The sequence below is a fragment of the Salipiger sp. ABN3_019 genome (genome assembly GCF_056158605.1).
This window is the reverse complement of record NZ_JBSWTP010000009.1, coordinates 2,288,200-2,732,929: the sequence shown is the minus strand read 5'-3', so window position 1 is coordinate 2,732,929 and position 444,730 is coordinate 2,288,200. Positions and strand designations below refer to the sequence as shown.

The 444,730-nt window shown below is 65.7% G+C and carries 410 protein-coding genes, 5 tRNA genes, 4 pseudogenes and 2 riboswitches (2 of these 421 running past the window's edge); of the genes and pseudogenes, 262 read left to right on the top strand and 157 right to left on the bottom strand.

Going from position 1 to position 444,730, the window contains the following annotated elements; all coding sequences use genetic code 11:
* Positions 1–526, bottom strand: partial view of a substrate-binding protein gene (locus tag ACXAD2_RS21370; protein WP_066101411.1) — the beginning only. The gene continues 821 nt to the left of window position 1, outside the view; 526 of the gene's 1,347 nt are visible here — the first part of the coding sequence; the start codon lies at positions 524–526; its stop codon lies off the left edge, out of view.
* Positions 527–748: 222 nt separating this feature from the next.
* Here ACXAD2_RS21370 and ACXAD2_RS21365 point away from each other — a divergent pair, with 222 nt between their 5' ends.
* The 12 genes from ACXAD2_RS21365 to ACXAD2_RS21310 all read left to right on the top strand — a co-directional run bounded on the left by ACXAD2_RS21365 (position 749) and on the right by ACXAD2_RS21310 (position 15,849).
* Entirely contained in the window at positions 749–2,062 is a 1,314-nt protein-coding gene (locus ACXAD2_RS21365) for a helix-turn-helix domain-containing protein (RefSeq protein ID WP_475174419.1), read from the top strand.
* A 111-nt stretch (positions 2,063–2,173) separates the two neighbouring features.
* The gene (locus ACXAD2_RS21360; RefSeq protein WP_066101405.1) at positions 2,174–2,557 is read left to right on the top strand and encodes a response regulator transcription factor; all 384 of its coding nucleotides are present in this window, start codon (positions 2,174–2,176) and stop codon (positions 2,555–2,557) included.
* Positions 2,554–2,829, top strand: a complete 276-nt coding sequence (locus ACXAD2_RS21355; protein WP_066101402.1) for a hypothetical protein — start codon at positions 2,554–2,556, stop codon at positions 2,827–2,829. Before ACXAD2_RS21360 ends, ACXAD2_RS21355 begins: the two co-directional genes overlap by 4 nt.
* 3 nt (positions 2,830–2,832) lie before the next feature.
* Entirely contained in the window at positions 2,833–5,508 is a 2,676-nt protein-coding gene (locus ACXAD2_RS21350) for an ATP-binding protein (protein ID WP_066101399.1), read from the top strand.
* Positions 5,509–5,673: 165 nt separating this feature from the next.
* Positions 5,674–6,816: a FliM/FliN family flagellar motor switch protein gene (locus ACXAD2_RS21345; RefSeq protein ID WP_475174397.1), complete on the top strand. Its 1,143-nt coding sequence runs from the start codon at positions 5,674–5,676 to the stop codon at positions 6,814–6,816.
* Between the two features lie 141 nt (positions 6,817–6,957).
* A complete protein-coding gene (locus ACXAD2_RS21340; RefSeq protein ID WP_475174394.1) occupies positions 6,958–9,219 on the top strand; it encodes a molybdopterin-dependent oxidoreductase in 2,262 nt (753 codons plus the stop codon).
* A gap of 111 nt (positions 9,220–9,330) precedes the next feature.
* The gene (gene ggt, locus ACXAD2_RS21335; RefSeq protein ID WP_475174390.1) at positions 9,331–11,145 is read left to right on the top strand and encodes a gamma-glutamyltransferase; all 1,815 of its coding nucleotides are present in this window, start codon (positions 9,331–9,333) and stop codon (positions 11,143–11,145) included.
* A 142-nt stretch (positions 11,146–11,287) separates the two neighbouring features.
* Positions 11,288–11,641 carry an ElaB/YgaM/YqjD family protein gene (locus ACXAD2_RS21330; RefSeq protein ID WP_224902341.1) on the top strand — a complete coding sequence of 118 codons (354 nt, stop codon included), beginning with the start codon at positions 11,288–11,290 and terminating at the stop codon, positions 11,639–11,641.
* A gap of 81 nt (positions 11,642–11,722) precedes the next feature.
* A complete protein-coding gene (locus tag ACXAD2_RS21325) occupies positions 11,723–11,965 on the top strand; it encodes a hypothetical protein (RefSeq protein WP_224902344.1) in 243 nt (80 codons plus the stop codon).
* A gap of 269 nt (positions 11,966–12,234) precedes the next feature.
* Positions 12,235–12,885: a protein-L-isoaspartate O-methyltransferase family protein gene (locus tag ACXAD2_RS21320; protein ID WP_066101387.1), complete on the top strand. Its 651-nt coding sequence runs from the start codon at positions 12,235–12,237 to the stop codon at positions 12,883–12,885.
* A 45-nt stretch (positions 12,886–12,930) separates the two neighbouring features.
* On the top strand, positions 12,931–14,334 hold the full coding sequence (locus tag ACXAD2_RS21315) for a TolC family outer membrane protein (RefSeq protein WP_475174384.1): 1,404 nt from the start codon (positions 12,931–12,933) through the stop codon (positions 14,332–14,334).
* Between the two features lie 96 nt (positions 14,335–14,430).
* Positions 14,431–15,849: a hypothetical protein gene (locus tag ACXAD2_RS21310; RefSeq protein WP_475174382.1), complete on the top strand. Its 1,419-nt coding sequence runs from the start codon at positions 14,431–14,433 to the stop codon at positions 15,847–15,849.
* A gap of 196 nt (positions 15,850–16,045) precedes the next feature.
* Here ACXAD2_RS21310 and ACXAD2_RS21305 read toward each other — a convergent pair whose 3' ends face one another.
* Positions 16,046–16,375 carry a DUF6280 family protein gene (locus ACXAD2_RS21305; protein WP_066101377.1) on the bottom strand — a complete coding sequence of 110 codons (330 nt, stop codon included), beginning with the start codon at positions 16,373–16,375 and terminating at the stop codon, positions 16,046–16,048.
* 219 nt (positions 16,376–16,594) lie between these two features.
* Here ACXAD2_RS21305 and efp point away from each other — a divergent pair, with 219 nt between their 5' ends.
* The gene (efp, locus tag ACXAD2_RS21300) at positions 16,595–17,158 is read left to right on the top strand and encodes an elongation factor P (RefSeq protein ID WP_475174378.1); all 564 of its coding nucleotides are present in this window, start codon (positions 16,595–16,597) and stop codon (positions 17,156–17,158) included.
* A 94-nt stretch (positions 17,159–17,252) separates the two neighbouring features.
* Positions 17,253–17,738, top strand: a complete 486-nt coding sequence (locus ACXAD2_RS21295; RefSeq protein WP_475174375.1) for a GNAT family N-acetyltransferase — start codon at positions 17,253–17,255, stop codon at positions 17,736–17,738.
* On the opposite strand, the gene ACXAD2_RS21290 is transcribed toward ACXAD2_RS21295, so the two are convergent.
* The 4 genes from ACXAD2_RS21290 to ACXAD2_RS21275 all read right to left on the bottom strand — a co-directional run bounded on the left by ACXAD2_RS21290 (position 17,723) and on the right by ACXAD2_RS21275 (position 21,863).
* Positions 17,723–18,520: a fructosamine kinase family protein gene (locus ACXAD2_RS21290; RefSeq protein ID WP_475174372.1), complete on the bottom strand. Its 798-nt coding sequence runs from the start codon at positions 18,518–18,520 to the stop codon at positions 17,723–17,725. The genes ACXAD2_RS21295 and ACXAD2_RS21290 overlap by 16 nt on opposite strands.
* Positions 18,517–19,266, bottom strand: coding sequence for a CAF17-like 4Fe-4S cluster assembly/insertion protein YgfZ (gene ygfZ, locus ACXAD2_RS21285; protein ID WP_475174369.1), 750 nt, complete (start codon positions 19,264–19,266; stop codon positions 18,517–18,519). The genes ACXAD2_RS21290 and ygfZ overlap by 4 nt, the downstream gene beginning before the upstream one ends.
* 114 nt (positions 19,267–19,380) lie before the next feature.
* Positions 19,381–21,171 carry an ABC transporter ATP-binding protein gene (locus ACXAD2_RS21280; RefSeq protein ID WP_475174366.1) on the bottom strand — a complete coding sequence of 597 codons (1,791 nt, stop codon included), beginning with the start codon at positions 21,169–21,171 and terminating at the stop codon, positions 19,381–19,383.
* Positions 21,168–21,863 (bottom strand): fused DSP-PTPase phosphatase/NAD kinase-like protein, encoded by a 696-nt coding sequence (locus tag ACXAD2_RS21275; protein ID WP_475174363.1) that lies wholly within the window; start codon positions 21,861–21,863, stop codon positions 21,168–21,170. Before ACXAD2_RS21275 ends, ACXAD2_RS21280 begins: the two co-directional genes overlap by 4 nt.
* A gap of 158 nt (positions 21,864–22,021) precedes the next feature.
* Between ACXAD2_RS21275 and ACXAD2_RS21270 the strand changes: the two genes are divergently transcribed.
* On the top strand, positions 22,022–23,221 hold the full coding sequence (locus ACXAD2_RS21270; RefSeq protein WP_475174357.1) for a pyridoxal-phosphate-dependent aminotransferase family protein: 1,200 nt from the start codon (positions 22,022–22,024) through the stop codon (positions 23,219–23,221).
* A 92-nt stretch (positions 23,222–23,313) separates the two neighbouring features.
* Here the strand turns inward: ACXAD2_RS21270 and ACXAD2_RS21265 are convergent, their stop codons facing one another.
* The 3 genes from ACXAD2_RS21265 to ACXAD2_RS21255 form a co-directional block, all read right to left on the bottom strand.
* Complete coding sequence (locus ACXAD2_RS21265) at positions 23,314–23,517, bottom strand: histidinol phosphate aminotransferase (protein WP_164178910.1); 204 nt, start codon at positions 23,515–23,517, stop codon at positions 23,314–23,316.
* A 177-nt stretch (positions 23,518–23,694) separates the two neighbouring features.
* On the bottom strand, positions 23,695–24,813 hold the full coding sequence (locus ACXAD2_RS21260) for a pyridoxal phosphate-dependent aminotransferase (RefSeq protein ID WP_475174354.1): 1,119 nt from the start codon (positions 24,811–24,813) through the stop codon (positions 23,695–23,697).
* A gap of 173 nt (positions 24,814–24,986) precedes the next feature.
* Positions 24,987–25,559, bottom strand: coding sequence for a YceI family protein (locus tag ACXAD2_RS21255; RefSeq protein WP_475174351.1), 573 nt, complete (start codon positions 25,557–25,559; stop codon positions 24,987–24,989).
* Positions 25,560–25,797: 238 nt separating this feature from the next.
* On the opposite strand from ACXAD2_RS21255, the gene ACXAD2_RS21250 reads away from it, so the two are divergent.
* The 3 genes from ACXAD2_RS21250 (at position 25,798) to ACXAD2_RS21240 (ending at position 28,979) form a co-directional block, all read left to right on the top strand.
* Positions 25,798–27,084, top strand: coding sequence for a lipoprotein-releasing ABC transporter permease subunit (locus tag ACXAD2_RS21250; RefSeq protein WP_224902375.1), 1,287 nt, complete (start codon positions 25,798–25,800; stop codon positions 27,082–27,084).
* Complete coding sequence (locus tag ACXAD2_RS21245) at positions 27,077–27,760, top strand: ABC transporter ATP-binding protein (protein ID WP_066101339.1); 684 nt, start codon at positions 27,077–27,079, stop codon at positions 27,758–27,760. Before ACXAD2_RS21250 ends, ACXAD2_RS21245 begins: the two co-directional genes overlap by 8 nt.
* A gap of 97 nt (positions 27,761–27,857) precedes the next feature.
* Positions 27,858–28,979 carry a calcium-binding protein gene (locus tag ACXAD2_RS21240; protein ID WP_475174345.1) on the top strand — a complete coding sequence of 374 codons (1,122 nt, stop codon included), beginning with the start codon at positions 27,858–27,860 and terminating at the stop codon, positions 28,977–28,979.
* Between the two features lie 9 nt (positions 28,980–28,988).
* Here ACXAD2_RS21240 and ACXAD2_RS21235 read toward each other — a convergent pair whose 3' ends face one another.
* Complete coding sequence (locus ACXAD2_RS21235; protein WP_066101334.1) at positions 28,989–29,420, bottom strand: DMT family transporter; 432 nt, start codon at positions 29,418–29,420, stop codon at positions 28,989–28,991.
* Positions 29,421–29,607: 187 nt separating this feature from the next.
* Between ACXAD2_RS21235 and ACXAD2_RS21230 the strand changes: the two genes are divergently transcribed.
* The gene (locus ACXAD2_RS21230) at positions 29,608–30,096 is read left to right on the top strand and encodes a c-type cytochrome (protein WP_475174342.1); all 489 of its coding nucleotides are present in this window, start codon (positions 29,608–29,610) and stop codon (positions 30,094–30,096) included.
* Positions 30,097–30,219: 123 nt separating this feature from the next.
* Here ACXAD2_RS21230 and ACXAD2_RS21225 read toward each other — a convergent pair whose 3' ends face one another.
* Complete coding sequence (locus tag ACXAD2_RS21225) at positions 30,220–30,807, bottom strand: TetR/AcrR family transcriptional regulator (protein ID WP_475174339.1); 588 nt, start codon at positions 30,805–30,807, stop codon at positions 30,220–30,222.
* Positions 30,808–30,923: 116 nt separating this feature from the next.
* Between ACXAD2_RS21225 and ACXAD2_RS21220 the strand changes: the two genes are divergently transcribed.
* From ACXAD2_RS21220 to ACXAD2_RS21195, 6 genes are all read left to right on the top strand, one after another.
* A complete protein-coding gene (locus ACXAD2_RS21220; protein WP_475174332.1) occupies positions 30,924–31,337 on the top strand; it encodes a hypothetical protein in 414 nt (137 codons plus the stop codon).
* Between the two features lie 185 nt (positions 31,338–31,522).
* Positions 31,523–32,815 (top strand): homoserine dehydrogenase, encoded by a 1,293-nt coding sequence (locus tag ACXAD2_RS21215; RefSeq protein WP_475174326.1) that lies wholly within the window; start codon positions 31,523–31,525, stop codon positions 32,813–32,815.
* A 190-nt stretch (positions 32,816–33,005) separates the two neighbouring features.
* On the top strand, positions 33,006–33,974 hold the full coding sequence (glpX, locus tag ACXAD2_RS21210) for a class II fructose-bisphosphatase (RefSeq protein ID WP_066101316.1): 969 nt from the start codon (positions 33,006–33,008) through the stop codon (positions 33,972–33,974).
* A 226-nt stretch (positions 33,975–34,200) separates the two neighbouring features.
* Positions 34,201–35,946, top strand: a complete 1,746-nt coding sequence (gene recJ / locus ACXAD2_RS21205; RefSeq protein ID WP_475175001.1) for a single-stranded-DNA-specific exonuclease RecJ — start codon at positions 34,201–34,203, stop codon at positions 35,944–35,946.
* Positions 35,947–36,076: 130 nt separating this feature from the next.
* Positions 36,077–36,151 (top strand) — tRNA-Glu (locus ACXAD2_RS21200).
* A gap of 124 nt (positions 36,152–36,275) precedes the next feature.
* Positions 36,276–36,350: transfer RNA gene (locus ACXAD2_RS21195), tRNA-Glu, on the top strand.
* 108 nt (positions 36,351–36,458) lie between these two features.
* On the opposite strand, the gene ACXAD2_RS21190 is transcribed toward ACXAD2_RS21195, so the two are convergent.
* On the bottom strand, positions 36,459–37,679 hold the full coding sequence (locus ACXAD2_RS21190) for an MFS transporter (RefSeq protein WP_475174321.1): 1,221 nt from the start codon (positions 37,677–37,679) through the stop codon (positions 36,459–36,461).
* An 85-nt stretch (positions 37,680–37,764) separates the two neighbouring features.
* On the opposite strand from ACXAD2_RS21190, the gene ACXAD2_RS21185 reads away from it, so the two are divergent.
* The gene (locus tag ACXAD2_RS21185) at positions 37,765–38,196 is read left to right on the top strand and encodes a helix-turn-helix domain-containing protein (RefSeq protein WP_475174319.1); all 432 of its coding nucleotides are present in this window, start codon (positions 37,765–37,767) and stop codon (positions 38,194–38,196) included.
* A gap of 10 nt (positions 38,197–38,206) precedes the next feature.
* Here the strand turns inward: ACXAD2_RS21185 and ACXAD2_RS21180 are convergent, their stop codons facing one another.
* The 5 genes from ACXAD2_RS21180 to ACXAD2_RS21160 all read right to left on the bottom strand — a co-directional run bounded on the left by ACXAD2_RS21180 (position 38,207) and on the right by ACXAD2_RS21160 (position 44,164).
* Positions 38,207–39,493: an amidohydrolase family protein gene (locus tag ACXAD2_RS21180; RefSeq protein WP_475174314.1), complete on the bottom strand. Its 1,287-nt coding sequence runs from the start codon at positions 39,491–39,493 to the stop codon at positions 38,207–38,209.
* Positions 39,494–40,441, bottom strand: coding sequence for an ABC transporter permease (locus ACXAD2_RS21175; protein WP_475174308.1), 948 nt, complete (start codon positions 40,439–40,441; stop codon positions 39,494–39,496). It abuts the gene before it with no gap.
* Positions 40,438–41,484, bottom strand: coding sequence for an ABC transporter permease (locus ACXAD2_RS21170; protein ID WP_475174304.1), 1,047 nt, complete (start codon positions 41,482–41,484; stop codon positions 40,438–40,440). Before ACXAD2_RS21170 ends, ACXAD2_RS21175 begins: the two co-directional genes overlap by 4 nt.
* Positions 41,485–41,600: 116 nt before the next feature.
* Entirely contained in the window at positions 41,601–43,139 is a 1,539-nt protein-coding gene (locus ACXAD2_RS21165; RefSeq protein ID WP_475174301.1) for an ABC transporter ATP-binding protein, read from the bottom strand.
* Complete coding sequence (locus tag ACXAD2_RS21160; protein ID WP_475174298.1) at positions 43,139–44,164, bottom strand: BMP family protein; 1,026 nt, start codon at positions 44,162–44,164, stop codon at positions 43,139–43,141. The genes ACXAD2_RS21165 and ACXAD2_RS21160 overlap by 1 nt, the downstream gene beginning before the upstream one ends.
* 304 nt (positions 44,165–44,468) lie before the next feature.
* On the opposite strand from ACXAD2_RS21160, the gene ACXAD2_RS21155 reads away from it, so the two are divergent.
* From ACXAD2_RS21155 to ACXAD2_RS21045, 23 genes and pseudogenes are all read left to right on the top strand, one after another.
* Complete coding sequence (locus ACXAD2_RS21155) at positions 44,469–45,713, top strand: malonyl-CoA decarboxylase (protein ID WP_475174295.1); 1,245 nt, start codon at positions 44,469–44,471, stop codon at positions 45,711–45,713.
* A 141-nt stretch (positions 45,714–45,854) separates the two neighbouring features.
* Positions 45,855–47,211 (top strand): annotated as a pseudogene (locus tag ACXAD2_RS21150) (sensor histidine kinase).
* Entirely contained in the window at positions 47,208–48,200 is a 993-nt protein-coding gene (locus ACXAD2_RS21145) for an NADH-quinone oxidoreductase subunit B family protein (RefSeq protein ID WP_475174292.1), read from the top strand. Before ACXAD2_RS21150 ends, ACXAD2_RS21145 begins: the two are co-directional and overlap by 4 nt.
* Positions 48,201–48,220: 20 nt before the next feature.
* On the top strand, positions 48,221–49,651 hold the full coding sequence (locus tag ACXAD2_RS21140) for a nickel-dependent hydrogenase large subunit (protein WP_475174290.1): 1,431 nt from the start codon (positions 48,221–48,223) through the stop codon (positions 49,649–49,651).
* A gap of 88 nt (positions 49,652–49,739) precedes the next feature.
* Positions 49,740–51,968 carry a carbamoyltransferase HypF gene (hypF, locus tag ACXAD2_RS21135; protein ID WP_475174284.1) on the top strand — a complete coding sequence of 743 codons (2,229 nt, stop codon included), beginning with the start codon at positions 49,740–49,742 and terminating at the stop codon, positions 51,966–51,968.
* 251 nt (positions 51,969–52,219) lie between these two features.
* Positions 52,220–53,314 carry a hydrogenase small subunit gene (locus ACXAD2_RS21130; RefSeq protein ID WP_475174280.1) on the top strand — a complete coding sequence of 365 codons (1,095 nt, stop codon included), beginning with the start codon at positions 52,220–52,222 and terminating at the stop codon, positions 53,312–53,314.
* Between the two features lie 3 nt (positions 53,315–53,317).
* Positions 53,318–55,111: a nickel-dependent hydrogenase large subunit gene (locus ACXAD2_RS21125; protein WP_475174275.1), complete on the top strand. Its 1,794-nt coding sequence runs from the start codon at positions 53,318–53,320 to the stop codon at positions 55,109–55,111.
* 14 nt (positions 55,112–55,125) lie between these two features.
* The gene (locus ACXAD2_RS21120) at positions 55,126–55,308 is read left to right on the top strand and encodes a hypothetical protein (RefSeq protein WP_475174273.1); all 183 of its coding nucleotides are present in this window, start codon (positions 55,126–55,128) and stop codon (positions 55,306–55,308) included.
* Positions 55,309–55,312: 4 nt separating this feature from the next.
* A complete protein-coding gene (gene cybH, locus ACXAD2_RS21115; RefSeq protein WP_066101269.1) occupies positions 55,313–56,089 on the top strand; it encodes a Ni/Fe-hydrogenase, b-type cytochrome subunit in 777 nt (258 codons plus the stop codon).
* Between the two features lie 280 nt (positions 56,090–56,369).
* Positions 56,370–56,984, top strand: coding sequence for a HyaD/HybD family hydrogenase maturation endopeptidase (locus ACXAD2_RS21110; protein ID WP_475174267.1), 615 nt, complete (start codon positions 56,370–56,372; stop codon positions 56,982–56,984).
* Positions 56,984–57,304 (top strand): HypC/HybG/HupF family hydrogenase formation chaperone, encoded by a 321-nt coding sequence (locus ACXAD2_RS21105; protein ID WP_475174259.1) that lies wholly within the window; start codon positions 56,984–56,986, stop codon positions 57,302–57,304. Before ACXAD2_RS21110 ends, ACXAD2_RS21105 begins: the two co-directional genes overlap by 1 nt.
* A gap of 25 nt (positions 57,305–57,329) precedes the next feature.
* On the top strand, positions 57,330–57,740 hold the full coding sequence (locus ACXAD2_RS21100; RefSeq protein WP_475174253.1) for a thioredoxin domain-containing protein: 411 nt from the start codon (positions 57,330–57,332) through the stop codon (positions 57,738–57,740).
* A 17-nt stretch (positions 57,741–57,757) separates the two neighbouring features.
* Positions 57,758–58,594: a hydrogenase expression/formation protein gene (locus ACXAD2_RS21095; RefSeq protein ID WP_475174251.1), complete on the top strand. Its 837-nt coding sequence runs from the start codon at positions 57,758–57,760 to the stop codon at positions 58,592–58,594.
* Positions 58,591–59,421, top strand: coding sequence for a [NiFe]-hydrogenase assembly chaperone HybE (gene hybE / locus ACXAD2_RS21090; protein WP_475174248.1), 831 nt, complete (start codon positions 58,591–58,593; stop codon positions 59,419–59,421). The genes ACXAD2_RS21095 and hybE overlap by 4 nt, the downstream gene beginning before the upstream one ends.
* Complete coding sequence (locus ACXAD2_RS21085; RefSeq protein ID WP_475174245.1) at positions 59,421–60,305, top strand: hydrogenase expression/formation protein HupK; 885 nt, start codon at positions 59,421–59,423, stop codon at positions 60,303–60,305. The genes hybE and ACXAD2_RS21085 overlap by 1 nt, the downstream gene beginning before the upstream one ends.
* Positions 60,298–60,639 (top strand): hydrogenase maturation nickel metallochaperone HypA, encoded by a 342-nt coding sequence (gene hypA / locus ACXAD2_RS21080; protein ID WP_066101250.1) that lies wholly within the window; start codon positions 60,298–60,300, stop codon positions 60,637–60,639. The genes ACXAD2_RS21085 and hypA overlap by 8 nt, the downstream gene beginning before the upstream one ends.
* Positions 60,639–61,526, top strand: coding sequence for a hydrogenase nickel incorporation protein HypB (hypB, locus tag ACXAD2_RS21075; protein WP_475174241.1), 888 nt, complete (start codon positions 60,639–60,641; stop codon positions 61,524–61,526). The genes hypA and hypB overlap by 1 nt, the downstream gene beginning before the upstream one ends.
* Complete coding sequence (locus ACXAD2_RS21070; RefSeq protein ID WP_475174238.1) at positions 61,526–63,001, top strand: sigma-54-dependent transcriptional regulator; 1,476 nt, start codon at positions 61,526–61,528, stop codon at positions 62,999–63,001. The genes hypB and ACXAD2_RS21070 overlap by 1 nt, the downstream gene beginning before the upstream one ends.
* 3 nt (positions 63,002–63,004) lie before the next feature.
* Positions 63,005–63,301: a HypC/HybG/HupF family hydrogenase formation chaperone gene (locus tag ACXAD2_RS21065; RefSeq protein ID WP_164178940.1), complete on the top strand. Its 297-nt coding sequence runs from the start codon at positions 63,005–63,007 to the stop codon at positions 63,299–63,301.
* A complete protein-coding gene (hypD, locus tag ACXAD2_RS21060) occupies positions 63,298–64,437 on the top strand; it encodes a hydrogenase formation protein HypD (RefSeq protein ID WP_475174235.1) in 1,140 nt (379 codons plus the stop codon). Before ACXAD2_RS21065 ends, hypD begins: the two co-directional genes overlap by 4 nt.
* 35 nt (positions 64,438–64,472) lie before the next feature.
* Positions 64,473–65,531, top strand: a complete 1,059-nt coding sequence (hypE, locus tag ACXAD2_RS21055) for a hydrogenase expression/formation protein HypE (protein ID WP_475174233.1) — start codon at positions 64,473–64,475, stop codon at positions 65,529–65,531.
* Between the two features lie 87 nt (positions 65,532–65,618).
* Positions 65,619–66,215, top strand: coding sequence for a helix-turn-helix domain-containing protein (locus tag ACXAD2_RS21050; RefSeq protein WP_475174232.1), 597 nt, complete (start codon positions 65,619–65,621; stop codon positions 66,213–66,215).
* Positions 66,212–66,751: an N-acetyltransferase family protein gene (locus ACXAD2_RS21045; protein WP_475174230.1), complete on the top strand. Its 540-nt coding sequence runs from the start codon at positions 66,212–66,214 to the stop codon at positions 66,749–66,751. Before ACXAD2_RS21050 ends, ACXAD2_RS21045 begins: the two co-directional genes overlap by 4 nt.
* Before the next feature lie 3 nt (positions 66,752–66,754).
* Here the strand turns inward: ACXAD2_RS21045 and ACXAD2_RS21040 are convergent, their stop codons facing one another.
* Complete coding sequence (locus tag ACXAD2_RS21040) at positions 66,755–67,609, bottom strand: sulfotransferase family protein (protein ID WP_475174224.1); 855 nt, start codon at positions 67,607–67,609, stop codon at positions 66,755–66,757.
* A 123-nt stretch (positions 67,610–67,732) separates the two neighbouring features.
* Positions 67,733–69,106 carry an L-serine ammonia-lyase gene (locus tag ACXAD2_RS21035; RefSeq protein ID WP_475174221.1) on the bottom strand — a complete coding sequence of 458 codons (1,374 nt, stop codon included), beginning with the start codon at positions 69,104–69,106 and terminating at the stop codon, positions 67,733–67,735.
* 203 nt (positions 69,107–69,309) lie between these two features.
* Here ACXAD2_RS21035 and rpiA point away from each other — a divergent pair, with 203 nt between their 5' ends.
* The 6 genes from rpiA to ACXAD2_RS21005 all read left to right on the top strand — a co-directional run bounded on the left by rpiA (position 69,310) and on the right by ACXAD2_RS21005 (position 75,894).
* Positions 69,310–70,074, top strand: a complete 765-nt coding sequence (gene rpiA / locus ACXAD2_RS21030; RefSeq protein WP_164178947.1) for a ribose-5-phosphate isomerase RpiA — start codon at positions 69,310–69,312, stop codon at positions 70,072–70,074.
* Between the two features lie 259 nt (positions 70,075–70,333).
* Entirely contained in the window at positions 70,334–71,791 is a 1,458-nt protein-coding gene (locus ACXAD2_RS21025) for an FAD-dependent oxidoreductase (protein ID WP_066101214.1), read from the top strand.
* Between the two features lie 62 nt (positions 71,792–71,853).
* Positions 71,854–73,008 (top strand): FtsH protease activity modulator HflK, encoded by a 1,155-nt coding sequence (hflK, locus tag ACXAD2_RS21020; protein WP_066101211.1) that lies wholly within the window; start codon positions 71,854–71,856, stop codon positions 73,006–73,008.
* Position 73,009: 1 nt separating this feature from the next.
* Positions 73,010–74,026, top strand: a complete 1,017-nt coding sequence (gene hflC, locus ACXAD2_RS21015; RefSeq protein WP_475174216.1) for a protease modulator HflC — start codon at positions 73,010–73,012, stop codon at positions 74,024–74,026.
* Positions 74,023–74,214 carry a DUF2065 domain-containing protein gene (locus tag ACXAD2_RS21010; RefSeq protein ID WP_475174213.1) on the top strand — a complete coding sequence of 64 codons (192 nt, stop codon included), beginning with the start codon at positions 74,023–74,025 and terminating at the stop codon, positions 74,212–74,214. Before hflC ends, ACXAD2_RS21010 begins: the two co-directional genes overlap by 4 nt.
* A 276-nt stretch (positions 74,215–74,490) precedes the next feature.
* Positions 74,491–75,894, top strand: coding sequence for a DegQ family serine endoprotease (locus ACXAD2_RS21005; protein WP_475174996.1), 1,404 nt, complete (start codon positions 74,491–74,493; stop codon positions 75,892–75,894).
* A gap of 171 nt (positions 75,895–76,065) precedes the next feature.
* Here the strand turns inward: ACXAD2_RS21005 and ACXAD2_RS21000 are convergent, their stop codons facing one another.
* Positions 76,066–76,827: an IclR family transcriptional regulator gene (locus tag ACXAD2_RS21000; RefSeq protein WP_475174210.1), complete on the bottom strand. Its 762-nt coding sequence runs from the start codon at positions 76,825–76,827 to the stop codon at positions 76,066–76,068.
* 120 nt (positions 76,828–76,947) lie between these two features.
* Here ACXAD2_RS21000 and ACXAD2_RS20995 point away from each other — a divergent pair, with 120 nt between their 5' ends.
* From ACXAD2_RS20995 to ACXAD2_RS20980, 4 genes are all read left to right on the top strand, one after another.
* On the top strand, positions 76,948–77,655 hold the full coding sequence (locus ACXAD2_RS20995; RefSeq protein WP_066101203.1) for a 3-oxoacid CoA-transferase subunit A: 708 nt from the start codon (positions 76,948–76,950) through the stop codon (positions 77,653–77,655).
* Between the two features lie 8 nt (positions 77,656–77,663).
* The gene (locus ACXAD2_RS20990; RefSeq protein WP_475174207.1) at positions 77,664–78,347 is read left to right on the top strand and encodes a 3-oxoacid CoA-transferase subunit B; all 684 of its coding nucleotides are present in this window, start codon (positions 77,664–77,666) and stop codon (positions 78,345–78,347) included.
* A 1-nt stretch (position 78,348) separates the two neighbouring features.
* Positions 78,349–79,542, top strand: a complete 1,194-nt coding sequence (gene pcaF / locus ACXAD2_RS20985) for a 3-oxoadipyl-CoA thiolase (protein WP_224902473.1) — start codon at positions 78,349–78,351, stop codon at positions 79,540–79,542.
* Between the two features lie 242 nt (positions 79,543–79,784).
* Positions 79,785–80,366: a hypothetical protein gene (locus ACXAD2_RS20980; protein ID WP_475174204.1), complete on the top strand. Its 582-nt coding sequence runs from the start codon at positions 79,785–79,787 to the stop codon at positions 80,364–80,366.
* A 29-nt stretch (positions 80,367–80,395) separates the two neighbouring features.
* Here the strand turns inward: ACXAD2_RS20980 and ACXAD2_RS20975 are convergent, their stop codons facing one another.
* The 3 genes from ACXAD2_RS20975 to ACXAD2_RS20965 form a co-directional block, all read right to left on the bottom strand.
* Positions 80,396–82,387 carry a glycosyltransferase family 2 protein gene (locus ACXAD2_RS20975; protein WP_475174202.1) on the bottom strand — a complete coding sequence of 664 codons (1,992 nt, stop codon included), beginning with the start codon at positions 82,385–82,387 and terminating at the stop codon, positions 80,396–80,398.
* 1 nt (position 82,388) lies between these two features.
* On the bottom strand, positions 82,389–83,567 hold the full coding sequence (locus tag ACXAD2_RS20970) for an HlyD family secretion protein (RefSeq protein WP_475174197.1): 1,179 nt from the start codon (positions 83,565–83,567) through the stop codon (positions 82,389–82,391).
* Positions 83,568–83,706: 139 nt separating this feature from the next.
* Positions 83,707–84,732: a family 8 glycosyl hydrolase gene (locus ACXAD2_RS20965; RefSeq protein WP_475174195.1), complete on the bottom strand. Its 1,026-nt coding sequence runs from the start codon at positions 84,730–84,732 to the stop codon at positions 83,707–83,709.
* 377 nt (positions 84,733–85,109) lie between these two features.
* Between ACXAD2_RS20965 and ACXAD2_RS20960 the strand changes: the two genes are divergently transcribed.
* The 14 genes from ACXAD2_RS20960 (at position 85,110) to ACXAD2_RS20895 (ending at position 102,653) form a co-directional block, all read left to right on the top strand.
* Positions 85,110–86,708 carry an ABC transporter substrate-binding protein gene (locus ACXAD2_RS20960; protein WP_475174189.1) on the top strand — a complete coding sequence of 533 codons (1,599 nt, stop codon included), beginning with the start codon at positions 85,110–85,112 and terminating at the stop codon, positions 86,706–86,708.
* A gap of 69 nt (positions 86,709–86,777) precedes the next feature.
* Entirely contained in the window at positions 86,778–87,731 is a 954-nt protein-coding gene (locus ACXAD2_RS20955) for an ABC transporter permease (RefSeq protein ID WP_066101183.1), read from the top strand.
* A 3-nt stretch (positions 87,732–87,734) separates the two neighbouring features.
* The gene (locus tag ACXAD2_RS20950; RefSeq protein ID WP_066101180.1) at positions 87,735–88,622 is read left to right on the top strand and encodes an ABC transporter permease; all 888 of its coding nucleotides are present in this window, start codon (positions 87,735–87,737) and stop codon (positions 88,620–88,622) included.
* Positions 88,609–89,697, top strand: coding sequence for an ABC transporter ATP-binding protein (locus ACXAD2_RS20945; RefSeq protein ID WP_164178960.1), 1,089 nt, complete (start codon positions 88,609–88,611; stop codon positions 89,695–89,697). Before ACXAD2_RS20950 ends, ACXAD2_RS20945 begins: the two co-directional genes overlap by 14 nt.
* Positions 89,698–89,779: 82 nt before the next feature.
* On the top strand, positions 89,780–90,757 hold the full coding sequence (locus tag ACXAD2_RS20940) for an ABC transporter ATP-binding protein (protein ID WP_475174185.1): 978 nt from the start codon (positions 89,780–89,782) through the stop codon (positions 90,755–90,757).
* Between the two features lie 10 nt (positions 90,758–90,767).
* Positions 90,768–91,973: an amidase gene (locus tag ACXAD2_RS20935; RefSeq protein WP_475174182.1), complete on the top strand. Its 1,206-nt coding sequence runs from the start codon at positions 90,768–90,770 to the stop codon at positions 91,971–91,973.
* A 16-nt stretch (positions 91,974–91,989) separates the two neighbouring features.
* Entirely contained in the window at positions 91,990–92,451 is a 462-nt protein-coding gene (locus ACXAD2_RS20930) for a RidA family protein (protein ID WP_066101172.1), read from the top strand.
* A gap of 40 nt (positions 92,452–92,491) precedes the next feature.
* A complete protein-coding gene (locus ACXAD2_RS20925) occupies positions 92,492–93,115 on the top strand; it encodes an aspartate/glutamate racemase family protein (protein WP_475174179.1) in 624 nt (207 codons plus the stop codon).
* A 282-nt stretch (positions 93,116–93,397) separates the two neighbouring features.
* A complete protein-coding gene (locus ACXAD2_RS20920) occupies positions 93,398–94,951 on the top strand; it encodes an OpgD/OpgG family glucan biosynthesis protein (protein ID WP_475174176.1) in 1,554 nt (517 codons plus the stop codon).
* A gap of 11 nt (positions 94,952–94,962) precedes the next feature.
* Positions 94,963–95,130, top strand: coding sequence for a hypothetical protein (locus ACXAD2_RS20915; protein WP_475174172.1), 168 nt, complete (start codon positions 94,963–94,965; stop codon positions 95,128–95,130).
* Positions 95,131–95,140: 10 nt separating this feature from the next.
* Complete coding sequence (gene mdoH, locus ACXAD2_RS20910) at positions 95,141–96,934, top strand: glucans biosynthesis glucosyltransferase MdoH (RefSeq protein ID WP_475174170.1); 1,794 nt, start codon at positions 95,141–95,143, stop codon at positions 96,932–96,934.
* Entirely contained in the window at positions 96,921–98,162 is a 1,242-nt protein-coding gene (locus ACXAD2_RS20905; protein WP_475174169.1) for an OpgC family protein, read from the top strand. The genes mdoH and ACXAD2_RS20905 overlap by 14 nt, the downstream gene beginning before the upstream one ends.
* A gap of 183 nt (positions 98,163–98,345) precedes the next feature.
* The gene (locus tag ACXAD2_RS20900) at positions 98,346–99,542 is read left to right on the top strand and encodes an efflux RND transporter periplasmic adaptor subunit (protein WP_475174166.1); all 1,197 of its coding nucleotides are present in this window, start codon (positions 98,346–98,348) and stop codon (positions 99,540–99,542) included.
* A gap of 3 nt (positions 99,543–99,545) precedes the next feature.
* A complete protein-coding gene (locus ACXAD2_RS20895; protein ID WP_475174164.1) occupies positions 99,546–102,653 on the top strand; it encodes a multidrug efflux RND transporter permease subunit in 3,108 nt (1,035 codons plus the stop codon).
* Positions 102,654–102,668: 15 nt separating this feature from the next.
* Here the strand turns inward: ACXAD2_RS20895 and ACXAD2_RS20890 are convergent, their stop codons facing one another.
* The 5 genes from ACXAD2_RS20890 to ACXAD2_RS20870 all read right to left on the bottom strand — a co-directional run bounded on the left by ACXAD2_RS20890 (position 102,669) and on the right by ACXAD2_RS20870 (position 107,867).
* Positions 102,669–103,115 (bottom strand): MarR family winged helix-turn-helix transcriptional regulator, encoded by a 447-nt coding sequence (locus ACXAD2_RS20890; RefSeq protein ID WP_475174162.1) that lies wholly within the window; start codon positions 103,113–103,115, stop codon positions 102,669–102,671.
* 82 nt (positions 103,116–103,197) lie between these two features.
* Positions 103,198–103,899 (bottom strand): ABC transporter ATP-binding protein, encoded by a 702-nt coding sequence (locus tag ACXAD2_RS20885; protein ID WP_475174159.1) that lies wholly within the window; start codon positions 103,897–103,899, stop codon positions 103,198–103,200.
* Positions 103,892–104,662 (bottom strand): ABC transporter ATP-binding protein, encoded by a 771-nt coding sequence (locus tag ACXAD2_RS20880; RefSeq protein ID WP_475174156.1) that lies wholly within the window; start codon positions 104,660–104,662, stop codon positions 103,892–103,894. Before ACXAD2_RS20880 ends, ACXAD2_RS20885 begins: the two co-directional genes overlap by 8 nt.
* A complete protein-coding gene (locus tag ACXAD2_RS20875; RefSeq protein ID WP_475174151.1) occupies positions 104,659–106,518 on the bottom strand; it encodes an ABC transporter permease in 1,860 nt (619 codons plus the stop codon). The genes ACXAD2_RS20880 and ACXAD2_RS20875 overlap by 4 nt, the downstream gene beginning before the upstream one ends.
* 125 nt (positions 106,519–106,643) lie before the next feature.
* The gene (locus ACXAD2_RS20870; protein WP_475174146.1) at positions 106,644–107,867 is read right to left on the bottom strand and encodes an ABC transporter substrate-binding protein; all 1,224 of its coding nucleotides are present in this window, start codon (positions 107,865–107,867) and stop codon (positions 106,644–106,646) included.
* A 297-nt stretch (positions 107,868–108,164) separates the two neighbouring features.
* Between ACXAD2_RS20870 and fabD the strand changes: the two genes are divergently transcribed.
* The 4 genes from fabD (at position 108,165) to thiE (ending at position 112,773) form a co-directional block, all read left to right on the top strand.
* Complete coding sequence (fabD, locus tag ACXAD2_RS20865) at positions 108,165–109,100, top strand: ACP S-malonyltransferase (RefSeq protein WP_475174144.1); 936 nt, start codon at positions 108,165–108,167, stop codon at positions 109,098–109,100.
* Positions 109,101–109,296: 196 nt separating this feature from the next.
* Positions 109,297–109,415, top strand: a riboswitch (TPP riboswitch).
* 129 nt (positions 109,416–109,544) lie between these two features.
* On the top strand, positions 109,545–111,350 hold the full coding sequence (thiC, locus tag ACXAD2_RS20860) for a phosphomethylpyrimidine synthase ThiC (protein WP_475174141.1): 1,806 nt from the start codon (positions 109,545–109,547) through the stop codon (positions 111,348–111,350).
* Complete coding sequence (thiM, locus tag ACXAD2_RS20855; protein ID WP_475174138.1) at positions 111,347–112,147, top strand: hydroxyethylthiazole kinase; 801 nt, start codon at positions 111,347–111,349, stop codon at positions 112,145–112,147. Before thiC ends, thiM begins: the two co-directional genes overlap by 4 nt.
* Positions 112,144–112,773 (top strand): thiamine phosphate synthase, encoded by a 630-nt coding sequence (gene thiE / locus ACXAD2_RS20850; RefSeq protein WP_475174133.1) that lies wholly within the window; start codon positions 112,144–112,146, stop codon positions 112,771–112,773. The genes thiM and thiE overlap by 4 nt, the downstream gene beginning before the upstream one ends.
* Here the strand turns inward: thiE and thiD are convergent.
* From thiD to ACXAD2_RS20835, 3 genes are all read right to left on the bottom strand, one after another.
* The gene (thiD, locus tag ACXAD2_RS20845; RefSeq protein WP_475174994.1) at positions 112,770–113,579 is read right to left on the bottom strand and encodes a bifunctional hydroxymethylpyrimidine kinase/phosphomethylpyrimidine kinase; all 810 of its coding nucleotides are present in this window, start codon (positions 113,577–113,579) and stop codon (positions 112,770–112,772) included. The two genes, thiE and thiD, sit on opposite strands and share 4 nt — an antisense overlap.
* Before the next feature lie 62 nt (positions 113,580–113,641).
* Positions 113,642–113,760: riboswitch (TPP riboswitch) on the bottom strand.
* Between the two features lie 118 nt (positions 113,761–113,878).
* Complete coding sequence (locus ACXAD2_RS20840; RefSeq protein WP_475174130.1) at positions 113,879–114,937, bottom strand: dipeptidase; 1,059 nt, start codon at positions 114,935–114,937, stop codon at positions 113,879–113,881.
* Positions 114,938–114,961: 24 nt separating this feature from the next.
* Positions 114,962–116,386 carry a hypothetical protein gene (locus ACXAD2_RS20835; RefSeq protein ID WP_224902553.1) on the bottom strand — a complete coding sequence of 475 codons (1,425 nt, stop codon included), beginning with the start codon at positions 116,384–116,386 and terminating at the stop codon, positions 114,962–114,964.
* A 289-nt stretch (positions 116,387–116,675) separates the two neighbouring features.
* Between ACXAD2_RS20835 and phnC the strand changes: the two genes are divergently transcribed.
* The 5 genes from phnC to ACXAD2_RS20810 all read left to right on the top strand — a co-directional run bounded on the left by phnC (position 116,676) and on the right by ACXAD2_RS20810 (position 121,375).
* Positions 116,676–117,494, top strand: a complete 819-nt coding sequence (phnC, locus tag ACXAD2_RS20830) for a phosphonate ABC transporter ATP-binding protein (protein ID WP_475174126.1) — start codon at positions 116,676–116,678, stop codon at positions 117,492–117,494.
* 51 nt (positions 117,495–117,545) lie between these two features.
* Positions 117,546–118,445: a phosphonate ABC transporter substrate-binding protein gene (phnD, locus tag ACXAD2_RS20825; RefSeq protein WP_066101124.1), complete on the top strand. Its 900-nt coding sequence runs from the start codon at positions 117,546–117,548 to the stop codon at positions 118,443–118,445.
* Positions 118,446–118,575: 130 nt separating this feature from the next.
* Positions 118,576–119,442, top strand: coding sequence for a phosphonate ABC transporter, permease protein PhnE (phnE, locus tag ACXAD2_RS20820; protein WP_475174122.1), 867 nt, complete (start codon positions 118,576–118,578; stop codon positions 119,440–119,442).
* A 1-nt stretch (position 119,443) separates the two neighbouring features.
* Positions 119,444–120,754, top strand: a complete 1,311-nt coding sequence (gene phnE, locus ACXAD2_RS20815; RefSeq protein WP_475174118.1) for a phosphonate ABC transporter, permease protein PhnE — start codon at positions 119,444–119,446, stop codon at positions 120,752–120,754.
* Positions 120,755–121,375, top strand: a complete 621-nt coding sequence (locus tag ACXAD2_RS20810; protein WP_475174113.1) for an LbetaH domain-containing protein — start codon at positions 120,755–120,757, stop codon at positions 121,373–121,375.
* 149 nt (positions 121,376–121,524) lie between these two features.
* Here the strand turns inward: ACXAD2_RS20810 and ACXAD2_RS20805 are convergent, their stop codons facing one another.
* The 4 genes from ACXAD2_RS20805 to phnF all read right to left on the bottom strand — a co-directional run bounded on the left by ACXAD2_RS20805 (position 121,525) and on the right by phnF (position 127,093).
* A complete protein-coding gene (locus ACXAD2_RS20805) occupies positions 121,525–123,813 on the bottom strand; it encodes a methyl-accepting chemotaxis protein (RefSeq protein WP_475174106.1) in 2,289 nt (762 codons plus the stop codon).
* 129 nt (positions 123,814–123,942) lie between these two features.
* Entirely contained in the window at positions 123,943–124,941 is a 999-nt protein-coding gene (locus ACXAD2_RS20800; protein WP_475174099.1) for a substrate-binding domain-containing protein, read from the bottom strand.
* A 152-nt stretch (positions 124,942–125,093) separates the two neighbouring features.
* Positions 125,094–126,275, bottom strand: a complete 1,182-nt coding sequence (locus ACXAD2_RS20795; protein ID WP_475174094.1) for an alpha-D-ribose 1-methylphosphonate 5-triphosphate diphosphatase — start codon at positions 126,273–126,275, stop codon at positions 125,094–125,096.
* Positions 126,276–126,316: 41 nt separating this feature from the next.
* Positions 126,317–127,093, bottom strand: a complete 777-nt coding sequence (phnF, locus tag ACXAD2_RS20790) for a phosphonate metabolism transcriptional regulator PhnF (protein ID WP_475174088.1) — start codon at positions 127,091–127,093, stop codon at positions 126,317–126,319.
* A gap of 114 nt (positions 127,094–127,207) precedes the next feature.
* Here phnF and phnG point away from each other — a divergent pair, with 114 nt between their 5' ends.
* The 8 genes from phnG (at position 127,208) to phnN (ending at position 132,650) form a co-directional block, all read left to right on the top strand.
* A complete protein-coding gene (gene phnG, locus ACXAD2_RS20785; protein WP_475174084.1) occupies positions 127,208–127,657 on the top strand; it encodes a phosphonate C-P lyase system protein PhnG in 450 nt (149 codons plus the stop codon).
* Complete coding sequence (gene phnH / locus ACXAD2_RS20780; RefSeq protein WP_475174990.1) at positions 127,657–128,223, top strand: phosphonate C-P lyase system protein PhnH; 567 nt, start codon at positions 127,657–127,659, stop codon at positions 128,221–128,223. The genes phnG and phnH overlap by 1 nt, the downstream gene beginning before the upstream one ends.
* Positions 128,223–129,314, top strand: coding sequence for a carbon-phosphorus lyase complex subunit (locus ACXAD2_RS20775; protein ID WP_475174078.1), 1,092 nt, complete (start codon positions 128,223–128,225; stop codon positions 129,312–129,314). Before phnH ends, ACXAD2_RS20775 begins: the two co-directional genes overlap by 1 nt.
* Complete coding sequence (locus tag ACXAD2_RS20770; RefSeq protein WP_164178988.1) at positions 129,311–129,703, top strand: hypothetical protein; 393 nt, start codon at positions 129,311–129,313, stop codon at positions 129,701–129,703. Before ACXAD2_RS20775 ends, ACXAD2_RS20770 begins: the two co-directional genes overlap by 4 nt.
* Entirely contained in the window at positions 129,700–130,569 is an 870-nt protein-coding gene (locus ACXAD2_RS20765; protein ID WP_475174069.1) for an alpha-D-ribose 1-methylphosphonate 5-phosphate C-P-lyase PhnJ, read from the top strand. The genes ACXAD2_RS20770 and ACXAD2_RS20765 overlap by 4 nt, the downstream gene beginning before the upstream one ends.
* Entirely contained in the window at positions 130,566–131,336 is a 771-nt protein-coding gene (phnK, locus tag ACXAD2_RS20760; protein WP_475174063.1) for a phosphonate C-P lyase system protein PhnK, read from the top strand. The genes ACXAD2_RS20765 and phnK overlap by 4 nt, the downstream gene beginning before the upstream one ends.
* Before the next feature lie 64 nt (positions 131,337–131,400).
* Complete coding sequence (gene phnL / locus ACXAD2_RS20755) at positions 131,401–132,084, top strand: phosphonate C-P lyase system protein PhnL (protein WP_475174058.1); 684 nt, start codon at positions 131,401–131,403, stop codon at positions 132,082–132,084.
* Complete coding sequence (phnN, locus tag ACXAD2_RS20750; protein ID WP_475174052.1) at positions 132,081–132,650, top strand: phosphonate metabolism protein/1,5-bisphosphokinase (PRPP-forming) PhnN; 570 nt, start codon at positions 132,081–132,083, stop codon at positions 132,648–132,650. The genes phnL and phnN overlap by 4 nt, the downstream gene beginning before the upstream one ends.
* Here the strand turns inward: phnN and ACXAD2_RS20745 are convergent.
* Positions 132,632–133,315: a DUF1045 domain-containing protein gene (locus tag ACXAD2_RS20745; protein ID WP_475174049.1), complete on the bottom strand. Its 684-nt coding sequence runs from the start codon at positions 133,313–133,315 to the stop codon at positions 132,632–132,634. The genes phnN and ACXAD2_RS20745 overlap by 19 nt on opposite strands.
* 73 nt (positions 133,316–133,388) lie before the next feature.
* Here ACXAD2_RS20745 and ACXAD2_RS20740 point away from each other — a divergent pair, with 73 nt between their 5' ends.
* Positions 133,389–134,531, top strand: coding sequence for an alpha-D-ribose 1-methylphosphonate 5-triphosphate diphosphatase (locus tag ACXAD2_RS20740; protein WP_475174046.1), 1,143 nt, complete (start codon positions 133,389–133,391; stop codon positions 134,529–134,531).
* Between the two features lie 198 nt (positions 134,532–134,729).
* On the opposite strand, the gene ACXAD2_RS20735 is transcribed toward ACXAD2_RS20740, so the two are convergent.
* Together ACXAD2_RS20735 and mazG are read right to left on the bottom strand one after the other, a co-directional pair.
* Complete coding sequence (locus tag ACXAD2_RS20735) at positions 134,730–135,731, bottom strand: Fe(3+) ABC transporter substrate-binding protein (RefSeq protein WP_475174043.1); 1,002 nt, start codon at positions 135,729–135,731, stop codon at positions 134,730–134,732.
* Between the two features lie 89 nt (positions 135,732–135,820).
* Positions 135,821–136,651, bottom strand: coding sequence for a nucleoside triphosphate pyrophosphohydrolase (gene mazG, locus ACXAD2_RS20730; RefSeq protein ID WP_475174040.1), 831 nt, complete (start codon positions 136,649–136,651; stop codon positions 135,821–135,823).
* Positions 136,652–136,714: 63 nt separating this feature from the next.
* Between mazG and ACXAD2_RS20725 the strand changes: the two genes are divergently transcribed.
* From ACXAD2_RS20725 to ACXAD2_RS20675, 11 genes are all read left to right on the top strand, one after another.
* Positions 136,715–137,875 carry a M20 aminoacylase family protein gene (locus ACXAD2_RS20725; RefSeq protein WP_066101071.1) on the top strand — a complete coding sequence of 387 codons (1,161 nt, stop codon included), beginning with the start codon at positions 136,715–136,717 and terminating at the stop codon, positions 137,873–137,875.
* 88 nt (positions 137,876–137,963) lie between these two features.
* Positions 137,964–139,130 (top strand): M20 aminoacylase family protein, encoded by a 1,167-nt coding sequence (locus tag ACXAD2_RS20720; protein WP_475174036.1) that lies wholly within the window; start codon positions 137,964–137,966, stop codon positions 139,128–139,130.
* Positions 139,131–139,135: 5 nt separating this feature from the next.
* The gene (gene speB / locus ACXAD2_RS20715) at positions 139,136–140,095 is read left to right on the top strand and encodes an agmatinase (protein ID WP_475174033.1); all 960 of its coding nucleotides are present in this window, start codon (positions 139,136–139,138) and stop codon (positions 140,093–140,095) included.
* 151 nt (positions 140,096–140,246) lie between these two features.
* The gene (locus ACXAD2_RS20710) at positions 140,247–140,654 is read left to right on the top strand and encodes a DUF1499 domain-containing protein (RefSeq protein WP_224903028.1); all 408 of its coding nucleotides are present in this window, start codon (positions 140,247–140,249) and stop codon (positions 140,652–140,654) included.
* A gap of 99 nt (positions 140,655–140,753) precedes the next feature.
* Positions 140,754–141,800, top strand: a complete 1,047-nt coding sequence (gene prfA, locus ACXAD2_RS20705) for a peptide chain release factor 1 (RefSeq protein WP_475174030.1) — start codon at positions 140,754–140,756, stop codon at positions 141,798–141,800.
* Positions 141,797–142,654 (top strand): peptide chain release factor N(5)-glutamine methyltransferase, encoded by an 858-nt coding sequence (prmC, locus tag ACXAD2_RS20700; protein WP_475174027.1) that lies wholly within the window; start codon positions 141,797–141,799, stop codon positions 142,652–142,654. The genes prfA and prmC overlap by 4 nt, the downstream gene beginning before the upstream one ends.
* 228 nt (positions 142,655–142,882) lie before the next feature.
* Positions 142,883–143,677: a DUF4167 domain-containing protein gene (locus ACXAD2_RS20695; RefSeq protein ID WP_475174023.1), complete on the top strand. Its 795-nt coding sequence runs from the start codon at positions 142,883–142,885 to the stop codon at positions 143,675–143,677.
* 124 nt (positions 143,678–143,801) lie between these two features.
* Positions 143,802–144,353: a DUF1697 domain-containing protein gene (locus ACXAD2_RS20690; protein ID WP_475174021.1), complete on the top strand. Its 552-nt coding sequence runs from the start codon at positions 143,802–143,804 to the stop codon at positions 144,351–144,353.
* A gap of 135 nt (positions 144,354–144,488) precedes the next feature.
* The gene (gene cysS, locus ACXAD2_RS20685; RefSeq protein ID WP_475174018.1) at positions 144,489–145,907 is read left to right on the top strand and encodes a cysteine--tRNA ligase; all 1,419 of its coding nucleotides are present in this window, start codon (positions 144,489–144,491) and stop codon (positions 145,905–145,907) included.
* Positions 145,908–146,115: 208 nt separating this feature from the next.
* The gene (gene cimA / locus ACXAD2_RS20680) at positions 146,116–147,747 is read left to right on the top strand and encodes a citramalate synthase (RefSeq protein WP_475174014.1); all 1,632 of its coding nucleotides are present in this window, start codon (positions 146,116–146,118) and stop codon (positions 147,745–147,747) included.
* Positions 147,734–148,519, top strand: a complete 786-nt coding sequence (locus ACXAD2_RS20675) for a squalene/phytoene synthase family protein (protein WP_475174008.1) — start codon at positions 147,734–147,736, stop codon at positions 148,517–148,519. The genes cimA and ACXAD2_RS20675 overlap by 14 nt, the downstream gene beginning before the upstream one ends.
* Before the next feature lie 48 nt (positions 148,520–148,567).
* On the opposite strand, the gene ACXAD2_RS20670 is transcribed toward ACXAD2_RS20675, so the two are convergent.
* Positions 148,568–149,782, bottom strand: coding sequence for an MFS transporter (locus tag ACXAD2_RS20670; protein WP_475174002.1), 1,215 nt, complete (start codon positions 149,780–149,782; stop codon positions 148,568–148,570).
* Positions 149,783–149,896: 114 nt separating this feature from the next.
* On the opposite strand from ACXAD2_RS20670, the gene ACXAD2_RS20665 reads away from it, so the two are divergent.
* Positions 149,897–150,544: a DNA-3-methyladenine glycosylase family protein gene (locus ACXAD2_RS20665; RefSeq protein WP_475173998.1), complete on the top strand. Its 648-nt coding sequence runs from the start codon at positions 149,897–149,899 to the stop codon at positions 150,542–150,544.
* Positions 150,541–151,206, top strand: coding sequence for an alpha/beta hydrolase (locus ACXAD2_RS20660; protein ID WP_475173992.1), 666 nt, complete (start codon positions 150,541–150,543; stop codon positions 151,204–151,206). The genes ACXAD2_RS20665 and ACXAD2_RS20660 overlap by 4 nt, the downstream gene beginning before the upstream one ends.
* A gap of 103 nt (positions 151,207–151,309) precedes the next feature.
* Here ACXAD2_RS20660 and ACXAD2_RS20655 read toward each other — a convergent pair whose 3' ends face one another.
* Positions 151,310–151,741, bottom strand: a complete 432-nt coding sequence (locus ACXAD2_RS20655) for a VOC family protein (RefSeq protein ID WP_475173986.1) — start codon at positions 151,739–151,741, stop codon at positions 151,310–151,312.
* Between the two features lie 190 nt (positions 151,742–151,931).
* Between ACXAD2_RS20655 and ACXAD2_RS20650 the strand changes: the two genes are divergently transcribed.
* Positions 151,932–152,516 (top strand): HNH endonuclease, encoded by a 585-nt coding sequence (locus tag ACXAD2_RS20650; RefSeq protein ID WP_066101028.1) that lies wholly within the window; start codon positions 151,932–151,934, stop codon positions 152,514–152,516.
* 72 nt (positions 152,517–152,588) lie between these two features.
* Positions 152,589–153,653: a Hint domain-containing protein gene (locus ACXAD2_RS20645; RefSeq protein ID WP_475173978.1), complete on the top strand. Its 1,065-nt coding sequence runs from the start codon at positions 152,589–152,591 to the stop codon at positions 153,651–153,653.
* 21 nt (positions 153,654–153,674) lie between these two features.
* On the opposite strand, the gene ACXAD2_RS20640 is transcribed toward ACXAD2_RS20645, so the two are convergent.
* The 3 genes from ACXAD2_RS20640 to ACXAD2_RS20630 form a co-directional block, all read right to left on the bottom strand.
* Complete coding sequence (locus tag ACXAD2_RS20640) at positions 153,675–154,172, bottom strand: bactofilin family protein (protein ID WP_475173973.1); 498 nt, start codon at positions 154,170–154,172, stop codon at positions 153,675–153,677.
* The gene (locus ACXAD2_RS20635) at positions 154,162–155,469 is read right to left on the bottom strand and encodes a DUF5930 domain-containing protein (RefSeq protein WP_475173969.1); all 1,308 of its coding nucleotides are present in this window, start codon (positions 155,467–155,469) and stop codon (positions 154,162–154,164) included. Before ACXAD2_RS20635 ends, ACXAD2_RS20640 begins: the two co-directional genes overlap by 11 nt.
* A gap of 321 nt (positions 155,470–155,790) precedes the next feature.
* Positions 155,791–156,243, bottom strand: coding sequence for a peroxiredoxin (locus tag ACXAD2_RS20630; protein ID WP_066101019.1), 453 nt, complete (start codon positions 156,241–156,243; stop codon positions 155,791–155,793).
* Between the two features lie 88 nt (positions 156,244–156,331).
* Between ACXAD2_RS20630 and ACXAD2_RS20625 the strand changes: the two genes are divergently transcribed.
* A complete protein-coding gene (locus ACXAD2_RS20625; protein WP_475173966.1) occupies positions 156,332–159,613 on the top strand; it encodes a YhdP family protein in 3,282 nt (1,093 codons plus the stop codon).
* A 32-nt stretch (positions 159,614–159,645) separates the two neighbouring features.
* A complete protein-coding gene (gene queA, locus ACXAD2_RS20620; protein WP_475173961.1) occupies positions 159,646–160,695 on the top strand; it encodes a tRNA preQ1(34) S-adenosylmethionine ribosyltransferase-isomerase QueA in 1,050 nt (349 codons plus the stop codon).
* Positions 160,696–160,705: 10 nt separating this feature from the next.
* Here queA and ACXAD2_RS20615 read toward each other — a convergent pair whose 3' ends face one another.
* Both ACXAD2_RS20615 and ACXAD2_RS20610 read right to left on the bottom strand, forming a co-directional pair.
* A complete protein-coding gene (locus ACXAD2_RS20615) occupies positions 160,706–162,001 on the bottom strand; it encodes a TadG family pilus assembly protein (protein WP_475173958.1) in 1,296 nt (431 codons plus the stop codon).
* Entirely contained in the window at positions 162,001–162,384 is a 384-nt protein-coding gene (locus ACXAD2_RS20610) for a TadE/TadG family type IV pilus assembly protein (RefSeq protein WP_475173952.1), read from the bottom strand. Before ACXAD2_RS20610 ends, ACXAD2_RS20615 begins: the two co-directional genes overlap by 1 nt.
* Positions 162,385–162,823: 439 nt before the next feature.
* Between ACXAD2_RS20610 and ACXAD2_RS20605 the strand changes: the two genes are divergently transcribed.
* The 3 genes from ACXAD2_RS20605 (at position 162,824) to lpdA (ending at position 166,492) form a co-directional block, all read left to right on the top strand.
* Positions 162,824–164,125, top strand: coding sequence for an MFS transporter (locus ACXAD2_RS20605; RefSeq protein WP_066101004.1), 1,302 nt, complete (start codon positions 162,824–162,826; stop codon positions 164,123–164,125).
* Between the two features lie 131 nt (positions 164,126–164,256).
* Positions 164,257–164,841, top strand: coding sequence for a DUF924 family protein (locus ACXAD2_RS20600; RefSeq protein ID WP_475173945.1), 585 nt, complete (start codon positions 164,257–164,259; stop codon positions 164,839–164,841).
* Positions 164,842–165,097: 256 nt separating this feature from the next.
* Positions 165,098–166,492 (top strand): dihydrolipoyl dehydrogenase, encoded by a 1,395-nt coding sequence (gene lpdA / locus ACXAD2_RS20595; RefSeq protein ID WP_475173940.1) that lies wholly within the window; start codon positions 165,098–165,100, stop codon positions 166,490–166,492.
* Between the two features lie 213 nt (positions 166,493–166,705).
* Here lpdA and ACXAD2_RS20590 read toward each other — a convergent pair whose 3' ends face one another.
* From ACXAD2_RS20590 to ACXAD2_RS20580, 3 genes are read right to left on the bottom strand one after another with little or no spacing between them, the layout of a single operon-like run.
* A complete protein-coding gene (locus ACXAD2_RS20590) occupies positions 166,706–167,293 on the bottom strand; it encodes an HD domain-containing protein (protein ID WP_475173935.1) in 588 nt (195 codons plus the stop codon).
* On the bottom strand, positions 167,290–167,556 hold the full coding sequence (locus tag ACXAD2_RS20585) for a hypothetical protein (RefSeq protein WP_475173933.1): 267 nt from the start codon (positions 167,554–167,556) through the stop codon (positions 167,290–167,292). The genes ACXAD2_RS20590 and ACXAD2_RS20585 overlap by 4 nt, the downstream gene beginning before the upstream one ends.
* 59 nt (positions 167,557–167,615) lie before the next feature.
* A complete protein-coding gene (locus tag ACXAD2_RS20580) occupies positions 167,616–168,269 on the bottom strand; it encodes an alpha/beta hydrolase (protein WP_066100987.1) in 654 nt (217 codons plus the stop codon).
* A 168-nt stretch (positions 168,270–168,437) separates the two neighbouring features.
* On the opposite strand from ACXAD2_RS20580, the gene iscR reads away from it, so the two are divergent.
* The 11 genes from iscR (at position 168,438) to ACXAD2_RS20525 (ending at position 177,129) form a co-directional block, all read left to right on the top strand.
* Positions 168,438–168,923: a Fe-S cluster assembly transcriptional regulator IscR gene (gene iscR, locus ACXAD2_RS20575; protein ID WP_066106582.1), complete on the top strand. Its 486-nt coding sequence runs from the start codon at positions 168,438–168,440 to the stop codon at positions 168,921–168,923.
* A 71-nt stretch (positions 168,924–168,994) separates the two neighbouring features.
* A complete protein-coding gene (locus tag ACXAD2_RS20570) occupies positions 168,995–170,038 on the top strand; it encodes a cysteine desulfurase family protein (RefSeq protein ID WP_475173921.1) in 1,044 nt (347 codons plus the stop codon).
* 70 nt (positions 170,039–170,108) lie between these two features.
* The gene (sufB, locus tag ACXAD2_RS20565; RefSeq protein WP_475173918.1) at positions 170,109–171,629 is read left to right on the top strand and encodes a Fe-S cluster assembly protein SufB; all 1,521 of its coding nucleotides are present in this window, start codon (positions 170,109–170,111) and stop codon (positions 171,627–171,629) included.
* A 23-nt stretch (positions 171,630–171,652) separates the two neighbouring features.
* A complete protein-coding gene (locus ACXAD2_RS20560) occupies positions 171,653–171,847 on the top strand; it encodes a hypothetical protein (protein ID WP_066100979.1) in 195 nt (64 codons plus the stop codon).
* 10 nt (positions 171,848–171,857) lie between these two features.
* A complete protein-coding gene (locus ACXAD2_RS20555; RefSeq protein WP_475173913.1) occupies positions 171,858–172,175 on the top strand; it encodes a heavy metal-binding domain-containing protein in 318 nt (105 codons plus the stop codon).
* Positions 172,172–172,768: a hypothetical protein gene (locus ACXAD2_RS20550; protein ID WP_475173908.1), complete on the top strand. Its 597-nt coding sequence runs from the start codon at positions 172,172–172,174 to the stop codon at positions 172,766–172,768. Before ACXAD2_RS20555 ends, ACXAD2_RS20550 begins: the two co-directional genes overlap by 4 nt.
* Positions 172,769–172,792: 24 nt before the next feature.
* Complete coding sequence (gene sufC, locus ACXAD2_RS20545) at positions 172,793–173,548, top strand: Fe-S cluster assembly ATPase SufC (protein WP_475173903.1); 756 nt, start codon at positions 172,793–172,795, stop codon at positions 173,546–173,548.
* Entirely contained in the window at positions 173,549–174,829 is a 1,281-nt protein-coding gene (gene sufD / locus ACXAD2_RS20540; protein WP_475173899.1) for a Fe-S cluster assembly protein SufD, read from the top strand.
* Positions 174,829–175,338 (top strand): YIP1 family protein, encoded by a 510-nt coding sequence (locus ACXAD2_RS20535; RefSeq protein ID WP_475173894.1) that lies wholly within the window; start codon positions 174,829–174,831, stop codon positions 175,336–175,338. The genes sufD and ACXAD2_RS20535 overlap by 1 nt, the downstream gene beginning before the upstream one ends.
* Positions 175,335–175,916 carry a YIP1 family protein gene (locus ACXAD2_RS20530; RefSeq protein WP_475173889.1) on the top strand — a complete coding sequence of 194 codons (582 nt, stop codon included), beginning with the start codon at positions 175,335–175,337 and terminating at the stop codon, positions 175,914–175,916. Before ACXAD2_RS20535 ends, ACXAD2_RS20530 begins: the two co-directional genes overlap by 4 nt.
* On the top strand, positions 175,909–177,129 hold the full coding sequence (locus ACXAD2_RS20525; RefSeq protein ID WP_475173884.1) for a cysteine desulfurase: 1,221 nt from the start codon (positions 175,909–175,911) through the stop codon (positions 177,127–177,129). The genes ACXAD2_RS20530 and ACXAD2_RS20525 overlap by 8 nt, the downstream gene beginning before the upstream one ends.
* 234 nt (positions 177,130–177,363) lie before the next feature.
* On the opposite strand, the gene glmS is transcribed toward ACXAD2_RS20525, so the two are convergent.
* Together glmS and glmU are read right to left on the bottom strand one after the other, a co-directional pair.
* The gene (gene glmS / locus ACXAD2_RS20520) at positions 177,364–179,181 is read right to left on the bottom strand and encodes a glutamine--fructose-6-phosphate transaminase (isomerizing) (RefSeq protein WP_475173879.1); all 1,818 of its coding nucleotides are present in this window, start codon (positions 179,179–179,181) and stop codon (positions 177,364–177,366) included.
* A gap of 4 nt (positions 179,182–179,185) precedes the next feature.
* On the bottom strand, positions 179,186–180,556 hold the full coding sequence (glmU, locus tag ACXAD2_RS20515; protein ID WP_475173874.1) for a bifunctional UDP-N-acetylglucosamine diphosphorylase/glucosamine-1-phosphate N-acetyltransferase GlmU: 1,371 nt from the start codon (positions 180,554–180,556) through the stop codon (positions 179,186–179,188).
* Between the two features lie 120 nt (positions 180,557–180,676).
* Between glmU and ACXAD2_RS20510 the strand changes: the two genes are divergently transcribed.
* Positions 180,677–181,339, top strand: a complete 663-nt coding sequence (locus tag ACXAD2_RS20510) for an HAD-IA family hydrolase (RefSeq protein WP_475173868.1) — start codon at positions 180,677–180,679, stop codon at positions 181,337–181,339.
* On the opposite strand, the gene ACXAD2_RS20505 is transcribed toward ACXAD2_RS20510, so the two are convergent.
* On the bottom strand, positions 181,329–181,547 hold the full coding sequence (locus ACXAD2_RS20505) for a hypothetical protein (protein ID WP_475173866.1): 219 nt from the start codon (positions 181,545–181,547) through the stop codon (positions 181,329–181,331). The genes ACXAD2_RS20510 and ACXAD2_RS20505 overlap by 11 nt on opposite strands.
* Positions 181,548–181,651: 104 nt before the next feature.
* Between ACXAD2_RS20505 and ACXAD2_RS20500 the strand changes: the two genes are divergently transcribed.
* From ACXAD2_RS20500 to ACXAD2_RS20485, 4 genes are read left to right on the top strand one after another with little or no spacing between them, the layout of a single operon-like run.
* Positions 181,652–182,497: a LysR family transcriptional regulator gene (locus ACXAD2_RS20500; RefSeq protein WP_475173861.1), complete on the top strand. Its 846-nt coding sequence runs from the start codon at positions 181,652–181,654 to the stop codon at positions 182,495–182,497.
* Between the two features lie 46 nt (positions 182,498–182,543).
* Positions 182,544–183,752, top strand: coding sequence for a DegT/DnrJ/EryC1/StrS family aminotransferase (locus ACXAD2_RS20495; protein ID WP_475173858.1), 1,209 nt, complete (start codon positions 182,544–182,546; stop codon positions 183,750–183,752).
* A gap of 32 nt (positions 183,753–183,784) precedes the next feature.
* Positions 183,785–184,780, top strand: coding sequence for an XdhC family protein (locus tag ACXAD2_RS20490; RefSeq protein WP_475173856.1), 996 nt, complete (start codon positions 183,785–183,787; stop codon positions 184,778–184,780).
* The gene (locus tag ACXAD2_RS20485; RefSeq protein WP_475173853.1) at positions 184,777–185,769 is read left to right on the top strand and encodes a molybdopterin-binding protein; all 993 of its coding nucleotides are present in this window, start codon (positions 184,777–184,779) and stop codon (positions 185,767–185,769) included. The genes ACXAD2_RS20490 and ACXAD2_RS20485 overlap by 4 nt, the downstream gene beginning before the upstream one ends.
* 234 nt (positions 185,770–186,003) lie before the next feature.
* Here the strand turns inward: ACXAD2_RS20485 and infC are convergent, their stop codons facing one another.
* Positions 186,004–186,588, bottom strand: a complete 585-nt coding sequence (infC, locus tag ACXAD2_RS20480) for a translation initiation factor IF-3 (protein ID WP_442974730.1) — start codon at positions 186,586–186,588, stop codon at positions 186,004–186,006.
* A gap of 169 nt (positions 186,589–186,757) precedes the next feature.
* Between infC and ACXAD2_RS20475 the strand changes: the two genes are divergently transcribed.
* Together ACXAD2_RS20475 and ACXAD2_RS20470 are read left to right on the top strand one after the other, a co-directional pair.
* The gene (locus tag ACXAD2_RS20475) at positions 186,758–187,462 is read left to right on the top strand and encodes a hypothetical protein (protein WP_475173850.1); all 705 of its coding nucleotides are present in this window, start codon (positions 186,758–186,760) and stop codon (positions 187,460–187,462) included.
* 170 nt (positions 187,463–187,632) lie between these two features.
* Positions 187,633–188,271, top strand: coding sequence for a hypothetical protein (locus ACXAD2_RS20470; RefSeq protein ID WP_475173847.1), 639 nt, complete (start codon positions 187,633–187,635; stop codon positions 188,269–188,271).
* 23 nt (positions 188,272–188,294) lie between these two features.
* On the opposite strand, the gene ACXAD2_RS20465 is transcribed toward ACXAD2_RS20470, so the two are convergent.
* Positions 188,295–189,206 (bottom strand): LysR family transcriptional regulator, encoded by a 912-nt coding sequence (locus tag ACXAD2_RS20465; protein ID WP_475173844.1) that lies wholly within the window; start codon positions 189,204–189,206, stop codon positions 188,295–188,297.
* Between the two features lie 124 nt (positions 189,207–189,330).
* Here ACXAD2_RS20465 and ACXAD2_RS20460 point away from each other — a divergent pair, with 124 nt between their 5' ends.
* From ACXAD2_RS20460 to argE, 4 genes are all read left to right on the top strand, one after another.
* Positions 189,331–190,302, top strand: a complete 972-nt coding sequence (locus ACXAD2_RS20460; protein ID WP_066100922.1) for a Bug family tripartite tricarboxylate transporter substrate binding protein — start codon at positions 189,331–189,333, stop codon at positions 190,300–190,302.
* A gap of 107 nt (positions 190,303–190,409) precedes the next feature.
* On the top strand, positions 190,410–190,904 hold the full coding sequence (locus ACXAD2_RS20455; RefSeq protein WP_475173838.1) for a tripartite tricarboxylate transporter TctB family protein: 495 nt from the start codon (positions 190,410–190,412) through the stop codon (positions 190,902–190,904).
* A 12-nt stretch (positions 190,905–190,916) separates the two neighbouring features.
* Positions 190,917–192,407 (top strand): tripartite tricarboxylate transporter permease, encoded by a 1,491-nt coding sequence (locus ACXAD2_RS20450; RefSeq protein ID WP_224902767.1) that lies wholly within the window; start codon positions 190,917–190,919, stop codon positions 192,405–192,407.
* The gene (gene argE, locus ACXAD2_RS20445; RefSeq protein ID WP_475173830.1) at positions 192,404–193,609 is read left to right on the top strand and encodes an acetylornithine deacetylase; all 1,206 of its coding nucleotides are present in this window, start codon (positions 192,404–192,406) and stop codon (positions 193,607–193,609) included. The genes ACXAD2_RS20450 and argE overlap by 4 nt, the downstream gene beginning before the upstream one ends.
* A gap of 191 nt (positions 193,610–193,800) precedes the next feature.
* Here the strand turns inward: argE and ACXAD2_RS20440 are convergent, their stop codons facing one another.
* The 5 genes from ACXAD2_RS20440 to ACXAD2_RS20420 form a co-directional block, all read right to left on the bottom strand.
* Positions 193,801–194,664: a ferredoxin--NADP reductase gene (locus ACXAD2_RS20440; RefSeq protein ID WP_066100910.1), complete on the bottom strand. Its 864-nt coding sequence runs from the start codon at positions 194,662–194,664 to the stop codon at positions 193,801–193,803.
* 71 nt (positions 194,665–194,735) lie between these two features.
* A complete protein-coding gene (locus ACXAD2_RS20435; protein ID WP_475173822.1) occupies positions 194,736–195,113 on the bottom strand; it encodes a DUF934 domain-containing protein in 378 nt (125 codons plus the stop codon).
* Positions 195,110–195,901: a phosphoadenylyl-sulfate reductase gene (locus tag ACXAD2_RS20430; protein ID WP_475173818.1), complete on the bottom strand. Its 792-nt coding sequence runs from the start codon at positions 195,899–195,901 to the stop codon at positions 195,110–195,112. The genes ACXAD2_RS20435 and ACXAD2_RS20430 overlap by 4 nt, the downstream gene beginning before the upstream one ends.
* Before the next feature lie 16 nt (positions 195,902–195,917).
* A complete protein-coding gene (locus ACXAD2_RS20425; protein ID WP_475173813.1) occupies positions 195,918–197,588 on the bottom strand; it encodes a nitrite/sulfite reductase in 1,671 nt (556 codons plus the stop codon).
* Positions 197,589–197,639: 51 nt separating this feature from the next.
* Positions 197,640–197,945 carry a DUF2849 domain-containing protein gene (locus ACXAD2_RS20420; RefSeq protein ID WP_164179041.1) on the bottom strand — a complete coding sequence of 102 codons (306 nt, stop codon included), beginning with the start codon at positions 197,943–197,945 and terminating at the stop codon, positions 197,640–197,642.
* Between the two features lie 152 nt (positions 197,946–198,097).
* Here ACXAD2_RS20420 and ACXAD2_RS20415 point away from each other — a divergent pair, with 152 nt between their 5' ends.
* The 3 genes from ACXAD2_RS20415 to ACXAD2_RS20405 all read left to right on the top strand — a co-directional run bounded on the left by ACXAD2_RS20415 (position 198,098) and on the right by ACXAD2_RS20405 (position 199,382).
* Positions 198,098–198,553 carry an Lrp/AsnC family transcriptional regulator gene (locus tag ACXAD2_RS20415; RefSeq protein ID WP_066100897.1) on the top strand — a complete coding sequence of 152 codons (456 nt, stop codon included), beginning with the start codon at positions 198,098–198,100 and terminating at the stop codon, positions 198,551–198,553.
* A 12-nt stretch (positions 198,554–198,565) separates the two neighbouring features.
* On the top strand, positions 198,566–198,868 hold the full coding sequence (locus tag ACXAD2_RS20410) for an Rdx family protein (protein WP_475173808.1): 303 nt from the start codon (positions 198,566–198,568) through the stop codon (positions 198,866–198,868).
* A gap of 88 nt (positions 198,869–198,956) precedes the next feature.
* The gene (locus ACXAD2_RS20405; protein WP_475173805.1) at positions 198,957–199,382 is read left to right on the top strand and encodes an OsmC family protein; all 426 of its coding nucleotides are present in this window, start codon (positions 198,957–198,959) and stop codon (positions 199,380–199,382) included.
* Positions 199,383–199,670: 288 nt separating this feature from the next.
* On the opposite strand, the gene ACXAD2_RS20400 is transcribed toward ACXAD2_RS20405, so the two are convergent.
* Complete coding sequence (locus ACXAD2_RS20400) at positions 199,671–201,179, bottom strand: DEAD/DEAH box helicase (RefSeq protein WP_475173801.1); 1,509 nt, start codon at positions 201,177–201,179, stop codon at positions 199,671–199,673.
* 274 nt (positions 201,180–201,453) lie between these two features.
* On the bottom strand, positions 201,454–202,293 hold the full coding sequence (locus tag ACXAD2_RS20395) for an AAA family ATPase (RefSeq protein WP_475174984.1): 840 nt from the start codon (positions 202,291–202,293) through the stop codon (positions 201,454–201,456).
* A gap of 259 nt (positions 202,294–202,552) precedes the next feature.
* On the opposite strand from ACXAD2_RS20395, the gene dksA reads away from it, so the two are divergent.
* Positions 202,553–202,975, top strand: coding sequence for an RNA polymerase-binding protein DksA (gene dksA / locus ACXAD2_RS20390; protein ID WP_066100890.1), 423 nt, complete (start codon positions 202,553–202,555; stop codon positions 202,973–202,975).
* Positions 202,976–203,082: 107 nt separating this feature from the next.
* Positions 203,083–204,252, top strand: coding sequence for an FAD-dependent monooxygenase (locus ACXAD2_RS20385; RefSeq protein ID WP_475173795.1), 1,170 nt, complete (start codon positions 203,083–203,085; stop codon positions 204,250–204,252).
* A gap of 7 nt (positions 204,253–204,259) precedes the next feature.
* On the opposite strand, the gene ACXAD2_RS20380 is transcribed toward ACXAD2_RS20385, so the two are convergent.
* Complete coding sequence (locus ACXAD2_RS20380) at positions 204,260–204,727, bottom strand: CreA family protein (RefSeq protein WP_066100886.1); 468 nt, start codon at positions 204,725–204,727, stop codon at positions 204,260–204,262.
* Between the two features lie 21 nt (positions 204,728–204,748).
* On the bottom strand, positions 204,749–205,234 hold the full coding sequence (locus ACXAD2_RS20375) for a pyridoxamine 5'-phosphate oxidase family protein (RefSeq protein WP_066100882.1): 486 nt from the start codon (positions 205,232–205,234) through the stop codon (positions 204,749–204,751).
* Between the two features lie 161 nt (positions 205,235–205,395).
* Between ACXAD2_RS20375 and ACXAD2_RS20370 the strand changes: the two genes are divergently transcribed.
* The 34 genes from ACXAD2_RS20370 to ACXAD2_RS20205 all read left to right on the top strand — a co-directional run bounded on the left by ACXAD2_RS20370 (position 205,396) and on the right by ACXAD2_RS20205 (position 237,155).
* Positions 205,396–206,559, top strand: coding sequence for an isovaleryl-CoA dehydrogenase (locus ACXAD2_RS20370; protein ID WP_475173789.1), 1,164 nt, complete (start codon positions 205,396–205,398; stop codon positions 206,557–206,559).
* Between the two features lie 2 nt (positions 206,560–206,561).
* On the top strand, positions 206,562–206,867 hold the full coding sequence (locus tag ACXAD2_RS20365; RefSeq protein WP_083191129.1) for a hypothetical protein: 306 nt from the start codon (positions 206,562–206,564) through the stop codon (positions 206,865–206,867).
* 5 nt (positions 206,868–206,872) lie between these two features.
* The gene (locus tag ACXAD2_RS20360) at positions 206,873–208,432 is read left to right on the top strand and encodes an AMP-binding protein (RefSeq protein WP_475174981.1); all 1,560 of its coding nucleotides are present in this window, start codon (positions 206,873–206,875) and stop codon (positions 208,430–208,432) included.
* Positions 208,429–210,033 carry a carboxyl transferase domain-containing protein gene (locus ACXAD2_RS20355; RefSeq protein ID WP_475173781.1) on the top strand — a complete coding sequence of 535 codons (1,605 nt, stop codon included), beginning with the start codon at positions 208,429–208,431 and terminating at the stop codon, positions 210,031–210,033. Before ACXAD2_RS20360 ends, ACXAD2_RS20355 begins: the two co-directional genes overlap by 4 nt.
* Positions 210,034–210,225: 192 nt before the next feature.
* Positions 210,226–212,166: an acetyl/propionyl/methylcrotonyl-CoA carboxylase subunit alpha gene (locus tag ACXAD2_RS20350; protein ID WP_475173776.1), complete on the top strand. Its 1,941-nt coding sequence runs from the start codon at positions 210,226–210,228 to the stop codon at positions 212,164–212,166.
* On the top strand, positions 212,163–212,825 hold the full coding sequence (locus ACXAD2_RS20345) for a glutathione S-transferase family protein (RefSeq protein WP_475173772.1): 663 nt from the start codon (positions 212,163–212,165) through the stop codon (positions 212,823–212,825). Before ACXAD2_RS20350 ends, ACXAD2_RS20345 begins: the two co-directional genes overlap by 4 nt.
* A 66-nt stretch (positions 212,826–212,891) precedes the next feature.
* On the top strand, positions 212,892–213,746 hold the full coding sequence (locus tag ACXAD2_RS20340; RefSeq protein ID WP_475173766.1) for a hydroxymethylglutaryl-CoA lyase: 855 nt from the start codon (positions 212,892–212,894) through the stop codon (positions 213,744–213,746).
* A gap of 12 nt (positions 213,747–213,758) precedes the next feature.
* Complete coding sequence (locus ACXAD2_RS20335; RefSeq protein WP_475173763.1) at positions 213,759–213,890, top strand: hypothetical protein; 132 nt, start codon at positions 213,759–213,761, stop codon at positions 213,888–213,890.
* Between the two features lies 1 nt (position 213,891).
* Positions 213,892–214,683, top strand: a complete 792-nt coding sequence (locus ACXAD2_RS20330; protein ID WP_475173760.1) for a crotonase/enoyl-CoA hydratase family protein — start codon at positions 213,892–213,894, stop codon at positions 214,681–214,683.
* A gap of 390 nt (positions 214,684–215,073) precedes the next feature.
* A complete protein-coding gene (locus ACXAD2_RS20325) occupies positions 215,074–215,439 on the top strand; it encodes an NADH-quinone oxidoreductase subunit A (protein ID WP_066100865.1) in 366 nt (121 codons plus the stop codon).
* The gene (locus tag ACXAD2_RS20320) at positions 215,430–215,963 is read left to right on the top strand and encodes a NuoB/complex I 20 kDa subunit family protein (RefSeq protein ID WP_066100862.1); all 534 of its coding nucleotides are present in this window, start codon (positions 215,430–215,432) and stop codon (positions 215,961–215,963) included. Before ACXAD2_RS20325 ends, ACXAD2_RS20320 begins: the two co-directional genes overlap by 10 nt.
* Before the next feature lie 19 nt (positions 215,964–215,982).
* Complete coding sequence (locus ACXAD2_RS20315) at positions 215,983–216,594, top strand: NADH-quinone oxidoreductase subunit C (RefSeq protein WP_066100858.1); 612 nt, start codon at positions 215,983–215,985, stop codon at positions 216,592–216,594.
* A complete protein-coding gene (locus ACXAD2_RS20310; RefSeq protein ID WP_066100855.1) occupies positions 216,594–217,814 on the top strand; it encodes an NADH-quinone oxidoreductase subunit D in 1,221 nt (406 codons plus the stop codon). The genes ACXAD2_RS20315 and ACXAD2_RS20310 overlap by 1 nt, the downstream gene beginning before the upstream one ends.
* Complete coding sequence (locus tag ACXAD2_RS20305; protein ID WP_224902812.1) at positions 217,811–218,143, top strand: hypothetical protein; 333 nt, start codon at positions 217,811–217,813, stop codon at positions 218,141–218,143. Before ACXAD2_RS20310 ends, ACXAD2_RS20305 begins: the two co-directional genes overlap by 4 nt.
* Before the next feature lie 90 nt (positions 218,144–218,233).
* Positions 218,234–219,394 (top strand): NADH-quinone oxidoreductase subunit E, encoded by a 1,161-nt coding sequence (locus tag ACXAD2_RS20300; RefSeq protein ID WP_475173753.1) that lies wholly within the window; start codon positions 218,234–218,236, stop codon positions 219,392–219,394.
* 28 nt (positions 219,395–219,422) lie between these two features.
* Positions 219,423–220,142: an endonuclease gene (locus ACXAD2_RS20295; RefSeq protein WP_475173750.1), complete on the top strand. Its 720-nt coding sequence runs from the start codon at positions 219,423–219,425 to the stop codon at positions 220,140–220,142.
* 67 nt (positions 220,143–220,209) lie between these two features.
* Complete coding sequence (locus tag ACXAD2_RS20290; RefSeq protein ID WP_164179059.1) at positions 220,210–220,440, top strand: DUF5337 domain-containing protein; 231 nt, start codon at positions 220,210–220,212, stop codon at positions 220,438–220,440.
* A 3-nt stretch (positions 220,441–220,443) separates the two neighbouring features.
* Positions 220,444–221,739: an NADH-quinone oxidoreductase subunit NuoF gene (gene nuoF, locus ACXAD2_RS20285; RefSeq protein WP_164179060.1), complete on the top strand. Its 1,296-nt coding sequence runs from the start codon at positions 220,444–220,446 to the stop codon at positions 221,737–221,739.
* Between the two features lie 4 nt (positions 221,740–221,743).
* Positions 221,744–222,175, top strand: a complete 432-nt coding sequence (locus ACXAD2_RS20280; RefSeq protein WP_475173746.1) for a DUF5333 family protein — start codon at positions 221,744–221,746, stop codon at positions 222,173–222,175.
* A gap of 7 nt (positions 222,176–222,182) precedes the next feature.
* A complete protein-coding gene (locus ACXAD2_RS20275) occupies positions 222,183–222,539 on the top strand; it encodes a hypothetical protein (RefSeq protein WP_475173742.1) in 357 nt (118 codons plus the stop codon).
* Positions 222,540–222,667: 128 nt separating this feature from the next.
* Positions 222,668–223,081, top strand: coding sequence for a DUF5333 domain-containing protein (locus ACXAD2_RS20270; protein ID WP_475173739.1), 414 nt, complete (start codon positions 222,668–222,670; stop codon positions 223,079–223,081).
* An 85-nt stretch (positions 223,082–223,166) separates the two neighbouring features.
* Entirely contained in the window at positions 223,167–225,155 is a 1,989-nt protein-coding gene (gene nuoG / locus ACXAD2_RS20265) for an NADH-quinone oxidoreductase subunit NuoG (protein WP_475173734.1), read from the top strand.
* A gap of 3 nt (positions 225,156–225,158) precedes the next feature.
* Positions 225,159–225,551: a hypothetical protein gene (locus tag ACXAD2_RS20260; protein ID WP_164179064.1), complete on the top strand. Its 393-nt coding sequence runs from the start codon at positions 225,159–225,161 to the stop codon at positions 225,549–225,551.
* Between the two features lie 10 nt (positions 225,552–225,561).
* Positions 225,562–226,599, top strand: a complete 1,038-nt coding sequence (gene nuoH / locus ACXAD2_RS20255) for an NADH-quinone oxidoreductase subunit NuoH (protein WP_164179065.1) — start codon at positions 225,562–225,564, stop codon at positions 226,597–226,599.
* Positions 226,600–226,605: 6 nt separating this feature from the next.
* A complete protein-coding gene (gene nuoI / locus ACXAD2_RS20250) occupies positions 226,606–227,100 on the top strand; it encodes an NADH-quinone oxidoreductase subunit NuoI (protein ID WP_066100823.1) in 495 nt (164 codons plus the stop codon).
* 110 nt (positions 227,101–227,210) lie between these two features.
* The gene (locus tag ACXAD2_RS20245; RefSeq protein ID WP_066100820.1) at positions 227,211–227,618 is read left to right on the top strand and encodes a carboxymuconolactone decarboxylase family protein; all 408 of its coding nucleotides are present in this window, start codon (positions 227,211–227,213) and stop codon (positions 227,616–227,618) included.
* Entirely contained in the window at positions 227,615–228,223 is a 609-nt protein-coding gene (locus ACXAD2_RS20240; RefSeq protein ID WP_475173724.1) for an NADH-quinone oxidoreductase subunit J, read from the top strand. Before ACXAD2_RS20245 ends, ACXAD2_RS20240 begins: the two co-directional genes overlap by 4 nt.
* Positions 228,224–228,345: 122 nt before the next feature.
* Positions 228,346–228,651, top strand: coding sequence for an NADH-quinone oxidoreductase subunit NuoK (nuoK, locus tag ACXAD2_RS20235; protein WP_066100814.1), 306 nt, complete (start codon positions 228,346–228,348; stop codon positions 228,649–228,651).
* Between the two features lie 6 nt (positions 228,652–228,657).
* Positions 228,658–230,835, top strand: a complete 2,178-nt coding sequence (nuoL, locus tag ACXAD2_RS20230) for an NADH-quinone oxidoreductase subunit L (protein WP_475173719.1) — start codon at positions 228,658–228,660, stop codon at positions 230,833–230,835.
* Positions 230,835–232,385 (top strand): NADH-quinone oxidoreductase subunit M, encoded by a 1,551-nt coding sequence (locus ACXAD2_RS20225; protein ID WP_475173716.1) that lies wholly within the window; start codon positions 230,835–230,837, stop codon positions 232,383–232,385. The genes nuoL and ACXAD2_RS20225 overlap by 1 nt, the downstream gene beginning before the upstream one ends.
* 11 nt (positions 232,386–232,396) lie before the next feature.
* A complete protein-coding gene (nuoN, locus tag ACXAD2_RS20220) occupies positions 232,397–233,839 on the top strand; it encodes an NADH-quinone oxidoreductase subunit NuoN (RefSeq protein WP_475173714.1) in 1,443 nt (480 codons plus the stop codon).
* A gap of 114 nt (positions 233,840–233,953) precedes the next feature.
* Positions 233,954–234,697, top strand: coding sequence for a biotin--[acetyl-CoA-carboxylase] ligase (locus ACXAD2_RS20215; protein WP_475173709.1), 744 nt, complete (start codon positions 233,954–233,956; stop codon positions 234,695–234,697).
* An 11-nt stretch (positions 234,698–234,708) separates the two neighbouring features.
* Positions 234,709–235,491, top strand: coding sequence for a type III pantothenate kinase (locus tag ACXAD2_RS20210; RefSeq protein ID WP_066100798.1), 783 nt, complete (start codon positions 234,709–234,711; stop codon positions 235,489–235,491).
* Positions 235,488–237,155: a ribonuclease J gene (locus tag ACXAD2_RS20205; RefSeq protein WP_475173706.1), complete on the top strand. Its 1,668-nt coding sequence runs from the start codon at positions 235,488–235,490 to the stop codon at positions 237,153–237,155. Before ACXAD2_RS20210 ends, ACXAD2_RS20205 begins: the two co-directional genes overlap by 4 nt.
* Positions 237,156–237,358: 203 nt before the next feature.
* On the opposite strand, the gene ACXAD2_RS20200 is transcribed toward ACXAD2_RS20205, so the two are convergent.
* Entirely contained in the window at positions 237,359–238,531 is a 1,173-nt protein-coding gene (locus tag ACXAD2_RS20200) for a cytochrome P450 (RefSeq protein ID WP_475173703.1), read from the bottom strand.
* A 61-nt stretch (positions 238,532–238,592) separates the two neighbouring features.
* Here ACXAD2_RS20200 and ACXAD2_RS20195 point away from each other — a divergent pair, with 61 nt between their 5' ends.
* The 5 genes from ACXAD2_RS20195 to ACXAD2_RS20175 all read left to right on the top strand — a co-directional run bounded on the left by ACXAD2_RS20195 (position 238,593) and on the right by ACXAD2_RS20175 (position 245,051).
* The gene (locus ACXAD2_RS20195; protein WP_475173700.1) at positions 238,593–240,347 is read left to right on the top strand and encodes a sensor histidine kinase; all 1,755 of its coding nucleotides are present in this window, start codon (positions 238,593–238,595) and stop codon (positions 240,345–240,347) included.
* The gene (locus tag ACXAD2_RS20190) at positions 240,344–241,567 is read left to right on the top strand and encodes a sigma-54-dependent transcriptional regulator (RefSeq protein ID WP_475173696.1); all 1,224 of its coding nucleotides are present in this window, start codon (positions 240,344–240,346) and stop codon (positions 241,565–241,567) included. Before ACXAD2_RS20195 ends, ACXAD2_RS20190 begins: the two co-directional genes overlap by 4 nt.
* Before the next feature lie 302 nt (positions 241,568–241,869).
* On the top strand, positions 241,870–242,874 hold the full coding sequence (locus ACXAD2_RS20185) for a TRAP transporter substrate-binding protein (protein WP_475173690.1): 1,005 nt from the start codon (positions 241,870–241,872) through the stop codon (positions 242,872–242,874).
* Between the two features lie 105 nt (positions 242,875–242,979).
* A complete protein-coding gene (locus ACXAD2_RS20180; RefSeq protein WP_475173687.1) occupies positions 242,980–243,669 on the top strand; it encodes a TRAP transporter small permease in 690 nt (229 codons plus the stop codon).
* Positions 243,670–243,674: 5 nt separating this feature from the next.
* Positions 243,675–245,051: a TRAP transporter large permease gene (locus ACXAD2_RS20175; protein WP_475173685.1), complete on the top strand. Its 1,377-nt coding sequence runs from the start codon at positions 243,675–243,677 to the stop codon at positions 245,049–245,051.
* A gap of 170 nt (positions 245,052–245,221) precedes the next feature.
* Here the strand turns inward: ACXAD2_RS20175 and tpiA are convergent, their stop codons facing one another.
* The 5 genes from tpiA to ACXAD2_RS20150 all read right to left on the bottom strand — a co-directional run bounded on the left by tpiA (position 245,222) and on the right by ACXAD2_RS20150 (position 249,811).
* On the bottom strand, positions 245,222–245,962 hold the full coding sequence (tpiA, locus tag ACXAD2_RS20170) for a triose-phosphate isomerase (protein WP_475173681.1): 741 nt from the start codon (positions 245,960–245,962) through the stop codon (positions 245,222–245,224).
* Positions 245,963–246,107: 145 nt separating this feature from the next.
* Positions 246,108–246,491: a HesB/IscA family protein gene (locus ACXAD2_RS20165; protein WP_475173678.1), complete on the bottom strand. Its 384-nt coding sequence runs from the start codon at positions 246,489–246,491 to the stop codon at positions 246,108–246,110.
* A 144-nt stretch (positions 246,492–246,635) separates the two neighbouring features.
* A complete protein-coding gene (locus ACXAD2_RS20160; protein WP_475173675.1) occupies positions 246,636–248,297 on the bottom strand; it encodes a mechanosensitive ion channel family protein in 1,662 nt (553 codons plus the stop codon).
* A 131-nt stretch (positions 248,298–248,428) separates the two neighbouring features.
* On the bottom strand, positions 248,429–248,785 hold the full coding sequence (locus tag ACXAD2_RS20155; protein ID WP_066100759.1) for an SUF system Fe-S cluster assembly protein: 357 nt from the start codon (positions 248,783–248,785) through the stop codon (positions 248,429–248,431).
* Between the two features lie 81 nt (positions 248,786–248,866).
* Positions 248,867–249,811: a LytTR family DNA-binding domain-containing protein gene (locus ACXAD2_RS20150; RefSeq protein ID WP_475173671.1), complete on the bottom strand. Its 945-nt coding sequence runs from the start codon at positions 249,809–249,811 to the stop codon at positions 248,867–248,869.
* Between the two features lie 583 nt (positions 249,812–250,394).
* On the opposite strand from ACXAD2_RS20150, the gene ACXAD2_RS20145 reads away from it, so the two are divergent.
* The 6 genes from ACXAD2_RS20145 to ACXAD2_RS20120 all read left to right on the top strand — a co-directional run bounded on the left by ACXAD2_RS20145 (position 250,395) and on the right by ACXAD2_RS20120 (position 254,983).
* On the top strand, positions 250,395–250,709 hold the full coding sequence (locus ACXAD2_RS20145) for a hypothetical protein (RefSeq protein WP_475173668.1): 315 nt from the start codon (positions 250,395–250,397) through the stop codon (positions 250,707–250,709).
* A gap of 217 nt (positions 250,710–250,926) precedes the next feature.
* Positions 250,927–251,003, top strand: a tRNA-Asp gene (locus ACXAD2_RS20140).
* A gap of 33 nt (positions 251,004–251,036) precedes the next feature.
* Positions 251,037–251,113 (top strand) — tRNA-Asp (locus ACXAD2_RS20135).
* A gap of 256 nt (positions 251,114–251,369) precedes the next feature.
* Complete coding sequence (obgE, locus tag ACXAD2_RS20130; RefSeq protein ID WP_066100749.1) at positions 251,370–252,401, top strand: GTPase ObgE; 1,032 nt, start codon at positions 251,370–251,372, stop codon at positions 252,399–252,401.
* Positions 252,389–253,495, top strand: a complete 1,107-nt coding sequence (proB, locus tag ACXAD2_RS20125) for a glutamate 5-kinase (RefSeq protein WP_475173662.1) — start codon at positions 252,389–252,391, stop codon at positions 253,493–253,495. Before obgE ends, proB begins: the two co-directional genes overlap by 13 nt.
* A gap of 222 nt (positions 253,496–253,717) precedes the next feature.
* Positions 253,718–254,983 (top strand): glutamate-5-semialdehyde dehydrogenase, encoded by a 1,266-nt coding sequence (locus ACXAD2_RS20120; protein ID WP_066100743.1) that lies wholly within the window; start codon positions 253,718–253,720, stop codon positions 254,981–254,983.
* Between the two features lie 26 nt (positions 254,984–255,009).
* On the opposite strand, the gene ACXAD2_RS20115 is transcribed toward ACXAD2_RS20120, so the two are convergent.
* On the bottom strand, positions 255,010–255,615 hold the full coding sequence (locus ACXAD2_RS20115; protein ID WP_475173653.1) for a histidine phosphotransferase family protein: 606 nt from the start codon (positions 255,613–255,615) through the stop codon (positions 255,010–255,012).
* Positions 255,616–255,641: 26 nt separating this feature from the next.
* On the opposite strand from ACXAD2_RS20115, the gene ACXAD2_RS20110 reads away from it, so the two are divergent.
* Positions 255,642–255,824 carry a DUF3553 domain-containing protein gene (locus tag ACXAD2_RS20110; protein WP_066100736.1) on the top strand — a complete coding sequence of 61 codons (183 nt, stop codon included), beginning with the start codon at positions 255,642–255,644 and terminating at the stop codon, positions 255,822–255,824.
* Between the two features lie 553 nt (positions 255,825–256,377).
* Here ACXAD2_RS20110 and ACXAD2_RS20105 read toward each other — a convergent pair.
* Both ACXAD2_RS20105 and ACXAD2_RS20100 read right to left on the bottom strand, forming a co-directional pair.
* Positions 256,378–256,965, bottom strand: a complete 588-nt coding sequence (locus ACXAD2_RS20105; RefSeq protein ID WP_475173651.1) for a hypothetical protein — start codon at positions 256,963–256,965, stop codon at positions 256,378–256,380.
* Positions 256,966–256,978: 13 nt separating this feature from the next.
* Positions 256,979–257,437, bottom strand: a complete 459-nt coding sequence (locus ACXAD2_RS20100; RefSeq protein ID WP_475173648.1) for a hypothetical protein — start codon at positions 257,435–257,437, stop codon at positions 256,979–256,981.
* A 742-nt stretch (positions 257,438–258,179) separates the two neighbouring features.
* On the opposite strand from ACXAD2_RS20100, the gene ACXAD2_RS20095 reads away from it, so the two are divergent.
* Complete coding sequence (locus tag ACXAD2_RS20095) at positions 258,180–259,910, top strand: AAA family ATPase (RefSeq protein WP_475173646.1); 1,731 nt, start codon at positions 258,180–258,182, stop codon at positions 259,908–259,910.
* Between the two features lie 163 nt (positions 259,911–260,073).
* Positions 260,074–260,733: a hypothetical protein gene (locus tag ACXAD2_RS20090; protein WP_475173642.1), complete on the top strand. Its 660-nt coding sequence runs from the start codon at positions 260,074–260,076 to the stop codon at positions 260,731–260,733.
* 261 nt (positions 260,734–260,994) lie between these two features.
* Here ACXAD2_RS20090 and ACXAD2_RS20085 read toward each other — a convergent pair whose 3' ends face one another.
* Positions 260,995–262,329: a DUF6161 domain-containing protein gene (locus ACXAD2_RS20085; protein WP_475173638.1), complete on the bottom strand. Its 1,335-nt coding sequence runs from the start codon at positions 262,327–262,329 to the stop codon at positions 260,995–260,997.
* Between the two features lie 278 nt (positions 262,330–262,607).
* Here ACXAD2_RS20085 and ACXAD2_RS20080 point away from each other — a divergent pair, with 278 nt between their 5' ends.
* Both ACXAD2_RS20080 and ACXAD2_RS20075 read left to right on the top strand, forming a co-directional pair.
* Positions 262,608–262,808 (top strand): hypothetical protein, encoded by a 201-nt coding sequence (locus ACXAD2_RS20080; RefSeq protein WP_475173635.1) that lies wholly within the window; start codon positions 262,608–262,610, stop codon positions 262,806–262,808.
* 288 nt (positions 262,809–263,096) lie between these two features.
* Positions 263,097–264,173 carry an SH3 domain-containing protein gene (locus tag ACXAD2_RS20075; protein ID WP_475173631.1) on the top strand — a complete coding sequence of 359 codons (1,077 nt, stop codon included), beginning with the start codon at positions 263,097–263,099 and terminating at the stop codon, positions 264,171–264,173.
* A gap of 42 nt (positions 264,174–264,215) precedes the next feature.
* Here ACXAD2_RS20075 and ACXAD2_RS20070 read toward each other — a convergent pair whose 3' ends face one another.
* From ACXAD2_RS20070 to ACXAD2_RS20060, 3 genes are all read right to left on the bottom strand, one after another.
* Positions 264,216–265,046, bottom strand: a complete 831-nt coding sequence (locus tag ACXAD2_RS20070) for a DUF3102 domain-containing protein (protein WP_475173627.1) — start codon at positions 265,044–265,046, stop codon at positions 264,216–264,218.
* Complete coding sequence (locus ACXAD2_RS20065; RefSeq protein WP_475173625.1) at positions 265,043–265,495, bottom strand: hypothetical protein; 453 nt, start codon at positions 265,493–265,495, stop codon at positions 265,043–265,045. The genes ACXAD2_RS20070 and ACXAD2_RS20065 overlap by 4 nt, the downstream gene beginning before the upstream one ends.
* Before the next feature lie 349 nt (positions 265,496–265,844).
* Positions 265,845–266,108 carry a hypothetical protein gene (locus ACXAD2_RS20060; RefSeq protein WP_475173622.1) on the bottom strand — a complete coding sequence of 88 codons (264 nt, stop codon included), beginning with the start codon at positions 266,106–266,108 and terminating at the stop codon, positions 265,845–265,847.
* A gap of 363 nt (positions 266,109–266,471) precedes the next feature.
* Here ACXAD2_RS20060 and ACXAD2_RS20055 point away from each other — a divergent pair, with 363 nt between their 5' ends.
* A complete protein-coding gene (locus tag ACXAD2_RS20055) occupies positions 266,472–268,055 on the top strand; it encodes a hypothetical protein (RefSeq protein WP_475173619.1) in 1,584 nt (527 codons plus the stop codon).
* A gap of 795 nt (positions 268,056–268,850) precedes the next feature.
* On the opposite strand, the gene ACXAD2_RS20050 is transcribed toward ACXAD2_RS20055, so the two are convergent.
* Positions 268,851–270,269 (bottom strand): tyrosine-type recombinase/integrase, encoded by a 1,419-nt coding sequence (locus ACXAD2_RS20050; RefSeq protein ID WP_475173616.1) that lies wholly within the window; start codon positions 270,267–270,269, stop codon positions 268,851–268,853.
* A gap of 257 nt (positions 270,270–270,526) precedes the next feature.
* On the opposite strand from ACXAD2_RS20050, the gene olsB reads away from it, so the two are divergent.
* Positions 270,527–271,285, top strand: coding sequence for an L-ornithine N(alpha)-acyltransferase (olsB, locus tag ACXAD2_RS20045; protein WP_066100733.1), 759 nt, complete (start codon positions 270,527–270,529; stop codon positions 271,283–271,285).
* A complete protein-coding gene (gene olsA, locus ACXAD2_RS20040) occupies positions 271,282–272,106 on the top strand; it encodes a lyso-ornithine lipid O-acyltransferase (RefSeq protein ID WP_475173604.1) in 825 nt (274 codons plus the stop codon). Before olsB ends, olsA begins: the two co-directional genes overlap by 4 nt.
* A gap of 30 nt (positions 272,107–272,136) precedes the next feature.
* On the opposite strand, the gene ACXAD2_RS20035 is transcribed toward olsA, so the two are convergent.
* Positions 272,137–272,757, bottom strand: a complete 621-nt coding sequence (locus tag ACXAD2_RS20035; protein ID WP_475173600.1) for a thiamine phosphate synthase — start codon at positions 272,755–272,757, stop codon at positions 272,137–272,139.
* A 222-nt stretch (positions 272,758–272,979) separates the two neighbouring features.
* Positions 272,980–273,504 (bottom strand): N-acetyltransferase family protein, encoded by a 525-nt coding sequence (locus ACXAD2_RS20030; protein WP_475173598.1) that lies wholly within the window; start codon positions 273,502–273,504, stop codon positions 272,980–272,982.
* Positions 273,505–273,659: 155 nt separating this feature from the next.
* Between ACXAD2_RS20030 and ACXAD2_RS20025 the strand changes: the two genes are divergently transcribed.
* The 3 genes from ACXAD2_RS20025 to ACXAD2_RS20015 are packed head-to-tail and all read left to right on the top strand — an operon-like array spanning position 273,660 to position 277,076.
* Positions 273,660–274,403, top strand: a complete 744-nt coding sequence (locus ACXAD2_RS20025; protein WP_475173591.1) for an RNA methyltransferase — start codon at positions 273,660–273,662, stop codon at positions 274,401–274,403.
* A 56-nt stretch (positions 274,404–274,459) separates the two neighbouring features.
* Positions 274,460–275,602: a heme A synthase gene (gene ctaA, locus ACXAD2_RS20020; protein WP_224902889.1), complete on the top strand. Its 1,143-nt coding sequence runs from the start codon at positions 274,460–274,462 to the stop codon at positions 275,600–275,602.
* 1 nt (position 275,603) lies between these two features.
* A complete protein-coding gene (locus tag ACXAD2_RS20015) occupies positions 275,604–277,076 on the top strand; it encodes a carboxypeptidase M32 (protein ID WP_475173581.1) in 1,473 nt (490 codons plus the stop codon).
* A gap of 112 nt (positions 277,077–277,188) precedes the next feature.
* Here the strand turns inward: ACXAD2_RS20015 and ACXAD2_RS20010 are convergent, their stop codons facing one another.
* The 5 genes from ACXAD2_RS20010 to ACXAD2_RS19990 all read right to left on the bottom strand — a co-directional run bounded on the left by ACXAD2_RS20010 (position 277,189) and on the right by ACXAD2_RS19990 (position 283,151).
* On the bottom strand, positions 277,189–277,578 hold the full coding sequence (locus ACXAD2_RS20010; protein ID WP_475173578.1) for a hypothetical protein: 390 nt from the start codon (positions 277,576–277,578) through the stop codon (positions 277,189–277,191).
* Between the two features lie 159 nt (positions 277,579–277,737).
* Positions 277,738–278,595 (bottom strand): LysR family transcriptional regulator, encoded by an 858-nt coding sequence (locus ACXAD2_RS20005; RefSeq protein WP_475173572.1) that lies wholly within the window; start codon positions 278,593–278,595, stop codon positions 277,738–277,740.
* A 291-nt stretch (positions 278,596–278,886) separates the two neighbouring features.
* Positions 278,887–281,046, bottom strand: coding sequence for a phosphoribosylformylglycinamidine synthase subunit PurL (gene purL, locus ACXAD2_RS20000; protein ID WP_475173566.1), 2,160 nt, complete (start codon positions 281,044–281,046; stop codon positions 278,887–278,889).
* A 64-nt stretch (positions 281,047–281,110) separates the two neighbouring features.
* Positions 281,111–281,986 (bottom strand): class I SAM-dependent methyltransferase, encoded by an 876-nt coding sequence (locus tag ACXAD2_RS19995; RefSeq protein ID WP_475173560.1) that lies wholly within the window; start codon positions 281,984–281,986, stop codon positions 281,111–281,113.
* A 259-nt stretch (positions 281,987–282,245) separates the two neighbouring features.
* On the bottom strand, positions 282,246–283,151 hold the full coding sequence (locus ACXAD2_RS19990; protein ID WP_066100705.1) for a LysR family transcriptional regulator: 906 nt from the start codon (positions 283,149–283,151) through the stop codon (positions 282,246–282,248).
* Between the two features lie 166 nt (positions 283,152–283,317).
* Here ACXAD2_RS19990 and ACXAD2_RS19985 point away from each other — a divergent pair, with 166 nt between their 5' ends.
* From ACXAD2_RS19985 to ccmE, 3 genes are all read left to right on the top strand, one after another.
* Positions 283,318–286,743, top strand: a complete 3,426-nt coding sequence (locus ACXAD2_RS19985; protein WP_475173556.1) for an indolepyruvate ferredoxin oxidoreductase family protein — start codon at positions 283,318–283,320, stop codon at positions 286,741–286,743.
* A 300-nt stretch (positions 286,744–287,043) separates the two neighbouring features.
* Positions 287,044–287,856 (top strand): glutamate racemase, encoded by an 813-nt coding sequence (gene murI, locus ACXAD2_RS19980; protein ID WP_224902907.1) that lies wholly within the window; start codon positions 287,044–287,046, stop codon positions 287,854–287,856.
* A gap of 190 nt (positions 287,857–288,046) precedes the next feature.
* The gene (ccmE, locus tag ACXAD2_RS19975; protein WP_164179095.1) at positions 288,047–288,502 is read left to right on the top strand and encodes a cytochrome c maturation protein CcmE; all 456 of its coding nucleotides are present in this window, start codon (positions 288,047–288,049) and stop codon (positions 288,500–288,502) included.
* A gap of 77 nt (positions 288,503–288,579) precedes the next feature.
* On the opposite strand, the gene ACXAD2_RS19970 is transcribed toward ccmE, so the two are convergent.
* The 5 genes from ACXAD2_RS19970 to xth all read right to left on the bottom strand — a co-directional run bounded on the left by ACXAD2_RS19970 (position 288,580) and on the right by xth (position 291,565).
* Positions 288,580–289,332 (bottom strand): SDR family oxidoreductase, encoded by a 753-nt coding sequence (locus ACXAD2_RS19970; protein ID WP_475173552.1) that lies wholly within the window; start codon positions 289,330–289,332, stop codon positions 288,580–288,582.
* A 115-nt stretch (positions 289,333–289,447) separates the two neighbouring features.
* Entirely contained in the window at positions 289,448–289,948 is a 501-nt protein-coding gene (locus ACXAD2_RS19965; protein ID WP_475173549.1) for a GNAT family N-acetyltransferase, read from the bottom strand.
* 14 nt (positions 289,949–289,962) lie between these two features.
* Entirely contained in the window at positions 289,963–290,328 is a 366-nt protein-coding gene (gene grxD / locus ACXAD2_RS19960; RefSeq protein ID WP_164179098.1) for a Grx4 family monothiol glutaredoxin, read from the bottom strand.
* Positions 290,329–290,388: 60 nt separating this feature from the next.
* Positions 290,389–290,631 carry a BolA/IbaG family iron-sulfur metabolism protein gene (locus tag ACXAD2_RS19955; protein WP_066100688.1) on the bottom strand — a complete coding sequence of 81 codons (243 nt, stop codon included), beginning with the start codon at positions 290,629–290,631 and terminating at the stop codon, positions 290,389–290,391.
* A gap of 124 nt (positions 290,632–290,755) precedes the next feature.
* Complete coding sequence (xth, locus tag ACXAD2_RS19950) at positions 290,756–291,565, bottom strand: exodeoxyribonuclease III (protein WP_475173540.1); 810 nt, start codon at positions 291,563–291,565, stop codon at positions 290,756–290,758.
* Between the two features lie 318 nt (positions 291,566–291,883).
* On the opposite strand from xth, the gene ACXAD2_RS19945 reads away from it, so the two are divergent.
* The 7 genes from ACXAD2_RS19945 to ACXAD2_RS19915 all read left to right on the top strand — a co-directional run bounded on the left by ACXAD2_RS19945 (position 291,884) and on the right by ACXAD2_RS19915 (position 298,447).
* Positions 291,884–292,291 carry a DUF6749 family protein gene (locus ACXAD2_RS19945; RefSeq protein WP_066100682.1) on the top strand — a complete coding sequence of 136 codons (408 nt, stop codon included), beginning with the start codon at positions 291,884–291,886 and terminating at the stop codon, positions 292,289–292,291.
* 75 nt (positions 292,292–292,366) lie between these two features.
* A complete protein-coding gene (locus tag ACXAD2_RS19940; RefSeq protein WP_475173530.1) occupies positions 292,367–293,458 on the top strand; it encodes a DUF6902 family protein in 1,092 nt (363 codons plus the stop codon).
* Positions 293,455–294,342, top strand: coding sequence for a DMT family transporter (locus tag ACXAD2_RS19935; protein WP_224902922.1), 888 nt, complete (start codon positions 293,455–293,457; stop codon positions 294,340–294,342). Before ACXAD2_RS19940 ends, ACXAD2_RS19935 begins: the two co-directional genes overlap by 4 nt.
* Positions 294,343–294,698: 356 nt before the next feature.
* Entirely contained in the window at positions 294,699–297,377 is a 2,679-nt protein-coding gene (alaS, locus tag ACXAD2_RS19930) for an alanine--tRNA ligase (RefSeq protein WP_475173526.1), read from the top strand.
* A 26-nt stretch (positions 297,378–297,403) separates the two neighbouring features.
* Complete coding sequence (locus ACXAD2_RS19925; protein ID WP_475173517.1) at positions 297,404–297,691, top strand: DUF1330 domain-containing protein; 288 nt, start codon at positions 297,404–297,406, stop codon at positions 297,689–297,691.
* The gene (locus ACXAD2_RS19920; protein ID WP_066100665.1) at positions 297,691–297,978 is read left to right on the top strand and encodes a DUF1330 domain-containing protein; all 288 of its coding nucleotides are present in this window, start codon (positions 297,691–297,693) and stop codon (positions 297,976–297,978) included. The genes ACXAD2_RS19925 and ACXAD2_RS19920 overlap by 1 nt, the downstream gene beginning before the upstream one ends.
* 4 nt (positions 297,979–297,982) lie before the next feature.
* A complete protein-coding gene (locus tag ACXAD2_RS19915) occupies positions 297,983–298,447 on the top strand; it encodes an MOSC domain-containing protein (RefSeq protein ID WP_475173507.1) in 465 nt (154 codons plus the stop codon).
* 25 nt (positions 298,448–298,472) lie between these two features.
* Here the strand turns inward: ACXAD2_RS19915 and ACXAD2_RS19910 are convergent, their stop codons facing one another.
* The 3 genes from ACXAD2_RS19910 to ACXAD2_RS19900 form a co-directional block, all read right to left on the bottom strand.
* On the bottom strand, positions 298,473–299,834 hold the full coding sequence (locus tag ACXAD2_RS19910; protein ID WP_475173501.1) for an amidohydrolase family protein: 1,362 nt from the start codon (positions 299,832–299,834) through the stop codon (positions 298,473–298,475).
* 273 nt (positions 299,835–300,107) lie between these two features.
* The gene (gene typA / locus ACXAD2_RS19905) at positions 300,108–301,925 is read right to left on the bottom strand and encodes a translational GTPase TypA (RefSeq protein WP_475173498.1); all 1,818 of its coding nucleotides are present in this window, start codon (positions 301,923–301,925) and stop codon (positions 300,108–300,110) included.
* A 62-nt stretch (positions 301,926–301,987) separates the two neighbouring features.
* The gene (locus ACXAD2_RS19900) at positions 301,988–302,317 is read right to left on the bottom strand and encodes an SMR family transporter (RefSeq protein WP_164179104.1); all 330 of its coding nucleotides are present in this window, start codon (positions 302,315–302,317) and stop codon (positions 301,988–301,990) included.
* Positions 302,318–302,493: 176 nt separating this feature from the next.
* On the opposite strand from ACXAD2_RS19900, the gene ACXAD2_RS19895 reads away from it, so the two are divergent.
* On the top strand, positions 302,494–303,171 hold the full coding sequence (locus ACXAD2_RS19895) for a hypothetical protein (RefSeq protein WP_475173495.1): 678 nt from the start codon (positions 302,494–302,496) through the stop codon (positions 303,169–303,171).
* On the top strand, positions 303,168–304,919 hold the full coding sequence (locus ACXAD2_RS19890; RefSeq protein ID WP_475173492.1) for a methyl-accepting chemotaxis protein: 1,752 nt from the start codon (positions 303,168–303,170) through the stop codon (positions 304,917–304,919). Before ACXAD2_RS19895 ends, ACXAD2_RS19890 begins: the two co-directional genes overlap by 4 nt.
* Before the next feature lie 100 nt (positions 304,920–305,019).
* On the opposite strand, the gene ACXAD2_RS19885 is transcribed toward ACXAD2_RS19890, so the two are convergent.
* The 4 genes from ACXAD2_RS19885 to tyrS form a co-directional block, all read right to left on the bottom strand.
* Positions 305,020–305,883, bottom strand: coding sequence for an ATPase (locus ACXAD2_RS19885; protein WP_475173489.1), 864 nt, complete (start codon positions 305,881–305,883; stop codon positions 305,020–305,022).
* A gap of 66 nt (positions 305,884–305,949) precedes the next feature.
* The gene (locus ACXAD2_RS19880; protein ID WP_475174978.1) at positions 305,950–306,804 is read right to left on the bottom strand and encodes a DMT family transporter; all 855 of its coding nucleotides are present in this window, start codon (positions 306,802–306,804) and stop codon (positions 305,950–305,952) included.
* A 56-nt stretch (positions 306,805–306,860) separates the two neighbouring features.
* Positions 306,861–307,133, bottom strand: coding sequence for a putative quinol monooxygenase (locus ACXAD2_RS19875; protein WP_475173484.1), 273 nt, complete (start codon positions 307,131–307,133; stop codon positions 306,861–306,863).
* A gap of 271 nt (positions 307,134–307,404) precedes the next feature.
* Positions 307,405–308,655, bottom strand: coding sequence for a tyrosine--tRNA ligase (tyrS, locus tag ACXAD2_RS19870; protein ID WP_475173481.1), 1,251 nt, complete (start codon positions 308,653–308,655; stop codon positions 307,405–307,407).
* Between the two features lie 97 nt (positions 308,656–308,752).
* Between tyrS and ACXAD2_RS19865 the strand changes: the two genes are divergently transcribed.
* Positions 308,753–309,838 carry an anhydro-N-acetylmuramic acid kinase gene (locus ACXAD2_RS19865; RefSeq protein WP_475173478.1) on the top strand — a complete coding sequence of 362 codons (1,086 nt, stop codon included), beginning with the start codon at positions 308,753–308,755 and terminating at the stop codon, positions 309,836–309,838.
* 114 nt (positions 309,839–309,952) lie between these two features.
* Here the strand turns inward: ACXAD2_RS19865 and guaA are convergent, their stop codons facing one another.
* The 3 genes from guaA to ACXAD2_RS19850 form a co-directional block, all read right to left on the bottom strand.
* The gene (gene guaA, locus ACXAD2_RS19860) at positions 309,953–311,518 is read right to left on the bottom strand and encodes a glutamine-hydrolyzing GMP synthase (protein ID WP_066100638.1); all 1,566 of its coding nucleotides are present in this window, start codon (positions 311,516–311,518) and stop codon (positions 309,953–309,955) included.
* Positions 311,519–311,687: 169 nt separating this feature from the next.
* Complete coding sequence (locus ACXAD2_RS19855; protein WP_475173473.1) at positions 311,688–312,632, bottom strand: delta-class carbonic anhydrase; 945 nt, start codon at positions 312,630–312,632, stop codon at positions 311,688–311,690.
* 234 nt (positions 312,633–312,866) lie between these two features.
* Positions 312,867–313,622 carry a DUF2270 domain-containing protein gene (locus ACXAD2_RS19850; protein ID WP_475173471.1) on the bottom strand — a complete coding sequence of 252 codons (756 nt, stop codon included), beginning with the start codon at positions 313,620–313,622 and terminating at the stop codon, positions 312,867–312,869.
* A 197-nt stretch (positions 313,623–313,819) separates the two neighbouring features.
* Between ACXAD2_RS19850 and ACXAD2_RS19845 the strand changes: the two genes are divergently transcribed.
* Positions 313,820–315,364 (top strand): trimethylamine methyltransferase family protein, encoded by a 1,545-nt coding sequence (locus tag ACXAD2_RS19845; protein ID WP_475173468.1) that lies wholly within the window; start codon positions 313,820–313,822, stop codon positions 315,362–315,364.
* A 9-nt stretch (positions 315,365–315,373) separates the two neighbouring features.
* On the opposite strand, the gene ACXAD2_RS19840 is transcribed toward ACXAD2_RS19845, so the two are convergent.
* Positions 315,374–315,670 (bottom strand): DUF6477 family protein, encoded by a 297-nt coding sequence (locus ACXAD2_RS19840; protein ID WP_475173465.1) that lies wholly within the window; start codon positions 315,668–315,670, stop codon positions 315,374–315,376.
* Positions 315,671–315,898: 228 nt separating this feature from the next.
* Between ACXAD2_RS19840 and ACXAD2_RS19835 the strand changes: the two genes are divergently transcribed.
* Positions 315,899–317,008, top strand: a complete 1,110-nt coding sequence (locus ACXAD2_RS19835) for a DUF6456 domain-containing protein (protein ID WP_475173462.1) — start codon at positions 315,899–315,901, stop codon at positions 317,006–317,008.
* A 91-nt stretch (positions 317,009–317,099) separates the two neighbouring features.
* On the opposite strand, the gene ACXAD2_RS19830 is transcribed toward ACXAD2_RS19835, so the two are convergent.
* Positions 317,100–318,614 carry a catalase gene (locus ACXAD2_RS19830; RefSeq protein ID WP_475173459.1) on the bottom strand — a complete coding sequence of 505 codons (1,515 nt, stop codon included), beginning with the start codon at positions 318,612–318,614 and terminating at the stop codon, positions 317,100–317,102.
* Between the two features lie 94 nt (positions 318,615–318,708).
* Here ACXAD2_RS19830 and ACXAD2_RS19825 point away from each other — a divergent pair, with 94 nt between their 5' ends.
* The 10 genes from ACXAD2_RS19825 to ACXAD2_RS19780 all read left to right on the top strand — a co-directional run bounded on the left by ACXAD2_RS19825 (position 318,709) and on the right by ACXAD2_RS19780 (position 329,992).
* The gene (locus ACXAD2_RS19825) at positions 318,709–319,647 is read left to right on the top strand and encodes a LysR substrate-binding domain-containing protein (RefSeq protein WP_475173456.1); all 939 of its coding nucleotides are present in this window, start codon (positions 318,709–318,711) and stop codon (positions 319,645–319,647) included.
* Between the two features lie 617 nt (positions 319,648–320,264).
* The gene (locus tag ACXAD2_RS19820; RefSeq protein ID WP_475173453.1) at positions 320,265–320,678 is read left to right on the top strand and encodes a hypothetical protein; all 414 of its coding nucleotides are present in this window, start codon (positions 320,265–320,267) and stop codon (positions 320,676–320,678) included.
* A gap of 308 nt (positions 320,679–320,986) precedes the next feature.
* Entirely contained in the window at positions 320,987–322,555 is a 1,569-nt protein-coding gene (locus ACXAD2_RS19815) for an arylsulfatase (protein ID WP_224902980.1), read from the top strand.
* A 102-nt stretch (positions 322,556–322,657) separates the two neighbouring features.
* Positions 322,658–323,629 (top strand): HAD family hydrolase, encoded by a 972-nt coding sequence (locus tag ACXAD2_RS19810; RefSeq protein ID WP_475173450.1) that lies wholly within the window; start codon positions 322,658–322,660, stop codon positions 323,627–323,629.
* A gap of 61 nt (positions 323,630–323,690) precedes the next feature.
* Entirely contained in the window at positions 323,691–324,695 is a 1,005-nt protein-coding gene (locus tag ACXAD2_RS19805; protein WP_475173446.1) for an AAA family ATPase, read from the top strand.
* Positions 324,696–324,716: 21 nt separating this feature from the next.
* Entirely contained in the window at positions 324,717–325,694 is a 978-nt protein-coding gene (locus ACXAD2_RS19800; protein WP_164179119.1) for a DUF58 domain-containing protein, read from the top strand.
* Complete coding sequence (locus tag ACXAD2_RS19795) at positions 325,691–326,176, top strand: DUF4381 domain-containing protein (protein WP_475173442.1); 486 nt, start codon at positions 325,691–325,693, stop codon at positions 326,174–326,176. The genes ACXAD2_RS19800 and ACXAD2_RS19795 overlap by 4 nt, the downstream gene beginning before the upstream one ends.
* A complete protein-coding gene (locus tag ACXAD2_RS19790; RefSeq protein ID WP_475173440.1) occupies positions 326,173–327,171 on the top strand; it encodes a VWA domain-containing protein in 999 nt (332 codons plus the stop codon). The genes ACXAD2_RS19795 and ACXAD2_RS19790 overlap by 4 nt, the downstream gene beginning before the upstream one ends.
* Positions 327,171–328,724, top strand: coding sequence for a VWA domain-containing protein (locus ACXAD2_RS19785; protein WP_475173438.1), 1,554 nt, complete (start codon positions 327,171–327,173; stop codon positions 328,722–328,724). Before ACXAD2_RS19790 ends, ACXAD2_RS19785 begins: the two co-directional genes overlap by 1 nt.
* Complete coding sequence (locus tag ACXAD2_RS19780; RefSeq protein WP_475173435.1) at positions 328,721–329,992, top strand: hypothetical protein; 1,272 nt, start codon at positions 328,721–328,723, stop codon at positions 329,990–329,992. Before ACXAD2_RS19785 ends, ACXAD2_RS19780 begins: the two co-directional genes overlap by 4 nt.
* Before the next feature lie 19 nt (positions 329,993–330,011).
* Here ACXAD2_RS19780 and speB (ACXAD2_RS19775) read toward each other — a convergent pair whose 3' ends face one another.
* The gene (gene speB, locus ACXAD2_RS19775) at positions 330,012–330,968 is read right to left on the bottom strand and encodes an agmatinase (protein WP_475173433.1); all 957 of its coding nucleotides are present in this window, start codon (positions 330,966–330,968) and stop codon (positions 330,012–330,014) included.
* 206 nt (positions 330,969–331,174) lie between these two features.
* Here speB (ACXAD2_RS19775) and ACXAD2_RS19770 point away from each other — a divergent pair, with 206 nt between their 5' ends.
* Positions 331,175–332,782 (top strand): bifunctional aminoglycoside phosphotransferase/ATP-binding protein, encoded by a 1,608-nt coding sequence (locus ACXAD2_RS19770; RefSeq protein WP_475173431.1) that lies wholly within the window; start codon positions 331,175–331,177, stop codon positions 332,780–332,782.
* A gap of 27 nt (positions 332,783–332,809) precedes the next feature.
* On the opposite strand, the gene ACXAD2_RS19765 is transcribed toward ACXAD2_RS19770, so the two are convergent.
* Positions 332,810–333,580: a Crp/Fnr family transcriptional regulator gene (locus tag ACXAD2_RS19765; RefSeq protein ID WP_475173428.1), complete on the bottom strand. Its 771-nt coding sequence runs from the start codon at positions 333,578–333,580 to the stop codon at positions 332,810–332,812.
* A 385-nt stretch (positions 333,581–333,965) separates the two neighbouring features.
* Positions 333,966–334,709, bottom strand: coding sequence for a response regulator transcription factor (locus ACXAD2_RS19760; RefSeq protein ID WP_475173427.1), 744 nt, complete (start codon positions 334,707–334,709; stop codon positions 333,966–333,968).
* A 1,397-nt stretch (positions 334,710–336,106) separates the two neighbouring features.
* On the opposite strand from ACXAD2_RS19760, the pseudogene ACXAD2_RS19755 reads away from it, so the two are divergent.
* Positions 336,107–336,364, top strand: a pseudogene (locus ACXAD2_RS19755) (transposase); the annotation flags it as partial.
* A gap of 134 nt (positions 336,365–336,498) precedes the next feature.
* Here ACXAD2_RS19755 and ACXAD2_RS19750 read toward each other — a convergent pair.
* Both ACXAD2_RS19750 and ACXAD2_RS19745 read right to left on the bottom strand, forming a co-directional pair.
* On the bottom strand, positions 336,499–342,537 hold the full coding sequence (locus ACXAD2_RS19750; RefSeq protein WP_475174976.1) for a DEAD/DEAH box helicase: 6,039 nt from the start codon (positions 342,535–342,537) through the stop codon (positions 336,499–336,501).
* Between the two features lie 5 nt (positions 342,538–342,542).
* On the bottom strand, positions 342,543–345,836 hold the full coding sequence (locus tag ACXAD2_RS19745; protein WP_475173426.1) for an STY4851/ECs_5259 family protein: 3,294 nt from the start codon (positions 345,834–345,836) through the stop codon (positions 342,543–342,545).
* A gap of 760 nt (positions 345,837–346,596) precedes the next feature.
* On the opposite strand from ACXAD2_RS19745, the gene ACXAD2_RS19740 reads away from it, so the two are divergent.
* Positions 346,597–347,625 carry an IS110 family RNA-guided transposase gene (locus ACXAD2_RS19740; protein ID WP_475173424.1) on the top strand — a complete coding sequence of 343 codons (1,029 nt, stop codon included), beginning with the start codon at positions 346,597–346,599 and terminating at the stop codon, positions 347,623–347,625.
* Positions 347,626–347,931: 306 nt separating this feature from the next.
* On the opposite strand, the pseudogene ACXAD2_RS19735 reads toward ACXAD2_RS19740, so the two are convergent.
* The 7 genes and pseudogenes from ACXAD2_RS19735 to ACXAD2_RS19705 form a co-directional block, all read right to left on the bottom strand.
* Positions 347,932–348,198 (bottom strand): annotated as a pseudogene (locus tag ACXAD2_RS19735) (IS5/IS1182 family transposase); the annotation flags it as partial.
* Positions 348,199–348,300: 102 nt separating this feature from the next.
* Positions 348,301–350,364 (bottom strand): BREX system Lon protease-like protein BrxL, encoded by a 2,064-nt coding sequence (gene brxL / locus ACXAD2_RS19730; RefSeq protein WP_475173420.1) that lies wholly within the window; start codon positions 350,362–350,364, stop codon positions 348,301–348,303.
* Between the two features lie 9 nt (positions 350,365–350,373).
* Positions 350,374–351,351, bottom strand: a complete 978-nt coding sequence (locus tag ACXAD2_RS19725; RefSeq protein ID WP_475173418.1) for a DUF262 domain-containing protein — start codon at positions 351,349–351,351, stop codon at positions 350,374–350,376.
* An 88-nt stretch (positions 351,352–351,439) separates the two neighbouring features.
* The gene (pglX, locus tag ACXAD2_RS19720; RefSeq protein WP_475173415.1) at positions 351,440–354,898 is read right to left on the bottom strand and encodes a BREX-1 system adenine-specific DNA-methyltransferase PglX; all 3,459 of its coding nucleotides are present in this window, start codon (positions 354,896–354,898) and stop codon (positions 351,440–351,442) included.
* Complete coding sequence (locus ACXAD2_RS19715; protein ID WP_475173413.1) at positions 354,898–355,980, bottom strand: hypothetical protein; 1,083 nt, start codon at positions 355,978–355,980, stop codon at positions 354,898–354,900. The genes pglX and ACXAD2_RS19715 overlap by 1 nt, the downstream gene beginning before the upstream one ends.
* Positions 355,981–356,351: 371 nt before the next feature.
* Positions 356,352–356,426, bottom strand: a tRNA-Asn gene (locus tag ACXAD2_RS19710).
* Positions 356,427–356,506: 80 nt separating this feature from the next.
* Positions 356,507–357,421, bottom strand: coding sequence for an MBL fold metallo-hydrolase (locus ACXAD2_RS19705; RefSeq protein ID WP_475173411.1), 915 nt, complete (start codon positions 357,419–357,421; stop codon positions 356,507–356,509).
* Positions 357,422–357,473: 52 nt separating this feature from the next.
* On the opposite strand from ACXAD2_RS19705, the gene ACXAD2_RS19700 reads away from it, so the two are divergent.
* Entirely contained in the window at positions 357,474–358,757 is a 1,284-nt protein-coding gene (locus ACXAD2_RS19700) for an ATP-binding protein (protein WP_475173409.1), read from the top strand.
* A 55-nt stretch (positions 358,758–358,812) separates the two neighbouring features.
* On the opposite strand, the gene ACXAD2_RS19695 is transcribed toward ACXAD2_RS19700, so the two are convergent.
* Positions 358,813–359,127 (bottom strand): DUF1476 domain-containing protein, encoded by a 315-nt coding sequence (locus ACXAD2_RS19695; protein ID WP_066100569.1) that lies wholly within the window; start codon positions 359,125–359,127, stop codon positions 358,813–358,815.
* Between the two features lie 164 nt (positions 359,128–359,291).
* Here ACXAD2_RS19695 and purC point away from each other — a divergent pair.
* The 3 genes and pseudogenes from purC (at position 359,292) to ACXAD2_RS19680 (ending at position 363,306) form a co-directional block, all read left to right on the top strand.
* Positions 359,292–360,054 (top strand): annotated as a pseudogene (gene purC / locus ACXAD2_RS19690) (phosphoribosylaminoimidazolesuccinocarboxamide synthase).
* Positions 360,055–360,142: 88 nt separating this feature from the next.
* A complete protein-coding gene (purS, locus tag ACXAD2_RS19685) occupies positions 360,143–360,373 on the top strand; it encodes a phosphoribosylformylglycinamidine synthase subunit PurS (RefSeq protein WP_066100563.1) in 231 nt (76 codons plus the stop codon).
* Between the two features lie 821 nt (positions 360,374–361,194).
* Positions 361,195–363,306, top strand: a complete 2,112-nt coding sequence (locus ACXAD2_RS19680) for an Ig-like domain-containing protein (RefSeq protein ID WP_475173404.1) — start codon at positions 361,195–361,197, stop codon at positions 363,304–363,306.
* A gap of 182 nt (positions 363,307–363,488) precedes the next feature.
* Here the strand turns inward: ACXAD2_RS19680 and ACXAD2_RS19675 are convergent, their stop codons facing one another.
* Complete coding sequence (locus ACXAD2_RS19675) at positions 363,489–364,103, bottom strand: nucleotidyltransferase family protein (protein WP_475173402.1); 615 nt, start codon at positions 364,101–364,103, stop codon at positions 363,489–363,491.
* Positions 364,104–364,624: 521 nt separating this feature from the next.
* Between ACXAD2_RS19675 and ACXAD2_RS19670 the strand changes: the two genes are divergently transcribed.
* Positions 364,625–365,791, top strand: coding sequence for a histidine kinase dimerization/phosphoacceptor domain -containing protein (locus ACXAD2_RS19670; RefSeq protein WP_475173399.1), 1,167 nt, complete (start codon positions 364,625–364,627; stop codon positions 365,789–365,791).
* On the opposite strand, the gene ACXAD2_RS19665 is transcribed toward ACXAD2_RS19670, so the two are convergent.
* From ACXAD2_RS19665 to ssb, 3 genes are all read right to left on the bottom strand, one after another.
* Positions 365,748–367,076, bottom strand: coding sequence for an HlyC/CorC family transporter (locus ACXAD2_RS19665; protein WP_475173397.1), 1,329 nt, complete (start codon positions 367,074–367,076; stop codon positions 365,748–365,750). The two genes, ACXAD2_RS19670 and ACXAD2_RS19665, sit on opposite strands and share 44 nt — an antisense overlap.
* Before the next feature lie 141 nt (positions 367,077–367,217).
* Positions 367,218–368,999 carry a purine-cytosine permease family protein gene (locus ACXAD2_RS19660; protein WP_475173395.1) on the bottom strand — a complete coding sequence of 594 codons (1,782 nt, stop codon included), beginning with the start codon at positions 368,997–368,999 and terminating at the stop codon, positions 367,218–367,220.
* Between the two features lie 345 nt (positions 369,000–369,344).
* Positions 369,345–369,887: a single-stranded DNA-binding protein gene (gene ssb / locus ACXAD2_RS19655; RefSeq protein ID WP_066100550.1), complete on the bottom strand. Its 543-nt coding sequence runs from the start codon at positions 369,885–369,887 to the stop codon at positions 369,345–369,347.
* A gap of 271 nt (positions 369,888–370,158) precedes the next feature.
* Between ssb and ACXAD2_RS19650 the strand changes: the two genes are divergently transcribed.
* Complete coding sequence (locus ACXAD2_RS19650; RefSeq protein ID WP_475174972.1) at positions 370,159–370,725, top strand: lytic transglycosylase domain-containing protein; 567 nt, start codon at positions 370,159–370,161, stop codon at positions 370,723–370,725.
* Between the two features lie 250 nt (positions 370,726–370,975).
* A complete protein-coding gene (locus ACXAD2_RS19645; protein WP_475173391.1) occupies positions 370,976–372,124 on the top strand; it encodes a cytochrome-c peroxidase in 1,149 nt (382 codons plus the stop codon).
* 24 nt (positions 372,125–372,148) lie between these two features.
* Here ACXAD2_RS19645 and ACXAD2_RS19640 read toward each other — a convergent pair whose 3' ends face one another.
* The 3 genes from ACXAD2_RS19640 to miaA all read right to left on the bottom strand — a co-directional run bounded on the left by ACXAD2_RS19640 (position 372,149) and on the right by miaA (position 375,687).
* Positions 372,149–373,819: an ABC transporter substrate-binding protein gene (locus ACXAD2_RS19640; RefSeq protein WP_475173388.1), complete on the bottom strand. Its 1,671-nt coding sequence runs from the start codon at positions 373,817–373,819 to the stop codon at positions 372,149–372,151.
* Positions 373,820–373,930: 111 nt separating this feature from the next.
* Positions 373,931–374,797: a helix-turn-helix transcriptional regulator gene (locus ACXAD2_RS19635; protein ID WP_066100541.1), complete on the bottom strand. Its 867-nt coding sequence runs from the start codon at positions 374,795–374,797 to the stop codon at positions 373,931–373,933.
* Complete coding sequence (gene miaA / locus ACXAD2_RS19630) at positions 374,794–375,687, bottom strand: tRNA (adenosine(37)-N6)-dimethylallyltransferase MiaA (RefSeq protein ID WP_475173386.1); 894 nt, start codon at positions 375,685–375,687, stop codon at positions 374,794–374,796. The genes ACXAD2_RS19635 and miaA overlap by 4 nt, the downstream gene beginning before the upstream one ends.
* 99 nt (positions 375,688–375,786) lie before the next feature.
* Between miaA and pyrH the strand changes: the two genes are divergently transcribed.
* Positions 375,787–376,512, top strand: coding sequence for a UMP kinase (gene pyrH / locus ACXAD2_RS19625; protein ID WP_066100535.1), 726 nt, complete (start codon positions 375,787–375,789; stop codon positions 376,510–376,512).
* Positions 376,513–376,649: 137 nt separating this feature from the next.
* On the opposite strand, the gene ACXAD2_RS19620 is transcribed toward pyrH, so the two are convergent.
* The 3 genes from ACXAD2_RS19620 to ACXAD2_RS19610 are packed head-to-tail and all read right to left on the bottom strand — an operon-like array spanning position 376,650 to position 379,379.
* On the bottom strand, positions 376,650–377,576 hold the full coding sequence (locus ACXAD2_RS19620; RefSeq protein WP_475173382.1) for a site-specific tyrosine recombinase XerD: 927 nt from the start codon (positions 377,574–377,576) through the stop codon (positions 376,650–376,652).
* Positions 377,573–379,240, bottom strand: coding sequence for a hypothetical protein (locus tag ACXAD2_RS19615; protein ID WP_475173379.1), 1,668 nt, complete (start codon positions 379,238–379,240; stop codon positions 377,573–377,575). Before ACXAD2_RS19615 ends, ACXAD2_RS19620 begins: the two co-directional genes overlap by 4 nt.
* The gene (locus ACXAD2_RS19610; RefSeq protein WP_475173376.1) at positions 379,230–379,379 is read right to left on the bottom strand and encodes a hypothetical protein; all 150 of its coding nucleotides are present in this window, start codon (positions 379,377–379,379) and stop codon (positions 379,230–379,232) included. The genes ACXAD2_RS19615 and ACXAD2_RS19610 overlap by 11 nt, the downstream gene beginning before the upstream one ends.
* Positions 379,380–379,473: 94 nt before the next feature.
* Between ACXAD2_RS19610 and ACXAD2_RS19605 the strand changes: the two genes are divergently transcribed.
* Together ACXAD2_RS19605 and aroB are read left to right on the top strand one after the other, a co-directional pair.
* Positions 379,474–380,049: a shikimate kinase gene (locus tag ACXAD2_RS19605; protein ID WP_066106534.1), complete on the top strand. Its 576-nt coding sequence runs from the start codon at positions 379,474–379,476 to the stop codon at positions 380,047–380,049.
* Positions 380,046–381,176 (top strand): 3-dehydroquinate synthase, encoded by a 1,131-nt coding sequence (gene aroB, locus ACXAD2_RS19600; protein ID WP_475173370.1) that lies wholly within the window; start codon positions 380,046–380,048, stop codon positions 381,174–381,176. The genes ACXAD2_RS19605 and aroB overlap by 4 nt, the downstream gene beginning before the upstream one ends.
* A gap of 210 nt (positions 381,177–381,386) precedes the next feature.
* On the opposite strand, the gene ACXAD2_RS19595 is transcribed toward aroB, so the two are convergent.
* Positions 381,387–381,614, bottom strand: coding sequence for a DUF1127 domain-containing protein (locus ACXAD2_RS19595; protein ID WP_066100525.1), 228 nt, complete (start codon positions 381,612–381,614; stop codon positions 381,387–381,389).
* 70 nt (positions 381,615–381,684) lie between these two features.
* On the opposite strand from ACXAD2_RS19595, the gene ACXAD2_RS19590 reads away from it, so the two are divergent.
* From ACXAD2_RS19590 to ACXAD2_RS19575, 4 genes are all read left to right on the top strand, one after another.
* Complete coding sequence (locus tag ACXAD2_RS19590; RefSeq protein WP_475173367.1) at positions 381,685–383,112, top strand: aminotransferase-like domain-containing protein; 1,428 nt, start codon at positions 381,685–381,687, stop codon at positions 383,110–383,112.
* Between the two features lie 180 nt (positions 383,113–383,292).
* Positions 383,293–383,751: a 50S ribosomal protein L13 gene (gene rplM / locus ACXAD2_RS19585; RefSeq protein ID WP_066100519.1), complete on the top strand. Its 459-nt coding sequence runs from the start codon at positions 383,293–383,295 to the stop codon at positions 383,749–383,751.
* Between the two features lie 2 nt (positions 383,752–383,753).
* A complete protein-coding gene (gene rpsI / locus ACXAD2_RS19580; protein WP_066100516.1) occupies positions 383,754–384,242 on the top strand; it encodes a 30S ribosomal protein S9 in 489 nt (162 codons plus the stop codon).
* Between the two features lie 67 nt (positions 384,243–384,309).
* Entirely contained in the window at positions 384,310–385,368 is a 1,059-nt protein-coding gene (locus ACXAD2_RS19575; protein WP_475173363.1) for a glycosyltransferase family 2 protein, read from the top strand.
* On the opposite strand, the gene ACXAD2_RS19570 is transcribed toward ACXAD2_RS19575, so the two are convergent.
* From ACXAD2_RS19570 to ACXAD2_RS19545, 6 genes are all read right to left on the bottom strand, one after another.
* Complete coding sequence (locus ACXAD2_RS19570; protein ID WP_475173361.1) at positions 385,356–386,141, bottom strand: sulfotransferase family 2 domain-containing protein; 786 nt, start codon at positions 386,139–386,141, stop codon at positions 385,356–385,358. The two genes, ACXAD2_RS19575 and ACXAD2_RS19570, sit on opposite strands and share 13 nt — an antisense overlap.
* A 12-nt stretch (positions 386,142–386,153) precedes the next feature.
* Complete coding sequence (locus ACXAD2_RS19565) at positions 386,154–387,005, bottom strand: sulfotransferase family protein (RefSeq protein ID WP_475173357.1); 852 nt, start codon at positions 387,003–387,005, stop codon at positions 386,154–386,156.
* 96 nt (positions 387,006–387,101) lie between these two features.
* Complete coding sequence (locus tag ACXAD2_RS19560; RefSeq protein ID WP_224904415.1) at positions 387,102–387,719, bottom strand: TetR/AcrR family transcriptional regulator; 618 nt, start codon at positions 387,717–387,719, stop codon at positions 387,102–387,104.
* Complete coding sequence (ppk2, locus tag ACXAD2_RS19555; RefSeq protein WP_475173354.1) at positions 387,712–388,581, bottom strand: polyphosphate kinase 2; 870 nt, start codon at positions 388,579–388,581, stop codon at positions 387,712–387,714. Before ppk2 ends, ACXAD2_RS19560 begins: the two co-directional genes overlap by 8 nt.
* Positions 388,582–388,635: 54 nt before the next feature.
* The gene (locus tag ACXAD2_RS19550; RefSeq protein WP_475173351.1) at positions 388,636–389,580 is read right to left on the bottom strand and encodes an alpha/beta fold hydrolase; all 945 of its coding nucleotides are present in this window, start codon (positions 389,578–389,580) and stop codon (positions 388,636–388,638) included.
* A gap of 3 nt (positions 389,581–389,583) precedes the next feature.
* A complete protein-coding gene (locus tag ACXAD2_RS19545; protein ID WP_066100497.1) occupies positions 389,584–390,543 on the bottom strand; it encodes a homoserine O-succinyltransferase in 960 nt (319 codons plus the stop codon).
* A 283-nt stretch (positions 390,544–390,826) separates the two neighbouring features.
* Here ACXAD2_RS19545 and ACXAD2_RS19540 point away from each other — a divergent pair, with 283 nt between their 5' ends.
* The 5 genes from ACXAD2_RS19540 (at position 390,827) to ACXAD2_RS19520 (ending at position 397,879) form a co-directional block, all read left to right on the top strand.
* Positions 390,827–391,864: a zinc-binding dehydrogenase gene (locus ACXAD2_RS19540; RefSeq protein ID WP_164181571.1), complete on the top strand. Its 1,038-nt coding sequence runs from the start codon at positions 390,827–390,829 to the stop codon at positions 391,862–391,864.
* Between the two features lie 49 nt (positions 391,865–391,913).
* Positions 391,914–392,582: a phosphoribosylformylglycinamidine synthase subunit PurQ gene (gene purQ / locus ACXAD2_RS19535; RefSeq protein ID WP_066100492.1), complete on the top strand. Its 669-nt coding sequence runs from the start codon at positions 391,914–391,916 to the stop codon at positions 392,580–392,582.
* Positions 392,583–392,628: 46 nt separating this feature from the next.
* Positions 392,629–394,392, top strand: coding sequence for a sensor histidine kinase (locus tag ACXAD2_RS19530; protein ID WP_164181575.1), 1,764 nt, complete (start codon positions 392,629–392,631; stop codon positions 394,390–394,392).
* 70 nt (positions 394,393–394,462) lie between these two features.
* Entirely contained in the window at positions 394,463–395,797 is a 1,335-nt protein-coding gene (locus ACXAD2_RS19525) for a sigma-54-dependent transcriptional regulator (RefSeq protein WP_066100488.1), read from the top strand.
* Between the two features lie 225 nt (positions 395,798–396,022).
* Complete coding sequence (locus ACXAD2_RS19520) at positions 396,023–397,879, top strand: putative bifunctional diguanylate cyclase/phosphodiesterase (RefSeq protein ID WP_475173345.1); 1,857 nt, start codon at positions 396,023–396,025, stop codon at positions 397,877–397,879.
* A gap of 19 nt (positions 397,880–397,898) precedes the next feature.
* Here the strand turns inward: ACXAD2_RS19520 and ACXAD2_RS19515 are convergent, their stop codons facing one another.
* Together ACXAD2_RS19515 and mnmA are read right to left on the bottom strand one after the other, a co-directional pair.
* Positions 397,899–398,231, bottom strand: a complete 333-nt coding sequence (locus ACXAD2_RS19515; protein WP_164181579.1) for a DnaJ family domain-containing protein — start codon at positions 398,229–398,231, stop codon at positions 397,899–397,901.
* Positions 398,232–398,303: 72 nt separating this feature from the next.
* Complete coding sequence (gene mnmA / locus ACXAD2_RS19510; RefSeq protein WP_475173342.1) at positions 398,304–399,446, bottom strand: tRNA 2-thiouridine(34) synthase MnmA; 1,143 nt, start codon at positions 399,444–399,446, stop codon at positions 398,304–398,306.
* A 259-nt stretch (positions 399,447–399,705) separates the two neighbouring features.
* On the opposite strand from mnmA, the gene sciP reads away from it, so the two are divergent.
* From sciP to ACXAD2_RS19485, 5 genes are all read left to right on the top strand, one after another.
* Positions 399,706–399,981, top strand: coding sequence for a CtrA inhibitor SciP (gene sciP / locus ACXAD2_RS19505; protein ID WP_066100477.1), 276 nt, complete (start codon positions 399,706–399,708; stop codon positions 399,979–399,981).
* 223 nt (positions 399,982–400,204) lie between these two features.
* Positions 400,205–400,912, top strand: coding sequence for a response regulator transcription factor CtrA (ctrA, locus tag ACXAD2_RS19500; RefSeq protein WP_475173337.1), 708 nt, complete (start codon positions 400,205–400,207; stop codon positions 400,910–400,912).
* A 63-nt stretch (positions 400,913–400,975) separates the two neighbouring features.
* Positions 400,976–403,261: an NAD-dependent DNA ligase LigA gene (gene ligA / locus ACXAD2_RS19495; protein WP_475173335.1), complete on the top strand. Its 2,286-nt coding sequence runs from the start codon at positions 400,976–400,978 to the stop codon at positions 403,259–403,261.
* 22 nt (positions 403,262–403,283) lie between these two features.
* Entirely contained in the window at positions 403,284–405,374 is a 2,091-nt protein-coding gene (gene recG, locus ACXAD2_RS19490) for an ATP-dependent DNA helicase RecG (protein ID WP_475173333.1), read from the top strand.
* Between the two features lie 207 nt (positions 405,375–405,581).
* Positions 405,582–405,722, top strand: a complete 141-nt coding sequence (locus tag ACXAD2_RS19485; protein ID WP_157373905.1) for a hypothetical protein — start codon at positions 405,582–405,584, stop codon at positions 405,720–405,722.
* Between the two features lie 236 nt (positions 405,723–405,958).
* Here ACXAD2_RS19485 and ACXAD2_RS19480 read toward each other — a convergent pair whose 3' ends face one another.
* The gene (locus ACXAD2_RS19480) at positions 405,959–406,423 is read right to left on the bottom strand and encodes an iron-sulfur cluster assembly scaffold protein (RefSeq protein WP_475173328.1); all 465 of its coding nucleotides are present in this window, start codon (positions 406,421–406,423) and stop codon (positions 405,959–405,961) included.
* 69 nt (positions 406,424–406,492) lie between these two features.
* Here ACXAD2_RS19480 and hisI point away from each other — a divergent pair, with 69 nt between their 5' ends.
* Positions 406,493–406,858, top strand: a complete 366-nt coding sequence (gene hisI, locus ACXAD2_RS19475) for a phosphoribosyl-AMP cyclohydrolase (RefSeq protein WP_475173325.1) — start codon at positions 406,493–406,495, stop codon at positions 406,856–406,858.
* 186 nt (positions 406,859–407,044) lie between these two features.
* Here hisI and gluQRS read toward each other — a convergent pair whose 3' ends face one another.
* From gluQRS to ACXAD2_RS19405, 14 genes are all read right to left on the bottom strand, one after another.
* Entirely contained in the window at positions 407,045–407,920 is an 876-nt protein-coding gene (gene gluQRS, locus ACXAD2_RS19470) for a tRNA glutamyl-Q(34) synthetase GluQRS (RefSeq protein ID WP_475173320.1), read from the bottom strand.
* A gap of 1 nt (position 407,921) precedes the next feature.
* On the bottom strand, positions 407,922–408,143 hold the full coding sequence (locus ACXAD2_RS19465) for a hypothetical protein (RefSeq protein ID WP_066100458.1): 222 nt from the start codon (positions 408,141–408,143) through the stop codon (positions 407,922–407,924).
* Positions 408,140–409,492 (bottom strand): methylenetetrahydrofolate--tRNA-(uracil(54)-C(5))-methyltransferase (FADH(2)-oxidizing) TrmFO, encoded by a 1,353-nt coding sequence (gene trmFO, locus ACXAD2_RS19460; RefSeq protein ID WP_066100456.1) that lies wholly within the window; start codon positions 409,490–409,492, stop codon positions 408,140–408,142. The genes ACXAD2_RS19465 and trmFO overlap by 4 nt, the downstream gene beginning before the upstream one ends.
* Positions 409,493–409,565: 73 nt before the next feature.
* Positions 409,566–410,780, bottom strand: coding sequence for a 5-aminolevulinate synthase (gene hemA / locus ACXAD2_RS19455; protein WP_475173311.1), 1,215 nt, complete (start codon positions 410,778–410,780; stop codon positions 409,566–409,568).
* Positions 410,781–410,782: 2 nt separating this feature from the next.
* Entirely contained in the window at positions 410,783–411,214 is a 432-nt protein-coding gene (locus ACXAD2_RS19450; RefSeq protein WP_475173304.1) for a DUF302 domain-containing protein, read from the bottom strand.
* A 172-nt stretch (positions 411,215–411,386) separates the two neighbouring features.
* Positions 411,387–412,610 carry a c-type cytochrome gene (locus ACXAD2_RS19445; protein WP_475173298.1) on the bottom strand — a complete coding sequence of 408 codons (1,224 nt, stop codon included), beginning with the start codon at positions 412,608–412,610 and terminating at the stop codon, positions 411,387–411,389.
* The gene (soxC, locus tag ACXAD2_RS19440) at positions 412,594–413,850 is read right to left on the bottom strand and encodes a sulfite dehydrogenase (RefSeq protein WP_475173295.1); all 1,257 of its coding nucleotides are present in this window, start codon (positions 413,848–413,850) and stop codon (positions 412,594–412,596) included. Before soxC ends, ACXAD2_RS19445 begins: the two co-directional genes overlap by 17 nt.
* Positions 413,851–413,882: 32 nt before the next feature.
* Positions 413,883–415,580 carry a thiosulfohydrolase SoxB gene (gene soxB / locus ACXAD2_RS19435; RefSeq protein ID WP_475173291.1) on the bottom strand — a complete coding sequence of 566 codons (1,698 nt, stop codon included), beginning with the start codon at positions 415,578–415,580 and terminating at the stop codon, positions 413,883–413,885.
* Between the two features lie 82 nt (positions 415,581–415,662).
* On the bottom strand, positions 415,663–416,517 hold the full coding sequence (gene soxA, locus ACXAD2_RS19430; RefSeq protein ID WP_475173286.1) for a sulfur oxidation c-type cytochrome SoxA: 855 nt from the start codon (positions 416,515–416,517) through the stop codon (positions 415,663–415,665).
* 164 nt (positions 416,518–416,681) lie between these two features.
* Positions 416,682–417,011, bottom strand: coding sequence for a thiosulfate oxidation carrier complex protein SoxZ (soxZ, locus tag ACXAD2_RS19425; RefSeq protein WP_475173278.1), 330 nt, complete (start codon positions 417,009–417,011; stop codon positions 416,682–416,684).
* 15 nt (positions 417,012–417,026) lie between these two features.
* The gene (gene soxY, locus ACXAD2_RS19420; protein WP_475173271.1) at positions 417,027–417,443 is read right to left on the bottom strand and encodes a thiosulfate oxidation carrier protein SoxY; all 417 of its coding nucleotides are present in this window, start codon (positions 417,441–417,443) and stop codon (positions 417,027–417,029) included.
* A 13-nt stretch (positions 417,444–417,456) separates the two neighbouring features.
* On the bottom strand, positions 417,457–417,936 hold the full coding sequence (gene soxX, locus ACXAD2_RS19415; protein WP_475173263.1) for a sulfur oxidation c-type cytochrome SoxX: 480 nt from the start codon (positions 417,934–417,936) through the stop codon (positions 417,457–417,459).
* A 168-nt stretch (positions 417,937–418,104) separates the two neighbouring features.
* Entirely contained in the window at positions 418,105–418,695 is a 591-nt protein-coding gene (locus ACXAD2_RS19410; RefSeq protein WP_475173259.1) for a thioredoxin family protein, read from the bottom strand.
* A gap of 50 nt (positions 418,696–418,745) precedes the next feature.
* On the bottom strand, positions 418,746–419,480 hold the full coding sequence (locus ACXAD2_RS19405) for a cytochrome c biogenesis CcdA family protein (RefSeq protein ID WP_475173254.1): 735 nt from the start codon (positions 419,478–419,480) through the stop codon (positions 418,746–418,748).
* Positions 419,481–419,533: 53 nt separating this feature from the next.
* Between ACXAD2_RS19405 and ACXAD2_RS19400 the strand changes: the two genes are divergently transcribed.
* The 4 genes from ACXAD2_RS19400 (at position 419,534) to ACXAD2_RS19385 (ending at position 422,485) form a co-directional block, all read left to right on the top strand.
* Positions 419,534–419,926: a thioredoxin domain-containing protein gene (locus tag ACXAD2_RS19400; protein WP_475173249.1), complete on the top strand. Its 393-nt coding sequence runs from the start codon at positions 419,534–419,536 to the stop codon at positions 419,924–419,926.
* A 44-nt stretch (positions 419,927–419,970) separates the two neighbouring features.
* Complete coding sequence (locus ACXAD2_RS19395; RefSeq protein ID WP_475173242.1) at positions 419,971–420,279, top strand: ArsR/SmtB family transcription factor; 309 nt, start codon at positions 419,971–419,973, stop codon at positions 420,277–420,279.
* A 42-nt stretch (positions 420,280–420,321) separates the two neighbouring features.
* On the top strand, positions 420,322–421,359 hold the full coding sequence (locus tag ACXAD2_RS19390) for a YeeE/YedE family protein (RefSeq protein WP_475173237.1): 1,038 nt from the start codon (positions 420,322–420,324) through the stop codon (positions 421,357–421,359).
* Positions 421,360–421,528: 169 nt separating this feature from the next.
* Positions 421,529–422,485: an MBL fold metallo-hydrolase gene (locus tag ACXAD2_RS19385; RefSeq protein WP_475173235.1), complete on the top strand. Its 957-nt coding sequence runs from the start codon at positions 421,529–421,531 to the stop codon at positions 422,483–422,485.
* 103 nt (positions 422,486–422,588) lie between these two features.
* Here ACXAD2_RS19385 and ACXAD2_RS19380 read toward each other — a convergent pair whose 3' ends face one another.
* From ACXAD2_RS19380 to hpt, 4 genes are all read right to left on the bottom strand, one after another.
* On the bottom strand, positions 422,589–423,485 hold the full coding sequence (locus tag ACXAD2_RS19380) for a c-type cytochrome (RefSeq protein WP_475173232.1): 897 nt from the start codon (positions 423,483–423,485) through the stop codon (positions 422,589–422,591).
* 3 nt (positions 423,486–423,488) lie between these two features.
* On the bottom strand, positions 423,489–423,947 hold the full coding sequence (locus ACXAD2_RS19375) for a c-type cytochrome (protein WP_475173228.1): 459 nt from the start codon (positions 423,945–423,947) through the stop codon (positions 423,489–423,491).
* 241 nt (positions 423,948–424,188) lie between these two features.
* Complete coding sequence (locus ACXAD2_RS19370) at positions 424,189–424,374, bottom strand: hypothetical protein (RefSeq protein WP_475173223.1); 186 nt, start codon at positions 424,372–424,374, stop codon at positions 424,189–424,191.
* Positions 424,371–424,937 carry a hypoxanthine phosphoribosyltransferase gene (gene hpt, locus ACXAD2_RS19365; protein WP_475173220.1) on the bottom strand — a complete coding sequence of 189 codons (567 nt, stop codon included), beginning with the start codon at positions 424,935–424,937 and terminating at the stop codon, positions 424,371–424,373. Before hpt ends, ACXAD2_RS19370 begins: the two co-directional genes overlap by 4 nt.
* 70 nt (positions 424,938–425,007) lie before the next feature.
* Between hpt and ACXAD2_RS19360 the strand changes: the two genes are divergently transcribed.
* A complete protein-coding gene (locus tag ACXAD2_RS19360; protein ID WP_475173215.1) occupies positions 425,008–425,454 on the top strand; it encodes a type II toxin-antitoxin system RatA family toxin in 447 nt (148 codons plus the stop codon).
* Positions 425,455–425,482: 28 nt separating this feature from the next.
* Here ACXAD2_RS19360 and ACXAD2_RS19355 read toward each other — a convergent pair whose 3' ends face one another.
* Genes ACXAD2_RS19355 through ACXAD2_RS19345 form a run of 3 tightly spaced genes read right to left on the bottom strand, consistent with a single transcriptional unit; the run spans position 425,483 to position 427,628 of the window.
* A complete protein-coding gene (locus tag ACXAD2_RS19355) occupies positions 425,483–425,956 on the bottom strand; it encodes a CinA family protein (protein WP_475173210.1) in 474 nt (157 codons plus the stop codon).
* Positions 425,957–425,964: 8 nt separating this feature from the next.
* Complete coding sequence (locus tag ACXAD2_RS19350) at positions 425,965–426,450, bottom strand: phosphatidylglycerophosphatase A family protein (protein ID WP_475173206.1); 486 nt, start codon at positions 426,448–426,450, stop codon at positions 425,965–425,967.
* Positions 426,447–427,628: a bifunctional 2-C-methyl-D-erythritol 4-phosphate cytidylyltransferase/2-C-methyl-D-erythritol 2,4-cyclodiphosphate synthase gene (locus ACXAD2_RS19345; RefSeq protein WP_475173199.1), complete on the bottom strand. Its 1,182-nt coding sequence runs from the start codon at positions 427,626–427,628 to the stop codon at positions 426,447–426,449. The genes ACXAD2_RS19350 and ACXAD2_RS19345 overlap by 4 nt, the downstream gene beginning before the upstream one ends.
* Positions 427,629–427,803: 175 nt before the next feature.
* On the opposite strand from ACXAD2_RS19345, the gene dusB reads away from it, so the two are divergent.
* The 9 genes from dusB (at position 427,804) to hflX (ending at position 439,761) form a co-directional block, all read left to right on the top strand.
* A complete protein-coding gene (gene dusB, locus ACXAD2_RS19340; protein WP_475173194.1) occupies positions 427,804–428,787 on the top strand; it encodes a tRNA dihydrouridine synthase DusB in 984 nt (327 codons plus the stop codon).
* Positions 428,784–429,875 (top strand): two-component system sensor histidine kinase NtrB, encoded by a 1,092-nt coding sequence (locus ACXAD2_RS19335; RefSeq protein WP_475173188.1) that lies wholly within the window; start codon positions 428,784–428,786, stop codon positions 429,873–429,875. Before dusB ends, ACXAD2_RS19335 begins: the two co-directional genes overlap by 4 nt.
* The gene (locus ACXAD2_RS19330) at positions 429,876–431,249 is read left to right on the top strand and encodes a response regulator (protein ID WP_066100390.1); all 1,374 of its coding nucleotides are present in this window, start codon (positions 429,876–429,878) and stop codon (positions 431,247–431,249) included. It begins immediately after the preceding gene.
* Positions 431,250–431,361: 112 nt separating this feature from the next.
* The gene (locus tag ACXAD2_RS19325; protein ID WP_475173183.1) at positions 431,362–433,647 is read left to right on the top strand and encodes a sensor histidine kinase NtrY-like; all 2,286 of its coding nucleotides are present in this window, start codon (positions 431,362–431,364) and stop codon (positions 433,645–433,647) included.
* Complete coding sequence (gene ntrX, locus ACXAD2_RS19320) at positions 433,644–435,062, top strand: nitrogen assimilation response regulator NtrX (RefSeq protein WP_475173181.1); 1,419 nt, start codon at positions 433,644–433,646, stop codon at positions 435,060–435,062. The genes ACXAD2_RS19325 and ntrX overlap by 4 nt, the downstream gene beginning before the upstream one ends.
* Positions 435,063–435,205: 143 nt before the next feature.
* Positions 435,206–436,582: a Trk system potassium transporter TrkA gene (gene trkA, locus ACXAD2_RS19315; protein ID WP_066100382.1), complete on the top strand. Its 1,377-nt coding sequence runs from the start codon at positions 435,206–435,208 to the stop codon at positions 436,580–436,582.
* Positions 436,583–436,585: 3 nt separating this feature from the next.
* Complete coding sequence (locus tag ACXAD2_RS19310; protein ID WP_475173177.1) at positions 436,586–438,100, top strand: TrkH family potassium uptake protein; 1,515 nt, start codon at positions 436,586–436,588, stop codon at positions 438,098–438,100.
* Positions 438,101–438,250: 150 nt separating this feature from the next.
* On the top strand, positions 438,251–438,490 hold the full coding sequence (gene hfq, locus ACXAD2_RS19305; protein WP_066100377.1) for an RNA chaperone Hfq: 240 nt from the start codon (positions 438,251–438,253) through the stop codon (positions 438,488–438,490).
* A gap of 17 nt (positions 438,491–438,507) precedes the next feature.
* Positions 438,508–439,761, top strand: a complete 1,254-nt coding sequence (gene hflX / locus ACXAD2_RS19300; RefSeq protein WP_475174970.1) for a GTPase HflX — start codon at positions 438,508–438,510, stop codon at positions 439,759–439,761.
* Positions 439,762–439,812: 51 nt separating this feature from the next.
* On the opposite strand, the gene ACXAD2_RS19295 is transcribed toward hflX, so the two are convergent.
* Together ACXAD2_RS19295 and ACXAD2_RS19290 are read right to left on the bottom strand one after the other, a co-directional pair.
* Positions 439,813–440,751 (bottom strand): phosphotransferase family protein, encoded by a 939-nt coding sequence (locus ACXAD2_RS19295; RefSeq protein WP_475173175.1) that lies wholly within the window; start codon positions 440,749–440,751, stop codon positions 439,813–439,815.
* A complete protein-coding gene (locus ACXAD2_RS19290; protein ID WP_475173173.1) occupies positions 440,748–443,213 on the bottom strand; it encodes a penicillin acylase family protein in 2,466 nt (821 codons plus the stop codon). Before ACXAD2_RS19290 ends, ACXAD2_RS19295 begins: the two co-directional genes overlap by 4 nt.
* 115 nt (positions 443,214–443,328) lie before the next feature.
* Here ACXAD2_RS19290 and ACXAD2_RS19285 point away from each other — a divergent pair, with 115 nt between their 5' ends.
* Positions 443,329–444,201, top strand: a complete 873-nt coding sequence (locus tag ACXAD2_RS19285; RefSeq protein WP_475173169.1) for an NAD(P)-dependent oxidoreductase — start codon at positions 443,329–443,331, stop codon at positions 444,199–444,201.
* Here ACXAD2_RS19285 and ACXAD2_RS19280 read toward each other — a convergent pair whose 3' ends face one another.
* A protein-coding gene (locus tag ACXAD2_RS19280; protein ID WP_475173167.1) for an HpcH/HpaI aldolase family protein crosses the window boundary here: on the bottom strand, positions 444,202–444,730 show its 3' portion. Its footprint extends 290 nt past the window's final position; 529 of the gene's 819 nt are visible here — the last part of the coding sequence; its start codon lies beyond the right edge, outside the window; its stop codon occupies positions 444,202–444,204.

Below are 444,730 nucleotides of genomic sequence, written 5' to 3'. Positions count from 1 at the left end.
GGAAACCGTTGGCCTTCTTGTCCTTGCCGGTGGTGTCATTGGAGTGGGTGAGGCCCGCCATGAAGATCACACCGGCCTCTTGGCACAGGCCCTGCACGGCCACGGCGACGCCCGAGGACGAGCCGCCCGAGATCATCACCGCGCCGTCCTTTTCGATCATCGATTTGGCGCTGGCGCGGGCGGCGTCGGATTTGGTCTGCGTGTCGCCGGTGACAAATTCGACCTTTTTGCCGAGGATGCCGGTGCCATCCAGCGTCTTCGAGCTGAAGGTGTTCAGCATGCCGCCGTCACCGCCGCCGTTCAGATGCTCGACCGCCAGCTCGAAAGCGCGCAGCTCGTCGGCGCCTTCGTCGGCATAGGGACCGGTCTGCGGCACGTTGAAGCCGAGGGTGACCGAACCGCCGGTGGGCTCATTGGTGAAGGCGGACGCGGACGAGCTGGTGAAGATCGTCGGCAGGGCCACACCGGCTCCCGCTACGGCACCAGTTCTCAGCACGCCGCGGCGTGTCAGAGTCGACTTGGACATGAATTTCCTCCCGTTTGGATGTTTGCGCCGTCAGGCTCCTCTTCCCGACACCGCAACACACGTTCCCGTGCAAAATCAGTATCGGGCCACGAAAGAAAATCACGCAACAACTGCTTTTGAGTTAACGATTTTTTTGTCAACAAATGCACAAAGCATTAGGGTATAGTGTAAATAAATTTATTTGGCGCCGCAGAAAGGCCTTGAAAGGGTTCAGGAACCACTATGCCCCGCGATACGCTGACCGGCAGTCGAATCCGCGAAAGACGCACGATTCTGGGCTTGAAACAGGCCGATCTTGCACGTCAAGCGGGCATTTCTGCATCTTATCTCAACCTGATCGAACACAATCGCCGCAGAATTGGCGGAAAATTGCTGCTCGATCTGGCGGAAATACTCAAGGTCGAACCGTCGATCCTGACCGAGGGCGCAGAGGCCGCGCTGATTGCCGCGCTGCGCGAGGCGGCGGGCACCCTGCGCGGCAACGCGGCGGAATTGGACCGGGTTGATGAATTCGCCGGGCGATTTCCCGGCTGGGCGCGGCTGCTGGCCGAGGCGCATGCCCGGGTGGAAACGCTGGAGCGCAGCGTCGAGACCCTCAGCGACCGGCTCGCCCATGACCCGCAGCTTGCCGGGGCGTTGCACGAGATGCTCTCGACCGTCACCGCGATCCGCTCGGCGGCCACCATTCTTAACGAGCCCGAGGCGATCGACCCGGACTGGCAGCGCCGCTTTCACCGCAACATCCACGAAGACAGCGCCCGGCTGGCAGAGAGCAGCCGCAGCCTCGTCAGCTATCTCGAGGCCGAGGGCAAAGCGGCGCGCGAAAGCGGCACGCCACAGGAAGAGGTGACCGCCGTTTTCGAGGCGGCGGGCTATCACTTCGCGGCGCTGGAAAAGGGGCAGGACCCCGAAACGCTGGCAGAGGAACTTGGGGCGGAGCTGTCGGGCAATGCGCGGATCCTTCTGCGGCAGGCGCTGTCCACCTATGCCGAGGACGCGCTCGCGCTGCCGCTAAAGCCCTTGCTCGCTGCCGTCTCGCAGGATGGGGCGGACCCTCTGGCGTTGCTGCAACGGTTCGGCTGCGATCCGGCGCGGGCCATGCGGCGGCTTGCGGCGCTGCCCGCAGAGGCGGCCTGCGGCCCGGTGGGGCTGGCGATCTGCGACGCTTCGGGCGCGCTCACCTTCCGCAAGCCGCTGCCGGATTTCCCGATCCCGCGCTTTGGGGCCGACTGCCCGCTCTGGCCGCTGTTCCCGGCGCTCAGCCGCCCCATGGCGGTGCTCTCGCGCCGGGTGCGGCTTGCTGGGCGGCAGGGCGGCGCGGTACGGGCCTGGGCGGTGGCGCAGCCCGCGGGTCTGCCGCAGGCCAACCGCGACCCGATCTTCGAGGCGCATATGATGATCACCCCGGCCGGGCCCGAGCGCGGCGGCGAAGAGACCGAACTGGTGGGCGCCACCTGCCGCATCTGTCCGCGTTCCCAATGCCCGGCGCGGCGCGAGCCGTCGCTTCTGGGTGACGCAGCGGAGCAGGTGCCTTAAGCGGCGTCTCTTTTTGACAGGGGGTGAAACATTGGCGATAACAAAAGCTCATGGGGGAGAAAACCATGGCGCCGGGCAGGGGAGTGGCTGGAGCCATGGAGAGAGGGGTGCATGTCCAAACACGTGCTGCTGATCGAGGATGAGCCGAATATCATCGAGGCGATCAGCTTCATCCTGTCGCGCGAAGGGCTCGACGTAGAGACCCATTCCGACGGCACCACGGCCAATGACCGGCTGCGCGATGTGAATCCCGATCTGCTGATCCTTGATGTCATGCTGCCCGGAAAGAGCGGCTACGACATCCTGCGCGATCTGCGCGCCGATCCGGCCACCGCCGAATTGCCGGTGCTGATGCTGACCGCGCGCGGCCAGACCCGCGACCGCGAGATGGCCGAGCGCGAGGGGGTCAGCGCTTTCATGTCAAAGCCATTCGCCAACAGCGAAATGCTCGAGACGGTGCGTGCCCTGCTGAGCGGCGCACCGAAAGAGGCATGAGCGAAGAGGCGCCCCGCCGCGGCACGCCGCCGGTCTTTCTTGAGCGGCAATCCTATCGCCGCCGCCGGGTGATGGACGGGGCGCGAGTGCTCCCCTTCCTCGGGGCGCTGTTGTGGCTGGTGCCACTGCTCTGGCAGGAAGACCCGACCGAGGGCGTGCGCAGTTCGGCGGTGATCGTCTATCTCTTTGGTGTCTGGCTGGCGCTGGTGCTGTTTGCCGCGGGCATCGCCTGGGCGCTGGGGCGTCCGGGGCCGGGAGACGGGGGAGACTAGGCGATGCTCAACACGCTGGTCGCCGTCTGTCTCGGCTATGCGCTGTTCCTTTTTGTCATCGCCTTTGCCGCCGAGCGCATCGCCCTGCGCGGGCAGGCCCGCTGGCTGCGCTCGCCGCTGGTCTACACGTTGTCGCTGTCGATCTATTGCACCGCCTGGACCTTCTACGGCGCGGTCGGCTCGGCGGTCCGCACCGGGTTCGAATATCTCGCCATCTACCTCGGGCCGTCGTTGGTGCTGGTCGGCTGGTGGTGGATCCTGCGCAAGCTGGTGCGCATTGGCCGCTCGCAGCGCATCACCTCGGTGGCCGACCTCATCTCGTCACGCTATGGCAAGTCCAACTCGCTCGCCGTGGGCGTGACCATCCTCGCGGTCATCGGCACCACGCCCTATATCGCGCTGCAATTGCAGTCGGTGACGCTCAGCTTCGAGGTCTTCTCGGCGGGCGATCCGGCGTCCGGCGATGGGCAGGGGCACACCGCGCTCTGGCTGGCCGCCGGGCTGGCGCTCTTCACGGTGATCTTCGGCACCCGCAACCTCGACGCCAACGAGCGCCACAACGGTGTGGTCATGGCCATTGCCGTCGAGGCGGTGGTGAAGCTCTTCGCGTTGCTGGCGGTCGGGGTCTTTGTGGTCTGGGGACTGGGCGGCGGGCTGACCGAGACATTGGCGCGGATTGACGCCTCGGAACTTGGCCAATGGCGCATCGACGGTGGCCGCTGGGCCGGGGTGATCATGCTCTCGGCGGCGGCTTTCCTCTGCCTGCCACGCATCTTTCAGGTGCTGGTGGTGGAAAACGACAATGAGACCCACCTGCGCACCGCAAGCTGGGCCTTTCCGCTCTATCTGGGGTTGATCAGCCTCTTCGTGGTGCCGATCGCGGTGATCGGTCTCGATCTGCTGCCCGAGGGGTCGAACCCCGATCTCTTCGTGCTGACGCTGCCGCTGTCGCAGGGGCAGGGCGGGCTGGCGGTGCTGTCGTTCCTCGGCGGCTTCAGCTCGGCCACCTCAATGGTCATCGTCGCCGCCATCGCGCTGTCGACCATGGTGTCGAACCATGTGGTGATGCCGCTCTGGCTGCGCTTTGCGCAGACCGGCGCGACGGTCTCGGGCGACGTGCGGCACGTGGTGCTGCTGGCGCGGCGGCTGTCGATCATCGGCGTGGTGATGCTGGGCTATCTCTACTACCGCCTGTCGGGCGGCGGCGAGGCGCTGGCCACCATCGGTTTCGTCTCCTTCGTGGGGCTCGCGCAGGTTCTGCCGTCGATGCTGGGCGGCATCTTCTGGCGCGGCGGATCCCGGCTCGGTGCGGTCACCGGCCTGCTGCTCGGCTTCTGCTGCTGGGGCTATTCGCTGTTCCTGCCGTCCTTCGGTCCGGGGGTCTTCCTGCCCGAGGCGTGGCTGCTCGACGGGCCGTTCGGCATCGGCTGGCTGCGCCCGCAGGGCATGTTCGGCCTGTCGGGCATGGACCCGCTGCTGCACGCGTTTTTCTGGTCGATGACGCTGAACACCGGTGGCTTCGTCCTGGCGTCGCTGCTCAGCTTCCCGCAGCCCATCGAACGGCTGCAGGGGGCGCAATTCGTCAATGTCTTCGAGCATTCGACCTCGCCGCGCAGCTGGACCGGCAACGTCGCGCAGAGCGAGGATCTGATGATCATGGCGCAGCGCATCCTGGGCGCGCGCGACGCGCAGCGGCTGTTCGAGCGCGAGGCCGAGCGGCAGGGCGCCCGCGGCCCGCTGCCCGATGTGACGCCGCGGTTTCTGGAAACGCTCGAGCGCGAACTGGCCGGGTCGGTGGGCGCGGCAACGGCCCACGCCATGGTCGGGCAGATCGTCGGCGGCATGTCGGTCTCGGTCGAGGATCTGATGGCCGTGGCCGATGAGACGGCGCAGATGATGGAATATTCGGCGCGGCTCGAGGCGCAGTCTCAGGAACTGGCGCGCACCGCCGCGCAGCTGCGCGAGGCCAACGCCAAGCTCACCCGGCTGTCGGTGCAGAAGGATGCCTTCCTCAGCCAGATCAGCCATGAGCTGCGCACCCCGATGACTTCGATCCGCGCCTTCTCAGAGATCCTTCGCGACACCGGCGGCATGAAGCCCGAGGAAAAGACCAAATACGCCTCGATCATCCACGACGAGGCGATCCGGCTCACGCGTCTGCTCGATGATCTGCTGGATCTCTCGGTGCTGGAGAACGGGCAGGTCAGCCTCAACCTGCGCAGCGGCCTGCTGTCGGACCTGCTCGACCGGGCGGTGGCGGCTGCTGCGGCGGATGAGGCGGGCGCGCGGCTGGAGATACGCCGCGACCCTGCGGCGGAACAGATCATGTTGCACACCGATCTCGACCGGCTCAGCCAGGTGTTCATCAATCTGGTCGCCAACGCCCGCAAATATTGCGACGCGGCAAAGCCGGTGCTCGAGATCTCGGTGCGGCCCGGCGCGCGGCTGGCCATTGATTTCACCGACAACGGCTCGGGCGTGTCGGCAGAGGCGCAGGATTTCATCTTCGAAAAGTTCAGCCGGGTCAGCGATCAGAAGGCGGGCGGCGCGGGGCTGGGGCTGGCGATCTGCCGGCAAATCGTCACGCGGCTGGGCGGCGAGATCAGCTATGTGCCGGGGCGGGGCGGCGCCTCTTTCCGGGTCAGCCTGCCCGCCGATCTGGCGATCGCGGCGCAATAGTGGCTGCGGCTGAAGCCGGGCTAAAGCCGATGGTAACCAATTTGGCTCATAAGCGGAGCCGGGAGTGCGCCGCAGATCGGGCCGAAAGGGAAGATGCCAGACGCCGACAGACCTCAGGATGCTGCTAGATCGCCGAGTGGGTCCGCGCCGCAGGGGGCCGGAAACGTGCTCAGCCGCAAGGCGGATGCCGCGCGCCGCGCGTTCGAGGCGCGCGCCATGTCGCCCGCCAAGGCGCTGCGGCGGGCGCTCTCGCGCACCGCCGATGTGCTGTGGGATCTCGCGCTGGTCACACGGGCGGTCGATCTCGATCACTTCGATCAGGACGGCGTTGTGGCGCAACTGCGTCCCGATGCGCTGCTGGTTCTGCTTGATGGCCCGGATGGCGTGGTCGGTCTGGTGTCGCTGGAGCGTGATCTGGTGGTCGGTCTCACCGAGGTGCAGACCATGCTGCAGGTCACGCAGATGCCCGCCGACCCGCGCCCCTATACCGCCACCGACGCCGCCATGAGCGCGCCATTGCTTGAGGGGATGCTTGAGCGGTTTCCAAGGTTTCTGGAAGATCACCCTTTGCGCGCGCAACTCGAAGGGTTTCGCTTTGGGGCGATGCTCGAAGATGCCCGCGCCGCTGGGATGTTGCTGGACGCGCCGGGCTATCTTGGCTTCCGGGCCGAGATCGATCTTGCGCTTGGCCGCCGCAAGGGGGGGCTGCGCCTCTTCCTGCCCGAAAGGCCGGGCGCGCAGCGCGCGGGGGCCGAGGCTGAAACCGGCGGCAACGCCCGCAAAATGGAGCTGCTGCCGGCGCAGCTGCGGGCGGTGCTTGGCGCTTTGCGGATGCCGCTGGGCAAGGCGCAGGCGCTGAAGCCCGGGGAAATCCTGCCGCTTCCGCCCGATGTGCTCGACCGGGTGACGCTCTACGCCGGGGCGTCGCCGGTGACGGCAAAGCCGGTGGCAGGCGGGCGACTGGGCCAGATGAACGGCATGCGGGCGATCCGGCTCAGTTGGCCAAAAGGACAGGGCGCGGCAACGAGCGCGGCACCGGCCGCACAGGCCGCACCGTCCCCGGCGGCCTCCGCACCGGCGGCATCGCCAATGATGGATGCCGCACCGCCCCCCTCAGAGGCGGCGGAGTTCGGGCTCGACGAGATCGCCTCGGGGCTGCCCGATCTGCCGGCGCTCGGCGGGGCGGATGACTTCGGGGCGGATTTCGCAGGCGGCTTTGACGCCGCCGCCGCCATGCCCGAGGAGGGAGAGGAGGCCGGGGATTTCGATTTCGACTTTTCCGCCGCCCCGATGTCCGACGATCCGTGACCACTCGGCAGCGAGAAGGGAGCGACTTGCCCGCAGGGAAGCCGAGCTGAGCGCCCGCGCGCCGCCCGGCCTCCCTTGTCATTTGCCGCGCCATATCGTGTTACTCTGCCTCCAAGACACTTCGCTTCGGAGCCCGCCGCCATGACCGCCAACGACATCCCCCGCGCCGCGCGCCAGACCCGCGTGACCACCAGCCATTGGGGCGCTTTCGAGGTGACGACCGAAGGCGACCGCATCACCGGCACCGCGCCTTTTGCGGGCGACCCCGAGCCCAGCGACATCCCGCAGGCCGTGCCCGCCGCCGTGCATCACAGCAGCCGCGTCGCCCGTCCTTCGATCCGCCGCGGCTGGCTCGAGCGCCGCGACCGCAGCAGCCGCGGCCACGATGAGTTTGTCGAACTGCCGTGGGACGAGGCGCTGGATATCGCCGCCGCCGAGATCGACCGCATCCGCAAGACCCACGGCAATGAAGCGATTTTCGGCGGCTCCTACGGCTGGTCCTCCGCCGGGCGCTTTCACCACGCGCAAAGTCAGGTGCACCGCTTCCTGAACAGCATCGGCGGCTATGTCGCCTCTTTTGGCAGCTATTCGACCGGCTGCGCGCAGGCGATCATGCCGCATGTCTTCGGCGTGCCCTTCCTGCGCTACCTCTACGGCTCGCAGGACAGCTGGCAGACCATCGCCGAAAACACCGAAACGCTGGTGATGTTCGGCGGCATCAACCGCAAGAACGCGCAGGTGAGCATGGGCGGCATCACCCGCCACGACACGCAAAGCTGGTTCGAGCGGTTCCACGACAAAGGCATGCGCTGCGTCAACATCGGCCCGCAGCGCCGCGACGCGCCGGAGGGCTGCGAGTGGCTGCCGGTGCGGCCGGGGTCCGACACCGCGCTGATGCTGGCGCTGGCCTTCGTGCTGGAACAGGAGGGCCTTACGGATCACGCGTTCCTCGCCCGCTACTCGGTCGGTTTCGAGCGGTTCCGCCCCTATCTGATGGGCGAGAGCGACGGGCTGCCGAAGACGCCGGAATGGGCCAGCCCGATCTGCGGCACCGACCCCGAGACGATCCGCGCGCTGGCCCGCCGCATGGCCTCGACCCGCACGCTGATCACCGTCGCTTGGTCGCTGCAGCGCGCCGAGCATGGCGAGCAGCCCTATTGGATGTCGGCGGTGCTGGCGGCGATGCTGGGGCAGATCGGTCTGCCGGGTGGCGGCGTCGGCTATGGCTATGGCGCCATCGGCGGCATCGGCAAATCGATGAAATCGCTGCGCGGCGTGACGCTCGATCAGGGGCAGAACCCGGTCGGCACCTTCATCCCCGTAGCGCGGATCGCGGACATGCTGGAAAACCCCGGCGTGCCCTATGATTTCAACGGCCGGCGCGCGCCGTATCCCGACATCCGCCTCGTCTACTGGGCTGGCGGCAACCCGTTCCACCACCATCAGGATCTCAACCACCTGCATGAGGCGTGGAAATGCCCCGAGACGGTGATCGTCAACGAGCCGTGGTGGACCGCCACCGCCAAGCGCGCCGACATCGTCTTTCCGGCCACCACCAGCTATGAGCGTGAGGACATCGGCCGCACCGATCTCGACGAGTATCTCTTCAACATGCCCGCGCTGATCCCGCCGGTCGGCGAGGCGCGCGACGATTACGACATTTTCGCCGGGCTGGCCGAGCGGATGGGCGCGGGCGCGCGCTTCACCGAGGGGCGCAGCAGCGAGGAGTGGCTGCGGCATCTCTACGAGGGCTACCGCGCCAGCGGCGCCGAGGCGGGCATCGAGGTGCCCGAATTCGACGAGCTGCGCGCGCGCAACTGGGTCAAGCTGCCGATCGTGCAGGAGCCGCCACTGCCGTCCTTCCTTGCCCGCTTCCGCGCTGATCCCGAGGGGCACGCGCTGAACACGCCATCGGGCAAGATCGAGATCTTCTCCGAGACGGTGGATAGCTTCGGTTACGCCGATTGTCCCGGTCATCCGGTCTGGCTGCCGCCCACCGAATGGCTCGGCACGGCCAGCGCGCAGACGCCGCTGCATCTCGTCTCACCGCAGCCGGGTGACAAACTGCACAGCCAGCTTGAGGCAGCGCTGGCCGATCAGCCGGACGCGCGGCCCGAGCGGGTGCTGATCCACCCCGAGGATGCGCACCCGCGCGGCATTGCTTCGGGCGATCTGGTGATGCTGCGTAATGCCCGCGGCGCGGTACGGGCGCGGGCGGTGGTCAGCGATGACATCCGGCTCGGCGTCGTCGCCCTTCCGACCGGCGCGTGGTACGGCGATGCGTCGGAAAACATCGACCCGCATGGCAACCCCAACGTGCTGACCCGCGACAAGGGGACCTCGTCGCTGGGGCAGGGCTGCTCGGCGCATACAGCGCTGGTCGAGGTCGCGCCGCTGGGCTGAGCCTGCTGCGGAGAACCTGCGCGCGGTTGCGAAACGCGCCGCGCGCGATACCATCCTTCATCGAGCGCTGATGCAAAATGACGTGTCAGGCGCCCAGCTTGGAGGAACCCGATGCGCGCCGCCCTATATCCCACCGGTCTCGCTGCCGCCCTGCTTCTGACGCTTGCGCCCCCCTTCGCCGGGCCCCTCGCGGCGCAGCAGGCGGCGGATGCCGTTGCGCCGGAAGCGGCCACCACCGGCGCGGCGTTCGAGACGCTCTCTCCGGCGGCGCAGGCGGCGCTTGATGCCAAGGCGCAGGGCGTGCCCACCGAGGCCGAGAACTGGATGGTCGCCGCGGCGAACCCGCTCGCGGTGGAGGCCGGGGCGCGGGTGCTGCGCGAGGGCGGCAGCGCCGCCGATGCCATGGTGGCGGTGCAGGCGGTGCTGGGGCTGGTCGAGCCGCAAAGCTCGGGCCTCGGTGGCGGGGCCTTCCTTGTCTGGTATGACGCCAAGACCCAGAGCCTGACCACGCTCGACGGGCGCGAGACCGCGCCGCTGGATGCGCGCCCGACGCATTTTCAGGATGAGGCTGGCGCGCCACTGGGGTTTTTCGACGCGGTGGTCGGCGGGCTCTCGGTGGGCACCCCCGGCACGCCGCGCCTGATGGAAGAGGCACACCGGCGCTGGGGCACGGCGAATTGGGCGGGCCTCTTCGACGAGGCGATCGCGCTGGCCGAAGACGGCTTTGCCGTCTCGCCGCGTCTGGCCGAACTGGTCGCGGGTGACGATGGGCGCCTGCGCCGCTTTCCCGACACCGAGGCGTATTTCTTCCCCGGCGGCACGGCGCTGCAGGCGGGGCAGAAGATCACCAACCAGCCCTACGCGGACACGCTGAAGGCCATCGCCGCAGAGGGCAGCCGCGCCTTCTATACCGGCGAGATCGCCGAGGATATCGTGCGGACCGTGCGCGAGGCCGAGGGCAACCCCGGCAAGCTCAGCAGCGCCGATCTGGCGCTTTATGACGTGATCGAGCGCGCGCCCGTCTGCGTGCCGTACCGCGCCCATGAGGTCTGCGGCATGGGGCCGCCATCGTCGGGGGCGCTGACCGTCGGGCAGATCCTCGGGATGCTCGAGCCCTATGATCTGGCCGCGCTTGGGCCGGACAGCGCCGAGGCATGGCGGCTGATCGGCGATGCCTCGCGGCTCGCCTTCGCCGACCGGGGCCGCTACATGGCCGACAGCGATTTTGTCCCGATGCCGACCGAGGGGCTGGCGGATCCGGTCTATCTGCAACACCGTGCCGAGCTTTTGTCGGGCGAGACCGCGCTGACCGAGGTGGCTCCCGGCGAGCCGCAATGGGACCACGCGCAGATCTGGGCCGATGACCGCTCCATCGAGTTTCCCTCGACCAGCCACATCTCGATCGTCGACGGGCAGGGCAACGCGCTGTCGATGACCACCACCATCGAGAACGGCTTTGGCTCGCGGCTCTTCGTGCGGGGCTTTCTGCTCAACAACGAGCTGACCGATTTCAGCTTTGCCACCCACGACGAGGGGCGGCCCATCGCCAACCGGCTGGAGCCGGGCAAGCGCCCGCGCTCGTCGATGGCGCCGACCATCGTGATGCAAGAGGGCGCGCCGGTGATGGTGGTGGGCTCGCCGGGCGGCAGCCGGATCATCGGCTATGTGGCGCAGGCGGTGATCAACCAGATCGACTGGGGCATGGACCCTCAGGCCGCGGTGGCCGCGCCGCATGTGCTCAACCGTTTCGGCACGATGGATATAGAGGCGGGCACCGAGGCCGAGGCGCTGGCGGGCCCGCTGGGCGAGATCGGATTTGAGACGAACCTGCGCGGGCTCAACTCGGGGCTTCATGTCATCGCAGTGGGCGAAACGCTCCGTGGGGGCGCCGATCCGCGCCGCGAGGGGATCGCATTGGGGGAGTAAGCATAGGGGCGAGAGGCGAAATTGATATGGCGCAAGGCTAGATCGCTTGCCGCGTGGTAAGGAAACTTGCGCGGAGAGCGGAACTTCGCGCAGACTTCCAGTGTTGCTTTATCAAAGGCAATCGCAGACGGAGGACGTCCCCATGGCCCAGACTGCAACCAAGACGAACGGCACCACCAAAACCCCCGAGCCCAGCACCCCCAGCGACAGCGAGGCGCTGAGCGAACAGATCAAGACCCTGCGCGGCGATGTGTCGGCACTGGCGGAACTGGTCGGCGACATCGGCAAGCGCCGCGGCGCCGAATACAAGGCAGCCGGTGAGGCCAAGGCGCAGGAAATGCGCGGCAAGGGCGAGGATGCCTTGCACGAGGCGGGCATGCGCGTGGCGCAGCTTGAAAACGACGCCCGCGGCCAGATTCAGGCCAACCCGTTCCAAGCCATCGGACTTGCTGCCGCCGTCGGCTTCCTGATCGGTTACATCGGCAGCCGGAGGTAATCGCGTTTGTTCGCCCTGTTCGAGGCAAGACTGAGAGCCGGCCTGACACGGGCCGGTCGTAACATTGCCGGGGCGGTCTGTTTGGCCGTCGCGGCAGTTTTCTTTTCCATCGCAGGCTGGCTCACGCTGGTCGAGATGTACGGCACCATCCATGCCGCGCTGGCGTTTGGCGGCATCTATCTGGTGCTGGCCCTGCTGCTTTTCTATGTGCCGGTGCGCCCGCGCGTGCCGGTGACCCCGGTGCCCGCTTCGGCCCCCGTTGGCTCGATGATCGAGGCGTTTCTCGCCGGTCGCGCCGCGGGAGAGGCAATGCGCAAAGAGTAGGGGCGTAGCCTCTGGGCGATGACGGATGGGCCTGCCGGGCCCGTCCGATCAGTGTGCGTTTCAATGTGCATTCGGGCACACGCAGGCGTGATCGCTTGGCCCGACGATTTTTCCCGATACATTTCAAAGCGCCGGAATTTTCCGGTTTTCGAAGCGCCCGCGCCACAGTCGGGCGCCGCTGCATTCATTTGTCGGCAGCCGGTCATTGCCCCGCAGAGGCAACTGTGGCAAAAACTTAGACAGGATATCTGAACGGAAGAGTTTAGCGGATGACCGATTTCGTCGCCCTTCGCCGTATGATGGTTGATACACAGGTTCGTCCGTCGGACGTTACCAAGTTTCCCATTATCGACGCGATGCTGCGTGTCCCGCGTGAGCTTTTCGTGCCCGACGAAGTGAAAGATGCGGCCTATGTGGGGCGCAATATCGAGCTTGGTGGCGGGCGCGTGGTGCTGGATGCCCGGACCTTTGCCAAGATGCTGGATGCGCTGAACGTCGATGGCGACGATCTGGTGCTCGATATCGGCTCGGCGCAAGGCTACAGCGCGGCGGTCATCGCCCGCATCGCCGAGGCCGTGGTGGCCGTCGAAGACGATGAAGAGCTTGCCGGAGAAGCGCTGCCGCTGCTGATGGAACATGCGGACAACGTGATTCAGCACACCGGCCCGCTCGCGGAGGGCGCGCCGCAGCACGGCCCCTACGATGCGATCGTCATCGAAGGCGGGATCGAGCAACTGCCCGAGACGATTGCCGGGCAACTCAAGGACGGCGGGCGCATTGCCTGTATTTTTATGGATGGGGCGCTGGGGACGGTAAAAGTCGGCTGGAAGATCGACGGAGCCATCACCTGGCGGTTTTCTTTTAACGCCACCGCACCGGTGCTGACCGGGTTCGAAAAAGAGGTGGCCTTCGCACTCTGACCCGCAGGGCAGGGGGGCAGGACAAAGGATTGAGAGGGCAGGAAGATGGCGCGTAAAACGCTCAAGACATGGATGACCGGTGTCTGCCTCGCGGCAGGGCTTGCAATGCCCGCCTCGGCGGAATCTCTGGCAGAGGCGCTTGCCGGCGCCTACAACACCAGCGGTCTGCTCGAGCAGAACCGCGCCGTGCTGCGCGCGGCAGACGAAGATGTGGCGCAGGCCATCGCGGCGCTGCGTCCGGTGGTGGCATGGACCGGCGACATCAGCCGCAGCTACGGCACCACCAAAAGCCTCTCAACCGGCTTTGAACGCACCGGCTCGGCCACCGACACCGCCTCGATCGGCCTCAGCGCGACGCTGACGCTGTTTGACGGCGGCAGCAACCGCCTGTCGGTCGATGCCGCGAAAGAGGCCGTGCTGGCGACCCGCTCGGGCCTCGTCTCGGTCGAGCAGGACGTGCTTCTGCGGGGCGTGCAGGCCTTCATGGAAGTGCGCCGCGCCATCGAGACCCTGACCCTGCGCCAGAACAACGTGCGGGTGATCGGCGAGGAACTCCGCGCCGCCAACGACCGTTTCGAAGTGGGCGAAGTGACCCGCACCGATGTGGCCTCTGCCGAAGCGCGCCTCGCCGCGGCACGCTCGCTGCTCGCCGCCGCCGAAGGCGCGCTGGCGCAGGCCCGCGAAGAATACCGCGCGTCGGTCGGTCGCCTGCCGGGCAACCTCGTGTCGCCCGGCTCGCTGCCGCGCATCCCGGCCACCGCCGACGAGGCCAAGGCCATCGCGCTGCGCAACCACCCCGACATTATTCAGGTGCAGCATCAGGTGACCGCCTCCGAGATCGGCATCGCCATCGCGCAGGCGCAGATGAGCCCGACGGTCTCGCTGCAGGGCACCTATGGCTATGACGAAAGCTTCGACAGCGAGGCAAGCTCGCGCGGCGGCACCGTCGGCCTGAACTTCAGCGGCCCGATCTACAGCGGCGGCGCGCTCAGCTCGGCCAAGCGCCAGTCGATGGCGACCCGCGACCAGAACCGTGCGTCGCTGCTGCAGCTGACCAAATCGGTGCCCCAGACCGTGGCCAACGCCTATGCCAACCTGCGTGTTGCGCAGGCCGCGCGCGCAGCCTCGGACGAGCAGGTCCGCGCCGCCACCGTCGCCTTCCGTGGCACCCGCGAAGAGGCAACGCTCGGCGCCCGGACCACGCTTGACGTGCTCGACGCCGAACAGGAACTGCTGGACGCGCGCAACACGCAGATCTCGGCTGTGGTCGACGAAACCATCGCCGCCTATACGGTGCTTTACGCGATGGGCCAGCTGACCACCGAGGACCTCGCGCTGAACGTGCCGCGTTACGATCCGGCCGAGTACTACAACCTCGTCAAGACCGCTCCGGTCCAGTCCCGTCAGGGCGCAGACCTGAACCGCATCCTGAAGGCGATGGGCAAGTAAGCTTGCCCGCCACACAGGCGCGTTGATCGTGGCTCCACCGTTGTCGGAGCCGCGATCAGCGTCTACACTTCAGGGACAGGCAAGAGTGGTAAACATATGTCCGATCCCGTGACCAATGTGGAAATCGAGGACGTTCTTTCCTCCATCCGGAGGCTGGTTTCCGAGGATTCCCGTGCGCCCCAACCGCAGGCCGAAACCCGGCCCACGGCGCCCGAACGGCTGGTGCTGACGCCCGCGCTGCGGGTTCCCGATGCGGCTGCCGAGCCCAAGCAGCCCGCCGCGACCCCCTCGACCCCCGCGCATCCCGCCTTCGGCGAGGAGCCGGGACCGGACGAGATGCGCCTCACCCGCCGGCTGAGACCTTCCGAAGAAGAGATGTCGACCCCGGCGTGGCGTCGCGCTTCTTTCGAAACCGTGCGGCCCGAAGAGCGCCAAGCGCCTGAGGAGGCGCGCCTCGAAGACGCGCCCGAAACCGCTGAGCTGCCCTCCAGCCTTCCCGCGCCCGAAGCCCTCTCTGAACCGCCGCTCGCGGCGGAGCCCGCGCCCGAGGAGATGGGAGAGCCCGAAGAGGCTCCCTTCATCGAGGTCGCAGAAGAGGACGAGCCCGAGGATCAGGGCGCGTCGATCGCCGATTTCTTTGCGGCAAAGCTGCGTGATACGCCGCGCGCCACCCCGCCCGAGCCGGTCGCCGAGATCACCCCGAAAGAGGGCAGTCTGGCGCGCAAGATCGCCGAGCTTGAAGAGATGATCGCGCGCAGCACCACCGAGTTTGAGCCGGAAACCGGCGAGGCGGCCCCCGAGGCGATCTTCCGCCATCAGCCCGTGACCTCGCCTGAGCCCGCGCCCGCCGCAGAGGCCCCGCAAGCGCCGAAAGCTCCGCAAGCCGAGCTTGATGAGGACGATGCCGAACTGGCCAGCCGTCCCATGCCCGAGCCCGAGCTTGTGGACCGCCCGTTCGAGACCGATGTGACCGGCGAGCCGGACCTCGACGACGAGGAGGAGGATGCGCCCTTTGCCTTCCGCCGTTCGTCGTCCGAGCCTGCCCCTCAGTCCGAGATCGCAGAGCCCGACGCCGAAAGCGCCGCAGAGCCGGAGCGTGCAAGCGACGTGCCAGAGGTACCGAAGCCGTCGGCGCGCCGCCCGGTAAAGATTTTGCGCAACCCGGTCTGGCAACGCAGCCAAAGCAACCTGCGCCGCGAGGCCGAAGAGCTTGCCGCTGCGCCGAGCGCAGAAGCGCCAACGCCCGAACCGGAAGAGGCTGCCGCGCCTGCGCAAGTGGAAGCTGAGGCGGCGCCTGCACCCGAGCCCCTTCAGGAGCCCGTGACAGAGCCCCAGACGGCTGACGAGGGGGCTGATCTGCTCGCGGCTCTGGATCAGGAGACCCTGCGCAAGCTGGTCGCCGAAGTGGTGCGCGAAGAACTGCAGGGTGCGATTGGCGAGCGGGTCTCGCGCAATCTGCGCAAGCTGGTGCGGAACGAGATTCAGCGTATCGCCATGAGTGCCGATCTCGACTGATCCGCAGCAAAAAACCACATCAAGAAGCCCCGCCAGCCCAGCTGTGCGGGGCTTTTCATCTCTGGGTTGTGCGGATTTTGGCCTGCGTGCACCACCCAAACCGGCGGGCTTTTGCCAATGCGGCGCTTGGAAACGACGAAGGCGCGCCCTGGCAGGGGCGCGCCTTCGACTGTTCGGGGGAACCCCCGGACCGGGATCAGGCGGCTTCGGCCTGTTCCGCGGCTGCGGCTGCGTGACGACGCTCGCTCTCTTCGCGCGACAGCGCAACAGAGGTACGAACACCTTTCGACACAAATTCCATCAGGCCCGAGACAACCCGCTCGTTGGGGTCGATACCGGCGCAGCTGAGAACTTCACGACCATCGCGCGAGCGTGCCCAGCGGGCGATCTGCTCGGGGCCGTTGCCATATTTCTTGTCATCGGCGATTGCATCGTCGAGCGCAGCCAGAACCACAGCGGCGAAAAGTTTCCGCGCGCGGTTGCCTTGTTCGGCATGGTAGGCTGTGCTGTCCACGAAATCCTTCATCTTTCGACCTTTATGATTATTGCTCTTGTCTTTTCTGGCGTACGCGGCGTTATGGACCATTCCATTCGATTCGGATACATCACAAACGCATAGCGTCGTTGCATCTCGCGCATATCTCGGCTTGTTGGGAACACGAGATACGTTGTCTTGCACGGGGCGAACCGGCCATATATAGGAGGCCGCAAAACCCCTTCAACCTTACTGTAAAGTTTTCTGACCATGCCCAAGATCAACGGTAACGAGATCCGCCCCGGGAACGTGCTCGAGCATGAAGGTGGCCTGTGGGCCGCGGTGAAGGTCGATCACGTGAAGCCCGGCAAGGGCGGCGCCTTCGCTCAGGTCGAGATGAAGAACCTGCGCAACGGCTCCAAGCTGAACGAGCGTTTCCGCTCGGCGGACAAGGTCGAGCGCGTGCGCCTCGAGCAGAAGGACATGCAGTTCCTCTATGAGGACGCCGGCCAGCTGATCTTCATGGACACCGAGACCTACGAGCAGGTGCAACTCGACGCCGAGATTCTCGGCGAGCGTCGCCCGTTCCTGCAGGACGGCATGACCATCGTGGTCGAATTCCACGAAGAAGAGGCGCTGAACGCGACGCTGCCGCAGAAGGTGACCTGCAAGGTCGTCGAGACCGAGCCAGTCGTCAAAGGTCAGACCGCTGCCAACAGCTTCAAACCCGCCGTGCTCGACAACGGCGTGCGCGTCTCGGTGCCGCCCTTCGTCGGGCAAGACGAAGACATCGTCGTGAACACCGAAACCATGGAGTATTCGGAACGCGCATAACCCGCGCGCCGACCACGTCCGTCCCCGTGCGATCCGGGGGCGAGCTATAGATGATCCAAAGGGCCTCCGGCGCAAAAGCCAGGAGGCCCTTTTCATGTTCCATCCCCCGATCACCGCCTGCACCGAGGCCGACATCCCCGCGCTCGCGGGTCTTATGCGCGGCGTGCAGGCACCGCGCTTGCCCTGCGGCGCTAGAGGCGTCCCCGAGGTGGTCTTCGCCTCTGCCCTGTCCGAAGGCGCGCGCCTGCTGGCCTATCGCGCCGAGGCGGTGCCGCGCGGGGTTCTGATGTGGCGCTGGCGCAAGGAAGGCTTTGAGGAAGGCCCCAAGGAGCGCTCCAGGGAAGGCTCTGGGGCGCTGCGCGCGCAGCTTGATCACATCTGGGTCGAGCCCTCGTGGCGGCGGCGCGGGGTCGCTCGGCGGCTGATCGCGGCCTTCGAGGCAGAGATCGCCGCGCAGGGCGCCTCTGGCTGGCTGGCACAAGGGGAGGGGATGAGCGCCGCGTCAGGGGCGCTGATGCGCCGCGCTGGCGCTTGTGCGTGTTCTGAGGAGCTGGAGAAGCGCTTTCAGCAGCCCGCCTGATCCAGCAGCCCGCGCACCATCCCGGCATAGCCGCCGCCAAACAGCCGCAGATGCACCAGCGCCGGAAACAGTTGGTATATCGGACGACGGGCGTTGCGGCCGGGCTCGGTGTCGCCGTAGCCCTGCCAGAAGGCGGCGGGCGGCGTGCCGAAAAGCTCCAGCAGGGCCAGATCGACCTCGGCGTGCCCATAATAGCAAGCCGGGTCGATCAGCGCTGCATCGCCTTCCATAAAGAGCGCGTTGCCGGTCCAGAGATCACCGTGCAGCAGGGCCTTGGGCGGGGACTTGGGCAGCAGATCGGGCAGGCGCGCTGCAAGCGCCTCGACCCGCACGGCAAGCGCAGCGGGCAGATGCGGCACGAAGGGCAGCAGCCGCGCCTCGGCCCAGAAACTGGGCCAGTCCGGGCGCGGCGCGTTGTCGAGGGGCAGGGCGCCAAAGCCGTAGGGCTCCGCCCAGCCATAGGTCTCGCCCGGCGCGCCATGCAGCTTGCGCAATTCGCGCCCCAGCGCTTGCCATCCGGCTGGGCTGGCACCGGTCTCGGGCAGCGCCTCCATGGCGAGAAGATCGCCTGACTGTGCCAGCACCCGCGGCGCGCGCGCACCGGCGATAGTGATCGCGCGCAGCATCCGGGCCTCGGCGGCGACCAGCGCGCCGCGTTTCAGCACGATCTGGCGGCCATCGGAAAGACTGGCCAGCGCCACCTCCGACAGATCGCCGCCATGCAGGGCACGGCTGCCGGTGATCGAAGCGCCAAGCGCCGCCTCAACCGCCTCGCGGCTCAAGAGGCGCGGCGCAGGGTTGCCTCGCCAGCGGTCATCTCGCCATCCGCACGATCAAAGCGCAGATAGGCGATGCCCATCCCGCCCGACTGGGTGTAGAGCGTGCCCGCGGGCTTGCCACTGGACTCGATGGCCGTGCCGACGGGTGCGCCGCCCGACACTTCCACCGTCGCCAGCCCTTTGCGCAGCTCGGTCTTGTGCTTCATCCGGGCGGTGACTTCCTGCCCGACATAGCAGCCCTTCTTGAAGTCGACGCCGTTGAGACGTTCGAACCCGGCCTCGAGGATGAAGGTGTCCGGGGTCAGCTCGACACCGCTTTCCGGCACGCAGGCGGCGACGCGCAGCGCGTCCCAGTCGGCCTCGGTCGAGGGCTGCCCGTCATAGCCGCGCCAGCCCAGCGAGGCATCGCGCGGATCGGCGAAGGCTCCCTCGGGCGCGGCGCCGGTGCCGCGGCTGACGGTGATGTCGGTGGGCTCCAGATCGACCTTGGCGCGCAGCTTGTAGAGCGTCAGCGCCTTGGTCAGATCGGCGGCCAGCGGTTCGGCCACGTCGATGAGGATCGAGCCATCCTCGCGCGGGACAAGGAAGAAATCCGCCCGGTACTTGCCCTGCGGCGTCAGCAGCGCGGTATAGACCAGCCCGCCGCTGAGTTTGCCAAGGTCATTGGTGACGAGGTTTTGCAGAAAGTCGCGCGCCTCGGGGCCGCTGACGCGCAGGACGCTGCGCTCTGTTCCATTGGTGGCGGTCATGGGAACTCCGTCGTGACTGCCTCGCGACCGCAGGCTGCGGCCACGAGGCTTTGGGGTCTGAATCTTTCGGCCAGAGTATAGGCGTAGCGCGCGGTGGGTGACAGGGGGCGAGGCTCAGCCCGGCTGTTCATCCTCGAACTGCATGGCGTGCAGCCGCGCATAGGCACCTTCGCGGGCGATTAGCTCATCATGTGTGCCTTGTTCGACCACGCAGCCTGCATCCATCACCACGATCTTGTCGGCGTTGCGGATGGTCGACAGCCGGTGCGCGATGACCAGCGTGGTGCGCCCGGTCGAGAGCCGGTCGAGCGCCGCCTGCACCACCTGCTCGGACGCCGCATCAAGCGCCGAGGTGGCCTCGTCGAGCAGCAGGATGGGCGTGTCGCGCAGCAGCGCGCGGGCGATGGCGACGCGCTGACGCTGACCGCCCGAGAGGTTGCTGCCCCGCGTCCCGGCGGGGCTGTCGAGCCCCTGCGGCAGACGCGGCAGGAAGTCCGACACATGCGCCGCCTCCAGCACCTCCTGAAGCTGCTCTTCCGAGACGTCCTCGCGGCCCAGCAGGATGTTCTCGCGCAGGCTGTCCTCGAACAGCAGCGCGTCCTGACTGACCACCGAGAACATGCCGCGCAGATCCGCCAGCCGCATCGCGTCGGTGCGCACGCCGCCGATGGTAACCGCGCCGGTCTCGGGATCGACTAGCCTTGTCAGTACGTTGAACACGGTGGACTTCCCGGCGCCCGAGGCGCCCACCAGCGCGGTGGTCTTGCCTGCCTCGGCGGTAAAGCTGGTGCCGCGCAGAACCGCGGAGCCGGAGTAAGACAGCGCCACATCGTCGAGCACGATCTCGGGCACGCCCTGCGGCGCGGGCAGGGGTTGCGGCGGGTCGCGCAGCTCGGGCTGCATGTCGAGCAATTCCTTGATCCGCTCGATCGAGGCCGCAGCGATCTGCCACGTGCCGCTGATCGCGCCCAGACGGCGCAGCGGCTCGAAGGCAAGGCCGATGGCGGTGAAGAAGGCCATGAAATCGCCGACGGTCTTCTCACCCGAAATGATCTCGCCCCCGCCATAGATCAGCACGCCAAGGATGCCGATGCCCGACATAAGGTCGATCAGCCCGGGGATTGCCGACTGGCCGAGGCTGGAGGCGACGGTGGTGCGGATGCGCTCGCGGGTCAGCGCCTTGTAGCGCGCGGCCTGATAGCCTTCGAGACGGTTGAGCTTGATCGGCACGATGCCGTGGAACACCTCGTTGAGGCGCGTCGACAGGCCCGCCGAAATGTCACGCGCGCGGCGGGCGTATTTGCGCACGTAGCGTTGCAGCAGCACCGAGGGGGCGACCATCAGCGGCACGCCGATCATCGCCACAAGCGTCCAGCGCCAGTCCATCCCCAGCGCCACGCCGAACAGCGAGACCAGCGCGATCACGTCACGCCCGGCGCCGGTGATCAGGATGCGCCAGACCTTGTTGATCAACTCCACGTCGCCCTCGACGCGCTGCATCAGATAGCCGGGGCCGTATTTTTGGTGAAAGCTGCCGTCGAGCGTCATCAGATGCGCCAGCAGGTCGTTGCGGATGTCGGCGACGGTCAGCTGCGACACACGTGTCAGCATCACCTTCTGGATGACGCTGGCCAATGCCCGGATCGCGAAGATGCCAAAGATGGCCACGCCGACCCAGACCAGCGCCGAGCGGCTTCCGCCCACCAGCACCTCGTCGAACATCGGCTTCATCATGTAGCTCAGAAAGCCGAACATCGAGCCTTCGAGCATCATGAACAGCAGCGCGACCGAGATCTGCCAGCGGTAGCGCCACAGATAGTTTCGACCAAGCCAGAACAGCAGGCCGCGCGAGTTGCCGGTTGGAGTTTGGGCGGCTTTGTCGTCGTTCGGCGTGTCAGCGCTCATGCCATCTCTTCCGGCGGGCGCTTCGCGTCAAAGCCCGCCTGCAGTTTCTTGGCATTGTATTCGGTGTGGATCCAGTCCTCGAAGGAAATCGGATCGCGGCGGTTGCGGGCGGCGTAAGTGTCCAGAATGTAGCCCTGAATGCCGGTCTTGGTGAACTCAAGGTGGACATATTTCAGGCCCATCTGCTTGCGCGCCTCTTCCACCGGCACGCCCTCGAACACCATCAGGTAGACGGCGGAGGCGAAACCGGCGCGGTCGGCACCCGATTTGCAGTGGAACATCATCGGCTTCTCGGCGGCGCGCAGCGTGTCGATCAGATGGATCACGCGGTCCCGCTTGGGCGCGGACCGGGCCCAGAGCTTTGCGTGCAGCAGCGTCAGGCCAAGCTTCTCGCAGCTCTCCTTTTCGAAAAGATAGTGCGAGTATTTCTCTTCGCCGCGCAGGGTGATCACGGTCTTGATGCCCATCGCGGCATATTTCTCAAAGCGCCCGTGCGTCGGCTGGTTCGAGCGCCAGACACCGGGGGCGAGCTGCCAGAAGTTGGTCCAGAACATGCGCAGGAAAGCGTGGTCGAACACATGGTAGTGCAGTTTCGACAGCGCCCGGGCGCGGGGCGTCGAGATATCCTTTCCGAAGGACCGGCGGAAACGCCGCTCGGCGCTCTCGATCTTATCCCAGAGCTTGGTCAGCATTGCTCACTTCCTGTACCTGTCGGGCGGCGGTTTACGGGCTAAGGCCCCTGCTGGCAAGCGCCGCGCATCTTGCGGTCCGGGGGTGATTGACCTCGGCGCAACCGCCGTTAGGTTGGCTCTCGCCCCGGAATTTCAAGGGGTGCTTTCGGAGTTTCCCCATGTCTCTAGCCCACGGCCGCCCCTATCTGGCCATTCCCGGTCCGTCCGTCATGCCCGACGCGGTGCTGCGTGCGATGCACCGCGCCTCGCCCAACATCTATGAGGGCGCGATTGTCGAGATGGTCGCCGGGCTGATCCCCGACCTGCGCTATGTGGCGCAGACCGAGGCGGCCAAAGTGGCGATCTATATTGCCAACGGCCACGGCGCGTGGGAGGCGGCGCTGGCCAATGTGGTGGGCGAGGGCGATAAGGTGCTGGTGCCCGCGACGGGCCGGTTCGCGCATGGCTGGGCCGAGATGGCCCGCGGTCTTGGGGTCGAGCCCGAGATCATCGAGTTCGGCACGAAATCCACCTATGACCCCGAACTGGTCGCCGCGGCGCTGCGCGCGGATACGGCGCGCGAGATCAAGGCGGCGCTGGTCAGCCACGTGGATACCGCAAGCTCGGTGCGCAACGACATCGCCAGCCTGCGCGCGGCGATGGACAGCACCGGCCATCCGGCGCTGCTGATGGCCGATTGCGTCGCTTCGCTGGGCGTCGAAGAGTTCCGTATGGACGCTTGGGGCGTCGACGTGATGGTCACCGGCTCGCAAAAGGGCCTGATGGTGCCGCCGGGTCTGGGCTTTGTCTTTTTCAACGAGAAAGCCGAGGCGCGGCGCGCCGAGATGAAGCGCGTCAGCCTCTATTGGGATTGGACCGCGCGCGGCGCGCCCGACTTCTTCTATCAATACTTTGGCGGCACCGCGCCGACGCACCATCTGTTCGGCCTGCGCACCGCGCTCGACATGATCCGCGAAGAGAGCATCGAACAGGTCTGGCACCGCCACGCGGTTCTGGCGCGCGCGATCTGGGCCGCCGCAGAGGCTTGGGGCGAGGGCGGTCCGCTGACGCTCAATATCGAGGATCGGGCGCTGCGCAGCCATGCGGTCACCGCGCTGCGCCTCGGCAAGCCCTATGGCGCGCAACTGCGCAAGTGGTGCGAGACCGAGGCGGGGGTGACGCTGGGCATCGGTCTTGGCATGGCAGAGCCCGATGATCCCGCGGGCACCGGATTTTTCCGGCTGGGTCACATGGGCCACGTCAACGCGCATATGATCCTTGGCCTGCTCGGTGTGCTGGAGGCAGGGTTCACCTCGCTGGGCATCCCGCACGGGCAGGGCGCCATGTCCGCCGCCGCGGCCGAGATCGCCAAGGGCTGAGCCTTACACGCGGCCAGCGCTGCGATTCTAAGTTGCAGAGCGCCGGCCCGTTCCTACGGGCTGGCGTTTTCTGTTCGAAATGGCCTGCGCGGTCAGGTCTGCGGCGGTGTCTCGCTGCCATTGCGGCGATGGTCGATCACCGAGATCACGTGGTTCATCGCAACGCCAGCAATCAGTGCGATTCCAAGGCCATAGCTGATCCACAAAAGCAGCAGCAGGGAAAAGATCACCACAAAGAGCAGGACGAGATTGGCGCTGAAGAAGTCGGGGCGCGGCGGTTCGGAATAGGGGGCCATGATGCGTTCCTCGGACGGGCCATGTCGGAGACGGGCACAAAGACAAAGGTCAATAAAGGAAGGGTAGCGCAACCTTCCCTTGGGTCACGCATCAGGCTGCTCAAAACTTGTTTCCAAATCGTTGCGCGGCGAAGTGCTGCCACACTCCGGCGCAAAATTTGTGCAGATGATCGGGGGTCAGGCGGCGCTGCTGCCGCGCGCCTCTGCCAGCGCGCCGGGCAGCGCCTCGGCCAGCGCGTCGAGGTCTGCGGGCGTGCCCGCGCCAATACGGATGCAGCGGTTCTGCGGGGTCACGAAGGGCATGCGCACAAAGACGCCGCGCTTGCCGAGACCCTCCAGCACCGCCTTGGCAAAGGCGCCATCGCCGCCGCAATCCACCGCGACGAAATTGGTGGCCGAGGGCAGGGCGGTCAGCCCGTTGTCCTTGGCGATCTCGGCGATGCGCAGGCGGGCCTGTGCGACCTTGTCGATGGTCTGCGCCAGCCATGCGCCGTCTTCCAGCGCCGCCAGCGCCCCGGCCTGCGCCGTGCGGTTCATGCCGAAGTGGTTGCGGATCTTGTCGAAGGCGCGAATGAGCGGCGCCGCCGCCAGTGCGTAGCCGACACGCGCGCCCGCCATGGCATAGGCCTTCGAGAAGGTGCGGAAGCGGATCACCCGCGGGTCCTCGATGTCGATCTCAGGAGACGTGCCTTCTGGGGCAAACTCCACATAGGCCTCGTCGAGCACCAGCAGCGTCCCCTCGGGCACGGCATCAAGCTGCGCCGCGATCTCGGCGCCGGTCTTCCACGAGCCCATGGGATTGTCGGGGTTGGCGAAATAGACCAGCTTGGCGTCTACCTCGGCGGCCTTGGCCAGCAGCGCGGGCAGATCCTCGGCGTCGTCCTGATAGGGCACCTTGTGCAGCACGCCGCCAAAGCCCGCCACGTGGTAGTTGAAGGTGGGATAGGCGCCGTCGGAGGTGACCACCGCATCGCCCTGCGCCACCACAAGCCGCGTCAGATAACCCAAGAGCCCGTCGATGCCTTCGCCGACCATGACGTTCTCGGGCGCCACGCCGTGATGCGCGGCAATGGCATTGCGCAGATCAAAGCTGGTCGAGTTGCCGTATTTCCAGATCTCCGCCGCCTCGCGCTGCATCGCCTCGATCGCGCGGGGCGAGGGGCCAAAGACGTTCTCATTGGCGCCGATGCGGGCGCGGAAGGGCGCGCCGCGCTCACGCTCCTGCGTTTCCGGGCCGACGAAGGGCACGGTCTCGGGAAGGGAGGCAACGAGCGGGGTGTAGCGAGGTCCAGTCATGGGCCGGAGATATGCCGTAGCGTCCGGGTTCTGGCAAGAGCCTGCGCGTGCGGCGCACCGGCCAAGGAAAACCCCCGGAGCCGTGGGCTCCGGGGGCGTACAGGTAAAACGATCTTGACGCGTCACTCGTTACCGTTCTGGCCCGCGCATGGCGCGAAGGCCGGAATGAGGGATCACTCGGCTTTCATCGCCTCGATCGAGATCTCAACTTCAACCTCGTCGCTGACGTAGGGGGCGAACATGCCGAGGTTGTAGTCCGAGCGGATCAGCGTGGTGGTGGCGTGGAAGCCGAGCCACGGCTTGCCTTCCATCGGGTGCTCACCGGCTTGGGTCAGAACCGCGTCGAGCACGATTTCCTTGGTCACGCCGTTCAGCGTCAGATCGCCGGTGATCAGGCCGGTGTCGTCGCCGGTCACTTCGATCGACTTCGAGGTGAAGGAGACGGTCTTGTCGTCCGACGCGCCGAAGAAATCTTCGCTCATGAAGTGGTCGTAACGGCCCTGCCAGCCGGTGATCATCGAGGTGACGTCGAACGAGGTGGTCACGGTCGACGCGGCGGGGTCTTCGGCGTCATATTCGATCTCACCGTCAAAGCCGCCGAACATGCCGTAGCCGGTCGAGAAGCCGAGGTGGTTGTAAGAGAACACGATCTGCGTGTGGCTGGCGTCGAAGACATAGCTTTCGGGCGCTGCAACTGCGGCGATCGGGGCGAGCGCGACGGCGCCGGCAAGCAGAAGGGATTTCATATCGGATAACTCCGCTGGGGTTTTGCGTTTTCGATGCCCCGAACATGGGGGCAAGCGCTGCGTCGCGGCAATTCGGCCTGCGCCCACAGGGTCTGTGGAAAATCGAACACTGGACTTCTGCGGATGTGCACCGGTGCTGGATATGCCGCGGCGCAGCCCTAGCATGGAGCGAGGGATTGACCCCGCCATGGGTTGAGGTCAGGTTCCGCCGCGAAGAGATCACCCGGAAAGATTGCCGATGGCCCGTACCCCGCCACCCTTTGCCCCGTTCGAATGGATGATCGCCTGGCGCTACTTGCGTGCCCGGCGCGCCGAGGGCGGGGTCAGCGTGATGACCTGGATCAGCCTGATCGGCATCACTCTGGCCGTCTTTGCGCTGATCGCCACGCTGGCCGTGCGGTCGGGCTTTCGGGCCGAGTTCGTCGATACGATCCTTGGCTCGAACGCCCATGTCACCGTCTATGCCGCCGCGCGCGAGGATGAGTTTGGCCGCACCGTGCGCACCTTCCCCGATTACGCCGAGCGCGCCGATGCGGTGGCCGAAGTGCCGGGCGTCACCCGCGCCGCGCCGCTGGTGAAGGGGCAGGTCATGGGCAACGCCAATGGCCGCAACGCGGGGATCGAGGTCTTTGGCATCTCGGCGGACGATCTGCAGGGCATCCGCCGCATCGTCGACCCTGAGACCGGTCGCGGCGATCTGGCGCGCTTTGGCGAGGGCATTGCGCTCGGCTCGGGCGTGGCGCGCGAACTGGGCGTAGACGTGGGCGACGAGATCAAGCTGATCTCGCCCGACGGGGTGAAGACCGCCTTCGGCGTCTCGCCGCGGGTCAAAGCCTATGAGGTGACATGGATCTTCACCGCCGGACGCTACGACATCGACCGCACCCGCGCCTATATGCCGTTCGAGGAGGCGCAGCTTTATTTCAACCGCGAAGGCGTGGCGGACGAGCTTGAAGTGATGGTCGAAGACCCCGAGCAGGTCGACGGCATGGCCACGGCGATCCAGCAGGCCGCCGGGCAGGGGGCGCTGGTCTGGACGTGGCAGGACGCCTCGGGCGGCTTCCTGCGCGCGCTGGAGGTCGAGGACAATGTGATGTTCGTGATCCTGTCGGTGCTGGTGCTGATCGCCACGATGAACATCGTCTCGGGGCTGATCATGCTGGTGAAGAACAAAGGCCGCGACATCGGCATCCTGCGCACCATGGGCCTCACCGAGGGATCGGTGCTGCGCGTCTTCTTCATCTGCGGCGCCTTCACCGGGGTGATCGGCACCATCATGGGCGTGGTGCTGGGCTGCCTTTTCGCCATCTACATCGACCCGATCTTCTCGTTCGTGAACTACGTCGCGGGCGGCGGCGTCTGGGACCCGGCGGTGCGCGGCATCTATGCGCTGCCCGCCAAGTTGCAATGGGGCGATGTGTTCAGTGCCATGGCGCTCTCGCTCGGCCTCAGCTTCATCGTGACGATTTTTCCCGCGCGCCGCGCCGCGCGCATGAACCCCGTGGAGGCGCTGCGTTATGAGTGATCCCGTTCTGCGCCTGTCGGGCATCGAGAAATTCTACAACCGCGGCGCGCCCAATGAGGTGCAGGTGCTGCGCGGCGCCTCGCTCGAGGTGGCGCGCGGCGAGGTGGTGGCTCTGGTCGCGCCCTCGGGGGCCGGTAAGTCGACGCTGCTGCATATCGCCGGGCTGCTCGACACCGCCGACGCGGGCGAGGTGGCGATCGCCGGCGAGGTGCTGGGCGGCAAGTCCGACCGCCGCCGCACCATCGTGCGCCGTCAGGAGGTGGGCTTTGTCTATCAGTTCCACCATCTGCTGCCCGAGTTCACCGCGCTCGAGAACATCACCCTGCCGCAGCTGGCCAATGGGGTGCCCGCCGCCGAGGCCGAGGCGCGGGCCAAGGATCTGCTCGCCAGCGTCGAGCTTCAGGACCGGGTGGCGCATCGCCCCGCCGCGATGTCGGGCGGCGAGCAACAGCGCGTCGCCTTCTGCCGCGCCATGGCCAATGCGCCCAAGCTGTTGCTGGCCGACGAGCCCACCGGCAACCTCGACCCGACCACCTCGGACCGGGTGTTCGGCGCGCTCATGACGCTGGTGCGCGAGACCGGGCTTTCGGCGCTGATCGCCACGCACAACCTTGAACTTGCGGGCCGCATGGACCGGCAGGTCGAGATGCGCGACGGCCAGCTCGTGCCGCTCTGAACGCCGCGAGAAGACCCCGGCGGGGCCGCGGCCCCGCCTGATTTTTGTCAAACTTGAGCGTCAGGGTTCCGGGGACTAACCCTCTGGAGCCGCTTTCATGCCGCTGGAACTTCTTGTCGCGCTCGCGGCGCTTTTCCCCTTCGCCGCCGTCGCCTTTCCCATGGGCGATGATGATGACGAAGAGGAGTCCTCGGACGACAGCGACGAGCTTGACCTCGGTGATGGGATGATCCTGCCGGTGGAGGAGGAGACCGGCACCGAAGACGGTCTGACCGACGACAGCACCGAAGAAACCACCGAAGAAACCACCGAAGAAATCACCGAAGAAACCACTGACGACAGCACCGGCGACGTTGCCGAAGACGCGGGCGATACGGATGCGTCCGATGCCGATGCCGATGCCGATGCCGATGCCGATGCCGATGAAGACAGCACCGAAGACACCGCAGATGAAGAGTCTGCGGATGAAGAGACTGCGGACGAAGAGACCGGCACACCCGCGGATTTGATCGGGGACGATGCGGCGGACGATACAGGGGATGACACGGGGGACGAGACGGCGGGCGAGGACAGCGGCACCTCGGGTGCCACCGAAGACACCACAGACGACACGGCTGACGAAAGCACCGACGACACGGGCACTGATACCACCGACGACACCACTTCTGGCGCCACCTCCGGCGACGACACGCTCACTGGCACCGATATCGGCGACATTCTCGCGGCGGGCGACGGCGCGGATGTGCTCAGCGGCGGCGGCGGCTCCGACAGCCTGTCGGGCGAGGCGGGCGACGATTACGCCGAAGGCGGCAGTGGCGGCGACACGCTCGAAGGCGGCACCGGCGCGGACACGCTGCTCGGCGGTTCGGGCGATGACCTGCTCTGGGGTTCGGACGAGGATGGGGACGATGGCGAGAGCGATCTGCTGATCGGCGGCACCGGGGATGACACGCTGATGCTCGGCGAAGGGGACATCGGGCTCGGCGGTGCCGGGGCCGATACCTTCACGCTCGAAGATGGCGCGATCGTCGAGGATTTCGACGAGGAGGAAGACCTCATCGTCTTCAGCTACAGCGGCAGCACCGCGCCCGCCATTGCCTCGCAGGTGGCAAGCTCCAGCGGTCTGGTGGTGACGCTCGACAATGGCGCCTCGGTGACGCTGATCGGGCGCAGCGCGCCGATCACCTCGGCCAGCCTTGCCTTCGTCGCCGAAAGCTGAGCCGCGCGCTCAGCGCTGCGCGAGGAAGACGCCCGCCGCCATCATCGCGATCCCAAGCCCGCGCTGTGCCGAGATCGGTGCGGGTTTCACGCCGAGCAGACCGAAATGGTCGATCAGCGCGGCGCTGATCAATTGCCCCAGCAGCACGAAAAACACCGCCCGCCCGACGCCGAAGGTGGGCGCGACATAGGTGATGCTCAGCACGTAGAAAGCGACGAAAAGCCCGGCAAGGAACAGGTGCTTGGGCGCATCCGCCGCGCGTGCGATGGGCCGCGGGTCAAGCGAGAAGAGCACGATCAGGCTGGCGCTCAGCGCCACGCAGAACAGGATCACCGCCGCTGCCGCGGGCGAGCCCAGCCAGCCCCCGAGCCGCGCATTGAGCGCCGCGAGCACCGGAATGCCGATCCCGGCTGCGAGCATGATGAGGGCTTGGGATGGCATGGGGGTCTCCGGGAACGTCAGATTCCGCGCGACACTGGCCCGGCGCGGCGCGAATGTCACCCCGCCGCGGATCGCCATGTTGCAGGTCGCGCCGCCGTACGTCCGCCCGCAAAGCGGCGCTGCGGCCTTGATCCGCCGGGCACGGCGGGCGAGACATGAGGCGACAGGCAAGACGAGGGATACGCCGATGAGCACCGAACGGACAGAAATCACAGGTCAAACCACAGATCAAACCGCAGGCCAAACCACGGGCGCGCCGCTGAAACCGCGGGTCTGGGCACTGGGCGCGGCGGCGCTGCTGGCGCTCGGCGCCTGCATGGAAGCCGCCATGCCGGAACCGGCGGACGGGCAGGCGCTCTTCGTGGAATATTGCGCGGCCTGCCATGGCAACTCGGCCAAGGGCGACGGCCCACTGGCGGCCGATCTTGGGGTGGTGCCGGCGGATCTGACGCTGATCGCCGCGCATCGCGGGGGCAGCTTCCCGCGCGCCGAGGTGCTGTCGAAGATCGACGGCTACACGAGCGCCGATCTCGATGGTCCCGGCATGCCCGAGTTCGGCGAATTGCTGAAAGGGGACGAACTGCCGCTCGACACCGGCGACGGGGTGCTGACGCCGACGCCGCGCAAGATGGTGGCGCTGCTCGAATACCTCGAATCGATTCAGGTGGCTGAATAAGGCCAACGTCCGTCGAAGGACGTTGCAAAAGCCTTCGAAGGCTTTTGTCCCCGCCGCGCTGAACATGCGCGGCGGTTTCCAGTCTCCGGTCTCCTGCCTCCGGTCCGCGGGGTAGGGGCCGACCTAGGCGCCCACCGCCTTGCGCGCCATGTCCCAGTAAAGCGTCGCCACTTCCTCTTCCGACAGGCGCCCGCCCTCGCGGTACCACGTGTTGACCCCTGTCAGCATGGCGATCAGTGCAAAGGCGGCGATCCGCGTATCCGGCACCGAAAGCTGCCCGGCGGCGCGCCCGTCGTGCAGGATCTCCTCCAGCACCGCCTCATAGCGCCCGCGCAGCGCCTCGATCACCGCGAAGTTCTCGGGCTCGAGATTGCGCAGCTCCATATAGGAGATGAAGATCAACTCCGGGTGCCGCAGGGTGAAGCCGATGTGGAACCGCACGAAGGCCTCAAGCCGCGCCAGCGGGTCCTCGGGCCGCGGCTCGGCCTGCCACGCTTCGAGCAGCTCATCCATATGGCCCTTCAGCAGCGAGACCAGCAGCGCCTGCTTGTCGGGGATGTAATTGTAAAGCGCCCCGACCTGCACGCCGACATCCGACGCGATCTTGCGCATCGAAACGGCGGCATAGCCGTGTTTGGCAAAGAGCCGCAGCGCCGCCTCGCGGATCCGCGGCCCGGTGATGTCGGAATGCGATCCAGCGGTACGGGCCATGTCATCACTATTATCTGAACGTTTGTTCAGATCAAGCGCGATGCGTCCCGGCCTTGCCCTGCGCCACCGCTTGCGGCAAGACGGGCACAGTGTCCAGCGAAAGACGTCTTACCGCCATGCGCCCCGTGCTCTCGTACAGCCTCGTGCCTATCTGCCTTAGCGCCCTGCTGGCGGCCTGCACCAACTTTCCCGAATTCGACGGCGCACAAAGCCCCGGCGTCGCCACCGCGCCGTTCCCCGATCTGGTGCCTTTGTCCGGGCTTCTAACCGCCCCGGCGCCGATCCGCGCAGAGCCCGAAGCGACCGAGACCGTTTCGGCGCGGGCCGAAGCGCTGCGCCGCCGCGCAAGCGGCCTGCAGGGCGATGTGGTCCAGTCCAGCGCCCGCGCGCGCATGGATCAAGGCGTGCGGACGGATCTGCTGATCACGCCCGAAAGCGCAGCCCCAAGCGCCACCGAAGGCACCTCCGAAAGCAGCTCCGAGACGGAAGAGCCGACGGGAGAGCAGGTGGGCGACCAGACCGGCCAATAGGCCTGCCCCGCGCGCCCCTCCGCTCCGCCAAGCGCGCAGCCGCCGCCCAAACCGCCCCGCTCTCCGGTCCATTCCCCAGCCATTCCCGGGCCAGACGCCGTTGCACAGCCACGACGTTACGGCTAAGGCAGCGCACACCAAATCAAAGCCACAAACCTCGTTTCGAAGATAGAAGGATCCCGCATATGTCTGAACCTCTGCGCCTGGGGATTGCGGGCCTTGGCACTGTCGGCGCCGGCGTCGTGAAGATCGTCCAGCAGAAGGCCGATCTTCTGCAAACCCGTTCGGGCCGCAAGATCGTGATCAGCGCGGTTTCGGCGCGCAACCGTGACAAGGACCGCGGCGTATCGCTCGCCGATTACGCATGGGAAGACGATCCGGTGGCGCTGGCCAAGCGCGACGACGTCGATCTGCTGGTCGAACTGATGGGCGGCTCGGACGGTCCGGCCAAGGCCGCCACCGAGGCCGCGCTGAAGGCGGGCAAGGATGTGGTCACCGCCAATAAGGCGCTGCTGGCCCACCACGGTCAGGCGCTGGCCGAACTGGCCGAAAGCACCGGCGCGGTGCTGCGCTTCGAGGCCGCCGTCGCGGGCGGCATCCCGGTGATCAAGGCGCTGACCGAAGGGCTCGCTGCCAACCGCATCACCCGCGTCATGGGCGTGATGAACGGCACCTGCAACTACATCCTGACCCGGATGGAAGGCGCGGGCCTGTCGTATCAGGAAGCCTTCGCCGAGGCCGATGGTCTGGGCTATCTCGAAGCCGATCCCGAGCTTGACGTGGGCGGCATCGACGCGGGCCACAAGCTCTCGCTGCTGTCGTCCATCGCCTTCGGCACGCAGGTGGCGTTTGACACGGTGGAGCTTGAAGGCATCGGCCGCGTGTCCATCGACGACATCCGTCAGGCCGCCGACATGGGCTACCGCATCAAGCTGCTGGGCGTCTGCCGCCTCACCGAGCGCGGCCTCGAGCAGTCGATGGCACCGAGCCTCGTGCCCGCGACCTCGCCGCTGGGCCAACTTGAAGGCGGCACCAATATGGTGGTGATCGAGGGCGATGACGTCGGCCAGATCGTGCTGCGCGGGGCTGGTGCGGGCGAGGGGCCGACCGCCTCTGCGGTGATGGGCGACGTGATGGACATCGCCCGCGGCACGCGGCTGTCGACCTTCGGCGCCCCGGCCTCTGCGCTGGTGGCGGCGCCCTCGGCGCAGGCCACCACGCCCGCACCCTATTATCTGCGCATGGCGCTGGCCGATCGCCCGGGCGCGCTGGCCAAGGTCGCCGCGGCGCTCGGCGAGGCGGGCGTGTCGATCAACCGCCTGCGTCAATACGGGCAGAGCACCACCGCGGACACCGCGCCGGTGCTGATCGTGACCCATAAGACGACGCGCGCATCGCTCAATTCGGCCCTCGCGGCGATGGCAGAGACCGGCGTGGTGCATGGCACCCCCGTGGCGCTGCGAATCGAGGCAGTCTGACCGCCCTCTGCGCCCCAAAAGAGCGTTTTGTCATCCCGCTGATACCGGGTTGATACTGGGCTAAGACCGCGCTGACATCGAGCCGCCGCCGTGCTGTCCTGCGCGGCGGCGGTTAGCGCGAGCGGGCTTGCCCTTCGGCAACCGCGCGCGCTACACCCTTCCCAACGGTAAATTTTTCAAGGAAGACTCCATGTCGGCTCCCACAGATTTTAATGACCGTATGCTTTCGCTGGGCCTCGCCCGGGTCGCCGAGCAGGCCGCCATCGCCTCCGCCAGCCTCATTGGCCGCGGCGATGAGAAGGCCGCGGACCAAGCTGCGGTCAACGCCATGCGCGACCAGCTGAACATGCTGGACATCGCCGGCGTGGTGGTGATCGGCGAGGGCGAGCGCGACGAGGCGCCGATGCTCTACATCGGCGAAGAAGTGGGCACCGGCAACGGCCCGGGCGTGGACATCGCGCTTGACCCGCTCGAAGGCACCACGCTCACCGCCAAGGACATGCCGAACGCGCTCACCGTGATCGCCATGGGCCCGCGCGGCTCGATGCTGCACGCGCCCGACGTCTACATGGAAAAACTGGCGATCGGGCCGGGCTATGCGGAAGACACCGTCACCCTCGAGATGAGCCCCTCCGAACGGGTCGCGGCGCTGGCCAAGGCGAAGGGCTGCGCGATGACCGACATCACCGTCTGCATTCTCGAGCGTCCGCGCCACGAAGATCTGATCGCCGAAGTGCGCGCCACCGGCGCCGGCATCCGGCTGATCACCGATGGCGACGTGGCGGGGGTCATGCATTGCGCCGAGTCCGAGATCACCGGCATCGACATGTACATGGGCTCGGGCGGCGCGCCGGAAGGCGTTCTGGCAGCCGCTGCGCTGAAGTGCATGGGCGGCCAGATGTATGGCAAGCTGCTGTTCCGCAACGACGACGAGCGCGGCCGCGCCGCCAAGGCCGGGATCACCGATCTCGACAAGGTCTACAAGCGCGACGAACTGGTCACCGCCGATGTGATCTTCGCCGCCACCGGCGTGACCAACGGCTCGATCCTTTCGGGCATCAAGCGCCAGCCGGGCTGGATCGAGACCGAGACCATCCTGATGCGTTCGAAGACCGGCTCGGTGCGCCGCGTGCAGTACCGTAACCCCTTCGAGGGCTGAGCGCGGGCCGGCCAGCGCCGATTTGCGTATTTTCAAAGAGAAGAAGAGGGCTCGCGGCGCGGGCCCTTTTTCGTTTTCGAGAGGTCCCGGCTTCTTCTCTTTCCAAATACGCCGGCGCGCCCGTGCCGCCCCTGCGGCGCCGGGCAGGCGCGCCCCGTTCCGTTTCCCGCCATTTCGCGCTACGAGGGGGCCGATTGCGGGCAGAATGAAAAGACGCGAGGGGCGCATGAGCTATCTGGGTGTGGAGCAGTCGCTGACCGGGCGGCGCTGGGTTGGTCCGGCGGTGGAGGTCGAGCGGCAGGCCGAGGCGCTGGCGCAGGCAACCCATCTGCCGCGCCCGCTCTGCGCGGTGCTGGCGCGGCTTGGTGTGGCGGGCGAAGAGGTGCCGGGGTTTCTCGAGCCGAAACTGCGCGACCTCATGCCCGACCCGCGCAGCATGCGCGACATGGAAAAGGCCTCGGGGCGGATCCTGCAGGCGGTAGAGCGGCGCGAGCGCATCGCGATCTTTGCCGATTACGACGTGGATGGCGGCAGCTCTGCGGCGCTGCTCATCGACTGGCTGCGCCAGCTGGGGCTGGAGGCGACGCTTTATGTGCCCGACCGGATCGACGAGGGCTACGGCCCCAATGTGCCCGCCATGCAGCAGCTTGCCAGCGCGCATGATCTGATCATCTGCGTCGACTGCGGCACGCTCTCGCATGAGCCGATCGCGGCGGCCGAGGGCGCGGATGTAGTGGTGCTCGACCACCACCTTGGCGGCGAGACGCTGCCAGATTGCGTCGCGGTGGTGAACCCCAACCGGCAGGACGAGGACGGCGCGCTGGCGCATCTTTGTGCCGCCGCCGTGGTTTTCATGGTGCTGGTCGACTGCGGGCGGCTGATGCGCGAGGCGGGCACGCCCGGGCCCAACCTCATGTCGCTGCTCGATCTGGTGGCGCTGGCCACCGTTGCCGATGTGGCGCCGCTGCGCGGGGTCAACCGCGCCTTCGTGCGCTCGGGCCTGCAGGTCATGGCGCGGCGCGAGCGCCCCGGCCTCGTGGCGCTGTCGGATGTGGCGCGGCTCGACACGGCGCCCTCGTCCTACCACCTTGGCTATGTGCTGGGGCCGCGGATCAATGCCGGCGGGCGGATCGGGCAGGCCGACCTTGGCGCGCGGCTGCTCGCCACCCGCGACCGGCATGAGGCCGAGGCGCTGGCCGAGCGTCTCGACAAGCTCAACTCCGAGCGCCGCGAGGTCGAGGAGGCGGTGCGCGCCTCGGCGCTGGCGCAGGCCGAAGAGCGCGGGCTCGACGCGCCGCTGGTCTGGGCGGCGGGCGAGGGCTGGCATCCGGGCGTGGTGGGCATCGTCGCCTCGCGCCTCAAGGAGATGACCAACCGCCCATCGATCGTCATCGGCTTCGACGCCGGCGAGGGCAAGGGCTCGGGCCGCTCTGTCTCGGGCGTCGATCTGGGCGCGAGCATCCAGAAGCTCGCCGCCGAGGGGCTGCTGATCAAGGGCGGCGGGCACAAGATGGCGGCGGGTCTCACCGTGGCCGAGGACAAGCTGGACGCGGCCATGGAGCGGCTGGCGGAGCTGCTGGCCAAACAGGGCGCGGGGCAGGGCGGTGCGGCGGATCTGCGGCTCGACGGGCTGATGATGCCCGGGGTGGCCAGCACCGAGCTGTGCGACCGGATGGAGCAGGCCGGACCCTTTGGGGCGGGCGCGCCGGGGCCGCGCTTTGCCATGCCCGATGCGCAGATCCTCTTTGCCAAGGAGGTTGGCACAGGGCACCTCAAGATCACTGCCGGGGACGGCATGGGGGCCAAGGTCGACGCGATCTGCTTTGGCGCTTTCGACACGCCCATGGGGCAGGCGCTGAGCCAGCACAAGGGCGCACGATTCCACCTCGCCGGGCGTTTCGAGATCAACGAGTGGAACGGGCGGCGCACCGTGCAGATGCGGCTGGAGGATGCCGCGCCTGCCGCAGGGTAAATGATTTTCGAGCGGAATTTCCGTTTTTTGTCAGGGGTTTGAGAAAAAATCACCTGAGGCTCAAAAAACCGTAAAATTCCGCTTGCAAGGGGGGGGCGCTTTGACTAGAACGCCCCTCACCAGCCGGCACGGCCCGTTCGTCTATCGGTTAGGACGCCAGGTTTTCAACCTGGAAAGAGGGGTTCGATTCCCCTACGGGCTGCCACTGGTTTTGTTTCTGTCCCCGCGGGGACAGGCAAAATCAGGGGTCAGAGACCGGGTCAGCTGGGGTTCATGAGGTTCGCAACAGCCTCTCCGTCGGATAAAGTTTTCGGCGGTCGCGTTGCAATGGCCCGTTCGTCTATCGGTTAGGACGCCAGGTTTTCAACCTGGAAAGAGGGGTTCGATTCCCCTACGGGCTGCCATTCCACCACTCACGCACCATGAACCAGACGCCGGATAAGACACCGGACGAGACGCCGAAGGCGCGCGATTTTCGCGTGCCTTTTTGCGTTTGTGGGGGTGCCACTGGTCTAGACCCCGGCGCGCGGTCGCGGGCGCTTTGTCAGGACAATCAGCACCGCCAGCAACGACAGCCCGCCAAGCGCGAAGGTGAGCTGCAGCCCTTGCTCGATCGCGTCGGCACCGGCTGTCTCGATGGCGTGGAAGCCGACGCCAAACGAGAAGACGGCGCCCATGACAGAGGCCCCGGACAGCAGTCCGAGATTGCGTGATAGCCCCAGCAGCCCCGAAGCCGCGCCGCGTTGGCCCGCCCGCACGCTCTGCATCAGCAGGGTGTTGTTGGCGGATTGGAACAGTTGGTAGCCGGGGGTCAGGATCGCGATGCCGATCAGGTATCCGGGCACTCCGAAGCGCGGTGGCAGGATCGCCAGCGCCAGCGCCCCGGCGGCGAGCGCGCCCAGCCCGAACGTCAGGACCTTCAGCGCGCCGCGGTTGTCGACCAGCCGGCCCGAGGGGACGCCGGTGCAGATCGAGATCACCGGCCCGACCGACATCACGAGGCCGACGGTCGTCGCCTGCAATCCAAGCGCGAAGGCAAGGTAGAACGGTCCGACCAGCAGGGTGGCCATCATCAAATTCGCCACGAGCAGGTTCGCCAAAAGGGTGAAGCCGATGCCGCGCTGGCGCAGCAGCGACAGGTCGGGCCGGTGCGATCTGCTGTGTGGCGCGACCTCGGGCAGGGCAACCAGCGCGAGCCCGGCAGCCAAAAGCCCGAGCGGCACCAACACGAGGAAGACCGCCGGCCATCCGGCCCAGCCAATCAGCATGCCGCCAAGCGACGGGCCAAGCGCGGTTCCGACCGCCGACATGGTGCCGAGCAACCCCATGGCGCGCCCGAGGCGTTCCGGCGCGACGGCATCCCGCACCAGCGCGATGGTCAGCGCCATCAGAACAGCCGCGCCGACGCCCTGAAGCGCACGTGCCGCGACCAGCATCCAGAGCCCGGCCGAAAGACCGCAGAGCGCAGAGGCCAGGGTGAACAGGACAAGCCCGGAAAGCAGCATCCGTTTGCGTCCGAACAGGTCCCCGAGCGCTCCCGCTATGACGACGCAAAGCGCAAGTGCCGTCAGATAGGCGATCACCACCCATTGCACCTGCGGGAAGCTCGCGTCGAAGGCCAGGGCGAGCGACGGCAGGGCGATATTGGCGATGCTTGTCCCCAGCGAGGCAAGCAGCGCCGAGAGCGACAGGCAAAGCGATGCCCCGATCCTCCCGGCCCTGGGTTTCATCATGATATGGCTCATCATCCATCTGCTCCGCTTGCCAAACTCATCGCGAGCGGCCACTCTACGAGTTCAAGCCAACTTGAGGTCAAGCATGGAGCTTCTGGATATTGCCGAGGTCTCGCGGCGGGCTGGCGTGCCGGCGTCGACCTTGCGGTATTACGACGAGATCGGGATGATCTCTTCTGTCGGCCGCCACGGGCTGAGGCGACAGTTCGAGCCGGGAGTGCTGCTGCAGTTGGCGCTGATCTCGATGGGCAAGGCGGCGGGTTTCTCGCTCGAGGATATCGCGGCCATGTTCGGCAAGACGGGCACGCCCGAGCTGCCGCGACAGGAGCTGCGCCGCCGCGCCGATGAACTGGATCGCCAGATCAGGGAGCTTGCCGCGCTCCGCGACACCCTGCGCCATGTTGCCGATTGTCCCGCGCCGTCGCACATGGAGTGCAAGACCTTCAGGCGCCTTGTCGGCATTGCCGGGAGAAGACGGCGGACGGCGGCCAGGCCGCCCGCGCGGGGCTCCGCCTAGCCGGGGCGGTTCAGCTGGGAACCTTGTGCCGCCGCCGCACGCTGCCGGGGCGGCCGGGCAGGGCGAGGCGCGCGTCATTGCGGGCCTGTTTCGAGACCACCTTGCCCTTGGAGATCACGCAGAGCCGGTCGGGCCGCAGCCGCAGTGCCTCGATCGGATCGCCCGCGTCGAGCACCACCAGCGAGGCCATATTGCCGACCGCCAGCCCGTAGCCATCCAGATGCAGGATCTTGGCGTTCTCCTCGGTCACCATGGTGAAGCAGCGCGCCATCTCCTGCGGCGAGGTCATCTGCGCCACGTGCAGCCCCATGAAGGCCACGTCGAGCATGTCTCCGGTGCCGAGCGAATACCACGGGTCGCGCACGCAGTCCTGCCCCCAGCCGACGCGGATGCCCATGGCCTGCATCTCTTTCACCCGGGTGAGGCCGCGGCGCTTGGGGTAGGTGTCGTGCCGTCCCTGCAAAGTGATGTTGATCAGCGGATTGGGGATGGCGGAGATTTCCGCCTCTGCGATCAGCGGCAGCAGCTTGGACACGTAATAGTTGTCCATGGAGTGCATCGAAGTCAGATGGCTGCCGGTGACGCGCCCCTGCAGGCCAAGCCGCTGCGTCTCATAGGCCAGCGCCTCGATGTGGCGCGACAGGGGATCGTCGGTTTCGTCGCAGTGGATGTCCACCAGCAGGCCGCGGGCCGCGGCGATCTCGCAAAGCTCTTTCAGCGACGCGGCACCATCCGTCATGGTGCGCTCGAAATGCGGGATGCCGCCGACCACCTCGACGCCCATGTCCAGCGCGCGGATCAGGTTCTCGCGCCCCGTAGGGCTGCGCAGGAAACCGTCCTGCGGGAAGGCGACGAGCTGTAGGTCGAGATAGGGTTTCACCTTCTCCTGCACCTCGAGCATCGCGGTAACGGTGTTGAGGTGATCGGGCGTGGTGTCGACGTGGCTGCGGATCGCCAGCAGGCCCAGAGAGACCGCCCAGTCGCAATACTCCAGCGCCCGCGCGACCATCTCATCGACGCTCGCCTCTTCGCGCAGCTCGCCCCAGAGGTCGATGCCCTCGAGTAGGGTGCCAGAGGCGTTGATCCGGGGCGTGCCATAGCTGAGCGTCGCATCCATGTGGAAATGCGGATCGACGAAGGGCGGGGCGACGAGATCGCCGCTGGCGTCGATGGTCTCGCCCGCCTCGGAGCCGGTCAGGTCGCCAATGGCGGCGATGCGATCGCCGGTGATGCCGATGTCGGCAATGGTCCCGTCCGGCAGGGTGCCGCCGGTGACGAGGATGTCGAAAGTGGCCATTCAGCGCTCTCCGCGGTTGAAGGGGGTCATCAGCGCTGCGGGCACCTCGGCCCGGCGCGACATGAGGATAAGCGCGAGGATCGACAGCACATAGGGGATCATCAGGAAAACCTGATAGGGCACAAGCTGCCCCATGGGCGTCTGCTGCAGGCAAATCTGCAGCGCATCAAACCCGGCAAAGAGCAGTGCGCCGAGCAGCGCCTTGCCCGGCTTCCACGCGCCGAAGACCACCAGCGCGATGCAGATCCAGCCGCGCCCGTTGACCATCTCGAAGAAGAAGGACGAGAAGGCCGACATGGTCAGGAAAGCGCCGCCCACGGCCATCAGCCCCGAACCGACGATGACCGCCCCCATGCGGATCGCCGCCACCGAAAGCCCCTGCGCCTCGACCGCCTGCGGGTTCTCTCCGGCGGCGCGCACCGCAAGGCCCAGCGGCGTGCGGTAGAGCACCAGCGCCACCAGCGCCGCGCAGCCGAAGGCGGCCCATGTGAGCGCGGTCTGCGAGAACAGCGCCTGCCCGAGCCACGGGATGTCCGACAGCACCGGGATGTGCAGCGGCTGGAAGGGGTCGATGCGCGGCGGGCTGGTGACCTCGGGCAGCGCGAGGCGGTAGGCGTAATAGGCCGAGGAGGTGGCGAGCATGGTGATGCCAAGCCCCACCACATGCTGCGAGAGGCCAAAGGGCACGGTGAGCAGCGCATGCAGCGCACCGAAGGCCATGCCCGCCAGCAGCGCCACCAGCACCCCGGGCCAGAGGCCGAGCCCGGCGTAGACCGCCATCCAGCCCGCGAAGGCGCCAAAGACCATGATGCCCTCGATGCCGAGGTTCAGAACGCCCGCGCGCTCGCAGATCAACTCTCCGAGGGTGGCGAAGATCAGCGGCGAGGCGATGCGCAGTACGGCGGCCCAGAAGCTGGCGGAGATGAGAATGTCGATGATCTCGGTCATCCGCGCACCACCCGGACTTTTGTGAGCAGGATCGCCAGCACCATGAACAGCAGCGCCGTGGCCAAGAGGATGTCGGCTATGTACGTCGGCACGCCCGCGGCGCGCGACATGCTGTCGGCGCCGACGAAGACCCCGGCCACGAAGAGCGCCGAGACGACGACCCCCAAGGGGTGCAGCAGCGCCAGCATGGCGACGACGATGCCGGTATAGCCGAAACCGGGTGAGAGATCGGCGGTGAGATTGCCCTTCAGCCCGGCCACTTCCGAGAACCCTGCGAGCGCGGCGAGCCCGCCGGAGATCAGCGCGGTCTTCACCAGCACCCGGCCCACCGGAATACCCGCGAAACGCGCCGCCTCGGGGCTGAGGCCGGTGGCGCGGATCTCATAGCCGAGCGTGCTGCGGGTCTGCATGACCCAGACGGCCAGCGCCGAGAGGAGCGCCAGCCCAAAGCCCCAGTGCAGCCGCAGCCCCTCGACGATGCGCGGCAGGCGCGCGTCGCGCGGCAGGGCCGGGGACTTGGGCCAGCCCATGCCCATCGGGTCCTTGAGCGGGCCCTCGAGCAGGTAGGAGATGAACAGCGCCATGATGAAATTGATTAGCAGCGTGGTGACCACCTCATCGACGCCGAGCCGGGTCTTCAGCAGCACCGGGCCGAGCAGCACCAGCACCCCGGCAAGAACGGCCCCAAGCGCCATGAGCGGCAGCGCCAGAGGCCCCGGCAGGCCAAGCTGCGTGCCGATCACCACGGTGACCAGCGCGCCCGCGTAGAGCTGTGCCTCGGCGCCGATGTTCCAGAGCTTGGCGCGGAAAGCGACCGAAATGGCGAGGCCGGTGAAAATGAGCGGCGTGGCGCGGTTGAGCGTTTCCAGCAGGGCGAACTTCGAGCCCGCGGCGCCTTTGATGATCAGCCCCAGCGTGGCGAGGGGATCGGCCCCGGCGATGAGCGCCAGCCCCATGGCGACCAGCACCGTGGCACCGAGCGCCAGCGCGGGCAGCCCCAAAGTGCGGGCGGGCGAGGGGGCGGTGATGGGATCAAGGCGCATTGTCGGCTCTTGTGGGCTGTGCCTCTGCCTCGGCTTTGGTGCGGGCGGAGGGGGCGGGATATGCGTATTTGGAAAGAGAAGAAGCGGGGAGGTGGCGCGTATTCTCAGGTGGTATTTTAGGCGGCATCGTCGAACCCCTGTCCGGCCATCCATTGGCCCAGCTCGGCGGGGGTCTTGCTGCCGCGCGGGAATTCGGGCGAGAGGCGGCCCTCGCAGATCACCCGTACCACATCCGAAAGGCTCAGCACCTCGTCGAGATCCTCGGAGATCAGCAGCACCGCGGCACCGGCGTCGCGGGCGGCGATGAGCCGCTCTTGCACATAGGTGACCGCGCCGATGTCGAGGCCGCGCACCGGCTGGTTGGCGAGGATGATCCGCGGCTGCGCTTCGAGCACCCGTCCGAGGATGAGCTTTTGCATATTGCCGCCCGAGAGCAGGCGGATGCGGGTGTCGGGGCCGGGGCAGCGCACGTCGTAGGCCTCGATGACCTGCTCGGCGGCGCGGCGCGCGGCGGACCAGTCCATCCAGCCGCGTCGGGCCACCGGGGGCTCGGCGTAGCTTTCCAGCACGGCGTTCTCGGTGAGGGTGAAATCGGCGATCGTGCCGGTCTTGTGGCGGTCCTCGGGGATGCGCCCGATGCGGGCCCTGAGCGCGCTCTGCGGCGACCAGTTGGTGACGGTCTCATCGGCCAGTTCCATGACGCCCGCGCTGGGCGTCTCGAGGCCCGACAGCAAGTCCGCCAGCGCGCCCTGACCATTGCCCGAGACGCCTGCGAGGCCGAGAATCTGACCTGCCCTGAGCTCCAGATCGACGCCGCGCAGCCCGGTGCGGTTGCCGCGCGCCGGGGTGGAGACCGCTTGCAGTTTCAGCAGCGTGGCGCCGGGGCGGGCCTCGGCGGGGGCGGGGGGCGTGATCTCGGCCCCGACCATCAGTTCGGCAAGCTGATGGCGGTCGGTCTTGGCGGTGGCGACCTCGCCCACGAGCCTGCCGTGGCGCAGCACCAGCACCCGTGACGAGACCGCCATGACCTCATGCAGCTTGTGCGAGATGAAGATCACTGAAAGCCCCTGCGCCACCGCCTTGCGCAGCGTCTCGAAGAGCGCCTCGCTTTCCTGCGGGGTGAGCACGGCGGTGGGCTCGTCGAGGATGAGAATGCGGGCGTCGCGGTAGAGCGCTTTCAGGATCTCGACCCGCTGCCGCTCGCCCACCGAGAGCGACGCCACGCGCGCATCGGGATGCACCGCAAGACCGAAATCGCGCGACAGCTGTTGCACGCGCTGCCGCGCTGCGCTGCGCCGGAGGGAGGGGCGCCACAGTGGCTCGGTGCCGAGCAGGATGTTTTCCAGCACCGTCATATTGCCCGCGAGGGTGAAATGCTGGTGCACCATGCCCACGCCCGCCGCCAGCGCCGCGCCGGGAAGGCCGGGGGGCAGGGTCTGGCCGAACACCTCCACCGTGCCCGCGTCGGCGGTGTAATGGCCGAAGAGGATGTTCATCAGCGTGGTCTTGCCCGCGCCGTTCTCGCCCAGAAGCGCCACGACCTCGCCGCGCGCCAGCGCGACGTTGATGCCGTCATTGGCGGTGAGCGCGCCGAACCGCTTGGTGATGCCGGAAAGGCGCAGGACGATCTCCTGCGCCTCTTGTGTCTGTGTCATCAGGAGGAGGTCGGCTCTTCGTCGTTGATCTCGACAGTGAAGGACCCGTCCTTGATCGCCGCTTCCTTCTCGGCCACCAGATCGAGCGCCTCTTGCGGGACCTTGCCCTCGAAGGTGCCGAGCGGCGCCAGCGAGCAGCCGCCTTCCTTCATGAAGCTGTAGGTGCCGTAGTTTTCTGCCGAGAAGCTGCCGTCGCCGACCTTGGCCAGCGCCGCCGCCAGCGTCGGGCCGAAGTCCCAGAGCGCCGAGGCGACCACGGTCTCGGGGTAGTCGGCCTGCGTGTCGATGACGTTGCCGATCGCCAGAACGCCTTTCTCCTGCGCCGCGTCCGAGACCCCGAAGCGCTCGGCATAGAGCATGTCGGCGCCGCTTTCGATCATCGCAAACGCCGTCTCCTTGGCCTTGGGCGGATCGAACCACGAGCCGATGAAGCTGACCTGGAAGGTGGCCTCGGGCTTGCTTTCCTTCACGCCCGCCATGAAGGCATGCATCAGGCGGTTCACCTCGGGGATCGGGAAGCCGCCGACCATGCCGATATTGCCGCTCTCGCTCATCGCGCCGGCGATGATGCCCGACAGATACGAGGCGTCCTGAATGTAATTGTCGAAAACCCCGAGGTTCGGATAGGCCTCGTCGGGCATGAAGCTCGAGCCCATGAGGAAGGCGGTCTCGGGGTATTCGAGCACCACCTCGCGGGCCTCCTGCTCGACGCCGAAGATCTCGCCGATGATCAGCTGCGCGCCGCTCTCGGCATATTCGCGCATGACGCGCGGATAATCGGTGTTGGCGGTGTTCTCCGAGAAGCTGTAGCTGATCAGCCCGGCCTCCTTGGCGGCCTCGGCGGCGACATGGATGCGGCTCACCCATTGCTGCTCGACAGGCACCGTATAGATGCCCGCGACGCTGATCGGCTCCTGCGCTATCAGCTTGCCAGCAAAGCCGGTGCTGGCGAGGGCGGTGATCCCGCCGGTGCTGAGCAGCATCTGTCTGCGGGTCATCTGCCCGTGGGTGTTGGTGAATTTCATCGTCGGTCCTTATCCATCCCTGTGCATTGTCTGGTTTTTTTACCAACCGGTAAGGAATGCGCCAATTCGGGCAATCGGTGGGCGGGCGGCAGCTTGCACTATTCGCCCGCCGGATGGCCCGGAGGCGGCGCGCTGCCTAGGAATTGGGCAAAGCGGCGCGGGGCAGCAACCGCGCGTATGGCGCGGCGGAGTGCCGCGTGTGCGGGGCGTTGGCGCGAACAGGCTTGCCTTGCGGCGCGGCGCTGCGCACCCTTGGCAGGGCCGGGGGGCACGCACCGCTGATAGAGAACCGCAGGAGCCTGCCATGAGTCTCTTTGCCGATCTGCTGACCACGATCTTCGAGCGCCGGATCGGCGCCGCGCCGCGTCTGCGCCGCGATCCGCGCCCGCTGCCGGCGCTTGTCTCGGATCTGCTGGAGGCGCGCAGCGAGGGCGTGGTGACCGCGCTCGCCCGGCAGGTGTTGCAGCGCTATGACGGCATGTCGGGGCCGGAAAAGCTCGAAGCCTTCCGCGGGCTGGCGGCGCTCAACATCGACGCCGCCGCCCTGCGCAGCGCGCTCGACGCCTATGAGGCCGCGCCCTCGGGCCGCAGCTACCGCGCCTTCATGGGGGCCGCCGAGCCGCCGCGGGCCGAGCTTCTGCGCCGCCTCAACATGGTGCCCGGGGCGACCGAGCGGCTGGTGCGGATGCGCTCGGACCTGCTGCGGCGCAGCCGCGACGAGCCCGAATTGCAGGCGCTCGACGAGGATTTCCGCCATCTGTTCAAAAGCTGGTTCAATCGCGGCTTTCTGGTGCTGCGGCCGATCAGCTGGGAAAGCCCGGCGCATGTGCTGGAAAAGATCATCGCCTATGAGGCGGTGCATGCGATCCACAGCTGGGACGATCTGCGCCGCCGCCTCGCACCGCCGGACCGGCGCTGCTTTGCCTTCTTCCACCCGGCGATGCCCGACGAGCCGCTGATCTTCGTCGAGGTGGCGCTGACCCGCGGCGTGCCAGGCTCGGTGCAGGCGCTGCTCAGCGAGGACCGCGAACCGATGGAAGCGGCCAGCGCCGATACCGCCGTGTTCTACTCGATCTCCAACTGCCAGCCGGGTCTGGCGGGCATCTCCTTTGGCAATTCGCTGATCAAGCAGGTGGCCTCGGATCTCTCCAGCGCGCTGCCGGGGCTGAAGACCTTCGTCACGCTCTCGCCGATCCCGGGGCTGGTGGTCTGGCTCGAAGAGCAGGGCACCGCCTTCGATCCACAAGACGCCAAGCGGATGAGCCAGCTGGCCGCGCATTACCTGCTGACCGCCAAGCGCGGCGACGGGCGGCCGCGCGATCCGGTGGCGCGCTTCCACCTCGGCAATGGCGCCATGGTGCATGCGGTGCACGCCGGGGCGGACACGTCCGAAAACGGCCAGCGCCAGTCCGGCGGGGCAATGGTCAACTATCTCTACGATCTGCCGAAGGTCGAGACCTACCACGACCGCTTTGCCGCCAGCGGCGAGGTGATCGCCTCCTCGGCGGTGAAATCGCTCTCGGCGGGACGTGAAAAGGCGCAGGCCTGAGGCGCGCCGCCGCCACCTTCTTCTCTTTGAAAATACGCCCGCCGGAGGCGGTCCCGCGCTCGCCACCCGCCGCGCGCCCCGGGATCGGCGCGCCCCTTGCCGCGGCCAACACCCGGCCCTATCGTCGGGGCAGGAGGCGCCATGGGCCAGAGCCATACCACGAGCGGCGGATTTACCGAGGACAGCTGGGGCGATGTGCTCTCGGCGGTCGACCGGACCTATGCCGAACTGGTGGAATATCAGGAACGGCTCGAGCGCCAGAACGAAGCGCTGCACGAGGCGCGGCGCTTCATCGGCTCGGTGCTGGGCTCGGTCAGCGACATCATGGCGGTGGTGGGCCGCGACGGGGTAATCGAAGAGGTCAGCGCCTCGCTCATGCGCGCCGCCGAGGCAGAGCCCGGCGCGCTGGCGGGGCGGCGCGTGGCCGAGCTTTTCACCGCCGAGGGCGCGGCGCGGATCGAGGGCGCGCTGGCCGATCTGCGGCTCTCGCGTGAGACCGCGTCTTTCGAGGCCGATCTGGTCTCGCCCTCGGGCGCGCAGCCCTTCGATATCGCGCTGTCGGCGCGGCTGTCGGACCGGGGGCGCTATGTGGGTGCGGTGCTCACCGGGCGGCCATTGGGCGAGCTGCGCCGCGCTTATGCCGAGCTCGAACGCTCGCACCGGCAACTCAAGGAAGCGCAGGGCCAGTTGGTGCGCAACGAAAAGCTGGCGACGCTGGGCCGTCTGCTGGCGGGGGTGGCGCATGAGCTCAACAACCCGATCAGCTTTGTCTACGCCTCGACCCATGCGCTGCAGAAATACGTTAGCCGCTTTGAGACCTATTTCGAGCGGGTGCAGGCCGGGGCCACGCGCGAAGAGCTTGTGGCGCTGCGCGAAGATCTGAAGCTGGAGCGCGACCTGCGCAACCTGCGCGAGGCGATCCATGGCGCCCGCGAAGGGGCTGAGCGGGTGCGCGACATCGTCGCCGATCTGCGGCGGCTGTCGGCGGATGGCTCGGGCGAGCGGGTGCGCTTCGATCTGGTGGAGACCGCCAAGGTCGCCGCGCGCTGGGTCGAGCGCGGCTCGAAAAGCGGCATCGCCGTGCGCTACGAGGGGCCCGAGCATCTGGAGATTCTGGGGCGCCCCCGGTCATGTGCAGCAAATCGTCATGAACCTCGTGCAGAACGCCATGGACGCGCTGAAAGGCCATGCGGCGCCCGAGCTGGTGATGCGCGTTGCGACCGAGGGCGGCAGGGCGCTGCTCATCCTGTCCGACAATGGCCCCGGCGTGCCGCAGGAGGTGCGGGCGGCGATCTTTGATCCGTTCTTCACCACCAAGCCCGTGGGGCAGGGCACCGGCCTCGGCCTCGCCATCAGCGCCAAGATCGCGCAGGAGCATGGCGGGCGGCTGGTGCTGGAGGACGGGCCGGGCAGCTCGTTCCGGCTGGAGCTGCCACTGGACGCGCCTGAGGAGAGGCCAGCAGAGACGCCAGCAGAGAAGAGGGAGCCCCCGCCATGAACGTGCTCTGGCTGCAATCGGCGGGCTGCGGCGGCTGCACCATGTCGCTGCTCTGCGCCGAGAACCCCAATGTCTTTGACACGCTGGGCGACGCGGGCATCCGCTTTCTGTGGCACCCGTCCTTCTCGCTGGAGACCGGCGCCGAGGCGCGGCGCATCCTTGAAAGCGTCGAGGCCGGAGAGACAACGCTCGACGTGCTCTGCGTCGAGGGCTCGATCGTCACCGGCCCGCGCGGCACCGGCAAATACCACATGCTTGCGGGCACCGGGCGCTCGATGCTGGACTGGGTGCAGTCGCTGGCGCCCAAGGCGCGGCATGTGGTGGCGGTGGGCAGCTGCGCCGCCTTCGGCGGGATCACCGCGGCGGGCGGCAACCCCGCGGGCGCGCTTGGCCTGCAATGGGACGGCACGCTCGAAGGCGGGGCACTGCCCGGCGCGTTCCGCTCGGCCTCGGGCCTGCCGGTGATCAATGTGGCGGGCTGCCCGACGCATCCGGCATGGGTCACCGAGACGCTGCTGCTGCTCGCCGGGGAGGCGATGAGTGAGGGCGATCTCGACCCGTTCCGCCGCCCGCGCTTCTACGCCGATCATCTGGTGCACCACGGCTGCACCAAGAACGAGTTCTACGAGTATAAGGCCAGCGCCCGCAGCCTGTCGGAGATGGGCTGCATGATGGAGCATCTGGGCTGCGTCGGCACGCAGGCGGTGGGCGATTGCAACATCCGCCCGTGGAATGGCGAGGGGTCCTGCACCCGTGGCGGCTATCCCTGTATCGCCTGCACCAGCCCCGAGTTCGAAGAGCCGAACCATCCGTTCACCGAGACGCCGACCATCGCCGGGATCCCGGTGGGGCTGCCCTCGGACATGCCCAAGGCGTGGTTCATGGCGCTGGCCTCGCTGAGCAAGGCGGCCACCCCCAAGCGGATCGACGTGAACGCCCATTCCGACCGCATTCGCGTGGCGCCGACGCTGCGGGTGAAACGCAAGTAAGTGCTGCGGGTGAGTGAGAGATGAGTGAACGACAGCTTCTGGTCGGCCCGTTCAACCGGGTCGAGGGCGATCTGGAGATACGGCTCGACATCGCGGGCGGGGCAGTGCGCGCGGCCTATGCCAACTCGCCGCTGTTTCGCGGCTTCGAGATGATGCTGCCCGGCAAGGACCCGCGCGATGCGCTGACCCTGACGCCGCGCATCTGCGGCATCTGCTCGATCAGCCAGTCGGCGGCGGCGGCCTTTGCGCTGGCGGATGCGGGGGGCGCCGAGATGCCCGAGCAGGGGGCGCTGGCCGCCTCGATCCTGCATGGGGTCGAGAATATGGCCGACCATGTGACGCATTTTCATCTCTTCTTCATGCCCGACTTCTGCCGCCCGTCCTATGCGGGCCGCGCGTGGCATGGGCGCGCGCTGCAGCGTTTCACCGCTATGGAGGGCTCGGCGGCCAAGACCATGGTGGAGGCGCGGGCGCGGCTTTTGCACATCGTCGGGATGCTGGGCGGCAAGTGGCCGCACACGCTGGCGATCCAGCCCGGCGGTGTCACCCGCGCGCCGGACGCGCGCGACAAGGTGCGCATCCAGACGCTGCTGCGGGCGTTCCGCCGGTTTCTCGAGACCAGCCTTTTCGGCGCGCCGCTGGAGACCTTCGTTGGCCTGTCCTCGCTGCGCGATCTCGACGATTGGCGCACGGGCGACGCGGGGCTGTTCCTAGAGATCGCAGGCGATCTCGATCTGGCCAGCCTTGGGCGCGGGCCGGGGCGCTACCTGTCGGCGGGGGCCTATCCGATGCCTTCGGGGCGGGTGAGCCGCGCCGGGGTCTGGCAGGGCGGCGCGGTCACGGCGTTCGATCTGGCGCAGATCGTCGAGGATGTCAGCCACGCGTGGATGCTGGGCGGTGCGGCGCATCCGGCGCAGGGCGTCACCGCCCCCGACGAAGAGATGCGCGAGGAGGCCTACAGTTGGTGCAAGGCGCCGCGCCTCGGTGGACAGCCGGTGGAAGTGGGCGCGCTGGCGCGGCAGGCGGTGGACGGCCATCCGCTGGCGCAGGCGCTGGCCGCCGAGGGCGGCGTGCGGGCGCGCATCACCGGGCGGTTGCTGGAGATCGCGCGGTTGCAGATCTGGCTTGAGGATTGGGCGGCACGGCTCGACCCGGCGGCGCGTTTCATGGGCGCATGGACGCTGCCCGAGGCGGGCTCAGGGATGGGGCTCGTCGAGGCGGCGCGCGGCACGCTGGGCCATTGGCTGCGGATCGAGGGCGGCAAGATCGCCAGCTACCAGATCGTTGCGCCGACCACATGGAACTTTTCGCCGCGCGACGCGGGCGGCGCGGCGGGGCCGGTGGAGGCGGCGCTGGTCGGCTGCCCGGTGGGCGAGGCGGAGGACACGCCGGTGTCGGTGCAGCATGTGGTGCGGAGTTTCGATCCATGCATGGTCTGCACGGTGCATTGAGGTCCGGCGGGGTGAGGGTTTTGGGGGCGCTGCCCCCCGCGGCGCCTGCGCGCCGCGCCCCCCGGGATATTTTTGCCAAGAGGAAGACATGAACGGGCGGCGCATTCGGGTCCGCGGGCAGGTGCAGGGGGTGGGGTTTCGTCCCTTCGTCTGGGCGCTGGCGCGGCGCTTTGGCGTTTCGGGCGAGGTGTTTAACGATGCCAAGGGCGTGCTGGTGCTGGCCTGCGGCGGCGAGCTTGAGCGCTTCGTGGCCGCGCTGCGCGATGAGGCGCCGCCTCTGGCGCGGGTGGATACGGTCGAGGTCTCTGACTGGTCCGGGCGCGCCGAGGGCTTTGTCATCGCCGTTTCGGGGGCGGCTGGGGCCGAGACGCGGGTGGCGCCGGATGCGGCGACCTGCCCGGACTGCGTGGCGGAGATCTTTGGCACGGGGCGGCGGCGGGGCTATGGCTTCACCAATTGCACCAACTGCGGGCCGCGCTACACGATCCTGCAGGGGCTGCCTTACGATCGGGCGCAGACCACCATGGCGGGCTTTGCGCTCTGCGACGCCTGCCGCGCGGAGTATGAGGTTCCCGGCGATCGCCGTTTTCACGCCCAGCCCGTCGCCTGTCCGGCCTGCGGGCCGCGGCTCTGGCTTGAGCGCGGCGGCGGGGAGGTTTTGGGCGATGGGGTTGCGCTGGCGGCGCGGGCGCTGCTGGCGGGAGAGATCCTCGCGGTGAAGGGGCTGGGCGGCTTTCATCTGTGCTGCGATGCGACGCAGGCGGAGGCGGTGGCGCGCTTGCGGAGGCGCAAGCGGCGTCCGGGCAAACCGCTAGCGCTGATGGCACCTCTGGAAGTGCTCGAACGGTTCGCCCGCCCGAGCGCCGAGGAGGCGGCGCTGCTGCAAGACCCCGCCGCGCCGATTGTGCTGCTGCCCAAGCTGGGGGAGACCTTGCCCGAGGCGCTGGCGCCGGGGCAGGCGCAGCTTGGCTGGATGCTGCCCTACACGCCGCTGCACCATCTGCTCTGCGCCGCGGTGGGCCGCCCGCTGGTGATGACCTCGGGCAATCTTTCGGGGGAGCCGCAGGTCATCGGCAATGCCGAGGCGCGCGAGAAACTCGCAGGCTTTGCCGATGCCTTCGTGATGCATGACCGGCAGATCGCCCGGCGGCTCGACGACAGCGTCGAGCGGATCACGCCGCAGGGGCCCATGGTGCTGCGCCGGGCGCGCGGGCGGGTGCCGGGCACTTTGCCGCTGCCCGAGGGCTTCGCGGACCGGCAGGTGGTGGCCTATGGCGGTCAGATGAAGGCGGCGATCTGCCTTGTGAAGAACCGCCAAGCGCTTTTGGGGCATCACCTTGGGGAGCTTGACGAGGCGCTGACATGGGAGGCGTTTCTGCAGGCGGACCGGGATTATGCGGCGCTGTTCGATCACCGCCCCGAGGCGGCGGCCTGCGACCTGCATCCCGAGTTCCGCGCCTCCCTCCACGCCCGCGCCACCGGCCTGCCGCTGATCGAAGTGCAGCATCATCACGCGCATCTCGCCGCCTGTCTGGGCGAAAACCTCTGGCCGCTGGCGGGCGGGCGCGTGGCGGGGATCGTGCTCGACGGGCTGGGGCTGGGCAGCGATGGCACGGTCTGGGGCGGCGAGCTGCTGCTGGGCGATTACCACGGAGCCGAGCGGCGGGGATGGCTGCGGCCGGCGCCGCTGCCGGGGGGCGATGCGGCGAGCCGCGAGCCGTGGCGCAACCTTGTGATGCGGCTCGATCAGGCGGGGCTCGGGGCGGAGGCGGAGCGCCTGTTGCCGGGGCGGCCCCTGGCGCTGCTGCGGCAGATGGCCGAGCGCGGCATGAACGCGCCGCTGTCGTCGAGCGCCGGGCGGCTGTTTGACGCTTTCGCGGCGGCCTTGGGGATTTGCGCCGAGGGGCAGAGTTTCGAAGGCGAGGCGGCGATGCGGCTCGAGGCGCTGGCGGCAGCGGCAGCGGAGAGCGGGGCCTATCCCTTTGCCTCGGACGGGGGCGTGATCGACCCGGTGCCGCTTTTTGCCGCGTGGGCAGAGGATGCGGCAGCGGGTGCGGACCCCGGCATCATGGCGCGGCGGTTCCACGCTGGGCTGGCCGAGGCCTTTGCAGCCCCAGCGCGGGCGCTGGTCGACCGCGGCGAGGCGGCGGCTGTGGCGCTTTCGGGCGGATGCTTTCAGAACGCGCTGCTGCTCGATCTGACGGTGCGCGCGCTGGGGGATGTGCCGGTGCTGATCCACCGCAAGACACCGGCCAATGACGGCGGGCTGGCATTGGGTCAGGCGCTGGTGGCGCTCGCACGGCTGGAAAGCGCCTGACCGTCTGCGCTCTCGGGCTGGCAGGGCGCTATCCGTGCTGCGGCTGCAGAAACCCTGCAGGAATGCCGCTTAAATATCTGAAAATAATGACTATTTAAAACCTTCCTCTGCGTCCGCGCATTCCCTTCGCACACACCGGCATACCGTGGTTTCTGGAGGGACCACGCGCCTTTGCACTTGGCGCGCCAGAGTCTCACCGGGTGGGCTGCCCGGAGCATGAGGCCAGACCTGAAGGCGAGGGAGGGACCAGCTTGAGCCAGATAGAAACCTTCTACGACGTGATGCGGCGGCAGGGGATCACCCGGCGCAGCTTCATGAAATATTGCTCGCTGACGGCGGCGGCGCTGGGGCTGGGACCGGCCTTCGTGCCGAAGATCGCCCACGCCATGGAGACCAAGCCGCGCACGCCGGTGATCTGGGTGCACGGGCTGGAATGCACCTGCTGCTCGGAAAGCTTCATCCGCAGCGCGCATCCGCTCGCCAAGGACGTGGTGCTGTCGATGATCAGCCTCGATTACGACGACACGCTGATGGCGGCGGCGGGGCATCAGGCCGAGGCGGCACTGGCCGACACCATCGAGAAATACAAGGGCAACTACATCCTCGCGGTCGAAGGCAACCCGCCGCTGAACGAGGACGGCATGTACTGCATCGTTGGGGGGCGTCCCTTCGTCGAGCAGCTGCGCGAGGCCGCCGAGCACGCCAAGGCGATCATCAGCTGGGGGGCCTGCGCCTCTTACGGCTGCGTGCAGGCGGCGAAACCCAACCCGACCCGCGCGACGCCGGTGCACAAGGTGATCACTGACAAGCCAATCATCAAAGTGCCGGGCTGCCCGCCCATCGCCGAGGTGATGACCGGGGTGATCACCTATATGCTGACCTTCGACCGGCTGCCCGAGCTTGACCGTCAGGGGCGGCCCGCAATGTTCTACAGCCAGCGCATCCACGACAAATGCTACCGCCGCCCGCATTTCGACGCCGGGCAGTTCGTCGAGCATTGGGACGATGAGAACGCGCGCAAGGGCTATTGCCTCTACAAGATGGGCTGCAAAGGGCCGACCACCTACAACGCCTGTTCGACCGTGCGCTGGAACGAGGGTGTCTCGTTCCCGATCCAGTCGGGCCATGGCTGCATCGGCTGCTCGGAAGACGGCTTCTGGGATCAGGGCAGTTTCTACAACCGCGTCACCGATCTTACGCAGTTCGGGATCGAGGCCAATGCCGACAAGGTGGGCCTCACGGCGGCGGGCGTGGTGGGCGGCGGCATCGCGCTGCACGCCGCCGTCTCGGCGCTGAAATCTGCACAGAAGAAGACGCAGTCCAAAGCGTCCCACGAGGAGGTCTGATCCATGGCCCAGCAAACCCCCAACGGCTTTACGCTCGACACTTCCGGCCAGCGCATCGTGGTCGATCCGGTCACTCGGATCGAGGGCCACATGCGCTGCGAGGTGAACGTCGACGAGAACAACATGATCACCAACGCGGTCTCTACCGGCACCATGTGGCGCGGGCTGGAAGTGATCCTCAAGGGCCGCGACCCGCGCGACGCCTGGGCCTTCACCGAGCGCATCTGCGGCGTCTGCACCGGCACCCACGCGCTGACCTCGGTGCGGGCGGTCGAGGATGCGCTGGGGATCACCATCCCCGACAACGCCAACTCGATCCGCAACATGATGCAGCTGGCGCTCGAAATTCATGATCACGTCGTGCATTTCTATCACCTGCATGCGCTCGACTGGGTCAACCCGATCAACGCGCTGAAGGCTGATCCCAAGGCGACCTCGGAGTTGCAGCAGACCGTCGGGCCGAACCACCCGCTGTCGAGCCCGGGCTATTTCCGGGATGTGCAGAACCGGCTGAAGAAATTCGTCGAGAGCGGTCAGCTGGGCCTCTTCAAGAACGGCTATTGGGACAATCCCGCCTATCTTCTGCCGCCCGAGGCGGATCTGATGGCGACGACCCACTACCTCGAGGCGCTCGATCTCCAGAAGGAGATCGTCAAGGTGCACACGATCTTTGGCGGCAAGAACCCGCACCCGAACTGGCTGGTGGGCGGCGTGCCGTGCCCGATCAACATGGATGGCGTGGGCTCGGTCGGGGCGATCAACATGGAGCGGCTGAATATGGTCAGCTCCATCATCGACCAGACGCAGGAGTTTAACCGCAACGTCTATATCCCCGATGTGAAGGCGATCGGCGGCATCTACCGCAACTGGCTGTACGGTGGCGGGCTGTCCTCGAAGGCGTGCCTCGCCTATGGCGACATCCCCGAGCATCCCAACGATTTCTCGCCCGAGCAGCTGCATCTGCCGCGCGGCGCGATCATCAATGGCAATATGGACGAGGTGCTGGACGTCGATCCGCGCGATCCCGAGCAGGTGCAGGAGTTCGTCGATCACTCGTGGTACACCTATGGCGAGGCGGGCAAGGGGCTGCACCCGTGGGATGGCGTCACCGAGCCGAAATACGAGTTGGGGCCGAACGCCAAGGGCACCAAGACCCGCATCGAAGAGCTTGACGAGGCGGCGAAATACTCGTGGATCAAAGCCCCGCGCTGGCGCGGTCATGCCATGGAGGTGGGGCCGCTGGCGCGTTACATCGTCGGCTACGCCAAGGGCCATGAGGACATCCGCGATCAGGTCGACCGGCTGCTGTCGGATATGGACCTGCCCAAGGAGGCGCTGTTCTCGACGCTGGGCCGCACCGCGGCGCGGGCGCTGGAATCCGAATATTGCGGCCGTCTGCAACGGCACTTCTTTGACAAGATGATCGCCAATATCCGCAACGGCGACGAGAGCACGGCGAACATCGAGAAATGGGATCCGTCGACCTGGCCGAAAGAGGCCAAGGGTGTCGGCATGACCGAAGCGCCGCGCGGCGCGTTGGGGCATTGGATCAAAATCAAGGATGGGCGGATCGAGAACTATCAATGCGTCGTGCCGACCACGTGGAACGGCTCGCCGCGCGACACTGCGGGCAATATTGGCGCTTTCGAGGCGTCGCTGATGAACACCAAGGTCGAGCGTCCCGAGGAGCCGGTGGAGATCCTGCGCACGCTGCACAGCTTCGATCCCTGCCTTGCCTGTTCCACCCATGTCATGTCCCCCGACGGCGCCGAACTGGCGCAGGTCAAGGTTCGCTGAGAGGAGAAGCGATCATGAAAAAGGCAATCCTGATCTGGGCCGCCTCCGCCTCTGTGGCGGCGGCCCATCCCGGTCACGACGCGGCGCTGCCGGCGGATGGCGCGGCGCATTGGCTGCTGTCGCCGCTGCATGGGCTGGGAATTCTGGCGCTGGCGGGCGTGCTGGTCTGGCGGCTTTACGCCGCGCGCCGGGAGTGAGCCCATGCCGGAGGACACGCTTCATACGCAAGGAGGGCAGGGCCAGACCCTGTCCACCCGCCCGCTGACCGGCGATGCGCGGGCCTCGGACATCGAAACCGTCCGCCGCCGCACCTCGGTCTTTGTCTACGAATGGCCGGTGCGGCTCTGGCATTGGATCAACGCAGCGCTGATCATGGTGCTGATCGGCACCGGCTGGTTCATCGCCTCGCCGCTGCCGACGATGAACTTCGCCGAGGCCACGCATCAGTTCGTCATGGGCTACATCCGCTTTGGCCATTTCGCCGCCGGGCAGATGCTGACCGTGGCCTTCCTCGGACGGGTCTATTGGGCCTTTGTTGGCAACCATCATGCCAAGCAGCTGTTCTATGTGCCGGTCTGGAAGAAAAGCTGGTGGAAAGAAGTTGTCCACGAGCTGCGCTGGTACGCCTTCCTTGAGGACGTGCCGAAGAAATACGTGGGCCACAACCCGCTGGCGCAGGTGGCGATGTTCTTTTTCATGACGGTGGGCATCACCTTCATGCTGCTGACCGGCTGGGCGCTTTATGCCGAGGGCGCGGGGCAGGGATCGCTGCCCGATCTGGTCATGGGCTGGCTCATCGCGCTGGTGGGGAATACGCAAATTCTGCATTCCCTTCATCACCTTGGCATGTGGTTCATCGTGATCTTCATGATGATCCACATCTACGCCGCGATCCGCGAGGACATCATGTCGCGGCAGTCGATGGTCTCGACGATGATCTCGGGCCACCGCACCTTCAAGGACGATCTTCCGGACTGACTCCCCTCCCAAGACGGAAGACGTGGAAGCGGGCCCTTCGGGGTCCGTTTCTTTGTGTGGAAGGTTGTGTTCCAATTTTGAGTATTTGTGGAAAGATGAATTCCGGTTAGCGTAGGTCAGTTCGGGGGCGATTTTTAGGTTTTTGTTAAACATATCATGCAGATGCGGATTTTATTCGGGTGGGTGGAAATTCGCTGCCGTGGCGGAACGAAGCCCTTAATTTCGAACGGGCCAGCAGCTGAAAACACGGTTTTCGGCGCGCAAGCGGAGGGAGGGACATATGGCGCAAAAGGCGCTCATTCTCGGCATCGGTAACGTGCTCTGGGCGGACGAGGGCTTTGGCGTGCGCTGCGTCGAACATGTGGCCGCGACGCTGGCCTTTGGGCCGGAGGTGACGGTGCTCGATGGCGGCACGCAGGGGCTCTATCTGCTGCCTTTCCTCGAAGAGACGGACGTCATGGTCGTCTTTGACGCGGTGGATTACGGGCTGGAGCCCGGCACCATGAAGATCGTCGAGGGCGAGGACGTGCCCGCCTTCATGGGCGCCAAGAAGATGAGCCTGCACCAGACCGGCTTTCAGGACGTGATCGCCACCGCGCAGCTCATGGGCTACTGCCCCGGCGAGCTTGTGCTGATCGGTTGCCAGCCGGTCGAGCTTGAGGATTACGGCGGATCGCTGCGGCCCGAGGTGACGGCGCGTATCCCCGAGGCGGTGGCCATCGCCCGCGACTGGCTGGCGGCGCGCGGCTTCGTGGCCGCCGAAGGCAGTACCGAGACGCTTGACCTCGCCGATGCCTCGCTGCGCATGGACGCCTATGAGGCGGGCCGCCCGACCGAGGATGAGGCCTGCCGCAGCGGCGACGCGCGCTTCTTCCCGCAAAGCGGACGCGGCTGATGTGCGTCGGCATCCCCATGCAGATCCTTGCGGTCGAGGGCATCGCCGCCCGCGCCACGGGCGCCGAGGGCGAGGCGCTGATCGACCTGTCGCTCACCGGCCCGCTGGCCCCCGGCACATGGGTGCTGACCCATCTCGGCTGCGCCCGCGAGGTGATTTCTCCCGAAGAAGCGGCGCTGATCGCCGAGGCGCTGGCGGGGCTGCGCAGCCTCATGGCGGGGGGCAGCGCCGAGGGGGCCTTTGCCGATCTGGAAAACCGCAGCCCGGCGCTGCCACCGCATCTGGAAGCGGCCCGCGCGGCCGGTTTGAGCAAGGCTTGAGGCCGCAATACGAGGAGTGACTGACATGGGCCATCCGCTGATCGACCGGCTGAGCACCGAGATGAATATGCCACTGCTGGAGAGCATGGAGGCGCTGCGCGCCTTCACCGCGCGCGACGGGGCGCATGTGCTCTTTGTGCCCGGCGATCCCAAGCGCAACCTTGAAAGCGCCGATGTGGCGGTGATCCTGCCAGAGCTGCGCATGACCTTCCAAGGCGCCTTCGACTGCGCCGTGGTGGGCGATGCGATCGAGGCCGAGCTGCGCGAGAGCGCCGGGGTGCTGAAGACGCCCTCGCTGATTTTCTACCGCGGCGGCACCTGTGTCGGCGGCATCCCCAAGGTGCGCGACTGGGACGATTACATGGCCCGCATTCCGCATCTTCTGGCGATCACGCCCGAGCTTCCTCCGGCTTCTAGAGCCACCTCCGCGGCCTGAGCCGAAAGGACATCCCCATGGTCAGCAATTTTCACCTTCCGCCCGTCGGCTACGGCCCCGGCTCGCAGCCCGAGGATGAGGCCGAGCTGCAGTATATGTCGCTGCCGCAGGACATGCGCACCTTCACCGCCCATGTGCCGGATGTGGAGGCCAGCGCCGCGCTGGCCCCTGCGATGGGGCTGCTGGCGGCGCTGGCGGAGGCCGCCGAGCGTGTGGCTGCGGGCGGCGCGCCCGAGCGCTTTGACCTCAGCCCGCTGGATGCGGCGAACCGCAGGCTCGTCGCCGACACCATGCTGGAAGGCGAGGTGGCGATGAAGATCCGCGGCATCCCGGCGATCCGCGTGCAGGAGAGCGTCTTTGCGGGCGTCTGGATGCTGAGCGGGGCGGGGCTCGACGCGATCGAGATCGGCGCGGTGCCGGGCGCGGCGCGCAGCCGGGCGTTCGAGCCGTCACGGCGGGGCAGCTCCGAAAAGGCCAGTGTAGAAAAGGCCAGTGCGGGGGTGGTCAACGCCCCGGCGCTGCTGGCGGAACTGCTGGACAAGAGCGCCGCCTACGCGGGCGCGCCCCATGTGGTGAATATGACGCTGCTGCCGCACACCGAGGGCGATCTGGCATGGCTCGATGCGCGGCTTGGCGAGGGCTCTGTGGACATCTTGTCGCGCGGCTACGGCAACTGCCGGGTCACCGCCACCGCCACGCCCCACGTCTGGCGCGTGCGGTTCTACAATTCGATGGATCAGCTGATCCTCGACACTTTCGAGGTGACCGCCATGCCCGAAGTGGCGCTGGCGGCACCCGAGGATCTGACGGACAGCGCAGAGCGTCTGCGCGAAGTGCTGGAGGCGATCCGATGAGCTTTGAAGGGTCCTATCTGGGTGCCAACGACCGGATCAGCGCGCAGGCGGTGATGGAGTGCAAGATCTGCTGGACGCCTTATGATCCGGCCGAGGGCGACGATTTCCGGCAGGTCGAGCCGGGCACCGCCTTTGCCGATCTGCCCGAGGATTGGTCCTGCCCGAATTGCTCGGCCCCCAAGGAGCAGTTCATGGTGCTGGAAGATCCGGGCGCGGCGGACCTGCTCGAAGCGGCGCGCATCAAGGCGGTGACGGACCGGCTCGAGGCCGATTTCGCCGAGGTGTATCATGCCAAGATGCGCGACGTGCCGATCGTCAACAAGGCGCTGCGGGTCGAGGCGGTGGGCTTTCAGCGCCATGGCGACTGCCTGCTCGGGGTGCTGGTCTCGCCGTGGTTCATGAACCTGGTGCTGCTGCCCGATGAGGGCGCGGCGTGGCCTGAACTTCGCGCCGGCGACAAGGAGGTGATCGGCTTTCCCTCGGGCGAGTATGAATTCCTGCACAACAGCCGCGAGATGACCGGCCCCTACAAGGCCTGCTCGCTGTTCTCGCCGATGGGGGAGTTTACCCGCCAGAAGGACGCCACCGATGTGGCGCGTGCGGTGATGGCGGCGCTTTTCGACGAGGCCAACCGTGCCGAGACCGACCGCGCCGCCGAGATCCGGGCGCAGCGCGAGGCGGATCTGGCCGAGATGGCCGCCGAAGAGGCGGCGATGGATGCGGGCGAGGTGCCGGATCTGCGCGGTGCCCCCTCGCGGCGCGCGGTGCTGACCGCGGGGCTCTCGGACAGCGGGGCCGCTGAGCAGCCGTCGGTGGAGCAGGGCTGATGCTTGACGACGCCGCCTCTCCGCGCCTTGTGGCGCAGGCTGCGCCGGGGCTGCCGGTCGCCCGGCTGGTCGCCGGTCGGTCGGTGGAGGAGGTGCTGGCGCTGATGCCGCGGCTCTTCAACCTGTGCCGCGCGGCGCAGGCGGCAGCTCTGGCGGCGGCGCTGGGGCGGGAGGTGGACAGCGGCGGCATCGCGGCGGAGGTGCTGCGCGATCACCTGCTCAAGCTGCACGTCAGCTGGCCGGGGCAGTTCGGGCTTGCGCCGCTGCCGCTGCCCGAGGGTTGGCAGCAGGGCGGGCGGGCACTGCTTGCGGCGCTCTTCGGCCCTGCCGGGCGCGCCCCCGAGAGGCTGGCCGAGCTTGATGCCTTCATCGTCTCGGACCGCCCTGCGGCGCGGGCGCTCTACCGCATCGGGACATGCTTTGCGCCCGGAGAGGCGGTGGCCGAAGGTCTGGCGGTGGTGGACGCGGCCAGCGTCTGGCGCGACGCGCCGATCGAAAACTCGGTCGCGGCGCGGCATATGCATCACCCGGCGCTGGCGGCGCTGGCGGCGCGCGAGGGGCGGGGGCCGCTCTGGCGTGCCTGTGCCCGGCTCTATGATCTCGAAGCGGCGGCGCTGGGAAAGCTGCCCGCCGTGCTGCAAGGCGCGGGCTGGGCGATGGTCCCGGCGGCGCGCGGCGCTTATGCGGTGCGCGTGACGGTCGTGGCGGGTCAGGTGACCGCACTGGAGCGCCGCACGCCCACCGACGCGCTGTTGGCGCAGGGCGGCGTTCTGGCGCGCAGCCTCGCCACGCTGCCGCCGGAAAGATCGGGTCTGGGGCCGCTCTTGCTGGACATTCTCGATCCCTGTTGTCCTCTTCGGCTGAAAGAGGTGCAGCATGCATGAGATGTCGCTGTGCGAGGGGATCCGGCAGGTGGTCGATCAGGCCGCCGCCGATCCCGCCATCGCCAAGGTGACCCGCGTGCGGCTGGAGATCGGCCGCTTCGCCGGGGTGGAAAAACATGCGCTGACCTTCGCTTGGGAGGTCGTCATGCGCGGCTCCAAGGCCGAAGGCGCGGCGCTGGAGATGATCGACCTGCCGGGCCGCGCGCTCTGCTACGACTGTATGGCGCAGGTCGAGATCGACAACCGGCTTGATCCCTGTCCGAACTGCGGCGGGGGCAAGCTGATGCCCGACGGGGGCGATGAAATGCGGATCAAGGACATGGAGGTGATCTGATGTGCACGGTATGCGGCTGCGGCGATGCAAGGCTCGAGGGGCATTCCCACGGGGAGCATGGGCACCACCATCATCACCATGACCACAGCCATGATCATGGCCACCACCACACGCATTCCCATGCGCATTCCCATGGCGACATTCACTTCGGGCAGGGTTCGGCGGGTGTCGAGGTGCCGGGCATGTCGCAGGAGCGGCTGGTGGAGATCGAGACCGGCATCCTTGCGCAGAACGACCGCTACGCCATGGCCAACCGGGCGCGGCTGGCCGAGCTGGATGCCTTCGCGGTGAACCTTGTCTCCTCGCCCGGCTCGGGCAAGACCACGCTGCTGTGTGCCGCGATCCGCGCGCTTGGGCAGGCGCCCGTGGCGGTGATCGAGGGCGACCAGCAGACCTCGAATGACGCCGACCGCATCCGCGCCACAGGCGCGCCCGCGGTGCAGGTCAACACCGGCAAAGGCTGCCATCTCGACGGCCATATGGTCGGCCACGCCATGGAGCATCTGGACCTGAAGCCGGGAACCACGCTCTTTATCGAGAACGTCGGCAACCTCGTCTGCCCGGCGGCTTTCGATCTGGGGGAGGATGCCAAGATCGCCATCCTCTCGGTCACCGAGGGCGAGGACAAGCCGCTGAAATACCCCGATATGTTCACCGCCGCGCGGCTGGCGCTGCTCAACAAGGTGGATCTCGCGCCGCATTGCGATGTGGACCTCGATCTTTACGAGGCCAACCTGAAGCGGGTGAACCCGACCATCGAGGTGATCCGTGTTTCGGCGCGCACCGGCGAGGGGCTGGAGCAGGTCCTCGGCTGGCTGCGCAGCGAGGCGCAGGCCAAGCGTCAAGCAAAGCTTCGGTCAAAGGCACAGGTCAAGGCGGCGGAGTGATGGCAGGCCCGGCGCTTCCCACCGTTCTGGTCGTCGACGACGAGCCGCATTCGGTCGCCGCCATGCGCATGGCGCTGGAGGATGACTTCTCGGTGCTCGAGGCGGGCAGCGCCGAAGAGGCGTGGCGGCTGATGGAAGAGCATTGGGTGCAGGTGGTGATCTCGGACCAGCGCATGCCCGGCAAGACCGGCATCGAGCTGCTGACCGAGATCCGCGACCGCTGGCCCGAGACCGTGCGCATCATCGTCACCGGCTATACCGAGACCGGCGACATGATCGACGCGATCAACGAGGCGGGGATCTATCAGTTCATCACCAAGCCGTGGCACCCCGATCAACTGCTCATGTCGGTGCGCAACGCGGCGCGGCTGTTTGAACTGGCGCGCGACCACGAGCGGATCTCGCTCGAGATGCGCTATCTGGGCAATACCGCCACTGCCAAGCTCGAGGAACGGCGGCGGCAGGCGCAGGCGGGGCTTGGCTTCGACAAGGTGCTGCGCGGCGCGAACTCGCCGCTCAATGCCACCATCGCCCATGCGCGGCAGGTGGCCAGCTTCGACGTGCCGGTGCTGATCACCGGCGAGCCGGGCACCGGCAAGACCGACCTTGCCCGCGCCATGCACTACGGCTCGCTGCGCGCCGACCGGCCGTTCTTTGAACTCAACTGCACCGGCCTTTCGGATGAGGCGCTGGCGGCAGAGCTCTTCGGGGTGAAGCGCGGCGCGATGGCGGGGCAAGTGCAGGCGCGCGCGGGGCTTTTGCAAAAGGCCGACCGGGGCACGATCTTTCTCAATGGCGTCGACGGGCTGTCGGACGTCATGCAGATGGCGCTGCTGCGGATCGTGCGCGAGGGCGCCTTTCAGCCGGTGGGCGGCCATGAGACGCTGACCACGCGGGTGCGGCTGATCGCGGGCAGCCATGCCGACCTGCGCCCGAGGGTCGAGGCCGGTCGGTTCCGCGGCGATCTCTTCTACGAACTGGCGGTGACCGAACTGGCGATGCCGCCGCTGCGGGCCCGCGGCGAGGATGTGGAGCTTTTGGCCGAGCGTTTCTTGCATGACGCCGCCAGCGCCCACGGCAAGCCGGTGCGCGGGCTCAGCCGCGCGGCGCTGGAATTCCTCATGGCCTACGACTGGCCGGGCAACCTGCCGGAGCTGCGCAACGAGATGCTGCGCATGCTGATCCTCGCGCAGGATATGACGCTGGGGCCGGAACTGATCTCGCGCGCCATCCTGCAGGCGGGCTCGCAGCGCGACGGCGAGCGTATCTCGGGGCAGGATTTGTGCCAGCTCGAGGGCACGCTGAAGGACCGGGTGGAACTGATGGAGATGCGCATCCTTGGCGAGACGCTGACCCGTCTCAAGTGGAACAAGTCGCGGGCGGCGGCGGAGCTTGGGCTCAGCCGCGTCGGCCTGCGCGCCAAGCTCGACCGCTACGGCATCGAGCCGCATGCCGCCGTGGCAGAGGAGGACTGAACCATGTGTCTGGGCATTCCGGGACAGATCGTCTCGATCACCGATGCGGGCCGCCAGATGGGCATGGCCGAGGTTTCGGGCGTGCGCCGCGAGGTCTCGCTCGCGCCCGTCGCTGACCGTCCGCTCGAGGCGCTGGTGGGCGAATGGGTGCTGATCCACGTCGGTTTCGCCATGGCGGTGATCGACGAACATGAGGCGCAGGAGACGCTGATCGCCTTGCGCGAACTGGGTGAGGCGCAGGAGGCGCTGGAGCAGATGGCCGAGGGCGACAGGGCTCTCGCGGGGGAGGGCACGGCATGAGATACGTTCAGGAGTTTCGCGACCCCAAGGCCGCGCAGGGCGTGCTGCGGGCCATCGCGGCGGTCTGCACCGAGATCGGCTGCACCGCCGACGACCCGCTGCGCATCATGGAGATCTGCGGCGGCCACACCCATGCGATCTTTCGCTACGGGCTCGACAAGCTGGTGCCTGCGGGCATCGAGTTCATCCACGGCCCCGGCTGCCCGGTCTGCGTGCTGCCTATGGCGCGCGTCGACGATTGCGTCGAGATCGCCGAACAGCCCGGCGTGATCTTCTGCACCTTCGGCGACGCGATGCGGGTGCCCGGCACGCGCAAGTCGCTGCTGCAGGCCAAGGCCGACGGTGCCGACATCCGCATGGTCTACTCGCCGCTCGACGCGCTGGAACTGGCGCGGCGCAACCCGGACCGCGAGGTGGTCTTTTTCGGCCTCGGCTTCGAGACCACCACCCCGTCGACCGCGCTCACCCTGCAACAGGCGAAGCGCGAGGAGATCGGCAATTTCTCGGTCTTCTGCAACCACATCACCGTGCCGCCGCCGATCCGTGCGCTGCTGGAAGACCCGCATATGATCCTCGACGGGTTTGTCGGGCCGGGGCATGTGAGCATGGTCACCGGCATCCACTGCTATGATTTCGTGGCCGAAGAGTTCAACAAGCCCATCGTCGTCGCGGGGTTCGAGCCGCTCGATCTGCTGCAGTCGGTGCTGATGGTGCTGCGGCAGATCGCCGAGGGCCGGGCCGAGGTCGAGAACCAATACGCCCGCGTCGTGCCCGAGCATGGCAACCCGGTGAGCCTTGCGGCCATCGCCGATGTCTACGAGCCGCGCCCCAGCTTCGAATGGCGCGGCCTTGGCGAGATCGACGCCTCGGGGCTGCGCATCCGCGACGGCTATCGTGCGTGGGACACCGAGGCCAAATTCGGCATCGGCTACGGCGCACGCCCCAAGAGCGAAGAACCCGAAGGCTGCGCCTGCGGTGCGGTGATGACCGGGCGGATGAAGCCCGTCGCCTGTCCGCAGTTCGGCAGAGGCTGCACCCCCGATACGCCGCTTGGGGCGCTGATGGTCTCGTCCGAGGGCGCCTGCGCGGCCTATTGGACCTATGGCGGCGCGCGTGCCGTCGCGGCGGCGGAATAAGGGCGGCACCGCCCGATCATGAAGGAGGCTCAGCCATGAACGCCCTCACTCCCGAACCCTCGCGCCAACCCTCACGCCTGCGCGGCGACCGGGTCACGCTGGCCCATGGCGGCGGCGGAAAGGCCATGCGCGATCTCATCGACGAGGTCTTCACCTCGGTCTTCGAGCCCGCCGGGACCGAGGATCAGGCGCGGCTGATGCATGGCCCGCTGCAGGCCCCCGGCGCGCAACTGGCCTTCACCACCGACAGTTTCGTGGTGACCCCGGTGGAATTTCCCGGCGGCGACATCGGCAAGCTGGCGGTTTGCGGCACGGTCAATGATCTGGCGGTGGGCGGCGCCCAGCCGCTCTGGCTCTCGGCGGCCTTCATCATCGAAGAGGGCTGCGAAATCGCGCTCTTGCGCCGGGTGGTGGCCTCGATGGCGCGTGAGGCGGCGAGCGCGGGCGTGCGCATCGTCACCGGCGACACCAAGGTTGTCGAGAAGGGATCCTGCGACACGCTCTTCATCACCACCTCGGGCGTCGGGGTGATCCCGGCAGGGCGCGACATGGCGGCGGCCAATATCCGGCCCGGCGACGCGGTGCTGGTCAACGGCGTGCTCGGCGATCACGGCGCGACCATCCTTGCCGCGCGGGGCGATCTGGCGTTGTCGTCGCCCATCGAAAGCGACTGCCAGTCGCTGAATGGGCTGATCGAGGCGGTGCTCGCCGCTGCCCCCGATGCCCGCGCCTGCCGCGACGCCACGCGCGGCGGGCTGGCCTCGGCGCTCAATGAGATGGCGGCGGAGGCGGGGGTGACCGTCACGCTCGAAGACGCCGATCTGCCGATCCGCGACGAGGTGCGCGGGATGTGCGAGCTTCTGGGGCTTGATCCGCTCTATCTGGCCAATGAGGGCACGCTGGTGATGTTCGTACCGGCAAAGCAAGCCGAGGCGGCGCTTGCGGCGATGCGCGCGCGGCCCAAGGGGCAGGGCGCGGCGATCATCGGATATGCCGCCGCGGCAGGGCCGATCCCGGTGGTCTGCCGCACCGCCTTTGGCGGCACGCGGATCGTCGACATGCTGGTCGGAGAGCAACTGCCGCGCATCTGCTGAGATGCGTGCCACCGCTGCGGGGCTTGCCATAACGCGCAAATTCGGGAATCTTTCTCTTATCAGAGATGGATTCCCGGAGCCGATCCCATGCCCGATGCAGCAACCCTGTCCCCGCCCGATGACCTGTCAGGCTTTGCCGCGCGGCTTGCCCGCCGTCTTGCCGCGCTGCGCGGCGAGCGCGGGCTGACGCTGGACCAACTGGCCGAGCAGAGCGGCGTGTCGCGCGCCGCGCTCTCGCGGTTCGAGAAGGGCGAGACCAGCCCCACCGCCGAGGTTCTGGGCAAGCTCTGCCTCGCCTATGGGCTCAGCATGTCGCGGCTGATGGCGATGGTCGAAGAGGGGTTCACCGCGCATGTGTCCGCCGCCGAACAGCCGGTCTGGGAGGATGCCGAGACCGGCTTCACCCGCCGCGTGGTCTCGCCCGGCGCAACCGGGCTCGCCGCCGAGATGCTGCATTGCACGCTGACGCCGGGGGCAGAGATCGCCTATGACGCCTCGCCGGTGCCGGGGCTGGAGCATCACCTGCATCTGCTGTCGGGCAAGCTGCGGGTCGAGGTCGAAGGCGCGGCGCATGAGATGGCGGCGGGGGACACGCTGCGCTACCGGCTCGAGGGCGCCAGCCGCTTCATCGCGCTGAGCAAGAAAAAGCCCGCGGACTATGTGCTTGTGCTGGTGACGCCATGAGCGATGTGACCACCGGGGTGGAGATCCGGGCGCTGGGGCTGGCAGAGGCGCAGCGCCATCTGGCCGATCTCGCCGAGGTCTTGCAGGCCTGCGTCGCCGATGGTGCCAGCGTCGGCTTCGTGATGCCCTTTTCGCTGGCCGAGGCAGAGGGGTTCTGGCGCGGCCTGCTGCCCGAGGTCGGCACTGGCGGGCGTCTGCTCTTTGGCGCGTTCCTTGAGGGGCGTCTGGTCGGGACCGGATCGCTTGTGCCCGCGGGGATGCCGAACCAGACCCACCGCGCCGAAGTGTCGAAGTTGCTGGTGCACCCGGCGTTCCGCCGACGGGGCATCGCACGGGCGCTGATGCAGGCGCTGCTGGAGCGGTCCAAGCAGATGGGCCGCGATCTGGTGACGCTGGACACCCGCAGTGGCGACGCCGCGCAGCATCTCTATTCCAGTTGCGGCTTTCTGCCCGCGGGAGAAATTCCCGAATATGCGCTTGCGCCCGAGGGCGGCGCGCGGCGCGATGCGACGCTGTTCATGTACCGGCTGGGCTGAGCCTCAGCCGGTCGGCGTCGACCAGCTTTCCAGCGCCAGCCCGGTCATCCTGCGCAGCGGCGCATGTTCCGACAGATAGCGCCCCGCCAAGGCCCGGCGGGTGCGCTCGCTGAGCGCTGGCGCGGGAGTTGTGCGCCCGGGCAGGGCGCGGTCGAGCAGGCGCTGCACGGTTCCGGGCTGGGATGGCTCTGGCGCGGCGGCGGGGGCGAGGTCAATCGCGGCGGGCGCGAGCCCGAGGTGGGCGCACAGCTGCTCCCAAACCTTGGCGGGCGTCTCGCGCAGCGCCTCATAGCTCAGGAACAGGATCTGCTCGCGCGGGAAGGCGTCGAGATAGCGCTGAAGCTGCGTCACGTAGTGGCTTTGTTGCGCGTAGCCGTGCCACGCGCTCCAGCCGCTGGCGAGGCGCTGCGGCTCGGCGGCCAGCGCCTCTTCGAAGCTGGGGCTGGGGTCGAGCCCTTGAACGCGGTAATCCGCATAATGCGCGAAGGCGCGGGCCACCGGGTCGCGCAGGGTGATGACGATCCGCGCGTCGGGACGGGCCTCGGCGATGCGGCTGGCGGCCTCGCAATGGGCAAGGTAGCAGGGCGAGGCATCGCCGCGCATCGCCGCGCCGCGCCCGGCGTACAGTGCGAGGTACTCCGCCGCATCGGTCACCGCGGTTGCCATCTGGTCGCGGTCGTAGGGACCGGCGGTCGGACGCGGATCATTGCTCGTATGGGCAAAGTATCTCGGCGCGCGGTTCTCGGGCAGAAAGACCTCCGGGTGCTGGGCCAGCCAAGTGCCCAGCGTCTCGGTCCCGGCTTTCGCCGCGCCGACGAGGTAGAATTCCGGGTAGTCTCTCGACGAAGAGCGTGCCATGGAAACCGTCGCTAAAAACATGCGTATCACAGCATGTTATGGTGCGGCGGGCGCTCTCGTCCGCTCCGGCGGCGGACAGGCGGAGGGGGCAAGCGGATGCCCCACTAATCCGTTCGGAGAGGGTCAGCAGTTGGGCACGTTCACCGCCAGCCCGCCAAGCGAGGTTTCCTTGTACTCATGGCCCATGTCGCGCCCGGTCTGGCGCATCGTCTCGATACAGGCGTCGAGCGAGACAAGATGCGTGCCGTCGCCGCGCATCGACAGCGAGGCGGCAGAGACCGCCTTGATCGCGCCCAGCCCGTTGCGCTCGATGCAGGGCACCTGCACGAGGCCCTTCACCGGATCGCAGGTCATCCCGAGGTGATGCTCCAGCGCGATCTCGGCGGCGTTTTCGATCTGTGCAGGCGTGCCGCCCATGACGGCGCAGAGCCCGGCGGCGGCCATGGCCGAGGCGCTGCCCACCTCGGCCTGACAGCCCGCCTCGGCGCCAGAGATCGAGGCGTTGTATTTCACCAGCCCACCGATCGCCGCCGCGGTCAGCAGGAACTCTGGGATGCGCGAGGAGGTGGCGCCGGGCACGAAGTCGAGCCAGTAGCGCAACACCGCAGGCACCACGCCCGCCGCGCCATTGGTGGGCGCGGTGACCACCTGTCCGCCAGCGGCGTTCTCTTCGTTGACCGCCATGGCGTAGCAGCTCATCCAGTCGTTGATCACATGCGGCGCGGTGAGATTGCGGCCACGCTCGGCCTGCAGCTGCTCGTGGATATTGCCCGCGCGGCGTTTCACATTCAGCCCGCCGGGCAGGATGCCGCCGCCCTCGAGCCCGCGTTCGAGACAGCCCATCATCACCTCTGAGATGCGCAGCAGCCCGGCATCAAGCTCGGCGGCGGGGCGGCGCGACAGTTCGTTGCGGCGCTTCATCTCCGCGATGCCGAGGCCCGAGGTCGCGGCCATCTGAAGCATTTCGGCGGCACTCTTGAAAGGGTAGGGAACGGCGGGGCCGTGGTCCTTGTCCTCGCCCGAGCTCAGCTCGTCTTCGGTCAGCACGAAGCCACCGCCGACGGAATAATAGGTCTCCTGCGCGATCACGTCGCCCTGCGCGTCGGTGGCCATCAGGATCATGCCGTTGGCATGGCCGGGCAGATTGCGGTCGTAGTCGAAGCGCAGGTCCTTGGCGGGGTCGAACTTCAGCGGTGCCAGCCCCTCGGGATGCACCATGCCGGTTTCATTGATCTCCGCCAGCGCGGCCTCGGCGGCCTCGGCATCGAAGGTTTCGGGCAGGAAGCCCGCCAGCCCGAGGATGGTCGCGCGGTCGGTGGCATGGCCGACGCCGGTAAACGCCAGCGAGCCATGCAGCGAGCCGCGCAGCCCATGGGCGGCGAAAGGCGCGGCGCGCAGCCGGTCGAGAAAGCGCCCGGCCGCGACCATCGGCCCCATCGTGTGCGAAGACGACGGGCCGATCCCGACCTTGAACATCTCGAAGACGGACAGAAACATGCAAAAACCTCGGTTGGCGTTGGGCTATTTGCGGCGACCCTATCCTCTGGCGCGGCGATGTCACCCGCGGAAAGCGGCATTCCGCCGGGGAAAAACGCTGCGGCGCCAAGCGCGGGCCTGCCTTGGCGGGGATTTTGGCTATCGCCCGCGGGTGCGATCTTTCCTATAAGCGCCCCCGATATCACAAGAGGGGAGTCGCGGCGATGTCCGACCAGCTTTCGGCCAGCGATCTGGCCAAATTCGTATGCGCCCGCCGTGCGGCGGATTTCGTCGAGGACGGCATGCGCGTCGGTCTCGGCACCGGCTCCACCGCCGCTTGGCTGGTGCGCAGCCTTGGCAAGCGGGTGCGCGAGGACGGGCTGAAAATCCGTGCCGTGCCGACCTCCAGCCGCACCGCGGAACTGGCCCGTCAGGTGGGCATCGAGGTGATCAGCCTCGACGAGGCCGGCTGGCTCGATCTGACCATCGACGGTGCCGATGAGTTCGATCCCGCGCTGAACCTGATCAAGGGCGGCGGCGGCGCGCATCTGCAAGAGAAGATCGTCGCCTGCGCCTCCGACCGCATGGTGGTGATCGCCGATGCGGCCAAGGATGTGGCGACGCTGGGCGCCTTCCCGCTGCCGCTCGAGGTGATCCCCTTCGGCGGCGCCTCGACCCGCAAACTGGTCGAGCGCGCGCTTGCGGACATGGATGTAGACGGCCGCGAAACCACCCTGCGCATGGCGGGCGAGCAGCCCTTCATCACCGATGAGGGCAACCATGTGCTCGACCTGCACCTGAAGCGCATCGGCGATCCGCGCGCGCTGTCGCTGGCGATCAACCAGATCCCCGGCGTGGTGGAGAACGGCCTCTTCCTCGGCATCTGCGACACGGTGGTGATCGGCCATGCCGATGGCCGCGCCGAGCTGCGTGGCGGCGAAGCGGGCGAGAGCACGGTTGATCTCAGCGAGGCTCAGACCCTGCTCTGAGCCCCGCGCCCGGAGCGACACCAACCGGGCCGACAGCAAAAAGGCAGGCCGCCCATGGAACATCCGTGGGCGGCCTTTCATCTTTCCACAAATACTCCGGGGGCGCGGGGGCTGGCCCCCGCCTCGGCGCCTGACCTCTGCCCGCAGAGCGCGCACCGCGCACGGCACCGCGGCCATCCGGCCCGGTCGCTCTGGTCATCCGCCCGGCTCTGTGGTCTACCTCCCGCCGACAGAAAACAAGGCGACCCAGAGGCGACCCATGAGCGATTTTGACTTTGATCTCTTTGTGATCGGCGGCGGTTCGGGCGGCGTGCGTGCGGCCCGCGTTGCGGCGGGCGAGACCGGCGCCAAAGTGGCCCTCGCCGAAGAGGACCGCTATGGCGGCACCTGCGTCATCCGGGGCTGCGTTCCCAAGAAACTGATGGTCTTCGCGTCCGAATACGGCACGGTTGCCGAGGACGCCAAGGGCTATGGCTGGGACATCGCGGAGGGCAGCTTCAATTGGGGCAGCTTCCGCGAGCGGCTCAACAACGAGTTGGACCGGCTCGAAGGCATCTACCGCAACCTGCTGAAGAACTCGGGTGTCACCTCCTATGATGCGCGGGCCAAGGTGAAGGACGCGCATACGGTCGAGCTGTCGACCGGCGAGACGATCACCGCCAAGCACATCCTCGTCGCCACCGGCGGCCGCCCGATGCGCCCCGAGATCCCCAATGCCGAGCTGGGTCTGGTGTCGGACGACATCTTCCACCTCGAGGACCTGCCGAGCTCGATCCTGATCGTCGGCGGCGGCTATATCGCCTGCGAGTTCGCCTGCATCCTCAACGGGCTCGGCGTCGAGGTGACGCAATATTACCGCGGCGCGCAGGTTCTGCGCGGCTTTGACGAGCAGGCCCGCGGCCTGATCGCCGAGAGCATGGTGGAAAACGGCGTGCAGCTGCATTGCGGCACCGACATCGTCGAGATGCGCCTCGCCACCGCCGAGGATCTCGAAGAGCATGAGATCGCTGGCGTTCCGATGGGCGCGCGGATGCAGGAGATGCTGGCCGATCACAGCGGCGGCAAGCCCGGCGACGGCCCGGTCTGGGTCAAGGCCTCGAACGGCGACGTGAAGGTCTTCGACAAGGTGTTCTTTGCCACCGGACGTCTGCCCAACACCGACGACATGGGTCTTGAAGAGGCTGGCGTGAAGCTGGGCCGCAAGGGCGAGATTCTGGTGGATGACTACAGCGCCACGGATGTGCCCTCGATCTACGCCATCGGCGATGTCACCGACCGGGTGAACCTCACCCCGGTGGCGATCCGCGAGGGCATGGCCTTCGTCGAGACGGTGTTCAAGGACAACCCCACCAAGGTCGATCACGAGCTGATCCCCTCGGCGGTCTTCACCCAGCCGGAGTTCGGCACGGTGGGCCTGTCCGAGGAAGAGGCGGCCGAGCAGGAGCCGATCGAGGTCTATGCCACCTCGTTCCGCCCGATGCAGACCGCCTTTGCCGGTCGGCCCGACCGGGTGATGATGAAGCTGGTCGTCTCGAAGGAGACCCGCAAGGTGCTGGGCTGCCATATCGTCGCACCCAACGCCGGGGAAATGATCCAGCTGGCGGGGATTGCCGTAAAGATGGGGGCGACGAAAGAGGATTTCGATCGTACCGTGGCAGTGCACCCGACCATGTCGGAAGAGATCGTGACGCTGAAGTCCCCGGTGCGCACCGCTTGAATTCGCGGTGAAAATGCACAGGTAGGGGAACACACAGACGTGAGTGAGAGGGAAGGAACCTAATGGCAGGACACGGCGGCGGCCCCTGGGGCGGCGGTGGCAATCAGGGTGGCGGCAGGCCGCCCAGCGGTGGCGGAGGCAACAACAACGGTGGCCGACGTCCCGAGGATCCGCAGATCCCCGAGATCGACGAGCTGATGAAGAAGGGCCAGGAGCGGCTGCGCGTGCTGATGGGCGGGCGCGGCGGCAACAACGGCGGGCGCACCGGTGGCACCGGCGGCGGCTCGGGCGGGCCCAAGTTCAACCGCAGCACCGTGGCCCTGATCGCGCTGGTCGCGGTTGGTGTCTGGGGTTGGATGAGCTTCTACACCGTCCGGCCCGAAGAACAGTCGGTGGAGCTTTTCCTCGGCAAATATTCCTCGACCGGCAATCCCGGCCTGAACTTCGCGCCTTGGCCCTTCGTCACCCATGAGGTGGTGAATGTGACCTCGGAGCGGACCGAGACGATCGGCAACGGGCGTGATTCGGCGGACAGCCTGATGCTGACCACCGATGCCAACATCGTCGACATCGAGTTTCAGGTGGTCTGGAACATCAACGATCCGGCGAAACTGCTGTTCAACATCCGCGACCCGCAGCTGACCGTGCAGGCGGTCTCTGAGGCGACGATGCGCGAGATCATCGCGGCCAGCAACCTCGCCCCCATCCTCAACCGCGATCGCGGCATCATTGCCGACACCGCGCGCGAAGAGATTCAGGCGACGCTGGACGAGTACGAAAGCGGCATCAACATCGTGCGGATCAACCTCGACACCGCCGATCCGCCCCGCGAGGTGATCGACGCTTTCCGCGAGGTGCAGGCCGCCGAGCAGGAGCGTGACCGTCTCGAACGTCAGGCCGATGCCTACGCCAACCGCGTGGTCGCCGAGGCCCGGGGTGAAGCGGCGCAGATCCGCGAAGAGGCCGAGGGCTATCGTGCGCAAGTGGTCAACGAGGCGCTGGGTGAAGCCAGCCGCTTCTCTGCCGTGCGCGAGGAATATGCCAAGGCCCCCGAGGTCACCCGCCGCCGTCTCTACCTCGAGACGATGGAGAACGTGCTGGGCGGGGTCGACAAGACCATCCTCGACGAGGGCGTGACCGGCGAGGGCGGCGTTGTGCCTTACCTGCCGCTCAACGAGCTGAACCGCAGCCGAACCACCACAGAGGGAGGTAACTGACATGCGCAAGTCGACTTATGTGCTGCCGGTGATCGTCGTTCTGGCGGTGATCGCCCTCTCGTCGATCTTCGTGGTGGACGAGCGCGAGAAGGCTCTCGTGCTGCAGTTCGGCCAGATCAAATCGGTGAAGGAAGAGCCCGGGCTCGCCTTCAAAGTGCCGCTGATCCAGGAAGTGGTGAAATACGACGACCGCATCCTGTCGCTCGACACCGACACCATCGAGGTGACGCCGTCGGATGACCGCCGCCTCGTTGTGGACGCCTTCGCGCGCTACCGCATCGCCGATGTGGTGCGCTTCCGTCAGGCCGTGGGCGTGGGCGGTCTGCGCACCGCCGAGGACCGCCTGTCGGGCATCCTCAATGCGCAGATCCGCGAAGTTCTGGGTGCCGATCAGGTGACCTCGGACGTGATCCTGTCCGAAGACCGTCGCGGGCTGACCAACCGCATCCGCGACCAGGCACGCCAACAAGCGCTGTCGCTGGGCCTTGATGTGGTGGACGTGCGTCTCAAGCAGACCAACCTGCCGTCGCAGAACCTCGAGGCGACCTTCGCCCGGATGCGCGCCGAGCGGGAACGGGAAGCCGCCGACGAGATCGCCCGTGGTAACGAGGCCGCGCAGCGCGTGCGCGCGCTGGCCGACCGGACCGTGGTCGAGACGCAATCGGAAGCCAACCGCGATGCCGACATCATCCGCGGTGAGGCCGACGCCGAAAGCAACGGCATCTATGCCGAGGCCTATGGCGCCGATCCCGAGTTCTTTGGCTTCTACCGGTCGCTGCAGGCTTACCGCAAAGCGCTGCCGGGCGAGAATTCCTCGATCGTCATGACCCCGACCGGCGAGTTCTTCGACTATTTCCGCAATCAGGGTGAGGCCGCTCCGGCACCGCTCGCGGAAAGCTCGGAAGAGGGCGAGGATTCCGCTGCGGCGGCGCCCGCGGCCCCCGCTGCTTCGGGCGGCACGGCCAGCGGTTCTTCCACCAGTGGAAGCGCCAACACCGGCGCCACCGCCACCGAGTGAGCGGCACCGACATACTGACGGGGATCGCTCTGGTTCTCGTGATCGAGGGGCTGGTGTACGCACTGGCCCCTTCGCTTGTGGAGCGCATGCTCGAGGCGCTGCGCGACATGCCGCTGGAGATGCGCAGGTTTCTGGGGCTTGCGACGCTGGTGACCGGGGTACTGCTGCTGTGGATCGCGCGCCGCTGAGCGGGCATGCGCCGAGCGCGCCGGCGGCGCGCCGCCGAAATTTTCACTGCCCTGTCACATGGGCTTGAAACCTTGAAACCTTTTCTTTGGTGGCCGCCCAAAGCACCTATGTTACGCTTGTTCATGAGGAGGCAGCGCGCCGCGTGGGGCACCGCGCTCAAGACCGCGATCAAGGCTGCCGAACAGAAGGAGTTCCCTGTGAAACCACAAAATCTTGCAGTGACGGAGGGTGCGAGCCCGGTGCGGCTGTTCTGGCTCGCCACGATCTCCGCATTCATGATCGTCTCGCAGTCGCTGATGGCGCAGGCGCAGAGCGCGCCTGACAGCTTCTCGGGACTGGCCGAGCGCGTCAGCCCCTCGGTCGTCAATATCACCACCTCGACGATGGTCGCGGGGCGCACCGGCCCGCAGGGTATCGTTCCCGAAGGCTCGCCCTTCGAGGATTTCTTCCGCGAGTTTCAGGACCGCAACGGCAATGGCCCCGAAGGCGACCGCCCGCGCCGCTCTTCGGCGCTCGGCTCGGGCTTTGTGGTGTCGGAAGACGGCTATATCGTCACCAACAACCACGTCATCGAAGGCGCGGATGAGATCACCATCGAGTTCTTCTCCGGCAAGGAACTGGACGCAAAGCTGGTCGGCACCGACCCCAACACCGATATCGCGCTGCTGAAGGTGGACGCGGACGAGCCGCTGCCGTTCGTCAAGTTCGGCAACTCCGACGACAGCAAGGTCGGCGACTGGGTTATGGCCATGGGCAACCCGCTGGGGCAGGGCTTCTCGGTTTCGGCCGGGATCGTTTCGGCCCGCAACCGCGCGCTCTCGGGCTCCTATGACGATTACATCCAGACCGACGCGGCGATCAACCGCGGCAACTCGGGCGGCCCGCTGTTCAACATGAACGGCGATGTGATCGGGGTGAACACCGCGATCCTCTCGCCCAACGGTGGCTCGATCGGCATCGGCTTCTCGATGGCCTCGAATGTGGTGACCAAAGTGGTCGACCAGCTCAAGCAATACGGTGAGACCCGCCGCGGCTGGCTCGGCGTGCGCATTCAGGACGTCACCCCGGACATGGCCGAGGCGCTTGGCCTCGACAGCGCCGAGGGTGCGATGGTCTCGGATGTGCCCGATGGTCCGGCCAAGGATGCAGGCATGAAGGCGGGCGACGTGATCGTCTCCTTCGACGGCAAATCGGTCTCCGACACGCGCCAACTGGTGCGGATCGTCGGCAACACCGAGGTCGGCAAATCGGTCCGCGTGGTGGTCAACCGCAACGGCAACACAGAAACGCTGCTGGTGACCCTCGGCCGCCGTGAGGAAACCGAGACCGCCGTGCCTGCCTCGCAACAGCAGGACGGCGCCGAAGAGCCCGCAACCAAGGACCTGATGGGCCTCACCCTGTCGCCGCTCACCGCCGAGCTGCGCAGCGAACTGGGCCTGCAGGACAGCGCCAAGGGTCTTGCGGTCACCGATGTCGATCCCGCTGCCGAAGCCTATGAGAAGGGCCTGCGCGCCGGGGACGTGATCACCGAAGCCGGTCAGACCGAGGTGCTGAGCCTCAATGACCTCGAGGATCGCATCACCGAAGCCAAGGACGCCGGACGCAAGTCGATCCTGCTGCTGGTGCGCCGCGGTGGGGATCCGCGCTTCGTGGCCCTGAGCCTCGACACGGACGAGTGAGCCACTAGGTTCCACAGGCCAAGCTCATGAAAACGGGGCGGGGGGAAACCCTCGCCCCTTTTCTTGTAGAGCACCTGTCTGTTGAGACCTTTGGCCTTCATTGTTCTGCAAATACGCAGTCGGGACCTGCCGCCCGCGCCTAAGCCGCGTATTTTAGGAACAATGAAAGGCTCAGGGCAGCACCCGGCGCAGGCCCGCCTGCACCTTGAGGAGGGCGGGCAGATAGTCTTGCGCCAGATCCTCCGGCTCTGCCTGCATGGCGGGCAGGCCGGTGTTCAGCGCGGCCACCACCTTGCCATGCGCGTTGTAGAGCGGCACCGCGATCGAGCGCAGGCCCATCTCCACCTCTTGATCAATAATGGCGAACCCCTGCGCGCGGGACTGGGTGATGCGGGCGATGATCTCTTCGGGGTCGGTCAGCGATCGCGGCGTGCGCGGGGTGAGGTCGGAGCGGTCGAGCAGGGCGCGCATCTCCGTCTCGGGCAGGGCGGCGAGCAGCACCCGGCCCATGGAGGTGCAATGGGCTGGCAGGCGCGAGCCGGGCATCAGACCGATGCTCATCACTTTGCGTTGCGCGGCGCGGGCGAGGTAGACGATCTCCGTCTCGTCGAGGATCGACACCGAGCTTGACTGATGGATCTGTTCCGACAGCTGATCGAGCCAGGGCTGCACCAGCTGCGGCAGGGGCAGGGCGGCGAGCGCCCCCATGCCGAGGCGCAGCACCCGCGGGGTGAGCTGGAAGAATTTCCCGTCGTAATCGGCGTAGCCCAGCCGGTGCAGCGTGAGCAGGCAGCGCCGCGCGGTGGCGCGGTCGAGGCCGGTCATCTCGGCCACCTGCGCGATCGACAGGCGCGGGGTTTCGGCGCGGAAGCACTCGATCACCTGCAGGCCCTTCGCCAGCGAGGCGATGTAATCGGTCGGTTTGTTCAACATGCGCACGATCTGCGGCGTTATCTGAACAAATGTCAACATGCGCACGAAACCCATAGCCCCTGTTACCCGCAGGTCATATTTCCCTTTCCGAGGGCGATCCGCGCCCACAGGAGGATTTTCATGGATAAGAGCATCGCCAGCGCCGCGGAGGCCGTTTCGGTCATTCCCGATGGCGCCACCGTGATGATCGGCGGCTTCGGTGGCTCCGGCGCGCCGATCGAGCTGATCCACGCGCTGATCGACCACGGCGCCAAAGACCTGACCGTCGTCAACAACAACGCCGGCAATGGCCACGTCGGCCTTGCCGCGCTGATCGAACAGAAGCGGGTGAAGAAGCTGATCTGCTCCTTCCCGCGCTCGGCGGACCCGCGGGTCTTCACCGAGGCGTATCTGGCCGGAGAGATCGAGCTTGAGATCGTGCCGCAGGGCACGCTCGCCGAGCGTATCCGGGCGGGCGGCGCGGGCATTCCGGCCTTCTACACCGCCACCAGCTACGGCACCGAACTGGCCGAGGGAAAGCCGGTCGAGGAATTCGAGGGCAAGCACTACGTCCGCGAGCGCTGGCTGAAGGCGGATTACGCGCTGATCAAGGCCGAGCTGGCCGATCCGCATGGCAACCTGACCTACCGGATGGCGGCGCGCAACTTCAACCCGGTGATGGCCATGGCCGCGACCCACACCATCGCGCAGGCCTCGCAGATCGTCCCGCTGGGCGGCATCGACCCCGAACATGTCATCACACCCGGCATCTTTGTCGGCTCGGTGGTCGAGGTGGCAAAGCCCGCACAGGAAGAAGAGCTGAACCGGGCGGAGGCCGTTTACCCATGAGTGATACCATGACCGACATTTCCGCCATCAAACTGAGCAACGCCCAAATCGCATGGCGCGCCGCGCAGGACATCGAGGATGGCGCTTACGTCAACCTCGGCATCGGCTTCCCGGAGATGGTTGCCAAGTTCCAGCCCGAGGGCAAACAGGCGATCTTCCACACCGAGAATGGCGTGCTGGACTTCGGCAAGGCACCCGAGCCCGGAGAGGAAGACTGGGATTGCATCAACGCCGGCAAGAAGGCGATCACCATCAAGCCCGGCACCGCCTTTTTCCACCATGCCGACAGCTTCGCCATGGTGCGCGGCGGCCATCTCGACGTGGCCATCCTTGGGGCCTATGAGATCGCGCAGAACGGCGACCTCGCCAACTGGTCCACCGGCAAAGGCGGCGTGCCTGCCGTCGGCGGCGCGATGGATCTGGTGCAGAGCGCCAAGCGCGTGGCGGTGCTGACCGACCATGTCACCAAGAAGGGCGATCCCAAGCTGGTGGCCAGCTGCTCGCTGCCGCTGACCGGAGTGGGCTGCGTGACGCGCATTTACACCTCGCTGGCGGTGGTCGACGTGGAGGGCGGTAAATTCGTCCTGCGCGAGAAGATCCCCGCCATCTCCTTCGACGAGCTGCAGGCCCTGACCGGCGCGCCGCTGCATGTCGAGGGCGAGGTTGCCGACCTGATCTGCCCGGAGCTCTGAGATGACCGACGCCTATATCTGTTCCTACATCCGCACGCCGATCGGTCGCTTCGGCGGCGCGCTCTCGTCGGTGCGCGCGGATGATCTCGGGGCCATTCCGCTGAAGGCGCTGATGGCCAAGCACGACATCGACTGGGCGGCGGTGGACGAGGTTTACTTCGGCTGCGCCAACCAGGCGGGCGAAGACAACCGCAACGTGGCGCGCATGTCGTCGCTGCTGGCAGGACTGCCGGTGACGGTGCCGGGCACCACGCTCAACCGCCTCTGCGGCTCGGGCATGGATGCGATCATCGCCGCGGCGCGCGCCATCAAGGCGGGCGAAATCGAGCTTGCGATCGCGGGCGGCGTCGAGAGCATGAGCCGCGCGCCCTTCGTGATGCCGAAGGCGTCCTCGGCCTTCTCGCGCAATGCCGAGATCTACGACACCACCATCGGCTGGCGCTTCGTCAACAAGCTGATGAAGGCGCAATACGGCGTCGATAGCATGCCCGAGACCGGCGAGAACGTGGCCGAGCAGTTCGGCATCTCGCGCGAGGATCAGGACGCCTTTGCCATGCGCTCGCAGGAAAAGGCGGCGGCGGCGCAGGCCAATGGCCGTCTCGCGCAGGAGATCACCCCGGTGACCATCCCGCAGCGCAAGGGCGATCCGCTGGTGGTGGAGGCCGACGAGCACCCGCGCCAGACCTCGCTCGAAAAACTCGCCAAGCTGCCGACGCCGTTCCGCGAGGGCGGCTCGGTCACCGCGGGCAACGCCTCGGGCGTGAACGACGGGGCCGCGGCGCTGATCGTCGCCTCGGAAGCGGCGGTGAAGGCGCATGGGCTGACCCCGATCGCGCGTATCGTTGGCGGGGCCACCGCAGGCGTCGAGCCGCGCATCATGGGCTTTGGCCCGGCACCGGCGTCGAAGAAGCTGATGGCGCGGCTTGGTCTGACGCAGGACGCCTTCGATGTGATCGAACTGAACGAGGCGTTTGCCTCGCAGGGCATCGCCACGTTGCGCGATCTGGGCATTGCCGATGACGACCCGCGGGTGAACCCCAACGGCGGCGCCATCGCGCTTGGCCACCCGCTTGGCATGTCGGGCGCGCGCATCACCGGCACCGCCGCGCTGGAGCTGAAGCCCGGCCAGAAGGCGCTGGCCACCATGTGCATCGGTGTGGGGCAGGGCATTGCCATCGCGCTTGAAGGCGCGTGAGCGGCAGCTGAGCGATCTGCTCTGCAAGGGCATGTCAGGGGCGGGGGGCAACCTCCGCCCTTTTTGCGTCAAAAGCTGGGTGGCGGAAACATGCCGCTATGTCAGGGATTAATGTCTCGATAATGACACGGCGTGACCTGCGCTTGGCCGGGCCACTTGCATCAGCCTGCCTGCGTTGCGAACCCTAGGTCAACCCGGGTGACCCTCCGGCGGGCAGACAATCAACAAAAATGGAACCGAACATGACGACCTCTGGCTTTCTCGCTACGGCCGGTCTTGCGGCATCTCTGGCCTTGGCGGCGCTTCCGGCCGCGGCGGACGGCACTTTCGTGCAGATAGAACAGGCGCAAAGCACCTCTGGCGCGGTGCTGGCGGTGAACCGCGACAAGCTGAACTACGGCGCGGTGGTGAGCCATTGGGACGGCGGCTATTCGGTTGTCGGCAGCCTCACCTACGGGTTCGACACGCCGATCGACGCCAGCTTCAAGATCGGCCCGGCGGTGGGCGGCGTCTACAAGGACGGCGAAGAAGACCTGTATGAGCTGGGGGTGCGCGCCTCGCTGGACCGCTGGATGCCCACGTCTTTCGGCTCGTTCTACTATCTGGGTGAGCTCAACAGCATCGAAAACAGTTGGTTCGGGCTGGTCTCATTCGGCTGGGGCGACAGCGGTTTCAACACCGAGTTCTCGCGCGGCGGCAGTGACAGCTATCTCGACACGACCTTCGCGGTGAACAAGCACTACGACGGGCCGGTGAGCCTGCGTGCAGGCTATCGCTTCAACTCTGAAGAGTTCTTCATCGGCTTTTCGGTCAACACGTTCTAAGCGCTAAGCATCTAAAACCGCGTGGCGCGTCAGCCGGGCAGACCGAAGCTGATGCGCCGCGCGATATCTGCAATCACCGCCGAGGTGCGGGTGCTGACGATGCCCGGCGCGTCGCCCTCCGCGTAGAAGCGTACAAACAGCGCCTCGCGCTGCTCTGGCGTCGGTTCCAGCTTCAGGCGCGCGCCGTCGGTGGTGGTGGCGATCACATAGGCCTCGAGATCGCCAACGTCGGGCAGATGCAGGATGCCGCGTGTCTGCAGTGGATAAAGGTTTCCGCGCAGCCGCGCCGTATCGAGCGTGAGCGACGACAGCCACAGCGCGTCGCTGCGGCCATTGGCGGTGAAGCTCACCCGTTCGGGCTTGTCGGCGATATGGGATTCGGCGCGGGGCAGTTCGATGCAGGTGAAGCAGGTCACGGTCAGCACGGCCATATTGTAGACCGTCCAGAAGACGATCACCCATTTGCCGTCGCCCGCATCATTGTAGGCGAAATTATCGTCGAAGATGCCGAGGCAAAGGCCAACCACGCTCAGCACAAGGCAGATCGCGAAGGGCGCCATCAGCCGCCATTGCACCACCACCTTCGAGCGGTCGCCGCCTTTGGCGGTGACCGAGAACTTGTGCCCCTTGGGGCGGAATAGCCCGGTATAGGCGGCGCGGGTGATCGGGATCGAGCCGATGAGCTGGCTGACGTCATGCATGACCGGGATCATCAACCCGCGCGACAGCAGGTTCATCACCATGGTGACCCAGACGTAATAGGGGCCGAAATAGATCAGTACATCGGCCAGCTGCGCATCGACAACGGTGATGTTGAAGAACCAGTAGAGCAGCGGAAAGACGATGGCGGCGAGGCGGAAGGGGAAGCTGGTGGCCCAGAAGAACACCGAGTCGATGACGCTCCAGCGGTCGCGGATGCGCAGCTTGGCCTTGCTGAACGGCCCTACGGACGAGCGGGCGATCTGCATCAGGCCAAGGCACCAGCGGGCGCGCTGGGTGATGTATTCGGCGATGCCTTCGGGGGCGAGCCCCTCGGTCAGCGGCTCGTTGAGATAGACGGTCTTCCAGCCGATGGTCTGCAGCGCGACGGTGAGCATGAAATCCTCGGTCACGCTTTCCGTCGGGAAACCGCCCAACTCACGCAGCGCGTCCCAGCGGCTGATCGAAGAGGTGCCGCAGCAGATCGCCGTGCCCCATGCATCGCGCGAGCATTGCATGTGGTCGAAGAAGAACCGCTGCTCGTCAGGATAAGAGGCGCTGAGCCCGAGGTTGTGCTGGATCGGGTCGGCGTTGAAGAAGTGCTGCGGCGTCTGCACCAGCCCCACGGTAGGGTCATGAAACAGCGCCAGAGAGCGCGAGAGGAAGCCCCGGTGCGGCACGAAATCCGCATCGAGCACCGCGCAGAAGTCCGGCGGCACCGGGTCTTCGGCCAGTCGGTCCAGCGCGTGGTTGATGTTGCCCGCCTTCGAGCCCTTGTTGTCGGGCCGCCGCATATAGCGCACGTTCTGCGCTGCGCAGTAGTCGCGCAGCCAGTCGCGGCGGTTGTCGTCGAGGACGATGATCTCTTTGTTGGCGTGCCGCAGCGATTTGGCGCCGATGATGGTGCGCTCGAGGATCTCGCGGTCCTCGTTGTAGGTGGCGATCATCACCGCAACCTTGGGCTCTTTGTCGCCCCACCACGCGGCGTGTTCGTCGGCCTCATCGCTGCGCTGCTTGTGGCGGGCGAGGATGACGAAGGCGCTGAGCGAGCCGACCAGCGTGGCCAGTTCCAGCCCGTAGAGCGCGTAGCTGAAGAAGGCGCTGGCGCTGAACTCCAGCGGCGCCAAGGTCTCGGTGCCGCGCCACCATGCGTAGCGCGCGGCAAGGATGAAGGCGATGGTGAAGAGGATACTGCGGTCGCGGGTGCGGTAGGGGTCGACGATGAACGGCAGAATCAGCCCGATGCCCGCCACCAAGAGCAGATAGGCGCTGCTCGACCCCAACTCGCCGAGATGGGGGAACGGAGCGAGATCAGGGTTCATCTCAGTCGAACCAGCCGCGGAAGATGTCCAGCGGACGCCCGTCAAAGAAGGCCCGGCCGGTGCGGCCCACGGCGCAGCCGATCTCGGGGTCGGCGTTGAGCGAGGGCACCAGCAGCGTCACGTCATAGCGTTCGAGGTGCTTGGCGCTCGGCGCGACGGCGAGGTTGGCGTAGATCGTGCGCGCGCCGCTGCCTGCAAGGCGGCCGACCGTGGCGGGATAGAGATGCGACTGTCCGGTGAAGCGGAAGCTGGCGTCCTGCCCGACGCGCAAGGTGTTGAACGTGCGCTCGGTCACCGAAAGGGTGATCATGCTGCGGCTGCAATCGACGAGGCGCAGAATTGGATCGCCGCGCTGCACGGTCACGGCATCGGCCTGCAGCGTCTCCCAGAACAGCATGCCCTCGGCGGGGGTGCGCAGTTCGGCGCGCGACTGTCGGCCAAGGCGCTGGCGGGCGCGGGTCATGCGGCGCTCGATCGCGGTGCGGTGCGCCTCGGCTTCGGTAAGCGCGGTGCTCAGGCTTGCAAGTTCGTCGTCGATCTGCGCCATGCGCTGTCCGGCATAGGGCGCGTCGTTGTAGCCGTCGCCCAGATAGACCCCCTCGCGCGCGGTGGCGAGTTCGATCTCCAGCGTCTCGACGCGCTCGCGGGCATGCGAAAGCGCCAGCGCGCGGGTCACCGGCTCGCCGGGGCGGCGGCTGTCTTCGACGGTCACGCCATCGGCCAGCGAGGCGGCGGCGCTGCCGGTGCTTTCGTCCGATGTCTCGAGCAATGCAACGCGCTCGCGCGCCTCTTTCAACCGTGCTTCGATCTCTTCGATGCGGGCGGTGTGAAAGCGTTCGGCGCGGGCTTTGAGGTCGGCGCGCGCCTTCTTCTTCTGCTCGATGTCGTCCTCGAGGCGGGCAAAGGTGGCGCCGGCGCTGTCGGCCTCCAGTTGCAGATCATACAGCCGGACGGAATCGGCGAGCGGATCGTTGACCGTGGCCAAAAGCTCGTTCTGCGCAAGCCGCGCGCCAAGCGCATGGCCCTGCATTTCCAGCGTGCCTGCGACGGGCGCACGCAGCGTTACCACTGGCGCGTTGACAGTGGCGTTGGCGCTGGCGGCGGTCATCTGTTCGCCGACGATCACCCACAGCGTGGCAAGGATCGCGGCGATGCCGATGATGAGGCGGGTATATTTCATGTGCTGCTCGCGGTGGTTTGCCCGTTTTCGGGGAGTTTCTGCGCGACGCAGCGGGAGTTCAAGCCATTGGCCGACAAAAGTTTACGTGGGGAGGCCCCTCGGTAAACTTTTCGTAACGATTAAGGCCGGAACTGGGCCCTCAGCAGCTTCCGCGCTCTCGGATGGCCACATTTGCCAAAAGCTGCAGGGTGGCTGGGTAGTAGGTCTGCGCGGAATCCTGACGCGTCGCCGGGGGCAGGGGCGCGCAGCGGGCCAGCGCGGCGATGGCGCGATAGCCCGCGCTGTCGGAGACCGCGCGCACCTTACCTGCGGGTCCAAGCGCGACCGCGACCTTGCCGCCGGGGCCTGCGGCGTCGAAACCTGCGAGCGCCGAGGCGACGGCGGGATGCGCGGTGCGGCCCGACCAGGTGAGGTAAAGCGGGATGCGAATGGCGTCATAGCTCGAGCGCAGCTCATGTTCCTGCGGCGCGTCAAAGCCGGTCTCGGTAATATCGATCCAATCCGGCAGCACCGGCTCGCGCGCCAGTTCGGCGAGCAGTGTCTCGCCATGGTCGGCGGCGCGGATCAGCTTGGGCTCTCCGGCAGCCTCGCCAAGCTCGCGCAGCGCGCGGGGCATGATGTAGGACGGGTTAAAGAGCACCCGGTCAGGGGCCATGCGTGCCTCGGCGCCGGGCTTTAGGATAAGCTCTTGCGGCGCGCGCGGGTCGGGCGCGAGGCACAGTCGGGCGATGTCGCGGGTGATGGCCATGGCAGTGTCGTAATATTCATGCCAGCCGCTGTCGCGCGCCGCTCGCAGCAGCGCCCAAGCGCGGAAGAGATCGCCGTCGGTGGCATTGTGCCAATCTTTGATATTGTCGCGGCGGCGGGGAATCCATTGCCACGCCATGAGCCGGTCTTCGCGGATCGCGAGATTATGCGCCGTCCACTCTTCAATATGCCGGAAACTGCGTGCGTCGCCATTGGCCTGCGCCAAAAGCAAGGCATAGCCCTGACCTTCGGAATGGCTCGTGCCGCCCTGCAGATCGTCGATCACCCGCCCGTCGGGCTGCATGAAGCGCGCGCGCCACAGCCGCCAGCATTGCTCGGAACTGGATTTGGCGGTCGCTGCCGGGGCGGCGCTGCAGGTCATAGCGGTGAGCCCTGCGAGAAAATTGCGTCTATCCATAACTGCTCGATCAAATTGCGGCATGTTTCAGCTTCTGCGCTCGTCAAAGCCGATAGTGCGCGGGAAATCACGCATTTCTATAGCTTACGCGAGCGCAACTTGCTTTTTTCTACTTCAGCGTGAGGCCAATCGGCAACGCTCCTGATACGTGTGTATTCCCCGGTTTTGTTTGTACAAAAATGACTTTTCTCTGCCGGTTTTGTGAGCGCACGTGAATTTTTCGTCTGATTTTTGAGCGATCCAGATGGAATGCCAAAAAGATACTTTCTCAGTGCCCTCGCCTGTCTGCCCTTCGCTCTGCGCCCACGTCAAGCTGATCACGCATCCGGCACACGCATGAGGCCGGGCCATTCAACAGGGATATTTCGGAGGTTCTTATGCTTCGTCTGAAAGCAGGCATTGCGGCGCTCGCCGTCGCGGCCACCATGGCCAGCGCCGCAATGGCGCAAGGCACTTTGCGGATCGGCATGACCGCAGCCGACATTCCTCTCACCACCGGTCAGACCGACCAGGGCGGCGAGGGGATGCGTTTCATGGGCTACACCGTCTATGACTCGCTGATCGAATGGGATCTCACCAGCGCCGACAAACCCTCGGTCCTGATCCCCGGTCTCGCCACCGAGTGGTCGGTGGACGAGGAAGACAAGACCAAATGGACCTTCAAGCTGCGCGAAGGCGTCACCTTCCACGACGGCGCGCCGTTCACCGCCGCCGATGTGGTGTGGAACCTCGACAAGATCCTCGACGAAAGCTCCGAGCAATACGACCCGCGCCAGTCGGCGCAGGGCAAGTCGCGCATCCCCGCCGTAGCTTCCTACGAGGCGATCGACGACTACACGCTCGAGATCACCACGAAAGAGCCCGACGCCACGCTGCCCTACCAGATGACCTGGATCCTCATGTCGTCGAAGGCGAACTGGGAAGCCATGGACAAGGACTGGGAGAAGGTCGCAGGCAGCCCGTCGGGCACCGGCCCGTGGAAGCTCGAAACCTTCGTACCGCGTGAGCGCGCCGAACTGGTGCCCTTCGCCGACTACTGGGACGACAGCCGCGTTCCCCAGCTCGACAAGATGGTGCTGATCCCGCTGCCCGAGCCCAACGCCCGTTCCGCCGCGCTGCTGTCCGGTCAGGTCGACTGGATCGAAGCTCCGGCGCCCGACACCATCCCGGCGATGGAAGGCAATGGCTTTGTCATCTCCTCGAACGCCTATCCGCACAACTGGACGTGGCACCTGTCGCGTCTGGAAGGCTCGCCGTGGAATGACATCCGCGTGCGCAAGGCGGCCAACCTCGCAATCGACCGCGAGGGCATGGCACCGCTTCTGGGTGGCCTGATGGTCCCCGCGAAGGGCTTCCTGCCGCCCAGCTCGCAGTGGTTCGGTGAGCCGTCGTTCGACATCTCCTACGACCTCGACGCGGCCAAGGCGCTGATGGAAGAGGCCGGCTACGGCCCCGACAACCACCTCGCCGTCAAGGCGCTGATCTCGCCGTCGGGTTCGGGCCAGATGCTGCCGCTGCCGATGAACGAATATGTTCAGCAGAGCCTCGCCGAGATCTGGATCGACGTCGAATTCTCGGTGGTCGAGTGGAACCAGATGATCAACCTGTGGCGCGCCGGCGCGGCCGATCCGTCGGTTGATGGCGCGATGTCGGTGAACTTCACCTACTTCCTGCAGGATCCGTTCACCGGCCTCATCCGTCACCTCGACGAGAACCTGATCGCGCCCAACGGCACCAACTGGGGCCACTACAGCGATCCGGAGATGCAGGCGCTGTTCTCGGAGATCAAGAACACCTTCGATCCCGAAGCGCAGGACGCTGTGATGCGCAAGACACATGAGAAATACGTCGATGACGCGCTGTTCCTCATGGTCACCCACGACGTCGCACCGCGCGCCATGGCGCCCAAGGTGAAGGGCTTCGTGCAGGCGCAGAACTGGTACCAGAACTTCTCGTCGATCACCATCGAAGAGTAAGGCCCGAAAGGGTTTCGCCCCCGCCGCAGGCGCTGCGGCGGGGGTCCACTTCAAGCCAGGGATCCACCCGTGCTCAGCTATTTTCTCCGCCGCCTCATCCTCGTGCTGCCCGTGGCATTCGGGGTGTCGGTCATCTGCTTCTTGCTGGTCCAGATCGCTCCGGGCGATCCGTTGACCGCAATCATGCCCATCGATGCCACCGCCGAAGAGCAGGCCGCCATGCGCGCCGCCTACGGCCTCGATAAGCCGCTTCCCATCCAATACGCGATCTGGGTCGGCAACCTGATGCAAGGCGACATGGGCAAATCCATCGCCACCGGCCGTCCGGTCGCCGACGAGGTGTTCGGCGCGGTGCAGAACTCGCTGCTGCTGGCCGTCAGCGCCGCCGTCATCGCCTTTCCGATCGGCATCTTCCTCGGCTTCCTTGCCGGCTATTTCCGCGACACGCTGCTGGATCGCGCGGTCACCGCGGTGTCGATCACCGGCGTGTCGGTGCCCAACTACTGGCTCGGCATCGTGCTGGTCATCATCTTTTCGGTGAACCTCGGTTGGCTGCCCTCGATGGGCGCGGGGCCGGGCGGCTCGCAGAGCTGGAGCTGGGACTGGCTGCACATCCGCCACCTGATCCTGCCTGCCGTGACGCTGGCCGTGGTGCCCATCGGCATCGTTGCGCGCACCGTGCGCGCGCTGGCCGGAGACATCCTCACCCAAGACTTCGTGCAGGCGCTCTACGCTAAGGGCATGAGCCGCGGTGACGTGCTGCGCCATGTGGCGCGCAACGCCGCCGCCACGGCGCTGTCGGTCATGGGCCTGCAGCTGGGCTACCTGCTCGGCGGCTCGATCCTGATCGAGACCGTGTTCAACTGGCCGGGCTCGGGCTTTCTGCTGTCCAACGCCATCTTCCAGCGCGACCTGCCGCTGCTGCAGGGCACGATCCTCATCCTCGCCCTGTTCTTCGTGGCGATGAACCTCATCGTCGACGTGGCGCAGGCCGCCATCGACCCCCGCATCAAGAGGACCTGACCCATGGCGCTTGCGGAAACCGAAAACATGCAGGGCGCCAAGACCGAGAAACCGCAGGGCTACTGGTCCGGCGTGGGCGCGCGCGTGGTGCGCGATCCGGTCTCGATGATCTGTTTCGCGGTCGTGCTGCTGCTGATCCTCTCGGCGATCTTCGCGCCCTATCTGGGGCTCGCCGATCCCTACAAAGGCTCGATGATCGCGCGCCTCAAGCCGCTGGGCACCGAGGGGCATCTCCTCGGCACCGACGAGCAGGGGCGGGACATGCTGGCGCGGCTGATCTACGGCGGGCGGCTGACGCTGTTCATCGGGCTGATGCCGGTGGTCTTCGCCTTCTTCATCGGCTCGGCGCTCGGCATCGTCGCGGGCTACGTCGGCGGCATGACCAACACCATCATCATGCGCATCGTCGACGTCTTCTTTGCCTTCCCTTCGGTTCTGCTGGCGATCGCCATCTCGGGCGCGCTGGGGGCGGGGATCGTCAACTCGCTCGTGTCGCTGACCATCGTCTTCATCCCGCCGATCACCCGCGTCGCCGAGGCGGTGACCTCGGGCGTGCGCGCGCTCGACTATATCGACGCCGCGCGGGCCACCGGGGCGAATGCGTGGACGGTGATCCGCGTGCACGTCATCGGCAATGTGCTCTCGCCGATCTTCGTCTACGCCACTTCGCTCACCTCGGTGTGCATGATCCTTGCCGCGGGCCTGTCGTTCCTCGGCATCGGCGTGCGCCCGCCCGAGCCCGAGTGGGGCCTGATGCTGAACACGCTGCGCTCGGCCATCTACATCAACCCGTGGCTCTCGGCGCTGCCGGGGGTGATGATCTTTATCACTTCGCTCTGCCTCAACCTGCTGAGCGACGGACTGAGGAGCGCGATGAATGTCCGCGACTGACCTGTCACCGAGCCAAGATCAGGCGATCAAACCGAAAACCGCCGCCCCGGCAAGCCGCGACAAGGGCGGCCCGGCGCAGCCGCTGGTCATCGTGAAGGACCTGCAAAAGCACTTCCCCGTCCGCGGCGGCATCCTTGGCCGCACGCAGGCGGTGGTGCAGGCGGTCGACGGCGTCTCCTTCGAGGTGAAGAAGGGCGAGACGCTGGGCATCGTCGGCGAATCCGGCTGCGGCAAATCCACTACGGCGCGGCTGCTCATCGGCCTCATCGAGAAGGACAAGGGCGAGATCATCTTCGACGGGCAGGGGCTCGGCGAGCGGCTGTCGCTGAAGGACCTGCGCAAAGACGTGCAGATGGTCTTTCAGGACAGCTATGCCTCGCTCAACCCGCGCCTGACCATCGAGGACTCGGTGGCTTTCGGCGCCAAGGTGCAGGGGCTCGACGATCCCAATGGCCGGGCGCGCAGCCTGATGGCGCGCGTCGGGCTCGATCCCGACCGCTTTGCCCACCGCTACCCGCACGAGCTTTCGGGCGGCCAGCGCCAGCGGGTGAACATCGCCCGCGCGCTCGCCATGTCGCCGCGGCTGGTGGTGCTGGATGAGGCCGTGTCGGCGCTCGACAAATCGGTCGAGGCACAGGTGCTCAACCTGCTGACCGACCTGCGCCGCGAGTTCGGCCTGACCTACATCTTCATCAGCCACGACCTGAACGTGGTGCGCTACATCTCGGACCGTATTCTGGTGATGTATCTCGGCGAGGTGGTCGAGGTCGCGCCGGTCGACAGCATCTGGCGCGAGCAGGCGCATCCCTACACGCGCTCGCTGTTCTCGGCGATGCCGGCGATGGACCCGGACGACCGCACGCAGGAACCGCCGCTGGCGGGCGACCCGCCGAACCCGATCGACCCGCCCAAGGGCTGCCGCTTCCACACCCGCTGCCGCTTTGCCAGCGCGGTCTGCAAGACCAAGGTGCCGAAGCTGCAGGCGATCGCCGCCAATGCCGAGCATCTGACCGCCTGCCACCTGCATGATGCCACCTCGGGCCATCCCAAGGCCGGGCAGGGGGTGCCGGAATGATCCTGTCGGGAAAATGCGCCAAGCCAAAGCGCGAGGTCTTCTGGACCGCGCCAAGCACCACCCCGAAACCGGAGGAGGGCAAATGACCAAGCTTCTCGACATCCAGAACCTCACCGTCCGCTTCAAGGGCAAGCGCACGGTCAATGCGATCAACAACGTCTCGCTGAGCATGGAGCAGGGCGAGACGCTGGCGCTGCTGGGCAAGTCGGGCTCGGGCAAATCGGTGACGCTGAAGGCGCTGCTGGGCCTTCTGCCGCCAAAGCGCACGGACATCGAAGGCTCGATGCATGTCAACGGCACCGATGTGCTGAGCCTGTCGGGCAAGAAGCTGCAGAAGTACCGGGGCGGCGAGGTCTCGATGGTGTTTCAGGAACCGGCGCTGGCGCTGGATCCGGTCTATACCGTCGGCCACCAGATCGCCGAGTCGGTGATGCGCCACAAGGGCGTCAGCAAGGCCGACGCCATGTCCACCGCGCTCGACATGCTTGACCGGGTGCGCATTCCCTCGGCCAACCGGCGGCTGCACAACTACCCGCACGAGCTTTCGGGCGGGATGCGCCAGCGGGTGATGATCGCCCTCGCGCTGGCCTGCCGTCCGCGTCTGCTGCTGGCCGACGAGCCGACCACGGCGCTTGATGCCACGGTGCAAATCCAGATCCTGCTGCTGCTGCGCGAGCTGCAGAAAGAGTTCGGCATGGGGGTGATCTTTGTCACCCATGACATTGGCGTGGCTGTGGAAATCTCGGAGCGTGTCGCGGTGATGTACGCCGGGCAGATCGTCGAAGAGGGCACCACGCGCGAGATCATCAAGGACGCGCGCCACCCCTATACGCAGGGGCTCTTGGCGGCGAACCTGCATGACGTCGAGCGCGGCGCGCGGCTCAGCGCGATCCCCGGCGCACCGCCCTCGCTGGAAACCAAGCCCGACAGCTGCTCTTTCGCGCCGCGCTGCCCGCATGCCATGCCCGAGTGCCGCGCCGGGCTGCCGCCGGTCTATACGCCCAGCCCGCGCCGCCGGGTGGCCTGCGTGAAGGCAGAGCCCGCCATCGCGGCGGAGTGAAGGCCCTCTCATGCCGATCAAGGACGATCCTTTCCGCTGCTTCATGCCCTATGAGCCGGTGCCGGTGGCGAGCGCCGAAAGCGGCCCGCTGGCGGATCTGACGCTGGCGGTGAAGGACATTTTTGACGTCGCGGGCTATCGCACCGGCTCGGGCTGTCCGACCCGGCTGGCGCAGAGCCCGGTCCATACCCACACCGCCCCCGCCGCGCAGAAGCTGCTGGACGCGGGCGCGCGCTTTGTCGGCAAGACCCATACCGACGAGCTGGCGTGGTCGATGTACGGGATGAACGCGCATTTCGGCACGCCGGTGAACCCCGCCGCGCCGGACCGCATCCCCGGTGGCTCGTCTTCGGGCTCGGCGGTGGCGGTGGCGGCAGGGCTAGCAGATATCGCCATCGGCTCGGACACCGGCGGCTCGGTGCGCGCGCCCGCCAGCTTTTGCGGCATCTGGGGCATCCGCCCGACCCATGGCCGCATCTCGCTGCAGCACGTGCAGCCGCTGGCCGAGAGCTATGACACCTGCGGGGTCTTCGCGCGCGACGGTGAGACGCTGCTGCGGGCCATGTCGGTGCTGTTGGAGGGCGAAACCGCTGCGCTGCCCGAGAGTCCCGACTTCCTGCGCCCGGTCGACATGCTGGACCAGCTGCAGCCCGAGGCTCTTGGGGTCTGGGAGGTGGGCGTTGGCGGGCTGCCTGCGCGCGATGTCAGCGTCTATCCCGAAGGGGTCGAGGCGGCTTATACCGCCTTCCTGCGCACCATGGGGGCCGACGCGCGCAAATGGGTGGTGCCCTTCATCCGGCAAAGCGGCATGCCGCTGGTGCGCGGGATCGACGGGCGCGCCGAGGCTGCCGAGGCGCTGACCGAGGCCGAGATCGCAGGCGCCGAGGCCACCCGCCGCGCCTTTACCGCGCATCTCGAGGCGCTGCTGGGGCCGGGCGGGGTGATCCTTGCGCCCGTGGTGCCAGAGCCGCCCTTCCGGCTCAACGCACCGACCGAGGTGTTTGACGCCTATCGCCACGGGGCGATGCGGCTGCTCTGCGTCGCGGGCCTGTCGGGCCTGCCGCAGGTTGTGATGCCCGCAGGCGCGGTGGACGGTGCGCCCTACGGGCTGTCGCTGATCGGGCCGCGCGGGTCGGATCTCTCGCTGCTGGCGCTGGCCTGCCGGTTGATGGCCGAAAGCCCCGGCCCTAGAAATCCCGCCCCGGTGACCGCGTGAGAAAAAGGAAAGCCCTATGAGCGTGATCGAAGACCGGCTGGCTGAGATGGGGCTGGCGCTGCCGCCCTCGGCGCCGTCGCGGGCGCTGTTCCTGCCCGGCAAGATCAGCGGCAACCTGTTGTTCCTTTCGGGGCAGATCTGCGAGTGGGAAGGCGTACCCAAATACTTCGGCCCGGTGCCGGAGGGGTTCGACGTGAAGACCGGTCAGGACGCGGCGCGCATGTGCGCGCTCAACCTGCTTTATTCGATCAAAGCCGTGGCCGGATCGCTCGACCGGGTGACCTCGGTGGTGCGGCTTGGCGGTTTCGTCGCGGCCCCGGCGGGCTATGGCGACGGGCCGCTGATCGTCAACGGCGCCTCGCAGCTGTTCATCGACCTGTGGGGCGAGGCCGGGCGCCACGCGCGCACCGCCGTCAATGTGGCCTCGCTGCCTGCCAATGCGCTGGTCGAGATCGAGGCGACGGTGGAACTTGACTGAGCAGCCTGCGCCAGACGGTTTGGCATGGCGGGTTCTGCTGATGAACCCCAACAGCAACGCCGCCACCACCCGCAGCATGTGCGCCATCGCGGGGCGGGTGCTGCCGGGGGTCACCGGCTGGACCGCGCCCGCCGGGCCGCCGCTGATCACCAATCCCGCCTCCCTGGCCGAGGCAGGGCGTCTTGTGGCCGCTGCCGAGCTGCCCGAGGGGCTTGCGGGGGTGATCGTCTCGGCCTTTGGCGATCCGGGCCGGGACGAACTTGCCGCGCGGCTCGACATTCCGGTGATCGGCATCGGCGCGGCGGCGGCGCGCGCGGCGGCGCAAGGGGGACGCGCCTTTGCGGTGGTGACCCACACACCTGCTTTGGAAACAAGCATCGACGCTTTGATGCACAATGCCGCGCCCGATGCGCGATACCTCGGGACATATCTTGCGGATGGCGATCCCACTGAGCTTTCGGCAGATCCGAAAAAGCTCGACGCCGCATTACTTTACGCGGTGCAGTGCGCCTGCGACGATGGAGCCGAGGCGGTGATTATCGGGGGTGGACCACTGGGCGAGGCGGCGGATCGACTCGCCGATCACGCGCCCTGTGTCCTTGTTTCGCCTATTTTACATGCAGCGCTACAATTGCAGGCAAAACTCCGCTTGCCAAAGGCTTAACTTTGCGGCAATCCGCCGGTGGGTTGCCTGTGAAAGCGCAGCATGAGCGGAGATTCGGCGAAGTTTCGCTGCCGCGCAGCAAAAGCCCGCTTTTGCAGGGAACCCCTTGGAATACGGGGTGTTGTCTTTCCCGTAGTCCATATCATTTTCCCGGCCAGTACTATCCCTTGGAGCAGACATTTGCGGAAGTTTCCGAACCAGAGTCCCGTTGTGTCCGGACGCGCAGCCGTGGCGCGTCAAAATAGACGCCAATTCCTAACCCGCCTGGCGGGATCTGTCGCCATGCCTGCGCTCGTCGCTGCTGGCCCACTTGCCGCGCAGGAAGCTGCGGAAGGCGAGGGCGATCAAAAGACCAATGCACCCGAAGCGCAGGGCGTTCCATTCTCCTTCGACATTCTGTCCGAGCAGATGGCCCGCGCCGCGCAGGAAGAGCAGAAAGAGCCCGAGCAGGTCGAAGGCTTCCTCGCAGAGCTTGATTACGACGGCTATCAGCGCATCCGCTTTGACAAGGATCAGGCGCGTTGGGCCGATCTGCCCGACGATACCTTCCGGCTGCAGGCCTTCCATCTGGGCTGGCTGTTCAAACAGCCGGTGCGCCTGCATGAGGTGGTCGATGGTCATGCCAAAGAGATGCATTTCTCGACCTCGGATTTCGACTATTCCGATGTGAAGACCGAGATTCCCGCAGACGCGGAAATGCCCGGCGTTGCCGGGTTCCGCCTGCACAACCCGCTCAACCGCGCCGACACGTTCGACGAGCTCGTCGCCTTTCTCGGGGCGAGCTATTTCCGGGCGCTTGGCCGGGACAATCTCTACGGGCTCAGCGCGCGGGGTCTGGCGGTCAACACCGGCCTGTCGGGCGTCGAAGAGTTCCCGCGCTTCGACAACTTCTGGCTTGAGCGTCCCGGTCCCGGTGCCGAGCATATCACCATCTATGCCGCGCTGAGCAGCGCCTCGGTGACCGGCGCCTATCGTTTCGTGGTGCGTCCGGGCGAAGACACCCGCATCGACGTGACCGCGCGCCTCTACCTGCGCAACGACATCCAGCAGCTGGGCATCGCGCCGCTGACCTCGATGTTCCTGTTCGGCGGTCCCGACATGGGCGATTTCGACGACTTCCGCCCGGCAGTGCACGACAGCGAAGCGCTGGTGCTGACCACGCAGGGCGGCGAGACCTTCTTCCGCCCGCTCAACAATCCGCCGCGCCTTGCCAGTTCTTACTTCGGGGCGCTCAGCCCGGTGAAATTCGGTCTGGTGCAACGCAACCGCGAGTTTGAGCATTACCTCGACGCGCAGGCGCACTACGAGAAGCGCCCGACGCTGCTGGTCGAGCCGATCGGAGACTGGGGCGAAGGCTCGGTGCGGCTGGTCGAGATCCCCTCGGACCTCGAAGGCAACGACAATATCGTCGCCTTCTGGATCCCCAAGGCGGAAACCAAGGCCGGCGATGCGCTGGAGTTCGCCTATCGCCTGCACTGGGGGATGTCCCCCGAGGGTGACGGTGCGGTAGATCGGGCTCGCGTGGTGCGCACACGGGTCGGCAAGGGCGGCATTTCCGGAACCGACGAGGACAACGGTCGGCGGAAATTCGTCATCGATTTCGAAGGTGGCACTTTGGGGGAACTTCCTGCCGGTGCCGAGGTTGAACCTTCAGTGAGTGCCGCGAACGGCGAGATTGCCGAAGCGGTTGTGAGCCGGATCTCGGGAACCGAGACATGGCGCCTTGTGCTTGAAGTCGAAGCTCCGGACGGGGCGGTGGCGGAGCTTAAGGCGGGGCTCAAAGGTTATGGACGTACTCTTACCGAAACCTGGACTTATCAATGGGTGAAGGAATGAATGCTGAACCGATGAAAGAACTGGACGTGACCGAAGCACGGGCCGTCGAAATGCCGCATTGGGCTCCGCCCGAGGCGCCTATGGAAATGCCGCGTCAGGACGTCGAGGCGCCGCGCGCCGAACGTGCGTCGCTGCATGAATTGATCCTGCGCGTCATCATGCCGGGCCAGAGAGCGTAAGGACACGCCAATGCCCGTTCTGCCCTCGCCCGACCGCAAGACGGTCGCCACCCGCTTTCTGGCGGCTCTTTTCGCGCTGGCTGCCGCTGGCACCGCCACGGCGCTGCTTCTCGAAGTGGCGCTGCAGGATGGCGTTGCTGTGTGGGACTTTGTGCGCGCCGGACTGATCCTCGTAACCACCGCATGGCTCGCATGGGGGGCCGCGTTGGCGTTGTCGGGACTGGCCCCCATGCGTCGCCGCGCACCCGTGGAGTTGCAACTGCCGCAGCCGCGCACAGCCGTGCTGGTGCCGATCTGTAACGAGGACCCGGTGGCCACCTTCGCGCGCATCGCAGCCATGGATCGCTCGATCCGGGATGCGGGCGTCGAGGCCGATGTGGCGATCCTGTCGGACACGCGCGACGACGCGGCGGCCGCGGCAGAGCGCAAGGCTTTCGTGAAGCTGCTCGACACCACGGGCGGGCAGGGGCGTATCTTCTACCGCCGCCGCGAGGACAATCGCGGGCGCAAGGCGGGCAATATCGAGGATTTCTTCCGCCGCTCCGGCGGGGCCTATGAGTTTGCCGTGATCCTCGACGCCGACAGCCTGATGGAAGGCAGCGCCATCCGTCAGATGATCGCGCGGATGCAGGCCGACCCGCAGATGGGTCTGCTGCAGACGCTGCCGCGCGTCGTGGGCGGGCGCAGCTTCTTTGGCCGCGCCATGCAATTCGCCGCCGCTTTCCATGGCCCGGTGTTCACCCGCGGTCTTGCGCGGATGCAGGGCGCCACTGGCCCGTTCTGGGGTCACAATGCCATCGTGCGCGTGCGCGCTTTTGCGGAAAGCTGCGGCCTGCCGGAACTGCAGGGCAAGGCCCCCTTTGGTGGCCATATCCTCAGCCATGACTACGTCGAGGCGGCGCTGCTCGCCCGTGGTGGCTGGAAGGTCGAAGTGGATGCCAGCATCGACGGGTCTTTCGAAGAGGGCCCCGAGAACCTGCTCTCCTTTGCCAAGCGTGACCGCCGCTGGTGTCAGGGCAACCTCCAGCACATCCGGCTGGTGATGGCACCCGGCCTTGCGCCGTGGAGCCGTTTTGTCTTCATTCTCGGCATCTTCTCCTATCTGGTGTCGCTGCTCTGGTTCGGCTTCCTCGTGGCCTCGGTGATCGCCGCCGTGACCGCGCCGCCGCCGGATTATTTCCCCGAGCCGCATCTGCTGTTCCCGGTCTTCCCGAGCGATCGCACCAAGGAGATGATCGCGCTGATGATCGGCATCTTCGGGCTGCTGATCATGCCCAAGTTCGCCATCCTCACCGAAAGCGCGCTGACCCACCGGGTCGCCGGATTTGGTGGTGTGATGCGGGCCTTCTGGTCGGTGATCGTCGAGGTGCTGCTGACATCGCTGATCGCGCCGCTGATGCTGATGTATCAGACCAAAGCGGTGCTGCAGGTGCTGTCGGGCCGCGATGGTGGCTGGCCGTCGAGCCAGCGCGGTGAGGGCCAGCTGACCATCATGCAGGGCCTGCGTGCGGGGGCGTGGATCACTGTGACCGGCGCCGTGGCGCTGGGGGTGACCTTCTGGCTGTCGCGCGATCTGGTGCCTTGGCTGCTGCCGGTCTGTCTGCCGATGCTTTTTGCGCCGCTGCTGATCGCCTGGACCTCTCGTCCGCTGACCCACAAGCTGTTCGTCACCCCGGACGAAGGCAACCCGTCGCCGGTGGTGGTCTCTTACCGCGAGATCCTCGCTCAGTGGACCAATGCGCCGCAAGCGCCGCAGCCGGAACCCGGACCCGGTGCCAAGGAACCTCGTCATGTCGCAGCCTGATGGTACAAAGCTGGTGTCCTTCCCGGCAGGGAAGGCCACTGGCGCCCGGCGTCCGCGCGATCCGCGCATCGACGCCTTTCGCGGGCTGGCGCTGGTGATGATCTTCATCGACCATGTGCCGGGCAACCCTTACGAATATCTGACCATTCGCAATTTCACCCATTCCGATGCCGCCGAGGCCTTTTTCCTGATGTCGGGCCTTGCCGCCGCGCTGGCCTATTCGGGGCGGCTGACGTCCGAGGCACGCGCCGAGCATGGGCTATGGAATGGTATCGCTCCCATGTGGAAGCGCAGCTGGACGCTTTACCTCGCGCATATCTTCATGACGGTCTGGGCGATTGCGATTTTCTCTGCGGCGGCAGGGATCTATGCGATGCCCGATCTGCTGGAGCAGATCAACCTGCGGCAGGTCTTTGGTAACACCGGCGAAGCGCTCTTCGGCATCGCCGCGCTGACGCACCAGTTGGGCTATGTGAACATCCTGCCAGCCTATTCGGTGCTGCTGCTCTTCGCGCCGCTGATGCTGATGATCGGGCTGTGGCGGCCTTGGGCGCTGCTGACCCTCTCGCTGGTTGTCTGGATGGCGGCGGGGCTGTGGCGGCTCAATCTGCCGAACTTCCCCAATCCCGGCGGCTGGTTCTTCAACCCGATCTCGTGGCAACTGCTGTTCGTGCTGGGCGCGCTCACCGGGCTTGGCATGCGTCGCGGCGAGCGCTTCGTGCCAAAGTCACGCGCGCTCTTCTGGGCCTGTCTTGGCTTTTGCGTGCTGGCGCTGGTGTGGAAGTTCGTGCCGGCAGTGGGCGACGTGATCAACCACCAGATGGCGCGGCTATATCAGGCGGGCATTCCGTTCCACCTGACCACCCATGACAAGACCTTCGTGGCGCTGCCGCGGCTGCTGAACATTCTGGCGCTGGCCTATGTGCTGTCGTGCCTGCCTTGGGTGACCCGCGCCTGCGCACACAAGGCCGCCGCGCCGCTGCGCCTGCTGGGGCAACAGGGCCTGCTGGTCTTCTGCACCGGCACCGTGGTGTCGCTGATGTTCCAAGTCTACATGGCAGGCAACCCGCTCTCCACATGGATGGGCTGGGGGCTGCCGCCGCTGGGCATCGTGATCATGCTGATCACCGCTTGGCTGGGCTCGGCGCGCAAAGCCGCACCGCGTGGCAGCGCGCCAAGCGCGCAGGGCGGGCTGGTGGCCCGCTCTGGCGAACGCCGCATCGGCTGAGCCAGATCCGTCGCTTTGGATCGAACGGCGTCTTCTGCAAGTCTGCGGGAGGCGCCGTTTTCATGTTATCATTGCTTCGGGTGGGAAAAACTTTGAAATGCCGCGACGGGAAGTCATCTTGCCGGCGTAACAAGGCTTCGTGCGGGAACGTCCTACCCGCGCGACCGACCGAAGGAGACGAAGATGGCGCATCGCCGCACCGCCGCCCGCACCGCGCGGGCCCTTGCAATTGCCTTTGCGCTGATCCTGCCCAATGCCGCGCTACACGCCCAGGAAGGCGCAGCCCGCGAGGTCGGGGTGGTCACCCTTGAGACGGCCGAGGTTCCCTATTCGGTGACGCTGCCGGGGCGGTCTACCGCTTTCGAAGAAGTGGCGATCCGTCCGCGCGTCGATGGGGTGATCTCGGAAATCCTCTACGAGCCGGGCAGCGACGTGAAAAAGGGCGACGTGCTCTTTCGCATCGATGGCGACACCTATCAGGCCGATGTGGCGGCGGCAGAGGCGGATGTGGCGGGCGCCGAGGCGGCGCAGCGCAGCGCCGAAGCGACGCTCACGCGCTACCAAAAGCTGGTCGGCACCGGGGTGACGGCGGCGGATGTGGACACGGCCGAGGTTGACGTGATGCAGGCCAAGGCGACGCTCAGCGCGGCGCAGGCGGCTTTGGAACTGGCCCAGCTCGATCTCGACCGCACCGAGATCGCCAGCCCGATTGACGGCATCGCGGTGCTGCCGGAGGTGTCTGTCGGCGATCTGGTGACCGCCAACCAGTCGGACGAGCTGACCACCGTGACGCGGATCGACCCGATCTATGTCGACGTGCAGGAGTCGATCACTCGCATCCAGCAGACCCGCGCGCGGCTCGATCAGGGCTCGCTCAATCGCGGCGAGCGGATCGAGGCAGAGCTGGAACTGGAAAACGGCGCGATGTTCGAAGGGCAGGGCACCTTCGTCTCGCCGCCGGTCAGCGTGTCGACCACCACCGGCACCTCGGTGGTGCGCCTGCGCTTCGACAACCCGCGCCGGGGCATCCTGCCGGGGCAGTTCCTGCGCGTGAAGCTGACCTTTGGCACCACGCCCGCCGTTCTGGTGCCGCAGAACGCCACCTCGCGCGCCTCTGACGGCACGCTGACCGCCTTTGTCTATCAGGATGGCACGGCGGTGAAACGCACGCTCACCTACGATGGCAGCTACAACAACGCGTGGATGGTGAGCGAGGGTGTCGAAGCCGGAGAGCAGCTGATCGTCGACGGTCTGCGCAACCTGCAGGACGGCGCGTCGGTCACCCCGGTCGAGGTGGCGATCTCGGAGGCTGGCGTGGTTACCCGCAGCGATGGCGAGGCCGAAAGCTTCGGCGGCGCCCCCTCGGAGAACGAGGGCTGATCCATGGGTAATTTCTTTATTGCGCGCCCAGTCTTTGCCTGGGTGCTGGCGATCCTCACCATGCTGGGCGGCGCGCTCGCCGTGGTCACCCTGCCGGTCAGCCAATATCCCGACATCGCGCCCACCTCGGTGCGCATCTCTGCCACCTACACCGGCGCGACCGCCGAGGCGGTGCAGAACTCGGTCACCCGCGAGATCGAAGACGCGATGACCGGCCTCGACGGCATGCTCTACATGACTTCCAGCTCGTCGCAGGGGCGTGCGTCGATCGAAATCATCTTCGACGAGAGCATCGATCCGGTGGACGCGCAGAACGACGTGCAGTCCAAGGTCAGTCAGGTCGAGGGACGTCTGCCGACCGCCGTACAGAGCCAAGGCGTGACCGTCTCGCGCTCGTCCTCGTCGATCCTGATGGTTGGCGCGCTGGTCGACACCACCGGCACCTACAGCACGCTGGAGCTGGGCGACATCATGTCGACCAATGTCGAAGGTCCGATCGAGCGGCTCGAAGGGGTGGGCGGCGTGCAAAGCTTCGGCTCGGGCTATGCCATGCGCATCTGGCTCGACCCGCTGTCGCTGGCGCGCTACCAGCTCACCGCCTCGGATGTGACCAGCGCGGTCTCGGCGCAGAACTCTACGGTCTCGGTGGGCTCGCTGGGCGATCAGCCCACCACCCGCGGCCAGCAGTTCACCGCCACGATCACCGCCCAAAGCCAGCTGACCACGGTGGAAGAGTTCAACTCCATCCTGCTGCGTTCGTCCGAAGAGGGCGGCGTGGTGCGGCTGGGCGATGTGGCCCGTGTCGAGATCGGGCAGGAGGACTACGGCGGCGACTCGCGGTTCAACGGGCTGAACTCTTCGGGCTTCGGGGTGAATCTCGAGACCGGGGCCAATGCTGTGGACACCGCCGCACGGGTGCGCGCACAGCTCGACACGCTGAGCAGCGCGCTGCCAGAGGGCGTCGAATTCCGCACCGCCTATGACACCTCGCCGTTTGTCGAGCTGTCGATCGAGCAGGTCTACCACACGCTTTTCGAGGCGATCGTGCTGGTGCTCGCGGTGCTGATGATCTTCTTGCAAAGCTGGCGCGCCACGCTGGTGCCGCTGATCGCCGTTCCGGTGGTGCTGCTGGGCACGTTCGGCGTGCTGATGGCGACGGGCTATACGATCAACACGCTGACTATGTTCGCCATGGTGCTCGCCATCGGCCTGCTGGTGGATGACGCCATCGTGGTCGTCGAGAACGTCGAGCGTCTGATGGAGGAAGAAAAGCTCTCGGCCCATGAGGCGACGAAACGCTCGATGAGCCAGATCACCAGCGCCCTTGTGGGGATCAACGTGGTGCTTGCTGCGGTGTTCCTGCCCATGGCCTTCTTCGGCGGTTCGACCGGGGTGATCTACCGGCAGTTCTCGATCACCATGGTGGCGGCGATGGCGCTGTCGCTGGTGATGGCGATCATCCTCTCGCCGCCGATGTCGGCGCGGCTGCTGAAGCCCGCGCATGGCCCGGCGAAATTTCCCCCGGCGCGCTGGTTCAACACCGGCCTTGCCAAGGTGACCGAGGGTTATGGCCGCGCCGTCGGTTGGTCGCTGAAGATGCCCGCGTTGGTGCTGCTGGTGCTGGCGGGATCGCTGGGCGGCGCGTGGCTGGTCAATGAGCGGCTCACCTCCTCGTTCATCCCGACCGAGGATCAGGGTGTGCTGATGACGATGATCAATCTCACCGAAGGCGCCACCACCCAGCAGACGCTGGCGACGCTGGAACAGGTCGAGGACTATCTGCTCAATCAGGAAAGCGAGGCGGTGGAAAGCACCTTTGCCTCGCTCGGCTTTGGCTTCAGCGGCACCGGGCAAAATCAGGCGATGGTCTTCGTCAAACTGCGCGACTTCGAAGAGCGCGAGGACAATCCCGAGCTTTCGGCCAGCGCCGTGGCGGCACGTGCCACTGTCGCTTTCGCCTCGAGCCGCGCCGGGCAGATCATGGTGATGCAGCCGCCGGCAATTCGCGGGCTCGGCAACACCGGGGGCTTTTCCTTCTACCTCGTCGATCAGGCCGGCAACGGGATCGAATCCCTTCAAGATGCCGCAGACGCGCTGGAGGCAGAGGCCGCCGCGCGGCCAGAGATTGCCAACGTGCGCGTCTCGGGCACCGAGGACGAAAGCGCGCTGCGCATCCAGATCGACCGCGAGAAGGCCGAGAGCTTTGGCCTTACGCTGTCCGAGATCAACTCGATGCTCTCGGTGATCTTCTCGGGCGATGAGGTGAATGATTTCATCATGGGCTCGGAACTGCGGCCGGTGATCGTGCAGGCGGATGCCGAGCACCGCATGCAGCCGGACAACATCATGGATTGGTACGCCAAGAACTCGGATGGTGAGATGGTGCCGTTCTCGGCCTTCATGACCACCAAGTGGGAGCCGGTGGCGCCGCGTCTGCAGCGCTATTCGGCGACCTCGGCCATCGAAGTGTCCGGCTCGCCCGCGGCGGGCGTCAGTTCCGGCACCGCGATGGAGGTGATGCAGGACCTGGTGAGCGACATGGACGGCGGCTACGCGCTGGCATGGACCGGCCTGTCGTATCAGGAGCAGCAGTCGGGCGCGCAGGCGCCGCTGCTCTACGCGATCTCGGGGCTGGTGGTCTTCCTTGCGCTGGCGGCGCTCTACGAGAGTTGGGCGATCCCCTTCTCGGTGATGCTGTCGGTGCCGGTGGGGCTGTTGGGCGCGCTGCTGGCGGCCTATCTCTTTGGCCAGTCGAACGACGTCTACTTCAAGGTCGGCATCCTGACGACGATCGGCCTCGCGGCGCGCAACGCCATCCTCATCGTCGAGTTCGCCGAAGACCTGCGCGCGCAGGGCCGCAGCATCGCGCAGGCGGCGCAAGAGGCGGCGCAGCTGCGCCTGCGGCCGATCCTGATGACCGCGCTGACCTTCATCCTCGGGGTGGTGCCACTGGCCACCGCCAGCGGGGCCGGGGCGGCGGCGCAGAACGCCATCGGCACCGGGGTGATCGGCGGCATGCTTGCCTCAACGGTGATCGGCATCTTCCTCGTGCCGGGGTTCTACGTGCTGGTGATGCGTCTGGTGCGAAGGGTCAGCGGCGGCACGGCCTGACGCGCCGCGCGGGCGTCAGACGATTTTCTGCAGCAGGCGGATCAACGTCTCACGCTCGCGCGCCCGCAGCGGCGACAGGGTTTCGGCGGTGACGGCAAGCACGCCCGCGACGGTGTTGTTCACCATGGCCTGTCCGGCATCGGTCAGCGACACCAACTGCCGACGCTTGTCCTTGGGATCGCGCTCGGTGTGCAAGAGGCCGCGCGTGCTCAGCCGGTCAACCACGCCTTTTGTTGTCGCGCCGTCCATGGCGACGGACCGGCCCAGAAAGTTCTGCGACATCGGCCCCATTTCGGCCAGCCGGTGCATCACCGAAAACTGCATCGGGGTCAGCGCGCCGTCGATCTTGTCCGAGAAGATCGTGCAGTTGCGCTGGTAGGCACGCCGCAGCAGATAGCCCACCTGCTCGTCGAGGTGATATTCCTGCGCCGTGCTGCAGGCGGTTTTGGAGATATCGGCCAAGCGCAAAGTCCTCCGGTTCTTCCAGACCTAACGCGCGGAGGCGGCAGCGGCAATCGCGATTGGCGCTATTTGGCGTCAATGCCTAGACCGAAAGATAGGCGTCGCGGATTTCTGGCTGTTTTTCGAGCGTTTCGAAGCTGCCGTCGAACTTCTTCTGCCCGGATTCGAGGATGATCGCCCGGTCAGCCACGGCGCGGGCGAAATGCAGGTTCTGCTCGGAGATGAGAACCGTCAGCCCCTGCGATTTCAACGCCGCGATGCTGCGTGCCATCTGCTCGACAATCACCGGGGCGATGCCCTCGGAGGGCTCGTCGAGCAGCAGCAGCGCCGGGTTTCCCATCAGGGTGCGGGCGATGCTCAGCATCTGCTGCTCGCCGCCCGACATCTGCTTGCCGCGGTTGTTGCGGCGCTCGGCGAGGTTGGGGAAAAGCTCGAACAGCTGCTCGACGGTCCAATGCGGCGCGCCCTCGCGCCGGGGCTGGCGACCGACCTCTAGGTTCTCCAGCACTGTCAGATCGGTGAACACACGCCTGTCCTCGGGCACATAGCCAAGCCCGGCCTTGGCCACCCGATAGGCGGGCAGGCCCACCAGCTCGCGCCCCTCGAAGCGCACCGAGCCTTGTCGCGGGCGCAGCAGTTGCATCACCGATTTCATCGTGGTGGATTTGCCCGCCCCGTTGCGCCCCAGAAGCGCCACCACCTCGCCGCGCTGCACCTCAAAGCTCAGATCGCTGAGGATATGCGCCTTGCCGTAGAAGCTGTGGATGCCTTTGATCTCAAGCATCCTGCGCCTCCTTGAAAAGCGTGCCGCCGCCCAGATAGACCTCTTGCACCTTGGGATCGCGGCGCACCTCTTCGGCGCTGCCGTCGGCGATCAGCTGGCCCCGGTTCAGCACCATGATGTGATGGGCATGGGCAAAGACCACATCCATGTCGTGCTCGGTGAACAGCACCGACAGCCCTTCGTTGCGCACAATGTCGGCGACCAACTGCATCAGCTCGATCCGCGCCGAGGGGGCCATGCCCGCCGTCGGCTCGTCCATAAGCAGAAGGCGCGGGCGGTGGCAGAGCGCAATGGCCAGTTCCAGCCGCTTGAGATCGCCATAGGCCAGCACCGAGCAGGGGCGGTCGGCCTGATCTTCCAGCGAGACCGTGCGCAGAAATTCCAGCGCCTCGTCGCGATAGAGCTTCCACGCCCGCGCGCCGAAAGAGAAGATGCGCCGATGGTGGCTGATCAGCGCCATCTGCACGTTCTCGATGACGCTCATAGACCGGTAGGTGCCGGTGATCTGGAACGTCCGCCCCACGCCTTTCCGCCAGATATCGCGCGGGCGCTGCCCGGTGATCCGCGCGCCGCCGAGATAGACCTCGCCCGCGGTGGGCCTTAGCTGCCCGGAGAGCATGTTGAAGCAGGTGGATTTGCCCGCGCCATTGGGGCCGATCAGCGCTTTCAGCTCGCCCTGCCGCACGGAAAAGGAGACGTCTTCGACCGCGAGGAAGCCGTCGTAGCTTTTGCGCAGGTGCTCGGCGCGGAGGATCTCGGTCATCGGCTCTGCTCCTCGTCGCTGTGGCGCAGACGGCCTGCCAGCCTGCGCAGGGTGCCGACGATGCCTTCGGGCATCAGGATGACCACGGCGATGATCACCAGCCCCAGCAGCAGCCGCCAGTATTCAAGCCGGGTGAGCCAGTGCTCGACCGTGGTCATGAAGCTGGCCCCCACCACGCCGCCCGCGAGCGTCTTCACCCCGCCGAGGAAGACCACGATCAGCGCATCGAAGCTCTTGGCGATCTCAAGCTCGGTGGGAAAGACCGACCCTTTGGAGAAGACAAAGATCCCGCCCGCAAGCCCCGCCATCATACCGGCCAGCGCGAAGGCCACCAGCTGTACCCGCTTGACGTTGATCCCCATGGCCTCGGCCTGACGCGCGCTGTCGCGTCCGGCGCGCAGCGCGTAGCCAAAGGGCGCATGGACGATATGGCGCAGGGTGAGGATGCCGCCCACGCCGAAGGCCAGCGTAAAGTAGTAATAGGGCAGCGTGCCGTTCAGCCAGTCTGCGGGCCAGATGTTGATCAGCCCGTCGTCGCCGCGCGTGACACTGCGCCACTGGAAGGCCAGCGACCAGACGAGCTGGCTGAAGGCGAGTGTCAGCATGGCGAAATAGACCCCCGAAAGGCGGATGCAGAACCAGCCGATCCCCAGAGCCAGCAGCCCGGCGGCCAGCGGCGCGAAGAGAAAAGCGAACTCCATCGGGGTCTCTGTGTGGAACACGAGCAGCGCCGCGGCATAGGCCCCGCCGCCGAAGAAGGCCGCATGCCCGAAGCTCACCAGCCCGCCAGAGCCGAGGATGAAATGCAGGCTGGCGGCGAAGAGCGCGAAAACCACGATGTCGATCACCAGCACCATCAGGAACTGGTCGGCAAACAGCGGCAGCGCGGCGAGGGCTGCGAGCAGTAGGGCGGTGAGCGCGATGCCGACAGGGCCATAGGGGCGGATGGGCGTCTCGGGCGCGCCGACCTGCCCGTGCTCGCCCGCCACCTCCTCGCGGCCCAGCAGACCATAGGGGCGGATGATCAGCACCACCGCCATGACCACGAACATCAGCACCAGCGTCGATTGCGGCAGGTAGGTCACTCCAAAGACCCCCAGCACCGAGATCAGCACCGAGGCGATGAAGGCCCCCGGAAGGCTGCCCATGCCGCCGATCACCACCACCACGAAGACCGCGCCGATGATGTTGAAATCCATCAGCAGATCGGCCCCGCCCTTGGGCAGTTGCAGCGCGCCGCCCCAGCCCGCCAGCGCCGAGCCGAGCGCAAAGACCCCGGTGAAGAGCCACGCCTGATTGACCCCAAGAGCGCCGACCATCTCGCGGTCCTGCGTTGCGGCGCGCACGAGGATGCCCAGCCGGGTGCGGGTGATCAGATACCACAGCGCCAGCAGGATGACCGGCGTGAGCGCGATCAGAACGATGTCATACTTGGGCACCGGCTCGCCGAAGATGCGCCAGACCCCGCGCAGACCCGGCGCGCGCGGGCCGAGCCGGTCTTCGGCCCCCCAGATCATCAGCGCCAGATCCTGAATGACGAGGATCACCCCAAATGTGGCCACGAGCTGAAAGAGCTCGGGCGCGCGGTAGATGCGGCGCAGCACGATCACCTCGACCAGCGCGCCGATCAGCCCCACCGCGAGCCCGGTCAGCACGATCGCACCCCAGAAGCCGACCGCGCCCGGCAGCACCTCCATCAGGGTCACGCCGATGAAGGCGCCGAGCATGTAGAACGACCCATGCGCGAAATTCACGATCCGCGTGACGCCAAAGATCAGCGACAGCCCCGAGGCGACGAGAAACAGCGCCGCGGCATTGGCGAGGCCGGTCAGGAACTGGGCGAGGAAGAAGGCCATGGTGGGGAAGGCTCGGATCGGGGAAGGGGGCGGGGCGCTGCCCCTCTTGGCCTTGCGGCCAATTCACCCCGGAGTGTTTGCGGAAAGATGAAAGGGGGAGGCAGCGCAGCCTCCCCCGAAGCGCCTCAGTCGGCGGGGCGCATTTTGCGAATGTCTTCGTCCGAAGGCATGTAGGGTGTTGGGTCCTTGTAGGACCAGTCCACCATCACGCCTTCGCCTGCATCGTTCAGCGCCGTGGTGCCGGTGAAGGCGCCCAAGGTCGATTGGTTGTCGAGCGCGCGGTAGTGCAGCGGCCCGACCGGCGTGTCGGGAATGTCGAGCCCCTCGAAGGCGTCGCGGATCGCCTCGGTCTCGGTGCTGCCGGCGCGTTCGATGGCGGCGGCGACCGAGAGCGCGGTCAGATAGCCGACGTTGCTGCCGTTTTTCGGAGTTTCGCCGAACATCTCTTCATAAGCCTCGACGAACGCACCGCCGGGCGTGTCGGCGGCAAAATCGTACCAAGGGTAGCCGGTGACGAACCAGCCCTCGGGAGCCTCCTCGCCGAGCGGCTCGAAATACTCCGGCTCACCGGTCAGCAGCCCGTAGACGTCGCGCCCGTCGAAGAGGCCGCGGTCGGTGCCCTGACGGACGAATTTGGCCAGATCGGTGCCGAAGGTGACGTTGTAGATCGCGTCGGGCTTGGCGCGCTCCAGCGCCTGTACCTCGGCGCCGGCGTCGATCTTGAACAGCGCGGGCCATTGCTCGGCGACGAACTCCACCTCGGGCTTGAGCCGCTTGAGGTTTGCCTTGAAGGCCTCGACCGCCTCGGTGCCATAGGCGTAATTCGGCGCGATGGTGGCATAGCGGATGGCGTCGGTGGTTGCCGCCTGCTCGGCCAGCATCGCCGCCTGCACCCATGTCGAGGTGCGCAACCGGAAGGTGTAGGGATTGCCCGAGCCCCAGACCAGCGTATCGGCCAGCGGCTCGGAGGCGAGATAGACATGCTGTTTCTCGGCGGCGTAGGAGCTGAGCGCCAGCCCGACATTGCTGAGGATCGTACCGGTGAGCATCACCGTGCCATCGCGGGTCATCAGTTCTTCGGCGATGCGCACCGCCTCGGCGGGATCGCCCTGATCGTCGCGGAAGACGAACTCCAGATGGCGGCCCAGCACGCCGCCGTCCGCATTGATTTCGCTGACCGCCAGTTCGATGCCCTTGCGGTAGGGCTCGGCGAAGGCTGCAAGGCGCTTGTAGTGGTTGATGTCGCCGATCTTGATCGGGGCATCCGTGCTGTCCTGGGCGAGCGCGGCGGCCGGGACCAGCGCCAATGCGGCGGCGGTGGCGAGAACGGTGCGTCGAAGCAGGGTCATTGCGGCGTCTTTCTCCTGTTGCGCGGCGCGGGGGCAGGCCGCTGCGACCCTCTTACGCCGGAACGCCGCCTCTTACCAAGGTGCTGTGCGGGAGTTTTCGGGTGGCGCCACTTCCGGGGGCGCTGCCCCCGCCGCGCAAGCGCGCGGCTCCCCCGGCGTATTTTTGAAGAGAAGAAGCCTGTGGGGACGCTTGGCGGGGGCGCTCAGCGGGGGCGTTGCGCGACGCGGCGCTTGGCGCTAGGACTGCGCGCCAAAGCGCGCCAAAACCCGACCGCGCGAGCCTTAGGAGAGACGATCATGACGCGAGCCTTCATCTTCCCCGGTCAGGGGGCGCAGACCATCGGCATGGGCAAGGCGCTGGCCGAGGCCTATCCGGCGGCGAAAGCCGTGTTCGACGAGGTGGACGCAGCGCTGGGCGAGAGCCTCTCGTCGCTGATCTGGGACGGCGACATCGAAACGCTCACCCTCACCGAAAACGCTCAGCCCGCGCTGATGGCGACCTCGCTGGCAGCGATGCGCGCGCTCGAGGCCGAGGGCATCGAGATCGGAGCGGCCAGCTTCGTCGCAGGTCACTCGCTGGGCGAATATTCGGCGCTGACCGCCGCGGGCGCGCTGAGCGTTGGCGATGCGGCGAAACTGCTGCGCACCCGTGGCAAGGCCATGCAGCAGGCAGTGCCGGTGGGTCAGGGCGCCATGGCGGCGCTGCTGGGCCTCGATCTGGCGACCGCCCGCGCCGTCGCCGAAGAGGCGGCGCAGGGCGAGGTCTGCGCCGCGGCCAATGACAACGACCCGTCGCAGGTGGTGATCTCGGGCGACAAGGCAGCGGTCGAACGCGCCGTGGAGATCGCCAAGGAGAAGGGCGCCAAGCGCGCGCTGCTGCTGCCGGTGAGCGCCCCCTTCCACTGCGCACTGATGGCCCCCGCCGCCGAGGTGATGGCCGAGGCGCTGGAGCAGGTCGACATTACCGCGCCCAAGGTGCCGCTTGTGGCCAATGTGATCGCCGAGGCGGTGACCGATCCCGCCCGCATCCGCGCGCTGCTGGTCGAGCAGGTCACCGGCTCGGTGCGCTGGCGCAAGTCGGTCGAGTATATGGTCGCGCAGGGCGCGGATGAGTTCTGGGAGATTGGCGCGGGCAAGGCGCTCTCGGGCATGGTGAAGCGCATTCACCGCCCGGCCACGCTGCGCAACATCGGCGCGCCCGACGACGTGAAGGCCGCGCTCGAAGCGGTCTGAGGCGCGCCTCACCTCTGCCAACAGCAAACAAGGGCGGTGCCATGCGGCGCCGCCCTTCGTGCATTCCGGGCGTGCGCATGCTGGGCGCGGCCTGCGCCTTTCATTGTTCCACAAATACGCCTCCGACCGCCTTCGCCCGCCCCCCGCCGGGCCGAGGCCGCACCTTGACGCCCGACCCGACTCGCCGCAGGGTGGCGCCACTCACCCGGGGGGTCCCGACAAGGGGCTGAGATTCTGCTGGCGTTCGCGCAGCGCAGTGACCCGACGAACCTGATCCAGTTCATACTGGCGTAGGGATGGTGCACTGGCGTTGCCGGGGGCTCTGCGCCCCGGATCTTGCGGATAGGACAAGCGGGGCAGACCCGCGCCTTGGCCGCAGCGATGTCACCCCATTCACGCACCGGAACTGGGTCTCCACCGCTTCGAGCTTGGAGGCTCCGACCGATGAAAGACCTGACCCCAACAGTCACCTGCGGGCCGCTGCCCGCCTCGCGGCGCGTCTGGCATGAGGGCACGCTGCACCCGCAGATCCGCGTGCCGATGCGCGAGATCGACCTGCACCCGTCCGCCGGTGAGCCGCCGGTCACCGTCTATGACAGCTCCGGCCCCTATACCGACCCCGGCGCCGAGATCGCCATCGACCGCGGTCTGCCGCGCCTGCGCGAGGGCTGGGTTCGCGCCCGCGCCGACACCGAAAGCTACGATGGCCGCCATGTGAAGCCCGAGGACAATGGCTTTGCCGAAGGCGCGCGGCTGGTGCCCGAGTTTCCCGTCCGCCATGCGCCGCGCCGGGGCAAGGACGGCAAAGCGGTCACCCAGATGGCCTATGCCCGCGCCGGGATCGTCACGCCGGAGATGGAGTTCGTCGCCATCCGCGAGAACCTCGGGCGCAAGGCCGCCAAGGCGCAGCTCGAACGCGACGGGCAGGACTGGGGCGCGTCGATCCCTGACCATGTGACGCCGGAGTTCGTGCGCGATGAGATCGCCCGGGGCCGCGCGATCATCCCCGCCAACATCAACCACCCCGAGCTTGAGCCGATGATCATCGGGCGCAACTTTCTGGTGAAGATCAACGCCAATATCGGCAACTCGGCGGTGACCTCCTCGATGGCCGAGGAGGTGGAGAAAATGGTCTGGGCGACGCGCTGGGGGGCCGACACGGTCATGGACCTGTCGACCGGGCGCAACATCCACAACATCCGCGACTGGATCCTGCGCAACGCGCCGGTGCCCATCGGCACGGTGCCGCTCTATCAGGCGCTGGAGAAGGTCGGCGGCATCGCCGAGGACCTGAGCTGGGAGGTGTTTCGCGACACGCTGATCGAGCAGGCCGAGCAGGGGGTGGATTACTTCACCATCCACGCGGGCGTGCGCCTGCACATGATCCCGATGACGGTGAACCGGGTGACCGGGATCGTCAGTCGCGGCGGTTCGATCATGGCCAAATGGTGCCTGCACCACCACCGCGAGAGCTTCCTCTACGAGCATTTCGACGAGATCTGCGAGATCGCGCGGGCCTATGACGTGTCGTTCTCGCTGGGTGACGGGCTGCGCCCCGGATTTATCGCCGACGCCAACGACGAGGCGCAGTTCGCCGAGTTGGAAACGCTGGGCGAGTTGACGCAGGTGGCATGGAAGCACGAGTGTCAGGTGATGATCGAGGGGCCGGGCCATGTGGCCATGCACAAGATCAAGGCCAATATGGACAAGCAGCTTGAGACCTGCGGCGAGGCGCCGTTCTACACGCTCGGGCCGCTCACCACGGATATCGCGCCGGGCTATGATCACATCACCAGCGGCATCGGGGCGGCGATGATCGGTTGGTTCGGCACGGCGATGCTGTGCTACGTGACGCCCAAGGAGCACCTTGGCCTGCCGGACCGCGACGATGTGAAGACCGGGGTGATCACCTATAAGATCGCCGCCCATGCCGCCGATCTCGCCAAGGGCCACCCGGCGGCGCAGATCCGCGACGATGCGCTTTCGCGCGCCCGCTTCGAGTTCCGCTGGGAGGATCAGTTCAATCTCGCGCTCGATCCCGACACGGCGCGGTCCATGCATGACGAGACCCTTCCCAAGGAGGCGCATAAGGTGGCGCATTTCTGCTCCATGTGCGGGCCGAAGTTCTGCTCGATGCGGATCAGCCACGACATCCGCGCCGAGGCCCAGAAAGAGGGCATGGCGAAGATGGCCGAAAAATTTCGCGAAGGCGGCGCGCTTTATCTGCCGCTGAAGGAGGACAAGGCATGACATCCGGACTGCTGTTGAAGGAGATGCGCGACACCAATCCGCTGGTGCAATGCATCACCAACTACGTGGCGATGAACATCGCCGCGAACGTGCTGCTGGCGGCGGGGGCCTCGCCGGCCATGGTCTCGGACGCCGAGGAGGCTGGCGAGTTCGCGGGTATCGCCCATGCGCTGACGGTCAACATCGGCACTTTGTCCGAGCCTTTCGTCGAAGGGATGCGCGCGGCCATCGCCGGGGCGCAGGCGGCGGGCAAGCCATGGGTGCTTGATCCGGTGGCCTGTCAGGCGACCGGGCTGCGGCGGCGGGTCTCGGCCGAACTGCTGGCGCTGAAGCCGACGGTGGTGCGCGGCAATGCCTCCGAAATCCTCTCGCTCGCCGGAGAGGTCAGTCGCGGGCAGGGCGTCGACGGGCGCGACGGGGTGGAGGCCGCCGAGGCCGCCGCCCGCGCGCTGGCGCGGCAGACCGGCGGTGTGGTGGCGGTGACCGGGGCGGTGGATTTCGTCACCGACGGCAGCCGCGGCGTGCGGATCGGCGGCGGCTCGCCTTGGATGCCGCTGAACACCGCGCTTGGCTGTTCGCTCACCGGCCTTTGCGGGGCTTATGTGGGGCTCGGCGGCGACCCGTTCGAGGCCACCGTCGCGGCGCTCTCTCACTACGCCGTGGCCGGGAGCCACGCGCATGAGGATGCGACGGGGCCGGGTAGTTTCGCGCCCCGCTTCCTCGACGCGCTGCATGCGCTGACGCCCGAGGCGCTGGACGCCGGGGCCGATCTGCGGGTGCTGGAGGATGCCGAATGAGGCGCTTTGACCTGTCGGTCTATCTGGTACTTGATCCCGGCCTCTGCGCCGGGATCGGCATGGTCGAAACGGCGCGGCTGGCGGTGCAGGGCGGCGCCACGATGGTGCAACTGCGCGACAAGGACGGCGGCACCGTGCGAATGATCGAGACCGGGCGGGCGCTGAAGGCGGCGCTGGCGGGCTCTGGCGCGCTGCTCATCGTCAATGACGACGTCGAGGCTGCGCGGGTGATCGGCGCGGATGGGCTGCACGTGGGGCAGGGCGATATGACCCCCGCCGAGGCGCGGGCGCGGGTCGGCCCGGAGATGCTGCTGGGGCTCTCGGTGGAAAGCCCGGAACTGGCGCGGGCGGCTCCGCCCGCGCTGGTGGATTATGTGGGAGCCGGGCCGGTCTTTGCCACGCCCACCAAGCCCGACCACAAGCAGCCCGTGGGCTGGGATGGGCTGGCGGCGCAGGTGGCGGCGTGCCCGGTGCCCGCGGTGGCCATCGGCGGGCTGAAGGCGCATCATGCCGCGCCCGCGAAAGAGGCGGGAGCGCAGGGCCTTGCCGTGGTCTCTGCGATCTGCGGCCAGCCGGACCCTGCGGCAGCGGCGCGGGAGATTGCCCGCGCCTGGGCCGCGGCCTAGCCCCACATCTCGTGAAAATGGTGCAGCGGCCCGTGGCCGCCGCCCACCTGCAGCCGGTCCGACGCGGCCAGCGCGCCTTGCAGGTAGCGCTTCGCCTCGTCCACTGCCTCGGGCAGCGTCTTGCGTGGCAGCAGCGCGGCGATGGCGGCGGAGAGCGTGCAGCCGGTGCCGTGGTCGTTCTTGGTGGCGATGCGCGGCGCGCTGTAACTGCGGGTCTGGCCCTGCCACCACAGAAGGTCGGTGCTCTCGGGGCTGCCGGTCAGATGGCCGCCCTTGAGCAGCACCGCCTCTGGTCCCATGGCGGCCAGCGCGGGCAGTTCCTTGACCATCTCCTCAGCGCTCCAGTCCTCGCCGCGCGAGAGCAGCACGGCCGCCTCGGGCAGGTTGGGGGTGATCAGCGTCGCCAGCGGCACCAGATCCGCGCGCAGCGCCGCGACCGCCTCGGGGTCGAGCAGCGCGTCGCCGCTTTTGGCCACCATCACCGGATCGAACACGATGTTGCGCGCGCCATGGGGCCGCAACCGCTCGGCCACGGCGCGGATGATCCCGGCGTTGGCGACCATGCCGATCTTCACCGCGTCGACCCGCACATCGTCGAAGACCGCGTCGATCTGCGCCGCGACGAACTCTGGCGGCAGCGCCTCGACCGCGCGCACCCCGCGCGTGTTCTGCGCGACCACGGCGGTGATCACGCTCATGCCGTAGGCACGGTTGGCGCTGAAGGCCTTGAGATCGGCCTGAATCCCCGCACCGCCCGAGGGGTCGGTGCCCGCGATGGTCAGCACGTTGGGGATGCGGGGTGGCATAGGGGAAGTTGTGTCGGGGGTGTTCAAGGGCGCGGCCTCCATAAATGAGGCCGGCGAGGGCATGCGGTCAGCTCCACCTGTCCCTTCGCCGGCATGATCCGGATCAGGTTCAAAGGGTCACTGCGCCGCACGCATGCCAGCAGTATCTCAGCCCCTTGCCGGGACCCCCCTAGGTGCGGAGGACCCTAGCAGATGCGGCCGGGTGCGAAAGCCCAAAGGCTGCAGAGAGCCGGGGGCGCTGCCCCCGGACCCCCGGGATATTTGCGTCTAGACGAAGCGGCAAGCGCTTCGGCAGGGCGTTATGCGCCCCAGGTTTTGCGCAGCACGCGCAGCCAGTTGCCGGAGCAGAGCTTTTCCATCAGCGCGGCGTCGAAGCCATGGGCGGTCATGGCGGCGCGCAGATTGGGCAGACCGGCGATGTCGGTGATGCCCTCGGGCACCGTCGCACCGTCGAAATCCGAGCCGAAGCCGACGCGGTCCTCGCCCAGTTTCTCGATCAAATGGTCGAAGTGGCGCAGCACCACGTCGAGGCTGCAGGAGGGATCGATCCGCCCGTCGGGGCGCAGGAAGGCCGAGGCGAAGTTGACGCCGACCATACCGTCGCTCTCGGCGATCATCGCAAGCTGGCGGTCGGTGAGGTTGCGCGCATGCGGGGTGACCGCATAGGCGTTGGAATGGGTGGCGACCAGCGGCGCATCGGTCAGCGCGGCCACATCGTCGACGCCCTTTTCGTTGAGATGCGACAGGTCGATCATGATCTTGAGATCATTGCATTCCTTGACCAGCCGCTTGCCCGCTTCGGAGAGCCCGTCGCCGATATCCGGCGTCGAGGGGAAGCGGAAGGGCACGCCATTGCCGAAGATCGTCGGGCGCGACCAGACCGGGCCGAGCGAGCGCAGCCCACGGGCGTGCAGCTCGTGCAGTTCGCTCAGGTCCGGGCCGATCGCTTCGGCGCCCTCGAGGTGCAGCACAGCGGCCATCTTGGGGCCGGTCAGCGCGACCTCGATCTCGGCGGCGGTGGTGCAGGGGGTGATGGCGCCCGCCTCGGCCAGCGCCTCGAAGGCCTCGACCCCCTTCCACGTGGTCTCCAGCGCCTCGGCATGGGGGATCATGTCGGGCAGCGGCAGGTCGTATTGCGGCTGCGCCATCGCGTCCATGTCGTCGCCCGACTTCGAGGGGCTGGGCACGAAGACCGCGAAAAAGCCACCGCCGAACCCGCCCGAGCGCGCGCGCGGCAGGTCAATGTGGCCGCTGCTCAGCCCGCCGACCACGTCGCTGGCACTGACGGCGCCGCGCAGCAGGCGCAGCAGCAGATCATTATGGCCGTCAAAGATGGGCGGGGTCTGGGCAAGGCTCATAGGGGAACTTTCGCGAGTTGGAGGTCAGAGAATGAGATAGCCGAGGGCAAGCACCCATGCCGACAGCAGAAGCAGCATGCAGATCATGTAGCTGCCGTTCCAGCGCAGACCGACGTGGCGGGCGCTGACGTTGCCGAAACTTCCCACCAGCAGCGTGGTGGCGGTGAAGGGCGAACTGATGCCGCCCAAGGCCCAGCCCGCGGTGATCGACACCACGATGGCCTCGGGCGCGACGCCAAGCTCGGAGGCGGCGGGCACCAGCGGCGCGATCAGCGTCACGGCAAGGATCGGGTTCATGCCAAGCTGGCCAAGCAGCGGGATGATCCAGACGAAGCTGACCAGCACCAGCGCGGGCGGCAGGTCTTCGGGATGGAAGCCCGAGGCCTTGACCAGCGGTGCGAGCAGCGGCGCGCCGACGGTGCCAATGAAACCGGCCATCATCAGCAGCGTCACCTCGCCACGATAGGCGGGCAGTTCGGTGAAGGCGAAGGTGCGGGCGCGCTCGCGCAGCGGCGGATTGCCCTCGCGCTTTTGCAGCAGCGCCCAGGCTGCGGCCATACAGGGCACCACCAGCAGCACCAGCGCGATGATGCGCAGGCCGGTGAGGCTTTGCAGGATCAGCACCGAGACCACCAGCAGACCCAGCAGGATCAGCAGCGGTGCCATCAGCGCCCAACTGCCCTCGGGCGCAGCGCGGGGGGCGGGCGGATGCGACAGCTTGGGCTTGAAGATCGTGTCGAGCGCCCAGCCGGTCAGGGTGATCAGCGCCGAGGTGCCGATCGCCGGCAGCACCACAGAGCCCCAGCTGGTGCCCGGGATCAGCGCGGTGGTGATGGCGATGGAAAAGGACATGGGCGACCACGGCAGCGAGGCGACGAACCCGCGCTGGATCGCGAGCAGCATGCGGCGGGTGCGATGGGTGCGGATTTCTTCGTCGGGCTCATCCGCCGCCGCGGCGGTGGCGAGGCTGCCGAGCAGCGCGATGGCCCCGTAGTTGAGCAGCAAGGCGAAGGCCTGCCCGCCAAGCGTGAGCGCCAGATAACGCCGCCCCGGCGGCTGCAGCGCGAGGAAATTGCCCGCGGCACGGATTGAGCTGGCCTGCTGCGCGGCGCTGCGCAGCGTGGCGAGCGCGGCGAAGAAAGCGGCGATGAACCCGGCGGAGTGGAAGGCGTTCAGCAGCACCGGCTGCCAGCCTTCGACGCGCCAGACCAAGGCGAGGCTGAGCGCGATGGCGAGGCCCACGAAGAACCGCCGCCCCGGCGCGACCTGCGTCGCCAGCAGCGCCACCACCAGCGTCACGGCGGGGACCAATGCGTAATCGAGCCCGGAGGAGACCAGATGCCATTCCTTGAGGATGAGCAGACAGGTGATCAGGATCAGCAGGGCGCCGATCAGACGGTCGGTCAGGCTGGGAGGGGAGGCAGGGGTCTTCGACAGGCTTATGGGCACGTGTGGGGTCCAGTCTCGTGCGGGCTTTAGTCCGGACATAGACCACTGTTGACCGGCAAGGGCAATGCCCCTGCGTCATCGTCGCGGCGGGTGTTTTCCGGGGCGCCGCGCGCACTGAAGAGGGGTTTTGCCTTTGGCGCAGGCAGCGCGAGCGCGAAAAGGTCCGGATATGCCGCCGCGATGGCGCCGTCAAAAAAGCTTCATGGAACCGACATGGAACTAAGTCCGAAGCGTCACAGCCTCGATACCGTTCGGGGCGACATAGCGCCCCGGACAGTCTGGGGGAACCATGCTCACCGTCGAGAAACTGACGAAGCGCTTCGGCGCGAACACCGCCGTGGACAACGCGAGCTTTACCGTCGACCGGCCGATGATGATCGGCATCATCGGCCGGTCGGGCGCGGGCAAGTCGACCTTCCTGCGGATGATGAACCGGCTGACCGATGCGACCGAGGGGCGTTTGCTGTTCGAGGGCCGCGACGTGCTGCAGCTGAAGGGCGGGGACAAGCGCCTGTGGCAGTCCGACTGCGCGATGATCTTCCAGCAGTTCAACCTTGTGCCGCGCATGGATGTGGTGTCGAACGTGCTGCATGGCACGCTGGCGCGGCGCAGCACGCTGTCGACCATGTTCAACCTCTACCCGCGCGAGGACGTGCACCGCGCCATCGACATTCTCGAGCGGCTCGGCATCGCCGCCCATGCCGCCAAACGCGCCGAGGCGCTTTCGGGTGGTCAGCAGCAGCGCGTCGCCATTGCGCGCGCCCTGATGCAGGACCCCAAGGTGATCCTCGCCGACGAGCCCATTGCCTCGCTCGATCCGATGAACGCCCAGCTGGTGATGGACAGCCTGCGCCGCATTCACGAGGAAGACGGCCGCATGGTGATCGCCAACCTGCACACGCTGGATACGGCGCGGCGCTATTGCGACCGGGTCATCGGCATGCGCGACGGGCGCATCGTCTTTGACGGCACCCCGGCGCAGCTGACCACCGGCGTCGCGCGCGACATCTACGGCGCTGGCGCCGATTTTTCGGAAAACGCCACCTCCACCGAAATCCGCGACCCGGTGGTCGCGACGGAAATCCGGGCTGCGGAAGTCGCGGTCTGATCACCAGGGGCCCATCGGGACGGGTCCAATTCCTTATATGAGGGACAGAAGATGAAGAAACTGATCGCAGCCGCTCTGGCCAGCACCATGCTCGTGGGCGCCGCCCAAGCGCAGGAAATCTCCGAGTTCCGTCTCGGCATCCTCGGCGGCGAGAACGCGCAGGACCGTCTGGCCTCGAACCAGTGCTACGCCGAGAAGATCGCCGCGGCGCTTGGCGTCGAGGTGAAGATCTTCACCCCCGCCGACTACAATGGCGTGATGCAGGGCCTGCTGGGCGGCACCATCGACGCGGCATGGATGGGCGCCTCCTCCTACGCCGGCACCTATATCGCCGACCCCGAAGCGGTCGAGCCGGTTCTGGTCAAGCAGAACGCCGACGGCTCCATCGGCTACTATTCGATCGGCTTTGCCCGCGCCGACAGCGGCGTGACCTCGCTCGACGACCTGAAGGGCAAGGAGTTTGGCTTTGGTGATCCGAACTCGACCTCGGGCTACCTGATCCCCTCGATCGAGATCGCCGAAGCGGGCTACTCGATGGAGCCGGGCGATTACTTCTCCGACGTCGTCTTCACCGGCGGCCACGAGCAGACCATCGTCGCGGTCAACAACGGTGACGTCGACGCGGGCGTGACCTGGGCCGACGGTCAGGGCAACTGGGAAGACGGCTACAACTCGGGCGCGCTGCGCAAGGCGGTGGACGCGGGCCTCGTCGACATGAACGATCTGGTGCAGATCTGGCAGTCGAACGTGATCCCCGAAGGCCCCTTCGTGATGCGCAAGGCGCTGCCGCAGTCGGTCAAGGACAGTGTCACCGAGCTGACCGCCAACCTCTGGGAAGAAGACCCCGATTGCGCCTACGGCGTGGCGGCGGGCGATGCCAAGGATTTCATCCCGGTGACCCACAAAGAGTATGAGTCGATCGTCGCGGCCCGCCGCTCGAAGATCAACTGATCGCAGACCACCTGAGGGGCCCCGCCGATGCGCGGGGTCCCTTTACGTTTCCCGGACCGCTGCCGCCCGAATGCGCCGCCCCAGACGGGGCGCGGCCGGGCCGGGCGCGGGCCAGCCGCAGGACCGCCGCATGACCCAGTATCCCGATGCCCCCCATGATCCGCGCGCCAATTACCTCGCGCTGATGGCCCGCAAGCGCCTCTACGGCGGGCTGACGCTTGCGATTTTCGCGCTGCTGATGATTTCGGGCTTCACGCTGGCCGACAGCCGCAACGCGGGCGGCTTCTGGGGCGGGCTGCCGCAAATCTTCGATTTTCCCGCCGACGTCCTGCGCGACACGCTGCCCAAGCTCGACCGGCTGCCGGGGCACCTTGTCGAATATTTCCCGGCGCTGGTGGAGACGATCAATATCGCCGCCTGCTCGACTCTGATCGGTGCGGCGGCGGCGATGATCCTCTCGCTGCTCTCGACCCGCGGGCTGGCGCGCTGGCCACGACTGATCCCGGTCTTCCGCCGCGTCATGGACATCCTGCGCGCGGTGCCCGAAATCGTGATCGCGCTGGTGCTGATCTTCGTGCTGGGCGGCGGGCCGGTGCCCGCGATGATCGCCATCGCGCTGCACACCGCCGGGGCGCTCGGCAAGCTCTTCTCCGAGGTCAATGAGAACGCTGACCTCAAGCCTGTCGAGGGGCTCTCGTCGGTGGGCGCAAGCTGGCTGCAGCGCATGTGGCTGGGCGTGGTGCCGCAGGTGGCGCCGAATTACTTCAGCTACGCGCTGCTGCGCTTCGAGATCAACATCCGCGCCTCCGCCATCCTCGGCTTCGTCGGCGCAGGCGGCATCGGCTACGAGCTGCGCAACGCCATGGCCTGGGGGCAGGGGCGTTTCGACGAGGCCGCCGCCATTTTCATCCTGCTGTTCGCGACCATCGTCGTCTTTGACCAACTGTCGAGCCATGTGCGCAACGCCATGATCTCGTCCAAGAAAGGAGGCCACTGAGATGGCCGACGCCGCGCTCTACGCCTCCGCCGACCGGCAGTTCGCCCGCAAGCGGCTGGTTTCCTTCGGCCTGCCCTTGGTGGTGCTGGCCTATCTCACCTACATCTTCTTCGCCTTTGACATCGCCGGCTTGTCGGAGCGCGCGCGCTGGGACAACGCCCGCACGCTGCTGTCGGACATCTGGAGCTACAAGACCCATGTCACGCGCGACAACCGCAGCGGCGGCGTCGCGGTGGCGATCGAGGGTGAGCGCAAGGGCGAATACCCCGAAGGCATGGGGCCCGACTGGGTGATCCCGCAGCCCGATGGCAGCACGCGCGTGATGCTGAAGGACGGGCAGGAGGTGATCCTGCTGCCGGAAAATGGCTTCCGCTGGGAGGTGCCGGGCTATGGTCTGATCGAGGCGCGTCTCGAAGGGCGCACATTGGTGAGCAACCTTCCCGAGGAGAGGCTGCCCGACTGGATTTCCGCCTCGTCCTCGCGCCTGCAAGTCACCGCCGATGGCGCGCGGGTGGCGCTGACCCGTTCGAAAACCGAGCTTTTCCGCTATTTCCCGGGCTGGGAGCTGTTCTTCTTCACCCTCGACAGCCCCTATCACGGGCATGGTCTGGCAGAGATCCTCTTTGGTGCGCAGATCGACCCGGCGCGCGGCAATCTCGTCGGTGCGTGGCAGGATTTCTGGGGCAATGAGATGTGGCGCCATGCCGATGTGGCCTGGGCGCTGTTCGAGACGATCCTGATGGCCTTCCTCGGCACCATGGGGGCAGCGATCGTGGCGCTGCCGCTGGCTTTCCTGTCGGCCAAGAACTTTGCGCCGCTGGCAGCGGTGCGCTTTGCCATGCGCCGGGTGTTCGATTTTCTGCGCGGGGTGGATGGGCTGATCTGGACCATCGTGCTCAGCCGCGCCTTTGGGCCCGGGCCGCTGACCGGGGCGCTGGCGATCCTGCTGACCGACACCGGCAGTTTCGGCAAGCTCTTCTCGGAGGCGCTGGAAAATGTCGACGGCAAGCAGATCGAGGGCGTCGCCTCGACCGGCGCCAAGCCGCTGCAACGCTACCGTTTCGGGGTGATCCCGCAGATCGTTCCGGTGCTGATCAGCCAGATCCTCTACTATCTGGAGTCGAACACCCGCTCGGCCACCATCATCGGCGCGATCACCGGCGGCGGCATCGGGCTTTTGCTGACGCAGGCGATGATCACCCAGAAGGATTGGGAAGAGGTGAGCTATTACATCATCCTCGTGGTGCTGATGGTCATGGCGATGGACAGCGCTTCGGGCTGGCTGCGCCGCAAGCTGATCAAGGGGCTCTGAATGGCACGTCTCGGGCTTGCGCCCTTCCTCCACCCCGATTGCGAGATCACCGCGAGTGAGTTTGGCGCCTATGTGGAGATCGGGCGCGGCTCGCGGCTGACGCATGTGCAGATGGGCGATTATTCCTACTGCGACCGCTATGCGGATATCGCCAATTGCACGGTGGGCAAGTTCGCCAATATCGCCAGCTTCAGCCGCATCGGGCCGACGGACCACCCGATGCAGAATGCCTCGCTGCACCACTTCCTCTACCGCTCTGGCGACTATTGGGATGACGCGGGGCGGGACGATGCCTTCTTCGAGGCCCGCCACGCCCGCCGCGCCCATATCGGCCATGACACATGGATCGGTCATGGCGCGGTGGTTCGGCCCGAGGTGACGGTGGGCCATGGCGCGGTCGTCGCCTCTTCGGCGGTGGTGACCAAGGATGTGGCGCCCTACACGATCGTCGCGGGCGTGCCCGCGCAGCCGCTGCGCGCGCGCTATGCGCCGCAGGTTGCCGAACGGATGATGGCGCTGGCATGGTGGGATTGGCCGCATGAGGTGCTGCGCGCCCGGCTTGAGGATTTCCGGCACCTGCCCGCCGAGGATTTTCTGGAGAAATACGAAGCCGCGGATTGAGCGGGCGGGCCGCGCGCGCCGCCGGGTTCTTTGGCCAGCGCGGCGCGGTGCCTCGCCAAGCGGATCGGAAACGTCGATCCTTGGCAGTTTCGATGCCTGCGCCACAGCGTATTGGCCTTGTGCGCGGCGGCTCTGGGGGGCGGGCTGTCTCATCCTGTCCGCAGTTCCGGTGCATCTGTTAGCTCCGGCGAGTGCGGTTCCGCCTCGCCGGTCCAATCGCCCTCGTCAGGCGCCCACCCGCTGGCCTCGCCGCGCAATTTGAAGCGTTCGATGTTTTGCCGCAGCCCTTGCGCCGTGCGCCGCAGTTCGCTGCTGGCGGCGGAGGTCTGTTCGAACATTGCCGCGTTCTTCTGCGTGGTCATGTCGAGCTCGCCCACGGCGCTGTTAAGCTCCGACAGGCCGGTCGACTGCTCGCGGGCGGAGTCTGCGATGGCCGTCACCCGTTCGGCGATGATGCGGATCGAGGCGATGATCTCCTTGAGCGCGCCGCCCGTGCGTCCGACCAGCCGGACCCCGGTCTGGACGTGCTCGGAGGAACTGGTGATCAGCGTGTTGATCTCGCGCGCGGCTTCCGAGGACCGCTGCGCCAGCAGCCGCACTTCGGAGGCGACCACAGCAAAGCCCAGCCCCGCATCTCCGGCGCGCGCAGCTTCGACGCCGGCGTTCAGAGCAAGCAGGTTTGTTTGGAAGGCGATGTCGTCGATCACTTTGATGTTGTTGGAAATCTGCTGAAATGAGGCTTCGATCACGCCAATTGCCTCGATGGTTTGGCGCACGACTTCGCCGCTGACCTGCGCATCTTCGCGGGCCTTGCCGACGATGCCGTCGACCTCGGCGGCGTTTTTCGCGGCCTCCGTGACAGAGGCGGTCAGTTGATCGAGCGCGGCGGCGGTTTCCTCGACCGTGGCGGCCTGCCGTTCTGTGCGCTGCCCGAGGTCCTCGGAGGCTTGCGCGATGTGATCGACATCATCGTTGATCGCCCCGGCGCTTTGCGTGACATCCAGCATGGCCTGCTGCAGCCGGTCGGTAGCGCGGTTGAAATCGGTTCGGAGCCGCTCGTAATCTTCGGGGAACTCTTGGGCGATCGAGGCGCCGAGGTCGCCCTCGGCCAGTCTGGCCAGCGCGTTCTGCAGGGTCTCGACCACATCGCTTTGAGCGCTTTGCATCGCGGCGCGCGTGGTTGCGCCGTCCTTCAGGTCATCGCGGGATTGGCGCAGATCGCGGCGCAAGGCCTCGAGCGCACGGGCAATGCGCCCGATCTCGTCACCGCGGCGTTGCGCGGGGATCTCGCTTTCGTAATCACCCGCCGCAACTTGGCCCATGGCGTTGGCGATCCGCGCCAGCGGACGCGCGAGATTGCGCGCGGCGAGCCAGGCAAGCGCGAGTGCCGCGATCAGCGCGATGGCCGTGCCACGCAGCAGCCGCTCGAGCAGGGCGCGCGGGCCGGCGGCGATGACCTCTGCGGGTTCGGCGGCGATCAGGGCCCAGTTGCGGCCCGCGATGCCCACGGGCTGATAGGCCGCGGTGTAGCTGCGCCCGTCGCTCAGGGTGATGTCTACGACGCCGCGCTGGCCCTCAAGGGCGGCATCGAAGGCGGGATTGGGCGTGCCTTGGGTGCCGATGGCGCTTTGCGCGCCGCCAAGCCCGAGGTGGCTGCGACGGGTGTGATCGCCGGCCAGAAGTTCGATTTCAGTGGTGGGCGTGCGGCCCGTTTCCATGGTCGTCAGATGAGTCAGAGCCTGATCGTCCACCTCAAAGACGAGGGCGGCGATCGTATCGCCCCATTCGTTGTGCAGCGGAGCCGCGAGATAGGCGCGCGCGCCCGCTTCGGTTGGAGCGAAGTCGCCGAAACCGAATGTGGCGTCGGGTGACAGCGCGGTACGCAGCGCGGTGCCGAGCCCGCCCTCATCCTCCGCGACATTGCTGGCGAACTCCTCTTGTTTCTGGACCGAGTAGATCACATCCCCAGCAGCCGAGACGATCATCAAATCCCGCAGACCCAGAGCCTCGAGCTGCGCGCGCAAGTCGGCGTGGAACTTTTTGTGAAACAGAGAATAGGCGGTGTGGTCTGCAGCTTCTTCGAGGTCGGCGCGGGCATCGGCGGGGTTAGGGTTATCGTCGATATAGGCGCGCCTCAGGTGTGCATTGGCGTCATCGCCGAGCGTTTTATAGGTGCTCAGAAACGCGGTGGCGGCGTCGATCACCAGCGGCTCGGCGGCCTTTTCTTCCAGTTCCTTGCGAGTTTCGTGAAACCAATCCTCGATCATCGTCGCGCGTGTTTCGGCGAGCATGCCGAGGCGGAACGACACCTCTTGGATCAGCTGCGCATGCGACACCTTATAGGCGATGGCCCTCGCCATGCCGAGACAGCCGATGGCGATGGCGATCATCAGGGCCGGGAGTTTTAGGGCGACCGAGAGGTTGCGCAGAAGGGCCATGGGCAAGCTCCTGTGGCTGCTGGCGGTAGTGGCGGTGCAAGGCGGCCGCTGTGGTGAGTTCAATCATGAAAGCCTGAAGAAGCGCCTAAGATTGTCCATCTCGTCGGGTTCTCATGCAAAAGACCATGGTCACTGCCCCATGACGAAGGGGGCCGACATCTTGGCCGCATTGGCGCGATCGATGAGCAGGCAGTCGAAAAGCTGCACTTCCTGCGGCTCGCGCGGGCTGCCGGTGCGGATGTAGTGATCGGCCTGATGCACCGCGTCTTCGGCAAAGACGGCGACCGGCTGCAGCACCGTGTAGGCCAACTCTCCTGATTGCACAGCGGCAACCGCGTCGGGCGAGCCGTCGAAGCCGCCGACAGTGACCCGGTCCAGAAGACCGGCCTCTTTCAGCGCGGCAATCGCGCCAAGCGCCATTTCGTCATTGCCCGCGATGATGCCGGTGATGTCGGGATGGTCGGCGATCAGACTGCGCGTTCGTTCGTAGCCCTGCGTGCGGTTCCAATTCGCGGTGGCCATGCCGGCGCGGGTGAGACCCTCGTACTGGCCGAGCACCGCGGCATAGCCATCGGAGCGAATGCCGGCATTGGGGTCGGACGCGGCACCGAGCAATTCGAGATAGCTGCCCTTTTCGCCCATGGATCGGAGCCAGCGCTGCGCGCCCATTTCGGCCCCCTGCGCGTTGTTCGACAGAAGCTGCGCCACCGCCAGCCCCTCGCGCGCGAGGCCGGAGTTCACCACGAAAACCGGCACCCCGGCGGCAACGGCGCGTTCCACCGCGGCGATGGTGCCGGAGGCATCCGCCGGGTCGAGGATGATGGCATCCACATTGGCGGCGATGGCGCTGTCCACATGCGCGGTCTCTACCGTGGTGTCACCGCCATGCGCAGCGACAATGGCGCGGTAGCCAAGTTCGGTCGCGGTGGCTTTTGCAACCTCTCCCTCGGCCGCCCAATAGGGGTTCTCGGGGTCGTTGACGATGATGCTGATCCGCCCCTCTGCCAAAGCGGCGCTGGCGCTGAGGCCGAACGCCAGCAGCGGTGCTGCGCAGAGCAGGGCGCGGCGGAAAAGTGAGGCAAGGGCGGGAGGGCGGCGGTGCTGTGAAAGACGCAGTTTGAGACGCATTGGGAGGGGCTCCTGTGCTAGGCGCGCGGTGCCCCTTCTGGGGCCGATGGGTCCCAGTGGTCTTACGGCAGGAGAGTTGAAGAATGGCTTAATGGCTGAACGGCTCAATGCTGGCGCAGGCCGCCCAAGGAGCGCTTACATGGGGCCTTCGGTCACTCGGCGGCGAGCCTCCGCCCCGGCAGCGCAGAGACCAGCCGTGCCCCGGCCTCGCCCGCGAGATAGGTGAGCCGCCCGCCGCTGACCGTCGCCTCGATGGCGCGGCTGCGGGCGTCCACCACGACAAAATCCGCGCGTTTGCCATGGTCGAGCGTGCCGCGATCGGGCAGCCCCATGATCTCGGCGGGCACGGTGGAGATCATCGCCCAAGCCTCGGGCAGGGTTTTGAGGCCCTTGTCCACCAGCGTCCAAGCGGCCTCGGCGAGACAGGGGTAGTGGTAGTCCGACACCAGCGCGTCGCAGAGCCCCTCGGCGATCAGATGGCGGGCCGAGACATTGCCCGACTGGCTGCCGCCGCGCACCACATTGGGCGCGCCCATCAGCACCGGATCGTTGCAGGCGCGGGCCAGTTTGGCGGCGCTGACGGTGGTCGGGAACTCGGCGATGCGCGCGCCGATCAGCCGGTAATATTCGCGCGTCTCGCCGTCGGGGTCGTCATGGCTGCCGTAGCGGATGTCATGGGCGTCGAAAAGCTCGGCCAGCGCGCAGAGATGGCGCGGCACCTCGCGCGAGGCGGCGCGGGCGGCGCGCAGCTTGGCGTGGAACTCCTCGGGGCTGCTACCGGCGCGGGCCGCCCAATGGGCCAGCTTCATCGGCTCGCGCTCGGCCACCTCCAGCGCCTCGGGCAGGTGATCGTTGAACACCACGTAATCCACCCCATGACGCAGCACGGCGGCGATCAGACGCGCCCGGGTATCGGGCATATGCGTCTCGCAGCGGATCTGCAGGCGCAGGTCGGTATGGGCGCGGGGGCGATAGGCGGCGATAGCGGCCATCATCTCTTCGGCGAAGTCCGGCCCCCGCATGCCGCCTTCCCAGCTCCAGCATTGCGCCAGCCACGCGGTGGTGATGCCATGGCTCGCCGCCTCGCGGTCGGTCGAGCGCAGCGCGGCGTCGATCGGAAAGGTGGCGCTGGGGCGCGGCGCGATATGGCGCTCGAACGTGTCGCCATGCAGGTCGATGATGCCGGGAAGGATCAGATATCCGCTCAGATCGACCTCTGGCAGCGGGCCCTTGGTGATCAGACCGTCCTCGACGACCAAAGATCGGCGCTGCATCCGGCCGTCTCGGAGAAGAGTTGCGCCGGTGAGGCGCAAGGGGGGAAGAAAGGTCGTCATGCAAATCACCCGCCGTGCCTGCTCTGGGGTTTTGGCAAGACCTACCTAATGTCTGTGTCACCGGCGTGACGTGGTGCCGCATCGCTGCTGTGCGGGGCGGCGGCGGTTTCTTCGTGGCTGACGGTGAGCGCCACGCGATCGCCGGCGAACCATGTGTGCCCCTGTTCCACCGGCAGCCCATCCGGGCCGAGGTTCAGCGCCACCGAGCGCAGCAGCGGCTCGCCCTCGCGCAGGTTGAGATGGCGCGCCTGCGTGGCCGAGGCGGCCTCGGCGGTGAGGCGGGTGCTGGCGCGGGTGTAATCGGCGATGCCGTGGCGGCGCAGCGCCTCGGTGACCGAGCGTGTCTCGCGCAGCGTCGCGTCGAGGCCGGGCAGGCGGGTGATCGGGAAATAAGAGGTGAAATGCGCCACCGGCGCGCCGCCCGCCAGCGAGATGCCCTCATGCACCAGCACTGGCGCGCCCGCGGGCAGCTGCAGAGCCTCGGCCTCGGCGGCATCCGCGGGACGGATTTCCATGCGCAGCGTGCGGCGGTCGGGCAAGCGGCCCGAGGCGCGGACGTTCTGGCTGAACCGCGTATGCCCGCCGATTGGATAGTCGAGCGGGGCCGCCCGCACGAAGACCCCGGCACCGCGCCGCGAATGGGTGAGCCCGCGCTCGGCCAGCGCCGAAAGCGCATGGCGCACGGTGTGGCGGTTCACCGCAAAGCGCGTGGCAAGTTCCGCCTCGGTCGGCAGCTTGTCTCCGGCGCGGTAATGGCCGCGGGCGATCTCGTCTTCAAGCGTGGTGGCGATGGTTTGCCAGACGGGGGAGCGGGGCATGAACGGACCTCTGTCACCGAAACTTCACGGGATGGCCTCTTGCCCAACTCGGGGCGTTGGGGCTATCACTTGTCTAGTTGTATAGTTATCTAGACAAATCGGAAAGATGTCCAGATGGAAACTCCCGAACAGGAAACCGAGGCGCGGCGGGGCTGGATGGGCCTGCTGGCGCGGGCCCCGGCGGAGCGGCTGGCGGCCCTGATGGACGGGGCGGCGCTGCCCCGCTTCGACTGGCTGCGCGTGCCCGAGACCGGCGGCGTGATGGTGCGCGGCCGCATGGGCGGCACCGGCGCACCGTTCAACATGGGCGAGATGACGGTGACGCGCTGCGCGCTGCGGCTGGGCAGCGGCGAGGTGGGCCATGCCCATGTGCAGGGCCGTGACCGGAGCCATGCCGAGCGCGCCGCGCTGGTGGATGCGCTGATGCAGGGGCCGCGCGCGGACGAAATGCAGGCGCAGGTCCTGACGCCGCTGGCGACCGAGGAAACGGCGCGGCGGGACGCGCGCGCGGCAAAGGCTGCGGCGACGAAGGTGGATTTCTTTACCATGGTGCGGGGCGAATGATGCAGGCTGATGTTCTGACAGGCGGATTTGCCGACGCCCCGGTCGAGGCGGCGCGCGCCTTCCGCGCGGCGCTTGACGCCATGGCGCGGCCGGGCCGGATCACGCAAGTGTCGGGTGCCGAGGCGCCGGGCCTCTCCACCGCCGCGGCGGTGCTGCTGCTGACCCTCTGCGACCGCGAAACGCCGCTTTATCTTGCGCCGGGCTGCGACAGCGAGGCGCTGAAGGGCTGGATCGCTTTCCACACTGGTGCGCCGCTGGTGCCCGCCGAAGAGGCGATGTTCGCGCTCGGGGCATGGGAGGCGCTGCAGCCGCTTGGCCGCTACCGGATCGGCAGTGCCGAATACCCCGACCGCTCGGTGACCCTGATCGTCGAATGCGCGGATCTGCGCGCCGACGGCATGCGGCTGACCGGGCCGGGCATCGAGACATCGGTAGGGCTTTCGCTGCCGGAAGTGGCGGCGTTTGAGCGGAATAATCTCCTTTTCCCATTGGGTTGGGATTGCTTCTTCACCTCATCTGACAAGCTGGCGGCGCTGCCGCGGACCACCAAAGTGGAGGCGCTCTGATGTATGTGGCTGTGAAAGGCGGCGAGCGCGCGATCGACGCCGCGCATGAGTGGCTGGCCGAGGAACGGCGCGGTGATACGGCGGTGCCCGAGCTGAGCATCCCGCAGATCCGCGAGCAGATGGCGCTGGCGGTGAACCGGGTGATGGCCGAGGGCTCGCTCTACGATCCCGACCTTGCGGCACTGGCGATCAAACAGGCGCGGGGCGATCTGATCGAGGCGATCTTTCTTGTCCGCGCCTACCGCACCACGCTGCCGCGGCTGGGGCATTCCGCGCCGGTGAACACCACCGAGATGCGCTGCGACCGCCGCATCAGCGCGACCTTCAAGGACGTGCCGGGCGGACAGGTGCTGGGGCCGACCTTCGACTACACCCATCGGCTGCTCGATTTCGCGCTGGAGGCCGAGGGCGCGCCGCCGCGGGCCCGCGTGGCGGAGCCGCGCCGCGAGGTGACGCCGCGGGTGACGGAGTTTCTGAACAAAGACGGGCTGATACAGGATGAGGTTCGCTCAGAAGATACGCCGCCCGACATGACCCGCGCGCCGATGGAATACCCCGCGGACCGGCCGCTGCGGCTGCAGGCGCTGACCCGCGGCGACGAAGGCTTCGTGCTCGGCATGGCCTATTCCACCCAGCGCGGCTATGGCCGCAACCATCCGTTCGTCGGCGAGCTGCGCATCGGCGCGGTGGAGGTCGAGATGGAGGTGCCCGAGCTTGGCTTTTCGGTCTGCATCGGCGAGCTGACCCTCACCGAATGCGAGACGGTCAACCAGTTCGCCGGGTCGAAGACCGAGCCGGCGCAATTCACCCGCGGCTATGGGCTGGTCTTCGGCCAGACAGAGCGCAAGGCGATCTCGATGGCGCTGGTCGACCGGGCGCTGCGCTGGGAGGAACTGGGCGAGGAAAACCTCGGCGCTCCGGCGCAGGACGAGGAGTTTGTTCTGGCCCATTCCGACAATATTCAGGCGACAGGCTTTCTCGAACATATCAAGCTGCCGCACTACGTCGACTTCCAGTCCGAGCTGGAACTGGTGCGCAAGATGCGCGCCGAGGCGATGGGCGCTGCAACGGTCAAGGAGGCTGCGGAATGAGCAAGGGTTATCACGGGGCGAAACTGCCCGCACTGCCGAAGGGGCAGGATTGGTACTGCGCGCTGGTCGAGGTGATCCGCATGCCCGACAGCGTGTCGCCCTTCTTTGAGGACGGCGATGACGAAAGCTCGCTGGCGGTGCTGTTCATCTGCCTCTCGGCGGGATCCCCGGCCGAGGTCGAGGTGCAGATCGCCGAACATATCGCCGAATGCGGCGGCGTGGCGGGGGTGATCGAGGACGTAAAGCTGATCTCCGGCCCGCTCGATCTGCCGCTCGACGAGGATGGCGCGCCCGACGCGGCGCTGCTGGAAGCCTTCACCGATCCCGAACTGGGCGACGAGATCGTCTGGGGCGAGGTCTATCTCTTTGGCGAGGAAGAAGAGGCATGACCGATCAGGCCTATAATTTTGCCTATCTCGACGAGCAGACCAAGCGGATGATCCGCCGCGCGCTGCTGAAAGCGCTGGCGGTGCCGGGCTACCAGGTGCCCTTCGCCAGCCGCGAGATGCCGATGCCCTATGGCTGGGGCACGGGGGGCGTGCAGGTGACGGCGGCCTGCCTCACCCCCGAGGACCGGCTGAAGGTCATCGACCAGGGCGCCGATGACACCACCAATGCCGTCTCGATCCGCAAATTCTTTGAGCGCACCGCCGAGGTGGAGACCACCGAACACACCGCCGAGGCGAGCGTGATCCAGACCCGCCACCGCATCCCCGAGCAGCCGCTCGAGGAGGGGCAGATCCTCGTCTATCAGGTGCCGATCCCCGAGCCGCTGCGCTTTCTGGAGCCGCGCGAGACCGAGACCCGCAAGATGCATGCGCTCGAGGAATACGGGCTGATGCACGTCAAACTCTACGAGGACATCGCCCATAACGGCGCGATCTCGACGGCCTATGCCTATCCGGTGAAGGTCGAAGGACGCTACGTGATGGACCCCTCGCCGATCCCCAAGTTCGACAACCCCAAGCTCGAAAGCGCGGCGATCCAGCTCTTTGGCGCGGGCCGCGAGCAGCGCATCTACGCGCTGCCACCCTATACGAAGGTTGTGAGCCTCGATTTCGAGGACCACCCCTTCGAGGCCAGCAAGGCCGACCACGCCTGCGACCTCTGCGGCTGCGGCACCAGCTACCTCGACGAGGTGATCACCGATGACGCGGGCGGGCGCATGTTCGTCTGCTCCGACACCGATTTCTGCGCCTCGCGGCAGGCTCATGGCCATCGTGGCGCGCTGTCCCCGCAGGAGGAACCCGCATGACCCCGCTGCTGTCTGTTCAGGGCGTTACCAAGCACTACGGCGCGCGGCTCGGCTGCGGCGACGTGAGTTTCGACCTCTGGCCCGGCGAGGTCATGGGCATCGTCGGCGAGAGCGGCTCGGGCAAGTCGACGCTGCTGTCGTGCCTGTCGGGGCAACTGGCGCCGGATGCGGGCAAGGTGGTCTTCGACACCCGCGCGAACGGCCCGCGCGACGTGCTCACCATGTCCGAGCCAGAGCGGCGGATGCTGGCGCGCACCGATTGGGCCTTCGTGCATCAGAACGCCCGCGACGGGCTGCGCATGGGCGTCTCGGCGGGCGGCAACGTCGGCGAGCGGCTGATGGCCGTGGGCGCGCGCAACTACGAAGATATCCGGGCGCAGGCGATCGACTGGCTGGGCCGGGTGGAGATCACCGAGGACCGTGTCGACGACCGGCCGCGCGCCTTCTCGGGCGGCATGCAGCAGCGCCTGCAGATCGCCCGCAACCTCGTCACCGGCCCGCGGCTGGTGTTCATGGACGAGCCCACCGGGGGCCTCGACGTTTCGGTACAGGCGCGGCTCTTGGACCTCCTGCGCGGGCTGGTGCGCGAGATGGGGCTTTCGGCGGTGATCGTCACCCATGATCTGGCGGTGGTGCGTCTGCTCGCCGACCGGCTGATGGTGATGAAGGGCGGGCAGGTGGTCGAGACCGGGCTCACCGATCAGGTTCTGGACGATCCCCAGCACGGCTACACGCAGCTGCTGGTGTCGAGCGTGCTGCAGGTATGAGACGCGCGGTGTCCGTGGCGCGGGCGGGATCTGCGTATTTGGAAAGAGAAGAAGGACAGAAGCGATGATCCGGATCTCGGACGTGTCGAAGAGTTTCGTGCTGCACAATCAGGGCAGCGCGGTGATCCCGGTGATGGAGGGCGCGTCGCTTTCCGTAGCAAAGGGGGAATGCGTGGCGCTGGTGGGCAATTCGGGCGCGGGCAAATCCACGCTGATGCGGATGATCTACGGCAACTATCTTGCCGGATCGGGGCGCATCATGGTGGGCGATGTGGATGTGGCGCGGGCCGAGCCACGCGAGATCCTGACGCTGCGCCGCGAGGTGCTGGGGTACGTCAGCCAGTTCCTGCGCGTGGTGCCGCGGGTGCCGACGCTGGAGGTGGTGGCCGAGCCGGTGCTGGCCGCAGGCGGCAGCGCGGCGGCGGGCGAGGCGCGGGCGCGGGAGCTTCTGGCGCGGCTGAACATTCCCGAGCGGCTCTGGAGCCTATCGCCGACCACATTTTCGGGCGGCGAGCAGCAGCGGGTCAATATCGCGCGCGGCTTTGCCCATGGCTTTCCGGCGCTGCTGCTCGATGAGCCCACGGCGTCTTTGGATGCCACCAATCGCGCGGTGGTGCTCGATCTGATCGAGGAAGCCAAGGCGCGCGGCGCGGCGATCATCGGAATCTTCCACGATGCCGAGGCGCGCGAGCGGGTCTGCGATCGCGAGATCGATGTCAGCGGCTTCACCCCGGCGCGGGCGGCATGACCGGCCCGGAGCATATGGCACCGGTCTTTGCCCTCGTCGGTCCATCGGGGGTGGGCAAGGACAGCCTGCTTGCCGAGGTGGCGCCGCGCGTGCCGGGCCTGCATGTGGTGCAGCGGGTGATCACCCGCGCGCCGGAGGCCGGCGGCGAGCCCTGCCTTGCGGTGACGCAGGAGGAGTTTGCGCGGATGCTGGAGGCGGGCGATTTCGCCCTGCATTGGGGGGCGCATGATCTGCGCTATGGCATCCGCTGGTCCGAGCTGGCGCCGCGCGCGGCGGGCCGCCCGGTGGTGTTCAACGGCTCGCGCGGGGCGCTGGAGCAGGCGGCGGACCTACTGCCCGAGCTTGAGGTGCTGCATGTGACCGCGCGCCCGGGTGTGCTGGCCGAACGGCTGGCGGCCCGTGGGCGCGAGAGCGCAGCGCAGATCGAGGCGCGGCTGGCGCGGGCGGCGCTGCCGCTGCCGCCGCAGCTGCAGCAGGCGCTCAAAGTGCATGAGATCGACAATTCCGGGCCGCTGGAGATCGCCGCAGCCCGGCTTGCGGCGCTGCTTCAGCCGGTGAGGGCGTAGCGGTGCAGCAGGTGGAACCGCCCGTCCTCGGCCTCGCCGAAGAGACACAGATCGCAAACCTCGAAAGGCTGCGGCAGCAGCGGTGTCAGCACCGGCGTCAGCACCTCGGCGACCGGCTCGGCCTCGCCGAAGGCCAGCTTGCCGGTGAGCGTGAGGTGAAATTTGAACTCCGCCATCACGTAGGGATAGCCCCAGCGCACGAGGTTGGCTTCTTGCGCCGGGCTCAGGCGGGCGCGGCGGCGGCGCTCCAGTTCCGCCTCGCTGGGCGGGGCGCGGTGCGAATCCAGCGCCGCGACAACCTCTGCGGCCAGATGCGCCAGCGGCGTGGCCTCGCCAAGGATGGTCAGCGCGAGGAAGCTGCCGATGCGGGTGAGCGCAAGGCCGGGCAGGGTGACGGGGCCAAGACGCGCCGCCAGCGCCGAGAGGTCCTCCTGCAGCGCATCGACCGGGCCGGTGAGGCGCATGGGCGGCTTCAGCGTGCCGTGGAACCCGTATTTGCGCGGGGTCTCGGTGATCTCGGCGACCGGGCGGGGCAGGCCCTGCAGCTGCGGATGCGGCACGGCAGAGCCGCTGGCCGGGTCCCACCCCAGCCAAGCGGCGGCAAACTCGGCCAGCGGCCCCGGGCGCGGGGCGTAATAGACGGCGTATCGGGAATAATTTTGCATGGCGCGCTTCATGACAGCGTCATGTCACAGATGCATGACGGCGCAAAGAGCGCCAACGAGAAGAGGTAGAGACATGGCACGAACCATCCTGAGCAACGCGCGGATCGTGCTCGAAGACGAGGTGATCACCGGCACGCTGGTGATGCAGGGCGGGCGCATCGAGGCTGTCGATGCGGGCAGCACCACCGTGGCGGGCGCGACGGATTGTGACGGCGATCTGCTGATCCCGGGTCTGATCGAGCTGCACACCGACAATCTTGAACGCCACATGCAGCCGCGGCCCAAGGTGAACTGGCCGCATGCGGCGGCAATTCTTGCGCATGACGCCGAGCTGGCCTCGGTCGGCATCACCACGGTGTTCGACGCCATGCGCGTGGGCTCGGTGGTGACCGACGGCAAGTCGAAATACGGCAAATACGCGCGCGCGCTGGCCGGAGAGCTGCTCGAGGCGCGCAGCCGCGATATGCTCAAGATCAGCCATTTCCTGCATCTGCGGGCAGAGACCTGCTCGGAGACGCTGCTCGAGGAACTGGCCGAGTTCGGCGGCGCCGACCGGGTGGGTATCCTGTCGCTGATGGATCACACGCCCGGCCAGCGGCAGTTCCGCGACATCGAGAAATACCGCGACTACATGTGCGGCAAGCATGGGCTCAGCACCGATGACTTCGACGCGCATGTGGACAATCTCACCCGTCTGCGCAGCGAGCTTGGCGCGGCGCATGAGGCGGGCGCGGTAGAGGCGGCGCGGCGCCTCGGTGCGGTGCTGGCGAGCCATGACGACACCACGCCCGAGCATGTGCAGGTGAGCCGCGGCTACGGCGTGCGGCTGGCCGAATTCCCGACCACGGTCGAGGCGGCGCGGGCCTGCAAGGCGGCGGGCATCGCGGTGATGATGGGGGCGCCGAACCTCATCCGCGGCGGCTCGCATTCGGGCAATGTGGCGGCGGAGGAACTGGCGCGGCGCGACCTTCTGGACATCGTCTCGTCCGATTACGTGCCGGCGGCGCTGATGGGCGCGGCCTTTCTTCTGGCTGATCTCTGGGATGACCTGCCGCGCGGGATTGCCACGGTCAGCCGGGCGCCCGCCGCCGCCTCGGGGCTCGACGACCGGGGCAGCCTTGCGCCGGGGCTGCTGGCCGATGTGGTGCGGGTGCGGCGGATCGAGGGTCAGCCTTGCCTGCGCGGCGTCTGGAGCCACGGCCGCCGCGTGGCGTGACGCGCGGGATATGCGTATTTGGAAAGAGAAGAAGCACCGGGCGCGCGGAATGTCCTTCTTCTCTTCGGAAAATACGCCGGGGGTGAGGCGCGCAGCGACGAGGGGGCAGCGCCCCCTCAGCAGGCCCGCCGATGGCGCAGCGCATGAAAAAGGGGCCCCGCGGGGCCCCTTCTTGTCCGGTGACGGTGCCCGCCGCGATCAGCCGTCGTAATCGACCTCTTCGATCAGCCGCAGCGCCGCGCCGCGCTGCTCTGCGAGGGTCATCAGGTTGGTGTCGTCGGCGGTGAAGCTGCCCCAGCCCGTGACCAGACCATCGGCCTCGGTGCCGGGCGCGATCGGGTACTCATAGTTGGCATGGGCATAGATTTCCTGCGCCTCGGGCGAGGTCAGATATTCCATCATCTTCAGCGCGTTCTCTCGGTTCGGCGCGGATTTGGTCATCGCCACGCCGGAGATGTTGACATGGGTGCCGCCGTTTTCGAACTCCGGGAAGAGCACGTTGACCGAATTGGCCCAGTCCACTTGCTCGGCATCGCTCAGCATCTGGCCCATGTAGTAGGTGTTGCCGAGGCTGATGTCGCATTCGCCAGCCCAGATCGCCTTGACCTGCGCGCGGTCATTGCCCTGCGGGCGGCGCGCGAGGTTGGACTTCAGGCCGGTCAGCCACTCTTTGGCGTATTCCTCACCGTGGTGGTGGATCATCGCCGCCACCAGCGCCACGTTGTAGTCATGGGTGCCCGAGCGGGTGCAGATACGGCCTTCCCACTTGGGATCGGCGAGACCCTCATAGGTGGTGATCTCCGACGGATCGACCCGGTCCTTGGAGGCGTAGACGATGCGCGCGCGCGTGGTCAGGCCGAACCATTGGCCCTCGGGGTCGCGGTATTGCTCCGGCACGTTCTCTTGCAGAACCTCGCTCTCGACCGGCTGGGTCACGCCCGCCTGCACGGCCGCGGCAAGGCGCGAGATGTCGACGGTGAAAATGAGATCAGCGGGCGAGCGGTCGCCCTCGGCCACGAGGCGCTCTTCGAGGCCCTTGTCGATATAGGCCACATTCACGTCGATGCCGGTGGCTTCGGTGAAAGCGTCGGTCAGCGGCTTCAGAAGCTCGGGCTGACGGTAGGAATAGAGATTGACCTCTTCGGCCAGCGCAGGGGCGGCAGTGGCGATAAGGGCAAGGGCGGTTCCGAAGCGCAGCATGAGTCTCCTCCAACATGCAGATCAATTGACCGGGGGTTAAATCTGACCGAAACGCTCGGGTCAAGTTGCCGGTTTGCGTCAGTGCTATTTTACTCGGCGGCCTTACGCGCTTTCTCTTCGGCCTTGGCCGCATCCCAGAGCGCGTCCATCTCGGCCAGATCGCTGTCCTCGGGGCGCTTGCCTTGCGCCTCCAGCGCGGCCTCGATGGCGCCGAAGCGGCGGGTGAACTTGGCGTTGGCGCGGCGCAGCGCCTGCTCGGGATCGATGTCCATGTGGCGGGCGAGATTGGCCATGACGAAGAGCAGATCGCCGAACTCTTCTTCGGCGTGATCGGGATCGGTGGCCTCGCGCAGCTCCTGCGCTTCCTCGACGATCTTGTCGATCACCTCGTCGGTCGAAGGCCAATCAAAGCCCACGCGCGCCGCACGTTTCTGCAGCTTCACCGCGCGCAGCAAGGCGGGCAGCCCCAGCGCCACGCCGTCGAGCACGCCCTTTTCCGCCTTGGCGGCCCGCTCGGCGGCCTTGATCTTCTCCCAATCGGCGGTCTGCTGCTCGGGGGATTTGTCGTTGCTCTCGGTGCCGAAGACATGCGGATGGCGGAACACCATCTTGTCGGACATGGTGTTGGCCACATCGTCGAAGCTGAACAGCCCGCGCTCTTCGGCCATCTGCGCGTGGAACACCGACTGGAACAGCAGGTCCCCGAGCTCGCCCTTCAGCTCGTCCCAGGCCTCGCGCTCGATGGCGTCGGCAACCTCATAGGCCTCTTCGATCGTGTAGGGCGCGATGGTGGCGAAATCCTGCTCCAGATCCCACGGGCAGCCGGTCTCGGGGTGCCGCAGGCGGCGCATGATCTCCAGAAGGCGGGGCATGCCGCCACGTTCATCATGGATCAGATCGGCGCTCGGATCGCTGGTCATGGACATCTCCGCTATATGGGTATTTTACCTTGTCCTGCTTCAAAGACCTTCAGGAGTCCACCCATGCCCATCGTGAACCGGATCGCGGATTACGCCGACGAGATGCGCACATGGCGCCGCCATTTGCACCAGAACCCCGAGCTGAGCCTCGATTGTCACGAGACGGCGGGGTTTGTCGTGGCGCGGCTGCGCGAGTTCGGGATCACCGAGATTCATGAGGGCATTGCTCAATCCGGCGTCGTTGCGATCATCGAGGGGCAGGGCGAAGGGCCGGTGACCGGGCTGCGCGCCGACATGGACGCGCTGCCGATGGACGAGGAGACCGGCGCCGAGCACGCCAGCCAAGTGCCGGGCAAGATGCATGCCTGCGGCCATGACGGGCATACGACGATGCTGCTGGGCGCGGCGAAATACCTGTCGGAGACGCGCAACTTCGCGGGCAAAGTGGCGCTGATCTTCCAGCCCGCCGAAGAGACCATCGGCGGCGGCCGCATCATGGTCGAGGAAGGCATCATGGAGCGCTTCGGCATCTCCGAGGTTTACGCCATCCACACCGACCCGTCGCTGCCCTTGGGCACCATGGCGACCACCAAGGGCCCGATCATGGCGGCGGTCGATGACTTCGAACTGGTGCTCACCGGCAAGGGCGGCCATGCGGCGCATCCCGATCTCTGCATTGATCCGGTGCCCTGCGCGCTGGCGATCGGTCAGGCGCTGCTGTCGGTGCCGTCGCGCAATGCCGATCCGCTGAAATCGCTGGTGGTCTCGCTCACTACGGTGCAGGGCGGTTCGGCCACCAATGTCATCCCCGAGACGGTGCGCATGGCAGGCACGATCCGCAGCTTCGATCCCGAAATCCGCGCCATGGCCGAACGCCGCCTGCACGAGATCGTCGAGGGTCAGGCGCGCGCCTATGGCGTCAGCGCGGCGCTGGACTTCCAGCCGAACTATCCGCCGACCGTGAACCACGCGCGGCAGACCGAGTTCGCCGTGGGTGTGGCGCAGGGCGTGGCGCCCGAGGTGCTGGACGAGATCGCGCCCTCGATGGGGGCCGAGGATTTTTCCTACATGCTCGAAGCGCGGCCGGGGGCTTTCCTCTATCTCGGGCAGGGCGTGGGGCCGTCGGTGCACCACCCCAAGTTCGACTTCAACGATGAGGCAGCCCCGATCGGCGCGTCGTATTTCGTGAAACTGGTGGAGTCGCGTCAACCCTTGCGGGCGTGAGGGTTTTCGGCCTTTCATGGCGCCAAAGACCGGGCCCCCTGTCCCCGCGGGGACAGGAGGCCCGGACCAGCACCAAGGAAAGACCGCAATGCCCGTGATCAACTCCATCGCCGCCGAGGCTGAAACCCTCAAGGAATGGCGCCGCTTCCTGCACCAGCACCCCGAGCTGCTTTATGATTGCCACAAGACCGCAGCCTTCGTGGTCGAGAAGCTGAAGAGCTTTGGCATCACCGAGATCCATGAGGGGATCGCGCAGTCGGGCGTCGTGGCGATCATCGAGGGCCGCGGGACGGGGCGCACCATCGCGCTGCGCGCCGATATGGATGCGCTGCCGATGGACGATCTGTCGGGCACGGAGTACGCGTCAAAAGTGCCGGGCGTGGCGCATACCTGCGGCCATGATGGCCACACCACCATGCTGCTCGCCGCCGCCAAATACCTTGCCGAGACGCGCAATTTCTCGGGCCGTGTGGCGCTGATCTTCCAGCCTGCCGAAGAGGGCGGCGGCGGTGCCAAGGCGATGATCGACGAAGGCATCATGGACCGTTTCGACGTGGCCGAGGTCTATGGGATGCACAATGCGCCGGGCGATGCGCAGGGCCATTTCCTGACCACTGCAGGGCCGCTTCAGGCCTCGGCGGATGAGTTCCGCATCGACGTGTCGGGCAAGGGCGGGCATGGCGCCTCGCCGCAGGATTGCATCGACCCGATCCCGGCGGCGGCGGGCATCGTGCAGGCGATGCAGACGATTGTCAGCCGCAACGTGAACGCGCTCGACCGGCTGGTGGTCTCGGTGACGCAGATCCACGCGGGCACCACAGACAACATCATCCCCGCGACCGCCTATCTGACCGGCACGGTGCGCTGCTTCAGCACGCCGACCCGCGATCTGGCCGAGACGCGCATCCGCGAGATCGCCAAACTGCAGGCCGAGGTCTATGGCTGCACCGCCGAGGTGACCTACCACCGCGGCTATCCGGTGACCGAGAACCATCCCGAACAGGCGGCTTTCGCCGCGCAGATCGCGCGCGAGGTGGTGGGGGCCGAGAAGGTCGAGGACGATTGCGATCCGATCATGCCCGCCGAGGATTTTTCCTACATGCTGCAGGCGCGGCCGGGGGCGTATCTCTTCCTCGGGCAGGGCGACACCTTTGGCTGTCACCACCCGCAGTATGACTTCAACGACGATATCGCGCCCATCGGTGCGAGCTTCTTTGCGCGGCTGATCGAGACCGCGCTGCCGGTGCAGGAGTAACCCAGATGGCTCTCGAAGACGCCAAGACCCAGATCGACCATGCCTTCACTCGCGAAGAGCTGAAAGGCCCGAGCTTTGAGAATGTGTTCGGCGGGGCCGCCTCTTTCCTGCGCCGTCGCTACACCAAGGATCTGTCGGGCGCCGATGTGGCGGTGACCGGCGTGCCGTTCGATCAGGCGGTGACCAACCGCACCGGCACGCGCTTTGGCCCGCGGGCGATCCGCGAGGCCTCGCTGCTGCAGCCCTGCGATGCGCCCTATGGCTGGGGCTATGACGTGCTGTCGGAGTTCGCCATCGCCGATTACGGCGATCTGGCCTTTGATTACGCCAATGTGCCCGCCTTTCCGGGCACGCTCGAGGCGCATATCGCGGGCATCCTCGCCACCGACACGGCGACGGTCACGCTGGGCGGCGACCATTCGATCACCCTGCCGATCCTCAAGGCCTATGCCGCCAAATACGGCCCGCTGTCGGTGATCCAGTTCGACGCCCATACCGACACTTGGGCAGACGATGATTTCGGCCGGATCGATCACGGCACCTTCATGTATAAGGCGGTGAAGCTGGGGCTGGTGGACCCGAACCGCTCGGTGCAGATCGGCATCCGTACCGACAACCCCGACACGCTGGGCTTCAACATCATCGACGCGCGCGAATTGCACCGCATCGGCCCCGAGGCGGCGGCGGCACGGGCGCGCGAGATCGTGCGCGGCCATCCGGTCTATCTGACCTTTGACATCGACGCGCTCGACCCGGCCTTCGCGCCAGGCACCGGCACGCCGGTCTGGGGCGGGCTGTCGAGCCATCAGGCGGCGGTCTGCCTGCGCGAATTGGCGGGGATCAACATGGTCGGCGGTGACATCGTCGAGGTCTCGCCGCCCTTCGACACCAGCGGCGCGACGGCCATCGCCGGGGCGCATGTGGCGACCGAGCTGCTCTGCCTCTGGGGCTGGACGCGGCGCTGAGCCAAGGCACCCGCGCGGGGCCTCCTCCCGCGTGGGCACAATCCCGCGAGCAGCCGTGTTCGGCCTTTGATTGCGCGCGGGAATCGTGAAATCAGAAGCAACCCGCCGCGGCGCGCGGCGGGCACGGAATGGAAAGGAACACGTGGTGCGCATGGTATTCTGGATCATCATCCTGCTTGTGGTGGCCGGTCTGGCCTGGATTCGCCTCGCGCCGTCGGACCCATCGGTGTGGAACGTCGACCCGCAGGTGACCGCCGATCAGGATCTGGCCAGCGGCGTGCGCCGCCGGATCGCCGGGTCGGAAGAGACCTTCGAGGCGCTGCACCGCATCATCCTTGAAACCCCGCGCACCGAGGTGCTTGCCGGCAGCCCGGGCGAAGGCCGCGTGACCTATGTTTCGCGCTCGAAATGGATGGGCTTTCCCGATTACACCACTGTGCAATTCGTCGAAGACCACCTCGAGCTTTACGCCCGCCAGCGCTTTGGCCAGTCCGACATGGGCGTGAACAAGGCGCGGGTGGACGGCTGGCTGGCCACGCTCGCCGGGCAGCAGGGCTGACGCCAAGCTCCTTGCAAGGAGCTTGCAAATCTCTTGCAAGAGATTTGTCTGGCGCCGCGCAGACTTGACCCGGACGTTGCAATGGGGAAAGGAAAGCGGATGATCCCCGCTGACCGACTTCACCAGATCCGTGACCGTTTCGAGTATGTCCAGGCCTGCATGGCCGAGGGGCGGGGCGATATTGCCGCGCTGGGACGCGAATATGCCGAACTCAAGCCCGTGGTCGATCAGATCGCCGAATGGGAAACCCTGCAGGCCGATCTCGCCGAGGCCGAAGAGATGCTCGCTGATCCCGAGATGAAGGCGCTGGCCGAGGAAGAGCTTCCTACCCTGCGCGCACGGCTGCCCGAGGCCGAGCATGCGCTGCAACTGGCGCTGCTGCCGCGCGATGCTGCCGATGCGCGGCCCGCGATCCTCGAGATCCGCCCCGGCACCGGCGGCGACGAGGCGGCGCTGTTTGCCGGTGATCTGGCGCGCATGTACCAGCGCTATGCCGAGGCGCGCGGCTGGCGCTGGGAGGTCATCGAAGAGCAGCTTTCCGAGCTTGGCGGCATCAAGGAACTGGTGGTGCGCATCGAGGGCGAGAACGTCTTTGCCCGGCTCAAGTTCGAAAGCGGCGTGCACCGCGTCCAGCGCGTGCCCGAGACCGAGAGCGGCGGGCGCATCCACACTTCGGCGGCCACCGTGGCGGTGCTGCCCGAGGCCGAGGCGGTGGACATCGAGATCAACCCCAATGACATCCGCATCGACACGATGCGCAGCTCGGGCGCGGGCGGCCAGCACGTCAACACCACCAATTCCGCCGTGCGCATCACCCATATCCCCACCGGCCTTGTGGTCACCTCCTCCGAGAAGTCCCAGCACCGCAACCGCGAGATCGCGATGAACGTGTTGCGCGCGCGGCTGTTCGACATGGAGCGCCAGAAGGCGGATGAGAGCCGCGCCTCGGACCGCAAGGCGCAGGTCGGCTCGGGCGACCGCTCGGAGCGCATCCGCACCTATAATTTCCCGCAAGGGCGCATGACTGACCACCGTATCGGGCTGACGCTCTACAAGCTCGAAGCGGTGCTGGGCGGCGATCTTGATGAGATCATTGACGCGCTGACCGCCGATGCGCAGGCGTCCATGCTGGCGGAGATGGCATGAGCGGGGGCAGCACTGGCTCGCAGCTTCTGGCCCGCGCCACCGCGCGGCTGGTCGAGGCAGGCGTGGCCGACCCCGGGCGCGACGCGCGGCGGCTGCTGGCGCATGTGCTGAAAGTGCCGCCGGGGCGGCTGACGCTGTTTCTGCCCGAACCTGTCGCGCCTGAACACGCGGTGCTCTTCGATGCGCTGATCGACCGCCGCGCGGCGCGGGTGCCGGTGTCGCATCTGACTGGGCGGCGGCAGTTCTACGGGCGCGAGTTCCTCGTCAACTCAAGCGTGCTCGATCCGCGCCCCGAGACCGAGATTCTGATCGAGGCGTCGCTGTCGGAGCCCTTCACACGGGTGCTCGATCTGGGCACCGGCTCGGGCTGTATCCTGCTGACGCTGCTGGCCGAACGGCCCGGCGCCACGGGAATCGGCACCGATCTCAGCGCGCAGGCGCTCGAGGTGGCCTTCTGGAACCGCAACGCGCTGCAACTGGAGCCGCGCGCCGCGCTGGCGCAGGGCAATTGGTGGGGCGCGCTTGGCGATGCGCCCGAGACCTTCGATCTCATCGTGTCGAACCCGCCCTATATCGCGCTGACCGAGATGCCGGGGCTGGCGCCCGAGGTGCGTGATCATGAGCCGCGCATGGCGCTGACCGACGAGGGCGACGGGCTGGCGGCCTATCGCGCGATCGCGGCGGGGGCGGCGACGCATCTGGCGCCGGGCGGGCGGCTGCTGGTCGAGATCGGGCCGTCACAGGGCGCGGCGGTCGCAGACCTTTTCCGCGCCTCTGGGCTGGTTGACGTTGCGGTCATTGCCGATCTCGACGAGCGTGATCGAGTGGTTACGGGGCGGCTGCAAGCGCTTTGAAACCACGTTTCGGCGCATTTCCGGCGAAATTCTCATATTTTCCGAGATTTTCCCTTGTCAGCCCTGCCTCGAAATGATTAGCAGTAGGGGTCGGAGCGGTGGATGCCTCACAGCGGTCCCGCCCGACATCAACCCGACATTGGAGTGATCACGGGCATTGACGGCGCCACATCAGGCGCAGCGCCGAGGTCACAGGGACAGTCAGACACAAGGCTGATAGCAGACAAGATGCGATCCTCGAAATCCCGCTCGCGGTCGAAGAACAACCGCAACCGCAACACTCTTGGGAACGTCGTCAACCGCGTGTTCGACAGCTCGGGCCCGGAGGGCAAGGTGCGCGGCACGCCGCAGCAGATCATCGACAAATACAACCAGTTGGCCCGCGATGCGGCGCTCGGCAACGACCGCGTTGCTGCCGAGAACTTCCAGCAGCACGCCGAGCACTATATGCGCCTGCTGTCGGAAGCGCAGAAGGAAGCCGACCAGCGCCGCGAACAGCAAGAGCGCGAGAACCGCGAGCGTCAGGCACAGCGCGACCGCGACCGGTCCGACCGTGACCAAAGCCGCGACCAAAACCGTGGCGAGACCCGCGACGGTGGCAACCAGCAGGGCAATGGCGGCCAGACCCACGGCAACCAAAGCGGCGGCAACCAAAGCGGCGGCAACCAGAGCGGCGGCAACCAGCCAGCGCAGGGCGATGCCGGGCACGAGCCCAAGGCGCAGCAGCCCGAGGCGGAAACCCAGAGCCTGCCGGGCCTTGGTGATCAGCCGGACGTGCTGGGCGGTGCATCGGATGACGATGATGACAACGGTCTCGTCGAAACCCCGGAAAGCCGCGCCGAGAGCAAGCCCAAGCCCAAGCCGCGCACCCGTCGCAAAAAGCCCGAGGGCGAAGAGGCGGTTAAACCCGCTGACGCTCCGGCCGAGCAGGCCGAGGAAAAGCCCAAGCGCACCCGCAAGCCGCGCAAGAAGGCCGAGGATGCGCCCACCGATGGCGCGCCCGCGCCCGACGCGGCGGAGTGATCCGCGCTGGATGAGTTTTGAAAGGCCCTGCCGTACGGCGGGGCCTTTTGCGTTATAGGGCGCTGAGCCGGTGCCCGATTGACCGAAACTGCCCCTTGGTCTTTGCTGGCGCCGGAGGTGACCCATGGCTCTCAATGTGGCCCTGCTGCGCGGGATCAATGTTGGCGGTGCCAATGCGCTGCCCATGGCCAAGCTGCGCGCGCTCTGCGAGGGGCTGGGCTGGCGGGACGTGCAGAGCCATCTCGCCTCAGGCAACCTTCTGTTCGACGCCGAGGGCGCGCCTGAGGCTTTGGCCGCGGCGCTGCAGGGGGCCTTGTCGGGGCAGAGGCTCGACGTGCCGGTGCTGGTGCTGCCGCCGGAGCGGCTGCGCGCGGCGCTGGAGCGCTGTCCCTTCGCGCCCGATGATCCCAAGCGCGTGCATGTGGGATTTCTCTTCGCGTCCGCCAGCCTCACCCCCGCCAGCCTTGATCGCGGGCTGTTCGAGCGCTTCGCCGCCCCCGGTGACGAGATCGCCGAGGGCGAGGGCATGATCTGGCTGCGCACGCCCGGCGGCTTTGGCCGCTCGAAGCTCGCGCCCCGGCTCGAGGCCATCGCGGGCGCGCCGCTCACCGCGCGCAACCTCTCGTCTCTGGCGAAGCTGGTGGAAATGCTGGACGCGCGGGACGGGCCGCGCTAGACAGCCCGCATGACCCTGCGCAACGCCATTCAGATTTGCTGCATTACCTGCTGATATCTTCGGCGGGCCGGTCTTCTATTCCAATCGAGAGATGAAGTTGCTACTCCCGCCGCGACCGCCGCGAAGGAGCGCGCCATGACCATCTCGCTGACCAACTCGAAGACCCGCCGCAAAGAGGTCTTCACCCCGATCGATCCCAAGAACGTCCGGATGTATGTCTGCGGGCCCACGGTTTATGACCGCGCGCACCTCGGCAACGCCCGCCCGGCCATCGTCTTTGACGTGCTGGCGCGGCTGCTGCGCCATGTCTATGGGGCGGATCACGTCACCTATGTGCGCAACTTCACCGACGTCGACGACAAGATCAACGCCACCGCGCAGGCGCGCAAGGCGGCGGGCGATCCGCGCAGCCTTGAAGAGCTGATCGCCGAGCGCACCGAAGAGACCATCGGCTGGTATCTGCAGGACATGGGCGCGGTCGGCGTGATGGAGCCCGACCACATGCCGCGCGCCACGCAGTTCATCGCGCAGATGATCGCGATGATCGACGGGCTGATTGCCGACGGTCACGCCTATGAGGCCGAGGGGCACGTGCTTTTCGCGGTGGAGAGCTACAAGGACTATGGCGCGCTGTCGGGCCGTTCGGTCGACGACATGATCGCCGGGGCGCGGGTCGAGGTGGCGCCCTATAAGCGCAACCCGATGGATTTTGTACTGTGGAAGCCCTCGGCGGATGATCTGCCGGGCTGGGACAGCCCTTGGGGCCGGGGCCGTCCGGGCTGGCACATCGAATGCTCGGCCATGGCCTATGAGCTTCTGGGCGAGAGCTTTGACATCCACGGCGGCGGCAACGACCTGATGTTCCCGCACCACGAGAACGAGATCGCCCAGAGCTGCTGCGCGCACCCGCATGGCGAGTTCGCCAAGGTCTGGCTGCATAATGAGATGCTGCAGGTCGAGGGCAAGAAGATGTCCAAATCCTTGGGCAACTTCTTCACCGTGCGCGATCTGCTGGACGGCCACGACGGCATGCCCGCCGTGCCGGGCGAGGTGATCCGCTTCGTGATGCTCTCGACCCATTACCGCAAGCCGATGGACTGGACCGCCGAGAAGGCCGCGCAGGCCGAGGCGACGCTGCGCGGCTGGCATTCGGCAACGGCGGGCGCAGTCCCCGGCGAGGCGGATGGCGAGCTGGTGGCGCTGCTGTCGGACGACCTGAATACCGCTGGTGCGCTGACGCGTCTGCACAAGCTGGCCAAGGACGCATCGAGCGATCCGGCAGCGGCGGGCGTGCTGCTGGCCTCGGCGCAGCTTCTCGGCCTGCTGACGGACGAACTGGGCGATTGGGTGAGTGGCGGGCCGGACCTCTCGGGGCTGGCCGAGCACCTCGCGGGTGTGCGCTCCAAGGCTATGGAGACCAAGGATTTCTCCGAGGTCGACCGGCTCAAAACCGCGCTGATCGAGGCCGGGGTCGAAGTGCGCATGTCCAAGGCGGGCGTCGAGCTTCTGCCCGGCGCGGGGTTTGATGCCGCCAAGCTGGAGGGGCTCGTGTGAGCGATTTTCTACACAGCGAAGGGCTGCGCCCGACCCTGGGTGGGCGCTTTGCAGGGCTTGAGCCGCGCGGTTTTTCTCGCCAGCCCGAGCTGCGGATGACTGTCTTGCAGCGGCTGACATGCGCCCTCCCGGGGGGAGGGTCGGGCGCGGCCCGGGCTGGTCGCCCGGGCCCCCGGAGTATTTGTGGAAAGATGAAAGGAGCGGCGTGATGGGGAAGGAGCGTCTCTACATCTACGACACCACCCTGCGCGACGGGCAGCAAACCCAGGGCGTGCAGTTCTCCACCGCCGAGAAGCACCGCATTGTCGCGGCGCTGGATGCGCTGGGAGTCGACTATATCGAAGGCGGCTGGCCCGGGGCCAATCCCACCGACAGCGCTTTTTTCGACGAGGTGGGCCAAACCCGCGCCACGATGACCGCCTTTGGCATGACCAAACGGGCGGGGCGCTCGGCGGCCAATGACGACGTGCTGGCGGCGGTGCTGAACGCGGGCACGCCGTCGGTCTGCCTCGTGGGCAAGACCCATGAGTTCCACGTCACCACCGCGCTTGGCATCACGCTCGAAGAGAACCTCGAGGCGATCTCGGCCTCGGTCGCGCATTGTGTGGCGCAGGGGCGAGAGGCGCTGTTTGACGCCGAGCATTTCTTTGACGGCTACAAGGCCAACCCCGGCTATGCGCTTGGCTGCGTGAAGGCGGCGCTGGACAGCGGCGCGCGCTGGGTGGTGCTCTGCGACACCAACGGCGGCACGCTGCCCGAGGAAGTGGGGCGCATCGTGCGCGCGGTGATTGCGGCGGGCGTGCCCGGCGACAAGCTTGGCATCCACACCCACAATGACACCGAGAACGCCGTGGGCTGTACGCTGGCGGCGATCGACGCGGGCGTGCGGCAGTTGCAGGGCACGCTCAACGGTCTGGGCGAGCGCTGCGGCAACGCCAATCTCACCACGCTGATCCCGGTGCTGCTGCTCAAGGAGCCCTATGCCAGCCGCTATGAGACCGGCGTGCGCCGCGAGGCGCTGGAGGGGCTGACCCAGATGAGCCGGATGCTCGACGAGATCCTCAACCGTGTGCCGATGCGGCAGGCGGCTTTTGTCGGCAGTTCGGCCTTTGCCCATAAGGCGGGGCTGCACGCCAGCGCGATCCTCAAGGATCCCAGCACCTACGAGCACATCGAACCGGGGCAGGTGGGCAACCGCCGCGTGATCCCCATGTCGAACCAGGCCGGGCAGTCGAACCTGCGCCGCCGTCTTGCCGAAGCGGGGCTGGAGGTCGAGAAGGGTGATCCGGCGCTGGGACGCATCCTCGAGCGCATCAAGGCGCAGGAGGCCGAGGGCTACACCTATGACACCGCGCAGGCGAGCTTTGAGCTTCTGGCTCGGGACGAGCTGGGGCTGCTGCCGGAGTTCTTTGAGGTGAAGCGCTACCGGGTGACCATCGAGCGGCGGAAGAACAAATACGACCAGATGGTTTCGCTCTCCGAGGCCGTGGTGGTGGTGAAGATCGACGGCGAGAAGAAGCTCTCGGTCTCCGACAGTCTCGACACCGAGGGCCACGACCGTGGCCCGGTGAACGCGCTGTCGAAGGCGCTGGCCAAGGACCTCGGGCCCTATCAGGCGATGATCGACGACATGCGGCTGGTGGACTTCAAGGTGCGCATCACCCAAGGCGGCACCGAGGCGGTGACCCGCGTCATCATCGACAGCGAGGACGGGGCCGGGCGGCGCTGGCAGACGGTCGGCGTCAGCGCCAACATAGTCGACGCCTCCTTTGAGGCGCTGCTGGATGCGGTGCGCTGGAAGCTGATCCGCGACTGCGGGGCCGCGCGTGCAGCTCAGTGACGATCTGATCGCCTGTGCCGGGCTGATCGAGCGCGGCGATCCCGACCGTTTCGCTGCGGCCATGGCCGCGCCGCCGGAGGCGCGGCGCGTGCTGTTTCCGCTCTATGCGTTCAACCTCGAGGTCGCCCGCGCGCCTTGGGTGACGCAGGAGACGATGATCGCCGAGATGCGCCTGCAATGGTGGCGCGACGCGCTGGAAGAGATCGCCAAGGGCGGGGCGGTGCGCCGGCACGAGGTGGTCACGCCGCTGGCGCAGGTGCTCGATGGCGAGACCGCGGCCCGGCTCGATCCGCTGGTCGGCGCGCGGCGCTGGGACATTTATCGCGATCCCTTCGAGGATGAGGCGCATCTGACCCGCTATCTCGAGGAAACCTCGGGCCTGCTGCTGCTGGCGGCGGGGCGGGGGCTGGCGGGACCTGGCGGTATGGGCGAAGATCTTGCGCTGGATGCGGGCTATGCCTTTGGTCTCGCGGCCTTCCTGCGCGCGGTGCCAGAGCTGGAGAGCAAGGGGCGCGTGCCGCTGCTGGATGGACGTCCCGAGGGCGTGGCGGCGCTGGCGCGCGGCGGGCTGGCGCGGCTGGCCCGGGCGCGCAAGGGCTTTGGCGGCGTGCCGAAAGCGGCGCGTCCAGCGCTGCTGGCGGGATGGCAGGCGGGGCCGCTGCTCGCGCTGGCGGCGAAAGAGCCGCAGCGGGTCGCCGAGGGGACGCTGGATCTGTCGGAGTTCTCGAAGCGGGCGCGTCTGGTGAAGGCGGGCTTCACCGGGCGGGTGTAGCGCAACTCTCTTCGAAGAGAGTTGCAAATCTCTTGATAGGGATTTGCCTTACTCCGCCGGTTGCTCTTCGGGGCGCAGCACCAGCCAGATCAGTGCGCCGCCGGCCAGCACGAGGAAGGGCGCCATGGCCAATACAACGGCCGTCCAGCCCTGCTGCGGCGTGCCGCCCGAGCAGTTCATCAGCCCGCCCGAGGCGAGCGAGGCAAAGGTCACCCCGCCGAAAACCAGCAGATCGTTGAGCCCTTGCATGCGGCCGCGTTCCTCGGCGCTATGCGCGCCGGCCAGCATCGTGGTCGCGCCGATGAAGCCGAAGTTCCAGCCGATCCCCAGCAGCACCAGCGCGAAGAAGAAATTCTCCAGCTCGACGCCGGTCATCGCCACCGCGCCCGCGCCCGCGAGGATGACGAGCCCGAGGCCCATGATCTTCTCGACGCCGAAGCGGTTGATCATCTGCCCTGTGAAGAAGGATGGCGCGAACATCGCCAGCACATGGGCGCTGACCACATTGGCCGCATCCGAGGTCTCGAACCCGCAGCCCACAATCGCCAGCGGCGTCGAGGTCATCACGAGGTTCATCAGCGCGTAGCTCACCATGCCGCAGATCACCGCCACGGCGATGCGCGGCGTGGTGATCAACTGCCAGCGCGTGCGGCCATAGGGGCTGCCTTCGGCCGGGGCGGGGGGCTTTGGAATGTCGAGGAAAAGAAACAGCAGCGAGCCCACGAGGTTCACCGCGATCACCGCCGCATAGGTGCCGAAGAAGGGGATGACATAGGCGTCGGCGGTCAGCTTCACCACTTGCGGGCCGATGAGCGCCGAGACCAGCCCGCCCGCCATCACGTAAGAGATCGCCTTGGGCCGGAAGGCGGGGCTGGCGGTGTCGGCGGCGGCGAAGCGGTAGAACCCCTGCGCCGACATGTAGAGCCCGGTGATCAGGCTGCCGAGCAGGAAGATCGGGAAGGACTGCAGATAGAGCCCCGTCGCGCCCACGATGCCGCCCAGCGTGCCGCCGAAGGTGCCGAGGAAGAACCCCGCGCGGCGGCCAAAGCGCTGCATGAAGGCCGAGACCGGCGTCGCCGACAGCATCGAGCCCAGCACGATCAGCGAGATCGGCAGCGTCGCAAAACAGGGGTTCGGCGCCAGCGACTGCCCGGCCAGCCCGCCGATGGTGAAGATCATCGGCATCTGCGCGCCGAGGAAGGCCTGCGCGAGAACCAGAATGGTGACATTGCGCCGGGCGCGGGACTCTGTTGTGCTGTGCATGCGCAATCGGTAGGGCGCGGTGCGGGGGAGCACAAGAGGGCACGGCTGCGGCCTGACGCCGCTTGGCGTCTCTGCGCAGGGTTTGAGTATTTGTTGAAAGATGAAAGGGACGCCATGACGGATGCGGTGCGGCAGGTCGGACGGATCATCCATTCCGACGCCTGCGTGGCCGAGGGCTGCGTTTGGCTGGCGGAGGCCGAGCCGCGCTTTGCCCATGCGCTGGAACTGACCGGTCCGCTGCCGCTGCGGCGGCGCGAGGACGGTTTCGCGCAGCTTCTGTCGGCCATCGTCAGCCAGCAGGTCAGTGTGGCTTCGGCGCGGGCGATCTGGGCGCGGCTCGAGGCGGCGGGGATGATCTCGCCCGAAGCGATCCTGTCGCAGGATATCGAGGGGCTGCGCGCGCTTGGCCTGTCGCGGCAGAAGGCCACCTATGCGCAGGCACTGGCCGCCGAGGGGATCGACTTCGACGCGCTGCGGACCGCGCCGACGCAGGAGGTGGTCGAGACGCTGACCGCGGTAAAGGGGATCGGTGTCTGGACCGCCGAGATCTATGCCATGTTCTCGCTTGGCCATGCGGATGTCTTCGCGCCGGGCGATCTGGCGCTGCAGGAGGCGGCGCGCATCCTCTTTGATCTGGACGAGCGCCCCAAGGAGCGCGCGCTGCGCCAGATGGCCGAGGCATGGAGCCCGTGGCGGGCGGTTGCGGCGCGGGCGCTCTGGGCCTACTACCATGTGCAAAAGCAAAGGGAAGGTATTGCATGACCCGCGTTCTTCATGCCGGCCGCAAGGGCCCCGTTTCGGGCGAGACCCGCTCCTGCGTCGTGTTCCTGCATGGCTATGGCGCCAATGGGGCCGATCTGCTGGGCCTCGCCGATCCGCTGGGCGAGCATCTGCCCGACACGATGTTCGTCGCGCCCGACGCGCCCGAGGATTGCGCCGGAGCGCCCATGGGCTTTCAGTGGTTCCCGATCCCTTGGATCGACGGCTCGTCGGAAGAGGAGTTGATGCAGGGCATGGCGCGCGCGGTGGAGGATCTGAACGCCTTTCTCGACGCGCTGATGGTCGATGAGGATCTGCTGCCCGAACAGGTGGCGCTGGTCGGCTTCTCGCAGGGCTCGATGATGGCGCTGCATGTGGCGCCCCGGCGCGAGGATGAACTGGCGGGCGTCGTGGCCTTCTCGGGCCGTCTGATCTCGCCCGAGCTGCTGGCCGACGACGTTGTGGTGCGCCCGCAGGTGCTGCTGGTGCATGGCGATCAGGATGACGTTGTGCCGCCGCAGTCCATGCCCGCCGCCGCCGAGGCGCTGCAGGGCGCGGGCTGGAAAGAGGTCTATGCCCATGTGATGAAGGGCACCGGCCACGGTATCGCTCCGGACGGGCTGGGCGTGGCGCTGGCCTTCCTGCGGGACAAATGCGGGTTCTAGCGCGTCAGCGGGCTTGCCCGCTCGATGCGCAGCGCGTGTAGCGGCTCCGCGGCGCGGAGCCGCGGGCGCGTTGGTTGGCGTGTCCGTGTGAAGCCCAGCCCGGCTATTCCCAGAGCCGCGGCTCGGCCAGTTCCACCGAATTGCCGCCGGGGTCGCGGAAATAGATCGACCGCGCGCCATTGGGCCAGGTGAAATCCTCTTCGATCTCGACGCCCGCCTGCAGCAGGCGGGCGCGCCAGCCGTCGAGCGCCGCGCCGGGCATGGCGAGGCAGACATGGCCCGGCCCGCGCGCGCCATGCGCGGGCACCGGCAGCGCCGGGTTGCGCGGCGGCTTTTCCGTCTCAACGGGATTGAAGATCAGCAGCACGCCACTGCCCACCCGGAAGAAGACGTGGCGATCCCCCACGCGCTGCAGTTTCGTCAGCCCCATCACGCCGGAATAGAACGCCTCGGCGGCGTCGAGATCGGCGCAATAGAGCGCGGCCTCGAGAAGATGCGGCGGCGGGGCGGTGTTTGGAAGTTGTTCATCACTCATGCGGCAAGGCTAGCGCAGGTGTCGCACCGGTGTCATGCTCATGTCATGAGCATCACCTATCCACAGGGGCATCAGGGCATATAGCGAGGCTTGCCAGAGCCTATCCGCGATATATAGTGGTTTGACAGCTGGGGCGGGGTGTCCCGCTCTGGTGCCCTTACGAGCAGACAGAGCGGGGGACGACTTACCCATGGACGGCGACTTCAGAACTCACTTCGTAAGAGAGCCCTCGGCGCTCCGGCAACACCCCGCGCTGGTGCTGAACGCGGATTACCGCCCGCTCTCCTATTACCCGCTGTCGCTCTGGCCATGGCAGGAAGCGGTGAAGGCGGCCTTCCTCGACAGGGTGGACATCATCGCCGAGTACGACGAGGAGGTCCGAAGCCCCTCGATGACGCTGAAAATCCCCAGCGTCGTGGTGCTGAAAGATTACGTAAAGCCGAGAAAGCGCGTGGCCTTCACGCGCTTTAATCTTTTTTTGAGGGATGAATTCCGCTGCCAGTATTGCGGCAGCAAGGGCGATCTGACCTTCGACCACGTGGTACCGCGCGCCTCGGGCGGGATCACCAGTTGGGAGAATGTGGTGGCGGCCTGTTCGCCGTGCAATCTGCGCAAGGGCTCGAAAAGCCTGCGCCGGGCGGGCATGTCGCTCTACCGCGCGCCGCGCCAGCCCACGGCGGGCGAGTTGCTGAACGTCGGCCGGAAGTTCCCGCCCAACCACCTGCACGACAGCTGGCTCGATTTCCTCTACTGGGATGCCGAGCTGGAGGCCTGAGGCGGCTTTACCTGCTGTTATCGCGCCATGGGCTAACGTGCCTCCGGTGATATCCGGGGGACGACCGCGGCGATGGCTGTCTTTACGCTCAATCTGTTCGACATTTCACTGGCAAGCACCAGCGATCCATTGGGGTTCGACGACAATGGCGGCTACCAGTTCGACCTTGGGGTCGACACGTTGACCATTCAGGCCGCGGCCTCGGCGCAGGCGGTTCTGGTGGATGACACGGGCGATGCGACCTTCGATGATGATGCCGGGGCGGCGCAGACATTGGCCGCGGCAACGGTGATCAACGGCACGCTTTATGGCGCTGGCACGGTGATCGAGTCCGAATACGAGCTTGATGTGCGCGATGGCGGCGGGCAGGTCTATACGCTGCAGTTTGTCTCGCTTGCGGGCAACGCCTTCAGCATCGAGGCTTTTGTGATCCAAGGCGAGGCGCCGCCCTTTGGCGAGGCGCTGACCATTGTCGGGCGGCACGACAACACGCAAGGGGTTCATAGCTATCTCACCTCTCTGGCGCCGATCTGTTTTGCCGCGCGCACCGGCATTGCCAATACGCGGGGGCTGCGTCCGGCAGAGCAGTTGCGCCGGGGCGAATGGCTGCTGACCGAACGCGGCAGGAGCGTGCGGCTGGAGATGATGCTGCAGGTCTCTTGCCAGCATGTGGGCGGCCCGACACAGCCGCCGGTCCGGGTGCGGTCGGGAGCGCTTGGGGCGGGGCTGCCGCTGCACGCGCTGTGCCTGTCGGCGCAGCACCGTGTCCGGCTGCCAGGGGGAGATCGCAGCGCGGGCAAGGGGCCACTGGTGCCAGCCAAAGCCTTGATCGCGCTGCGCGGCGTGGGCTGGGCGCGCGAGCTTGCGGGCCTCGACTATGTGCATCTGGTCACCGCGCGGCACGAGGTGCTGCAGGCCGAAGGGGTGGGCTGCGAAAGCTTTTGGCCCGGACCGCAGTCGATGCGTGCGCTGCCGCCGGTCCTGCGTGCCAAGGTGCGTGCCGTCATGGGCGCGGCGCCAGAGCGGGCCGGGCGCTTTCTGGGCGCTGCCGAGGCGCAGCGGGTGTTGGCTCGGCGCGGGCTCCATTGTCAGGGACGCGCATGCAAAAACGCCGGGCAGGGGCCCGGCGTTTCGTAAACTGTCGCTGCCGTGAAAGGCTCAGCCAGCAGTGTGCTGGTCCGCGGCGGCGGCTGCGGGAGCCGCGGCTTTCTTGCCGGTCGAGAGCGGATCGTCGGCGCGCTGCACCGAGCCCTCGAAATGGGCGCCGGATTCGATGGCGATGGTCTTGTGGATGATGTCACCTTCGACGCGCGCGGTGGCGGTCAGACGCACCTTCAGGCCGCGCACGCGGCCCACGATGCGGCCATTGATCACCACGTCATCGGCGATGATCTCGCCCTTGATGGTGGCGGACTTGCCCACGGTCAGCAGGTGGGCGCGGATGTCGCCCTCAATGGTGCCTTCGACCTGAATGTCGCCGGTGGTCTTGATGTTGCCCGTGATGTGCAGATCGCTCGACAGCACCGAAGCCGGAGGCTTGGCTTTCGGGGCCGTGGGTTTGAACTCGGTCGAACGGGGCGCGTCGGAAACAGCGGGCTTTGCCGCGGTGTCCTCGGCCTTGGGACCGGGTTCATTGATCTTGCTCTTAGAAAACATCGTTTGCAGCCTTGATGTAGATCATGGGATTGACTGGCTCGCCACCTACGCGAACTTCATAGTGAAGATGCGTGCCGGTCGAGCGTCCTGTATTTCCCATAGCACCAACCTGCTGCCCGCGCGAGACCCTTTGGCCGACCTTCACGTTGATTCTGGACATATGTGCATAGCGCGTCTCGATGCCGAACTCGTGCTGGATCTTCACCAGACGTCCGTAGCCCGACATCCAGCCCGCGTGGATCACTACGCCATCGGCGGTGGCATAGATCGGCGTGCCATGCGGCGCGGCGAAATCGGTGCCCGCGTGCAGGCGGCCCCAGCGGCGCCCGAAACCCGAGGTGAAGCGGAACGGATCCTTCAGCGGCACCGCGAAGGGCGCCTTTTCGGCGGCAATGCGGTAAAGGTTCAGCTTGTCCATCTCGCCAAGGATGCGGTTGGCGCGCTCGGTGTCGAGCGAAGGTTCCTGACCGCGGGTGGTGAAGGTCAGCGGGGTGAGCGGGCCACCTTGCCCGGAATAGCCTTTGCGGACCTGCTTGATCAGGCTGTCGGGATTCATCCCCGCGGCCTTGAACATCTTGTCGAGCGGCTCGACCGAAATGGTCATCGCGTCTTCGAGCTGGCGGAAGATGATGTCGTTCTGCTCTTCGCGCAGGCGCAGCTCGGTGGCCATCTCGTCGGCACGCACCAGCGCGTCTTGCGCGTCTGCCACCACTTGGTCGCGCTCTTCGGCGGTGCGGGCCAGCGCCTCGGACAGCAGATCGAGCGTGCCGTCACCCTCGGCAGAGGCGATGGCGGTGCCGCCCTCGGCCAGTTGGTCCTGCAGCGTCGCGAGCCGTCCCGTGGCCTCTTCGCGCTCTTTCATGGCGGTGCCGAGGGTCGACTGGATGACGTCGATCCCGGTCTCGAGCTCGCGGCGGCGGGTCTCGCTGTCGAGCAGTTGCGACTGCATTTCAGAGACCTGCGTCAGCGCGACGTTGAAGCGCTCCTGCGCGGCCTTGGCCTCGGCGGCGCGCACGTCGCGTTCGCGCGAAAGCTCGTTGAGGCGCTGCTGATAGGTGGTCTGGTCGCGGCGGGCCTGCTCGCGGAAATTGCCTGCGCTGATGCTGTCCATCATCAGGATGGCGGTGGCGACGATGGTCCAGCCCACGGTAAGGGCGATGCCGAGCGTCGCGGCGGCCTGCGTGCCGGATCGGAGGCGGATGAACCGCGTGTCATTGTCCGATCTCAGAAAAAGTCGGCGTTCCGGAAAGTAGCGCTCTAGCAGCGCGTGCCATTTGATCGCGAGACGCGTTCGCACGTGTCAGTCCCTTATTCCGTCCCTGTTCTGGCGAAGGTCCCCTAACTCCGACGCCTGCAAGGGGAGTAACAGACCCCCCCGAAATCGCAACAATTTTGGGCTTGCGATTTGCCGAGAGCAGCGGATCAGCGCGCAAACGGCGAAAACCCGCCGATCTCAGATACTTCTTTTGTATAGGAGTTACGCCGGGGCATGCCCGGTTTTTCGGCATCTTGCTTGGCACGCAGCGGCACGCGGGCCAAAGGGCGAAACACAACGTCCTTGCAAGGACGTTGCAACTCCCTTCGAAGGGAGTTGATCAGCCGCTTGGTGCCGGAGCGCTTAAAGCGCCTTAACGGCTTCGAGAACTTCTTCGGCGTGGCCGGGCACCTTCACCTTGCGCCATTCGCGCGCGATGCGGCCCTCGCCGTCGATCAAGATCGTCGTGCGCTCGATGCCCATGAAGGTCTTGCCGTACATCTTCTTTTCCTTCCACACGCCAAAGGCGGTGCAGGTCTGGGCCGTCTCATCGGACAGCAGCGGCACGGTCAGCGCCTTCTTGCGCATGAATTTTTCGTGGCTTTCCAGGGAGTCCGCCGAGATGCCAAAGACTTTGGTATCCAGAGCTTCGAACTCGGGCAGCAGCCGCGAAAAATCCTGGTTCTCGACCGTGCAGCCAGAGGTGTCGTCGCGCGGGTAGAAGAACAGCACCACCTTCGAGGGCCGCAGATCCGAGAGGGTGATCTCTCCGCCGCCGGTGACAGGAAGGGTGAAATCGTGGGCCATGTCGGACATCGCGCATCTCCTTTGGGGCAGTTCGCTTTGCGTGGTTCTTGGGCTAGAACCCGAAGAAGGACAATAGCGAGATGAAAGCGCGCCGCCAGTGACCGACCGCCGCAAAGCCAGAAAATCCCGTTCCGGACGCCGCCGCGTCGTGCTCTGGGGCTGCGGCTGCGGGCTTGGCGTATTGGTGCTGGTGGCGGCGCTGCTGGCGGGCGGCATCTGGTACGCGATGGGCCGCTCGGTCTCGGCGCCGGACTGGATGCGCAGCGCGATCGAGACGCGGCTGGCCGAGGCGGTGCCGGGCCTCAAGGTGGATTTCGGCGACCTGCGGCTGCGGCTGCAGCCCGACTGGCTGGCCCGCATCGCGCTGACCGATGTGCAATTGCAAAGCGCCGAGGGCGGGCAGCTGGGTTCGCTGGCGCTGGTCGAGGTCGGGCTGGCCCCGACGCAGCTGCTGCGCGGCGAGTACCAGTTGCGGGCGGTGCGTGTCTCTGGCGTGCAACTGATGCTGCGGCGCGATCCCAATGGCGACCTGACCATGGGCGTCGATGGCATGTTCGCCTCGGGCGGGTTGGCCCCGGACCTTGCGACCATCCTTGCGCAGATCGACACGCTGGCCGAGGAGCCGCGGCTGGCCGGGCTGCGCTCGGTCGAGGCGGATGCGCTGACGCTGCGCTATGAAGACGCCCGCGCGGGTCGGGCGTGGACAGCGGATGGCGGCCGCGTCGGGCTGCGGCGCGAGGGCGACACGCTGCGTATCGCGGGGGATGTGGCGCTGCTGGGCAATAGCGATGTGCCCGCCACCCTGTCGTTCAATGCCGAGAGCCGGATTGGCGAGGACAGCGTCAGCTTCGGCACCACGCTCAGCAACCTCTTGGCGCAGGACATCGCGACCCAAAGCCCGGCCTTGGCGTGGCTCAACGGTTTGCGCGCGCCGATCTCGGGCTCGCTGCGCGGCAATGTCACCGGCGGTGACAAGCTGGGCGCGCTCTCGGCGACGCTGCAGATCGGCGAGGGCGTGCTGCAGCCGCGCCCCGAGACGCAGCCGATCCCCTTCGAGAATGCCCGCACCTATTTCTCGTTCGACCCCGAGACCGCCACGCTGACCTTTGACGAGATCTCGGTGAAGAGCCGTCTGGGCACAATGGTCTCGGACGGGCGCGCGGTGCTCGAAGGGCTGTCGCAGGGCATGCCCGGCGCCATGGTGGGTCAGTTCCGCTTTACCCGGCTGGAGGCCGATCCCAAGGGGTTCTTTGACGACAAGCTGCAACTGGCAGGGGCCGAGACCGACTGGCGCCTGAACTTCGATCCGTTCCGCTTCGAGCTTGGCCGCCTGCGGGTGACCGATCCAAAGCTGCCGCTGCGCGCCAGCGGCACTCTGGCGGCGGAGGAGGCGGGCTGGCGCTTGGCGCTGGATGCGCAGCTCGACACGCTGACCCCCGAGACGCTGCTGGCCTATTGGCCGCGCGCGGCTGCGGAAAAGGCCCGCGACTGGGTCGAAAAGAACATCTACGCGGGCACCTTCCACGACGTGGGGCTGGCCCTGCGGCTCGATCCCGGCGGCAGCTTGGTGCCCTATCTGCAAAGCCGTTTCGAGGGTGTGGAGCTGACCTATTCGCGCACGCTGCCGCGTCTTTACGAAGGCGTCGGGCAGCTGTCGTTCCTGCGCAACCGCCTGTCCGTGATGCTCGACAGCGGCGAGGTGCGGCCCAGGCAGGGCGGGCTTCTGCAGGGCAAGGGCTCGAGTTTCGTTATCCCCGATCTCACGCAGCGCCCAATGACCGGCGAGGTCAACGTCAAGGCGACCGGCTCGCTTGAGGCGGCGCTCTCTTACCTCGACGAAAAGCCGCTCGAGGTGATGAAGAAGACCAACAAACCCGTGGCGCTAGGGACCGGAGAGGTCTCGGCGCAGGTGCGGGTGGTGACGCCGCTGAAGAAGGGCGTGCAGCGCGAGGAGATCGCGGTGATCGCCGACGCCACGGTGACGGGCGTGGAAAGCGCCGAGCTTGTGCCGGGCAAGGTGCTGAGCGCCGATGAGCTTTATGTGGCGGTGGATGACACCGGCGTCAGCGTGAGCGGCAAGGGCGATCTGTCGGGCGCGCCCTTTGATGGCGCGTGGAGCCAATCCTTCACGCCGGACACGCCCGGCAAGGTCGAAGGCGAGGTGGTGCTCTCCGAGGCTGCCTCGCAGGCGCTGGGGATCGGCCTGCCTGCGGGCACCTTCTCGGGGCAGGGACGCGGCAGCATCGACATCACGCTGGCACACGGCCAGCCGCCGCAGTTCGTGGTGACCTCGGATCTTGCGGGTCTGGGTGTGTCGCTGCCGCAACTGGGCTGGCGGCTGTCGCAGGGCGGCACGGGATCGCTGGAAGTGGCGGGCACGCTGGGCACGCCGGTCTCGGTCGAGACGCTGGCGCTGCGCGCGCCGGGGCTGACGGCGCAGGGCTCGGTCTCGCTCAACGAAAACGGCACGCTGCGCCAATTGTCGCTGCCGGTGCTGCGCGCGGGCGGCTGGTTCGACGGGGCGGCGGTGCTGAGCGGGCGCGGGCGCAACGCGGCACCGGCCATGCGCCTCACCGGCAATATGCTCGACATGCGCGGCGCACCCGTCGGCGGCTCGGGCGGTGGTGGCAGCGGTGGCGGGCCGATCGACATCGCCGTGAACCGCCTGCAGGTCACCGACAAGATCGCCATCACCAATCTGCAGGGCAAGTTCGACACCCGGCGCGGCATCAACGGCACATTCACCGGCAGTGTGGGCGGGCGGGCCCCGGTGCGCGGCGACGTGGTTCCGCAGAACGGCGGCACGGCCATCCGCATCCGGGCGCGGGACGCGGGCGACGTGCTCAAGGGCGCGGGGGTGATGCAGAACATCGAGGACGGCACCTTCGATCTGACCCTCGTGCCGGTGCAGGGCAAGACCGGCGAATACGACGGCGCGCTCACCATCGAGGGAACGCGGATGCAAAAGAACCCGGCGGTGGTGCAACTGCTCGACGGTATCAGCGTTGTTGGCATCCTCGATCAGCTCAACGGGCCGGGCATCTTCTTTTCCGAGGTCGACGCCCGCTTCCGCCTCACCCCGCAGCAGATCATCCTCACCCGCTCCAGCGCCACTGGCCCGTCGATGGGCATTTCCATGGACGGCTATGCCAACCTTGCCAGCGGCGTGATGGACATGCAGGGCGTGCTGTCGCCGATCTATGTGATCAACGGCATCGGGCAGCTGTTCTCGCGCAAGGGTGAGGGGCTGATCGGCTTCAACTTCAACCTGCGCGGCCCGGTCGCCGATCCGGCGGTCAGCGTGAACCCGCTTTCGGTCTTCACCCCGGGCATGTTCCGTGACATCTTCCGGCGCCCGCCGCCGCAGGTGAGTCAGTAGCGCAGCGCCCACTTCCAAGAGCACCCAAATCCATGCAGCTTTCCGATTTCGACTTCCCTCTCCCCGAGGACCTCATTGCCACGCGCCCGGCGCATCCGCGCTCTTCGGCGCGGCTGCTGGTGGCCGAGGGGACGCGCATCACCGACGCCATCGTACGCGATCTGACCGACTGGCTGCAGCCCGGCGACCGGCTGGTGCTGAACGACACCAAGGTGATCCCGGCGCGGCTTTCGGGCCTGCGCCATCGCTCCAGCGCGCAGGGCGAGACCGAGGCGCGGATCGAGGTGACGCTGCTCGAGCCGCGCGCGGGCGGGCTCTGGTCGGCCTTGGTCAAGCCGCTCAAGAAGCTGCGCGAGGGCGAGACGGTGGTGTTCTCGGACCAGCTTTCGGCGACGCTTGAGGCGCGCGAGGACGGGCAGGGGCTGCTGCGCTTCAACCTCACCGGCGAGGATTTCGACGCGGCGCTGGCCGAGGCCGGGGCGATGCCGCTGCCGCCCTATATCGCCGCCAAGCGCGCCGCCGATGCCCAAGACAAGGAAGATTATCAGACCGTCTGGGCCAAGAATTCGGGCGCGGTGGCCGCCCCGACGGCCTCGCTGCATTTCGACGACGCTCTGCTGGCGGCGCTGAAGTCGCGGGGCGTGGAGTTCACCCATGTGACGCTGCACGTGGGCGCGGGCACCTTCCTGCCGGTGAAGGTGGACGATGTGACCACCCACAAAATGCACGGCGAATGGGGCGAGGTGACCGAAGTGGCCGCCTCCGAGATCGCCGCCACCAAGGCGGCCGGTGGGCGGGTGATCCCGGTGGGCACCACCGCGCTGCGCCTGATCGAGACCGCCGCGCGCGACACGGGGGCCATCGCGCCGTGGAGCGGAGTGACGGATATCTTCATCTACCCCGGCTTCACCTTCCATGTCGCCGACGCGCTGATGACCAATTTCCACCTGCCGAAATCGACGCTGATGATGCTGGTGGCAGCCTTCATGGGCAAGGAGCGGATGGACCGCGTCTATGCCCATGCCATTGCCGAACGCTACCGGTTCTTCTCTTACGGTGATGCCTCGCTGCTGATCCCCTGAGGGCCAGCGGTCAGCGCAGCACCACCGTATCGCCGTTCAGCATGGTCTCGGCGTTGAGGCAGATCGGAAGAAGCTGCAGATCGGTGGTGATCTCGGAAATCTCCCGCACCAGCGGGTTCACGATCCCGCCGAGCAGATCGAGCGTGCCGGATAGCAGCGTGCCTGTCTCCTCGACCGTTTGGTCAAGGAATTGGCCCAGCGGCCTGTCCGTCGAGACCAGCGCGGGGATGCCCGCGACCGCATCGAGATCGGCAAAGAGCAGCACCTTGACCCCATCGCCAGGCGCGCAGGCTGGCGATCCGGTGAGCAGCTTGTCGGGCCGCAGCCGTACCTCGTCGAGGTCGCGCACCAGCGACAGCAGGTTCGACACCACGAGGCTGGCACGCAGCGACACCTCGCCCTCGAAGCGGATCGGGCATTCGGAAAAGATCGCCGCGTTCTCGACCACGAACCCATCTCCCAAGCGCAGCACCTCTCCCGCCTCGCAGTCGATGTAGACGCTGCCGTCGCTCAGCACCTCGATGTCGTCGAGATCGCGGATGTGCAGGTTCTGCGTGGCGGTGCGGGCGACTGCCTCGATGTCCGACAGGCTGAGCTCTTGCAGGCCGAAGAGGTCGAGCTGGGGCAGGGCGACGCCTTGGGTGAGCAGTTTGTCGATCAGCGCATCGGTTTCTTCGGTCCGCCAGAGCGGCATCTCGCCATAGTCGACACCGGCGTTGGCCATCAGGCAAATGCCAAGAAAGACATCCAGCGCCGAGACATCCACCCGCGTCTGCAGCGACAGCAGCGGCGCGGGGCAGCGCAGCGCGCCACGGGTGCGGAACTGCGCCACGGCCTGACCCTGCAGGTCCCATTTGTCATAGCCAAAGAGGCCGAGAAACAGCAGCGGTTCGGCGCTGTCATGGGCCTCGTCGCGGTTCAGCGTGACCCGCACGGCGTCATAGGGATGCTGGCCGGGCAGGAAGTCGCCGCTTTGCGCGTCGCGTCGCCCGATCTCGAAGCTTTGCTTGTGCCACGCGTTGTCGAGCTTCGCGACCTCCAGCCCGCTGCCCGCGATGCGCTGCGCAACCTTGCGCGGGCTCTGACCGATCAGCGGCTCGGAGGCGCGGGTGGCGGCGCTGAGGGCTGCGGCCTCTGCGTTGGACTGCAGGATTTCCTTCACGCGCCAGGCATTGGCAACGTCGATCGCTGCGCCGCCGAGCAAGGTGCCGATGATCAGCATGAAGAGCGCGATGGCGGTTCCCGCGCCCTCCTCATCGCGCCACAGCCGGGCCCGCAGGCGCGGCCTGATACGGGATGCCGTCATCAGCTGGGCTCCCGCAGCATCGAGATCGATGCCTGCAACTCGCCCACCACGTAGCGGCCCATGACCGGCGTCAGAGACGCTTTGGCCCCCGGCAGGCTGATGCGGGCGTCAACCTCGTCGCGGTCGACCTGCACATCGACGACATAATCGTTGTTGCCGAAAAACAGCCTGCTGCGCAGGTAGTCATTGGCCTCCTCCGGGCGCACCCGGTGGATCGAGACGGCGCGGGCGGTGTCGCGCGCGGCGCTCCACATGTTGGCGTTGACCACCATGAGATAGGCGAAATCCATGATCAGCGCGAGCATGCAGAGCAAAAACGGTGCCCAGATCGCCATTTCCACGGTCAGCGAGCCGTCCTCCTGCTCGCGAAACCTTCTCAGCATGAATGTCTTGCCGAGCCTATGTGTTCTTCCAGTCGTACTCCTCGTGCGCGTCATGACGGATGCGCCCCCTCACTGGTTCCTCCACTGCGCGGGGAAAAACATGTCCCGCACATCTATATTTAGCGCCTGAATTGCGCCTTCTTTGCGGCACGGATGTGGCTGCGCGCCCTTAGAATTCGCCAAGCTGCATGCGACTCCCGGTAAGAGTTTGTTTACCTGACGCATTTTCGCGTTTGTGAAAATGCAACCATGGCGGTGCCATACTATGTGGTTAACAAATCAAGCGGGTTTTCGGTGCGAAATGTGCCCAATTTTGCGACGAATTTAGAATGCTCTTGCGCCGAAAGCGTCGTGAGGGCAGGGCAGGGCAAAGGTAAGAATCGCCGCAGCAGATCGTGACCAAACTGCGTCGCGGCGGATGTGGATAAAGGGGCCGGACATGACCGAGGTTCTGAAGAATTCCTGGGCGCTGCTCTTGGGCGTCATGCTGCTGATGGTGGGCAACGGTCTGCAGGGCTCGCTCTTGGGTGTGCGCGGCGGCGACGCGGGGTTCTCGGCCTTCTCCATGTCGATCGTCATGTCCGGGTATTTCGCCGGCTTCCTGCTCGCCTCGCGGCTGACACCGGGCATGATCCGCCGCGTCGGGCACGTGCGGGTCTTCGCCGCGCTTGGCTCGTTCATCTCGGCGGTGCTGATCCTCTACCCGGCGTTCCCGCATCCCATCGTCTGGACCATCGAGCGGATGATCATCGGCTTTTGCTACTGCGGCGTCTATGTGACCGCCGAAAGCTGGCTCAACAACGCCTCATCGAATGAAAACCGCGGGCAGGCGCTCTCGGCCTATATGATCGTGCAGATGGTTGGCATCATCGCCGCGCAGGGCATGCTGCTGATCCCCGACAGCTCGGGCTTCCTGCTTTTCGTGATCCCCTCGGTGCTGGTTTCGATCGCCTTCGCGCCCATTCTGCTGTCGATCTCGCCGACGCCCGCCTTTGACACCACCCGCCCGATGAGCCTGCTGGAGCTGTTCCACGTCTCGCCGCTGGGCATGGTCGGGATGTTCCTGCTGGGCGGTGTCTTCGCCTCGCAGTTTGGTATGGCGGCGGTCTACGGTTCGGAGGCGGGGCTGAGCCTTGCGCAGATCTCCACCTTCGTCGCGGCCTTCTATGTGGGCGCGCTGGTCACTCAATATCCGCTGGGCTGGCTGTCGGACCGGATGGACCGCCGCGTGCTGGTCATGGTGGTGGCGCTGGTCGGCGGCGTGGCGGCGGCGCTGGCGGTGACGCTTTCGGGGCATTTCACCGTGCTGCTGGCGGCGGCCTTCCTGATCGGCGGCGCCTCGAACCCGCTTTATTCAATCCTCATCGCCCACACCAACGACTTCCTCGGCACGGACCGCATGGCGGCGGCCTCTGCGGGCCTGCTGTTCATCAACGGCCTTGGCGCCATCGCCGGGCCGCTGATCTCGGGCTACGCGATGCAGACGATGGGGCCGGGCGGCTTCTTCATGCTGATCTCGGCGCTGATGCTGGGTCTCACCGGCTATGCGGGCTGGCGCATGACCCGCCGTGCGGCACCGCAGGCGGACGATATCGGCGCCTTCGCTGCAGTCGCGCCCACCGGCTCCATGGTGGCGGTCGAGGTCGCGCAGGAGGCGGTGATCGACGCGCAGGAAGCCGCGGAGGCCGAGATGATCGAGGCCGCGCGCGCCGAGGCCGAGGCCGAAGACAGGCTTAGGTGAGTGCCTGATTTTCGGGCAGACACGGACGAAAGCAGGGATTGTCGCAATTGACAGAATTTGTGACTTCAGCATCCGGTGCAGGCGAATGTAACCTGTTCATGACACCGGAGCGGCACGCAAGGATGGAAGGTATGAAGGCCCCCGAGGATATTCTGGCATTCTGGCTCGACCAGACCGATAGCGACAAATGGTACAAGGTGGACCCGGCGCTCGACGCCGAGATCCGCTCCCAGTTCGAGGAGACTTGGGAAGGCGCGATGGAGGGGCGGTTCGGGCTATGGCTCACCTATCCCAGCGGCGCGCTTGCCTATGTGATCCTGCTCGATCAGTTCTCGCGCAACATGTTCCGCGGCGAGGCCAAGGCCTTTTCGGCGGATGAGATCGCACTGGCGGCAGCGAAACAGGCGATCTGGCGCGGCTGGGATATGAAGATCGACGAGCCCGCGCGGCAGTTCTTCTACCTGCCGCTGATGCATTCCGAGAACCTCTGCGATCAGGAGCGGTGCATCCGTCTGATGAAGGAACGGCTGACCGAGACCGGCGCCAGCAACCTGCTGCACGCTCGGGCACACCGCGAAGTGATCCGCGAGTTCGGGCGCTTCCCCACCCGCAACGAGGCGCTGTCGCGCAATTCGACCTCGCCCGAAAGCGGCTACCTTCAAGGTGGCGGCTATGGCGAGGTGCTGCGCAAACTGCAGGCGGTCGAGGCGGCCTGAGCGGCCAGAACCTCAGATTAGCCCAATGATTTAAGGCCCGTGCGATCCTGTCGCGCGGGCCTTTCTTGTGGTTGGCATCTGCCCGGCGGCAAGCTTTCGCGGGGTGGGTTGCGTATTCCGTCGCGGCCCGTCACCTTGCCCAAAGTCCCGCATCGCCCTAGCTGCCTGCGGGGCAGGCGATCTTTCGCGGCGCGGCGTTGAAGCCCCCGGGGAGATGGTTTAATATCAAACTAATTTGACTCGGCGGGAGAGAGCCATGGCTTCGCAAAGCTTCGATATGATCGTCATCGGTGCCGGACCGGGGGGCTACGTCGCCGCCATCCGCGGCGCCCAACTCGGCCTCAAGGTGGCCGTGGTGGAGCGCGAGCACATGGGCGGCATCTGCCTCAACTGGGGCTGCATCCCGACCAAGGCGCTGCTGCGGTCCTCGGAGATCTACCACTTCATGCAGCGCGCCAAGGACTACGGTCTGAGCGCCGAGAAGATCGGCTACGACCTCGATGCGGTGGTGAAACGCTCGCGCGGTGTGGCCAAGCAGCTGAACTCCGGCGTCACCCATCTTCTCAAGAAGAACAAGGTGACGGCGATCATGGGCGAGGCCTCGATCCCCGCCAAGGGCAAGGTCACGGTCAAGACCGACAAAGGCACCGAAGAGCTGACGGCGAAGAACATCGTCATCGCCACCGGCGCGCGCGCGCGCGAACTGCCGGGCCTCGAGGCGGATGGCGATCTGGTGTGGACCTATAAGCACGCGCTGCAGCCGGGCCGCATGCCCAAGAAGCTGCTGGTCATCGGCTCGGGCGCCATCGGCATCGAGTTCGCGAGCTTCTACAACACGCTCGGCGCCGATACGACGGTGGTCGAGGTGATGGACCGCATCCTGCCCGTCGAGGATGAAGAAATCTCGAAATTCGCCAAGAAGCAGTTCGAGAAGCAGGGCCTGAAGATCCGCGAGAAGACCATGGTCAAGCAGCTTGACCGCGCCAAGGGCAAGGTCACAGCGCATATCGAGCAAGGCGGCAAGGTCACCAAGGAAGAGTTCGACACGGTAATCTCGGCGGTCGGCATCGTCGGCAACACCGAAGGGCTGGGCCTCGAAGAGCTTGGCGTGAAGGTGGAGCGCACGCATGTGGTGGTGGACAAGCACTGCCGCACCGGCATCGAAGGCGTCTACGCGATCGGCGACATCGCCGGCGCGCCCTGGCTGGCGCATAAGGCGAGCCACGAAGGCGTCATGGTGGCCGAACTGATCGCGGGCGGCCATCCGCATGCAGTCGACCCCAACGCCATCGCGGGCTGCACCTACTGCCAGCCGCAGGTGGCCTCGGTCGGCATGACCGAAGCGCAGGCGAAAGAGGCGGGCTATAAGATCAAGGTCGGCCGCTTCCCCTTCATCGGCAACGGCAAGGCGATCGCGCTTGGCGAGCCCGAGGGCATGGTGAAGACCGTTTTCGACGAGAAGACCGGCGAGCTTCTGGGCGCGCATATGGTCGGCGCGGAAGTCACCGAGCTGATCCAGGGCTACGTGGTGGGCCGCCAGCTCGAGACCACCGAAGAAGACCTGATGAACACCGTCTTCCCGCACCCGACGCTGTCGGAGATGATGCACGAAAGCGTGCTCGACGCCTGGGGCCGCGCGATCCACTACTGACGCCGCGCAGGCCGCAAGAAACAAGAAAGGGCGCCCGACCGGGCGCCCTTTTTCGTGTGTCAGGAGAAAGGGGGCGCTGCCCCCTCGGCGCGTCGCGCCTCACCCCCGGGATATTTGGATCTAAGCGAAGCGGGCATCGGGATTCGTCTAGACTGAAATATCCCGGGGGAGGCCGCCGCAGGCGGACGGGGGCAGCGCCCCCATCTTGCAATGTCAGGCCGAAAGCCGCGCGAGGAAGCTCTGCACCTTCGGCGCCAGCCAATCCCAGAGTTTCGGCGCGCCGCTCTGGATCTTTGGCGCCATCTTCTTCTCGAACACCGGCCAGGTTACCTTGTAGTCGACCCATGAGCCGCCCTGCGTGACGAGGTTCATGTTCGGCGGCTGGAACCGGTCGATGGATTTGGCAAAGCGTGCGTCGGGGGTCTCATTGGCTTCGAACTCGTCCCAGAGCGCGCGCAATTCGGTACCCTGATCGGCGGGCAGCAGGCCGAAGAGCCGGTCGGCGGCGGCGGCTTCCTCGGCTTCCTTGGCGGCCTCGTCCACATCCCCGAAGAACGGGTTGTCGCCCGCGTCGATCTCGACGAGATCATGCAGCAGCAGCATCTTGATGACGCGCTCGATGGTCACCCCCTCGGGGGCGTGCTCGCCCAGCACCAGCGCAAAGAGCGCGAGGTGCCAGCTGTGCTCGGCGGAGTTCTCGAAGCGCGCGCCATCCGAGGTCTTGGTGGCGCGGGTCACCGCAGAAAGACGGCCCGCCTCGATGAGAAAGGCCATCTGCGCGTCGAGGCGTTCGGTGCTCATGTGGGCGTGTCCCCGGTGTCCGTGGCGCCGTCTGCATCGAAGCCGCTCGCTTTGGCGGCGTTCAGCCGCTCGACGAGGAAGGCGCGCGCCCGGCGCTCGGCCATGCGCACGCGGATCGAGGTGAGATAGGCTTCCTCAAGGGTGGTGGAGGAGGCGCCAATGACTTTGGCGACCTCCATGAAGAACCGGTCGTCGCCGGTCACTTTCATCACCTTGAACGTGTCATCGGCCAGTTTGTCGGCCAGTTCCTCGGTCAGTTGCATGACGCTCTCCGGGGCTTGGGCTTGCGGACCGCAGCGCGGGCCGGGCCCGCGCCCGCGGCTCAGCGCGTGGTTTCGGTCAGGCGGCGCTTCACGTAGCCGGTGACATTGTCGATCATCGTGTCCATATGCGGCTCTTCGAAGAAGTGGCCGGCGCCCTCGATCTGCTCGTGGGTGATGGTGATGCCCTTCTGCTCCTTGAGCTTGTTCACCAGCGTCGTGGTGTCCGCGGGCGGCGCCACGCGGTCATTTGTGCCGTTGATGATCAGTCCCGACGAGGGGCAGGGGGCGAGGAACGAGAAATCATACATGTTCGCCGGCGGCGAGACCGAGACGAAGCCGGTGATCTCGGGGCGGCGCATCAGCAGTTGCATGCCGATCCAGGCACCAAAAGAAAATCCCGCGACCCAGCAGTGCTTGGAATTGTTATTCATCGACTGCAGGTAGTCGAGCGCCGAGGCGGCGTCGGAAAGCTCGCCGATGCCCTGGTCGTATTCGCCCTGGCTCCGGCCCACGCCGCGGAAATTGAACCGCAGCACGGTGAAACCCATGTTGTAGAAGGCGTAGTGAAGGTTATAGACGACCTTGTTGTTCATCGTCCCGCCGAACTGCGGGTGCGGGTGCAGGACGATGGCAATGGGGGCGTCATTGTCTTTTTGCGGATGATAGCGGCCTTCAAGGCGGCCTTCGGGTCCGGGAAAAATGACCTCGGGCATCGGGCGGAACTGCTCCTGATCGGTGTGCGCGAAATTCTTGACGATATTCCTGCGGCACTTTAGAACGTTTCTAAATCCCGTGTGCGCACGGGAAAGGGCTTCATTGCAGATAGGCAATTGCCCGGTCAAGGTCAATCGGTTGGGCGCATGGCGCCCGGGGAGGCGAGCGTGAAGCTGAGTACGAAAGGGCGCTACGCGATGGTGGCGCTGGTGGACATCGCCCTGCAGCCAGAGGGCGAGCTTGTGACCCTCGGTGACATCTCGAAGCGTCAGGACGTTTCGCTGCCCTATCTCGAGCAGCTTTTCGTCAAGCTGCGGCGCGCGGGGCTGGTGGCCTCTGTGCGCGGGCCGGGCGGCGGATATCGGCTCGCCCAGACCCCCGACGAGATCCGCGTGGTGGACATCCTCGCTGCGGTGGACGAGACCGTGGATGCGATGCACAAGGGGGCTGGCGCCTCGGGCGGGGCTTCGGGCAGCCGGGCGCAATCGCTCTCGAACCGCCTGTGGCAGTCGCTTTCGGCGCATGTCTATGTCTACCTGCATCAGGCGCGGCTGTCGGATGTGGTGAGCAATGCGCTGGCGCCCTGTCCGGCGGTGCCGTCGCTTTTCGCCGTGGTCGACGAACAGGACGAAGTGGCCGCCAGCGAGGCGTGAGGCTCAGACGGCGGCCCGTTCGGTCCGTGACCCCGGGGCGCGTATTTTTGGAACAATGAAAGAGGGGCGGCGTGACGCGGGCCTATCTCGACTGGAATGCGACGGCCCCGCTGCGGGCCGAGGCGCGGGATGCGATGATCGCGGCGATGGATGTCGTGGGCAACCCGTCTTCGGTGCACGCCGAGGGGCGCGCGGCCAAAGGGCTGATGGAAAAGGCGCGGGCGCAGGTCGCGTCGGCGCTGGGGGCCGATGGGGCGGATGTGGTCTTTGTCTCCGGCGCCACCGAGGCGGCGGCGCTGGCCTGTGCCGGGCGCGGGCTGCATGGCGCGGACATCGAGCATGATGCCATGGCGGCATGGCTCACCTGCGACCTGCCGGTGGACGGGCAGGGGCGGGTGAGCGTCACCGACCCGGCGCAGACCGCGCTGCAGGCGGCGAACTCCGAGACCGGCGTCATTCAGGATCTGCCGCAGGGGCTGGCGGTGGTGGATGCCACGCAGGTCTTTGGCAAGCTGCCCTTTGCCTTCAACTGGTCGGGCGCGCAGATGGCCATCGTCTCGGCGCATAAGCTGGGCGGTCCGAAGGGAATCGGCGCGCTGGTGATGAAGCGCGGCACCGACCTGCCGCCGCAGATGAAGGGCGGCGGGCAGGAGATGGGACGCCGCGCGGGCACCGAAAATCTTATCGGTATCGCGGGATTTGGCGCAGCGGCGGAGGCGGCTGCGCGCGATCTGGCCGATGACGTCTGGACAGGAATCGAAAAACTTAGAACAATTCTAGAAAACGCTATTGCGGCTGCCGCCCCAGAGACTATTTTTGTCGGGAATGGTGCGCCGCGCCTGCCGAACACTTCCTGCTTCGCTTTGCCGGGCTGGAAGGGCGAGACGCAGGTGATGCAGATGGATCTGGCCGGCTTCGCGATCTCTGCGGGCTCGGCCTGTTCCAGCGGCAAGGTCCGCGCCTCCCGCGTGCTGCGGGCAATGGGATTTGACGACGACGTGGCCGGCAGCGCAATCCGCGTGAGCCTTGGCCCGACGACACGGGAAGAGGACGTGCTGCGCTTCGCCGAAGCATGGGCACGTCAGTATCGGAAGAAATACGCGCCGGCCTCCTGAGGTCACGCGCGTCACCGGAAACGCAGGGCAGCCCGCATGGTGCGCCCCGGGACGACAGGAGAAAAGGCTGATGGCAGCTTTTGACAACATCACCGTGAAAGAAGGTGTCGAGCAGGAGACCGTTGACGCGGTCGAGGCCGTCTCGACCTACAAATACGGCTGGGAAACCGACATCGAGATGGAATACGCGCCGATGGGCCTCAATGAGGACATCGTGCGTCTGATCTCGGAAAAGAACGAAGAGCCCGAGTGGATGACCGATTGGCGTCTCGAGGCCTTCCGCCGCTGGCTGACCAAGGAAGAGCCCAGCTGGGCGATGGTCGATTACCCCAAGATCGACTTCCAGAAGCAGTATTACTATGCGCGCCCCAAAAGCATGGAGACCAAGCCCAAGTCGCTGGACGAGGTCGACCCCAAGCTGCTGGCCACCTATGAAAAGCTCGGTATCCCGCTCAAGGAGCAGATGATCCTTGCGGGCATCGAAGGTGCCGAAGAGGCGCCCGCCGAAGGCCGCAAGGTCGCTGTGGACGCGGTCTTCGACTCCGTGTCGGTCGGCACCACCTTCCAGAAAGAGCTGGAGAAGGCGGGGGTGATCTTCTGCTCGATCTCCGAGGCGATCAAGAACCACCCCGAGCTGGTCAAGAAGTACCTTGGCTCGGTGGTCCCGGTGTCGGACAACTTCTATGCCACGCTGAACTCGGCGGTCTTCTCGGACGGCTCGTTCGTCTATGTGCCGCCGGGCGTGCGCTGCCCGATGGAGCTGTCGACCTACTTCCGCATCAACGCCGAGAACACCGGCCAGTTCGAGCGGACGCTGATCATCGCCGACAAGGGCTCTTACGTCAGCTACCTCGAGGGCTGCACCGCGCCGAAGCGTGACACCGCGCAGCTGCACGCCGCCGTGGTCGAGATCATCGTCGAGGAAGACGCCGAGGTGAAATACTCGACCGTCCAGAACTGGTTCCCCGGCGACGAGGAAGGCAAGGGCGGCATCTACAACTTCGTCACCAAGCGCGCCGACTGCCGCGGCGACCGTGCCAAGGTGATGTGGACGCAGGTGGAAACCGGCTCGGCCGTGACCTGGAAATACCCGTCGTGCATCCTGCGCGGCAACGAAAGCCAGGGCGAGTTCTACTCGATCGCCATCGCCAACAACCACCAGCAGGCCGACACCGGCACCAAGATGATCCACCTTGGCAAGGACACCAAGAGCCGGATCGTCTCGAAGGGCATCTCGGCGGGCGTGGCGCAGAACACCTATCGTGGTCTGGTGTCGATGCACCCGAAGGCGAAGAACTCGCGCAACTACACGCAGTGCGACAGCCTGCTGATCGGCGACAAATGCGGGGCGCACACGGTTCCCTACATCGAGGTGAAGAACAACTCCTCGCGCTGCGAGCATGAGGCGACCACCTCGAAAGTGGACGACGACCAGCTCTTCTATTGCCGCCAGCGCGGCATGGATGAGGAAGAGGCTGTGGCTCTGGTGGTCAATGGCTTCTGCAAGGAAGTGCTGCAGGCGCTGCCCATGGAGTTCGCCATGGAAGCCCAGCAGCTCGTCGCCATCTCGCTCGAAGGCTCGGTGGGCTAAGGCGCGCCGAAGGGAGAGACCGGATGCTGCAACAGCTGGTTCTGGAGTCCGCCGGGGCGGCGATCGGCGTCTTTCTTGGCGTGCTGATCGGGCTAGGCGTGCGCAAGCGCAAGGGCAACACCGAGGGGCTGATGGCCAACTCGGTGCTGCTCACCGCAAGCGCCGCGGCGGGCCTCGCGCTCATCGTCATGATGGCGTTCCGCTACTTTCTGGGCTGAGGGCTGAGCGATGATCGTCACCACCACCAACAGCATCGAAGGCCACCGCATCACCTCTTACAAAGGGGTCGTGGTGGGCGAGGCGATCATGGGCGCGAATGTCGTGCGTGATCTCTTTGCCTCGATCACCGATGTGATCGGCGGGCGCTCCGGCGCCTATGAGGCCAAGCTGCAGGACGCGCGCGACGTGGCCATGCGTGAACTCAAGGAGCGCGCCACCGCGCTCGGCGGGAACGCGGTGGTCGGCGTCGATCTCGATTACGAGGTGGTGGGCAACTCGATGCTCATGGTCTCGGTGTCGGGCACGGCGGTGGTGATCACCCCATGAGCGACGTGCTGACCCGGCCCGAGCTCACGCTCCCCGAGGCGGAGGCCGCGCTCCTGCGCGCCGAATACGCCGCGGCGGAGGTGGTCCTCGAGTATGGGTCGGGCGGCTCGACGGTGCTGGCGTCCGAGATGCCGGGCAAATCGGTGTTCTCGGTGGAGTCGGGCAAGGACTGGGCGCAGATGATGCGCCGCTGGCTTGCCGCCAACCCGCCCGCGCAGGGCACCGAGGTGGATGTCATCTGGTCCGACATCGGGCCGACAAAGGAATGGGGGCACCCGGTGAGCGACGCCGAATGGCGCAGCTTCCCCGAGTACCCGCTGAAAGTTTGGGACCTGCCCGAGTTCCGCCAGCCCGACGTGGTGCTGGTCGACGGGCGTTTCCGCGAGGGTTGCGCGCTTGCCGCCGCCTTCATGACCGAGAAACCGCTGGTGCTGCTCTTCGACGATTACGCGCCGCGGCACCACTATCACAAGGTCGAGCACTGGCTCGGCCGACCGCAAATGACCGGGCGCATGGCCCGGTTCGAGATCGTCCCTCAGGCCTTCCCGGTGAAGGATCTGCTGCGGATCATGAAACTGACCGTGCGGCCCTGACCGCACCCCCAAGGAGGGAAACCTATGCTGGAAATTAAAAACCTTCAGGTGAAGCTGGAAGAAGAGGACAAGCAGATCCTCAAAGGTGTGGACCTGACCGTCGAAGCGGGCAAGGTGCATGCGATCATGGGCCCGAACGGTTCGGGCAAGTCGACCCTGTCCTACGTCCTGTCGGGCAAGGACGGCTACGAGGTGACCGGCGGCGAAGCCACGCTCGGCGGTGAAGACATCCTCGACATGGAGCCCGAAGAGCGCGCCGCAGCCGGCCTCTTCCTCGCGTTCCAATACCCGGTGGAAATCCCCGGCGTCGGCAACATGACCTTCCTGCGCACCGCGGTGAACTCGCAGCGCAAGGCCCGTGGTCAGGAAGAAATGTCCTCGACCGAGTTCCTCAAGGTCGTGCGCGAGAAGGCGAAATCGCTGAAGATCGACGCCGAGATGCTCAAGCGTCCGGTCAACGTCGGCTTCTCGGGCGGTGAGAAAAAGCGCAACGAAATCCTGCAGATGGCGATGCTCGAGCCGAAGATGTGCATCCTCGACGAGACCAACTCCGGCCTCGACGTCGACGCCATGAAGCTGGTCGCCGACGGTGTGAACGCGCTGCGCGACGAAGGCCGCGGCTTCCTCGTGATCACCCACTACCAGCGCCTTCTGGACCACATCAAACCCGACGTCGTGCACATCATGTCGAACGGCCGCATCATCAAGACCGGCGGCCCCGAGCTGGCGCTCGAAGTCGAGCAGAACGGCTATGCGGACATCATCGAGGAGGAAGCGTAAATGGCACTTCCCCAAGTCAAACAGACCGCGACCGACACGCGGCTGGCGGCGCTGAGCCTGCCCGAGGGTGGCTGGTCGCGCCCCGCCCGCGAGGCGGCGCTGACGCGCGTGCAGGCCATGGGTCTGCCCGGCGCCCGTGACGAGTATTGGAAATACACCCGCCCCGAGACGCTGACCGCCGCCGAGGCCCCCTCGGCTGCTGTCATGGACGTCTCGGATGAGGCACCGGTGTTCGGCGAACGCGACACCCTCAAGGTGGTCTTCGTCGACGGTGTGTTCAGCGCCGAGGAGTCGGACGATCTGGCCCTCGACGGCGTCAGCATCGAGCGTCTTGCAGAAACGTCGGACATCCACTGGGCCAAGGACCTCTATGGCCAGCTGGAGACGGCGGGTCAGACCCCGGTCGAGCGCCCGCTCGCCGCGCTCAACACCGCCTTCGCCAGCGACGGTCTGCTGATCCGGGTGACCGGCAAGGCCAGCAAGCCGCTGCACCTGATCTACCGCCATGCCGAGGACACCTCGGATGCGATCCTGCACCATGTGGTGAAGGTCGAAGAGGGCGGCGATCTGACGGTGCTGGAATCCGGCCCGGCTGCGGCGCGCTTCAACAAGGTGATGGAAGTGGACGTGGCCGATGGCGCGGGCTTCCACCACGTGCGCGTGCAGGGCCGTGACCACGAGCGCCGCGCGGCGACGCATGTCTTCGCCCGTCTCGGCACCGAGAGCACCTTCAAGACCTTCACCCTGACCGTCAACGGCGTGCTCACGCGCAACGAATGCGTGGTCGAACTGACCGGCGACGATGCGCTGTGCCACATCGCGGGCGCCTGCATGGGCGATGGCGATTTCCACCACGACGACACGGTGTTCATCACCCATGACGCGGTGAACTGCGAAAGCCGTCAGGTGTTCAAGAAGGTGCTGCGCAACGGCGCGACCGGCGTGTTCCAGGGCAAGATCCTCGTGCAGCCCGGCGCTCAGAAGACCGACGGTTACCAGATCAGCCAGTCGCTGCTGCTTGATGAGGACAGCCAGTTCCTCGCCAAGCCCGAGCTGGAAATCTATGCCGATGACGTCGCCTGTTCGCACGGTTCGACCTCGGGGGCGATCGACGAAGATGGCCTCTTCTACCTGCGCGCCCGCGGCGTGTCGCGTGGCGAGGCCGAAGACCTGCTGACCATCGCCTTCATCGCCGAGGCGGTGCAGGAGGTCGAGGACGAGAGCATCCAGGAAGAGATCAACGGTCTCGTCGCTGCCTGGCTGGGCCGGCGCCGCGGCTGATGTCGCTCTCGCGCGAGATTGTCGCCACCTATCGGGGGCCGGGCGCGGTGATGCGCCGCCTGCTGTCGCAGGGCCCCCGCGAGGACCGGGCGCTGATGTTTGCCATGGTGGCCTGCGCAATCTTCTTCGTTGCGCAACTGCCGGGCCTCGCGCGGCAGGCACATCTGGAGCAGGTTGACCTCAACCCTTTGATGGGCGCCTCGCTTCTGGCCTGCATGGTGATCCTGCCGCTTGCGCTTTACGTGCTGGCGGCGCTGAGCCATCTCGTGGCCAAACTCTTTCGCGGGCAGGGCTCCGGCTATGGCGCCCGGCTCGCCTTGTTCTGGGCGCTGCTGGCGGCCAGTCCGCTGGTGCTGCTGAACGGGCTCGTCGCGGGCTTTGTCGGCGAGGGGGCGCAGCTGTCACTGGTCGGCCTGCTGTGGTTCGCGGTGTTCCTCTGGTTCTGGCTGCGCTGCCTGATCGTTGCCGAGCGCCCCGCCGAGCCGGTGACCGGACGGCCCGCCACATGAGCGCCGCGGCCCTGCTTTCGCTGGCGTGGCAGACCATCGTCGCCCCGCGCGAGGTGGCGCGTCTGCTGATCTCGCTGCGGCTGTCGCGCGAGGTGCTGCTGACCGGTTTCGCGCTGGTGGTGGTGCTGAACGGGCTGATCGTCGGGCTGATGCAGCTCGGTGGCGAGGTGCCCGCGGGCATGTTGCTGGCACCCGTGCCGATGGGGCTGCTGCTGGCGACGATGCTGGCCGCCTCGATCGCCATGATGACATGGGCCGGACGCACCTTGGGCGGCTCGGGCCGGATCGAGGATGTGGCGGTGCTGCTGATCTGGCTGCAGGCGCTGCGCGCGCTGGCGCAGCTGGGGGTGGCGCTTCTGGGCGCGGTCTCGGGCGGGCTGGCGCTGCTTGTCGTGCTGGGCAGCCTCATCGTGGGCATCTGGATCCTCGTCAATTTTCTCGACGAGGCGCATGGTCTCGGCAGCCCTTTCAAGGCGCTGCTGGTGCTGATACTCGCAAGCGTGGCGCTGGTTCTGGCGCTGATGATGATCGTCTCCCTGCTGGGAGTTGGGCCGAACGGGATGGCTGGCTATGTATGACGTGCAAAAAATCCGCGAAGATTTTCCGATCCTGTCGCGCAAGGTGAACGGCAAGCCGCTGACCTATCTTGACAATGGCGCCTCGGCGCAGAAGCCGCAGGTGGTGATCGACGCCGTGACCCGTGGCTATGCCGAGGAATATTCCAACGTCCACCGCGGTCTGCACTACCTGTCGAACCTCGCCACCGAGAAATACGAGGGTGTGCGGGGCACCATCGCGCGCTTTCTCGGCGCGAAGGACGAGGAAGAGGTGGTCTTCTCCAATGGCTCGACCATGGGCATCAACCTCGTCGCCTACGGCTGGGCCATGCCGCGCCTTGAGGCGGGGGATGAGATCATCCTGTCGGTCATGGAGCACCACGCCAATATCGTGCCGTGGCACTTCCTGCGCGAGCGGCAGGGTGTGGTGATCAAATGGGTCGATGTGGACGCCACGGGCGCGCTCGACCCGCAGGCGGTGAACGACGCGATCACCCCCAAGACCAAGCTTATCGCCGTCACGCAGGTGTCGAACGTGCTGGGCACGGTGGTCGACGTAAAGACCATCGCCGCCGCCGCCCGCGAGAAGGGCGTGCCGGTTCTGGTCGACGGCTCGCAGGGCGCGGTGCACATGCCGGTGGACGTCGAAGATCTCGGCTGCGACTTCTACGCCATCACCGGGCATAAGCTCTACGGCCCCTCGGGGTCCGGCGCGATCTGGATCCGCAAGGAGCGGCAGGCCGAGATGCGCCCCTTCCTTGGCGGCGGCGACATGATCCGCGAGGTCCACAAGGACTGCATCACCTATGCCGAGCCGCCGATGAAATTCGAAGCCGGCACCCCCGGCATCGTGCAGCAGATCGGCCTCGGCGTGGCGCTCGAATACATGATGAGCCTCGGCATGGACAACATCGCCGCCCATGAAGCGAAGCTTGCGAAATATGCCGCGTCAAAGCTGCAGGGGCTGAACTGGCTCAACGTGCAGGGCACCACGCCGGACAAGGCGGCGATCTTCTCCTTCACGCTCGATGGGGCGGCGCATGCGCATGACATCTCGACGATCCTCGACAAGAAGGGCGTCGCGGTGCGCGCGGGCCACCACTGCGCCGGGCCGCTGATGGATCACCTCGGGGTCTCGGCCACCTGCCGCGCCTCCTTTGGTCTCTACAACACCGAGGCCGAGGTCGACACGCTGGTCGAGGCGCTGGAACTGGCGCACGAGCTTTTCGCCTGAGCTTTGGCCTGAGTTTTTGGCCGGAAGTTTTGACCTGAGCCCTTGCCGGGCCGGGTGCCGGGCGGCGCTGCCGGATTCGCGTATTTGAAAAGAGAAGAAGCCCCGGGGGTCGCGCGGACCCTCGGGGCTTTGTGCATTCGCAGCTTCGTCTAGACGCAAATATCCCGGGGGAGGCCGCGCAGCGGACGGGGGCAGAGCCCCCATCTTGCGTCGGCGCGCCGCAGCCGAACGGCCTTACTCCACCGTCACCGATTTCGCGAGGTTGCGCGGCTGGTCCACGTCGGTGCCCTTGGCGATGGCGGCGTGATAGGCCAGCAGCTGCGCCGGCAGCGCGTAGAGCAGCGGGGCGAGGCGCTCGTCGACCTCGGGCAGGGTGATGCTCGACCAGATGCCGCTGCCAGCCGCCTCGATGCCGCCGGCGCAGGAAATCAGGCAGACCTTGCCGCCGCGCGCCATCACCTCCTGCATGTTGGAGACGGTCTTGTCGAAAAGCCCGTCACGCGGGGCCATGACGATCACCGGCACGCTCTTGTCGATGAGCGCGATCGGCCCGTGCTTCAGCTCTCCGCTCGCATAGGCTTCGGCGTGGATGTAGCTGATCTCTTTGAGCTTCAGCGCGCCTTCGAGCGCCAGCGGATACATCATGCCGCGGCCCAGAAAGAGCACGTCGCGCGCCTCGGCGATCTTGCGGGCGGCCTCGGCGATGGTCTCGTCGCGATCAAGCGCGGCGTTGAACAGCCCGGGCAGGGCGCGCAGCTGCGCCAGCAGCTCGGCCTTCTCGGCGGCATCCATGCGCTCGCGCACCTCGGCGGCCTTGATGGCCAGCAGCAGCAGCACGTTGAGCTGGCAGGTGAAAGCCTTGGTCGAGGCGACGCCGACCTCTACACCAGCGTGGATCGGCAGCGCCAGATCGCTCTCACGGGCGATGGTCGAGGTCTCGACGTTGACCACCGAAACGATCTTGTCGGCCCGTCCGGCGCAGTAGCGCAGCGCCGCCAGCGTGTCGGCGGTCTCGCCCGACTGGCTCACAAACAGCGCCACGGTGCCCTTGGTCACCGGCGGCTCGCGGTAGCGGAACTCCGAGGCGATATCCACCTCGACGGGGATGCGGGCCAGCTTTTCGAACCAGTATTTGGCGGTGAGGCAGGCGTAATAGGCGGTGCCGCAGGCGACCAGCACCATCCGGTCGATCTGCGAAAAATCCAGCCCGGGCTGCGGCAGCACGATCTCGTCGCCCTTGAGATAGGCCCCCAGCGCCTCGGCCAGCACGGTGGGCTGCTGGGCGATCTCCTTGGCCATGAAGTGCTTGTAGCCGGCCTTGTCGACCTGCGTCTGATCGAGGCGGACCTGCTTGATCTCGCGCTCCACCGGCGCGCCGGTCTCGTCGAAGATCTCGGCCCCGGCGCGGCTGACCACGGCCCAGTCGCCCTCTTCGAGATAGCTGATGCGGTCGGTCATCGGGGCGAGGGCGATGGCGTCCGAGCCCACGAACATCTCGCCGCTCCCATGTCCGATGGCCAGCGGCGAGCCCTTGCGCGCGGCGACGATGAGGTCTTCCTCGCCATCGAAGAGGAAGGCGAGGGCAAAGGCGCCCTCAAGCCGGCCGAGCGCCTTGGAGGCGGCCTCGACCGGCGCCATGCCCAGATCGAGGTAGTGCGACACGAGCATGGCGACGGTCTCGGTGTCGGTGTCGGTTTCCGGGGTCAGCCCGCAGGCGGCCAGCTCGCTGCGCAGCTCGCGGAAGTTCTCGATGATGCCATTGTGCACGACCGAGACCTTGCCCGCCTGATGCGGGTGGGCGTTGCGCGCGGTGGGCGCGCCATGGGTGGCCCAGCGGGTGTGGCCGATGCCCGACTTGCCGCGAAGCGGCTCATGCACCAGCAGGTCCGACAGGTTCACCAGCTTACCAACGGCGCGGCGGCGGTCGAGCTTGCCGTCGTTGACGGTGGCGATGCCCGCGCTGTCATAGCCGCGATATTCGAGCCGGCGCAGCGCCTCGACCAGCATGGGGGCGACCTCGTGTGTGCCCAGAACTCCTACGATGCCACACATGGTCTTATTCCTTCTTTCCGGCGGTCTGCTCCGCCTTTTGGGCGGCTTTCTTTGCCCGCAGCATGTCGCGCAGTCTGGTGGCAAAGCCCGGTTTGGTCACCTGTTTCGTGCGCCCCAGCGCCAGCGCCCCGGCGGGCACATCCTCGGTCACCACCGAGCCCGAGCCGGTCATCGCGCCGTCGCCGACCGTCACCGGCGCCACCAGCATGGTGTCGGAGCCGATGAAGGCCTCTTTGCCAATGGTGGTGCGGTGCTTGAAGAAGCCGTCGTAATTGCAGGTGATGGTGCCTGCGCCGATGTTTGTGCGCTCGCCCACGTCGGCATCGCCCAGATAGGTCAGGTGGTTGGCTTTCACCCCTTCGGCCAGATAGGCGTTCTTCACCTCGACGAAATTGCCCACATGCACGTCCTCGGCCAGTTCAGCGCCGGGGCGCAGGCGGGCGTAGGGGCCGACGATGGCACCACGGCTGACGTGGCAGCCTTCGAGGTGGGAAAACGCGCGAATGCGCGCGCCGCTCTCGACGGTGACGCCGGGGCCAAAGACCACATTGGGCTCGATCTCGGCGTCGCGGCCAATGTAGCTGTCCCACGCAAAGAAGACGGTCTCGGGGGCGAGCATCATCACCCCGTCGTCCAGCAGCTCGGCACGCTTGCGGGACTGGAAGGCGGCCTCGGCAGCGCGCAGCTCGGCGCGGGAGTTGATGCCCAGCGTCTCGGCCTCGTCGCAGCGCACGACACCCGCCGAAAGGCCGCGAGTGCGGGCGATCTCGACGATATCGGTGAGGTAATACTCGCCCGACGCGTTGTCGTTGCCCACGGCGTCGATGAGATCAAAGAGCGTCTGGCTGGCCGCGCAGACCACGCCGGAATTGCACAGGGTGATGGCGCGCTCGGCCTCGGAGGCGTCTTTGAATTCGACAATCCGCTCCAGCGCGTCGCCTGTGGTGATCAGGCGGCCGTAACGGCCCGGATCGGCGGCCTCGAAGCCCAGCACCACCACGTCATGCTTGGCGCGGGCCTCGCGCATGGCCTCGAGCGTGGCGTCGGTGATGAAGGGCGTGTCGCCGTAAAGCACCAGCGCATCGCCTTCGAACCCCGCAAGGGCGGGCTTGGCCTGCGCCACAGCATGGGCGGTGCCAAGCTGCTCGGACTGAATCACCACCTGCGCTTCGGGGGCGAAGTCGGCGGTGGAGGCGGTGACCTCCTCGGCGCCATGACCGGCGACCACCACGGCGCGCGAGGGCTCCAGCGCCTGTCCGGCGCGCAGCGCGTGCCACAGCAGCGGCGCCTGACCGAGACGGTGCAAAACCTTGGGGAGGTCGGATTCCATCCGGGTGCCCTTGCCTGCGGCAAGGAGGATCAGCGCGATGCTCATGCGGTTTCCTGTTTGTCTTCTGCCTGCGCCCGTTTTATCCGCTTGAGGCAGGGGGGCAAGGTGCCCCATGTCACGTTGGATTTCAGCCTGTGACAGGGCAGGGCGAAAGGGACAAGCAGAATGCGCACGGTGGTCTTTGATCTCGACGGCACGCTCGCCGACACCAGCGGCGACCTGATCGCTGCCGCCAATGCCTGTTTCGAAGGCATGGGGCTGGAGGTCCGGCTCGACCCTGACGCCGACGCAGGTATAGCGGTGAAAGGCGGGCGCGCCATGCTGACCGCCGGGCTGGAGCGTGAGAATGCCTTTTCCGAGGAGTTGATCGCGCGCTGGTATCCCGAGCTTCTGTCGGTCTATGGCGAGGCGATCGACCGCTACACCCGGTTCTACCCCGGTGCGCTGGAGGCTGTGTCCGGCCTGCGCGCGGCGGGGTACAAGGTGAGCATCTGCACCAACAAGCCCGAGGGGCTGGCGCAGACGCTGATGGAGCGGATGGGCGCGCGGGGCCATTTCGATGCGCTCATCGGGGCCGACACGCTATCCACCCGCAAGCCCGATCCGGCGCCCTATGTGGCGGCGGTGGAACGCGCAGGCGGCGCGGTGGCGCAAAGCCTGCTGGTCGGCGATACGGCGACCGACCGCAACACCGCTAAGGCGGCGGGCGTGCCCTGCATCCTCGTCGGCTTCGGCCCTGATGGCGAGGCGGTGCGCGATCTGGCCCCCGACGCGATGATCGGCCATTTCGACGAGCTGTCCGAAGCGGTGGCGCGGCTCATCGGCTGAGCCTGAGCCGCCATTTCGGGAATTTCCGAAACAGCTTTCCCACCAACAGCCCTGTGAGGGAACGCGCCTCCCGCAGCGGAGCCAGCGCGAGGTGCCGCCGTTTCGCGCGGCGCTGCGCTGCCAATTCGGTCAGCGCCGCCTGTTTCTCCAGCGCATAAGAGGTCGTGGCCTGCTGCGCTTGGTGCAGCGGCTGCAAAAGAACCTGCATCGCGGCTCTCCTTCTGATATTGAAAGATGTGCCTTCGTGGGATCCAGTGTAGCTGGCTCATGAAGGCGCGATCAGTCGCGAAATGCCGAAGCGGATTTTCAAAAATGAAAGACGCACCCAGCCTCGATGATGTGATGCTGTTCCTTGCCGTGGCCGACGCAGGCACGCTCGGCGGCGCTGCCGCGCTGACCGGCGCCAGCCAGCCGACCCTGAGCCGCCGCATGACCGGGCTTGAGCGTCAGCTTGGACAGCGCCTGTTCCAGCGCGGCGCGCAGCGCTATGCACTCACTGCCGAGGGGCGGCAACTGGCCGAAGAGATGCGCGGGCTGCGCGCGCAGGCGTCGCGGCTGGCGCGCTGGACCGCGCAGGAGGGGGCGGTGCGGGTGCGCATCACCGCCGGGCTCTGGACCTCGCGCTACATCGCGCGCGGGCTGGCGCGGGTCTGGTCGCCGCAGGACGCTTGGCTGCCCGAGTTCGCCGCCTCCAACGCCGACCTCGACATTGCCCGCCGCGCCGCAGACATCGGCATCCGCAACCGCCGCCCCGAGCAGCCTTGGCTCGCCGGGCGCCGCACGGTGCGGCTGAGCTACGCCGCCTATGGGCGCGGCCCGCAGGTGCAGGGCTATGTCACCCTGCCGCCCGGCGCCGCGAGCACACCTTCTGAACGCTGGCTGCGCGCGACCCATCCCGAGGAGATCGTCACCCACGCCTCCGACGCCCGGCTGGCGCTCGATCTCGCGCTTGGCGGCGTGGCCCGCATCGTCATGCCCTGCTTTGTCGGGGATGCCGAGCCGGGGCTCATGCGCCTGTCCGAGCCGATCAACGCGCTGAGCCATGACGAATGGCTGGTGGCCCATCACGACGCCCGCCACGATCCACCGGTGCGGGCCGCGCTGGACGCGCTGCACGGGCTGCTCACCGCGCGCGAACGGCGCGGCACGACAGCGTGACGCAATCCGCATTGACCCGCGCGCGGCGGGGGCGCATCAATGCCCCATGACCGAGCGATTTACCGAACAATTTACCGGAAATTTCACCCAGCAGGAGCCGATCCCGGAGGCGGGCATCGAGGCCGCGCTGGAAGTGCTGCGCCACGGCCGCCTGCACCGCTACAACACCGCCGCCGGTGAGACCGCGCAGACCGCGCTGCTGGAACAGGAGTTCGCCGCCTTTACCGGCGCGCGCTTCTGCGTCGCGGTGGCCTCGGGCGGCTATGCGCTTGGCTGCGCTTTGCGCGCGCTGGAGGTCGGGCCGGGCGACCGGGTGCTGACCAACGCCTTCACGCTGGCGCCGGTGCCGGGGGCGATCGCTTCGGTTGGCGCGGTCCCAGAGTTCGTTGGGGTGACCGAGGCGCTGGTCATCGACCTCGACGATCTTGCCGCGAAACTGCCCGGCGCGCGGGCGCTGATGCTCTCGCATATGCGCGGTCACATCTGCGACATGGATCGGCTGATGGCGCTTTGCGACGCCGCCGGGGTGCCGGTGATCGAGGATTGCGCGCACACCATGGGCGCGTCGTGGAACGGTACGCCCTCGGGCCGCCACGGTGCGGTGGGCTGCTATTCGACGCAGACCTACAAGCATATGAACTCGGGCGAGGGCGGCTTTCTGGTCACCGACGACGAAGAGATCGCGGCGCGCGCGGTGATGCTCTCGGGCAGCTACATGCTCTACGAGCGGCACCTTGCCGCGCCGGGCCCCGAGGTCTTTGAGCGGGTGAAATACGTCACCCCCAATGTCTCGGGCCGGATGGACAATCTGCGCGCGGCACTGCTGCGCCCGCAACTGGCGGTGCTGCCCGAGCAGATCGCGCGCTGGAACGACCGCTACCGCGTGGTCGAAGAGGGGCTGCGCGGCACGCCGGGGCTGACGGTGATCGAGCGGCCGGCGGAGGAAAGCTACGTCGGTTCGTCGATCCAGGCGCTGGTGCTCGACTGGGCGCCGCAGGCGATCACCGATCTGCTGGCGCGCTGCGCCGCGCGCGGGGTCGAGCTGAAGTGGTTCGGCGGTGCCGAGCCGGTGGCCTTCACCTCGCGCTACGACAGCTGGCGTTACGCGCCGTCCAGCCCGATGCCCGCCACCGACCGCATCCTGACCGGCATTCTCGACATGCGCCTGCCGCTGACCTTCAGCCTCGAGGACTGCGCGCTGATCGCGCGGATCATCCGCGCCGAAGTGTCGGCGGTCTATCAGCAGGCGGGCTGACGCAGCCCGTTCCGCCCTTCGGAGGAGAACCCATGAGCGATATCAAAGGCAGCCTCGACACCGCCCGGTTCGACGCCATCCCCGAAACCGCGCTGGCATGGCACCGCGCCGGGCGCCGCGCGGCGCTGGCGACGGTGATCGAGACATGGGGCTCGGCGCCGCGCCGCACCGGCGCGCAGCTGGCCATTTCGGGAGATGGCGAAATAGAGGGCTCGGTCTCGGGCGGCTGCGTCGAAGGCGCGGTGATCGTCGAGGCGCTGGAGGCGCTGGACGAGGGCAAGCCGCGCGAGCTGGAATTTGGCGTGTCGGATCAGGATGCCTTTGCCGTGGGCCTCGCCTGCGGTGGCACCATCCGCGTGCTGGTCGAGCCCGTGGGCGAGGTCCTGCCCGAGGCGCTGCTGGCAGAGCTTTGTGCCGCGCGCGCCGCGCGGACCCCTGTGGCCTATGTGGTGGACCTTGAAAGCGGGACGCGTCAGCTGGCCTATGACGGGCATGAAAAGGCCTTCCGCATGGATCGCTCGGGATTTGCCGAGGAGAGCCGGACCTTCGTCGCCATCCACAACCCGCCGCTTCGGCTGCTGGTGGTGGGGGCGGTGCATATCGCGCAGGCACTGCTGCCCATGGCGCGCATCGCGGGCTATGATCCGGTGCTGATCGACCCGCGCGGCGCCTTCGGGTCCGAGGCGCGCTTTCCCGGCGAGACCATCCTCGACGACTGGCCCGATGAGGCGGTCAGCAAGCTTGGCCTCGACAGCCGCACGGCGCTGGTGCTGCTCACCCATGACCCCAAGCTCGACGATCCCGCGCTCGAGGCGGCGCTGCGCAGCAAGGTCTTCTACATCGGTGCGCTCGGCTCCACCCGCACCCATGCCAAGCGCGTGGCAAGGCTCGGCGAGACCGGGTTCAGCGAGGCGGAGATCGCGCAGATCCACGGCCCCATCGGGCTTGATATCGGCGCCTCCGGCCCGGCGGAAATCGCTGTTTCGATCATTGCCGAAATGACCCGCGTGCTGAGGAAGGGCGCGTGAAATTCGGCCCGGTGCCCCTCGGCGAGGCCGCAGGCGCGGTGCTCGCCCATGCGGTGGCGCTGCCGCAGGGGCGGCTCAGGAAGGGGCATATTCTGACCGAGGGCGACCTAGCCCGGCTGCGCGCGGCGGGGCAAGACGAGGTGATCGTCGCAAGGCTCGGTTCGGGTGATGTGCCCGAGGATATCGCCGCGCAGCGGCTGGCCGAGGCGCTGCTGCCCGCGCCCGAGGCGGCGGGGCTCAAGCTGGGTCCGGCGACCACCGGGCGGGTCAACCTTCATGCGGTGGGACCGGGGGTGATCGAGGTGGATGCGGCGCGGATCGACGCGGTCAACGCGGTGCACCCGATGATCACCGTGGCCACCCTGCGACCGTGGCAGCGCTGCGCCGCGCGGGCCATGGTGGCAACGGTGAAGATCATTTCCTACGCCGTGCCCGAGGCGGCGCTGGCCGAGGCCTGCGCGGCGGCGCAGGGCGGCGCGCTGCGCCTGCATGCGCCCGTGGCAAGGAGCGCTACGCTGATCGAAACCAGCGTCGGCAGCGATCCGGGCGACAAGGGACGCCGCGCCACCCGCGCCCGGCTCGACCGCTTCGGCACAGAGCTTGGGCCGCGCGTGCAGGTGCCGCATCGGGCGGAGCCTCTGGCCGAGGCGATAAGCGCGGCATCCGGGGATATGGTGCTGATCCTCACCGGCTCGGCCACCTCCGATCTGCATGACGTGGCGCCCGAGGCGCTGCGCCGCGCCGGCGGCGAGGTCACCCATTTCGGCATGCCGGTCGATCCGGGCAATCTGCTGTTCTACGGCCAGCACATGGGGCGCCCGGTGATCGGCCTGCCGGGCTGTGCTCGCTCGCCCGCGCTCAACGGTGCCGACTGGGTGCTCGAACGGCTGATCTGCGGCGTGCCGGTCAGCCCTTCCGAGATCGCCGCCATGGGCGTGGGCGGCCTGCTGAAAGAGCCGCCCTCCCGCCCGCGTCCGCGCGAGGGCTGAAGCGGCCAGCGCCCTGATCTTCGTCTAGATGAAAATATCCCGGGGGAGGGCGCCGCAGGCGCACGGGGGCAGCGCCCCCAGACACGGCAATGGGGCAGCGCCCCGAAGAAACGCAATGGGGCAGCACCGCCAAATACGCCATAGGGCAGTGCCCCAGACAAAGCAAAACCCGCCGGCGGCAGCGCGGCGGGTTTGTACAATAAGCACGCGAAATACCGTGCTTGGCCGTTGGTCTTATTTGGTGATCGGACCGATCATCATGACCATCTGACGGCCTTCCATCTTGGGCATGTTCTCGACCTTGCCCACTTCCTTGACGTCCTCGGACACCCGCTCGAGCAGTTCGCGGCCAAGGTTCTGGTGCGCCATCTCGCGGCCACGGAAGCGCAGGGTGATCTTCACCTTGTCGCCGCCTTCGAGGAACTTCAGCACGTTGCGCATCTTGACGTCATAGTCATGCGTATCGGTGCCGGGGCGGAATTTGACTTCCTTGACCTCGATGGTCTTCTGCTTCTTCCGCGCCTCGCTCTCACGCTTCTGCTGTTCGTATTTGAACTTGCCGAAGTCCATGATCTTGCAAACGGGCGGTTTGGCGTTCGGCGAGATCTCGACGAGATCGAGACCGGCCTCTTCGGCCATTTCCATCGCGCGCGCAGGGGTCTGCACACCGAGGTTCTCGCCTTCGGCGCCGATCAGGCGGATTTCGGGAGCCCGGATGCGATCGTTGACGCGGGGGCCGGTGTCGCGCGTCGGGGGCGCGTTGTGAGGTCTGCGAGCTATGGTTTTCGTCCTTTGTTGCCATATCTGGTAGGCGCGCAAAGTAGTGCTGCGATCCGCTTGTTTCAAGCGGCAAATGGCCGAATGCGTCGCTTGACGAGCCTCAACTTGCCGATCTTGGGGGCTTTGGCCCGCGACCAAGGCGCTCGGGTGCTGGTCATGGCAGGGTGACTACCTATGTCACACGCACGCGACACTGGAGATATCTGAGATGAAACAAGCGATTCTGATCGTCGGGGCCGTGCTGATCCTGATCATCGTGGTCTTTGGCATGGGGCAGGACGACGTGCCGATGAGCGACGAGACCGCCGAGCCGGATACGATGCAGGAGGCTCTGGAAGACGCCGGGACTGAGGCTGATCAGTTGGCGGATAAAGCGCAGCAAGACGCGGCGGAGGCCAGCGACACTTTGAACGATGTGGCCGATGAAGCCGCAGCCTCGGGACGCGAGGCGCTCGACAAGGCGGGCGAGGCGGCGGACAGCGCGATGGACGCGGTGTCGGATGCGGCGGGCAAGGCGGCGGAAACCGCAGAGGGTGCCGCGGCGGCGGTGGCCGAAGGCGCGCGCGAGGCGATGGACAGCGCATCCGAGGCGGCGGGCAATGCCGCCGACAGCCTGCGCGATGCCGCTGACAGCGCCATGGCCTCGGCCGAAGGCGCGATGGAGGATGCAGATCGCGCGCTCGAGGGGGCAGGCGACAGCGCGGCGGAGGTCGCCGCGATGAGCGATGAAGAATTGCGCGAGCTCTTCACCGTAGACGGCTTTGATTACGACAAGGCCGAGGCCTACATCGACCAGTCCGACCTTGGGTTTGCGGCGAAAGAGGCGACCAAATCGGCGCTGGCGGCGGTGCGGGACGCGCCCGAGCAACTGGCCCCGGTGCTCGAAGAAGCGCGCGAACGGCTCGGCCTCTGAGCGCGTCGATGCGCGGTCCCTATGCTGGCCGCTGAGGCTGGCCGGAGAGACTGGCACAAAAAACGACATCCCCGCGTCAAGAAATTCTGGCGCGGGGGTGATCCGACCGGTTAAATGCTGCGTACTCCTGATTGTTTCGCGCACGCGCGCCCCAAGCCGGATCGACCTTGATGACGAGCCACAAGTCCCCTGTGCTGCTGCGCAACCTCGCCCTTTTGATGTCGCTGGTGGCGCTGGCGCTTGTGATCAGCGTGCTGCTTGGCTGGCTGTCGCATATCGAGGTGCTGGTGCGCTCCGGGCCCGATAGGCCCGCCATGGTGCCCAGCACCGCCATTTCCCTTGCCCTGCTGTTCTGCGGTCTGGCCGTTGCGGCAAGCGGGCGCGAAACCTCTGGCCGGGTTCTGACCTGCGCTGCGGGCGCGGCAATGGTGGCGCTGACCAATACGCTGGTGGTGAGTTTCGGGGCCGAGGGGCTCGATGCGCTGCTGGCGCAACGGCCGATGCATGACCGCATGTCTCCGGGCACGGTCACCGGCCTGCTCATCGGCGCGGCGGGGCTTGCGGGGCTTGCGCTGCCGTCGCTTCGCCGGTCGGAACTGCCGCTTCTGGCCGCGCTCTCGGGGCTGACCGGGATCACTGCCGTCTTTATGGTTCACAGCTTTCAGCCCGGCGCGGTGATGGCGCTGAGCTTCTTTGAAGGCATGTCCATTTATACGGCGCTCAGCCTGCTGGGCGTGTTCGCGGGGCTGCTGATGCTTGGTCTGGCTCCGTCACCCTCGGCGACCTTCACGCAGTTCAATCGGGACTGACCTGCGCCGGGCAACTCTGTGCATCAGGTCACCAGCCCATCGCTTTTGAGACTGTCGATCTCGTCGGCGATGGCCTGTGCAAAGGCCTGACCCACCGCGCTCAGCGGCCTGTCGCGGGGCAGGAACTGCGCGATATCCCAAGTGATTTCCGGGATCAGCCGATGCGCCGAGACCTTCTTGGGGTCGATCAGCCGCAGCGCCACGGGATCGACGATCGCCACACCAACCCCGCGCTCCACCAGCCGCACCACGCCGTGCAGCGTGCGCAATTCCGCGGCGATGGTGCGGCGCACGTCAATCGTATCCATCATGTGATCGACGCGCTGGCGCAGCGGGCTGTCGGGCGAGAGGTCGATGAACCACTCCTTGCGCAGTCGGGGCAGGGGGATCTCTTCGACCGTGCCCAGAGGATGACCTTTCGGCATGATGCAGCGCGCCGTGCAATGGCCCAGCGGCAGCGCCTCGCCGCCAAAGGCATCGGCGTTGAGGGTGATTCCGAAGGCGAGGTCGCAACGCTGCTCTGAAATCATCCGCAGCATCTCGGCCATGCCCACATCGACGATCTGAACCGTCGCCTGCGGATGCGTCTGGCGAAATCTGCGCAGGGCATCGAGCAGGAAGGTGTCGCAAAAGACCGGCTGCGCGGCGATCACCAGATGCCCGACCTGACCATTGGCGATGGCCACCGCCTCCTGTTCCAGATCGCGCAGCCCGGCAAGATGGCGCACCACCGTCTGGTGAAAGCGGAAGGCCTCGGGGGTGGGGGCCAAGCGGTTGCGCTTGCGTAGGAAAAGCGCGAAGCCGACTTTCTCTTCGAGACCCGAGAGCAGCCGGCTGATCATCGGCTGGCTGGTCTCCATCTGCTCGGCGGCCAGCTTCACACCGCCGAGGCGCATATAGGCGTCGAAGGCCTCCAGTTCCCGTATCTTGTACATGAGCGCTCCCTCAGTATGCATTTTGTGCAACTGTTCAGCATCTATTGTCAACAATCGCATACTGTGGATGGTGGCGCCGATCCAACAGTTCCGGGGCCTCCCCGGACCCTATGTGAGGTGAATAATGAAAAAGCTACTCGGATCGATCGCCCTTGCCGTGATCGCAGCAACCGGCCCCGCAGCGGCCCAGACCTACCCCGACCAAGCGGTGACGCTGGTGGTGCCCTACGGCCCCGGCGGCGCGTCGGACCTCGCTGGCCGCGCGCTGGCAGAGACCGCGCAGCCCTTCCTCGGCCAGCCGGTCACCGTGATGAACAAGCCCGGCGCTGGCGGCATGAACGGTGCGCGGTCGGTGTCGGAAGCCGACGCCGACGGTTACACGCTGCTGCTGGCCCGCGTCGGCATGGCGCTGTCGCCCGCCGTGACCCCCGGCAACGCCGTTCCGTGGGACGCCTACACCTTCCTTGGCGCGCTGGAAGCCACGCCGATGATCCTCGCCGTGCGCGGCGATGCGCCCTATGACAGCGTTGACGACCTGATCGCCGCGATCAAGGACAGCAACGGCCGCATGACCTATGCTGCGTCGGGCGCGACCGCCATCGACGGTTTCACCACGCAGGCGCTGCTGGCCGACAACGACCTCGACCCGCTGACCGCCGCGACCCTCGTGCCCTACAAAGGCGGCGGCGCACTGGCGACCGCTCTGCTCGGCGGTCACGTGGATTTCGTTGCCATGGCCGCAGCCTCGCTGATGCCGCACATCGAAAGCGGTGACATGAAGGCGCTGATGGTCTTTGCTCCCAAGCGTATGGACAGCCTGCCCGACGTCGCCACCGCGCAGGAGATGGGCTACGAGAAAGCCGGTCAGATCGCTGGCTGGAGCGCCCTTTACGGTCCCAAGGACCTGCCGGAAGACGTCGTCGCCAAGTGGGACGAAGTGCTGAGCCAGGTCGCCACCGACGAGAAGTGGCTCGATCTCGCGGCGCGCCGCGGCTCGATCTCGACCATCGGTGACGTCGACATGACCGACTACGCCAAGGGCCAGTATGAGCTGTTCCACGGTCTCGCGCAGGACTTCGGCTACCTGTCGAACTGAGCGTGCGGCGGGCCCGCGCCCGCCCCAATGACGCTTAAGGCGCGGCCCCTTTTTGAGGGCCGCGCCACTCTCCTCCACCGGAGGACCCCATTCCCAGGAGCATCGCCATGTCCAAGCCCGTCCTGCGGGGGCTGGTAATTGCTGCTTTCTTCGCGCTTACCGCCTTCGCCCTGGTTCCCGTTTTCGTGCCTCGCCCCGCCTTCATTCCCGGCTTTGCCCCGCCGCCGGATATGTGGCCGCGCACCGTGTCGATCGCCGGTCTCGCGCTTGGCCTGCTGGCACTCTTCCTGACCTTCACCCGGCCCGCACCGCTTGAGGAGCCGATCGAGACCGACGGCAGCAGCCGCGCCCGGATGATCGGGCGGTTTGCCGGCCTCGTGGTCGCCTTCGGCCTGTTTCTGGCGCTGCTGCCCTACGTCGGCTTTCTGGTCGCCACGATGGCGCTGACGCTGGCCATCGTGCTGATGACCGGCGAGCGCGGCCACAAGATCTGGATCGTCCTCCTGTGCTTCGGCGGCCCGATCCTCCTAACGCTGTTCTTCCATTCCGCGCTTGGCACGCAGTTCCCCAAGGGCGCGCTGACGAAGCCCTTCGGCTTCTGATCGGAGACCACAATGCTCAATGAAATCCTTTCGGCGCTGCAAGCGGTTGCCACCCTCCAGAACCTGCTGATCATGGTCGCGGGCATCTGGGGCGGGGTGATCGTCGGCGCGATCCCCGGCATGACCGGGACCATGGCGGTGACGCTGGCGCTGCCCTTCACCTTCTACATGGAGCCGGTGCCCTCGATCCTGCTGCTGGTCGCCCTCTACAAGGGCTCGACCTACGGCGGGTCGGTCTCGGCCATCCTGATCAAGACCCCGGGCACCGCCTCGGCGGCCTGCACCGCGCTCGACGGCTTCCCGCTGGCGCAGCAGGGCAAGGCGGGCAAGGCGCTGAACATGGCGCTTTACTCGTCGGTGATCGGTGACTTCCTGTCGAACCTGTCGCTGATCTTCTTTGCCGCGCCGCTGGCGGTTCTGGCGCTGCGCATCGGCCCGCCCGAGTTCTTCATGCTGATGCTTTTCGCGCTGACCACCGTGGCGGGCGTCTCGGGCAGTTCGCTGCTGCTCGGGCTCGTCTCGGCGGCGCTGGGTCTGCTGCTGGCGACCGTGGGCGAGGATATGTACGGCTCGTTCCGCTTTGCCTTCACCCCCGACATGCAGGCGGGTCTGTCAATCGCGCCGGTGCTGATCGGCCTCTTCGCGCTGCCCGAGCTGATCAAGCTGGTGGTGATGCGCGCGGCCAAGAAGGAAGAGGCGGCCACGCTCGGCGCGCAGCATGTGACCCGCGAAGAGTTCATGGGCTCGCTGAAGACCATTCTCAAGGGTTCGGTGATCGGCTCTGTGCTGGGTGCCATTCCCGGCATCGGCCCGTCCTCGGCGGCCTTCTTCTCCTATGGCGAGGCGCAGCGCAGTTCCAAGAAGGGCGCGAACTTCGGCAAGGGCGAGCTGGAAGGCATCGCCGCCTCGGAGTCGGCCAACAATGGCGCCTGCGGCGCGACGATGATCCCGCTCCTGGCGCTCGGCGTGCCGGGCGACGTGATCACCGGCGTCATGCTTGGGGCCTTCATGATCCAGGGCCTCACCCCCGGACCGCTGCTGTTCCAGACCAACATCCACGAGGTCTACATGCTGCTCATCGGCATGCTGGTGTCCTCGGTGCTGCTGTTCTTTGCGGGCAAGGCGACCATGCGCATGTTCGCCAAGGTCTCGCACATCCCGCAGACCCTGCTGACGCCGCTGGTGCTGCTGCTGTGCATCTTCGGCATCTATTCCATCGCTTCGAGCACCTTCGACGTGGCGGTGCTGCTGGTGATGGGGCTGGTGGGCTTCGGTATGTTCCTGCTGAACATTCCCGCAGCGCCCTTCCTGATCGCCTTCATCCTCGGCCCGATGCTGGAAGAGAACCTGCGCCGCGCGCTTGCCATCTCGCGCGGTGACCCAGCGGTGCTACTGTCGTCGCCGATCACATGGGTGTTTGCCGCGCTCATCGTGTTCGTCGTGTCCGTCACCGTGCGCCGCGAGTTCCAGAAAACAAAAACAGAAAGACGAGTTGCCCAATGACCCTGCAGAGCGAGACAACGCCCGCCCCTGACCGGCAGGCCAGCGCCGCGCAGCACCTCTCGGACCTGATCGGCTTCGACACGGTCTCCCGCAATGGGAACCGCGCGCTGATCGACCATATGGCAGACTACCTCCGCGCGCTCGGCGCGCGGATCACCATCCTGCCCGACGAGACCGGCACCAAGGCCAATCTCGTCGCGGCCTTCGGTCCCGAAGATGTGGCGGGGCTGGTCTGGTCCGGCCACACCGATGTGGTTCCGGCCGACGAGCCCGAGTGGGAGAGCGACCCCTTCACCGCCGAAGTGCGGGATGGCAAGCTCTACGGGCGCGGCGCCTGCGACATGAAGGGCTTTGCCGCCTGCGCCATGGCGGTCGCCCCCGAGCTTGCGGCGGCGCAGCTGACGCGCCCGGTCTACTTCTGCTTTTCCTATGACGAAGAGGTCGGCTGCCTCGGCGCTCCGGCGATCGCTAGGCATCTGGCGTCGCTGCCGGTGCCGCCCGAGTTCGCCATCATCGGCGAGCCCTCGATGATGGAGCTGGTGACTGGCCAGAAGGGCAAGATCGCCATGCGCGCCCATGTCACCGGCACCTCGGGGCACTCGTCTTTCGTGCCCGAGCATGTGAACGCCATCGAATACGCCGCGCAGGCCATCGCGCGCATCTCCGAGCGCGGCAAGCGCTATGAGACCGAAGGCCCGTTCGATGCGGATTTCACCGTGCCGCATGCGACCATGCTGGCGACCATGGTAGAGGGCGGCGTGGCGACCAATGTCACCCCCGACAGCTGCAGCTTCACCTTCGAGCTGCGCTCGATCGCCGATATGGACCCCGAGGCCGACATGGCCGAGCTGCTGGCGCAGATCGAGGCCGAGGTGGGCGCACCCATGGCAGAGAAGACACCGGGCACCGGGATCCGCTTTGAACGCATCTTCGCCTATCCGGCGATGGGCGAAGCGCGCAACAGCGCAGGCTACGCCCGCTACGCGCGGCTGATGCCCGAGGCGTGGGGTGGCAAGGTCTCTTACGGCTCCGAAGGCGGGGTGTTCGAGCAGGTCGGCGGCATTCCGTCGGTAATCGTCGGCCCCGGCTCGATCGAACAGGCGCATAAGCCCAACGAGTTCGTCGACCTCGCGCAGCTTGACCTCTGCGTGGACTTCCTGCGCGGCATCATCGCCGAGCTGTCGCAGAAGGCCGCCGCCTGAGGATTTGAACTGGCCGCCGCGCGAGAGCCTTGCGCGGCGGTCTTCGGCATGGCCCGGGTTACGCCCGGGTCCGGGGCCGGCGACGTCTTCACTTATCCCCGGCGTCGCCGGTCGACCCAGACAATCCTACAAAAGAAAACGCCTTCCGAAGTCTCCTTCGGAAGGCGTTTTTGTATCTCGGGCAGGGCGCTTCAATCGAGGAAGGCCTTTTCCACCACGTAATGCTTGGGGTCCGAGTTGGCGCCCTCTTCAAGGCCGTATTCCTCGAACATCTCCTTCAGCTCGAGGTTGAAGGCGAGGTTGCCGCAGATCATCGCGCGGTCGGTCTCGGGGTTCAGCGGCGCCACGCCAAGATCGGCAAAGGCCTCGCCCGAGCGCATCAGGTCGGTGATGCGGCCCATCTTCGGGCTCTCTTCGCGGGTGGTCGTGGGGTAGTATTTGATCTTCTTCCAGAAGCCTTCGCCGATCAGCTCGTTCAGCAGCTCGTCGGTTTTCAGGCTCTCGATCAGCGCGGCCCCATACTCCAGCTCGCCCGCCTCGCGGCAGGTGTGGGTGATGATCACCTCGTCGTAATCCTCATAGGTCTGCGGCTCGCGCAGCAGCGAGGCGAAGGGGGCAAAGCCGGTGCCGGTGGCGAAGAACCAGATGCGCTTGCCGGGCAGCAGCGCGTCATGCACCAGCGTGCCGACGGGCTTGGGACGCAGGATCAGCTCGTCGCCGGGCTGGATGTGCTGCAGCTTCGAAGTGAGCGGGCCGTCCTGCACCTTGATCGAGTAGAACTCCAGCTCTTCGTCCCAGCTGGGCGAGGCGATGGAATAGGCGCGCAGCAGCGGCTTTTGCTTGCCGGTCTTCGGGTCGGGATCGCCCATCAGGCCGATCATCACGAACTCGCCCGAGCGGAAGCGCAGGCTGGCAGGGCGGCTGACGCGGAACGAGAAGAGCCGGTCCGTCCAGTGCTTGACCTCGGTCACGGTCTGGGCGTCGGGGAGCACCATCTTCTTGGGCGCGTCGGCTTTCGCTGCGGAGGCTTCGGTCACGGGGGTCATCTCTGTCATGATCTCTCTCGCCGATCCTATAGGACCGGCCCCTTGGGTGTATCGTTGATGCAGATCAGGCGAAAGGCGGTTTAGCCGCGCACGCGGGACTGGTAGTCGTGTTTCCGCCAATCGGCGCGGAATTTCCACTCGTCCTCGGGCTGGCGCGCCGCCAGTTCGTCCGAGATCTCGACCTCGTCAAAGCCCGAACGGCGGGCCATGGCGTATTGGTCCGAGATCACATGGCCCGCGGCGCGCAGCGTGCCGGTGTAGCCGCGCAGGCGCAGCAGGCGGGCCAGCGTGAAGCCGCGGCCATCAGCAAAGCTGGGGAAGGCGATACGCACGTGCATGGCGTTATGGGGCACTTCCAGCGTCGCGGGGTCGGTGTCGGAGGGCAGGTCGACCACGGGAGTGTCCTGATCTGCCCAGCTATCCGGGCCGAAGCCCGCGTCGGTGACGATGACGGTCATTCGCTCTGTCCTTCTCTCACGGCTTCGCCATTCACGAAATGGATGCCGCATTCAACTTTGTCTTCGCCGCGCCAGCGTCCGGCGCGGGGGTCCTCTCCGGGGGCGACCTTGCTGGTGCAGGGCGCGCAGCCGATGGACGGGTAGCCCTGCGCCACCAGCGGGTGCCGGGGCAGGCGGTTCTCGTCCATATAGGCGCCGATGTCCTCGGGCGCCCAATGGGCCATGGGGTTCACCTTGATCCGCCCGGTCTCTTCTTCGAGCTCGAAGAACTCGAGGCCCGCGCGGGTCTTGGACTGATAGCGCTTGCGCCCGGTGATCCAGCCGTCGAAGCCCGACAGGGCCTGCTCCAGCGGGAAGGTCTTGCGCAGGGCGCAGCAGGCGTCCTGATCGGAAAAGCGCAGGGCGCCATAGGGGTCGCGCGACTGCAGCAGCGCCTCGTCGGTGCGGATCACCCGCACGTCCGACAGGCGCAGCCGCTCGGACACCTCGAGCTGATACTCCAGCGTCTCGGCGAACAGCAGCCGCGTATCAATGAAGAGCACCGGGGTTGTTCGGTCCACCACCGCCACGAGGTGCAACAGCGCCACCGATTCCGCCCCGAAGGACGAGACCATGGCGATACGCCCCGCTTCGGGATCGCGCAGCGCGCCCTCCAGCACCGCGGTCGCGCCGTGGTGCCGGTAGCGCGCGTTCAGCGCGTCCACCCGGGCCTGACGCGCTGCCAGTTCCTCGGGCGGCAGCGCCGGGATGCCTCCGGCGGGAGTATTTGGGGAAAGATGAAGGGTCATCCGCTCCGCGCTTCCGTTAGGCCGCTTCGGCGTTCTTTTTGTCGGTCTCGTAGAGCGCTTCCTTGAAGGGCGCCATGCCAAGGCGGCGATAGGCCTGCAGGAAGGTCTCGTCGGCGCTCTCGCGGTTCTCGACGTAGGCGTCCACCAGCCGCTCGATGGCGGGCACGATTTCCTCGTAGGAGAAGCCCGGACCGGTGCGCTCGCCGAGCGATGCGGTCTCGGAGCCGTCGCCGCCGAGGGTGATCTGATAGGTTTCGACGCCGCCGCGATCCAGCCCGAGGATGCCGATATGGCCCACGTGGTGGTGGCCGCAGGCGTTGATGCAGCCCGAGATCTTGATCTTCAGATCGCCGATCTCATGCTCGGTCTTCAACTCGTCGAAGCGGGTGGCGATCTGCGTGGCGATCGGGATCGAGCGCGCCGTGGCCAGCGCGCAGTAATCCATGCCGGGGCAGGCGATGATATCGCTGATCTTGCCGATATTGGCGGTGGCAAGCCCATGCGCCGCAAGGATCTTGTGCAGCTGCGGCAGGTCCGACTTGTGGACGTGCGGCAGGATCACGTTCTGCTCGTGCGAGATGCGCAGCTCGTCATGGCCGAAACGCTCGGCGAGGTCGGCCAGCACGCGCATCTGGTCGGCAGAGGCGTCGCCCGGGGTCTGGCCATGAGCCTTCAGCGAGACCTGCACGATGGCATAGCCCGGCGCCTTGTGCTCGGCGAGGTTGGTGTCGGCCCAGGAGCGGAACACCGGATCGGCGTCGTAGGTCGCCGTGAAGTCGTCCTCGGGCGCATTGCGGAAGGCGGGCGGCTGGAAGCTTTGCTTGATCTCTTCGTAGAGGTCGAGATCGGCGCCGTTGAAGGCCGCCTTGGTCTCGGCGAAACGCTCGGTGACGAGGCGCTGGATTTCTTCGATGCCATGCTCATGCACGGTGATCTTGATGCGCGCCTTGTATTTGTTGTCGCGGCGGCCGAGCAGGTTCCAGACCGAGACCGTGGCCTCGACGAAGGGCAGCAGGTCTTCCTGCGCCACGAAGTCCGACAGCACCTTGCCGATCATCGGGGTGCGGCCAAGGCCGCCACCGACCAGCACGCGGTAGCCCTGCTTGCCGTCTTTCTCGACGATCTCGATGCCGATGTCATGGGCCTTGATCACCGCGCGGTCGTTCGGCGCGCCGGTGACGGCGATCTTGAACTTGCGCGGCAGGAACTGGAACTCGGGGTGGTCGGTGGACCATTGCCGCAGCAGCTCAGCCACCGGGCGCGGGTCGGCGATCTCGTCGGCGGCAGCGCCGGCGAAATGGTCCGCGGTCACGTTGCGGATGGTGTTGCCCGAGGTCTGGATGGCGTGCAGGTTCACCTCGGCCAGCGCGTCGAGCATGTCCGGCACATCCGACAGCTTGGGCCAGTTGTACTGGATGTTCTGACGGGTGGTGAAATGGCCGTAGCCCTTGTCCCACTTCTCGGCCAGCAGCGCGAGCTGGCGCATCTGCGCTGAGCTCAGCGTACCATAGGGGATCGCCACACGCAGCATATAGGCGTGCAGCTGCAAGTAGAGACCGTTCATCAGGCGCAGCGGCTTGAACTCGTCTTCGGTGAGGTTGCCGGCGATGCGGCGCTCGACCTGCGCCCGGAACTGGCGGTTGCGTTCCTGAATGAAAGCGGTGTCGAACTCGGTGTAGCGGTACATCTGGGTCTCCTGCGTCTGGCCTGGTCGCTGCGGTGGGGAGGGGGCGCCGGATCAGGCGTCGGCTTCGGCCTGTTTGCCGTGGAAATAGTTCGAGGGGCCGGTGCGGCGGAAATCCTCGCGGAAGTGCGTCGGCTCGGGCCCACCCGCGCCCGGCTTGACGTCGGCGAGGTAGACGCCAACGGTTTCCGAGGCGCGCGCCTGCGCGTCCAGAAGGCGGACCTGCGCGATCGCCTCATCGGTGATCACCTCGGCCTTGGCGAGATCGCGCACCCAGCTGTCATCGGCTGCGAGATAGATCACGTCGCCTTCGATCAGCGCGTTGGCGGTGATAACCTTGGGCGTGAAGGGCTTCGGCATCGGGGTACACTCCGGGAAGGGGTTTGTTGCCACCCAATATAGAATTTTGTCCCCCGTTGCGGCCAGTGGGGCGGAAATATAAGGACATCCGTTCCATCCTGTGGTTAAGCAGGGTGACGACGTTCCAAAGCAGGCGAAAGGGCGGAACAGCCATGGCGATCGACGAGACCGACCGGAAAATCCTTCTGGAACTGCAGGAGGACGCGGGCCGTTCGCTGGACGAAATTGCCCGCGCCGTGGGCTCTTCCAAGACCCCGGTGTGGAATCGCATCCGCAAGATGCGCGAGGCCGGGATCATCGGCCCGCAGGTGGTGATCCCCGATCCCGAGAAGCTGGGGTTCGAGGCCTGTTTCTTCGTGCTGATCCGCACGTCGGAGCATGAGGCCGACTGGCAGGCGAAATTCCTCAAAGCCCTGCGCGAGCGGCCCGAGGTGATGGAGGCGCATCGCCTCGCGGGGGAGATCGACTATATCCTCAAGGTGCGGGTGAAGAACGCCCGCGCCTATGATGTCTTCTATCAGGCGCTGATCTCGGAGGTGAAGGTCTACAACGTGACCGCGCTGCTCTCGATGGAAGAGATCAAGAACACCAACGCGCTGCCGCTCTGAGAAAGGGCTGAGATGACGGATACGCCCGACCTGCCGCCCAAGCCTCTGGTGTCGATCACTTATTGCACCGGCTGCAACTGGCTGCTGCGGGCGGGCTGGATGGCGCAGGAACTGCTGCAGACCTTCGGCGAGGAGCTTGGCGGTGTGACGCTGGTGCCCGGCTACGGCGGCGTCTACGAGGTCTCGGTGGACGGCAAGCTGCTCTGGGAGCGCAAGCGCGATGGGGGCTTCCCCGAGCCCAAGGTGCTCAAGCAGCGGCTGCGCGACGTGATCGCGCCCGAGCGCGATCTTGGCCATTCCGACCGTGGGTCATGAAGTTTTTCCGACAGGCGTGACCTTGCGCCGCGCTGTGCTAGGTTTCGCTCCAGAACGCCCGAAGGGGCAGAAAGAGGAGACCCAAGAGATGATCAACAAAAGCGGATCCGCGAACTGGCAAGGGGGCCTGAAAGACGGCACCGGCACCGTCTCGACCGAGTCCGGCGTGCTGGACAAGCAGAACTACGGGTTCAACAAGCGTTTCGGCGACGAGGCGGGCACCAACCCCGAGGAGCTGATCGCCGCCGCCCACGCCAGCTGTTTTTCCATGGCGCTGAGCAACATCCTTGGCGACTACGATCTCAAGGCCGAGGACATCAGCACCGTCGCCACGGTGACGCTGGAGCAGGGGGACGGCGGCTTTAGCGTGACCAAGAGCCACCTGAAGCTGACCGCCGTGATCCCCGGCGCGAGCGAAGAGACCTTCATGGAGGCGGCGAACAAGGCCAAGGCGGGCTGCCCGATCTCCAAGCTGCTCAATGCCGAGATCACCATGGATGCTTCGCTGGCCTGAGTAGGCGCAGCGCTTAGCGCGATCTGGAAGGGCGCGTCCTGCGGGAGGCGCCCTTTTCACATCCGGCGCGGCGCCTCTGGCACGCATCGGAGCGAGGGGCCAGCCCCTCGCGCTCCCCGGGATATTTGTGTCTAGACGAAGAGAAGAGCACCTTACGCCTTCGTCTAGATACAAATATCCCCGCCGGAGGCAGGCCGATGCGTCGGGCCAGCGCGGCTCATGGGCAAAGGCGCTCACGAAAAAGCCGCCCCGAGGGGCGGCTCTATGCGTCTCATAAAGGAGCGCGGCTCAGCTGGCGCGGCGCTGCTCGAAGCTGAGGGCGATGAACTCGGGCATGTGATCGCCCATGCCGACCACCGTGTTCTCACGCTCGCCGCGACGGCCGCGACCGCGCGACTTGTCGCTGCCGCGATCACTGGAGCGGTCTCCGGAGCGCTCGGTGGGCTTCTCGTTGCGCGGCGCCTTTTCAGGCTTTGCCACGGGGTGTTCGGCCTGCGTTTCGACCGGCGCCTCGGCGGCGGCATCCACCGCTTCGACCGGGGTCTGCTTTTCGGGCTTATTGTCGGACTTGCGGCTGCGCGAGCGGCTGCGGCGTGCGGGCTTTTCGGCCTCTTCACCGGCCTCGGGGGCATCGGCGGCGCGCTTGCCCTTCAGCGGCGGGTCGATGCGCGGGATTTCCTTCTGGATCAGCGCCTCGACATCCTCGAAATTCTTTTCGTCCTTCGGCACGACGATGGTGAAGGCCTTGCCCTCGCGACCGGCGCGGCCGGTACGGCCGATGCGGTGCACATAGTCCTCGGCGTGGCCGGGGACGTCGAAGTTGAACACATGGCTGACCGAAGGCACGTCGAGGCCGCGGGCGGCGACGTCGGAGGCGATCAGCAGGCGGACCGAACCGTCGCGGAAGCCGTCCAGGGTGCGCATGCGCTGCGACTGGTCCAGATCGCCGTGGATCGGCGCAGCGTTATAGCCGTATTTCTTCAGCGACTTGGCGACGATATCCACGTCGACCTTGCGGTTGCAGAAGATGATCGCATTGGTGCAGGCGTCGCCTTCCTTGTCGATCAGCGCGCGCAGCACGGCGCGCTTTTCCGACCCTTCGCGATCCTTGCGCGAGGCTTTGAAGAACACCGCGCCCTGTTCGATGGTCTCCGAGGCGGTGGCCTGACGGGCCACTTCGATGCGCTCGGGGCCCGAAAGGAAGGTATTGGTGATGCGCTCGATCTCGGGCGCCATGGTGGCCGAGAAGAACAGCGTCTGGCGGGTGAAGGGCGTCAGCGAGAAGATGCGCTCGATATCGGGGATGAAGCCCATGTCGAGCATCCGGTCGGCCTCATCGACCACCATGATCTGCACGCCGGTGAGCAGCAGCTTGCCGCGCTCGAAATGGTCGAGCAGGCGGCCCGGGGTGGCGATCAGCACGTCCACACCCTTGTCGATCAGCTGTTCCTGTTCCTTGAACGAGACGCCGCCGATCAGCAGCGCCTTGGTCAGCTTCAGGTGCTTGGTGTAGGTGTCGAAGTTCTCGGCGACCTGCGCGGCCAGTTCCCGCGTCGGGCAGAGCACGAGGCTGCGCGGCATGCGGGCACGGGCCCGGCCACGCGCCAGCAGCGTGATCATCGGCAGAGTGAAGGACGCGGTCTTGCCGGTGCCGGTCTGGGCGATGCCCAGCACGTCGCGACCCGCAAGCGCGGGGGGGATGGCGCCAGCCTGAATCGGGGTGGGCGTCTCGTAGCCCGCCTCTTCAATGGCCTTCAGCACCTTGGGGTTCAGGTTAAGATCAGTAAACTTGGTCATGTATGTCCGAATGTCATGCGGACACTGAACTTGGCCCGCGCGTCAGGAGAAGGGCCCGGATGGCCCGAGAAAACCGCCTTGATGCGGTCATGATGCGGGCTTGTACCGGAATCAGGCGGGAAAGGTCAATCTCGCTGGGGTTTTCGCGCCTGAAACGGCGGTTTCGCGGGAATTTGAGGCAGCTAGGCCACGGAATCGTGAAGGCATTTGCTGCTCAAACGGGCGGATTGCCGTGAGGGCAAAGCCTCAAAGGCAGGGACTTAAGGACAGAGACTCAGCGGCGGCCTCTCGCCATGAAGGCGAGCCGCTCGAAGAGATGCACGTCCTGCTCGTTCTTCAGCAGCGCGCCGTGCAATTTGGGCAGTGCATCGGTGCTGCCCGCGCGCAGATCGGCGGCGTCCAGATCCTCGGCCAGCAGCAGCTTGAGCCAGTCCAGCACCTCGGAGGTGGAGGGTTTCTTCTTCAGACCCGGCTGCTCGCGCAACTGGTAGAACTGGCTCAGCGCCTCGGTCAGCAGCGCGGATTTGATGCCAGGATGGTGGACCTCGACGATGCGGCGCAGCGTGTCTTCGTCGGGAAAGCGGATGTAGTGAAAGAAACAGCGGCGCAGAAAGGCGTCGGGCAATTCCTTTTCGTTGTTCGAGGTGATGATGACGATGGGGCGCTGGCGCGCCTGCACGGTCTCGCCGGTCTCGTAAACGTGGAACTCCATGCGGTCGAGTTCCTGCAGCAGATCGTTCGGGAACTCGATGTCGGCCTTGTCGATCTCGTCGATCAGCAGCACCACTTTGCCCTCGGCCTCGAAGGCCTGCCAGAGCTTGCCGCGGCGGATGTAATTGCCGACGTCATGCACCCTTTCGTCGCCAAGCTGGCTGTCGCGCAGGCGGCTGACCGCATCGTACTCGTAAAGCCCCTGCTGCGCGCGGGTGGTGGATTTGATGCTCCACTCGATCATCGGCAGGTTCAGCGCGCTTGCCACTTGCCGGGCCAGTTCGGTTTTGCCGGTGCCGGGCTCGCCTTTCACCAGCAGCGGCCGTTCGAGCGTGATCGCCGCATTGACCGCCATGGTCAAATCCTCGGTGGCCACATAGGCCTCGGTGCCTTGGAAATTCAGGCTCATCACGCATTCCTCCGCTGCTCTAGGGGAAGGGATAGAGGGCGCGATTGCACGGTTCAAGCGGGGTTTCGAGGGTGCCAGAGAGGGCGCTGTTACGTGACGGTTACAAATTAGGCACCTGCCGAAGTTTCGTTCGCGACCTATCCTATTGTGTAGTGACATCGGGGGGGGCTTGGGATAACAGCAGCCTCGCAAGGGGTGCCGGAGCCGGTCAGGAATTCCTCGACCGGACGCCGGTTTTGAAGAGGGAGCAGAAATGAAGCCCGAGACTTTTCTGCCCGACGATTACCGTCCGGCTGAAGACGAACCTTTCATGAACGAGCGTCAGACGGAGTATTTCCGCCGTAAGCTGCTCGCATGGAAAAATGACATTCTCGCCGAAAGCCGCGATACGATCGAAGCGCTGCAGGAAGCCACGCGGAACATTCCCGACGTGACCGATCGCGCCAGCGAAGAGACCGATCGCGCGCTGGAACTGCGTACGCGGGACCGTCAGCGCAAGCTGGTGGCCAAGATCGATGCGGCGCTGCGCCGCCTCGACGAGGGCGAGTACGGCTATTGCGATGTGACCGGCGAGCCGATCAGCCTCAAGCGGCTGGACGCACGCCCGATCGCGACCATGAGCCTCGAGGCGCAAGAGCGTCACGAGCGCCGCGAGAAGGTCCACCGCGACGACTAAGCCATCGCCGCCGGCACCACGTCGGCGGGGCCAAAGGCTTGACAAGACAAGACGCCGGGGCCAATGGCTCCGGCGTTTTGATTTTTTGCCCAATTCGGAGGCACGTGGTGCCAGCTAAGTCAGTGACGATCATCGGTGGGGGGATCGGCGGGTTCGCTGCTGCGCTGGCGCTGCGCCAGCGTGGCTGCGATGTGCGGGTGCTGGAGCAGGCCGAGGCGATTTCCGAAGTGGGCGCGGGGTTGCAGATCAGCCCCAACGGGCTGCGCGTGCTCGAGGCGCTGGGGGTGGGCGAGGCGCTGCGCGCCGGCGCCTGCCGGGGCACCGCCGTGTCGCTGCGCGATCACCGTGCCGGGCGCGAGGTGCTGCGGCTCGATCTGACCCGGCTGCCCGAGGGGCAGAGCTATCACTTCGTGCATCGCGCCGATCTTATCGCGCTGCTGTCGCAGGCGGCGCGCGAGGCTGGGGTGCAGGTTCGTCTGTTGCAGAAGGTGGCCGCTGTGCGGCCCGGCGCGCCGGTGCGCATCGAGATGGCCAATGGGGATTCCTGCTCGGCTGATCTGGTGATCGGTGCCGACGGTTTGCATTCGGTGGTGCGCAGCGCGCTCAACGGGGTGGCGGCGCCCTTCTTCACCGGGCAGGTGGCGTGGCGCGCGGTGGTGCCGAACCTGTGCGGCCATCCGCCCGAGGCGCGGGTGCACATGGGCCCGGGGCGGCACGTGGTCAGCTATCCGCTGCGCGGCGGCGAGAAGGTCAATCTGGTGGCCGTCGAAGAGCGTCGGCAGTGGACCGAAGAGGGGTGGTCGCAGCATGACGATGCCGCCAACCTGCGCACCGCCTTTGCGGGCTTCGGGGCTGATGTGGCAAAGCTTCTTGCCGCGGTCGAGCGTCCGGGGCTCTGGGGCCTCTTCCGCCACCCGGTCGCGCGGCATTGGCACGGGCAGGGCGTTGCGATCCTCGGCGACGCGGCGCATCCAACGCTGCCTTTCATGGCGCAGGGGGCGAATATGGCGCTCGAGGATGCATGGGCGCTGGCCGCCTGTCTGACCTCCGGCACCGACATGGATGCGGCGTTGAGCCGATATCAGGACCTGCGGCGCGAACGCTGCGTCAAGATCGTCGAGGCGGCCAATGGCAACGCGTGGAAGTACCATCTGAGCAACCCGCTGATCCGCGGCGTTGCGCATATGGGGATGGGGATGCTGGGACGGCTCGCGCCTGCAAAGATGCTGGGCCAGTTCGATTGGATCTACGGCTACGACGTGACCAAAGCGGTCTGAGCGCCGCTCACTCGTCCAGCCATGTCACCTCGGTGCCGTAAAGCGGCACGGTGGAAATCGCCAGCTTGGCCGACCCGTCGGTCAGTTCGGCGGCATGGGCGAGATAGATCAGTGTCTGGTTTTTCTCGTCGTAGATGCGTTTCACCCGCAGCGATTTGAGGATGATCGAGCGCGAGGTGCGGAACACGTCCTCGCCATCCTTGTCGCGGTCAATGTCGCCGATCTCGATCGGGCCGGTCTGGCGGCAGGCGATCGAGGCGTTCGACGGGTCTTCGAACCAGTTGCCCTTCGACAGACGGTCGAACATGCCGCGGTCGAAATAGGCGATGTGGCAGGTGACGCCTTTTACTTTCGGGTCGGCAACGGCTTCGATCTCGATGTCGTTGCCGACCCAATCCACGCCCACCTCGCCGACCTGTTCAGCAGCCGCCATTGAGGGCAGCAGGCACAAGAGGGTGAGAAGGGCGCGTTTCATGGGGACTCTCCGGTCTGCGATTTACGAGAAGACCACCCGACCATGCTCGCCTACGTCGGGCGTGTCATCCGACATTTGCGACTTGGCGATCTCGTAAAGGAAGCTCGCGCCGCCATTGCTGACCCAGACCTCGCCGTCCTTCGGCGTCATCTTGACCAGACGCACCGAGTCGTCTTCGCGGCCGTTCTTGAACCACGCACCGGCGACAACGCTCCAGATCTCATCGAGTTTCTCTTCGTCGTCCGAGATGGTGAGCGTGCCAAAGATATTGGCGTAGAGGTGCGATTTGGGGTCGGCCACGTGGAAGGAGGCCTCGCCGCCGCTCTTGGCGGCACGATCCGCAGCCGAGCCTTTGGCGGTGATGAACCAGATGGCGTTTTCCTCGGGGTCAGCGTTCGGCGACATGGGCACCGGACGCTCGCCGTCGGCGGCCAGCAGGCCCGCGCGCACATTCTTCATGTTTTTCCAGAAGTCGGCTTTCAGGTCGGTGATATGATCCTTGGGCATATCGTCTCTCCTTATCTGCTGTGTCACCGCGTCAACGCGCGGTCCTGCGCGCCGTTCCGTTTGATCACGGCAGGGTGACGCGCCTTTGCTGTTGACGCCCGGCGGGCAGAGAGCTTAGATATGAACAACTGTTCAATAACTGCCAGGGGAGGGGCGGTTTGATGTTCAACGCGGTCATGACCTACGATCTGGGTGAAGACATGAACGCTCTGCGCGAGATGGTGCATCGCTGGGCGCAGGAACGCGTCAAGCCGATGGCGGCGCAGGTCGACCGGGACAATGCGTTCCCGAATGAGCTGTGGCGCGAGATGGGCGAGCTGGGCCTCTTGGGCATCACCGTGCCCGAAGAGTTCGGCGGGGCGGGCCTGGGCTATCTGGCGCATGTGGTCGCTGTCGAAGAGATCGCCCGCGCCTCGGCCTCGGTCTCGCTGTCCTACGGCGCGCATTCCAACCTCTGCGTCAATCAGATCAAGCTGAACGGCTCGCCGCAGCAAAAGGCGAAATACTTGCCCGGACTGATCTCGGGCGAGCATGTCGGCGCGCTTGCCATGTCCGAGCCGAACGCTGGGTCTGACGTGGTCAGCATGAAGCTGCGCGCCGAAAAGAAGAACGACCGCTTCGTGCTGAACGGCAACAAATACTGGATCACCAATGGGCCGGATGCCGATACGCTGGTGGTCTACGCCAAGACCGACCCCGACGCGGGCAGCAAGGGCATCACCGCCTTCCTGATCGAGAAGAGCATGACCGGCTTTTCGACCTCGCCGCATTTCGACAAGCTCGGGATGCGCGGCTCAAACACCGCCGAGCTGATCTTCGATGATGTGGAGGTGCCTTTCGAGAACATCCTCGGCGAAGAGGGCAAGGGCGTGCGCGTGCTGATGTCGGGCCTCGATTACGAGCGTGTGGTGCTCGCGGGCATCGGCACCGGCATCATGGCCGCCTGCCTCGACGAGGTCATGCCCTATATGGTCGAGCGCAAGCAGTTCGGCCAACCCATCGGGAACTTCCAGCTCATGCAGGGCAAGATCGCCGATATGTACACCGCGATGAACTCGGCCCGCGCCTATGTGTATGAGGTCGCCAAGGCCTGCGATCGTGGCGACGTCACCCGTCAGGACGCCGCGGCGTGCTGTCTCTACGCCTCCGAGCAGGCGATGGTGCAGGCGCATCAGGCGGTGCAGGCCATGGGCGGCGCGGGCTTTTTGGCCGATGCACCGGTGGCGCGGCTCTTCCGCGATGCCAAGCTGATGGAGATCGGTGCGGGCACCTCCGAGATCCGCCGGATGCTGGTGGGCCGCGAGTTGATGAACGCGATGAGCTGAGCATGATGTCCCGGCCGCTCTGGTATGCCCCCGCGCTGGCGCTTCTCGCGCTGGTGGCGCTGGCGGCCTACCGGGCCGGGATGCAGGCGGCGGAACTCACCGAGACCGAGGCCATGGAGGCCGCCGCCACGCTCTATGTCGAGACCGGCCCGGAGGGGGCCGAGAAAAGCGATTGCACGGGGCGCCCCGCAGAGGCGCCGGTCTGGATCGTGGTCACATGCGCGCGGGAGGATCTGGCGCATGTCTACGAGATGGACCGGCTGGGGCGCATCCTACACGCGCGGGTCAGGAGGGGGCCGCAGACATGAATCCGATGCTGCCGGATGGCACATATGACGAGATGCGGGCGCGCTTCGACTGGCGCTTTCCGCAGCGGCTGAACATGGCGGCGCAGGTCTGTGACGACTGGGCGGCGCTGCATCCCGAGCGCATCGCCATTCTCGACCATGGCCGCGGGCCCGTGACCTATGGCGCATTGGCGCTGCTGTCGCGGCGGGCGCAGGCGGCGCTCGAGGCGCGCGGCGTGGCGCGCGGCGACCGGGTGGGCGTGCTGCTCTCGCAATCGCCGCTCTGCGCCGCCGCCCATATCGCCGCCTGGCGCATGGGGGCGATCTCTGTGCCGCTGTTCAAGCTCTTCCGCGAAGATGCGTTGCGCTCGCGCCTTGGCGACAGCGGCGCGCAGGTGGTGGTGACCGATGAAGAGGGGGCCGGGATGCTCGCGCCCTTCGACCTCAGCGTCATCACCGAATTGCCCGCGGAGCCTTCTACAAGCGCCATCGCCGACACCGGTCCCGAAGACCCGGCGATCATCATCTACACCAGCGGCACCACCGGCAAACCCAAGGGCGCGCTGCATGGGCACCGCGTTCTCATGGGCCATTTGCCAGGCGTCGAGATGAGCCATGACCGGCTCGGACAGCCGGGCGACGTGCTCTGGACCCCGGCGGATTGGGCATGGATCGGCGGGCTCTTCGATGTGGCCATGCCCGCGCTGGCGCTCGGCGTGCCCGTGGTGGCCGCGCGGATGGCCAAATTCGACGTCACGGAATGCACGAATATCTGCGCGGAACATGCTGTTCAGAATGTGTTTTTCCCTCCTACGGCTCTGCGCATGCTAAAGGCGGCAGACGCGCGCATCCCCGGCCTGCGCTCGGTCGCCAGCGGTGGCGAGCCGCTTGGGGCAGAGATGCTGGCATGGGGGCGCGAGGCCTTCGGGCTGACGATCAACGAGTTCTATGGCCAGACCGAATGCAACATGGTGGCCAGCTCGGCGGGCACGCTTTTCGCGCCGCGTCCGGGCTGCATCGGCAAGCCGGTGCCGGGCCATGAGATCGCGGTGATCAACTTTGAGGGCAAGCCGGTGACGGGCGAAGGCGATGTGGCGATCCGCCGGGGATCGGGTTCTATGCTATTGGAATATTGGAAGAACCCTCAGGCGACGGCAGACAAGTTCCGCGGCGAGTGGTTGCTCACCGGCGATCGGGGCATCTGGGAGGGCGAGTACCTGCGCTTTCTTGGGCGCGAGGACGACGTGATCTCTTCGGCGGGCTACCGCATCGGCCCGGCGGAGATCGAGGATTGCCTGATCACCCATCCCGCGGTGCTGACCGTCGGCGTGGTGGGCAAGCCCGATCCGCTGCGCACCGAGATCGTGAAGGCCTATGTCGTGCTCAAAACGGGCGCTGAGGCAGGCGCGGAGGATCTGAAGGCATGGGTCAAGGAACGTCTGGCAACCTATTCTTGCCCAAGAGAAATCTCGTTTCTTGAGGATCTGCCCATGACGGTCACCGGCAAGGTGATCCGCAAGGAACTTAAGGCCCGTGCCAGCGCCGAAGCCAAGGCCGAGCACGCGAAGGTTCAGGAGGACACATGAAACTGCAGTCACAGGCCATCCCGTCCTCCGAGACGTTCCGCGCCAACCGTGCGGGCCATCTCGAGGCGCTGCGGATCATCGATGAGGCCGCCGCGCAGGCGGCGGCGGGCGGCGGGCAAAAGGCGCGCGAGCGTCATGTGTCGCGCGGCAAGATGCTGCCCCGCGAGCGCGTCGCCAACCTGCTCGATCCGGGCTCGCCCTTCCTCGAGGTCGGCGCGACGGCGGCGCATGGCATGTACGGCAGTGCCGCGCCCTGCGCCGGGGTGATCGCTGGGATCGGCCGGGTCATGGGCCGCGAGGTCATGGTGGTCTGCAACGACGCCACGGTGAAAGGCGGCACCTACTACCCGATGACCGTCAAGAAGCACCTGCGCGCGCAGGAGATCGCGGAAGAGAACCACCTTCCTTGCGTCTACCTCGTCGACAGTGGCGGGGCGAACTTGCCCAATCAGGACGAGGTTTTTCCCGACCGCGACCACTTCGGGCGCATCTTCTACAATCAGGCGCGGATGAGCGCCAAGAACATCCCGCAGATCGCCGTGGTCATGGGCTCTTGCACCGCGGGCGGGGCCTATGTGCCCGCCATGTCCGATGTGACCATCATCGTGAAGGAGCAGGGCACGATCTTCCTTGCCGGTCCGCCGCTGGTGAAAGCGGCGACGGGCGAGGTGGTCACCGCCGAGGATCTCGGCGGCGGCGACGTGCACACAAGGCTTTCCGGCGTGGCGGATTATCTGGCCGAGGATGACGCCCACGCGCTGGCGCTGGCACGTCGCGCGGTGGGCGGGCTGAACCGGGTCAAACCCTCTGGCGTGGAGTGGCAGTCGCCCGAAGCGCCCGCCTATGACCCCGAAGAAATCCTCGGCGTCGTGCCCGCCGATCTGCGCACGCCCTACGACATCCGCGAGGTCATTGCCCGGCTGGTCGACGGCTCGCGCTTCGACGAGTTCAAACCGCGCTACGGCGAGACGCTGGTCACCGGCTTTGCCCATGTGGAGGGCTGCCCCGTCGGGATCATCGCCAACAACGGCGTGCTCTTTTCCGAGGCCGCGCAGAAGGGCGCGCATTTCGTCGAGCTTTGCTCGCAGCGCGGCATCCCGCTGGTCTTCTTGCAGAATATCACCGGCTTCATGGTCGGGCGGAAGTACGAGAACGAGGGCATCGCCCGGCACGGCGCCAAGATGGTGACCGCGGTGGCGACCACCAACGTGCCCAAGATCACCATGCTGGTCGGCGGCTCCTTCGGGGCGGGCAACTACGGTATGGCGGGGCGGGCCTATCAGCCGCGGTTCCTGTGGAGCTGGCCCAACAGCCGCATCTCGGTGATGGGCGGTGCGCAGGCGGCGGGGGTGCTGGCGACGGTCAAGCGCGACGCCATCGAGCGCGGCGGCGGCAGCTGGTCGGAAGAGGAAGAGGCGGCCTTCAAGCAGCCGACCATCGACATGTTCGAAGAGCAGTCGCACCCGCTCTACGCCTCGGCCCGGCTCTGGGACGACGGCTGCGTCGACCCGCGCAAATCACGCGCCGTGCTGGCGCTGTCGCTGAGCGCCGCGCTGAACGCGCCGGTCGAGGAGACACGCTTTGGCGTGTTCCGGATGTGATGGGCGGGCTCGGTGATAGAGGGGGCTCTGCCCCCGCGCGCCAAAGGCGCGCAATGAGGGGGAATGGGGGCTCCGCCCCCGCGGGCCACAGGCCCGCAATCAGGAAAAATGGGGGCTCTGCCCCCGTCGCCTGCGGCGACTCCCCCGGGATATTTTTGTCTAGACGAAGCCGCGACGGGCTTGGAGGGCGTGATGTTTGACACTCTGTTGATTGCCAATAGGGGCGAGATTGCCTGCCGGGTCATGCGCAGCGCGCGGGCGCTCGGGCTGCGCACCGTCGCCGTCTATTCCGAGGCGGATACCGGCGCGCAGCATGTGGCCGAGGCCGATATGGCGGTCTCTATCGGCGGTGCGGCGCCTTCGGAGAGTTACCTGAAGGGCGAGCGGATCATCGAGGCGGCGCTGGCCACAGGGGCGGGGGCGATCCATCCGGGCTATGGGTTCCTCTCGGAGAACCCCGAGTTCGTCGAGGCGGTGGAGGCGGCGGGGCTGATCTTTGTCGGGCCCTCGGCGCGGGCGATCCGGGCCATGGGGCTGAAGGATGCGGCCAAGCGGCTGATGGATGAGGCCGGTGTGCCGGTGGTGCCGGGCTATCTTGGCGAGGACCAGAACCCGGCGCGGCTGGCGCGCGAGGCCGAGGCCATCGGCTATCCGGTGCTGATCAAGGCGGTCGCGGGTGGCGGCGGCAAGGGCATGCGGCTGGTCGAGAGCGCGGCAGACTTCGCAACTGCGCTGGAAGGGGCCAAGGCCGAGGCGCGCGGCGCCTTCGGCAATGAGGCGGTGCTGATCGAGAAGTTCATCACCGCGCCGCGCCACATCGAGGTGCAGGTCTTTGGCGATGGCGACAAAGCGGTGCATCTTTTCGAGCGCGACTGCTCGCTGCAGCGGCGGCATCAGAAGGTGATCGAGGAAGCCCCCGCGCCGGGTATGGGCGAGGAGATGCGCGCCGCCATGGGGGCCGCTGCCGTGCGCGCTGCCGAGGCGATCGGCTACAAGGGCGCGGGCACGGTGGAGTTCATCGTCGACGGATCGCAAGGGCTGCGGCCCGATGGCTTTTGGTTCATGGAGATGAACACCCGGCTGCAGGTCGAACACCCGGTGACCGAGGCGATCACCGGCGTCGACCTGGTGGAATGGCAACTGCGCGTGGCGGGCGGCGAGCCGTTGCCGCTGGCGCAGGAGGAGCTGTCGATCACCGGTCATGCCTTCGAGGCGCGGCTTTATGCCGAGGATGTGCCCGCGGGCTTCCTGCCCGCGACGGGGCGGCTTGCGCATCTGGAGTTTCCGCCGAGCCTGCGCTCTGACAGCGGCGTGCGGTCGGGCGATGTGATCTCGCCGCATTACGATCCGATGATCGCCAAGCTGATCGTGCACGGGCCAAGCCGCGCGGCGGCGCTGCGCAAGCTGGCGCAGGGGCTGCGGCAGACGCGGGTGGCCGGGACGGTGACCAACCTTGGCTTCCTTGGGGCGCTGGCCGAGCATCCGGGCTTTGCCGCCGGAGAGGTGGACACCGGGCTCATCGGGCGCGACCTTGAGGCGCTGGTGGCCGAGCCGGACCTGGCGGCTCAGGTGGTCGCCGAGGCGTCGCTGGTGCTGGCGGGGCTGGATGGTGCGTCGGGCTGGGAGAGCGGCTTCACGCTTTGGGCGCCGCTGGCGCGGTCGTTGCTGTTGCGGCACGAGGGGGAGGAACTGCCCTGTGTGCTGCGCGCCAAGGGGCCCGATCTGGTGGAGATCGACGTGCCGGGCGCGACCGTGCTGGCCGAGCGTTTCGGCGGGCGCTGGCGCTTTGACGGGCGCCCTGCGGCGGGTCATTTTCGTGAGGATGGCCATGTGACGGTCTTTGCCCATTATGGCCTGCGCTTCGAGCTGATCGACCCGCTGGCGCGGGCGGCGGACGCCGGTGCGGGGGGCAATCTGGTGGAGGCACCAATGCCGGGCAAGGTGGTCGCGGTCTTTGCCGAGGCGGGGGCGCAGGTCACCGCTGGCGACCGGCTGGCGCTGCTCGAAGCGATGAAGATGGAGCACACGCTGCGCGCTTCGCGCGATGGCACCGTGGCAGAGGTGCTGGTCGAGGCGGGCGCGCAGGTCGAGGCCGGGGCCGCGCTGATCCGGCTCGAAGAGGAAGAGGCATGATCCGTCTGCACCATGTGCCGCAGTCGCGCTCGATGCGGGTGCTGTGGCTGCTCGAAGAGCTGGGTCTGCCCTATGAGCTGCTGACCGAGCGGTTCGACAAGTCATTGCGGCGCGAGGCGTATCTGACGCGCTCGCCCGCGGGGCGGGTGCCGGCGCTGGAGATCGGCGGCGAGACCATGTTCGAGTCCGGCGCCATCCTCGAGTATCTGTGCGAGCTTTACCCAGGCAGCGGGCTCGGGCGGCTGCGCGGCGATGCCGAGCGGCGCGACTTCCTCGTCTGGCTGCATTTTGCCGAAACCATGAGCCATCACGGCGCGGCGCTCACCCAGCAACATCTTATGCTGCGCGAGGACGCCATGCGCTCGCCGATCATCATGCAGCTGGAGGCGGCGCGACTGGGCAAATGTTTCGAGGCGATCGAGGCGCGGCTGGCGCAGAGCGGGGACCATCTGCTGCAGGGCTTTTCGGCGGCGGATATCGCGGTGGGGCAGGCGGTCTACATCGGGCGGCATTTCCGCAGCACCGAGGGGCTGGCGCATCTGCAGGGCTGGTACGGGCGGATCACCGCGCGCGAGGCGTTTCAACGCGCGTTGCCGGGCGAAGGGGAGCGGCTGTATCGGCGTGATTTCTATCCGGCGTGGGATCTGCCGGCGGTCTGAGCGGCGCATCGCCCTTGGGCGGGCGCGGGGCCATGCGTATTTGGCGAAGAGAAGAAGGGGCGCAGGATGGGTGAATTCGTCGAGATCTTCGAGGTCGGGCCGCGTGACGGGCTGCAGAACGAAGCGCGGATGATCCCGGCGGAGGAGAAGATCGCGCTGGTCGATTGTCTCAGCCGGGCGGGCTTCCGGCGCATCGAATGCGCCAGTTTCGTCAGCCCCAAATGGGTGCCGCAGATGGCGACCTCGGCCGAGGTGATGGCCGGGATCAGCCGCGCGCCGGGCGTGTCCTATGCGGCGTTGACACCCAATATGAAGGGGCTGGAGGCGGCTCTGGCGGCGCAGGTGGACGAGGTGGCGATCTTCGGCTCGGCCTCCGAAGGGTTCAGCCGCGCCAATATCAACGCCTCCATCGCCGAGAGCCTCGAGCGCTTCCGCCCGGTGGCCGAGGCGGCGCGGCAGGCGGGGCTGCCGCTGCGCGGCTATGTCTCTTGCGTGGTGGAATGCCCCTACGATGGCGCGGTGGCGCCCGAGGCGGTGGCGCATGTGGCGCGGGCGCTGCATCACATGGGCTGCTATGAGATCTCGCTCGGCGACACCATCGGGCGCGGCACGCCCGAGGCGGTGCGCGCCATGCTCGCGGCGGTGTCGGATGTGGTGCCGCCAGCCCAGCTTGCCGGGCATTTCCACGACACTGGCGGGCGGGCGCTCGACAATATCGAGGCGTCGCTGGCCATGGGGCTGCGGGTCTTTGACGCGGCGGTGGGCGGGCTCGGCGGCTGCCCCTATGCGCCGGGGGCTGCGGGCAATGTGGCGACCGAGGCGGTGGCGGAGCGGCTGGCGGCGCTGGGATATGAGACGGGCCTCGACCCGGCTGTGCTGACAGAGGCGGCGGCGCTGGCGCGCGCCATGCGCACGGGCTGAGTATGGCGGGGCTTGCGGGGCTGCCGCGTTGTCGAGCCGCGCGACGATACAGTTTGGCAGGGCGCCGATCTGCGGATCGACACCGCCCTTGCCGATCCCGAAGTGGCGGCGGCGCGGATCGCCGCGAAGATGGAGGATGCCTGAGATGGCCCTGATCGAGACCGAGATCGACGCGCGCGGCGTCGCCGAACTGCGGCTGAACCGGCCCGAAAAGCACAATGCGCTTTCGGCTGAGATGATGCGCGAGCTTGTGGCTGCGGCCGCGGGACTGGCGGCGGAGGAGAGCGTGCGCGTGGTGGTGCTGTGCGCCGAGGGGCCGACCTTCTGCGCGGGCGGTGATCTGGCGTGGATGCGGGCGCAGTTCGAGATGGACAGCGCCACGCGGCGCACGGAATCGCGGCGCATCGCCGAGGCGCTGGGGGCGCTGGCGGCGCTGCCGCAGCCGCTGATCGGGCGGGTGCAGGGCAATGCCTTTGGCGGCGGCATGGGGCTGATCTCGGTCTGCGACATGGTGGTCGGCGTCGAGGGCGCGAAATTCGGGTTCACCGAGACCCGGCTGGGGCTGCTTCCGGCCAACATTGGGCCCTATGTGATCGCCCGCATGGGCGGCGCGGCGGCGCGCGAAGTGTTTATGAACGCGAAGATTTTCGGCGCCGAGGAGGCGCGCCGCCTGAACCTGCTGAACCGGGTTGTCGCGCCGGAGGGTCTGGCGGCGGCGGTCGAGGCCGAGGTTACGCCCTATCTCGCCTGCGCGCCCGGTGCGGTGCGCGAGAGCAAGGCGCTGCTGAACGCGCTTGTGGGGCAGGTGAGCGCGGCGCAGGTGGATATGGCGATCGACGCGCTGGCGGCACGCTGGGAGACCGCCGAGGCGCAGGAGGGCATCGCTGCTTTCTTCGACAAGCGCCCGGCCCCATGGGGGGCCAAATCCGGACAATAAGCGTTGCGCGCGGCCTCCTGCGCTTCCATCACGGCGGCGCGACCGGCTGACAGCGCATGGCGCGGGCTGGCTGCCGAACGCCTAAGTCGACCGAAAAAACGGGCTGCCAGCCGGCTTCCTGCGTTTGGCGTTTTCTTTGGCGCTGCCGAGGGCCTGAATTTGCGTGTCCGCGCAGAATGTATGCAACGGTCGACGGAAAAAATGTCGAAACATCAGTGATTACCCTACGTAACTAGGGGTATCTCCATGAAATGACGAGATTTTCATCATTCGTGAATAACTTGGGCCGTTGTTGACCCGGACCGCACTCAGCGATAAGTCACTCACAGCAAGGCAACAAAGCCATGGTCTCCGCGCCGCTTGCGGTGCGCCTCGCAAAGGAGCCACATCTTGGACGAGATGCTGCGGGAATATCTTCCCATCCTCGTGTTCCTCGCCGTCGCCGTTGGCCTCGGTCTCGTGCTTATCCTTGCGGCCGTCGTGCTGGCGGTGCGCAGCCCTGACCCCGAAAAAGTCTCGGCATATGAATGCGGGTTCAACGCCTTCGATGATGCGCGGATGAAATTCGACGTCCGGTTCTATCTGGTGTCGATCCTGTTCATCATCTTCGATCTCGAGATCGCCTTCCTATTCCCCTGGGCCACCGCGTTCAAGGATGTGAGCATGGTCGGCTTCTGGTCGATGATGGTGTTCCTTGCGGTGCTGACCGCGGGCTTTGCCTACGAATGGAAGAAAGGGGCGCTCGAATGGGAGTGACGACCGGCCTCAATACCGCCGGGGGAGATCGCGAGGTTGCCACGCAGGCGCTGAACCGCGAGTTGCAGGACAAGGGCTTTCTGCTGACCTCCGTCGATGATGTGATCAACTGGGCCCGCACCGGCTCTCTGCATTGGATGACCTTCGGTCTGGCCTGCTGCGCGGTCGAGATGATGCAGACCTCGATGCCGCGCTACGACCTCGAGCGGTTCGGCACCGCGCCGCGCGCCTCGCCGCGCCAGTCGGACCTGATGATCGTTGCGGGCACGCTGACCAACAAGATGGCTCCGGCGCTGCGCAAGGTCTACGACCAGATGCCCGAGCCGCGCTATGTGATCTCGATGGGGTCCTGCGCCAACGGCGGCGGCTATTATCACTACAGCTATTCCGTGGTGCGCGGCTGCGACCGGGTTGTGCCCGTCGACGTCTATGTGCCCGGCTGCCCGCCAACGGCAGAGGCGCTGCTCTACGGGCTAATGGCGCTGCAGAAGAAAATCCGCCGCACCGGCACGATCGTGCGCTGAGCCTTCGCGGGAGGGGATCATGACCAAAGCACTGAACGAACTTGGCGCCCACATCGAGGTGAAACGCCCCGATTGCGTGGTGGCCTGGGACGTCACCCACGACGAGCTCAACGTCGACGTCGCGCCCGCCAACATCGGCGGGCTGGTGGAGTTTCTCCGCAGCGACCCGACCTGCCGCTTCTCGTCGCTGGTGGATATCACCGCGGTGGACTACCCGGATCGGCCCAAGCGGTTCGACGTGGTCTATCACCTGCTGTCGATGTACCAGAACCACCGCATCCGCCTGCGCGTCTCGGTGCGCGAGGATGAGATCGTACCCTCGATCACCTCGGTGCACCCCTCGGCCAACTGGCTGGAGCGCGAGGTGTTCGACATGTTCGGCATCCTGTTCTCGGGCCACCCGGACCTGCGCCGCATCCTCACCGACTATGGCTTCCGCGGCCATCCGCTGCGCAAGGACTTCCCGACCACGGGCTATGTCGAGGTGCGCTATGACGAAGAGCTGAAGCGCGTGGTCTATGAGCCGGTGAAACTGGTGCAGGAATACCGCCAGTTCGATTTCATGTCGCCGTGGGAAGGTGCGCAATACGTGCTGCCCGGCGATGAAAAGGCCGAGGAGGAGGCGAAGTGATGGACGGCTCCAAAGGTTTCGAAGACGCCCTGACGGGCGAGCAGAAGATCCGCAACTTCAACATCAACTTCGGTCCGCAGCACCCGGCGGCGCACGGCGTGCTGCGCCTCGTGCTGGAGCTTGACGGCGAGATCGTCGAGCGCTGCGATCCGCACATCGGCCTGCTGCACCGCGGCACCGAAAAGCTGATGGAAAGCCGCACCTACCTGCAGAACCTGCCGTATTTCGACCGGCTCGACTACGTTGGCACGATGAACCAGGAACACGCCTGGGTGCTGGCGATCGAAAAGCTCTGCAACGTCGAGGTGCCGCGCCGCGCGCAGCTGATCCGCGTGCTCTACTGCGAGATCGGGCGCATTCTGAACCACCTGCTGAACGTGACCACGCAGGCCATGGACGTGGGCGCGCTGACGCCGCCGCTCTGGGGCTTCGAGGAGCGCGAGAAGCTGATGATCTTCTACGAGCGGGCCTGTGGCGCGCGTCTGCACGCGGCCTACTTCCGGCCCGGCGGCGTTCACCAGGATTTGCCGCCCGAACTGATCGACGACATCGCCACCTGGTGCGAAGAGTTCCCCGCGCGTCTGCAGGACATCGACGATCTGCTGACCGAGAACCGCATCTTCAAGCAGCGCAACGCCGACATCGGCGTGGTGACCGAGCAAGACATCCAAGAGCATGGTTTCTCGGGTGTCATGGTGCGCGGGTCGGGCCTTGCATGGGACCTGCGCCGCGCGCAGCCTTATGAGTGCTACGACGAGTTCGAGTTCCAGATCCCCGTCGGCAAGAACGGCGATTGCTATGACCGCTACCTCGTCCGCATGGCCGAGATGCGCGAGAGCGTGAAGATCATGGTTCAGGCCTGCGAAAAGCTGAAGCTGCCCGAGAACCAGGGCGACGTTCTGGCGCGCGGCAAGATCACCCCGCCGAAGCGGTCCGAGATGAAAACCTCGATGGAGGCGCTCATCCACCACTTCAAACTCTACACCGAAGGGTTCCACGTGCCCGCGGGCGAGGTTTACGCCTGCGTCGAGGCGCCGAAGGGCGAGTTCGGTGTCTACCTCGTGGCCGATGGCAGCAACAAACCCTACCGCGCCAAGCTGCGCGCGCCGGGGTTTCTGCACCTGCAGGCCATGGACTACATTTGCAAAGGCCACCAGCTGGCCGACGTCGCGGCGATCCTCGGCTCGCTCGACATTGTTTTCGGAGAAGTTGACCGATGATCCGCATCACTGCCGCGCTGTCCGCGCTTGCTCTGCTCACCGCCTGCACCATGCCCCCGAAGGGCGTGGACGACATGCAACTCGCCGCATGGGACGAGGCCGTGGCCTCGATCGGCTGCGAGCTTTCGACCGAGAGCGACTATCTGCCCGTCGAACTGCAGACCGGCCTGAGCCGTGCGCAGGTGCAAGAGATCGCGTCCTACAAGGTGAAAACCGGCGTGGCCGAGCCCAATGCCACCGGCGGCGTGCGTCTGATCACCGGCGCCTGCACCCCGGCCGCACCGGCGCCCGAGGCTGACGTCATGGCCGAGGCTCCGGCAGCGGGCTGAGAGAGTAAAGAGCGGCGGGGCAGGCGCCCCGTCCTAACGCCGCGGCGGCCTCGCCCCCGGCCAATGATATGAACCGAAGGTCCGTTTGCCATGTTGCGCCGTCTTCATCACGAACAGCCCGAGAGCTTCGCTTTCACGCCCGCCAACCTTGAGTGGGCCGAGGCGCAGATCAGCAAGTATCCTGAGGGCCGTCAGGCCAGCGCCATCATCCCGCTGCTGTGGCGCGCGCAGGAGCAGGAGGGCTGGCTGAGCCGTCCGGCGATCGAGCATGTCGCCGACATGCTGGGCATGGCCTATATCCGCGCGCTCGAAGTCGCGACCTTCTACTTCATGTTCCAGCTGCAGCCGGTGGGTTCGGTGGCGCATGTGCAGATCTGCGGCACCACGTCGTGCATGATCTGCGGCGCGGGCGAGCTGATGGAGGTCTGCAAGGCCAAGATCGCCGCCAAGCCGCATGAGGTCTCGGCGGATGGAAAGTTCTCGTGGGAAGAGGTGGAATGCCTCGGTGCCTGCTCGAACGCCCCGATGGCGCAGATCGGCAAGGATTACTACGAAGATCTGACCGGCGAGAAACTGGCCGAGATCCTTGATGCCATGGCCGCCGGCGAGGTGCCGGTGCCGGGCCCGCAGAACGGCCGTTTCGGCTCGGAGCCGCTGGGCGGTCCGGTGGTGCTGACCGAAGGCAAGGACGAGGAGCAGAACGCTTCGGTCGCGCTGGCAACCTCGATTGGGGACACGGTGAAGCGCATCGACGGCACCGAGGTGCCGCTGCGCGCGCCGTGGCGTGACCGCTCGGACGAGAAGGGCGACGCAAAGCCCGACACCCATGCGCCCAAGCTCTCGGAGGGCGAGCCCGCAAATGCCACCGGCATCGACAAGCGCGAGGCTCCGGTCACTCCGGCGGGCGAGGTCAAATCCGATCCCGAACCCGCCGAGCCGAAGCCGCTGGACGCAGGCCGCAAGCCCGAGACGCTCTCGGCGCCGCTGGACGGCGGGGCTGACGATCTCAAGATGATCAAGGGCGTCGGGCCGAAGCTCGAAGAGCTGCTGCACCGCCTTGGGTTCTTCCACTTCGGCCAGATCGCCTCGTGGACCGAGGAAGAACTGGAGTGGGTCGATGCCAACCTCGAAGGCTTCAAGGGCCGGGCGTCGCGTGACGAGTGGGTTGCTCAGGCCAAGACACTGGCCGAAGGTGGCGAGACGGATTTCTCGACCCGTGTGAAGAAGGGCGAGGTCTACGACGACGAATAAGCAGGATGAGTTAGACAGGGAGTGAGAGATGACAGACGTGACGATGCAGGACGGATGCGCCCGCAAATGCTGGATAACGGCAGCCGTTTTTGGGCTCATCGTTGCGCTGTTCGCGCTTGGCGGCGGGAAAGGGTTCTTTGCGGCCATCGTGCTCGCGCTGATCACCGCCGGTCTGCTCGGCTCTCTGTTCACCTGGCTCTCCTGCGCGGCGGTGCCGCAGCTTAGCGAGCGCTCGCCGATGTCCTCGCTTGCCCCAGCGGTCGAGGGCGAGGTGCCGACGATGCCGGACACGGTGACCGCAGAGCCGGCCACGCTGATGACGTCGCAAGAAGTGCCGCCGGTCGAGGATGTGCCGGAGCCGGCACCTGCGGCGGCCACTGCACCGGAGCCTGCTCCGGCGCCGAAAGAAGAGACACCGGCGAAGCCGGAGACGGTCGCCCCCGCGGCGACTGAGGAGGAGGAAGCCCAACCCGAGGCGCTGGCGTCGCCGCGCGGAGGGGAGGCTGACAACCTCAAGGAAATCAAGGGCGTGGGCCCCAAGCTTGAATCGCTTCTGCACGAGCTTGGGATCTACCATTTCGACCAGATCGCTGGCTGGAGCGCCAGTGAAGTGGCGTGGATGGATCAGAACCTGAAAGGGTTCCGCGGCCGGGTCTCGCGTGATGATTGGATCGGGCAGGCCAAGACACTTGCGGCGGGCGGCGAGACCGAGTTCTCGAAGCGCGTCGAAGAGGGCGACGTCTACTGACGCGCCCAGAGGATGAGTGCCGCCGGACAGATCCGGCGGTGCGAACGGGAAGAGGACCGGACCGAAGATGAGCGACGAGGCACAGCACAGCCGGCAGGGGCGCATTATCGCGCTGGTGATCGCCGGAACCGGGCTGGCTTGGATCGCCGCGACGGTGGCGGGCGAGATGCTGGGCTGGACCCAGCGCATGAGGGCCTTCTTTGACCTTGCCGCTCTGGCCGGGTTCGGGACGGCGATCTGGATGATTTACGGGCTCTGGCGGTCGCGTCAGAAAGGCCGCCAGGAAGACAAGGACTGAGAGATGCTGAAGGACGAAGATCGGATCTTTACCAATCTCTACGGCATGCAGGATCGCTCCCTCGCCGGAGCGAAGAAGCGTGGCCACTGGGACGGCACGGCTGGCATCATCGCCAAGGGTCGCGACTGGATCATCGACGAGATGAAGGCTTCGGGCCTGCGCGGGCGCGGCGGGGCAGGCTTCCCGACCGGCCTCAAATGGTCCTTCATGCCCAAGGAAAGCGACGGTCGCCCGTCCTATCTGGTGATCAACGCCGATGAATCCGAGCCCGCGACCTGCAAGGACCGCGAGATCATGCGCCACGATCCGCACACGCTGATCGAGGGTGCGCTGATCGCGTCGTTCGCGATGAACGCCCATGCGAGCTACATCTACATCCGCGGCGAATACATCCGCGAGCGCGAGGCGCTGCAGGCGGCGATCGACGAATGCTATGACGCAGGCCTGCTGGGCAAGAACGCCGCTGGCTCGGGCTGGGACTTCGATCTCTACCTGCACCACGGCGCGGGCGCTTACATCTGCGGCGAGGAAACCGCGCTTCTGGAAAGCCTCGAGGGCAAGAAGGGCATGCCGCGCATGAAGCCGCCGTTCCCGGCGGGCGCAGGCCTCTACGGCTGCCCGACCACGGTGAACAACGTCGAATCCATCGCGGTCTGCCCGACCATCCTGCGCCGCGGCGCGACGTGGTTCTCGTCGTTCGGACGGCAGAACAACGCGGGCACCAAGCTCTTTGCCATCACCGGCCATGTGAACACGCCTTCGGTCTTCGAAGAGCAGATGTCGCTGCCGGTGCGCGAGTTGATCGAAAAGCACGGCGGCGGCATCCGCGGCGGCTGGGACAATCTCAAGGCGATCATCCCCGGCGGCGCGTCCTGCCCGATCCTGCCCAAGGACAAGCTCGAAGACGCCATCATGGATTTCGACTGGATGCGTCAGAACCAGTCGTCCTTTGGCACCGGCTGCATGATCGTAATGGATCAGAGCACCGATGTGGTGAAGGCGGTCTGGCGCCTGTCGAAGTTCTTCAAGCATGAAAGCTGCGGCCAGTGTACGCCGTGCCGCGAGGGCACCGGCTGGATGATGCGGGTGATGGACCGTCTGGTGACCGGCGATGCGGAGGTCGAAGAGATCGACATGCTGCTCAACGTGACCAAACAGGTCGAGGGCCACACCATCTGCGCGCTCGGCGACGCGGCGGCCTGGCCGATCCAGGGCCTGATCCGGCACTTCCGCGAAGAGATCGAAGACCGCATCAAGGCGAAGAAGACCGGGCGCATGGGCGCCATGGCGGCGGAGTGAACTGATGCGTGTGACTTATATGAACGGTGCTTTTGGTTTGATCGCCGCGCTGACGCTGGCGGCCTGTGCGGGCACGCCCTCGACCGGTGGCTTTGGCGGCGGCTCGGTGGCGAGCCGTTGGGAGAACCGGGTTGTGACGATTTCGATGGCCGAGCGTATTGCCGATGCCTGCCACGATCAGGGCATCTATCTGGCTGCCTCGCGCTACGGCGGGGCCGTGCACCGCGCCACCGAAGAGATGGCCGCCGAGGGCACCGATCGTGCGGCGCTGGAAGCGGCTTATCAAAATCAGGACTTTGGTGCGCTCTCGACGAAGATCGACAGCGAGATCGCCCGGCGCGGCGGCAATGAGGCGCAGCCCGCGTCGCTCTGCGCGCTCGGCGAGAAGGAAATCGCGGCGGGGTCCGATCTGGGCCAGACGCTGCAGAAGGGATGAACGAGTGATGGCACTGGCAAACAAATTGGCGGGTCGCAAACTGCGCGCGGGGGCCGCTCTGGCGCTGATCGCGGCGCTGGCGGCCTGCGGCACAAGCAAGGACGACCCGGAGTTCGGCGGTCTGAAGTTCCGCGCCGACACCAAGGCGTCCAGCCAAGACCGCGCGGCCTTTGCCGCCACGGTCAAGAACGCCGCCCGCGCGCCGCAACTGGCGGTGGATGCGGCGGTCTATGAAGGCACCAAATACTGCATTCACTTTCTGGGCACCTCCGACATCGCCTGGGCGGTGGACCCGGCGGCGCTGCGCGCGCAGCCGCGGCTTGCGGGAAGTGACCTCGTGCTGAGCGGACGCTGCGTGGAATGAGACAGAGCGCGCTCATATCTGGCGGATTCCCGGGTGGTTATTGCATAGCCGCACCCCGGGTCCCCACATTCCGTGACGAGGGAGTCCGCCTGTCGGCTGGCTCCACCTTTCGTCAATGGAGAGAAGATATGCGCAAGTTCAAAGCCGCTGCCGCCGCGATGCTGATCGGGCTCGGGGCACTTCCCGCTGCGGCCCAGACCAAGCCCCCGCTGGGCGAGGTGCGCGAGATTTACGACGGTCTGCTGGCGGTCGGTCTGGCGGATGAGATCCGCAAGCGCTGCGACAATATCGGCGCGCGGATGATCACCGCGATGACCACGCTCAACGCGCTGAAGAACCGGGCCCGCGCGCTTGGCTACAGCGACGAGGAGATCGAGGATTACGTGACCTCGAAGGCCGAGAAGAAGCAAATGCGCGCCGATGGCGAGGCCTATATGGCGGCCCGCGGCGTATCGCCCAAGGATACGGCCGGTCTGTGCCGCGTCGGGCTCGACGAAATTGCCAGGGGCAGCGCCATCGGGCGCCTCCTGAGGGAGAAATGATGCGACACGCGACGTGCATATCCCCCAGCGCCCTGCCGCAGGCGGCGGGAGCGTCGCGTGTGTCACCAGTCATGGGAAGATGCCAATGACCAACCTTCGTAAGATCATCATCGACGGCAAAGAGCTTGAGGTGGATGGGGCGATGACCCTGATCCAGGCCTGTGAAGAGGCCGGCATCGAAGTGCCGCGCTTTTGCTATCACGAGCGCCTGTCCATCGCGGGCAACTGCCGCATGTGCCTTGTCGAAGTGGTCGGCGGCCCGCCCAAGCCCGCGGCCTCCTGCGCCATGCAGGTGCGCGACCTGCGGCCCGGCCCCGAGGGCCAGCCGCCGGTCGTGAAAACCAACTCGCCGATGGTCAAGAAGGCCCGCGAGGGGGTGATGGAGTTCCTGCTCATCAACCACCCGCTCGACTGCCCGATCTGCGATCAGGGCGGCGAGTGTGACCTGCAGGATCAGGCGATGGCCTATGGCGTCGACTTCTCGCGCTTCCGCGAGGCCAAGCGGGCGGTCGACGATCTCGACCTCGGTCCGCTGGTCGAAACGCATATGACCCGCTGCATTTCCTGCACCCGCTGCGTGCGCTTCACCACCGAGGTGGCGGGGCTGACGCAGATGGGCCAGACCGGGCGCGGCGAAGATGCCGAGATCACCTCGTATCTGAACCAGACGCTGGATTCGAACCTGCAGGGCAACATCATCGACCTCTGCCCGGTGGGCGCGCTGGTGTCGAAACCCTATGCCTTCACCGCCCGCCCGTGGGAGCTGACCAAGACCGAGAGCATCGACGTGATGGATGCGCTCGGCTCGAATATCCGGGTCGACACCAAGGGCCGCGAAGTGATGCGCTTCCTGCCGCGCAACCATGATGGCGTGAACGAGGAATGGCTGTCGGACAAGAGCCGCTTCGTCTGGGACGGCCTGCGCCGCCAGCGGCTCGACCGCCCCTATATCCGCAAGGACGGCAAGCTGAAGCCCGCCACATGGCCCGAGGCGCTGGCCGCGGCGAGCGCGGCGCTGAAGGGCGCCAAGAAGGTGGCCGGTCTGGTGGGCGATCTCGCCCCGGTCGAGGCGGCCTTCTCGCTCAAGCAACTGGTCGAAGGGCTGGGCGGTTCGGTCGAATGCCGCACCGACGGCGCGCGGCTGCCGGTGGGCAACCGGTCGGCCTATGTGGGCAATGTGGCGGTCGAGGAGATCGACACCGCGAAAGAGATCGTGCTCATCGGCACCAACCCGCGCGACGAGGCGCCCGTGCTCAACGCGCGCATCCGCAAGGCATGGATCGCCGGGGCCGAGGTCAAGGTGATCGGCGAGGCCGCCGATCTGACCTATGACGCCACGCAGCTCGGCGCGGACCGCAAGGCGCTGGCTGACGCGAAGGTCTCGGAAGATGCCATCGTGATCGTCGGGCAGGGCGCGCTACGCGAGGCCGACGGTCTGGCGGTTCTGGCCGCGGCGCAGGCGCTCACCGGCAAGCTGCTGGTGCTGCACACCGCCGCCTCGCGCGTGGGTGCGCTGGACGTGGGCGCGGTGACCGAAGGCGGGCTCGAGGCCGCCACCAAGGATGCCGACGTGATCTACAACCTCGGTGCCGACGAGATCGAGATCGAGCCCGGGGCCTTCGTCATCTATCAGGGCAGCCATGGTGACCGGGGCGCGCACCGCGCCGACGTGATCCTGCCGGGCGCCGCCTACACCGAGGAAAACGGCCTTTTCGTCAACACCGAAGGCCGCCCGCAACTGGCCTTCCGCGCTGGGTTCGCACCGGGCGAGGCGAAAGAAAACTGGGCGATCCTCCGGGCCCTGTCCGCCGAGCTTGGCGCCAAGCAGCCGTGGGACAGCCTTGCGCAGCTGCGTCAGGCGCTGGTCGCCGAGGTGCCGCATCTGGCCCAGATCGACACGGTACCCGAGAACGAGTGGGTGCCGCTGGAGACGGACAAGCTGGGCGACGCGTCGTTCCGCAACGCGGTAAAGGATTTCTGGCTGACCAACCCGATCGCCCGCGCCTCGGTGCTGATGGCCGAGCTTTCGGCAAACGCAAAGGCCCGGCGCGACGCGCCGATGGCAGCCGAGTGATCCATGTCGCTGCGGATATCCCTTTCCCTTGCGGCGCTGGCCGCGCTGAGTGCCTGCGCGGAACCCGCGCCGGAGACAGCGCCTTTTGCGCCGCGCTACGAGGGGGTGGAGACGCGGCTGCTGGATGGCGATCTGGTGAATTTCTTCGTGGCCATGCGCGGCGCGCGCGGCTCGGAGGATGTAGAGAACTACGCAGATTGCGCCGCGGCGCAATATGCGCTGATCCGTGGCTACGGGTTCGCGCGTCATCTGCGGACGAATGTGTCGGAAGAGGGTGGCCTCTGGCGCGGAGATGCGGTTTACACCATCTCTGCGGCGCTGCCTCGCGGGCTCAAGACGATCGACGCGGAAGTCGTCGCGTCAGCCTGCGCCGAGAACGGAATACCGATGGTGTGAGGGACACTTGATGGCAGACTTCTTCGCAACGCCCTTCGGCATCTTCATCCTAGTGCTCGCGCAAACCCTTGCGGTCGTGGCCTTCGTGATGATCTCGCTGTTGTTCCTGGTCTATGGCGACCGCAAGATCTGGGCCGCCGTGCAGATGCGGCGCGGCCCCAACGTCGTGGGGGTGTTCGGCATTCTCCAGTCGGTGGCGGACGCGCTTAAATACATCCTCAAGGAAGTGGTGATCCCAGCGGGCTCTGACAAGGCTGTCTTCCTGCTGGCGCCGATCATTTCTTTCGTGATGGCGATGATCGCCTGGGCGGCGATCCCGTTCAACGACGGCTGGGTGCTCGCCGATATCAACGTGGCGATCCTCTACGTGATGGCGATCAGCTCGCTCGAGGTCTACGGCGTGATCATGGGGGGCTGGGCGTCCAACTCGAAATACCCGTTCCTCGGCTCGCTGCGCTCGGCGGCACAGATGATCTCTTACGAGGTGTCGATCGGCCTGATCATCATCGGCGTGATCATCTCTACCGGCTCGATGAGCTTTGGCGACATCGTGCGGGCGCAGGATGGCAGCTTTGGCCTGTTCAACTGGTACTGGCTGCCGCATTTCCCGATGGTCTTCCTGTTCTTCATCTCGGCGCTGGCCGAGACCAACCGCCCGCCGTTCGACCTGCCCGAAGCGGAGTCGGAACTGGTGGCCGGTTATCAGGTGGAATATTCCTCGACGCCCTTCCTGCTGTTCATGGCAGGTGAATATATCGCGATCTTCCTGATGTGCGCGCTGACCTCGCTGCTGTTCTTCGGCGGCTGGCTGTCGCCGATCCCCGGCCTGCCTGACGGCGTGCTGTGGATGGTCGCGAAGATGGCGTTCTTCTTCTTCATCTTCGCGATGGTGAAGGCGATCACCCCGCGCTACCGCTACGACCAGCTGATGCGCCTGGGCTGGAAGGTCTTCCTTCCGTTCAGCCTGTTCTGGGTGGTCTTCGTGTCCTTCGCGGCGAAATTCGGATGGTTCTGGGGCATCTTCGCCCGCTGGACCACGGGAGGTTAAGCAACCATGGCATCGATCGATTACGGCCGGGCAGCAAAATATTTCCTGCTGGCAGACTTCATCAAGGGCTTCCAACTGGGGCTGAAGTACTTCTTCGCCCCCAAGCCCACGCTGAACTACCCGCATGAGAAGGGCTATCTGTCGCCGCGCTTCCGCGGCGAGCACGCGCTGCGCCGCTATCCCAATGGCGAAGAGCGCTGCATCGCCTGCAAACTCTGCGAGGCGATCTGCCCGGCGCAGGCCATCACCATCGACGCCGAGCCGCGGGACGACGGCAGCCGCCGCACCACGCGCTACGACATCGACATGACGAAATGCATCTACTGCGGCTTCTGCCAAGAGGCCTGCCCGGTGGACGCGATCGTCGAGGGGCCGAACTTCGAGTTCTCGACCGAGACCCGCGAGGAGCTGTTCTACGACAAGGACAAGCTCCTGGCGAACGGTGAGCGCTGGGAAGCCGAGATCGCCCGCAACCTCGAGCTTGACGCTCCATATCGCTGACGCCGCAGGGGAGGAGAGCAGATGACCGCCAGTTTTGACCAAGCCCGGACCGAGGCCCGCCGCACCCGCGCGCGGGGCATTGCGCGGCTTGGCCATGCAGGAGATCAGGCATGAGCGATCCCAAAACCCCCTTCGAGCTGATGATGACGCAGGCGCAGGAGATGGCGAAAGCCTTCAACCCCGCGCTCGAGAGCTTCGCGCCCAAGGAATACGAGAAACTCTGGCCGACCATGCCCAAGGACATCATGGAGTTCTGGTTCGGCAAGGGCATGTCCAAGGATGGGCTCGACGCCAAGACCCGGCTGCTGCTGACGCTGGCCGGGCTGACCATGCAGGGCGCGCAGGCTGACACGCCGGTGCGCATGACCGTGCGCCACCTGATCGAGGCCGGCGCCACCAAAGACGAGATCGCCGAGACCATCGCCCATATGTCGATGTTCGCTGGCATACCCGCCATGACCCGCGCCATGGAGCTTGCGCGCGAGGTGATGGAAGACAACGAGGATAACGCAAAATGATGGTGTTCGCCTTCTACCTCTTTTCGCTCTGCGTGATCGTGGGCGGGCTGCTCACGGTGATCGCCCGGAATCCGGTGCACTCGGTGCTCTGGCTGATCCTCTCCTTCCTCAGCGCGGCGGGGCTCTTCGTGCTGCTGGGCGCCGAGTTCGTGGCGATGCTGCTGATCATCGTCTACGTCGGCGCGGTGGCGGTGCTGTTCCTCTTCGTGGTGATGATGCTGGACGTGGACTTTGCCGAACTGCGCGCGGGCATGGCGAAATACATGCCGCTGGCGCTGCTCATCGGCGTGGTCATCCTGATGCAACTGGGCATGGCCTTTGGCGGCTGGGAAGCCTCGGAACTGGCGGCGAGCCAGCTGACGGCACCGACGCCCGCGCCCGAAGAGATGCAGAACACCGTCGCGCTCGGCGTGCTGCTCTATGACCGCTACTTCCTGCTGTTCCAGCTGGCGGGGCTGATCCTGCTGGTCGCCATGATCGGCGCGATCGTCCTCACGCTGCGCCACCGTACCGACGTCAAGCGTCAGAACGTGCTGGCGCAGATGTGGCGCGATCCGGCCAAGGCGCTGGAACTGAAAGACGTGAAGCCCGGGCAGGGGCTCTGAATTACACCCTGCCGCGCCCCCCGGGAGGGGCGGGCGCTGCGGGCAACGGGATATGACGCGGACCCACCCGACAAAGGGCCGCGAGGGACTTGAAGGATCGGGGCAATGACCCGGAGGGATGCATGATCGGACTTGAACATTACCTGACGGTGGCGGCCGTGCTGTTCGTCATCGGGATTTTCGGGATTTTCCTCAATCGGAAGAACGTGATCATCCTGCTGATGTCGATCGAGCTCATTCTGCTCTCGGTCAACATCAATTTCGTCGCCTTCTCGTCCTTTCTGGGCGATCTCGCGGGGCAGGTCTTCACGCTCTTCGTGCTGACCGTGGCGGCGGCCGAAGCCGCCATCGGCCTTGCGATCCTCGTCTGCTTCTTCCGCAACCGCGGCTCGATCGCCGTGGAAGACGTCAACGTGATGAAAGGCTGACCGCCCATGGAGACGATTATTCTCTTCGCCCCGCTGCTCGGGGCCGTGCTGGCGGGGTTCGGCTGGCGCTTCATCGGCGAGAAGGGGGCCATGTGGGTCACCACCGGCCTGCTGTTTCTGGCCTGTCTGCTGTCGTGGATCGTGTTCCTCTTCCTCGGCGAGGCAGAGACCATCCCGCTGTTCCGCTTCATCGAAAGCGGCACGCTCAGCACCGAATGGGCGATCCGCTCGGACCGTCTGACGGCGATCATGCTGATTGTGGTCACCACGGTCTCGGCGCTCGTGCACCTCTACAGCTTCGGCTACATGGCGCATGACCCGCAGTTCAAGGAAGGCGAGAGCTACAAGCCGCGCTTCTTTGCCTACCTGTCGTTCTTCACCTTCGCGATGCTCGCGCTGGTGACCTCGGACAACCTTGTGCAGATGTTCTTTGGCTGGGAAGGCGTGGGCGTCGCGTCCTATCTGCTGATCGGCTTCTACTACAAGAAACCCTCGGCGGGGGCTGCGGCGATGAAGGCCTTCATCGTCAACCGTGTGGGCGACTTCGGCTTCCTGCTCGGCATTCTTGGCCTCTTCTTCCTCACCGACTCGATCCGCTTTGACGACATCTTCGCGGCGGCGCCGCAGCTGGCGGAAACGCAGCTGACCTTCCTCTGGACCGACTGGAACGCGGCGAACCTGCTGGCCTTCCTGCTGTTTGTCGGCGCCATGGGCAAATCGGCGCAGCTCTTGCTGCACACATGGCTGCCCGACGCGATGGAAGGCCCGACCCCGGTGTCGGCGCTGATCCACGCCGCGACCATGGTGACCGCCGGTGTCTTCCTCGTCTGCCGCATGTCGCCGCTGATGGAATACGCGCCCGAGGCGATGGCCTTCGTCACCTTCCTTGGTGCCACCACCGCCTTCTTCGCGGCGACGGTCGGCCTCGTGCAGAACGACATCAAGCGCGTGATCGCCTATTCGACCTGTTCGCAGCTCGGCTATATGTTCGTGGCGGCGGGCGTCGGCGTCTACTCGGCGGCGATGTTCCACCTGCTGACCCACGCCTTCTTCAAGGCGATGCTGTTCCTCGGTGCTGGCTCGGTCATCCACGCGATGCACCACGAGCAGGACATGCGGAACTACGGCGGTCTGCGCGGCAAGATCCCCTATACCTTCTGGGCGATGATGATCGGCACGTTGGCGATCACCGGCGTTGGCATCCCGCTCACCCACATTGGTTTCGCCGGTTTCCTGTCGAAGGATGCGATCATCGAGAGCGCTTGGGCAGGCACCGCGGGCGGCTATGCCTTCTGGATGCTGGTCATCGCGGCGCTGTTCACCTCGTTCTACTCGTGGCGCCTGATCTTCCTGACCTTCTACGGGCGTCCGCGCGGCGACAAGCACACGCATGAGCACGCGCATGAAAGCCCCAAGGTCATGACCATTCCGCTGGCGGTTCTTGCCGTGGGCGCGGTCTTTGCCGGGATGGTCTTCTACGGGCCGTTCTTTGGCGACCATGAGAGGGTGAACCGTTTCTTCGGCATCCCCGCGCATCATGCAGAAGCTTCGGAAGAGGGGCATGGTGAGGCGGCAGGCGAAGCTGCGGGCGAAGAGCACGCGGCCACCGAGGCGCATGGCGAAGACACCGCCGTCGCCACCGAAGAGCATGGCGCCGAGGCAGCCGCCGCAGAGGGCCACGCCGAGGAGGGCCACGCCGAAGAGACTACCCATGTGGCCACCGGCATGGCGCCCGAGGGTGCGATCTTCATGGGGCCGGACAACCACGTCATGGATGAGGCGCACCACGCGCCGGTCTGGGTGAAGGTCTCGCCGTTCTTCGCCATGCTGATCGGCTTTGGCGTCGCCTATCTCTTCTACATCGTGAATCCGGCGCTGCCGAAGCGGCTCGCAGAGAACCAGCGCCCGCTGTATCTCTTCTTGCTGAACAAGTGGTACTTCGACGAGATCTACGACTTCATCTTCGTGCGGCCAGCCAAGGCGATCGGGCGCTTCCTGTGGAAGCGCGGTGACGGCAATGTCATCGACGGCTCGATCAATGGCGTGGCGATGGGGATCATCCCCTTCTTCACCAAGCTCGCGGGCCGCGCGCAGTCCGGCTACATCTTCACCTACGCCTTCGCCATGGTGATCGGCATCGCCGTTCTGGTCACCTGGATGTCGATCCTCGGAGGGGCTCACTAATGGCCAACCTTCTTTCCATCGTCACCTTCCTGCCCGCGCTGGCGGCGCTGATCCTCGCGCTCTTCCTGCGCGGCGGCGACGCCGCGGCGGACCGGAACGCCAAATGGCTCGCGATGATCGCCACCTCGGCGACCTTCGTGATCTCGCTGTTCATCCTGTTCCAGTTCGACGCGTCGAACCCCGGCTTCCAGATGGTGGAGACCGGCAGCTGGATCATGGGCATGAGCTACAAGATGGGCGTCGACGGCATCTCGGTGCTGTTCGTGATGCTCACCACCTTCATGATGCCGCTGGTGATCCTCGCCTCGTGGGACGTGAAGGTGCGGGTCAAAGAGTATATGATCGCCTTCCTGCTGCTCGAGACGCTGATGCTCGGCGTGTTCATGGCGCTCGATCTGGTGCTCTTCTACCTGTTCTTCGAGGCGGGCCTGATCCCGATGTTCCTGATCATCGGCATCTGGGGCGGCAAGAACCGCATCTACGCTTCGTTCAAGTTTTTCCTCTACACCTTCCTCGGCTCGGTGCTGATGCTGGTGGCGATCGTGGCGATGTATGCCGATGCGGGCACGCTGGATATCCCGACGCTGCTGACCCATGAGTTCTCGACCGCGGGCTTCTCGGTGCTGGGCATCCATATCGTCGGCGGTCTGCAGACGATGCTGTGGCTGGCCTTCTTCGCCTCCTTCGCGGTGAAGATGCCCATGTGGCCGGTGCACACCTGGCTGCCCGACGCGCACGTGCAGGCGCCCACGGCGGGCTCTGTGGTGCTGGCGGCGATCCTGCTGAAGATGGGCGGCTATGGCTTCCTGCGCTTTTCGCTGCCGATGTTCCCGGTGGGTTCGGAAGTGCTGGCGCCGCTGGTGTTCTGGATGTCAGCCATCGCCATCGTCTACACCTCGCTGGTCGCGCTGGTGCAGGAGGACATGAAGAAGCTGATCGCCTATTCGTCGGTCGCTCACATGGGCTATGTGACGCTGGGCATCTTTGCCGCCAACCAGCAGGGCATCGATGGCGCGATCTTCCAGATGATCAGCCACGGCTTCGTGTCGGGCGCGCTCTTCCTCTGCGTCGGGGTGATCTACGACCGGATGCACACCCGCGAGATCGACGCCTACGGCGGCCTCGTGAACCGCATGCCCGCCTATGCGCTGATCTTCATGTTCTTCACCATGGCCAACGTCGGGCTGCCGGGCACCTCGGGCTTCGTCGGGGAATTCCTGACCATGATGGGGATCTTCCAGGTCAACACCTGGGTGGCGCTCTTTGCCGCCTCGGGGGTGATCCTGTCGGCCTCCTACGCGCTGTGGCTCTACCGCCGCGTGGTGTTCGGCGATCTCATCAAGGAAAGCCTCAAGACCATTCAGGACATGACCCCGCGCGAGCGCTGGACCTTCGCGCCGCTGGTCGTCATGACCCTGTGGCTGGGGGTCTATCCGGCCGCCGCGCTGGACATCATCGGCCCGTCGGTCGAGGCGCTGGTCAACAATTATGATACGGCCGTGGCGGCCGCCGATCTCGGCGGCACCACCGTGGCCGAAGCGAACCACTGAGGGGACGGGGCATGATCTCGGCTGATCTGAACACAATCCTTCCGGAGATCCTGCTGGCGGTCTACGCCATGCTGGCGCTGGTCGGGGCGGTCTACACCGGCAAGGACAAGCTGGCCCCGGCGCTGGTCTGGGCCACCGCGGCGGTGATGGTGATCCTCGCGCTGTGGATCGGCACCACGGCAAGCGGCACGCGCCCGGCCTTCCACGGCATGTTCGTGGATGACGCCTTCTCGCGCTTTGCCAAAGTGGTGATCCTCGTCTCGGCGGCCTGCGTGCTGGTGATGGGCCTGGGCTTCATGCAAAAGCAAAAGCTGCTGCGCTTTGAATACCCGGTGCTGGTGGCGCTCTCGACCGTGGGCATGATGGTCATGGTCTCCTCGGGCGATCTGATGACGCTCTACATGGGGCTCGAACTGATGTCGCTCTCGCTTTACGTGGTCGCCTCGCTGCGCCGCGACAGCGAGATGTCCACCGAGGCCGGCCTGAAGTATTTCGTGCTGGGCGCGCTATCGTCGGGCATGCTGCTCTACGGTGCCTCGCTGACCTACGGCTTTGCCGGCACCACGCTTTACTCGGGCATCATCAACGCCGCCTCCGAGGGGCATCTGTCGATCGGGCTGCTGATCGGCCTCGTGCTGATGATCTCGGGCTTTGCCTTCAAGGTCTCGGCGGTGCCCTTCCACATGTGGACCCCCGACGTTTATCAAGGCGCGCCGACGCCGGTCACCGCCTTCTTCGCCACCGCGCCGAAGGTTGCGGCCATGGCGCTCTTCGCCCGCGTCATGCATGACGCCTTCGGCGGCGCCGTGGCGGACTGGAGCCAGGTGGTCGCGCTGATCGCCGTGCTGTCGATGTTCCTCGGCTCCATCGCCGCGATCGGCCAGACCAACATCAAGCGCCTGATGGCCTATTCCTCGATCGCCCATATGGGCTACGCGCTGATCGGCCTTGCCGCGGGCACCGAGGCCGGCGTCGAGGCGATGCTGATCTACATGGTGATCTATGTGACGATGAACGTCGGCACCTTTGCCTTCATCATGTTGATGAGCAAGGACGGCCAGCCGGTCGCCGATATCACCGCACTGGGGATGTACTCCAAGCGCGAGCCGGGCAAGGCGCTGGCCATGCTGGTGCTGCTGTTCAGCCTCGCCGGTGTGCCGCCGCTGCTGGGCTTCTTTGCCAAGCTGGGCGTCTGGCGCGCCGCCATCGCCGAAGACATGGTCTGGCTGGTGGTCGCCTCCGCCGTGGCCTCGGCCATCGGGGCGTTCTACTACCTGCGCATCGTCTTCTACATGTACTTCGGTGAAGACCGCGAGGATGCGCTGGACACCGGCGGCTCGCCGATCCTCTGGGGCTTCCTGATGGTCTCGGCGGTGATCATGGTGGCCGGGGTGGTGAACCTCTTCGGCATCGAGGGGCCTGCGGCCGCGGCGGCAGCCACCCTTGTCAACTGAGCCCCAACTCAGGTACGAGCCTTCGAGTGACGCGCCTCTGGCGCGTCGCTTTTTTCCGCCCTTGGCGGAGTTGCCTCCGGCGGGAGTATTTTCGGAAAGATGAAAGGGCAGGGCATGTGGCCTGAAGGCTATGGGCGGCGCGTGCTGGACGAGGTGGACAGCACCAATGCCGAGGCGGTGCGGATCGTGCCCGCGCTCGAAGCGCCCGAGTGGATCCTCGGGCTGCGGCAGAGCGCCGGGCGCGGGCGCCGGGGCCGCGCGTGGTCGATGCCCGAGGGCAATTTCGCCGCGACGCTGGTGCTGCCCGTGGCCGAGCCGCCGCAGGTGGTGGCCCTGCGCAGTTTCGTCGCCTCGCTGGCGCTCTATGAGGCCTTTGTGGCGGTGACCGGGCGTTCGGACGGGCTGGCGCTGAAATGGCCCAATGACGTGCTGATGAACGGCGGCAAGGTAGCGGGCATCCTACTGGAAAGCCTTGGGCGGCATGGCAATTGCGACTGGCTGGCGATCGGCATCGGCGTCAATCTCGCCGCCGCGCCGGATGTGGGCGAGGTCGAGCCCGGCGCGCTGCGCCCGGTCTCGCTGCTGTCGGAAACCGGCGCGGCTGTGGGGCCCGAGGAGTTTCTGACCGCGCTCGCCGCCGCCTATGCGCGCGAAGAGACGCGGTTCCGCGGCTATGGGTTTTCCGGGCTGCGCGAGGCCTGGCTGCAGCGGGCGGCGCGGCTGGGATCGGTGATCACCGCGCGCACCGGCAGGCACGAATTCGTGGGCACGTTCGAAACGGTGGACGATGCCGGCAATCTTGTCCTAAGGACAGCCAGCGGCCGGCAGGCGATTGCCGCGGCAGACGTGTTTTTCTGAAGGAGCGGCGGATGCTTCTGGCCATCGATTGCGGCAATACCAACACCGTGTTCTCGATCTGGGACGGGGCGCGCTTCCTTGCGACCTGGCGCACCTCGACCGAGCACCAGCGCACCGCCGACCAATATTACGTCTGGCTCTCGACGCTGATGGCGTTTCAGAAGATCGAGGCCGAGATCACCGATGTGATCGTCTCCTCCACCGTCCCGCGCGTGGTGTTCAACCTGCGGGTTCTGGCGGATCGCTATTTCAACACCCGCGCGCTGGTGGTGGGCAAACCCGATGTGGAACTGCCCGTCGAGGTGCGCGTGGATCTGGGCACCAATGTGGGCCCCGACCGTCTGGTGAACACCGTGGCGGGCTTTGACCTTTATGGCGGCGATCTCATCGTCGTCGACTTCGGCACCGCGACCACCTTCGACGTGGTGGCGCAGGACGGGGCTTATGAGGGCGGGGTGATTGCACCCGGCGTGAACCTCAGCCTCGAGGCGCTGCATCAGGCCGCCGCCGCGCTGCCGCATGTGGACATCACCAAGCCGCAGCGCGTGGTGGGAACCAATACCGTCGCCTGCATGCAGTCAGGCGTGTTCTGGGGCTATGTGGGCCTCGTGAGAGAAATCTGCGCGCGCATCAAGGCGGAACGAGACCGCCCGATGCGCGTCATATCGACCGGCGGGCTGGCGCCGCTTTTCCAGCAGGCTGAAGACCTCTTCGACGACTGGCGGGAAGATTTGACCATGCATGGTCTCACCGTCATCCATACGTACAATCTTGGCAGGAGCCAAAGCACATGAGCAGTGAACGCATCATCTACCTCCCTCTGGGGGGCGCCGGCGAGATCGGCATGAACGCCTATGTCTACGGATACGGCAAACCGGGCGAGGAACGGCTGATCCTCGTCGACATCGGTGTCGCCTTTCCCGACATGGATACGACCCCCGGCGTCGACATCATCTTCGCCGACATCACCTGGCTGAAAGAGAACCGCGAGCGGCTGGAAGCGGTGTTCATCACCCACGCCCACGAGGACCACGTGGGCGCCATCGGCCATTGTTTCGAGGACCTCGGCGTGCCGGTCTACGCCCGCGCCTTCACCGCCAATATCGCCCGTGGCAAGCTGGCAGAATACGGCCATTCGCCCGAGACGGTGACCACCGTGTCGCCCTGGCCCGAAACCACCAAGGCGGGTCCTTTCACCGTCGGCTTCCTGCCGATCTCGCACTCGATCCCGGAAAGCTCGGGTCTGGTGATCGACACCCCCGGCGGGCGGCTGATCCACACCGGCGACTTCAAGCTCGACAGCGATCCGGTGGTGGGCGAAGCCTTTGACCCGACGCTCTGGGGCGAGGTCGCCTCGAAAGGGGTGAAGGCGCTGATCTGCAACTCGACCAACGTTTTCTCGCCCAACCCCGGTCGCAGCGAGATCACCGTCGGCCCCGAGATCGAGACGCTGATCTCCAGCGCGCCGCAGATGGTTGTCGCCACCACCTTCGCCTCGAACGTGGCGCGGGTGAAGACGCTGGCCGAGGCCGGTGAGCGGGCCGGGCGCTCGATCTGCCTGCTGGGCCGCGCCATGCGGCGGATGATCGAAGCCTCGATCGAGACCGGCGTGGTCAGCTCTTTCCCCAAGGTGATCTCGCCCGAGGACGCGACGCAGATCCCGCGTGAGAACGTCATGCTGATCGTGACCGGCTCGCAGGGCGAGCGCCGGGCGGCCTCGGCGCAGCTGGCGCGCGGCAAATACAACGGCATCGAGCTGAAAGAGGGCGATCTGTTCCTCTTCTCGTCGAAGACCATTCCGGGCAACGAGAAGGGCGTGATCCACATCATGAACTCGCTGTCCGAGAAGGGCGTCGACATCGTCGATGACAACGGCGGCAAGTATCACGTCTCGGGCCACGCCAACCGCCCCGATCTGGAGCGGATGCAGGACATCGTGAACCCGCAGATCGTCGTGCCGATGCACGGCGAGCACCGCCACCTGCGCGAGCACATGAAGCTGGCCGAAGGGCTGGGCCGCGCCGGGGTGCTGGCGATCAACGGCACGATGGTGGATCTGTCCGGCAATCAGCCGACGGTGGCGGGCTATGTGGAGACGGGCCGCACCTATCTCGACGGCTCGGTGCAGATCGGCGCGATGGACGGTATCGTGCGCGACCGTATCCGCATGGCGCTCAATGGCCATGTGGTGGTGACGGTGATCCTCGACGAGGAAGACGAGCCGCTGGGCGAGCCGTGGTGCGAGCTGAAGGGCCTGCCCGAGATCGGCCGCTCGAACGCGCCGCTGGTGGACATTCTCGAAGAGGATCTGGCGCAGTTCCTTGGCCGCGCCGGAGAGAAGACGCTGACCGATGACGACAAGCTCGAGGAAGGCATGCGCCGCATCGTGCGCAACTCGGCGGTCAATGAGATTGGCAAGAAGCCCGAGGTGACGGTGGTGATCAGCCGCCTGTCGTAAGGCTTTCCGCCGGACGGACAAAAGGCGCGTCGCGAAAGCGGCGCGCCTTTTCGTTTGTGGGACGGAGGGCCGGGCGAGCGCCAGACTGCCGGTACGGCGTCGTCCATCGGGCTTGAACCGATGGCGCCCCATGAACGACCGCTCGCCCGGCGGCTGCGCCTTGATTCCGGGCGCGGTCCGGGGGCTGGTCGCCCCCGACCCAATCAGCGCGTGACCCGCAGCGCCTCGAGCCCGTGGAAATGGTAGAGGTCGGCGTATTTCGGCACTCCTGCCAGCATCATTCCCGAAAGCCGGTCGAAGAGGATCGGCAGAGCGGTCACCAACTCCAGCCGCGCCAGCGGCGCGCCGACGCAGAAATGCAGACCGCCGCCAAAGCTGGTGCTCGTCACCACCGCGCGCGAAGGATCGAAGCGCGCGGCATTGGCCCAGACCGCAGGATCGCGGTTCGCCGCGCCCAGCAGCAAGGCCACCTGATCGCCGCGCTTGAAGCTGTGGCCATAGGCCTCGACCTCTTCATAGGCGAAACGGGTGAACATATGCAGGGGCGGGTCGAAGCGCAGCACTTCCTCGACCACCGGCGCGGCGTTTTCTTCGGTGATCGCCACGCCCTCTTCGAGCAGCGTTTTGATGCCGTTGCCCATGGTGTGGACCGTCGCCTCATGCCCGGCATTGAGCAGCAGGATGCAGGTGGTGATCAGCTCGTCGGTCGAGAGCTTCTCGCCATCCTCCTCGGCGGCGATCAGATGCGACAGCAGATCGTCCCCCGGTGCCTTGCGCCGCTCGTTCACATAGCCGCGCAGGAAGTCCGAGAACTCGGTGGCGGCGCTGGCGGCGGCAAGCTCCATCGCCATGTCGCGCCGGGCTTGATACATGCCGACCATATCCGCCGACCAGCGCAGCAGTTGCGGCGCCATTTCCTCGGGCACGCCCAGCAGCCGCGCGATGACGATCACCGGGATCGGCTGGCAGAAGGCGGGCAGCAGGTCGATCTCACCCTCGGGCATCTCGTCGATCAGCCGGTGCGCCAGTTGGGCAATCTCGGGCCCCAGCGCCTTGATCCGGCGCGAGGTGAAGGCGCGCAGCACCAGCCCGCGCAGGCGGGTGTGGCGCGGCGGCTCAAGCTCGAGCATGGAATGCGCCTCGACCGCGTAGAACGGCGCCTGATGCGCGGGAATGTCGCGCGCCATCTCGGGCGGCACCTCGCGGCCAAAGCGGCGGTCCTTCAGTAGCGCCGAGACCGCGCGATGCGACACCGCGCAGGGCATTGCGTAGTCGTCCCAATAGGCGAGATCACCCGCGGCGCGCATCTCGTCGTAGAACGGGTAGGGGTCCTGCACGAAGGCGGGATCGGTCGGGGATCGGGAAAAGCGTCTCATGGCGCAAACCTAGGCCACGGCCACGCTTTCTTGGCAAGAGCGCTGTTGCTATGAGGGAGCGATGAACTGGAGCCTGCTGACCCGGAGCCGCGCCGCATGGCTGGTGCTGACGCTCGCCTTCGTGGCCGCGCTGTCGGGCGCGGTCTGGCACTATGGCTACCTGCAGGCGCTGGGGCCGCTGGCGGCACGCGGGCAGAGCGATCTGGAACTGGCCTCGGATCGTCTGGTCAGCCAGTTGCAGCGGTTCCGCGAGTTTGCCGTGCTCACCGTGCGTCATCCGGCGCTCGAGGCGCTGCACGAAGGCGGCTCGCGCAGTGCTGCCGAAGCGATGCTGCTCGGCGCTGCCGACCGGACCGGCGCGGTCAGCGCCTTTTACATGGATGCCTCGGGCGAGCTTCTGGCCTCTTCGGGCGGGCCGCTGCCGGGTGATGTGCCGCGCAGCAGCTATTTCCGCCGCGCGCTCACCGGTGCGCTTGGCGTCGCCCATGGCGAGGGGCCGGGCGAGGTCGAGCGGGTGTTCTACTACGCCGCGCCCAGCTTTGCGCCCGCGGGCGAGGTGCGCGGCGTGCTGGTCGTTGTGGTCGATGCGGCGGTGCTCGAACGCGACTGGCGCGGCTCGCTTCCGGCGGTGTTCTTCCTTGATGAAAGCGGCACGGTCTTTGTCACCAACCGCACCGAGCTTTTGGGATGGCGGCGCGACGGGGATGGGATGCTCTCGCCCTCGGGACGCCACTATGCCACCGAAACGATCCAGCACGGCAGCCACGAGATCGTGGCGCAGAACTGGTCGCCCTATATTCCCGCCCGCGCCCTGCGCCGCACCGCGGACCTGCCGGTGATCAATATGACCGGCGTGCTGATGATCGACGTGCGCCCGGCGCGGCGCTACGCGCTGCTGCAATCGGCGGCGGTCGGGGCGGGGGCGCTGTTCTTCCTTGCGCTGCTGTGGTTCGCGGTGGAGCGGCGGCAGGCGCTGGCGGCGATCAACCTCGCGCTCGAGCAGCGGGTTTCGGAACGGACGCGCGATCTCGAAGAGGCCAACCTCGCGCTGCGCCGCGAGGTGGTCGAGCGGCAGGAGGCCGAGGCGGCGCTCAAGCGCACGCAGGCGGAACTGGTGCAGGCGTCCAAGCTTTCGGCGCTTGGCAAGATGAGCGCGGGGATCAGCCACGAGCTCAACCAGCCGCTGATGGCGATCCGCTCGTTCGCCGAGAACGGCGCGGCGTTCCTTGACCGGGGCAAGCCCGAGCGCGCCGCCGAGAACCTCGGGCGGATCAGTGACATGGCCGGGAGGATGGGCCGGATCATCAAGAACCTGCGCGCCTTCGCCAAAGCCGAGCCGGGACCTGCGCATCGGGTCGGTCTGGCCTCTGTGGTCGAGCAGGCGCTGGAGCTTATGCAGCGCCGCATCGACAGCACCGGCACCAAAGTGGACTGGCAGCGCCCCGCGCGCCCGGCCATCGTCATGGGCGGCGAGGTGCGGCTGAGCCAAGTGGTGGTGAACCTCATCTCCAATGCGCTCGACGCCATGCAAAGCGGGCCGGACCGCAGGCTGCACCTGCGGATCAGCCATGACGATGCGGCGGGTCTGGTGCGGCTGACGGTGCGCGACAGCGGGCCGGGAATTGCCGAGCCGGACCGCATCTTCGATCCCTTCTATTCGACCAAGGAGGTCGGCCCCGAAGAGGGCATGGGGCTGGGGCTTTCGATCTCTTACGGGATCGTCGAAGGCTTTGGCGGTAAACTGCGCGGCACCAACCTGCCGGGCGGCGGGGCGGAATTCACGCTCGATCTGAGACAGGCAGAGGAACTGGCATGACACGGCGCGTATTGCTTGTGGACGATGATGCGGCGGTGCGCGAGGCGCTCGGCCAGACGCTGGAACTGGCCGATCTTGATGCGGTGACGGCGGGCAGTTTCGTCGAGTGCAAGGAGCTGATCGAGCCGGGGTTCGAGGGGGTGATCGTCTCGGACATCCGGATGCCGGGGCGCGACGGGTTTCACCTGCTCGACTATGCCCACCGGCAGGATCCCGAGCTGCCGGTGATCCTGCTGACCGGCGAGGGTGACATCCCGATGGCGGTGCGCGCGATGGCGGCGGGGGCCTTTGATTTTCTTGAAAAACCCTGCGCGCCCGCCGATCTGACGGCTGTGGTCGAACGGGCGCTGCGCACCCGCGCGCTGGTGCTGGAGAACCGCCGTCTGAAGGCGGAACTGGAGACCGGCGACGCGGCGGCGCGGCTGCTCTTTGGTACCTCGCGCAAGGCCGATGCGCTGCGTGCGCGCTGCCGGGTGGCGGCACGCGCGGGAACCGATGTGCTGGTCACCGGCGCGCCCGGCTCGGGCATCTCGAAGGTCGCCGAGGTGGTGCATCTCTGCTCGCCCCGCGCCAAAGGGCCGTTCGAGAAACGCTCTGCGGCGGGGCTCAGCCGCGACGCGCTGAACGAGCTTTGGCCCAGTTGCGCGGGCGGCAGCCTGTTCCTCGATGAGATCGGCCAGCTTCCCAAGGACAGCCAGTTGGCGCTGATCGACCGGCTCGACGAAGGCGGCGCGCGGCTGATCGCGGGCTCGGTGGATGATCTTGCGGCCAAGGTCGCGGAGGGGGCGCTTTCGGCGGAACTGTTTTACCGCCTTGAGGTGATGCAGATCCAGATCCCGGCGCTGGCCGAGCGCCCCGATGATATCCCGGTGCTGTTCCGCCACTATGTCGCGCAGGCCGCCGAACAGGCCGGGCTGCAACCGCCCGAGATCACCGACGAGATCACCAATGGGCTGATCGCCCGCGACTGGCCGGGCAACACCCGCGCGCTGATGTCGGCGGCGATGCGCTTTGCCTTGGGTCTGGGTGAGAGCGGCGATGAGGGCGAGGGGCTGGGGCTGGCCGAGCGCATGGCGCAGGTCGAGCGCTCGCTGCTGATCGAGGCGCTCAAGCGCACGGGCGGGCAGGCCAGCGCCGCGGCTCAGGCGCTGAAGCTGCCGCGCAAGACTTTCTACGACAAGCTCGCCAAATACGGCATCCGCGCCGAGGAGTTTCGCTGACTGCGGAGCACTTTGGCGACGAGTTGCGCATCTGCGTCAATTATGAGCGCTTGGAAAACTGTGCGGATTTCCGCACAGGTGCAAAATTCGGCGTGCGGGATTTCACACATCGCAGAGGCGTGTTTGGTTGTGAAATGCCGCGTGATATCACTTATCCCATTGATAAATAAAGAATATGAAGAATTTTTGACGCGCTCCGCACAATTTCTTGCGCGGATTTCTGCCGGGCTGTTTTCTCGTCTTCGGAGGGCCCGCGCTGAGGAGCAGGCGGGCGCCAGGAACGGACCATCCGGGAGGATAACATGAAAAAGTTTCTGATGACCGCAGCGGCGGTGAGCGCACTCGTATCCGGCACGCAGGCTGCAACGGCGGCCTGTGACGACGGCGAGATCGTGGTCAAGTTCAGCCATGTGACCAACACCGACAAGCACCCCAAGGGCATCGCGGCGCAGCTCTTCGCCGACCGCGTGAACGAAGAGATGGACGGCAAGGCCTGTGTCGAGGTCTTCCCGAACTCCACGCTCTACAACGACGATCAGGTGCTCGAGGCGATGCTGAACGGCGACGTTCAGATGGCCGCGCCCTCGCTGTCGAAGTTCGAGCAGTTCACCAAAGTGTTCCGCATTTTCGACCTGCCGTTCATGTTCAAGAACATGGAAGCCGTGGACGCCTTCCAGAACAGCGAAATCGGCCAGGACATGAAAGAGGTCATGGTGCGCCGCGGCCTGCTGGGCCTCGGGTTCTGGCACAATGGCATGAAGCAGCTTTCGGCCAACAAGCCGCTGATCGAGCCGGCGGACGCCAAGGGCCTGAAGTTCCGCGTGCAGCCGTCGGAAGTGCTGAAAGCGCAGTTCGCCGCGCTCGACGCCTCGCCGCAGCCGATGGCCTTCTCGGAGGTTTACGGCGCGCTGCAGACCGGCGTTGTCGACGGTCAGGAAAACACCTGGTCGAACATCTACGGCCAGAAGTTCTTCGAAGTGCAGGACGGCACCACCGAAACCAACCACGGCGTGCTCGACTATATGGTCGTGACCTCCGCCGACTGGTGGGACAGCCTGCCCGAGGACGTGCGCGAGCAGATGGGCACCATCCTCGACGAGGTGACCGCCGAGCGTAACGCAGCGATCGCCGACGTGGACGCCGACAACCGTCAGGCGGTGCTGGATGCGGGCGGCGAGATCCGCGAGCTGAGCCCCGAAGAGCGCGCCGCATGGCTCGATGTCATGAAGCCCGTCTGGGACCAATTCACCGATGACGTCGGCCAGGAAAACATCGACGCCGCGCAGGAGTTCAACGCGCAGTTCTGATCTGGCGCCGTTGAGTTCGGCCCGGTCCTGCGCAGCGCGGGGCCGGGCCTTTTCACACCCGAACCATAATCTTGGGGCAACCCATCCGGCATAGCGGGGGACTGGATGTCTAACATCACCCACGGCGGCTCGCCACTCGGCCGCTTCGTCAACGAGCTGGAGGAATCGGCGATTGCGCTGATCCTCGGGCTGATGACCATCATCACCTTCATCAACGTGGTCCTGCGCTACGGGTTCAATACCGGCCTGATCTGGGGCCTCGAAGCGGTCACCTTCCTGTTTGCCTGGCTGGTGCTCTTTGGCGTGAGCTACGCGGTGAAGGTCACCGCGCATCTCGGCGTCGATGCGGTCACCAGCCTGCTGCCCACGCCGCTGCGCCGCACCTTCGCGATCATCGCCGCGGCGCTCTGCATCTTCTACGCTTTCCTGCTGTTTAAGGGCGCGTGGGACTATTGGGCCAATTTCGCCAACCTGCCGCAGACCACCGGCCGCTGGTTCCCCACCGGCTTTGAAGAGATGAAACGCACCTCCTACCGCTCGTGGTACGAGGTGGTCGACATCCCGATGCCCGAGTGGCTGCGCTTCATCGAGCCGATGATCAACGAGGGCGAGGCTTACGAAAAGCTGCCCCGCTTCATCCCCTATTTCATGCTGCCTTTTGGCATGGCGCTGCTGCTCTTCCGCTTCGTCCAGGCCGGGGTCCGTATCTGGACCGGAAAGCAGGACAGCCTGATCGTCAGTCACGAGGCCGAAGACGCCATCGATGACGTTGCCCACATGAACCGCGAGGACTGAGTCCGATGGAAGTATTTCTCCTTTTCATCTGCATCATCGGACTGATGCTGATCGGCCTGCCCATCGCGGTGTCGCTGGGCCTGTCGTCGATCATCTTCCTGCTGGCGCTGTCGGACACCTCGCTGGCCTCTGTGGCGCAGTCGATGTTCCAGGCCATGGCCGGGCATTACACGCTGCTCGCCATTCCCTTCTTCATCCTCGCCTCGTCGTTCATGTCGACGGGCGGCGTGGCGCGGCGGATCATCCGCTTCTCGATCTCGCTGGTCGGCCATTTCCACGGCGGCCTCGCCATCGCCGGCGTCTTCGCCTGTATGCTCTTCGCGGCGCTCTCGGGCTCGTCGCCCGCGACCGTGGTGGCCATCGGCTCGATCGTCATCGCCGGCATGCGGCAGGTGGGCTACACCAAGGATTTCGCGGCGGGCGTCATCGCCAACGCGGGCACCCTTGGCATCCTCATCCCGCCGTCGATCGTGATGGTGGTCTATGCCTCGGCCACGGATGTGTCGGTGGGGCGGATGTTCCTTGCAGGTGTGATCCCGGGCCTTCTGGCGGGCACCATGCTGATGATCACCATCTACGCCATCGCCCGCATCCGCGGCCTGCCGAAGGGCGAATGGATGGGCTGGGGCGAGGCGATCCGCTCGGGCCGCGAGGCGGCATGGGGTCTCTTCCTCATCGTCATCATCCTCGGCGGCATCTATGGCGGTATCTTCACCCCGACCGAGGCCGCTGCCGTGGCCGCCGTCTATGCCTTCTTTATCGCCAACTTCGTCTATCGTGACATGGGGCCGCTGGCGGGCAAGGACGGGGCGCCGAACCTGCCGCTGATCAAGAAGCCGATCGCGCTGATCACCGTCTTCTTCCACCGCGACACCCGCGACACGCTCTTTGAGGCGGGCAAGCTGACGATCACGCTGATGTTCATCATCGCCAACGCGCTGATCCTCAAGCACGTGCTCACCGACGAGCAGATCCCGCAGCAGATCGCCGCGGCGATGCTCGACGCGGGCTTCGGGCCGGTGATCTTCCTGGTGATCGTCAACGTGATCCTGCTGATCGGCGGCCAGTTCATGGAGCCCTCGGGCCTGCTGGTGATCGTCGCGCCGCTGGTCTTCCCGATCGCCATCGAGCTCGGCATCGATCCGATCCACCTCGGCATCATCATGGTGGTCAACATGGAGATCGGCATGATCACCCCGCCGGTCGGCCTCAACCTCTTCGTCACCTCCGGCGTTGCGGGCATGCCGATGATGCGGGTGGTGAAGGCGGCGCTGCCCTTCCTCGCGGTGCTCTTCGTCTTCCTGATCATGGTGACCTACATCCCGTGGCTGTCCACATGGCTGCCGACCACCTTCATGGGGCCCGAGATCATCACCAACTGATCCGCCTGCGGCTCAGCGACAAACGAAAGCGCGGCGCCCTCGTCTGGGGCGCCGCGTTTGCTTTAAGGGCAGGACCGCCTCCGGCGGGCGTATTTATCAAAGAGAAGAAGCAGGGGACGGTGCGCCACCCCCTGCTTCTTCTCTTTTCAAATACGCAGTGTTGCGCCGGGTCAGCTGGCGCCAAGCGCCTCGATGATCGGCACGAAATCATCCGCCTTGAGGCTGGCGCCGCCGACCAGCGCGCCGTCGACATTGGACACGGCGAAGATCTCGGCGGCATTTCCGGGCTTCACCGAGCCGCCGTAGAGCAGGCGGACCGAGCGGCCGACGCCTTCGCCGAAGCGCTTTTCCAGGCGCGCGCGCATGAAGTCATGCACCTCGCCGATCTGGTCGGTGGTCGGGACTTTGCCGGTGCCGATCGCCCAGATCGGCTCATAGGCGACCACGAGGTTGTGGCCGGTGGCGCCATCGGGGATCGAGCCCGCCAGTTGGCCGCCGATGATGTCGAGCGTGTTGGAGGCCTCGCGCTCGGCGAGGCTCTCGCCGACGCAGACCACAGCGGTCAGCCCGGCGTCCCATGCGGCGCGGGTCTTGGCGCGGATCTCGTCGTCATGTTCGTCGTGGTCGGTGCGGCGCTCGGAGTGGCCGAGGATCACATAGCTCGCGCCCGCATCCTTCAGCATCGGGGCGGAGATGTCGCCGGTGTGAGCGCCCGACTCGTTGGCGTGGCAGTCCTGCCCGCCGATCGCGATATCGCCCTTCAGCGCAGCGGCCTGCGCCAACAGCGTGGCGGGTGGGCAGATCAGCACCTCGGCGTCGCCGCTGGCGGCGGGGGCCATCGCCTCGATCTGCTCGAGGGCGGCGGCCAGCCCGTTCATCTTCCAGTTTCCGGCGGCAAGTTTCCTGCGCATGGTCGCTCCTATCTTCGCAATTCGCGGGTATCATCGCGGCGCAGACCGTGGCGTCAAGCTCGGTTGCGCAATCAATGATCTAGGGGACTTACATAGGGCGCGCCCGCGTGAAGGGGAGCCGTAGAGGCAGAGGGCGCTGCGCCGCTTACTCGGCGGCGCGGCGCTCGGCTTCGAGCTCTTCGACGTCTTTGAACTTGATCAATTCGCCGCAGCCACAGGCATCGGTGACATTGGGGTTATTGAACTTGAATCCCGCTTCCAGCAGCGAGGTCTGGTAATCGATCTCGGTGCCGAAGAGGAACATCTGCGCCATCGGGGCGATCAGCACCCGCGCGCCGTCCTGCTCGACCACTTCGTCATTGGCCTCGGCGGTGTCGACGAACTCCATGGTGTATTCCATGCCCGCGCAGCCGCCTTTTTTCACGCCGATGCGCAGACCGGCGCGACCGTCGCGCTCCATCAGCTTGCGCACCTGCGTCACCGCGGCCGGGGTGATGGTGACTGCCTGTTTTCCGGGAATGCCGAACATCCGCGTCTCCTGTGAGCTTTGAGCGTTGAATCTAAGGCTCTTGGGCGGGGGAAACAAGGGGAGGGCGCGCGCAGCGCCGCGCGCTTTCGTGCATCCATGCGCACCCGGGCCTGCGCATCTGCGGCCTGCGCAAGCGGGCGAGGCTCAGGCGGCCTGCGCCGCGGCGGCATCGGGGAAGATCGCCTCGGCCTCGGCGTCGAGATCCCGCGCGGCGGCGAGGAGTTTCTCGCGGACCTCGCATTCCAGCGACCAGGCGATATTGGGATCAGGGCAGGGCACGAGGAACAGCGCCTCCTGTCCGAAGACATCGTGTTTGGCCACATAGACCCCGCGCGATTCGGGGCGGTCGGCGATCATCTCCATACCATCGAGGATCTCTTCGTAGCGCTGGCGCAGCGCTTCGATATCGGCTTTGTGCGAGAGCCGCAGGGTCACTTCGCGGATCAGGAAATGCTCCTGCATGGTCCAGTTCTCGAAAGGCTCTGCGACGAAATCCACCACCGGCACCACCAGCCGCTGCCCGGTCCAGACGCGCAGCTGCACATAGGTGAAATGGATGCGCTCGACCGAGCAGAGATAGCCGCGGAACAGAACCTTGTCGCCGATCCGCGCCGATTGGTTCAGCGCGATCTGCAGCGAGGCCATGATATTGGTCAGCACGTTGCGCCCGGCGTAGGCGAGGATGATCGTCGCCGTCCCCGCCGAGGCCAGCAGCGAGATGCCCAGCGAGCGCATCACGCTGGCCTCGCTGATCACGATGCCCGCGCCAACCATGACGACAATGACGATGAGCGCGCGCCGCGCGGCAGAGATTCTTGTGGCGATGTTGCGGCGCTGCTCTTGCCCGTCGCCCATCTGCGACAGCTCGTCACCGTCGAATTTCACCAGCCGATTGAGCACCACGTCGGCGAAATTGATCACCAGCCAAAGCACCGCCACGACAAAGCCGAGGATGATCAGCGGCGACAGCACCGTGTCGATTTGCCCCGAGAAGACGACAACCTTGCTGGTCATCAGCGACAGGCAGAGCGTCATCAGGGCCAGCGTCAGCGGCCCGCGCAGCGCCACCAGCATCGAATAGGGCGCGTCGCGATGAGTGCGGTTCATCCCGCGCGACATCAGCTGATTGGCCACGACACCGATGGCGGTGGTCAGCAGCAGCACCAGCGGCAGGCCGATCACCTCCCACCAGCGCAAGCCCCAGACCGCGCGTTCGCGCAGCGGGGCGGGCAGGGATTTCTCAAGCTCGGTCGGGCCATAGGCCTCGGCCAGTGCGGGCAGCGCCTGCACAGTCTGCCGCGAGACGAGCCAGACCGGCTCACCCGTCGCGCCCTTCACCCGGTTGATGCGGATCGGCACCGGACGGTCGCCAAGCTTGACGTACCACAGCAGCAGCGAGCGGCGCGGCTCGCCCGCCATCGGCGCATCCTTGGTCCTTGCATCCACGCCGTCGGGCCGGTCGCGCAGATCGTACCAGTTGATCATGATCTTGCGATCCATGAGCGTCGAGAACTGCTCGGCGCGCTCGGGCCCCACTTCCGCCTGCTTGCCCGGCTCGATCGAGCCAAGGTCCAGCATATGGGCCGCGCCCTCCCAATCTTCGGCGTCGGCGCGGAAGAGGAAGCTTTCGAGGCTGGAGCGCGGGGTGCTGCGGTCGATGTTCTGCGGCGGGCTGCCGAGACCGGGATTGACCAGATCAACCTCGTACCAAGTGCCGGGATTGGATTCCTGCGCCCGACCCGATCCGGGCAGGGCGACAGACAGCGCGATCAGGGCGCAGGCGAAGAACTGGATCAATCGAAGCATCACCGCTTAACCGCCCAAATCGCGGGAGGTTCCGCCTCAACCTGTGTCAGCGGCGCGCGGGGCACGAAAAAGGGCGCCGCAGGGGCGCCCGGTCTCATCGTACATGGTGCAGGTCAGGCGGCAGGCTGCGCTTACATGAAGCCCAGTTCGAGCCGCGCTTCATCGGACATCATGTCCATGCCCCACGGCGGATCGAAGACCATGTCCACATCCACATCCTTGACGCCGGGCACCGAGGCCACGGCATCCTGAACCCAGCCCGGCATCTCGCCAGCCACCGGACAGCCCGGCGCGGTGAGCGTCATGGTGACCTTCACCTCGCCGCCCTCGGCGATGTCGATGGTGTAGATCAGGCCCAGATCGTAGATGTTCACCGGGATCTCGGGGTCGAACACCGTGCGACAGGCCTCGACAACCGAATCGTAAAGCGGATGGTCAGTGCTGGAGGGCGCGATCAGCGGGGCGCCTTCAAGCGGTGCGTCGGTCATGGCGGGTCCTTCCTCGGGGTTCCTGAGCGAAGATATAGGAAAAGCGGGCGCCGGGGTAAAGAGCGCCGCCGCGTTGCGGCCTCATGCCGCCCTGCGTGGCCGGGCCTCCAGCCAGCGCTCCACATTGCCCATGCGTCCGCGCGCCACCGGCACCAGCGTGCCATCCGTCAGCCGCAGGACAGGTTTTCCGTCCTGCCGCTCCAAATGGCATAGCGCATGCGCCGCCACCCACCAAGAGCGATGCGGCTGCAGCCCCTCCTCGGGGCGGGTTTGCGCCACGATGTCCGAAAGCCGTGCCCGCTGGCTAAGCGTTCCGCCGCTATGGCGTGCAAGCACATGGTGTTGCCGCGCTTCAAGGCAGATCAGATCGTCCATGGCCACGGGCTGCGATCCGATCAGCAGGATGCGGGTGGCGCTGGCCGCTTGGTTTGGGTCTGCGGCGGCGGGCTGGGTGGCCGTGGGCGGGGTCTGCGCGTCGGTCGGCGGCGCGCTTTCGGTGGCCTGCTCGGTCGCGGCGAGACCGTCGTGGCGGGCGTGCCATGTGGCGGCCGAGGCTTCGGGGCCCGCGTCCCAAGTGACGACGAACCTCAGAAAGATCGTCTCGAGCATCACCACAGTGACCCAAAGATACGCCAGACGGTCGGCAAGGAACGGCCTGATCGAGACCGCGGCGAAACTGTTCAGCCCGACGTCGAGCAGCGCCAGCGCCGGGACAAGCGCCAGCAGCGAGATCAGCGGCGCATAGACCGGCAGGCGGGGCAGGAGACGCCGCAGCGCCGCCGCCCCAAGCATCAGCGTGGTCTGCGCCGCAAGGTAGCAGCACATGCCGAGCACCCACGCCAGCAGATAGGCGGGAAAGGGCAATTCGCCGCCAAGCCCCAATGGATCGGACGCGACGAGGGCCACCAGAACAATCGACAGATATCGCCACGTCCGCCTCTGGCCGTAGTGCAGCAGATGCCCGGCGACCGTGTAGCTTTGCCGCTGCCACACGATATCGCGCAGGTCCAATTCCTCGAAAAGCACTACGCCGGCTCCGCGTGGACTATTGTAGATATCCGTAATCATTGCCTTTTCTTGCCCAATCTCCCGAGGGTGCACAAGAGGATCAGGCGATGTCTTCTGCGCCGGTGCCTCGATGTGCCTGCTGCTGTGGCAAATCCTGCGCAAGCGGCGCTTTCAGCGGTGCAATTTTGAAAAATGTCTTTTTGTGGGCAAAACTTGTGGTACAATTGGCGCTAGTTGGCGTCATCGCCACGCGGCCACGTCGGATGGACATTCGCCGAACGGCGCATGGGCGCGCAGCCAGAAGTCAGCACGAATACGGGGAATCTGGGGGAACTCAGCGCGTCGGCGCTATGGCTGCCGCGCTCGCATGGGGCAGTTGCCAAGACGGGGACATTTACCAAGACGAATACCAAGACGGAAAGATCGCGACGCCGCAGCAGGGGATCGCCAGCCTGATTTGGCGCGCGCCCGCCGTTTGGACTTGCCAGAGGCGTCGCCGTGCCAACGTGGGTGTGCCACGGGGGATTTGTGGGAAGGGCGCAGGCAACTCGCCGCTCGACGTGGCGATGTGCCGTCGCGGAGCATTTGGGGATGTATGGTTATGATTAACACGGTTGATAGAAAACTATTCGAAGACGCGCGTGATGAGCGCCGGGTCGATGGTCTCGGCGCGCAGCACGCGCCCCGCCATGATGCGGGCCTCAGCCCGGAGGCACAGTTGCGCGAGGCGGCGATTGCGCTGGTCGATCGGATCCAAGGGCGTGCCGAGGTCGCCGACCTGCTGCAACTCTCGGCCTCGCTGCTGGAGCATTGCGCCTATGAACTCGCGCGCAGCGAGCAGGGCGGGCAGGTGTCCCGGATCATCCTGATTTCAGCGGAAATTGAGCGCATGGCCCGCGACGCCAAGGTCCAGTGACCCGGCAGCGCGCTCGCATGATGCAGACGGGCGCAGGCGCAAAGCCTTTGATAACACGTTGAAATTGACGTTCCTCTAGGGAATCCGCGCCCTCCCGACAGAGAAATTTGGCCGCGCAAAGAAAAATCCGCATTTGCCCCTAGGAAAGCGCTTGACGGTATTCGCCACCCCGCCTAAAAGCCCCCTCACGTTCAGGACACAGTCCAGACGGTAGCGAGCGGTTGTAGCTCAGATGGTTAGAGTACCGGCCTGTCACGCCGGGGGTCGCGGGTTCGAGCCCCGTCAACCGCGCCACCGCTACCTTGGATTGATGACTGGCAGAAAAGCGCGGTTGTAGCTCAGATGGTTAGAGTACCGGCCTGTCACGCCGGGGGTCGCGGGTTCGAGCCCCGTCAACCGCGCCACTTTCTTCGGAACGCAGACGCCTCGCAGCCCTCGGGCCGCGCGGCGTTTCTGCTTTTCGGGGGTAGGTTTTCCGGAGGAAGGGCCTCGCGCCCTTCGTCTAGACAAAAATATCCCGGGGGAGCCGCGCAGCGCGCGGCGGGGGCAGCGCCCCCAATGGCGCCCGGCCCGCAACTTGAGCCGCGCGCCGAAGCGCGCTAAACCGCGCCGCAACCCTATGCGATGCGCCCTGACGTCACCCAGCCGGAAAGTCCGACCATGAAATTCCTCGATCTTTGCAAGGTCTACATCCGATCCGGTCAGGGCGGCAAAGGCTGCACCTCGTTCCGGCGCGAGAAATACATCGAATACGGCGGGCCCGACGGCGGCGATGGCGGTCGCGGCGGCGATGTCTGGGCTGAAGCGGTGGACGGGCTCAACACGCTCATCGACTTCCGCTACCAGCAGCATTTCTTCGCCGGCAACGGCGTGCCGGGCATGGGCCGCCAGCGCACCGGCGCCGATGGCGACGACATCGTGCTGCGTGTCCCCGTGGGGACAGAGATCCTCGACGAGGACGAAGAGACGGTGATCGCCGATCTCACCGAACTGGGTCAGCGCGTGCTGCTGGCAAAGGGCGGCAACGGCGGCTGGGGCAACCTGCACTTCAAGACCTCGACCAATCAGGCGCCGCGGCGCGCCAACCCCGGCCAGCCGGGGATCGAGCGCACCATCTGGCTGCGCCTGAAACTCATCGCCGACGTGGGCCTGCTGGGGCTGCCCAATGCGGGCAAATCGACCTTCCTCGCCGCCACCTCGAACGCGCGCCCGAAGATTGCCGACTATCCGTTCACCACGCTGCACCCGAACCTCGGGGTGGTGGGGGTCGACGGCAAGGAATTTGTCGTCGCCGACATTCCCGGCCTGATCGAAGGCGCACACGAAGGCCGCGGCCTTGGCGATCTCTTCCTCGGCCACGTCGAGCGCTGCGCCGTGCTGCTGCATCTGGTGGATGGCACCTCGGGCACGCTGCTTGAGGATTGGCAGACGATCATCAACGAGATCGAAGCCTATGGCGAAGGGCTTGCCGACAAGCCCCGCGTCACCGTGCTCAACAAGATCGACGCGCTGGACGACGAAGAACGCGTATTCCTGCGCGAAGAGCTCGAAGAGAAATGCGGCACCAAGGTGATGCTCATGTCGGGCGCCGCCGGTGAGGGCGTGACCGAAGTGCTGCGCGCCCTGCGTGCCCATATCGACGACAACCGCCTGCGCGAAGCGCCCGAGGAAGACACCCAATGGCAACCCTGAGCGAGGCGCGCCGCCTCGTTGTAAAGATCGGCTCGGCCCTTCTGGTCGACAAACATACCGGCGATCTGCGCCGCGACTGGCTCGCCTCCATGGCCGCCGATGTGGCGCGGGTGAAGGCGCGCGGCACCGATGTGGTGCTGGTCTCCTCAGGCTCGATCGCGCTGGGGCGCGGCATTCTGAAATTGCCGCCCGTGGCACTGCCGCTGGAGCAGAGTCAGGCCGCGGCGGCTGCGGGGCAGATCCGCCTTGCCCGGGCATGGGAAGAAGCGCTGGAGCCGCATGGGCTCATCACCGCACAAGTGCTTGTCACGCTTGAGGATTCTGCTTCGCGTCGGCGCTATCTCAACTCCCGCGCAACGATGGAAACGCTGCTTGGTTTCGGCACCGTGCCGATCGTCAATGAAAACGACACCGTCGCCACGGATGAGATTCGCTACGGCGACAACGACCGTCTGGCGGCGCAGGTGGCGGTCACCGTGGGCGCGGATCAGCTGATCCTTCTGTCGGATGTGGACGGCTTTTACACCGCCAACCCGGCGCAGGACCCCAAGGCGCGGCGCTACGAGGTGATCCACGACATCACCCCCGAGATCGAGGCGATGGCCGGCGACGCCGGTTCGGGCCTGTCGAAGGGCGGGATGAAGACCAAGCTCATGGCCGCCAAGACCGCCACCGCGGCGGGCTGCGCCATGGCGATCACCGAAGGCTCGGTGCTGCACCCGCTCAGCGCGCTGGAAGGCGGCGCCGATGCCACATGGTTCACGCCGCAGACCGACCCGCATGCGGCGCGCAAAGCGTGGATCCTGTCGATGAAGCCCTGCGGCGTGCTGACCCTCGACGAGGGCGCCGCCGAGGCGCTGGCGCATGGCAAATCGCTGCTGCCGGTCGGGGTCACCCGCGCCGAGGGCGCCTTTGGCCGCGGCGATCCGGTAATGATCCGCGATAGCGCGGGGCGCACGCTGGGGCAGGGACTGACGCGCTACACCGCCGATGAGGCGCAGGCGATCATCGGCCACCACAGCTCCGAGATCGAGCAGGTGCTGGGCTATCCCGGCCGCGCCGTGCTGATCCACCGCGACGATATGGCGCTCTGAGCGCCTCTGCCCGGCCGCGCGCGTGTGGCGCGCCTCGGAATGCGTATTTAGAAAGGAGAAGAAGGACGCGGAAACCTTCGGGCTTCTTCTCTTTGAAAATACGCACGGCCCGGCGCTGGCCACCCCCGCAATAGGCCGGAAGGGGGCGCAATCGGCACTGTATCCCCCAAGGTCACGGCGCTATAAGAGGGCTCCAAACCCCAACACCAAGGGTAAAGAGCGATGAAAGACCTCAGCGATATCCAAGCGATCATGACCGACCTCGGCAAACGTGCCAAGGCCGCCGCCGCGGAGCTCGCCTTTACCCCGCCAGAGCGCAAGACAGAGGCGCTCGAGGCCGCTGCGGATGCGGTCTGGGCGCGCCGCGCCGAGATTCTCGCCGCCAACGACAAGGACATGGCGTTCGGTCGTGAGAAGGGCCTGTCGGATGCGATGATGGACCGTCTGAAGTTGACCGAAGAGCGGCTGCAGGGCATCGTCACCGGTCTGCGCGCGATTGCGGCGCAGGAGGATCCTGTTGGCAAGGTGATCACCGAATGGGACCAGCCCAGCGGGCTGCACATCAAGCGCGTGCGCACGCCGCTCGGCGTCATTGGCGTGATCTACGAATCCCGCCCCAATGTGACCGCCGACGCCGGGGCGCTCTGCCTCAAGGCGGGCAATGCGGTGATCCTGCGCGGCGGCTCCGAAAGCTTCCACAGCTCCGGCGCGATTCATGAGTGCCTCGTGGACGGGCTGCGCAAGGCGGGCCTGCCCGAGGATGCCATCCAGCTGGTGCCGACGCGCGACCGCGCGGCGGTGCAGCAGCTGCTGACCATGACCGATTACGTCGATGTCATCGTGCCGCGCGGCGGCAAGGGGCTTGTCGGGCTGGTGCAGCGCGAGGCGCGGGTGCCGGTGTTTGCCCATCTCGAGGGCATCGTGCACATCTATATCGACAAATCCGCCGATCCGGTCACCGCGCTGAAGGTCGTGCTCAACGCCAAGACCCGGCGCACCGGCATCTGCGGTGCCGCCGAGTGCCTGCTGATCCACCGCGAGGCGATGGACACCGTCGGGCAGGGCGTCATTCGGGCACTGCTCGATGCGGGGGTCGAGGTGCGCGGCGACAGCGGTCTGCAGCAGATCGACGGCGTGGTCCCGGCCACCGAAGAGGACTGGGGGCGCGAGTATCTCGACAAGATCGTCGCCGCCAAGCTCGTGGCCGACGAGGAGGATGCCATCGCGCATATTCGCCGCTATGGCTCGCAGCACACCGATTGCATCCTGTCGCAGGACGAGGCGGCGATCGAGACGTTCATCCAGCGCGTCGACAGCGCCATCGTCATGGTCAACTCTTCGACCCAGTTCGCCGATGGCGGCGAGTTTGGCATGGGCGCCGAGATCGGCATCGCCACCGGCAAGATGCACGCGCGCGGCCCGGTGGGGGCCGAGCAGCTGACCAGCTTCAAATATGTGGTGCGCTCGGAGGGCGCGGTGCGCAGCTGATCCGGGCACGCCCGGGCGCTTTGCGCTCAGACAAGATCGAGCGTGACCGCGGCATCGCCCGCGGTCACCTCTATCCGGCGGTCGCTGCGGGCGGCGAGCGCCGCCAGCATCGGGAAATGCACCTGCGCGCCGGACACTCCGGGCAGCGCGCCAGGCGCCCCGAGCAGAGCCCAGAGCGCCGGATCATGGCCGATGCGCGGGCCGGTGCCGGTGATCCGCCAGCCCCCCTCATGTTCGGCGATCTCGATCTGACCGCCGAGCGGCAGCGCGCTTTCGCAGCACAGAAACGCCAGCATCGCCAGTTGCACCTCGGGGCGCGGCGCATCGCTGATCCGCCGCCAGTCGGGGGTGAGCCGCCCGCCCGCGCAATAGTCGCGCAGCAGCCGCGCCGCCTCGGAAGGGCCGATCATCTGCTCGCCCTCGGCATTGCCAAAGGCGAGGCGGAACAGGTTGATCCGCGCGCGGGCGGCGTTGCAACTGTCGTTGATCAGCGCAAGCTCGGGGCGGTCCATCATATCACCCGACAGCGCCAGAAGCTCGAGCCCATTGGCGATGGCGCCGACCGGGCTGACCAGATCATGGCAGAGGCGCGAGGCTACCAGCGTCGCGAGTTTGGCATTACGATCTTCCATTCAAGCCTCGACGAAAGGGGACATACATGAGTGACCTCAACGCGTTTCTCGAGCCGGGGATGCTGGTCCAGCATCCCGACCAACCGGATTGGGGAATAGGGCAGGTGCAATCCAATATCGGGGGCCGTATCACTGTCAATTTCAGGGAGCAGGGCAAGGTCGTGCTCGATGGTGAGCGGGTGACCCTCCTGCCGGTGTTCGACGCCTAGGCTTAGAGCGCAGTCGTTTACGAATGGTTAATGACTACGGCGTCGCTAACCGACTGTAATATCGTCTATATCCGGCTCCCGCCGGTTAACTGATAATGGAGTGAATATCACACATTATCATGGCTGATTTGCTCCTTTAGGTTTCACGTTTGATAATGAAGTTATACGCTGCGCGTCAGATTATGTAAAGCTCCCAGCACCTTGCGGGTGGCCATTAAGACTTTGTTAAGAATAGCTTTTTTGCTATACCTGCGTGTAAAGGGCGGGGTATAAAGGGGTATGTAAAGGGCCAAGCCAAAAGGAAATTAGTTGTGACCGAAACCTACAATAGTGGGCCAGAAGGGACATGGGTTTTCCCCTGTGCCGGGGAACTTACCGTTCGGAACTCCAGTCCTGCTACCCTACTATCACCTGTGCGGGAAGAGCCGTATCTTCCACCAGAACTTTTCGGGCTGCGGGCGGGTAGGGATCGCCTGATATGGGCCGTGGGGCGACTTACCGTTCCGCCCGAAGGTGGTGCGAACCTTCCCGATCTTGGCTACGCTCGTCCCGCTCATTCCATTTCCCTCCGCGCCTCATCCAGCGCCCAGCGAGCAGCGGCCTCAGGAACCCACTCCGTCAGGTAGGCCATCGTTTCCCTCTGGCTGGTCATTTCGAGCAGGGTCGCAGTCAGCGCCTTACGCCCGCCGGAGCCTAGCTCGTTGTACAGCTTTGCCGTGGCCATAATGACCCGCAGCTGGAGGTGATCCTTCCGGGGTTCCAATGCCGTCCAGTTCGCCGCTTCCTGTAGGTCCACATCCGATAGGTGAGCGGATGTGATAAGGGTGTTCATGGGTTCTGCGTCGCCCGTCCTCTGGTACTTCTGGAGCAGGGTGCTGGCGTTCTTGTTCACAACCGTTGGCCCGAGGGCAGTAAGCGCCCGCAGCCGGTCGTCGCCGTTGGGGTGTTCCGGCTCACCGTCATCCTTCAGGATGCCACACCCGACCTGACCTCCCTTGCTCGACGCCATGGAATGAACGCGGACGCGCGGGTAGCTCTTTGCCGGGTAATGGCCTAGCTCCTCCACCATCAGCGCGGCGGGGCCAGCGGCCAGAATATGGCCTAGCTCATGCAACGCGATCTGATCCACGGTCAGGTCCATCAAACCAACCCCTTCACAAGATCGAGGCGGGAACCCGCTCGGCGTCGCCCTGATCCAGCAGGGTGAGGAGCATCCGCTCGATAGCGCCTAGCTTGTGCCAGTGATTGGTATATCGGGCGACCGCCCGCCTAGCGCGGCCTAGGGCGCGGCGGGTATCGGCGGTCAGTGCCGGTTCGCCCCAACAATCGCGTTCTTCTTCCCGAAGGCGCTCCTGCCAGTAAGTTTCGTCCTCGCGGGCGCGATAGACCTCCAGGTCTACTGCCTTTCGCATCTTGCGGATCAGCCGCATGAATTCCTCGGCGCGCTCCACCGCCTCCCGCTGCGCCTGGATGGCCGTTGCTTCGGCCATAGGCGGTAGGCGAAGGGGCGAGGTAGGGCCGACGAGTTGCTTCATGATGTGGATGTTAGCCGCGCCGTTCGCTGCTTGACCGGGTGGCGGAGGCAGAAGGTCGATGCTCGACGGCTCCATCATTCGTGCCCCGGAGTACAGTTCGCCTTCACCCAATCCCTGATGATCATCCGTAAGAAGAGGCTTGGTTTGATGCCACGCTCTCGAGCGACGGCCTCGATGTGCTCGCGGTCTTCCCTCAGAAGTCGCAGCCCGATAGGCGGGCAAAGTTCCATCGAAATCTTATTCAAAATGGTGCCCTCGCGGTCAGCTTTCGACATACGCCTAGTATAGCGTACCTTCGCTCAATTTTAACCGTTAAAGTACGCTTAAGTATCTGACATATAATTATTTTATGTTGCCGCGCCTCCACCCGCGCCTATTCATTCTCTCAAGCCAAAAGCGGCACAACATGATCGAAAGTTTCCCTAGCGCTCTATACTTTCGCATCGCTGAACTCGTGCGGAGCACCGACACGCTATGGCTCGACATATTACCGGTTGGGCTGGAGCAGGCTGGAGAGTCGGAGTTGGCTGACATGATCGAGGCAGCAATCGCGGTCTCCCCGGACCTCAAGCTCCTAGCACACCTCTAGAAGAAGCGTTTTGCGGCAATATTGTACCGGCATGCCTGTCTTCTCAGGGAGGACAAGAAAAGATCATGGCCTTAGTGGCATCCTGTGCCGTACCAGGGAAGCTGGGACTGCATAGCTGGGGAACAATGGATCAATGTAGGGTGGATACTTTTCATCTCGATCCACATGCGGCTCGGCAGAAGATGTGGTCCATCACGGTCTCTGAGATCGCGCTAACAAAGGATGCCCGATTTGATCCCCCAGACTGCAGTTGGCGGGGCGAGGGCAGAAAGAAGAAAAATGCTAACTCCATCAGCTTATATCACTACGAGTGACGAGCCTGAGATTCTTGCCGAACATTCGATAAGAGACCCTGGTGCGAACGGCATTCTGGTTATCCGAATAAAGTCAAAATCTATATGTTCAGTTCATATGTATCTCCCTGTGAGTGAGGCGAGGGGAGGTTGGTACAGGCGTGATGGTATCCACATGTATGTCCTCGGAAGAGGTCGTAAAACTAAGTCCATAAGTGACGAAGATTTTTTTAACGTTCTGGAGCTAATGAATGCAAAGGAGGAGTTGATAGAGCTACAAAAATTCGAAGCTCGGTTCCTATTTTTTACGTTGGGTCACGATGCTATGTACTACAGGACAATGGTCGATCACTTGGGTCCCTCTAGCTGCATTGCCGCCCTAGTATCTATGAATGATCTGATGTCTGTTCGTGAGTACACTCCGGCAAAGTTTGAAACTCTTTCAGGCTCCGTTACGGAGAGGGTAATGCGGAATTTGATACAAACTCGGGAGCAGAGATTTGTTTTAGAAGCAGGCTCCTCATATTTGCGAGATCAGGAGAGGGACTTTATTGATTCGGTGCGACCCAATTTTTCGATCAGATTTGAATTGAGGGGTGGCGCGTGGTATGAGTATGAGTTTGACTTCGGAAAGACGACAGATTTAGGTCGTAGAATTTCTGTTCTTATTGGGAAGAATGGTTCAGGAAAGACGCAAACTCTTCGATATGTGGCCAAGGCTGCATTGGGGGTTGATGACGGATATTGGGGTGGGGACTTCATGCCCAGTAGGGTCATAGGGTTCTACTCGGGTGCGAAAGTCTCCAAGATTTTTCCGGCGCAGACCACTAAGAGAGCGGCTTCAGGGTATCGAGTTTACAACATATCATATGATGGGGGTGTTTCATCATCGACGTTGTGGAACGCGCTTATCTCCCTGATAGGCTCTGGGCAACGGATCGCCAAAGCTACCAGATTCGAAATCTTCCTTCAGAGCCTCAGGCAGGCGCGAGGAAATAGTCCGATATGCGTACTTCATGCTGAATATGGGCCTGTAGATCTAAATTACTTGAATGTAATCGATGATCGTTTCGAGTACATATCCTTCCGAACACGCGAGCAGGGAACAATTGAAGAAAGTTTCTCGCAATTTCAGCGTTCACTGATGGCGTCGCATGGCGTGTTTAGTGCAGAGCCTGATGATCTCAGCTCAGGGGAGGAGGCATACGTTAGATTTTGCGCGTTCTCTGCTCTAAGCGCAGAAAATGGTTCGCTGCTCCTTCTCGACGAACCTGAAGTATTTTTGCACCCTCAATATATCGATGCGTTAATGGGGGCGTTGCAAAAGATACTTGAGCTTACCGGCTCAGTTGCGATAGTCGCCACACATTCGGCCTATGTGGTGAGGTGCGTCCAGGAGGAAATGGTTCAAATCATAAAAAGAGATGATCAATTATATCCTTATGGGCGGGTAGAGATACAGAAGCCCAGGATGAGAACGTTTGGTGCCGATGTGGGGTTATTGTCTCTCTTTATCTTTGGGGAAGATGAGATGGAGACCACGCAAAGTAGGGCCGAGAAATACCTGGAAAGGATGGGGCACGCTAAAAGTGCAGCGCCCGAAGTGCTGTCCCCTATTGTGTCGGAAGATCTGATATCTCGAATAGTTAATCGAAATGAAGAAGATTGAGAAGCCTACCGAAACTCGCGTGAAAGAAGTAGTTAACGCATGCGGAAACAAGAAGCTTCGCGCAACATATCCGAAACTTCTTAAGTTCTCTCTAAGATATGAGAGGCTGACTTGTCATTATGATCGATATGGAGGGGACCCCAACAAAGTTCTAGATGCTCGCATGTCGGATGACGAGGTTGATGCGGTTCTATATCTGTATGACAAGCCACCTAAAGGTATGCCATATCTTAAGGAGAGACGCAACTCTTTGGCTGGTGAAACGTGCCCGATGTGTGGTGGATTTAATCCTACGACGCTTGATCACTATCTGACCAAGAAAAAATATCCAGAATACGCTTTGATGCCCTTCAACTTGATTCCTGCTTGTTCCTGCAACTCGGATCGACAGGAAAGGCTATATGATAAAGCGACAGGACAAAGGATACTTCATCCGTATTATGATACTTGCCTCGATCTCGAACTAATCAAAATAAACATAAATCCTGCGGACGAAGTCCCAAAATTCACGGTTGACTACATGCTTCCGGCTGGAGATGTGAGCTACGAAAATTTGAAGTTTCATGTTCAGAATGTGGTGCTGAGAACAAATTTCCTAACTTACATAAGTAAGCGCTGGAGTAAGATAAAGCTGCTGCCGAAGCTTGTGGTGCCTTCATGGGCGAAAAATATATCATCCAAAGCTGCCCTTCGTGCACATTTATCTGATGAGGCTGCTCGCCTCTCTGCTGATAGAGGTCCCAACTCTTGGGAGGCGGTGTTTTTCCGATCTATATCTGAAAAACACATATCAGATTGGTTGTTCGATAATGCGGGGAAATAAATGTGCGTGAGGGTGCCGGGGGGGGATTTCCATTGTTCATCTTCAAAATGTAACCGATTTCTCGGCTTAGAACTCATTGATTGTGGCGCAGGAGCATCATTTACGGCGAGAAAGCAGAATGGTGAATGACGTTCGCTGAACCAGACCAATGGGTGCTGAGCTAGAAAGTATCGAGTTCGCGGAAGGTTGAACGCCGCACGGCAGGAGCCTTGTTTCCGTTAGGCTCAACCCTCCCTGGACTTGAACGGGTCGGAAAATGTGTCAGCCCGGCACCCGTCCGAGCTGCTTGGCGATGAGGGCTGCAGCGGACAGGTCCAGGGTGCTGTCGTCGTCCTTGATGATGCCGTCTTGCGTCGGCCGGAAGAGGGACGCCAGCACGATGGCCTCGTTGTCGCTGCCGACGTCTGCGCCTTCCTTCATCGCGAGGTAGGTTTCCGCGAAGGCCTGCTTCTCGCTCGCATCCAGGGCGAGGTGCCGCTCGCTAAGATAGACGCGATATTGCAGTCTGATCGCCCACATCAGCAGCGACATGATGGTCAGGATGCCACCTACCGTCAGTGGGCCTTTCGCCGAGAAGGCGCGGGTACACACGGGCGGATCAGCGTTGTCGCAGACCTGCGTGAAAAAGCTCGCTGCGATGTAGTCGCCGAAGAAAAGGGGAATGAGCGCGCCTGCAGCGATCGTAAGGGCAGTAAACACCCCAAAGGCTATGAGCGCATACAAGGAGCGCTTGCGGTGGTCCTTAGCGCGGCCTTCCCAGAGCTGGACGGGTCGCCTCAGCTGCAGATGTGCGTGAAATAGTTCGATGAGGTCGTCAAACTGCTTCTTGCGCTTGGTCTCATTGGTCGCGCTAGAACGTTCTAGGGCCTCAACACGTCGTATCGCAGCGCCAAACTTCTCGGAGACATGTGCCTCCATCTTTTTCCCCCACACGGCGTATTCCTCGCGGCGCTTCCGTTCCCGCCCCAGGAATAGAGCTTTGGCTCGCCTAACTTGCTGTTTCCATGTCTCCTGCTCCGCGGTGAAAGTGTCGGCATGGTCCGCGAGTTGCGCGGCGAGAGCGCTTGCGTGGTTCGCGTTTATCTCTTGAGACTTCGCGACCTCGTCCCCAAGCGCCTCGACCTGTGCTGCGGCAGAGCGGGCTGCCCCCGCAAGCTTCTGAGAGGATACCCGCCGGAAAGGTAGCGCAGCGGCAGCGTAGGCTCCTACCGAAAGTTCGTGGCCCCGCGCAACCAATTTGCCAATTGGCTGATTGGCGTTCTGGTTGATTTCCAAGACATGATTGGCAAACCACAAATAGACCGAAATCGCATCACTATGCCTTCCGTTCAAGTGGAGACCAAGGATGAGCTGGGCTTCCAACGTGTCCGATGGGGGTGGCAACGCGACACCGCCGTAGAAGTGTTGTGTAGTCGCACGATTGAAATTTGCTGGATCGCCGAGCTTCCCGATCAGTACTTCAAACGCATTCGCGAGAGAGCTGCCGTTGATGGAGTTCCCCCCCCTTAGTGGAATGTTTTGGAGCCTGCGATCTTCGCGAACGAGCCCTAGGAAATTCGACCAAGATTCCGCCTCGCTCTCGAGGTACTTTCGCATGCCGCTCGCGCTTGGGAACGTGACATTTGGGATGGACTTATATTCGATCTTGAATTCTGCACCCGACACTTCGCCAACATCCCACGCAATATTTCGTTTCGCCACATTTAGTGTTGGGCTATCCGCTGATTTGCAAGAGTGACGAAAACGATTCCGTCTCAGTTGTGCCTTCCGACGCCACCCGGTGGCGCTAGGCTGAATTTAGATAAGTGTCTGTTTTACTTTACAAAATCACCTCTTAGCGCTATACATCTATACAAGCACAGAGGTGAAACATCATGCTCGACGCCCGCCGCGACGCGGCCAGTATCAACCCCGCCCATATTCTCGAAATCGCCGAACTGATCCGCACGTCTGACGCGGTAGGGATGGAAGTCCTTCTGGCCCAACTCGGCCCGCAGGACCCGGAACTCAGCGACCTGCTGGAAGCTCTGATATGGGCGACCGCCGACCTTCGGCTTCTTATGCATGAAAGTTAGCCAAAGATCAGAATTTCTCGGTTCAGCAGTCGTTGCTCCGACGACTCGGCGCAATATGCCTCCTTCGATGGCGAGCGCCAGGCCCGCACACCTGTCCCGATCTCGCTGACCTAGCCCCAAGAACCACGCCGGTGGTGGACTGTCATCATCAGGGCGGCTTCCGCAACGCGATGAGTGGAGCAAGTCGAAGCAAAGTCGTGTATCATACGGACATAGTTCGGAGCCACGGCCGCAGCGTCTTGTTGATCGGGAGAAGGCGGGCTCAAATTGATTTGAGGGGAGGCCGATATGGCGGAATTGGACGTAAAAAACCTATTCGAGTACTTAGCGGGTAGTCTTCCGCACGCCAGAGTTTTTAAGACACTGCAAGTCCCCGACAATGTGGCGCCATTTCACATGGAGATGCTTGCGCAGGCATACGTCGAAAACGTTCACATGCGCGAAGCCATGGTGGGGCCTCAGATGGCTCAGAGCCTCTGGGCGTTCCTGGGTACATTGCCCAGCGAAGTCCAGTATCAAGCAGCGCGCGCAAATTACTTGGTGCAAAAAGTCATTGCGCAGCTCGTAGAAGAAAATGTCCCAACTGCAGCAGGTGCCTCAGGCGGTATTTTCACCGCCAACCAAGCACCTGAGCCGTCCAGGCAATCTCCTCATCGAGCGGAAGAAAGCAGCAAAGATCAGGCAGGCAACCTTGACAATTTCAGCGTCATGAAGGGGGCGCTCGAACGTGCGGTCGAGGTACTCGAAGCCCACCCTGAGTTTCAGCCTGAGCTTTCTGACTTGATCGACGAAATACTCGTTCGGATACAAGCGTTCATTCCGGACTCCCCGCTTGATCCCGGCACCTTTGAACTCCCGGCAGAAGTCGCATCAGTGATCCACGTAGAGGGTGATGCAAATATTCACTTCCACTTTCAAAACGGAGGCAGTAGCGCTCCAGCCGAAGAGTCCGGCACTCCGGGGAAAGAAGTTAAAAAGCCACTGCTTAGCGAAATCAGCACCGCCATAAACACAATCGTTGGCGCTGTGGGCATCGCGGTGATGATTTTCTCAGCTAGCCCTGCAGGTGGCGACGGCGGCGTTATTCCAAGCGAGATGTGCGGCGGCTATACTCAGTCTGAGGGACAGGCAGTATTTGATAGAGAATATTATCGCGTCATAACGCAGGGCGGCAACCTTATGGTCAGGAGTACCCCGGATACTTCTGACAACAACAACATCATTTCAAGACTGAAGCCGGGTACTCGAGTTCGCCTTACCGGGGTGGGTGCAGGCAATTTCGTCGAGGTTCAATTTGGCGGCGAGGGAGCCTCTCTTGAAGAGGGCTGTGTGGACGGGACATTCCTGACGCCGGTTTATCGATGACTGCCTCGGCCAAGTATTCCGTTTGTTCTGAGGGTGCTGCGGTTAGCTCGGCTTCAGGTCGATCACTTCGCCCGAGCCGGACTTCGGGTCCATGCGCATCTTTCGCAGGAACTTTGCGAGTGCATCGGTGAACTGGATCATGTCATCTAGCGCGCTCAGACTTGCATCATCTAGATGATCCTCGCCCGTGAGTTCCAGCGCAGCGTCCATCATCGCCTCGGCCTCGCGCTTAGTCTTGCGAACCGAAGATTGGAATTCCAGGTGTAAATGCGGGTCCGGACCCTTGTTCAGATAAGCGTGCTGCTCCTGCTTCTGCTTTTCCAGATCATCTAGCTCAGACCGCCGCCGCTCGATTTCTCGACCTAGCCTCTTGGTCTCGGCGTAGGCCTCCGCCTTTTTGGTCTTTGCCAGTGAAGCTGCGGCATTCGCCTTGCAGGCTTCTGCATCTGCCTCGCGAACACGCTCCCGAACTTCCCGCTCAGTGATTGTCTCGCCCGCCTCTGCGCGGGCTTCCAACTCCTCCCGAACACTGTTGGGCGTCGATGGGGCCGATAAGGCGAAAAGGGCTTGTGCGGAAAGCCCATCCAAAACGGGTAAACCCGCCCGTTCTCCGCCATAGGCTCTAGCGACCTGCATAAGCCGCCTGGACTTCCTTTGATCGAGACCAAACTTCATCTCTACGCGGGCGGTGAACTCCCCATGCGGCACCATGGCCTTCAGGGCGATGAGCGCGCGTCCGTTATTGATCAGGTTCTCGGTGGCCGACTTCATGTTGGCCGCGATATACACCTCGAGATCATCAACCAGTTCGGGCAGTCCATAGGTAAGCTGCCGGTCTTCGGCGCTTAGTTCTGCGGGCACATCATCAGTCATGCTGCAGCCCTCAGAAGATTTTTGTGCGTGTCAGCGACCGCTTTCAAGCGGACTTTCAGGTACTCCCTGATCTTCTTTCTGGGGAGCATCTGTTCCATGCCTTCGGTGAGCACGTCGATGGTTTCTTGGATCAAGGCGATTACCGCGAGCAACATCTTCGGACTAACTTCATCCAGCGATAGAAGCGGGTTGTTCATGCCGCACTGGGCGTTGATCATCATGGATATTGTAACGAAGTCGCGGGTCTTATCAGAAGAGCCCTTGCAGTCACTGCCGCGATATTCGCTGAAGTCTTTCACGACCTCGTTCAGCTCCAATCTGATGGTCTTCGCGGCGTTCCGGATATCCTGTTGGCGGATCGCTTTTCTGAGCATAGCCTTATGTTCTTTGGTAAGAACTACACTTTCGCGGCCATCGACGGCCACATCTGATCTTGGCTTCTTTCCCATTCGGGTTGTCCGCGTTCAGTTACCTCCGAATTTAAGTTTCCGCCCAGGGGCTTACCCAAATTTTAGCCCGCCTGCCCCAAGAGGGTAAAGCGTAAAGCATTGAAAGAATGAAAGTTTAAGGAACCTGCGCACCACCGCGCAATGTAGTGTTCATCACCTGAACGAAGATTCCGAATTCCGAGTTTGGCTCCGGCGCGCCTCAGTTGCTTGAGCGAAGCTTCAAGAGGCGGCAATGCGGACCTTTCTGCTGTTCGCTACGAGAGCCGCATGCGCCCCTTCGCCCGGTAACAAAGCGCAGTTTCCTGACCTAATTAACTTCGGATTTATCGACAGCGAGCCTCAATCAACGTCAGCCGTCGGTCAGCCCAACGGAACCGATGTCCCCATCTGATCTTAATAAGACACTTACACCGATTGCGGCGAGAGCACCCAGTACGCCCGCAGCTTTACCCGCCACCGCAAGGCCACCTTCTGTTGGGGAGCTCTCTTCGTCGTTCACTGCCACCATTCGATTGTCTTGTGACGAGATGTTTGGCGCGACGCTGGACTGATAGTGGCCGCAAGAGCAGATAAAACCTATGCAAAACAATAAGAATGTCACGGTTCTAGTCATGGATTATTCCCCTGAAGTCCCTATGCGCAAACTTGCGAGCCAAAGAATTTGAAAAATGGTAGGGATTAATGTTATCATGAGTTTTCCTGTGCAGTAAGTGATTTCAATGACTTTGGCAATATTCAGCCGAAAGCGCCTAGTTATGCTCCCTCCGATGAAGTGCACATCACAGAACGCAGCTAGGGCCTCGCGTCTTCTCCTCCCTACTCACAAAATTTCGCGCACCGACGATGAATATCAATCACCGAGACATGGTGGCGGATCGAAAGTCAAATCTTAATATTTCCGAGGTAACTTCAAAGAACTTGAGATTCGTCGGGCTATTTTCATAGATAGCTTGCGGACCAAATTAAGGAAATGATGATGATATTGAAGCTCTTCGCTATCGTAACCTCATCCATATCCTGCCTCGCGCTTATTTTAATTTCATTCATATCGATTGAGAATATCAGGAGTGATGCAATCACGGTTAGATCGATAAAGGTACCAGCGCCGCTCTCCAATATGGGGTACTCAGAGCAAGCTGTGACACTTCTATTCTGGGATCAATTAAGGGCCATTCAGTCTATAAACTCTCCGCTTACTGCGGGCGCTATTGGAAACTCAAGCAGCACAGATAATGCGAGAAATCTAGGTGCGCAGTCAGGAGGTGAACAAGGAAAAGCTATTTGGGTATATCGGAAGAGCATGAAGGAGGAGACGCGCGTTCTGCCAGAATCAGAGAGAATTGACGTAAAGGAGTTATCTAGTGGTATATCGGTAAGCTGGGTCGAGGATATAGCGAGGAAAATTCTCGATCGACCTCAAAAAACGATAGACATTCACATCACGTGCGCATCATCAAGTTGCGAGAGCGGCAGATACAACTTGTTATCGAGGATATCTTATGGATATAAGATTGTTATGATCGAAAGCAGCGATCCGTTAAGAATTCAAGATCTTATTCCTAGCGCGGCGCGGGATTTAGTTAAGGAAGTGAATCCATACATTTTGGCCTACCACCTGATTTCAAGAAATGAGATTGATGAGGCACGCAACATTCTTCTTGAGTCAGTGCGACGCGGCGACACAGAGGCAAGCTGGGCAGCCTTCCTACTAGGAAGGTTATCAGAAGCAAATAGCCAGGAACGAGATGCGGAGCGATGGTACAATCTTTCGCTTAGCATCGGTCGCCGGACCGACCCTGCATTGGAAATCGGATTACTAGGTATAGCAACGCTTCATTATAGGAGGGCCCTAGCGAACGCCGATGAGAAAGATTTGGCCAAAGCTGAACGAGAATACATGTTTGCTTCCAGAAGGCTGCCGCGAAGTGCCTCGGTGCTTGCTGCCTGGGGATCTGATAAGTTATCAATTTTTGAGTCAGCAATAGGAAATGAGGAATTCGCCAAGCGTCTTGGGTTTATTGGGGACGAAACCTGGAAAGTAGAGGCTACAATTAAGGCGGCTAGTAAGTTACTTGAAAGGTCCCTTCGCTTGGATCACCGAGACCCGGGAACAATATACAATTTGGGAATTTCCAAATATTATCTTGGGACTATCCAGATGCATTCGCTCCAAGAAGTCGCTTCGCGCCAGACGGAGTATCAGCGCCCTCCAAACGTGAAACTAAGAGCGAATTCTCGGAGAAGCTCGGAACGTCACGACGCGTTAGAGGATATTATATCTGGATATAGATTAATAAGGGAGGCATTTGAAATATATCCACAAGAAAACAACATCATGATGGGGCTATCAGCGACCACTTATCACTTGAGAGATCTAGCCAAAAATTCAAAAATAAACCGGGCGCAGAGGTGTGATATTTTTATGGAAATTTTCACCGCCACTCAACTACTTGAAATTTCCGGAAATACCGTAAGTAGCGCCATGGAGATGTGGCCGCAAGAGATGTGTATTAGCAGTAGGGGCGCTAGACAAATGCGCTTAAGACAGCGCAGACCATAGAGCTCCCTGGCAATTCTCTTTTCTGTCCAAAGGGTGCCCGGAATTAGTAACCTCCCCTCGCCTCAAACTCTACTGCTAACGCTTTTGAACTGAAGCCAAAGCAGCGTTGAGCGCTCGTTAGGTGGCAACTTTCGCGCTGCACTAGCAGTCTTCCGCGCCATGAGCGAAGGGCCGCACAGGGCTGCCAGCAGCTGAACGCACGCGCGACACGGCGAGGGCAAGTCTGGGGTCGGAGAGGTCATTCGACCGCTTCGCCATGGGATGCGAGATCAGCGTCCGACACCCAGCTCCCATCGGGTACCTTCTGTCAGGTGATGAACACTAGCGCAGCGGCGGGCAATCAGCGGGTCCGTAGCGTCGCAGATTATTGTGGTGTTGATGTTCCTGGCGCCGTTGCACCCAAATCAGCCAGACATTCGTTCTCGATGTCGGCGATGGTCTCGATTAGGTCTTCGGCAAGCAGGAGCATGATCTTGTCGCGCCTCGATGGTCTCGGTCAGCGTGGACAGTTCATTGCGGGCGGTGTTCACCGCTGCACTTCCATCTGACTGATCCAATTTGCGGCCTGGATGGTCAGGATCGGCAGGGACCAGATATCAAAGAACTTTGGTACAATAGTCCTGCCGCTGGAGGGACACACGTGCGCGCGTTACTTCACGCCCTTCGCTGCCATCAGCGCCTTTACCTTGTCATGGGTGGCGTCCAGCTCGTGATCTTCTACGACGTCCTTGGAAATAGGGCGCCCATATGCGGTGAGTATATGGTTAGTTTTCTCCACATATGGGGCTGCAGCTATCAGGTTTCCGGCCAGTCGGGCGTATTCAGGTCCTTCCATGCCCGGTAGTAGCTGCTCCTCGGCTCCCGCGTCATGTAGGCATCGCCGAAGAAGTCCCTCAGGCGATCCGCCACCCGCTGCGCACCGGCCCGGATTTGATTCAGGTCGTCCACCAAGTAAACATGCGTAACATGGGAGGGTGGGGCATGATGGAGCAGGTAAGCCGCCAACCCGTAATCCCCCTCACGGTTCGCCCAGCGCGCGAAGGTCTTCCGGAGGGTATGCGCCGTGACCGAATGCGGGACGCCCGCCTCCTTAGCCCATATTCCGATCTGACGGTTCAGAAGCCCGCCGGGCAGGTCCCCCATGTCGAGCGGGACGCGGCGCTTCGGAGCCTTGACCGCGCCAACCGCCTCCTGCGCTGCCCGCACCGCACTCTTTGTAAGGCGACCGAAGACCCACCTCCCATCGGCAAGGTACGGCATTTCATCATCCGGGTGCCGCATGGCCAGTAGCTCGGCCATCGCGAGGTCCGTCAGAGGGCAGAGGAAGTCCCGCTTACCCTTCATGACTTCGGCGGGCAGGCGCAACATCCGGTTATCGAGGTCCACGTGCTCCCACAGCAGTCTGATCACGTTCGTATGCCGGAGGCCAGTCAACAGCGTAAAGCGAACCGCCGCGCCGATGGGGTGGTGGACCAGCTGACCCTCGACCTCCACATCGCGGCTATAGGTCGCCCGCCAGAAGTCCCGCAGATACTGGTCCTCCAGGTCCACCTCCTTCTTTTTCACGCTGCGCCATCCCGGCAGCTCATCGTTCAGGAACTCAGTCGGCTTCGGCGTCCCCGGCGGGATCAGCTCATGCCTCTTGGCGCTCTTCCATATTCCCTCGAAAACAATGATCGCCGCCCGCGCGATACCCTTGTTGGCCTCGCCGCCATCGGTCACCTGATCGTAAAACTCGACCAAGTCCTTCAGCGTGAAGCTGACCAGAAGCCGGTCGCCCAGCGCACTGAGGTGCGTGTTCCAGGTGGAGCTATAAAGCTTCTTGGTGTTCGCCCTCAGGCCCCGGTAGCGGGCCGATGTGGAGTAAGCCTCCCACGCCTCAGTCAGCGTGACGGCGGCGCGCGGGCGGTGAGACTGTGCCTGACGCTCAGCCCAAATCGCCTTAGGATCACCGCCGGACTTGGCCACTCTGACGTAGAATTCGGCTACAGTGTTCGCTTCTTCCAGCCGGGTGTGAGTACACTCACCAACGTTCCCGATGGGTAGATTGCATGACTTCCCGCTGCCGTCGCGGTAGGTGATACAGTAGTTTTTCCGCCCGCTAGGTTGGGCCATGATCTTAAGCGCAGGCTGCGCCTTGGAGCTGTGAAGCTCCTGCTTCGTTGCATTGATGGCGTTGATCAACGCCGGGGTAAATTCCTTATGCACGGGCATTTGATTATCCTACATTACCCGCCCGGGACTGCCGTAAACCGAATATCACCCAAAAACACCCGGAGGCGCAATCCTGGAGGTGCCGTAAACTACGGTTTTTCAGGTGGTATAGAGTTAACTTCATTATCCGGGGCGGGAGGGTCTAACGAATGGTTAACCAACATTTCCGAATTTTGCCGCAGGCCCTCCGTATCGGGAAAACTGTTTTCCTTTGTGGTTTGTCGCATTAGAACCGCGACAAGCGAAAGAGGACGGCCATGGCGCTGGACGACAGGAATTTGACGGTGCGGCTGGCGCGCACGCAAGACGAGATCGAGGCGGCGCAGCGCCTGCGCTACGAGGTCTTTGTCTCCGAACTTGGCGGCGGCGGCGAGATGGTGGATCACGCGCGGCGGCTGGAGCGCGACCGTTTCGATCCCTTCTTCGACCATCTTCTGCTCAGCGATGCGCGGCGGGGGGGCGAGGTGGTGGGCGTCTACCGCCTGCTGCGCGACGATCAGGCCAAGGCCGCGGGGCAGTTCTATTCCGAGGATGAATATGATCTGGCGCTGCTGCGCGCCTCTGGGCGGCGGCTGCTGGAATTGGGGCGCTCGTGCCTGCATCCCGAGTATCGGGGCGGGCCGGGGGTGATGCTGATGTGGCAGGCGCTGGCGGGCTATGTGGCCGAGCATGGGATCGAGATCCTCTTTGGCACCGCGTCGTTCCATGGCACCGATGTGCAGGCGCTGGCGCATCCGCTTTCGCTGCTGCACGAGCGGCATCTCGCGCCCGAAGACCTGCGCGTGCGCAGTCGGGTGTTTCAGCGGATGGACCTGCTGCCCGAGGCCGAGATCGACCGGCGCCGCGCCATGGTCGAGACGCCGGCGCTGATCAAAGGATATCTGCGGCTTGGCGGGACGGTCGGCGAGGGGGCCTTTGTCGATCATGCCTTCAACACCACCGACGTCTGTCTGGTGATGGATACCGAGCGGCTCAACGCGCAGGCGGCCTCGCGCTACACGCGGGCGCGCCGGTGAGCGATCCGACCTGGCGCGGAGCGGAGCCGCCGGTGATCCCGCTGGGCTGGGCTGACTATCTGCGCGCGGCGCTGCGCGCTGTGCTGGTCGGCGCGGCGCTGCTGGTGGGGATCGTGGTCAAGCTTTTGGTTCTGGTCGGCGAGCGGCTGCTGTGCGGCGGGCGGCGCATCTGGTCGCCGTTTGTCACGCAGCTGACCTGCCGTTTGGTGCTGCTGATCCTCGGGCTGCGGCACGAGGCGCGCGGGCCGCGGATGGGCGGGCGCGGGGCCTATGTGGCCAATCATTCGTCATGGCTCGACATCTTCGTGCTCAACGCGCGGCGCAATGTGCTCTTCGTCTCGAAGGCCGAGGTGGCGGGCTGGCCGGGCATTGGACTTTTGGCCAAACTCACCGGCACGGTGTTCATCCGGCGTGACCGGCGCGAGGCGGCGGCGCAGAGCGGCGTGATCGAGACGCGGCTTGCGGCGGGCGATCGGCTGCTGTTTTTTCCCGAGGGAACCTCGACAGACGGACTGCGTGTTTTGCCATTTAAAACAACGCTTTTCGAGGCGTTTCTGTCGGAAGGTGTGAAGGCGGATCTGCAGCTGCAGCCGGTCACCGTGGTCTATCATGCGCCGCCGGGGATGGCGCCTGCGTTCTACGGATGGTGGGGGGATATGGCGCTGGGACCGCATCTTCTGCGGGTCTTGGGCGCGCACCGTCAGGGCCGGGTTGAGGTGATCTATCACGCGCCGCTCAAGGCGTCTGATTTCGCCGGGCGAAAGCCGCTGGCGCGCGAGGCGGAAGCGCGGCTGCGGGCCGCGCATCCCTTTGCTGAATAGCGTTAAGACAGGCGTGAATGCGCTGTAAGATCAGCGCATTGCGGCGGTCAGCTCACGCAGCGCGGCAACCGGGTCTTCGGCGTTCCAGATCTCTTCACCGATGGAAAAGAAGTCGGTGACCGGCGCCAGTTTGGCGACCAGCTCGGGCGTCAGCCCGCCCTCGGCCACCACCGGCAGTTCGATCATCTGCGACCACCATTCGAAGACCTCGAAACCGGCCAACGTGCCGTCGCCGAGCGCCGTGCCGCTGAGCGGACCGAAGGAGACGTAATCGGCCCCGGCCTCGCCCGCGTTCATGCCGTCATGGCGCGAGCTGCCGCAGAACGCGCCAACGATGGCGTCCGCGCCCAGTTCCTTGCGCGCGGCGCGCACCGAGCGCGAGCCATCGGTGAGATGCACCCCGTCGAGCCCCAGCCGCTGCGCGAGCACCACATGGGTGTCGATCACCAGCGCGATGTCGAAGCGATGCGCCACCTCGCGCACCGCATCGGCGGCGCGCTGCAGCCGGTCCTCGTCGCGCGTTGCGAGCGACAGGCGGATGCAGGCGAACTCCTCGGCCTCGAGCACCGAGGCGAGCTGATCGGGGAAGCTCGAGAGATCGAACTCCGGCGGGGTGACGAGATAGAGCTGAGGCTGGTCTGCTTCGGCCATGGCGCGGCTCCTGACTTGCGAATTGCGCCCCTATATCGCGGCTTTAGGGGGCAAGAAAAGGGGGCAGCGTCATTTCGGCGGCAGCGCGCGGACAAAGTCCAGCGAAACTTCGGTCAGCGGGGCGCGGATGGCCTCGTCCGGACGCTTCTGCCAGGGTGTGCGCCCGGCGGAACCGTGGGATGCCTCCGGCGGGGATATTTTTGTCTAAGCGAAGCGGCGACGTCAGGCGGCGGGCGGCTGGCTCGGGGGATGCACGAAGACGTGGTTGGGGTAGGCCTCGCCGTCGATGCGGAAGTGGGTCTCGCCAACGTGCTGAAAGCCCATGCGGTGGTAAAAGGCGATGGCGGGGGCGTTTTCGGAATTGGTGGTGAGCCAGACCGATCCGGCGCCCTGATCATGGGCCCTACGCAAGCCCGCCTGCAGCAGCGCGCTGCCGATGCCGCGGCCATGGTGGCGCGGCTGCACGTAGAGCGTGGCGATCTCGCAGCTGCCGCAGCCGGGCAGCGGGCCGGGGGCGTCGGTCGAGAGGCGCAGGAAGCCGTCGATCCCGTCGCGGTTCTGCGAGACGATAAAGCGCTCGGTCGGGCTTTGCAGCCAGCGCTCGAAATTGGCGCGGGTGAAGGTGTCCAATGCGTAATCGGCAAAGCGCGCGCTCACCCCGTGGCGGATGTAGGTGCCGAGCCAGACCTCGACCGACAGGGCGGCGAGGCTGGAGGCATCGGTGAGGGTGGCGTCTCTGAGCGGCATGGGGTCTCGTCTGTGGCTTTCCGGGCCTGCGTGGCAGGGCGCGCGGCGCAGGGCAAGCGCGGCGTGCCCCGCGACAAATCGGAGCCGTGATGTGCGGCTTTCTTGCTCTTGGCGGCAGGCAGGACTATGCGGGAGCGGAATTTACGGAGTTTGTCATGCCAAGCGAGACGAGGCAGCCGGCGTTTGTGCTGGTGCGGCCGCAGATGGGCGAGAATATCGGCGCGGCGTCGCGCGCCATGTGGAACTTTGGTCTGGACCGGATGCGTCTGGTCAGCCCGCGCGATGGCTGGCCGAACCCTTCGGCGGTGGCCATGGCCTCGGGCGCGGGGCGGCTGCTGGACGAGGCGCAGCTGGTCGAGACCACGGCGCAGGCGGTCGAGGATTGCGATCTGGTGTTCGCCACCACGGCGCGGATGCGCGGGCTCACCAAGCCGGTCTATTCGCCCGAGCAGGCGATGAAGGAAGCCGCCGAGCGTATCGCGCAGGGCGGCAAGGTGGCGGTGATGTTCGGCCCCGAGCGTGCCGGTCTGGAGAACTCCGACGTTGCCGTGGCCAATGCGCTGATCAACGTGCCGGTGAACCCCGAGTTTCCCTCGCTCAACCTTGCGCAATGCGTGCTGCTCTGCGCCTACGAATGGCAGCGGGCCTCGACGCAGATCGAGGCGCAGCGGGTCGAGATGGCGGGTGCCGAATGGGCCAGCGGTATAGAGGTCGAAAAGCTGGCCGAGCATTACGAGGAGCGGCTGAGCGAGGCCGGGTTCTTCTTCCCGGACCATAAGGCCGAGAGCATGAAGCTGACGCTGCGCAACCTCTGGAGCCGCATGCCGCTGACCCGCGAAGACGTGAAGACCCTGCATGGGGTGATGCGCCAGATGGTGCGCTGGAAGGAACGCGGCTGACTTGATGGGGCGGCAGGCGCCGCCTATCGTCGCCGCGACGGATGAAGGAGAAGATCATGGCCGGAAACCGCAAGCTCTTTGAAGAGGTTGGGGCGGAGACCCAGAAAGCTGCCCCGGCGGGCGGCATGATCGACAAAGGGCGCGGCGGCGCCCGCGGCGCGATCCGCATCTGGCTGATGCTGATCTTTGCGCTGGTGGTGGCGATGATCTGCGTCGGCGGGCTGACCCGGCTCACCGACAGCGGCTTGTCGATCACCGAGTGGAAGCCGCTGCATGGCGCCATCCCGCCGCTGAACGAGGCCGAATGGCAGGAGGAATTCACCCTCTACCAGCAGATCCCGCAATATGAGCTGCTCAACAAGGGCATGACCCTTTCGGAGTTCAAGGGCATCTACTGGTGGGAATGGGGCCACCGCCAACTGGGCCGGGTGATCGGCCTTGTCTGGGCGCTTGGTTTCTTCGGCTTCCTGATCGCGCGGAAAATTCCCACCGGCTGGACCGGACGGCTGCTGCTTTTGGGCGCACTTGGCGGGCTGCAGGGGGCCGTCGGCTGGTGGATGGTCTCGTCGGGCCTCGTGGGAGAGATGATCGCGGTCGCCTCCTACCGGCTGGCGACGCATCTGGGGCTGGCCTTCATCATCCTTGGCTTCATCGCCTGGGACATCTTCCTGCTAGGGCGCGAGGAGCGCGATCTGATGCAGGCGCGGCGCCTGCGCGAGCCCAAGCTCTTTTCGATGTCGACGGGGATGCTGCATTTCGCCTTCCTGCAGATCCTGCTGGGCGCGCTGGTGGCGGGTATCGACGCCGGGCGCTCCTACACTGACTGGCCGCTGATGGCGGGCGGCTTCTTCCCGCCGCAGCCCTTCGATCTGGTGCCGCTCTGGCGCAACTTCTTCGAGGATCCGGGGCTGGTGCAATTCATGCACCGGATGGCGGGCTACCTGCTGTTCATCTTCGGCATCGTCACATGGCTGAAAGGCCGCAAGTCCGCCAATGCCGACACGCGCTTCCGCTTCAACGCGGTGATGGCGATGCTCTGTGTGCAACTGGTGCTGGGCATCACCACGGTCCTCTACGTCGCGCCGTGGCATATCGCGATCACCCACCAGTTGGGCGCTGTGGTGCTCTGGGTGCTGATCCTGCGCGCCCGCTTCGGCGCGCAATTCCCCAAGACGCAATCCATTCGGGAGACCCGCTGAAATGTCCGCATTCGATGATCTGATGGCGTTCCAGCGCGACACCGGGGCGCTGGCGCAGGTCGCTGGCCGGCTCGGCTGGGACCAGGAAACGACCATGCCGCATGGCGCGGCGGACCAGCGGTCGGAAGAGATCGCGGCGCTGGAGGGCGTGCTGCACGCCCGTCGCACCGATCCGCGCGTCGGCGAGTGGCTGGCGGTGATCCGGCCCGAAGAGCTGGATCAGGTCGGGCAGGCGCAGCTGCGCCACATCACCCGCAGCTACACCCGCGCGGGGCGGGTGCCGGGCAAGCTGGCCGCCGATCTGGCGCGGCTCACCAGCCGGGCGCATCGCATCTGGGCCGAGGCGCGGGCGGATGATGATTTCGCCGCCTTTGCCCCTGTGCTGCGCGACGTGGTGGCGCTGAAGCGCGAAGAGGGCGCGGCGCTCGCAGATGGCGGTGATGTCTATGACGCGCTGCTTGATGATTACGAGCCCGGCGCCACGGCGCAGCAGCTTTCGGATATGTTCGGCGCGCTGCGTCCGCGCCTCGTGGCGCTGCGGCAGGCGATCCTCGAGCGGCCCGCGCCAAAGGCGCTGTCGGGTACCTATGATGATGCCGCGCAGATGGCGCTGTCGCGCAAGCTGGCCGAGACCTTTGGCTATGACATGAGCCGGGGCCGCGTCGACAAGGCGGTGCACCCGTTCAGCTCGGGCAGCGGCGACGACGTGCGGATCACCACGCGCACCAATGCGCTCGACCCGTTCAACTGCATCTACTCGATCATCCACGAGACCGGCCATGCGGCCTATGAGCAGGCGATCGCGCCGGACTATCGCTTCACCCCGCTGGGTGAGGGCGTCTCGATGGGCGTGCACGAAAGCCAGAGCCGCATCTACGAGAACCAGATGGGCCGTTCGGCGGCCTTCACCCATTGGCTGCACGGGCAGGTCACCGAGGTGTTCGGCGACATCGGGCTGAGCGCGGAAGAGTTCTACAAGGCCGCCAACCGGGTGCAGAACAACTACATTCGCACCGAAAGCGACGAGGTGCAGTACAACCTGCATGTGCTTCTGCGCTTCGACCTGGAGCGGGCGCTGATTTCTGGCGATCTGGCGGTGGACGATCTGGAAGCGGCGTGGAACGAGCGGTTCAAGGCGGACTTCGGCTTTGCCGTCGACAAAGCCTCGGACGGGGTGCTGCAGGATGTGCATTGGTCGGCGGGGCTTTTTGGCTATTTCCCGACCTACAGCCTTGGCAATGTTTACGCGGGCTGTCTGCACAAGGCGCTGCGCACGGCGGTGCCCGATCTCGACGCGCAGATGCAGGCGGGTGATCTGTCGGCGGCGACCGGCTGGCTGCGCGAGAACGTGCAGCGCCACGGCGGGCTCTATGCCCCGCGCGAGGTCATCGAGAAGGCCTGCGGCTTTGCCCCCAGCGAGGCGCCGTTGCTGGAATATCTCGAAGAGAAATTCGGCGCGCTTTACGGTCTGTGAGAGTGGCGGAGCGGCCCGGCGGGTCGCCCCATGACTTCCGGCAACGCCAAGAAAAGAGCGGCCCCGAGGGGCCGCTTTAGGTGTGTGTGTTCGTGAGTGATGTGCTTCGAGCCTAATTCGCGTCAGACGCAATGGGATGGGCTATGCTGAACCGTCCGCCGCCGAAGAGAACAAGCGGTAGCGCCAGCAGCGCGACCAAGCCGCAGCTGTAGAATGTGGTGAGATCGAACGGCTCCAGTCCCGGTGCGAAAAATGCATGGAAGGAATAGAGGCCCAGCCCGATCAGAGCTACGGCGCGCACACCAATGCCGAGGATCAGCCAGATGGCGATCGACGCCAGAAGTGCGCACAAGAGAGAAGTCGCAAGGCCCGGTATCTGCACGGAGAGTGCGCCGATGAGGGTAGGATCGGCTGTAAAAATCTCCTCTGCCACCGCATCGCCGAGGGTAAGGGCGAGGGCGACACGCAGAGCGCATTGCAATGTGGGTATCAGTCTGACCATTCGTTTGCTCGTTACGTCCGGAGAGTGACCCCGCGGAACTTTACACAAGAAGCAGTGTTACAGCATGCTGTGTCAAATCCAAGACAGAAATGATCAAACTTGACCTTGCGTAAACCGATGGTTGCGACGTTTTTGCTCAGTTCGCGTTTAACGGCAGCGCTACGCGTCTTCTGCCTGTGTCGTCGTCGCGCCGGAGCTTTCGAAGCAGCGGATCACCCAGTCCACCGCGCGGCGCATACCGGGATCGGACCGGCGGCTTTCATGGTAGAACAGCCAGCAATCCAGCGTCACCGGCGCGGCAGAGGCGCAGACCGGCACCAGGTCCGGCGAGCGCTTGGCCAGCAGATCAGGCAGGGGACCGGCCAGCCCGGTGGCCTGCATCAGCGTATAGAGCGCCATGAAGTGATCGACCCGGATCTTCGGCTCTTTGCCAAAGAGGTCATGCGCGCTGCGCAGGATGCAAGAGCGGCTCGGCGCGTGGTTCAGGCTGATCCAATCGCCATTGGGATCGGCATCGCGAAAGCGGTAGGGGCGGAAGCTGAGGTCGCCCGCCTTGCGCGCAACGATGCGGCCCTGATCCGGACGTCCGAACTGGACCACCAGATCATTCTGCCCCAGACCTTCACGATCGAGCCGGTCGGTGATGTTGAGTTGCACGCCGGGCAGGGGATTCGTCTCCGGATCCAGCCCCGGGAACAGCATCAGGGTGCTGATGATCGGCGAGGCCCCCAATGTGAGCGGGACGATCTCTCCGTCGAGACCCGAGGCCTGACTGTTCAGCGTCGCCTTCAGTTGCCCATCGAAATTCAGAGCGACATCGATAAGCTCGCGCACCGCTTCTGAGGGACGCCAGCCGTCTGCGGTCTTGACGAAGGCGGGCACACCCAGCGTTTCCGACAGGCGTTCGATCCTGCGCGAGACCGTGGCGGTGTTGGTTCCCAGAAGCTTCGCCGCGGCGGTCATTGTGCCGGTCTTTGAAAGCGCGACGAGGAAACGAAGGTCGTCCCAATTATTCATGGTCGTGGGTGTACTCGAATTTTTTGGGCGTCGTGTCGTGCCGGCGCGGTACATGTCTTAAGTTGCAACCGAGCAGGTCTTCGCCCTCACCGGTGGTAACTTTGGGACAACCTAGGGCTGGACCCTAGGTCAAGCAAGGCCAGCCCCCGTGATAAGCGCAGCTGATTTGTGTCAGGTCACTGTAACTGAAGAAGAAAAAATCGCCGCACCCCGGAAGGATACGGCGATTTCTGCGGGCATCTGCCCGATGTTCGCTGCTTTGGTCGTGTTACCGCGGCAGGGACGGCTGGCTCAGCCGAAATACTCGCCAAAGCTGCCACGGTAGGCGGCGGCAAGCTCGGAAAGCGGCGCTTGGCTGGAGCCGAAACGGACCGTGTCGCCGGTGAACTTGCCAACGCTGCTGAGGGTCACGCCGGCCTGCGAGGCGGCGGTCATCAGGGCTTCGGCGCTGTCGAAGTTGCAGGCGATCAGGTAGCGGCCCTGATCTTCGCCAAAGAGCGTCGGCGTATCGGCGGCATCAAGCTGCACACCCACGCCCGAGGCTTCGGCCATCTCGAAGGCCGCCATCGCTAGACCGCCGTCTGCAAGGTCGGTGCAGCTGCGGATCAGGTCGCGGTTGGCGAGGATAAACTCGCCGTTGCGGCGCTCTGCCTCGAGGTCGACCGCCGGAGCGTCGCCGTCTTCGCGGTTGAACACCTCTGCAAGCAGGGCCGACTGGCCAAGATGGCCAGCGGTCTCGCCGACCAGCAGCGCCACATGGCCTTCGCGGGCGTAACCGAGGATCGGCTCTTCGCCAGCGGCGATCAGGCCAACGGCACCGATGGTGGGCGTGGGCAGGATCGGCTCGCCGTCGGTCTCGTTATAAAGCGAGACGTTGCCCGAGACGATCGGCGTGTCGAGCGCAAGGCAGGCCGCGCCGATGCCGTCGATGGCGCCCACGAACTGACCCATGATCTCGGGCTTCTCGGGGTTGCCGAAGTTCATGTTGTCGGTGGTGGCCAGCGGGCGGGCGCCCACGGCGACGAGGTTGCGGTACGCCTCGGCCACCGCTTGCTTGCCGCCCTCGACCGGGTTGGCGCGCACGTAGCGCGGCGTCACGTCCGAGGTGAAGGCCAGCTTCTTGTCGGTGCCATGCACGCGGATCACGCCAGCGCCGAAGCCGGGGATGCGCACTGTGTCGGCCATCACCTGACTGTCGTATTGCTCGTAGACCCACTCGCGCGAGCAGTAGTTCGGCGAAGAAACCAGCGCCTTCAGCCCGTCGATCGGATCGACGCCCGGCACATCGGCCAGCGGCTCGGCGGCGGGGGTCGGAACCCACGGGCGATCGTATTCGGGCGCGGTGCCCGAAAGCGCCTTGAGCGGCAGATCGGCTTTCACTTCACCGTTCAGCACGATGAGGAAGCGGTCCTCGGCGATGGTCTCGCCGACGATGGCGAAGTCGAGGTCCCATTTGTCGAAGACGGCCTTGGCCTCGGCCTCTTTCGCCGGGTCGAGCACCATGAGCATGCGCTCTTGGCTTTCCGAGAGCATCATCTCGTAGGCGGTCATGTGCTTCTCGCGCACCGGCACCTTTTCGAGGTCGAGGCGCACGCCGAGGTTGCCCTTGTCGCCCATCTCGACAGCCGAGCAGGTCAGGCCCGCCGCGCCCATGTCCTGAATCGAGATCACCGCGCCGGTCTGCATCAGCTCCAGCGTGGCTTCCATAAGGCGCTTTTCGGTGAACGGATCGCCAACCTGAACGGTGGGGCGCTTTTCCTCGATGGTCTCGTCGAATTCCGCCGAGGCCATGGTCGCACCGCCAACGCCGTCACGGCCGGTCTTGGCACCAAGGTAGACCACCGGGCGGCCAACGCCGGATGCGGCGGAGTAGAAGATCTTGTCGGTGTCGGCGAGGCCCGCCGCGAAGGCGTTCACAAGGCAGTTGCCGTTGTAGGCCGAGTGGAAGCGCACTTCGCCGCCCACCGTCGGCACGCCGAAGCAGTTGCCGTAGCCGCCCACGCCTTCGACCACGCCATGCACCAGCTGGCGGGTCTTGTGGTGGTCCTTTTCACCGAACGACAGCGCGTTCATCGCCGCGACGGGGCGCGCGCCCATGGTGAAGACGTCGCGCAGGATGCCGCCCACGCCCGTCGCCGCGCCCTGATAGGGCTCGATGTAGGAGGGGTGGTTGTGGCTTTCCATCTTGAAGATGACCGCCTGACCGTCGCCAATATCGACAACGCCCGCGTTCTCGCCCGGACCGCAGATGACCTGCGGGCCTTTGGTTGGCAGCTTACGCAGGTGGATCTTCGAGCTCTTGTAGGAGCAGTGCTCGTTCCACATGGCCGAGAAGATCCCCAGCTCTGTGAACGTCGGCTCGCGGCCGATGATCTGCAGGATCCGCTCGTATTCGTCGGGACTGATCCCGTGGGCGGCAATGAGCTCTTCGGTGATGGACGGTTCCTGCATCCTGACTCCCCTTAGCGTGGTTGGTGCGCTCTTTAAGGCAAGGGCGGCAAAGGGGGAAGAGGGGTCAAGGCCTCGAAGCGGTCACAAGGTTCATTCTTGCGGGGATTGTGGCGCTGCCGTTGGCCGTCAGCGCGGCAAAGGCGGTCTCTATGTCTGCGCGGATCGCTTCGGCCTGCGCGGCGCTGGCGCCTTTGTCGCGCATGTGGCGCACGGCGGGGCCAATGCGCGTGGCCAGATCCGAGGCTTTGGCACCTTGAGGCAGGCGCAGCACCGCCTCGACCGTCTCTATGGTGATCCGTTCGAATCCGGCCCCCGAAAGGATGCGCCGCACCCGCTCGGGATCGCGGAAGGCCATGGGGCCGGGGGCATCGGGATCGCCGCCCTCGGGCGGACCAAGATGCGCGACGGCGACTTTCATCGGCAGATCGAACCACGGGTTCTCGTCGCTCGCGCGCCAGCAGATGAAGGCGAGCCGCCCGCCGGGGCGCAGGAAGTGCAGGATATTGGCGAAGGCGGCGCCCGGATCGTCAAAGAACATCACCCCCATGCGCGAAAGGCAAAGGTCTGCCTGCGCCTCGGGCCGCCAGACCTGCGCGTCCGCATGAATGAAGTCGGGCCGGATGCCTCCCAGCGCCTCGGCGCGGGCGCGGGCAACTTCGAGCAGCGAGGTGGAGACGTCGACGCCGGTGACATGTCCTTCGGGCGCCACGGCCTCGGCCAGCGCCAGCGTCGTCGCCCCTGCGCCGCAGCCCAGATCAAGGGCCGTCTCGCCGGGCTGGGCCGCCGCCGCCGAAAGCACCAGTTCAGAGATGTGCGAATGCAGCGTATCAAGCTCGTCGCGCATGGCGACCCACGTGAGGCCGGGCCCCTCGGTCCAGAATGCCTGCTGTGCCGCGTTGCCCGGTGAGACGCTCCCGGCGGAGACCTCTTTCGCTGCCATGCCACCCTCCCTGATCACATCCAAGGGTACCGCAGCACATGGCCCCGCCAAAGCAACCTCTGGCAATTCCGCAAAAAAAAGGCCGAGCACAAAGCTCGGCCGAAGTCCAACAGGGAGGTTGAAGATGACGCGCGCTAGGGCGCTTCAAGCTTCGTGTGCTGAATATGTGATCAGTATTGAGTCGATCAAGGGCCGAATGCGCTGCTCAACGTCATTGCTGCCATGCAGTGTTTGCATGGCGCCTGTTTTTTGAGCAAATTCAGTCGGCGCCCATCGCTTTCAGCTGCCGCCGATGCGCGAAGATCTCGTCCTGCACGAAGTCGCGGAACGCGGTTACGCGCTTGGAATGACGCAATTCTTCGGGGTAGGCGAGGAACACCGGCACCTCGTTGGACTCCACATCAGGCAGAACCCGCACCACATGCGGGAAATCCTCTATGATGTAGTCGGGCAGCACGCCAATGCCGAGATTGGCGATCACCGCCTGCAGAACACCGAAGTAGTTGTTCACCGTGAGACCCGTGCGGATGTCATAGGTGAGCAGCTTCTGCACCAGCGCCTTGCCCGACAGCACCTGCGCCGAGTTCGGATTCTGGCAGATCAGCCGATGCGCCGAGAGATCCTCGAGCGACTCGGGCAGACCGTTCTGCTCTAGATAGGCCGGGGACGCATACATGCGCATGCGGATCGACATCAGGCGCTTGCGGATCAGGTCGGCCTGACTCGGCTCTTTCATGCGGATCGCCACGTCGGCTTCGCGCATGGGCAGGTCGAGCACCCGCTCTTCGAGCATCAGGTCGATCTTCAGATCGGGGTACTTCTCGTAGAGCTTGGTCAGGCGCGGGGCCAGCCAGAGCACACCGAAGCCATGGGTCGTGGTGACCTTGAGCTCGCCGAACACTTCCTCTTCGCTGTCGCGAATGCGCGCGGTGGCGCTGTCGATCCGCTTCACCATCGAGGCGGTGGCATCAAACAGCAGCTCACCCTGTTCGGTGAGAATCAGTCCGCGGGCATGACGGTGGAAAAGGGTGGTATCCAGCGCCTCCTCCAGCGCCCGGATTTGTCGAGACACGGCTGATTGCGACAGATGCAGCGCATCTCCCGCGTGAGTCAGGCTGCCCGCATCCGCGACAGCGTGAAAGATCCTGAGCTTATCCCAATCCATGGCGGCATCTTATTCAACTTTGGCGCCCTGTATACGACAGGAACGATAAACGGAAACACATCTTAGCCGACTGTGGGAAAATAACGAAAATTTCCCTATCCGGGTCAGCATGTGTGACCTATCATAGAACGACAGCTGCAAGCACAATGAGCGAAGGGAGGCGCGCATGAGCAAGCAAGCAATTTCCCTGCAGGACAGGTTCGATTTAAGCAAGAGTCCGGTCCTTTTGAATGGCACGCAGGCGTTGGTTCGCCTGATGCTGATGCAAAAAGAGCGCGATCGCGCCGCCGGTTTGAACACCGCGGGCTATGTCACGGGCTACCGCGGCTCGCCGCTGGGCGCCGTCGACATCCAGATGAAGCGCGCTGGCAAACTGCTGACCGAGAATGACATCGTCTTTCAGGAAGGCCTGAACGAAGACCTCGCGGCCACGGCGCTATGGGGCTCGCAACAGGCGGAGCTGAGGGGCGAGGGCAAGTACGACGGGGTCTTCGGCCTCTGGTACGGCAAGGGTCCCGGCGTCGACCGCTCGGGCGACGTGATGCGCCACGCCAATATGGCGGGCACCTCGCAGCATGGCGGCGTGCTTATGGCCATGGGCGACGATCACACCGGCGAAAGCTCGACGGTGCTGCATCAGTCCGAATGGGCGCTGGTGGATGCCTATATGCCCGTGGTCTCGCCCGCCGGTGTGCAGGAAGTGCTGGATTACGGCGTCTACGGCTTTGCGCTGTCGCGCTTTGCCGGCGTCTGGTGCGGGCTCAAGACCATGAAGGACACGGTCGAGGCGACCGCCGTGGTCGATGGCCGCTGGGACCGCATGTCGCTGGTGGTGCCCGAGTTCGCCATGCCCGACGGCGGGCTGAACATCCGCCTCGGCGACACGCCGCATCTGCAAGAGACGCGGATGATCGACTTCAAGCGCTTCGCCGCCGAAGAGTTTTCCCACGCCAACAAGATGGACAAACGCGTCTGGGGCAATCCCGGCGCCAAGATCGGTCTCGTGGCGGCGGGCAAGAACTGGCTCGATCTGCAGCACGCCATGTCGCTGCTCAATATCGACGAGGCAGAGGCCGAGCGGCTGGGTCTCACCACCTATAAGATCGGCCAGACCTTCCCGCTCGACATGAAGGGCTTCCACGATTGGGCCGAAGGGCTCGATCTGATCATCATCGTCGAGGAAAAGCGCAAGCTGATCGAGGTGCAGGTCAAGGAGGCGATCTTTGACGACCGCCGCGGCCGCCGGGTCTATGGCTGGTACAAGGGCGGGGCAGGCGGCATGCACCGCGAAGAGCTGTTCCCCACCCGCGGCGCGCTCGATCCGGTGTGGATCGCGCAGAAGCTCGGCGAGATCTTCGTCGAGGAAGGCCGCGGCACCGAGGGCATCAAGGCCGGCCTGTCCGCGCTTGACGCGGCGCGCAAGGCCGACAACGCCCCCGATCTCGCGGCGCGTCTGCCGTATTTCTGCTCGGGCTGCCCGCACAACACCTCGACGCGTCTGCCGGAAGGCTCGCGCGCCTATGCGGGCATCGGCTGCCACTATATGGTGCAGTGGATGGACCGCGAGACCACCGGCTTCACCCATATGGGTGGAGAAGGCGTGAACTGGGTCGGCGAGGCGCCCTTCTCGAAGCGCAGCCATGTGTTCCAGAACCTTGGCGACGGCACCTACAACCACTCCGGCTCGCTGGCCATCCGCGCGGCGCTCGCCGCGGGCACCAACATCACCTACAAGCTGCTCTACAATGATGCCGTCGCCATGACCGGCGGCCAGCCCAACGAGGGCGGGCTTACCGCCGACCGCATTGCGCGCGAGCTCAAGGCCATGGGCGTCGAGCATCTGGCGGTGGTCTATGACGAGAAGGAAGACGTCGATTTCGATCTCTTCCCGGCGGGCATCGAAACCTTCGAGCGGGCCGACATGATGGCCGTGCAGAAGCGCTTTGAGCAGATCGGTGGCGTGTCGGTCATCCTCTACATCCAGACCTGCGCCGCCGAGAAGCGCCGCCGCCGCAAGAAGGGCGCCTTCCCGGACCCGGACAAGCGTGTCTTCATCAACACCGACGTCTGCGAAGGCTGCGGCGATTGCGGGGTGCAGTCGAACTGCGTCTCCATCGTCCCCGCCGAGACCGAGCTTGGCCGCAAGCGCGCCATCGACCAGTCGAGCTGCAACAAGGATTATTCCTGTCTGCGCGGCTTCTGCCCGTCCTTCGTCACGCTCAAGGGCGCGAAGATGCGCAAGGGCGAGACCACGGACCTCGACCTGCCGCATCTGCCGCAGCCGCAGCTGCCCAGCATCGACAAGACCCACAACGTGGTGATCACCGGCGTCGGTGGCACCGGCGTGGTGACCGTGGGCGCGGTGCTGGCACAGGCGGCGCAGATCGCCGGTATGGGCGCGGGCATGATGGAGATGGCAGGCCTCGCCCAGAAGGGCGGCGCGGTGCACATCCACCTGCGGCTGGCGAACCGGCCCGAAGACATCTCGGCGGTGCGCGTGGCGACCGGCGAGGCCGATGCGCTCATCGGCGGCGATCTGGTGGTCAGCGCTGGGGCCAAGACCCTCGGCCTCACCAAGCGCGGTCGCACCGGTGCGGTGGTCAACGGGCATGAGATCATCACCGGCGAGTTCACCCGCGACACCGAGTTTACGCTGCCCTTCGATCAGCTGCGCGTGGCGCTGGAGGCGCGGATGCAGGACCGGCTGGCGATCTTCGATGCCACCGAACTGGCGCGGGTCACCATGGGCAACTCGATCTTCTCGAACATGATGATCCTCGGCGCGGCCTGGCAGCAGGGGCTCTTGCCGCTGCCGCATGAGGCCATCGAAGAGGCCATCCGCCTCAATGGCGCGGCGGTGGAGCGCAACCTGCGCGCCTTCGAGATCGGCCGCTGGGCGGTGCTGCACCCGGCCGAGGCGGCCGGGCTGGTCGCGCCGAAAGCGACGGTGGTGGAAAAGCCCAAGTCCCTGGACGAGAAAATCGCCTTCCGCGCCGATCACCTGACGCAGTATCAGAGCGCGCGGCTGGCGAAGAAATACCGCGCCATGCTCGAGCCGGTCACCGAGCCGCGGCTGCGCGAGGCGCTGGCCAAGGGCTATCACAAGCTGCTCGCCTATAAGGACGAATACGAGGTGGCCCGCCTGCATCTGGAGACCCGCAAAAAGGCCGAAGAGACCTTCGAGCCGGGCTTTGAGATGAGCTTCCACCTCGCACCGCCGATGCTCTCGAAAGAGGGTTCGGATGGCCGTCCGGTCAAGAAGACCTATGGCGAGAAGATGCTGAAGACCTTCGGCCTGCTGGCCAAGCTGAAGTGGCTGCGCGGCACGGCGCTCGACCCCTTTGGCCGCACCGCAGAGCGCCGGATGGAGCGTGCTCTCATCGCGCAATATGAGGCCGATATGGCCGACGTGCTGCCGAAGGTCACGCCCGAGACGCTCGACGCCGTGGTGGCGCTGGCCGAACTGCCGCTGAAGATCCGCGGCTACGGCCCGGTGAAAGAGGCAAGCGAGCGCGAGGCGGCCAAACGCCGCGAGGAATTGCTCGCCGCCATTCGCGCCGGCGGCGCGCCGCTGGCCAGGGCCGCCGAGTAAACCAGGGGAGGGACGCTTTCGCCGAGCGTCCCTCTTCCTCTTCGTCTAGAGAAAAATATCCCGGGGGCTCGGGGGCGGAGCCCCCGTCTTATCCTTCCTGTGGGCGGAGCCCCCGTCTTATCCAGCCTACCGCGAACGTTGTCGTGAGCGCGCCGCATGCCGCAATGGATCTCCCAGCCAAAGCGCCGTAAGACCGGATCCCAAGGCTTCCGCTGCGCGAGTTGTGCGGCGGACATCCGAGGCAGACCGGCAAAGACCGGCTGAGTGCAGGCCCGCGATGCGCGGCAAGGAGGGCAGGATATGGCGGTTGGTGTGTTCGATTCCGGGCTGGGCGGGCTCACGGTTCTCGACGCGGTGGCCAAGCGGCTCCCTGAGGTGCCCTTTGTCTATTACGCCGACAGCAGCCATGCGCCCTATGGCGTGCGCGACGCCGAGGACATCTACAATCTGACCGTCGATGCGGTGCATAACCTCTGGAACGCGGGCTGCGATCTGGTGATCCTCGCCTGCAACACCGCCTCTGCCGCCGCGCTGCGCCGCATGCAGGAGGGCGGTCTGCCCAAGGGCAAGCGGGTGCTGGGGGTTTTCGTGCCGCTGATCGAGGCGCTGACCGAGCGACAGTGGGGCGACAATTCCCCGCCGCGCGAGGTGGCGGTGCAGCACGTCGCGCTCTTTGCCACGCCCGCCACGGTGCGCAGCCGCGCCTTTCAGCGCGAACTGGCGTTCCGGGCGATTGGCGTGGATGTGGAAGCGCAGGCCTGCGGCGGGCTGGTGGATGCCATCGAAGAGGGTGACATGATCCTCGCCGAGGCGCTGGTGCGCAGCCATGTGGAGGCGCTGAAGCGCAAGATGCCCGAGCCGCAGGCGGCGATCCTTGGCTGCACGCATTATCCGCTGATGCAGGAGGTCTTTCAGGAGGCGCTGGGGCCGGAGGTTGCGGTCTATTCGCAAGCCAATCTGGTGGCCTCCTCGCTGGCCGACTACCTGCAGCGTCATCCCGACATGTACGGGCCGGGCAAGGAGAGCCGCTTTCTGACCACGGGCGATCCGCGCAAGGTGTCGGTGCACGCCACGCAGTTTCTGAAGCGGCCGCTCAGCTTCGAGAGCGTCTGAGCAGCCCTGCGTTTGCAGGCCAGATAGGACGGGGGCTCTGCCCACATGCAGAATAAATCGGGGCCCCCGGGATATTTCCGCCAAGAGGAAGGGCGGGCGCGGCGCGGTGACGCAATTTGATTTGGAACAGTTCTCTTGCGGCTTTAAGATGCCATATAGGGAGAATGGCATGCGTGCTGAGGAGTAGAAGATGGGTCTCAAATCGCTGAAGAAGCAGCGGCGCATCCAGATCGTCGCACTGGCAGCGGTGGCGCTGGTCGTCTCGACCGCGCTGATCGGCTACGCCATGCGCGACGGGATCAACTTCTTCCGCTCGCCGAGCCAGATTGTCGAAGCGCCGCCCTCGCCGAACGAGACCTTCCGCATCGGCGGGCTGGTGGAAGAGGGCTCGCTGGTGCGCGGTCAGGGCCATGAGATCAGCTTTTCGGTGACCGATGGCGGTGCCTCGGTGCCGGTGGTGTTTGCCGGGGTGCTGCCTGATCTCTTCGACGAGAACCAAGGCATGGTCGGCACCGGGCGCTATGTGGATGGCGTGTTTCAGGCGACCGAGATCCTCGCCAAGCACGACGAGACCTATATGCCCAAGGAAGTGATCGACGCGCTGAAAGAGCAGGGCGTCTATGAGGAGCCCACGCCCGAAAGCTGAGCGCGGCGCGAGGCCCGACGATTGCGAAAAGGCGCTCCTCTCGGGGGCGCCTTTTGCGTTCAGGAGGCAGGGCCGGCTCAGAGTTTGGTAATCGAATTGCCCCCGTCGGCCAGCATGGCGCTGCCGGTCACGAAGGAGGCGTCGTCTGAGAGCAGGAACAGCGCCGCGCGGGCGATCTCGGCGGGGGCGGCCATGCGCCTGAGCGCATGCATGGCGGCGACGGTCTCATGGAAGGCTTGGTCATCGCCCGCCATCTCGGTCATCGTGCCGCCGGGCAGCAGGGCGTTGACGCGGATGTTTTGCGGCCCGAGCTCAGTGGCGAGCGCCTGCGTCATGCCGATGAGACCCGCCTTCGAGGCCGCATAGGCGGCCATGCCGGGCAGGCCGATCGTGTGGCCGACGAAAGAGGAGGTGAAGACCAGCGCGCCGCCGCCGCGCATCTGCAGCGCGGGGATCTGTGCTTTGGCCGCGTGAAAGCCGCTGGTGAGATTGGTCTCGATCACCTCGCGCCACGTGTCTTCCGTCATCTCGGCCAGCGGTCCGAGCGCGCCGGTGATCCCGGCGTTGTTGAACGCGCCGTCGAGCCCGCCGAAACGGCTTTGCGCCAGCGCCACCAGTTCGGCGGCATAGGCGGCGCTGCGCACGTCGCCCGGCGCATAGGCGGCAGCGCCTCCGGCGTTCGCGATCTCTTCGGCAAGGGCCGCGAGCCGCTCGGCGCGCCTTGCGCCCAGCACCACATTGGCGCCTGCCGCGGCGCAGAGCCGCGCGGTTTCGGCGCCGATACCGCTGCTGGCGCCGGTGATGAGGATGGTCTTTCCGTGCAAGCGCATGTCGCCCTCCGTGTCAGGATGGGCCTAGGGATAGCCTGCAGCGGCGGGAGGGGCCGACCCGGTTCCTGCGCAAAGCGTCGCGGGTCTGCGGATGCCGGTCGCTCAGGTCGCTGGTTCAGGGCGCGCGCTCGTAGAAGCAAAGTTGCGGCAGCGCCGCCTCGGGCACCGGCTGGTAGGGGCCGCGTTCGGCAAAGCCGAGCCGCGCGTAGAGCCGCCGCGCCGCGCTCAGTGTCTTCATCGTGTCGAGGCGAAGCAGGGGCACGCCCTTGGCACGGGCGCGGGCCGCCAAGTCCTCCATCAGCCGCTGCGCCAGCCCGTGGCCGCGCGCCGCGGGGGCGACATAGACGCGCTTGATCTCGAGGCTGCCATCGGGCAGCGGCTGGCTCATGGCGCAGCCCACCGGCGCGCCGCCCAGCGTGGCCAGCAGCACGGCGTCATGTTTGCCGGGCAGCGCGTCCAGCAGGTCGGTATAGGCGGGGTCGGGGTAGAAGAGGTTCACCAGCGCCGGGGCGGCGGGGTGATGCGCGCGCAGGTCTTCGCGATAGGCGAGACACAGGCTGCGCACGGCGGCGAAATCCCGAGGGCCCGCCGCCGTGCGAATGTCGATCGTGCTCAAGCGAGCGCCCGCGCTCAGCCGTTGGCTTCGCGGATCTTGTCTGCGGCGTCCTTGTCGTAGGTCACGCCGCTCTGCTCAAAGAGGCTGTCAAGCTCGCCCGAGAGGGTCATCTCGGTGATGATGTCGCAGCCGCCGACGAACTCGCCCTTCACATAGAGCTGGGGGATCGTCGGCCAGTCCGAGTAATCCTTGATGCCCTGACGGATCGCGTCATCGGCCAGCACGTTCACGTCGAGATATTCGACGCCCATGTAGTTGAGCACGCCCGCCACGCGGCTGGAAAAGCCGCACTGGGGCATGGTCTTGGTGCCCTTCATATAGAGCACCACGTCGTTGGCTTTCACCGTCTCTTCGATCTGGGTGGTCGCTTCGGTCGTCATCTCTGTCTCCTGTCTGCGCGCGCCAAGGTGCTGCGGCACGGGCACGCGGCGTGGAATGGTTTAGTCCGGGGCTTTGGTGGTGAGCGCCAGCGCGTGCAACTCGCCATGGTTGCCGTCCATCTTGCCCTTCAGCGCGGCATAGACGGCGCGTTGCTGCTGCACGCGGTTCTGGCCGCGGAAGCTTTCGTCGATGACCTCGGCGGCGTAGTGATTGCCGTCGCCTGCAAGGTCGGTGATGGTGACTTTGGCCTCGGGAAAGGCGGCGCGGATGAGCTGCTCGATCTCCGTCGCTTCGATTGCCATGTGGGCGGACTCCGCTGTCTGACTGTTCTACTCAGATGTAAGACGGGCGCCGCGCGGGTGCAAGCACGGCCCGTCGCTTGGCACGGCGCCGGAAGCGCCGTGTTTCAAAGGGACTGCGTTTTGCTCAGAGCGCCAGCTCGACCCAGACCGGCACGTGGTCCGAGGGCTTGTCGCGGCCACGGATGTCACGGTCGATGCCGCACTCAATCATCAGGTCGGCGCAGGCGGGGGTCATCAGCACGTGGTCGATGCGGATGCCGTTGTTCCGCTGCCATGCGCCCGCCTGATAATCCCAGAAGGAATAATGCCCCGGCCCCTGCACGCGGGCGCGGAACGCCTCGGTGAAGCCGAGGTTGAGGATGCGGCGGAAGGCGTCGCGGCTCTGCTGCAGATAAAGCGCGTCCTTCTCCCAGGCCTGCGGCTTGGCGGCATCCTCGGCCTGCGGGATGATGTTGTAATCGCCTGCCATCAGCGCCGGGGTCTCATCGGCCAGAAGCTGCTCTGCGCGGGCGTGGAGCCGGTCCATCCAGTCCAGCTTGTAGCCGTATTTGCCATCCCGGATCGGCTGGCCCTCGGCGTCGAACTCCACCGGGTTGCCGTTGGGCAGGTAGAGCCCGCAAAGCCGCACGGCCTCTTTCTCGCCAACCACAGTGGCCTCGATCCAGCGCGCCTGTTCGTCGCTGTCATCGCCCGGCAGGCCGCGGCGCACATCCTCGAGCGGGTGCTTTGAGAGGATCGCGACGCCGTTGAAGCCCTTCTGACCGTGGGTCTCGACGTTGTAGCCGCGCTCTTCGATCAACTCGCGCGGGAAGGCCTCGTCGACCGATTTGATCTCCTGCAGCAGCGCGACATCGGGCTGTGCCTCGTCGAGCCAGTCGGTCAGCGCGCCAATGCGTGCCTTGATGCCGTTGATGTTGAAGGTGGCGATCTTCATCTGGGGCCCTCCGGAAGTTGCGCAACCTATCGCTCAAAGCCAACTCGGGGACAAGGGCGAGGGGGGCTGATTCCATCAGATTCGCCCTCGCAGCGAATCGAATTTCCGGGTTTTCATGACGCAAGGGAAAGCATCCCCAGAAAAATTATTTCTGTGGGCAAGTCGTATTGTTACGAAAAGCAGTGTCACTAGCGTCGATTGTTTCTGTGAGCAACTCCGGTATAATTCAACCCTGACAAGAAACTATATTGCCCGAAGCAAGTTTCCCGGGAAACCCTGAAGCACGATTTCAGTGCGTATCCAACCAGGGAGTTTTCCATGACCGCTCTGCAAAAGACTTTTGTTGCCCCCGAAACCCATGTTTCCAACGAGGCCGATCTCTTCTCGGGTGAGGGCTGCGCGCTCTTCACCTCCGGCGCGGCGCCGATGGCGCAGGCCGACGCCCTGAGCGGCGAAGGGCTCGAGATGTTCACCTCCGGCGCCAGCCCGGTTCGGGCCGAGCTTGCGGCGGGTGAGGGCGTTGCGCTCTTCACCTCCGGCGCAGCGCCGCAGATGTCCGAGACCGCCACCGGCGACGCGGTGGAGTTGTTCACCTCGGGTGCGGGTCCGGTGCGCGCCGAGGCGCTGCGCGGCGAAGCCACCGCGCTTTTCACCTCGGGCGCTGCACCGCTGCGTTCGGAAACCGCAGCAGGCGAGGCGACGGGGCTCTTCACCTCGGGCGCCTAAGGTCCTGATCTGCTCGCGCGGGCGCCCTGAAAAGGCGCCCGCATGACGTTTCCCGTTTCAAGAAGGGTCGCCGTTATGACCGTGCACGCGCCTCTCTCCACTTCCGGCAATGTCATCGCCTTTCCCGCGCGCCAAGCCGCCCTCTCGGCGACTGAGGGCGCCGCGTCCCTGCTGCAGTGTTTCGCCCGGCACCGGCGCCGCGAGGAGGATGTGTTCTGGCTCAAAGAAAACGCCGAGCTGCTGAACATCCTTGAATGCACAGGGGCCGAGGTGGCGCCGCAGGCGCTTGAGGTGCTTGAGACGTTCTACACGGGCGCCGAGGCGCGCTTGGCCTTCTTCCCGCAATATTACCGCTTCCTTCTGTCCATCGTGCTCGATCTCGAAGACCTCGGGATGCCAGGAGAGACCGGCGCACGCATGGCGCAGAGCATTGCAGACCATGATTTTCCGGACGCCGAACTGTCGGACCTGCAGCGGATGGAGGCCCGGCGTCTGCTGGCGCGGCGCGACATTGCCTGCGCTGGCGCTGATGCGGGGCTGGAAGACCGGCTGCGCGACTTCTGCGCCCGCTCGCGCGGCTTCGCGCTTCCCAACAAGAAAGCCGCCTATGAGCTGACGCATGTGGTCTTTTATCTCAGTGAGTATGGCCGCCGCGATCCGCAGCTTCCGGCCGAGGCGCTGACCAGCCTGCAATTTGCGGGCAATCTGGCCTATCTGGAGCAGAACTCCGACCTGCTGTCCGAGATCTGCATCGCGCTGCGCTATGCCGGGCAGGTGCCGCCTGCGCTCTGGACGCTCTGGCTGGCCCGGCAATTGCGCGGCTTTGCCCTCGAGGAAGGCCCGCAGCTTTCGCTGCAGGACGATTACCATGATTTTCTGGTCTGCAACTGGCAGGCCGCTGTGGCAGGGGGCGCGGCGTTTGAGATCCCCGCCGGTGCAGGCCGCAGGCAATTCCTGCGCGGCACGCAGCAGGGCGCCCCGCTGCGCGAGCTGTCGCAGGCGCTTTACGGGCTGGGCGCGCAGCGCTGCGCCGACTGGCAGGTGATGCGCCGCCGTATGCATGGGGCGCTGTCGCCGCAGGTGCTGGGTCTGCTCGACACAATGGCCGAGGGCTCGGAGCATTTCGATGCGTTCTTCGAGGGCTTCGCCCGGGCAGGCCAGCGATGAGCGGGCTGCGTCCGGCTTTGCTCGGAGCGGCACTTGTCGCGCTTTATACCGCGCTCATCGCCGCTGCGGATGGGATCACCAAGCTGATCGCGGGCGGCTATGAGGCACCACAGCTTTTCGCGCTCTCCTCTGGGTTGGTGCTGATCATCACCGGACTGAGCGCGCGGCGGCAGGGCGGTCTGCGCGCGGCGCTGGCGATCCGCTGCCGCAGGGTGATGGCGCTGCGCGCGGCGCTGACCGTGGTCGCGGCGATCGGCTTCTTTCAGGCCTTCCGCCTGCTTCCCTTTGCGGACGTGTTCCTCTTTATCGGGCTGATGCCGCTCTTTGCCGCCGCGCTGTCGGGTCCGGCGCTTGGCGAGCCGGTGCGTCCGGCGGCGTGGCTGGCGCTTGGCGCCGGGGCCGGGGGCATCCTCTTTTTGCTGCCCGAGGGCAGTGTGGCATTGGATGCGGGCCACGGCTGGGCGCTGCTGGCCTCGCTGACCGGCACGGCGTCGATGGTGGCCGCGCGCCGCATCGCCAAGGAAGAGCGCAAGCCGCTGGCGCAGGTGTTCTGGCCGAACCTCGCCTTGGCACTGAGCATGGGCGCGGTGCTGCCCTTCGTCTGGCAGCCCATGCCGCTGGCCGATGTGCTGTGGGTGGCGGGCTATGCGGTGTTCCTTTTTGGCGCGCGCTTCGTCTCGGTCGAGGCGCTGCGGCTGCTGCCCGCTTTCGTCGCGACGCCGCTGATGAACCTGCAGTTCGTGTGGATGGTGGTCATCGGCTTCTTTGGCTTCGGCGAAGTGCCGACGCTGGGAGCTCTGCTCGGTACGGCGCTGGTGGTCGGCTCGGGCCTGTGGCTGGTGGCGGATGAGGCGATGCCCGCACGGGCGGTGCGGCGGGCGTAAGCCCAAGGGCGCCAGCGCGCCCGGAACCAAGGCGAAGCCGCCGGGCGAGCGCCTGCCCGTCGCACCAGAGGTGCGCATCTTGAGTGTTGCACGCCTTTGGCGTGCGGGGCGGGCTGGCGCTTTGGGCATGAAGCACGGCGTTCATGTCTTGCGCGGATTTGGCTGGGATAAAGTGCTGACCTCGACACTTGCAGCGCCACCCCACGGGCAGGCGCGCGCCCGGCTCGCGTTGCATTTGCGGTGCTGTCGCTACCACCAGTATCCAGTCCACGCTTTTCGCGGGCGGCTTATGGACAGGGCGGGGTTGGAGATATACACCCGTCCGGAACCCGCAGACGAGGCGCAAGAGAACACCCATGCCCACGCTGAACGACATTCGCTCGACGTTTCTGAACTACTTCGCCAAGCAGGGCCACGAGATCGTCCCCTCGAGCCCGCTTGTTCCCCGCAACGACCCCACGCTCATGTTCACCAACTCCGGGATGGTTCAGTTCAAGAACCTATTCACCGGCGTCGAACATCGCGACTACAAGCGGGCCACCACCGCGCAGAAATGCGTGCGTGCCGGTGGCAAGCACAATGACCTCGACAACGTGGGCTACACCGCGCGCCACCACACGTTCTTCGAGATGATGGGGAACTTCTCCTTTGGAGATTACTTCAAGTCCGAGGCGATCCCCTTCGCCTGGGAGCTGATCACCAAAGAGCTCGATATTCCCAAGGAACGGCTTCTGGTCACCGTCTATCACACCGATGACGAGGCCGCCGACATCTGGAAGAAAGTGGCGGGCCTGTCCGACGACCGGATCATCCGCATCCCGACGAACGACAACTTCTGGATGATGGGCCCGACCGGTCCGTGCGGCCCCTGCACCGAGATCTTCTTTGATCACGGCGAGAAATACTGGGGTGGCCCTCCGGGATCGCCCGAGGAAGACGGCGACCGTTTCGTCGAGATCTGGAACCTCGTCTTCATGCAGAACGAGCAGTTCGAAGACGGCTCCATGCGCGCGCTCGACATGCAGTCGATCGACACCGGCATGGGCATCGAGCGGGTTGCCGCGCTGCTTCAGGGCACCAATGACAACTACGCCACCGACCTCATCCGCTCGCTGATCGAGGCGTCGGCCGATGCCACCTCGACCGATCCCGACGGTCCGGGCAAGACCCACCACCGGGTGATCGCCGACCACCTGCGCTCGACCTCCTTCCTGATCGCCGATGGCGTGATGCCCTCCAACGATGGCCGCGGCTACGTGCTGCGCCGGATCATGCGCCGCGCCATGCGCCACGCGCATATGCTGGGCTCGAAGGATCCGGTCATGCACCGGCTGGTGCCGGCGCTGGTGCGCCAGATGGGCGCCGCCTATCCCGAACTGCACCGCGCGCAGGCGCTGATCGAAGAGACGCTGAAGCTCGAGGAAACCCGCTTCAAGCAGACGCTCGACCGCGGCCTCAAGCTCCTCGACGACGAGCTTGTCGGTCTTGGCGAAGGTGCCAAGCTGCCCGGCGAGGCGGCGTTCAAGCTCTATGACACCTACGGCTTCCCGCTCGATCTGACGCAGGACGCCCTGCGCGAGCGTGGCCGCGAGGTTGACACCGAGGGTTTCGACAAGTCCATGGCCGAGCAAAAGGCCAAGGCGCGCGCCGCATGGTCCGGCTCGGGCGAGGCCGCCGATCTGGCGATCTGGTTCGACATCGCCGAAGAGAAGGGCGCCACCGATTTCCTCGGCTACGACACCGAAACCGCCGAGGGCCAGATCCTCGCGCTGGTCAAGGACGGCAAGGCCGTCGATACGCTGGCGGCGGGCGAAAGCGGCTGGGTGGTGCTGAACCAGACCCCGTTCTACGGCGAAAGCGGCGGTCAGGTGGGCGACACCGGCTGGCTGCGCCGCCTCGAGAATGAGGACGATCAGGCCGAGGTCACCGAGACGCAGAAGCTGGCGGGCGGCAAGATCACCGGCCATATGGTCACGGTCAAATCCGGCACCTTCTCGAAAGGGGACGCGCTGGGTCTTGAGGTGGATCACAAGCGCCGCGGCAAGATCCGCGCCAACCACTCGGCGACCCACCTGCTGCACGAGGCGCTGCGCCGCGCGCTTGGCGATCACGTCGCACAGCGCGGCTCGCTCAACGCGCCCGAGCGCCTGCGCTTCGACTTCTCGCACACCAAGGCGCTGACGCCCGAGGAAGTGGCCAAGGTCGAGGCCGAGGTGAACACCTTCATCCGCCAGAACTCGGCGGTGAGCACCCGCATCATGACCCCCGACGACGCCCGCGCCATCGGCGCACAGGCGCTCTTTGGCGAGAAATACGGCGACGAGGTGCGCGTGGTCTCCATGGGCACGCTGGCTGGCTCGGGCAAAGGCTCGGACGGGCAGACCTACTCGCTGGAGCTTTGCGGCGGCACCCATGTCGCCCAGACCGGCGATATCGGCATGTTCGCCCTGACCTCGGAGACGGCATCTTCGGCAGGCGTGCGCCGCATCGAGGCGCTGACCGGCGAGGCTGCCATGGCCGAGCTTCGTGGCCGCGACAAGGCGCTCTCGGGTATCGAAGCGCTGCTCAAGGTCTCGGGCGAAGACGCCGTGACCCGCGTCGCCACGCTGCTCGACGAGCGCCGCAAGCTGGAAAACGAAGTGGCCCAGCTGCGCCGTGATCTCGCCATGGCCGGTGGCGCCGGGCAGGGCGGCGGTGCCGAGGCGCGCGAGGTGAACGGCAAGAAGTTCGTCGGCCAGGTGCTTTCGGGCGTTTCGGGCAAGGACCTGCCGCCGCTCATCGACGAGCATAAATCGCGGCTCGGCTCGGGCGTGGTGCTGCTGATCGCCGACACCGGCGGCAAGGTGGCCGTCGCGGCAGGCGTGACCGAGGACCTGACGGGTTCGGTTTCAGCGGTCGATGTGGTCAAGGCGGCGGTTGCGGCGCTTGGCGGCAAGGGCGGCGGTGGCCGTCCCGATCTCGCCCAAGGTGGTGCCAAGGACGCGGCGCAGGCCGACGCGGCGATCGCCGCAGCCGAGGCCGTGCTGGCGGGCTGAGCGAACCCCGAGGGAGGAGGACCTACATGACTGCCTACGTTATCGCGCGCATCGATGTGACCGATTACGAGGATTACGCCGTCTATGCCGGCCAAACCATTGCGCTCGCCGAGAAATTCGGCGGGCGCTTTATTGTGAAGGGCGGCCCGCAAAGCTTTGTCGAAGGCGATGGGCCGGGCCGTCACGTGATCATCGAGTTTCCCAGCCGCATCGCCGCCGAGCGCTGGTACAACTCGCCCGAATACCAGCGGATCCTGCCCATCGCGCTCAGCGCGTCGAACCGGGATCTCGTCATCGTCGAAGGAATGAACTGATGCCCGCACTGTGGATCGCCCATGTCACCGTCACGGACGAAGAGGCCTATGGCAAATATGCCAAGCTGGCGGGCCCGGCGATTGCCGCGCATGGCGGGCAGTTCATCGCTCGGGGCGGGCGCTTCGTGCAGCTTGAGGGCAAGGAACGCCCGCGCAATGTCGTGGCGAAATTCCCCTCGGTCGAGGCGGCAGAGACCTGCTATCACTCGCCCGAGTACCAAGAGGCCCTGAGCCACGCGCGCGGCGCGTCCGAGCGCGAGCTGCTGATCGTCGAAACCTCCGAATGATCCGGTGAGCCTCAAGGCTCTTCTGGAAACCCATCACGCGCCGGGCCGGCTCGATTGGATCGGCCTGCGCGCCGAGCGCCTTGCGCCGCTGCGCTCTGTGCCCGAGGCGCTGATTTCCGAGGCCGGGCTGGAGGGCGACCATGGCCGCCCCGGCAAACGCGCGGTCACGCTCATTCAGGCCGAGCATCTGCCGGTCATCGCCGCGCTCTGCGGCCATGAGGCGCTGCCCCCCGAGGTGCTGCGCCGCAACCTCGTCATCTCTGGCATCAACCTCTCGGCCCTGCGCGGGCGGGAGGTGACGCTCGGCGAGGCGCGTCTGCGCTTCACCACGGTGTGCGCGCCCTGCTCGCGGATGGAAAAGGCGCTGGGGCAGGGCGGTTACAACGCCATGCGCGGCCATGGCGGCTGGTGCGCCGAGGTGATCCACCCCGGCGCGATCCGCATCGGTGACCGCCTGACGCCCGCCTGACGCCCGAATAACGCCAGCCTGAGCCTCAGCCGTCGGCGGCCGCCGCCTTGATCTCATCCAGCATCTGCACCGCCTCGCGGGTCAGCGCGCGGATGTCGACGCGGGTGAGCGCACCGTCTTGTTTGTGCACCTCGCCGCCGATCATCACGAAAGACACATCCTCCGGATCCGCCGCATGGGTCAGCAGGAAATCCATGCTGCCAGAGGGCTGGGTGTTGAGGCTCTCGGTGTCCACCGCGATCAGATCCGCCGGGCCGCCGATCTGCAGCACGCCCACGCCCTCGGGTGCCTGCACCGAGGCCGCGCCCTGACGGCTGGCCCAGTCAAAGACGGTGGCATCGGTCAGGCTCTGCTGCGCCTGCGAGAACCCATCGCCAAGATCGGCGGTCAGCCGCATCACCTCGAACATGTTGATCTGCCCGGCCAGCACCGTGTTGTCGACCGAGACCGCCATATCGAGGCCCGCCGCCTGCATCAGCGCCGGGTTCGGCACGCCATAGCCCACCTGCATCTCGGTCCATGGCGAAATGATCAGCGGACTGCCACTCTCGGCCAGCGTCTCCAGATCCGCGCGGGGGGCCGAGGTCATATGCACCACATGGATGTCCTCGCCCAGCATGCCTTCCTCGTGCAGCGCCTGCGCATTGTGCTGCGCGGCGGCATCCGCGCTGCCGCCCATATGGAAGGTCACCGGCAGGCCCAGTTCGCGGGCCGTGGTGATCTCGGTCTGCCAGACTTCGGGCTCCGACCGGTCCGGCCCGCGCAGCGAAACGCCGAGGCCGATCTTCCCGCTCTCCCAATCCTCGGCGGTGGCGCGCAGGTCCGCAAGATCCATCATCTCGCCTTCGCCCGCCGCCTGCGGATAGCCATAGCTGAACCGCCCCCGCACGCCGCTGTCGCGCATGGCGGCCACTTCGGCGTCGGCATGCGCGGGCGAGACGGTGTTATGCGCCCAGTTGTTCACCCAAGTGATGCCCGAGTTCACCGCCAGCGCCATGCCCAGCTTCACCGAGAGCGCCGAGGCCTCGGGCGTCCAGACCTTGGCCAGCGGTCCCATGGTCTGCGAGAAGCCGCCGCGCTCCGAGCGCGCCATGCCGCGGGCGATCGTGTTCCACATATGCCAATGCCCATCGACGAGGCCGGGGGTGATCACATGGCCCGAAAGGTCGATCTCTTCGGCGCCCTCCGCGGTGAGATCGGGGCCGATCTCGGCGATGCGGCCGTCCTCGATGAGAATGTCCAGTGCCTGCGGCTCGGTCCAGCCACCCTGCATGGTGACCACTTCGGCCCCCGTCAGAAGGCGGCGGTCGGCGTCCTGCGCAAGCACGTCGACGGGGAGCAGGACAGGCAGCGAGGCGCCGAGCGCGAGCAATGTGGGGCGGGTCATGAAAAATCCTTTCGGGAGGGAGAATTGGGCCGTCTCCGTCTCAAAGCGGACCTAGCGTAAAGAGTTGCGCCTCCTCACGCCTTTGTCAGACCCGGCGCGCCCGTTCAGGTGCAACCGGCAAAGAAAAAGCGGCCCCCGAAGGGACCGCTCTGCATCTTCTTCTCTTTAAAAATACGCCGGGGGTGCGGGGGCTGGCCCCCGCTAAAACCTGCGTGCGGGGGCTGGCCCCCGCTTGATCCCGTGTGCGGGGGCTGGCCCCTGCGGCGCTTCGGCTTACTGGCTGCGCGCTTGGCGCTTGCGCTCGTGCGGGTCGAGGTAGCGCTTGCGCAGACGGATCGCGTTCGGCGTCACTTCCACCAGTTCGTCGTCGTTGATGTAGGCAATGGCCTCTTCCAGCGACAGGGTGACCGGCGTGGTCAGGCGGACCGCTTCATCAGTGCCCGAGGCGCGGACGTTGGTCAGCTTCTTGCCCTTCAGCGGGTTCACTTCCAGGTCATTCTCGCGGCTGTGCTCGCCGATGATCATGCCCTGATAAACCGGTGCCTGCGCACCAAGGAACATCTTGCCGCGGTCCTCGAGGTTCCACAGCGCATAGGCCACAGCCTCGCCGTTTTCCATCGAGATCAGCACGCCGGCGCGGCGGCCTTCGATCGCGCCCTTATGTGCGGTCCAGCCGTGGAACACGCGGTTCAGCACGCCGGTGCCGCGGGTGTCGGTGAGGAACTCGCCGTGGTAGCCGATCAGACCGCGCGACGGCACATGGCCGACGATGCGGGTCTTGCCGGCGCCAGCGGGCTTCATCTCGACCAGTTCGCCCTTGCGCGGACCGGTGAGCTTTTCGATCACCGCGCCGGTGTATTCGTCGTCGACGTCGATGGTGACTTCCTCGACCGGCTCCATGCGCTGGCCGTCTTCTTCTTTCATGATCACCTGCGGACGCGAGATGCTGAGCTCAAAGCCCTCGCGGCGCATGTTCTCGATCAGAACGCCCATCTGCAGTTCGCCGCGGCCGGACACCTCGAAAGCCTCGCCGCCGGGGGTGTCGGCGATCTTGATCGCGACGTTGCCCTCGGCTTCTTTCATCAGGCGCTCGCGGATCACCCGCGACTGCACTTTCTTGCCGTCACGGCCAGCCAGCGGGCTGTCGTTGATGCCGAAGGTCACGGTGATGGTGGGCGGATCGATCGGCTGCGCGTCGATCGGCTCATCCACGGCGAGGGCACAGATCGTGTCGGCCACGGTCGCCTTGGTCATCCCTGCGAGCGAGACGATGTCGCCGGCCAGACCCTCGTCGATGTCGGCCTGCGCGAGGCCACGGAACGCCTGCACGCGGGTGACGCGGAACTGTTCGATCTTCTGGCCGATGCGGCTGATCGCCTGCACGGTCTGGCCCACTTTGACGCGGCCACTCTCGATGCGGCCGGTCAGCAGACGGCCCACGAAGGGATCGCTGCCCAGCGTGGTCGCCAGCATGCGGAAATCTTCGTCCTGATGCTTGATCTGCTTGGGGGCGGGGACGTGGTTCACAACGAGGTTGAACAGCGCCGAAAGGTCCTTGCGCGGCCCGTCGAGCTCGGCGTCGGCCCAGCCGTTGCGGCCCGAGGCGTACATATGCGGGAAGTCCAGCTGGTCTTCGTCCGCGCCCAGCGAGGCGAAGAGGTCAAAGCACTCGTCGAGCGCGCGGTCGGGCTCGGCGTCGGGCTTGTCGACCTTGTTCAGAACGACGATCGGGCGCAGGCCGAGGGCGAGCGCCTTGGAGGTCACGAATTTGGTCTGCGGCATCGGGCCTTCGGCCGCGTCCACCAGCAGCACAACGCCGTCGACCATGCTCAGGATACGCTCCACCTCGCCGCCGAAATCGGCGTGACCGGGGGTGTCGACGATGTTGATGCGGGTGTCTTTCCACTCCACCGAGGTCGGCTTGGCGAAGATGGTGATGCCGCGCTCGCGTTCGAGATCGTTGCTGTCCATGGCGCGCTCGGCCACGGCTTGGTTCTCGCGGAACGCGCCGGACTGTTTGAGCAGCTCGTCCACAAGCGTGGTCTTGCCATGGTCAACGTGTGCGATGATCGCGATATTGCGCAGGTCCATAGGAATGCCTTTGAAGGGAGGTTTGCGCGCGGGTTATCTGCGCAGGCGACAAAAAGCCAGCCCTAATGCGGCGAGGCGCCGGAAAACAGGTGAATCACGAGGATCCCGGCAACAATCAGCCCCATCCCGAGGATCGCCGCCAGGTCCAGCTTCTGCCCGAAGGCGACCAGCCCGATGATCGAGATGAAGACGATCCCCAGCCCCGACCACATGGCATAGGCCAGTCCCACGGGCATGGCGCGCAGCACCATCGCCAGCAGGTAGAAGGCCGCGGCATAGGCGACCACGACGATCACCGAGGGCAGCGGGCGGGTGAATTGCTGGCTCGCCTGCAGGGCGGCGGTGCCGATGGTCTCGGCCAGCACGGCGAAGGCAAGGATCACATAGGTCATGACGGTCTCCGAAGGGCTCTCGCCCCCCTTCTGGCCCGGCGCGGACGCCGCTGCAAGCTGGTGCAAGCGGGGGAAACCCGATGGAATATCGGGGCAAATATGCGGTGCGTCTTAACCGGACGTGAGGAAATCGGGCTTAGAGCAGGAGATATGCCCCTTGCCTGCGGAGGTCTGTCATGATCGGCACAGCCGACGGTTTCCCAAAGAATTCAAGTGATCACGCCAATCCATCGCGTCCCCTCGGGGGGCTGCCTCGGGCGCACTACGGCGCATTGGCTGCCGGTGCGCTGTCGCTCGCCTGCCTTTGCACCCTCCTCTGCAGTGGCGCTGCGCGCGCGCAGCAGGTGGACGCGGCAGCGCTGCAGCAGGCAATCGCGGCGCAGGTCACGCCATTGCTGACCGATCCTCAGATCCTCGCAGCGATTGCAGAGCAGAATGCAGCGACATCGGGCTATGATGCGGCGCAGATCGACACGCTCGACGCGCGCTGGCGGGCCGAGATCGGCGCTGCCGAGACACCGACAATCTCCCCGGTGCTGGAAAACCCGGTGTCGCAGATGCTGATGAGCCATGCGCAGGCTTCCGGCGGGCTCGTCACCGAAGTTTTCGTCATGGACGGGCAGGGGCTGAACGTGGCCATGTCGCATGTGACGTCCGATTATTGGCAGGGGGACGAGGCGAAGTTTCTCGAGACCTTCCCGCAAGGCGCGGGCGCGCGGCACGTGGGCGCGGTGGAGTTTGACGAATCGAGCCAGCATTACCTCGTGCAGGTTTCCGTCACCGTCGCCGACCCAGACAGCGGTGCGCCGCTGGGGGCGCTGACCGCCGGGCTCGACGCGGAGATGCTGCAGTGAGGGCCCGGGCCGCCCGCTTCGCGGGCAAGATCGGCACGCTGCGCCTCTTCCCGGGGTCGGTGTTCTTCAAGGTCGCCGGGCTGGTCGTGCTGGCGACGCTTGTGGTCGCCGGGCTCTTGGCCTGGCAAGCATGGCGCTTGGGCGACCGTGTGACCGCGCTTGGGATCGAGGCCACTGCGCGCCAGTCGATCGACGCTGCGGCGGACACATTGCTGCCAGCGATCCGCTTCGGCGACGCAGAACGGGTCGGGACGCTTCTTGCGGATCATCTGGAGAGCAGCGGCCCTGATCTTATCGGCGGGATGGTCATCTCCGGCACCGGAGAGATTCTCGCTCAGGCCGGCGATTTGGGGCCACTCCTGCCCGAGCTTCAGGCGCTGGCCCGCGCGGCGCTTGAAAGCGGAGAGCGGCAGAGCGGCGCGCAAGGAAAGATGGTGGCGGTCCCGGAACGCCTGACAGCTGACGCCGCCCCAGTGGCCGCCGTCGCCGAGGTCTGGAGTGATGCCGGGCTGCGGGCCGCCACCGCCTGGGACCGACAACTTATGCTGCTCACCGGGGCGGGCAGCCTTGCGCTGATGCTTCTGGTGTCGCTGCTCTGGTTGCGCCGGGTGATCCTGCGACCGCTGGCCGCCCTACAACAGGCGATGTCACGGGTGGCGGCAGGCGATTACGATGTCGAACTGTCGATGCACGGTCGGCGCGATGAGTTTGGCGAGCTGGCGCGGCATCTGGCGGATCTGACCGAAACGCTGGGCCGGGGCCGCGATGCTCAGGAGGCACGAGGCCGGGCGCATGAGGCGCAGAACCGCGTGGTGCGCCACTTGAGCGAGGCGCTGAACGAATTGGCGGAGGGCTCGCTCGAACGCAGCATTCGGGAAGAATTCCCCGATGAATACGAAGAATTGCGGGGCAATTACAACCGCGCGGTCGAAAGCCTGCGCGCCGCGATGACCGAGGTGAATGCAGGCGCGCTCAATATCCATGGCAGCGCCGAAGAGATCGCCAAAGCCTCTGACGACCTGTCCCGCCGCACCGAGACGCAGGCCGCGACCCTCGAGGAAACCGCCGCCGCGCTTGACCAGATGCTCTCCAGCGTGCGCGACGCGGCGCAATCGGCCCGAGATGCGGAAAACAGCGTGCAGACCGCTTCGAAACTGGCCGATCAGAACGGCGAGGTGATGCGCTCGGCGGTCGAAGCCATGGGCGGGATCGAGCGCAGCTCGCAGCAGATCAATGAGATCATCGGGGTGATCGACGACATCGCCTTCCAGACCAATCTGCTGGCCCTCAACGCCGGGGTCGAGGCCGCGCGCGCGGGATCTTCCGGCAAAGGATTTGCGGTCGTTGCCTCCGAGGTGCGCGCGCTGGCGCAGCGCAGTTCTGACGCGGCGCAGCAGATCAAGACGCTGATCAGCGGCTCTGCCGATCAGGTGCGCGACGGCGTGGAACTGGTGGAACGCTCCGGCGAGGCGCTAAGCGAAGTGGTGGCGCAGGTCGGCCAGATCTCGGCGCTCGTCAGCAATATCGCTGGCGTCGCTTCGGAACAGGCGCAAGGGCTGACCGAGATCAACACCGGCGTCAGCAACCTTGATCGGGTCACCCAGCAGAATGCCGCCATGGTCGAGCAGAGCACGGCGGCCGCCCATATGCTGCGCGGCGACGCGGGCAAACTCTCGCATCTCATTCAGGGTTTCCGGCTTGGCGTTCCGACCGGGCAGGTGGGCCGGGAAGACAATGCCGCCGCGTGACCTCAGGGTTGGGGGCATTGGGACATCGGGGTCCCGAGGCTCTGCGCCTGATGCGCTGCCTCATGCACCCCGCGCCACGAAGAAGCCCTGTGCCGGTGGTTCAGCCCCGCGCCGCCAGCGCGTGTGCCACGACCTCGGTGAAATCCGCTTCGTCCCGCACCGTCGCCATATCGGCGGCCTCGACCGTGATGCCCCAGTTCCGGGCCATCGCCTCATAGCGCGGCTGCCGGTGCGCCAAAGCCCGCGCGTAGGTCCAGCGAATGAAATCGTCGGGGTCCACGGCGCTTTCAACGAGCCCTTTCTCATCAAGGTAGGCCGTCCACGCACTTGCCAGGAATTCCGGCTGATAGGCCATCGGCTTTGGCGCGCGGTCAAAGCGGCGCACCAGTTCCTCGGTATGCGCCTCGCTGCCGCGAATCCAGATCATCAACGCCTGCCGCGACAATTCGGTCAGGATCGGGTCCGCCGGGTTCTCGGCATCCACCCATTCGCAGATCGACCCGCCGGTGTCGCAGATGAAATGCGGGTAGCCGTAAAGCTGCTGCGCGCGTTCGATAAAATAGCCGGTATCAAGCAAGGCTTGCTCTTCCGCGCGGCGGAATTGTTCCTGCCGCAGGCGGTAGGTGTCCATGGCAAGGCCGCCGCGCGCGGGATCACCGGGCTTGCCCAAATAGGTGGAGACAGGCGTGAGGTTCTCGAAGGTGATGTTCGAGCCGATGTAGATCGAATCCGACAGAAGAAGCTCGCGCAGAAACGGGTTCTTCATCGCCTCGGCCTTGGCGTTGTCGGCGATATATTCGCCCATGTAGCGCGTGCCGATGCGGTAATCGATCGAATAGTGGAACCAATCCCCCGACTGCCGCAGCATCGACGAGACATGGGTTTTCCCAAGCCCCGACATGGCAAAGAGCACCACGTGCTTGCGGGGCGCGTCGCGCCACTCGGCGGCGGTGTTATACAGCATTCTTCGGCTCTCCATTCGTCCGCCCCGACAGGTACTTGCGCGCGCGGGCGGCGTCAAATCCCGCGATCAGCCATGCGGTGCCAGCGCGCGGCGGGCGGCGCGGGTCTCGCGCAGGATATTGGCGTAATTGGCCGCAAAGATGATCGCCGCCCCCAGCAGCACCCATGGGTCGAGCGGCTCGGCATAGAGCAGCATGCCGACGATGGCGATCACCGGCAGTCGGGTGAAATCGATCGGCATGACCACCGAGGCAGGCGCAAGGCCAAGCGCGGTGGTCAGGCAGAAATGCGCGCAGAGCCCGGCAAGGCCGATGACCACCACGCCGGGCCATGCGGCGGCGGAGGGCAGGGCGATCAGCCCGTCATAGCCCGCGCAGATGAGGCCCATCACCGCCTGCGTCACCGTCAGCCAAAAGAGGATGCACAGCGTGCTTTCGCTGCGGGTCAGCTTGCGGGTGTAGATCGCCGATCCGGCAAAACCGATGGCCGCCCCGGCGGCGGCGAAAATCCCCGGCGAAAGCGTTTCGGGCGAAGGCCGGGTGACGATCAGAATGCCGAGAAAACCGATCAGCGCGGCACCGGCGCGCGGCCATGTGAGTCGCTCGCCCAGCACCAGCGGCGCCAGCAGCAGCGCCCAGATCGGTCCGGTGAATTCCAGCGCAAAGACTTGCGCCAGCGGGATCACGGTGATCGCATAGAGCCAGAGGTTCTGCCCAGTGAAATGGCACAGGTTGCGGGTGATCTGCGTGCCCATATGGCGCGTGGTGATGGTCTTGCGCCGACCAGTGCCCAGCACCACGGCGCTGATGATGGCCACGCCGATCAGCGAGCGGTAGAGCATGATTTCGAAGGTATCGAGGCCGGAGCTGACATAGCGTCCGGCCACCGCCATGGCGCTGAACGAGATGATCGAGCCGATCATCCACAGCGCGGCCCTTGGCACCGCGCTCGGCGCGGCGCTGGCGGCGAGCGGCGCGCTCACAGGTCGGCCACGTCGTAGTCGCGGGGCAGATCACAGGTGACGCGGAACCAGTCGCTGGCGCGGGTGCGCGCCTGATGCGCGTCAAAGGCGGCGCGGTTCAGGAAAAGCTCGGAGACCTCGAATACACCGGGATCGGTTTCTCGAAGCTCGAAAAAGACGCAGCCCGGCTCTTCGCGGCTGAGGCGAATGTGCTCGGGCATGGCGGCGCGCACGGCATCGGCGCGGTCTTCGGGGGCGGTCATCGTGCCGGTCAGTTGCACCGCGCTCATCGGGTGGGTCCGCCCTGCGCGTGGCAGCGCATCGCGCCACCGATAAAACCGGAACTTTTACCGGGCTGTTTACCGGACTGTGTGATGGTCTTGGTCATGGGGTCCTCTCGCGGCGCGAGACTGGCCCGGCGCTGCGTCGGGGGCAAGACCCGATCTGCACGGCGATGCAGCGCGGCCACGGTTTCGGGCCAGCGAACGGCATGGCCCCTCAAACTGAAAAGGGGCAGCGCCCGCGGCGCCGCCCCTGATCTCTGCGCGGAAAAGTCGGGGCTCAGCCCAGCTTCACCAGTGCGTGGCGCTTCTTGCCCGCCGAGAGCTTCACCGGCGCGGCCAGCTTGCCCGCGTCGAGCATCAGCCCGGCGTCGGTCAGCGGCGCGTCATCCATACGCGCGCCATTCTCGGCGATCAGGCGCTTGGCCTCCTTGCCCGATTTGGCAAGGCCCGCGCGCACGATCACCTGCACGATGGAAATGCCGTCGCCGATCTCTTCGGCGGAAAGCTCCAGCGTCGGCAGGTCATCCCCGACGCCGCCCTTTTCGAAGACTTCGCGCGCGGTCGCCTCGGCGGCGGCGGCGGCCTCGGCGCCGTGGCACAGCGTGGTCACCTCATTGGCGAGGATGATCTTGGCCTGGTTGATCTCCGAGCCCTGCAGCGATCCCAGCCGCTCGCATTCCTCGACCGGCAACTCGGTGTAGAGCTTGAGGAAGCGGCCGGTGTCGGCATCGGTGGTGTTGCGCCAGAACTGCCAGAACTCGTAGGGCGAGAGCATATCGGCGTTAAGCCACATGGCGCCGCCCTGGCTCTTGCCCATCTTGCGGCCGTCCGAGGTGGTCAGCAGCGGCGAGGTGAGGCCGTAGATCTCATTGTCGAGCACCCGCCGGGTCAGGTCGATGCCGTTGACGATATTGCCCCATTGGTCCGAGCCGCCCATCTGCAGAACGCAGCCATAGCGGCGGTTCAGCTCAAGGAAGTCATAGGCCTGCAGGATCATGTAGTTGAACTCGAGGAACGACAGCGACTGCTCGCGGTCGAGGCGCGATTTCACGCTCTCGAAGCTCAGCATGCGGTTCACCGAGAAATGCCGCCCGATGTCGCGCAGGAACTCGAGGTAGTTGAGCCCGTCGAGCCATTCGGCGTTGTTGAGCATCAGCGCGTCGGTCTCGCCGCCGCCGTATTGCAGGTATTTGGCGAAGACCTGCTTCATGCCCTCGATATTGGCGTCGATCTGCTCGGGCCCGAGCAGCGGGCGCTCGTCCGAGCGGAACGACGGATCGCCCACTTTGGTGGTGCCGCCGCCCATCAGGGTGATCGGCTTGTGCCCGGTTTTCTGCAGCCAGCGCAGCATCATGATGTTGAGCAAATGGCCCACATGCAGCGATTTCGCCGTCGCGTCATAGCCGATATACGCGGTGACCACGCCTTTGCTCAGCGCCTCGTCGAGGCCCTGATAATCGGTGCAGTCGGCCAGATAGCCGCGCTCGATCATGACGCGCATGAAGTCCGATTTGGGATGGTAGGTCATCGCGGATCCCTTCTATAGTTCGACCGTTCCTATAAGCGCGGGGAAGGCGAAGGTGAAGGGCAAGTTGGGTGCACGCTCCGTTTGGGCACTTGGGTGTATGTCGGGGACCTCTCTCGATGGGGTCGACGCGGCGCTGATCCGCACCGATGGCGCTGAAATCCACGAGTTCGGGCGCACGGGCTACCGGCCCTATTCCGAGGCCGAGCGGTCCGTGCTGCGCGCGGCCCTCGGGTGCTGGCCGGTCGAGGAGAACGCCGAGGTTCTGGCCGCGGCGCTCGACGTGACGCAGCGCGCGCATATCGAGCTTTTATCGCAATTCCCCGAGGCCGAACTGGTGGGCTTTCATGGCCAGACGCTGGCGCATGAGCCGCAGGGCCGCGGCACCCATCAGTTGGGCGACGGCGCGGCGCTGGCCGAGGCGCTGGATCGCGACGTGGTGTGGGATTTCCGCTCTGCCGATGTGGCGCTGGGGGGCGAGGGCGCGCCGCTTGCGCCCTTCTACCATTTCGCCTGCGCCAAGAAGATCGGGGCAACCCGGCCCGTGGCCTTTCTCAACCTCGGCGGCGTCGGCAACCTCACATGGGTCGATCCGCGCAAAACCTCGCCCGAGGCGCCGGGCGCGCTTTTGGCCTTCGACACCGGGCCCGCCAATGCGCCGATCAACGATCTGGTGGGCGAGCGGCTCGGCCTCGACTGTGACCGCGACGGGCAGCTGGCGGCGAAGGGCGAGGTGGTTGATGGCGCGTTGGAGCTGTTCCTCGAAGAGGGGTTCTTCCGCCGGATGCCACCCAAATCCCTCGATCGGGATGATTTCTCGCTGATGCTCGATCTGGTGCGCGAGCTTTCCGACGCCGATGCCGCCGCGACGATGACGGCGATGGCCGCCGCCGCGGTGATGCAGGGCATGGAGCATTGCCCGATCCCGCCCGAGCGGCTGCTGGTCACTGGCGGCGGTCGCCACAATCCGGTGATGATGGCGATGCTGTCGGCAGGGCTCGATTGCCCGGTGGTGCCGGTGGAAGAGGCCGGGCTCGACGGCGACATGCTCGAAGCGCAGGCCTTCGGCTTTCTCGCGGTGCGCGTGGCGCAGGGCTGGCCGACCTCCGGGCCCTCGACCACGGGTGTCGCCGCGCCGGTGGGCGGCGGGCAGGTGGCGCGCGTGGGCTCGCTGGTTGCGGGCTGACCGGAAGCCTGGCCGGAAGCGCCGGATTTTCGCAGGCGGCACCCCCGCCAAACAGCGGCTAGGCAGCCGCAAAGCAAAAGGCCGGGGCGAACCCCGGCCTTTATCTATATCAGATCATTCCCACTCGATCGTGCCCGGAGGCTTCGAGGTGATGTCATAGGTGCAGCGGTTGATGCCCTTCACCTCGTTGATGATCCGCGTCGCGGTCTCGCCAAGGAACTCGTGGCTGAACGGGTAGTAATCCGCCGTCATCCCGTCGACCGAGGTCACCGCGCGCAGCGCGCAGGCGTAATCATAGGTGCGGCCATCGCCCATCACGCCCACGGTACGCACCGGCAGAATCGCCACGAAGGCCTGCCAGATCTCGTCATAAAGGCCATGCTTGCGGATCTGGTCGATGTAGACCGCATCCGCCTTGCGCAGGATGTCGAGCTTTTCGCGGGTGATCTCGCCGGGGCAGCGGATCGCCAGACCCGGACCGGGGAAGGGGTGGCGGCCAATGAAGCTGGCGGGCAGGCCAAGCTCGTGACCCAGCACGCGGACCTCGTCCTTGAAGAGCTCGCGCAGCGGCTCGACCAGCTTGAGGCCCATTTTCTCCGGCAGGCCGCCCACGTTGTGGTGCGACTTGATGGTGACCGACGGGCCGCCCGAGAAGCTGACGCTCTCGATCACATCGGGATAGAGCGTGCCCTGCGCGAGGAACTGCGCGCCCTCGATGCCGTCGGCGTATTTTTGGAACACGTCGATGAACAGCTTGCCGATGATCTTGCGCTTGGTCTCGGGGTCGGAAACGCCCTCGAGCTCGCCAAGAAACAGGTCCTGCTCCTGCGCGTGGATCACCGAGAGGTTCATGTGATCGCGGAACATCGCGACGACCTCGTCGGCCTCATTGAGGCGCAAGAGCCCGTGATCGACGAAGACGCAGGTCAGCTGCTCGCCGATCGCCTCATGCAGCAGCGCGGCGGTGACCGAGCTGTCGACGCCGCCGGAAAGCGCGCAGATCACCTTGGCGTCGCCCACCTGTTCGCGGATCTGGCGCACGGCCTCTTCGCGATAGGCATCCATCGTCCAGTCGCCGGTGAAGCCGGCTTCTTTGATGAAGTTTTCGTAGAGCGTCTTGCCGTTCGGCGTGTGGTGCACCTCGGGGTGGAACTGCACGGCGTAGAACTTGCGCTCGGGGTCGGCGGTCACCGCGAAGGGCGCGCCGGGCGAGGTGGCGAAGACCTTGAAGCCCGGAGCAAGTTCCGAGACGTGGTCGCCGTGGCTCATCCACACCTGCTCGCGGCCGGTGCCGTCGAGGAACCAGCCCGACAGCAGGTCGAGGCGGTCGTCGTTCGGCGTCACATAGGCGCGGCCGAACTCTGCGGTGTGGCTTTGGCCGGCTTCGACCTTGCCGCCGAGGTCATGCATCATGACCTGCTGGCCGTAGCAGATGCCGAGGATCGGCACGCCAAGGTCATAGGCGGATTTGGGCGGGCGAGGCGAGCCCTCGCGCGTCACGCTGTCGGGGCCACCGGAGAAGACGATGGCCTTGGGGGCGAACTCCTTCAGAAAGTCGTCGGTGACATTCTGATAGGGGTGGATCTCGCAGTAGACGTTCAGCTCGCGCAGGCGCCGCGCGATAAGCTGCGTCACCTGGCTACCGAAGTCGATGATGAGGAGGCGATCATGCTGGGTCATGCGGCTGCTTTAGGCGGGCGGCGCGCAACGCGCAAGAGGCTGGGTGCGGCCTGAAGGGATTTGCCGCATTTCCAAGGCGGATCGCGCCCGCTGATACCCGCATCGGCGGGCGATTGGCAGGCTTTGCCGCGTCTTGTTCGCGAGCCTCTGCGCGGGCATCCGTCGCGGTTCACTCGATCTGGCTGAGCAGCGCCGGGGCGGTCACCAGTCTGCGCACGCCGTGGCTGTGGGTTTCTTCAAAGACATTGCCCATGCCGGCCCATGCGTCGAGGGTCGAGATGTCGAGCCGGGCACAGCGGGGCCGGACCGACCAAGTGACCTGCAGCGGCGAGCAGACCTGCTGGCTGTAGCTGGGGCCAGTGGTGGAGCCGCGGAACACCACTGGCGCGCCGGTGCCGGTGGGCAGGCCGCGCGCCTGATAGCGCCCCTCGCGCATGGTGCCGAAAAAGATGAAGTCGCGAAAATCCAGCGCGTTGGGGTCGTTCACCACCAAAAAAACCTGCAATTCCACCCGCAGCTCTGGGTTTGAGCAGGCATCCGAGAGGCAGGATCCCAGTCCGGGGCCGGGCGAGATCGCGCAGGAGGAATAGACCCAATGCACCTCGATCGTGTCGCCGGGCTCCACCCCATCAAAGCGCGCGGGGCTGCCATGCGGGCGCGTGAGTTCGACCTCGGAAAGCCCTTGCGAGCCCGCACATTTGAAGCCGCCATGCTCGCCCGGTCCGGCGTAGATCGAAAAGCCGGGGCCGAGGTGTTCGGCGTTGGTGTGGGTGTGAATGTTGCACAGGTTCATCTCTTCGGGCGGCGGGGCGAGGGTGAAACCGGCGGGGTTGAGCCCGTGCCGATTGCCGATGTCGCGCGGTGTTTGCGGGCCGAAGTCCTGACAGAGCGCGCCGCTTTCCTCGGGGATCGGTGCAGCATGGCCGCCGTTATGGTCGCTCGCGGCGCTTTGCGCTACGCCATGCGCTGCGGTCTGGCTGCCGTTCTGCGTAGCGCCATGGGAGGACGCCGCGCTTCTGTGTCCGTTGTCATGCCCGGTGTCATGCCCTGCAGGCGGGTAGGTGACCTTCGCCTCTGCCCATGCTTCGAGCGGCAGCAGTCCCGCGGCGAACACGAACAGCGCCAGAAGACAGGGAGCCCTTAGAGACGCCATACACCGCGCGCTTCTGCCTGCGACTCTCGCGGCCTGCCTTATAGTCTGGCTCACGGCCAGTCTCACGGCGTGTCTCACAGCCTGTGTCACGGCGAGTTTCACTGCCCGTCCCATCGCGCTCTGCCTCTCGCATTCCCAGCATCCAGAACCGCGATGATTTTGCCCGGCAGGTCTGAACCGGGGCTTAATCGCCGCTCAGTAGATCGCATCAGGCTGGGGAATATCGTTTTCAATTTGATCTTTCCGATCGAGCCGCCAGCTCCAGAGCGCCAGCGCCGCAAAGCTGGCCGCGTAGATCAGCCCGCCGAAGGCCATGACCGCGCCGGACACCGACCCGACGGCTGCACGATCCAGCGCCTCTTGCAGCGATGTCACGCTGAAAGGGTGCACGGTGATTTTGCCGACAAAGGCGAGGATCTGGATCAGCATGATCCAGAAATAGCAGCGGCGAATTCGTCGCCCCATGGCGTGCAGATAGCTGATGCGGAACACCGGGCGGCGGTAGTCGGTGCGCAAGTCCTGCGCCCAGAGGTCAGAGCCCGCGGCGGCGCCCAGCATCGGGCCGTAGAAGTTCATCTCCATATTGCGGAAGCGGCGGCGCCAGAGATCGCAGTAGCGATAGCGCCGCGCCTCCAGCGTCAGGAAGAAGAGGTTCAGAATGCCCACCAGCACCAGCGGCAGCGGCGAAGCGTCGGGGGCGGCATAGGCGATCGACAGCGCCACCCCCAGCGTCACCACCGCCCAGTTGGTCGTGGTGTCGAGCCGGGTGCGCCAGATCGAGCAGCGGTAGACCTCGCTGCGGTACAGATGCGCCAATGCGCCGATTTCGGCGCTGCCGAGCGGTCGCGGCTCTGTTGGACACGCCTGCGTTGCGTTCGCGTCCGTGGCACGCGCCTCTGTCGCATGCGCCTCTGCTTCACGCCCCTGCGTTGTCAGTTGCTCATCCCTCATGGTGAGCCCCCTTTGGCCTTGATGCAAAGCCCCGCACCCTGAAAACATGCTAACCGGATACAGCTTAAGAAGCCGTTTCGTGCCGCCAAGCGGCGCGGAGATGTCGCATTTGTCTGCAGGGCGGCGCAAAACTCGGCTCTGGCCAGTGCCGGTCCGGGCTACTACTGAGGGGCATGCGACGGAACGGGAGAGGCGCCATGTCTGAGACGGAAACGCGGAAACGGACACGCAGCGGCGGTGGTGCGGCACGGCGCGCGGCGCGCGGCTCGGCTCAGGTCGAGACGGCGCGCTTCATCGAACGCAACATCCCCAACTTCGAGCTGCTGAACGAAGAAGCGCTTCAGATGATCGAGGCTGGCGCCGAGACGGTGCTGGAAGAGATCGGCGTCAATTTCGTCAACAACCCCGCCGCGCTGGAGCGCTGGCGCGAGGCCGGGGCGGAGATCGAGGGCGAGCGCGTGCGCATTCCGCGCGGGCTGGCGCGGCAGCTGTGCGCTCATGCCCCTTCGACGATCACCCAGCACGCCCGCAACCCCGCGCGCAGCGTCGAGATCGGCGGGCGCTCGCTGGTGCTGGCGCCGGTCTATGGCCCGCCCTTCGTGCAGGACGCCGAGAAAGGGCGCCGCTATGGCACCATCGAGGATTTCCGCAACTTCGTGAAGCTGGGGCAGATGTCGCGCTGGCTGCACCATTCGGGCGGCACGCTCTGCGAGCCCACCGATGTGGCGGTGAACAAGCGTCACCTCGACATGCTGCACGCCCATATGACGCTGTCGGACAAGCCCTTCATGGGCTCGGTGACAGAGCCGGGACGGGCGCGCGACAGCGTCGAGATGTGCGAGATCCTCTTCGGCAAGGAGTTCGTGCGCGACAACACGGTGATGACCTCTCTGATCAACATCAACTCGCCGCTGACCTTCGATGACACGATGATGGGCGCGCTGGAGGTCTACGCCGCGGCCAATCAGGCCTGCATCGTCTCGCCCTTCATCGTTGGCGGCGCGATGGCGCCGGTCTCGGTGGCGGGCACGCTGACGCAGGTGCTGGCCGAGGGGATGGCGGGCATCGCCTACGCCCAGTTGGTGCGCAAGGGTGCGCCGGTGATCTTCGGCGCCTTCGTCACCTCGATCGACATGAACTCCGGGGCGCCCACCTTCGGCACGCCCGAGGCCTCGCAGATCACCTATGGCGTTGGCCAGTTGGCGCGGCGGCTGGGGCTGCCCTACCGTTCGGCGGGGGGCTTCTGCGGCTCGAAACTGCCCGACGCGCAGGCGGGCTATGAGAGCGCCAATTCGCTCAACATGGGGCTGCAGGCGGGGGTCAACTTCATGCTGCACGCCTGCGGCTGGCTCGAGGGCGGGCTGGTGGCGTCCTACGAGAAATTCGTCATGGACGCCGATCAGCTGGGCGCGCTGCACAAGTTCGCGCAGGGCATCACAGTGGACGAGAGCACGCTGGCGCTGGACGCGATCCGCGAGGTCGGCCCGGGCGGGCACTACCTTGGCTGCGCGCACACGCAGGAGAACTTCAAGACCGCCTTCTGGCGCTCGGAACTCTTTGATTACAAACCCTTTGAGACATGGTCCGAAGAGGGCGCGCGCGACACGATGCAACTGGCGAGCGCGCGGGTGAAGGCGCTGCTGGCGAGCTATGAGCAGCCCGCCATCGACGCCGATGTCGAGGCTGCGCTCTCTGATTACGTGGCGCGCAAGAAGGCCGCCGTGCCCGACGCCTTCCTCTGAGGGCGGCGCTCAGGCGCTGGGCCGCGCGGCGACCTGCAGGGACCGCGCCTCGCCGATAATCGCGGCCAAAAGCTCCACATGCTGCGCGGCAGAGTAATCCGCCGCGCGGCGCTGGCGCCCATCATCAAGCATCTCTTCCAATTCCATCAACTGCAGCAGCGCCGCCCCATGCTGCGGCGGGCAGGGTCCGCCCAGCAGCCGCGCCAGATGCGGGCGGCGGCGATACTCGCTCGCGCCGATGCGCGCGGCCCGCACCAAAAGGCGGGGGCGGCGCATCGCGCCAAGGCGGCTGTGAAGGTCTTGCATCGCTCATCTCCCGGATGTGGAACAGGACATGAGCCTTGCACGGTTTTCCCCCATGTTGCCGCTTGGTCAATGTTTGCGTACGCGGCATTCACGTATGTTTATATTTTGTGGATAAGTCTCGTAAATTCCTAAAATCATTAACTTTTACCTAAGATCGCAGCGCGCAGGTTTCAGGTTCACTGTGGAAAACCCTGCAAAATCAGGGCGTAGCTTAGGGGGACTTGTTCAATGATTTCGAGCCAACACCACGCCAAAGACACGGGCCTTCCGGCCTGGGTGCCAGAGATCGCACGGCTTTATCTTGCGCATACCGAAGGGGGGGCGGGCATTCGCGCTTTGGCCCGGAAAGAGGGCTGCCATGCCTCGACGGTGTTGCGGCAGGTGCGACGGATGGAACTGCTGCGGGATGATCCGCTGGTGGATGAGGCGCTGCGCCGACTTGGCGCAACGCGCGGCGCAGGCGTGCCCCATGCCAAGGAGGGCAGAGCGATGAAGACCCCCGAAATCGACGGGACGACACCCGATGCCGCGACCCTGTCGCGCGAGGCGCGCCGGGTGCTGAGACGGCTGTGCGAAAGCGGGGCGATGCTCGCGGTCGCGGCGGAAATGGACAAGGCGGTGGTGGTGCGCGATGGCGCCGAGGGTGGCTCGGCGCGCACCGCGGTGGTCTCGGCGCCGGTGGCGCAGGCCATGGCGCTCAAGGGTTGGATCCGCTGCGACGCGCCGGGCCGCATCTCGCGTTACCGGATCACCGCGGCGGGGCGCAGCGCGCTGGGGCATCTGCTGGCCGAGCAGGAGAGCCGCCTGCGCGGCTTTGCCGAGGCGCAGGCGGGGTTCGACAGCGGACGCGAGGCCGAGGCCGCGCTGGAACAAGAAGACGCCGACCCGCGCGGCAAGCGCCGCTTTGCGCTGAGCGAGAGCCCGCTGGCGGTGCTGGCGCGGCGGCGCGACAGGGACGGGCAGCGCTTTCTCGAGGACGGTCTGGTGCGCGCGGGCGAGCGTCTGCGCGAGGATTTCGAACTGGCGCAGATGGGGCCGAGGGTGACGCAGAACTGGGATCAGTTCCTGACCGCCGGGGTGCGCGTCGATGCCGGTGATCTGCCGGCGCAGGGCGGCGACGCAGCCCGCGCGCGCTTCGCCGCCGCGCTGCGCGAGCTTGGGCCGGGGCTGGGTGATGCGGCGCTGCGCTGCTGCTGCTACCTCGAAGGGCTGGAAGAGACCGAGCGGCGCATGGGCTGGGCGGCGCGCTCGGGCAAGGTGGTGCTGCGCATCGCCCTGCAACGCCTTCGCAGCCATTACGAGAAAGTGGATGCGGCGGGGGGCGGCCTGATCGGCTGAGCCGGCTCGCGCAGGGATGCCATGCAAAAGGGGCGGTGCCGATCGGCGCCGCCCCTTCGTCATTTTGAGCTGTCCCCGCGGGGACAGGCGGTTATTCCGCGGCGCGCACCGGCGTGTCGTCGGTGACCGGGATGCCGGGATAATCGTCGATATTGCCGCTTTCGAGGTCGGCGGCGGCCTGTTTCACACCAGCAAGATAGTCGGGGTGCACACGGCCCAGAACGGCATACCACCGCTCGCGCACGCTGTCCGAGACCGGCGCCATGGCGCGGGCCATGTTCAGGTGCAGACGCTTGCGCTCGTCATCGCCCAGCACCTCGGCATAAAGCGCGCGGGGCTGCACGTAATCGGCGTCTTTGTCTTCCTGCACATAGCGGTCGGCGTCGCCCGAGATCTTCAGCGGCGGCTCCATCACCGAGGGGTCTGCCTTGGCCGAGTCCTCATATTGGTTCGGCTCGTAATAGGCGTCGATATGGCCGGTCTGCGGCGGGAAGAACCGCATCGCGCCGTCCTTGTGGTAGTGGTGCACCGGCGATTTCGGGGCGTTGGCCGGCAGCGCCTCGTAGTGGGTGCCAAGGCGATAGCGGTGCGCGTCAGCGTAAGAGAACAGGCGGCCCTGCAGCATCTTGTCCGGCGAGAAGCCGATGCCGGGGATCTTGTTCGACGGCGAGAAGGCCGCGTTCTCGATCATCTGGAAGTAGTTGTCGGGGTTCTTGTTGAACTCCAGCATGCCGACGGGGATCAGCGGGAAGTCCTTGTGCGACCACACTTTCGTCAGGTCGAACGGGTTGAAGTCCAGCTCTGCCGCCTGCTCCTCTTCCATCACCTGAATGTTCAGCTCCCACTTGGGGAATTTGCCTTCCTCGATCGCGTTGTAGAGGTCTTCCTGATAGCTCTCGCGGGTTTCGCCCACGAGCTTTTCGGCCTGCTCGTTGGTGTAATTCGCGATCGGCTGCTGGCAGCGGAAGTGGAACTTCACCCAGTAGCGCTCACCCTTGTCGTTGAACATCGAGAAGGTGTGCGAGCCGTAGCCGTGCATATGCATCGGGTTCTTGGGAATGCCGCGGTCCGACATCAGGATGGTCACCTGATGTACCGACTCGGGCTGAGCGGCCCAGAAGTCGAACATGGCTTCGGGCGAGCGCAGGTTGGTCTTGGGGTGACGTTTCTGCGTGCGGATGAAGTCGGGGAACTTGAAAGCGTCACGGATGAAGAAGATCGGGGTGTTGTTGCCCACAACGTCCCAATTGCCTTCTTCGGTATAGAACTTGATCGAAAAGCCGCGCACGTCGCGCTCGGCGTCAGCTGCGCCTTGCTCGCCCGCCACGGTGGACCAGCGCGAGAGGATGTCGCAGGTGTTGCCGACCTTGGAGAACAGCTTGGCGCTGGTGTATTTGCTGATGTCATGGGTGACGGTGAAGGTGCCCTGCGCGCCCCAGCCCTTGGCGTGCACGACGCGCTCGGGGATACGCTCGCGGTTCTGGTGGGCCAGCTTCTCGACCAGCTGGTAGTCCTCGAGCAGGACCGGGCCGCGCGGGCCGGCGGTGGCCGAGGTCTCGTTGCTGGGTACCGGTGCGCCGGCCGATGTTGTCAGTCGCTTGCTCATGACGTCCTCCGTGAATGACTTGCTGAGCGTTCAACTAGAGGCCCGCCGATAAGTTCCCAATTGCTGTTTCCTTGCGCTGTGATAAGAAAATATTATGCCTGTCACTCTGCGCCAATTGAGCTATTTCAAAGCCCTTGCCGTACAGCGGAACTTCCGCCGTGCCGCTGAAACCTGCCATGTCTCGCAGCCCGCACTTTCGGTGCAAATCCGAGAGCTTGAGGCGGCGCTGAACGGCCCGCTGGTGGAGCGCCATGCGCGCGATGTGGTGCTGACGCCGTTTGGGCGCGAGGTGCTCGACAGCGCCGAGCGGGTACTTTCCGAGATCGCCGGGCTGGAGCAGGCGGCGCGCCGCCGCGCCGGGCTGGCCGGGCGTCTGTCGCTGGGCGTGATCCCTACGATTGCCCCGTATTTCCTGCCCGAGGCGCTGGCCGCGCTGCGCGCCGAGGACATCTCGCTCGATGTCGAGGTCACCGAGGCAAAAACCGAGCGGCTGCTGGCGCAACTGGCAAGCGGCGCGCTGGATGCGGCGCTGGTGGCGCTGCCGATTGAGGATGAGGGGATCGAGGTGCTGCCGCTCTTCGAAGACCGTTTCCTGCTGGCGGGCAGCGCCGCGCGGCTCGATCAGATCGCCCGCGTCTCCAGCCCCGAGGGTCTGGCGGAAAGCCAGCTTCTGCTGCTCGAGGATGGCCATTGCCTGACCGATCAGGCGCTGGCGGTCTGCGGACGGGGCAGGGGCAACGCGCGGATCAACATGGGCGCGACCTCGCTGTCGACGCTGTCGCGGCTGGTGGCGGCGGGCTTTGGCCTCACATTGATGCCCGAGCTGGCGGCGCTGACCGAGCTGCGCGCCTCGCCCGGCATGCGTCTACGCCGCTTTGCGCGGCCCGAACCGTCGCGGCTTGTGGCGCTGGCGCGGCGTGCGTCCAGTCATCAGGAGGGGTGGTTCACCGAGCTTGCCGACATCCTGCAGACGGTGGGCGACGATCTGGTGGCGCGGGTGCGCCAAAGCGATGAGATCGCCGACACGCAGTAAGATCGCGGGAAGAATGGGATGCAGAATCGGGTATGAAGCCGCGCAGGTAATCTGCGCGGCTTCCTGATCCCTCACGAAACCTCCGTGCTGGCAATGATCGCTGGGGAAACGAGGTGCCTTGGCACGGCCAGAGCCGATATGGGACGTATATGGGATTGAGGCCTTGGGACATTGGGCCCCCATCCGTGGGGATACCCGGCAATAAAAACAATAAACAAATGCCGAGTTACTAAAGCGCTTGGTCGACCGAGCGGGACTTGTACTTACGAATGATTCGAAATGACGTCAGACTGGTAACTGAGGCAGAATACAGGCTTTCGATGCGTAGCCCAGCTTTCATTTTGTGATGTTTCAGAGCGGTAACAGAGGACCTTTCTGCGCTGCCGCAGGGTAATCCCCGGAAATTGTGGGCTAAATTTCGCCGATCTCGTGGCAAAACACCGCTTGGCGCAAACACAGTGTTTCTGAAATGTGAAGTCAGGCGTCTGATTGGCCCGCAAACTCAGCCAATGCATACCCCGGTGCTGCGCGAAATTCTGATTCTGCGCTAAGCTGTGGACGGCTGCGCGAGCCCTTTAGGCGCTTGCGGTCAATGGGTTGAGAGGAGGGAGACAGAGATGACCAAGTGGATCGGAGCCGTGCTGGGGGCAGGGCTGGCGCTGGTGGCGCAGGGGGCTGCCGCGCAGCAAAGCGAAGAGGTCAGCTTCGCGCCGGGCAACTACGGCACGATGATCACCGGCACGATCGTCGGGCATGACTATCGCGATTACCGCTTTGGCGCGCAGGCGGGCCAAGAGCTTTTTGTCGATTTGAAAGTTACGCAGACAGATGGTTTTGGCATCGCCTACCTCAATATCCTGCCGCCGGGCAGCGACGATGTGGCGATCTACGTGGGGTCTATGGACGAAGACAGCACCGAAACCGTGCCACTGCCGGAGGACGGAACCTACACGATCCGGGTCTATCTCATGGGCAATGACCGCGATGCCGGGGCCAGCGTGAGCTATGCGATCGACGTGTCGATCCAGTAGCGTAAGGCCTTCAGCGGCGGCATCGGCGGGGCCTTGCCGTGGGCGCGCGAAAAAACCCGCGCAAGATCACGCGGTTGTTGCATTTACGTGAGGTAATCTAGATACTTGCCACGTGGGGGGAGCGCATGTGAAAGCACGACCCCTCATGGTTGAATGCTTGCGCTGTTTGTAGGTCAACAAATTCCCATCGGTTTTTCTCGTGAATTGCGAGCATTCAAGCGGGTTCCGGGCCGGGGCACCGGCCTGTCGGGGACGTCCGCGCATTTGAATGAGGTTTCGATTTTGAACGACTTGCTTGGGAGAATTACATGAGACCCGACCTACTCACGGCCGCCCTGGCCGGCAGTCTTCTGGCCTTCGGCACTGCCGCTTGGGCACAGGATGACGCCGCCGCCAAGCCGAACATCCTGGTGATCTTCGGCGACGACATCGGCCAGACCAACCTGTCGACCTACAGCTTCGGCCTGATGGGCTACACCACGCCCAACATCGACCGGATCGCCACCGAGGGCGCCAAGTTCACCGATTACTACGCCGAGCAGAGCTGCACCGCCGGCCGCTCGACCTTCCTCACCGGCCAGTCGACGCTGCGCACGGGTCTTTCGAAAGTGGGCCTGCCGGGCGCAAATGCCGGGCTTCAGGCCAAGGATGTGACGCTTGCGTCGGCGCTCAAGGATCTGGGCTATGCCACCGGCCAGTTCGGCAAGAACCACATGGGCGACCGGGATGAGTTCCTGCCCACCGCGCATGGCTTCGACGAGTTCTTTGGCAATCTTTATCACCTCAATGCCGAGGAAGAGCCGGAACAGTTCAACTATCCGCAGGACCCGGAATTCCGCGAGCGGTTCGGCCCGCGCGGCGTGCTGCACTCTTATGCCGACGGCGAGATCGAGGACACCGGCCCGCTCACCCGCAAGCGCATGGAGACGGTGGACGAGGAAACCGCCGCCGGGGCCATCGACTTCATGACCCGCGCGGTCGAGGCGGGGACGCCGTTCTTCACTTGGTACAACACCACGCGGATGCACTACAAAACCCACGTGCGCGAAGAGAACCGCAGCGAACCGGGGCTGACCGCGCCGACCGAATATGCCGATGGCATGGTCGAAAATGACGGGGTGGTGGGCACGGTGCTCGACGCGCTCGACGAGCTGGGCGTCGCCGACAACACCATCGTCGTCTACACCACCGACAACGGCCCGCACCAGAACACTTGGCCGGATGCTGGCACCACGCCGTTCCGGTCCGAGAAGAACACCAACTGGGAAGGCGCATACCGCGTGCCTGCGCTGATCCGCTGGCCCGGTGTCATCGAACCGGGCACGGTCTATACCGAGATGTTCTCGGGGCTCGACTGGTTCCCGACCCTCATGGCCGCGGTGGGAGATACCGACATCAAGGAGCGCCTGCTGGAAGGCACGACCATCAACGGCAAGGAGTACAACAACTACCTTGATGGCTATAACCAGCTCGACTACCTGACCGGCGCCACGGATGAGGGTGCGCGCAACGAGTTCTTCTATCTCAACGACGATGGCGAGATCGTCGGCCTGCGCTACGAGAACTGGAAGGTGGTGTTCAAAGAGCAGCGTATGAAAGGCACCATGGCGGTCTGGGCCGAGCCTTTCACCAACCTGCGTGTGCCCAAGATGTTCGATCTGCGTGCCGACCCCTATGAGCGGGCCGACATCACCTCGAACACCTATTGGGATTGGCTGAGCGATCACGCCTATCTCGTCGCCCCGGCGGCGCAGGAGATCGCCAAGTTCTTTGCCACGTTCGAGGAATATCCGCCGTCGCAGCGTCCGGACAGCTTCTCGATCGACCAGATTCAGGAAGACCTGAACAACAGCCTCGCCAACATGGGCAGCAACTGATCCCGCGGCGCCAATGCAGGTCCGGCGCATGACGCCGGACGCCTAACGAGAGCGGGGCTGGCGGCGCGGTTCGCCAGCCCGATTTTAGAAAGGATTGTACATATGCTGCGGTATCTTCTTCCCGCCACGCTTGCCGCGCTGCCGCTGGCCGCCCTTGCCGACCCGCTCCCCTCGTGGAACGACACCGGCGCGAAAGAGGCGATCATCGGCTTTGTCGAGAGCGTGACCGATCCGGCCTCCGAGGATTTCGTCCCCGAGCGCGACCGCATCGCCACCTTCGACAATGACGGCACACTGTGGACCGAGCAGCCGGTCTATTTTCAGGCGCTCTATGCGCTCGACGTGCTGCAGGAGAAGGCCAAGGCCGATCCCGGCATCCTGACCACCGATGCGCTGAAGGCCGGGGCGAAAGGCGATGTGGGCGGCATTCTTGCCACCGGGATGGAGGGCCTTTTGGAGGTGATCAACGTCTCGCATGCAGGGCTCACGGTGGATGAGTTTCAGACTGACGCGCTGGACTGGCTGACCAATTACACCCATCCCACCACGAAAAAACCTTATGTCGACATGGTTTACCAGCCGATGCTGGAACTGCTGAGCTATCTGCGCGACGAGGGGTTCACCACCTACATCGTCTCGGGCGGCGGCATCGACTTCATTCGCGCCTTTTCCGATCAGGCCTATGGCATCCCGCCGTGGCAGGTGGTCGGCACCGAGGGCAACACCGCCTATGAGGTGGTGGACGGCCTGCCGATGCTGACCAAGAACGGCGGCGTTACCTTCATCGACGACAAAGAGGGCAAGCCGGTCGGCATCGCGCGGCACATCGGGCAAAAGCCGATCTTTGCCGGGGGCAATTCCGACGGCGATTTCGCCATGCTCGAATACACCACCTCGGGCGAGGGGCCGTCGTTTGGCCTGCTGGTGCATCACACCGATGCCGAGCGCGAGTTCGCCTATGACCGCGAGGGCCATATCGGCACGCTGAACCGCGGGCTGGACGAAGGGCCGAACCTTGGCTGGACCATCGTCGATATGGCGCAGGACTGGGCCAAGGTCTTTCCGGCTGAGTGATCCGGGTACAAGCCCCGGGCGTAAATAACAGCAGTAGCTCTGCTGGAAGGGTAGGACGGCAATGGAAGGCACGACCGAAACCGGCACGCGGGCGCAGATCGACGCGCTGCGCGCCCGCATGGGCGAGGCGATCATCGGCCAGCGCGAGGTGATCGAGCGGTTGCTGATCGGGCTTCTGGCCAATGGCAACCTGCTGGTCGAGGGGCTTCCGGGCCTTGCCAAGACCCGCGCGATCAAGGCGCTGGCGCGCAACCTTGAATGCGATTTCTCGCGCATCCAGTTCACCCCCGATCTGCTGCCCTCGGATGTCACTGGCACCGAGGTCTATTATCAGGGTGAGGGCGGCGGCGAGTTCCGTTTCGAGGCCGGGCCGATCTTTGCCAACCTCGTGCTGGCCGACGAGATCAACCGGGCGCCCGCGAAAGTGCAGGCGGCGCTGCTCGAGGCGATGGAAGAGCGGCAGGTCACCGTGGCGGGCACCACCCATAAGATGGAGCCGCTGTTCATGGTCATGGCCACGCAGAACCCCATCGAGCAAGAGGGCACCTATCCGCTGCCAGAGGCGCAGATGGACCGGTTCCTCATGCATGTGAACATCACCTATCCGCCGGTCGAGGATGAGGTCGAGGTGATCCGTCTGGTGCGCGGTGAAGAGATCGCCGCGCAGCAGGGCGCAGGAAAGGCCGCCACCGAGGCTCAGGCCCCGATCCCGCAGGAGGCGGTCTTTGCCGCCCGCCGCGAGATCGCCGCGCTGCATGTGGCGCCGGAGATGGAGCGCTATATCGCCGATCTGGTCAACGCCACCCGCGTGCCGTCTGCCTTTGGCGACGATCTCAAGCGCTGGATCGAGGTCGGGGCCAGCCCGCGCGCCTCGCTGGCGCTCGACAAATGTGGGCGCACCCATGCGTGGCTTGCCGGGCGCGATTACGTCGACCCCGAGGATATCCGCGCCGTGGTGCCCGATGTGCTGCGCCACCGGCTTGGGCTGTCCTATGAGGCGCAGGGCGAGGGCATCAGCCCCGATGCGGTGGTCGCCGAGATTGTCCGGCAGGTGGCGCTGCCCTGAGCCGCGTCGAAGGGAGGGATCATGAAAGACCGCGCCGCCCGTACTCGCACCGGCACCCTGCCAAAAGCGCCGCAGGTCTCGGGCGATCCGCGCATTCACACCGATCTGGCCTATCTGCGCAGCCTCGAAGGCCCGGCGCGCGGGCTCAGCTTCTTGCCGCGCCAGCCCGCGCAATCGGTGCTCAACGGACGCCATGCCTCGCGGCTGCGCGGGCGCGGGCTCAACTTCGAGGAACTGCGCGACTATCTGCCGGGCGATGACATCCGCGCCATCGACTGGAAGGTCACCGCGCGCACCGGCACGCCGCATGTGCGGGTGATGACCGAAGAGCGCGACCGCCCAGCGCTGCTGGTGGTCGATCAGCGCATGTCGATGTTCTTTGGCACCAAGCGGTCGATGAAATCCGTCACCGCCGCCGAGGCCGCCGCGATGACCGCCTTTCGTATCCTCGATCAGGGCGACCGGGTGGGCGGCATCGTCTTTGGCGACGAGCTTTTGGCCGAGATCCGCCCGCAGCGCAGCCGCGCCGCGCTCAACCGATTTCTCACCGCGCTGGCGGATGCCAATGCGCTGCTCCATGCCGAGGCGCCCAATGTGCCGCCGCTCGGGCTGACGCAGGTGCTGCGCGCGGTGGCGCGGATTGCCAGCCGCAATCACCTGATCGTCGTGCTGAGCGATTTTGACGGGATCGACGCCGAGACCGACCGCATCGTCTCGGGGCTGGCGCGGCACAATGATCTGATCCTCGTGCCGGTGACCGATCCCAGCGCCGGGGAGCTTCCCAAGGGGATGCGCCTCATCGTGACCGACGGCGAGTTGCAGGCCGAGATCGACACCGACGCGCCCGGTGCGCGGCATGGGCTGATCGAGATGTCCAAGGGGCGGCTCGCGGATGTGCTGGACTGGCAGCGGCGCTTTGGTGTCGCGGTGCTGCCGCTCTCGGCGGGCGAGGAGACCCTGCCGCAGATGCGCCGCCTGTTGGGGCTTGGGCCGCGATGAACGAGGACGGCGCCCCCGAAAGCCTCGTGTCGCTGATCGGCGAATTGGTCGAGCCGCCGCTGCCCGCGCCGGTGCCGCTGACGCCGCAGACTTGGGGCTGGGCGGTACTGCTGGTGCTGGTCCTTGCGCTGGGCGCATGGGGGCTCTGGCGCTGGGCGCGGGCGCATCGCGCCAATGCCTACCGCCGCGAGGCGCTGGGCGCGCTGGCGCAGGCGGGCACGACCGCAGAGCTGGCGGTGATCCTGCGCCGCGCGGCACTGGCGGGTTTCCCGCGCGAGGATGTGGCCGCGCTGACCGGCACCGCGTGGATCGCCTTTCTTGACCGCACCGGCAGACGCGCCTTCCCGCAGGCCGCCGGGGCCGAGTTGCGCCGCGCACCCTACCGCGATGAGGCGGCACCGCCGTCGCCCGAATTGCGCGCCGCCGCCGCGCACTGGTTGCGCGCCCATCGCGTCACTCCGGCCCGGGAGGCGCGCGCATGATCTCGCTCGGTCAGCCCTGGCTCTTGCTGCTGCTGCCGCTGCCGCTTCTGGTGCGCTGGCTGCTGCCGCCGCACCGCGAGCAGGAGAGCGCGCTGCGCTTTCCGTTCTTCCGCCGCATGACCGAGGCGGCGGGTGCCGAGCCGCGCGCCGGGGCGGTGATCCTGTCGCGCCCGGTGCTCTCGGTGATCACGGCGGCGCTCTGCTGGGCGCTGCTGGTGCTGGCTCTGGCCCGGCCCGAGCGCGTCGGCGCGCCGATCACCATCGAGACCGCCGCCCGCGACGTGGTTTTGGCGATCGATATTTCGGGCTCGATGGACGCGCGCGACTTTGCCGCGCCTGATGGCAGCCGCAAGCAACGGCTCGCGGCGGTTCGCGACGTGGTGGGCGGCTTTGTCGCCGGGCGCGAGGGCGACCGTATGGCGCTGATCGTCTTTGGCTCGGCGGCCTATCTGCAGACCCCGCTCACCGACGATCTGCAGACCGTCACCGAGCTTTTGGGCCGCACCGAGGTGGGCATGGCCGGGCCGCATACCGCGCTTGGCGACGCCATCGGCCTTGCCATCCGCACCTTTGAGAGCAGCGAGATCGACCAGCGGCTGCTGATCCTGCTGTCGGACGGCTCGGACACCGCCAGCCGCATGAGCCCGATCAACGCCGCCGAGATCGCGGCGGACCGGGGCGTGGAGATCTACACCATCGGCGTCGGCGATCCCGACACCACCGGCGAGAACCGCGTCGATCTGGCAACTCTGCAGGCGATCGCGGCGCGCACCGGCGGGGCGTATTTCTTTGCCGAGGACGAGGCGGCGCTGGATGCGGTCTATGCGCGGATCGACGAGTTGGCCCCGCGCGAGACCGAGACGCTCTCGTTCCGTCCGCGCCGCTCGCTGGCGTGGGTGCCAATGGGGCTCGCCGCGCTTCTGGGTCTGGCGTCGCTGGCCTATCTGAGCCTGCGCCAACGCTTGCGCACGCGCGGCAGGGCGGAGGTCGTGTGATGGGGGAGTTCGCTTTTTTCTTCGAGGCGTTCCACTTCCTGCGCCCGCTTTGGCTGTTGCCGATCCCGCTGGTGCTGGCGCTGTGGTGGTGGGTGCGCCGGGCGGGGCGCGGGCGCGAGATACGGGCCGAGGGCATCGCGCCGCATCTGCGCGCGGCGCTGACCGTGGGGCGCAGCCATCGGCGGCGCGTCACGCCGGTCGACAGCGTGGCGGCGATCCTCGTCTTTGCGCTGCTGGGCGCCGCGGGGCCCACGTGGTCGCGTCAGCCCGATCCCTTCGCCGCGCAATCGGCGCCCGCTGCCGTGGTGCTGGCCGTGACGCCGGGGATGGAGAGCACCGACATCGCCCCGTCGCGGCTGGAGCGGGGCAAGCAGAAGATCCGGGACTTCCTGCAACTGCGGGCCGGCGCGCGCACGGCGCTTCTGGCCTATGCGGGCACCGCGCATGTGGTGCTGCCGATGACCGAAGATGCGCAGGTGGTGCTGCCCTATCTCGAAGGGCTCTCGCCCGAGATCATGCCCAAGGAGGGCGCGGTGGCGGGCGAGGCGCTGGCGCTTGCCGAGGCGCTGCTGGCCGAGGAGGACGCGCCGGGCGGCATTCTTTTTGTCACCGACAGCCTCGACCCGGCGGATGTGGCGGCGCTCAACGCCAGCCCGCGGCCTCTGGCGGTGCTGTCTCTGCGGCCCGAGGGCAGTCGCGACCGCGGGCTGGATGCGCTTTCGGTGCCGGTGGTGGACGTGAGCCCCGATGCCAGCGATGTGCGGCGGCTCGACGGGCTGCTCAACGCCGCCTACCGCCGCGCGCAGCTCGACAACGTCGAACAGCCTTGGGAGGACCGCGCGCATTGGTTGGCGTGGCCCGCGGCGGCGCTGCTGCTGCTGTGGTTCCGCCGCGGCTGGACCATGCGCTGGGGGATTGTCGCGGCGCTGGCGCTGCTGGTGCCGCCGCAGGGCGCGCGGGCCGAGGGGATGGCCGATTGGTTCCTTACCCCGGACCAGCAGGGGCGGCTGGCCTTCGAGAACAAGCACTTCGAGCGCGCCGCCGAGCTTTTTGTCGATCCGCTCTGGCGCGGGATCGCGCTCTATAAGGACGGGCAATATGCCGAGGCGATCGAGGTGTTGAACCGGGTGGAGACGGCGCAGGCGGCCTCGCTTCAGGGGCTGTCGCAGATCAAGTCGCGCAGCTACCGCGATGGGGTGCGGGCCTTCGAGACGGCGCTGGAGCGCGACCCGGACTATCCGGGCGCGGCGCAGAACCTTGAGACGGCGCAGCGCATCGTGACCTATGTCGAGAATGCGCAGGCGCAATCGGACACAGGCGAGGAGCGCGGCGAGGGTGCCGACGAAGAGGTGTACGACAATGAAAGCGGGCAGGGCGAAGAGACGCAGCGCGCCCGCTCGGAAGAGGGCGGCGCCACCTTGCTGACCGCTGACGAGTGGATGAACACGGTCGACACGCGCACGGGGGATTTCCTGCGGATGCGCTTTGCGCTCGAGGCGGCGTCTGTGCCGCCGACGCCGGTGCAGCCTGAGGGCGCGGAGGCGGAGCAATGATCCGCTGGCTGCTGCGCGTTCTGACTGTGTGGCTCGCCGCGGCGCTGGTGGTACCCGCTGCCGCGCAAGAGGCAGACGCGCCGCAGCTGCGGGTGGAGTTTCCCGAGGATGCCGCCATCCCCGGCCAGCCGCTCAGCCTGCGCCTGACGGTGCTGGTGCCGACCTTCATGCCGAGGCCGCCGGTCTGGCCCAGCTTCGAAGCGCCCAACCTGCTGGTGCGCCTGCCGGGACGGGCGACCAATCCGACCTCGGAGCGGGTAAATGGCGAGACATGGGCGGGCGTGACCCGGCGCTACACGATCTCTCCGATGGTGCCGGGCAGTTTCACCCTGCCGCCGCAGGAGATTCTCATCACTTGGCAGGATCCCGAAACCGGTGCCCCGCGCGAGAGCCGCCTGCCGACCCCGCCCATCGCCTTTTCTGGCGAGGTGCCCGAGGGGGCCGAGGGGCTCGATCCCTTCATCGCCGCGTCCGACCTGACGCTGACGCAGGAGATCGAGGGCGAGCTGGCCATGGTGCCGGGCAACAGCCTGACGCGGCGGCTGACGGTGGAGGTGCAGGGCGTCTCTCCGATGTTCCTGCCGCAGATGCTGGAGCCAGCGGGCCTGCCGGGGCTCGCGGCCTATCCCGACGCGCCGCAGCTGTCCGAGACCGAAGAGCGCGGCCTTGTCAGTGGCAGCCGCACCGAGAGCATCACCTATGTGGCCGAAGCAGGCGGCGGCGGCGCGCTGCCCGAGGTGCGGCTGGAGTGGTATGATATCGACGATGGCGCGGTAAAGACCGCCACCGCCGAAGCGCTGACGCTGGAGGTGGATGGCCCGCCGCCCGAACGCGATGCGCCGCGCGACTGGCGGCTGCTGGCGCTGCTTGCGGGCGCGGTGCTGCTGGGCGCGCTGGTCCTATTCGCGGGGCTGCGGTGGCTCCTGCCGGTGTTGCGCGCGCGGCGGCAGGAGCGGCAGGCGCGGCGGCTTGCCTCGGAGGTCTACGCATGGCGCGGGCTGCAGCGGGTGCTCGCGCGCCGCGACCATCAGGCGCTGCGCCCGGCGCTCGATCTCTGGGCGGGCCGGGTCGCCGGTTCCGATCCACGCCGCGCCCCCGAGGTCGAAGCCGCGCTGCTGCAGCTTGGCGGGGCGCGCTACGGCACCGCTTCGGAACCCGCCGAGCAGGGCTGGACGAGCTTGCGACGCGCGCTGTCGCAGGCGCGCGCCGCTGCCGCGGTGCCGGGGCGTAGCTCTGCGCTGCCGCCGCTGAACCCCGGGCGCGCCTGAGCGGCGCGCCAAGCGCCCGTCAGCGGCCTTGAGCCACGCCGGGCAGGGCGCAGAGCATCTCGTAGAGGAAATTTGCCGCGATCACCGCGGTGTTGCCGGACGGGTCATAGGGCGGCGAGACCTCGACCAGATCGCAGCCCACGAGGTTCAGCCCGGCGCAGCCGCGGATGATCTCGAGCCCCTGCATGGTGGTCAGCCCGCCCACCTCGACGGTGCCGGTGCCGGGCGCGAAGGCCGGATCGAGACTGTCGATATCGTAGGAGAGATAGACCGGCGCATCGCCGATCTTGGCGCGGATCTCGGCCATTAGCGGGCTCAGCGATTTGTGCCAGCACTCTTCGGCCTGAATGCAGGTCCAGCCCTGCCTGCGGCCCCAGTCGAAATCATCGGCGGCATAGCCAGTGCCGCGCAGGCCGATCTGGAACACTTTGTCGTTCTGCAGGCAGCCCTCTTCCCACGCGCGGCGGAACGGGCAGCCATGCGCGGCGGTCTCGCCGAACATCTCTTCGTTGGTGTCGGAATGGGCGTCCACATGGATCAGCGCCACCGGGCCGTGACGTTCCTTGATGGCGCGCAGGATCGGCCATGTGAGCGTGTGATCCCCGCCCAGCGTCAGCGGCACCACGCCATGCGCCAGCACGCCGCGATAGTGCTCGGCGATGATTTCCACCGATTTCTTCAGATCATAGAGGTTGATCGGCACATCGCCGATGTCGGCCACCTGCAGATGCTCGAAAGGCGCGGCGCCGGTGGCCATATTGTAGGGGCGGATCATCCGGCTTTCGTCGCGGATCTGGCGCGGGCCGAGCCTTGTGCCGGGGCGGTTGGAGGTGCCGATGTCCATCGGAATGCCGAGGAAACAGGCGTCGAGCCCTTCGGCGCTCTCGGCGGCGGGCAGGCGCATCATCGTCGCCGGGCCGCCGGTGCGGGGCATGGCGTTGCCGCTGAGCGGCTGGTTGAGCTGGCGCTCGGTCATCTCGGTCTCCTTGCAATTGGCCCGGGGCGTGGCGCGGCTGGCGGGCCGCCCTTGGGTCTCGGCGTAACCGCTTTGACGGGCGAGGGAAACGGGCATCGCGCATCGCGGCGCGAGGTCAGCCTGCGGGCGGGTCTGAAAGCTTGCGGCAGGTCAATGTGGCGTCACACAAACCCGTCTAGGATGGCGGCGAAACCCGGAGAAGCGCCATGACGCAAACCCAGACAGTGGCCTTCCTGTCGTCCGGCGCGGCTTTCGATGCGGCAGCCGCAGAGCCGGTGGAGGTGGTCGAGACCCACGGTGCCTATGTCTTCCTTTGCGGCGATACCGCGCTGAAGCTGAAGCGCGCGGTCACCTATGACTACATGGACCTCAGCACCGTCGAGCTGCGCCATGAGATGCTGCAGCGCGAGCTGGACCTCAACGCGCCCGCCGCGCCGCAGATCTACCGCGACGTCCTGCCGGTGACGCGCGGCGCGCGCGGGCTGCAGCTTGGCGGCAGCGGTCCGGTGGTGGATTGGGTGCTGCGCATGTGGCGCTTTCCGGCGGAGGAGGAGTTTGAGGCCATCGCCGCGCGCTGCGCATTTGACGATGCGCTGGCGCTGCAGACCGGCGCGGCGATCGCGCGCTACCACGCGGCGGCGCCGGTGCGGCGCGTGTCTGGCCGCAGGCTCATCGCCGAGATACTGGCCGAGCTTGACCGGGTGTTCGCTGAGTTCGCGCAGGCGCCGGGAACCAAGACACTGGGAACCGATACACTGGGAACCGAGGCTTTGCCCGAATGGCAGGCGGCGGCGCGCGCGGCGCTGGCAGAGCAGGGCGACGTGCTGGAGGCGCGCGGCGCGGCGGGCCACGTGCGCCGCGCTCATGGCGATCTGCACCTGCGCAACCTCGTGCGCATCGACGGCCAGCCGGTGCTGTTCGACGCCTTGGAATTCGACGAGACCTTGGGCACTTGCGATGTGCTCTACGACGTGGCGTTTCTGGTCATGGACCTGTGCCATCGCGGGCTGCCGCGGCAGGCCTGCCGGGTGCTCGACGCATGGCTGCGCGAGGCGCGAGGGTCCGAGGATGCGGGCCTCGCGGCCTTGCCGCTGTTTCTATCGGTCCGGGCGGCGATCCGCGCCATGGTGCTGTTGCAGACCGACGCGGCGCGGCGGCGCATTGGCGCGAGTGCGGCCGAAGTGTCTTCTTATCTCTCGCTTGCGGTGCGGGCGCTGCACCCGCCAGCCGCTATGCTCATAGCGGTGGGCGGCTTTTCTGGCAGCGGCAAAAGCGTTCTGGCCCGCGCGCTTGCGCCCGGTCTGGGGGCCTTGCCCGGCGCGGTGCTGCTGTCCTCGGACCTTGAGCGCAAACAGGGGCGGAGCGCAGGGCGGCTGGGTGCCGAAAACTATGCCCCGAACAGGCGCGAGGCGGTCTATGAACGCATGTTGGAGCGGGCCGCGGTGCTGCTCGCGGCAGGCCAATCGGTGGTTCTGGATGCGACCTTCACCGACCCGGCACTGCGTAGAGCCGCCGGGGCAGTCGCCCAAGAGGCGCGCGCCGGGTTCCACGGGCTCTGGCTGGAGGCGCCGGTGCCGGTTCTGGAGGCGCGGGTCGCTGCCCGCCATGGCGATGCCTCTGACGCGGATGTTTCCGTATTGCGGGCGCAGATCGCGCGCGGTGCCGGAGATCTGGACGAAGAGATGGGCGAAACAAGCGTTTGGCCAAATTACTGGCAGCGTCTCGACGCCTCGGCCACACCGGCCGAGACCCTTGCGGACGCGCGCCGGGTGCTCGGCAAGAGATTGTCCGGCAAGCCCGGCGCTGATGGGTGACCCCTCACGCCGGACTTGCCTGCCGTGTCACTTGCTTCGCCGAGGCGGCTTGCCACGCGAGGCGGGCCGCCGTGCGTCATTGTCCGCCTCGGCATTGCGCCAGCCGTCCGCGCCGCGGCTTTGACCGCGCCCTCTGGGCGGCAGGGCGTGAATGTCGCCCGCGCCACTCTCGCTGCAGCCCGCCATCTGCTGCAGCGTGGTGAAATCGGCGATCTCCACCCGGTCCGGCTTTGGCAGGCGAATGGCGCCGCTGTCCTGCAACTGGCGCAGCGAGCGGCAGAGCGTCTCGACCGTCATGTCGAGCAGCGAGGCAAGATCGCGCCGCGAAAGCTGGACGTGCAGCGCGGCCTCGATCTCGGGGCCGTTCAGCAATTCCTCCACCAGCCAGAGCGCCACCCGCTGCAGGGTGTTTCTGCCGCGCATGTTGATCAGAAATAACTGCATCTGTTCAAGCTGGTAGAGCGTCGTCTTCATGTACGACTGGAAGTGCTGCGGGCGCTCCGTCAAGAAGCTCTCCCACGCCTTCTGCGGCATCCAGCAGATCTCTGACGCCGTCGCCGTCTGCCATGAAAACCGGCTGGGCGCATTCCTTGCGACGCTGACGAGCTGTCCACTTCGCAGCACCTGCAGAAGATGTTCTTCGCCACTTTCGGTGAGGGTTTGCAGCTTTATCAGCCCGCTGGCGATGACCCCGACCCGGTCGCAGCTTTCGCCCTGCGCCACAAGCTCGGTGTCCTGCGGATAAAGCGTCCGCGCGCTATGTGCTGAAAATGCAGTAACTGAATCCGGGTCCAGCAAACTGCAGAACCCTCCCTCCCGCGCCGCGCAATTTCGACAGCGAGACGCGGTAAACTCCCGTTCCAAAAGGCGTGTCTGCACAGGTTCCCCCCCTTTGCGTACCACTTGCATCGCTATGGTTTCCGAGAATTGAATATGATGTCATGAGGAGATTTATGCAGATTTGTGTAATCTAGCCGACAGAAGCGGCGCCGACCGGGCGCTGTCCGGGCAGGGGCGCCGCCGACCATGGCTCGGAACGGAGAAAGCCGGGTCGGCGGCGACGTTCGCGGTATCCGGCATGCGAACCGGAAGAGCTTGGGGACGCCTGAGCCGCGAACACCTCAACTCTGCACGCATTCGCAGGGCAGATCATTGACGGCAGTCAACGCGGCAAACTGGGTGATCAAAGGCGATTGCGCGCGCGCAGGGTCGCGCTCGCCGCGCTGCGTGCGACCTGCACATCGCCGGTGAAGACATAGCCGACGCCGCGCACCGAGCGGATCAGATTGACCACATCGGGTGAGGTGCCAAGCTTGCGCCGCAGGCGGGCCACATGGCCGTCGATGGTGCGATCCTCCGGCGACCAGTCGCGCCCGTGCAGGCTCTGGGATATCTCATCACGGCTCAGGATGCGGCCCGGGTGGCGGACGAAAAGCTCGAGCAATTTCAGCTCGATACCGGTGAGGTCCACGGGCGTTCCATCGAAATGCTGAACAATCCCGCGCTCCGGGTCGAACACCGTATGATCGAAAAGCAGGTTGTCGTGGCCCGAGAGCTCACGGCCATAAAGCTCCAGCGTGCGGCGCACCCGAAGCACGACCTCGCGGATATGGAAGGGTTTCGCGATGTAGTCATCAGCCCCCGATTCCAGCCCCCGAATGCGGTCGTAAGCGCCGGTGCAGCCCGAGATCATCAAGATCGGGATGTTCCAACGCGCCCGCAAGGTTCGGGCCAGTTCAAGGCCATCTTCCTGGCCGCGCACCAGATCCAGCGTGACGAGATCGATGGCATGGGTTTTGAGTGCCTCGAACATGGCCGAAGGGCTTTGCGCCACATGCACCGTCCAGCCCTCAGCTTCGAACCCCGTCCGGAGAATCTCAAGCACGGCTGTCTCGTCATCGACGACGAGAATATTCACGGCACCCATAACGCGTCTCCAAGATAGCTCTTTTAAATTAACAGAACTCGGTGGGAGAAATGCGTAAATTCTAAAAATTCAATGTGTTTTACAGCTTATGAGTGTGGCTTGTGATCACGCAGCAATCAATGATCGCAACAATCGCAGGCGATACCCGACGAGCCATCGCGCTCGCGGGCGCGAGTGTTCAGGCTGCGCTGGAAACAAAAAAGCGATCCCGAAGGATCGCTTTTTTGATTTTGCCAGCTTCCTTTTAGGGGAAGTTGGCTCCGGCGGTAGGGGCCTGCCCCGCCTCCGTAAGCACGTTGATTTCAAAAGAATTTCCGGCGCGACTGTGCGTCGATGCCGGCCCGACTCCGAGGATGTGCACCGGAACGTGCCGTACTCCGTGCAGCAATTCAAGTACGGAGTTTTCGCAGCGATCGGCAAGGTGGTGCACTTGAAGACTTTGCCTTGGATCGAGCGCAGTGCCGGTCCAACGACGTCATCGCTGGCGGGGCACATCAAATCAGGGCCGCTCAGCCGAAGCTTGTGGGTCGCGTACGACGCAGAACGCCAGATTTCAGTCCACTCAGGCAATCAGCTTGACCGGCCGGCTTTCTGGAGAGCCTGCGCAAGGCCCAAAATCTGAATAGCCCCGATCTGCATTTTTCATTTTGACGTCTGAGATCAATCTCCTGAGCATCAAACAGGAGACACGACATGAAAAGCACTCTTCACTGCGACCTAATCGACCAGACTTTGGCCGGCCCCTATGGAGTCCTGCCTCTCACAGATTACCTGCGCAGGAACGGGAGGCGTTGGGTGGGCAGTGCTCTTCCGCCAAACATGAAGAGAGGGCCTCAAGGACAGTGTTTTCGAAACGCTTGGCAGTTGAGCCTCTCGCATGGACTTAGCTACTGCGAAGGATACGGATGGGATGTTAAGCTGGGCGCGCTTCCGTTCTCGCATGCCTGGAACCTCTGCCGCTCGTCTGGACGCGTCATCGACGCCACATGGGCGATCGGCAGAGGAGCTGTCTATCTCGGCATCGAACTATCGCCGAAGCAGCTTATGGAAATAATCGATTCGACTGAGCGTTTCGGGGTCTTGCAAGATGGCCGACGGGATGCCCTCGAAATCGTCGAGCATATCCTCGGTTCGAAGCCGAAATCGGTGGACTCGGACGATCACGGTCCAAAGCGTAGGTACCACGCAGATCCCCTACTGCCGCGCTAATGCTGGCTGTGCGAGTCCTTCTCTCGAGGTAAGATAAATCTTTTCGAGGTAGCCTAACAGGTCGGCTCGCTTGTCAGGCTTCGCTTTGCAGGGCCCGACCGAGCCGAATGCGGCACTCCGCTTGACCTGCCCCCCGCGAGATCCTTCAGTCTGATGTGGGGTCTGCTCAACCGCGAAGGAGTAGACGAATTAGGAAGAGCCGTTTCACCGAGGCGGAGATAATCGGGATGATCAAGGAGCAGGAGGCGGGCATGCCAACAGCTGAGGTGGGCCGCAGGCATGGCCTCAGCCCGGCGACGTTCTACAAGCTGAAAGCCAAGTATGGTGGCATGGAGGTTTCCGAGGCCGCCAAGCTGAAGGCGTTGGAAGATGTGAACGCCAAGCTCAAGCGCCTGCTGGCTGACACGATGCTCGACAATGTCGTCCTGAAGGATCTTCTGGGAAAGAACCGACATCCTTGGCCCCTCCGGCAAGCACGACTGTTTCTGTCATGCTTGCCGCGCTTTCCATTTGGGTCAAGTGTGTCGGCGTCGACCCGGGGTCCATCGTGCAGAGCAATTCGGGCGGGGCGAAAATTTCGTCACCACGTCACCCAGATCGGACTGTCGACCCCATCGCTATGCCGGTTGCCGATTTCGAAGACCATCTGCTGCAACTGCTTTGCCTGCGTCGCGGGAGCCTCATCGACGTCGAAGCGTGGAGCAATGCGCCCCGTAGTTTTCCAGGTTCCGAGCCCTTGGTCGAGGTTGATCCGCAGCGAGCGCCCGTCCCGCCATTCGAGCGTGAGACAGCGCGGATGGGGGCAGTCCCGCTTGGGCCTGATGTCGATCTTCGTTCCCGGAAGCAGGGCCTGCATGGTCTCTCGGCGCAGGCGGTCTTCTGCCCAGTTATCCTCGATGGTGTTCCGTTTCCACGCACCATCCCCACGTTGCGCTGCGGTGATGATCTCGATGTCCTTGGGCAGACCGCCGGGCGTGGTTCGCAGAACCTCGAAGAGCAGGCGCACGGGGAGGGGCGCTTGCAGGTAGCGATCCGTATAGGTCACCTTGGACAGGGGCATGTCGCGGAAGGCCTGCGGGCGCAAAGCCGTGACCAATTTCCAGAAGGCGTGTCCGAACTTGCCGATGGTGCCGTCCAGGCGTGTTCCCACATCCGCGTGCACGGCATTGCCCTCGTTGAACAAGGCCAGCTTCTTGGCCGACAGCGCATGACCCAAGCTGGGAGCAGCATCGGCACCGAGGATCAGCGGGCCGTCCTTTGGTGTGCCCCAAGCGTCGTCTGCAATCGCGGCCTCCTTGTCGGCGGCAACGACTGCCTGTGTTTGCCCCGCGTAGGACAGGTGGCATAGCACGGGCATACCTTTGCGTTCGGGAAGCGCATCCAGCATGTGCAACGTCGCTCCGCATTCGGCGAGGAAGCGGACGAGGTCCACCTTTTCGGCGGCCTCCATGAGTTGCAGGCGAGCAGTCTCTAAGACCACTCGCGAGATCTTCGCCTCGTCGCGTCGAGGCATACGTGCGGCCAGTGCACGCAGATCCCAAAGGTCCGGCGCGCCGTGCATGTACAGCGTCACATCCGTCGCAAGGCTGTTGCGCATGAGCGGGCCGATCCAGTCTGGCAGGGCCCTCAGGACGACGCGGCTGCCTGGGCCGAATATCTGCAGCTCCGACGGCAGCGCGAGGCGTTGCTTGACGGAGCGGATGATCTCGAGCGCGCCGGGGCGATCCATGGATTTCTGATCGTATTGGATGTCTCCGCGCAGGATGCATTCCGGGCAGCCGGACGCGCAGCCGGCCGTGCAGTCGAGGATATCCACCATCCGCGCAACCAGGTCCGGCAGCGCATCCTGCGCCAGGGGGGCAAACCCCGAACCACCCGAGGCGCGATCGAATAGGAAGATCGACATGGCTTTGGCTTCGTGTTCCAGCGGGGTCGGGGCTGCCGATATCCCCATGTCTTCCGCCTCGATCCCCAGGGATTTCGAAAGAGCCTCGCGCATGGCTGCGGCAAGAGCCATGGCTTTCATCTTACCAGTCTCGGTCGAAGGCAGGTCGCGCAGTTGCCATTCGAAGACGTCAGTCGTGATTGCGTTGCCAAGCACAACGTTGCGGCGGATCTTGCGCGAGGCGTCATCCGATCCCGGGCAGGTGCGGTCATGTCTCGGGTTGTTGCGGATTGGCTGCAGCGGGTAATGTTTCAGCATGGATTTCGACAGAGGCGTTTCCTGCTTTGGGCCGTCTTCTGGTTCCGCGTATCCGCAGGCGAGGCAGATGGCATAGCCATGCCCGGTGGGGCTGGATGCGGAGAACAGAACCTGCCCCTGGCGTGACGTCCGGACGCGGCCGACTGAAGGGTCCGCCAGGCTGATCCAGAGGGCGGAACTGGCCGAAACCTTCGGACGATCCGGTGCGACGAAGCTAACTTGCTCATATCCCGCGTGTGGTTTGCGTTTTCCAAGGAACCCGGACGGGCGAAGCAGCTCTCCGGTGTGCGCTTCGGCGCCGCAATCCGGGCAGGTGTGGATGGCCTCCCGGGACAGGCCGAAGGCCGCGCAGCGCGTGCAGCTCCAGCGTGTCCGCAGGTCTTCGAGGTTCTCTGCGTCGGCTGTATTGCTCCAGGCCGGCAGGATGCCTTCCGACTTGTGGACGAGCCCGTCGATGACGATTTCGGATCCGGGCGCATAGTCTCGGATGGCAATGTCCAGTTGACGGCTGGGCCCGTTGCCTCCGGTCTTGCCGATGTGGTCGAAGCTGACCACGTCGACCGGGAAGCCGTAGGACGGCGTGAAGCCTCGGCGAGCCAGTTCGGTCATCAGGAATTCACCGCTCATGCGGCGGGCGCGGTTGCCATAGAACGCCTTTTCTGGTGACGGAGAGGGCATGGCACGCCAGCCATCGACCAGCCGCTCATATTCGGACCGCCAGTGGCGAACGAGATCGTTCAGGGCATTGGCCGTCCCGGCCGCGAGGTTGGCCTGTCCGGCAAGTGCGGTGCCCTGGACAAGACGTGCAATGGACTCGCGAATGTCGGGCGTATCGCCCCACCCTTTGTCGAGTTCGTCGAGGAACTGGTCCGCCATCGGATTTTCCATCCAGGTTTCTGGCAGATCATCGTCATCGTTGCGGAAGGACCGCGCGCCCAGAAAGGAGCCGATGGAGGTCTTGATGTTCAAACCGCCTTCACGCCGCAGGAACATGCCCAGAAGCAGTGCATTGACGTGACGCGAGACCATGACCGGGCTGTCGAGCCGCACCGCGGGTGCCGGGATCGTGGCCTGCAGCAGGGTTTCCGGGGCGCGGAACACCTGCCAGTCGAGCGGCTTGTCCTTGCAGAAGGTGAAGGACATGGCCCATGGCTCGCCGCGCCGTCCGGCTCGACCGATGCGCTGGCGGTAGTTCGACGGCGCAGGCGGCACATTGGTGTTCACCACGGTGCCGACGTTGGGGATATCGACGCCCATCTCCATTGTGGTGGAGCAATTGAGGATGTTGATCCTGCCCTTGCGGAACGCGTCTTCGTAGCCTTGCAGGCTCTTGCGGTCGATCTGGGCGGAATGCTCCTGCGCGCGCAGGAAGGGGGCAAAAGCCGCAGCACGGTCGTGAAGGTCGGTCCAGAGGCCTGCCGCGCGGATCGTGGCTACGGTCGGGTCGTTCCTGGTCCAATCCAGTACTTCGGCGCGGTCCAACTCCGTGACGCCGCCCGGCCGTGCGAGCGGCAGCTTTGGCAGCGACACGCGCGGCATCGGCGTTGTGCAGGTCGGGTCGTTCGGGGTGATCCCGGCAACCGAGTAGGGCAGAAGGCGGCGCGCGACCGGGCAATGCCAGGCGGAGTCCAGCCCCACGAGGGCAGAACGCGAAAAATCGAGTTGCACGCAGCCCGCATCAGCGTCCCTTAGCACCTTCGTCGTGCGCAGCGCGGTCCAGAGAGCATCCAATACGGCCTGGCAACGTTCACGATCCGAGGCAGAGTCGTGCGTGCCCTGGATGAGACGATAGATCATCTGCACGAGGCGTGACCGGTCATTGAGCGCCGAGGGCCAGCGGTGGGTCTTGCGGCTGGTTTGGGTGTCGTCCACGCCCTGGCCGGGGGCCGCCACTTGGCTGCTCGCCTGCCGGGGGGAAATCCAATGTGCAAGGTCGACCGGATCGCGCTGCATGTGCACTGCGAGACGGCTGCGGAACGCCGTGTCGATCGTCATCAGCGCCAGCCCGATCCAGGCGTCCGACCCATGTCCTGCCTCGGCCAGGGGCGCGGGCACCGGGCCGCCTTCCAGCAGACGCTCCAGTTCCGGCCAGCACACCCGCGCCATGCCCATGGTCTCGACGTTGTTCTGAAACTTTGGGCGGCGGAAGATCTCACGCAGCAGGAAGAGCTTCGCCAGTTCAACCGGATCATCGGCGAGCGTCAGGCCACCATAATCGTGGCTCGCCACGCGACCGCGCCAGACCTCGCCGGCGAAACCGCGTAGTTCGGCATTCTCGGCAAGCAACGTTACCATGTCCGACCAAGGAACGGGAGCAAAGCCGCCTTCGGCCTCTGACAATTCGCGCTCCAACCGCTCGATGGAACTTTGAACGGCAGGAAGGCCGAGTGCGCGCAGTGCCGTCAGTTCCCTGCGCAAGGCTTCGGCCTTGACCGGATCACCCGCGCCGGTAGCCTGCACAGCATGCCAGATCGTCGCGCGGGTCAGGTTGCGTTCCGCTTCCTGTTGTAGTTTCGCGGCAAAGCGCGCAGTGCCCTGACGGCTGTCTGTGAAGGACAGCAGCCTGCGTCCCGCCAGCGGAGCGGCACCCTTTACGCCCTCGGGGCGGGGCATGGCCTCGAGCAGTTGCGGGATGGCCGACCCGAGCAGGAAAGGCGCGCCGAAGCGCTGCGTGGCGACGCGGGTTTCATCGTGATGCGCCCGGGCGCAGCAGCCGCGATCCTGATGTGAGGTCAGCAGGATCGGCGTGTGCCCGGGCTCGTCGGTGTCGATGTCGCGCACCACGCTATCAGCGTGACGCAGGGGGCGTGTCGCACGATCCGTGGTTCCCGGTCCGACCAGCACGTCAAGGCCAACGGTGATATCCTGGTCCGCATCGTCGGGTTCGACGTCGAGACGGAAGTCGTCTTCTTCGGTGTCCTGCACGCGCTGGATCAGCCTGCGCTGCGCGCCGCTTTCCTCGCGTGCCAGCAGCCAAGGCGTTCCGCAGTCGCTGCAGGCCCCGATCTCGAAGACCGGTGCGCCGCAGCCGCAGGTTTCTCGCTGGAACAGGTGGATCTGTCCAAAGGGCCAGTCGCTGTCCTCGGCGGCCAGTTCCGGCGCCCTGAGCGCGCAGCACGGATCGACGCAGGCCCAGAGCCCGGCCTGTGAACGCTCGAAAACGTTAAGCCGCCACGGTGCGAGCGTCGGGTGATCCATGTCGGGTCGGGCCTGCGCCATGGCATCGAGCACGGTCTCGGCCGCCGCCTGCGCGTCACCCTCTTTCTCGGGAAACAGAGCGCGTGAAACGGCTTCGAGCCGCGCACCGCCAGAACGTAGCATCTCGCGCACCTTGCGCACGCGTGGGTGCGGCGCGAGCGTCTTCCAAAGCGCGCCGGCTTCAGCGGACTGCAAGGCCTCGACGTCCAGCGGGCCATCCTTGCCAAGCGGAGGCAGCGACATCGGCGCCTCACGCCCCATGATGACGTCCACCTGGCTCTCGGGGACACCGCCCAGCGTCGCCACGAAGCTGCGCAGTGCGGCCTCCGTCTCAGGGCCCTCACCGATGGTTGCGGAGGTGGCGACCAGGCGCACATCCTCGGGGCGCACGCCGAAAGCCTGTCGGACCCGGCGCAGCAGGAGCGCCATCTCTGCCGCCTGTGCGCCGACATAGGTGTGTGCTTCGTCCAGCACGATCCAGCGCAGCTGCCCTTGCGATTTCTCCAGGATGCCGCGGTCCTGGGTGCGGGTCAGCATGTATTCGAGCATGGTGACGTTGGTCACGAGCAGGTTGGCTGGGGTCTCGCGCAGCGCCTTGCGGTCGCCGATCTCCGCCGGTGCGGGGCGCTTGTGCATCCCGGGACGTTCGGGAGTATCTCGGTTGTAGAGGGCGTAGGACACCTTGCCAGAGAACGGCGCGATCCAGGAGCCGAGCCGTTCACGCTGGGAATCGATCAGAGCGTTCAGGGGGTAGAGAATCAGCCCCCGGACACCATGGCGCGAGCCGGTTTCCGACTGATCCAGGATGTCGTTCAGCATCGGCACCATGAAGCACTCGGTCTTGCCCGAACCCGTGCCGCTGGTGACCATGTAGCTGCGGCCTTGCGCAGCAGAGGTCCAAGCCGCATGTTGGTGCCAATAGGGGTGCCGGTCCTTGGGGATCGCCTCGGCCCCGGCCTCTGCCAGAGCGTCGACCAGGTCCGCCCGCAGCAGGCTGCCGGCAAGACCTTGCATGTCGGTCTCAGACGCCTGCCAGACCCGCGCTGCCTCGAAGACTGGTGGCGCGATCAGGCTGTCGGGATGGCCGGGCAGGGCGGCGAGACGGCGCAACAGGGTCGCTCTTGCCGCGTCCGAGCGGATGTTGCCACGGGCCACGATGGCGGCAGCGGCACGGTCAGCGACGGCCGCCAGGGTGGAGCCGTATCCGGAAATCTTCATGTTGGTCACGCAGTCTTTGTCTTGAGGAGGGCGAGCGCCGCAGGCATTGCGGCTTCGAAGTAGTCGGGGTGTTGCAGCCGATAGTGCAGCAGCGCGATCGCGACGGCTGGCATCGGCGGCTGCGGTTGCAGGCCAAGCACGTGTTCCGCCGCGACCAGGGGCGCATCGAGCAGGTCTCGCATGGCGTCGTTGTAGCGGGCAAAACCCTCCGGTGCGTAGGGGGATCGCAAGGGGAATGGATGGCGCGTGCCATCCTGCCGTCGCACGGCGGATCCTGCAGCGGCCATCAGTTCCGCTTCCGGATCGTTCAGGGCTTTGGGGAACGTCAGGACTTTGAGCAAGGCCTGGAACATGCCGGTTTCCAGGGCGGCCAGCACCAATTGGCCGATGAGTTCCGGGCGGCGGTCGCGGATTGCGCGCAGGCTCGTGGCAACGGATTCATGTGCGTATGTCAGGGCAGTTTCCCGGGGCAGCCCGGCTGCAACCATGACCGCTTCGAGCTGCTTGAGGCGTGCATCGATCGCCTGCTGCCAACTGTCCAACGGGAGCGTCGTCCATGAAAACGGGCTGATGCTCTCGAGGTCGATGCGGGCCGACAGTTGTTCCTTCGGCGCGCGCAACAAGAGCAGTGCGGCAAGCGCAGGGGCGCGATCCAGGGCCACGAAGGAATTGAGGCTGCACAGCGTCTCGTCGCCGCCGAGGTCGTCGAGTTGTTGTTCAAAGAGCCCAAGGTCGCCTTGCCGCATCGGGGAAAGAAGATCGCCGAGTTCCCTGCCGAAAGCGCCGAGCCTGCCGTCGCGGGTCCGCGCATTGGAACAGGCGAGAAACGCGTCAGAGAAGCGGGCAGCAGGATCCGCTGTGTCGACCGGCTTGATCAGTGGCCTTGGCGGTCTGACCAGGCCCCTGTCATCGCGCGCAAAGACCATCCACGGGCCGGGATGCTCGGGCAATTGGTCGAAGATGGCTTTTCCGATCGGCAACGCGTCGAGGCTCTGCACAAGGCTCGGCGCGCTAAGGTTGACGACCTTGGCGGGGAGATTTTCTGCGGAGGTGCGGCCACTGTGCGTCTTGAGAACAAAGGTGTCGCCCTGCCAGTCTCCTTCCCTCAGATGCCGACGCAGGGTGATGCGCGGGCTTGGCGTCGGACCCACCAGGACCCGGAGATGCAGGCGGCTGTCGGGCCCGCCAATGGCCAGCAGTCCCCGGAATCGGGGCAGCAGCGCACCAAGTGCGGTTTCGTTGCTGACTTTCAGGACCACGGGGTGTTCGGGTGTATGGTCCCCGAACAGGCGGATCTGCAGGTGCACCTCGCGGTCTGTCGGGGCCAGCACGCGCCAGCCGGACAGCATGCCGAGGTCGAGTTCGATATCGCGTTGCAGGAGCGTGTCCCTCCCATCTGCGAACCATCCCTGGTCACCGGGGCGTTGCAGGCTTGCATCAAAGGGGCGGCCTCCGCCTTCGGGCGGACGGAGATGTACCGCGACGCGTCCCATCGTTGCCAGGGTTTCAACCATCCGCAGGGCCGCGGACCCGTTTTCCGACACGCGGGCGGCCAAGCCTTCTCCCAATGAAACCGTGCTCCCCTTCGGCATTCCCGTGACGCGGAAGTCAATCTTTCCGGGACCAGCTTCTGACAGGGCCAGGCGTGCCGCTTTCGGCATGACGCGGCAGGAGGTGAAGGCGCGCGCGGCACCTTCCGCATCGCGCCAACAGAACTGTATGAGACCGAGACAGGCGTCCTCGGGTGGCACGCCGTTTTTCCAGCCCGTTTGTCCAGTGGCACGCCAGCGCAGATCCTTGGGTGAAAGCGCACGGATCATGCCATCTGCGCCGTGGCCATGGAATTGCGGAACACCTTGGTGAAACCCCATGCTTTGTGCGTCGCGCAACCCGGGTACCATGGGCCCGTAGGCGATCAGGCGATCGCTGGCCTCCTCGTCGCTGGCGGTTGCGATCTTCATGCTCCAGCCCGATCCAAAGATCCGACCCTGGCCTGTGACGCGGTACAGCGGGTTGCCGTTCACCGTGCCGTCCGTGTCGAATTCAAGCCCGTCGAACTTGGCCCCCTCGTTCCCCGGCAGGACCCACACGTGGGGTGCCCGCGTCCGGATCGCACCCGATCCCAGGCGTCGCAGGGTTTGGGGCGCGCCGTCGACTTCGGCCCCGTCACCTGCCCACAGCGTTGGCAGGTCATCGGGATCGATCGCCTCGCCACCCGGAGGCGTATGCGATCCGACTTGCACCCCCTCCGCCATGAGCCGGAAGGTGACCGGGCGATTGAGCGACATGGTGAATTCCGCACGGCGTTCGGCGCTGTCTCGCTGGACCTCCCACAGCTTGGTTTCCGGGCTGCGATCCGCCGAGAGCACCAGGCCGGGCGCGTAGTCGGCCAAGTCGGTATCGGGCAGGATACGGACCGAGCGGAGCCGAGTGTCGCCGACCTGCAATTGCCATTCGGGGACTTCGGCGGCCTTCGCGATACGTACCTTGGGTATCCACGCATCGCCGATCCGGACCAACACGCGGTTAGCCAGGGACTCGGTCCCACTGCCGCTCTCAGCGCGCACGACATCGCTCAAAAGGCTCTGCGCGGCGGCTGACTCGATCCGCAACGGAAGCGCGGCCTGCCATCCCGGTTCATTTGCGTCGAGCCAGTCCCGCCTCGCTTCGACCGGGATCGTTTCTGGGATTCTCGCGCGCAAGGCCATGATATCCAGGCAGAAGGCACGGAGAAGGTCGCGGTATTCCCGGGTCTGGAACCCCTTGCTCAGAACCCGGACCCGGTCGGCAACGATCTGGTCGAGGACGTCGACCGGAGCCGCGCTTCCAATCTTTTCGATGTCGGCCAGGATGCCGCGAACGGCGCGCCGGGCCTGGCCATCCGGGGCGGCGAGCAGTGCCTCGGGAAAGCCGCCTTCCGCCGCGAGCGTCATCAGGTAGAAGGTCGTCCCTTCATCGCTTTGGCGAATGGTGCGCCCGAACTCTCTGAGCCCGCGTCGGGTGAGGTGGTGCAGGTCGGAGTAGTTCTTCCCCAGGCGCAGCGGTTCGGTCAGGAATTCCCACGTATAGCCGCCGCCGGCGTATTCACGCCGGAACCGTTCGGCGGCCCAGAGGGCGAATACGGCCGCACAACTGTCGAGACGCCGGTATTGCACAGCATCCAAGATAAAGTTCTGCAGGTGCGAATATTGCGCATCGGAGATTCGGTATGAATGCAAGGGCGCACCGGGGTGCAACTCGAGATCCAGTTTTTTGAAAACGTACTGTAAGGCGTTCAAAGGTCTTATCGTATCTGTCATCTGCAAGTTCTTGGTTGGGATACTGCTGGTTTCAGGTTCGAATGTAATTGCGGAGCGCGCATCAGGCCGAAATCCAAGTTCTTTTTCCAGTTATCCATATCGAAAAGTGTCACCCTTTCGATGCAATCGTGACGAAACCGTGATTTGAAGTCCAGCCATCTGCAATCTCGCTTTTGCTGCGATGTGGGGGTGAGGTGGTCTCGAAAGATTTTTTAAGCGGAGTGGTTTGTGATCGATCGGCCTTGTGGAGTGTCTTGATCTCGCACAGAGGTGCAAGAAGAGGACAGCGCGGATTGGACGTCAAGCATGACGCTCCGCTTTCCCGAAGGTTGTTCGGTCCAAGGTGAGGCGGATGCAACACTGGGTCCAGATGGGTGACAGTTTTCGCCGCGCTTCGGATTGAAGTGCATCAGGAATAGTTGTCTAACCAGTCAGAGAATGACCGGGTGGCACGCGCTGCTCCACCGTGGCGAAAGGTCGACGCAAATTTGTTTTGCGATATTGGGGGCAGACATGAGTTTTTCGACGATCCAAGTCTTAACTCCCCCTATTTCGCGCTGGATCGGCACTGGGAAATGACCAATGGGGGAAATCCCACGGATACGATCCTCGAAAGGCGTCGGCGTTCAAACTTGATCTCGGCAATGCCGCGGGCCAAGAGCAAAAAGGCCAGTGCGACCCGGCGTTGATGCTGTAACCGCCCCCCGGCGGCATCGATGTGCCAAAGTGGGATCGCAACAATCCGTATTGGGAGGCGGTCATGTCGGAGATTATCACGGTTGGACTGGATCTGGCGAAGAATGTGTTCCAGGTCCACGGTGCTGACAGCAAAGGCAATGCTGTCTTACGCAAGAAGCTCAGAAGAGCTCAGGTGATCGAGTTCTTCGAGAAGTTGCCGCCCTGCCTGGTGGCGATGGAGGCTTGTGGCGGCGCGCATTTCTGGGGACGGGAACTGTCCAGGCTCGGTCACGACGTCAGGCTCATCCCGCCCGCCTATGTGAAGCCCTTCATCAAGCGGCAAAAAAATGATGCGGCTGACGCCGAGGCGATCTGCGAGGCCGCGCAGAGACCGAATATGCGCTTCGTGCCCGTGAAGAGTGAGGAAACGCAAGCGGCGAGCAGCGTCTTCCGCGTCCGAGAATTGCTCGTCCGGCAGCGAACTCAGGCCATCAACGCGCTCCGCGGACACCTCACCGAGTACGGCTGGGTCGTGCCTCAGGGTGCGACAAATGCCCGGCGCCTGGTTGCCCTTGTCGCGGACGAGAGCTCGGGACTGCCCGCAACGGCGCGGGCTTCCCTGAGGGTCCTGACTATAACGCTTTCTCAGCTCGATGAGCAAATCGAGGCGCTGGACGCGGAGATCGGCCGCCGTGCCCGGGAGAGCGCTGTCGCCCGGCGCCTGATGACGATCCCCGGCATCGGACCGTTGATCGCCACCGCCATCGCCACTTTGGCCTCGCCACCGGACATGTTCCGCAAGGGCCGAGACTTCGCGGCATGGCTTGGCCTCACGCCCAGGCAGCATTCGACTGGCGGCAAGCAACGGCTGGGCGCCACGATGAAGATGGGCGAGCGCTCCCTGCGTCGCTTGCTAATCATCGGCGCCAACAGTGTCATCATCAAGCGTCATTGCCACGCGTCAGCGCGCCCCGGCACCTGGCTGGCAAGGATGCTGGAGCGCAAGCCGCCGATGCTGGTGCGCGTGGCCTTGGCCGACAAGATGGCGCGGATCGTCTGGGCGTTGATGAAGAGCGGAGAGGTCTACCGGGCTCCGGCCATGGCGGCGTAAAGTCCGTCAGCGGTCGCGAGGTCGTCGGAGCGGAGGAGGGCTGAGAGCAGCTTGGCGCAACGGTCGCAAGACAAGGTCGGAAAACCAGAGCGCAACAGAGTGCCCTCAAGCACGCGGCGTTGATTTGGTTCCGACCCTCGAACACCATGCGGGCCTGCGGCATGACACTGGTCGCATCACGAGGCCGGATACATGTCAGCACCCGACACCGCGCCAAATTGCTCCCAAAACGCTCTTGCGCAAGGGGCGGTTATACATGTTGCACAACTCCCGCTTTAGGGGTCAGTGCCTCTTTGCCCGCAGTCGTCATGCCACTCGGATGATCTCGGCGGTGCCGAGGGCGTTGAAGCGGTTCATGAGGGCGATGCGGATGTGGAGTTCGGCGGTCTGTCGGTCGGGGTCTCCGGCCATGATGCGCTCGCCGAAGGATTTCAGGCAGCACATCTTCGCCTCAATGCGGCTTTGGGCGTGGTATCCCGTCCAACATTTCCAGAATGCCCGCCCGTAGTATCGCGTCGCGCGCAGGGTTTCGTCTCGGGCGCGTGCCGCGGGGCAGTCGTCCTTCCATAATCGAAGTCCCGTCCAGCGTGTACGAACGCGGGGACCGTAAGTAAGGGGCATGAAGCCTATCTCCTGATCGTCCAAGCGGAACAATTGGAACAGGGGCCACTATACTTACTGGCGCACATACGTCACATAGAAGCCCTTCGCCATCCTATGTTCCTGCAATCGATCGCCGAGGTTGAAACCCTCTCGACGCATGGGAGGCTGGAAGATGTCGAGGCCGCGATCGAGCACGATCTTCCAACCGGTGTCTGTGACAATATCGCGGGCGTGGGCGGAGCCGGACGTGTCGAAGGCCCAGGTGAACTCTACACCGGTGCCGATGATCGCGCCCGAGATGCTTTCCAGCAGTTCTCTCTGCAACTGGACCTCGCCCTCGTTGGGAGCGGTTACCAGATGCACTGCAACTTGATCCTCCGGCGCCTTGCGCTGGATGATCATCTCGACAAGCTCCATCATGTTCCGGATCTGATAGGGTTTCCGGATATAAGGATCGGTGACAATGATCCTGCGCGCGCCATCAAGGTAGGGGCCGAAGAGCTTATTGTAGCTGACACCCTTGCGGTTTTCGGCAAACACATGATGGCCTTCCTCAAAAGCGGGTTTCTCGGGCGATGCCCGAGGGGCGAGACCGCGACCTTCTTCACGCTCGATGACATCGACATCTTCAGCCGGCGCTTCCTGGTCTTTCGGGTCTCGGGCTGGTCTGCGGTGATAGAATTGCGGGAACTCCTGCTCCTCCACCGTCTGCACGCGCCGCTTTTGACCATCGCTGCCAAGGTAATAGAAATCGACCTCCGGGTAGGTTGCATCGATGCGGAACAGCTGATCCTTGACCCGTTTGCGGCTTTCCAACGCCAGTTGGAGCAGCTCTTCGACGTCCTCGGCGCTTTCGCCGCCGGCGGGGAAGATTACCTTCAACAGGCCGGACATCGTCTTGTAGATGGCATCTCGATCCCGCGTCGAAATCTTCTCGCTGATCCGGAAATGCTGATCTGGCCGGTTCGAGAAATCCTCCTGGCGCAGATGGCGCAGGATCTCGGCCAGGTAATCGACGATGAAGCCGTAGCCGCGCGTGAACATCTCACCGCGGATCACATCGACCTCCCAGCCGGGCAGATAGGCGTGGAGGCGGTCAATAAAGGCGCTGTCATGAAACTGCGGCGGCAGGGCTTCGAACAGGTCCGAGTTCTTCAGCATGTAGGGGACGTTGTGGTCGGTATTGCCAACGAAGGCAAAGCTCGCCTCGGCCCCCATAGGATTGACGCCACGCGAAAAGGTCTTGTTGGCCATGTAGTTCTTCATGATGTCGACCAACGCCTTGTTGGCGGTCTTCTCGCGCCCGGCGAATTCATCAAAGGCCACGACATCCCAGTAGCCGACCAAGCCAATACGGCCATTGGAGTTATTCACGAAGAGCTTCGGGATGGTGACCTCGCCGCCGGAGATCAACTGCCCATGGGGAGAGAACTCCGAGTAGATATGCGACTTGCCAGTGCCTTTTGGGCCCAGTTCGATGATGTTGTAGTTGCGTTCAACAAAGGGGATCAGGCGCATCAGCTGCAACAGCTTGCTGCGGCGACCGAAAGCCTCGGGATTGAAGCCGATTGACTGCATCAGCAGGTCGATCCACTCATCCTTGGTGAATTTCCCGCGCGCCTCCTTGTAACCCTCGTAATCGACCCGCGCGATCTGGATCGGCTTGATCGTTTCCAGCATCCAGGGCGAAGTGCGCGCATCTTCCGAGAATTCGTATTGCACATCTGCGATGCACCAGACGCCGGTCACCAACAGCTTGGGGTGGGCCTTGATCGTTCCGCTATCGACTGCGACCTTCTTGATCCCAAGGTTGTCAAAAGTCGCCTCGTAGCTGTCTGTCTTTTCGTTCAGCGAGACCGAGATCTGGTCGATGACCTTGTAGCGACCCTTCTCCTTGATCGTGGATTGGATGAGGCCGGCTTCGCTCCGGTGGACGTAGTGCTTACGCAGTATTTCCTTGACCGTCTCGATCCCGGTTTTGATCGAGGCTTCGTCATCGGTCGCGCAATACTGGCCCAGCAGATATTCCAGCACATAGGTCGGCACGATGGCATTGCCCTTGACCGCCTTCACCAGATCCTTGCGCACGACAAAGCCTGCGAAATGGTCATTGATCTTGTCATCGAGCGTCGTCATGGCCTGTCCTTAAAAAATATCGATATCCATGCCGCGACGAAGATGGAAGCGGTGGCTGGTATAGTCGTCGAAATGGCTGGTCTTGCCGCGCTGCTCTTGCAGTTTGAGGAAGACATCTTGGTTATTGAAGCGATCGGCTGCGCGTGACAGCAGAAACTGGATCGGCATCTCGCGTTCGCGCGTATTGTCCGAGGTGTAGTCAAAAGTCAGCATGTGTTCGTCCGAGATCAGCGTGCCGTCTTCGGCGTAGATGCCCGCCCGCAGCACGCGCTGTTGCTGCTTTTCTGACACCGGCTGAACTTGGTAGAGCGTAACGGCCGTCTGGCCTGATGAAATCAAGCTACGCCCTGTGACAACAATCTGCACCTCGACCTTGCCGATATCCTCTTCTCGCCGCTTGCCGACCCGCAGGACGAGCGTGACGTCCACCAGCAAAAGGCGATTGAGTTCACGGTAGACCGTTTCCGGATCGGCATCTTCGAGCAATTCACGGAAGAGGTCATAGTTATCGCGTATCCGGGCCGAGGGACTTGCAGGTTCTGACTGTCCATTGATCAGGGCTTGCAGCGTAGCGTCATCATGGCGTCGGAGCTTTAACTTGATCTCGCGTTCGCCTTCTTCTTGGAGATTACGCAGAAAATAGGCGTCGATCCGCTTCACGGTCGGGCCGTCGTCGCTGCCCTGCCATCCCGTTTCCCGGATGTGATCGCGCAGCGCCGTCAGCAGGAGGGTCAAGGTCGTAACCCGTTGCTGTCCGTCGATCAGCAACCAACGAGTGAAGCCGGCAGAGCTATCGCCGGTTTGGATATAGACCACCGATCCGATGAAATGGCCACGATCCGGGCCGGCGTCGGCAATGGCAAGCAGGTCCTTCCAAAGCTGCCGACAGTTTTCCTCGGACCAACTGTAATCGCGCTGGAACACAGGGATGATGAACTGCGATGCGCCATTGATGATCTTAGGAAAGAACCTCTGAACAGCATTCATTAAAAACTCCGATCTTTACTCAAAGAAAGCGCTGCGGTTTCAAGCGGGTGATATTGGCCACCAAAGGTGCAGGAGGTTGTTGGCGACATCAGCTCAGTCCCACTATCTTCTTCAGCGCCGTGCCGAACAGCGGGTAGTTGTGCTTTACCCCATCATCCAGGTCGATCTCGACCTTCTGCTGCGCCAGCGGGAAGATCAGCTCGCGCTCCCACTCGTTCAGCTCGTCGATCTGTTTCGCCACGACGCCCGCCTCCTTCAGCGCCTTGGTCCGCTGGCCTTGCGTCGCCGTCGGATCATCGGACAGCTTTTCCAGCCGCTCCCGTTCGGCGATCAGCTTGGAGATGAACTCGCGCAGGTAGTCGTTCAGCAGCACCGACACCGTGTCGGCGCGGTAGCGGTGCATGTAGATCAAGGCGTTGAACGTCCCCTTGGGGCTGGAGAACATCCAGTAGATCGGGCGCTTTTTATACCGCTTCACATGGTCGGCGTAGAAATCGCGGGTGAAATACTTGCGGATGTCCTTGCCCAGGGACTCCTCGACATAGCGCAGGTTCTCGCGGAAATGCGCCTCGCCAAAGGTCACGCGCAGGAACAGGCGGAAGCGCTCGGTGATGTCATCGGCGAACCAGTCACCGTCGAGCACGGGGATCACGTTATCCGCATCTGGCATGAAGCTGGGCTCGGGCACGCGGGCGAGGTAATCCTCCAGCCGCTCGCCCTGGTTGGCGAGGACCAGACCCGGCGCGTCGAGGCTGTAACGCCCGAACATGCAGCCCACGGCATAGCTGAGGAACTCGGCCATGGTGTCGGCGCGCAGACGGGTTTCGCGGTCGGTCTCGGAGCCCTTTACGCCATAGCGATAGGCGGGGTTGCAGGTGAGGGTGATCTCTTCCAGCGGCACCTCGGGGGTCAGCTCGTCTTGCAGGCCATAGGCGTCGATGAAGATGCGGTTGTTCTCTTCCTCGAGGGCCTGCATCTCGTCCGTCATGGACTGCCAGTGGGCGCGCAGCGTGGCATAGCTCTCCGCCAGCGTCTCGCCGCGATGATCCGGCGAGAGCAGCGGGAGCGTGGTGAAATCCCAAGAGGTTTCAAAGGCGTCCCAGTCGGATTTGCCGAGCCGGACGCAATTTTCAACTATCGCCCCATCATCGGCAACCTTCCAGATTGGGAACTTGCGGATGTCACCAGTTGTAAAGGTGATTGTCGGGCTGATTTGCATGGAAATCTCGCTCACGAATTTCGTATTGAGAGAGCCTAAGATATCCGGCAGCGCGTAAGCGTCATCCGAAGCGCAATGAATGGCCGAGCCCACTTGGTCGAAGAGCGAGTTCTCTGGCAATTTTCTAACAGCGAAGCCGTCTGTCGAAATTACAGACCACGTCGCCCCTTCAGTGAAGTATCGCTCTTCGCTGCGTAAGTTTGCATTGTTTGCTCGGAGGTCTCGTCCATTTTCGCCGAAGTTGATCAAAAAATCATTGTTCCCATACCACCGGCGGAAGCGTCCTCCCTTGGAGAGAGGAAACCACTTCTTTCCATCGATTGCGTCGCCTGAGTGGCAGCTACTGTGTCGCTCAACCTCAAACCACTGTCTGGCAAAGAGCTCCAGATTTCCTCCGCTATCGAGGCCTTTCACAGCGCGACTGTCGATCTTGTCAAGTTGACTGTAGGTTCTCAGAGATGCTTCGCTGGCCCAATAACAAATTGGGTCACCTGGGATTTTAATGAAGTCGCCAGACTTGGCCCGGTGAAAATGCTCATCCCTCGTCTCGATACTTGACTTGAAGATAGCTTTTTTTTCAGACTCTGATTTTCCATCAATGAGGCGGATGTATTGTCCTTCGCCGTGCAGATTGCCAGACTTTTGAAAAACGAACGCAGTGGTCGATACAACAGCTCCACCGATGCTATCAAATCCGCGCTCACCAATGTGTGCCATGGAGACGATGCTGTTGTTCGATAGGAGCTTGCCTCGCAATGCAGAGAAGGCACCAAGAAACATCCATGACTGCATATTGACCATTGCCATGAAGCACTTGGTCTTACAGAGGGTGAGCGTTCGTTCCATAAACATAGCGAAAAGATCCGCTTTGCTATCTGGATAATTTTCCTTGCCAAACTTCTGAGCCGTCGCATTTAAGCCCGAAAGCCCTGCATATGGCGGGTTGGCCACCACCACATGATACTTCGGCGACAGCGCCTCGGCCATCCGCAGCACGGCGACGACGCGCTCCTGCACGTCCTTCAGCAGCAGGTCAGAGCCGAAATCCCGGGCCTCGACCACCCGCAGCGTCTCGGCTGGGTCGCGCAGCTTCGGCACGATCAGCGAGCCGAAGTTCTTGGCCTGCTCGAACTGGCCCAGGGTCTCGCGCAGCTCGTCGGTGAACAGATCCTTGCCCACCACGGCGGCGACGTCCTGCATTTCGGCCGGGGTAAAGCTCACATCCTGCAACACGCAGATGTCGGGCTTCGCCTCCATCCGCAGGAACCGCCGCCGCCCGAGCTTGTCCGCCGCCTTCATCATCAGCGCAAAGGCCGCCAGGGCGCCTGCGCGGTCGTCGATCTCCACCCCTGTCAGGTTGTGCGTCAGGATCAGCGCGGGGATCTCGGTCGCGTCATAGCCCTCTTCCTCGTAGATGGCGTGGAGCAGGTCGAAGGCATAGGTCAGCATGTGCCCCGAGCCCGCCGCCGGATCGCAGATGCGGATCTCTTCGGGGCGTGTGATGCGCAGGAAATCCGTCTCGGGCTCTTCGGGCGCGACGTAATAGTCCATCCGCTCCGCCAGGCGGCTGCCCGGTCGGTTCAGGAGCCAGAGCCGCCCCAACGAGTTTTCCACCAGGTAGCGGACGATCCAGTGCGGGGTGAAGAGCTGCGTCGCGGCGGGGATGTTCTCGGCCGTGATCTTGACGTTCTTCTTGAGGCCCGCGAAGACCTGATCTTTCTTTTCCGAGATGTAGAACTGGTAGAGCCAGCCGATGATCTCGACATCGCGGCAGGCGTCCTCGGTCATCACCTCGCGCAGGCGGGCGAGGATGGAGGTCTGCGAGAGCAGATCCTCGGGCATCAGCAGTTCGGTGTAGTCGTCCAGCTCCTCGAAAAGGAAGGGCATTGGGCCGTGCCACTGGTTGCAGGCATGGACGAGCAGCAGGCGATAGGCCTCGGATTGCGGGTCATGGCTGGGCGTGCGGCCATCGAGCAGCGCGGCGATTTCGGCGGGGGCACCGTCGGGCAGGTTGCCCGCCATGGCCTCTGACAGGATCTCGGGCCGGGTGGCATTGTCGGCGGGGGAGACGGTGCGCACCTGCGTGTAGCCGTTCGCATCCATAAAGCGCAGGGCGGTGAAGCGGTTGAACCAGGTGTAGGCGACCTGTTCGATGACCTGATGGCGGCTGTCGCGCGCGATGGCGTTTTCGAGGTCCTTGACCGCCTTGGGGTGCTCGCGCCGCGCGGGCGCGCCCTCGGCCAGCACCAGCTCAAGCCGGGCGCTGACCTGATCGATCAGCAGCGTGCGCGCGGCGGCGGCGAATTTCTTGAGCGCGTTGGTGTCCATCAGACGATCACTTTCTTGCCTGCCTGGATCTCGGCCAGCAGGGTCTTCTTCACTTCGATCAGGTATTGGTCGACATCAGCCTCATCCGAGAGGATCGGCTTAGGCTTGTGGACCTTGAGTGTCGCCGCCACGACGGTCGCGGGCGGTTGCGGGGCTGGGGGTGAGGGCGGCATGCCGGGGCCGGGGCCCGGCGTCACGGGTTCCGGCTGTGGCGCAGGCGCGGCAAGGCGGCTGACCTCGGTCACCAGTTCCGGCAGCAGCTGCATGCGCGCGCTATGCGCCTTGTCGCGCAGGGTCGGGATCAGCGTGGTGGTTTCGAGCCCTGCTTTATGGCGGTCGATCCGTGCGGTGACCTCCCGCGTTTCGGGCGAGAGATCCCGGAGGTTGATGTTTTCCAGGAGCGGGGGACGCAGTTTGATCCGGAACGTGGTGTCGTCATCGTCGCCCGCGACAACCGGCGTCGTGCTCTCGGATGTCGGCGCAGGTGCTTCCGCCGCTCCTGTTGGAGCGTCGGCTTGCGCCGCCGGGAGGATGGTCGGCGCTTGAAGTGGGGCAGCTGCCTTGGTTTCGGCCGGCGCGGTTGCAGCCGGCTTGGTCGGCACTGCGATGGAGATCGCGGCCGATGCGACAGCTGCCGGGACGGTCCGGGACTGAACTGGGGTGGGTGCGGGAGCCGCAGGAAGAACGGCTGCTTCCGAAGCGGATCTCCCAGACATGACTGAGCGGAAGATTGGAGTCGGCTCGCGATACTGTCCAATTTCCCGGCGTTCCCGCTCACAAGAGACGTCGAGCAGCACCTTCAGGGCTTCATGTGCGAGCGCGCGCCATTCGGTGGTGCTGTCATCAAGGGCGATGCCGAGTTCCGCAGCCACGGCCCGAAGGGGATCTCGCGCGAGCTCGCGGTCGCCGAGCGCGAGGGCGCGCCGCAGCACCGCCTGAGTGGCCCGCTCGGCCGCGGCAGCTGCATTGGCGGCCTCTTCCGAGCGTGGGTCGGCCATTGCGCGGGATTCCTCGTGCAGGGCGATCTGGCAGCGTGCCAGTTCTGTCAGCAGGGTCAGGCTGTCTGCGCCGAGGTGGGCCATGCGTCTCTCCGTCATCATGGCGAAACCCAGGTCCGTGAGCGCCGTCAGGGCGCGAACGAGGGGTCTCGCTTCGGAGAGGACGTCGGTTCGCAGCGAGAGGCAGAGCGCAGAACTTTGATCAAGGTTCGATATCTCAACAGCCCTCGCCGCGATCCGGCGGCGGAAAGCATAGCCCGAGGGGCGTTTTTCGAGGTGGGGGGTATGTGCGACTCCGGCCACGCGGCTGCCTCCGAAAACTTCCAGGGCATCCTCGGAGTTGCGGCCGTGCACGGGTCTGTGCCCGACTTTGTGTACTGGTTTGTGTACCAGAAACGCAAAAACCACTCCCGAGGGAGTGGTTCTTTTGCCAAATCAGTCTCTTGCGAGATTTTTGGCTCCGGCGGTAGGGATCGAACCTACGACCAATTGATTAACAGTCAACTGCTCTACCGCTGAGCTACGCCGGAACGTGGGGCGTATCTAGCAATGCCGACTCCGGGCGTCCAGAGGTTTTTTGCATTTTTCTGCGATAGGCTGCATTTTTCTTTCAAATCACTGAAAACGAAGAGGATTTTGCAAGTTTCCCCTGCGGAATGACAGCCTTACGCTGGGTGAGGTCGACCAGATGGGCCAGCACATTGCGGGTCGCGGCGGGCAGCAGAGCAGGGTCTGTGTCGTGGTAGATCAGGCGGGCCAGTTGGGCGGCATCGGCAGGGCCGCGGGCGAGCGCTTCGAGGATTGCGGCCTCACGGGCGCGGCGGTGTGCATAGAGGGCATCCAGCCGCTCGGCCGGGGCCTCGACCGGGGCGCCATGGCCGGGATGGAAGCAGCGCCAGTCGCGGGCGCGCAGCTTTTCGAGCGAGCGCATGAAGTCCCCAAGATCGCCATCGGGGGGAGAGACCAGCGAACTGGCCCAGCCCATGACCAGATCGCCGGAGAACAGGATGTCGCCGCAGGCAAAGCTCAGGTGATTGCCAAAATGGCCCGGCGTGTGCAGCGCCTCGATCTGCCAGCCGTCTCCCGCGATCCGTGCGCCGTCCGCCAGCCGCTCATCGGGGGTGAATCCCGCATCCACGCCTTCGCCGCCGCCAGCGAGCCCGGTTTCGGCCAGCAGCTGCATCTCGGGGCTGCGTCCGGCGGTGGCGTCACCGAAGGCGAGCACCGGCGCGCCGGTGGCCTCGGCCAGCGGACGGGCGAGGGGGGAGTGATCGAGATGCGCGTGGGTGACGAGGATATGGCTGATGCGCTGGCCGGGCGCGAGAGCGGCGAGGATCGCCTGCAGGTGCACCTCATCGGCGGGACCGGGGTCGATCACCGCCAGAGCGCGCGTGCCCAGCAGATAGGTGTTGGTGCCGCGATAGGTCATCGGCGAGGGGTTGGGGGCCAGAATCCGGCGCAGCCCGGGGCCGAGCGGTTCGGCGTACCCGGGGCGGGGCTGGAAGTCTGGCTGCGGATCGATCATCTTGCGCCTCATGTGCAGGGGGGCGCGGCGCGCCTCAGGCTAGGGGTATCCCATGTTTTTCCAATGGCTCAAACGCTATATGCCCCGCGGCATCTATGCACGGGCGGCGCTGATCCTCGTGCTGCCGGTGTTCACCATTCAGCTGGTGGTGTCGGTTGTCTTTGTGCAGCGGCATTTCGAAGGGGTCTCGCAGCAGATGACCCGCGGCGTGGCGCGCGACATCGCCTATGCCTTGAAAGCGCCCGAGGCGGCGGCGCCGCTGGGGCTGAGCATGCGCATCGTGGATGACGCGGCGCTGCCGGAGGCTGACGCGCGGCGCTGGTACGACTTTTCCGGCATTGTGGTCGCCGAAACTCTGGCGCGGCAATTGCAGGGAGTAGAGCGGGTGATGCTGCCCAACGACAATGATGTGCAGCTTTATCTGCGGCAGGCCGACGAAACGCTCTACCGCGTCGAATTCTCGCGCCAGCGCGCCTCGGCGTCGAACCCGCATCAGCTGCTGGTCAATATGCTGTTCTTTGGCGTGCTGATGACGGTCATCGCGTTTTTCTACCTGCGCAATCAGTTGCGGCCGATCACCCGGCTCGCCGAGGCGGCTGAAGCCTTTGGGCGCGGGCGCCATGTGCCCTATCAGCCGGGCGGGGCGGTCGAGGTGCGGGCGGCGGGCAGCGCCTTTCTGGATATGCGCAACCGGATCGAGCGGCAGATCGAGCAGCGCACGATGATGCTTTCGGGGGTCAGCCACGACCTGCGCACGCCGATCACCCGGCTGCGGCTGGGGCTTTCGATGCTGGACGACGAGGATCGCGAGCCCTTGGAGCGCGACGTCGACGACATGCAAAAGCTGATCGACGCCTTTCTGGAGTTCGCCCGGGGCAATTCGCAGGAGGGCGAGGCAGAGCCGGTGGACCCGGTTGCGCTGGCCTCTTCGGTGGTCGCCGACGCGCAGCGCGGCGGCAAGCCGGTCTCCATGGGGCGGGTCGAGGGCAGCGGCGAGGTGAACGTGCGGCCCGTGGCGCTGCGCCGGGCGCTCGAGAACCTCGTGGGCAACGCGGTGCGCTATGGCAGCCACTGCGAAGTGTCGGTGACGCTGACCGACCGCTCGCTGCGGCTGCGGGTCGAGGATGACGGGCCGGGCATTCCGCCAGAGCGGCGCGAAGAGGCGATGAAGCCCTTCTCGCGGCTGGATCCAGCGCGCAATCAGGACAAGGGCACGGGCGTCGGTCTGGGGCTCGCCATCGCGGCAGATATCGCGCGCGCGCACGGCGGTGTGCTGCGGCTTGGTGAAAGCGAGGCGCTTGGCGGGCTGCGCGCCGATATTGTGATCGCGCGCTGACGGCGCGCCGGACCGGCCGCTGCGGGGCGGGGACGCGGCGCGCCAAAGGAAGCGGTCAGCTTTCCTCGAGCACTTCCTTGCGGGCGATGGCCAGAAACTCGGCACGTTTGGCGGTCACTTCGGCGACGCTGGCCTTGCCGTCGAGGTCGCTGGCGATGCTGGCGATCACCTCGTCATGGCTGGCCTCGTCGAGGTCGGCCTTGATGATGCCGCTGGCATAGGCTTCGGCCTCATTGCCGGTCTTGCCCAGTTGTTCGGCGGCCCAGAGACCGAGCATCTTGTTGCAGCGGACCTCGGCGCGGAAGTTGAGATGAGCATCATGGGCGAACTTGTTTTCATAGGCCTGTTCGCGGTCGTCAAACGTGGTCATGGGAATCCCCTCCGTTACATGACCTCTATTTAATGCATTCAGTTTGTAACGTGCTTTGCGCTGGCTCAAGTCAAAGCAGCGCGCTTGCGGCAGGGGCAGCCTTGATTTATGAGAGCGGCAAGATACGCAGCGGCCGATACGCGGCCCCGGGCGAAAGGATTCCCATGGCACGGCGCAAGAAGATTTACGAAGGCAAGGCGAAGATCCTCTACGAAGGCCCCGAACCGGGCACCATCGTGCAGTACTTCAAGGATGATGCCACCGCCTTCAACGCGCAGAAGAAAGACGTGATCGAAGGCAAGGGCGTGCTCAACAACCGCCTGTCCGAGTTCTTCATGACCGGTCTGAACGGCATCGGAGTGCCGACGCACTTCCTGAAGCGGCTGAACATGCGTGAGCAACTGGTCCGCGCCTGCGAGATCGTGCCGCTCGAGGTGATCGTGCGCAACTACGCCGCCGGCTCGATGTCCAAGCGCCTTGGCATCGAAGAGGGCACCGCGCTGCCGCGCCCGATCGTCGAATATTGCTACAAGGACGACAAGCTGGGCGATCCGCTGGTCACCGAAGAGCATATCGCCGCCTTTGGCTGGGCCAGCCAGCAGGACATGGATGATATCCTGAGCCTCGCGCTGCGGGTGAACGACTACCTGTCGGGTCTGATGTATGGCGTCGGCATTCGTCTGGTGGACTTCAAGATCGAGATCGGCCGGGTCTATGAGGGCGACTATCAGCGCCTGATCCTCGCCGATGAGATCTCGCCCGAACTCGATGCGCCTTTGGGACATCGAAAGCGGTCAGAAGCTCGACAAGGACGTGTTCCGCCGTGACCTCGGCTCGCTCACCGACGCTTATGCCGAAGTGGCGCGGCGTCTTGGCGTGATGCCCAAGCAGGCGACCCACGCGGCTAAGCCCAAGCTGATCAACTGAAAGCGTACCGCCCGTGGCGGCGTTGCGCTTTGCGTATTTGAAGAACAATGAAAGGCGCGGGCCTTTCGCGACGAACGGAGATATTGCCATGAAGGCACGTGTGCATGTGATGCTGAAAGAGGGCGTGCTCGACCCGCAGGGCGAGGCGGTGCGCCACGCGCTTGGCGGGCTCGGCTTCGACGGTGTGGACGGCGTGCGTCAGGGCAAGGTGATCGAGCTCGATCTGGCCGATGGCACCGGCGAGGACACGGTGAAAGAGATGTGCGAGAAGCTGCTCGCCAACACCGTGATCGAAAGCTACACGATCGAGATGATCTGAGCCGCGCTCTCGCGGACGCAAGATAGGGCCCTCGGCGTGTGCGCCGGGGGCTTTTTTATGCGCGACAGGCAGGGCTGGGCGGTGCCGCTGGCCGCAGGTGGCGGGAATGTGGCGAAAGTGGCCGCGGTGTGGGCAGGGCGTGAGTGCCAAGTTTGCGTCTTATTTGGTATTCGCGATTTGGGGATGCGGCGCGCGACTGCGGGCAATTTTGGTCAATTAATTGAAAAATCTGGCATTGGTTCCACTTGCGGAACAGCGGCCTGGGAAATCGGGCGCCGCCATGGCGCGCAGGGCTGCAACGGCGGCGTGGCGCTATTGTTTCCGCCCTGCGGTCAGGAGTGTCGCCGAAATGGCGGGTGGTGGACTGGTCGCCTTGGTAAGTATCAGAAATGTATAATTTAAATGTCACGGACCCTTCTGGGAGTTGGAAACAATAGATCGCCACATTTTCGGCTAAGACGCTCATAATTGCGCGATCACGTCCTGCGATGGTCGCATTTTGCCACCCGAGCGCCACTTTTGCCTTTGTCCGTGGGCCTAGTGGCTCTAAATAAATCGCAAGCCCGACTGGGGGGCGACGAGGATAGGCCGGGGGGCGGCCACCGATCTCAGAGTCATCCGTGAGGATGTGACGGAAGGTGCCGCGGGACTGCCTTGGCACCTCTAGGAAAGCTTTTGCCCTGCGCTTCTGCCGCGCAGGACTGCACCGCCCGGCACAGCATCACGACCAGACGACGGATCGGAGTTTGCGGCGCGCGAGCGTCGCTGCCGCCTTCGCGGCGCGGGGCCCGCCCCGTTCTGTAGTTGAAAGGGTCGTAACGATGGCTGATTTGTTTTTGAACTGGGCCGCGCTTGGGGATTATGGCACCGCGCTTGGCGACACCGCATCCGGGGGCAGCTCCACCACCGTCGATACTGGCGGTGTAAACGTTGAGATTTCCTTCACCGCGCAGGACCTCGGCGCGCAGGCCTTCACGGCGACCTACGACGGCTATGTGCCCGAAGGCTCGACCACCAGCGCCACCTCGCACCTCAAGCTGTTCGGCGAAGGCGGCGATGGCGGCACGGTCTCCTCGACCTCGACCACCGTGTTCGATTTCAGCTCCTCCGATGAGCTTTACACCGACGAAGTGCAGAACCTCTCGTTCATCCTCAACGATGTGGATGGCGGCGCGGGGTCGGACCTTGGCGATCTTGTCGGCGACGACACTGCAACCCCGGATGGCACCAGCTTTCAGGACAATGTGACGATCCTCGCCTATGACGCCGAGGGCAATGCCGTCGAGGTCGAACTGACCACGCTCGGCAGCGGCACCAGCGTCGACGGCAGCACCGCCACCGGCGAAGAGGTGACCGATTTCGCCGACCAGGACGGCACGCTGATGGTGAACATCGCAGGCCCGGTGTCGCGCATCGAAGTGATCTACGAGAACGGCGGCGACTCGACCCAAGGCGTGCTGATCTCTGACATGTCCTTTTCGACCTGCGATGTCGACGGCGACGGTGTGCCCGTGGCCGAGGATGACGCCGCCGAAACCGACGAAGACGTGGCCGTCACCATCGACGTGCTGTCCAACGACAGCGATCCCGATGGCGATACGCTGACCGTGACTTCGGCGACCGCCACCAACGGCTCTGTGGTGATCAACGGCGACGGCACGCTGACCTTCACCCCGGACGCCGATTACAACGGCGACGCCGAGATCACCTACACCATCGAGGATCCCGCCGGAAACAGCGCGACGGGCAATGTGGCCGTCACCGTCTACCCGGTGAACGACGATCCGGTCGCCGAGGATGATACCGTCAACACCGGTTACGAGACGCCGGTGACCCTCGATCCCACCGAGAATGACACCGATGTGGATGGCGACGATCTGACCGTCACCGAAGTGGGCGAGGCCGAGAACGGCACCGTCACGCTCAATGAAGATGGCACCGTCACCTACACGCCGAACGACGATTACAGCGGCGCCGACAGCTTCAGCTACACCGTCGACGACGGCAATGGCGGCAGCGATACCGGCACGATCACCGTCAACACCGGCATCGAGACCGATCCGGAAGCGGGCGGCAACACCCCGCCGGTGGCCAACAACGACCTCTACAGCGCCACCGCGACCGCCGCGGTCACCTTCGATCCCACCGAGAACGACACGGACGCCGATGGCGACGCGCTGACCATCTCGGCTCTGGGCGAGGCCAGCAACGGCACCGCGACGCTGAATGAAGATGGCACCGTCTCTTACACCGCCGACGAGGGCTACACCGGCTATGACGCCTTCAGCTACGAGGTGGACGATGGCAATGGCGGCACCGACACCGCTTATGTGACCGTCGAGGTGATGCCTTGCTTCACCCCCGGTACGCTGATCGCCACGCCGCAGGGCGAGCGTCTGGTCGAGGACCTGCAGGTCGGCGACCGGGTGATCACCCGCGACAACGGCATTCAGGAAATTCGCTGGGTTGGCCGCAAGGAACTCACCGGCTTCGAACTGGCGCGCCAGCCGCATCTGCGCCCGGTGCTGATCCAGAAGGGCGCGCTCGGCAAGAACCTTCCCGAGCATGACCTGCTGGTCTCGCCGAACCACCGTGTGCTGGTCGCCAACGACCGCACCGCGCTCTACTTCGAAGAGCGTGAGGTGCTCGCCGCCGCCAAGCATCTGACCGGGCTCGAGGGCGTGGACGAGGTGGAGACCATGGGCGTGGCCTATATCCACTTCATGTTCGACCAGCACGAGGTAGTGCTGTCGAACGGCGCTTGGACCGAAAGCTTCCAGCCCGGTGACTACACGCTCAAGGGCATCGGCGACGAGCAGCGGCAGGAGATCTTTGATCTCTTCCCCGAGCTTGAGCATGAAGAGGGGCTGAAGGCCTATGGCGCGGCGCGCCGCTCTCTGAAGAAGCACGAGGCGCAACTGCTCACCAACTGAGCGCTTTGCCACAAGGAATATGCAGCTCGCTCTGGGGCCAGTGACCCTTTTGGCACCGGAGCGGACAAGGACCCGGGGCGCGTCAGCGCCTCGGGTTTTTTCTTGCGCATTGGGCAGACGGACGATGCCTCGGCACCGGCTTGAACGCAACGGCTAGGACATACCGTCAGGCGGTGCGCGGCTCAGCAGGGATCGAGGGCGGCGCGGTCGCGTTCCCAGTCCTGCCACGCCTCGGGCGTGTCGAGGTCGGTCAGCGCGCGGCGGCCGGGCAGGGGCACCATGCGCAATCGGTGGCGGTTGGTGGCCAGCACGCTGCGCGCGCCTTCGTCGCCCGAGAGCATCTGGATCGCCGAGAAGCAATCGGCAGGGAACAGCACCGGATGGCCCGGCGTGCCATCCTCGGTACAGCCCTGTTGCAGCGCCGGATGCGGCATGGCGCGAAAGCCCCGCACCAGTTTGTCGATATCCTCGGCGTGCAGGTCCGGCATATCGGCGGGCAGCACGATGACAGCGTCGATCCCCCGCGGCAGCATCCCAACCCCGCGGCGCAGCGAGGCCGACATGCCCTGATCCGCATCGGGCACGGCAATAAGCTGCACCGGCAGCCCGGCGAGGGCGGCGGCGCGCGGATGGTCGTGATCTGGCAGTGTGACAGTCACGTGGTTGACCGCGCGCAGCGCTTCTTCGGCCTGACGGCGCAACAGCGCCCGGCCCCCGACATGCTTCAGCAGCTTGTCGGCCCCGCGCATCCGGCTGCTTGTGCCAGCGGCGGGAATCAATACGGCAATTCCTCCCATGGGGCTCCTTATACAGCAAAGGCCGGAAATCCGGCGGACTTTCATCAACTGGGTCGGGCGGCGCAACTGGCGCGTCAGAGGCGGCCCTTGCGTGCGACACGGTGCAGCGCAGGAATGAGCGGCCTGATCAGCACAGATCGAGGGCAGATCGCGCCACATACCAATATGTAAGCCGAGCTTACGCGCGCGTTCGGCGTGGGTTCAGAACATTGGGCGGTCCGTTCTTTCGGAGCGCGACGCGCGGCGGTGTCATGCCCCTTGGTCTGGTCCCTGTGCCGCGCGATCAGCCGGTGGCCCTAACATTAGCGCAATCCACCGCCCTTACACAGAAAGGTTGTGCGACAAGTTTGCTAAAATTTAGTAAACTGACCGCCTGCCGCTGCGTTCTTACCCTTTGTAGCGGTGTCTTGAAAGTTTTGCTCTTGGCGGGGCAAGGCAAGCTGCTATGTCGGAAATTAGACACGGGCTGCACAAAAGCATTGGTGCATGGTCCCGGGAAGGCTCGAAGGTCAGGGCGGATAATGGTTCTCGCAAGAAAATCGGATGATGAGCTCGAGCGTCTGGCCGAGCTGCGCAGCTACGGCGTGCTCGACAGCGCGCCCGATCCGGCGTTTGACGAGGTGGTCGAACTGCTGGCGTCGCTGCTTGAGGTGCCCGTGGCTCTGATCAGCCTCGTCGATGAGAACCGCCAATGGTTCAAGGCGCGCTATGGCATGAAGCCGGGGCAGACGCCGCTGGAGCAATCGATCTGTGCCCATGCCATCCTGAGTGACGATATTCTCGAGATCGAGGACACGATGCTCGACCTGCGCAGCGCCGACAATCCGCTGTGCTGCGGGTCGATCTCGGCCATGCGGTTCTATGCCGGGGCACCGCTGGTCACCCGTAGCGGCCACACCATCGGCACGCTCTGCGTGCTCGACGACAAACCGCGCAAACTCACCAGCCAGCAGCGGCAATTGCTAAAGGTGATGGCCGGGCAGGTGATGCGGCAGCTCGATCTGCAGCGGGCGCTGCACAACAAGGAAATCCTGCGCGAAGAGATCGACCACCGGGTGAAGAACTCGCTGCAGACGGTGGCCTCGACCATCCGTCTTTACCGCGCGCGCTCGACCGTGCCAGAGACCCGCGACGCGCTGGATGCCATCGCGCGCCGGGTGGATTCGGTCTCGCAACTGCATGCGGAGCTCAATCTCACCTCAAAGATGCACTTTGTGCGCCTCGACACCTATCTGTCGCGGGTGGCGACGCTGCTGCAGCGCCACGCGGTGGCCGAGGTGCAGGTGCATGTGGATGTGCCGCGCATCGAGGTGGAATCGCGGGTCGCGGCGTCGATCGGCGTGGTGGCCAATGAGTTCGCCGCGAACGCGATGAAATACGCCTTCCGCGATGGCACCAACAATCCCGAGATCCGTTTTGAGGCGGAGCAGACCGGCGAGAACCGCCTGCTGTTTACCTGCCGCGACAATGGCACCGGGCCCGAGCCGGGATCGAAGCTGGACGTTCTGGCCTCCACCGCGCTTGGCGCGCGGCTGCTTGAGGCGGCGGTGAGCCAAGTTGGCGGCACCGTGGTCGAACGGCGGGAAGAGGGCGGCTACCTGCTCGAGGCAGAGCTGCCCATCGATCCCGCCGCCGAGACCCCTGTTACACCGGCAGCGGCGTCACCGGCCGCACCCGCAGCCGAGTGATCCGGTTGTTTTCGCGCTCCATGACTTCGAAGCGGAAGCCGTGGAAGCTGAAACGCTGACCCACGGTCGGGATCATCTGCGCCTCATGAATCACCAGCCCGGCGATGGTGTTCGCCTCGTCGTCGGGCAGTGACCAATCGGCGGCCCGGTTGAGGTCGCGGATGGTCATCGCTCCGTCGAGCCAATACCAGCCATCCTCGCCCGCGCTGACCTGATGCTCGGCGTCGGGGTCATGCTCGTCGGCGATCTCGCCCACGATCTCCTCGAGGATGTCCTCAAGCGTGATCAGACCTTCAAGAGAGCCATATTCATCCACCACCAGCGCAAAGTGCGTGCGGCGGCGCAGGAAGTTGCGCATCTGGTCGGCCAGAGTCGTGGTGTCGGGCACGAAGTAGGGCTTCATCATCACCTCGGTGATGCGGAAGTCGTCGAGCGCGCCAAACCCGCGCTCGCCCGCCTTGGCCATCACGTCGTACATGGCGCGCAGCAGGTCCTTGGCGTGGACCATGCCGATGATGTTCTCGGGCTCGCCGCGGTAGACCGGCAGGCGGGTGTGGTTGCTTTCGAGGCACTGCTGCAGGATGTCCCGCGGCTCGGCCTCGGCGTCGATGCTCTCGATGCCCGAACGGTGCAGCATGATCTCTTCGACCGTGCGTTCCGCCAGATCGAGCGCGCCAAGGATACGGTCGCGGTCTTCCTTCTCGACCACGCCCTCGGAGTGGCCCAGTTGCAGCGCGCCAGCGATCTCTTCGCGCACGGCGAGGATCTGGCTGTCGGGGTCGGTCTGCACGCCGATGAGCTTGAGCAGCAGTCGCACCAGCGCACGGATCGCGGCCACCACGGGCGAGAAGATCAGGATCACCAGCCGGATCGGCGGCGCCACGGTGGCGGCGGCGGTCTCGGGGTTGGTGATGGCATAGGTCTTGGGCAGCACCTCGGCGAAGATCAGCACCAGCAGCGTCATGATCAGCGTCGCCATGGCAACGCCGCCGTCGCCCAAGAGCCGGGTGAACAGCGCGGTCGCCAGCGAGGTGGCGAGGATGTTGACGAGGTTGTTGCCCAGCAGCACCGAGCCGATCAGCCGCTCGTTGTCTTCGGTGATCTTCAGCGCCATAGCGGCCCCGCGTGAGCCGCGGTCCATGGCGGCGCGCAGCTTGCCGCGGGAGGCGGCGGTGAGCGCGGTCTCGGAGCCCGAGAAGAAGGCCGAGAAAAGGATGAGCAGCAGGATCGCGGCAGAGGTCATCCAGAAGGCCGCGTCGAGTGTTCCGGTGGCAGGGGCGTCCATACGTCCGTCTTTTTGTGTTTGAGAGTGTTCAGAGAGTTATGGGGCTCGGGGCAGGGCTCTTCAAGGCTCTGACCGGTATCCGCCCATGAAAAACGGGCAGCCCTTCTGGGCTGCCCGCTGTGATGAGAGGATGGTCTTAGCTCAGCCGTCGTCGCTGTCCGGCCCGTCGGTGGCGCGCATGGCAGCCATGGACAGAAGGAAATAGGTCACGGTGAGCGCCGCAGCGGTGAGGAAGAAATCCTTCTGCATGACCACCAGAGCCTCGCCGTCGGGGGCGGTCACCACCAGCCGCACGGCAAAGGCGATCATGAAGACCAGCACCGCGCCTGCCCCCACCAGCAGCCATTTGGCCAGCCGGGCGGTGTGCTCCTGCGAGGGGTCGTCATCGTCATCCTCGCCGAACTCTTCGAGGCGCTTGCGCTCGAACTTGGCCAGCGCCTCTTCGCGGGCGGCCTGACGGGCCTCATCCGCGGGCCATGTGTCGCGCGCACCAAGGTAGCTGGCGGCGAGCGGATAGACCACGAGCGCAATGAGATACTCGGGGATGAAGATGAAATAGAAGCTGATCGCACCGGTCATGAAGACCACGACCGCAAAGGCCAGCGAGACGCCCCATGTGATCAGCGCCGCCGGGTTCAGCGATTGGCCGAGGTAGCGCGACCAGTAGCGGGTCAGCCCCATGCGCGGCAGCAGGTAGTGCTCGGCGATGACGATGGCGCCAATCGGGCAGAGCAGGATCGCGCCATAGACCGTCAGCGGCATGATCGACTGCGCCACGAAGGGGAAACAGGCCGCGATCACGATGAAGCCGCCGACGATCGCCGTCACCTTGCCGCGCGACATGGAGGGCATCAGCGTGCTGGCCGCAAGGCCCGCGCGGTAGAGGCAGGCGTTGGCGGTGGTCCAGCCCGCGCAGATCACCGCGAGCACGCCCACATAGCCCAGCACCGAGAAGGCCACGTCAGCCGAGTCGAGCGCCATCAGCGGTTTGCCGAGGATCACCGCAGCACCGGCGCCCATGAGGCCCGCCGCGATCCAGCCGATGTAATGGCCAAGGAACATGCCGACGCCCGAGAAGACGCCGTACCACTTGCGGTGCGCAAAGCGGAAGGTGGCCATATCGATAAGGCCAAGGTGCACCATCGCGCCATTGGCCCATGCGAAGGCGGCCACTTCCCAGACCGAGATGCCCGGCTCGCCCTCGGGCGTGGTGCCGGTCCAGATGGTGGCGTGGGCAACCTCGAGGAAATCGCCGAAGCTGCTCATGCCGGTGTCGCCGGTGACCGCGAAGGCCAGCATCGGCAACGCCGCAGCGCCGCCGCAGACGAAACAGGCCAGCATCCACGGCGCGCAGATGGTGGCGAAATTCGCCATCGCCTCGAAGCCGCGGGCCGCCACGACGATCACCACAGTGCCCAGCAGCATGGTGATCACGATGAAGGCCAGCGAGGTCGGGTAGGGTTCGAGCTGCACCGGAAGCCCGAAGGCAAAGCGCACGGCATAGGCCGAGACGGTGATCATCGCCGCCGCCAGCGCGCCGTAGAACAGCAAGATGGCGGTATTGTAGATCTTCGAGAAATAGGGGCCGGTGATCTGCTCGAGATAGCTGAACAGCGAGCGCCGGGTTTCAACCGCGATGGGCGTGGTGACCAGCGTCCAGCTTGCCACGGCCAGCAGGTTGCCGATCAGCAGACCCAGCAGCAGTTCCATCGTGCCGACGCCCATGGTGACGAAGGTCACGCCGATGACGAACTCCGTGGCGGCGATATGCTCTCCGCCAAAAAGCCCGGCGAAGTAGCGCCAGCCGCGCACGTGGCGTGCGGCGGGGGGAATGGCGCTGCGCCCATGGCGTGGCTTTGCTGCGCGGGAGGGGGCTGTGAGGGGAGTGGCGGCGGCAGGGTCAGGCGTTGCTGAAAGGCTCATTTATTCTTTGCTGTTGTTTCCGGGGCGCCCGCGAAAGATAGGTCACGCAGACATGATTGAACCGGCAACCTGACGGCGGAGTTCCGCTATGTCGCGCTCTGCAAAGGGGGATGGTGCCTAAACCCTCATTGTGAGGGATGCACCTCTCATAGTGAGGTGACGAGAGGCCGGAGAGCGCGGGCGCAAGCCGCCCGCTGCAACGCAAGGTTGCCTCGGCGCGGGCGCCCTGTGGCCTGTGACTTGATTAGGAAAGGCTCTGCTGCGGGCGCGTGGGAAGGCTGGCGGAACCCTTCGCCATCCTTCGCCCGAAAAGAAAACGCCCGGCGCTGGGGCCGGGCGTTGATCTTAGAACGGGATCTCGTCGTCGATGTCGCGCGACGGGCCGCGCGAGCCGCCGCCACCGCCCGAACCGCCGCCGTAGCCGCCGCCCGAGCCACCACCGTAGCCACCGTCGTCATTGCCACCGTAGCCACCGCCCGAGCCGCCGCCGTAGCCGCCACCCGAACCGCCGCCGAAGTCACCGCCGCCGCCGCCCTGACGGCTGTCGAGCAGGGTCAGCTCGCCGCGGTAGGGGCGCAGCACCACCTCGGTGCTGTAGCGGTCCTGACCAGACTGGTCCTGCCATTTGCGGGTTTCCAACTGGCCTTCGATGTAAACTTTCGAGCCCTTGCGCAGATACTGCTCGGCGATCCGCGCCAGCGGCTCCGAGAAGATCGCGACCGAGTGCCACTCGGTGCGCTCGCGACGCTCGCCGGTGTTGCGGTCTTTCCAGTTCTCGGAGGTGGCGATGCGCAGGTTGCAGACCTTGCCGCCGTTCTGGAAGGTGCGCACCTCGGGGTCCGCGCCGAGATTGCCTACCAGGATCACCTTGTTGACGGAGCCGGCCATGTCATCCCCTTTGTACTGGTCGTTTTCCTGTGTGTTCCGCGTCTTCGCGAATCCCCGCAGCGGCGGGGTTTGAATTGGTCTACACCACCGCACCCGCACTCTAAAGAAGGAATGCCGCGCGGAATTCCGCCTGTGCCACATTGCGGCCACGGCTGGCGTAGGGTCAGTTTTTCTGTATAGTCCGGGGTCGAGGGAACAGTGAGATCGGAACAGGGACGTGATGCGCAACCACGCAACGCGCGCACTGGCCGGAGTTGTGTGTGCTCTGGTGATGGCGGCGACGGGGGCCTCTGCCGAGGTGCTCTCGTCCAAAAGCCGTGTGCGGCTATTCTCCAAACAGACCAGCGTGCTCGATAATCGGGCATCTCAGCAGTACAACAATTCGGTGCGGCTGCAGCCCAAGCGCGTGGTCACGCCAACCAAATGGGGGCCGATGGGCGGCGAGGGGGCGGTGCCCTCTTATCGCGGCAGCTACCGCGGGCCCTACGCCGATCTGGCGCGTCAGGCGGCGCGGCGCAACGGCATCCCCGAGGATCTGTTCCTGCGCCTCGTGCAGCAGGAATTGGGCTTCAACCCCAAGGCGCTGTCGCACAAGGGGGCGATCGGTCTGGCGCAGCTGATGCCGTTCACCGCGCGCAAGCTGGGCGTCGATCCGCATGATCCGGCGCAAAACCTCGAAGGCGGTGCGCGCTATCTGCAGCAGCAGTTCCGCAAGTTCGGCTCGTGGCGTCTGGCGCTGGCGGCATATAACGCCGGTCCCGGCGCGGTGGAAAAGCACAAGGGCGTTCCGCCGTACCGCGAGACGATGAACTACGTGAAGGTGATCTGGGGGCAGTGAGCCCCTGATGCCTTACTCGGTGGCCCACTCTGCGCCAACCCGACCTATCCAACATGATCCAGCGAGACGGGCAGTGCGCCCAACTCTCTTGCGTGTCTCCCTTGACCGCCTCTCTTGACGCTGGGCGGGTGTTTGCGAGATATGCCTGAGCGAAAACATTGGGGTTTGATCCCGATCAAGGCCGGGTCCATGCCGGAGCGGCACTCTGATCGGGTCCAGCCCCAGCCCGACATCGCCGCCGGAGACCCTCATGCGCAGAGCACATCTTGCCGTCACCGCCGCCGTCCTCGCGCTTGCCGTGGGCGGATTGGGGTTGCGCGCGCTTGGGGCCGCGCCCGCCAGCTTTGAGGCGATGGATGATCTGGGCGAGGCGCTGTTCTTCGATCCGAACCTGTCGCAAGCCCGCACCCAAAGCTGCGCCACCTGCCATGATCCGGCTTTCGCCTTTGCCGACCCGCGCGGCGCGGCGTCGATCGGCGATGACGGCAGCTCGCTGGGGGATCGCAACGCGCCGACGGTGACCTATGCCGCGCATGTGCCCGAGCTTGCGTTCGACGAGACCGACGGCTGGCGCGGCGGGCTGTTCCATGATGGCCGCGCCGCGACGCTGGAAGAGCAGGCGGGCGGCCCGCCGCTGAACCCGGTCGAGATGGCGATGGGCAGCAAATCCGAGGTGGTCGCGCGGCTGCGCGAAAACCCCGATTATGTGGCCAGCTTCACCGCGCTGTTCGGGCCGGGCACGCTGGACGATGCCGAGACCGGCTATGCCGCGATGACCCGCGCCATTGCCGCCTTCGAGCGGCGGCCCGAGTTCGCGCCCTTCGATTCCAAATACGACCGCTTCCTGCGCGGCGAGGCGGAGCTGACCAACCAAGAGGAACTGGGGTGGCTGCTGTTCTTCTCGCAGCAGTTCACCAACTGCAACCAGTGCCACCAGTTGCAGCGCAGCGCCGTCGATCCCGCCGAGACCTTCTCGGACTACCGTTTCCACAATATCGGCGTGCCCGAGAACCGCGACCTGCGGCTTGCGAACGGCTCGGTGGAGGGGTTCATCGACCATGGGCTCGCGCAGAACCCGCTTGCCGCAGAGAACGCGGTCGAGGGGGCCTTCCGCACGCCGACGCTGCGCAATGTGGCGGTGACGCCGCCCTATATGCACAACGGCGCCTTCGAGGACCTGCGCACGGTGATCCTGTTCTACAACAGCTACAACACCCGCAACGAGGCGCGGAAGATCAACCCGGAGACCGGCGCGGCTTTTGGCGCTCCTGAGGTGCCAGAGACGCTGGCCCCCGAACTGACCGAAGGGCCCGCGCTCGACGACAAGCGCGTCGACGCGCTGGTGGCTTTCCTCAAGACGCTGACCGATGCGCGCTATGAGGACCTTCTGCAAGACTAGGTAGACGTCTCAAGTCCCGAGCCGCTAGACCTTTAGCCCCAGCTTGTAGAGATGGATCTCGAAGGAGGGGTGCATCTCGGCGCCGGTGACGCCGGGACGGACATGCCGGTAGAGCGAGCGCCAGAAAGGCTGCACGATCACCGCGTCCTCCTGCAGCTTGCGCTCGATCCGCGCCATGATCTTTTGCCGCGCCTCGGCGTCAGCGATGGTCAGCGCCTCGGCAACCAGCGCGTCGAACTCGGGCGAGGCATAGCCCGTCTCGTTCCACGCCTCGCCAGAGCGATAGGCCAGCGCCAGCACCTGAATGCCAAGCGGGCGGTGGTTCCACTCGGTGATCGACAGTGGGTATTCCTTCCACGCCTGCCAGAAGGCCGAGCCGGGCAGCACCTTGCGGCTCACCTTCAGCCCCGCATCGCGGAGCATCGCGCTACAGGCGTCGCCAGTGCGCCGCGTGAGGCCATCGTCCAGCGTCACCAACTCGTGCTCCACATCTGCAAGCCCGGCCTCTTCGGCCAGCGGCAGGGCGCGGGCGGGGTCGTATTCGGTGGGGCCAACCTCGGCGTAATCGGGGTGCACCGGGGCCACATGGTGGTTCTCGGCCAGCGTGCCCAGCCCTTCGTGGCCAAGCTCCAGCGCGATCTCATTGCTGATCGCCAGTTGTAGCGCCTTGCGCATCTTGGGCTCGGCATAGACCGCGCGACCGTCCACCAGCACGTTCTGGTTGCCCCGCAGCACCACTGTCGCGCCGGTGACCACTTCGGAGCGCTCCCAGCCCAAAGTGTCGGCGCGTTCGATGAAGGCACCGACATTCTCGTAGAGCATGTCGATCTCGTCATTCTGCGCCGCCTGAAGCCAAGCGGCGGGATCGGTGCCATAATCGATGAACTCGATCCGCTCGAGCGTGGCGCCGCCCCAGCCCTCGGCCTGTTCTCCCCACCAAGTGTGCGCGTGGTTGCGCACCAGTGCGGCGCGCTCGTGCGGCACGACGGCCTCGGGCAGATAGGGGCCGGTGCCGATGGGGTTCGAGAGCATGGTCTCGGGGTCGTGGCTTTCGTGCACGCAGGCGGCAGGATAATCCGACAGCCCGACCATCAGCGCCACATCGGGGTAGGCCAGATGCAGTCGCAGCGTCAGATCGTCGATCACCTCGACGGCGGTTTCGGCCAGTTGCTCTGTCTGCGGATCAAGCAGCGCGGCAAGGCGGCCCGCCATAGAATTGCCCTCGACGCTGCGGTCGCACCAATAGGCCATGAGACGCGCCACATCGGCGGAGGTGAAAGGCTCGCCGGTGGTCCATGTCACGCCGGGGCGGATGTTCAGAAGATAGCTGGCGGCATCCTCGCTGGCCTCCCAACTGTCCAGCAACATGCCGCGCAGACTGCCATCGCGGCTATATTCGACCAGATATTCCAGCCACCCGCGCGAGACATTGGCGATCTCGGACCAGTCGTAGCGGCGCGGGTCCTTGAGCGGGCGCACCTCCATCTGGATGCGCAGCGTGGTGCCCGAGGGGGTGGTGCTGCCGTCCTCTTCGGCATGCGCCGCGCCGATCATCGCGCGCGCCGCCAGCGCCGAGGTGCCAAGCGCGGTGACACGGGTCAGAAACTCGCGCCGGGACACGCGGCCGCGCCGGAAATCGCGCAACTCCTGCTGCGTGGCGGGATGAATCCACGGCACGCTGCGTGCTCGGCTCATTGTCGTCTCCCCTTCAACGATCGTCTGCCGCATCTCTATGCCGTGCCATTGCGCCTCAAATGCGGCGGCACGTCAATCATCTAACGCCCCGGCGGGCGGTCTCAATTCCGGTCAGAAGCGGCGGATGGGGCGCGGTCCGGGGCGACCGCTCATCGGCGTGCGGCGGACCGGAGGCACGCCGGCGCGCAGGTCGCTGGGTGTCTGGCCGGTCTGCTTGCGGATGAAGCGCGAGAAATAGGCCGCGCTGGCAAAGCCCAGTGAGGCGGCGATATTGGCGATGGCGGGCTCGGGCTCTGCCAGCAGGCGATGCGCCTCGTGCAATTTGCGCTCGGAGAGCATGCGCTGCGCCGAGCGCCCGCAGGCGGCGCGGCAGGCGCGGGTGAGATGCGTGCCGGTGACGCCCAGTTCGGCGGCCATGTCGCCAGGGCCGTCGGGGCTGCGGAAGCGCGCCACCACCGAATGCGAATAGGCCTGCGCAAGGCGCTGCGCCGCGGTTTCTTCGGGCTGGTCGCTGCTGCCCTGCGCGCTCTGGCGGCGCAGCCAGACCGCGGCGAGCCGCAAATGCGCGTCCAGCGCCTCGTCCATGAAGGGGCGGGCCTGCGTGATCTCGCGCTGGATCGTCTCCAGCACCGAGGTCAGTTCCGCCTGCGCCAGCGCCTCGCGCACCCGAAGGTGGAGCGGCGCGTCGGGAAACTGCGCGCCGCCGGGCTGCGGGGCGGGCGCATGCAGGATGAGCGCAAGGCTCTGCGGTGCCAGATCAAGCGCGAAAAGCGCCCGCGGCGGAATGAACACGGCGTTATGGGTGCCAAGCCCGCGGCGGCGGCCATCGAGGGTGATCTTGCCCTGTCCGCGGGTGAGCCACAGCAGGGTGATCTCGTCGCGGTCGTGCAACAGGCCATAGCGCCACGCCGGTTGCTGTCCGGGCGACAGCAGCCGCACCGTGCCTTCTGGTGACTGAAGAAGCGATTGCGGGCTCATGCCGAGGCTCCATCCGGGCTATAGGCGGGCCAGGATTTCATCCGCGCGCGGAACCACGTGCGTTGGCGCTTGGCGAACTGCCGGGTGAGGATCGTCGCACGCTCGCAGGCGTCCTCGAGGCTCATCTCGCCGCGCAGATGGGCGATCAACTCGGCGGCCCCGATGGCCTTGGCCGAGGGCAGATCGGGCCGCCAGCTGGCAAGGTTTGAGCGCGCCTCGTCAAGCGCGCCGCCCTCGACCATCAGCGTGAAGCGGCGGGCGATGCGGTCGTTGAGCCACTCTTTGGGGGCGTCAAAGACGATGGGCTGCGCCTGCGCCAGCGGCAAAAGCGGCGGCGGCGTCTCGGCCTGCCAAGCGGCGATGCCGCGCCCGGTGGCGCTCAGCACCTCCCACGCGCGCTGCACCCGCATCGGGTTGCAGGTGTCGATACGGGCGCGGGTCTCGGGGTCGAGCTCGGCGACCATCGCGGCCAGCTCGCCCGCCTCCAGCCGCGCCATGGCGCGGGCGCAAATCTCTGGCGGGGTTTCGGGAATCGCTGCCAGCCCCTCGGTCAGCGCCGAGAAATAAAGCCCCGTGCCACCGACGATTATCGGCCGCTCCCCCGCCAGCAGCGGCTGCAGATCGCGCAGCCAATCGCCCACGGAATAGGCCCGGCTGCCCGGAACATGGCCATAGAGCAGATGCGGCGCGCGGGCTTCATCCTCGGCGGGCGGGCGGGCGGTGAGCACGCGCCAGTCGTCAAAGACCTGTATGGCATCGGCGTTGATCACCACACCCCCGGCGGTTTCGGCAATCTCCAGCGCGAGGGCGGATTTGCCGCTGGCCGTGGGGCCTGCGATCAGCACCGGCAGATCCGGATCGGGCGCGAATTTTTTCACCAGATCTGACACCGGTGCTCCTTGTCATTGACCCGGCGCACGGCATTGCAGGCCGGGGGATTTTCCGTCACATATAGCCGGAATTTGGATCCTGCACAGACGGAGCGCAACATGACCGAGCAGCCCCAGACCACCTTCAAACGTGTGATGCTGAAAATCTCGGGTGAGGCGCTTATGGGCGACAGGGGCTACGGCCTCAACCCGCAGACGGTCGAACGGATCGCCCGCGAGGTAAAATCCGTTCACGATATGGGTGTAGAGATCTGCATGGTGATCGGCGGCGGCAACATCTTCCGCGGTCTCGCAGGCTCGGCGCAGGGGATGGAGCGGACCACCGCCGACTATATGGGGATGCTGGCCACGGTGATGAACGCGCTGGCGATGCAGTCGGCGCTGGAAGAGCTGGGCGTGTTCACCCGGGTGATCTCGGCAATCCGCATGGACGAGGTGGCCGAGCCCTACATCCGCCGCCGCGCCGTGCGCCACCTCGAGAAGAAGCGGGTCTGCATTTTCGCTGCGGGCACCGGCAACCCTTATTTCACCACCGACACCGCCTCGGCGCTGCGCGCCAACGAGATGGCCTGCGAGGCAATCTTCATGGGCAAGCAGGTGGATGGCATCTACGACAGCGACCCCAAGACCAACCCCGAGGCCAAGCGCTACGACCGCATCACCTATGATGATGTGCTGCGCGATAACCTGAAGGTCATGGATGCCTCGGCCATCGCGCTGGCGCGCGACAACAAGATGCCGCTGATCGTCTTCTCGCTGAACGAGCCGGGCGGGTTCCGGGGCATTCTGGCGGGCGAGGGCACCTATACCGAGGTGCACGCTTAATTTTGCAGGGCTGAGGCGGGGGCGCTGCCCCCGCACACAGGTTAAGACGCGGGGGCGCTGCCCCCGCACGCAGGTAAAGACGCGGGGGCGCTGCCCCCGCACCCCCGGGATATTTTCGTCTAGACGAAGATGGGGGATCAGTCTCTTGCCAGCGGGTGGTGGTCCATCACCAGATCGCGCAGGCGCTCTTCCAGTACATGCGTGTAGATCTCGGTTGTCGCCACGTCGGCGTGGCCGAGGAAGGTCTGGATGGCGCGCAGGTCGGCGCCATTGGCCAGAAGATGCGTCGCAAAAGCGTGGCGCAGCGTGTGCGGCGTCACCTTCGCCGGGGACACCCCAGCGGCGACCGCGATATCCTTGATCATCACATAGAACGCATGGCGGGTCAGATGCCCGGCCTTGCCGCGCGAGGCAAAGAGAAAGCCCGATGCGGGCTTGCCTTCCGCCTTCGCCAGCGCCTCGCGGGCGTCGCGGCGTTCGAGCCAGATGGCCAGCGCCTCGCGCGCGGGGGCCGAGAGCGGCACCATCCGTTCCTTGCCACCCTTGCCGCGGATCAGCAGCATCCGCGGATCGCCCCGCGCCGCCGAGAGCGGCAGCGTCACAAGCTCGCTCACCCGCATCCCGGTGGCATAGAGAAGTTGCATCAGGCACGCATTGCGCAGCCGGTCGTCGGCGGTGCGGCCATGGGTTTCGGAGGCGTCGAGCAGCCGGTCCACTTCTTCGGTGCTGAGCGTCTTTGGCAGCCGCTTCGGGCGACCGGGGCCAGAGATTTGCACCGCCGGATTGTCGCCCCGCAGCCCTTCTTCAAAGGCGAAACGGTAGAGCTGCTTGATCGACGACAGCCGCCGCGCGCGGGTCGACACCGCGAGCCCATCGGCCTCGCAGGCGATCAGATATTGCTCGACATCAGCGCGCTCGGCGCTGGCCAGATCGCGGTCGCGGGCGGCAAGCCACGCGGTGAAATCCGCCAGATCGCGGGCATAGGCCGAGCGCGTGTTGTCGGCGGCGCCGCGTTCGGCGGCCTGCGCTTCGAGGAAGGCTGAAACCCAGTTCGCCGCGCTCACAGCGGGGCTCCTTCGTCCGCGAGGATAAGCTGCTGGATCGCGGCGCGGCGCGCCGTGTCTTCGAGCCCGACGCGGCGCAGCGTCGCCAGCGCGCCGGTCAGATCGGCGTGATTGCCCTCGGCGCCGGACCCAAAGAGGGCGATGGCGCGCAGCACGGTCTCGCCCAGCTTGCCCTCTTGCAGCAGCGCCTCAAGCTCGGGCGGCACCTCTGCATCGGGGCGCCAGGCTTCGGCCACCGCCTGCGCGGCGGGGCTGCGCGGCATCGCCTCGGGCGTGTCGCCCTTCGCGACGGCGGCAACGGTTTCCATCAGCCCGGACTGCGGTGCCATCGCGCGCGCGGCGGCCTCATAGTCGGGCGAGAGCAGCGCGCCGCGCCGCGCCAGCCCGGCGGCGCGGCCCTCGAGGGCGAGCCCGCTCAGGCGCGGGGCGTAAAGTTCGGCAAAGGGCACCAGCAACCCGGCGCTGCGCATCTGCGGCCATGCGGCGATCAGCGCGGGGCCAATGAGATCGGTGCGGCGACCCTCGAGCGCGGCCTCCAGATCCTGAACCGCGGACACCCGGTCCCAGACCCCGCCAGAGGCGGCGGGCTCGCGGTCGGTGTAAATGCCCAACAGCCGGTTGCCCGACAGCGTGCCGCGCCGCGCCAGCCGCTCGGCCGACAGGATCTGCGCGCGCCAGCCGCGGTTGCCCGACAGATCGGCGGCGGCGAACATCCGCGGCAGCGGCTGCGTCGGCAGCGCCTCTCCGATGCTTTCGAACAGGCGAAACTCCAGCGGCGTCGGGCGCGCGGGCGGGTTGAGCGGCGCAGAGGCGTCGACCAGTTCGGGATCGAGGTGACGGGCCAGAAGCTCGGCGTCGCGCCCGTCGATCTGCCCAAGCGCCTCGGCGCTGCCGAAGACGGTGACCGAATGCTCCCAATTGCCGATCCGCGCGTCGCAATAGATTCGCGTGGGGATGTCGTCCGACAGATAAGGCTGGCGCATCAGCGTCGCGCAGGGCGGAGAATCATCCCCGGCGATCAGCGCGAGGTCGAGCCAGCGCCGGAAAATCTCGGGCGACGAGGCGCCGCCAGCCTGTTCGACCAGCGCCAGCGCGGCATCCACCGCGCCTTCCTCGATCAGCCGGTCGATGCGCGCCACCAGCAGCGACGGCTTGCCCTGCGGCGCGTCGGCCTCGGCCAGAAGCAACGTCAGCATCTGCGCGGAAAGCGCGGGCACCGCAGGCTCCACACGGGCGATGAGCGGCGCCAGTTGCGCCGCCTCGGACGCGGACCAGAGCGAGCGCGGCAGGCCGGTCATCGCCGTCGACAGCAGCCCCGCCGCCTCGGCGGAGGGCGCATCGAGCGTGGCGCTCTCAACCGCGGGGGAGGTGCCCGAACGCGCCACTGGCGGCTCATCCTTGGGCAGCGCGCCGGGGGAAGAACCGGGAGGCGAGCTGCGTCCGGGAAAGGCACGGCTTGAGGTCCCGCTCTCGGGCAGCGGATGCGGCACGCGCAGAGTGCCGGTCGCGGGCGCCTCTGGCAGCGGCATCGCCGCGCTCACACCAGGAACGCCAGACACAGCGGGGCCGGGCTTGAGCCAGTCGATGGCGGCAAGCGGGGCCTCGGCGGCGCCGAGCGTCGGGGCGCCCAGAAGCAGGGCGCTCAGAAGTAGCCTAGTTCGCATCAAGCTCCACGGGCTGGCGAATTTCCGTCTGGGGCGGTGAGAAATCCGCGCCGAAGTAGGGGCCCACATAGGCGTAAGCCACCAGCGCGATCGCCGCGAGGACGAGAAGGAAGAAAAGGGGTTTGAGGAGTTGTCCCATATGCTCGTTAGTCCTGCCTCATGTTTTTTGTCACTTATACCTAGCCTTTTCGGCAACGACACGTCATTCACGGCCTCAGGAGGCAGAATTGGCGATGCATGGCCGAGAAACAAGGGGATTGCACCCGAAGTTGAAAAAGACAGTTGTGCTGGTGGGCATGATGGGGGCAGGAAAATCGGCCGTTGGCCGGGCGCTCGCCTCTGCCCTGAACGTGCCGTTTCGCGATTCGGATGCCGAAATCGAGAAAGCGGCGAATATGACGATTGCCGAGATCTTCGCCCGCGACGGCGAGGCATTCTTTCGGCGCAAGGAAAGTCAGGTGATCGAGCGTCTGCTCGACGCCCGCCCGGCGGTGCTGTCGACCGGGGGCGGGGCCTATATGGCCGAGGCGAACCGCCGGATGATCACCGAAAAGGGTGTCGCGGTCTGGCTCGATGCCGATCTCAAGGTGCTCTGGGGGCGGGTGCGGCACAAGGACACGCGTCCGCTGCTGCGCACGCCCGATCCGCTGGCCACGCTGACCGAGATCTATGAGCGCCGGGTGCCGATCTATGCGCTGGCCGATCTGGCGGTGACCTCGGAGCATGGGCTGTCGGTGGACAGTATGGCGCTGAAAGTGATCGAGACGCTGAAGACGCGGCCCGACGTATTGGAGGAATGCAGCGGATGAGTGATGCGGCTCTTTCGGGAACGGTACATGTGGACCTTGGCGCGCGCGCCTATGACGTGCGCATCGGCGCCGGGCTGCTGGCGCGGGCCGGGGCCGAGATCGCGCCGCTGCTGGGCAGCCGCAAACGCGTCGTGGTGGTCAGCGACGAGACCGTCGCCGCGGCGCATCTGCCGGCGCTGAAGGCAGGGCTCGCCGCCGAAGGCATCGCCTGCGAGGCGCTGAGCCTGACGCCCGGCGAGGCGACCAAATGCTGGCGCGAGCTGGAGCATGTCACGGAATGGCTGCTGGCCCAGAAGGTCGAGCGGCGCGACGTGGTGGTGGCGCTCGGGGGCGGGGTGATCGGCGATCTGGTGGGGTTTGCCGCGGCGATCCTGCGCCGGGGTGTGCGCTTCGTGCAGATCCCCACCTCGCTGCTGGCGCAGGTCGACAGTTCGGTCGGTGGCAAGACTGGCATCAACTCGCCCGCGGGCAAGAATCTCATCGGTGCCTTCCACCAGCCCTCGCTGGTGCTGGCCGACATCGACGTGCTCGCCACGCTGGCGCCGCGCGACTTCCTGGCGGGCTACGGCGAGGTGGTGAAATACGGGCTGCTCGGCGATGCGACCTTCTTCCATTGGCTCGAGGACAATGCCGCCGGGCTGGTGGCGCGCGATCCGCAGGTGCTGGCGCATGCGGTGACCCGCTCGGTGGAGATGAAGGCCGAGATCGTGGTGCGCGACGAGACCGAGCAGGGCGATCGCGCGCTGCTCAACCTCGGGCACACGTTCTGCCACGCGCTGGAGGCGGCCACGGGCTATTCCGACCGGCTGCTGCATGGCGAGGGCGTGGCGATCGGCTGCGCGCTGGCTTTCGAGCTTTCGGCCCGCCTCGGGCTCTGCCCGCAGGAGGACCCGTCGCGGCTGCGGGCGCATCTGGCACAAATGGGCATGAAGCGCGACCTCAGCGATATTCCCGGCGATCTGCCGGGGGCCGAGGCGCTCTTCGATCTCATGGGGCAGGACAAAAAGGTGCTCGACGGCGCCATTCGCTTCATCCTCGCCCGTGGCATCGGGCAGGCTTTCGTCACCGCCGATGTGCCGCGCGAGGCGGTGCTGGGCGTGCTGCGCGATGGGCTGGCCGCCCGCTGAACGGCGCCGCCGCGCCTATAAGGCGTATTTGAAAAGAGAAGAAGCCCGAGGGTCTTGGCGGTCTTGCTGACCTTCGGGCTTCTTCTCTTTAAAAATACGCATGTTGAGACTTTGCCGCCTTTGCGGCGGGCGGGCGCTTGGCGCCAGACAGAAAAATGGCGCGAGGGGGTGCCTCGCGCCAAGTGGAAGAGGTTCCGTCAGGTCCGGGGATCAGCCCTGCCAGAACTTGCGGCGCGCCTCCCGAAGGGCGGCGGTCCGTTCCAATCCGACGTCACGCAGAAGATGGTCATCGAGCTCGAGCAGCGCACGGCGGGTGTGGCGGCGCTCGGACCATTTCGCGGTCACCACCGCAACGCGCAGCGCAATGGCCGCAAACGGCGGCAGCGGGCGCTGCGCGTCGAGATAGGCAAGAAGCGGGGCGTGGGCGGCATGTGCCATCGGTGTATCTCCAGTTTTGTATCGGTACAATTATCTTGATCTCATGCGATCATTGATACATTGTGCCCCAATGAGCGTCGAGAAAAACATTGTTACCGATACAATTTTCGAACTGTTCGAAAATCAGGCGTCGGGTCCGAAATATCGAATGCTGGCAAGTGCTTTGCGGGACGGGATCACGCAGGGGAAGCTTGCCGCGGGCACGCGGCTTCCGCCGGTGCGGGAGCTTGGATGGCGGCTCGGGATGACCCCGGGCACCGTGGCGCGGGCCTATACAATCCTCACTGACGAGTCCGTGCTGGTGGCGGAAGTGGGACGCGGCACCTTCGTGCGCGGCACGCCGGAGACCGCGCCGCCGCTGCTGATCGAGAGCGGCCCGCGCGAGGTGACCCCCAGCGGCGATGCGATGGTGAGCCTCTTCACCGGGCGCATTCCCGATCTGGGGCAGGTGGCGCTGGTGCGCGAGGCGCTGGCCCGGATCTCGGCGCGGCCCTCTCCCGGTCTGATGGATTACCCCACCAGCCGTGCCTTTGCTCCGGCGCGTCAGGCGGCGCTGAACTGGCTGGCGGATGTGCCCATGGGGCAGGTGCATCACGAGGATGTGGTGCTCAGCCATGGGGCGCAGAACGGCATCTCGCTGGTGATGCAGGCGGTGCTGCGCGGGCGCCGGCCCGTCGTGCTGGTGGAGGAGCTGTGCTATCCCGGCTTCCGCCGCGCCGCCGAGCTGTTGCGCGCCGAGCCGGTGCCGGTGCCGATGGACGCGCAGGGGCTGCGGCCCGATGCACTGGCGGAACTGGCGCGCAAGCATGAGGCGCAGCTGCTCTGCACCTCTCCGGCAATGCACAACCCCACCACCCATGTGACACCGCCCGCGCGCCGCCGCGAGATCGCCGCAGTCGCCCGCAGTTGCGGGCTGCATGTGCTGGAGGATGACAGCACCTTTCTGGGCGAGGCGCGCTGCGAGACCTATCGCGCGATGCTGCCCGAGCAGGGCTGGTTCGTCTCGTCGATCTCCAAGACGCTGACGCCGAGCCTGCGGGTTGGTTTCGTCATTGCCCCACGGGCGCGGCGCGGCGATCTGCGCCGGGCGGCGGAATACGGGTTCTTTGGCCTTGCGCTGCCGCTGGCCGATCTGGTCAGCGATCTGCTCAGCCGCCGCGAGACCCGCGAGATCGTCCGGGCCGTGCGTGCGCGCAACGCGCTTTATGTGCGCAGCGCGGTGAATGTCCTTGGCGGGCATGATATCACCTGGAACGAGGAGGCGCCCTTCGTCTGGCTGCGGCTTCCGGCGGGCTGGCGCGCCGCTGCCTTCTGCATGGCGGCGGAAGCCGAGGGAGTGCAGGTGCGGGCCGCCGAGGAGTTCGCCCTGCGCGACGCCTTCGCGCCGCATGCGGTGCGCATCGGCATGAACGGGCAGGTACCGCTGTCCGAGTTCGAGGCCGCGATCCTGAAGCTGCGCAGGCTGCTGGACGATCCGCCCGAGCAAATCCTCGTCTGAGCGGGGCTGGGGGCGTGAATATTTGTGGGGTATTTAGATACCGTTTTTTCAAGTCATTGTTTTTAAGCGATTAATGCGGAAAGGTGGCGCTTGACTGTGTCGCGGGCATGCTTATAACCCGCCCATCGGAATTCGGGGCCCGCCGTGGCTCCTTTTTGAACAAGCTCAAGGGCAACCACGATGAAAACCTTCTCTGCGACTCCGGCAGACATCGAGAAGAAATGGATCGTGATCGACGCGGAAGGCGTCGTTCTCGGCCGTCTCGCCTCGATCGTTGCCATGCGTCTGCGTGGCAAGCACAAAGCCACCTTCACCCCGCACATGGACATGGGCGACAATGTCATCGTCATCAACGCCGACAAGGTGCAGATGACCGGCAAGAAGCGTGAAGAAAACTTCTACTGGCACACCGGCCACCCGGGCGGCATCAAGTCCCGCACCAAGGCCCAGATCCTCGAGGGTGCACACCCCGAGCGTGTGGTGTTCCAGGCCGTCAAGCGCATGCTTCCGGGCAACCGCCTGTCGCGTCAGCAAATGACCAACCTGCGCATCTACGCAGGCGCGGCGCACCCGCACGAGGCGCAATCGCCCGAAGTGCTGGACGTCAAGTCGATGAACAAGAAAAACACCCGGGTGTAATCATGGCCGAACAGATCAACTCTCTGGAAGAGCTGGGCACCGCTGCAGGCATCGAAGCTGCGCCCGAAACCGTCGAAGCCCCGCGTGAGCCCGTTCGTGACGAGCTGGGCCGCTCCTATGCCACCGGCAAGCGGAAGGACGCTGTTGCACGCGTCTGGATCAAGCCGGGCTCGGGCAAGGTCGTGGTGAACGGCAAGGAACAGGCGAAATACTTCGCACGTCCCGTGCTGCAAATGATCCTGCGTCAGCCCTTCACCGTTGCCGGTGTGGAAGACCAGTTCGACGTTTACGCGACCGTGAAAGGTGGCGGTCTTTCGGGTCAGGCCGGTGCGGTCAAGCACGGCATCTCGAAAGCACTGCAGCTCTACGATCCGTCGCTGCGTGGCGCTCTGAAAGCCGCAGGCTTCCTGACCCGCGACAGCCGCGTCGTCGAGCGTAAGAAGTTCGGCCGCCGCAAGGCCCGCCGCAGCTTCCAGTTCTCGAAGCGCTGATCCGCTTGCGATATACGGAAAGGGCCGCCTCTGGGGCGGCCCTTTTCATTTGGAAGGACGGAAAGACATGCGCGATGTGACGATGGCCTCGGCGGCCGATCTGGTGCGGGTGATCGCTGGCAAGGTCGATCCGGCCAAGATCTCGCTGTTTTCGGTGATGCGCAACGAAAGCGCGATCCTGCCGGCGTTCTTCGATCATTATCGCCGCATTGGCTTTCAGCAATTCGTCATCCTCGACGATGGCTCGGACGACGGCAGCCGCGCGTGGCTGCAGGCGCAGCCCGATTGCGTGCTGCTCGAGGCGGACATGCGCTTTGGCGACGAGCTGCGCTACTGCGACCCCGAGGGCAAGGCGCGCCGCATCCGCTTTGGCACCTACGCAAAGATCGCCGTGCCGCATCTCTATTTCGACGGGCAGGTGGTGGCCTATCTCGATGCCGACGAGTTTCTGCTGTTGCCGCCCGGTGTCGACGACATCGCCGAAGTGATCGCCGCCATGGACCGCGATGGCGACGCGAACCTCATGGCCTCGGTCGTCGAGGTCTTTCCGGCTGGGGTCGAGGGGCTGTCGGGCGAACTGCCGCAGACCGCGGACGGGCTCTTCTCGGCCTATCCCTATTTCCAGCCGCAGGCGCTGTTCCGCCCGAGCGCGGCCAAGAAGCCTGACTTCCTTGCGCCCTCCAAGACCGAGCAGCTTTTCGAGCACTATGGCGTCACGCCGCCGCTGGTGCGCAGCGGCTGGCAGCGGCTGTGGATGTCGAAAGCGGCCAAGGCAGAGCAACTGCGGCAGAAGTCACCGCGGCACAAGACGCCGCTGATCCGGCGCAGCGCCAATAGCCGGCTGACCGGCTCGCATGGCGGCAACCTGCCGCCCGCGCCGGATAAGCTTTTGGTGCTGGCGCATTTCGTCTTCACCGCGCAATTCGCCGCCAAAATCCGCCGCGCGGTGGATTGGGGCAGCTACGCCCATGGCTCGCGAAAATACCATGGCTACGCCCGTCTTCTGGAGGCGTTGCAGGCCCAGCAGGACGGGTTTCTCGACGGCGCGAGCGCCCGTTACGAGGACCCGCAGCAGCTGATCGACTGCGGGCTGATGCTCTGGCCGGAGAGCGCTCAGAAAGTGTAGCCGAAGGTGGTGATCTCTTTCTCGTAGAGCTCGCCCACGGTGTCGCGCAGTTCCGGCGTGTAAAAGCTGCGGGGATCGCTGCGCTTGCCGCTTTTGGGGCGGTGCGATCCCTTGGCGCGGGGCAACCAGCCGTCATAGGGAATGCCAAGCTCGGTGCAGGCGGCGCTCAGATCGTCCTGCAGCGTTTCAAAGCGCAGCACCTTGTCGGCGACGATTTCGTTGTCGATCGTGTAGAGCGGCCAGTTGTCGTGATAGCGCAGCCGGATCACCCCGCCCAGATCGTCGCCGCGCACGATGCCGTCGATGAAGTCCGAAAAGGTCGGCGGACTGCTCATCCCCTTGATACGCCAGAAGTAATCCGACACGCATTTGGTCCACGGGTTGCGCACGACGCAGAACTTGCGGCTGTTCGCCCAATCTTCGGGAAAGGCGCGGGCGATGGTTTCGGCGTAGGCATGCTGCGGCTGCTGCTCTTGCAGAAGCGCCCGGTAGCGCTGCAGCAGCAGCGCCTTGCGGGTGGCGGTGCGGCGCTTCTCGCCGCGCAATCCCGAGAGCGCCAGCGCCGATTTGAAACCGCCGACCTTCTTCTGCTCTTCTTTCGCCTCGCGAAGCACCCGGTCGGTCAGCGCAATGCCTTCGGCTTGGGTTTCGGAAAGCGCGGAGAGCTGCAGATCGTCGGGGCCGAGATCGCGGGCGAGAGAAACGCAGATCGAGCTTCCCGCGGTCTTGCGACAATGCAGGAAGATATAGCGATGTTTCCGACTGATAATCATTGTCTCTCCGGGTCAGGCGATCAAGCGGGCAGAGGGCCAGAGGCTGCGCGCCTCAGGGAGCCGCTCGATGACCGCTGCGTAAACCGCGGCATAATGCGCGGCGATCTCAGCGGCAAGCGCATCGGGGACATCGCTTCCGGATGCGCGGGAGTTCACCGCCTGCGCCCCCTGCGAGGGATCGCACGGCACGCCTGCAAAAGCCGAGAGCGCGGCGATGCCCTCGGGTTGGAAGAGATTTTCGAACAGGCAGATGAACCGCTGCTCCTGCGGGAAGGCCGCTTCGAGCGCCACAAGCGTCCGGTCATAGCGGCTGCGGGCCTCGGCCTCGGCACCGGGGTAGAAGGCGCGCAGCGCCTCGGTGTTGCTTTCCGACTGCGGCAGCCGCCCCTTGGCCATTTCCATGCGCAGGTGCGAGCGCAGCCGCGCCACCGGGTCACGCATGGAAAAGATCACCTTGGTCGCGATGCCGCGCTTGGCGAACCCGTCCCGAATACGCGCCAGCATCTCGGGCGGCAATGCCGCGTAGGACGGGGTGATGTCGCCGGTGCGCAGGATGCCGGGCCGGTCGAGCAGCCCGGCGAAATAGTCGAAATAGGCCTCGGGATCGGATTGCAGGCGCCAGCGCAGGTGCTGCGCGGGTTCCTCTGCACCAAAACCGGTCTTGAGGCGCGCCCGCATCCGTTCCTTCAACGGCGGCGTGGCCACGCGGTAGCGTTCGAAGACGCCGCCGAGCTCATGTTCCCAGACCTGATATTCCCCGAGTTTGCCGAAGTCGCTGCCCTCCTGACGGTTCAGATAGGCCTGTATCCATGTGGAGCCGCATTTCTGGCCGCCGAGGCCGAGGAAGAAGGTCTTTTGGGTCATGGTCCGGTCCTTGCGGGGGGCGGCGGGAAGTTCGGGGGCTCTGCCCCCGCCGCGCGGGGCGCGGCGCCCCCGGGGTATTTATCTCTAGACGAAGGGTCAGGCGTCGGGCGGGATGAGACCGAGGCCGCGCAGGTAGATGCCGATGCCGGTCTCCAGCAGCTCGTCCGCGGGAAAGGGCGACTGGGTGCCCGGCGAGTTGCGCGCAAACAGTTCGACGACGCCGTGGCTCAGCGCCCAGACATGCGCCGAGAACATCGCCGCGGGCGGGCGCTTCTCGGGGGGGATGTGCTGCGACAGATCGCTCGCGGCCTTCTCCAGCACCCCGCGGGCGTGGCGCGAGGCGGCGGCCAACTCGGGCGAATGGTTCACCGAGATGCCGCTTTCGAACATCGAGATGTAGTGGCCGGGATGGCGGCGGGCGAAGGCGAGATAGGCGCGCCCCGTGGCCTCGAAGGCCGCCAGCGCCGAGGGCTGGCCGCTGTCATAGGCGTATTGCATGAGATCGCCGAAAATCTCATAGCCCTGCCGCGCCGCCTCGGCGATCAGATCCTCACGGCCCGAGAAATGCCGGTAAACCGCAGCGGGGGTGACCCCGGCGCGCTTTGCCGCCTCCGACAGGGTGAAGCCCGTGGGGCCCTTTTCCTCGATCAGCTCCAGCGCGGCCTCGACCAGCGCCTGCCGCAGGTTGCCATGGTGATAGCCGCGTTTACCCATCCCAGACTTCGGGACCCCCGGCGATCTTCGCGTCGGGCACGCCAACGGCGGCCTCATCCTTGTTGTCGTAATCGAGATGGCTCAGCACGTGGCGGATGGCGGCGATGCGGGCGCGCTTCTTGTCGTCCGAACGGATCACCGTCCAGGGCGCGGCTGACGTATGGCTGCGCGAGAGCGTCTCGCGGATCGCCGCGCCATATTCGTCCCAGAGCTTCAGGCCCTCGACGTCGATCGACGACAGTTTCCATTGCTTCAGCGGATCCTGCTCTCGCGCAAGGAAGCGGCGCAGCTGCTCGGCCTGTCCGACGTTGAGCCAGAACTTGAACAGCTTGATGCCTTCCTCGACCAGCATCTTCTCAAAATCCGGCACCTGCGCAAAGAAATGCTCGCGCTGCGCCTCGGTGCAGAAGCCGAAGACATGCTCGACCACGCCGCGGTTGTACCAGCTGCGGTCGAAGAAGACGATCTCGCCGCCCGCGGGCAGATGGTCGATATAGCGCTGCAGATACCATTGCGTCGCCTCGGTGTCCGAGGGTTTCGACAGCGCCACCACGCGCGCGCCGCGCGGGTTGAGGTTCTCGCGGAAGCGTTTGATCGTGCCGCCCTTGCCCGCGGCGTCGCGGCCCTCGAACAGAATGGCGATGCGCTCGCCGCTGGCCTTCACATGGCGCTGCAGCTTCATCAGCTCGACCTGCAGCGCTATCATCTGCTTGTCGTAGCTCTTGCCCTTCATCTCTTCGGAATAGGGATAGCTGTGCGAGAGGATGTCATCCTTGTCGGCGCGGCGGATGGCCTGTCGCACCTCCTTGGGAGCCTTCTTCTCGAAGAACGCGCTGATCGCGCCGTCGAAGGGCAGGGACACGGGGCTAGGTCCTTCTGATTGCGTCGTCTTCATCAATATGGGGCCAAGCGCCGGTCAGCGCAAACCCGCGCGCGCGGCGGCGCGGGCGATGGCGGCGTCCATCTGCGCGGGGCTGACATGCTGGGGCATATGGCCGACGCCGGGCAGGGTGACGAGATTGGCGCGCGGGATCTGCGCCGCCGTCGGCACCGAGTGGATCTGCAGGCCCACCGTGGTGTCGGCCTCGCCGTGGACCAGCTCCACCGGCAGATCGAGCGCCGGGTAGCGCGGCGCGAGGGCGCGGATCTCGGCCTTGAGGCTGGCGCGCTGGCGGGCGTTGGCCGCAAGGCTCTCGCGGCGCAGGGTCAGCGGCGCGCCGATATGCGCGGCATAGCCCGCGGGCACGGGGTTGGGCAGGAAGACATCCTCGATGGCATCCTGCACGGCGCTGTCGGGCGCGAAAGCGGCAATGGCGGGATTGGCGAGCGGCGCGAGCGGCCCGGCGGTGATCTGATAAAAGAGCGGCAGCCCGCCCTCCCAAGGCTGCGAGGCGGCGCCCAGCAGCACCAGCGCGGACACGCTCTCGGGATGGTTCGCCGCCCAGGCCAGCGCCACGGCGCCGCCATAGGACTGGCCAAGCACGATGGGCCGCGCCGCGCCGAGTTGCCCGGCGGCGGACGACAGCAGCGCCGCCTGCTCGAAGATGCTGTCGCCATCCGCCTCGGCCTCGGTGTAGCCAAGGCCCGGGCGGTCGAAGGCGATGACGCGGTAACGCGGGCTCAGCCGCGCGACGGCGTCAAAGGTCCAGTCTCGCAGATTGCCGCTGGCGCCATGGATCAGAACCAGCGGCGGACCGCTGCCCTTCTCCACGTAATGCACCCGGCGGTCGCCGACCTGCAGGAACTGCCCCTCGGGGGGGAAGGCCGCCTCGGCGCCGCTGGCCTCGCGGCCCGCCTTGCTGCTGGTCAGCCCGCATCCGGCCAGTGTCAGCAGCAGGGCGGGCAGCAGCATCTGCCACATGGCTCAGGCCCCGACCTTGGCGGCGGCGCGCCAGTCGGTGGACTCGCTGCCGATCCGCGCCACGTCGAACGGCGTGGTCATGTAGATCTCGGAGATCCAATTGGTGAACAGCAGATGCGCGTGGCTGCGCCAGCGGTTCAGCGGCTTCTGGCTCGGATCGTCGCTGGGGTAGTAATTCGCCGGCACGTTGATCGGCTTGCCCGCCTCGACGTCGCGGTCATACTCGTCCTTCAGCGTGGTGCTGTCATACTCGAGGTGGTTGAAGATATAGAGCGCGCGATGCGCCTTGTCCTCGACCAGCGCCGGGCCGGTTTCCGGCGAGTGGATCAGCACCGGCAGGCCCGCCGCCTCGATCTCGTCGCGGCGCATCTCGGTCCAGCGCGACACCGGCATCACCATGTCGTCCGAGAAGCCGCGCAGGAAGGGCGAGGCGGGGGCGAGGTTCTGATGGCGCACGCAGCCGAAGGCCTTGTGATCGAGGATGTGCTTCTTGATGCCGTGGAAGTAGTTGATCATCGCCATGCCGCCCCAGCAGACGCCGAAGGTGGCGTGCACATGGGTCTGGCTCCACTCGAAGACGCGCTTGAGCTCATCCCAATAGGTGACATCGGTGAACTCGAGATGTTCGATCGGCGCGCCGGTGATGATCAGCCCGTCGAACTTCTCGCCCGAGGCTTCGACCTCCGAGAAGGGCCGGTAGAAGGCTTCCATATGTTCGGCGGCGGTGTTCTTGGTCTGATGCTCGCTCATGCGGATCAGCGAAAACTCGATTTGCAGCGGCGTCGCCCCGATGAGGCGCGCGAACTGGTTCTCGGTCTGGATCTTCTTGGGCATGAGGTTGAGCAGCGCGATGCGCAACGGCCGGATATCCTGCCGCGAGGCGCTGTCCTCGGACATGACCATCACGCCCTCGCGCGAGAGCACGTTATAGGCGGGAAGGTCTTCGGGCAGCTTGATCGGCATGGAGTTTATCCTTTGGTCAGTTGCGCAGATGTATCGCCGCAGGGGCATTTGCTCAAGAGGGGCGCGGGGATGGGCTTGCGGCGCGGCAAGAGTGGGGGGCGCTGCCCCCGCCCGCTGCGCGGGCTCCCCCGGGATATTTTCATCTAGACGAAGGGGGACAGTCTGCGCTTCGTCTAGATAAAAATATCCCCGCCGGAGGCAGGCCGGACGGTCCCGCCTTCGAGGGGCTTGTATTTTCGCGCGGCCTGTCGTTCTGTGATCGCAGTTTTGGAGGAGATCATTCATGCGCGCCGCTGTCCTGAGAGAATACAACGCCGACCTGTCGATCGAGGAGGTGCCGATGCCGGCCTGTCCCGAGGATGGCGTGGTGCTGAAAGTGCTGGCCTGTGGGGTCTGCCGCTCGGACTGGCACGGCTGGTCGGGCGAGCATCCGCGGGTGAAGCCGGGGCAAATTCAGGGCCATGAATATTGCGGCGAGGTGGTCGAGGCGGGACCCGCCTCGCAATGGCAGGTCGGCGACAAGCTGGTGGCGCCTTTCATCCTCGCCTGCGGCACCTGTCCGCAGTGCCGCGAGGGGCAGCAGCACACCTGTTTTGACCAGCGCCTGCCGGGGTTCATTGAGCCGGGTGCTTTTGCCGAATATGTCGCCGTGCCGCGCGACTTCAATCTCGCGCGGTTGCCTGAGGGCATGTCACCCACTTTGGCCGCAGGGCTTGGCTGCCGGGTGACCACCGCGTGGCATGCGCTCACCGGGCGCGCGGCGCTGCAGGGCGGCGAGTGGCTGGCGGTGCATGGTACCGGCGGCATCGGGCTTTCGGCGGCCATCCTTGGCCGCGCGCTGGGGGCGCATGTGGTGGTCGTGGACGTGGTGCAGGAAAAGCTGGATCACGCGCTGTCGCTAGGCATGGATGCGGCGGTGAACGCCGCCGAGGAGGACGCGGCGGCGAAGATCAAGGAGATCACCGGCGGCGGCGCGCATGTGAGCGTCGAGGCCCTGGGCATCCCGCAGACCGTCAACGCCTCGATCCGCTGCCTGCGGCCCTTGGGGCGGCACGTGCAGGTGGGCATGCCTGTGGGTCATCACGCGGTGCAGGAAGTGGACATGAATGCCGTCTATATGGCCAATCTGGCGCTTTACGGCACCCGCGGCATGCCCTCGCATCGCTATCCGTCGCTGCTTGGATTGATTACGCGCGGAAAGGTGGATATGAGCCCGCTTATCGCGCGCGAGATTCCCCTCAGCCAGGCCGGGGCGGAACTGGCGGCGTTCAACGGGCCGACGCCTCCGGGTGTGGCCGTGATCACCGATTTCACCCGCTGACGCGGGGGCGGCGCCGCAGCGCGTCGCAAGGCCGTTCAGGAGAGTGCCCATGAAAGCCGCCGTCATCGTCTTCCCCGGATCGAACTGCGATCGTGATCTCAAGATGGCCTTCGAACAGGCCGGGCTGCAGGTCGAGATGGTCTGGCACAAGGACACCGCGCTGCCCGAGGGCGTCGACATCGTCGGCCTGCCGGGCGGCTTTTCCTACGGCGACTACCTGCGCTGCGGCGCCATTGCCGCCAACTCGCCGATCTGCCGCGATGTGAAAGCCCATGCCGAGCGCGGCGGTTACGTCTTCGGCGTCTGCAACGGCTTTCAGATTCTCACCGAGACCGGGCTGCTGCCGGGCGCGCTGCTGCGCAACGCAAACCTCAAGTACATCTGCCGCACCATCGGCCTTGAGGTGGCTGAAAGCCAGTCGATCTTTACCCGCGGCTATGAGGCGGGCGAGCGCATCGGCATCCCGATCGCGCACCACGACGGCAATTACACCGCCGATGCGGCGACGCTGGACAGGCTCGAAGGCGAAGGCCGCGTGGCCTTCCGCTACACCGACAACCCCAATGGGTCGGACCGGGATATTGCGGGCATTCTTTCGGAAAACCGCCGTGTTCTCGGGATGATGCCGCACCCCGAGCGGGCCTGCGATCCGTCGCAGGGCAATGAGGACGGTGCGCGTCTTTTCGCCCATTTGACCGCCGCGCTGGCCGAGGCTTGACCGGCAACGCTTGAGAAGGCGGCACGCGGCGCGTAAATTGGGCGCCATGTCGGAGCCCGCCAACGATCAAAAAGACCGCAGGCGCTCGGGCCCGCTTAGCTGGCGGGTGCGGGCTGCTTTGATTGTGCTGCTGGTTCTGGCGGTCAGCACGGTGTGGATCACCAACGTCCTGCTGACCGACCGGTCCACCGCCTCGACGCGCAACCGCGCCGAGTTGCGGCTGGCGCTCTACTCCGGCAACATCCTGTCCGAACTGCGCCGCAACGCCATCGTGCCGCAGCTTCTGGCGCGCGACCCGGCGCTGATCGGCGCGCTCAATTCCAACGATTTCAGCCAGTCAACTCAGCGCCTGATCTCTTACGTGGATGAGATCGGTGCCGCTTCGCTGATGCTGCTGGATCGCGACGGGCGCACCGTGGCGGCGACCGACCGCAATCGGCTGGGGCAGAACCACCGCGGCGAGGCCTATTATGTCGACGCGCTGCGCGCCAACACCACCGTCTTTACCGTGCAGGAGCGCGAGGCGGGCGGCTATGCCTTCACCTATTCGCGCCGGGTCGAAAGCCAGAATTCCGCCATCGGGGTGATCGTGGTCGAGGTCGATCTGGCCAAGTTCGAACGCGCCTGGGCCGGTATCACCGATGCTGTCGCCGTGCTCGATTCCGAAGGCCACATCATTCTGGCGACCGAGCCGCGCTGGCGCGGGCTGACGATGGATGAGGCCTTGGCCCGCCAGCCCGCCGAGAACGCCATAGAGCGTGCCATCAAGGCCACCGCCGATTGGACCGCGCTGCCCGCTGACGCCTATCTGCGCGGCGAGGCGGTGATGCGGATCGACGGGCGTATCCCGTTCCGCGGCTGGACCATGGCGACCTTCACCACCTATGCCTCGGTGCGCGAGAAGGTGAACGCCGTACTGGCGCTGGAGATCATGGCCTTTGCTCTGCTCGCGGCGCTGGCCTTCTACGCGCTGTCGCGCAAGACCGCGCTGCGTATGGCCCTGTTCCAGCGCGAAAGCGTCGAGCTGCGCGCGCTCAACGCCCGGCTGCAGCGCGAGATCGCCGAGCGCGAGAAGGTGCAGAAGGATCTCGCCAGCGCCGAGCAGACGCTGGAGCAAAGCTCGAAGCTCGCCGCGCTTGGCGAGATGTCCGCCGCGGTGAGCCACGAGTTGAACCAGCCGCTGGCGGCGATGAAGACCTATCTTGCCGGGGCGCGGCTGCTGCTCAACCGCAACCGCCCCGAGGAGGCGCTGACCGCCTTCTCGCGCATTGACGATCTCATTGAGCGCATGGGTGCGATCACCCGCCAGCTGAAAAGCTATGCCCGCAAGGGGCAGGCCAATTTCGTGCCCGTCGACATGGGCGAGGCGCTGGCCTCGTCGCTGTCGATGATGGAGCCGCAACTTAAGGCGCGGCGGGTCCGGATCTCGAAAATCCTTCCCGATGTGCCGGTGCGGGTGATGGGCGACCGGATGCGGATCGAGCAGGTTCTGGTGAACCTGCTGCGCAACGCCATCGACGCGACCAAATCCGTGGCCAACCCCGAGATCGAGATCATCCTCGCCAGCGGCGAAACCGCGACGCTGAGCGTGCGCGACAACGGCCATGGCATCGAGGACCTCGATGCGCTGTTCGAGCCTTTCTACACCACCAAACAGCCCGGCGACGGCACCGGCCTCGGCCTTGCGATCTCTTCGGGGATCGTCGCCGATCTGGGCGGCCGTCTTACCGCTCGGAACGGAACCGAGGGTGGGGCTGTTTTCGAGATGCAATTGCCTATCTTGAACCAGAGCCACGCGGCGGCCGAGTGAGCCGCCCGCCATGACGAGTATGACACCGCGTAACGCGTAAGAAGACCACAACAAAAGGCGACCAGACCGAATGACCAAAGCCATGAAGATCGCCATCGTCGACGATGAAAAGGACATGCGCCAGTCGATCAGCCAATGGCTGGCCCTGTCGGGCTATGACACCGAGACCTATTCCAGCGCCGAAGAGGCGCTCGGCGCGGTCGGTGCCGATTATCCGGGGATCGTGATCTCTGACATTCGCATGCCGGGCATGGATGGCATCCAGCTGCTGCGCAAGCTCATGGGCAATGACAGCGCGCTGCCTGTCATCATGATCACCGGCCACGGCGACGTGCCAATGGCGGTCGAGGCGATGCGCATCGGGGCCTATGACTTCCTCGAAAAGCCCTTCAACCCCGATCGCATGTCGGAACTGGCGAAAAAGGCCACCAACGCCCGCCGCCTGACGCTCGACAACCGGGTGCTGCGGCGCGAGCTGTCGGACGGCGGCCAGCTGATGAGCAAGCTCATCGGCCAAAGCCCCGCCATGGAGCGGCTGCGCGAGGACGTGCTCGATCTGGGGCAGGCCGACGGTCATGTGCTGATCGACGGCGAGACCGGCACCGGCAAGACGCTGATCGCCCACGCGCTGCACGCGGTGGGGTCGCGCGCGGGCAAGAAGTTCGTGCTGATCTCCTGCGCGGCGATGGATGAGGATGCGCTGATGCGCCGCCTCTTCGGCCCGATGCAGCCCGAGGACACCCGCCTGCCAGCGATCGAGGAAGCGCGCGGCGGCACGCTGGTGCTGGAAGACATCGAAAGCCTGTCGGACGCCTCGCAGGCGCGGCTGCTGTCGGTGATCAACGATCAGGGCACCCCGCCCGAGACCCGCATCGTCGCGATCTGCAACCTGCAGGACGAAGGCCGCACCTGCGAGACCGCGCTGCGCCCCGATCTTTACTACCGCCTTGCGGCGCTGAAGATCACCGTGCCGCCGCTGCGCCAGCGCGGCGAGGACATCCTGACGCTGTTCACCCGCTTCTCCGAGCAGTTCTCGGATGAATATGGCTGCGACGCGCCGCAGGTCTCGGCACAAGAGGCGGCGCAGCTTTTGCAGGCGCCGTGGCCGGGCAACGTGCGCCAGCTGATCAACCTCGCAGAGCGCGCGGTACTGCAATCGCGCCGCGGCACGGGCACCATCGCCTCGTTGCTGATGAACGATCACGAGGACATGCAGCCGGTGATGACCACCGAGGGCAAGCCGTTGAAAGAATACGTCGAAGCCTTCGAGCGCATGCTGATCGACAACACCATGCGCCGCCACAAGGGCTCGATCTCTTCGGTGATGGACGAGCTGTGCCTGCCGCGCCGCACGCTGAACGAGAAGATGGCCAAATACGGCCTGCAGCGCTCGGATTACCTCTGAGCAGGGTCTTTGAGCGGGGCATTGATCAAGGTGAGGCCGCAGCCCTTGGTGTGCGGCTTGACGCTTCGATAGGGTGCCCCTGTTAACGGCTTATTAAGCTTTTCGCTAAAACCTAAAGAAACCTCCCGGTCAGTCCGGGAGGTTTTTCTGCATTCAGCGGCCTCTGCGCTGCCTGTGTGATCCCATTTGGTTAACAAGTTTTGAACAAGCAGGAGGGGAGCGGATATGAACACTCTGCCGGATATGGCGCTTGGCGCCGAGGCCGGGCTTCCGGCGTCGGAACTGGACGCGGTGCTTGATCGGCTCGGCGCGGCGGCGCTGCCGCTCACCGGGGCCGTGGCCTGTCGTATCGACCTGCCTGCGGAAATCGTCGGCCCGCGCGCCGTATGTCTGGCCGCGCCGCTGAGCGGGCCATTGGCCGATCATATGCAGCATATGGCACAGGCTCGGGTGCAGCCGCTTGGCAGCGCCGCGACACTGGCGCGTTCGGCACCTGCGCTGGGAACTGCGCGGGACACGGCGAACACCACGCTGCAGGAGGTCGAGGGGACCCGCTATCGCTTCGTGCAGCGCAGCTTCACCGGCCCCTGCGGGCTTGTGCTGGGGGACATCCTGCTGGGCTTTGACGCCGCGCGCACCGGCGCGGATGAGGCTGAACAGGCGGCGCTTCATTTCACCGCGCTGCTGGCGTCGCTGCTGGCCGAGCGCCGCGGCAAGCTGGCCATGGCGCGCGACTTGGCGGCGCTGGGGCGTCATGCGGCGCATCTGCAGCGGCGTCTGCGCAAGGACCCTCTCACCGGGCTGGAAAATGCCACCTCCTTCGAGGCGGGGGTGCGGGATGACCTTGACGCCGGGCGTGGCGCGCAGGCGCTGGTGCTGTTCGACGTGGATCACTTCAAGGACATCAACGATCTGCATGGCCACCAGTTCGGCGACATCTACCTGCGGGCCATTGCCGGCGCGCTGAGCAGCAGCCTGCCCGCAGACGCGCGGATCGGGCGCATCGGCGGCGATGAGTTTGCCGCGCTGTTGCGGCTGCCGAGCGACCCCGAGCCCGCTCTGGCGAGCGCATTGCGCCGCTGTCAGGCCGCGCTTCAAGGGCTTGGCGAGAGTTTGGGAAAGCCCGAGATCGGCGGCGTCAGCATCGGCGCGGCGCTGTTTCCAAGGCAGGCGGAAACCTATGACACGCTGTTCGAACTGGCCGATACGGCGCTCTATGCGGCGAAACGGGCCGGGCGCGGCGCCGAGATGTTGTTCGATCCGCGACGGCACCTGCGGTTCAGCCTGCGCGAACTGATGCGCAATTTCTCGGGCGCTCTGGCCGCGGGTGAGGTGCGCCCGGTGTTTCACCCTGTGGTCGATCTCGCCACCGGGGTCTGCACCGGCTACGAGGTGCTGGCCCGTTGGCAGGCGCCCGGCGGCGACATGGTGGGGCCCGAACTTTTCTCGCCGATCTTCGAAAGCCCGGTGCTGGCCGAGCAGTTGACGCGCAGCATGATCGGGCAGGCCACCGAATGGCTGAGCCGCCTGCCGCAGCGCTGCCGCGCCGAAGGCCAGCCGCTGCGCATCGGGATCAATGTCACCCGCTTTGATCTGTGCAACCGCAGTTTTGCCGACGATCTCGCGCGGCTGCTGGCGGATTTCGGTCTGAGCTGGGAGGCGCTGGTGATCGAGGTGCCCGAGACGGTGATGCTGGGCGAGACCGGCGGCAATGTGTTCGAGGCGCTCCGTGATCTTCGGGCGCGCGGAGCCAAGATCGCCCTCGACGATTTCGGCACCGGCTATGGCAGCCTGCGCCACTTGGGCACATGGCCGATCGACATGCTGAAAATCGACTGTCAGTTCGTGCAAGGTCTGAGCGCGCGCCCGCGCGACCGCGCCGTGGTCGAGGCGATCCTGAGTATGGCGCGCCGCTTTGGCTTTCGCGTGGTGGCGGAGGGGATCGAGACGCCGGGACAGCTCAGCTACCTACGCGCCATGGGCTGCGATGCGGGGCAGGGTCATCTGATTTCCGCGCCGCTGAGCATAGAGGACCTCGCCTCTGCACCGGCGGTCTATCCGCTGAGCGGCGTCGAAGCCTAGCCCCGGCCAGTCACACCTGTCAGTCGCGCAAGAAGCGGCGCCGGGCCTCTTCGGCCATTGCCTGCTTCATCTCAAGCTCTGCCAGTCGCGCCATGGCGGCCCGGCGCTCCTCGGGCCCGGTGAGCGCGGCGAGCGCCTGACGCTGCAGGGCGACCTGCTTTTTCAGGGTGATCTCCTCGGGCAGCGCACCGGCCTCGGCCATGATGCGAAAGCCCATGGCTTCGCCGGGATCGAGATGCGCCTCGCCGCTGCGGTCGGGCAGCGGACGGCCCTCACCTTCGAGGCCCTGCAGCTTGCCCTCGGCAAGGGATTTCAGAATCCGGCGTTCGGTCAGACGGCTCAGCCAAGACATGCAAAGGCCCACCCTTTCGCGTGAAAGAATGGGCCTTCATTGCATAAGGCGCAAGCGCTCAGCTGCGGGGGATCAGTACCCGCGCCAGATCCAGCCGCCGCCAAAGATGCGGCTGCTCTCGGGGGCGTAGAAAACGCAGGCCTGACCGGGGCTCACGCCTTCCTCGGGGGTCAGCAGTTCGACCTCGGCCTCGGTGTCCGAGATGGGACGGATGATCGCATCCCGCGGCGGGCGGGTGGAGCGGACCTTCACCTTCAGGTGCCACTCGTCGCGGCTGGTGAAGGGCTCGTCGCCAAGCCAGTTGATCTCGCGCACCGGCACCTTGCGGGTCGCCAGCATCTCTTTCGGGCCCACGATGACCTGCTGTTTGTCCACGTCGAGCTTGACCACATAGAGCGGCTCTTCGAGCCCACCGATGCCAAGCCCGCGGCGCTGGCCGATGGTGTAGTGGATCACACCCTTGTGGCTGCCCAGCTTGCGCCCGTCCGCATGGACGATCTCGCCCGGCTCGGCGGCACCGGGGCGCAGCTTCTCGATCACCGAGGCATAATTGCCGTCGGGCACAAAGCAGATGTCCTGACTGTCGGGCTTGTCGGCCACCGACAGACCGTATTTGGCCGCCAGCTCGCGGGTCTCGGCCTTGCTCTTCAGGTGGCCCAGCGGGAAGCGCAGATACGACAGCTGCTCGGGCGTGGTGGAGAAGAGGAAGTAGCTCTGATCGCGGTTGGCATCTGCCGCCGAATGCAGTTCCGGCCCTTCGCCGCCGATCATCCGCTGGATGTAGTGGCCCGTGGCCATGCAATCGGCGTCGAGGTCTTTCGCGGTCTCCAGCAGGTCCTTGAACTTCACCCGCTCGTTGCAGCGGATGCAGGGCACGGGCGTGGCGCCGCCAAGATAGCTTTCGGCGAACTCGTCGATCACCGCATCTTTGAAGATGTTCTCATAGTCCAGAACGTAATGCGGAAAGCCCATCTGCTCGGCGACACGGCGGGCATCATGGATGTCGATGCCGGCGCAGCAGGCGCCCTTCTTGGCCAGTGCCGCGCCGTGATCGTAAAGCTGCAGCGTCACGCCAACCACGTCATAGCCTTCTTCGGCCAGCATGGCGGCGACGACAGAGCTGTCCACGCCGCCGGACATAGCAACGACCACCCGCGTTTCGGCGGGCGGTTTCGCGAATCCAAGCGAGTTCAGGGTCTGGGTATCGAGGGCCATCACAAATCTCCGGGAGTCCGGGGGAATATAGGAAAATGCGTCATACTAACAAGGGCGCGTTTTAGACAGCGTTAAATCACGCAAGCCCAATATGCGTCACCCCCATAGCTCGGGCGGGCGCATCGACGGCGGCAGAAGGCTCAGAGCTGAAGGGAGAAAGCCGGAAGGGGAGCCGAAGGGGGGAGGCTGAAACGGGGAAGCAGACCGGGGAAGCAGGGAAGGCACGAGGGCGGAACGTGGAAGAGCAGGGACGACGCAGATGTACCTCAAGAAGATCGACGGCCCCCGCGCGGTGACCTTGCCGGACGGCTCGATCATGACCCGTGCGGACCTTCCACCGCAGGAAACGCGGCGCTGGGTCGCCTCACGCAAGGCTGCAGTGGTGCGTGCCGTGCGTCATGGTCTGCTCACCCAGGCGCAAGCGATGGAATACTACGCGCTCAGCAGCGAGGAACTGGAGGAATGGCTGAGGGCCGTGTCCTCCCACGGGGAAGAGGCGCTCAAGGCAACGCTCATTCAGCGGTTCCGGGAGTAGTGGCTTTGCGTCGTCCACGCGAGACACGGGGAAGAAGAGCCGCGCAGCTTGAAGCTGAGTGGCACGTTCGGTTAGGAGAGCTATCCATTTGGGTTTCGTTCCTAAGTTGAATTGACCCCGTGCTTCCCTAGACTGCGGACCAACACACGGGGTCGCAGTAAAGAACCGTTAACTAATTTGGGACAGGCTCGGTCCCAGGGGTAAAAGAGAAGCGGAGACAGCCATGCAAATCCTTCTGGTTGAAGACGATCCAACCACATCGAAAAGCATCGAGCTGATGCTGAACCATGCCAATCTGAACGTCTATGCCACCGATCTCGGGGAAGAGGGGATCGATCTGGCAAAGCTTTATGACTACGATCTGATCCTGCTCGATCTGAACCTGCCCGACATTCACGGGCATGAGGTTCTGCGGCAGTTGCGCCTCGCGCGGATCAATACGCCGATCCTGATCCTCTCGGGGGCCGATGACACCGAGAATAAGATCAAAGGGTTTGGCTTTGGCGCTGACGACTATCTGACCAAGCCTTTCCACCGCGACGAATTGGTGGCGCGAATCCACGCGATCATCCGCCGCTCGAAGGGGCATTCGCAGTCGATCATCCGCACTGGCAAAGTGTCGGTGAACCTGGATGCCAAGACGGTGACCGTGGCCGAACGCCCGGTGCATCTGACCGGCAAGGAATACCAGATGCTCGAACTGCTCTCGCTGCGCAAAGGCACCACGCTCACCAAAGAGATGTTCCTCAACCATCTCTATGGCGGCATGGACGAACCCGAGCTCAAGATCATCGACGTGTTCATCTGCAAGCTGCGCAAGAAACTCTCCGAAGCGACGGGGGATGAGAACTATATCGAGACGGTCTGGGGCCGGGGCTACGTGCTGCGTGATCCCGAGCCGCCGCTTGGGGCCATGGCGGTCAACGGCTGACTGGACGCGCCTCGCCCCGCGCCCTATCACGTCCTTCGAACGGCGTGATCAAGGGATACGGCAATGGCCCAGAAAGTGGCGTACAAACCGGTTGGCGATCTGACGGAAGCGGAGGCGCGTGACGAACTGGCGCGGCTCGCCGAAAGCCTGTCGCAGGCGAATGTCGCCTATCACACCGAGGACGCGCCCGATATCTCGGACGCCGAATATGACGCGCTGAAACAGCGCAACATCGCCATCGAAGACCGCTTCCCCGCGCTCAAGCGCGAGGACAGCCCCACCGAGCAGGTCGGCGCGCCGCTGGCCGAAGGCTTCTCGAAGGTGCGCCACGCGGTGCGCATGATGTCGCTGGGCAATGCCTTTGAGGCGGAAGAGGTCAAGGATTTCGACGGGCGCATCCGGCGCTATCTCGGCATGTCGCAATTTGCCGAGCTGACCTACACCGCCGAGCCTAAGATCGACGGGCTCTCGCTCTCGCTGCGCTACGAGAATGGCACTCTGGTGCAGGCCGCCACGCGCGGCGATGGCACCGAAGGCGAGAATGTCACCGCCAACGCCCGCACCATCGACGACATCCCGCAGCAGCTCGACGGTGCCGCCGGGGATCTGCCCGAGGTGCTCGAAGTGCGCGGCGAGGTCTATATGAGCCACGCTGATTTCGCCGCCCTCAACGAGCGGCAAGCGGCGCGCGGCGGCAAATCCTTCGCCAACCCGCGCAACGCTGCAGCGGGCTCGCTGCGCCAGCTTGATGCCGAGATCACCCGCGCGCGCCCGCTGAAATTCTTCGCCTACGCTTGGGGCGAGCTGTCGGCGCCGCTGGCCGAGACGCAGATGGGCGCCATCGAACGACTGCAGGCGCTGGGCTTTCAGACCAACCCGCTGACGCAGCTGTGCGACGGGCCGGACGAGATGATCGCCCATTACCGCCAGATCGAGGAGCAGCGCGCCACGCTCGGCTATGACATCGATGGCGTGGTCTACAAGGTCAACGACCTTGCCCTGCAGGGGCGGCTGGGCTTCCGGTCCACCACGCCGCGCTGGGCGATCGCGCATAAATTCCCGGCTGAACTGGCGTGGACCCGGCTTGAGGGGATCGACATTCAGGTGGGCCGCACCGGCGCGCTCAGCCCGGTCGCGCGGCTGACGCCGGTGACGGTGGGCGGCGTTGTCGTGTCCAACGCGACGCTGCACAATGAGGATTACATCGCCGGGCGCGACGCCAAGGGTGAGGTGATCCGCCCCGACGCCGACGGCAACGCCAAGGACATTCGGGTCGGCGACTGGGTGCAGGTTTATCGCGCGGGCGACGTGATCCCCAAGGTGGCCGATGTCGATCTGAGCAAGCGCCCCGAGGATGCGCAGCCCTATGCCTTCCCGCATATCTGCCCCGAATGCGGCTCCGAGGCGATCCGCGAGGAGGGCGACGCCGTGCGCCGCTGCACCGGCGGTCTGATCTGCCCGGCGCAGGCGGTGGAGAAGCTCAAGCATTTCGTCTCGCGCGCCGCCTTCGACATCGACGGGCTGGGCGCCAAGCAGGTCGAGCAGTTCTACCGCGACGGCTGGGTCAAGGAACCGGCGGATATTTTCGAGCTGAAGGCGCGCTATGGCGCGGGCATGCAGCAGCTGAAGAACCGCGAGGGCTGGGGCGACAAGAGCGCCAGCAACCTTTTCGATGCCATCGACGAGCGCCGCAAGATCGAGCTGAAACGCGTGCTCTTCGCGCTCGGCATGCGCCACGTGGGCGAGGTGGTCGCGGGTGATCTGGCCAAGCACTACCTCAGCTGGTCCGCGATGATTGAGGCGGTGGATGCCGCGCTGCCCGCCGCCGAGCGTTATCGCAAGGCCGAGGCCGCTGTCGAAGACGAGCGCAAGGCCGCCGCCGCCGAGGGCCGCCGCGCGCGGATCAAGGAAACGCAGGACGCGGTCTGGGCCGAAGAGCCGACAGTGCCCGCCGAGGCGAAATCCGCGTGGAATGATCTCGTGGGCATCGACGGCATCGGCGCCACGGTGGCGGTCTCGCTGGTGACGTCGATGAACCAGGAGGCCGAGCGCGCCTCGATCGACCGGCTGGTGGCGCATCTCGACATTCAGGACGCCGAGCGTCCGGCGACCGAAGGCAGCCCCGTCGCGGGCAAAACCGTGGTGTTCACCGGCACGCTGGAAAAGATGACCCGCGCCGAGGCCAAGGCCCGCGCCGAGGCGCTCGGGGCCAAGGTCTCGGGCTCGGTGTCGAAAAAGACCGACATTCTCGTTGCGGGTCCCGGCGCTGGCAGCAAGGAGACCAAGGCCCGCGAGCTTGGCATCGAGATCATGGATGAGGATGCATGGCTGGCGCTGATCGGGGGGTGAGAGTGCAGATGAGGAGCGCCGCATGAGCCAGCGCCCGGAACCGCTCTGGCCGCTGTTTGCCGAGCTCAAGACGTTGGACGGCGTCGGCCCGAAGACCGCGCAGGCCTTCGAGGGGCTCGACGTGCACGCCCCGCGCGACCTGCTGCTGACCCTGCCGCATGCGGTGATCGATCGGCGTCCGCGCGGCTCGGTGCAGGAGGCGGTGCTGCCCGGCACGGTGACGGTCGAGGTGCAGGTGCTGCGCCACATGGCCCCTGCGGTGAAGGGGCGGCCCTATCGCATTCAGGTCGAGGATGGCGAGGGGCCGTTCCAGCTGGTGTTCTTCCATGGCCGGGCCGATTACCTCACCCGCGTGCTGCCCGAAGGCTCGCGTCGGCTGGTCTCGGGCAAGGTCGAGCTCTTCGACGGCATGGCGCAGATGGTCCACCCCGACCACATCCTGCCGCTCGACGAGGCGCATACGCTGCCCGATTTCGAGCCGGTCTACCCGCTGACCTCCGGGGTCACGCAAAAGCTCATGGCTCGCGCCATCCGCGATGCCATGACACGCGCGCCGCAGATGCCCGAATGGATCGATGGCCCGCTGAAGGACCGCGAGGGCTGGCCCGACTGGCACGACGCGCTCGAGGCCGCCCATGCGCCCGACGGGATGGATGCGCTCAGCCCCTCGGCTCCGGCGCGCGCGCGCCTCGCCTATGACGAGCTTTTGGCGCATCAGCTGACGCTGGCGCTGGCGCGGATCAACCGCCGCCGCGGCAAGGGGCATCCCACCATGGGCGATGGCCATCTGCGCCGCCGCGTGCTTGCCGCGCTGCCCTATCGGCCCACCGGCGCGCAGCTGCGCGCGATGGATGAGATCGCCACCGACATGGCCGATGAGACCCGGATGAACCGCCTGCTGCAGGGCGATGTGGGCGCGGGCAAGACGCTGGTGGCCTTCATGGCGCTGCTGATCGCGGTGGAAAGCGGCGCGCAGGGGGTGATGATGGCGCCGACGGAAATCCTCGCCCGCCAGCACCTCGAAGGCCTGCAGCCGCTGGCCGAAAGCGCGGGCGTGGTGGTGGAAATCCTCACCGGCCGCGACAAGGGCGCCGAGCGCAAGGCCAAGCTCGCCGCGCTGGCCGAGGGCAATATCCACATCCTCGTCGGCACCCATGCGGTGTTTCAGGAGGACGTGGTGTTCCGCGACCTGCGGCTTGCCATCGTCGACGAGCAGCACCGCTTCGGCGTGCGCCAGCGGCTGGAACTGGGCCGCAAGGGGCAGGGCGCCGACGTGCTGGTGATGACCGCCACGCCGATCCCGCGCAGCCTCGCGCTGGCGCAATATGGCGACATGGATGTCTCGGTGCTCGACGAGAAACCGCCGGGGCGCAAACCGGTGCAGACCGCGCTGGTCTCCACCGAGCGCATCGGCGAAGTGGTCGAACATCTGCGCAAGGCGGTCTGTGAGGGGCGGCAGGCCTATTGGGTCTGCCCGCTGGTCGAGGAGAGCGAGGTCTCGGACCTGACCGCCGCCGAAGAGCGTTTCAAGCGCCTGCGTGCGCAACTGGGCGAGGGCGTGGTGGGGCTGGTGCACGGCCAGATGCCGCCCGCCGAGAAAGACGCCGCCATGGCGCGCTTCGTCGCCGGAGAGACCAAGGTGCTGGTCGCCACCACGGTGATCGAGGTCGGGGTGAACGTGCCCAATGCCTCGATCATGGTGATCGAACGCGCCGAGATTTTCGGGCTGGCGCAGCTGCACCAGCTGCGCGGCCGGGTCGGGCGCGGCGAGGCGGCCTCGACCTGCCTGCTCATGTACCAGCCGCCGCTGGGCGAGAGCGGCTCGAAACGGCTCACCACCCTGCGTGAGACCGAGGATGGCTTCCGCATCTCCGAGGTCGATCTGCAGATGCGCGGCGCCGGCGATCTCATCGGCACCGCGCAATCGGGCCTGCCGCGCTTCAAGGTCGCCGACCTCGAGGCGCAGTCGGGGCTGATGGCGATGGCGCAGAGCGACGCGCGCAAGCTGCTGGCCGAGGATCCGGGGCTCACCTCCGAACGCGGGCGCGCCGCACGGCTGCTGCTCTGGCTGATGCGGCAGGATGAGGCGATCGGGCTGATCTCGGTCGGCTGAGCGCTTCTCTATCTTCTAAGTTGCTGTTTATGAATGAGTATTCAGCCCGTGCGTAGGCAATCTGCGCACGGGCGGCGGCGCTGTTCCGGCGTCGCGTTCCGCAGTGTTCGCAAATGTTCTCAAAAAGTTCTTTACACGACTCGGGCGTTATGAGAACAAAAGAGCAACAGAGAACATGATGAGAACACGCTCACAGGGAGAGCCGAGATGATTGCCATGATCCGCACCACAGTGACCCGCGCCCAGTTCAAATCCCAGATGTCCAGCCCCTCGCTGGTGGGGGACATGATCGGCGCGCTGTCGCTCGTCGTCATCCTCGTGGGCGCGCTGCATCTGCCGCTGCTCTGACGTTTTAGATTTCTGCCTGCGGTCTTGTATCCGGCAGCCGGCGCATCCCTGTCCCTCGATGCGCGCGCCTGTTTCCCCCTCCGGGTCGCCTGATCCCCGGACGCGCTGCCACGGTCTGTTCCGGATCCACCAAGACACGCCACTGCCGCCGCCTTCCACCCAGGGAGAGCGGCGGTTTTTTTATCTGGATCGGGGAAAGGAAGGCGCGGGAAAGGGAAGGTCTCAGCGCGCGACGATCACGCGCGCTGCTTCGCCGCCACCTCATTGGCGGCCTCGGTCGCGGCGTCGAGCGCCAGCATGATCGAGGCATGGCGGTTCTTGTAGGCGCTGGCCGGGCGCAGCACCTCCAGCCCATCAAAGGGCGCGGGCGGGGTGGGGCCGTCTTCCTTGAGCATGGCGCGCAGCGCGTCGCGCGCCGTGGCCAGAGCATCCGGCGTGCAGCCGATGATCGCCTCGCCCACCACCGAGGCCGCCGCCTGACCCAAGGCGCAGGCCTTCACGTCCTGCCCGTAGTCGCTGACCTTGCCGTCCTGCAGCGAAAGATCCACCGTCACCGTCGAGCCGCAGAGCGGCGAGCGCTTCTTCACCGTGGCGTCGGGATGCGGCAGCCGCTCGGTCCGCGGGATATCCGCCGCCAGCGCAAGGATACGCGTGGAGTATAGCTTGATCAGGTCGGTTTCTGCGGAAGTGTCTGCGGACATGGGTTTCCCTTTCGGCTCGCCCCCCATAGATAGGGTGCGCGCCCGGCGGCTGCAAAAAGGAATTTCACCATGAGCTTCGATCCTGCGACTTTGGTCTATGACGCAAACGGTCTGATCCCCTGCATCGCGCAGCAAGAGGGCACCGGCGAGGTGCTGATGATGGCTTGGATGAACGCCGACGCGGTGGCGCGCACGCTGGAGACCGGCCGCGTCACCTACTGGTCGCGCTCGCGGCAGAGCTTCTGGGTGAAGGGCGAAAGCTCGGGCCACGTTCAACAGCTGGTCGAACTGCGCGTGGATTGCGACCGCGACTGCCTGCTCGCCGTGGTCGATCAGACCGGCCCCGCCTGCCACACCAACCGCCGCAGCTGCTTTTACACCGCGCTGCGCGGCGGCGAGGAAGTAGAAATCATGACCCCGGTGAGCGAGGGCTGAGACGCGCCGCCTTGAGTATTTGTGGAAAGATGAAAGACCCGGGTCCTTCTTCTCTTTCCAAATACGCCGGGGTGAGGCGCGCAGCGCCGAGGGGCGGAGCCCCTGAAACGCCAATGCTGCGGAGGCCCTGAAAGCCCAGAGCTGCGGAGCCCCTGAAAGCCCCGTGATGCTCGCCAGCGGAGCCGCTCAGCGTTCCAGCCCCACCATCCGCCTGATCTCCTCGGGCGTTGCGCCGCTGTCGCGGTAGGTGGCGATGGCGCGCGCGTCATCGCGCTTCGCCAGCCGTTTGCCCTGCGCGTCGCGGATCAGATCGTGGTGGTGGTAGACCGGTGTCACCAGCCCGAGCAGGTGCTGCAGCACCACGTGGATCGCGGTTGCCTCGAAGAGATCGCGCCCGCGCACCACATGGGTGATGCCCTGCGCCGCGTCGTCCAGCACCACCGACAGATGGTAGGACCCGGGAAAGTCGCGGCGGGACAGAACCACATCGCCGATGCCGTGGATCAGCGCCTCGGGCGCAACGACGATAGGGCCGGTCTCTCCGGCGGGACCGGCGCCGGTTTCCTCGAACTCAAGCGGCGCGTCGATCTGCGCCAGCGCCTTGCGCATGTTCAGCCGCAGCGCTTCGCCGTGGGGGCGGGGCGTGGCGCCGTAGCCGGGCGCGAGCAGATCGCGGCAGGTGCCGGGATAGACGAGGCCGTCGGGGCCATAGGCGGGCTCCGCGCCCTCCTGCGGCGCCGAGGCGGCGGCCTGAATGTCGCGCCGGCTGCAATGGCAGGGGTAGATCAGCTCGCGCGACCAGAGATCATCGAGCGCCGCCTCATAGGCCGGCAGCCGGTCCGACTGGCGCATTGGCGGTTCGTCCCATGTCAGGCCGAGCCACTGCAAGTCCTCAAGGATTTGCGCCTCCCAATGGGGGCGCGAGCGGGTGCTGTCGATGTCTTCGATGCGCAACAGAAACGCGCCATCCGCCGCCCGCGCCATGCCCGCCGCCAGCAGCGCCGAATAGGCGTGGCCGAGATGCAGCGGGCCGGTGGGCGAGGGGGCAAAGCGCGTGCGCACATCAATCCTCGCGGCGATAGGCCTTTTCGATGCGGCGGGTGCGGCGTTCCTCGCCGGACTGATAGATCAGCACCCATGCCAGCAGGATGAACATCGGATGCGTCAACCCGCCCGAGAAGATGATCGCCGGCACCCAGACCAGAAAGACCACGATCGACAGGATCGGACGCCCGGTCAGCAGGATCGACAGCGGCGGCAGCAGCAGGGCGAGCACATAGTTCATGCGGGCACCTCCTGCGCGGCGAGCCAGTCCTGCCAGACGCCCTTGGCGCGGTCGGTATAGGCCTTGTAGCGGTCCTTGCGGCCACGGCGACCGCCGCGCAGCCCTTCGAGCGGGCGGAACAGGCCGAAGTTCACGTTCATCGGCTGGAAGGTCTTGGCCTCGGCGCCGCCGGTGATGTGGTGGATCAGCGCGCCATGGGCGCTGTCCTGCGGCACATCGGCGACCGGCTGGCCGAGGATCTCGGCGGCGGCCATGCGGCCCGCGACGAGCCCCATCGAGGCGCTTTCCACATAGCCTTCGACGCCGGTGATCTGCCCGGCGAAACGCAGGTTCGGACGGCTCTTGAAGCGCATCTGCGCGTCGAGCAGCGTCGGCGAGTTGAGGAAGGTGTTGCGGTGGATGCCCCCAAGACGCGCGAAGCTGGCGTTCTGCAGCCCCGGAATGCGGCGGAACACCTCGGTCTGCGCGCCGTATTTCATCTTCGTCTGGAAGCCGACGATGTTGTAGAGCGTGCCAAGCGCATTGTCGCGGCGCAGCTGCACCACGGCGTAGGCTTTTTCCTCGGGATTATGGGGATTGGTCAGGCCGACCGGCTTCATCGGCCCGTGGCGCAGCGTCTCGCGCCCGCGCTCGGCCATGACCTCGATCGGCAGGCAGCCGTCGAAGTAGCCGGCGGTCTCGCCCTCGTGGAACTCTGTCTTTTCGGCGGCCAGCAGCGCGTCGATGAAGCCCTCATACTGCTCCTTGGTCATCGGGCAGTTGATATAGGCCTTTTGCTCTTCTTCGGTCTCGCCCTTGTCGTAGCGGCTCTGCAGCCACGCCGTGTCCATGTCGATCGTGTCGAAATAGACGATGGGGGCGATGGCGTCGAAGAAGGCCAGCGCCTCGCTGCCGGTCTCGGCCTGCAGCGCCTTGCCGAGCGCGCCAGAGGTCAGCGGGCCGGTGGCAAAGATCCAATGGCCGTCATCGGGCAGTTCGGTGATCTCTTCGTCGCTGACCGAGACGTTGGGCAGGGCGCGCAGCTTTGCGGTCACCGTCTCGGAGAACGGGTCGCGGTCCACCGCCAGCGCGCCGCCAGCAGGCAGCCGATGCTCATCGGCGCTTTGCATGATCAGCGAGCCCGCCTGCCGCATCTCCCAATGCAGAAGGCCGACGGCGTTCTGCTCGTCGTCATCCGAGCGGAAGGAGTTGGAACAGACCATCTCGGCCAGATTGCCGGTGCGATGGGCGAAGGTTTCCACCTTCGGCCGCATCTCGTGAATGACCACGTCGACACCCAGCCGCGCCGCCTGCCAGGCGGCCTCGGACCCGGCCATGCCGCCGCCCACGATATGAAGAGTTTTGCTCATGCGGGGCAGATAGGCGATCCGCGCCCCCGTGTTAAGGGGGCGCGGGACGCCGGAGTGCGAAAATCGCGCCGATCTATTGCGCCGCCATGGGCCGGCGGGCCAGCTGGCATTCGGTCCAGAGCGCCTCCAGCGCCTCGGTGAGATGGGCGATCTGCGCCGCGTCATGCACCGGCGAGGGGGTGATGCGCAGCCGCTCGGTGCCGCGCGGCACGGTGGGATAGTTGATCGGCTGGATGTAGATGCCATGCTCCTGCAGCAGCCGGTCCGAGATGTAGCGGCATTTCTGCGGGCAGCCGACCATCACCGGGATGATGTGGCTGGGGTTCTGCAGATGCGGAATGCCGATCCGGTCAAGCGCGGCGCGAACCTGCGCCACGGCGGCGCGCTGCGCCTTGCGCTCGGCGGTCGAGGTCTTGAGATGCGCCACGGCGGCGCGGGCGCCTGTGGCCACGGCGGGCGGCAGCGCGGTGGTGAAGATGAACCCCGAGGCAAAGCTGCGGATGAAATCGCAGGTGGCGGCGGAGGCGGCGATATAGCCGCCCATCACGCCATAGGCCTTGCCGAGCGTGCCCTGGATCACGTCGATGCGGTCCATCAGCCCCTCGCGCTCGGCCACGCCGCCGCCGCGCGGACCATAAAGGCCGACCGCATGCACCTCGTCGAGATAGGTCATCGCGTTGTAGCGCTCGGCAAGGTCGCAGATCGCGGCGATAGGGGCGATGTCGCCATCCATGGAATAGACGCTCTCGAAGGCGATCAGCTTGGGCTGCTCGAGGGGCAGCGCGGCGAGGTGGCGCTCGAGGTCTTCAAGGTCATTGTGCTTCCAGATGATCCGCTGCGCCTTGGAGTGGCGGATGCCTTCGATCATCGAGGCGTGGTTGAGCGCATCCGACAGGATCACCAGCCCCGGAATGCGCGCCCCCAGCGTTCCCAGCGCGGCCCAGTTCGACACATAGCCCGAGGTGAAGAGCAGCGCCGCGTCCTTGCCGTGCAGATCGGCGAGCTCCGCCTCGAGCAGCACATGCTCATGCGTGGTGCCCGAGATATTGCGGGTGCCGCCAGCACCGGCGCCTGAGGCGTCGAGCGCGCCATGCATCGCTGCCAGAACCTTTGGGTGCTGGCCCATGCCAAGATAATCGTTCGAGCACCAGACCGTGACCTCGCGCCCTTCGCCGTGGTGAGTGGCGGCGGGGAAATCGCCGCGGTGACGTTCCAGCTCGGCGAAATGGCGGTAGTTGCCATCTTCCTTGAGCCGGGTGAGCTCTTCGCGGAACAGGGCCTCATACATGATCAGAACTCCGTGGCGGTCGTGGCGATGCGTTCGAGCAGCTCGTTGACCGGGGACATGCTGTCAGCCTCGTAGCTGCGGTAGCCGATGGTGGTGACGCCCTCACGCGCGGCGGCGTAGATCGAGTAGGGGCAGAAGGCGATATTGGCCGGGTCCGCCTCCATCACCTCGCGCGAGGTGGTTGCGGAACAAAACAGGTACACGTCGGCGCCGTCGAAGAGTTGGACGTCAGAACCGACGTCCTCGGCGGTGCGGGCCAGCATCTCGCCCACATGGCTGACGTGATCGACCACCAGCCCCTCGCCGATGATGGCGTTCTCGAGCGCGAAGGTGGCGTCCTCGAAGCTGCCGTCGAACTCATGGGTGACGATCTGCTGCGCCAGCGCGGGCAAGGGCAGGGCGCTCGCCGCAAGTATGGCCAGAGTTTTCAGCATGGTTTCCTCCCTTGGTTTGCCCCGCTGCCTTGCTCGGCTCCTCCCGGCGGAATGGGGGCTGCTCCAGCTTACCATGTCTTGCGCTTGGGCGATCACCTTGGCCGCAGGAGCATGGAAGAGGGGTATGGAAGCCGGGAAAACCGGCCCACGCCATGCGCGGGCCGATCATGGATCACTGACTGAAGGTCGACAGATAGGCGATGACCGCGTCGATCTCTTCTTGCTTGCGCAACCCGGCGAAGGACATCTTGGTGCCTTTCATCGCGTCGCGCGGCTTGGTGAGAAACTCGGTCAGGCGATCATGGGTCCATGTGTCGCCCGCCTCATGCGCCGCATCGAAGGTCTTCGAATAGCGGAAGTCCTCGATATGGCCGACGGTGGCACCAATGACGCCGTTCAGCACCGGGCCGGACTTGTTCTTGGCGTCCTCTCCGACCGCGTGACAGGCTTGGCACTTGCGGAAGACCTTCTCTCCCGCAGCGACAAGCTTTGGATCGGGGCTGGCTGCGGCAGGCGCGGGCTCGGCGGCGGGGCGCTCTGGCTCGGCGGCGGTCTCCGCGGCGGCCATCTGGACCTCTTCGGCGGCTTCCTCCTTTGGGGCGTTCCCGGTGGCTGACGCCTCTTCATCCGCGCCCTTATCGGGGGTCACGTCGAGCACCGTGGCCTGCATGGTGATTTCGACGCTCTCCTTGCAGTCCGACATGCAAGGCTCGGTCCGCCACTGCGGGTATTCCGTCTCGGCACGGTCGTCGATGATGAAGCCGTCCGTATTGGGCAGCACCACCTCCGAGAAGTTCTCATTCGAGAGCACGAAGTCATCTTCGACGAGGTAGTTCGAATAGAGGATGTAGGCGGTGATCGCATAGACCTCATCAGGGGCCAGCGACTGCGCGTTGCCGAAGGGCATGGAGCGGTGCACATAGTCCCAGACGGTCGACAGATAGGGCCAGTAGCTGCCCACGGTCTTCACCGGGTCCTTGTTGGCGAGTGTGTCCTCGCCGCCCGCCAGCTTGGGCCAGTTGCCCGAGCCTTCGGCAAACTCACCGTGGCAGGAGGCGCAATTTTCGGAGAACAGCATCTCGCCATCCTCGACCGAGCCGCTGCCGGGCGGCAGGCCGGCGCCATCGGGCGAGACGTCGAGGTTCCATGCGGCAACTTCCTCGGGCAGCGCCGGGCGCCCGATGCCGAGCTTGGCCTCCTTGGGGGCCTCATCCGCATGGGCGGCGGCGACCAGCGTGCCCGAAGGCGCGGGCTCGGGTGCCTTGGCCAGCGGAATGGTGTGGCGCGGGCTTTCGGGCATGTCGGCCACGAAACGGTCGGCCATGTTGATCGCAAAGGTCAGGGTGACCGCGATCCCGCCAAAAACGCTGCCGTAAAGCTTAAGAGACTTCGACATTCTCGGCCTCCCCCGTGGGCTTCACCCACCAAGTCTGAATGCAATTGTTGTGGTAGACGGAGTTCTCGCCCCGGACGTCGCGCAGCTGCGTCTTGGTGGGCTGCACATAGCCCGTCTCATCCATCGCGCGGGATTGCAGGAACATCTCCTCGCCGCTCCACTCGGTGTCGAGGTAGAAGCGGGTGAGCGCCTTGTTCTCCCCCTCGCGGGCGAGGCGGGCGGTCTGCCAGGTCTTGCCGCCGTCGGTGGAGACGTCGACGCGGGTGATCTTGCCGTGACCGGACCATGCAAGGCCGGTGATCACCAAGGGGCCATGACCGTGCTTGATCGGCGCCTGCGGGCTGGGCGAGGTGATGACCGATTTCGCGTCCATCACCCATGTCCATTTGCGCGAGGTGCCATCGGCCAGCGTGTCGGTGTACTTCGAGGTCTCCTCGCGGCTTTCCACGGGACCGTCCATCACCTCGATGCGGCGCAGCCATTTCACCCACATGTTGCCTTCCCAGCCGGGCACCACAAGGCGCACCGGATAGCCATGCTCCTTGCGCAGCGCCTCGCCATTGGCCTTGAAGGCGACCAGCACGTCATCCAGCGCCTTCTCCATCGGGATCGAGCGGCCGTTGGAGGAGGCATCGGCGCCCTCGACATAGACCCATTTGTCCGTCGTGGCGGGAAGTCCGGCTTCTTGCAGCAGGGTGCGCAGCGGCACGCCGGTGTATTCCATGTTGTGGATCATGCCATGGGTGAATTGCGCGCCATTAAGCTGCGCGCCCGCCCATTCCATGCCGGTGTTCGCGGCGCATTCGCAGAAATACACGTGGTTCTCGCGCGGGAAGCGTTCCAGATCCTCATAGGTGAACACCAGCGGCTGATCGACCAGACCGTTGATCATCAGCCGGTAATCTTCCTTGCGCAGTTCGATCGCGCCGGAGTGGTGACGCTCGAAGGCGCAGCCCTGCGGAGTGATCGTGCCATCGAGCGCGTGGATCGGCGTGAAGTTGATCGAGCTGATCGGATCGGCGGTCAGCCATGGCACGTTGCGGCGCACCACGTCTTCCTCGAACCGGATCGGCATGCCGTAGGGCGTGGCATCAACGCCATCGCCGAAGCCTTGCGCCCAGGGTTGCACCTCTGTGATCAGCGGGTCGGGGCCATCCGCGGCGCGGGCGGCGCCTGCGGTGACCGCCACGGTGGCGGCCCCCTGCAGGAAGGCGCGGCGCGAGGCTTTGGGTTCGCTCATTCTCTCCTCCTTGAAGTCTTTTGCACCGGCCATCAGGCACCCACCACGTCGACGGAGGTGTTCTCGTCGAGCGTGACGCGCCCGAGGCTGCGGATATGGCTTTCCACCACGTCCCAGATCGGCGGGCCCTCGGTGCCTTCGTTGACGCTGGCCCAGCCCGCGACGACGTAGGATTTCGCCGGGTCGATCGCCTCGCCGGTCTTCAGCAGCGTCATCTCCGAGACCCGCTCGCCGACCGGGGCCGTGACGTCGATGCGATAGCCAAGCCCGCCGACGCGAACCATGTCGCCGCCTTGCTGGTAATAGGGATCGGGGTTGAAGATGTTGTCGGCCACGTCTTCGAGGATGACCTTGAGAAACGCGCCGGTCATCTCCGAGCGGTAGGCCTCGGGGTAGGTCATCGAGGTGACGTTCCAGATGTCTTCGCGGGTGATCGGATCGCCCGCCACCAGCGACGGCCCCCAGCGCACGCCGGGCGACATGGCGATCTGCGCGTCGCGCTGGGCGAGCAGCGCGTCGCAGATCAGATCGTCCCATGTGCCGTTGAAATTGCCGCGGCGGTAGAGCGTGGTGTCGGTGTGGCCGATCACCTCCGAGAGCTTGTCGGCATAGGGCGCGCGCTGGGCGTCGATCAGCGCGGTCATCTCGGGGTCGGGAGCGATCACATCCGAGAAGATCGGGATCAGCTTGTGACGGAATCCCATCATCCGCCCATCGCGCACATCCAGATCGACGCGGGAGACGAATTTGCCGTTGGAGCCCGAGGCGATGATGATGGTCTCGCCCACCAGCACCGGTTCGGGCAGCGCGTCATGGGTATGGCCCGACAGCAGCACGTCGATGCCGGTGACTTTCTCGGCCATCTTCTTGTCGACGTCGAACCCATTGTGGCTCAGCACCACCACCAGTTCGGCGCCGTCTGCGCGCACCTCGTCGACCATCTCCTGCATGCGCTCATCACGGATGCCAAAGGAATACTCGGGGAACATCCACGAGGGGTTGGCGATCGGCATATAGGGGAAGGCCTGACCGATGACCGCGATCTTCACGCCGCCGCGCTCGAAGAACTTATAGGGCTGGAACAGCTCCGCCGGTTCGTCCCACTCGGCGTCAAAGATATTCTGGCCAAGCGCGGCGAAGGGCAGCCCTTCGACGATCTCGCGCACCCGCTCCGAGCCGAGCGTGAACTCCCAGTGGAAGGTCATCGCGTCGGGCTTGAGCAGGTTCATCACGTTGACGCAGTCCTGCCCGGCGGTCTGATAGCAGGTGTAGCTGCCGTGCCATGTGTCGCCGCCATCCAGCAGCAGCGCATCGGGGCGTTCCGAGCGGATCTGCTTCACTACGGTGGCGACCCGGTCCATGCCGCCGACGCGGCCATAGGCCTTGGCCAGCGCGGAGAAATCACCCGAGGAGAGGGCGTAATGCGATGGCGAGCCATCCGCGATCCCGTACATCTTGCGGAAGTCGGCGCCGGTGAGATGGGGCACCTCGCCGCGGTTCGGGCCGACGCCGATATTCACCGACGGCTCGCGGAAGTAGATCGGCTTCAGCTGGGCGTGGATGTCGGTGATATGGATCAGCGAGACATTCCCGAAGGCGGGCATGGCCAGAAGATCGTCCTGCGTCAGCTGCTGCTGCGCGGCGAGCCGGGCCCAGTTGCCAAAGCCGGAGCCCCCATAGGCCGCCGCCGCAGCCATGGAGACCTGAAGGAAGTCGCGTCTGGAGATCATCGGGCTTTCCTCTTACGCATTCGAATGCGTGAATTTGTTAGAAGCGAGAAACCCCGCGCGAGCCTGTCGCGCGGGGCAGGGATCAGTTGCGGACCGACGGGCCTTCGACCGACAGGCCATTGCCGCGCGAGGCGACATACAGCTCGAGAGCCACGAACTCGGGGCTGCCGGGGGCATAGGTTTCCGCGCGGGTGTCGCGCACACAGCCCTTGAAGCGCGAATGCACCCCGTTGAGCTGCGCGTTCTTCAGCCGGTACGCCGGGAAGGCGTTGATCTGGCCCTGGCTGAGATGGTCGGCGCGGATGTAATTGCCGTAGTTCTGCTCGTGGCAGTTGGCGCAGCTCAGCTCCAGCTGGCCGGTGCGGGTGTAGTAGAGCTCTTTGCCAAGCTCCCAGGCGCTTTCGGCGGGGCCGTCGGTCGCCACGTTGACCGGCATCCCGCGCGAGACGGAGGACAGCAGCGCCTCCATGTTGATCGCGTCCTTGGCGTCGTATTTCCACGCCTCGGCGCCCATACGCTCGGTGCGGCAGCCGTTGACCTGCATCTGCAGCGTGCGCACCTCTTCGGTCTCGTCGTTCCACTTGGGATAGGTCGCCTTGACGCCAGCCATATCCTCGGGCTCGCCGTGGCAGGAGGCGCAGCTCTTGCCTTCGCTGCCTTCGACCATCGCCCATTGCTCGCGCGCGTCGTCGACGAAGATCATGCCGGGATTGTCGAAATCATCCATCTCGAGCGCCTGTGTCTCGTCCGAGCGGAAGTGCCAGCCCGACATCACCTCGTCCATCCGGTCCGAGATGAACTCGGGCGCCGGGGCCTTGGTGGTCATCTCGATCTCGCCGTTGATGACAAGCTCGTCGTCATCGGGCCCGCCGGCCTGCACCACCAGCGGTGCCGCCAGCAGGGCGAGCGCGGTCAGCGCGGTCACCTTGCGTAACATCGTGTCTCCTCCCTCAAGTTGGCCTGTCCCTGTAGGGACGAAATTTGCCTGTCCCCGTAGGGACGGAATTTGCCTGTCCCCGTGGGGACGGAATTGGCCTGTCCCCGTGGGGACGGCACGGCGTCGGGCGGCTCCGGCTCCTCCTCGGGGCCGCCCGATGCGGGTCATTCGATGGCGATCGCCTTGCTCTCGGTGTAGGTCGAGCCGTCGTCGTCGAGCCATGTGAAGGTGAACTCGCCAGCCTCGGGCACGGTGGCCTCGAACTCGAAGTAGGGGTTGGTCGAGATCGCCGGTTCCATCGTCACGTCGATGACGTTCTGGCCGTTGAAATCGCAGGTGAAGCGATTGATGATCGAGCGCGGGATGATGTTGCCGTCGCTGTCCTTGCGCTGGCCGCTTTCCATCGGGTGGCTGATCAGCACCTTGATGGTGATCGCCTCGCCCGCCGCTGCGGACTTCGGCACTTTGACGCGGGGTCTGACTCCGGATGCCATAATTCTTGCTCCTCCTTATCCGCCGCAGCCGCCGATGGTGACCTTCACGGTCTTGGCGGCGCGGGCAAAGCTTCCATCCTCCATTTTCGCGATGGCGATCACGTCCTGCGTGCCGGCAAGCCGGATGCGGGTGGAGGCCATGCGCGAGGCCGCGAGCGGGCCGAAGGCGAAGGTGGCGACGGCGGGCGTCGGGTTGCCGGCCGCCAGCACGAGGATCTCGGACGCGCCGGGAGCATCGACGTTGATCGGCACGGTGTTGCCGTTCTCTGCGATTTCAGGCGCGGTGAGATCGATGCCGCTGTCGGCCATGTCGGCGCCACCGGTGAACTCGGCGATCATGTCGTCGACCGAGGCGTTGGCGCGGTAGGGCAGAACGCTCAGCGCCAGCGCGCCGAGGGCAAGGCCCAGAGTGTCTCTTCGTGTCAGCTGCATGCTGTCTCCTCTCTCAGCTGTCCTGCAGGGTCATCAGGAAGGCCACCACGTCCTCGATCTCCTGTGCGGACAGGATCGGGGGCAGGTCACCCTGTGCAGCCTTGCCGGTGTAGCCGTCGCCGGGCCGGATGAAGCCACTGCTTTTGTAGAATGCGGGCATAACCGTGCCCTCGAACATCTTCTTGGCGTTCGCCACGATGCCGCGCAGCTCCGCCTCGGAGCGGTAGCCGCCGACACCGTCGAGCATCGGGCCGACCTCGCCGTGGAACGGCGCGTCCTTGAGCGCGGTGATCTCGTGGCAGGCGACGCAATTGCCCTTCGACCGTGTGGTCATGACCACAGCCCCGTTTGCCGGGTCTCCGGGGGTGCCGGTCAGCGAGCTTTCAATCTCGCCGTAGTCTGTGAAACTCACGTCAGCGGGGGCCGTGGGGTCTGCCAGTGCGGCAGATGCAACTATCCCGATGACGGACGCGAGTGCGACCGTGGTTTTCATATCTCCTCCCCTTCCAATTTCTGAATGCTACGGCACCGGGGCCGCAATACGCAACAACAAATTCATAGGCGTGAATTTTAAGATGTGATTAAGCGTCAATTGACTCGCACCCGCCGCAGCGCAGCAAAATCAGGTGCTTGGACGAAGCGTTGCACTAGGATTCTGCGTCTAGTCAAAGGTTTGCGGGCGCCGCTCTTCGATCATCCGGGCGTGGTATTTCTGGAAGGGCTCGTCGCCGTCATAACCTTTCTCCAGCACCCATGTGAGCAGATCGCCCGTGGTCCCCGCAGAGAAGGCACCGGGCAGCGTGGCGACCGCGGCTTCGTTCGCCGGGGTGCCCTCGACCTCTTCGGGCAGGAACATCAGCGTCGGCGTGAAAAGCAGGCTCCAGCGCCGCACCATGTCTTTCTCGGGCAGGGTGGTGCCGTCGAAATCGGTCACTTCGACGTCGCCGAACATGTTGATCTGGATGACGAAGTACTCCTCGCTCAGCATTCGTTCGATCATGGGCTGCGGAAACACCTCGGCGTGCATCTTGGTGCAATAGATGCAGCCGCGCTGCTCGACGAGAATCATCAGCCGCTTGCCTTCGGCATTGGCCTCGGCAAGATCGTCGGACAGATCCTTGAAGGTGTCATGCATCCAAGGCGCCTTATGCAGCCCGTCGTCGCCAAGTTCGGCTGCGAGGCCGGGCAGGGCGCCCCCGCGGGCCAGCAGCGCGGCGGTCATGAGCGCGGGTAGGGATCGTGGTCGTCTCATCGGTCTCCTCCTTCCGATATAGCGATGTGGGCCCCGGGGGCAGCGGCTTTTCAGCCGATGCTGGTGAACCAGGGAATATGTTCGATCATCCAAGCGGCGATGAGGTTGAGGCTGCCCGAGGCGATCAGCACGCCGAACAGGATCAGCAGCAGGCCCATCGCCTTTTCGACGCGGCCAAGGTGGCGCCGGAACCGCGCCATGAAACGCAGGAACGGCCCGATGAAGGCCGCCGCCAGCACGAAGGGCAGGGTCATCCCGGCGCCATAGGTGAGCAGCAGCAGAGCGCCGTGTTGAGCGGTGTCCTGCCCGGCGGCGGTGAACAGGATCGCCGCCAGCACCGGGCCAACGCAGGGTGTCCAGCCAAAGGCGAAGGCGAGGCCGATCACGAAAGCTCCGAAGAGCCCGGTGGCGTTCTGCGCGTCGGCCCGCACCTGACGGTAGAGAAAGCCGATCTTCAGCACGCCAAGAAAATGCAGCCCCATCAGTATGATGATCCCCGCAGCGATCCAGCGCAGCACGCCGAACCACTCGCGCACCAACTGCCCAAAGAGCGTGGCCGTGGCACCAAGGCCGACAAAAACCGTGATCACCCCCAGCGCAAAGAACAGCGCGCCGGTGATCGCCCGCCGCCGCAGCCCCTCGGGCACATGTCCGGTCTCTGCCACCACATGCACGCCCTGTCCGGCGAGATAGGACAGGTAGAAGGGCACCATCGGCAGGATGCAGGGGGACAGGAAAGACAGCAGCCCGGCCACAAAAGCGCCCAGAAATGTGACATCGAACATTTGGCTGCACCCCTCCCAAAGTACATATTCGCATATGACGTTACGTATGTGATATGCTGCCCGTCAATCATGCTGGAAAGGTTTTGATGCGCTCTCTCGTGATCCTCGCTCTTTTGCTGCTGCCAATGCGCCTCTCTGCCGAGACGCTGCTGATGATGGTGTGGCAGGATGGATGCGCCTATTGCGAGGCGTGGGAGGCGCAGATTGGCCCGATCTACCCGAAAACGCAGGAAGCTCGGATCGCGCCGCTGGCCCGCGTCGAGTTTCGCGCGATCCCGGATGACGTTGCGCTCAAACGGCCGGTGGTCTTCACCCCGACCTTCGTCTTGCTGCGCGACGGGATGGAAACTGGGCGAATCGAAGGCTATCCTGGCGAAGACTTTTTCTGGGCCCTTCTGGGCCGCCTCCTAGAGGACCTCCCATCCTCCCCGACGATAGACGGATGACGCCGATGCCGAATGAAGCCCGCCTCCCGGTTTTTGAGGACGGCATGAGCGAGCCGGAAATGGACCGGTTCATGGAAAAGGCCGAAGCGGCCTCGAACCTTCTCAAGGCGATGAGCCACGGGGGGCGGATGATGATCCTGTGTCATCTGGCCTCGGGCGAGAAATCGGTGACAGAGCTCGAAGACCTGCTCTCCGCCCGCCAGTCGGCGGTGTCGCAGCAGCTGTCGCGGCTGCGGCTCGAGGGGCTTGTCACGCCGCGCCGGGAGGGCAAGACGATCTACTACTCCTTGACGGACGATCGGCCGAAGAAGATCATGGAGGTCATATACGACCTGTTCTGTCGAGAGGAGTGACCGGGGGCGCCAGCCGCCGGTCGGAAGGGAGCGGCGGAGGGCATGTTCGACTTTGGTGATGGCGCTGCGATTGCGGCGCTAGCTGGCCTGTTTGGGGGAACCGTCCTTGGGCTCGCGGCCCGGCTGGGGCGGTTCTGCACCCTCGGCGCGATCGAGGACGCGCTCTATTCCTCGGACAGTCGGCGCCTGCGCATGTGGGGCGTGGCCATCGGCACGGCCATCCTTTGCGCGCATGTGGCGCTGGCGGCAGGCTGGATCGATCCTGCGCAAACCTTCTTTCTGTCACGCCAATGGTCCTTGCCCGCGACGGTGATCGGCGGGCTGGTCTTCGGCTACGGCATGGCGCTCTCGGGCAACTGCGGCTACGGCGCGCTGGCCCGGCTGGGCGGCGGCGATCTGCGCTCGCTGGTCATCGTCGTGGTGATGGGGCTCACCGCCTATATCACCATCTCCGGGCCGCTGGCCTTCCTGCGCGTCGCGGTCTTTCCCGAGTATCCGCCCGAAGGCCCGCAGGCGCTGTTCCAACTGACTGGCGCGCCGCTGCTGACCGGGGGGCTGGTCGGCGGCGCCGTGATCGCCGCGGCGCTCAGCGGCGGTGGCATGACCCGCGCGCCGCGGTTTATCGGCTGGGGCGTGCTGGTCGGCCTTGCGATCACCTCCGGCTGGCTCGGCACGCAATGGGCCGCCACCGCAAGCTTTGGCGGGCTGCGCGTCGAGAGCCACTCCTTCGCCCGACCCTTGGGCGAGAGCCTGCTGTGGCTGATGACCGCTTCGGCGGCGGCGCCGGGCTTTGCCGTGGGTTCGGTCACCGGAGTGCTGCTCGGCGCTTTCCTCGGCTCGTGGCGCAAGGGCCACTTTCGCTGGGAGGCCTGCGAGGACCCGCGCGAGCTCAGGCGGCAGATCCTTGGCGCGGCACTGATGGGGCCGGGCGCGGTTCTGGCGGCGGGCTGCAGCGTCGGGCAGGGGCTCAGCGCCTTTTCCCTGCTCACCTTCAGCGCGCCGGTGGCGCTGCTGTCGATCTTCGTCGGGGCGGCCTTCGGGCTGCGGCAACTCATCGTCGGATTCGCACCCGCTGAGTGAGCGGGCGGGCTGTCCCTCGGGCGCGGCGATCCGTGGCAGGCGCTGCGACATGCGTATTTTTAAAGAGAAGAAGCTGCGGGCGCTGTGCTTTTGGGCCCGATGAAAGTCTTCTCTTCACGCGCGGGCAGTCGAACCATAGAATGCGAATATGTGAATTGGAGGAGATCACATGTTCCGCTCACCAGCCCGCCCCATCTCGTCGCCTCATAGGCTGTCAAACGCCCTGTCGCGCAGACAGTTGCTGCGCGGCGCCGCCGCCGGCAGCCTCGCGCCTTTGCTGCCGCGCCGGCTCGTCGCCGAAACCGCCATAGGATCGGCCCGGCTGACCACGGTGAGCGATGGCACTCTCGTGCTGCCGGGGTCGTTCCTTTTTGCCGGGATGCCCGAGGAGGACCTGGCGCAGATCCTCGCGGCGCATCAGGTCGATCCGGCGCGGGTGACGCCCGAATGCAATGTCACCCTCTGGCAGGACGAGACGCAGACCGTGCTTTTTGACGTCGGGTCCGGGTCCACCTTCATGGAGAGCGCGGGCCTTCTGCTGGACAGTCTCGACGCGGCGGGTGTGGCGCCGGAAGAGGTGACCGCCGTCGTCTTCACCCACGCCCATCCGGATCACCTCTGGGGGCTGCTCGACGATTTCGACGATCTGGTGTTCCCGCAGGCGCGCTACCTCATGGGGCAGAAGGAATGGGACTATTGGTGGGACCCCGAGACCGCGCGCACCATCGGCACCGCGCGGCAGGCCTTCGCCGTCGGCGCCCGGCGCCGCATGGAAATGATCGAGGACCGTATCGAGCGCTTCGGTGACGGCGAGGAAATCCTGCCCGGCGTGGCTGCCATGCTGACGCCGGGCCACACGCCGGGTCATATGAGCTTTGAGCTAAGATCGGGCAGCGAGGCGGCGATGGTCATCGGCGATGCCATCGGCAATGATCACGTCGCCTTTGCGCGGCCCGGCTGGGAGGCCAATTCCGATCAGGATCCAGCGCGCGGCGCGCAGACCCGCAGTGCGCTCATGGACCGGCTGGCGCAGGAGCAGATGCTGCTGATCGGCTTTCACCTGTCGCAGGGCGGCATGGGGCGCGCCGAGAAAACGCAGGACGGCTACCGCTTCATCCCCGCCTGACGCCGGGGAGAAAAAGCGCGCCGCCCCCCGCTTCTTCTCTTTCCAAATACGCATGGCGCCGCGCCCCACGCAGGGCGCCGCGCCGCAGAAGAGGGCCAAAAGCTCACTCCATCGCGCCGCCCTCCGGCAGCGCCTTCACATAGGCCGCCACCGCCGCACGGTCTTCGGCGGGCAGCTTGGCGAAGTTCTCCACCACCGCGACCATATGGCCGCCAGCGCTGTCGTAATCGGGGGTGAAGCCGGTCTCGAGGTAATAGGCGATGGCCGCGGCATCCCAGCTCAGCTTGTCCGGCGTCAGCGCGGGGATAGAGCCCTCGCCCGAGGGGTTCGGTGCGCCGGTCAGCCAAGCCTCGCGCTGCAGCCCGCCAAAGCCGTCGCGCGGCGTGTGGCATTCGCCGCAATGGGCCAGCGCCTCGACCAGATAGCGCCCGCGCGCAAGCTCCTCGGTCCCCGCATCGGCCATCACCCACGAAGGATCGAGGTAAAGCTGCTTCCACAGGCCAAGGCCGCGCCGGATGTTGAAGGGAAACCCCACCTCATGCGGCTGGCTCGGCTCCTGCGCAGCGGGCAGGGATTGGATGTAGCTCCAGAGGTCCGCCACGTCCTGCGGCTGCATGCGGATGTAGGCGCCATAGGGAAAGGCGGGGTAATAATGCTGCCCCTCTGGCGAGACGCCGCGCAGCAACGCGTTGGCAAAGTCGTGCAGCGACCACGCGCCGATGCCCTGCACCGGGTCGGGCGAGATGTTCGGCGCGATGAACGTGCCGAAGTCTGACGCGAAACGCTGGCCGCCCGCCAGAACGAGTTCGTCCTCGCTCTCGGGCGCATGGTGGCACGAGGCGCAGCCCGCGGCGGTGAAGATACTCTCGCCGCGCGCGGGGTCACCGGCGGCGTCACCGGAAAATTCGCTCTCGGGCAGGATGTCGGGGGCGCTGATCAGCCAGAGGGCTCCGGCGGCGACCAGCACTGCCAGAGCCAAAAAGCCCAGAAGGCGTCGCATGGCTTACTCGGGCGCGCGGTAAGTGTCGTGGCACGCCTTACAGGCGCCGCCGAGTTGCCCCATCGCCGGGCCGAGCGCCTCCTGACCTGTCGCCGCGACCTGCTGCATATTGGCGGCAGCCTCGCCGAAGCCGCTCCACTTGCTGGCGAAATCGTCCCAACTGTCCCAGATTTCCGCTTTGGCGCGGGTGCCGTCGATGTCCATCTCCGAGGTGCCCTCAGCGAAGAGCGGTGCCTGATGGATCATCGACACGCCGACCAGCGAGTCGGCGGCCTTCTGCGCGGCATCGGCGTCATATTCCGACTTGCCCTGCGCCATGTCGCCAAGGATGCCGAGGTTGATCGCCATGATCCGGAACTGGCCCTGACGTGCCTTGACCGGCGCGGGCAGATCCTGCGCGGTGGCGGCGGCGGCGCTGCCCAAAGTGGCGAGCGCGGCGAGGGCGGCAATCGTGAATTTCATTGGAGACTCCCTTTTCTCCCGAAAGCGGGCTTTTAAAAAATCGCTTGCGGGTGGAAGCCTAGCGGAGCGCCGGATCTGATCAAGCCTCGTCAGATCGACGGGGGCTGCGGGATGGGCGGAGTGACTTTCCTTTTGGGGGTGTGGTGCGCGGGCATTTTAATGCGCATAGATAATAGGTTATGAGGATAACTTCGTGCGTTGCAGTAGCGTGCTTTACCTTAGGTAACTTTATCGCGCGCTGTTACTGGCTGACCCGCAAGGGCGCCCGCATCCGCTCGGCGGTCAATGCGTCGGGCCAGCCGATCCACCGCTCCACGGCGTAAAGCGCAAGACAGGCGGCGAGCACGGCAAGCACCAGCTTCACCCGTTTCGGCGAGGGTGGATGGCGCAGCCAGCGCGCCATCCGCAAGAGCCACATCTGGTTCATGCGCCGCTTGTATCCGCGTCGCCGTCTTCGGGGAAACGCACCTTACCGATGAACGGAAGGTTCCTATTCCTTTGCGCGAAGTCGATGCCGTAACCCACGATAAACTCGTCAGGAATCTCAAATCCGATCCAATCGGCGGTCAGCTGCACCTCGCGCCGTGCGGGCTTGTCGAGCAGCGCGATGGTGCGCAGCTTGCGCGGCTTGCGGCTTTGCATCAGCTGGATCACATGGCTGAGCGTAAAGCCGGTGTCGACGATATCCTCGACCACCAGAACGTCACGCCCCTCGATCGGCGAGCGCAGGTCCTTGAGGATGCGCACCTCGCGGCTCAATTCCATGCCGTCGCCGTAAGAGGAGGCTTCGAGGAAATCCACTTCCACAGCCAGATCAAGCTCGCGCACCAGATCGGCGATGAACACGAAGCTGCCGCGCAGCAGGCCCACGACCACCAGCTTTTCGGTGTCGGAAAATTCGGCTTCGATTTCGCGTGCCAGATCTTCGATCCGCGCCGCGATGGTCTTGGCCGAAATCATCTGGTCTACGACATATGGCTTCTCTGCCATGGTTCTCCCCTTGAAAATCCGCGCGCAGCATAGGAAATGTGCGGACATTGTCACGCGATAAAGGGGCGACATGCCGACCCACTCCGAGACGAAGCGCCTGCCGTACACGGCGCAGCAGATGTATGACCTCGTGGCGGATGTCGCGAACTATCCGAAGTTTCTGCCTTGGACGGCAGCGGCGCGGATCCGTTCGCGCGACGATATGGGTGATCATGAGGTGATGCTGGCCGATCTGGTGATCAGCTTCAAAGTGTTCCGTGAACGCTTTGGCAGCCGTGTAACGCTCTGGCCCGAGGACAAGAAGATCGACACCGAGTATCTCGATGGTCCGTTCAAGCACATGATCTCGAAATGGCATTTCGAGGACGCGCCCGAGGGCGGCGTCGACGTGCATTTCTTCGTGGATTTCGAGTTCAAGAACCGGTTGCTGCAGAGCGCCGCCGGGATGTTCTTCTACGAGGCGATGCAGCGCATCGTGCGTGCCTTCGAGCGGCGGGCGGCAGAGCTTTACGGCTGAGCCGCTCGGCGATCAGGGCGTGCGCGTTTCAGGGCAGGGCGTCCAGCAGCAGTTGCAGCGCGTGGCGCGTGGCAGCTGCGCGCACGCCCGCGCGGCCAAGCGCGCCGAACTCCACCGTCTCGGTGCTGACACCGCCCGCGCTGGCAAGGCCAAAGCAGACGCGGCCCTCGGGCTTATGCTCGGACCCGCCGGGGCCCGCGATGCCCGAGATCGCCACCGCCCAATCGGCACCTGCGGCGCTGCGCGCGCCTTTCGCCATTTCGGCAGCAACCTCTTCGGAGACGGCCCCATGCGCCTCGAGCGTGGCCGCCTGAACGCCCAGCATGTCCTGCTTTGCGGCGTTGGAATAGGTCACGAATCCCCGGTCGAAGATGTTCGACGAGCCCGCGATATCGGTGATCGCCGCAGCGACCATGCCGCCGGTGCAGCTTTCGGCGGCGGTGACGCGCTGGCCGGCGGCCATGGCGTGGGCGAGGATGTCTTTGGACAGGTCTTCGTTCATGGCAGGCCTCACATCAAAAAGCCGTGCGCGATGCCGGCGAGGATGATGGTGACGATGGCGGCGAAGATCCCGGCGATCACATCGTCGAGCATAACGCCCATGGCGTCGCCGCGACGATCGGCCCAGCCCACCAGCGAGGGCTTCCAGATGTCGAACAGGCGGAACAGGAAAAACGCCGAGACCCAGCCCGGCCAGAGCCGCCAGAACTCCGCGCCCATCATCATCGCGCCATAGGCGACGGGATAGAGCGCGATCCACTGGCCGACCACCTCGTCGATGACGATCCACGACGGATCCTCATCCCCGCCGCCTGCGGTCAGCTTTTGCGTGGCGATATAGCCCAGCACGAAGGCCAGCACGGTGGCGGCGAGCAGCAGCCAGAAGCCGCCCAGCACCAGCAGCAGATAGGCGGCGGGCAGGGCGGCAAGCGAGCCCCAAGTGCCCGGCGCGGGGCGCAGCAGCCCGGTGTAGAAGAAGGTTGCGATCAGTCTCATGGCTTCACCAGCGTAGCGGTTGCAATGGCGGCGATGCCTTCCTCGCGGCCGGTGAAGCCCAGCCGTTCGGAGGTGGTCGCCTTGACCGAGACGCGGTCCTGCGAAAGCTCCATGATCCGGCCCATCTCGGCCGTCATGGCGGCGGCATGGGGGCCGATCTTGGGGCGCTCGCAGATCAGCGTCAGGTCGATGTTGGAGATTGTGTAGCCCTTGGCGCGCGCCAGATCGACCGCATGGCGCAGGAAAATCTCTGACGCGGCGCCTTTCCACTGCGGATCGCTGGGCGGGAAGTGGCGCCCGATGTCGCCCTCGGCGAGCGCGCCGTAAAGCGCATCGGTGACCGCATGCATGCCGACGTCGGCGTCGGAATGACCCTGCAGGCCGCGCCCATGTGGCACTTTCACACCGCAGAGCACCACGTGGTCTCCCTCGCCGAAACGGTGCACGTCGTAGCCATTGCCGAGGCGGATATCCATGGCGGTCTCCTGCTTGAGGGGGTCGTTGGCGCTGTCCGTGGCGGACAGCAGATAGGTTTCGGCCCGGGCGAAATCCTCGGGGCCGGTGATCTTGAGGTTGCGCTCTTCGCCGGGAACGATGCGGACCGCCAGCCCGGCGGCGCGCGCCACCTCGACGTCATCGGCGGCACCGCCGGGATGCGCCGCATGGGCGGCGCGGATGGCGGCATAGTGAAAGCCCTGCGGGGTCTGCGCGCGGAAAAGGCCGCTGCGGTCCTGCGTGCCGGTGACTTCGCCGCCCGCGCCGGTCCAGAGCGCATCGGTGACCGGCAGCGCGGGCGCGGCGCCCGGCGCGCTGTCGAGCGCGGCCAGCACGGCGTCGATGATCTGCGGCGAGACGCAGGGGCGGGCGACATCATGGATCAGCACCTTGCGCGGCGGGGCGGCGGCCAGCGCCTCGAGCCCGGCGCGCACAGAGCCCGCGCGGTCTGCAGCGCCGCTCACCAATGTGACCGGCAGGCCTTCGCAGACCGACTCGGCCCGCGCGCGGTCATCGGGGTGCACCACGAGCACAATCGGGCAGCGCGCGGCAAAGGCCTCGAGCGTCCAGCGCGCAACCGGGCGCGCCGCTATGTCGCGCCACTGCTTGGGCAGCCCGCCACCGGCGCGGGTGCCGCGCCCTGCGGCGACGATGATTGCGGCTGTTTCCGCGGCTGTTTCCATGGTGTTGACCTCCGGCGTCCCTCTCTAGGCGCTGGCGCAGGGCGGTGCAATCTCCGGCGGCGGGGTGATTATTTTTTGGGCACTACCGCCTTGCGTGCGCAGCTAATGTCCCCAAATGATTGAACACGCGGCGGAGGCACGTTAACTCCCAAGCAACTGCACAAGGAATAGGCGCTTGAACTTCTCGCTGGGTGACAAACTCATCGAACCCCCGGTCCTGCTGGCTCCGCTGGCGGGAATCACCGATCTGCCCTTCCGCACGCTGGTGTCGCGCTTTGGCGCGGGGCTTGTGGTGTCGGAAATGATCGCCAGCGGCGAGTTTCTCACCGCGCGCCCGGGAACCCGCGAGAAGGCCGAACTGGGCGCAGGCATCGAGAACACTTCGGTGCAGCTTGCCGGGCGCGCGCCCGAGCCGATGGCCGAAACCGCGCGCCATGTGGCGGGCATGGGGGCCAAGGTCATCGACATCAACATGGGCTGCCCGGCCAAGAAGGTGACGGGCGGCTGGTCGGGATCGGCGCTGATGCGCGAGCCGGATCACGCCCTGCGGCTGATCGAGGCGGTTGTCGGCGCGGTCGACCTGCCGGTGACGCTGAAGACGCGGCTTGGCTGGGACGGCGATTGCCTGAACGCCGCCGAGATCGCCAAGCGGGCCGAGGCGGCGGGCGTGAAGATGATCGTCATCCACGGGCGCACGCGCTGCCAGTTCTACAAAGGCACTGCCGATTGGGCGGCGATCCGCGAGGTCGTCGAGGCGGTGTCGATCCCGGTGATCGCCAATGGCGACATTGTCGATGCGGCCACGGCGCGGGCCGCGCTGAAGGCCTCTGGCGCCGCAGGCGTCATGGTCGGGCGCGGGGCGCAGGGCGCGCCTTGGCGGCTCGCACAGATCGCGTCCGAGCTCTATGGGACAGCGGCACCTGAGGTGCCGGAAGGAAAGGCATTTTACCAAATGGTTGCAGAGCATTACGAGGCGATGCTGAGATTTTACGGCAAGGACTTGGGCGGCCGTGTCGCGCGCAAGCATTTGGGCTGGTACATGGATCACGCAGCGCCCGAGCCGGGCCTGCGCAAACGCATCCTGACCGAACGCGATCCGGCGGTCACTCTGCGCCTGCTGAACGAGGCGCTGGACGCCGATCTGAAAGTCGCGGCATGAGCACGAACAATGAATTGCTGATGCAGCTTTGGTCGTCGCTTCCGGTGCCCGCAATCCTGCTGGACGCCGAAGAGCGCATCGCCGACATGAACCCGGCTGCCGAAGGCTTCATGAACAACTCGGCGAAATGGCTGGTGGGCCAGCCGATCTGGGACCGTCTTGCCGTGGATGCGCCGCTCGAAGAGAGCCTTGGCCGTGCCCGCGAACATGGCACACCGCTCTTCGTCAACGATGTCGACGTGGGCACCGGCAGCCGCCCGCCGCTGGTGTGCAACCTGCAGCTTGCGCCGGTGCAGAACTATCCCGGCTGGTTCATCATGCTGATCAGCCCGCGCGAACTGGCCGGGCGCATGACCCAGAGCCATTCGGTGAAATCCGCCGCGAAATCGGCCATCGGCATGGCCGAGATGCTGGCGCATGAGATCAAGAACCCGCTGGCGGGGATCACCGGCGCAGCGCAGCTGCTGTCGATGAACCTCAGCAAGGAAGATCTGGAACTGACCGATCTGATCGTCGCCGAGACCCGCCGCATCGTGAAGCTGCTGGAGCAGGTGGAACAGTTCGGCAATCTTTCGGCGCCGGAAAAGAAGCCGGTCAACCTGCACGACGTGCTGGACCGCGCCCGCCGCTCGACGCAACTGGGCGTCGGCGCGCATATGAAGTTCGTCGAGGATTACGACCCCTCGCTGCCGCTCGCCCATGGCGATCCGGATCAGCTTTTGCAGGTGGTGCTGAACCTTCTGAAGAACGCCGCCGAGGCCGCCGACCCGAAAGCGGGCGGCACGATCCGCCTGCACACTTTCTATGAGCACAGCTTCCGGATGCGCCGCCCTGATGGCTCGACCCAGAAGCTGCCGCTGCAGATCGAAGTGATCGACGACGGCCCTGGCCTGCCCGAGGATATCAAGGGCGACGTGTTCGACCCTTTCGTATCCGGCAAGGAAAACGGCACCGGGCTTGGCCTCGCGCTGGTGTCCAAGATCATTTCCGACCACGACGGCTGGATCTCGGTGGACTCGGTCCCCGGCCGCACGGTCTTTCGCATTTCACTGCCGCGCGCCCCGCGCGAGATTGAGGAGAACAGGTAAATGGACGGGACCGTACTTGTCGCTGACGACGACCGCACAATCCGCACGGTGCTGACCCAGGCGTTGACCCGCGCCGGCTGTAAGGTGCATGCGACCTCGTCGCTCACCACGCTGATGCGCTGGGTCGGCGAAGGCAAGGGTGACGTGGTGATCTCCGACGTCGTCATGCCTGATGGCAACGGGCTGGAAATGCTGCCGAAAATCCATCAGGACCGGCCCGATCTGCCGGTCATCGTGATCTCGGCGCAGAACACCATCATGACGGCCATTCAGGCGGCAGAGGCAGAGGCTTACGACTATCTGCCCAAGCCTTTCGATCTGCCCGATCTGATGAAACGCACCGCCAAGGCGCTCGACAACCGCAACCGCACGCCCAAGCGTGAAGAGGTCGCGACGATCGGTGCCGATGGCCCGGACGAGCTGCCGCTGGTTGGCAAGACGCCAGCGATGCAGGCGCTCTATCGCCTTGTCGCCAAGGTGATGAACACCGATCTGCCGGTGCTGATCTCGGGCGAGAGCGGCACGGGCAAATCGCTGATCGCCCGCGCGATCCACGATTTCTCGGACCGCCGCACGCTGCCGTTCATCACCGTGACCGGCGCGGATTTGTCGGACCTCGAAGGGCCGGCGCGGGTGCTGGCGCGGGTCAAGGGCGGCACGCTGCTGATCGACGAGATCACCGACATCCCCGATGAAATCCAAGCGCGCGTGGTGCGCATGATGGACATTCCGGGCGAGCATGTGCCGCGCTTCATGGCCACCAGCCAGGGCGATCTGGCGCAGGCGATGGAAGAGGGGGCCGTGCGGCAGGACCTTTACTACCGCCTGTCGGGCGCGACGATCAACGTGCCGAGCCTGCGCGAGCGGGTCGAGGATATCGCGCTGCTCACCGATCACTTCCTGCAGCGGGCCGAGCGCGAGGGCGCCTCGAAACGCTGGCTGTCGAAAGATGCCGCCGAGCTCTTCCGCGCCTACAGCTGGCCGGGCAACGTGCGGCAGCTGGAAAACTCGGTGCGCCGCCTGTCGCTGACCAGCCGCGCCGAAGAGATCAGCCGCGCCGAGGTTGAGGCGGTGCTGGGCAACCAGCCCGACACCGGGCCGATCCTGCGCGGCGGCGACAGTGAGAAACTGAGCACTTCGGTGGCCCGCCACCTGCGCCGTTACTTCGATCTGCACGGCAATATGTTGCCGGCACCGGGGCTCTATGCGCGCATTCTGAAAGAGGTCGAGGCGCCTTTGATCGAGATTGCCCTAGAGGCAACCGGCGGGAATCAGGCGAAATGTGCTGATCTGCTTGGCATCAACCGCAATACCTTGCGTAAGAAGATCACGGATCTGGATATTCGCGTGACACGCCGCCGCAAACTGATGTAAAACCGTCACAGGCATGTGGCCGCATTGCGCCGCCCTCGGGGCGGCGCTTTCACTAGAAGCCACAGCCTTTGGCGGAGCTGCCACGAGCAGCGTATCAGTGTGAGGTGAATTTGTGGCCACCCGGGCACGGAGTTCGACGTGGGCGCGGCTGAGCAGGCTGCGCCGACAAAGGCGCGTTCAGAACGTGGCGACCCTTGGGCTTGTGCTGCTGGGTCCGGTTCTGGCGGTTATGACCTTTTTCGTCCTCGGGCCGCTTGGCGGCGGCGACCGCGCGACGCAGCTGAGCCTGCGGCTCGTGCTGCTGGCCGATATGGTCTATGTGCTGCTCATCGCGACGCTGGTGCTGGCGCGGCTGGTGCGGATGATCGCCGACCGGCGGGCGCAATCGGCGGGCTCGCGGCTGCACCTGCGTTTGACCGGGGTGTTTGCGCTGATGGCGCTGCTGCCCACGGTGACCGTCGCGGTCTTTGCCGTTCTCACCATCAACATCGGCCTCGAGACATGGTTTTCCAGCCGCGTGCAAAACGTCGTGGGGGCCTCGCTGGCTGCAGCCGAAGCCTATGAGAAGGAGCAGCGCGAGGGTCTGACCGAGGACGTTCAGGCGCTGGCGCGCTTTATCGACGGCGCGCGGCGGGCCAATTTCGCGCTGGACGACGGCGATGTTCGGCAGGTGCTGGGGCAGGGGCAGGGCCAGATCCAGCGCGGCCTGCGTGAGGCCTATGTGATCGACGGCGGCGGCGAGATCCGCGCCCGCGGCGATCGCTCGTATCTGTTCTACTACGAAGAGCCGACCCGCGATCAGTTCCTCCGCGCCCGCGCCGAAGGGCTGGTGCTGATCCCCGATTGGGACAATCACGAACTGCGCGCACTGGTGCCACTTTCGGCCTTTGCCGACCGTTTTCTCTATGTCAGCCGCGCGGTGGACGGGAACCTTCTGAACCTGCTCGACGAGACGCAGGAGACCGCGCGCTTCTACCAGCAGCAGGAAAGCGAACGCGGGCGGCGGCTGTTTGACTTCGCGCTGCTGTACCTCGGCTTTGCGCTGCTGCTGATCCTTGCGGCGATCTGGCTGGGCCTGTGGTTCGCCGAACGTCTGGCGCGCCCGGTGGGGCGGCTCACCGGCGCGGCGCAGCGGGTCGGGGCGGGCGATCTCGACGTGCAGGTGATCGAGGGCGAGGGCGATGACGAGATCGCCATGCTCGGGCGCTACTTCAACCAGATGACCCGCCAGCTGAAGGGCCAACGCGAGACGCTGCTGGAGAACACCCGCCAGATCGAGCGCCGCCAGCGGCTGTTCGATTCCGTGCTGTCGTCAATCACCTCGGGCGTTGTCGGCCTCGATGCCGAGGGCCGCGTGACCTTCGTCAACCGCCCCGCCGAGCGGCTGCTTGGTTGGGAGACCCCGCGCGCCGATGTGCCGCTCACCGTGGCGGTGCCCGAGTTCGGCCCGCTCTACGACCGGCTGCGCGACAACGGGCTGGAGACGGCGCAGGAAGAGGTGAAGGTCAGCCGCGATGGCCGGCTTGAACATCTGCTGGTCCGGCTCGCCCCTCGGCGGCGCGAGGATGGCACGCTCGAAGGCTATGTGATCGCGTTCGACGACGTCACCGATCTTGTCAGCGCGCAGCGTATGGCGGCTTGGGGCGACGTGGCGCGGCGCATCGCGCATGAGATCAAGAACCCGCTGACGCCCATTCGCCTGTCGGCAGAGCGCATCAAGCGCAAATTCTCGCGCGAACTGGCCGAGGAGGACGCGCAGAAGCTCGACCAGATGACCGAGGTCATCGTGCGCCAGACCGAGGACCTGCGCCGCATCGTCGACGAGTTCAGCAAATTCGCCCGCATGCCCGAGCCCGAGCGCAAGCCCGAGGACGTGGTGTCGCTGCTGCGCGGGGCCGTGCTGCTGCAGGAGACCGGCCAGCCGGGCATCCGTTTCGTCAGCGATCTGCCAGCGCATGACATGCCCGCCGAGCTTGATGCCACGATGGTCGGGCAGGCGCTGACCAACCTCATCAAGAACGCCGGCGAGGCGATTGAGAGCCTGCAGGAAAAGGGCGCGCCCGAGGGCCACAATCCCGAAATCCGGGTGAGCCTTGCCGAAGAGGACGGGCGCGCGCTCATCCACATCATGGACAATGGCATCGGCCTGCCCGAGGACCGGGCGCGGCTGTTCGAACCCTATGTGACGACCCGCGACAAGGGCACCGGCCTTGGCCTGCCCATCGTCAAGAAGATCATCGAGGAGCACGGCGGCACGCTGTCTCTCGAGGATGCGCCGCTGTTTGGCGGCGCCACCCACGCCGGGGCCATGGCGGTGATCCGCCTGCCGCTCGGCACAACCGGCACACAGCCGGAGAATTCGGATAAGAATATTTCGGAACTGGAGAGGCAGATATGAGCGACATCCTGATCGTCGACGACGAGCGCGACATCCGCGAGCTGATCGGGGACATTCTCGAGGATGAGGGCTACACCACGCGGTTGGCAGGCAACTCCACCGAGGCGATGAACGAGGTGAACTCCGAACCTCCGGCGCTGATGATCCTCGATATCTGGCTGAAAGACAGCAAGATGGACGGGATCGACATCCTCAAGACCGTCAAGCGCGACAATCCCGATATTCCGATCATCATCATTTCGGGACATGGCAACATCGAGATCGCCGTGGCCGCGATCAAGCAGGGCGCCTATGACTTCATCGAGAAGCCCTTCAACATCGACCAGCTTCTGGTGGTGATCCGCCGCGCGATGGAAACCTCGCGCCTGCGCCGCGAGAACAATCAGCTGCGCCGCCGCGAGACCGAAGTGGCGCAGATGATCGGCGACAGCGCCATGTTCCGCGGCCTCGTCAGCCAGCTCGACAAGGTGACCAAATCCAATGGCCGGGTAATGCTGACCGGCCCGGCGGGCTCGGGCAAGGAAGTGGCGGCGCGGTTCATCCATGCCAATTCCGGACGCGCCTCGGCCCCCTTCGTCACCGTCAACTGCGCCGGTGTCGCCCCCGAGAACATGGAGCAGATGCTGTTCGGCCGCGAGAGCGCCGAGCGCGGCATCGAGCCCGGTCTTCTGGAGCAGGCGCATGGCGGGGTGATCTATTTTGATGAGGTCGCCGACATGCCGCTCGGCACGCAGTCGAAAATCCTGCGCGTGCTGGTCGACCAAAGCTTCACGCGGGTGGGCGGCACCGACAAGGTGCGCGTCGATCTGCGGGTGATCTCCTCGACCAACCGCGATCTCGACGCCGAGATCGCCGCGGGCACCTTCCGGCAGGAACTGTATCACCGCCTCAACGTGGTGCCGATCGCCGTGCCCTCGCTCGAGGACCGGCGCGAAGACATCCCGATGCTGGCGCGGCATTTCATCGAAGGTTTCAACCGCGGGCAGGGCCTGCCGCTGCGCGAGCTTTCCGACGACGCGGTGGCGCTGCTGCAGACCATGGTCTGGCCGGGCAACGTGCGGCAGCTGAAGAACCTGATCGAGCGGGTGCTGATCCTCGGCGATGGCACCGGCCCGATCGAGGCGCGCGAACTGCCGCAGGACGGACCGGCGGGCGAGGCGGAAGAGGGGCGCGTGGTGCTTTCGGGCACGCTGGCGACCCTGCCGCTGCGCGAGGCGCGCGAGGCGTTCGAACGGGAATATCTGCTCACCCAGATCAACCGCTTTGGCGGCAATATCTCTCGCACCGCGGCCTTCGTCGGCATGGAGCGCTCGGCGCTGCATCGCAAGCTGAAGTCGCTGGGCGTGGTCACCGGGGCCAAATCCGGTGGCCGTATCGCTTATGTCGAAGACGAGCAGGTGTCGCAGGTTTCCTGAGCATCCCGCCTGCGGGCAAGACAGGATGGCAACGCGCGCCGGGTGTCCGGCGCGCGTAACCTCGCCTGCGGATTGACCGTTAGCGCCCGGCATGTCATGCCGGACGCAATCCCGGCCTCGGGCCAGCAGATTAGGCAGACGACATGAAGGTCATCATTTGCGGCGCCGGCCAGGTCGGCTGGCAAATCGCCCGCCACCTCTCGGGCGAGCGCAACGACGTCACCGTGGTGGACAACAACCCCGACCTCGTACGCCGCGCGACGGATTCGCTCGACGTGCAGGGGATCGCGGGCTTCGCCTCTTATCCCGATGTGCTCGACAAGGCCGGTGCGCGCGACGCCGACATGATCATCGCGGCCACCTATTCGGATGAGGTCAATATGGTCACCTGTCAGGTGGCCCACTCGATCTTTGCCATTCCGCGCAAGATCGCCCGCCTGCGCTCGCAGAGCTATCTGACGGCGATCTACTCCGATCTCTATCGCCGCGATCACCTGCCCATCGACGTGGTGATCTCGCCCGAGAAAGAGGTGGCCGAGGCCGCGCTGCAGCGTCTGTCGGCCCCTGCGGCCTTTGACACCGAACGCTTCCTCGAGGGCGGGGCGCAGCTGCTTGGCCTGACCATCGACGAGCATTGCCCGATCATCAACACGCCGCTGCGGCAGCTGTCGGACCTGTTTTCGACGCTGCGCTCGGTGGTGGTGGGCATCCGCCGCGAGGGCACGCTGTTTGCGCCCGAGCCGCGCGATCAGATTTTCGCGGGCGATGCCTGTTACGTGCTGGTCCATGCCGACGACATCCAGCGCACGCTGGAGATCTTCGGCAAGGCGCAGCGCAAGCAGGAGCGCATCGTGGTGCTCGGTGGCGGCAACGTCGGTCTTGCGGTGGCGCGGGCGCTGGAAAGCCGCCCCGACCGCATCCGTGCCAAGGTGATCGAGAAGGACCGCCGCTCGGCAGAGCGCGCGGCGGACGCGCTGGAGCGGACCATCGTGCTGCATGGCGACGCGCTCGACACGGCGCTGCTGCGCGAGGCGGGGATTGGCCGCGCCGACGCGGTGCTTTGCGTGACCGACGATGAAAAGACCAACATGCTGGCCGCCGTGCGCGCCAAGGCCGAGGGCTGCCCGATGGCCATCGCGCTCATTAACGATCCCACGCTGGTGCCGCTGATGGAGCCGATGGGCGTTGACGCGCACATCAACCCGCGCGCCACCACCGTCAGTTCTATCCTGCGCCACATCCGTCATGGCCGCGTGCGCTCGGTCTATTCGATCGGCGATGCCGAGGCCGAGGTGATCGAGGCCGAGGTGCTGTCGACCTCGTCGATCGCCGGCCGCGCGATCCGCGAGATCGACTTCCCCGAGGGCGTTCTGGTGGGCGCGGTGATGAAGGATGGCGAGGTGGTGAAGATCACCGGCAATCTGCGCGTGGAAGAGGGCGACCGCATCGTCATGTTCGCGCTGGCCAAGGACGTGCCGGAGGTCGAACGGCTTCTGCAGGTCTCGATCGATTTCTTCTGAGCCATGATCTCGCTCGCCCGCACGCCTCTTTTGCTGCTTCTGGCGGGGATCGCCAGCGCCTCGATGATCATTCCCGCGGCGGTGGCTCTGGCGGCAGAGGAATTCCACGACGCGCGCAGCTTCTTCTATGCCGGGATCGTCGGCATGGTGCTGACGACGCTGATCACCATCGCGCAGGCCACGCGCACCCATTACCGCAGCGCCTCGCGGCAGCTTCTGGCGCTGCTGGGGGCCTTCCTGCTGCTGCCCGCGATGCTGGCGGTGCCGTTCCACGAGGCGGTGCGCACCACCACCTTTCTCAACGCCTATGTCGAGATGGTCTCGAGCTTCACCACCACCGGCGCCACGCTCTTTGCGCCCGAGCGGCTGTCGATCGCCGAGCATCTGTGGCGGGCGCAGGTGGGCTGGCTTGGCGGGCTGCTGATCTGGGTCAGTTCGGCGGCGCTGCTGGCACCGCTGACGCTTGGGGGATTCGAGGTGACCGCCTCGGGCGAGCCGGGGCAGAGCGTCGATGCCGGTGCCGCGCGCCGCGATGCGTCGGATCCGGCGCTGCGGCTGGCGGCCTCGGCGCGGGTCTTGGTGCCGATCTACAGCGGGCTGACGCTGGCGCTGTGGATCATGCTGATGATGGCCGGGGACCAGCCGCTGGTGGCGCTGAGCCACGCCATGTCGACGCTGTCGACCTCGGGTATCTCGCCGGTGGGCGGACCAGAGCAGGCGCGCAGTGGCATGGCAGGCGAGATGATCATCTTTTTGTTCCTCTTCTTCGCCCTGTCGCGGCTGACCTTCTCGGGCGACACAAAGGGGCTTGCGGGCTCGCGGCTGCAGAATGACCCCGAGTTCCGTCTTGGCCTGCTGATCGTGGTGATGCTGCCGGTGGCGCTGTTCTTCCGGCACTGGATCGCCGCGTTTGACATCGGCACCGAGACCGACCTCACCGCCGGGGTCCGGGCGCTCTGGGGCGGGCTTTTCACGGCGCTGTCGTTCCTGTCGACCACCGGCTTTCAAAGCGCCGATTGGGCCGCCGTGCGCGGCTGGTCGGGGCTGCAGACGCCGGGCGTCATCCTGATGGGGCTGGCGATCATGGGCGGCGGCGTGGCGACCACGGCGGGCGGGGTGAAGCTGCTGCAAATCTACGCGCTCTACCTTGCGGGCGTGCGCGAGATGGAACGGCTGGTGCACCCGCATTCGCTGGGCCGCTCGGGCGTCATGGCGCGGCGTATCCGGCGGCAGGGGGCCTTTGTGGCATGGGTGTTCTTCATGCTCTTTGCAATGACCATCGCCGCCTTCTCGCTGCTCTTCGCGCTCTCGGGGCTGGATTTCGAGAACGCCATGGTCACCACCGTGGCCGCATTGACCAATTGCGGCCCGCTCATTCGTGCCGCCGCCGAGCAGCCGGTCCCGCTGAGCGAGATGGGCGAGGCGGCCAAAGGGCTGTTCGTCGCCGCCATGGTGCTGGGGCGCCTTGAAGTGTTGGGCATCATCGTGCTGCTCACGCCGGATATCTGGCGCGATTGACACGCTCTTTGCAGGCGAATGTGCGCCGCTCGCGGCGGATGCCAAAAAGGGGATATTTTTGCTCTGGAAGTTCCGGCACTTGCAATACATACTCCCCCAGAACGAGGGAGCGCCCCAGAATGGCGAAGGCAAGAAAAAAAGGCTAATTTAATGGCTTCGGACAGACAAAATCTACAGGACGCATTTCTTAATCATGTTCGGAAGACCAAGGTTCCGGTCACGGTTTTCCTGATCAACGGTGTGAAACTGCAGGGTGTCATCACTTGGTTTGACAATTTCTGCGTCCTTCTGCGCCGGGATGGCCAATCGCAGCTCGTTTACAAGCACGCGATCTCGACCATCATGCCGTCGCAGCCGATCAACCTTTATGACGGCGACGATAACGCTTGAACGAACATGACCCGCATGTGACCCGCGCCTGGGTCCTGCACCCCGACATCAAGTCCGACCGTGATCGCCGCGATGCGGAGATGGCGCTCGATGAAGGTGTGGCCCTGGCCGCCGCTCTCCCCGACCTCGAGGTTGTGGGGAGCGAAGTCGTGCCGCTGCGCGATCCGCACCCCGGCACGCTTTTCGGTTCCGGCAAGATTGCCGAGCTGAAAGAGCGCATCAGCGAGGCCGAAGTCGAGCTGGTGCTCGTCGACGGCCCGGTGACGCCAGTGCAGCAGCGTAACCTCGAAAAAGAGTGGAAGGTAAAGCTGCTCGACCGGACCGGGCTGATCCTCGAGATCTTCTCGGACCGCGCCGCCACCCGCGAGGGTGTGCTGCAGGTCGAGATGGCGGCACTGAGCTACCAGCGCACCCGCCTCGTGCGGGCCTGGACCCACCTCGAACGTCAGCGGGGCGGGCTCGGCTTCGTCGGCGGACCCGGCGAGACGCAGATCGAGGCCGACCGCCGCGCCATCGACGAGCAACTGGTGCGCCTGCGCCGACAGCTCGACAAGGTGGTGAAGACCCGCGCCCTGCACCGCAAGGCGCGCGCCAAGGTGCCTTATCCGATCGTTGCGCTGGTGGGCTACACCAACGCCGGCAAGTCGACGATCTTCAACCGCCTCACCGGCGCCGATGTGATGGCCAAGGACATGCTCTTTGCCACGCTCGATCCGACCATGCGGGCGGTGAAACTGCCGACCGGCATCGACGTGATCCTGTCGGACACGGTGGGTTTCATCTCGGACCTGCCGACCGAACTGGTCGCCGCCTTCCGCGCCACGCTCGAAGAGGTGCTGGCGGCGGACATCGTGCTGCATGTGCGCGACATCTCGCATCCGGGCACCATGGAGCAGGCCGAGGATGTCTATGGCATCCTGCGCTCGCTGGGCGTGGCCGAGGACGTGGCGCAGATCGAGGTCTGGAACAAGATCGACCGGCTGGAGCCCGAAGAGCATGACGCCGCGCTGGCGCGGGCCGCGCGCGACGAGGGCATCTTTGCCGTCTCGGCGCTGACCGGCGAGGGGCTTCACGAGCTGCTTGAGGCGGTGACGGAAAAGCTGCAGGGCGCCGCGGTCGAAGAGGACGTGCGGCTTGGCTTCGATGAAGGCAAGCGCCGGGCGTGGCTCTTTGGCAAGGGTCTGGTGCTGGGCGAGGAGCAGGACGAGGAGGGCTACCTTATGCACCTGCGCTGGTCGGCCAAGGATCGTGCTCAGTTCGAGACGGTGTAAGGCAACTTTCTTCGAAGAAAGTTGCAACGTCCTTGCAAGGACGTTGTCTCCCTAGAAAAGTGCGCTTTCGGCGGCGAGGATCATCTTCGCCGCCTCGAGCCGTGCGCGCTGGTGCTGCGATGGCTCGGAAGGCGTGCGGCACCAGACGCCAAGCGCATAGGCGCGCTGCAGGAACAGCCGCGCGATGGGATCGGTGGTGGTGTCGCCATAGCCGCGCGCCAGCGCCGCGCCGAAGCGCCGGGGATCGGGGGCCGGGCTGCGTGCCAGCGCGTCGACCAGCAGCCCCACCAGATCGCGATAGGGCGCATCGGGTTTGGCGTTCTCCACGTCGAGCCCCCAGAGCGCGCCGGTCGCGCTCACCAGATTGGACAGATGCAGATCGCGGTGGGTGACGGCGCGGGTCGCCATGCGGCCGCGTGCCTGAGGAAATAGATCCCGCAGGGCCGCCAGCGCGAAGGCGAAATTCTCGCATTCGGCAAAGCCGTCGTCAGAGGCGCGGGCCGCTTCAAGCTGCGCTTCGAGCCAAGCAAGCTGGCCGCGCGGGCGCAGCTTGCGCGGCTCCAGCGTGGGCCGGTGCAGCGCGGCCAGCCAGCAGCCTGCCGCGACCAGCGGCACGTCGCGCTTGGCGGGCGGGATGCGCGGCCAGAGCTCGGCGAGGTTGGGGCCGGCGGCGTAGGTCATGCCCAGCACCAGCCGCGCCGCGTCAAAGAACAGCACCTGCGGCGCGCGCCACGGTCCGGCCTGCAGCTGCGCCGCGACCGCGCTTTGCCGCTCGGCCTGCGCGCGGGCCTTGTCGGCCTCTGCGGGGGCGTAGACCTTCACCACCAGATGCGCGTCCGGATGGGCGGCGCAGAACACCTGCGCGCGCATCGGGCGGTCGATGTTCTTCAGGCAGCCCAGCCCAAAGGCGCGCTCCGGATGCTGCTCGGCCAGCGCGTCGCGGGCGAGGGCCTGCGCCTCGGCGCGGCTCAGGCGGCTGCCAGCCGTCATGGTTTGACCAGATGTGTGATCCCGACGGAAGCGGCGCGGGCGAGATCCTCGTCGAGCGACATCGGGATATATTCGCCGCGCCGCCAGAGGGTGCCCATGTCGTCATAGTGGCGCGACAGCAGGTGCCCGGACTCGCCGGTGGCGATGATGAAGACCGAACTGTCGGGATCGGCGAAATCATAGACGCCGCGATAGGTGGCGCCATGCACGTTGGCGAAAGGATCGGGGCCGTCGCCCGCGGTGACGCCGCGCTGCAGGGTGAAATCGCCGCCCGAGGTGGTCTGGCGGATGTTCACGAAGTAATTCAGCAGCGGCACGTCGCCCAGCACGCTGTGCTTATGCGTGGCTTGGTGGGCATCGCCCCAGCGCAGGCTTTCGAGCTGCGTGCCATAGCGCTCACCGATCCACACCAGCGCGTCGTCGAGCGCCATGCGGGCGATGTCGGTGCAGGTCTCGACCGGGGCCGAGCGCAGCACGTCGCACCATTTTCCCGCGCCGTCGATGTCGCGGAAGACGCGCTCGATGAACAGCGGATCCACATGGGTGTATTCATCGGCCAGCGGGCCGATCTCGTCGCGGATCAGCCGGTCTTGCAGGGCGCGCAGCCATGCGGCGTAGATCAGCGGCTCGGGCAGATGCTCGTTCATCTCGCCGTTCCAATTGGCCAGCAGGTCGAGCGCGCGCTCGCGCTGGCGCAGCGGGGTGCCCTCGGGCGCGGCCTCGCCGGTGAACCACAGATCGCGCCCGATCAGCGGCAGCAGGGTGCGCGCGGCGGGCGACACAGTGTCGAGTTGCGCCTCGATGAAGCTGTCGCGGGTGTGCACCTCGCGGCCCTGCATCAACGCCTGCCAGCGCATCACCCGTTGGCTGTCGCCCCAATCAAAGGTGACATGCTCGGGGAAGGGCCGGTCGATGATCTTATTGTTGGTATTGCCGAGGATGCCGCCCTTGGGGTCCTTGAAGACGGGGTTCTCGGAGGGCGGGAACATCCCCTGCCAGCGGTTCGCCTCGATCCAGCCGGGGCTGGGCATGCGGCCCTCGGTCTGATGGCTCGCATCGCGCTTGGGCATGGCGCCGATCAGCTTCATGGCGATATGCTCGTCATCGATCAGCGTCAGCATCTGCGAGGGAGCGACGAAGCCTTCGCTGGCGGTCAGCGCCTCATCCACATCCTGCGCGCGCATCAGGCCGATCGCGGCGCTCATCGAGCTGTCGTCGTCGCTGAGCGCGGTCCAGCTGAGCGAGACCACATCGCCGCGCGGGGTGATCTGGTCGAGATCGAAGGCGGTGCGCGGCAGCACCGGGCCGTTGTCGGTCCAGCGCAGGGTGAGGGTGACCGGCGCCTCGTCCTTGATATTGACGATCGAGCGGCGGGTGCTGAAGGTCTTGAAGCCTTTGGGCGTGCGGTAGCGCTCGGGGTTCTCGGGGTCGAGCTCTTCGATATGCAGGTCCTGATCGTCGAGATAGGACGAGGTCAGCCCCCAAGCCACATGCTCGGACCGGCCCAGCATGATCGCCGGAACGCCGGGGATGGTGGCACCGATGACGTCGCCGGACGACAGTTGCATCCGCGCGAGATACCACGTCGAGGGCGCGGTGAAGCCAAGATGCGGATCATTGGCCAGCAGCGTGCCGCCGCCGGCAGAGCGGTCCGGCGCGGCGGCCCATGCGTTGGAGGCACCGGCAAGGCCGGGCTCGGCCACCGGCATCATTGCCGGGCGCGGGCGCGAGGCGCTAGCGTATTGCGGCAGGCCCTTGCCGGGAAAGAGCGCGGCATAGGCGGGCAGTTCGGCAAGGCCGGGGCCGGGGATGTCGGGCAGGATATCGCGGATCATCTCGGGATCGGGCAGGGCCAGCGAGGTGCGGGCGCGCAGGATCTCATCGCGGAACTGGCCCGAGAGTTGCAGCGCCATCAGCTTGATCACCGCCAGCGAATCCGCCGGTTGCCACGGCGCGATCGGGGCATTGAACAGGAAGAACTCCGGCGCGCCGCGACCGAGGCTTTCCGAGTTGATCTCTTGCACGCGCGCATTGACCCCGGCGGCATAGGCTTCGAGCGCATCGCGCGTCTCGGGGTCCTGCGCCTCGACCGAGCGCATGGCGTGGGTGTAGAGGTCGAGCCGGCGCATCAGCGTGTCGGTCTCGACGGTGCGGCGGCCGAAAAGCTCGGACAGGCGGCCCTGCGCGGTGCGGCGCAGCATCATCATCTGCCACAGCCGGTCCTGCGCGTGGGCATAGCCGAGGCCGAAATAGACGTCGCGATCCACGGGGGCAAAGATATGCGGCACGCCCGCGTTGTCGCGCACGATCTCTACATCCCCGGTGGTGCCGGAGACGGCAAGCGTCTTGTCGTACTCGGGCAGCGAGCGCGAGGCGAGGTAATAGACCAGCGCCACGGCAATCACCGCCAACAGGATCGCCGTGCTGACGAGCCTGAGGAGCCATCGGAAGATAAGTGCCATGATCTGTCCCGCGTCTTTCGGCTTTCGTCGGGCTTACCCAAGACCCGCCCCCTTGCCAAGGGCTGGGTGAGGCGCGACAACTCCCGCAACGACAATCGTAACAGGAGGTTGATCCATGGCGAAATGCGCATTCCTGGGTCTGGGTGTGATGGGCTATCCGATGGCCGGACATATGACCAAGGCCGGTCACGAGGTAACGGTCTACAATCGCACCGCTGCAAAGGCCGAAAAATGGGTGGCAGAGTTCGGGGGCGCCAGCGCCGCGACGCCGCGCGAGGCGGCAGAAGGCGCCGATTTCATCATGGCTTGCGTCGGCAATGACGATGATCTGCGCGCCGTCTGTACCGGCGAGGAGGGCGCCTTTGCGGGCATGAAACCGGGGGCGATCTTTGTCGATCACACCACCGTGTCCTCGATGGTGACCACCGAGCTGTCGGCGATCGCCGCGGAAAAGGGCCTTGGTTTTGTCGACGCGCCGGTCTCTGGCGGGCAGGCGGGGGCCGAGAATGGCCAGCTGGTGGTGATGTGCGGCGGCGAGCAGGCGCATTACGACGCCGCGGCGTCGGTGATCGACGCCTATGCCAAGCTCTGCAAGCGCCTTGGCGAGAGCGGCGCGGGGCAGCTGTGCAAAATGGTCAATCAGATCTGCATCGCCGGGCTGGTGCAGGGCCTGTCGGAAGGTCTGGCCTTTGCCGAAAAGGCGGGCATCGATGGCCGCGAGGTGGTCGAGGTGATCGGCGGCGGCGCAGCCGGGTCGTGGCAGATGGTGAACCGTTTCGAGACCATGCTGGACGACAAGTTCGACCATGGCTTCGCGGTGGACTGGATGCGCAAGGACCTTGGCATCTGCCTTGCCACCGGCGACGAGATCGGCGCCTCGCTGCCGGTGACGGCGCTTGTGGACCAGTTCTATAAGGACGTTCAGGCGATGGGCGGCGGCCGTTGGGACACCTCCGCCCTGATCAAGCGCCTGAAGGCCTTCGACTGATCAGTAAGACGGCAGCGGGGCGGCCTCACCGGTCTCCTCGCCCAGCTCTTTGGCGGCCTGCGCCTTCGCGGCGCGGGCGGCCTCGGCCAGCAGGCCGACGTCATTGGGGCCAACGATGAAGCCATAGCCCGCGTCGCGCAGTTCCGAATAGCTGCGCCCCGGACCGGCGACGCCGGTGATCGTGCCCAGCATCAGGCCATTCGCGGTCGCGCTGCGCTCGACCTCTTCGATCTTGGCGCGCACGTCGGGGTGATCCATGTCCTCAAGATGGTTCATCGAAGCGGCGAAATCATTGGGGCCGACGAAGGCCATGTCGATGCCCTCGATCCCGGCGATCTCCTCGACCTCGGCCACCGTGTCCACATGTTCGACCTGCGCCATGATCAGCAGTTCTTCGTGCGCGGTGGCGGCATAGCCGGGCAGGTTGCCCCAATTGGTGGCGCGCACGATGGGCGCGGCATAGCCGCGGCGGCCGCGCGGCGCGTATAGGCAGAAAGAAGCAATCTCGCGCGCCATCTTGGCGGTATGC

Excerpts from the sequence above, each read along its gene's own strand:
- ACXAD2_RS21365 (WP_475174419.1), top strand. The coding sequence starts at position 749 with ATGCCCCGCGATACGCTGACCGGCAGTCGAATCCGCGAAAGACGCACG.
- ACXAD2_RS21360 (WP_066101405.1), top strand. The coding sequence starts at position 2,174 with ATGTCCAAACACGTGCTGCTGATCGAGGATGAGCCGAATATCATCGAG.
- ACXAD2_RS21355 (WP_066101402.1), top strand. The coding sequence starts at position 2,554 with ATGAGCGAAGAGGCGCCCCGCCGCGGCACGCCGCCGGTCTTTCTTGAG.
- ACXAD2_RS21350 (WP_066101399.1), top strand. The coding sequence starts at position 2,833 with ATGCTCAACACGCTGGTCGCCGTCTGTCTCGGCTATGCGCTGTTCCTT.
- ACXAD2_RS21340 (WP_475174394.1), top strand. The coding sequence starts at position 6,958 with ATGACCGCCAACGACATCCCCCGCGCCGCGCGCCAGACCCGCGTGACC.
- ggt (WP_475174390.1), top strand. The coding sequence starts at position 9,331 with ATGCGCGCCGCCCTATATCCCACCGGTCTCGCTGCCGCCCTGCTTCTG.
- ACXAD2_RS21330 (WP_224902341.1), top strand. The coding sequence starts at position 11,288 with ATGGCCCAGACTGCAACCAAGACGAACGGCACCACCAAAACCCCCGAG.
- ACXAD2_RS21320 (WP_066101387.1), top strand. The coding sequence starts at position 12,235 with ATGACCGATTTCGTCGCCCTTCGCCGTATGATGGTTGATACACAGGTT.
- ACXAD2_RS21315 (WP_475174384.1), top strand. The coding sequence starts at position 12,931 with ATGGCGCGTAAAACGCTCAAGACATGGATGACCGGTGTCTGCCTCGCG.
- ACXAD2_RS21310 (WP_475174382.1), top strand. The coding sequence starts at position 14,431 with ATGTCCGATCCCGTGACCAATGTGGAAATCGAGGACGTTCTTTCCTCC.
- ACXAD2_RS21305 (WP_066101377.1), bottom strand. The coding sequence starts at position 16,375 with ATGAAGGATTTCGTGGACAGCACAGCCTACCATGCCGAACAAGGCAAC.
- efp (WP_475174378.1), top strand. The coding sequence starts at position 16,595 with ATGCCCAAGATCAACGGTAACGAGATCCGCCCCGGGAACGTGCTCGAG.
- ACXAD2_RS21295 (WP_475174375.1), top strand. The coding sequence starts at position 17,253 with ATGTTCCATCCCCCGATCACCGCCTGCACCGAGGCCGACATCCCCGCG.
- ygfZ (WP_475174369.1), bottom strand. The coding sequence starts at position 19,266 with ATGACCGCCACCAATGGAACAGAGCGCAGCGTCCTGCGCGTCAGCGGC.
- ACXAD2_RS21280 (WP_475174366.1), bottom strand. The coding sequence starts at position 21,171 with ATGAGCGCTGACACGCCGAACGACGACAAAGCCGCCCAAACTCCAACC.
- ACXAD2_RS21275 (WP_475174363.1), bottom strand. The coding sequence starts at position 21,863 with ATGCTGACCAAGCTCTGGGATAAGATCGAGAGCGCCGAGCGGCGTTTC.
- ACXAD2_RS21270 (WP_475174357.1), top strand. The coding sequence starts at position 22,022 with ATGTCTCTAGCCCACGGCCGCCCCTATCTGGCCATTCCCGGTCCGTCC.
- ACXAD2_RS21265 (WP_164178910.1), bottom strand. The coding sequence starts at position 23,517 with ATGGCCCCCTATTCCGAACCGCCGCGCCCCGACTTCTTCAGCGCCAAT.
- ACXAD2_RS21260 (WP_475174354.1), bottom strand. The coding sequence starts at position 24,813 with ATGACTGGACCTCGCTACACCCCGCTCGTTGCCTCCCTTCCCGAGACC.
- ACXAD2_RS21255 (WP_475174351.1), bottom strand. The coding sequence starts at position 25,559 with ATGAAATCCCTTCTGCTTGCCGGCGCCGTCGCGCTCGCCCCGATCGCC.
- ACXAD2_RS21250 (WP_224902375.1), top strand. The coding sequence starts at position 25,798 with ATGGCCCGTACCCCGCCACCCTTTGCCCCGTTCGAATGGATGATCGCC.
- ACXAD2_RS21245 (WP_066101339.1), top strand. The coding sequence starts at position 27,077 with ATGAGTGATCCCGTTCTGCGCCTGTCGGGCATCGAGAAATTCTACAAC.
- ACXAD2_RS21240 (WP_475174345.1), top strand. The coding sequence starts at position 27,858 with ATGCCGCTGGAACTTCTTGTCGCGCTCGCGGCGCTTTTCCCCTTCGCC.
- ACXAD2_RS21235 (WP_066101334.1), bottom strand. The coding sequence starts at position 29,420 with ATGCCATCCCAAGCCCTCATCATGCTCGCAGCCGGGATCGGCATTCCG.
- ACXAD2_RS21230 (WP_475174342.1), top strand. The coding sequence starts at position 29,608 with ATGAGCACCGAACGGACAGAAATCACAGGTCAAACCACAGATCAAACC.
- ACXAD2_RS21225 (WP_475174339.1), bottom strand. The coding sequence starts at position 30,807 with ATGGCCCGTACCGCTGGATCGCATTCCGACATCACCGGGCCGCGGATC.
- ACXAD2_RS21220 (WP_475174332.1), top strand. The coding sequence starts at position 30,924 with ATGCGCCCCGTGCTCTCGTACAGCCTCGTGCCTATCTGCCTTAGCGCC.
- ACXAD2_RS21215 (WP_475174326.1), top strand. The coding sequence starts at position 31,523 with ATGTCTGAACCTCTGCGCCTGGGGATTGCGGGCCTTGGCACTGTCGGC.
- glpX (WP_066101316.1), top strand. The coding sequence starts at position 33,006 with ATGTCGGCTCCCACAGATTTTAATGACCGTATGCTTTCGCTGGGCCTC.
- recJ (WP_475175001.1), top strand. The coding sequence starts at position 34,201 with ATGAGCTATCTGGGTGTGGAGCAGTCGCTGACCGGGCGGCGCTGGGTT.
- ACXAD2_RS21190 (WP_475174321.1), bottom strand. The coding sequence starts at position 37,679 with ATGATGAAACCCAGGGCCGGGAGGATCGGGGCATCGCTTTGCCTGTCG.
- ACXAD2_RS21185 (WP_475174319.1), top strand. The coding sequence starts at position 37,765 with ATGGAGCTTCTGGATATTGCCGAGGTCTCGCGGCGGGCTGGCGTGCCG.
- ACXAD2_RS21180 (WP_475174314.1), bottom strand. The coding sequence starts at position 39,493 with ATGGCCACTTTCGACATCCTCGTCACCGGCGGCACCCTGCCGGACGGG.
- ACXAD2_RS21175 (WP_475174308.1), bottom strand. The coding sequence starts at position 40,441 with ATGACCGAGATCATCGACATTCTCATCTCCGCCAGCTTCTGGGCCGCC.
- ACXAD2_RS21170 (WP_475174304.1), bottom strand. The coding sequence starts at position 41,484 with ATGCGCCTTGATCCCATCACCGCCCCCTCGCCCGCCCGCACTTTGGGG.
- ACXAD2_RS21165 (WP_475174301.1), bottom strand. The coding sequence starts at position 43,139 with ATGACACAGACACAAGAGGCGCAGGAGATCGTCCTGCGCCTTTCCGGC.
- ACXAD2_RS21160 (WP_475174298.1), bottom strand. The coding sequence starts at position 44,164 with ATGAAATTCACCAACACCCACGGGCAGATGACCCGCAGACAGATGCTG.
- ACXAD2_RS21155 (WP_475174295.1), top strand. The coding sequence starts at position 44,469 with ATGAGTCTCTTTGCCGATCTGCTGACCACGATCTTCGAGCGCCGGATC.
- ACXAD2_RS21145 (WP_475174292.1), top strand. The coding sequence starts at position 47,208 with ATGAACGTGCTCTGGCTGCAATCGGCGGGCTGCGGCGGCTGCACCATG.
- ACXAD2_RS21140 (WP_475174290.1), top strand. The coding sequence starts at position 48,221 with ATGAGTGAACGACAGCTTCTGGTCGGCCCGTTCAACCGGGTCGAGGGC.
- hypF (WP_475174284.1), top strand. The coding sequence starts at position 49,740 with ATGAACGGGCGGCGCATTCGGGTCCGCGGGCAGGTGCAGGGGGTGGGG.
- ACXAD2_RS21125 (WP_475174275.1), top strand. The coding sequence starts at position 53,318 with ATGGCCCAGCAAACCCCCAACGGCTTTACGCTCGACACTTCCGGCCAG.
- ACXAD2_RS21120 (WP_475174273.1), top strand. The coding sequence starts at position 55,126 with ATGAAAAAGGCAATCCTGATCTGGGCCGCCTCCGCCTCTGTGGCGGCG.
- cybH (WP_066101269.1), top strand. The coding sequence starts at position 55,313 with ATGCCGGAGGACACGCTTCATACGCAAGGAGGGCAGGGCCAGACCCTG.
- ACXAD2_RS21110 (WP_475174267.1), top strand. The coding sequence starts at position 56,370 with ATGGCGCAAAAGGCGCTCATTCTCGGCATCGGTAACGTGCTCTGGGCG.
- ACXAD2_RS21105 (WP_475174259.1), top strand. The coding sequence starts at position 56,984 with ATGTGCGTCGGCATCCCCATGCAGATCCTTGCGGTCGAGGGCATCGCC.
- ACXAD2_RS21100 (WP_475174253.1), top strand. The coding sequence starts at position 57,330 with ATGGGCCATCCGCTGATCGACCGGCTGAGCACCGAGATGAATATGCCA.
- ACXAD2_RS21095 (WP_475174251.1), top strand. The coding sequence starts at position 57,758 with ATGGTCAGCAATTTTCACCTTCCGCCCGTCGGCTACGGCCCCGGCTCG.
- hybE (WP_475174248.1), top strand. The coding sequence starts at position 58,591 with ATGAGCTTTGAAGGGTCCTATCTGGGTGCCAACGACCGGATCAGCGCG.
- ACXAD2_RS21085 (WP_475174245.1), top strand. The coding sequence starts at position 59,421 with ATGCTTGACGACGCCGCCTCTCCGCGCCTTGTGGCGCAGGCTGCGCCG.
- hypA (WP_066101250.1), top strand. The coding sequence starts at position 60,298 with ATGCATGAGATGTCGCTGTGCGAGGGGATCCGGCAGGTGGTCGATCAG.
- hypB (WP_475174241.1), top strand. The coding sequence starts at position 60,639 with ATGTGCACGGTATGCGGCTGCGGCGATGCAAGGCTCGAGGGGCATTCC.
- ACXAD2_RS21070 (WP_475174238.1), top strand. The coding sequence starts at position 61,526 with ATGGCAGGCCCGGCGCTTCCCACCGTTCTGGTCGTCGACGACGAGCCG.
- ACXAD2_RS21065 (WP_164178940.1), top strand. The coding sequence starts at position 63,005 with ATGTGTCTGGGCATTCCGGGACAGATCGTCTCGATCACCGATGCGGGC.
- hypD (WP_475174235.1), top strand. The coding sequence starts at position 63,298 with ATGAGATACGTTCAGGAGTTTCGCGACCCCAAGGCCGCGCAGGGCGTG.
- hypE (WP_475174233.1), top strand. The coding sequence starts at position 64,473 with ATGAACGCCCTCACTCCCGAACCCTCGCGCCAACCCTCACGCCTGCGC.
- ACXAD2_RS21050 (WP_475174232.1), top strand. The coding sequence starts at position 65,619 with ATGCCCGATGCAGCAACCCTGTCCCCGCCCGATGACCTGTCAGGCTTT.
- ACXAD2_RS21045 (WP_475174230.1), top strand. The coding sequence starts at position 66,212 with ATGAGCGATGTGACCACCGGGGTGGAGATCCGGGCGCTGGGGCTGGCA.
- ACXAD2_RS21040 (WP_475174224.1), bottom strand. The coding sequence starts at position 67,609 with ATGGCACGCTCTTCGTCGAGAGACTACCCGGAATTCTACCTCGTCGGC.
- ACXAD2_RS21035 (WP_475174221.1), bottom strand. The coding sequence starts at position 69,106 with ATGTTTCTGTCCGTCTTCGAGATGTTCAAGGTCGGGATCGGCCCGTCG.
- rpiA (WP_164178947.1), top strand. The coding sequence starts at position 69,310 with ATGTCCGACCAGCTTTCGGCCAGCGATCTGGCCAAATTCGTATGCGCC.
- ACXAD2_RS21025 (WP_066101214.1), top strand. The coding sequence starts at position 70,334 with ATGAGCGATTTTGACTTTGATCTCTTTGTGATCGGCGGCGGTTCGGGC.
- hflK (WP_066101211.1), top strand. The coding sequence starts at position 71,854 with ATGGCAGGACACGGCGGCGGCCCCTGGGGCGGCGGTGGCAATCAGGGT.
- hflC (WP_475174216.1), top strand. The coding sequence starts at position 73,010 with ATGCGCAAGTCGACTTATGTGCTGCCGGTGATCGTCGTTCTGGCGGTG.
- ACXAD2_RS21005 (WP_475174996.1), top strand. The coding sequence starts at position 74,491 with ATGATCGTCTCGCAGTCGCTGATGGCGCAGGCGCAGAGCGCGCCTGAC.
- ACXAD2_RS21000 (WP_475174210.1), bottom strand. The coding sequence starts at position 76,827 with ATGTTGAACAAACCGACCGATTACATCGCCTCGCTGGCGAAGGGCCTG.
- ACXAD2_RS20995 (WP_066101203.1), top strand. The coding sequence starts at position 76,948 with ATGGATAAGAGCATCGCCAGCGCCGCGGAGGCCGTTTCGGTCATTCCC.
- ACXAD2_RS20990 (WP_475174207.1), top strand. The coding sequence starts at position 77,664 with ATGACCGACATTTCCGCCATCAAACTGAGCAACGCCCAAATCGCATGG.
- pcaF (WP_224902473.1), top strand. The coding sequence starts at position 78,349 with ATGACCGACGCCTATATCTGTTCCTACATCCGCACGCCGATCGGTCGC.
- ACXAD2_RS20980 (WP_475174204.1), top strand. The coding sequence starts at position 79,785 with ATGACGACCTCTGGCTTTCTCGCTACGGCCGGTCTTGCGGCATCTCTG.
- ACXAD2_RS20975 (WP_475174202.1), bottom strand. The coding sequence starts at position 82,387 with ATGAACCCTGATCTCGCTCCGTTCCCCCATCTCGGCGAGTTGGGGTCG.
- ACXAD2_RS20970 (WP_475174197.1), bottom strand. The coding sequence starts at position 83,567 with ATGAAATATACCCGCCTCATCATCGGCATCGCCGCGATCCTTGCCACG.
- ACXAD2_RS20965 (WP_475174195.1), bottom strand. The coding sequence starts at position 84,732 with ATGGATAGACGCAATTTTCTCGCAGGGCTCACCGCTATGACCTGCAGC.
- ACXAD2_RS20960 (WP_475174189.1), top strand. The coding sequence starts at position 85,110 with ATGCTTCGTCTGAAAGCAGGCATTGCGGCGCTCGCCGTCGCGGCCACC.
- ACXAD2_RS20950 (WP_066101180.1), top strand. The coding sequence starts at position 87,735 with ATGGCGCTTGCGGAAACCGAAAACATGCAGGGCGCCAAGACCGAGAAA.
- ACXAD2_RS20945 (WP_164178960.1), top strand. The coding sequence starts at position 88,609 with ATGTCCGCGACTGACCTGTCACCGAGCCAAGATCAGGCGATCAAACCG.
- ACXAD2_RS20940 (WP_475174185.1), top strand. The coding sequence starts at position 89,780 with ATGACCAAGCTTCTCGACATCCAGAACCTCACCGTCCGCTTCAAGGGC.
- ACXAD2_RS20935 (WP_475174182.1), top strand. The coding sequence starts at position 90,768 with ATGCCGATCAAGGACGATCCTTTCCGCTGCTTCATGCCCTATGAGCCG.
- ACXAD2_RS20930 (WP_066101172.1), top strand. The coding sequence starts at position 91,990 with ATGAGCGTGATCGAAGACCGGCTGGCTGAGATGGGGCTGGCGCTGCCG.
- ACXAD2_RS20925 (WP_475174179.1), top strand. The coding sequence starts at position 92,492 with ATGAACCCCAACAGCAACGCCGCCACCACCCGCAGCATGTGCGCCATC.
- ACXAD2_RS20920 (WP_475174176.1), top strand. The coding sequence starts at position 93,398 with ATGCCTGCGCTCGTCGCTGCTGGCCCACTTGCCGCGCAGGAAGCTGCG.
- ACXAD2_RS20915 (WP_475174172.1), top strand. The coding sequence starts at position 94,963 with ATGAAAGAACTGGACGTGACCGAAGCACGGGCCGTCGAAATGCCGCAT.
- mdoH (WP_475174170.1), top strand. The coding sequence starts at position 95,141 with ATGCCCGTTCTGCCCTCGCCCGACCGCAAGACGGTCGCCACCCGCTTT.
- ACXAD2_RS20905 (WP_475174169.1), top strand. The coding sequence starts at position 96,921 with ATGTCGCAGCCTGATGGTACAAAGCTGGTGTCCTTCCCGGCAGGGAAG.
- ACXAD2_RS20900 (WP_475174166.1), top strand. The coding sequence starts at position 98,346 with ATGGCGCATCGCCGCACCGCCGCCCGCACCGCGCGGGCCCTTGCAATT.
- ACXAD2_RS20895 (WP_475174164.1), top strand. The coding sequence starts at position 99,546 with ATGGGTAATTTCTTTATTGCGCGCCCAGTCTTTGCCTGGGTGCTGGCG.
- ACXAD2_RS20885 (WP_475174159.1), bottom strand. The coding sequence starts at position 103,899 with ATGCTTGAGATCAAAGGCATCCACAGCTTCTACGGCAAGGCGCATATC.
- ACXAD2_RS20880 (WP_475174156.1), bottom strand. The coding sequence starts at position 104,662 with ATGACCGAGATCCTCCGCGCCGAGCACCTGCGCAAAAGCTACGACGGC.
- ACXAD2_RS20875 (WP_475174151.1), bottom strand. The coding sequence starts at position 106,518 with ATGGCCTTCTTCCTCGCCCAGTTCCTGACCGGCCTCGCCAATGCCGCG.
- ACXAD2_RS20870 (WP_475174146.1), bottom strand. The coding sequence starts at position 107,867 with ATGACCCTGCTTCGACGCACCGTTCTCGCCACCGCCGCCGCATTGGCG.
- fabD (WP_475174144.1), top strand. The coding sequence starts at position 108,165 with ATGACGCGAGCCTTCATCTTCCCCGGTCAGGGGGCGCAGACCATCGGC.
- thiC (WP_475174141.1), top strand. The coding sequence starts at position 109,545 with ATGAAAGACCTGACCCCAACAGTCACCTGCGGGCCGCTGCCCGCCTCG.
- thiM (WP_475174138.1), top strand. The coding sequence starts at position 111,347 with ATGACATCCGGACTGCTGTTGAAGGAGATGCGCGACACCAATCCGCTG.
- thiE (WP_475174133.1), top strand. The coding sequence starts at position 112,144 with ATGAGGCGCTTTGACCTGTCGGTCTATCTGGTACTTGATCCCGGCCTC.
- thiD (WP_475174994.1), bottom strand. The coding sequence starts at position 113,579 with ATGCCACCCCGCATCCCCAACGTGCTGACCATCGCGGGCACCGACCCC.
- ACXAD2_RS20840 (WP_475174130.1), bottom strand. The coding sequence starts at position 114,937 with ATGAGCCTTGCCCAGACCCCGCCCATCTTTGACGGCCATAATGATCTG.
- phnC (WP_475174126.1), top strand. The coding sequence starts at position 116,676 with ATGCTCACCGTCGAGAAACTGACGAAGCGCTTCGGCGCGAACACCGCC.
- phnD (WP_066101124.1), top strand. The coding sequence starts at position 117,546 with ATGAAGAAACTGATCGCAGCCGCTCTGGCCAGCACCATGCTCGTGGGC.
- phnE (WP_475174122.1), top strand. The coding sequence starts at position 118,576 with ATGACCCAGTATCCCGATGCCCCCCATGATCCGCGCGCCAATTACCTC.
- phnE (WP_475174118.1), top strand. The coding sequence starts at position 119,444 with ATGGCCGACGCCGCGCTCTACGCCTCCGCCGACCGGCAGTTCGCCCGC.
- ACXAD2_RS20810 (WP_475174113.1), top strand. The coding sequence starts at position 120,755 with ATGGCACGTCTCGGGCTTGCGCCCTTCCTCCACCCCGATTGCGAGATC.
- ACXAD2_RS20805 (WP_475174106.1), bottom strand. The coding sequence starts at position 123,813 with ATGGCCCTTCTGCGCAACCTCTCGGTCGCCCTAAAACTCCCGGCCCTG.
- ACXAD2_RS20800 (WP_475174099.1), bottom strand. The coding sequence starts at position 124,941 with ATGCGTCTCAAACTGCGTCTTTCACAGCACCGCCGCCCTCCCGCCCTT.
- ACXAD2_RS20795 (WP_475174094.1), bottom strand. The coding sequence starts at position 126,275 with ATGACGACCTTTCTTCCCCCCTTGCGCCTCACCGGCGCAACTCTTCTC.
- phnF (WP_475174088.1), bottom strand. The coding sequence starts at position 127,093 with ATGCCCCGCTCCCCCGTCTGGCAAACCATCGCCACCACGCTTGAAGAC.
- phnG (WP_475174084.1), top strand. The coding sequence starts at position 127,208 with ATGGAAACTCCCGAACAGGAAACCGAGGCGCGGCGGGGCTGGATGGGC.
- phnH (WP_475174990.1), top strand. The coding sequence starts at position 127,657 with ATGCAGGCTGATGTTCTGACAGGCGGATTTGCCGACGCCCCGGTCGAG.
- ACXAD2_RS20775 (WP_475174078.1), top strand. The coding sequence starts at position 128,223 with ATGTATGTGGCTGTGAAAGGCGGCGAGCGCGCGATCGACGCCGCGCAT.
- ACXAD2_RS20770 (WP_164178988.1), top strand. The coding sequence starts at position 129,311 with ATGAGCAAGGGTTATCACGGGGCGAAACTGCCCGCACTGCCGAAGGGG.
- ACXAD2_RS20765 (WP_475174069.1), top strand. The coding sequence starts at position 129,700 with ATGACCGATCAGGCCTATAATTTTGCCTATCTCGACGAGCAGACCAAG.
- phnK (WP_475174063.1), top strand. The coding sequence starts at position 130,566 with ATGACCCCGCTGCTGTCTGTTCAGGGCGTTACCAAGCACTACGGCGCG.
- phnL (WP_475174058.1), top strand. The coding sequence starts at position 131,401 with ATGATCCGGATCTCGGACGTGTCGAAGAGTTTCGTGCTGCACAATCAG.
- phnN (WP_475174052.1), top strand. The coding sequence starts at position 132,081 with ATGACCGGCCCGGAGCATATGGCACCGGTCTTTGCCCTCGTCGGTCCA.
- ACXAD2_RS20745 (WP_475174049.1), bottom strand. The coding sequence starts at position 133,315 with ATGCAAAATTATTCCCGATACGCCGTCTATTACGCCCCGCGCCCGGGG.
- ACXAD2_RS20740 (WP_475174046.1), top strand. The coding sequence starts at position 133,389 with ATGGCACGAACCATCCTGAGCAACGCGCGGATCGTGCTCGAAGACGAG.
- ACXAD2_RS20735 (WP_475174043.1), bottom strand. The coding sequence starts at position 135,731 with ATGCTGCGCTTCGGAACCGCCCTTGCCCTTATCGCCACTGCCGCCCCT.
- mazG (WP_475174040.1), bottom strand. The coding sequence starts at position 136,651 with ATGACCAGCGATCCGAGCGCCGATCTGATCCATGATGAACGTGGCGGC.
- ACXAD2_RS20725 (WP_066101071.1), top strand. The coding sequence starts at position 136,715 with ATGCCCATCGTGAACCGGATCGCGGATTACGCCGACGAGATGCGCACA.
- ACXAD2_RS20720 (WP_475174036.1), top strand. The coding sequence starts at position 137,964 with ATGCCCGTGATCAACTCCATCGCCGCCGAGGCTGAAACCCTCAAGGAA.
- speB (WP_475174033.1), top strand. The coding sequence starts at position 139,136 with ATGGCTCTCGAAGACGCCAAGACCCAGATCGACCATGCCTTCACTCGC.
- ACXAD2_RS20710 (WP_224903028.1), top strand. The coding sequence starts at position 140,247 with ATGGTATTCTGGATCATCATCCTGCTTGTGGTGGCCGGTCTGGCCTGG.
- prfA (WP_475174030.1), top strand. The coding sequence starts at position 140,754 with ATGATCCCCGCTGACCGACTTCACCAGATCCGTGACCGTTTCGAGTAT.
- prmC (WP_475174027.1), top strand. The coding sequence starts at position 141,797 with ATGAGCGGGGGCAGCACTGGCTCGCAGCTTCTGGCCCGCGCCACCGCG.
- ACXAD2_RS20695 (WP_475174023.1), top strand. The coding sequence starts at position 142,883 with ATGCGATCCTCGAAATCCCGCTCGCGGTCGAAGAACAACCGCAACCGC.
- ACXAD2_RS20690 (WP_475174021.1), top strand. The coding sequence starts at position 143,802 with ATGGCTCTCAATGTGGCCCTGCTGCGCGGGATCAATGTTGGCGGTGCC.
- cysS (WP_475174018.1), top strand. The coding sequence starts at position 144,489 with ATGACCATCTCGCTGACCAACTCGAAGACCCGCCGCAAAGAGGTCTTC.
- cimA (WP_475174014.1), top strand. The coding sequence starts at position 146,116 with ATGGGGAAGGAGCGTCTCTACATCTACGACACCACCCTGCGCGACGGG.
- ACXAD2_RS20670 (WP_475174002.1), bottom strand. The coding sequence starts at position 149,782 with ATGCACAGCACAACAGAGTCCCGCGCCCGGCGCAATGTCACCATTCTG.
- ACXAD2_RS20665 (WP_475173998.1), top strand. The coding sequence starts at position 149,897 with ATGACGGATGCGGTGCGGCAGGTCGGACGGATCATCCATTCCGACGCC.
- ACXAD2_RS20660 (WP_475173992.1), top strand. The coding sequence starts at position 150,541 with ATGACCCGCGTTCTTCATGCCGGCCGCAAGGGCCCCGTTTCGGGCGAG.
- ACXAD2_RS20655 (WP_475173986.1), bottom strand. The coding sequence starts at position 151,741 with ATGAGTGATGAACAACTTCCAAACACCGCCCCGCCGCCGCATCTTCTC.
- ACXAD2_RS20650 (WP_066101028.1), top strand. The coding sequence starts at position 151,932 with ATGGACGGCGACTTCAGAACTCACTTCGTAAGAGAGCCCTCGGCGCTC.
- ACXAD2_RS20645 (WP_475173978.1), top strand. The coding sequence starts at position 152,589 with ATGGCTGTCTTTACGCTCAATCTGTTCGACATTTCACTGGCAAGCACC.
- ACXAD2_RS20640 (WP_475173973.1), bottom strand. The coding sequence starts at position 154,172 with ATGTTTTCTAAGAGCAAGATCAATGAACCCGGTCCCAAGGCCGAGGAC.
- ACXAD2_RS20630 (WP_066101019.1), bottom strand. The coding sequence starts at position 156,243 with ATGTCCGACATGGCCCACGATTTCACCCTTCCTGTCACCGGCGGCGGA.
- queA (WP_475173961.1), top strand. The coding sequence starts at position 159,646 with ATGCAGCTTTCCGATTTCGACTTCCCTCTCCCCGAGGACCTCATTGCC.
- ACXAD2_RS20615 (WP_475173958.1), bottom strand. The coding sequence starts at position 162,001 with ATGACGGCATCCCGTATCAGGCCGCGCCTGCGGGCCCGGCTGTGGCGC.
- ACXAD2_RS20610 (WP_475173952.1), bottom strand. The coding sequence starts at position 162,384 with ATGCTGAGAAGGTTTCGCGAGCAGGAGGACGGCTCGCTGACCGTGGAA.
- ACXAD2_RS20605 (WP_066101004.1), top strand. The coding sequence starts at position 162,824 with ATGACCGAGGTTCTGAAGAATTCCTGGGCGCTGCTCTTGGGCGTCATG.
- ACXAD2_RS20600 (WP_475173945.1), top strand. The coding sequence starts at position 164,257 with ATGAAGGCCCCCGAGGATATTCTGGCATTCTGGCTCGACCAGACCGAT.
- lpdA (WP_475173940.1), top strand. The coding sequence starts at position 165,098 with ATGGCTTCGCAAAGCTTCGATATGATCGTCATCGGTGCCGGACCGGGG.
- ACXAD2_RS20590 (WP_475173935.1), bottom strand. The coding sequence starts at position 167,293 with ATGAGCACCGAACGCCTCGACGCGCAGATGGCCTTTCTCATCGAGGCG.
- ACXAD2_RS20585 (WP_475173933.1), bottom strand. The coding sequence starts at position 167,556 with ATGCAACTGACCGAGGAACTGGCCGACAAACTGGCCGATGACACGTTC.
- ACXAD2_RS20580 (WP_066100987.1), bottom strand. The coding sequence starts at position 168,269 with ATGCCCGAGGTCATTTTTCCCGGACCCGAAGGCCGCCTTGAAGGCCGC.
- sufB (WP_475173918.1), top strand. The coding sequence starts at position 170,109 with ATGGCAGCTTTTGACAACATCACCGTGAAAGAAGGTGTCGAGCAGGAG.
- ACXAD2_RS20560 (WP_066100979.1), top strand. The coding sequence starts at position 171,653 with ATGCTGCAACAGCTGGTTCTGGAGTCCGCCGGGGCGGCGATCGGCGTC.
- ACXAD2_RS20555 (WP_475173913.1), top strand. The coding sequence starts at position 171,858 with ATGATCGTCACCACCACCAACAGCATCGAAGGCCACCGCATCACCTCT.
- ACXAD2_RS20550 (WP_475173908.1), top strand. The coding sequence starts at position 172,172 with ATGAGCGACGTGCTGACCCGGCCCGAGCTCACGCTCCCCGAGGCGGAG.
- sufC (WP_475173903.1), top strand. The coding sequence starts at position 172,793 with ATGCTGGAAATTAAAAACCTTCAGGTGAAGCTGGAAGAAGAGGACAAG.
- sufD (WP_475173899.1), top strand. The coding sequence starts at position 173,549 with ATGGCACTTCCCCAAGTCAAACAGACCGCGACCGACACGCGGCTGGCG.
- ACXAD2_RS20535 (WP_475173894.1), top strand. The coding sequence starts at position 174,829 with ATGTCGCTCTCGCGCGAGATTGTCGCCACCTATCGGGGGCCGGGCGCG.
- ACXAD2_RS20530 (WP_475173889.1), top strand. The coding sequence starts at position 175,335 with ATGAGCGCCGCGGCCCTGCTTTCGCTGGCGTGGCAGACCATCGTCGCC.
- ACXAD2_RS20525 (WP_475173884.1), top strand. The coding sequence starts at position 175,909 with ATGTATGACGTGCAAAAAATCCGCGAAGATTTTCCGATCCTGTCGCGC.
- glmS (WP_475173879.1), bottom strand. The coding sequence starts at position 179,181 with ATGTGTGGCATCGTAGGAGTTCTGGGCACACACGAGGTCGCCCCCATG.
- glmU (WP_475173874.1), bottom strand. The coding sequence starts at position 180,556 with ATGAGCATCGCGCTGATCCTCCTTGCCGCAGGCAAGGGCACCCGGATG.
- ACXAD2_RS20510 (WP_475173868.1), top strand. The coding sequence starts at position 180,677 with ATGCGCACGGTGGTCTTTGATCTCGACGGCACGCTCGCCGACACCAGC.
- ACXAD2_RS20505 (WP_475173866.1), bottom strand. The coding sequence starts at position 181,547 with ATGCAGGTTCTTTTGCAGCCGCTGCACCAAGCGCAGCAGGCCACGACC.
- ACXAD2_RS20500 (WP_475173861.1), top strand. The coding sequence starts at position 181,652 with ATGAAAGACGCACCCAGCCTCGATGATGTGATGCTGTTCCTTGCCGTG.
- ACXAD2_RS20495 (WP_475173858.1), top strand. The coding sequence starts at position 182,544 with ATGACCGAGCGATTTACCGAACAATTTACCGGAAATTTCACCCAGCAG.
- ACXAD2_RS20490 (WP_475173856.1), top strand. The coding sequence starts at position 183,785 with ATGAGCGATATCAAAGGCAGCCTCGACACCGCCCGGTTCGACGCCATC.
- ACXAD2_RS20475 (WP_475173850.1), top strand. The coding sequence starts at position 186,758 with ATGAAACAAGCGATTCTGATCGTCGGGGCCGTGCTGATCCTGATCATC.
- ACXAD2_RS20470 (WP_475173847.1), top strand. The coding sequence starts at position 187,633 with ATGACGAGCCACAAGTCCCCTGTGCTGCTGCGCAACCTCGCCCTTTTG.
- ACXAD2_RS20465 (WP_475173844.1), bottom strand. The coding sequence starts at position 189,206 with ATGTACAAGATACGGGAACTGGAGGCCTTCGACGCCTATATGCGCCTC.
- ACXAD2_RS20460 (WP_066100922.1), top strand. The coding sequence starts at position 189,331 with ATGAAAAAGCTACTCGGATCGATCGCCCTTGCCGTGATCGCAGCAACC.
- ACXAD2_RS20455 (WP_475173838.1), top strand. The coding sequence starts at position 190,410 with ATGTCCAAGCCCGTCCTGCGGGGGCTGGTAATTGCTGCTTTCTTCGCG.
- ACXAD2_RS20450 (WP_224902767.1), top strand. The coding sequence starts at position 190,917 with ATGCTCAATGAAATCCTTTCGGCGCTGCAAGCGGTTGCCACCCTCCAG.
- argE (WP_475173830.1), top strand. The coding sequence starts at position 192,404 with ATGACCCTGCAGAGCGAGACAACGCCCGCCCCTGACCGGCAGGCCAGC.
- ACXAD2_RS20440 (WP_066100910.1), bottom strand. The coding sequence starts at position 194,664 with ATGACAGAGATGACCCCCGTGACCGAAGCCTCCGCAGCGAAAGCCGAC.
- ACXAD2_RS20435 (WP_475173822.1), bottom strand. The coding sequence starts at position 195,113 with ATGACCGTCATCGTCACCGACGCGGGCTTCGGCCCGGATAGCTGGGCA.
- ACXAD2_RS20430 (WP_475173818.1), bottom strand. The coding sequence starts at position 195,901 with ATGACCCTTCATCTTTCCCCAAATACTCCCGCCGGAGGCATCCCGGCG.
- ACXAD2_RS20425 (WP_475173813.1), bottom strand. The coding sequence starts at position 197,588 with ATGTACCGCTACACCGAGTTCGACACCGCTTTCATTCAGGAACGCAAC.
- ACXAD2_RS20420 (WP_164179041.1), bottom strand. The coding sequence starts at position 197,945 with ATGCCGAAGCCCTTCACGCCCAAGGTTATCACCGCCAACGCGCTGATC.
- ACXAD2_RS20415 (WP_066100897.1), top strand. The coding sequence starts at position 198,098 with ATGGCGATCGACGAGACCGACCGGAAAATCCTTCTGGAACTGCAGGAG.
- ACXAD2_RS20410 (WP_475173808.1), top strand. The coding sequence starts at position 198,566 with ATGACGGATACGCCCGACCTGCCGCCCAAGCCTCTGGTGTCGATCACT.
- ACXAD2_RS20405 (WP_475173805.1), top strand. The coding sequence starts at position 198,957 with ATGATCAACAAAAGCGGATCCGCGAACTGGCAAGGGGGCCTGAAAGAC.
- ACXAD2_RS20400 (WP_475173801.1), bottom strand. The coding sequence starts at position 201,179 with ATGACCAAGTTTACTGATCTTAACCTGAACCCCAAGGTGCTGAAGGCC.
- dksA (WP_066100890.1), top strand. The coding sequence starts at position 202,553 with ATGAAGCCCGAGACTTTTCTGCCCGACGATTACCGTCCGGCTGAAGAC.
- ACXAD2_RS20380 (WP_066100886.1), bottom strand. The coding sequence starts at position 204,727 with ATGAAACGCGCCCTTCTCACCCTCTTGTGCCTGCTGCCCTCAATGGCG.
- ACXAD2_RS20375 (WP_066100882.1), bottom strand. The coding sequence starts at position 205,234 with ATGCCCAAGGATCATATCACCGACCTGAAAGCCGACTTCTGGAAAAAC.
- ACXAD2_RS20370 (WP_475173789.1), top strand. The coding sequence starts at position 205,396 with ATGTTCAACGCGGTCATGACCTACGATCTGGGTGAAGACATGAACGCT.
- ACXAD2_RS20365 (WP_083191129.1), top strand. The coding sequence starts at position 206,562 with ATGATGTCCCGGCCGCTCTGGTATGCCCCCGCGCTGGCGCTTCTCGCG.
- ACXAD2_RS20360 (WP_475174981.1), top strand. The coding sequence starts at position 206,873 with ATGCTGCCGGATGGCACATATGACGAGATGCGGGCGCGCTTCGACTGG.
- ACXAD2_RS20355 (WP_475173781.1), top strand. The coding sequence starts at position 208,429 with ATGAAACTGCAGTCACAGGCCATCCCGTCCTCCGAGACGTTCCGCGCC.
- ACXAD2_RS20350 (WP_475173776.1), top strand. The coding sequence starts at position 210,226 with ATGTTTGACACTCTGTTGATTGCCAATAGGGGCGAGATTGCCTGCCGG.
- ACXAD2_RS20345 (WP_475173772.1), top strand. The coding sequence starts at position 212,163 with ATGATCCGTCTGCACCATGTGCCGCAGTCGCGCTCGATGCGGGTGCTG.
- ACXAD2_RS20340 (WP_475173766.1), top strand. The coding sequence starts at position 212,892 with ATGGGTGAATTCGTCGAGATCTTCGAGGTCGGGCCGCGTGACGGGCTG.
- ACXAD2_RS20330 (WP_475173760.1), top strand. The coding sequence starts at position 213,892 with ATGGCCCTGATCGAGACCGAGATCGACGCGCGCGGCGTCGCCGAACTG.
- ACXAD2_RS20320 (WP_066100862.1), top strand. The coding sequence starts at position 215,430 with ATGGGAGTGACGACCGGCCTCAATACCGCCGGGGGAGATCGCGAGGTT.
- ACXAD2_RS20315 (WP_066100858.1), top strand. The coding sequence starts at position 215,983 with ATGACCAAAGCACTGAACGAACTTGGCGCCCACATCGAGGTGAAACGC.
- ACXAD2_RS20310 (WP_066100855.1), top strand. The coding sequence starts at position 216,594 with ATGGACGGCTCCAAAGGTTTCGAAGACGCCCTGACGGGCGAGCAGAAG.
- ACXAD2_RS20305 (WP_224902812.1), top strand. The coding sequence starts at position 217,811 with ATGATCCGCATCACTGCCGCGCTGTCCGCGCTTGCTCTGCTCACCGCC.
- ACXAD2_RS20300 (WP_475173753.1), top strand. The coding sequence starts at position 218,234 with ATGTTGCGCCGTCTTCATCACGAACAGCCCGAGAGCTTCGCTTTCACG.
- ACXAD2_RS20295 (WP_475173750.1), top strand. The coding sequence starts at position 219,423 with ATGACAGACGTGACGATGCAGGACGGATGCGCCCGCAAATGCTGGATA.
- ACXAD2_RS20290 (WP_164179059.1), top strand. The coding sequence starts at position 220,210 with ATGAGCGACGAGGCACAGCACAGCCGGCAGGGGCGCATTATCGCGCTG.
- nuoF (WP_164179060.1), top strand. The coding sequence starts at position 220,444 with ATGCTGAAGGACGAAGATCGGATCTTTACCAATCTCTACGGCATGCAG.
- ACXAD2_RS20280 (WP_475173746.1), top strand. The coding sequence starts at position 221,744 with ATGCGTGTGACTTATATGAACGGTGCTTTTGGTTTGATCGCCGCGCTG.
- ACXAD2_RS20275 (WP_475173742.1), top strand. The coding sequence starts at position 222,183 with ATGGCACTGGCAAACAAATTGGCGGGTCGCAAACTGCGCGCGGGGGCC.
- ACXAD2_RS20270 (WP_475173739.1), top strand. The coding sequence starts at position 222,668 with ATGCGCAAGTTCAAAGCCGCTGCCGCCGCGATGCTGATCGGGCTCGGG.
- nuoG (WP_475173734.1), top strand. The coding sequence starts at position 223,167 with ATGACCAACCTTCGTAAGATCATCATCGACGGCAAAGAGCTTGAGGTG.
- ACXAD2_RS20260 (WP_164179064.1), top strand. The coding sequence starts at position 225,159 with ATGTCGCTGCGGATATCCCTTTCCCTTGCGGCGCTGGCCGCGCTGAGT.
- nuoH (WP_164179065.1), top strand. The coding sequence starts at position 225,562 with ATGGCAGACTTCTTCGCAACGCCCTTCGGCATCTTCATCCTAGTGCTC.
- nuoI (WP_066100823.1), top strand. The coding sequence starts at position 226,606 with ATGGCATCGATCGATTACGGCCGGGCAGCAAAATATTTCCTGCTGGCA.
- ACXAD2_RS20245 (WP_066100820.1), top strand. The coding sequence starts at position 227,211 with ATGAGCGATCCCAAAACCCCCTTCGAGCTGATGATGACGCAGGCGCAG.
- ACXAD2_RS20240 (WP_475173724.1), top strand. The coding sequence starts at position 227,615 with ATGATGGTGTTCGCCTTCTACCTCTTTTCGCTCTGCGTGATCGTGGGC.
- nuoK (WP_066100814.1), top strand. The coding sequence starts at position 228,346 with ATGATCGGACTTGAACATTACCTGACGGTGGCGGCCGTGCTGTTCGTC.
- nuoL (WP_475173719.1), top strand. The coding sequence starts at position 228,658 with ATGGAGACGATTATTCTCTTCGCCCCGCTGCTCGGGGCCGTGCTGGCG.
- ACXAD2_RS20225 (WP_475173716.1), top strand. The coding sequence starts at position 230,835 with ATGGCCAACCTTCTTTCCATCGTCACCTTCCTGCCCGCGCTGGCGGCG.
- nuoN (WP_475173714.1), top strand. The coding sequence starts at position 232,397 with ATGATCTCGGCTGATCTGAACACAATCCTTCCGGAGATCCTGCTGGCG.
- ACXAD2_RS20215 (WP_475173709.1), top strand. The coding sequence starts at position 233,954 with ATGTGGCCTGAAGGCTATGGGCGGCGCGTGCTGGACGAGGTGGACAGC.
- ACXAD2_RS20210 (WP_066100798.1), top strand. The coding sequence starts at position 234,709 with ATGCTTCTGGCCATCGATTGCGGCAATACCAACACCGTGTTCTCGATC.
- ACXAD2_RS20205 (WP_475173706.1), top strand. The coding sequence starts at position 235,488 with ATGAGCAGTGAACGCATCATCTACCTCCCTCTGGGGGGCGCCGGCGAG.
- ACXAD2_RS20200 (WP_475173703.1), bottom strand. The coding sequence starts at position 238,531 with ATGAGACGCTTTTCCCGATCCCCGACCGATCCCGCCTTCGTGCAGGAC.
- ACXAD2_RS20195 (WP_475173700.1), top strand. The coding sequence starts at position 238,593 with ATGAACTGGAGCCTGCTGACCCGGAGCCGCGCCGCATGGCTGGTGCTG.
- ACXAD2_RS20190 (WP_475173696.1), top strand. The coding sequence starts at position 240,344 with ATGACACGGCGCGTATTGCTTGTGGACGATGATGCGGCGGTGCGCGAG.
- ACXAD2_RS20185 (WP_475173690.1), top strand. The coding sequence starts at position 241,870 with ATGAAAAAGTTTCTGATGACCGCAGCGGCGGTGAGCGCACTCGTATCC.
- ACXAD2_RS20180 (WP_475173687.1), top strand. The coding sequence starts at position 242,980 with ATGTCTAACATCACCCACGGCGGCTCGCCACTCGGCCGCTTCGTCAAC.
- ACXAD2_RS20175 (WP_475173685.1), top strand. The coding sequence starts at position 243,675 with ATGGAAGTATTTCTCCTTTTCATCTGCATCATCGGACTGATGCTGATC.
- tpiA (WP_475173681.1), bottom strand. The coding sequence starts at position 245,962 with ATGCGCAGGAAACTTGCCGCCGGAAACTGGAAGATGAACGGGCTGGCC.
- ACXAD2_RS20165 (WP_475173678.1), bottom strand. The coding sequence starts at position 246,491 with ATGTTCGGCATTCCCGGAAAACAGGCAGTCACCATCACCCCGGCCGCG.
- ACXAD2_RS20160 (WP_475173675.1), bottom strand. The coding sequence starts at position 248,297 with ATGCTTCGATTGATCCAGTTCTTCGCCTGCGCCCTGATCGCGCTGTCT.
- ACXAD2_RS20155 (WP_066100759.1), bottom strand. The coding sequence starts at position 248,785 with ATGACCGACGCACCGCTTGAAGGCGCCCCGCTGATCGCGCCCTCCAGC.
- ACXAD2_RS20145 (WP_475173668.1), top strand. The coding sequence starts at position 250,395 with ATGATTAACACGGTTGATAGAAAACTATTCGAAGACGCGCGTGATGAG.
- obgE (WP_066100749.1), top strand. The coding sequence starts at position 251,370 with ATGAAATTCCTCGATCTTTGCAAGGTCTACATCCGATCCGGTCAGGGC.
- proB (WP_475173662.1), top strand. The coding sequence starts at position 252,389 with ATGGCAACCCTGAGCGAGGCGCGCCGCCTCGTTGTAAAGATCGGCTCG.
- ACXAD2_RS20120 (WP_066100743.1), top strand. The coding sequence starts at position 253,718 with ATGAAAGACCTCAGCGATATCCAAGCGATCATGACCGACCTCGGCAAA.
- ACXAD2_RS20115 (WP_475173653.1), bottom strand. The coding sequence starts at position 255,615 with ATGGAAGATCGTAATGCCAAACTCGCGACGCTGGTAGCCTCGCGCCTC.
- ACXAD2_RS20110 (WP_066100736.1), top strand. The coding sequence starts at position 255,642 with ATGAGTGACCTCAACGCGTTTCTCGAGCCGGGGATGCTGGTCCAGCAT.
- ACXAD2_RS20105 (WP_475173651.1), bottom strand. The coding sequence starts at position 256,965 with ATGGACCTGACCGTGGATCAGATCGCGTTGCATGAGCTAGGCCATATT.
- ACXAD2_RS20100 (WP_475173648.1), bottom strand. The coding sequence starts at position 257,437 with ATGATGGAGCCGTCGAGCATCGACCTTCTGCCTCCGCCACCCGGTCAA.
- ACXAD2_RS20090 (WP_475173642.1), top strand. The coding sequence starts at position 260,074 with ATGTCGGATGACGAGGTTGATGCGGTTCTATATCTGTATGACAAGCCA.
- ACXAD2_RS20085 (WP_475173638.1), bottom strand. The coding sequence starts at position 262,329 with ATGCGAAAGTACCTCGAGAGCGAGGCGGAATCTTGGTCGAATTTCCTA.
- ACXAD2_RS20080 (WP_475173635.1), top strand. The coding sequence starts at position 262,608 with ATGCTCGACGCCCGCCGCGACGCGGCCAGTATCAACCCCGCCCATATT.
- ACXAD2_RS20075 (WP_475173631.1), top strand. The coding sequence starts at position 263,097 with ATGGCGGAATTGGACGTAAAAAACCTATTCGAGTACTTAGCGGGTAGT.
- ACXAD2_RS20070 (WP_475173627.1), bottom strand. The coding sequence starts at position 265,046 with ATGACTGATGATGTGCCCGCAGAACTAAGCGCCGAAGACCGGCAGCTT.
- ACXAD2_RS20065 (WP_475173625.1), bottom strand. The coding sequence starts at position 265,495 with ATGGGAAAGAAGCCAAGATCAGATGTGGCCGTCGATGGCCGCGAAAGT.
- ACXAD2_RS20060 (WP_475173622.1), bottom strand. The coding sequence starts at position 266,108 with ATGACTAGAACCGTGACATTCTTATTGTTTTGCATAGGTTTTATCTGC.
- ACXAD2_RS20055 (WP_475173619.1), top strand. The coding sequence starts at position 266,472 with ATGATATTGAAGCTCTTCGCTATCGTAACCTCATCCATATCCTGCCTC.
- ACXAD2_RS20050 (WP_475173616.1), bottom strand. The coding sequence starts at position 270,269 with ATGCCCGTGCATAAGGAATTTACCCCGGCGTTGATCAACGCCATCAAT.
- olsB (WP_066100733.1), top strand. The coding sequence starts at position 270,527 with ATGGCGCTGGACGACAGGAATTTGACGGTGCGGCTGGCGCGCACGCAA.
- ACXAD2_RS20035 (WP_475173600.1), bottom strand. The coding sequence starts at position 272,757 with ATGGCCGAAGCAGACCAGCCTCAGCTCTATCTCGTCACCCCGCCGGAG.
- ACXAD2_RS20030 (WP_475173598.1), bottom strand. The coding sequence starts at position 273,504 with ATGCCGCTCAGAGACGCCACCCTCACCGATGCCTCCAGCCTCGCCGCC.
- ACXAD2_RS20025 (WP_475173591.1), top strand. The coding sequence starts at position 273,660 with ATGCCAAGCGAGACGAGGCAGCCGGCGTTTGTGCTGGTGCGGCCGCAG.
- ctaA (WP_224902889.1), top strand. The coding sequence starts at position 274,460 with ATGGCCGGAAACCGCAAGCTCTTTGAAGAGGTTGGGGCGGAGACCCAG.
- ACXAD2_RS20015 (WP_475173581.1), top strand. The coding sequence starts at position 275,604 with ATGTCCGCATTCGATGATCTGATGGCGTTCCAGCGCGACACCGGGGCG.
- ACXAD2_RS20010 (WP_475173578.1), bottom strand. The coding sequence starts at position 277,578 with ATGGTCAGACTGATACCCACATTGCAATGCGCTCTGCGTGTCGCCCTC.
- ACXAD2_RS20005 (WP_475173572.1), bottom strand. The coding sequence starts at position 278,595 with ATGAATAATTGGGACGACCTTCGTTTCCTCGTCGCGCTTTCAAAGACC.
- purL (WP_475173566.1), bottom strand. The coding sequence starts at position 281,046 with ATGCAGGAACCGTCCATCACCGAAGAGCTCATTGCCGCCCACGGGATC.
- ACXAD2_RS19995 (WP_475173560.1), bottom strand. The coding sequence starts at position 281,986 with ATGGCAGCGAAAGAGGTCTCCGCCGGGAGCGTCTCACCGGGCAACGCG.
- ACXAD2_RS19990 (WP_066100705.1), bottom strand. The coding sequence starts at position 283,151 with ATGGATTGGGATAAGCTCAGGATCTTTCACGCTGTCGCGGATGCGGGC.
- ACXAD2_RS19985 (WP_475173556.1), top strand. The coding sequence starts at position 283,318 with ATGAGCAAGCAAGCAATTTCCCTGCAGGACAGGTTCGATTTAAGCAAG.
- murI (WP_224902907.1), top strand. The coding sequence starts at position 287,044 with ATGGCGGTTGGTGTGTTCGATTCCGGGCTGGGCGGGCTCACGGTTCTC.
- ccmE (WP_164179095.1), top strand. The coding sequence starts at position 288,047 with ATGGGTCTCAAATCGCTGAAGAAGCAGCGGCGCATCCAGATCGTCGCA.
- ACXAD2_RS19970 (WP_475173552.1), bottom strand. The coding sequence starts at position 289,332 with ATGCGCTTGCACGGAAAGACCATCCTCATCACCGGCGCCAGCAGCGGT.
- grxD (WP_164179098.1), bottom strand. The coding sequence starts at position 290,328 with ATGACGACCGAAGCGACCACCCAGATCGAAGAGACGGTGAAAGCCAAC.
- ACXAD2_RS19955 (WP_066100688.1), bottom strand. The coding sequence starts at position 290,631 with ATGGCAATCGAAGCGACGGAGATCGAGCAGCTCATCCGCGCCGCCTTT.
- xth (WP_475173540.1), bottom strand. The coding sequence starts at position 291,565 with ATGAAGATCGCCACCTTCAACATCAACGGCATCAAGGCACGCATTGGC.
- ACXAD2_RS19945 (WP_066100682.1), top strand. The coding sequence starts at position 291,884 with ATGACCGCTCTGCAAAAGACTTTTGTTGCCCCCGAAACCCATGTTTCC.
- ACXAD2_RS19940 (WP_475173530.1), top strand. The coding sequence starts at position 292,367 with ATGACCGTGCACGCGCCTCTCTCCACTTCCGGCAATGTCATCGCCTTT.
- ACXAD2_RS19935 (WP_224902922.1), top strand. The coding sequence starts at position 293,455 with ATGAGCGGGCTGCGTCCGGCTTTGCTCGGAGCGGCACTTGTCGCGCTT.
- alaS (WP_475173526.1), top strand. The coding sequence starts at position 294,699 with ATGCCCACGCTGAACGACATTCGCTCGACGTTTCTGAACTACTTCGCC.
- ACXAD2_RS19925 (WP_475173517.1), top strand. The coding sequence starts at position 297,404 with ATGACTGCCTACGTTATCGCGCGCATCGATGTGACCGATTACGAGGAT.
- ACXAD2_RS19920 (WP_066100665.1), top strand. The coding sequence starts at position 297,691 with ATGCCCGCACTGTGGATCGCCCATGTCACCGTCACGGACGAAGAGGCC.
- ACXAD2_RS19910 (WP_475173501.1), bottom strand. The coding sequence starts at position 299,834 with ATGACCCGCCCCACATTGCTCGCGCTCGGCGCCTCGCTGCCTGTCCTG.
- typA (WP_475173498.1), bottom strand. The coding sequence starts at position 301,925 with ATGGACCTGCGCAATATCGCGATCATCGCACACGTTGACCATGGCAAG.
- ACXAD2_RS19900 (WP_164179104.1), bottom strand. The coding sequence starts at position 302,317 with ATGACCTATGTGATCCTTGCCTTCGCCGTGCTGGCCGAGACCATCGGC.
- ACXAD2_RS19895 (WP_475173495.1), top strand. The coding sequence starts at position 302,494 with ATGATCGGCACAGCCGACGGTTTCCCAAAGAATTCAAGTGATCACGCC.
- ACXAD2_RS19885 (WP_475173489.1), bottom strand. The coding sequence starts at position 305,883 with ATGCTGTATAACACCGCCGCCGAGTGGCGCGACGCGCCCCGCAAGCAC.
- ACXAD2_RS19880 (WP_475174978.1), bottom strand. The coding sequence starts at position 306,804 with ATGATCGGCTCGATCATCTCGTTCAGCGCCATGGCGGTGGCCGGACGC.
- ACXAD2_RS19875 (WP_475173484.1), bottom strand. The coding sequence starts at position 307,133 with ATGAGCGCGGTGCAACTGACCGGCACGATGACCGCCCCCGAAGACCGC.
- tyrS (WP_475173481.1), bottom strand. The coding sequence starts at position 308,655 with ATGACCTACCATCCCAAATCGGACTTCATGCGCGTCATGATCGAGCGC.
- ACXAD2_RS19865 (WP_475173478.1), top strand. The coding sequence starts at position 308,753 with ATGTCGGGGACCTCTCTCGATGGGGTCGACGCGGCGCTGATCCGCACC.
- guaA (WP_066100638.1), bottom strand. The coding sequence starts at position 311,518 with ATGACCCAGCATGATCGCCTCCTCATCATCGACTTCGGTAGCCAGGTG.
- ACXAD2_RS19850 (WP_475173471.1), bottom strand. The coding sequence starts at position 313,622 with ATGAGGGATGAGCAACTGACAACGCAGGGGCGTGAAGCAGAGGCGCAT.
- ACXAD2_RS19845 (WP_475173468.1), top strand. The coding sequence starts at position 313,820 with ATGTCTGAGACGGAAACGCGGAAACGGACACGCAGCGGCGGTGGTGCG.
- ACXAD2_RS19840 (WP_475173465.1), bottom strand. The coding sequence starts at position 315,670 with ATGCAAGACCTTCACAGCCGCCTTGGCGCGATGCGCCGCCCCCGCCTT.
- ACXAD2_RS19835 (WP_475173462.1), top strand. The coding sequence starts at position 315,899 with ATGATTTCGAGCCAACACCACGCCAAAGACACGGGCCTTCCGGCCTGG.
- ACXAD2_RS19830 (WP_475173459.1), bottom strand. The coding sequence starts at position 318,614 with ATGAGCAAGCGACTGACAACATCGGCCGGCGCACCGGTACCCAGCAAC.
- ACXAD2_RS19825 (WP_475173456.1), top strand. The coding sequence starts at position 318,709 with ATGCCTGTCACTCTGCGCCAATTGAGCTATTTCAAAGCCCTTGCCGTA.
- ACXAD2_RS19820 (WP_475173453.1), top strand. The coding sequence starts at position 320,265 with ATGACCAAGTGGATCGGAGCCGTGCTGGGGGCAGGGCTGGCGCTGGTG.
- ACXAD2_RS19815 (WP_224902980.1), top strand. The coding sequence starts at position 320,987 with ATGAGACCCGACCTACTCACGGCCGCCCTGGCCGGCAGTCTTCTGGCC.
- ACXAD2_RS19810 (WP_475173450.1), top strand. The coding sequence starts at position 322,658 with ATGCTGCGGTATCTTCTTCCCGCCACGCTTGCCGCGCTGCCGCTGGCC.
- ACXAD2_RS19805 (WP_475173446.1), top strand. The coding sequence starts at position 323,691 with ATGGAAGGCACGACCGAAACCGGCACGCGGGCGCAGATCGACGCGCTG.
- ACXAD2_RS19800 (WP_164179119.1), top strand. The coding sequence starts at position 324,717 with ATGAAAGACCGCGCCGCCCGTACTCGCACCGGCACCCTGCCAAAAGCG.
- ACXAD2_RS19795 (WP_475173442.1), top strand. The coding sequence starts at position 325,691 with ATGAACGAGGACGGCGCCCCCGAAAGCCTCGTGTCGCTGATCGGCGAA.
- ACXAD2_RS19790 (WP_475173440.1), top strand. The coding sequence starts at position 326,173 with ATGATCTCGCTCGGTCAGCCCTGGCTCTTGCTGCTGCTGCCGCTGCCG.
- ACXAD2_RS19785 (WP_475173438.1), top strand. The coding sequence starts at position 327,171 with ATGGGGGAGTTCGCTTTTTTCTTCGAGGCGTTCCACTTCCTGCGCCCG.
- ACXAD2_RS19780 (WP_475173435.1), top strand. The coding sequence starts at position 328,721 with ATGATCCGCTGGCTGCTGCGCGTTCTGACTGTGTGGCTCGCCGCGGCG.
- speB (WP_475173433.1), bottom strand. The coding sequence starts at position 330,968 with ATGACCGAGCGCCAGCTCAACCAGCCGCTCAGCGGCAACGCCATGCCC.
- ACXAD2_RS19770 (WP_475173431.1), top strand. The coding sequence starts at position 331,175 with ATGACGCAAACCCAGACAGTGGCCTTCCTGTCGTCCGGCGCGGCTTTC.
- ACXAD2_RS19760 (WP_475173427.1), bottom strand. The coding sequence starts at position 334,709 with ATGGGTGCCGTGAATATTCTCGTCGTCGATGACGAGACAGCCGTGCTT.
- ACXAD2_RS19750 (WP_475174976.1), bottom strand. The coding sequence starts at position 342,537 with ATGAAGATTTCCGGATACGGCTCCACCCTGGCGGCCGTCGCTGACCGT.
- ACXAD2_RS19745 (WP_475173426.1), bottom strand. The coding sequence starts at position 345,836 with ATGACAGATACGATAAGACCTTTGAACGCCTTACAGTACGTTTTCAAA.
- ACXAD2_RS19740 (WP_475173424.1), top strand. The coding sequence starts at position 346,597 with ATGTCGGAGATTATCACGGTTGGACTGGATCTGGCGAAGAATGTGTTC.
- brxL (WP_475173420.1), bottom strand. The coding sequence starts at position 350,364 with ATGACGACGCTCGATGACAAGATCAATGACCATTTCGCAGGCTTTGTC.
- ACXAD2_RS19725 (WP_475173418.1), bottom strand. The coding sequence starts at position 351,351 with ATGAATGCTGTTCAGAGGTTCTTTCCTAAGATCATCAATGGCGCATCG.
- pglX (WP_475173415.1), bottom strand. The coding sequence starts at position 354,898 with ATGGACACCAACGCGCTCAAGAAATTCGCCGCCGCCGCGCGCACGCTG.
- ACXAD2_RS19715 (WP_475173413.1), bottom strand. The coding sequence starts at position 355,980 with ATGGCCCACCTCGGCGCAGACAGCCTGACCCTGCTGACAGAACTGGCA.
- ACXAD2_RS19705 (WP_475173411.1), bottom strand. The coding sequence starts at position 357,421 with ATGATCGATCCGCAGCCAGACTTCCAGCCCCGCCCCGGGTACGCCGAA.
- ACXAD2_RS19700 (WP_475173409.1), top strand. The coding sequence starts at position 357,474 with ATGTTTTTCCAATGGCTCAAACGCTATATGCCCCGCGGCATCTATGCA.
- ACXAD2_RS19695 (WP_066100569.1), bottom strand. The coding sequence starts at position 359,127 with ATGACCACGTTTGACGACCGCGAACAGGCCTATGAAAACAAGTTCGCC.
- purS (WP_066100563.1), top strand. The coding sequence starts at position 360,143 with ATGAAGGCACGTGTGCATGTGATGCTGAAAGAGGGCGTGCTCGACCCG.
- ACXAD2_RS19680 (WP_475173404.1), top strand. The coding sequence starts at position 361,195 with ATGGCTGATTTGTTTTTGAACTGGGCCGCGCTTGGGGATTATGGCACC.
- ACXAD2_RS19675 (WP_475173402.1), bottom strand. The coding sequence starts at position 364,103 with ATGGGAGGAATTGCCGTATTGATTCCCGCCGCTGGCACAAGCAGCCGG.
- ACXAD2_RS19670 (WP_475173399.1), top strand. The coding sequence starts at position 364,625 with ATGGTTCTCGCAAGAAAATCGGATGATGAGCTCGAGCGTCTGGCCGAG.
- ACXAD2_RS19665 (WP_475173397.1), bottom strand. The coding sequence starts at position 367,076 with ATGGACGCCCCTGCCACCGGAACACTCGACGCGGCCTTCTGGATGACC.
- ACXAD2_RS19660 (WP_475173395.1), bottom strand. The coding sequence starts at position 368,999 with ATGAGCCTTTCAGCAACGCCTGACCCTGCCGCCGCCACTCCCCTCACA.
- ssb (WP_066100550.1), bottom strand. The coding sequence starts at position 369,887 with ATGGCCGGCTCCGTCAACAAGGTGATCCTGGTAGGCAATCTCGGCGCG.
- ACXAD2_RS19650 (WP_475174972.1), top strand. The coding sequence starts at position 370,159 with ATGGCGGCGACGGGGGCCTCTGCCGAGGTGCTCTCGTCCAAAAGCCGT.
- ACXAD2_RS19645 (WP_475173391.1), top strand. The coding sequence starts at position 370,976 with ATGCGCAGAGCACATCTTGCCGTCACCGCCGCCGTCCTCGCGCTTGCC.
- ACXAD2_RS19640 (WP_475173388.1), bottom strand. The coding sequence starts at position 373,819 with ATGAGCCGAGCACGCAGCGTGCCGTGGATTCATCCCGCCACGCAGCAG.
- ACXAD2_RS19635 (WP_066100541.1), bottom strand. The coding sequence starts at position 374,797 with ATGAGCCCGCAATCGCTTCTTCAGTCACCAGAAGGCACGGTGCGGCTG.
- pyrH (WP_066100535.1), top strand. The coding sequence starts at position 375,787 with ATGACCGAGCAGCCCCAGACCACCTTCAAACGTGTGATGCTGAAAATC.
- ACXAD2_RS19615 (WP_475173379.1), bottom strand. The coding sequence starts at position 379,240 with ATGCGAACTAGGCTACTTCTGAGCGCCCTGCTTCTGGGCGCCCCGACG.
- ACXAD2_RS19610 (WP_475173376.1), bottom strand. The coding sequence starts at position 379,379 with ATGGGACAACTCCTCAAACCCCTTTTCTTCCTTCTCGTCCTCGCGGCG.
- ACXAD2_RS19605 (WP_066106534.1), top strand. The coding sequence starts at position 379,474 with ATGCATGGCCGAGAAACAAGGGGATTGCACCCGAAGTTGAAAAAGACA.
- aroB (WP_475173370.1), top strand. The coding sequence starts at position 380,046 with ATGAGTGATGCGGCTCTTTCGGGAACGGTACATGTGGACCTTGGCGCG.
- ACXAD2_RS19595 (WP_066100525.1), bottom strand. The coding sequence starts at position 381,614 with ATGGCACATGCCGCCCACGCCCCGCTTCTTGCCTATCTCGACGCGCAG.
- ACXAD2_RS19590 (WP_475173367.1), top strand. The coding sequence starts at position 381,685 with ATGAGCGTCGAGAAAAACATTGTTACCGATACAATTTTCGAACTGTTC.
- rplM (WP_066100519.1), top strand. The coding sequence starts at position 383,293 with ATGAAAACCTTCTCTGCGACTCCGGCAGACATCGAGAAGAAATGGATC.
- rpsI (WP_066100516.1), top strand. The coding sequence starts at position 383,754 with ATGGCCGAACAGATCAACTCTCTGGAAGAGCTGGGCACCGCTGCAGGC.
- ACXAD2_RS19575 (WP_475173363.1), top strand. The coding sequence starts at position 384,310 with ATGCGCGATGTGACGATGGCCTCGGCGGCCGATCTGGTGCGGGTGATC.
- ACXAD2_RS19570 (WP_475173361.1), bottom strand. The coding sequence starts at position 386,141 with ATGATTATCAGTCGGAAACATCGCTATATCTTCCTGCATTGTCGCAAG.
- ACXAD2_RS19565 (WP_475173357.1), bottom strand. The coding sequence starts at position 387,005 with ATGACCCAAAAGACCTTCTTCCTCGGCCTCGGCGGCCAGAAATGCGGC.
- ACXAD2_RS19560 (WP_224904415.1), bottom strand. The coding sequence starts at position 387,719 with ATGGGTAAACGCGGCTATCACCATGGCAACCTGCGGCAGGCGCTGGTC.
- ACXAD2_RS19550 (WP_475173351.1), bottom strand. The coding sequence starts at position 389,580 with ATGTGGCAGATGCTGCTGCCCGCCCTGCTGCTGACACTGGCCGGATGC.
- ACXAD2_RS19545 (WP_066100497.1), bottom strand. The coding sequence starts at position 390,543 with ATGCCGATCAAGCTGCCCGAAGACCTTCCCGCCTATAACGTGCTCTCG.
- ACXAD2_RS19540 (WP_164181571.1), top strand. The coding sequence starts at position 390,827 with ATGCGCGCCGCTGTCCTGAGAGAATACAACGCCGACCTGTCGATCGAG.
- purQ (WP_066100492.1), top strand. The coding sequence starts at position 391,914 with ATGAAAGCCGCCGTCATCGTCTTCCCCGGATCGAACTGCGATCGTGAT.
- ACXAD2_RS19530 (WP_164181575.1), top strand. The coding sequence starts at position 392,629 with ATGTCGGAGCCCGCCAACGATCAAAAAGACCGCAGGCGCTCGGGCCCG.
- ACXAD2_RS19525 (WP_066100488.1), top strand. The coding sequence starts at position 394,463 with ATGACCAAAGCCATGAAGATCGCCATCGTCGACGATGAAAAGGACATG.
- ACXAD2_RS19520 (WP_475173345.1), top strand. The coding sequence starts at position 396,023 with ATGAACACTCTGCCGGATATGGCGCTTGGCGCCGAGGCCGGGCTTCCG.
- ACXAD2_RS19515 (WP_164181579.1), bottom strand. The coding sequence starts at position 398,231 with ATGTCTTGGCTGAGCCGTCTGACCGAACGCCGGATTCTGAAATCCCTT.
- mnmA (WP_475173342.1), bottom strand. The coding sequence starts at position 399,446 with ATGGCCCTCGATACCCAGACCCTGAACTCGCTTGGATTCGCGAAACCG.
- sciP (WP_066100477.1), top strand. The coding sequence starts at position 399,706 with ATGTACCTCAAGAAGATCGACGGCCCCCGCGCGGTGACCTTGCCGGAC.
- ctrA (WP_475173337.1), top strand. The coding sequence starts at position 400,205 with ATGCAAATCCTTCTGGTTGAAGACGATCCAACCACATCGAAAAGCATC.
- ligA (WP_475173335.1), top strand. The coding sequence starts at position 400,976 with ATGGCCCAGAAAGTGGCGTACAAACCGGTTGGCGATCTGACGGAAGCG.
- recG (WP_475173333.1), top strand. The coding sequence starts at position 403,284 with ATGAGCCAGCGCCCGGAACCGCTCTGGCCGCTGTTTGCCGAGCTCAAG.
- ACXAD2_RS19485 (WP_157373905.1), top strand. The coding sequence starts at position 405,582 with ATGATTGCCATGATCCGCACCACAGTGACCCGCGCCCAGTTCAAATCC.
- ACXAD2_RS19480 (WP_475173328.1), bottom strand. The coding sequence starts at position 406,423 with ATGTCCGCAGACACTTCCGCAGAAACCGACCTGATCAAGCTATACTCC.
- hisI (WP_475173325.1), top strand. The coding sequence starts at position 406,493 with ATGAGCTTCGATCCTGCGACTTTGGTCTATGACGCAAACGGTCTGATC.
- ACXAD2_RS19465 (WP_066100458.1), bottom strand. The coding sequence starts at position 408,143 with ATGAACTATGTGCTCGCCCTGCTGCTGCCGCCGCTGTCGATCCTGCTG.
- trmFO (WP_066100456.1), bottom strand. The coding sequence starts at position 409,492 with ATGAGCAAAACTCTTCATATCGTGGGCGGCGGCATGGCCGGGTCCGAG.
- hemA (WP_475173311.1), bottom strand. The coding sequence starts at position 410,780 with ATGTATGAGGCCCTGTTCCGCGAAGAGCTCACCCGGCTCAAGGAAGAT.
- ACXAD2_RS19450 (WP_475173304.1), bottom strand. The coding sequence starts at position 411,214 with ATGCTGAAAACTCTGGCCATACTTGCGGCGAGCGCCCTGCCCTTGCCC.
- ACXAD2_RS19445 (WP_475173298.1), bottom strand. The coding sequence starts at position 412,610 with ATGTCGAAGTCTCTTAAGCTTTACGGCAGCGTTTTTGGCGGGATCGCG.
- soxC (WP_475173295.1), bottom strand. The coding sequence starts at position 413,850 with ATGAGCGAACCCAAAGCCTCGCGCCGCGCCTTCCTGCAGGGGGCCGCC.
- soxB (WP_475173291.1), bottom strand. The coding sequence starts at position 415,580 with ATGATCTCCAGACGCGACTTCCTTCAGGTCTCCATGGCTGCGGCGGCG.
- soxA (WP_475173286.1), bottom strand. The coding sequence starts at position 416,517 with ATGTTACGCAAGGTGACCGCGCTGACCGCGCTCGCCCTGCTGGCGGCA.
- soxZ (WP_475173278.1), bottom strand. The coding sequence starts at position 417,011 with ATGGCATCCGGAGTCAGACCCCGCGTCAAAGTGCCGAAGTCCGCAGCG.
- soxY (WP_475173271.1), bottom strand. The coding sequence starts at position 417,443 with ATGCAGCTGACACGAAGAGACACTCTGGGCCTTGCCCTCGGCGCGCTG.
- soxX (WP_475173263.1), bottom strand. The coding sequence starts at position 417,936 with ATGAAAACCACGGTCGCACTCGCGTCCGTCATCGGGATAGTTGCATCT.
- ACXAD2_RS19410 (WP_475173259.1), bottom strand. The coding sequence starts at position 418,695 with ATGAGACGACCACGATCCCTACCCGCGCTCATGACCGCCGCGCTGCTG.
- ACXAD2_RS19405 (WP_475173254.1), bottom strand. The coding sequence starts at position 419,480 with ATGTTCGATGTCACATTTCTGGGCGCTTTTGTGGCCGGGCTGCTGTCT.
- ACXAD2_RS19400 (WP_475173249.1), top strand. The coding sequence starts at position 419,534 with ATGCTGCCCGTCAATCATGCTGGAAAGGTTTTGATGCGCTCTCTCGTG.
- ACXAD2_RS19395 (WP_475173242.1), top strand. The coding sequence starts at position 419,971 with ATGAGCGAGCCGGAAATGGACCGGTTCATGGAAAAGGCCGAAGCGGCC.
- ACXAD2_RS19390 (WP_475173237.1), top strand. The coding sequence starts at position 420,322 with ATGTTCGACTTTGGTGATGGCGCTGCGATTGCGGCGCTAGCTGGCCTG.
- ACXAD2_RS19385 (WP_475173235.1), top strand. The coding sequence starts at position 421,529 with ATGTTCCGCTCACCAGCCCGCCCCATCTCGTCGCCTCATAGGCTGTCA.
- ACXAD2_RS19380 (WP_475173232.1), bottom strand. The coding sequence starts at position 423,485 with ATGCGACGCCTTCTGGGCTTTTTGGCTCTGGCAGTGCTGGTCGCCGCC.
- ACXAD2_RS19375 (WP_475173228.1), bottom strand. The coding sequence starts at position 423,947 with ATGAAATTCACGATTGCCGCCCTCGCCGCGCTCGCCACTTTGGGCAGC.
- ACXAD2_RS19370 (WP_475173223.1), bottom strand. The coding sequence starts at position 424,374 with ATGAACCAGATGTGGCTCTTGCGGATGGCGCGCTGGCTGCGCCATCCA.
- hpt (WP_475173220.1), bottom strand. The coding sequence starts at position 424,937 with ATGGCAGAGAAGCCATATGTCGTAGACCAGATGATTTCGGCCAAGACC.
- ACXAD2_RS19360 (WP_475173215.1), top strand. The coding sequence starts at position 425,008 with ATGCCGACCCACTCCGAGACGAAGCGCCTGCCGTACACGGCGCAGCAG.
- ACXAD2_RS19355 (WP_475173210.1), bottom strand. The coding sequence starts at position 425,956 with ATGAACGAAGACCTGTCCAAAGACATCCTCGCCCACGCCATGGCCGCC.
- ACXAD2_RS19350 (WP_475173206.1), bottom strand. The coding sequence starts at position 426,450 with ATGAGACTGATCGCAACCTTCTTCTACACCGGGCTGCTGCGCCCCGCG.
- ACXAD2_RS19345 (WP_475173199.1), bottom strand. The coding sequence starts at position 427,628 with ATGGAAACAGCCGCGGAAACAGCCGCAATCATCGTCGCCGCAGGGCGC.
- ACXAD2_RS19335 (WP_475173188.1), top strand. The coding sequence starts at position 428,784 with ATGAGCACGAACAATGAATTGCTGATGCAGCTTTGGTCGTCGCTTCCG.
- ACXAD2_RS19330 (WP_066100390.1), top strand. The coding sequence starts at position 429,876 with ATGGACGGGACCGTACTTGTCGCTGACGACGACCGCACAATCCGCACG.
- ntrX (WP_475173181.1), top strand. The coding sequence starts at position 433,644 with ATGAGCGACATCCTGATCGTCGACGACGAGCGCGACATCCGCGAGCTG.
- trkA (WP_066100382.1), top strand. The coding sequence starts at position 435,206 with ATGAAGGTCATCATTTGCGGCGCCGGCCAGGTCGGCTGGCAAATCGCC.
- ACXAD2_RS19310 (WP_475173177.1), top strand. The coding sequence starts at position 436,586 with ATGATCTCGCTCGCCCGCACGCCTCTTTTGCTGCTTCTGGCGGGGATC.
- hfq (WP_066100377.1), top strand. The coding sequence starts at position 438,251 with ATGGCTTCGGACAGACAAAATCTACAGGACGCATTTCTTAATCATGTT.
- ACXAD2_RS19295 (WP_475173175.1), bottom strand. The coding sequence starts at position 440,751 with ATGACGGCTGGCAGCCGCCTGAGCCGCGCCGAGGCGCAGGCCCTCGCC.
- ACXAD2_RS19290 (WP_475173173.1), bottom strand. The coding sequence starts at position 443,213 with ATGGCACTTATCTTCCGATGGCTCCTCAGGCTCGTCAGCACGGCGATC.
- ACXAD2_RS19285 (WP_475173169.1), top strand. The coding sequence starts at position 443,329 with ATGGCGAAATGCGCATTCCTGGGTCTGGGTGTGATGGGCTATCCGATG.